Annotated in this window: 409 protein-coding genes, 2 tRNA genes, 2 pseudogenes and 1 riboswitch (2 of these 414 cut by a window edge); of the genes and pseudogenes, 231 read left to right on the top strand and 182 right to left on the bottom strand. The window is 65.2% G+C overall.

The features are described 5' to 3' along the window. The 3 genes from CHB74_RS02305 to CHB74_RS02295 all read left to right on the top strand — a co-directional run. Nucleotides 1-1,686: the 3' portion of a TonB-dependent receptor gene (locus CHB74_RS02305; RefSeq protein WP_089217947.1), read on the top strand. The gene continues 573 nt to the left of window position 1, outside the view; the window shows 1,686 of its 2,259 coding nt (coding positions 574-2,259); its start codon lies beyond the left edge, outside the window; the stop codon is at nt 1,684-1,686. A 68-nt stretch (nt 1,687-1,754) separates the two neighbouring features. Continuing rightward, nucleotides 1,755-3,071, top strand: coding sequence for a metallophosphoesterase (locus CHB74_RS02300; RefSeq protein ID WP_089217946.1), 1,317 nt, complete (start codon nt 1,755-1,757; stop codon nt 3,069-3,071). A 103-nt stretch (nt 3,072-3,174) separates the two neighbouring features. Then, nucleotides 3,175-3,933, top strand: a complete 759-nt coding sequence (locus CHB74_RS02295; protein ID WP_089217945.1) for a class I SAM-dependent methyltransferase — start codon at nt 3,175-3,177, stop codon at nt 3,931-3,933. Nucleotides 3,934-3,994: 61 nt separating this feature from the next. Here the strand turns inward: CHB74_RS02295 and CHB74_RS02290 are convergent, their stop codons facing one another. After that, nucleotides 3,995-4,462, bottom strand: coding sequence for an aminoacyl-tRNA deacylase (locus tag CHB74_RS02290; protein ID WP_089217944.1), 468 nt, complete (start codon nt 4,460-4,462; stop codon nt 3,995-3,997). Nucleotides 4,463-4,609: 147 nt separating this feature from the next. Beyond that, the gene (locus tag CHB74_RS21510) at nt 4,610-4,978 is read right to left on the bottom strand and encodes a hypothetical protein (protein ID WP_144033690.1); all 369 of its coding nucleotides are present in this window, start codon (nt 4,976-4,978) and stop codon (nt 4,610-4,612) included. Between the two features lie 17 nt (nt 4,979-4,995). Here CHB74_RS21510 and CHB74_RS02285 point away from each other — a divergent pair, with 17 nt between their 5' ends. Genes CHB74_RS02285 through CHB74_RS02270 form a run of 4 tightly spaced genes read left to right on the top strand, consistent with a single transcriptional unit; the run spans nt 4,996 to nt 8,807 of the window. Beyond that, nucleotides 4,996-6,027 carry a sulfate ABC transporter substrate-binding protein gene (locus tag CHB74_RS02285; protein WP_245842540.1) on the top strand — a complete coding sequence of 344 codons (1,032 nt, stop codon included), beginning with the start codon at nt 4,996-4,998 and terminating at the stop codon, nt 6,025-6,027. A gap of 52 nt (nt 6,028-6,079) precedes the next feature. Next, on the top strand, nt 6,080-6,916 hold the full coding sequence (cysT, locus tag CHB74_RS02280) for a sulfate ABC transporter permease subunit CysT (protein WP_089218021.1): 837 nt from the start codon (nt 6,080-6,082) through the stop codon (nt 6,914-6,916). Then, the gene (gene cysW / locus CHB74_RS02275; RefSeq protein ID WP_089218020.1) at nt 6,916-7,755 is read left to right on the top strand and encodes a sulfate ABC transporter permease subunit CysW; all 840 of its coding nucleotides are present in this window, start codon (nt 6,916-6,918) and stop codon (nt 7,753-7,755) included. The genes cysT and cysW overlap by 1 nt, the downstream gene beginning before the upstream one ends. Next, nucleotides 7,752-8,807, top strand: coding sequence for a sulfate/molybdate ABC transporter ATP-binding protein (locus CHB74_RS02270; protein ID WP_089217943.1), 1,056 nt, complete (start codon nt 7,752-7,754; stop codon nt 8,805-8,807). The genes cysW and CHB74_RS02270 overlap by 4 nt, the downstream gene beginning before the upstream one ends. Here the strand turns inward: CHB74_RS02270 and CHB74_RS02265 are convergent. Genes CHB74_RS02265 through CHB74_RS02255 form a run of 3 tightly spaced genes read right to left on the bottom strand, consistent with a single transcriptional unit; the run spans nt 8,804 to nt 12,340 of the window. Further along, entirely contained in the window at nt 8,804-9,808 is a 1,005-nt protein-coding gene (locus CHB74_RS02265) for an ornithine cyclodeaminase family protein (RefSeq protein ID WP_245842538.1), read from the bottom strand. The two genes, CHB74_RS02270 and CHB74_RS02265, sit on opposite strands and share 4 nt — an antisense overlap. Before the next feature lie 4 nt (nt 9,809-9,812). Beyond that, nucleotides 9,813-10,955: a dipeptidase gene (locus CHB74_RS02260; protein WP_089217942.1), complete on the bottom strand. Its 1,143-nt coding sequence runs from the start codon at nt 10,953-10,955 to the stop codon at nt 9,813-9,815. Next, nucleotides 10,952-12,340 (bottom strand): amidohydrolase family protein, encoded by a 1,389-nt coding sequence (locus tag CHB74_RS02255; RefSeq protein ID WP_089217941.1) that lies wholly within the window; start codon nt 12,338-12,340, stop codon nt 10,952-10,954. Before CHB74_RS02255 ends, CHB74_RS02260 begins: the two co-directional genes overlap by 4 nt. Nucleotides 12,341-12,546: 206 nt before the next feature. Between CHB74_RS02255 and CHB74_RS02250 the strand changes: the two genes are divergently transcribed. Then, nucleotides 12,547-13,974 carry an alginate export family protein gene (locus CHB74_RS02250; protein ID WP_089217940.1) on the top strand — a complete coding sequence of 476 codons (1,428 nt, stop codon included), beginning with the start codon at nt 12,547-12,549 and terminating at the stop codon, nt 13,972-13,974. 19 nt (nt 13,975-13,993) lie between these two features. Here the strand turns inward: CHB74_RS02250 and CHB74_RS02245 are convergent, their stop codons facing one another. Beyond that, complete coding sequence (locus CHB74_RS02245) at nt 13,994-14,344, bottom strand: UrcA family protein (RefSeq protein ID WP_179220673.1); 351 nt, start codon at nt 14,342-14,344, stop codon at nt 13,994-13,996. A gap of 125 nt (nt 14,345-14,469) precedes the next feature. On the opposite strand from CHB74_RS02245, the gene CHB74_RS02240 reads away from it, so the two are divergent. Further along, entirely contained in the window at nt 14,470-15,372 is a 903-nt protein-coding gene (locus tag CHB74_RS02240) for a LysR family transcriptional regulator (protein ID WP_089218018.1), read from the top strand. Nucleotides 15,373-15,384: 12 nt separating this feature from the next. Here the strand turns inward: CHB74_RS02240 and aguB are convergent, their stop codons facing one another. Beyond that, nucleotides 15,385-16,233 carry an N-carbamoylputrescine amidase gene (gene aguB, locus CHB74_RS02235; protein ID WP_089217938.1) on the bottom strand — a complete coding sequence of 283 codons (849 nt, stop codon included), beginning with the start codon at nt 16,231-16,233 and terminating at the stop codon, nt 15,385-15,387. Nucleotides 16,234-16,443: 210 nt separating this feature from the next. Between aguB and CHB74_RS02230 the strand changes: the two genes are divergently transcribed. Both CHB74_RS02230 and CHB74_RS02225 read left to right on the top strand, forming a co-directional pair. Beyond that, the gene (locus CHB74_RS02230; protein WP_179220672.1) at nt 16,444-17,385 is read left to right on the top strand and encodes a class I SAM-dependent methyltransferase; all 942 of its coding nucleotides are present in this window, start codon (nt 16,444-16,446) and stop codon (nt 17,383-17,385) included. A gap of 204 nt (nt 17,386-17,589) precedes the next feature. Then, nucleotides 17,590-18,477: a peptidylprolyl isomerase gene (locus tag CHB74_RS02225; RefSeq protein WP_089217936.1), complete on the top strand. Its 888-nt coding sequence runs from the start codon at nt 17,590-17,592 to the stop codon at nt 18,475-18,477. A gap of 113 nt (nt 18,478-18,590) precedes the next feature. Here CHB74_RS02225 and CHB74_RS21505 read toward each other — a convergent pair whose 3' ends face one another. Then, nucleotides 18,591-19,241, bottom strand: coding sequence for a hypothetical protein (locus CHB74_RS21505; protein WP_144033689.1), 651 nt, complete (start codon nt 19,239-19,241; stop codon nt 18,591-18,593). Between the two features lie 206 nt (nt 19,242-19,447). Continuing rightward, nucleotides 19,448-19,942, bottom strand: coding sequence for a hypothetical protein (locus CHB74_RS02220; RefSeq protein ID WP_089217935.1), 495 nt, complete (start codon nt 19,940-19,942; stop codon nt 19,448-19,450). A 106-nt stretch (nt 19,943-20,048) separates the two neighbouring features. Between CHB74_RS02220 and CHB74_RS02215 the strand changes: the two genes are divergently transcribed. The 3 genes from CHB74_RS02215 to CHB74_RS02205 all read left to right on the top strand — a co-directional run bounded on the left by CHB74_RS02215 (nt 20,049) and on the right by CHB74_RS02205 (nt 21,768). Continuing rightward, on the top strand, nt 20,049-20,270 hold the full coding sequence (locus tag CHB74_RS02215; protein WP_089218017.1) for a hypothetical protein: 222 nt from the start codon (nt 20,049-20,051) through the stop codon (nt 20,268-20,270). 92 nt (nt 20,271-20,362) lie between these two features. Continuing rightward, nucleotides 20,363-21,289 (top strand): EamA family transporter RarD, encoded by a 927-nt coding sequence (gene rarD, locus CHB74_RS02210; RefSeq protein WP_089217934.1) that lies wholly within the window; start codon nt 20,363-20,365, stop codon nt 21,287-21,289. Between the two features lie 56 nt (nt 21,290-21,345). Continuing rightward, nucleotides 21,346-21,768: an ExbD/TolR family protein gene (locus CHB74_RS02205; protein WP_089218016.1), complete on the top strand. Its 423-nt coding sequence runs from the start codon at nt 21,346-21,348 to the stop codon at nt 21,766-21,768. A 217-nt stretch (nt 21,769-21,985) separates the two neighbouring features. Here the strand turns inward: CHB74_RS02205 and CHB74_RS02200 are convergent, their stop codons facing one another. Continuing rightward, on the bottom strand, nt 21,986-22,156 hold the full coding sequence (locus CHB74_RS02200; protein WP_179220671.1) for a DUF1674 domain-containing protein: 171 nt from the start codon (nt 22,154-22,156) through the stop codon (nt 21,986-21,988). A 64-nt stretch (nt 22,157-22,220) separates the two neighbouring features. Here CHB74_RS02200 and htpX point away from each other — a divergent pair, with 64 nt between their 5' ends. The 4 genes and pseudogenes from htpX to CHB74_RS02180 all read left to right on the top strand — a co-directional run bounded on the left by htpX (nt 22,221) and on the right by CHB74_RS02180 (nt 25,502). Then, nucleotides 22,221-23,153: a zinc metalloprotease HtpX gene (gene htpX, locus CHB74_RS02195; RefSeq protein WP_089217933.1), complete on the top strand. Its 933-nt coding sequence runs from the start codon at nt 22,221-22,223 to the stop codon at nt 23,151-23,153. 113 nt (nt 23,154-23,266) lie between these two features. Continuing rightward, nucleotides 23,267-24,535: an RsmB/NOP family class I SAM-dependent RNA methyltransferase gene (locus tag CHB74_RS02190; RefSeq protein ID WP_281253516.1), complete on the top strand. Its 1,269-nt coding sequence runs from the start codon at nt 23,267-23,269 to the stop codon at nt 24,533-24,535. A gap of 163 nt (nt 24,536-24,698) precedes the next feature. Further along, nucleotides 24,699-24,989, top strand: a pseudogene (locus CHB74_RS02185) (GIY-YIG nuclease family protein). 246 nt (nt 24,990-25,235) lie between these two features. Continuing rightward, nucleotides 25,236-25,502 (top strand): hypothetical protein, encoded by a 267-nt coding sequence (locus tag CHB74_RS02180; protein WP_089217932.1) that lies wholly within the window; start codon nt 25,236-25,238, stop codon nt 25,500-25,502. A gap of 89 nt (nt 25,503-25,591) precedes the next feature. Here CHB74_RS02180 and CHB74_RS02175 read toward each other — a convergent pair whose 3' ends face one another. Continuing rightward, nucleotides 25,592-26,410, bottom strand: a complete 819-nt coding sequence (locus CHB74_RS02175; protein ID WP_089217931.1) for an ATP-binding protein — start codon at nt 26,408-26,410, stop codon at nt 25,592-25,594. A gap of 94 nt (nt 26,411-26,504) precedes the next feature. Between CHB74_RS02175 and CHB74_RS02170 the strand changes: the two genes are divergently transcribed. Beyond that, nucleotides 26,505-27,824, top strand: a complete 1,320-nt coding sequence (locus CHB74_RS02170) for an amidohydrolase (RefSeq protein WP_089217930.1) — start codon at nt 26,505-26,507, stop codon at nt 27,822-27,824. A 49-nt stretch (nt 27,825-27,873) separates the two neighbouring features. Next, nucleotides 27,874-28,806, top strand: a complete 933-nt coding sequence (locus CHB74_RS02165) for an NAD(P)-dependent oxidoreductase (RefSeq protein WP_089217929.1) — start codon at nt 27,874-27,876, stop codon at nt 28,804-28,806. A 54-nt stretch (nt 28,807-28,860) separates the two neighbouring features. Here CHB74_RS02165 and CHB74_RS02160 read toward each other — a convergent pair whose 3' ends face one another. After that, nucleotides 28,861-29,724, bottom strand: coding sequence for a class I SAM-dependent methyltransferase (locus tag CHB74_RS02160; RefSeq protein ID WP_089218013.1), 864 nt, complete (start codon nt 29,722-29,724; stop codon nt 28,861-28,863). Nucleotides 29,725-29,763: 39 nt separating this feature from the next. On the opposite strand from CHB74_RS02160, the gene CHB74_RS02155 reads away from it, so the two are divergent. Beyond that, nucleotides 29,764-29,949 carry a hypothetical protein gene (locus CHB74_RS02155; protein WP_089217928.1) on the top strand — a complete coding sequence of 62 codons (186 nt, stop codon included), beginning with the start codon at nt 29,764-29,766 and terminating at the stop codon, nt 29,947-29,949. On the opposite strand, the gene CHB74_RS02150 is transcribed toward CHB74_RS02155, so the two are convergent. Next, nucleotides 29,939-31,459 (bottom strand): acyl-CoA carboxylase subunit beta, encoded by a 1,521-nt coding sequence (locus CHB74_RS02150; protein ID WP_218821362.1) that lies wholly within the window; start codon nt 31,457-31,459, stop codon nt 29,939-29,941. The genes CHB74_RS02155 and CHB74_RS02150 overlap by 11 nt on opposite strands. 254 nt (nt 31,460-31,713) lie before the next feature. Between CHB74_RS02150 and CHB74_RS02145 the strand changes: the two genes are divergently transcribed. Together CHB74_RS02145 and CHB74_RS02140 are read left to right on the top strand one after the other, a co-directional pair. After that, nucleotides 31,714-32,109 carry a DUF1801 domain-containing protein gene (locus CHB74_RS02145; protein ID WP_245842536.1) on the top strand — a complete coding sequence of 132 codons (396 nt, stop codon included), beginning with the start codon at nt 31,714-31,716 and terminating at the stop codon, nt 32,107-32,109. 34 nt (nt 32,110-32,143) lie between these two features. Beyond that, nucleotides 32,144-32,536, top strand: coding sequence for a DUF1801 domain-containing protein (locus tag CHB74_RS02140; RefSeq protein ID WP_089217926.1), 393 nt, complete (start codon nt 32,144-32,146; stop codon nt 32,534-32,536). Nucleotides 32,537-32,630: 94 nt separating this feature from the next. Here CHB74_RS02140 and CHB74_RS02135 read toward each other — a convergent pair whose 3' ends face one another. From CHB74_RS02135 to CHB74_RS02125, 3 genes are read right to left on the bottom strand one after another with little or no spacing between them, the layout of a single operon-like run. Further along, nucleotides 32,631-33,488 carry an SMP-30/gluconolactonase/LRE family protein gene (locus CHB74_RS02135; protein WP_089217925.1) on the bottom strand — a complete coding sequence of 286 codons (858 nt, stop codon included), beginning with the start codon at nt 33,486-33,488 and terminating at the stop codon, nt 32,631-32,633. A 31-nt stretch (nt 33,489-33,519) separates the two neighbouring features. Next, nucleotides 33,520-35,316 (bottom strand): IlvD/Edd family dehydratase, encoded by a 1,797-nt coding sequence (locus CHB74_RS02130; protein ID WP_089217924.1) that lies wholly within the window; start codon nt 35,314-35,316, stop codon nt 33,520-33,522. An 11-nt stretch (nt 35,317-35,327) separates the two neighbouring features. Beyond that, complete coding sequence (locus CHB74_RS02125) at nt 35,328-36,476, bottom strand: aldose epimerase family protein (protein ID WP_089217923.1); 1,149 nt, start codon at nt 36,474-36,476, stop codon at nt 35,328-35,330. Nucleotides 36,477-36,602: 126 nt separating this feature from the next. On the opposite strand from CHB74_RS02125, the gene CHB74_RS02120 reads away from it, so the two are divergent. After that, the gene (locus CHB74_RS02120; RefSeq protein ID WP_089217922.1) at nt 36,603-37,910 is read left to right on the top strand and encodes a sugar MFS transporter; all 1,308 of its coding nucleotides are present in this window, start codon (nt 36,603-36,605) and stop codon (nt 37,908-37,910) included. A 98-nt stretch (nt 37,911-38,008) separates the two neighbouring features. Here the strand turns inward: CHB74_RS02120 and CHB74_RS02115 are convergent, their stop codons facing one another. Next, nucleotides 38,009-38,779 carry a FadR/GntR family transcriptional regulator gene (locus tag CHB74_RS02115; RefSeq protein WP_089217921.1) on the bottom strand — a complete coding sequence of 257 codons (771 nt, stop codon included), beginning with the start codon at nt 38,777-38,779 and terminating at the stop codon, nt 38,009-38,011. A gap of 106 nt (nt 38,780-38,885) precedes the next feature. On the opposite strand from CHB74_RS02115, the gene CHB74_RS02110 reads away from it, so the two are divergent. The 8 genes from CHB74_RS02110 to CHB74_RS02075 all read left to right on the top strand — a co-directional run bounded on the left by CHB74_RS02110 (nt 38,886) and on the right by CHB74_RS02075 (nt 51,930). Continuing rightward, a complete protein-coding gene (locus tag CHB74_RS02110; RefSeq protein WP_089217920.1) occupies nt 38,886-40,454 on the top strand; it encodes an aldehyde dehydrogenase (NADP(+)) in 1,569 nt (522 codons plus the stop codon). Nucleotides 40,455-40,544: 90 nt separating this feature from the next. Then, entirely contained in the window at nt 40,545-41,537 is a 993-nt protein-coding gene (gene araD1 / locus CHB74_RS02105; protein ID WP_089217919.1) for an AraD1 family protein, read from the top strand. A gap of 2 nt (nt 41,538-41,539) precedes the next feature. Then, a complete protein-coding gene (locus tag CHB74_RS02100; RefSeq protein ID WP_089217918.1) occupies nt 41,540-42,466 on the top strand; it encodes a Gfo/Idh/MocA family protein in 927 nt (308 codons plus the stop codon). A gap of 18 nt (nt 42,467-42,484) precedes the next feature. Continuing rightward, nucleotides 42,485-44,053, top strand: coding sequence for an alpha-N-arabinofuranosidase (locus CHB74_RS02095; RefSeq protein ID WP_089217917.1), 1,569 nt, complete (start codon nt 42,485-42,487; stop codon nt 44,051-44,053). Nucleotides 44,054-44,147: 94 nt separating this feature from the next. Next, nucleotides 44,148-45,167 carry an arabinan endo-1,5-alpha-L-arabinosidase gene (locus CHB74_RS02090; RefSeq protein WP_425442229.1) on the top strand — a complete coding sequence of 340 codons (1,020 nt, stop codon included), beginning with the start codon at nt 44,148-44,150 and terminating at the stop codon, nt 45,165-45,167. A 53-nt stretch (nt 45,168-45,220) separates the two neighbouring features. Then, on the top strand, nt 45,221-46,642 hold the full coding sequence (locus CHB74_RS02085; protein ID WP_089217915.1) for a family 43 glycosylhydrolase: 1,422 nt from the start codon (nt 45,221-45,223) through the stop codon (nt 46,640-46,642). A 307-nt stretch (nt 46,643-46,949) separates the two neighbouring features. Continuing rightward, entirely contained in the window at nt 46,950-49,790 is a 2,841-nt protein-coding gene (locus tag CHB74_RS02080) for a TonB-dependent receptor (protein ID WP_089217914.1), read from the top strand. Nucleotides 49,791-49,902: 112 nt separating this feature from the next. Further along, nucleotides 49,903-51,930 (top strand): MGH1-like glycoside hydrolase domain-containing protein, encoded by a 2,028-nt coding sequence (locus CHB74_RS02075; protein ID WP_089217913.1) that lies wholly within the window; start codon nt 49,903-49,905, stop codon nt 51,928-51,930. Nucleotides 51,931-51,946: 16 nt separating this feature from the next. Here the strand turns inward: CHB74_RS02075 and CHB74_RS02070 are convergent, their stop codons facing one another. Genes CHB74_RS02070 through napE form a run of 6 tightly spaced genes read right to left on the bottom strand, consistent with a single transcriptional unit; the run spans nt 51,947 to nt 56,547 of the window. Further along, a complete protein-coding gene (locus tag CHB74_RS02070; protein ID WP_281253515.1) occupies nt 51,947-52,570 on the bottom strand; it encodes a cytochrome c3 family protein in 624 nt (207 codons plus the stop codon). Then, entirely contained in the window at nt 52,567-53,070 is a 504-nt protein-coding gene (locus CHB74_RS02065) for a nitrate reductase cytochrome c-type subunit (RefSeq protein ID WP_089217912.1), read from the bottom strand. The genes CHB74_RS02070 and CHB74_RS02065 overlap by 4 nt, the downstream gene beginning before the upstream one ends. An 11-nt stretch (nt 53,071-53,081) precedes the next feature. After that, entirely contained in the window at nt 53,082-55,574 is a 2,493-nt protein-coding gene (gene napA, locus CHB74_RS02060; RefSeq protein WP_218821361.1) for a periplasmic nitrate reductase subunit alpha, read from the bottom strand. 16 nt (nt 55,575-55,590) lie between these two features. Next, nucleotides 55,591-55,866 (bottom strand): chaperone NapD, encoded by a 276-nt coding sequence (locus tag CHB74_RS02055; protein ID WP_179220669.1) that lies wholly within the window; start codon nt 55,864-55,866, stop codon nt 55,591-55,593. After that, nucleotides 55,859-56,383: a ferredoxin-type protein NapF gene (napF, locus tag CHB74_RS02050; RefSeq protein ID WP_218821360.1), complete on the bottom strand. Its 525-nt coding sequence runs from the start codon at nt 56,381-56,383 to the stop codon at nt 55,859-55,861. Before napF ends, CHB74_RS02055 begins: the two co-directional genes overlap by 8 nt. A gap of 2 nt (nt 56,384-56,385) precedes the next feature. Continuing rightward, nucleotides 56,386-56,547 carry a periplasmic nitrate reductase, NapE protein gene (napE, locus tag CHB74_RS02045; RefSeq protein ID WP_089217909.1) on the bottom strand — a complete coding sequence of 54 codons (162 nt, stop codon included), beginning with the start codon at nt 56,545-56,547 and terminating at the stop codon, nt 56,386-56,388. Nucleotides 56,548-56,775: 228 nt separating this feature from the next. On the opposite strand from napE, the gene CHB74_RS02040 reads away from it, so the two are divergent. Next, nucleotides 56,776-58,818 (top strand): elongation factor G, encoded by a 2,043-nt coding sequence (locus tag CHB74_RS02040; RefSeq protein WP_089217908.1) that lies wholly within the window; start codon nt 56,776-56,778, stop codon nt 58,816-58,818. A gap of 24 nt (nt 58,819-58,842) precedes the next feature. Here the strand turns inward: CHB74_RS02040 and CHB74_RS02035 are convergent, their stop codons facing one another. Beyond that, a complete protein-coding gene (locus CHB74_RS02035) occupies nt 58,843-59,718 on the bottom strand; it encodes a LysR family transcriptional regulator (RefSeq protein WP_089217907.1) in 876 nt (291 codons plus the stop codon). Nucleotides 59,719-59,857: 139 nt separating this feature from the next. Here CHB74_RS02035 and CHB74_RS02030 point away from each other — a divergent pair, with 139 nt between their 5' ends. The 6 genes from CHB74_RS02030 (at nt 59,858) to CHB74_RS02005 (ending at nt 74,427) form a co-directional block, all read left to right on the top strand. Then, nucleotides 59,858-60,940, top strand: a complete 1,083-nt coding sequence (locus tag CHB74_RS02030) for an aromatic ring-hydroxylating dioxygenase subunit alpha (RefSeq protein WP_089217906.1) — start codon at nt 59,858-59,860, stop codon at nt 60,938-60,940. Nucleotides 60,941-60,999: 59 nt separating this feature from the next. Next, entirely contained in the window at nt 61,000-61,476 is a 477-nt protein-coding gene (locus CHB74_RS02025) for a nuclear transport factor 2 family protein (protein WP_089217905.1), read from the top strand. 227 nt (nt 61,477-61,703) lie between these two features. Further along, a complete protein-coding gene (locus CHB74_RS02020; protein ID WP_089217904.1) occupies nt 61,704-68,456 on the top strand; it encodes a hypothetical protein in 6,753 nt (2,250 codons plus the stop codon). A gap of 16 nt (nt 68,457-68,472) precedes the next feature. Beyond that, entirely contained in the window at nt 68,473-72,777 is a 4,305-nt protein-coding gene (locus CHB74_RS02015; RefSeq protein ID WP_089217903.1) for a hypothetical protein, read from the top strand. A 58-nt stretch (nt 72,778-72,835) separates the two neighbouring features. Continuing rightward, nucleotides 72,836-74,050 carry a TCR/Tet family MFS transporter gene (locus tag CHB74_RS02010; protein ID WP_089217902.1) on the top strand — a complete coding sequence of 405 codons (1,215 nt, stop codon included), beginning with the start codon at nt 72,836-72,838 and terminating at the stop codon, nt 74,048-74,050. Nucleotides 74,051-74,097: 47 nt separating this feature from the next. Next, a complete protein-coding gene (locus CHB74_RS02005; RefSeq protein ID WP_089217901.1) occupies nt 74,098-74,427 on the top strand; it encodes a hypothetical protein in 330 nt (109 codons plus the stop codon). Nucleotides 74,428-74,456: 29 nt separating this feature from the next. On the opposite strand, the gene CHB74_RS02000 is transcribed toward CHB74_RS02005, so the two are convergent. Further along, on the bottom strand, nt 74,457-75,257 hold the full coding sequence (locus tag CHB74_RS02000; protein ID WP_089217900.1) for a helix-turn-helix domain-containing protein: 801 nt from the start codon (nt 75,255-75,257) through the stop codon (nt 74,457-74,459). A gap of 120 nt (nt 75,258-75,377) precedes the next feature. On the opposite strand from CHB74_RS02000, the gene CHB74_RS01995 reads away from it, so the two are divergent. The 6 genes from CHB74_RS01995 to CHB74_RS01970 all read left to right on the top strand — a co-directional run bounded on the left by CHB74_RS01995 (nt 75,378) and on the right by CHB74_RS01970 (nt 81,626). Further along, nucleotides 75,378-77,120, top strand: coding sequence for an N-acyl-D-amino-acid deacylase family protein (locus tag CHB74_RS01995; protein WP_089218009.1), 1,743 nt, complete (start codon nt 75,378-75,380; stop codon nt 77,118-77,120). A 14-nt stretch (nt 77,121-77,134) separates the two neighbouring features. Continuing rightward, complete coding sequence (locus tag CHB74_RS01990) at nt 77,135-78,007, top strand: Coq4 family protein (protein ID WP_089217899.1); 873 nt, start codon at nt 77,135-77,137, stop codon at nt 78,005-78,007. A 172-nt stretch (nt 78,008-78,179) separates the two neighbouring features. Continuing rightward, nucleotides 78,180-78,443, top strand: a complete 264-nt coding sequence (locus CHB74_RS01985; RefSeq protein WP_089217898.1) for a hypothetical protein — start codon at nt 78,180-78,182, stop codon at nt 78,441-78,443. Next, nucleotides 78,440-79,570: an oxidoreductase gene (locus tag CHB74_RS01980; protein ID WP_089217897.1), complete on the top strand. Its 1,131-nt coding sequence runs from the start codon at nt 78,440-78,442 to the stop codon at nt 79,568-79,570. The genes CHB74_RS01985 and CHB74_RS01980 overlap by 4 nt, the downstream gene beginning before the upstream one ends. A gap of 158 nt (nt 79,571-79,728) precedes the next feature. After that, nucleotides 79,729-80,946 carry a hypothetical protein gene (locus CHB74_RS01975; protein ID WP_089217896.1) on the top strand — a complete coding sequence of 406 codons (1,218 nt, stop codon included), beginning with the start codon at nt 79,729-79,731 and terminating at the stop codon, nt 80,944-80,946. Nucleotides 80,947-81,092: 146 nt separating this feature from the next. Then, nucleotides 81,093-81,626 (top strand): CAP domain-containing protein, encoded by a 534-nt coding sequence (locus CHB74_RS01970; protein ID WP_089217895.1) that lies wholly within the window; start codon nt 81,093-81,095, stop codon nt 81,624-81,626. Nucleotides 81,627-81,639: 13 nt separating this feature from the next. Here CHB74_RS01970 and mmsB read toward each other — a convergent pair whose 3' ends face one another. From mmsB to CHB74_RS01940, 6 genes are all read right to left on the bottom strand, one after another. Next, the gene (gene mmsB, locus CHB74_RS01965) at nt 81,640-82,527 is read right to left on the bottom strand and encodes a 3-hydroxyisobutyrate dehydrogenase (protein ID WP_089217894.1); all 888 of its coding nucleotides are present in this window, start codon (nt 82,525-82,527) and stop codon (nt 81,640-81,642) included. Between the two features lie 18 nt (nt 82,528-82,545). Further along, nucleotides 82,546-83,322 carry an enoyl-CoA hydratase-related protein gene (locus CHB74_RS01960; RefSeq protein WP_089217893.1) on the bottom strand — a complete coding sequence of 259 codons (777 nt, stop codon included), beginning with the start codon at nt 83,320-83,322 and terminating at the stop codon, nt 82,546-82,548. An 87-nt stretch (nt 83,323-83,409) separates the two neighbouring features. Beyond that, a complete protein-coding gene (locus tag CHB74_RS01955; protein ID WP_089217892.1) occupies nt 83,410-84,459 on the bottom strand; it encodes an enoyl-CoA hydratase/isomerase family protein in 1,050 nt (349 codons plus the stop codon). Nucleotides 84,460-84,564: 105 nt separating this feature from the next. After that, nucleotides 84,565-85,707 (bottom strand): acyl-CoA dehydrogenase family protein, encoded by a 1,143-nt coding sequence (locus CHB74_RS01950; RefSeq protein ID WP_089217891.1) that lies wholly within the window; start codon nt 85,705-85,707, stop codon nt 84,565-84,567. Beyond that, nucleotides 85,704-86,441, bottom strand: a complete 738-nt coding sequence (locus CHB74_RS01945; RefSeq protein ID WP_089217890.1) for an alpha/beta fold hydrolase — start codon at nt 86,439-86,441, stop codon at nt 85,704-85,706. Before CHB74_RS01945 ends, CHB74_RS01950 begins: the two co-directional genes overlap by 4 nt. 7 nt (nt 86,442-86,448) lie before the next feature. Beyond that, complete coding sequence (locus CHB74_RS01940) at nt 86,449-87,945, bottom strand: CoA-acylating methylmalonate-semialdehyde dehydrogenase (RefSeq protein ID WP_089218008.1); 1,497 nt, start codon at nt 87,943-87,945, stop codon at nt 86,449-86,451. Between the two features lie 137 nt (nt 87,946-88,082). Between CHB74_RS01940 and CHB74_RS01935 the strand changes: the two genes are divergently transcribed. From CHB74_RS01935 to CHB74_RS01925, 3 genes are all read left to right on the top strand, one after another. Continuing rightward, on the top strand, nt 88,083-88,955 hold the full coding sequence (locus tag CHB74_RS01935; RefSeq protein WP_089218007.1) for a LysR family transcriptional regulator: 873 nt from the start codon (nt 88,083-88,085) through the stop codon (nt 88,953-88,955). 69 nt (nt 88,956-89,024) lie between these two features. Next, on the top strand, nt 89,025-89,651 hold the full coding sequence (locus tag CHB74_RS01930; RefSeq protein ID WP_089217889.1) for a LysE family translocator: 627 nt from the start codon (nt 89,025-89,027) through the stop codon (nt 89,649-89,651). Nucleotides 89,652-89,709: 58 nt separating this feature from the next. Beyond that, complete coding sequence (locus CHB74_RS01925; RefSeq protein WP_089217888.1) at nt 89,710-90,981, top strand: MFS transporter; 1,272 nt, start codon at nt 89,710-89,712, stop codon at nt 90,979-90,981. On the opposite strand, the gene CHB74_RS01920 is transcribed toward CHB74_RS01925, so the two are convergent. Both CHB74_RS01920 and CHB74_RS01915 read right to left on the bottom strand, forming a co-directional pair. Beyond that, nucleotides 90,971-91,843: an aldose 1-epimerase family protein gene (locus CHB74_RS01920; RefSeq protein WP_089217887.1), complete on the bottom strand. Its 873-nt coding sequence runs from the start codon at nt 91,841-91,843 to the stop codon at nt 90,971-90,973. The genes CHB74_RS01925 and CHB74_RS01920 overlap by 11 nt on opposite strands. 75 nt (nt 91,844-91,918) lie before the next feature. Further along, nucleotides 91,919-94,243 carry a putative bifunctional diguanylate cyclase/phosphodiesterase gene (locus CHB74_RS01915; RefSeq protein ID WP_089217886.1) on the bottom strand — a complete coding sequence of 775 codons (2,325 nt, stop codon included), beginning with the start codon at nt 94,241-94,243 and terminating at the stop codon, nt 91,919-91,921. A gap of 239 nt (nt 94,244-94,482) precedes the next feature. On the opposite strand from CHB74_RS01915, the gene CHB74_RS01910 reads away from it, so the two are divergent. Continuing rightward, nucleotides 94,483-95,169 (top strand): Crp/Fnr family transcriptional regulator, encoded by a 687-nt coding sequence (locus CHB74_RS01910; protein ID WP_089217885.1) that lies wholly within the window; start codon nt 94,483-94,485, stop codon nt 95,167-95,169. Here the strand turns inward: CHB74_RS01910 and CHB74_RS01905 are convergent, their stop codons facing one another. Further along, nucleotides 95,170-96,111 (bottom strand): haloalkane dehalogenase, encoded by a 942-nt coding sequence (locus CHB74_RS01905; protein ID WP_089218006.1) that lies wholly within the window; start codon nt 96,109-96,111, stop codon nt 95,170-95,172. A 98-nt stretch (nt 96,112-96,209) separates the two neighbouring features. On the opposite strand from CHB74_RS01905, the gene CHB74_RS01900 reads away from it, so the two are divergent. Continuing rightward, a complete protein-coding gene (locus CHB74_RS01900) occupies nt 96,210-96,683 on the top strand; it encodes a nuclear transport factor 2 family protein (protein ID WP_425442227.1) in 474 nt (157 codons plus the stop codon). Between the two features lie 87 nt (nt 96,684-96,770). On the opposite strand, the gene CHB74_RS01895 is transcribed toward CHB74_RS01900, so the two are convergent. Both CHB74_RS01895 and CHB74_RS01890 read right to left on the bottom strand, forming a co-directional pair. Beyond that, nucleotides 96,771-97,070, bottom strand: coding sequence for a glycine zipper 2TM domain-containing protein (locus CHB74_RS01895; RefSeq protein ID WP_089217884.1), 300 nt, complete (start codon nt 97,068-97,070; stop codon nt 96,771-96,773). Between the two features lie 133 nt (nt 97,071-97,203). Then, nucleotides 97,204-98,403 (bottom strand): glycosyltransferase family 4 protein, encoded by a 1,200-nt coding sequence (locus CHB74_RS01890; protein ID WP_089217883.1) that lies wholly within the window; start codon nt 98,401-98,403, stop codon nt 97,204-97,206. A 292-nt stretch (nt 98,404-98,695) separates the two neighbouring features. Between CHB74_RS01890 and CHB74_RS22590 the strand changes: the two genes are divergently transcribed. Then, a complete protein-coding gene (locus CHB74_RS22590; protein WP_281253514.1) occupies nt 98,696-98,830 on the top strand; it encodes a hypothetical protein in 135 nt (44 codons plus the stop codon). A gap of 28 nt (nt 98,831-98,858) precedes the next feature. Beyond that, nucleotides 98,859-99,050 (top strand): PspC domain-containing protein, encoded by a 192-nt coding sequence (locus CHB74_RS01885; RefSeq protein WP_089218004.1) that lies wholly within the window; start codon nt 98,859-98,861, stop codon nt 99,048-99,050. A gap of 38 nt (nt 99,051-99,088) precedes the next feature. Here the strand turns inward: CHB74_RS01885 and CHB74_RS01880 are convergent, their stop codons facing one another. The 5 genes from CHB74_RS01880 to crtY are packed head-to-tail and all read right to left on the bottom strand — an operon-like array spanning nt 99,089 to nt 103,798. Further along, entirely contained in the window at nt 99,089-99,625 is a 537-nt protein-coding gene (locus tag CHB74_RS01880) for a hypothetical protein (protein WP_245842534.1), read from the bottom strand. 18 nt (nt 99,626-99,643) lie between these two features. Then, the gene (locus CHB74_RS01875) at nt 99,644-100,573 is read right to left on the bottom strand and encodes a phytoene/squalene synthase family protein (protein ID WP_089217881.1); all 930 of its coding nucleotides are present in this window, start codon (nt 100,571-100,573) and stop codon (nt 99,644-99,646) included. After that, nucleotides 100,570-101,151, bottom strand: coding sequence for an LOG family protein (locus CHB74_RS01870; protein WP_089218003.1), 582 nt, complete (start codon nt 101,149-101,151; stop codon nt 100,570-100,572). Before CHB74_RS01870 ends, CHB74_RS01875 begins: the two co-directional genes overlap by 4 nt. Then, nucleotides 101,151-102,629 (bottom strand): phytoene desaturase, encoded by a 1,479-nt coding sequence (locus CHB74_RS01865; RefSeq protein ID WP_089217880.1) that lies wholly within the window; start codon nt 102,627-102,629, stop codon nt 101,151-101,153. Before CHB74_RS01865 ends, CHB74_RS01870 begins: the two co-directional genes overlap by 1 nt. Next, nucleotides 102,626-103,798 carry a lycopene beta-cyclase CrtY gene (gene crtY / locus CHB74_RS01860; protein WP_089217879.1) on the bottom strand — a complete coding sequence of 391 codons (1,173 nt, stop codon included), beginning with the start codon at nt 103,796-103,798 and terminating at the stop codon, nt 102,626-102,628. The genes CHB74_RS01865 and crtY overlap by 4 nt, the downstream gene beginning before the upstream one ends. A 261-nt stretch (nt 103,799-104,059) precedes the next feature. Here crtY and CHB74_RS01855 point away from each other — a divergent pair, with 261 nt between their 5' ends. Continuing rightward, nucleotides 104,060-105,643, top strand: coding sequence for an ABC-F family ATP-binding cassette domain-containing protein (locus CHB74_RS01855; RefSeq protein ID WP_089217878.1), 1,584 nt, complete (start codon nt 104,060-104,062; stop codon nt 105,641-105,643). Between the two features lie 101 nt (nt 105,644-105,744). Here the strand turns inward: CHB74_RS01855 and CHB74_RS01850 are convergent, their stop codons facing one another. Beyond that, a complete protein-coding gene (locus CHB74_RS01850; RefSeq protein WP_179220668.1) occupies nt 105,745-107,259 on the bottom strand; it encodes a TadA family conjugal transfer-associated ATPase in 1,515 nt (504 codons plus the stop codon). An 87-nt stretch (nt 107,260-107,346) separates the two neighbouring features. On the opposite strand from CHB74_RS01850, the gene CHB74_RS01845 reads away from it, so the two are divergent. The 3 genes from CHB74_RS01845 to CHB74_RS01835 are packed head-to-tail and all read left to right on the top strand — an operon-like array spanning nt 107,347 to nt 109,194. Then, nucleotides 107,347-108,282 (top strand): DMT family transporter, encoded by a 936-nt coding sequence (locus CHB74_RS01845; RefSeq protein WP_089218002.1) that lies wholly within the window; start codon nt 107,347-107,349, stop codon nt 108,280-108,282. Between the two features lie 44 nt (nt 108,283-108,326). Continuing rightward, complete coding sequence (locus CHB74_RS01840) at nt 108,327-108,776, top strand: DUF6265 family protein (protein ID WP_245842533.1); 450 nt, start codon at nt 108,327-108,329, stop codon at nt 108,774-108,776. A gap of 13 nt (nt 108,777-108,789) precedes the next feature. After that, nucleotides 108,790-109,194 (top strand): VOC family protein, encoded by a 405-nt coding sequence (locus tag CHB74_RS01835; RefSeq protein WP_089217876.1) that lies wholly within the window; start codon nt 108,790-108,792, stop codon nt 109,192-109,194. A 47-nt stretch (nt 109,195-109,241) separates the two neighbouring features. On the opposite strand, the gene CHB74_RS22335 is transcribed toward CHB74_RS01835, so the two are convergent. From CHB74_RS22335 to CHB74_RS01800, 7 genes are all read right to left on the bottom strand, one after another. After that, entirely contained in the window at nt 109,242-110,108 is an 867-nt protein-coding gene (locus tag CHB74_RS22335) for a PEPxxWA-CTERM sorting domain-containing protein (protein WP_425442228.1), read from the bottom strand. Nucleotides 110,109-110,306: 198 nt separating this feature from the next. Continuing rightward, on the bottom strand, nt 110,307-110,570 hold the full coding sequence (locus CHB74_RS01825) for an ATP synthase F1 subunit epsilon (RefSeq protein ID WP_089217874.1): 264 nt from the start codon (nt 110,568-110,570) through the stop codon (nt 110,307-110,309). Between the two features lie 51 nt (nt 110,571-110,621). Next, nucleotides 110,622-112,091, bottom strand: a complete 1,470-nt coding sequence (atpD, locus tag CHB74_RS01820; RefSeq protein WP_089217873.1) for a F0F1 ATP synthase subunit beta — start codon at nt 112,089-112,091, stop codon at nt 110,622-110,624. A 50-nt stretch (nt 112,092-112,141) separates the two neighbouring features. Continuing rightward, nucleotides 112,142-113,029, bottom strand: coding sequence for a F0F1 ATP synthase subunit gamma (locus tag CHB74_RS01815; RefSeq protein ID WP_089217872.1), 888 nt, complete (start codon nt 113,027-113,029; stop codon nt 112,142-112,144). A gap of 59 nt (nt 113,030-113,088) precedes the next feature. Beyond that, nucleotides 113,089-114,618 carry a F0F1 ATP synthase subunit alpha gene (gene atpA, locus CHB74_RS01810; protein WP_089217871.1) on the bottom strand — a complete coding sequence of 510 codons (1,530 nt, stop codon included), beginning with the start codon at nt 114,616-114,618 and terminating at the stop codon, nt 113,089-113,091. 2 nt (nt 114,619-114,620) lie between these two features. Then, nucleotides 114,621-115,175: a F0F1 ATP synthase subunit delta gene (locus CHB74_RS01805; RefSeq protein ID WP_089218000.1), complete on the bottom strand. Its 555-nt coding sequence runs from the start codon at nt 115,173-115,175 to the stop codon at nt 114,621-114,623. Between the two features lie 164 nt (nt 115,176-115,339). Next, on the bottom strand, nt 115,340-116,185 hold the full coding sequence (locus CHB74_RS01800; RefSeq protein ID WP_144033688.1) for a hypothetical protein: 846 nt from the start codon (nt 116,183-116,185) through the stop codon (nt 115,340-115,342). A 147-nt stretch (nt 116,186-116,332) separates the two neighbouring features. Between CHB74_RS01800 and ada the strand changes: the two genes are divergently transcribed. From ada to CHB74_RS01775, 5 genes are all read left to right on the top strand, one after another. Beyond that, nucleotides 116,333-117,391, top strand: coding sequence for a bifunctional DNA-binding transcriptional regulator/O6-methylguanine-DNA methyltransferase Ada (gene ada, locus CHB74_RS01795; RefSeq protein WP_089217869.1), 1,059 nt, complete (start codon nt 116,333-116,335; stop codon nt 117,389-117,391). Nucleotides 117,392-117,464: 73 nt separating this feature from the next. Then, nucleotides 117,465-118,520, top strand: a complete 1,056-nt coding sequence (locus CHB74_RS01790; RefSeq protein ID WP_089217868.1) for a hypothetical protein — start codon at nt 117,465-117,467, stop codon at nt 118,518-118,520. Continuing rightward, nucleotides 118,520-119,185: a Fe2+-dependent dioxygenase gene (locus CHB74_RS01785; protein WP_089217867.1), complete on the top strand. Its 666-nt coding sequence runs from the start codon at nt 118,520-118,522 to the stop codon at nt 119,183-119,185. Before CHB74_RS01790 ends, CHB74_RS01785 begins: the two co-directional genes overlap by 1 nt. 42 nt (nt 119,186-119,227) lie before the next feature. After that, on the top strand, nt 119,228-121,399 hold the full coding sequence (locus CHB74_RS01780; protein ID WP_089217866.1) for a primosomal protein N': 2,172 nt from the start codon (nt 119,228-119,230) through the stop codon (nt 121,397-121,399). 41 nt (nt 121,400-121,440) lie between these two features. Then, nucleotides 121,441-122,085, top strand: a complete 645-nt coding sequence (locus tag CHB74_RS01775) for a DUF4126 domain-containing protein (RefSeq protein ID WP_089217999.1) — start codon at nt 121,441-121,443, stop codon at nt 122,083-122,085. Nucleotides 122,086-122,213: 128 nt separating this feature from the next. Here the strand turns inward: CHB74_RS01775 and clpA are convergent, their stop codons facing one another. Together clpA and CHB74_RS01765 are read right to left on the bottom strand one after the other, a co-directional pair. Next, nucleotides 122,214-124,526, bottom strand: coding sequence for an ATP-dependent Clp protease ATP-binding subunit ClpA (clpA, locus tag CHB74_RS01770; RefSeq protein WP_089217865.1), 2,313 nt, complete (start codon nt 124,524-124,526; stop codon nt 122,214-122,216). Nucleotides 124,527-124,676: 150 nt separating this feature from the next. Beyond that, entirely contained in the window at nt 124,677-124,874 is a 198-nt protein-coding gene (locus tag CHB74_RS01765) for a DUF1192 domain-containing protein (RefSeq protein WP_089217864.1), read from the bottom strand. A gap of 72 nt (nt 124,875-124,946) precedes the next feature. On the opposite strand from CHB74_RS01765, the gene CHB74_RS01760 reads away from it, so the two are divergent. From CHB74_RS01760 to CHB74_RS01730, 7 genes are all read left to right on the top strand, one after another. Then, nucleotides 124,947-125,951 carry an NAD(P)H-quinone oxidoreductase gene (locus tag CHB74_RS01760; RefSeq protein WP_089217863.1) on the top strand — a complete coding sequence of 335 codons (1,005 nt, stop codon included), beginning with the start codon at nt 124,947-124,949 and terminating at the stop codon, nt 125,949-125,951. Nucleotides 125,952-126,113: 162 nt separating this feature from the next. Then, nucleotides 126,114-126,899, top strand: a complete 786-nt coding sequence (locus CHB74_RS01755; RefSeq protein WP_089217862.1) for an SDR family oxidoreductase — start codon at nt 126,114-126,116, stop codon at nt 126,897-126,899. 119 nt (nt 126,900-127,018) lie between these two features. Next, on the top strand, nt 127,019-128,422 hold the full coding sequence (locus CHB74_RS01750; protein ID WP_089217861.1) for an NAD(P)H-dependent flavin oxidoreductase: 1,404 nt from the start codon (nt 127,019-127,021) through the stop codon (nt 128,420-128,422). A 4-nt stretch (nt 128,423-128,426) separates the two neighbouring features. Continuing rightward, nucleotides 128,427-129,128: a glutamine amidotransferase gene (locus tag CHB74_RS01745; RefSeq protein WP_089217860.1), complete on the top strand. Its 702-nt coding sequence runs from the start codon at nt 128,427-128,429 to the stop codon at nt 129,126-129,128. Nucleotides 129,129-129,528: 400 nt separating this feature from the next. Beyond that, on the top strand, nt 129,529-130,269 hold the full coding sequence (trmD, locus tag CHB74_RS01740) for a tRNA (guanosine(37)-N1)-methyltransferase TrmD (RefSeq protein ID WP_089217859.1): 741 nt from the start codon (nt 129,529-129,531) through the stop codon (nt 130,267-130,269). 2 nt (nt 130,270-130,271) lie between these two features. Then, complete coding sequence (gene rplS / locus CHB74_RS01735; RefSeq protein ID WP_089217858.1) at nt 130,272-130,655, top strand: 50S ribosomal protein L19; 384 nt, start codon at nt 130,272-130,274, stop codon at nt 130,653-130,655. Between the two features lie 123 nt (nt 130,656-130,778). After that, entirely contained in the window at nt 130,779-133,016 is a 2,238-nt protein-coding gene (locus tag CHB74_RS01730) for a S9 family peptidase (RefSeq protein ID WP_089217857.1), read from the top strand. 4 nt (nt 133,017-133,020) lie between these two features. On the opposite strand, the gene CHB74_RS01725 is transcribed toward CHB74_RS01730, so the two are convergent. Next, nucleotides 133,021-133,557, bottom strand: coding sequence for an AAA family ATPase (locus tag CHB74_RS01725; RefSeq protein ID WP_089217856.1), 537 nt, complete (start codon nt 133,555-133,557; stop codon nt 133,021-133,023). Nucleotides 133,558-133,717: 160 nt separating this feature from the next. On the opposite strand from CHB74_RS01725, the gene CHB74_RS01720 reads away from it, so the two are divergent. The 6 genes from CHB74_RS01720 (at nt 133,718) to CHB74_RS01695 (ending at nt 139,141) form a co-directional block, all read left to right on the top strand. Then, on the top strand, nt 133,718-134,743 hold the full coding sequence (locus CHB74_RS01720) for an aspartate-semialdehyde dehydrogenase (protein WP_089217855.1): 1,026 nt from the start codon (nt 133,718-133,720) through the stop codon (nt 134,741-134,743). A 44-nt stretch (nt 134,744-134,787) separates the two neighbouring features. Continuing rightward, entirely contained in the window at nt 134,788-135,399 is a 612-nt protein-coding gene (locus CHB74_RS01715) for a DUF2238 domain-containing protein (RefSeq protein WP_089217854.1), read from the top strand. Further along, complete coding sequence (locus tag CHB74_RS01710; protein ID WP_089217853.1) at nt 135,396-135,839, top strand: GFA family protein; 444 nt, start codon at nt 135,396-135,398, stop codon at nt 135,837-135,839. Before CHB74_RS01715 ends, CHB74_RS01710 begins: the two co-directional genes overlap by 4 nt. Nucleotides 135,840-135,905: 66 nt before the next feature. Then, nucleotides 135,906-136,661: an alpha/beta fold hydrolase gene (locus tag CHB74_RS01705; RefSeq protein WP_089217852.1), complete on the top strand. Its 756-nt coding sequence runs from the start codon at nt 135,906-135,908 to the stop codon at nt 136,659-136,661. Between the two features lie 67 nt (nt 136,662-136,728). After that, nucleotides 136,729-138,555 carry a M2 family metallopeptidase gene (locus CHB74_RS01700; protein WP_089217851.1) on the top strand — a complete coding sequence of 609 codons (1,827 nt, stop codon included), beginning with the start codon at nt 136,729-136,731 and terminating at the stop codon, nt 138,553-138,555. A 76-nt stretch (nt 138,556-138,631) separates the two neighbouring features. Next, the gene (locus CHB74_RS01695) at nt 138,632-139,141 is read left to right on the top strand and encodes a 2'-5' RNA ligase family protein (RefSeq protein WP_342746558.1); all 510 of its coding nucleotides are present in this window, start codon (nt 138,632-138,634) and stop codon (nt 139,139-139,141) included. Here CHB74_RS01695 and CHB74_RS01690 read toward each other — a convergent pair. Next, nucleotides 139,110-139,514 (bottom strand): DUF3775 domain-containing protein, encoded by a 405-nt coding sequence (locus tag CHB74_RS01690; protein ID WP_089217849.1) that lies wholly within the window; start codon nt 139,512-139,514, stop codon nt 139,110-139,112. The two genes, CHB74_RS01695 and CHB74_RS01690, sit on opposite strands and share 32 nt — an antisense overlap. A 63-nt stretch (nt 139,515-139,577) precedes the next feature. After that, complete coding sequence (locus CHB74_RS01685) at nt 139,578-140,810, bottom strand: NAD(P)/FAD-dependent oxidoreductase (RefSeq protein WP_089217848.1); 1,233 nt, start codon at nt 140,808-140,810, stop codon at nt 139,578-139,580. A 136-nt stretch (nt 140,811-140,946) separates the two neighbouring features. Here CHB74_RS01685 and CHB74_RS01680 point away from each other — a divergent pair. After that, a tRNA-Met gene (locus CHB74_RS01680) sits at nt 140,947-141,023 on the top strand. 36 nt (nt 141,024-141,059) lie between these two features. On the opposite strand, the gene CHB74_RS22585 is transcribed toward CHB74_RS01680, so the two are convergent. After that, nucleotides 141,060-141,182 (bottom strand): hypothetical protein, encoded by a 123-nt coding sequence (locus CHB74_RS22585; RefSeq protein WP_281253513.1) that lies wholly within the window; start codon nt 141,180-141,182, stop codon nt 141,060-141,062. Between the two features lie 99 nt (nt 141,183-141,281). Here CHB74_RS22585 and CHB74_RS01675 point away from each other — a divergent pair. The 3 genes from CHB74_RS01675 to CHB74_RS21870 all read left to right on the top strand — a co-directional run bounded on the left by CHB74_RS01675 (nt 141,282) and on the right by CHB74_RS21870 (nt 142,715). Further along, nucleotides 141,282-141,358 (top strand) — tRNA-Arg (locus CHB74_RS01675). A 349-nt stretch (nt 141,359-141,707) separates the two neighbouring features. After that, a complete protein-coding gene (locus CHB74_RS01670; RefSeq protein WP_089217847.1) occupies nt 141,708-142,334 on the top strand; it encodes a PEPxxWA-CTERM sorting domain-containing protein in 627 nt (208 codons plus the stop codon). A gap of 213 nt (nt 142,335-142,547) precedes the next feature. Beyond that, complete coding sequence (locus tag CHB74_RS21870; protein WP_179220667.1) at nt 142,548-142,715, top strand: hypothetical protein; 168 nt, start codon at nt 142,548-142,550, stop codon at nt 142,713-142,715. Nucleotides 142,716-142,805: 90 nt separating this feature from the next. Here the strand turns inward: CHB74_RS21870 and CHB74_RS01665 are convergent, their stop codons facing one another. Together CHB74_RS01665 and CHB74_RS01660 are read right to left on the bottom strand one after the other, a co-directional pair. Next, nucleotides 142,806-143,003, bottom strand: a complete 198-nt coding sequence (locus CHB74_RS01665; protein WP_089217846.1) for a hypothetical protein — start codon at nt 143,001-143,003, stop codon at nt 142,806-142,808. A 64-nt stretch (nt 143,004-143,067) separates the two neighbouring features. Further along, nucleotides 143,068-143,478, bottom strand: coding sequence for a low affinity iron permease family protein (locus CHB74_RS01660; RefSeq protein ID WP_089217845.1), 411 nt, complete (start codon nt 143,476-143,478; stop codon nt 143,068-143,070). Nucleotides 143,479-143,610: 132 nt separating this feature from the next. Here CHB74_RS01660 and copC point away from each other — a divergent pair, with 132 nt between their 5' ends. The 4 genes from copC to cueR are packed head-to-tail and all read left to right on the top strand — an operon-like array spanning nt 143,611 to nt 147,666. Further along, nucleotides 143,611-143,988, top strand: coding sequence for a copper homeostasis periplasmic binding protein CopC (copC, locus tag CHB74_RS01655; protein WP_089217844.1), 378 nt, complete (start codon nt 143,611-143,613; stop codon nt 143,986-143,988). A gap of 4 nt (nt 143,989-143,992) precedes the next feature. Next, nucleotides 143,993-144,841: a copper homeostasis membrane protein CopD gene (gene copD / locus CHB74_RS01650; protein WP_089217843.1), complete on the top strand. Its 849-nt coding sequence runs from the start codon at nt 143,993-143,995 to the stop codon at nt 144,839-144,841. 51 nt (nt 144,842-144,892) lie between these two features. Then, entirely contained in the window at nt 144,893-147,283 is a 2,391-nt protein-coding gene (locus CHB74_RS01645; protein WP_089217998.1) for a heavy metal translocating P-type ATPase, read from the top strand. Further along, nucleotides 147,280-147,666, top strand: coding sequence for a Cu(I)-responsive transcriptional regulator (cueR, locus tag CHB74_RS01640; RefSeq protein ID WP_089217842.1), 387 nt, complete (start codon nt 147,280-147,282; stop codon nt 147,664-147,666). The genes CHB74_RS01645 and cueR overlap by 4 nt, the downstream gene beginning before the upstream one ends. Before the next feature lie 38 nt (nt 147,667-147,704). On the opposite strand, the gene rnk is transcribed toward cueR, so the two are convergent. After that, nucleotides 147,705-148,115, bottom strand: a complete 411-nt coding sequence (rnk, locus tag CHB74_RS01635; RefSeq protein ID WP_089217841.1) for a nucleoside diphosphate kinase regulator — start codon at nt 148,113-148,115, stop codon at nt 147,705-147,707. A 277-nt stretch (nt 148,116-148,392) separates the two neighbouring features. Then, the gene (locus CHB74_RS01630; RefSeq protein ID WP_089217840.1) at nt 148,393-149,319 is read right to left on the bottom strand and encodes a DMT family transporter; all 927 of its coding nucleotides are present in this window, start codon (nt 149,317-149,319) and stop codon (nt 148,393-148,395) included. A 124-nt stretch (nt 149,320-149,443) separates the two neighbouring features. On the opposite strand from CHB74_RS01630, the gene ccmC reads away from it, so the two are divergent. Genes ccmC through CHB74_RS01600 form a run of 7 tightly spaced genes read left to right on the top strand, consistent with a single transcriptional unit; the run spans nt 149,444 to nt 154,249 of the window. Further along, a complete protein-coding gene (gene ccmC, locus CHB74_RS01625) occupies nt 149,444-150,160 on the top strand; it encodes a heme ABC transporter permease CcmC (RefSeq protein ID WP_089217839.1) in 717 nt (238 codons plus the stop codon). After that, on the top strand, nt 150,157-150,288 hold the full coding sequence (ccmD, locus tag CHB74_RS21500; RefSeq protein WP_144033686.1) for a heme exporter protein CcmD: 132 nt from the start codon (nt 150,157-150,159) through the stop codon (nt 150,286-150,288). Before ccmC ends, ccmD begins: the two co-directional genes overlap by 4 nt. After that, nucleotides 150,285-150,746 carry a cytochrome c maturation protein CcmE gene (gene ccmE / locus CHB74_RS01620; protein ID WP_089217838.1) on the top strand — a complete coding sequence of 154 codons (462 nt, stop codon included), beginning with the start codon at nt 150,285-150,287 and terminating at the stop codon, nt 150,744-150,746. Before ccmD ends, ccmE begins: the two co-directional genes overlap by 4 nt. After that, nucleotides 150,743-152,671 carry a heme lyase CcmF/NrfE family subunit gene (locus tag CHB74_RS01615; protein WP_089217837.1) on the top strand — a complete coding sequence of 643 codons (1,929 nt, stop codon included), beginning with the start codon at nt 150,743-150,745 and terminating at the stop codon, nt 152,669-152,671. Before ccmE ends, CHB74_RS01615 begins: the two co-directional genes overlap by 4 nt. Beyond that, nucleotides 152,668-153,207 carry a DsbE family thiol:disulfide interchange protein gene (locus CHB74_RS01610; protein WP_089217836.1) on the top strand — a complete coding sequence of 180 codons (540 nt, stop codon included), beginning with the start codon at nt 152,668-152,670 and terminating at the stop codon, nt 153,205-153,207. The genes CHB74_RS01615 and CHB74_RS01610 overlap by 4 nt, the downstream gene beginning before the upstream one ends. Next, nucleotides 153,204-153,611: a cytochrome c-type biogenesis protein gene (locus tag CHB74_RS01605; RefSeq protein WP_089217835.1), complete on the top strand. Its 408-nt coding sequence runs from the start codon at nt 153,204-153,206 to the stop codon at nt 153,609-153,611. The genes CHB74_RS01610 and CHB74_RS01605 overlap by 4 nt, the downstream gene beginning before the upstream one ends. After that, complete coding sequence (locus CHB74_RS01600) at nt 153,611-154,249, top strand: tetratricopeptide repeat protein (protein ID WP_089217834.1); 639 nt, start codon at nt 153,611-153,613, stop codon at nt 154,247-154,249. Before CHB74_RS01605 ends, CHB74_RS01600 begins: the two co-directional genes overlap by 1 nt. A 191-nt stretch (nt 154,250-154,440) precedes the next feature. On the opposite strand, the gene ald is transcribed toward CHB74_RS01600, so the two are convergent. After that, nucleotides 154,441-155,535 carry an alanine dehydrogenase gene (gene ald / locus CHB74_RS01595; RefSeq protein WP_089217833.1) on the bottom strand — a complete coding sequence of 365 codons (1,095 nt, stop codon included), beginning with the start codon at nt 155,533-155,535 and terminating at the stop codon, nt 154,441-154,443. A 109-nt stretch (nt 155,536-155,644) separates the two neighbouring features. Here ald and CHB74_RS01590 point away from each other — a divergent pair, with 109 nt between their 5' ends. From CHB74_RS01590 to CHB74_RS01580, 3 genes are all read left to right on the top strand, one after another. Beyond that, the gene (locus tag CHB74_RS01590) at nt 155,645-156,157 is read left to right on the top strand and encodes an Lrp/AsnC family transcriptional regulator (RefSeq protein ID WP_089217832.1); all 513 of its coding nucleotides are present in this window, start codon (nt 155,645-155,647) and stop codon (nt 156,155-156,157) included. 116 nt (nt 156,158-156,273) lie between these two features. Further along, nucleotides 156,274-158,196, top strand: a complete 1,923-nt coding sequence (locus CHB74_RS01585) for a potassium transporter Kup (protein ID WP_089217831.1) — start codon at nt 156,274-156,276, stop codon at nt 158,194-158,196. An 11-nt stretch (nt 158,197-158,207) separates the two neighbouring features. Beyond that, entirely contained in the window at nt 158,208-158,633 is a 426-nt protein-coding gene (locus CHB74_RS01580; RefSeq protein ID WP_089217830.1) for a nuclear transport factor 2 family protein, read from the top strand. Nucleotides 158,634-158,690: 57 nt separating this feature from the next. On the opposite strand, the gene CHB74_RS01575 is transcribed toward CHB74_RS01580, so the two are convergent. Next, complete coding sequence (locus tag CHB74_RS01575) at nt 158,691-160,331, bottom strand: putative bifunctional diguanylate cyclase/phosphodiesterase (RefSeq protein ID WP_179220665.1); 1,641 nt, start codon at nt 160,329-160,331, stop codon at nt 158,691-158,693. A gap of 246 nt (nt 160,332-160,577) precedes the next feature. Between CHB74_RS01575 and ffh the strand changes: the two genes are divergently transcribed. From ffh to rimM, 3 genes are read left to right on the top strand one after another with little or no spacing between them, the layout of a single operon-like run. Then, on the top strand, nt 160,578-162,062 hold the full coding sequence (ffh, locus tag CHB74_RS01570) for a signal recognition particle protein (protein ID WP_089217829.1): 1,485 nt from the start codon (nt 160,578-160,580) through the stop codon (nt 162,060-162,062). Nucleotides 162,063-162,096: 34 nt separating this feature from the next. Beyond that, nucleotides 162,097-162,522 carry a 30S ribosomal protein S16 gene (rpsP, locus tag CHB74_RS01565; protein WP_089217828.1) on the top strand — a complete coding sequence of 142 codons (426 nt, stop codon included), beginning with the start codon at nt 162,097-162,099 and terminating at the stop codon, nt 162,520-162,522. 57 nt (nt 162,523-162,579) lie between these two features. Beyond that, entirely contained in the window at nt 162,580-163,047 is a 468-nt protein-coding gene (rimM, locus tag CHB74_RS01560; protein ID WP_089217827.1) for a ribosome maturation factor RimM, read from the top strand. A gap of 183 nt (nt 163,048-163,230) precedes the next feature. On the opposite strand, the gene CHB74_RS01555 is transcribed toward rimM, so the two are convergent. Beyond that, complete coding sequence (locus CHB74_RS01555; protein ID WP_218821359.1) at nt 163,231-163,866, bottom strand: PEPxxWA-CTERM sorting domain-containing protein; 636 nt, start codon at nt 163,864-163,866, stop codon at nt 163,231-163,233. A 113-nt stretch (nt 163,867-163,979) separates the two neighbouring features. Here CHB74_RS01555 and CHB74_RS01550 point away from each other — a divergent pair, with 113 nt between their 5' ends. Continuing rightward, nucleotides 163,980-164,438 (top strand): GFA family protein, encoded by a 459-nt coding sequence (locus CHB74_RS01550; RefSeq protein WP_342746557.1) that lies wholly within the window; start codon nt 163,980-163,982, stop codon nt 164,436-164,438. 128 nt (nt 164,439-164,566) lie between these two features. Further along, a complete protein-coding gene (locus CHB74_RS01545; RefSeq protein ID WP_144033685.1) occupies nt 164,567-164,875 on the top strand; it encodes a hypothetical protein in 309 nt (102 codons plus the stop codon). A 188-nt stretch (nt 164,876-165,063) separates the two neighbouring features. On the opposite strand, the gene CHB74_RS01540 is transcribed toward CHB74_RS01545, so the two are convergent. Both CHB74_RS01540 and CHB74_RS01535 read right to left on the bottom strand, forming a co-directional pair. Beyond that, on the bottom strand, nt 165,064-166,053 hold the full coding sequence (locus tag CHB74_RS01540; protein ID WP_089217824.1) for an agmatine deiminase family protein: 990 nt from the start codon (nt 166,051-166,053) through the stop codon (nt 165,064-165,066). A 5-nt stretch (nt 166,054-166,058) separates the two neighbouring features. Next, nucleotides 166,059-167,702 carry a M28 family metallopeptidase gene (locus CHB74_RS01535; protein ID WP_089217823.1) on the bottom strand — a complete coding sequence of 548 codons (1,644 nt, stop codon included), beginning with the start codon at nt 167,700-167,702 and terminating at the stop codon, nt 166,059-166,061. A gap of 141 nt (nt 167,703-167,843) precedes the next feature. Between CHB74_RS01535 and CHB74_RS01530 the strand changes: the two genes are divergently transcribed. Continuing rightward, complete coding sequence (locus tag CHB74_RS01530; RefSeq protein WP_144033684.1) at nt 167,844-169,382, top strand: hypothetical protein; 1,539 nt, start codon at nt 167,844-167,846, stop codon at nt 169,380-169,382. Nucleotides 169,383-169,498: 116 nt separating this feature from the next. On the opposite strand, the gene rpsD is transcribed toward CHB74_RS01530, so the two are convergent. Then, nucleotides 169,499-170,113, bottom strand: a complete 615-nt coding sequence (gene rpsD, locus CHB74_RS01525; protein ID WP_089217821.1) for a 30S ribosomal protein S4 — start codon at nt 170,111-170,113, stop codon at nt 169,499-169,501. A gap of 293 nt (nt 170,114-170,406) precedes the next feature. Between rpsD and CHB74_RS01520 the strand changes: the two genes are divergently transcribed. Then, on the top strand, nt 170,407-170,709 hold the full coding sequence (locus CHB74_RS01520; protein WP_089217820.1) for a chorismate mutase: 303 nt from the start codon (nt 170,407-170,409) through the stop codon (nt 170,707-170,709). An 81-nt stretch (nt 170,710-170,790) separates the two neighbouring features. Here CHB74_RS01520 and CHB74_RS01515 read toward each other — a convergent pair whose 3' ends face one another. From CHB74_RS01515 to rpiB, 4 genes are all read right to left on the bottom strand, one after another. Beyond that, nucleotides 170,791-171,834, bottom strand: coding sequence for a TrmH family RNA methyltransferase (locus CHB74_RS01515; protein WP_089217819.1), 1,044 nt, complete (start codon nt 171,832-171,834; stop codon nt 170,791-170,793). A 124-nt stretch (nt 171,835-171,958) separates the two neighbouring features. Beyond that, the gene (gene nrdR, locus CHB74_RS01510; RefSeq protein ID WP_089217818.1) at nt 171,959-172,423 is read right to left on the bottom strand and encodes a transcriptional regulator NrdR; all 465 of its coding nucleotides are present in this window, start codon (nt 172,421-172,423) and stop codon (nt 171,959-171,961) included. Between the two features lie 15 nt (nt 172,424-172,438). Then, nucleotides 172,439-173,752: a serine hydroxymethyltransferase gene (gene glyA / locus CHB74_RS01505; protein ID WP_089217817.1), complete on the bottom strand. Its 1,314-nt coding sequence runs from the start codon at nt 173,750-173,752 to the stop codon at nt 172,439-172,441. Next, nucleotides 173,749-174,207, bottom strand: a complete 459-nt coding sequence (gene rpiB / locus CHB74_RS01500) for a ribose 5-phosphate isomerase B (RefSeq protein ID WP_089217816.1) — start codon at nt 174,205-174,207, stop codon at nt 173,749-173,751. The genes glyA and rpiB overlap by 4 nt, the downstream gene beginning before the upstream one ends. Nucleotides 174,208-174,336: 129 nt before the next feature. On the opposite strand from rpiB, the gene CHB74_RS01495 reads away from it, so the two are divergent. Then, complete coding sequence (locus tag CHB74_RS01495) at nt 174,337-174,783, top strand: hypothetical protein (protein WP_089217815.1); 447 nt, start codon at nt 174,337-174,339, stop codon at nt 174,781-174,783. Between the two features lie 54 nt (nt 174,784-174,837). Beyond that, complete coding sequence (locus CHB74_RS01490) at nt 174,838-175,662, top strand: DUF5694 domain-containing protein (RefSeq protein ID WP_144033683.1); 825 nt, start codon at nt 174,838-174,840, stop codon at nt 175,660-175,662. 4 nt (nt 175,663-175,666) lie between these two features. Here CHB74_RS01490 and hemA read toward each other — a convergent pair whose 3' ends face one another. Further along, a complete protein-coding gene (gene hemA, locus CHB74_RS01485; RefSeq protein ID WP_089217813.1) occupies nt 175,667-176,881 on the bottom strand; it encodes a 5-aminolevulinate synthase in 1,215 nt (404 codons plus the stop codon). Between the two features lie 392 nt (nt 176,882-177,273). Between hemA and CHB74_RS01480 the strand changes: the two genes are divergently transcribed. Further along, nucleotides 177,274-178,812, top strand: coding sequence for an arylsulfatase (locus CHB74_RS01480; RefSeq protein ID WP_089217995.1), 1,539 nt, complete (start codon nt 177,274-177,276; stop codon nt 178,810-178,812). A 65-nt stretch (nt 178,813-178,877) separates the two neighbouring features. Here the strand turns inward: CHB74_RS01480 and CHB74_RS01475 are convergent, their stop codons facing one another. From CHB74_RS01475 to CHB74_RS01455, 5 genes are all read right to left on the bottom strand, one after another. Further along, on the bottom strand, nt 178,878-179,177 hold the full coding sequence (locus tag CHB74_RS01475; RefSeq protein ID WP_089217812.1) for a hypothetical protein: 300 nt from the start codon (nt 179,175-179,177) through the stop codon (nt 178,878-178,880). Between the two features lie 129 nt (nt 179,178-179,306). Further along, complete coding sequence (locus CHB74_RS01470) at nt 179,307-180,362, bottom strand: cupin-like domain-containing protein (protein WP_218821357.1); 1,056 nt, start codon at nt 180,360-180,362, stop codon at nt 179,307-179,309. A 64-nt stretch (nt 180,363-180,426) separates the two neighbouring features. Next, a complete protein-coding gene (locus CHB74_RS01465) occupies nt 180,427-183,120 on the bottom strand; it encodes a TonB-dependent receptor domain-containing protein (protein WP_179220662.1) in 2,694 nt (897 codons plus the stop codon). A 77-nt stretch (nt 183,121-183,197) separates the two neighbouring features. Next, a complete protein-coding gene (locus CHB74_RS01460) occupies nt 183,198-184,724 on the bottom strand; it encodes a hypothetical protein (protein ID WP_089217810.1) in 1,527 nt (508 codons plus the stop codon). Between the two features lie 228 nt (nt 184,725-184,952). Continuing rightward, nucleotides 184,953-185,723, bottom strand: coding sequence for a type II secretion system protein N (locus CHB74_RS01455; protein WP_089217809.1), 771 nt, complete (start codon nt 185,721-185,723; stop codon nt 184,953-184,955). A 124-nt stretch (nt 185,724-185,847) separates the two neighbouring features. Here CHB74_RS01455 and CHB74_RS01450 point away from each other — a divergent pair, with 124 nt between their 5' ends. The 3 genes from CHB74_RS01450 (at nt 185,848) to CHB74_RS01440 (ending at nt 189,755) form a co-directional block, all read left to right on the top strand. Continuing rightward, nucleotides 185,848-186,267, top strand: a complete 420-nt coding sequence (locus tag CHB74_RS01450; RefSeq protein ID WP_089217808.1) for a MerR family transcriptional regulator — start codon at nt 185,848-185,850, stop codon at nt 186,265-186,267. A gap of 50 nt (nt 186,268-186,317) precedes the next feature. Continuing rightward, nucleotides 186,318-188,111: an acyl-CoA dehydrogenase C-terminal domain-containing protein gene (locus tag CHB74_RS01445; RefSeq protein ID WP_089217807.1), complete on the top strand. Its 1,794-nt coding sequence runs from the start codon at nt 186,318-186,320 to the stop codon at nt 188,109-188,111. A gap of 198 nt (nt 188,112-188,309) precedes the next feature. Continuing rightward, nucleotides 188,310-189,755: an MATE family efflux transporter gene (locus CHB74_RS01440; RefSeq protein WP_089217806.1), complete on the top strand. Its 1,446-nt coding sequence runs from the start codon at nt 188,310-188,312 to the stop codon at nt 189,753-189,755. A gap of 7 nt (nt 189,756-189,762) precedes the next feature. Here CHB74_RS01440 and CHB74_RS01435 read toward each other — a convergent pair whose 3' ends face one another. Together CHB74_RS01435 and CHB74_RS01430 are read right to left on the bottom strand one after the other, a co-directional pair. Next, nucleotides 189,763-190,524, bottom strand: coding sequence for a class I SAM-dependent methyltransferase (locus tag CHB74_RS01435; protein WP_089217805.1), 762 nt, complete (start codon nt 190,522-190,524; stop codon nt 189,763-189,765). Nucleotides 190,525-190,596: 72 nt separating this feature from the next. Continuing rightward, the gene (locus tag CHB74_RS01430) at nt 190,597-192,786 is read right to left on the bottom strand and encodes a coiled-coil domain-containing protein (RefSeq protein WP_089217804.1); all 2,190 of its coding nucleotides are present in this window, start codon (nt 192,784-192,786) and stop codon (nt 190,597-190,599) included. 84 nt (nt 192,787-192,870) lie between these two features. On the opposite strand from CHB74_RS01430, the gene CHB74_RS01425 reads away from it, so the two are divergent. The 5 genes from CHB74_RS01425 (at nt 192,871) to CHB74_RS01405 (ending at nt 197,647) form a co-directional block, all read left to right on the top strand. After that, the gene (locus tag CHB74_RS01425) at nt 192,871-193,167 is read left to right on the top strand and encodes an Hpt domain-containing protein (protein WP_342746556.1); all 297 of its coding nucleotides are present in this window, start codon (nt 192,871-192,873) and stop codon (nt 193,165-193,167) included. A gap of 107 nt (nt 193,168-193,274) precedes the next feature. Further along, nucleotides 193,275-194,513, top strand: a complete 1,239-nt coding sequence (locus CHB74_RS01420; RefSeq protein ID WP_089217802.1) for a hypothetical protein — start codon at nt 193,275-193,277, stop codon at nt 194,511-194,513. 98 nt (nt 194,514-194,611) lie between these two features. Next, a complete protein-coding gene (locus CHB74_RS01415) occupies nt 194,612-195,718 on the top strand; it encodes a DUF2336 domain-containing protein (protein WP_089217801.1) in 1,107 nt (368 codons plus the stop codon). Beyond that, nucleotides 195,715-197,082 (top strand): sensor histidine kinase, encoded by a 1,368-nt coding sequence (locus CHB74_RS01410; protein ID WP_089217800.1) that lies wholly within the window; start codon nt 195,715-195,717, stop codon nt 197,080-197,082. Before CHB74_RS01415 ends, CHB74_RS01410 begins: the two co-directional genes overlap by 4 nt. 85 nt (nt 197,083-197,167) lie before the next feature. Continuing rightward, complete coding sequence (locus CHB74_RS01405) at nt 197,168-197,647, top strand: VOC family protein (RefSeq protein WP_089217799.1); 480 nt, start codon at nt 197,168-197,170, stop codon at nt 197,645-197,647. 75 nt (nt 197,648-197,722) lie between these two features. Here the strand turns inward: CHB74_RS01405 and CHB74_RS01400 are convergent, their stop codons facing one another. Next, nucleotides 197,723-198,892 (bottom strand): sulfotransferase family protein, encoded by a 1,170-nt coding sequence (locus tag CHB74_RS01400; RefSeq protein ID WP_089217798.1) that lies wholly within the window; start codon nt 198,890-198,892, stop codon nt 197,723-197,725. Nucleotides 198,893-199,053: 161 nt separating this feature from the next. Then, nucleotides 199,054-199,851, bottom strand: coding sequence for a glutamate racemase (gene murI / locus CHB74_RS01395; RefSeq protein WP_089217797.1), 798 nt, complete (start codon nt 199,849-199,851; stop codon nt 199,054-199,056). Between the two features lie 125 nt (nt 199,852-199,976). On the opposite strand from murI, the gene plsY reads away from it, so the two are divergent. Both plsY and dprA read left to right on the top strand, forming a co-directional pair. Beyond that, nucleotides 199,977-200,588, top strand: a complete 612-nt coding sequence (gene plsY, locus CHB74_RS01390) for a glycerol-3-phosphate 1-O-acyltransferase PlsY (protein ID WP_089217796.1) — start codon at nt 199,977-199,979, stop codon at nt 200,586-200,588. Beyond that, nucleotides 200,581-201,687, top strand: coding sequence for a DNA-processing protein DprA (gene dprA, locus CHB74_RS01385; protein WP_089217795.1), 1,107 nt, complete (start codon nt 200,581-200,583; stop codon nt 201,685-201,687). The genes plsY and dprA overlap by 8 nt, the downstream gene beginning before the upstream one ends. A 2-nt stretch (nt 201,688-201,689) precedes the next feature. On the opposite strand, the gene sugE is transcribed toward dprA, so the two are convergent. From sugE to CHB74_RS01370, 3 genes are all read right to left on the bottom strand, one after another. Beyond that, the gene (gene sugE / locus CHB74_RS01380) at nt 201,690-202,007 is read right to left on the bottom strand and encodes a quaternary ammonium compound efflux SMR transporter SugE (protein ID WP_089217794.1); all 318 of its coding nucleotides are present in this window, start codon (nt 202,005-202,007) and stop codon (nt 201,690-201,692) included. 111 nt (nt 202,008-202,118) lie between these two features. Further along, nucleotides 202,119-202,658: a hypothetical protein gene (locus CHB74_RS01375; protein ID WP_089217793.1), complete on the bottom strand. Its 540-nt coding sequence runs from the start codon at nt 202,656-202,658 to the stop codon at nt 202,119-202,121. 40 nt (nt 202,659-202,698) lie between these two features. Further along, entirely contained in the window at nt 202,699-203,223 is a 525-nt protein-coding gene (locus tag CHB74_RS01370) for a GNAT family N-acetyltransferase (protein ID WP_179220661.1), read from the bottom strand. Nucleotides 203,224-203,341: 118 nt separating this feature from the next. Between CHB74_RS01370 and CHB74_RS01365 the strand changes: the two genes are divergently transcribed. The 5 genes from CHB74_RS01365 (at nt 203,342) to alaS (ending at nt 210,730) form a co-directional block, all read left to right on the top strand. Further along, nucleotides 203,342-203,977 (top strand): glycerophosphoryl diester phosphodiesterase membrane domain-containing protein, encoded by a 636-nt coding sequence (locus tag CHB74_RS01365; RefSeq protein ID WP_089217792.1) that lies wholly within the window; start codon nt 203,342-203,344, stop codon nt 203,975-203,977. Between the two features lie 70 nt (nt 203,978-204,047). Next, nucleotides 204,048-206,639: a type I DNA topoisomerase gene (topA, locus tag CHB74_RS01360; RefSeq protein WP_089217791.1), complete on the top strand. Its 2,592-nt coding sequence runs from the start codon at nt 204,048-204,050 to the stop codon at nt 206,637-206,639. Between the two features lie 114 nt (nt 206,640-206,753). After that, nucleotides 206,754-207,380, top strand: coding sequence for a glutathione S-transferase family protein (locus CHB74_RS01355; RefSeq protein ID WP_089217790.1), 627 nt, complete (start codon nt 206,754-206,756; stop codon nt 207,378-207,380). Continuing rightward, the gene (locus CHB74_RS01350) at nt 207,373-207,876 is read left to right on the top strand and encodes a DUF4019 domain-containing protein (protein WP_089217789.1); all 504 of its coding nucleotides are present in this window, start codon (nt 207,373-207,375) and stop codon (nt 207,874-207,876) included. Before CHB74_RS01355 ends, CHB74_RS01350 begins: the two co-directional genes overlap by 8 nt. Before the next feature lie 184 nt (nt 207,877-208,060). Further along, nucleotides 208,061-210,730 carry an alanine--tRNA ligase gene (gene alaS, locus CHB74_RS01345; RefSeq protein WP_089217788.1) on the top strand — a complete coding sequence of 890 codons (2,670 nt, stop codon included), beginning with the start codon at nt 208,061-208,063 and terminating at the stop codon, nt 210,728-210,730. A gap of 178 nt (nt 210,731-210,908) precedes the next feature. Here alaS and CHB74_RS01340 read toward each other — a convergent pair whose 3' ends face one another. From CHB74_RS01340 to CHB74_RS01325, 5 genes are all read right to left on the bottom strand, one after another. Then, the gene (locus CHB74_RS01340; RefSeq protein ID WP_089217787.1) at nt 210,909-211,406 is read right to left on the bottom strand and encodes a hypothetical protein; all 498 of its coding nucleotides are present in this window, start codon (nt 211,404-211,406) and stop codon (nt 210,909-210,911) included. A 582-nt stretch (nt 211,407-211,988) separates the two neighbouring features. Continuing rightward, nucleotides 211,989-212,372, bottom strand: coding sequence for a hypothetical protein (locus CHB74_RS21490; protein ID WP_144033680.1), 384 nt, complete (start codon nt 212,370-212,372; stop codon nt 211,989-211,991). A 190-nt stretch (nt 212,373-212,562) separates the two neighbouring features. Then, nucleotides 212,563-214,284, bottom strand: a complete 1,722-nt coding sequence (locus CHB74_RS01335) for an N-acyl-D-amino-acid deacylase family protein (protein WP_089217786.1) — start codon at nt 214,282-214,284, stop codon at nt 212,563-212,565. Between the two features lie 30 nt (nt 214,285-214,314). Next, the gene (locus tag CHB74_RS01330) at nt 214,315-215,235 is read right to left on the bottom strand and encodes an alpha/beta hydrolase (RefSeq protein ID WP_089217785.1); all 921 of its coding nucleotides are present in this window, start codon (nt 215,233-215,235) and stop codon (nt 214,315-214,317) included. A gap of 62 nt (nt 215,236-215,297) precedes the next feature. Continuing rightward, a complete protein-coding gene (locus CHB74_RS01325) occupies nt 215,298-216,446 on the bottom strand; it encodes an LLM class flavin-dependent oxidoreductase (RefSeq protein WP_089217784.1) in 1,149 nt (382 codons plus the stop codon). Between the two features lie 92 nt (nt 216,447-216,538). Between CHB74_RS01325 and CHB74_RS01320 the strand changes: the two genes are divergently transcribed. The 5 genes from CHB74_RS01320 (at nt 216,539) to CHB74_RS01300 (ending at nt 223,575) form a co-directional block, all read left to right on the top strand. Beyond that, complete coding sequence (locus CHB74_RS01320) at nt 216,539-217,216, top strand: TetR/AcrR family transcriptional regulator (RefSeq protein WP_218821356.1); 678 nt, start codon at nt 216,539-216,541, stop codon at nt 217,214-217,216. A 194-nt stretch (nt 217,217-217,410) separates the two neighbouring features. After that, complete coding sequence (locus tag CHB74_RS22330) at nt 217,411-218,199, top strand: histidine phosphatase family protein (RefSeq protein ID WP_179220659.1); 789 nt, start codon at nt 217,411-217,413, stop codon at nt 218,197-218,199. A gap of 76 nt (nt 218,200-218,275) precedes the next feature. After that, the gene (locus tag CHB74_RS01310; RefSeq protein WP_089217781.1) at nt 218,276-218,722 is read left to right on the top strand and encodes a MaoC family dehydratase; all 447 of its coding nucleotides are present in this window, start codon (nt 218,276-218,278) and stop codon (nt 218,720-218,722) included. A 59-nt stretch (nt 218,723-218,781) separates the two neighbouring features. Further along, nucleotides 218,782-220,833, top strand: coding sequence for a S9 family peptidase (locus CHB74_RS01305; RefSeq protein ID WP_089217780.1), 2,052 nt, complete (start codon nt 218,782-218,784; stop codon nt 220,831-220,833). A gap of 72 nt (nt 220,834-220,905) precedes the next feature. Further along, nucleotides 220,906-223,575 carry a valine--tRNA ligase gene (locus tag CHB74_RS01300; protein WP_089217779.1) on the top strand — a complete coding sequence of 890 codons (2,670 nt, stop codon included), beginning with the start codon at nt 220,906-220,908 and terminating at the stop codon, nt 223,573-223,575. 223 nt (nt 223,576-223,798) lie between these two features. On the opposite strand, the gene CHB74_RS01295 is transcribed toward CHB74_RS01300, so the two are convergent. After that, nucleotides 223,799-224,197, bottom strand: a complete 399-nt coding sequence (locus tag CHB74_RS01295) for a DoxX family protein (protein WP_089217778.1) — start codon at nt 224,195-224,197, stop codon at nt 223,799-223,801. On the opposite strand from CHB74_RS01295, the gene CHB74_RS21485 reads away from it, so the two are divergent. Next, a complete protein-coding gene (locus CHB74_RS21485) occupies nt 224,171-224,653 on the top strand; it encodes a hypothetical protein (RefSeq protein ID WP_144033679.1) in 483 nt (160 codons plus the stop codon). The genes CHB74_RS01295 and CHB74_RS21485 overlap by 27 nt on opposite strands. A gap of 113 nt (nt 224,654-224,766) precedes the next feature. Here CHB74_RS21485 and CHB74_RS01285 read toward each other — a convergent pair whose 3' ends face one another. Further along, entirely contained in the window at nt 224,767-225,750 is a 984-nt protein-coding gene (locus CHB74_RS01285) for an NAD(P)H-dependent flavin oxidoreductase (protein ID WP_089217776.1), read from the bottom strand. Nucleotides 225,751-225,779: 29 nt separating this feature from the next. Continuing rightward, a complete protein-coding gene (locus CHB74_RS01280; protein ID WP_089217775.1) occupies nt 225,780-227,045 on the bottom strand; it encodes an aspartate kinase in 1,266 nt (421 codons plus the stop codon). 71 nt (nt 227,046-227,116) lie between these two features. Between CHB74_RS01280 and ubiG the strand changes: the two genes are divergently transcribed. From ubiG to CHB74_RS01260, 4 genes are all read left to right on the top strand, one after another. Next, nucleotides 227,117-227,857 carry a bifunctional 2-polyprenyl-6-hydroxyphenol methylase/3-demethylubiquinol 3-O-methyltransferase UbiG gene (ubiG, locus tag CHB74_RS01275; RefSeq protein WP_089217774.1) on the top strand — a complete coding sequence of 247 codons (741 nt, stop codon included), beginning with the start codon at nt 227,117-227,119 and terminating at the stop codon, nt 227,855-227,857. Between the two features lie 140 nt (nt 227,858-227,997). Then, nucleotides 227,998-229,167: a hypothetical protein gene (locus CHB74_RS01270; protein WP_179220658.1), complete on the top strand. Its 1,170-nt coding sequence runs from the start codon at nt 227,998-228,000 to the stop codon at nt 229,165-229,167. Between the two features lie 84 nt (nt 229,168-229,251). Then, entirely contained in the window at nt 229,252-229,914 is a 663-nt protein-coding gene (locus CHB74_RS01265) for a peroxiredoxin (RefSeq protein WP_089217773.1), read from the top strand. 26 nt (nt 229,915-229,940) lie between these two features. Then, nucleotides 229,941-230,993: an MBL fold metallo-hydrolase gene (locus tag CHB74_RS01260; protein ID WP_089217772.1), complete on the top strand. Its 1,053-nt coding sequence runs from the start codon at nt 229,941-229,943 to the stop codon at nt 230,991-230,993. Here the strand turns inward: CHB74_RS01260 and ybaK are convergent, their stop codons facing one another. Then, nucleotides 230,994-231,467, bottom strand: a complete 474-nt coding sequence (ybaK, locus tag CHB74_RS01255; RefSeq protein WP_089217771.1) for a Cys-tRNA(Pro) deacylase — start codon at nt 231,465-231,467, stop codon at nt 230,994-230,996. A 50-nt stretch (nt 231,468-231,517) separates the two neighbouring features. Between ybaK and CHB74_RS01250 the strand changes: the two genes are divergently transcribed. Beyond that, on the top strand, nt 231,518-232,222 hold the full coding sequence (locus CHB74_RS01250) for an NAD-dependent deacylase (protein ID WP_089217770.1): 705 nt from the start codon (nt 231,518-231,520) through the stop codon (nt 232,220-232,222). Nucleotides 232,223-232,377: 155 nt separating this feature from the next. Next, on the top strand, nt 232,378-233,547 hold the full coding sequence (locus tag CHB74_RS01245) for a BamA/TamA family outer membrane protein (protein ID WP_089217769.1): 1,170 nt from the start codon (nt 232,378-232,380) through the stop codon (nt 233,545-233,547). 15 nt (nt 233,548-233,562) lie between these two features. Here the strand turns inward: CHB74_RS01245 and mtgA are convergent, their stop codons facing one another. Both mtgA and CHB74_RS01235 read right to left on the bottom strand, forming a co-directional pair. After that, entirely contained in the window at nt 233,563-234,288 is a 726-nt protein-coding gene (gene mtgA, locus CHB74_RS01240; protein ID WP_089217768.1) for a monofunctional biosynthetic peptidoglycan transglycosylase, read from the bottom strand. 79 nt (nt 234,289-234,367) lie between these two features. After that, nucleotides 234,368-235,219 carry an SDR family NAD(P)-dependent oxidoreductase gene (locus CHB74_RS01235; protein WP_089217767.1) on the bottom strand — a complete coding sequence of 284 codons (852 nt, stop codon included), beginning with the start codon at nt 235,217-235,219 and terminating at the stop codon, nt 234,368-234,370. A gap of 371 nt (nt 235,220-235,590) precedes the next feature. Between CHB74_RS01235 and CHB74_RS01230 the strand changes: the two genes are divergently transcribed. The 11 genes from CHB74_RS01230 (at nt 235,591) to CHB74_RS01180 (ending at nt 247,600) form a co-directional block, all read left to right on the top strand. Continuing rightward, nucleotides 235,591-236,799 carry an acyl-CoA dehydrogenase family protein gene (locus CHB74_RS01230; protein ID WP_089217766.1) on the top strand — a complete coding sequence of 403 codons (1,209 nt, stop codon included), beginning with the start codon at nt 235,591-235,593 and terminating at the stop codon, nt 236,797-236,799. 81 nt (nt 236,800-236,880) lie between these two features. Continuing rightward, nucleotides 236,881-237,657, top strand: coding sequence for a fumarylacetoacetate hydrolase family protein (locus CHB74_RS01225; RefSeq protein ID WP_089217765.1), 777 nt, complete (start codon nt 236,881-236,883; stop codon nt 237,655-237,657). A gap of 12 nt (nt 237,658-237,669) precedes the next feature. After that, complete coding sequence (locus tag CHB74_RS01220) at nt 237,670-238,614, top strand: acetaldehyde dehydrogenase (acetylating) (protein WP_089217764.1); 945 nt, start codon at nt 237,670-237,672, stop codon at nt 238,612-238,614. Nucleotides 238,615-238,735: 121 nt separating this feature from the next. Next, complete coding sequence (dmpG, locus tag CHB74_RS01215; RefSeq protein ID WP_089217763.1) at nt 238,736-239,770, top strand: 4-hydroxy-2-oxovalerate aldolase; 1,035 nt, start codon at nt 238,736-238,738, stop codon at nt 239,768-239,770. Nucleotides 239,771-239,836: 66 nt separating this feature from the next. Then, nucleotides 239,837-241,321, top strand: coding sequence for an FAD-dependent oxidoreductase (locus CHB74_RS01210; protein ID WP_089217762.1), 1,485 nt, complete (start codon nt 239,837-239,839; stop codon nt 241,319-241,321). Nucleotide 241,322: 1 nt separating this feature from the next. Then, the gene (locus CHB74_RS01205) at nt 241,323-242,420 is read left to right on the top strand and encodes an oxidoreductase (RefSeq protein ID WP_089217761.1); all 1,098 of its coding nucleotides are present in this window, start codon (nt 241,323-241,325) and stop codon (nt 242,418-242,420) included. A 51-nt stretch (nt 242,421-242,471) separates the two neighbouring features. Continuing rightward, a complete protein-coding gene (locus tag CHB74_RS01200) occupies nt 242,472-243,614 on the top strand; it encodes an acyl-CoA dehydrogenase family protein (RefSeq protein ID WP_089217760.1) in 1,143 nt (380 codons plus the stop codon). After that, entirely contained in the window at nt 243,614-244,360 is a 747-nt protein-coding gene (locus tag CHB74_RS01195; protein ID WP_089217759.1) for an SDR family NAD(P)-dependent oxidoreductase, read from the top strand. Before CHB74_RS01200 ends, CHB74_RS01195 begins: the two co-directional genes overlap by 1 nt. Before the next feature lie 139 nt (nt 244,361-244,499). Next, nucleotides 244,500-245,663: an acyl-CoA dehydrogenase family protein gene (locus tag CHB74_RS01190; protein WP_089217992.1), complete on the top strand. Its 1,164-nt coding sequence runs from the start codon at nt 244,500-244,502 to the stop codon at nt 245,661-245,663. Between the two features lie 118 nt (nt 245,664-245,781). Beyond that, on the top strand, nt 245,782-246,093 hold the full coding sequence (locus CHB74_RS01185; protein ID WP_089217758.1) for a hypothetical protein: 312 nt from the start codon (nt 245,782-245,784) through the stop codon (nt 246,091-246,093). Between the two features lie 22 nt (nt 246,094-246,115). Then, entirely contained in the window at nt 246,116-247,600 is a 1,485-nt protein-coding gene (locus CHB74_RS01180) for a class I adenylate-forming enzyme family protein (protein ID WP_089217757.1), read from the top strand. Between the two features lie 4 nt (nt 247,601-247,604). Here CHB74_RS01180 and CHB74_RS01175 read toward each other — a convergent pair whose 3' ends face one another. The 9 genes from CHB74_RS01175 to CHB74_RS01135 form a co-directional block, all read right to left on the bottom strand. Continuing rightward, entirely contained in the window at nt 247,605-248,933 is a 1,329-nt protein-coding gene (locus tag CHB74_RS01175) for a bifunctional folylpolyglutamate synthase/dihydrofolate synthase (RefSeq protein WP_089217756.1), read from the bottom strand. A gap of 44 nt (nt 248,934-248,977) precedes the next feature. Further along, nucleotides 248,978-249,826 (bottom strand): acetyl-CoA carboxylase, carboxyltransferase subunit beta, encoded by an 849-nt coding sequence (gene accD, locus CHB74_RS01170; RefSeq protein WP_089217755.1) that lies wholly within the window; start codon nt 249,824-249,826, stop codon nt 248,978-248,980. Continuing rightward, nucleotides 249,823-250,647, bottom strand: a complete 825-nt coding sequence (gene trpA, locus CHB74_RS01165; protein WP_089217754.1) for a tryptophan synthase subunit alpha — start codon at nt 250,645-250,647, stop codon at nt 249,823-249,825. The genes accD and trpA overlap by 4 nt, the downstream gene beginning before the upstream one ends. After that, a complete protein-coding gene (gene trpB, locus CHB74_RS01160) occupies nt 250,644-251,867 on the bottom strand; it encodes a tryptophan synthase subunit beta (protein WP_089217753.1) in 1,224 nt (407 codons plus the stop codon). The genes trpA and trpB overlap by 4 nt, the downstream gene beginning before the upstream one ends. Then, nucleotides 251,864-252,505, bottom strand: a complete 642-nt coding sequence (locus tag CHB74_RS01155; protein WP_089217752.1) for a phosphoribosylanthranilate isomerase — start codon at nt 252,503-252,505, stop codon at nt 251,864-251,866. Before CHB74_RS01155 ends, trpB begins: the two co-directional genes overlap by 4 nt. A 70-nt stretch (nt 252,506-252,575) precedes the next feature. After that, on the bottom strand, nt 252,576-253,019 hold the full coding sequence (locus CHB74_RS01150) for a nuclear transport factor 2 family protein (protein WP_089217751.1): 444 nt from the start codon (nt 253,017-253,019) through the stop codon (nt 252,576-252,578). Between the two features lie 120 nt (nt 253,020-253,139). After that, the gene (locus CHB74_RS01145; RefSeq protein ID WP_089217750.1) at nt 253,140-254,393 is read right to left on the bottom strand and encodes an N-succinylarginine dihydrolase; all 1,254 of its coding nucleotides are present in this window, start codon (nt 254,391-254,393) and stop codon (nt 253,140-253,142) included. Between the two features lie 13 nt (nt 254,394-254,406). Then, nucleotides 254,407-255,423 (bottom strand): arginine N-succinyltransferase, encoded by a 1,017-nt coding sequence (locus CHB74_RS01140; protein ID WP_089217749.1) that lies wholly within the window; start codon nt 255,421-255,423, stop codon nt 254,407-254,409. Further along, entirely contained in the window at nt 255,420-256,637 is a 1,218-nt protein-coding gene (locus CHB74_RS01135; protein WP_425442225.1) for a hydrolase, read from the bottom strand. Before CHB74_RS01135 ends, CHB74_RS01140 begins: the two co-directional genes overlap by 4 nt. Before the next feature lie 49 nt (nt 256,638-256,686). Here CHB74_RS01135 and CHB74_RS01130 point away from each other — a divergent pair, with 49 nt between their 5' ends. The 3 genes from CHB74_RS01130 to folE all read left to right on the top strand — a co-directional run bounded on the left by CHB74_RS01130 (nt 256,687) and on the right by folE (nt 260,144). Then, nucleotides 256,687-257,121, top strand: a complete 435-nt coding sequence (locus CHB74_RS01130; RefSeq protein ID WP_245842530.1) for a hypothetical protein — start codon at nt 256,687-256,689, stop codon at nt 257,119-257,121. Between the two features lie 137 nt (nt 257,122-257,258). Further along, complete coding sequence (locus CHB74_RS01125; protein WP_089217747.1) at nt 257,259-259,382, top strand: malate synthase G; 2,124 nt, start codon at nt 257,259-257,261, stop codon at nt 259,380-259,382. A 168-nt stretch (nt 259,383-259,550) separates the two neighbouring features. Further along, nucleotides 259,551-260,144 (top strand): GTP cyclohydrolase I FolE, encoded by a 594-nt coding sequence (gene folE / locus CHB74_RS01120; protein ID WP_089217746.1) that lies wholly within the window; start codon nt 259,551-259,553, stop codon nt 260,142-260,144. A gap of 134 nt (nt 260,145-260,278) precedes the next feature. On the opposite strand, the gene rplI is transcribed toward folE, so the two are convergent. From rplI to CHB74_RS01100, 4 genes are all read right to left on the bottom strand, one after another. Continuing rightward, the gene (gene rplI / locus CHB74_RS01115; RefSeq protein ID WP_089217745.1) at nt 260,279-260,872 is read right to left on the bottom strand and encodes a 50S ribosomal protein L9; all 594 of its coding nucleotides are present in this window, start codon (nt 260,870-260,872) and stop codon (nt 260,279-260,281) included. Nucleotides 260,873-260,884: 12 nt separating this feature from the next. Beyond that, nucleotides 260,885-261,109, bottom strand: a complete 225-nt coding sequence (gene rpsR, locus CHB74_RS01110) for a 30S ribosomal protein S18 (protein WP_010125005.1) — start codon at nt 261,107-261,109, stop codon at nt 260,885-260,887. A 14-nt stretch (nt 261,110-261,123) separates the two neighbouring features. Further along, nucleotides 261,124-261,537, bottom strand: a complete 414-nt coding sequence (rpsF, locus tag CHB74_RS01105; protein WP_089217744.1) for a 30S ribosomal protein S6 — start codon at nt 261,535-261,537, stop codon at nt 261,124-261,126. Between the two features lie 120 nt (nt 261,538-261,657). Continuing rightward, nucleotides 261,658-261,912, bottom strand: a complete 255-nt coding sequence (locus CHB74_RS01100) for a hypothetical protein (RefSeq protein ID WP_144033677.1) — start codon at nt 261,910-261,912, stop codon at nt 261,658-261,660. A gap of 195 nt (nt 261,913-262,107) precedes the next feature. Here CHB74_RS01100 and fabD point away from each other — a divergent pair, with 195 nt between their 5' ends. The 6 genes from fabD (at nt 262,108) to CHB74_RS01070 (ending at nt 266,972) form a co-directional block, all read left to right on the top strand. Next, nucleotides 262,108-263,043, top strand: a complete 936-nt coding sequence (gene fabD, locus CHB74_RS01095; RefSeq protein WP_089217742.1) for an ACP S-malonyltransferase — start codon at nt 262,108-262,110, stop codon at nt 263,041-263,043. Between the two features lie 17 nt (nt 263,044-263,060). After that, the gene (gene fabG, locus CHB74_RS01090) at nt 263,061-263,801 is read left to right on the top strand and encodes a 3-oxoacyl-[acyl-carrier-protein] reductase (RefSeq protein ID WP_089217741.1); all 741 of its coding nucleotides are present in this window, start codon (nt 263,061-263,063) and stop codon (nt 263,799-263,801) included. A 78-nt stretch (nt 263,802-263,879) separates the two neighbouring features. Then, nucleotides 263,880-264,116 (top strand): acyl carrier protein, encoded by a 237-nt coding sequence (locus CHB74_RS01085; RefSeq protein ID WP_015457105.1) that lies wholly within the window; start codon nt 263,880-263,882, stop codon nt 264,114-264,116. A 137-nt stretch (nt 264,117-264,253) separates the two neighbouring features. Then, the gene (gene fabF, locus CHB74_RS01080; protein WP_089217990.1) at nt 264,254-265,516 is read left to right on the top strand and encodes a beta-ketoacyl-ACP synthase II; all 1,263 of its coding nucleotides are present in this window, start codon (nt 264,254-264,256) and stop codon (nt 265,514-265,516) included. Between the two features lie 25 nt (nt 265,517-265,541). Continuing rightward, nucleotides 265,542-266,540, top strand: coding sequence for an endolytic transglycosylase MltG (gene mltG, locus CHB74_RS01075; RefSeq protein ID WP_089217740.1), 999 nt, complete (start codon nt 265,542-265,544; stop codon nt 266,538-266,540). A 75-nt stretch (nt 266,541-266,615) separates the two neighbouring features. Further along, nucleotides 266,616-266,972, top strand: a complete 357-nt coding sequence (locus CHB74_RS01070) for a DUF1622 domain-containing protein (protein ID WP_089217739.1) — start codon at nt 266,616-266,618, stop codon at nt 266,970-266,972. A gap of 22 nt (nt 266,973-266,994) precedes the next feature. Here CHB74_RS01070 and CHB74_RS01065 read toward each other — a convergent pair whose 3' ends face one another. The 3 genes from CHB74_RS01065 to wrbA form a co-directional block, all read right to left on the bottom strand. Then, nucleotides 266,995-267,906 (bottom strand): pirin family protein, encoded by a 912-nt coding sequence (locus tag CHB74_RS01065; protein ID WP_089217989.1) that lies wholly within the window; start codon nt 267,904-267,906, stop codon nt 266,995-266,997. Nucleotides 267,907-267,943: 37 nt separating this feature from the next. After that, nucleotides 267,944-268,249 carry a hypothetical protein gene (locus CHB74_RS01060; RefSeq protein WP_089217738.1) on the bottom strand — a complete coding sequence of 102 codons (306 nt, stop codon included), beginning with the start codon at nt 268,247-268,249 and terminating at the stop codon, nt 267,944-267,946. A gap of 83 nt (nt 268,250-268,332) precedes the next feature. Further along, complete coding sequence (wrbA, locus tag CHB74_RS01055; RefSeq protein WP_089217737.1) at nt 268,333-268,932, bottom strand: NAD(P)H:quinone oxidoreductase; 600 nt, start codon at nt 268,930-268,932, stop codon at nt 268,333-268,335. Between the two features lie 122 nt (nt 268,933-269,054). On the opposite strand from wrbA, the gene CHB74_RS01050 reads away from it, so the two are divergent. The 8 genes from CHB74_RS01050 (at nt 269,055) to CHB74_RS01015 (ending at nt 277,876) form a co-directional block, all read left to right on the top strand. Next, entirely contained in the window at nt 269,055-269,993 is a 939-nt protein-coding gene (locus CHB74_RS01050; RefSeq protein ID WP_089217736.1) for a LysR family transcriptional regulator, read from the top strand. 81 nt (nt 269,994-270,074) lie between these two features. Next, nucleotides 270,075-271,538: an efflux transporter outer membrane subunit gene (locus CHB74_RS01045; protein WP_089217735.1), complete on the top strand. Its 1,464-nt coding sequence runs from the start codon at nt 270,075-270,077 to the stop codon at nt 271,536-271,538. Further along, entirely contained in the window at nt 271,535-273,214 is a 1,680-nt protein-coding gene (locus tag CHB74_RS01040; protein ID WP_089217734.1) for an efflux RND transporter periplasmic adaptor subunit, read from the top strand. Before CHB74_RS01045 ends, CHB74_RS01040 begins: the two co-directional genes overlap by 4 nt. Continuing rightward, the gene (locus CHB74_RS01035; protein ID WP_089217988.1) at nt 273,204-273,905 is read left to right on the top strand and encodes an ABC transporter ATP-binding protein; all 702 of its coding nucleotides are present in this window, start codon (nt 273,204-273,206) and stop codon (nt 273,903-273,905) included. The genes CHB74_RS01040 and CHB74_RS01035 overlap by 11 nt, the downstream gene beginning before the upstream one ends. Before the next feature lie 68 nt (nt 273,906-273,973). Next, complete coding sequence (locus tag CHB74_RS01030) at nt 273,974-275,182, top strand: ABC transporter permease (RefSeq protein WP_179220679.1); 1,209 nt, start codon at nt 273,974-273,976, stop codon at nt 275,180-275,182. Next, on the top strand, nt 275,179-275,832 hold the full coding sequence (locus CHB74_RS01025; protein WP_089217732.1) for an EF-hand domain-containing protein: 654 nt from the start codon (nt 275,179-275,181) through the stop codon (nt 275,830-275,832). The genes CHB74_RS01030 and CHB74_RS01025 overlap by 4 nt, the downstream gene beginning before the upstream one ends. Continuing rightward, nucleotides 275,829-276,530: a response regulator gene (locus CHB74_RS01020; protein ID WP_089217731.1), complete on the top strand. Its 702-nt coding sequence runs from the start codon at nt 275,829-275,831 to the stop codon at nt 276,528-276,530. The genes CHB74_RS01025 and CHB74_RS01020 overlap by 4 nt, the downstream gene beginning before the upstream one ends. After that, on the top strand, nt 276,527-277,876 hold the full coding sequence (locus CHB74_RS01015; protein WP_089217730.1) for an ATP-binding protein: 1,350 nt from the start codon (nt 276,527-276,529) through the stop codon (nt 277,874-277,876). Before CHB74_RS01020 ends, CHB74_RS01015 begins: the two co-directional genes overlap by 4 nt. Nucleotides 277,877-277,927: 51 nt before the next feature. Here the strand turns inward: CHB74_RS01015 and CHB74_RS01010 are convergent, their stop codons facing one another. Beyond that, nucleotides 277,928-278,530 carry a PEPxxWA-CTERM sorting domain-containing protein gene (locus tag CHB74_RS01010; protein ID WP_089217729.1) on the bottom strand — a complete coding sequence of 201 codons (603 nt, stop codon included), beginning with the start codon at nt 278,528-278,530 and terminating at the stop codon, nt 277,928-277,930. 434 nt (nt 278,531-278,964) lie between these two features. On the opposite strand from CHB74_RS01010, the gene CHB74_RS01005 reads away from it, so the two are divergent. From CHB74_RS01005 to radA, 4 genes are all read left to right on the top strand, one after another. Then, nucleotides 278,965-280,233: a 3-methyl-2-oxobutanoate dehydrogenase (2-methylpropanoyl-transferring) subunit alpha gene (locus tag CHB74_RS01005; protein ID WP_089217728.1), complete on the top strand. Its 1,269-nt coding sequence runs from the start codon at nt 278,965-278,967 to the stop codon at nt 280,231-280,233. Between the two features lie 23 nt (nt 280,234-280,256). After that, nucleotides 280,257-281,261 carry an alpha-ketoacid dehydrogenase subunit beta gene (locus CHB74_RS01000; protein WP_089217987.1) on the top strand — a complete coding sequence of 335 codons (1,005 nt, stop codon included), beginning with the start codon at nt 280,257-280,259 and terminating at the stop codon, nt 281,259-281,261. Between the two features lie 5 nt (nt 281,262-281,266). Further along, on the top strand, nt 281,267-282,526 hold the full coding sequence (locus CHB74_RS00995) for a dihydrolipoamide acetyltransferase family protein (protein WP_089217986.1): 1,260 nt from the start codon (nt 281,267-281,269) through the stop codon (nt 282,524-282,526). Nucleotides 282,527-282,626: 100 nt separating this feature from the next. Next, entirely contained in the window at nt 282,627-283,991 is a 1,365-nt protein-coding gene (gene radA, locus CHB74_RS00990; protein WP_089217727.1) for a DNA repair protein RadA, read from the top strand. Between the two features lie 40 nt (nt 283,992-284,031). Here the strand turns inward: radA and CHB74_RS00985 are convergent, their stop codons facing one another. Further along, the gene (locus CHB74_RS00985) at nt 284,032-285,627 is read right to left on the bottom strand and encodes an arylsulfatase (protein WP_245842528.1); all 1,596 of its coding nucleotides are present in this window, start codon (nt 285,625-285,627) and stop codon (nt 284,032-284,034) included. 36 nt (nt 285,628-285,663) lie between these two features. On the opposite strand from CHB74_RS00985, the gene CHB74_RS00980 reads away from it, so the two are divergent. Genes CHB74_RS00980 through CHB74_RS00965 form a run of 4 tightly spaced genes read left to right on the top strand, consistent with a single transcriptional unit; the run spans nt 285,664 to nt 288,771 of the window. After that, nucleotides 285,664-286,185, top strand: coding sequence for a CvpA family protein (locus CHB74_RS00980; protein ID WP_089217725.1), 522 nt, complete (start codon nt 285,664-285,666; stop codon nt 286,183-286,185). A 38-nt stretch (nt 286,186-286,223) separates the two neighbouring features. Beyond that, nucleotides 286,224-286,658, top strand: coding sequence for an iron-sulfur cluster assembly scaffold protein (locus tag CHB74_RS00975; protein WP_089217724.1), 435 nt, complete (start codon nt 286,224-286,226; stop codon nt 286,656-286,658). Further along, nucleotides 286,655-288,430, top strand: coding sequence for a cation:proton antiporter domain-containing protein (locus CHB74_RS00970; RefSeq protein WP_089217723.1), 1,776 nt, complete (start codon nt 286,655-286,657; stop codon nt 288,428-288,430). Before CHB74_RS00975 ends, CHB74_RS00970 begins: the two co-directional genes overlap by 4 nt. Next, nucleotides 288,427-288,771, top strand: a complete 345-nt coding sequence (locus CHB74_RS00965; RefSeq protein ID WP_245842526.1) for a DUF423 domain-containing protein — start codon at nt 288,427-288,429, stop codon at nt 288,769-288,771. The genes CHB74_RS00970 and CHB74_RS00965 overlap by 4 nt, the downstream gene beginning before the upstream one ends. Here the strand turns inward: CHB74_RS00965 and hutU are convergent, their stop codons facing one another. The 4 genes from hutU to hutI are packed head-to-tail and all read right to left on the bottom strand — an operon-like array spanning nt 288,772 to nt 293,976. Then, on the bottom strand, nt 288,772-290,436 hold the full coding sequence (hutU, locus tag CHB74_RS00960; protein ID WP_089217722.1) for a urocanate hydratase: 1,665 nt from the start codon (nt 290,434-290,436) through the stop codon (nt 288,772-288,774). Continuing rightward, nucleotides 290,433-291,251: an N-formylglutamate deformylase gene (gene hutG / locus CHB74_RS00955; RefSeq protein WP_089217721.1), complete on the bottom strand. Its 819-nt coding sequence runs from the start codon at nt 291,249-291,251 to the stop codon at nt 290,433-290,435. The genes hutU and hutG overlap by 4 nt, the downstream gene beginning before the upstream one ends. After that, nucleotides 291,248-292,771, bottom strand: a complete 1,524-nt coding sequence (gene hutH / locus CHB74_RS00950; protein ID WP_089217720.1) for a histidine ammonia-lyase — start codon at nt 292,769-292,771, stop codon at nt 291,248-291,250. The genes hutG and hutH overlap by 4 nt, the downstream gene beginning before the upstream one ends. After that, nucleotides 292,768-293,976 carry an imidazolonepropionase gene (hutI, locus tag CHB74_RS00945; protein ID WP_089217984.1) on the bottom strand — a complete coding sequence of 403 codons (1,209 nt, stop codon included), beginning with the start codon at nt 293,974-293,976 and terminating at the stop codon, nt 292,768-292,770. Before hutI ends, hutH begins: the two co-directional genes overlap by 4 nt. Before the next feature lie 65 nt (nt 293,977-294,041). Here hutI and CHB74_RS00940 point away from each other — a divergent pair, with 65 nt between their 5' ends. The 6 genes from CHB74_RS00940 to CHB74_RS00915 all read left to right on the top strand — a co-directional run bounded on the left by CHB74_RS00940 (nt 294,042) and on the right by CHB74_RS00915 (nt 300,499). Next, nucleotides 294,042-295,406, top strand: a complete 1,365-nt coding sequence (locus CHB74_RS00940; protein WP_089217719.1) for a formimidoylglutamate deiminase — start codon at nt 294,042-294,044, stop codon at nt 295,404-295,406. Further along, nucleotides 295,403-296,107 carry a histidine utilization transcriptional repressor HutC gene (hutC, locus tag CHB74_RS00935; protein ID WP_089217718.1) on the top strand — a complete coding sequence of 235 codons (705 nt, stop codon included), beginning with the start codon at nt 295,403-295,405 and terminating at the stop codon, nt 296,105-296,107. The genes CHB74_RS00940 and hutC overlap by 4 nt, the downstream gene beginning before the upstream one ends. A gap of 225 nt (nt 296,108-296,332) precedes the next feature. Then, nucleotides 296,333-296,830: an SRPBCC domain-containing protein gene (locus CHB74_RS00930; RefSeq protein ID WP_089217983.1), complete on the top strand. Its 498-nt coding sequence runs from the start codon at nt 296,333-296,335 to the stop codon at nt 296,828-296,830. Further along, a complete protein-coding gene (locus CHB74_RS00925) occupies nt 296,830-297,585 on the top strand; it encodes a glutathione S-transferase C-terminal domain-containing protein (RefSeq protein WP_089217717.1) in 756 nt (251 codons plus the stop codon). The genes CHB74_RS00930 and CHB74_RS00925 overlap by 1 nt, the downstream gene beginning before the upstream one ends. Nucleotides 297,586-297,611: 26 nt before the next feature. Then, the gene (locus CHB74_RS00920; protein ID WP_089217716.1) at nt 297,612-299,900 is read left to right on the top strand and encodes a TonB-dependent receptor; all 2,289 of its coding nucleotides are present in this window, start codon (nt 297,612-297,614) and stop codon (nt 299,898-299,900) included. Nucleotides 299,901-299,959: 59 nt separating this feature from the next. Next, a complete protein-coding gene (locus tag CHB74_RS00915; protein WP_089217715.1) occupies nt 299,960-300,499 on the top strand; it encodes a nuclear transport factor 2 family protein in 540 nt (179 codons plus the stop codon). A gap of 2 nt (nt 300,500-300,501) precedes the next feature. On the opposite strand, the gene CHB74_RS00910 is transcribed toward CHB74_RS00915, so the two are convergent. From CHB74_RS00910 to CHB74_RS00900, 3 genes are all read right to left on the bottom strand, one after another. Next, on the bottom strand, nt 300,502-301,695 hold the full coding sequence (locus CHB74_RS00910; RefSeq protein ID WP_144033676.1) for a hypothetical protein: 1,194 nt from the start codon (nt 301,693-301,695) through the stop codon (nt 300,502-300,504). A 36-nt stretch (nt 301,696-301,731) separates the two neighbouring features. Then, a complete protein-coding gene (locus tag CHB74_RS00905; protein ID WP_089217713.1) occupies nt 301,732-303,966 on the bottom strand; it encodes a TonB-dependent receptor in 2,235 nt (744 codons plus the stop codon). A gap of 181 nt (nt 303,967-304,147) precedes the next feature. Further along, the gene (locus tag CHB74_RS00900) at nt 304,148-305,299 is read right to left on the bottom strand and encodes an LLM class flavin-dependent oxidoreductase (RefSeq protein ID WP_089217712.1); all 1,152 of its coding nucleotides are present in this window, start codon (nt 305,297-305,299) and stop codon (nt 304,148-304,150) included. A gap of 142 nt (nt 305,300-305,441) precedes the next feature. On the opposite strand from CHB74_RS00900, the gene CHB74_RS00895 reads away from it, so the two are divergent. Next, complete coding sequence (locus CHB74_RS00895; RefSeq protein ID WP_089217982.1) at nt 305,442-306,206, top strand: SDR family NAD(P)-dependent oxidoreductase; 765 nt, start codon at nt 305,442-305,444, stop codon at nt 306,204-306,206. 2 nt (nt 306,207-306,208) lie between these two features. Here the strand turns inward: CHB74_RS00895 and CHB74_RS00890 are convergent, their stop codons facing one another. Then, on the bottom strand, nt 306,209-308,443 hold the full coding sequence (locus CHB74_RS00890) for an ATP-dependent helicase (protein WP_179220677.1): 2,235 nt from the start codon (nt 308,441-308,443) through the stop codon (nt 306,209-306,211). 163 nt (nt 308,444-308,606) lie between these two features. On the opposite strand from CHB74_RS00890, the gene aqpZ reads away from it, so the two are divergent. Continuing rightward, nucleotides 308,607-309,314 (top strand): aquaporin Z, encoded by a 708-nt coding sequence (aqpZ, locus tag CHB74_RS00885; RefSeq protein WP_089217981.1) that lies wholly within the window; start codon nt 308,607-308,609, stop codon nt 309,312-309,314. Nucleotides 309,315-309,497: 183 nt separating this feature from the next. After that, nucleotides 309,498-310,757, top strand: coding sequence for an MFS transporter (locus tag CHB74_RS00880; RefSeq protein WP_089217980.1), 1,260 nt, complete (start codon nt 309,498-309,500; stop codon nt 310,755-310,757). Here the strand turns inward: CHB74_RS00880 and rsmD are convergent. The 3 genes from rsmD to CHB74_RS00865 are packed head-to-tail and all read right to left on the bottom strand — an operon-like array spanning nt 310,726 to nt 313,602. Further along, nucleotides 310,726-311,271: a 16S rRNA (guanine(966)-N(2))-methyltransferase RsmD gene (rsmD, locus tag CHB74_RS00875; protein ID WP_089217710.1), complete on the bottom strand. Its 546-nt coding sequence runs from the start codon at nt 311,269-311,271 to the stop codon at nt 310,726-310,728. The two genes, CHB74_RS00880 and rsmD, sit on opposite strands and share 32 nt — an antisense overlap. Before the next feature lie 3 nt (nt 311,272-311,274). Next, entirely contained in the window at nt 311,275-312,225 is a 951-nt protein-coding gene (locus CHB74_RS00870; protein WP_089217709.1) for a pseudouridine synthase, read from the bottom strand. A 57-nt stretch (nt 312,226-312,282) separates the two neighbouring features. Next, a complete protein-coding gene (locus CHB74_RS00865; protein WP_089217979.1) occupies nt 312,283-313,602 on the bottom strand; it encodes a dicarboxylate/amino acid:cation symporter in 1,320 nt (439 codons plus the stop codon). 137 nt (nt 313,603-313,739) lie between these two features. Here CHB74_RS00865 and CHB74_RS00860 point away from each other — a divergent pair, with 137 nt between their 5' ends. Further along, nucleotides 313,740-314,171 carry a response regulator gene (locus CHB74_RS00860; protein ID WP_089217708.1) on the top strand — a complete coding sequence of 144 codons (432 nt, stop codon included), beginning with the start codon at nt 313,740-313,742 and terminating at the stop codon, nt 314,169-314,171. Nucleotides 314,172-314,212: 41 nt separating this feature from the next. Beyond that, a complete protein-coding gene (locus CHB74_RS00855) occupies nt 314,213-315,535 on the top strand; it encodes an AmpG family muropeptide MFS transporter (protein WP_089217707.1) in 1,323 nt (440 codons plus the stop codon). 9 nt (nt 315,536-315,544) lie between these two features. Here the strand turns inward: CHB74_RS00855 and CHB74_RS00850 are convergent, their stop codons facing one another. After that, nucleotides 315,545-315,982 (bottom strand): DUF6628 family protein, encoded by a 438-nt coding sequence (locus CHB74_RS00850; protein WP_089217706.1) that lies wholly within the window; start codon nt 315,980-315,982, stop codon nt 315,545-315,547. Nucleotides 315,983-316,088: 106 nt separating this feature from the next. Beyond that, nucleotides 316,089-316,994, bottom strand: coding sequence for a LysR substrate-binding domain-containing protein (locus tag CHB74_RS00845; RefSeq protein ID WP_089217705.1), 906 nt, complete (start codon nt 316,992-316,994; stop codon nt 316,089-316,091). Between the two features lie 109 nt (nt 316,995-317,103). Between CHB74_RS00845 and CHB74_RS00840 the strand changes: the two genes are divergently transcribed. From CHB74_RS00840 to CHB74_RS00825, 4 genes are all read left to right on the top strand, one after another. Beyond that, nucleotides 317,104-317,649 (top strand): peroxiredoxin, encoded by a 546-nt coding sequence (locus tag CHB74_RS00840; RefSeq protein WP_089217704.1) that lies wholly within the window; start codon nt 317,104-317,106, stop codon nt 317,647-317,649. A 121-nt stretch (nt 317,650-317,770) separates the two neighbouring features. Beyond that, the gene (gene ahpD / locus CHB74_RS00835; RefSeq protein WP_089217703.1) at nt 317,771-318,292 is read left to right on the top strand and encodes an alkylhydroperoxidase, AhpD family; all 522 of its coding nucleotides are present in this window, start codon (nt 317,771-317,773) and stop codon (nt 318,290-318,292) included. Between the two features lie 74 nt (nt 318,293-318,366). Further along, nucleotides 318,367-319,065 carry a serine O-acetyltransferase EpsC gene (epsC, locus tag CHB74_RS00830; protein ID WP_089217702.1) on the top strand — a complete coding sequence of 233 codons (699 nt, stop codon included), beginning with the start codon at nt 318,367-318,369 and terminating at the stop codon, nt 319,063-319,065. Continuing rightward, nucleotides 319,065-319,409: a DUF2794 domain-containing protein gene (locus CHB74_RS00825; protein WP_089217701.1), complete on the top strand. Its 345-nt coding sequence runs from the start codon at nt 319,065-319,067 to the stop codon at nt 319,407-319,409. The genes epsC and CHB74_RS00825 overlap by 1 nt, the downstream gene beginning before the upstream one ends. Nucleotides 319,410-319,466: 57 nt before the next feature. Here the strand turns inward: CHB74_RS00825 and CHB74_RS00820 are convergent, their stop codons facing one another. The 3 genes from CHB74_RS00820 to CHB74_RS00810 all read right to left on the bottom strand — a co-directional run bounded on the left by CHB74_RS00820 (nt 319,467) and on the right by CHB74_RS00810 (nt 322,043). Next, nucleotides 319,467-320,543 (bottom strand): hypothetical protein, encoded by a 1,077-nt coding sequence (locus CHB74_RS00820; RefSeq protein ID WP_089217700.1) that lies wholly within the window; start codon nt 320,541-320,543, stop codon nt 319,467-319,469. A 72-nt stretch (nt 320,544-320,615) separates the two neighbouring features. Beyond that, nucleotides 320,616-321,521 carry an SDR family NAD(P)-dependent oxidoreductase gene (locus tag CHB74_RS00815; RefSeq protein ID WP_089217699.1) on the bottom strand — a complete coding sequence of 302 codons (906 nt, stop codon included), beginning with the start codon at nt 321,519-321,521 and terminating at the stop codon, nt 320,616-320,618. A gap of 84 nt (nt 321,522-321,605) precedes the next feature. Continuing rightward, the gene (locus tag CHB74_RS00810; RefSeq protein WP_089217698.1) at nt 321,606-322,043 is read right to left on the bottom strand and encodes a nuclear transport factor 2 family protein; all 438 of its coding nucleotides are present in this window, start codon (nt 322,041-322,043) and stop codon (nt 321,606-321,608) included. A gap of 486 nt (nt 322,044-322,529) precedes the next feature. Between CHB74_RS00810 and CHB74_RS00805 the strand changes: the two genes are divergently transcribed. Beyond that, entirely contained in the window at nt 322,530-323,759 is a 1,230-nt protein-coding gene (locus CHB74_RS00805; RefSeq protein ID WP_245842525.1) for a methyl-accepting chemotaxis protein, read from the top strand. A 77-nt stretch (nt 323,760-323,836) separates the two neighbouring features. Here CHB74_RS00805 and phoB read toward each other — a convergent pair whose 3' ends face one another. From phoB to gph, 8 genes are all read right to left on the bottom strand, one after another. Beyond that, a complete protein-coding gene (phoB, locus tag CHB74_RS00800) occupies nt 323,837-324,535 on the bottom strand; it encodes a phosphate regulon transcriptional regulator PhoB (protein ID WP_089217697.1) in 699 nt (232 codons plus the stop codon). Nucleotides 324,536-324,540: 5 nt separating this feature from the next. Then, nucleotides 324,541-325,245, bottom strand: coding sequence for a phosphate signaling complex protein PhoU (gene phoU / locus CHB74_RS00795; RefSeq protein WP_089217696.1), 705 nt, complete (start codon nt 325,243-325,245; stop codon nt 324,541-324,543). Between the two features lie 13 nt (nt 325,246-325,258). Then, a complete protein-coding gene (gene pstB / locus CHB74_RS00790; RefSeq protein WP_218821366.1) occupies nt 325,259-326,005 on the bottom strand; it encodes a phosphate ABC transporter ATP-binding protein PstB in 747 nt (248 codons plus the stop codon). Nucleotides 326,006-326,070: 65 nt separating this feature from the next. Next, a complete protein-coding gene (gene pstA, locus CHB74_RS00785; RefSeq protein ID WP_089217694.1) occupies nt 326,071-327,348 on the bottom strand; it encodes a phosphate ABC transporter permease PstA in 1,278 nt (425 codons plus the stop codon). Beyond that, complete coding sequence (pstC, locus tag CHB74_RS00780; protein ID WP_089217693.1) at nt 327,341-328,726, bottom strand: phosphate ABC transporter permease subunit PstC; 1,386 nt, start codon at nt 328,724-328,726, stop codon at nt 327,341-327,343. Before pstC ends, pstA begins: the two co-directional genes overlap by 8 nt. 62 nt (nt 328,727-328,788) lie before the next feature. Beyond that, the gene (locus CHB74_RS00775; RefSeq protein WP_425442222.1) at nt 328,789-329,844 is read right to left on the bottom strand and encodes a substrate-binding domain-containing protein; all 1,056 of its coding nucleotides are present in this window, start codon (nt 329,842-329,844) and stop codon (nt 328,789-328,791) included. 23 nt (nt 329,845-329,867) lie between these two features. Next, nucleotides 329,868-331,169, bottom strand: a complete 1,302-nt coding sequence (locus CHB74_RS00770; RefSeq protein ID WP_089217977.1) for a sensor histidine kinase — start codon at nt 331,167-331,169, stop codon at nt 329,868-329,870. 54 nt (nt 331,170-331,223) lie between these two features. Continuing rightward, nucleotides 331,224-331,892 carry a phosphoglycolate phosphatase gene (gph, locus tag CHB74_RS00765; protein WP_089217691.1) on the bottom strand — a complete coding sequence of 223 codons (669 nt, stop codon included), beginning with the start codon at nt 331,890-331,892 and terminating at the stop codon, nt 331,224-331,226. 59 nt (nt 331,893-331,951) lie between these two features. Between gph and glmU the strand changes: the two genes are divergently transcribed. The 3 genes from glmU (at nt 331,952) to CHB74_RS21865 (ending at nt 335,666) form a co-directional block, all read left to right on the top strand. Then, nucleotides 331,952-333,319 carry a bifunctional UDP-N-acetylglucosamine diphosphorylase/glucosamine-1-phosphate N-acetyltransferase GlmU gene (glmU, locus tag CHB74_RS00760; RefSeq protein WP_089217690.1) on the top strand — a complete coding sequence of 456 codons (1,368 nt, stop codon included), beginning with the start codon at nt 331,952-331,954 and terminating at the stop codon, nt 333,317-333,319. 43 nt (nt 333,320-333,362) lie between these two features. Then, nucleotides 333,363-335,186 (top strand): glutamine--fructose-6-phosphate transaminase (isomerizing), encoded by a 1,824-nt coding sequence (gene glmS, locus CHB74_RS00755; protein ID WP_089217689.1) that lies wholly within the window; start codon nt 333,363-333,365, stop codon nt 335,184-335,186. Between the two features lie 117 nt (nt 335,187-335,303). Next, nucleotides 335,304-335,666, top strand: a complete 363-nt coding sequence (locus tag CHB74_RS21865; RefSeq protein WP_089217688.1) for an EF-hand domain-containing protein — start codon at nt 335,304-335,306, stop codon at nt 335,664-335,666. Nucleotides 335,667-335,748: 82 nt separating this feature from the next. On the opposite strand, the gene CHB74_RS00745 is transcribed toward CHB74_RS21865, so the two are convergent. The 13 genes from CHB74_RS00745 to CHB74_RS00690 all read right to left on the bottom strand — a co-directional run bounded on the left by CHB74_RS00745 (nt 335,749) and on the right by CHB74_RS00690 (nt 367,956). Continuing rightward, on the bottom strand, nt 335,749-339,942 hold the full coding sequence (locus tag CHB74_RS00745) for a hypothetical protein (protein ID WP_089217687.1): 4,194 nt from the start codon (nt 339,940-339,942) through the stop codon (nt 335,749-335,751). Next, nucleotides 339,942-341,738 carry a hypothetical protein gene (locus CHB74_RS00740; RefSeq protein ID WP_245842549.1) on the bottom strand — a complete coding sequence of 599 codons (1,797 nt, stop codon included), beginning with the start codon at nt 341,736-341,738 and terminating at the stop codon, nt 339,942-339,944. Before CHB74_RS00740 ends, CHB74_RS00745 begins: the two co-directional genes overlap by 1 nt. Nucleotides 341,739-341,953: 215 nt before the next feature. After that, the gene (locus CHB74_RS00735; RefSeq protein WP_089217686.1) at nt 341,954-343,969 is read right to left on the bottom strand and encodes a heme-binding protein; all 2,016 of its coding nucleotides are present in this window, start codon (nt 343,967-343,969) and stop codon (nt 341,954-341,956) included. Then, complete coding sequence (locus tag CHB74_RS00730) at nt 343,969-345,393, bottom strand: multiheme c-type cytochrome (protein WP_089217685.1); 1,425 nt, start codon at nt 345,391-345,393, stop codon at nt 343,969-343,971. Before CHB74_RS00730 ends, CHB74_RS00735 begins: the two co-directional genes overlap by 1 nt. A gap of 162 nt (nt 345,394-345,555) precedes the next feature. Continuing rightward, entirely contained in the window at nt 345,556-346,992 is a 1,437-nt protein-coding gene (locus CHB74_RS00725; RefSeq protein ID WP_089217684.1) for an aldehyde dehydrogenase family protein, read from the bottom strand. Between the two features lie 15 nt (nt 346,993-347,007). Further along, the gene (locus tag CHB74_RS00720) at nt 347,008-348,657 is read right to left on the bottom strand and encodes an acetolactate synthase large subunit (RefSeq protein ID WP_089217683.1); all 1,650 of its coding nucleotides are present in this window, start codon (nt 348,655-348,657) and stop codon (nt 347,008-347,010) included. Nucleotides 348,658-348,807: 150 nt separating this feature from the next. After that, on the bottom strand, nt 348,808-350,340 hold the full coding sequence (cysS, locus tag CHB74_RS00715) for a cysteine--tRNA ligase (protein WP_089217975.1): 1,533 nt from the start codon (nt 350,338-350,340) through the stop codon (nt 348,808-348,810). 80 nt (nt 350,341-350,420) lie between these two features. Then, nucleotides 350,421-359,975 carry a beta strand repeat-containing protein gene (locus CHB74_RS00710; RefSeq protein WP_144033675.1) on the bottom strand — a complete coding sequence of 3,185 codons (9,555 nt, stop codon included), beginning with the start codon at nt 359,973-359,975 and terminating at the stop codon, nt 350,421-350,423. 52 nt (nt 359,976-360,027) lie between these two features. Continuing rightward, entirely contained in the window at nt 360,028-361,008 is a 981-nt protein-coding gene (locus CHB74_RS22690; protein ID WP_342746555.1) for a ShlB/FhaC/HecB family hemolysin secretion/activation protein, read from the bottom strand. A 125-nt stretch (nt 361,009-361,133) separates the two neighbouring features. Further along, nucleotides 361,134-361,799 carry a POTRA domain-containing protein gene (locus tag CHB74_RS22685; protein ID WP_342746553.1) on the bottom strand — a complete coding sequence of 222 codons (666 nt, stop codon included), beginning with the start codon at nt 361,797-361,799 and terminating at the stop codon, nt 361,134-361,136. A 329-nt stretch (nt 361,800-362,128) separates the two neighbouring features. Next, complete coding sequence (locus tag CHB74_RS00700) at nt 362,129-362,830, bottom strand: hypothetical protein (RefSeq protein WP_089217681.1); 702 nt, start codon at nt 362,828-362,830, stop codon at nt 362,129-362,131. 34 nt (nt 362,831-362,864) lie between these two features. Next, a complete protein-coding gene (locus tag CHB74_RS00695) occupies nt 362,865-364,832 on the bottom strand; it encodes an adenylate/guanylate cyclase domain-containing protein (RefSeq protein WP_245842524.1) in 1,968 nt (655 codons plus the stop codon). 85 nt (nt 364,833-364,917) lie between these two features. Next, nucleotides 364,918-367,956 (bottom strand): CHAT domain-containing protein, encoded by a 3,039-nt coding sequence (locus CHB74_RS00690; protein WP_089217974.1) that lies wholly within the window; start codon nt 367,954-367,956, stop codon nt 364,918-364,920. Nucleotides 367,957-368,248: 292 nt separating this feature from the next. Here CHB74_RS00690 and CHB74_RS00685 point away from each other — a divergent pair, with 292 nt between their 5' ends. The 6 genes from CHB74_RS00685 to CHB74_RS00660 all read left to right on the top strand — a co-directional run bounded on the left by CHB74_RS00685 (nt 368,249) and on the right by CHB74_RS00660 (nt 376,940). Next, nucleotides 368,249-368,698, top strand: a complete 450-nt coding sequence (locus CHB74_RS00685; protein WP_089217679.1) for a MarR family winged helix-turn-helix transcriptional regulator — start codon at nt 368,249-368,251, stop codon at nt 368,696-368,698. Between the two features lie 43 nt (nt 368,699-368,741). After that, complete coding sequence (gene hppD / locus CHB74_RS00680; protein WP_089217678.1) at nt 368,742-369,815, top strand: 4-hydroxyphenylpyruvate dioxygenase; 1,074 nt, start codon at nt 368,742-368,744, stop codon at nt 369,813-369,815. A gap of 21 nt (nt 369,816-369,836) precedes the next feature. Then, on the top strand, nt 369,837-371,123 hold the full coding sequence (hmgA, locus tag CHB74_RS00675) for a homogentisate 1,2-dioxygenase (protein ID WP_089217677.1): 1,287 nt from the start codon (nt 369,837-369,839) through the stop codon (nt 371,121-371,123). 71 nt (nt 371,124-371,194) lie between these two features. Then, nucleotides 371,195-373,111, top strand: coding sequence for a tetratricopeptide repeat-containing sulfotransferase family protein (locus CHB74_RS00670; RefSeq protein ID WP_089217676.1), 1,917 nt, complete (start codon nt 371,195-371,197; stop codon nt 373,109-373,111). A gap of 118 nt (nt 373,112-373,229) precedes the next feature. After that, nucleotides 373,230-375,611 (top strand): TonB-dependent receptor, encoded by a 2,382-nt coding sequence (locus CHB74_RS00665; protein ID WP_089217675.1) that lies wholly within the window; start codon nt 373,230-373,232, stop codon nt 375,609-375,611. A 30-nt stretch (nt 375,612-375,641) separates the two neighbouring features. Beyond that, nucleotides 375,642-376,940 carry an amino acid permease gene (locus tag CHB74_RS00660; RefSeq protein ID WP_179220656.1) on the top strand — a complete coding sequence of 433 codons (1,299 nt, stop codon included), beginning with the start codon at nt 375,642-375,644 and terminating at the stop codon, nt 376,938-376,940. Here the strand turns inward: CHB74_RS00660 and CHB74_RS00655 are convergent. After that, the gene (locus CHB74_RS00655) at nt 376,927-378,540 is read right to left on the bottom strand and encodes a phytoene desaturase family protein (RefSeq protein WP_089217673.1); all 1,614 of its coding nucleotides are present in this window, start codon (nt 378,538-378,540) and stop codon (nt 376,927-376,929) included. The two genes, CHB74_RS00660 and CHB74_RS00655, sit on opposite strands and share 14 nt — an antisense overlap. Further along, the gene (locus tag CHB74_RS00650; protein ID WP_179220676.1) at nt 378,537-379,682 is read right to left on the bottom strand and encodes an aromatic ring-hydroxylating oxygenase subunit alpha; all 1,146 of its coding nucleotides are present in this window, start codon (nt 379,680-379,682) and stop codon (nt 378,537-378,539) included. Before CHB74_RS00650 ends, CHB74_RS00655 begins: the two co-directional genes overlap by 4 nt. 109 nt (nt 379,683-379,791) lie before the next feature. Between CHB74_RS00650 and CHB74_RS00645 the strand changes: the two genes are divergently transcribed. Next, nucleotides 379,792-380,385 (top strand): TetR/AcrR family transcriptional regulator, encoded by a 594-nt coding sequence (locus tag CHB74_RS00645; protein WP_089217671.1) that lies wholly within the window; start codon nt 379,792-379,794, stop codon nt 380,383-380,385. 48 nt (nt 380,386-380,433) lie between these two features. Here the strand turns inward: CHB74_RS00645 and CHB74_RS00640 are convergent, their stop codons facing one another. Further along, a complete protein-coding gene (locus CHB74_RS00640; protein ID WP_089217670.1) occupies nt 380,434-381,825 on the bottom strand; it encodes a M20/M25/M40 family metallo-hydrolase in 1,392 nt (463 codons plus the stop codon). Nucleotides 381,826-381,936: 111 nt separating this feature from the next. On the opposite strand from CHB74_RS00640, the gene CHB74_RS00635 reads away from it, so the two are divergent. Further along, nucleotides 381,937-383,178 carry a Xaa-Pro dipeptidase gene (locus CHB74_RS00635; protein ID WP_245842523.1) on the top strand — a complete coding sequence of 414 codons (1,242 nt, stop codon included), beginning with the start codon at nt 381,937-381,939 and terminating at the stop codon, nt 383,176-383,178. On the opposite strand, the gene CHB74_RS00630 is transcribed toward CHB74_RS00635, so the two are convergent. The 3 genes from CHB74_RS00630 to CHB74_RS00620 all read right to left on the bottom strand — a co-directional run bounded on the left by CHB74_RS00630 (nt 383,153) and on the right by CHB74_RS00620 (nt 387,030). Further along, nucleotides 383,153-385,144: a S9 family peptidase gene (locus tag CHB74_RS00630; protein WP_089217972.1), complete on the bottom strand. Its 1,992-nt coding sequence runs from the start codon at nt 385,142-385,144 to the stop codon at nt 383,153-383,155. The genes CHB74_RS00635 and CHB74_RS00630 overlap by 26 nt on opposite strands. Nucleotides 385,145-385,259: 115 nt before the next feature. Continuing rightward, nucleotides 385,260-385,499 (bottom strand): hypothetical protein, encoded by a 240-nt coding sequence (locus CHB74_RS00625; RefSeq protein ID WP_089217669.1) that lies wholly within the window; start codon nt 385,497-385,499, stop codon nt 385,260-385,262. A gap of 154 nt (nt 385,500-385,653) precedes the next feature. After that, complete coding sequence (locus CHB74_RS00620; protein ID WP_089217668.1) at nt 385,654-387,030, bottom strand: M28 family peptidase; 1,377 nt, start codon at nt 387,028-387,030, stop codon at nt 385,654-385,656. A 276-nt stretch (nt 387,031-387,306) separates the two neighbouring features. Between CHB74_RS00620 and ettA the strand changes: the two genes are divergently transcribed. Together ettA and CHB74_RS00610 are read left to right on the top strand one after the other, a co-directional pair. After that, nucleotides 387,307-388,986: an energy-dependent translational throttle protein EttA gene (ettA, locus tag CHB74_RS00615; protein WP_089217667.1), complete on the top strand. Its 1,680-nt coding sequence runs from the start codon at nt 387,307-387,309 to the stop codon at nt 388,984-388,986. A gap of 2 nt (nt 388,987-388,988) precedes the next feature. After that, the gene (locus CHB74_RS00610) at nt 388,989-389,498 is read left to right on the top strand and encodes a GNAT family N-acetyltransferase (protein WP_245842522.1); all 510 of its coding nucleotides are present in this window, start codon (nt 388,989-388,991) and stop codon (nt 389,496-389,498) included. A gap of 36 nt (nt 389,499-389,534) precedes the next feature. Here the strand turns inward: CHB74_RS00610 and CHB74_RS00605 are convergent, their stop codons facing one another. Further along, entirely contained in the window at nt 389,535-390,170 is a 636-nt protein-coding gene (locus CHB74_RS00605) for a carbonic anhydrase (RefSeq protein ID WP_089217665.1), read from the bottom strand. A 67-nt stretch (nt 390,171-390,237) separates the two neighbouring features. Between CHB74_RS00605 and lipA the strand changes: the two genes are divergently transcribed. Both lipA and CHB74_RS00595 read left to right on the top strand, forming a co-directional pair. Beyond that, nucleotides 390,238-391,158 carry a lipoyl synthase gene (gene lipA, locus CHB74_RS00600; RefSeq protein ID WP_089217664.1) on the top strand — a complete coding sequence of 307 codons (921 nt, stop codon included), beginning with the start codon at nt 390,238-390,240 and terminating at the stop codon, nt 391,156-391,158. Then, complete coding sequence (locus CHB74_RS00595; protein WP_089217663.1) at nt 391,145-391,627, top strand: type II toxin-antitoxin system RatA family toxin; 483 nt, start codon at nt 391,145-391,147, stop codon at nt 391,625-391,627. Before lipA ends, CHB74_RS00595 begins: the two co-directional genes overlap by 14 nt. On the opposite strand, the gene CHB74_RS00590 is transcribed toward CHB74_RS00595, so the two are convergent. The 3 genes from CHB74_RS00590 to CHB74_RS00580 are packed head-to-tail and all read right to left on the bottom strand — an operon-like array spanning nt 391,567 to nt 393,837. Then, nucleotides 391,567-392,091, bottom strand: a complete 525-nt coding sequence (locus CHB74_RS00590) for a CinA family protein (RefSeq protein WP_089217662.1) — start codon at nt 392,089-392,091, stop codon at nt 391,567-391,569. The genes CHB74_RS00595 and CHB74_RS00590 overlap by 61 nt on opposite strands. Nucleotide 392,092: 1 nt before the next feature. Continuing rightward, nucleotides 392,093-392,680, bottom strand: coding sequence for a hypothetical protein (locus tag CHB74_RS00585; protein WP_089217661.1), 588 nt, complete (start codon nt 392,678-392,680; stop codon nt 392,093-392,095). Next, nucleotides 392,677-393,837: a bifunctional 2-C-methyl-D-erythritol 4-phosphate cytidylyltransferase/2-C-methyl-D-erythritol 2,4-cyclodiphosphate synthase gene (locus CHB74_RS00580; protein ID WP_089217660.1), complete on the bottom strand. Its 1,161-nt coding sequence runs from the start codon at nt 393,835-393,837 to the stop codon at nt 392,677-392,679. Before CHB74_RS00580 ends, CHB74_RS00585 begins: the two co-directional genes overlap by 4 nt. 84 nt (nt 393,838-393,921) lie before the next feature. Here CHB74_RS00580 and dusB point away from each other — a divergent pair, with 84 nt between their 5' ends. From dusB to hflX, 7 genes and pseudogenes are all read left to right on the top strand, one after another. After that, nucleotides 393,922-394,920 carry a tRNA dihydrouridine synthase DusB gene (dusB, locus tag CHB74_RS00575; protein ID WP_089217659.1) on the top strand — a complete coding sequence of 333 codons (999 nt, stop codon included), beginning with the start codon at nt 393,922-393,924 and terminating at the stop codon, nt 394,918-394,920. After that, the gene (locus CHB74_RS00570) at nt 394,896-396,020 is read left to right on the top strand and encodes a two-component system sensor histidine kinase NtrB (RefSeq protein WP_089217658.1); all 1,125 of its coding nucleotides are present in this window, start codon (nt 394,896-394,898) and stop codon (nt 396,018-396,020) included. The genes dusB and CHB74_RS00570 overlap by 25 nt, the downstream gene beginning before the upstream one ends. Beyond that, complete coding sequence (gene ntrC, locus CHB74_RS00565; protein WP_089217657.1) at nt 396,017-397,465, top strand: nitrogen regulation protein NR(I); 1,449 nt, start codon at nt 396,017-396,019, stop codon at nt 397,463-397,465. Before CHB74_RS00570 ends, ntrC begins: the two co-directional genes overlap by 4 nt. A 70-nt stretch (nt 397,466-397,535) precedes the next feature. Beyond that, nucleotides 397,536-399,803: a sensor histidine kinase gene (locus tag CHB74_RS00560; RefSeq protein WP_089217656.1), complete on the top strand. Its 2,268-nt coding sequence runs from the start codon at nt 397,536-397,538 to the stop codon at nt 399,801-399,803. Next, nucleotides 399,804-401,189, top strand: a complete 1,386-nt coding sequence (ntrX, locus tag CHB74_RS00555; protein WP_089217655.1) for a nitrogen assimilation response regulator NtrX — start codon at nt 399,804-399,806, stop codon at nt 401,187-401,189. A 53-nt stretch (nt 401,190-401,242) separates the two neighbouring features. After that, nucleotides 401,243-401,803: pseudogene (hfq, locus tag CHB74_RS00550) on the top strand (RNA chaperone Hfq); the annotation flags it as partial. Further along, nucleotides 401,800-403,098: a GTPase HflX gene (hflX, locus tag CHB74_RS00545; RefSeq protein ID WP_089217653.1), complete on the top strand. Its 1,299-nt coding sequence runs from the start codon at nt 401,800-401,802 to the stop codon at nt 403,096-403,098. The pseudogene hfq and the gene hflX, both read left to right, overlap by 4 nt. On the opposite strand, the gene mazG is transcribed toward hflX, so the two are convergent. The 4 genes from mazG to CHB74_RS00525 all read right to left on the bottom strand — a co-directional run bounded on the left by mazG (nt 403,055) and on the right by CHB74_RS00525 (nt 409,057). Beyond that, nucleotides 403,055-403,894, bottom strand: a complete 840-nt coding sequence (gene mazG, locus CHB74_RS00540; protein ID WP_089217652.1) for a nucleoside triphosphate pyrophosphohydrolase — start codon at nt 403,892-403,894, stop codon at nt 403,055-403,057. The genes hflX and mazG overlap by 44 nt on opposite strands. A gap of 186 nt (nt 403,895-404,080) precedes the next feature. After that, nucleotides 404,081-405,460, bottom strand: coding sequence for a DUF1214 domain-containing protein (locus CHB74_RS00535; protein WP_179220655.1), 1,380 nt, complete (start codon nt 405,458-405,460; stop codon nt 404,081-404,083). 63 nt (nt 405,461-405,523) lie between these two features. Continuing rightward, entirely contained in the window at nt 405,524-407,731 is a 2,208-nt protein-coding gene (locus CHB74_RS00530) for a TonB-dependent receptor (protein ID WP_089217650.1), read from the bottom strand. Between the two features lie 30 nt (nt 407,732-407,761). Next, the gene (locus tag CHB74_RS00525; protein WP_179220654.1) at nt 407,762-409,057 is read right to left on the bottom strand and encodes a DUF1214 domain-containing protein; all 1,296 of its coding nucleotides are present in this window, start codon (nt 409,055-409,057) and stop codon (nt 407,762-407,764) included. 189 nt (nt 409,058-409,246) lie between these two features. Between CHB74_RS00525 and CHB74_RS00520 the strand changes: the two genes are divergently transcribed. Both CHB74_RS00520 and CHB74_RS00515 read left to right on the top strand, forming a co-directional pair. Beyond that, nucleotides 409,247-409,930, top strand: coding sequence for a TetR/AcrR family transcriptional regulator (locus CHB74_RS00520; protein ID WP_144033674.1), 684 nt, complete (start codon nt 409,247-409,249; stop codon nt 409,928-409,930). A 41-nt stretch (nt 409,931-409,971) separates the two neighbouring features. Then, on the top strand, nt 409,972-411,030 hold the full coding sequence (locus tag CHB74_RS00515) for an alkene reductase (protein WP_245842520.1): 1,059 nt from the start codon (nt 409,972-409,974) through the stop codon (nt 411,028-411,030). Nucleotides 411,031-411,190: 160 nt separating this feature from the next. On the opposite strand, the gene CHB74_RS00510 is transcribed toward CHB74_RS00515, so the two are convergent. Then, nucleotides 411,191-412,450 (bottom strand): TetR/AcrR family transcriptional regulator, encoded by a 1,260-nt coding sequence (locus tag CHB74_RS00510; RefSeq protein ID WP_089217646.1) that lies wholly within the window; start codon nt 412,448-412,450, stop codon nt 411,191-411,193. Nucleotides 412,451-412,541: 91 nt separating this feature from the next. Here CHB74_RS00510 and CHB74_RS00505 point away from each other — a divergent pair, with 91 nt between their 5' ends. Together CHB74_RS00505 and CHB74_RS00500 are read left to right on the top strand one after the other, a co-directional pair. After that, nucleotides 412,542-414,872 (top strand): arylsulfatase, encoded by a 2,331-nt coding sequence (locus CHB74_RS00505; protein WP_245842519.1) that lies wholly within the window; start codon nt 412,542-412,544, stop codon nt 414,870-414,872. 40 nt (nt 414,873-414,912) lie between these two features. After that, the gene (locus CHB74_RS00500) at nt 414,913-417,255 is read left to right on the top strand and encodes a TonB-dependent receptor (RefSeq protein ID WP_179220653.1); all 2,343 of its coding nucleotides are present in this window, start codon (nt 414,913-414,915) and stop codon (nt 417,253-417,255) included. Nucleotides 417,256-417,330: 75 nt separating this feature from the next. On the opposite strand, the gene CHB74_RS00495 is transcribed toward CHB74_RS00500, so the two are convergent. The 3 genes from CHB74_RS00495 to CHB74_RS00485 all read right to left on the bottom strand — a co-directional run bounded on the left by CHB74_RS00495 (nt 417,331) and on the right by CHB74_RS00485 (nt 420,113). Then, nucleotides 417,331-418,239, bottom strand: a complete 909-nt coding sequence (locus tag CHB74_RS00495; protein ID WP_089217644.1) for a Coq4 family protein — start codon at nt 418,237-418,239, stop codon at nt 417,331-417,333. Beyond that, nucleotides 418,236-419,369: a Gfo/Idh/MocA family protein gene (locus CHB74_RS00490; protein ID WP_089217643.1), complete on the bottom strand. Its 1,134-nt coding sequence runs from the start codon at nt 419,367-419,369 to the stop codon at nt 418,236-418,238. Before CHB74_RS00490 ends, CHB74_RS00495 begins: the two co-directional genes overlap by 4 nt. Nucleotides 419,370-419,450: 81 nt before the next feature. Next, nucleotides 419,451-420,113, bottom strand: a complete 663-nt coding sequence (locus CHB74_RS00485) for a TetR/AcrR family transcriptional regulator (RefSeq protein ID WP_179220652.1) — start codon at nt 420,111-420,113, stop codon at nt 419,451-419,453. A gap of 326 nt (nt 420,114-420,439) precedes the next feature. On the opposite strand from CHB74_RS00485, the gene purB reads away from it, so the two are divergent. Next, the gene (purB, locus tag CHB74_RS00480) at nt 420,440-421,756 is read left to right on the top strand and encodes an adenylosuccinate lyase (RefSeq protein WP_089217641.1); all 1,317 of its coding nucleotides are present in this window, start codon (nt 420,440-420,442) and stop codon (nt 421,754-421,756) included. Between the two features lie 22 nt (nt 421,757-421,778). On the opposite strand, the gene CHB74_RS00475 is transcribed toward purB, so the two are convergent. Continuing rightward, complete coding sequence (locus CHB74_RS00475; RefSeq protein WP_089217640.1) at nt 421,779-423,494, bottom strand: acyl-CoA dehydrogenase family protein; 1,716 nt, start codon at nt 423,492-423,494, stop codon at nt 421,779-421,781. A gap of 59 nt (nt 423,495-423,553) precedes the next feature. Between CHB74_RS00475 and CHB74_RS00470 the strand changes: the two genes are divergently transcribed. Next, the gene (locus CHB74_RS00470; RefSeq protein ID WP_089217639.1) at nt 423,554-424,513 is read left to right on the top strand and encodes an L-threonylcarbamoyladenylate synthase; all 960 of its coding nucleotides are present in this window, start codon (nt 423,554-423,556) and stop codon (nt 424,511-424,513) included. A 13-nt stretch (nt 424,514-424,526) separates the two neighbouring features. Here CHB74_RS00470 and msrA read toward each other — a convergent pair whose 3' ends face one another. Continuing rightward, nucleotides 424,527-425,069 (bottom strand): peptide-methionine (S)-S-oxide reductase MsrA, encoded by a 543-nt coding sequence (gene msrA, locus CHB74_RS00465; RefSeq protein ID WP_089217638.1) that lies wholly within the window; start codon nt 425,067-425,069, stop codon nt 424,527-424,529. Between the two features lie 151 nt (nt 425,070-425,220). Between msrA and CHB74_RS00460 the strand changes: the two genes are divergently transcribed. Next, nucleotides 425,221-427,638: a PAS domain-containing hybrid sensor histidine kinase/response regulator gene (locus CHB74_RS00460; RefSeq protein WP_245842518.1), complete on the top strand. Its 2,418-nt coding sequence runs from the start codon at nt 425,221-425,223 to the stop codon at nt 427,636-427,638. Between the two features lie 16 nt (nt 427,639-427,654). Continuing rightward, complete coding sequence (locus tag CHB74_RS00455) at nt 427,655-428,014, top strand: YbaN family protein (protein ID WP_089217637.1); 360 nt, start codon at nt 427,655-427,657, stop codon at nt 428,012-428,014. 18 nt (nt 428,015-428,032) lie between these two features. Here the strand turns inward: CHB74_RS00455 and cofH are convergent, their stop codons facing one another. From cofH to pgi, 3 genes are all read right to left on the bottom strand, one after another. Continuing rightward, nucleotides 428,033-430,951, bottom strand: coding sequence for a 5-amino-6-(D-ribitylamino)uracil--L-tyrosine 4-hydroxyphenyl transferase CofH (gene cofH, locus CHB74_RS00450; protein ID WP_089217636.1), 2,919 nt, complete (start codon nt 430,949-430,951; stop codon nt 428,033-428,035). 119 nt (nt 430,952-431,070) lie between these two features. Then, complete coding sequence (gor, locus tag CHB74_RS00445; protein ID WP_089217635.1) at nt 431,071-432,417, bottom strand: glutathione-disulfide reductase; 1,347 nt, start codon at nt 432,415-432,417, stop codon at nt 431,071-431,073. A gap of 87 nt (nt 432,418-432,504) precedes the next feature. Continuing rightward, the gene (gene pgi, locus CHB74_RS00440; protein WP_089217969.1) at nt 432,505-434,007 is read right to left on the bottom strand and encodes a glucose-6-phosphate isomerase; all 1,503 of its coding nucleotides are present in this window, start codon (nt 434,005-434,007) and stop codon (nt 432,505-432,507) included. A 171-nt stretch (nt 434,008-434,178) separates the two neighbouring features. Here pgi and lepB point away from each other — a divergent pair, with 171 nt between their 5' ends. Together lepB and CHB74_RS00430 are read left to right on the top strand one after the other, a co-directional pair. Next, complete coding sequence (lepB, locus tag CHB74_RS00435) at nt 434,179-434,988, top strand: signal peptidase I (protein WP_245842547.1); 810 nt, start codon at nt 434,179-434,181, stop codon at nt 434,986-434,988. Nucleotides 434,989-435,069: 81 nt separating this feature from the next. Further along, nucleotides 435,070-436,647 carry a sensor domain-containing diguanylate cyclase gene (locus CHB74_RS00430; protein WP_089217633.1) on the top strand — a complete coding sequence of 526 codons (1,578 nt, stop codon included), beginning with the start codon at nt 435,070-435,072 and terminating at the stop codon, nt 436,645-436,647. Between the two features lies 1 nt (nt 436,648). On the opposite strand, the gene CHB74_RS00425 is transcribed toward CHB74_RS00430, so the two are convergent. Together CHB74_RS00425 and CHB74_RS00420 are read right to left on the bottom strand one after the other, a co-directional pair. Then, nucleotides 436,649-436,870 carry a hypothetical protein gene (locus tag CHB74_RS00425; RefSeq protein ID WP_144033672.1) on the bottom strand — a complete coding sequence of 74 codons (222 nt, stop codon included), beginning with the start codon at nt 436,868-436,870 and terminating at the stop codon, nt 436,649-436,651. Between the two features lie 80 nt (nt 436,871-436,950). Then, nucleotides 436,951-438,270 (bottom strand): DEAD/DEAH box helicase, encoded by a 1,320-nt coding sequence (locus CHB74_RS00420; protein WP_245842517.1) that lies wholly within the window; start codon nt 438,268-438,270, stop codon nt 436,951-436,953. Nucleotides 438,271-438,666: 396 nt separating this feature from the next. Between CHB74_RS00420 and CHB74_RS00415 the strand changes: the two genes are divergently transcribed. From CHB74_RS00415 to CHB74_RS00350, 14 genes are all read left to right on the top strand, one after another. After that, the gene (locus tag CHB74_RS00415; RefSeq protein WP_144033671.1) at nt 438,667-439,626 is read left to right on the top strand and encodes a hypothetical protein; all 960 of its coding nucleotides are present in this window, start codon (nt 438,667-438,669) and stop codon (nt 439,624-439,626) included. Between the two features lie 67 nt (nt 439,627-439,693). Then, a complete protein-coding gene (locus CHB74_RS00410) occupies nt 439,694-441,001 on the top strand; it encodes a M20/M25/M40 family metallo-hydrolase (RefSeq protein WP_089217629.1) in 1,308 nt (435 codons plus the stop codon). A gap of 45 nt (nt 441,002-441,046) precedes the next feature. Next, complete coding sequence (locus CHB74_RS00405) at nt 441,047-441,622, top strand: NifU family protein (RefSeq protein ID WP_089217628.1); 576 nt, start codon at nt 441,047-441,049, stop codon at nt 441,620-441,622. Nucleotides 441,623-441,651: 29 nt separating this feature from the next. After that, nucleotides 441,652-442,242: a malonic semialdehyde reductase gene (locus CHB74_RS00400; protein WP_089217627.1), complete on the top strand. Its 591-nt coding sequence runs from the start codon at nt 441,652-441,654 to the stop codon at nt 442,240-442,242. A 3-nt stretch (nt 442,243-442,245) separates the two neighbouring features. After that, nucleotides 442,246-442,866: a tRNA (adenosine(37)-N6)-threonylcarbamoyltransferase complex dimerization subunit type 1 TsaB gene (tsaB, locus tag CHB74_RS00395; RefSeq protein ID WP_089217626.1), complete on the top strand. Its 621-nt coding sequence runs from the start codon at nt 442,246-442,248 to the stop codon at nt 442,864-442,866. Then, nucleotides 442,847-443,365: a GNAT family N-acetyltransferase gene (locus CHB74_RS00390; protein ID WP_245842516.1), complete on the top strand. Its 519-nt coding sequence runs from the start codon at nt 442,847-442,849 to the stop codon at nt 443,363-443,365. Before tsaB ends, CHB74_RS00390 begins: the two co-directional genes overlap by 20 nt. Before the next feature lie 111 nt (nt 443,366-443,476). Continuing rightward, nucleotides 443,477-443,890 (top strand): Ros/MucR family transcriptional regulator, encoded by a 414-nt coding sequence (locus tag CHB74_RS00385; RefSeq protein ID WP_089217967.1) that lies wholly within the window; start codon nt 443,477-443,479, stop codon nt 443,888-443,890. Nucleotides 443,891-444,062: 172 nt separating this feature from the next. Further along, nucleotides 444,063-444,485, top strand: coding sequence for a Fur family transcriptional regulator (locus CHB74_RS00380; RefSeq protein WP_089217625.1), 423 nt, complete (start codon nt 444,063-444,065; stop codon nt 444,483-444,485). 18 nt (nt 444,486-444,503) lie between these two features. Beyond that, nucleotides 444,504-445,250 carry a lysophospholipid acyltransferase family protein gene (locus CHB74_RS00375; RefSeq protein WP_089217624.1) on the top strand — a complete coding sequence of 249 codons (747 nt, stop codon included), beginning with the start codon at nt 444,504-444,506 and terminating at the stop codon, nt 445,248-445,250. Continuing rightward, complete coding sequence (gene miaB, locus CHB74_RS00370; protein ID WP_089217623.1) at nt 445,247-446,569, top strand: tRNA (N6-isopentenyl adenosine(37)-C2)-methylthiotransferase MiaB; 1,323 nt, start codon at nt 445,247-445,249, stop codon at nt 446,567-446,569. Before CHB74_RS00375 ends, miaB begins: the two co-directional genes overlap by 4 nt. A 398-nt stretch (nt 446,570-446,967) precedes the next feature. Continuing rightward, nucleotides 446,968-447,978 carry a PhoH family protein gene (locus CHB74_RS00365; RefSeq protein ID WP_089217622.1) on the top strand — a complete coding sequence of 337 codons (1,011 nt, stop codon included), beginning with the start codon at nt 446,968-446,970 and terminating at the stop codon, nt 447,976-447,978. Then, on the top strand, nt 447,975-448,484 hold the full coding sequence (ybeY, locus tag CHB74_RS00360) for an rRNA maturation RNase YbeY (protein WP_089217621.1): 510 nt from the start codon (nt 447,975-447,977) through the stop codon (nt 448,482-448,484). The genes CHB74_RS00365 and ybeY overlap by 4 nt, the downstream gene beginning before the upstream one ends. A gap of 85 nt (nt 448,485-448,569) precedes the next feature. Next, on the top strand, nt 448,570-449,460 hold the full coding sequence (locus CHB74_RS00355) for a hemolysin family protein (RefSeq protein ID WP_089217620.1): 891 nt from the start codon (nt 448,570-448,572) through the stop codon (nt 449,458-449,460). 34 nt (nt 449,461-449,494) lie between these two features. Next, entirely contained in the window at nt 449,495-450,847 is a 1,353-nt protein-coding gene (locus tag CHB74_RS00350) for a PQQ-dependent sugar dehydrogenase (protein ID WP_089217619.1), read from the top strand. 6 nt (nt 450,848-450,853) lie between these two features. Here the strand turns inward: CHB74_RS00350 and CHB74_RS00345 are convergent, their stop codons facing one another. From CHB74_RS00345 to CHB74_RS00310, 8 genes are all read right to left on the bottom strand, one after another. Next, on the bottom strand, nt 450,854-451,279 hold the full coding sequence (locus CHB74_RS00345) for a VOC family protein (RefSeq protein ID WP_089217618.1): 426 nt from the start codon (nt 451,277-451,279) through the stop codon (nt 450,854-450,856). A gap of 38 nt (nt 451,280-451,317) precedes the next feature. Continuing rightward, nucleotides 451,318-451,701: a hypothetical protein gene (locus CHB74_RS00340; RefSeq protein WP_089217617.1), complete on the bottom strand. Its 384-nt coding sequence runs from the start codon at nt 451,699-451,701 to the stop codon at nt 451,318-451,320. A gap of 98 nt (nt 451,702-451,799) precedes the next feature. Beyond that, a complete protein-coding gene (gene gcvPB / locus CHB74_RS00335; protein WP_089217616.1) occupies nt 451,800-453,368 on the bottom strand; it encodes an aminomethyl-transferring glycine dehydrogenase subunit GcvPB in 1,569 nt (522 codons plus the stop codon). Next, the gene (gene gcvPA, locus CHB74_RS00330) at nt 453,365-454,732 is read right to left on the bottom strand and encodes an aminomethyl-transferring glycine dehydrogenase subunit GcvPA (RefSeq protein WP_089217615.1); all 1,368 of its coding nucleotides are present in this window, start codon (nt 454,730-454,732) and stop codon (nt 453,365-453,367) included. The genes gcvPB and gcvPA overlap by 4 nt, the downstream gene beginning before the upstream one ends. A 1-nt stretch (nt 454,733) precedes the next feature. Then, on the bottom strand, nt 454,734-455,501 hold the full coding sequence (locus CHB74_RS00325; RefSeq protein ID WP_089217614.1) for a class I SAM-dependent methyltransferase: 768 nt from the start codon (nt 455,499-455,501) through the stop codon (nt 454,734-454,736). Continuing rightward, a complete protein-coding gene (gcvH, locus tag CHB74_RS00320; RefSeq protein WP_089217613.1) occupies nt 455,498-455,869 on the bottom strand; it encodes a glycine cleavage system protein GcvH in 372 nt (123 codons plus the stop codon). The genes CHB74_RS00325 and gcvH overlap by 4 nt, the downstream gene beginning before the upstream one ends. Before the next feature lie 3 nt (nt 455,870-455,872). Beyond that, the gene (gene gcvT, locus CHB74_RS00315; protein WP_089217612.1) at nt 455,873-456,994 is read right to left on the bottom strand and encodes a glycine cleavage system aminomethyltransferase GcvT; all 1,122 of its coding nucleotides are present in this window, start codon (nt 456,992-456,994) and stop codon (nt 455,873-455,875) included. Between the two features lie 160 nt (nt 456,995-457,154). Continuing rightward, a riboswitch (glycine riboswitch) is annotated at nt 457,155-457,257 on the bottom strand. 83 nt (nt 457,258-457,340) lie between these two features. Beyond that, nucleotides 457,341-457,982 carry a hypothetical protein gene (locus CHB74_RS00310; protein WP_089217966.1) on the bottom strand — a complete coding sequence of 214 codons (642 nt, stop codon included), beginning with the start codon at nt 457,980-457,982 and terminating at the stop codon, nt 457,341-457,343. Between the two features lie 98 nt (nt 457,983-458,080). On the opposite strand from CHB74_RS00310, the gene ispH reads away from it, so the two are divergent. The 4 genes from ispH to CHB74_RS00290 are packed head-to-tail and all read left to right on the top strand — an operon-like array spanning nt 458,081 to nt 461,130. Next, nucleotides 458,081-459,040: a 4-hydroxy-3-methylbut-2-enyl diphosphate reductase gene (gene ispH, locus CHB74_RS00305; RefSeq protein ID WP_089217611.1), complete on the top strand. Its 960-nt coding sequence runs from the start codon at nt 458,081-458,083 to the stop codon at nt 459,038-459,040. Nucleotides 459,041-459,083: 43 nt separating this feature from the next. Then, complete coding sequence (gene thrB / locus CHB74_RS00300; protein ID WP_089217610.1) at nt 459,084-460,043, top strand: homoserine kinase; 960 nt, start codon at nt 459,084-459,086, stop codon at nt 460,041-460,043. 5 nt (nt 460,044-460,048) lie between these two features. Next, nucleotides 460,049-460,498: a ribonuclease HI gene (rnhA, locus tag CHB74_RS00295; protein ID WP_089217609.1), complete on the top strand. Its 450-nt coding sequence runs from the start codon at nt 460,049-460,051 to the stop codon at nt 460,496-460,498. Then, nucleotides 460,495-461,130, top strand: coding sequence for a DsbA family protein (locus tag CHB74_RS00290; RefSeq protein ID WP_089217608.1), 636 nt, complete (start codon nt 460,495-460,497; stop codon nt 461,128-461,130). The genes rnhA and CHB74_RS00290 overlap by 4 nt, the downstream gene beginning before the upstream one ends. Nucleotides 461,131-461,134: 4 nt before the next feature. Here CHB74_RS00290 and CHB74_RS00285 read toward each other — a convergent pair whose 3' ends face one another. Beyond that, a protein-coding gene (locus CHB74_RS00285) for an FAD-binding protein (RefSeq protein WP_089217607.1) crosses the window boundary here: on the bottom strand, nt 461,135-461,373 show its final stretch. Its footprint extends 1,471 nt past the window's final position; the window shows 239 of its 1,710 coding nt (coding positions 1,472-1,710); the start codon falls outside the window, past its right edge; it ends in the stop codon at nt 461,135-461,137.

The raw sequence follows: 461,373 nt of genomic DNA, 5'->3' as shown, positions 1-461,373 counted from the left end.
CGCGACGGCTATATCGAAAACCTGGCGGGCGGAGCCGATTTCAATGCGATGGATACGCTCGCTTATCGCGCGGCCGTTCGCTTCAGCCCGGCATCCAACCTGCGCTTCGACCTGATCTATAATCGCGAGGAAAATACGCCGAACGGCGGCACGGGCTTCAAGTCCAACATGTTCCTGCCGCGCGATCCCAAGACCGGCGCTGTCGTCGGCGATCTCGAACCGGGCAGCGGCGTCGTGCTTGGCTCCTTCGGCGGACTGGCCGGCAATCGGCTCTATATCGATCGTACGATCGACGATGTGACGCTGCTTGGTAGCTGGGAACTGAACGACGCCTTCACGCTCAACTCGATCACCGGATACCGCAAATATCGCAATGTGGAATCCTTCGATCCCGATGGCACATGGATGAACATCATCGCCGGCGTCGGCGAAACCTGGGGGGATCAGACCACGCAGGAAGTGCGCCTGAGCTATGACAATGACGGCGCCTTCCACGGCATATTCGGCGCGTCCTATGTCGATCTGTCGAACAGCGATCGCTACATCTTCCAGTTCGACGAACGCGCGACCGCGCTGCTGTTCACCGGCGGCCTGCTCCGCGCCGCGCCGATGGGGATGACGGAGGCGGAGATCCTTGCCGCGCTCGGGCCTGCCGGGGGCTTCCTCAAGCCGGCGCATATCGACGATTCCACCTTCGCCCAAAGCGCCAGGACCGTCGATCTTTATGGCGACGGCACCTTCGACGTCACCGATCGCCTGTCCTTGACCGGCGGGCTGCGCTGGACCCACGACAAGAAGGAAGCGACTGTCGTCGGCACGCTGCCCAACGGCGCCAGCCGCCTCACCGGCGGCGGCATCTTCTTCCAGCCGACCGCGAATGGCGCGACGCTCCGCACCGATGGCACGTTCAGCGGCTTCAGCTGGCGCGCGGCCGCCGAATATAAGCTGGGCGATACGGTGAACAGCTATTTCACCTACAGCCGTGGCCGTCGTTCACCCGCGCTCAACATCTCGTCGACCGCCAGCGCCTCGACCGCGCCGGCGGAAATCGTCAATTCCTACGAACTGGGGCTGAAGGGCAGCGCGCTGGCCGGCAAACTCACCTTCGACGGCTCGGTCTATTATTATGATTACAGCAACTTCCAGACGGTGAAGACGATCGACGGGACGCTGACGACGGTGAATGCCGGTGAGGCCGAAGCCTATGGCTTCGAAGGGCAAGTGCAGGCGAAACCGGCAAGCTGGGCAACGCTGTTCGCCAATTACAGCTACAACCATGCCCGGCTGACCAGCGGTGATTATGACGGCAACCGCTTCCGTAACGCGCCGGATCACACCTTCTCGGTCGGTGCCTTCTTCACCGCACCGATCGGCGCGACCGAGCTCTATTTCAATCCGGCCTATAGCTGGCAGTCCAAGTTCTTCTTCGATGACGACAATGACAGGAGCGGGCTTCAGCCCGCCGATTTCGCCGTCGACGAATATCAGAACGCTTATGGCCTGCTGAACCTGCGCCTCGGCCTGCGGAGCGAGGATGAACGCTGGGGTGTGGAGGTCGCGCTCAAGAACGCGCTCAACCAGGATTATGTGATCGACGCGGGCAATACGGGCGACAATTTCGGCATTCCGAGCTTCATCGCCGGCCAGCCGCGCATGTTCAGCGCCGAATTCAAGTTCAAGTTTTGAGAGGGGGCCGTCCTGCCCGCAAACAATGGGGCAGGGCGGTCGATAATGTGACGAAAGGGAAAGACAGGATGGCGTTCATCACCCAATTCACCCGGCGCGCCTTGCTCGCCTCGGCGATGGCCCTTGCGGCGGTGCCGGCGCTCGCGCGCGAAGCGCAGCCCGATACCAGCTTCACCATCGCGGTGCTGCCGGACACCCAGAATTACATGGATTACACCCATCAGAAGGCCGAGGGCTTTCCCTTCGACGCGAACGAGATGTTCTTCGCGCAGATGCAATATGTGGCGGACAATCTTGAAAGTGCGGGTGGCGACATCGCCTTCGTAACCTCGCTTGGCGATGTGTGGCAGCATCAGACGCTGGCGATGGATCCGGGGCATGAGGCGCGCGGCTTCAAATCCGTTCCCAACCCGATCTTCGGCGCCCATTTCGCGCCGACGCCCAAGGTGCATGCGATCGAGATGCCGGCCGCGAAAAAGGGCTTCGAGATCATCGCGGGCAAGGTGCCCTTCTCGGTCGTGCCGGGCAATCACGACTATGACGCGATGTGGACGGACGCCAACCATCCGCCGGCCGCCAAGATCAACCCCAAGGATCTGACGACGATCGGCATGCTCCATCCGGGCGGCCTTTCCAACTTCAAGTCGGTGTTCGGTGCCGAGACGCCCTTCTTCAAGGGCAAGCCCTGGTATGTCGCCAGCAATGATGGCGGGGCCGATAGCGCGCAGATCTTCGAAGCCGGCGGCTATCGCTTCCTGCATATCGGCCTGCAGTTCGATGCGCCCAACAGCTCGCTGGAATGGGCGGCGAAGGTGGTCGCGCAATATCCCGGCCTGCCGACGATCGTGTCGACGCACGATTATATGGACCAGAACGGCCGTCGCGAGGCGAACCCGCTGATCGACGCGCATGCCGTGGACCCCGAAGACAATAATCCCGAGATGGTCTGGCAGAAGTTCATCAGCCAGCACGACCAGATCTTCCTCGTCCTGTGCGGCCACCAGCATGGTCAGGCGATGCGGGTTGATCGCAACAAGTTCGGCCACAATGTCTATCAGGTGCTGGCCGACTATCAGGATCGCGGTCAATCGGCGCTCGACGCCGGGGTGAAGCCCATTCCCGGCTGGGGGCCGACCGGCATCGGTGATGGCTGGCTGCGGCTGATGCGTTTCGACCTTGGCGCGGAAAAGCCGGCGATCCACGTCAAGACCTTCTCGACCCATTATAAGAAGCTGAGCGGCGACACGCCGGACTACGCCAAATGGTATCGCCCGCACGAACAGCCGAAGATGACCGACGATCAGTTCATGGCGGCCGATGATTTCGTCATCGATCTTGGCGATTTCCGCCAGCGTTTCGATCGCACGGCGAAAGTGGCGCGCTGACGCCGGGCTTTCGATCGGCGACGTGACGCGTCGACCAACGATCCTGTTTTCCGGTGGGCGGGCGCGATAGCGTCCGCCCATTCCTTTTGGGGAGGGATCGACCATGAAGATCATTCTGCCGTTGCTCGGCGCCGGGTTGATGGCGCTGGCCGTGCCCGTTCAGGCCGAAGTGTCCGCCGACATCCTGAAGGCACCCGGCCGGTCGGAGGCCGCGCTGGCGGCCGATGCCGGGCGCAAGCCCGTTGAACTGCTCAACTATTTCGGCGTGAGCCCCGGTATGCGTGTGCTCGATCTGATGGCTGGCGGCGGCTATTATTCGGAATTGCTCGCCAAGGCGGTCGGGCCGCAGGGCGCGGTGGTGTCGTTCGTCAATGCGACGCCGGAAGATGGCGACACCGCGAAGCTGGACGCGGCCTGGGGTCGGCTCCTTGCACGCAATCCCAATGACCGGCTGGAAAAGGGCAGCGTCGTTGATCTACGGTTCAAGCCGGCCGATTTCGATTTTGCGCTGATCCACCTCGAATATCATGATTTCTATTGGGAAAGTGAGAAGTATCACTATCCCCGCGTCGATCCGGACCAGGCTTTGAAGCGGCTTTACGCAGCGATGAAACCGGGGGGCGTGGTCGGCGTCGTCGATCACGCCGCCGACGCCGGGGGCGATACCCGCGCGGTGGTCGATAAGCTTCACCGGATCGATCCCGCCGTGGTGAAGGCCGATTTTCAGCGGGCGGGCTTCGTGCTTGAGGGCGAATCCGATCTGTTGATGACCGGGCAGGACGATCACGCCAAGGAGGTGTTCGATCCCGCCGTTCGCGGCAAGACGGATCGCTTCGTCTTCCGTTTCCGCAAGCCGGGCTGACGGGCCCAGATCGTCTGGGCAGGGGGCGGGCGGCGCTATCCGCCCGCAACCCCATGCCGGATCAGCGTTCGCTGAACCGCCCGTGGCGGGCCGTGCTGGTCAGCCGTGCGAACTCCGCCTGATCCATGTGGACCAGCGATGCATGGTCGCCGGCCTCGATATAGACTTCGGCTTCGCTTTCCAGACAATCGTCGACGATGGTGATCACGCCATAGCCCGATCCCAGCGCCGGGATCGCGCCGACCGCGCAATCGTCGAAGATCATCCCCACTTCTTCCTCGCCCGCCAGCCTCGGTTTCTGGCCCAGTTCGGCGCGCAGGTCGGCCAACTGGATGCGCCGGTCGGCCGGCAGCACGGCCAGCAGATAATCCCCATAGGTATCGAGCAGCACGGCCTTGGCCATCTGTTCGGCGGGTATGTGGGACACGGCGGCGCTCTGGCGGGCCGAACTTGTCGGTGCGTGGATCACCAGATCATAATCGGCATGTTGAGCGTCGAGATATTCGCGCAATTTAGGTGCAATGCTCATCGCAAGCCTCCCCGAAGGGTTCCCGCATCTGATGCGGCCCAAGCGGGAAGAGGACCAGGCCAGCGGCCGCGGCGGCTGAAGCTATCAACGTCCGGCCGGGGCGTTCGATCCGTCGCGGATCGCGTGGCCGTAAAGGGAACCTCGACGTCACACCGGGATTGAATCCTCCGGATCGAATCCAGCGTGAGGACCCGATTTTCGTGATGGCGGCATCGGTGGGCAGGCGCGGATGGATTTCGATGCGCCGCGGTTCCGATGCCGGAAAAATTCATCCCGAAATCGGGCACCGCGCAGGTGGCCGGCGTGGCGGATTTTGCCCTTATGAGAACGGGCGAGATCGCTTCGTTCAAGAAATGTAACGGACGCGAGGTAGGATTGTGCGGTCGATTCCGGTAGGTGGCGGCGCAGGAAATGCGAATGCCGGAACAGCAGCTTCGGGTGCCCCGCAAAGGCAGCTTCGCGTTTTGCAAAGATTGCTTTGTTCTCTACTCGGCCGATCGAGATATGAGGGCGCATCGGAGGGAGCGGCCATCATGCCCATCAGCAGACGAGTGTTCACGATCGCCATGCTCCTCGGCGCCGCCGCGCTGGCAGGCTGCTCGGGCGGGGGCAAGGATCAGGACGGCAAGATCGTCCTGCTCAACGTGTCCTACGATCCGACGCGGGAGCTTTATAAGGAGGTCAATGCCGGCTTCGCCAACAAGTGGAAGGCGGAACACGGCCAGGACGTGACCTTCAAGATGAGCCACGGCGGATCGGGCAAGCAATCCCGCTCGGTGATCGACGGGCTGGAGGCGGATGTCGTCACGCTGGCGCTGGCTTATGATATCGACGCGATCGCCGCGAAGCCGGGGCTGCTCGATGCCGCCTGGCAGACGCGGTTGCCGGACAATAGCTCGCCCTACACCTCGACCATCGTGTTCCTCGTCCGCAAGGGCAATCCCAAGGGCATCAAGGATTGGGGCGATCTGGTGAAGCCCGGCGTGAAGGTGATCACGCCCAACCCGAAGACGAGCGGCGGCGCGCGCTGGAACTTCCTGGCGGCCTGGGCTTATGGCCGCAAGGCGGGCGGATCGGATGCGGCGGCGGAAGCCTATGTGTCCAAGCTCCTCGCCAATGTGCCGGTGCTCGATTCGGGCGCGCGCGGCGCCACCACTACCTTTGCGGAGCGCAACATCGGCGATGTGCTGCTCGCATGGGAAAACGAAGCCTATCTGGCGTCGAAGGAAATCGGCGCCGGCAAGTTCGAAGTGGTCGTGCCGTCGATCTCGATCCTCGCTGAGCCGCCGGTCGCCGTCGTCGATGCCAATGTGAAGAAGCACAAGACCGGCGAAATCGCGAAGGCCTATCTGGATTATCTCTACACGCCCGAAGCGCAGGACATGATCGCCCGCAACTTCTATCGCCCGCGCGATCCGCAGGTGGCGGCCCGCTATGCGGGCACCTTCCCGAAGCTCAATCTGGTCACGATCGATCAGGAATTCGGTGGCTGGAAGGCGGCGCAGGCCACCTATTTCGCGGATGGCGCGAAATTCGATTCCATCTTCGCCAAGATCAGGCGTTGAGGCGCGGATGACGGCAACCGCCACAGCGGGGCATATTCCGCCCGGGCATCGCATGCGTCGGCCATGCTTTCGCGCGCCCTCGATCATTCCGGGCTTCGGCCTCACCTTCGGCCTCAGCCTCACCTGGCTATGCCTGATCGTGCTGATCCCGCTGTCGGCCGTGTTCATCAAGACGGCCGGGATGGGGTGGGATCATTTCTCCAGCGTCGCGCTGTCGGAACGCGCGATCGCCGCTTATCGCCTCAGCTTTGGCGCGTCGCTGGGGGCGGCCTTCATCAATGCCGTCTTTGGCTTGATGATCGCGTGGATTCTGGTGCGTTACGATTTCGTCGGCAAGCGCGTGGTCAATGCGCTCGTCGATCTGCCCTTTGCGCTGCCGACGGCGGTGGCCGGCATCGCCTTCACCTCGCTTTACGCGGATAATGGCTGGATCGGCCAGTATCTTGAACCGCTTGGCATCAAGGTGGCCTTCACCCAGTTCGGCGTCGTCATCACGCTGGTCTTCATCGGGCTGCCGTTCGTGGTCCGGTCGGTCGAACCGGTGCTCGCCGATATCGGCAAGGATGTGGAGGAAGCATCGGCATCGCTGGGCGCCACCCGCGCGCAGACCTTCCGCCGTGTGATCCTGCCGGCGATCCTGCCCGCATTGCTCACGGGCTTCGCGCTCGCCTTCGCGCGGGGCGTGGGCGAATATGGGTCGGTCATCTTCATTGCCGGCAACATGCCCTATGAAACGGAAATCGCTCCGCTTCTGATCATCACGCAGCTCGAACAATATGATTATGCCGGCGCCACCGCGATCGCGACGGTGATGCTTATCGCGTCCTTCTCGCTGCTGCTGCTCATCAATCTGCTCCAGGCGTGGAGCCGCAGGCGGACGGTCGACTGATGCGTAACGGAGCCACTTCCGAATCCCGCCTGGCGCGGGCGACGATCATGACGCTGGGGCTGGGCTTTCTCGGCCTGTTTCTGGTCATGCCGCTGCTGGTGGTCTTCGCGCAGGCGCTGGCCAGCGGGATCGGCGCTTATGCCGATGCCGTGCTCGAACCCGATGCGCTGGCGGCGATGAAGCTCACCCTCACCGTCGCGGCGATCAGCGTGCCGCTGAACATCGCCTTTGGCGTCGCGGCTGCGTGGGCGATCACCAAGTTCGATTTTCCGGGCAAAAGCATCCTGATCACCTTCATCGACCTGCCTTTCTCGGTCTCTCCGGTCGTATCGGGTCTGATCTATGTGCTGTTGTTCGGCGCACAGGGCTGGCTGGGGCCGTGGCTGGCCGAACATGATGTCCAGATCATCTTCGCGGTGCCGGGCATCGTGCTCGCCACCGTATTCGTCACCTTTCCCTTCGTGGCGCGGGAACTGATCCCGCTGATGGCCGAACAGGGGCGCGACGACGAGGAAGCGGCATTGTCGCTCGGCGCGTCGGGCTGGCAGGCCTTCTGGCACGCCACCTTGCCCAATATCCGCTGGGGCCTGCTATATGGCGTGTTGCTGTGCAACGCCCGCGCCATGGGTGAATTCGGCGCCGTGTCGGTCGTTTCGGGGCATATCCGGGGCGAAACCAACACCATGCCGCTGCATGTCGAGATTCTTTATAACGAGTATAATTTCGTCGCTGCCTTTGCTGTCGCGTCGCTGCTCGCCCTGCTGGCCCTGGTCACGCTGGTGCTGAAGAGCTTCCTGGAATGGCGCTACGACTATCACGGCAAGGGGACCGGGCATTGAGCATCAAGCTCGACACGATCAGCAAGAATTTCGGGGGGTTCACCGCGCTCGGGAACATCAATCTCGAGATCGAACCGGGTGAATTCCTTGCGCTGCTTGGCCCATCGGGATCGGGCAAGACGACCCTGCTGCGGATCATCGCGGGGCTGGAATTCCCGGATACGGGCCGCGTCTATTATGATGGTGACGATATCACCGACCTGAAGGTCGCGGATCGCGGTGTCGGCTTCGTGTTCCAGCATTATGCGCTGTTCCGTCACATGACGGTGGCGGACAATGTCGCCTTCGGCCTCACCGTCCGCAAGCGTCGCGACCGGCCGGCCAAGTCCGTCATCCAGGCGCGGGTGCAGGAACTGCTGGACCTCGTGCAGCTCGGCCATCTCGGCAAGCGTTATCCCGCGCAGCTTTCGGGCGGCCAGCGGCAACGCGTGGCGCTGGCCCGCGCGCTGGCGGTCGAACCGCGGCTGCTGCTGCTCGACGAACCGTTCGGCGCGCTCGACGCCCGCGTGCGCAAGGATCTGCGGCGCTGGCTGCGGGAACTGCATGACAGCGTCGGCCTGACCTCGATCTTCGTGACGCACGATCAGGACGAGGCGCTGGAACTCGCCGATCGCGTGGTGGTGATGGATCATGGCGTGATCGAACAGATCGATACGCCGCAGAAGATCTATGACGAGCCGGCCAGCGCCTTCGTGTTCGATTTCGTCGGTGAATCCAACCAGGTCGCGGTGACGATTGCGGGCGGCGAGGCGCGGCTGTTCGATCGCACGCTGCCGCTGCCGGCGGGCACGACGCTGCCGGGCGACGGACCGGCGCGCTTGTTCTTCCGTCCGCATGACGCGGAGATCGTGGCCGACGACAAGGCTGGCCTTGCCGCTACCGTCACGCTCACCCGGCCGAACAGCGGGTCGATCCGGGTGGAAGGCAAGCTGGACGGGCTCGACCGGCTGGTCGAGATCGACGTGCCGGTTGAAGGCGCGCCGCAGGTGGGCGAACGGATCATCGTCCGCCCGACGCGGGTCAAGCTCTACGCCGGCCGGGCGGAAGCCTAGCCGAAGGCGGGGATGGCGGTGCCGAAACCCCGTTCCCGCGCCAGCCGATAGAGGTGCCAGCCGGCGGCGAGATCCTGGACGATCGAGCCGAGCGATTTGTAGATGGTGGGGTTGGCCGTCAGCTTTGTGGTGCCTGAATGGAGGGCGCCGCTGTAAACTTGGCCGATTTCCTGCACATGATCTTCCGAAATCAGGCCGGATTCGAGCGCGTTGATAACTTCGGCGCCTTGCCGGAGGACGGATTCGCGGTGATCGGCGAAGAGCCGGGCGCGGGCGACGAGGGCGCCGTCGATTTCGACCGGGCCGGCGCGGCTGGAGCCGACGATGTTGAGGTGCGTGCCATCGCGCACCTGATCGGAAAAGAGGATCGGCTGCGACGCGGCGGTGACGGTGCAGACGATATCGGCATCGGCGACGGCGGTGGCGACATCGGGGGCGGCCGTGGCGGGGAGACCGAGTTCTGCCGACACCCGTGCCGCGAAGGCGGCTGCCCGTTCGGGCGAGCGACCCCAGATGGCGATGTGCGAGATCGGGCGGACATGGCGCATCGCTACCGCATGCTGCCACGCCTGTTCGCCATAGCCGAGGATGGCGAGGCGATGCGCGTCGGCCCGGGCCAGCGCATCGGTGGCGGCGGCCGAGGCGGCGGCGGTGCGGATCGCCGTCACCTCGCCCGCGTGGATCATGGAGACGGGCGCGCCCGACGCGGGATCGAACAGCGCCAGCACGCCCTGATGCGATTGCACCCCGCGCGCGAAATTGGCGGGATAGACGCTGACCAGCTTGGCCCCGAAGGCGAGATCGTCGATCGCGCCGGGCATCACCCCAAAGGCGTTGCCATCGTCGAAATCGATGATCTGGCGAAGCAACTGGCGGGTGCGCCCCTGCGACAGCGCGGCCATCGCATCGCGCATCAGCCCGATGCAGGCGGCCATATCGAGATGCCGGGCGACATCTTCGCGGCCGATGACGATCATTGGATCGGGCATCGGATCCGACATCGGATCAGGCCCCCCAGATTTCGCGCCCGTGGCGAAGGAAGTTCTGGCCGAGGATCTTTTCGATCCGGCCGGTCGAATAGCCCTTCTGATCGAGCAGGCGGGCGAGCTTGCGGAACTGATCCGGCCCGCGCAGATCGACGACGAAGGGATAGGTGTCGGGCCGTTCGCCCGCTGCCGAAATGCCCGCCGCGCGACGATCGGCGATTTCCTTGGCCAGCACGGCTTCATAGGCCTTGAGATCGTCGATCTGGCTGGTGCCGCCATCAGTGCCGATGCCGACATGATCCTCGCCGCAGATGTTCACGGCATGATCGATATGGGCGACGACATCGGCCGCGCGGGCATGGCCGGTGGGGTTGAGGAAGGGCATGAAATAGATGCCGACGAACCCGCCCTTGTCGGCCACCAGCCGCAATTCCTCGTCCGTCTTGTTACGCGGCAGATCGGTGACGGCGCGACAGCCGGTATGGTTGATCGAGATCGGCCGCGACGAGAAGCGCGCCGCTTCGAGGCAGGTGCGCTGGCCGCTGTGCGAAAGATCGACCATCACCTTGTTGGCGTTGAGCCGTTCGATCACTTCCCGCCCGAAAGGCGTGAGGCCCCGGTTTTCCGGCGCCATCGAACCATCGCCAAGCTGGTTGGCGGGATTGTAGGTGAGCTGGATGATGCGCACGCCGAGATCGGCGAAGATATCGACGCGGGCGGCATCCTTGCCCATCATCGCGCCGTTCTGGAAACCGAGGATCAGCCCGGTCTTGCCGCTGGCCTTGGCGCGTTCGATATCGGCGGCGGTGAGGATCTTGACCAGATCGGCGGGGTGAGCGCGGATCAGCCGATCCCATTGCGCCACTTCGCGCACGCTCTTTTCGAAAGGATCGTCGGGTCCGGCGACATAGCCGATGGTGACGTTGACCGCCGTCTGCCCCGACGCGCGGGCATCGGCCAGCGCGCGGGCATCGAGAAACGGCCGATCGCGTTCGGTGCGATCATTGGGATTGTCGATCCCGCCGAGCGCGTTGATCACGATCATGTTCGCGATCGGATCGGCCGGGGCCGCCCAGGCCAGCGCGGGCGAGGCCAAAGCTGGCGCGGCGATGGCGCTCGCACCGAGCGCGAGGAAGGACCGTCTGTCGGTGGCGCCCGTCATTCATCGTCCCCCAGTTCATCCTTGGTGAGCAGCCGGAAATCGGCACGCGGATAGGCGTGGCCGCGCTTCACCGTGGTCGTGATGCTTTCGATATTACGGATATTTTCCAGCGGGTTCTTCGCCAATATGATGAAGTTGGCGAACTTGCCGGCCGCGATCGTACCCATATGCTTTTCCTGCCCGGCGGCGCGCGCGCCGACCAGCGTGGCGGAACGGATCACCTCGGCCGCCGGCATCTTCGCCTGTTCGACCAGATAGACCAGTTCGTCATACAGTTCCGGCCAGGGATCATCGGCGGAGGCGGTGCCATCGGTGCCCGTGGAAATCTGGACGCCGGCGGCGCGGGCCTGGGCAATCAGGCGCGCGGCGAGATCGGCGGTGCAGAGCGCGGGCTTTTCCGGGTGCGCCTTCGCCCGCGCATCATAGTCCAGATAGACGCGGCCGGTGGCGTCGAGGATGATGTTCCGTTCCGCCATCTGCTTGAACAGCGCGGCGGTGACCGGGCTGCCAGTCTTGCCGAAGCGATCATAAGTAACGGGAACGCGCTTTTGATAAGAGCCGGGAACGGCATCCGACGCCTGATAGGCAAGATAGCAGACATGGCTGATCACATCCGGCCCGGCGGCGACAACATCCGCCGGGGTGGCCGGGAAGATCGCGCCATGCGCCCAGACGGGCATGCCCTGGCGATGCGCTTCGGCGACGATCGCCGCGACCGTCTGGCCGGGCATGTTGGCATAGGCCTTGATCGCGGTGGCGAACGTGCCGCGCGCCAGCGTGACAGCGGTGGGCAGATCGGTGCTGTCGTCGATCGCCTGCATCCACGGCACCTTGCCGGGGGTGACGCCCATCGCCGCCGCCGCCGTGCGCGGATCATCGAAGAAGCTGGGGCCGGCCATCAGCGCGGCATAATAGATATCGGGCGCGGCGATTTCGCCGACCAGCGAGGCGCGGGTGATTTCGGCGACCGAACGCAGGTCATCCGCCATGTCGCGCACAGCGGTGACGCCGCCATAAAGATTGCGGCGGAGCACGGCTTCCGCGCGCTTGCGATCGGGCGGGGTGGCGACGTGGACATGGCTGTCGATCAGCCCGGGCAGGACATAGCGGCCGCCGAGATCGACCACCTTGCCGCTGGCGAGGCTGGCGGCGGAGATATCGCGATCACCCACCACTTCGACGATGCGATCGCCATCGACGACGATCGCCATGCCGCGCCGCATCGGCCCGCCGGTGCCGTCGATCAGCGCGGCGTTGCGATAGATGGTGCGCGTGCCCTTGGCCGGGGCGGCATAAGGGGCGGGGGTTGCGGCCTGCGCGGCCACGCCGAGCGACAGGAGGCCGATCAGGGTGATGGCCTTCAGGATGCTGCGAGGGTTCGACATTGGCGCCTTTGTGCTACGAAGTGTGGCCGGACCCTAGCTGGACGTGGAGAATAGTAGCAAGCGGTGGGGCGTTTCGCTGAGCGCAAGCTTGCAGCCGTCGGGTGCGATTGTTTCGCGTCCGTTGCTGCAATATTAACCAGCCTGAAGGCCGGGCGCGCGATTGGGCTCCTATAAAGAGTGCGCAACCTTATTGGAGTTCCGATCAGATGGTGACCGAGATCGGGCGGGGCGATGCCCACCCGAACCCCGTGCGTGCGGGCCGACATGTTCGCAACTGGCTTATCGCCGCATCCCTTTCCGTGCTGGCGAGCGGCACCGCGCAGGCCGAGAGCAATCCGCTGCTGGAAGCCGTGGGGGCGCCGGAAGGGCTGACCCTGAAGGCGAGCGTGCGTTCCCGCGTCGAGGGGATTGACGGCCAGTTCCGGCCGAACGCCGCCGAGGACGACTTCATGTGGTCGCTCAAGACCGACATCTTCGCCGAATATGATGCCGGCCCGGTGCGGGTGGGCGGCGAATTGTGGGATGCGCGCACCTACGGCCAGAAGAAGGACAGTTCGGCGGGCACCACCGAGGTGAATGCCATGGAACTGGTGCAGGCCTATATCGGCCTGGATTTTGATGATCTGCCGGGCGGATCGAAGGCGATGGCGAAGGCCGGCCGCTTCACGCTCGACATCGGATCGCGCCGCCTGATCGCGCGGCAGGCGTTCCGCAACACCACCAACGCCTATACCGGCGCCTATGTGGACTGGCGCAGCAAGGCGGGCGACCGGTTGATCCTGCTCTGGTCGATGCCGCAGATTCGCTTGCCCGACGATGCCGACGGCATCCGCCACGATCGCGTCGAATGGGATCAGGAAACCACCGATCTGCAACTGTTCGGCGGCAGCCTGACCAAGGCCAATGTGTTCGGCAACGGCACGCTGGAAGTTTACGGCTATCGCCTGTTCGAACGCGATTCCGCGACCCGCCAGACGCGCGACCGCCGGCTGTTCACGCCCGGCTTCCGCTTGGCGCGCAAGCCTGCCAACGGCGCGTTCGACTTCGATCTGGAGGCGGCTTACCAATTCGGCGAGACACGCGGGAGCACGGCGGCGGCGGACCTGACCGACCTCGACGTTTCGGCCTATTTCGTCCACGCCGAGATCGGCAAGACCTTTGGCGGGGCGTGGAGCCCGCGCGTTTCGGTGCATTTCGACGAAGCCAGCGGCGACGGGCCTTCGGCGCGGACCTATAACCGCTTCGACAATCTTTATGGTGCGCGGCGCTTCGAATTCGGCCCGACGAGCCTTTACGGCGCGGTCGGCCGTTCCAACCTGTCGTCGCCCGGCGTGCGGCTGGACGTGCGGCCGGACAAGCGCACCGACGCGTCGGTGATGTATCGGGCGCTGTGGCTGGAGGAGGCGACCGACAGCTTCTCGTCAACCGGCGTGCGCGATCGCACCGGCGCTTCCGGGCGCTTTGCCGGCCACCAGATCGAGGCGCGCGTGCGTCACACGCTGATCCCCGATCTGCTGCGGCTGGACACGGGTGTCGCCTATCTGGCCAAGGGACGCTTCCTGCACGATGCGCCCAATGCGCCCGATACCGGCGACACCAAATATGCCTATATCGATCTGATCTTCGACCTCTGATCGCCGGGTTGCCGGCCGTTCAGTCCTGCCCGCCGCCGGCCGCAAGCCGGGTTGGTGTGGCGGGCTGGGCGGCGGCGACCAGCCGGTCGCGCTCGGCCGTGGCGCGGGCCAGCGTTTCGGCACGGCACTGGCGGATTTCGTTGCCGCCCTTGGGGTCGGAACTCGACATCGGGCCGCAGACGGCCTCGGCCGCGCTGCGCAGGCGGCGATCGAGGATCGCCCGATCACGCGGATTGGCGAGATCGAGATCCGCATGGGCGACGGCCTGACGGGTATCACCGCCGATGGGGCCGCCGACGGGGGCGCCGGCATAAGCGGGCGGAACCCAAAAAGCGCTGCCAAGCGCGGCGAGCGCAAGCATCGTCTTCATCATGCTCTCCGTGGAATATCCGTGCGGCTGGTGGTGCCGGCACAGCGACGGAATACGCCCGTTCGTTGAGTCGGGACGAACAACGATGTTGCATGTGCGTTCTGCAAAAGCGCAGAATGTGCGCCATGATCGACTGGAACGACCTGCGCTATTTTCTGGCGGTCGCGCATAGCGGCAGCACGCTGGCGGCGGGGCGCACGCTGGGCGTGAGCCAGACGACGGCGGCGCGGCGCGTGGCGGCGCTGGAGGCCGGGCTGGGGCTGCTGCTGTTCGAGCGGCGGCAGGCTGGCTATGCGCTGACCGCGGCGGGCGAGGCGCTGCTGGCGCAAGCGGAGGCGGTGGAGACGGCGGCGATGGGCTTCGCCGATGCCGCGGCGGCCTATAATCGCGAGGTGAGCGGCACCGTGCGGCTGACCACGCAGGAGCTTTATGCCGTCACCGTGCTGGCGCCGATCCTGCGCGATCTGCACGCCGCGCATCCCGGCATCCGCATCGAACTGGATACCAGCGACGAGGTGCGAGATCTGGGCGCGGGCGGGGCCGATGTGGCGCTGCGCAGTGCCGATCGGCCTACCGGTGGGGGGCTGGCCGGCCGCCGCGTGGCCGACGACATGTGGACCGTCTATTGCAGCCGCGATTATGCCGCGCGGCATGGCCGGCCGACGCGACGGCGCGAACTGGCCGGGCACCCCTTCATCGGCGGCGGCGGGCCGGGCGTGTGGCGCGTCTATCGCGCCTGGCTGGAACGCAGCGGGCTGGAAGGGCAGGTGGCGATGCACCATGATTCCGAAACCGGCCTGCTGTCGGCGATCCGATCGGGGATCGGGCTGGCGGTGCTGCCCTGCTTCATGGCGGAGGGCGAGGCCGATCTGGTCCGCTGCCTCGATCCCATGCCGGGCGAGGCACGCGGGCTGTGGCTTTTGACCCACGAACGGGTGCGCCACACCCCGCGCGTGCGCGCGGTGATGGATTTTCTGGGCGAACGGCTGGGGCGGCTGGGCCGGGAACGCGCGATCCCGGCCATTTAGCGTCTCTGGGCGTCAGATGTCCTGTGCGAGGCGGCCGTAGAGTTCCGGCCGGCGATCGCGGAAGAAGCCGAAGGCGGCGCGGTGGCGCTTCACCCGATCGAGATCGAGCGTGGCGACGAGCACGCCGGTTTCGTCGCGCCCGAATTCCGCGACGAGATCGCCGCGCTCGTTCGTGATGAAGCTGTGGCCATAGAAGGTCATCGCATTTTCGGTGCCGATGCGGTTCGACGCGATCACCGGCACGACGTTCGACACCGCATGGCCGATCATCGCGCGGCGCCACAGACGGCTGGTATCGAGATCGGGATCATGCGGTTCGTTGCCGATGGCGGTGGGGTAGAACAGCAGTTCGGCGCCCATCAGCATCATTGCGCGTGCGGTTTCGGGATACCATTGATCCCAGCAGATGCCGATGCCGATGGTGGTGCTGGCGGCCGGCCAGACCTTGAAGCCGGTATTGCCGGGGCGGAAATAGAATTTCTCTTCATAGCCCGGCCCGTCGGGAATGTGGCTCTTGCGATAGACGCCCATCACCTTGCCATCCGGCCCGATCATCGCGAGGCTGTTATAATGGTGCGGCCCATCGGCTTCGAAGAAGCTGGTCGGGATGAACACGCCGAGTTCGTCCGCCAGCTTCTGCATCGCCAGCACCGCCGGATGGCTGGCGGTGGGCTTGGCGCGGGCGAACAGGCCTTCATCTTCGACCTGGCAGAAATAGTGGCCTTCGAACAGTTCCGGCGGAAGGATGACCTGCGCGCCCTTGGCCGCCGCTTCGCGCACGAGTTCGGACACCGCCTTGATGTTGGTATCCACATCGTCGCTGAGCGCGAGCTGGAGGGCGGCTACGGTAACTTCGGTCATCGCTGGAAACTCCCGGGGGGCAGGCGCGCCCAGATAGGCATGGCGGGCCCGATCGCCAAGCCCGGAAGACCGGACCATCCACATGCGATCTTAATGGCGGCGGCCAACATCGCCATGGAATCTTTACGGGCCGGTGATCTATCTGGGCTGTCGCTCCTCCACCGCGAGGGCCGGGCCGCCGATCGGCGCCCGCATCCACGGAGTGACCTGATGTCTGCTGTAGCCCTGACGCGGACGGCGCCGCCGCCCGAATGCATCGACGAAGCCGCGCGCGCTTACGACCTCGCCGGCGAAGCCTATCTGAACTATGCCGATGGCGATCCGCACCGCATCTACGATTTCGATGGCCGCTATGCTTATGGCGACCGGCGCATCTGGGCGGTGATCGAACGCACGCTGGTGGCGCTGGCCGAAAGCGGCCAGAAAACGCTGACCGTGCTCGACGCCGGCTGCGGGCCGGGCACCTGGATGCGCCGCATCCTGCTGCGCGCGCATCTGTTGGGCTTCACCCGCGTCGTCGCGCGCGGCTTCGATATTTCGCCCGAGCAGATCGTGCTGGCGCAGAAGGTGGCGGGTCGCGCCGCCGCGCTGCCCGGCGCCGCCTGCGAGTTCGAACTCGGCGATATCACCCAGCCGCTGCCAGAACAGAGCGGATCGGTCGATCTGTGCCTGTGCCTTTATGGCGTGCTGAACCATCTGCCGGTGGAACGGCACGCGGGCGTGGCGGCCGAACTGGCGCGGGTGACGGGCGGCCACCTGATCGTGACGACCCGTGCGATCGGCAGCACGCCGACCATCTATGTCGACGGCGTGGAAAGCGCCGAGTGGTTCCGCCAGGACAATGCGATCGACCGGCTGGAGGTGGACCTGCGCGATGGCCGCCACTTCGAATTTTCGTCGCACCTGTTCGCGGCGGCCGAACTGGACCAGCTATTTGCCCCGCATCTGGACAGCATGCTGGTCGGGCTGGACCTGTTCCACGGCCGGTTCGCGCCCGATCCGCGCTGGAACCCCGATCGCGTTGGCGAGGATGTGGATTTCTATCGCGATCTCGACCGGCTGGAGCGCCAATATGGCGGCGACCCGCACTTCATAGACCATGCGACGCACCTGATGCTGATCGGCCGGCCGCGCCAGATTTGCGAGAAGTGAGCTGTGCGCCCCTCCCCGGAGGCGTGGGGCAGGGAGGGGCAGCTCCAAATGCTGGGCAATATGATCTGGACGACCTTCCACTAGCGGGCGGCTGACGCGTCGAGTTGAATGGCCGGAAGGTCGGGCAGGGGGCGCTGCCCACGGGTCTCTACGATGTCCTGCTGGGGCTTTGCACGGTGGCCGTCGCCATGGCACGATACGGACATGAAATATTCCGCCTCCGCGCTTGCCGGCGCGCTTGCCGTCCTTTTCCCGACCCTTGCCCAAGGCGCCGCGCCGCCGACGCCGTCGCAGATCGTGGCGGCGGCCCCTGCGGCCGATTGGGTGGATGTCGCGCCGGAAAACCTGCTGGTGATGGATCTGGCCGATGGTGGCCGCGTGGCGATCGAACTGGCGCCTGCCTTCGCGCCCGTTCATGTCGCCAATATCCGCACGCTCGCCCGCGCCCGCTGGTTCGATGATACCAGCATCAACCGCGTGCAGGACAATTATGTCACCCAATGGGGCGACCCCACCGAGCGCAAGCAACTCAGCATTGGCACCGTCGCTTCCCCACCGGCCGAATATGATCGCGCCGTGGCCGGGTCCGGCTTCCAGGCGCTGCCCTATCGCGACGCCTATGCACCCAAGGCCGGCCATGCCGGCGGCTGGCCGGCGGCAAGCGACGGCAAGGCGGCGTGGCTGGTCCATTGCTACGGCATGGTTGGCGCCGGGCGCGGCATGGCGCCCGATACCGGTACCGGGGCGGAGCTTTACGCGGTGATCGGCCATGGCCCCCGCCACCTCGATCGCAATATCGCAACGGTGGGTCGCGTGCTCGAAGGGATGGACAGGCTTGCCGCTCTCCCGCGCGGAACGGAGGCGCTGGGTTTCTACGCCCGGCCGGAACAGCGTATCGGCATCGGCAGCATCCGACTGGGATCGGACATGCCGGCGGCCGAGCGGCCGGCCTATCAGATATTGCGCCAGGGCTCCCCCAGCTTCGCCGCCTGGGTGAAGGCGCGCGCGAACCGGCAGGACGATTTCTTTATCCGCCCGGCCGGCTCCGCCGACATTTGCAACCTGCAGCCGCCGGTGCGCCGCAAGCCCTGACCTGCACGAGCAAATGCCGGTGATGAACGTGCGCCCGTTTTAAGTAGCGCTGAAGATGCGCCGAACGGAAGCGATGTTGGGGGAGGGGGTGGACGTTAAAGCCGTGCCGTCAGTCAGCCGGCGAAAGCAAAGTAAACCTTCTCGTTCATGGGGGAGACGATTGTGATGCTGCCGCCCCGGCCATAAGAGTAAAATGACCCAGTTGTTCGTATGGCTTGATTGATTTCGTCAATGCGCTGCTGGTCAATCGGGATGGGCGCATACCGATCTAAATATTCCTTTATATCAGGTCCATGCGGCGAGTTTTTGCTATTGTCACGCGACTTTCGCCACGGGCTGCCGTCGTAGTCCCAATTCGCGATCGGTGTAGGATGCCAACTTTCATAGCCTCCGGGCAAGGATTCCCGCAGTCTATCGCCCTCCGTTTGTGCCCGACGTGCACTGCCATCGGTAAGCCGATACACGACAACACCGGTTTCAGCGTCACCCGGCAGACCATGGCCCCATGATTTCTCCTCACGGTACTCGATCCAAATAGCCCGGAGCGGGTCGGGAACTCGCTCAAGGACCAGATTTAGCTCGTGTATCTTAAAAGCGGTGTAAGGCGATGAAATTGCAACAAGGCCTACTCCAAGAAATCCGAGACGTTCGGTCCAGCACCATTCGTACCACCCGTCATTCAGCGTACGAATGAACCAGAGGACGCCCCGCAAAAAAGGCAACCCGAGACATATCAGCAGGAACAGGGCCGCGAGCACGAACATCGAGCTTGTGTCTCTGACAAAACTGAAAAAACGCATAATTGTTGAGCAAAGTGTAGGGAACGTCCGCTAGGTCGGCGTGTCCCGACAGTCAGGATTCAGGCAGAAAACATCGACAACGGCCACCCGAATTTGGCTGCACCGCTTGCTGATATTGGTGTGGCCCGATTTCTGGGGCGGTGGGCAATGCCACCTGTCTCGAAGCCGCCTCAATCCACGATCGTCAGCGCGCCCTGGCTGCCGGTGGCTTGCTGTTCGATCGAGATTTCGATCGACTTGCCCTTGGCGCTGGTGAGGTGGAGCAGCGTGCCGCTGCCCTGCTTGACGGCGGGGGCGACGGTGAAGCCTTTTTCCTTCGCGGCGGCTTCATAATAGGCCTGCAGCTTGTCGGGTGCGTCGGGGCTGGAATAGCCGAGGCGAACGGTGTCCTTGTCGCCCTTGCCGGCCTTGATGTCGACGCTGCTCACGCGTGAGCCGGGGTAGAGGCGGATGCCGTCGATATCCATGTCGTCGTCGCCCGGATCGAAGGCCGGGATATCGAGCTTGCCGGTGAAGCCCGGAATCTCCAGCGAGACATGGCCCTTTTCGGCCGGCACGCTGGCGTTGGCGCCGGTTTCGGCGGCTTCGTCGCCCTTGCCGACCTTCATTTCGCAGGCGGCCAGCGCAAGCAGCGGCAGGGCAAGCAGGATCAGGGGACGGCGCATTGTGACGAACTCCCGGTTCGGATTTCCGTCCATCTACTGCATGTGTGTTATGCGGGCAATACAGTTTTCGCTTGCGTCGGCGCGCGCTTGCGGCGATCCTGCGGCCATGCTGAACCTTATTTCGCTGATCATCGGTGCCATCGCGGCAATGTTCGCGATATTCGCCTTCATCCCCTTTTTGGGCTGGGCCAACTGGCTGATCCTGCCCTTTGCGATCGTCGGCCTGATCATCGGCCTGATCTCGCGATCGAAGGAGGGGCAGACGCTCAATCTGGTGGTGATCGGGGTCGGTTGCCTGCGCCTGTTCCTGGGCGGCGGGATCATCTGATCGCAGGGCGCGCGGCGGCAATTGTCGCGAAAGATGCAACAGGCGCGGTAACGGCTTGACGATGGCGGGTTAACGCCCGAAGCCGCGCCATCATGTCGCAACCGTCCACGCCCCCCGCATCCCCCGCCGACGACGCCCGCCGGGGCGTCATCCTGGCCTTCGCGGCTTATCTGATGTGGGGGCTGCTGCCCCTGTATCTGAAGCAGATGATGCACGTGCCGGCGCTGCAGATCGTGGCGCACCGGCTGGTCTGGTCGCTGCTGCTGCTGATTGTGGTGGTCACGCTGCTCGGCCGGTGGAAGGGCATCGGCGCCGCGCTGCGCACGCGCGGCACATTCGGCATGCTGATGCTGAGCGCGACATTCATCTGCTTCAACTGGCTGATCTACACCTGGGCCGTGCTGAACGGGCATGTGCTGGAAGCGAGCCTGGGCTATTTCATCAACCCGCTCGTCAATGTCGCGCTGGGCATGATCTTTCTGAAGGAGCAGCTGCGCCGCGTTCAGGGCGTGGCGGTGGCGCTGGCGGCGCTGGGCGTGGCGGTGATGGCGTTCGCCCAGGGCGGGGCCGTGTGGATATCGCTCACGCTGGCACTCAGCTTCGGCCTCTATGGCCTTGTTCGCAAGGTAATTTCGATCGACGCGCTCGGCGGGTTGACGGTGGAAACTGCCTTGCTCGCGCCGCTGGCGATCGCTTTTCTGGGCTGGACGACGCTGCAGGGCGACAACCGCTTCGGCATCGACCGGGCGACCGATCTGTTCCTGATCGGCGGGGGCGTGGTGACGGCCCTGCCGCTGCTGCTGTTCGCCGCCGCCGCGCGCAAGCTGCGCTATGCCACGATCGGCCTGATCCAGTATCTTGCGCCGACCTTGGTGTTCTTCCAGGGCGTGCTGTTGTTTGGCGAGGCGCTGACCACGGTTCACATCATCACCTTCGGCCTGATCTGGACCGGCCTGCTGATCTATGCGGCCGACAGCCTGCGCGCGGGCCGGGCGACCCCCGTTTCGCCGCCGGAATAGCCTTTGCCGGGCGGCGGGATGTGATATGGTATATCCTCCACAAGGAGGAGGATCTCATGGCTCGTCCGATCCCGTTCGCCGAAACCCATCAACCGATGGTCGAGATGAACACCACGCCGCTGATCGACGTGATGCTGGTGCTGCTGATCATGATGATCCTGACGGTGCCGGTGGTGACGCATAAAGTGGCGATGGACCTGCCGGGCGATGCGCGGCGATCCGCGGTGCCGCCGCCGGTGCACAGGCTGGATATCGCCGCTTCGGGGGCGCTAAGTTGGGATGGCGCGGCAATATCGGCGGCGGCCTTGCCGGCCCGTCTGGCGGCATTGCGCGCGGATGCCGCCGGGCCCGTGCTGCATATCCGTCCCGACGGCGAGGCGCCTTATGGGTTGGTGGACGAGACGCTGGCGACGGTGAAGCGCGCGCGGATCGAAAAGATCGGCCTGGTCGATAATGCGCGGTTCGCCACGGGCGGTTGAACCCGCAAGGCTAAGTCGCGCCGCCGACACGCGGCTGTAACATCAGCGCCGGATAGTCGGCCGGCGGATCATAACGCGAGTCGCGCCATCTTCCCCCCTCATGGCGCGACGATCGTCAGGGCGCGCGGTGGACCTCCCCCGGCCATCGCGCGCCCGCATTTTTGTGGGATGCGCTTCGTTATCGGAAATCGCTGGGCCCTCAGAAGTCGATGGGCCCTCAGAAATCGATGGCGATGCCCTTCCGTTCCCAATCGCCATAGCGCACGGGATCAAGGCCCTGCGCTTCGGGTTCGTTGGGATCGGGCACATATTCGCGGGGCTCGGGCACCGGCGGGCTCGGCGTCAGATAGGCCGGGGGCTTCACATGGGGTGGGCGCTTGCCGTTCATGGCGGTTCCGATTGAAGTTGGGGGGCTATCCCCCCACATTGCGCTTCGGAGGTAGAAGCGCAAGATGAACGGATTGAAGACGACCATGCTGCTCGCGGCGATGACCGCGCTGTTCATGGGGCTGGGTTATGCCATCGGCGGATCGGGCGGGGCGCTGATCGCGCTGGTCGTTGCGGCGGGCATGAACCTCTTCACCTTCTGGAACGCAGACAAGATCGTGCTGAAGATGCATGATGCGCGCGAAGTAAACGCCCAGAATTGCCCTGAATTCGTTGGTCTGGTGCAGGATCTGGCGCGGCGCGGCGGGATGCCTATGCCCAAGGTCTACATCATCGATTCGCCGCATCCCAATGCCTTCGCCACCGGCCGGAACCCCGAAAATGCGGCCGTCGCCGCGACCACCGGGCTGCTGGCGATCCTCAATCGCGACGAGATCGAAGGCGTGATGGCGCACGAACTGGCGCATGTCCGCAACCGTGACACGCTGATCATGACGATGACGGCCACCATCGCTGGCGCGATCTCGATGATTGCCAATTTCGGCCTGTTCTTCGGCGGCAGCAACGAGGATCGCCCCAACATGCTGATCGCGCTGGCGGCGATGATCATGGCGCCGTTCGCCGCGATGATCGTGCAGATGGCGATCAGCCGGACGCGCGAATATGGCGCCGATCGCGGTGGTGCGGAGCTTTCGGGTAAGCCGCATGCGCTGGCATCCGCGCTCGCCAAGCTGGCCAATGGCGCGGCGCATATTCCCAATCCGGTGGTCGAGCGCAATCCGGCGGCGGCGCAGCTCTATATCGTTCCGGCGCTTTCGGGGCGCGGCGACAGCTGGTTTTCAACCCATCCCGATACCGCCAACCGCATCGCCGCGCTGAACGCGATGGCGGTGGAAATGCAGCCCGATCCACGTCGCCGCATGGGCATGGCGCCATCCCCGGCGGTGCCGGTATCGCGCCGCCGCGCCAGTGCGCTCGATCCCAACGGCCGTCGCTAAAAATCCAACGCCAGGCCAATGGAGGCCGGCATCGCTTTGCATCTGGCGCGCGCACAGGGCAGGGAGTTGCCAGCCTGCGCTGACATGACGTGCATTTTGGATAGGAAACCGGTTTGACAGACAAGGAACCCGCCGGCGTTGCCACGCGCCGCGCCGCCATGCGGCTGCTGGATGCGGTGCTGCGCCAGGGCGTGCCGCTGGAAGCGGCGCTTGCCAATGCGGCGGCGGGGCTGGAACGGGCGGATGACCGCGCCTTCGCCCGCGCGATCGCGAGCGAGGTGCTGCGCCGGCTGCCCGATCTCGACGCACTGATCGACGCGCACACGGCCAAGCGGTTGCCGGGCGATGCCAAGGCGCGCTTCGCGCTGCGGATCGCGCTCGTCCAGGCGCGGGCGCTGGGCACTCCCGGCCATGCCGCGATCGCCACCGTGCTGCCGCTGATGGATGGCGGCCCGCGCCGGCTGGTCCATGGCGTGTTCGGCGCCGCGATGCGGGCGGATGCCCGCTTGCCCGATCCGCCAAGCCTGCCCAAAGCGGTGGAGAAGCGGTGGCGCAAGGCATGGAAGCAGGAAATGGTGGATGCCGCGCGCGCCGCGATCGCCGCGCCGCCGCCGGTCGACCTGTCCTTGCGCGATCCTGCCGCGACTGCTGAGTGGGCCGAGAAGCTGGGCGGCGCGAGCCTGGCGCCTGGCCATGTCCGCCTGCCGCGTGGCGCTGCCGTGGCGGAACTGCCGGGCTTTGCCGATGGGCAATGGTGGGTGCAGGACATCGCCGCATCGCTGCCGGCGCGGGTGTTGGGACAGGGCGAGGGGCGATCCGCCCTCGATCTGTGCGCGGCGCCGGGCGGCAAGACCATGCAACTGGCGGCCGCCGGCTGGAAGGTGACGGCGACCGACATGTCCGGCCCGCGGCTTGAGCGGTTGCGCGAAAATCTCGAGCGGACGGGGCTTGCCGCCGATGTCCGGCAGGCCGACGTGATGGCCGAAACGCCGGAGCCGATCTACGATGCCGTGCTGCTCGATGCGCCCTGTTCGGCAACTGGCATCTTCCGCCGCCATCCCGATGTGCTGCACCGGGCCACGGATCGCGCGATCGCCGGGCTCGCCGAACAGCAGGCGGCAATGCTGCGGCAGGCGGCGGGCTGGGTGAAGCCGGGCGGCGTGCTGGTCTATGCCGTCTGTTCGCTGGAACCGGCCGAGGGCGAGGCGGTGGCCGACGGCTTCGCCGCCGAACGCGAATTCACCCGCGATCCGATCCGGCCGGAAGAACTTCCAGAAGGCATCACCGCCGGCGGGGCAGGCCGCGTCCGCGTGCTGCCGGGAACAATGGCGGGAGAGGGCGGCGCGGACGGGTTCTTCGTGGCGCGGTTCAGGAAGGGATAAGGCGAAGGGCCGGGGGCGGGCTGAACGACGACAGGTCAAAGGCCGGCTATCGGCGATGCCGGCCAAAGGCGGGCTGTCGGGATGCGCGGATTGCGGACATTCCTGCATATACGTCATGCCAGCGAAGGCTGGCATCGTATCGGGGCTGGTGTAGCGTCGCCGCATGCGCAGCGGCGGTTGGACCTATATCCTTAGGAACAAGCCGAACGGCGTTCTCTATATCGGTGTCACCACCGATCTCGCCGCGCGCATGATGCAGCATCGCAGAGGTGCGGGTTCGGCCTTCTGCCGGAAATAAGGCCTGGATCGGCTGGTCCTGGTCGAGCCGCATGACAGCATCGTCGAAGCCATCGCCCGCGAAAAGGCTCTGAAGGCGTGGCAACGCGCATGGAAAATCCGGTTGATCGAGGCGGCCAATCCTCAATGGGATGATCTGTTCGAGCGCATCCTGTAACCGCCAGCGATGCCAGCCTTCGCTGGCATGACGTGTTCCGGTGTGTCGCCATTCCCGACTTTGCTGTCATCCAGCGACGGGGCTGGGCCTCCGGTTTCCCGACCGTCAGCTTTCCGAGACCGGACAGGCAGGTATCGGTCATCGAAGGAAAATTCCTGCCTGTCGGGACATGCCGACATAGCGGACATCCGACTGATCCTTTACAGGAGGTGTCTCGCGATCAATAAAATCAAAGGAAGAAATGCCTTGAGCGCACTCTGGACGGCGATCGAGTGTATTTGGGGCGTACTGATCGTCATAGGCATTTTATCAGTGATGGTGATGGTCGTCCTTACAGCTTGGACAGGCAAGTTCTGGTTTGGCCGGATTGGGGCGGACGGTAAGAGGTGGCCGCCATTGCGCTCGGAAGCACCTGTCAAGTTCTGGCTTGTGTGGCTTCTATACGGAGGTCCACTCCTTTTGGTGCCGCTCCTCATTTTTATCGGTCTTGTCGCTTCGTTCAGTGAAGGCTGATGCCCGCTTTCCCCGACTTTTTGTCGCCTGAAAGCCGACGAACATAGTCGCGCGGCGCGTTCGTATCGAGCGCGCGGCCCGAACCTCCCCTATACCGCCTTGCCCGCGCGGCCGGCCAGTTCGACTACATATTGCCAGGCGACGCGGCCCGAGCGGCTGCCGCGTTGCGTGGCCCAGCCGATCGCATCCAGCGGATCGAATTCCAGCCCGAACTTCGCCGCATAGCCGGCGACCATCGCGACATAGGTATCCTGATCGCAGACGTGGAAGCCGAGGCTGAGCCCGAAGCGATCGGCGAGCGCCATGCGATCGTCGATCACGTCGCGCGGGTTGATCGGGCTGTCCTGTTCCCGCATGTCGCGGTGGACGATGTGGCGGCGGTTGGAGGTGACGTAGAGCCGCGCATTGGCCGGGCGCGCCTCGGCACCGCCTTCGAGCAGCGAGCGCAGGATGCGCGGGGCATCGCTGCCTTCTTCGAACCCCAGATCGTCGATGAACAGCACGAAGGCGCGCGGCACATCGGCGATGCGGCCGAACAGGCGGGGCAGGCCGGCAATGGCATCGCCCCCCACCTCGATCAGCGCGATCGCCAGCCCTTCGGCCTGAAGCGCGCCGACCGAGCTTTTGACGAGGGCGGACTTGCCGGCGCCGCGCGAACCCCAGAGCAGGATATCGTGCGCGGCATGACCGTGGGCCAGCCGGCGGCTGTTTTCGAGCAGGGCGGCCTTTTGCGCGTCGATGCCGGTGAGCAGATCGAGCGGCAGCGGCTTGAACGCCCGCGTGGGCTGCAACGCGCCCATATGCCACACATAAGCCGGATAAGCGGCGGGATCGCCATCGGGCGGCGGCGGCGGCGCGATCCGTTCGAGCGCGGCGGCGATACGGGCGAGGGGGTCGATTTCGGTCAAGGCGTCCTCCGCAAAGCGCGGCGGGCTTACCCCCTTTCCCTCACGGTTCCTAGCTGCCACACCCATGTTTGAAGCCTGAACCTTCGGAGTCGCAATGAAAAAGACCCTGCCTGCGCTGGCCCTGATCGGCCTGTTCGCCACGCCCGCCGCCGCCGCCGATACGCTGTCGGACGCGGTGAAGGCGGACATGCCGTCGCTGCTGACCATCTATCGCGATCTCCACGCCAATCCCGAACTGAGCTTCGAGGAAGTGAAGAGCGCGGCGAAGATGGCGGCCGAGGCCAAGAAGGCGGGTTTCGAGGTGACGACCGGTGTCGGCAAGACCGGCGTCGTGGCGGTGATGAAGAACGGCCCCGGCCCGGTGGTGCTGCTGCGCGCCGACATGGATGCGCTGCCGCTGGTGGAGCAGACCGGCGTGCCATATGCGAGCAAGGTGAAGGCCCTGACCCGCGAGGGCGCCGAGACGGGCGTGATGCATGCTTGCGGGCATGACACGCACATGACGGCGTGGATCGGCACCGCGCGGCGCATGGCGGCGATGAAGAGCCAGTGGTCGGGCACGCTGGTGATGGTTGGCCAGCCGGCCGAGGAGATCGGATCGGGCGCGCGGGCGATGCTGGACGACGGGCTCTATACCCGCTTTCCCAAGCCTTCGACGGTGATCGCCTTCCACGATTCAGCGGCGCTGCCGGCGGGCGTGATCGGCTATGCCGACGGTTATACGATGGCCAATGTCGATACCGTCGACCTGACGATCAAGGGGCTGGGCGGGCACGGCGCCTATCCGCACCTTGCCAAGGATCCGATCGTGCTGGCCGCGCGCGTCGTCACCGCGCTGCAGACGCTGGTCGCGCGCGAGGTCGATCCGCTCGAATCCGGGGTCGTGACGGTCGGCAGCTTCATCGGCGGCACCAAGCACAACATCATCCCCGACGAGGTGAAGCTGCAGCTGACCGTGCGCAGCTACACGCCGGAAGTGCGCAAGACGCTGCTCGACGGGATCATCCGCATCGCGAAGGGCGAGGCGATCGCCGCCGGCATGCCCGAAAACCGCATGCCGGAAATGAAGCTGAAGGACGGCATCACGCCCGCCACCTTCAACACCCAGCCGGTGACCAACACGATCACCAGCGCCTTCGCCGCGCGTTTCGGCAAGGATCGCGTGCGCCAGCTGCGTGCGCAGATGGGCGGTGAGGATTTCAGCCAGTTCTGGCTGGCCGACAAGGATAATATCCAGTCGCTGCTGTTCTGGGTAGGCGGCGTGCCGCAGGCCAAATGGGATGCCGCCGGTGGCGATGTGACCAAGCTGCCGTCGATCCACAGCCCGTTCTGGGCGCCGGACCCGGACACCACCATCGCCACCGCCACGGAAGCGATGGTGACGGCCGCGCTGGCGGTGCTCGACAAGAAGTAACAAGGTGTTCTCCCCGGGCGGCGCCCGGGGCGATGCCGGGGAGGATAAGATGAGCGAGGGCAAACCCCGCGTCCTGATGCTGACGGAACCGCTGGCCGCGCCGGTAAGCGCGATGGCCGGCGGCGCGTTCGAGATTGTTGGCCCGTGGACGGTCGATGGCCCGTGGGAGGCGCATCTGGCCCGCCACGGCGCGGGCATCACGGCGGCGATCAGCAGCAGCATCGACAATTTCGATGCGCACTTGCTGGCGCTGCTGCCGGACCTGAAGCACATCTCGGTCTTCGGGGCCGGCATGGATGGCGTGGACCTGGCCGTTGCCGAACAACGCGGCATCGCCGTCACCAGCGGCGGCGCGATCCATTCGGGCGAGGTGGCCGATCATGCCGTGGGGATGATGATCGCCGCGCGCCGGCGGCTGGTGGAAAGCGATGCCTGGGTGCGGCAGGGCCAGTGGCAGGGCGAGGCGCGCTTTCCGCCGACGGTTTCGCTGCGCCGGCAGAAGGTGGGGATCATCGGCCTTGGCCATATCGGCATGGCCATCGCCGAACGCGCTCAGGTGTTCAGCCCCGATATCGCCTGGTGGGGCCCGCGCGATAAGCCCGCACCCTGGCCGCGCAAGGAAAGCCTGCACGCGCTGGCCGAGTGGGCGGACATCTTGTTCGTCGCCGCCCGTGCGGACGATGCCAGCCGGGGGCTGGTGGACGGCAGGGTGATCGAAGCGCTGGGCGCCGGCGGCCTGCTGATCAACATTTCGCGCGGGTTCGTGGTGGATGAGCAGGCGCTGATCGCGGCGTTGCGCGATGGCCGGCTGGGCCAGGCCGCGCTGGACGTGTTCGATCCGGAACCGACGGTGGCGGCGCGCTGGGCCGATGTGCCCAACACCCTGCTATCGCCGCATAATGCCGGCGTGACCACCGATGCGATCATGGCGCTGTGCGCGCATGCGGTGCAGACGGTGAAGGACGCGCTGGCGCGCGGCTGAGACGGTTGGTTCGGCCATGGGGGCAGGGCGGATCCCACCCCCATGGCGGGACGATCAGGGTTTGACGAATTTCAGCGTGGCGCGATCGCTTTCGCCGATGGCCAGATATTTGGCGCGATCGGCATCGCCTTCGGTCAGCACCGGCGGCAGCGTCCACACGCCCTTGGGATAATCCGCCTTGTCCTTGGGATTGGCGTTGATTTCCGACTGGCCGACCAGCTTGAAGCCCGCCGCCGTGGCAAGGCGCACGATGGTCGAGGTTTTGACGTAGCCGCTGGTCTTTTCGGCCGCTGCGTCGCGACCCTCGGGCAGGCGGTGATCGACCACGCCGAGCACGCCGCCGGGCTTAAGCGCCTTGTAGAAGCTGGCGAAGATCGCCTGCGCTTCGGCATCGCCGGTCATCAGGAAATTATGGACGTTGCGGAAGGTGAGCACCGCATCGGCGCTGCCGGCGGGTGCGATCTCGCCCGGGGCCTTGGGATCGAGCGTGGTGATTTCCACCTTGCCGAAACGGGCCGGATCGCTCGACACCAGCGTCTCGGTCGCCGTGCGATATTTGCCCGGCGGCTGGGCGGCGGCGATGTAGCGGCCCTTGTCCTTCAGCATCGGCGCCAGGATTTCGGTGTACCAGCCGGCGCTCGGCCAGATTTCGACCACCGTCTGATCGGGCTGGATGCCGAAATAGCTGAGCGTTTCGGCCGGGTGCCGATATTGATCGCGCGCGCGATTGGCTTCCTTGCGCCGGCTGTCGGCGACGGCCGTGGCGACGGGCGCGCTGATCACCGCATGGGCCGAGTGGTTGGCATGGCCGGCATGGTCCGCATGCGGATCAGCCGCGATCGCGACGCCGGGGGCGGCAAACGCCGCCAGCAGGGTGGCCGCAAAAATGGGGTGGCGCAAAGTCTCTCTCCCGCTCATGGCGTTGTAAAGCCGCATGATGCGGGGCGGAGTCGCGGGATGCAAGGGACACTATGGGCATTGGCGGGGGCATCGGCCGGCGTGGCGGCCGTGGCCGCGCTTGCCGATCGCCGCCGCAACCGGCGCCGCGATCTCGATCGGGTGGGCTGGATGCCGTGGCCGCTGATCGTGATGCTCGCGATCATGCTGGCGCTGGCCTTCACCGCCTTCGCGATCAGGGGCTGACCCCGCCCAGGCGAACCGGGCCGAAGGGGCCGGCCCGCCGGGCTTCGGCCATGGCGAGGCCGGTGATGAGCGCGTTGCGCAGATCGCGCGGATCGATCACGTCGTCGAAAGCCAGCTTGTCCGCCAGATGATAGGCGCCGCCCGCCTGTTCCGCCGCGATGCGCGCGCGGGTTTCAGGATCGAGCTTCGCGGCGTCGGCGCCGCCCGCCGCCGGCATCGCGCCCAGCGTGATGGCCGGAAAGGCGAGTGACAACGTCTGCCCGTCGAACGGGTTCATCGCCATGATCGACGATCCGAAGCCGAACGCCTTGCGCAGGGTGACGTGGATCTTGGGGGTGCGCAGACGGTGCTGGGCGACGAACATCCGGGCGGCCGAACGCAGCGCGCCGGATTTTTCGGCGGCGGTGCCCGCCATCACGCCGGGATTGTCGGTGAGGAAGATGACCGGCAGGTGGAACGCGCCGGCAACGTCGAGAAAATGGGCCGCCTTGTCCGCCGCTGCGGCATCGACCGCGCCGGCGCCGATGGCGGGATCGTTCGCCACGATCGCCACGCTATGTCCGCCGATCCGCGCCAGCGCCGTCACCAGCGGCGCACCATAAGCGGGCTGGATTTCCAGCAGGCTGCCGGCATCGACGACGAGTTCCAGCGCGCGCCGCATCGAGAAGGGGAAACGCGGATCGGGATCGATGATCGACAGCAGCTCGTCGATCCGGCGCGGTGCCGTGTCGGGGCCATCCTGCCGGGGGGCATGGCCCCAGGCGTTCGACGGAAAATATGAGAGATAGCGGCGCGCCATGGCGATGGCGGCGGCGTCGTCTTCGGCAAGATTGTGGGCGACGCCGGAGGCTGTGACATGGACCTGCGGGCCGCCCAGTTCCTCCTTGGTGACGACTTCGCCGATCGCGCTCTTCACCAGCGGCGGCCCGGCGGCGAACATCGACGCGGCCTTGGTCATCACCACGAAATCGGAGAGCATGGCGGTCAGCGCGCCATGGCCGGCGGACGGCCCCATGACGAGGCTGAGCATCGGCACCTGGCCCGAAAGATCGGCCAGGCCCTGAAGATCGTTGGGGCTGCGGCCCTGATGCGCGTTGGTCAGGCGATGGCCGGCACCTTCGAGCATGAAGACCAAAGGCAGCCGTTCCTGCGCGGCAAGCTGCGTGAGGCGATAACGCTTGTCGGCCCCGGCATCGCCGATCGACCCGGCGAGCACGGTGAAATCCTCGATCCCCGCGAGCGCAGGGCGGCCGTCTATCCGGCCGAAGCCGGCGACAAGCCCGTCGGCGGGGGCCGGTGTGTCGCCGCCTTCGCTCAGCACCGCGGTGAAGGCGCCGATCTCGACGAAGCTGCCTTCGTCGAACAAGGCGGCGGCACGCTGGCGGGCATCGAGCTTGCCGGCCGCCTGCTGCTTCGCGATGCGATCCGTGCCGCCCATCGATCGGGCGAAGGCACGGCGGCGTTCATGTTCGCCAAGGATCGCTTCCCATCGCCCCAGATCGCCCATCATTGCCCCTTTCCTGATCTCGATGGCCCGTGCCTTAGCGCGCTTCGCTTGCCGTGCCAGCGGCAAGGCGGCCGATGAGTCCTTTGCGTAACAGAATGCCCGGACGATGGATCGCGCGGAGAACGCGCCGGGCGCCGATGACAGGAGGATCGGATGGCCCTACAATCACTTGGCTGAGGCAGGAGAGGCCGGGCGCGATGGCCAATGGCATATCAGGCAAAACAGGCGCGAGGGCGAAGCGGGCGGATGGAGCGCCGGTGCTGCTGTCCGGCGGCAACCCGCAAATCGCGAAAGGCGACGGCGACGCGCCCGTGCAAGCCTATATCGCCGCCATGCCGGGCTGGAAACGTGATGCCGGCCAGCGGCTGGATGCGCTGATCGATCGGACACTGCCCGATGTGCGCAAGGCGGTGAAGTGGAATTCGCCGCTCTATGGGGTCGAGGGGCAGGGATGGTTCCTCGGCGTCCATTGCTTCACCCGCTATATCAAGCTGGCCTTTTTTCGCGGCGCGCAATTGCAGCCGCGGCCGCCGGTGGCATCCAAGGACAAGGATACCCGCTATTTCCACATCCATGAGGATGATGTGTGGGATGAGGATCAACTGGTCGATTGGATTCGGCAGGCGGCGCAAGTGCCCGGCTGGGTGCCATGATCGCGCCGCACCGTTTTCTGGCGGAGAGAGGTGAATGAGCAAAGAGGCCCAGGCCAAATCACCATCGGAACTGATCGACGAACGGATAAGCGAGCTGGGCGACTGGCGCGGTGATATGCTGGCGCGGTTGCGCGCAATCGTGCGAGCGGCGGACCCCGAAATCGTCGAGGAATGGAAGTGGCGCGGGGTGCCGACCTGGTATCGCGATGGCATGATCTGCACGGGCGAAACCTACAAGACTGCGGTGAAGATGACCTTCGCCAAGGGCGCCGCGCTCGACGATCCATCCGGCCTGTTCAACGCGAGCCTCGACGGCAATGTCCGCCGCGCGATCGACTTCCATGAAGGCGATGCGATCGACGCGCCGGCACTAAGCGGGCTGATCCGCGCGGCGGTGGCGCTCAATGTGGGCAAGGCGAAACGCTAACACCATTTTGCCGGCGTGTGGTTGGGGCTTTCGCCCGGCATGGGAAAGCCGCCTTGCGCCGATGGCGGGACGTCGTGCGGCTTAACCCCGTGGCCTAGCCTGGGAAGCGGTGGCTGGGCAGGCCGCGTACGCCGGGCGTCACTTCATAGAGCGCACCGTCATAATCCGTCGCGGCGAGGCCGGTGGCGGCGGAGGTGACGAACATCCGGTCGAGATCGGCGCCGGCGAAGGTGATGTTGGTCACCTGCCGCGCGGGCAGCGACATGGCGCGATCGAGGCTGCCATCGGGGGCGAAGCGGCTGATCCGTCCGCCGCCCCAATGCGCGACCCACAAAAAGCCTTCGGCATCCACCGTCATGCCATCGGGATAACCATCGGCTTCGGCGAAGCGGATATGCGTTTCGCGATCGCTGATCGTGCCATCGTCGCCGCGGCGGAAGCGATAGATCATCCGGCGGCCGGTATCGGCATGATAGAGCCAGTGGCCGCAGGCGGAGAAGGCCGGGCCGTTGGGCACGCGATAGCCTTCGTCCATCCGCGTGCATTGTCCGTCGGGCGAATAGCGATAGAGCGCACCGCTATCCTGTTCCTCCGCCATGTCCATCGTGCCGCACCAGATGTGGCCGAAGGCATCCGCCTTGCCGTCGTTCATGCGATTGCCGGGCAGGTGCGGCTCGGGATCGTGGAGCGGGCGGATCGCCAGCGGATCGAGGTCGATTTCGGCAAAGCCGCTGCGGAATCCGCCGATGAATCCGCCGCGCGTGCGTTCGACCACCCAGCCCAGCGGTTCCGGCATCGGCCAGCGCGTCACCGCGCCCGATGCCAGATCCAGCCGGTTGAGCGCGGGCGCCAGAATATCGACCCAATAGACGGCATCGTCCTGCGCCGACCACAAGGTGCCTTCGCCCAGTTGATCGCGCACGTCGCGCTTGATGATCGTCCATTCGGCCATGTCGGTATCCGTGTTCCCGCGATTGCCGCGATCAGTGATTATCGCGCGGCAGGCCCCGTGTCTGGGCGATGCGCTGATATTTTTCGCTGCCTTCCAGGATCGCGCCCGTATCCATCTGGCCGACGATAGCGCGCTGGATTTCCTGCCACGGCGTCTGCGAGGCGGGATAGGTATAGCCGCCGGCGGCTTCGAGCGCGCGGCGTCGTTCGGCCAGTTCCGCATCCGTGATCAGCACGTCGACGCTGCCCTTGTTGAGATCGATCCGCACCCGATCGCCGGTTTGCAGCAAGGCGAGACCGCCATTGGCCGCCGCCTCGGGGCTAGCGTTCAGGATCGACGGGCTGCCGCTGGTGCCCGACTGGCGGCCATCGCCGACGCAGGGCAGGGCGGTCACGCCTTCGGTGATCAGATAAGCGGGCGGGCGCATGTTCACCACTTCCGCCGCGCCCGGATAGCCGATCGGCCCGGCGCCGCGCATGAACATCAAGGTGTCGGACGTGATGCCGAGGGCCGGATCGTCGATCCGATGGTGATAATCTTCCGGCCCGTCGAACACGATGGCCGGCCCTTCGAAGGCGTTCAGATCATCGGGGTTGGAAAGATAGCGGTTGCGGAATTCCTCGCTGATCACGCTGGTCTTCATGATCGCGGCGTCGAACAGATTGCCCGAAAGGACGAGGAATCCGGCTTCTTCCTTCAAGGGCTGATCGAAGCGGCGGATGACCTTTTCGTCCTCGATCGTCGCGTCGCGGCAATTGTCGCCCATCGTCTTGCCGTTGACCGTCATCGCCTGTTCGCGGATCAGGCCCTGGCCGATGAGCTGCGCGACGACGGCCGGCACGCCGCCGGCGCGATAATAATCCTCGCCCAGATATTCGCCGGCCGGCTGCAGGTTCACCAGCAGCGGCACCTTGTGGCCTTCGGTCTGCCAGTCCTTCAGCGGCAGGTCGACGCCGATATGGCGGGCGATCGCGGCCAGGTGGATCGGCGCGTTGGTCGATCCGCCGATCGCCGAGTTGACGACGATGGCATTGTGGAACGCATCGAGCGTCAGGATGTCCGACGGCTTGAGATCTTCGGCGACCATTTCGACGATGCGCTTGCCGGTGAGATAGGCGACTTCCTGGCGATCGCGATAGGGCGCGGGGATCGCGGCCGAGCCGGGCAGCATCATGCCCAGCGCCTCGGCCAGGCTGTTCATCGTCGTCGCCGTGCCCATCGTGTTGCAATAGCCGGTCGACGGCGCCGACGACGCGACGAGCTTGATGAAGCCCGCATCGTCGATCTGCCCGGCGGCGAGCATCTGGCGCGCCTTCCACACGATCGTGCCCGAACCCGTGCGCTCGCCCTTGTGCCAGCCGTTGAGCATCGGGCCGACCGACAGGGCGATCGCCGGGATGTTCACCGTGGCGGCGGCCATCAGGCAGGCGGGCGTGGTCTTGTCGCAGCCCGTGGTCAGCACCACGGCGTCGAGCGGATAGCCGTAAAGGGCCTCGACGAGGCCGAGATAAGCGAGGTTGCGATCCAGCCCCGCGGTCGGCCGCTTGCCGGTTTCCTGGATCGGGTGAACCGGAAATTCGAGCGCGATGCCGCCCATCTCGCGAATGCCCTCGCGGATGCGTTCGGCCAGCACCAGGTGATGGCGGTTGCAGGGCGAAAGATCGCTGCCGGTCTGCGCGATGCCGATGATCGGCTTGCCCGAACGCAGTTCTTCAAGGCTGAGGCCGAAGTTCAGATAACGCTCCAGATAGAGCGCGGTCATGTCGATATTGTCGGGGTTATCGAACCAGGCGCGCGAACGGAGCTTGGGCGGGGAAGTTTCGGTCATTGCGGTTCCGTTCAACGGGTCGTGGACAGGCGGTAGACCATGACGTGCCGGTAGGGTTTGCCGGGGTCGACGCGCGCGGATTGGAAGCTCGGCTGGTTGGGGGCGTTCGGGAATTTCTGCGGTTCGAGCGCGATCCCGTCGCCCATGCGATAGAGATGGCCCTGCTTGCCGACGAGGGTGCCATCGAGGAAGTTGCCGGCATAGAATTGCACGCCGGGTTCGGTGCTCAGCACCTCCAGCACGCGGCCAGATGCCGGGTCTTCCAGCCGGGCGACGAGTTGCGGCGAAGCCGTCACGCCCTTGTCGAGCGCGAAATTATGGTCGTAACCGCGGCCGAAGCGGATCTGTTCGTCGCGGCCGTCGCGAATGCCGTCCGCCACGCGGCGGGGCGCGCGGAAATCGAACACGGTGCCGGCCACGGCGCGCAGCTCGCCGGTCGGGATCAGCGTCGCGTCCACCGGGGTATAGGCCTTGGCCGGGATCGTCAGCAGATGCCCGGTCGCGCCTTCGGCTGATCCTTCGCCGGCAAGGTTGAAGATCGCGTGGTTGGTCATGTTGACGATCGTCGGCTTGCTCGTCCGGGCATCGAACGCGATGGTGAGCGCGCCGGCTTCGTCGAGCGAATAGGTGACGGTGGCGTCAAGCTTGCCGGGATAGCCCGAATCGCCATCGGGGCTGCTGTGGCCGAGCGTCAGCGTGGCGACCGGGCCGCTCTTGGCCGCGACCACCTTCCATGCGACCTTGTCGAAGCCCTTGCCGCCGCCGTGCAGCGTGTTGGTCTTGTCGTTCAGGGGCAGCTGGTAGGATTGGCCGTCAAGGCTGAAGCGGCCGCCGGCGATGCGGTTGGCATAGCGGCCAACGGTGACGCCGAAATAATTGGGATGATCGACATAGGAAGCGAGATCGTCATAGCCGAGCACGACATCGGCGGGCTTGCCGGAGCGATCCGGCGCGATCAGCGATTGCAGCGTCGCGCCATAGGTCAGGATGGTGGCCGAAACGCCATGGCTGTTCTTCAGCGTGATCGCCTCGACGGCGGTGCCGTCCGCCAGCGTGCCGGCGGCCGCGCGGCTGATTTCGGCCGCGAAGGCCGGCGCGCTTGTGGCGAGCGCGATGGCCAGGCAGCCCAGCGCCGCACTTGTCTTGACCAGCCTACGCATTTCCGTCCTCCCGTTTATGTGCGCCCATTGACGCATGCTTGCTCCGCATATAGTCCGACAAAATAATCGAGCGCAACCCGTGTCGGCAAGGATCGAAGGCGGGGCAACTTTTTGGAGAAGGGTGGCATGGCCGCACCGATCACCACGACCACGACACCGGCTGCAACGCCGGGACATAGCGGCGCAGGCTATGGCCGGGCGCTGACCCTGCTCGCCAGCCTTTTCTTCATGTGGGGCTTCATCACGGTCATCAACAACACGTTGCTGCCGCATCTGCGTAGCGTGTTCGACCTTACATATACCCAGACAACAGCGATCGAATCGGTCTGGTTCATCGCCTATTTCGTGGCGTCGATCCCATCGGCCAAGCTGATCGAACGGATTGGCTACCAGAAATCGCTGGTCGTCGGCCTGCTGATCATGGCGGCGGGTTCGCTGGGCATGATGCTGGCCGCCAGCCTGCCATCCTATGGCGTCACGCTGGCCATGCTGTTCCTGATCGCGTGCGGCATCACGCTGCTGCAGGTGGCTGCCAACCCCTATGTCGCGGTGGTCGGCAAGCCCGAAACCGCGTCGTCGCGGCTCAATCTCGTGCAGGCGATGAACTCGGCCGGGACCATGCTGGCGCCGCTTTTCGGTGCCTATCTGATCCTCGGCCGATCCAAGGGTGGCACCGCCGAAACCGGCGTCGTGCTCACTCAGGCGGAGCGCCTGGCGGATGCGCAATCGGTGATCCTGCCTTATGGGCTGGTGGCGGTGGTGCTGCTCGTCCTCGCCATCGTCATCGCGCGCTTTCCGCTGCCGGCCATGGGTTCGGCGGCGCTGCGCATGCCCAAGGAGGAGCGCAAGAAGCATTCGCTTTGGGCGCATCGCAACCTCGTCTTCGGCGTGCCCGCGATCTTCATCTACCTGATCGCCGAAATCGGTGTCGCCAACCTGTTCGTCAATTTCGTCAGCCAGCCCGACATCGCCAATCTGACGCATGAGCAGGCGGGCCGTTACCTGACGTTCCTGTGGGGCGGGATGATGGTCGGCCGGTTCGCCGGATCGGCGATCATGCAGCGTTTCGACGCGGCCAAGGTGCTGGCGGTCTTTTCGATCGGCGCGTTCATCGTGATGATGGTGACGGTGTTCGCCCATGGCCCGGTGGCGATGTGGTCGCTGATCCTTGTCGGGCTGTTCCACTCGATCATGTTTCCGACCATCTTCACGCTCGGTATCAAAGGTTTGGGTCCGTTGACCGAGGAAGGTTCGGGCCTGCTGATCATGGCGATTGCCGGCGGCGCGCTGGTGATCGCGCAGGGCTGGCTGGCCGATCAATATGGCCTGCAGATGTCGTTCCTGCTGACCGCCGCCTGCGAGCTGTACGTGCTGTTCTATGCTTTGTGGGGTTCGCGCCCCACACAGGCCCTGCCTGATCAGCAGGTCGACTGATCTCTTGCCCGTCGCCCGGTCTGCCTGACCGGCGCATTAAAAAGCCCCGCCGGTTTCGCGCCGGCGGGGCTTTTTTTATGGCTGCGGATCGCGGCCGATCATTCGGCCATGGAGCTGCGCGTATCTTCGAGTGCGAGGGCGACGAGGGCGCCCATCGCGTCGCTTGCCGCCTCGGGATCGCCCGCCGCGATGGCGTCGAACACGCGGACGTGATCGGGAATCGGGTTGCGGGGCAGGGCGCGGGCGCGCTGCTTGAACTGCGTCGTCCAGTTGACCGCCGCGCCGATGCTGGCGGTCAGCGCCATCAGCGCGTCATTATGCGTGGCGCGCAGGATCGCATTGTGGAAATCGCGGTCCGCCGCGCGCCCGGCATCGGTGGCCAGCGTATGCCGCCGCATCGCCGCCAGCGCTTCCTTCATCACCTTGATGTCGGACTTATCGCGGCGCTGGGCGGCCAATCGCGCCGCCGCCGGTTCGACGATGGCCCGCAGCTCGAACAGGTTGCGGACGAATTCCACATCGGGTTCGCCGGCAAAGGCCCAGGCCAGAACGTCCGGATCCAGCAGGTTCCAGCGGTTGCGCGGCAGCACCCGCGTGCCGGCCTTGGGGCGGCTTTCGACCAGCCCCTTGGCGGTCAGCACCTGGATCGCCTCGCGATAGGCGCTGCGTGAAATTTCCAGCTCTTCCGCGAAGGCGACCTCGCCCGAAAGCGTGTCGCCCGGCGCATATTCGCCCGACAATATCGCGGTGCCCAGCTTGTGCGCGACGGCACCGTGCAGCCGCCGTCCGGGGCCGCGCGGTTTGGCCGTCGCCTCCGGGGCGCTGCCCTTATTCTCAGGTTCGTCGCGGCGCAGCTTGATGTTTCCCATGAATGTCCCTCCGCGCAGACAATTATCAGCGGTCGCGAGATGGCGAAACGGCAAACATTGCCATCCTCTGTTCTCTGTAATATGTCGGAGTAATAAGGAGACGCAAATGACCGTTGATGCCCGCCCGTCCGATTCCGTCGAAAGCAGCGGATTTCGTTCCGTAACTGCCGCGACGGGGCAACCCGAAGGGGGGGCTTTCGCGGTGCATGGGCCGGCTGATGTGGCAGCGGCGTGCGCGGCGGCCGAAGCCGCGTTCGATGTGTATCGCGCCACCGATCGCGAAACCCGTGCGGCCTTCCTGGAGCGAATCGCCGACGAGGTCGTCGCGATCGGCGATGATCTGATCGTCGCCGCGATGCGCGAAAGCGGCCTGCCGCGTGCCCGGCTGGAAGGTGAGCGTGGCCGCACCGTCGGCCAGCTGCGCCTGTTCGCCAATGTGGTGCGCGCCGGCCAGTGGCTGGGCCTGCGCATCGATCCCGCGCTGCCCGAGCGCCAGCCGCTGCCGCGCCCCGATCTGCGCATGCGGATGATCCCGCTCGGCCCCGTTGCGGTGTTCGGCGCGTCCAATTTTCCGCTCGCTTTCTCGACGGCGGGTGGCGACACCGCCTCCGCGCTTGCCGCCGGTTGCCCGGTGGTGGTGAAGGGGCATCCCGCGCATCCCGAAACCGGCGCGCTGGTGGCGGCCGCGATCAGCCGCGCGGTCGCCGCGTCGGGGCTTCCGGCGGGCGTGTTCGCCCACCTTGTCGGGCCGGGCAATGATCTCGGCGCTGCGCTGGTGCAGGATCCGAATATCGCCGCGGTGGGCTTCACCGGATCGCGCGGTGGCGGCCTTGCGCTGATGAAGCTTGCGCAGGCGCGGCCGGTGCCGATCCCCGTCTATGCCGAAATGTCGAGCATCAACCCCGTCCTGCTGCTGCCCGAGGCGCTGAAGGCGCGCGGTGCCGCGCTGGCTGCGGCCTATGTCGGCTCGCTCACCATGGGCGCCGGCCAGTTCTGCACCAATCCCGGCCTCGTGCTGGCGATCGATGGCGAGGGCCTCGATGCCTTCGTGACGGCGGCCACCGGCGGCGTGGGTGAGGCCGATGCGCAGGTGATGCTGACCACCGGCATTCAGGCGGCCTATGAAAAGGGCGCAGCTGCACTGGCCGGCGGCGCGGGCGTCGAAACGCTGGCGCGCGGCAAGGCCGGCAACGGCTCCACCCAGGGCCAGGCGGCATTGTTCCAGACGACGGCGGAAGCCTTCCTGGCGGATAAGGCGCTGGGCCATGAAGTGTTCGGCGCTTCGTCGATCATCGTCCGGTGCCGCGACGAAGCGGAGTTGCGCAGCGTTCTCGCCGGCCTTGAAGGCCAGCTTACCGCCACGCTCCATATGGACGATGGCGATGCGGCGGTCGCGTCGTGCGTCTTGCCGCTGCTCGAGCGCAAGGTGGGCCGCATCCTCGCCAATGGCTGGCCGACCGGCGTCGAGGTCTGCCACGCGATGGTGCATGGCGGGCCGTTCCCGGCCACGTCCGACGCGCGCACGACATCGGTGGGCAGCCTTGCGATCGATCGCTTCCTGCGGCCGGTTTCCTACCAGAATCTCGCGGGTGCGTTGCTGCCGGCGGAATTGCGTGACGACGCGCGCGGCGACGGCGTGCCGCGCCTCGTCGATGGCGTGCTGAGCGCCAATTGATCGTCAAACCGGGCGGGGCCGTGGTGGTGCCCGCCCGCCACGAACATGCGACGGCGCGCCGGAAGGCGGCGCCCTGAAGGGAGAGATTTCATGGCATTTCGTCTGCTGCAGCATCGCAGCGCTGAAGGCGTGCGCGCGGTGATCGCCGCCAAGGGCGATTCCGCCGCGTTCGTCGTGGGCGCGACCAGCATTCGCGCGCTAGCCGAACGCGCCATCGCCGAGGGCAAGAGCCTGGCCGACATCGTTGCCGAAAGCGGCACCGGCGCCACCGTCGACATTGGCGCCGAACTGGCGGCGGGCCGCATTCTCGCGCCGATCGACCATGACGATCCCGCCCACCTGATCCTCAGCGGCACGGGCCTTACCCATCTCGGTTCGGCCGAAGGGCGCGACAAGATGCACCGCGAGGCGGCCGCCGCCGCGACCAAGACCGATTCAATGCGGATGTTCCTCGAAGGGCTGGAAGGCGGCAAGCCGGCGGACGGCGAAACCGGCCAGCAGCCTGAATGGTTCTACAAGGGCGATGGTTCGCAGCTTGTCGGCCCGGGCGAGGCGCTCACCATGCCGGCTTTCGCGCAGGATGGCGGCGAGGAGCCGGAACTGGCCGGCATCTACATCATCGGCCCCGATGGCACGCCTTTCCGCCTTGGCCTGTGCCTCGCCAATGAATTTAGCGACCATGTGACCGAACGGCACAATTATCTGTGGCTGGCCCATTCCAAGCTGCGTCAGGCAGCGCTGGGCGCAGAACTGCTGGTCGGCGAGCTGCCCGAGCATGTCGAGGGTGCGAGCCGTATCCTGCGGGGTGACACGGTGCTGTGGGAAAAGCCGTTCCTGTCGGGCGAGGCGAACATGTCGCACAGCTTCGCCAACCTTGAGGCGCATCATTTCAAATATGATCTGTTCCGCCGCCCCGGCGACGTTCATGTTCACTTCTATGGCACCGCGACGCTTTCGTTCACCGATGGCGTGCGGACCGAGGAGGGCGACGTGTTCGAAATCGCGGCCGCACCGTTCACCTTGCCGCTGCGCAGCCCGCTGGCGCGCGCCGACGAGGCGCCCGTGACGGTCAAGGCGCTCTGACCATGGACCCGATCCGCATCGGCGTGGTCGGCATGGGCAAGATCGCCCGCGATCAGCACCTGCCGGCGATTGCCGGCAACGGCGCGTTCAGCCTTGCCGCCACCGTCAGCCCGCACGATCCGGGCATGCCGGGCGTGCCGCACCACCGCAGTCTTGAAGCCCTGCTCGACGAAGGGCCGGCGGTCGATGCAGTCGCGCTCTGCACGCCGCCGCAGGTGCGTTACGATCTTGCCGCATTGGCGCTGAAGAGCGGCATCCACGTGTTTCTGGAAAAGCCGCCGGGCGCCACGCTGGCGGAAGTGGCGGCGCTCAGCGCGCGGGCGGACAAGGTGGGGGCGACGCTGTTCGCCGGCTGGCATTCGCGCTTCGCCGCCGGTGTCGCGCCGGCGCGCGCGTGGCTTGCCGAACGCAAGATCGAAAGCGTGTCGGTGATCTGGCGCGAAGATGTGCGCGTGTGGCACCCCGGCCAGGCGTGGATCTGGGAACCGGGCGGGCTGGGCGTGTTCGATCCGGGCATCAACGCGCTGTCGATCATCACCCACATCCTGCCGCGCCCCTTCTTCCTGAAATCGGCGACGCTGGTGCTGCCGGCCAATCGCGCGGCGCCGATTGCCGCCGACCTCGAATTCCGTGACACGGCGGGCGCGCCGATCAGCATGGATCTCGATTGGCGGCAGACCGGCCCGCAAAGCTGGGACATCATCGTCGAAACCGACGCGGGCACGCTGAAGCTGTCGCACGGAGGCGCGGTGCTGACGATCCCGTCGGGCACGCAGCATAGCGAGGACCATGAATATCCCGGCCTCTACGGCCGCTTCGCCACGCTGATCCGGGGCGGGCGCAGCGATGTCGACACCGATCCGCTGCGGCTGGTGGCGGATGCCTTCCTGCGCGGGCGCCGCGAAATCACCGATCCGTTCCACGACTAGAACACAAAGGGAGAGACAATGATTGGAACCCTGCGCCGCGCGGCCGCCGCGCTGCTGCTGTCGGCTGCCGCCGTCGCCACGCCTGCCGTGGCCCATGCGCAAGCCGCGAAGCCGATCGCCGTTACCGTCAGCGCTGACAAGCCCGGTCCGGTCTATGATCGCCGTATCTTCACCCAGTTCGCCGAACATCTCGGCAATGGCATCTATGGCGGCCTGTGGGTGGGCGACGACAAGTCGATCCCCAACACCAACGGCTTCCGCAACGATGTCGTGGCGGCGCTGCGCAACCTGAAGGTGCCGGTGATCCGCTGGCCGGGCGGCTGCTTTGCCGACGAATATCATTGGCGCGAAGGCATCGGCCCGAAGGCCCAGCGCCCGGTGAAGGTGAACACCCATTGGGGCGGCGTCACCGAACCCAACACCGTCGGCACGCACGAATTTTTCGAACTGCTCCGCCAGGTCGGCGCCGAAGCCTATGTTGCCGGCAATGTCGGCAACGGCACGCCGCAGGAAATGGCCGAATGGGTGGAATATATGACCGCCCCGGCCGGCAGCCTGGCCGACGAGCGCGCGAAGAACGGCCATAAGGAACCGTGGGCGGTGCCCTATTTCGGCGTCGGCAACGAACTGTGGGGCTGCGGCGGCAATATGCGGCCCGAATATGCCGCCGATGTGACGCGCCGTTACGCGACCTTCGTCAAGGCGCCGGCGGGCACCAAGATCCTGAAGATCGCGGCGGGCGCCAATGTCGACGATCTCGCCTGGACGGAAGCGATGATGAAGATCGCGTCCAACCAGATCGATGCCGTGTCGCTCCATTATTATGTCCACCCCGCCGGCGGCTGGCCGCCGCGCGCGCCGGCCGTGGATTTCGACGAGGCCGGCTGGGCCGATGCGCTTGCCGGGGCGTTCCGCATGGACGACCTGATCACCCGCCACAGCGCGATCATGGACAAATATGATCCGCAGAAGCGCATCTGGCTGGCGGTCGACGAATGGGGCGCCTGGTATGCCCAGGATCCGGGCACGCACCCGGGCTTCCTGCGCCAGCAGAACACGCTGCGCGATGCGCTGATCGCGTCGATCCACCTCGATATCTTCGCCAAGCATGCCGATCGCGTGAAGATGACCGCGATCGCCCAGATGGTGAACGTGCTGCAGGCGATGATCCTGACCGAAGGCAATAAGATGGTGCTGACGCCCACTTATCATGTCTTCGACATGTACAAGCCGTATCAGGACGCGACGGTGCTGCCGATCAGCATCGACGCCCCGTCCTACACGCGGGACAAGTGGACGATGCCGGCGGTCAGTGGTTCGGCGGTGCGGGCGAAGGACGGCAGCGTCCATGTCGGCCTGTCCAACCTAGATCCCAATCGCGCGAACACGGTGACGGTGCGGCTGGCCGGGCTGAACGCGCGTGGCGTTTCGGGCCGGATCCTGACCGCGCCGGCGATCAATTCGCACAACAGCTTCACCGCGCCCGAGGTGGTGAAACCGGCCACGTTCAACGGTGCCCGCGTCAAGGGCGGTGTGCTGACCGTCGATCTGCCGGCCAAGTCGGTGGTGATGCTGCAACTGCGCTGATCGGGAACGGGCCGCCCCGGCCGATCGGGGCGGCCTCGCCATGCGGGATAACCGCAGGCTGAAGGGGAGACGATAATTGAAGCGGGCGACATATCTGTGGGCGACGGCGATCGCGGGGCTGGCCGGTGTGGCCGGCGCCGCCGTGCCCGCCGCAGCCGACCAGCCGGCGGCCACGCTGAACAGCCGCATGACGGGCGATCTCGTTCCGACGCATGATCCGGTGATCATCCGCGAAGGCGATACCTATCATGTCTTCGGCACCGGCCATGGCCAGCGGCTCATCGAAACGCGCACGTCCAAGGATCTCGTCCATTGGACAGCCGGTGCGCCGCTGTTCACCGCCATTCCCGATTGGGCGAAAAAGGCCATTCCCGGTACCGATGGCATGTGGGCGCCCGATATCGCCTTCGTGAACGGGCGCTACCGGCTCTATTATTCGGTTTCGACCTTCGGCTCGAACCGATCGGCCATCGGCCTGTTCACCAGCCCGACACTCGATCCCGGCGCTCCCGATTATGGCTGGCGCGACGAAGGGATGGTGGTGATGTCCACGCCGTCCGACGATTTCAACGCGATCGACCCCAATTTCATCGTCGATCGCGAAGGCCGCCACTGGTTGTCGCTCGGCAGCTTCTGGAGCGGGATCAAGCTGTTCGAGTTGGACCCGAAGACCGGCAAGCCGCTGCGCCCGGGCAAGGCGCCGTTCGCGATCGCGCAGCGCCCGGCGCCGGCCGGCGGCCCCGCGCCGGTGGAAGCGCCCTTCATCGTCGATCATGGCGGCTATTACTGGCTGATCATCTCCTATGATTATTGCTGCAAGGGCACGAACAGCACCTATTACACCGTCATCGGCCGGTCGAAGGCGATCACCGGGCCCTATCTGGGCAAGGATGGCAGCGCGCTGATGGATGGGCGCGGCACGATCTTCCTGCGCGCCGATCTTCAGGAACAGCAGCGTTTTCGCGGGCCGGGCCATGCCGGCTGGCTCCACGACCGCGATGGCCGCGATTATGTGGTCTATCACGCTTATGACCGTGAGAAGAACGGCGCGCCGACGCTGCGCATCGCGCCGGTGCGCTGGGGCGCCGATGGCTGGCCGGTCGCCGAATATTGATGCGCCGCGCGGCGCCCTTCGCCCCCAAATCTGACCTATCGGGAGAAGCCTCGATGATCCTCAACCTGTCCCGCCGCAATTTCATCGCCGGCAGCGCGGCGCTCTCCGCCGTGCCCGTGATCGCGCGTGCCGCATCGCCGGTGCCGCACCAGCCGATCGCGCAGAATCCGCTCGTCCGCCAGCGTGCCGACGCGCAGATCTTCCGGCATGACGACGGCTATTATTACATGACCGGATCGGTGCCCGAATATGACCGGCTGGTGCTGCGCCGTTCGCGCACGCTGGCGGGGCTGGCCACCGCCGAGGAGCGCGTGCTGTGGCGCCACCTTGCCAGCGGCCCGCTTTCGGGCTTCATCTGGGCGCCCGAACTCCACCTGATCGACGGCAAGTGGATCGTCTATTTCGCGGCCGGCCCCAGCGGCGGCGGCGAGGATGTATTCCGCATCCGCACCTGGGCGGTCATTTGCGACGGGCCCGATCCGATGACCGGAAAATGGTCGGTTCTGGGGCAGTTTCAGGCGCCTTGGGACAGCTTCAACCTCGATTCCACGGTGTTCGCGCATCGCGGTAAGCGCTACTTCGTCTGGGCGCAGCGCGAGCCCGGCATCGAAACCAATTCCAACCTCTACATCGCCCCGCTGGCGACGCCGCTGACCCTGGGTGGCACCGCGACGCGGCTGACCGTGCCGACGCTCGATTGGGAGATCCAGGGCTATAAGGTGGCCGAGGCGCCGGCGATCCTTGCCCGCAACGGCCGGCTGTTCATGGCCTATTCGGCCAGCGCCACCGATGCGCGCTATTGCCTCGGCCTGCTCACCGCCGATGCCGATGCCGACATCATGGACGCGAAGGCGTGGACCAAATCGCCGCAGCCGGTGTTCGTCACGTCGCGCGAAACCAAGGTGTTCGGCCCCGGCCACAACAGCTTCACGGTGGACGAACAGGGGCGGGACATCCTTGTCTATCATGGCCGTGATTATGAAGGGATCACGGGCGATCCGCTGTTCGATCCCAACCGCCACACGCGCATCCAGCGGCTTTACTATAACGCGGACGGCACACCCGATTTCGGCATTCCCGTGGGCAATGGCCCGCTGCCCGATCGCTTTGCGCCGGCCGGCCGGCCCGGCAGCTTCATCGCGCATGATGGACGGCGGGTGTTCGTCGGTCCGGCGCCGCTTGCCGCCACGCAGTTCCGCGCCGCGCCCGCGCGCGTCAGCGGCAGCGTGACGCTCAGCCCGATCGATATGCCGGACTATTGCATTGCGATCGCCGCCGATGGCGGGCTGGAACTGGCCAAGGCCGAACTCTCACCCGATTTCCTGCGGCGGAGCAGCTTCGTGCGCCGGATCGACGGCAAGGACACGGTTCGCTTCACCGCCGTCACCAGCCCGAACAAGGCGCTGGCGGATCAGGGCGGCGCGCTGGTGCTGGCGGCGGCGGACACGGCTGGCGCACGCTGGACGGTGAGCTGAGTTCGACTCATAACTCAGACTTGTCTGTCTGAAATGGACAGGATTCGGCGCTCTCATCGGGTGATGGGGGCGCCGATTTCGTTACGGCACGGTCGGAACTGTCCCGCCATGCTGCACGCGGAAGTTGCCCGAGGTTGCGCATAATATGCTGATATAAATTCAATAAATCTCGATATGTCAGGCCGTGCGGAGACGCAGTTTTTGCGCTTTTTGCACACGAAGTTTGCGCTTGCGTGACAGGTCTCTCGGAAATAAGTAGTCGGAGTTAATTGGGGCCTGGCAAGGGGCCGGCCGAGGGGAGGATAAGATGGCTTTCAAGCCAGTCGTCATGTGTTCCGCGTCGATTTTCTCGCTGCTGATCGGCAGCGCGGCCTATGCGCAGGCCGCCGGTGGTGCCACCGGCACGGTGGGCGAGGACGTGGCGGTTGCCGCCCAGGCGGGTGACGAGGATATCGTCGTCACCGGTGTCCGCGCCTCGATCGTCGGCGCGCTCAACGTCCGCAAGGAATCTGTGCAGATCATCGATTCCATCGTCGCCGAAGACGTTGGCAAGCTGCCCGACAACAATGTCGTCGAGGCGCTTCAGCGCGTCACCGGCGTGCAGGTCACCGATCGCGCCGGCGGCGAAGCCGCGACGGTCACGATCCGCGGTCTCGCCGATCCGCTGACCACGCTCAACGGCCGCAACATCTTCACGGCGGCGGGCCAGTCCTTCGCGCTGCAGGACGTGTCGGCGAACCTCGTCGGCCAGGTCGACGTCTACAAGACGCGTTCGGCCGATCAGATCGAAACCGGCCTTGCCGGACAGATCGACGTCAAGACCCGCCGGCCGTTCGATTTCGACGGTTTCGCGATCTCGGGCCTGGCGCGCGGCATCTATAACGAGCAGGCCGACACTTATAATCCGAACGTCGCGCTGCTCGTCAGCGATCGCTGGGAAACCGGCATCGGCGACATCGGCGTGCTGATCAACGGCAGCTACAGCCGCACCAAATATCGCAACATGTCGACCACGGCCGGCGCGATGGTGCCGTTCGCGACCGAAACCCCGCCTGCCGGTTCGGGCCTCAGCCCGCTTGAGCGCATCTTCCCGGGGCCGGACAATGTGAACTGGCAGCCGGGCCTCGATTACGGCCTGCCCACCGCCGCCGGATCGACGCTCAACATCAACGGCGTCGACACGCCTTATTATCTGTCGCGCGACGCGGTGTTCTCGTCGGACCTCTACGGCAAGCGCGAACGGCCGTCGTTCAACGCCGCGCTGCAATGGGCGCCCAATTCGAGCTCGGTCTACACCGCCGAGGTGTTCTACGCCGGCTTCCGCGGCAACACGTTCAATTCGCTGCAGTTCAGCTTCGTCGACTGGTGGGGCAACCCCGGCCCGGTCGAGCTGTATGACGGCACCAACATCGTCAAGGCGCGCACCGTCGACGACGTCTATGGCTTCAACAGCGGCGACTATGCCAGCAACAAGACCGACAGCTTCGTCTATGCGCTGAACGGCCAGTGGGATCTGGGCGAACGCGGCAAGATCATCGGCGACGTCGCCTATCAGACGAGCACCAACAAGACCTCGTTCATCGCCATGCGCACCGATCGCGTGGCCGATCAGATCAGTGTCGATTTCAACGCCGGCGGCGGCGTGCCGTCCTATCATTTCAACGATGATACGCTGCTCGCCGATCCCAGCGTCTGGAACCTCGCCCAGCTTTACGACAATGCCGACAAGAACAAGGGCAGCGCCGCGACGCTGACGCTCGACGGCTATTACACCTGGGACGAAGGCTTCCTTCGCAAGGTCAAGGCCGGCGTGCGCTATGATGATCGCGACACGTCCAGCTACACCCGCACGCAGAGCGCGAACTGCCCGGACGATCCCAACAGCACCAACTGCCTGGCGACCTCGCTCGGCGCGCTGCCGGAAGATGCCTGGTTCACCAATTCGGGCTTCTTCGACGGCCGCGCCGACGTGCCGACCAGCTGGACGCTGGCCAACGGCTATTGGCTGAACGGCAACAAGGATGTCGTGCGCAGCCTCTATGGCCTCACCGCCGGCGACCAGCTTTCGCTCGGCCGCGTGTTCGACGTGAACGAAGTCACGATGTCGGCCTATGTGATGGCCGATGGCGAGCTTTCGATCTTCGGCCGCCCGCTGCTGCTGGAAGGTGGCGTGCGCTATGTCGCGGTGACCACCAAGTCCAACTTCTACGATCGCCTGAACGGCGGCGCGCTGACCCGCGCCAGCAATTCGACCGAGAAGTTCCTGCCGAGCTTCACCGCGCGCTATGAGATCACGCCGAAGCTGCGCGTGCGTTTCAACTATGGCGAAACGCTGCGCCGTCCGAACTTCTCCGATCTCAATCCCAATTATGCGCTCACCGGCGATCTCACCAATCTTGGCTATGGCAGCGGAACCGCCGGCACGGCCAACCTGAAGCCGACGCATTCGAAGAATTACGACCTCGCGCTCGAATGGTATTTCGAACGCAACAGCGCGATCTACGTCACCGGTTTCCGGCGCGAGATCAGCGGGCTCGTGGTGCCGCTGACGGTGATGGAATATATCCCGAACAACGACATCGTGGCCGGCGCGACCGATTATTTCGCGATCACCCGCCCGGTGAACGCTTCGGACGGCGTGCTGAAGGGCGTCGAAGTCGGCCTGACCTATTTCCCCAATTACCTGCCGAGCATTCTCGACGGGCTGGGTTTCCAGGGCAGCCTGACGGTGCTGGATTCGAACCAGACGATCCCGATGACGGATTCGGCCGGCAACGTGACGGGCGAAACCCATTCGGACTTCTTCAACGTCTCGAAATTCTCGTACAACGCGACGCTCGCTTACGATAAGGGGCCGATCAACGCCCGCCTGTCGTACATCTGGCGCAAGGAATTCCTCCACCATAACGAGGCGCGCCTGTTCGCGAACCCGATCGGCGTCTGGTACAAGCCGGAAGACAGCCTGGATTTCCAGCTGACCTGGAACGTGACGGACAATGTCGGCCTCACCTTCGACGCGGTGAACCTGCTCAAGTCGAAGCAGCAGAACTATTACAAGTTCGACAATGCGGGGAATTCTGAGCAGTTCAACCTCGGCACCCTGTTGCTGGCGCGCACCTTTGCGCTGGGTGCCCGCTTCTCCTTCTGATCGGGTCCAACGGGGTGCGGTTTATCCGCATCCCGTTCCAAGGCGGCCGTCCCGAACCCTCCTCTCCCCTCGGGACGGCCGCCAACTTGCTGTTGCACGGGAAGGATAGGGCATGCGCGCGTGGCGGAAGATGCTGGCGGCCGGTGCCGCCCTGTTGGCAACCACTGCCGTGGCCGCGCCGGCGCCGTCCCCCGCGATGGACAAGGCGGCTATTGCCCGCCGGCATTTCGGCAATAACGCGCCCTGGTATCAGGCGCGCATTCCCTTTTTCGAATCCGCCGACGCCCGGATCGACGCGGTCTATTATTACCGTTGGGCGCTGTTCCGCGCACACCAGCGCGACCTTGGCGCCGAAGGCTTCATCTCCACCGAATTTCTCGATGACGTGCCGTGGCAGCGCGAACCCTTTGCCAGCCTGAACGACGCCACCGGCTTCCATATCGGCGAAGGCCGCTGGCTGAACGATCGCCGATATGCCGGCGACTATGTGGATTTCATGTATCGCGGCGGCAATGATCGCCATTTCACCGATCATATGGCGGATTCGGTCTATGGCCGCTTCCTTGTCGATGGCGATCGTGAAGCGGCGCTGCGCCATCTGCCGGTGATGCGGCACATTTACCGGCTGTGGGACGAAAAGTTCGATTTCGCCAAGGGGCTCTATTTCGTCGAGCCGCTGCTGGACGCCACCGAATATACCGTGTCGTCGATCGACGCGTCGGGTGGGAAGGACGGGTTTCGCGGCGGCGATTCCTTCCGCCCCTCGGTCAACGCCTATATGTTTGCCAATGCCCGCGCGCTGGCCAGGCTGGCCGAAATGGCAGGGGATGACGCCATGGCGGCGGAGTTTGCCGGCCGTGCCGATGCGATCCGGGCGCGTGTCCTCGATGCCTTGTGGAGCACGGATCTCACCCACTTCGTCGATCGCTATCAGGTCGATAACGAGCATGTGAAATATTGGTCGCCGATCCGCGCGCGTGAACTGGTGGGCTATCTGCCGTGGATGTTCGATCTGCCGCCGGATGAGGGCCGTTATGCCGCAGCATGGGGGCACCTGCTTTCGCCGCGATCGCTTGCCGGCAAGGCCGGGATGCGCACGGTGGAGGCGAGCTATCCCTTCTACATGCGGCAGTATCGCTATCTCGGCACCGCGCCCGAATGCCAGTGGAACGGCCCGATCTGGCCTTATCAGACGACGCAGGTGCTGCACGGCATGGCAAATCTGCTCGATCATTACGATCATCAGGGGCCGGTGACGCGCAGCACCTATATGCGCCTGCTGCGGCAATATGCCGCGCTTCATTATCAGGGCGAACGGCTGGATCTGGAGGAGGATTATCATCCCGAAACCGGCAGGCCGATCGTCGGGCTCGATCGCAGCCACCATTATTTCCATTCGGGCTTTGTCGATCTGGTGCTGACCGGGCTCGTCGGCATCCGCCCGCGCGCCGACGATGTGCTGGAAGTGAACCCGCTGCTGCCGGCCGCCGGCGACAGCCAGGCGCTCGCCTGGTTCCGCGTGCAGGATGTGCCCTATCACGGCCGCCGCATCGCGATCCGCTGGGATCAGGATGGCAGCCATTATCGCCGTGGCGCCGGGCTGGCGATCGAGGTGGATGGGATCGAGGTCGCAAGGCGGCCGACGCTGGGACGGCTGACCGTGCCGGTCGAGCGGCGTGCGCAGCCGGCTTATGCCCGCCCGATCAACCGGGCTGTGCAACTCGTGCGGGGCCAGTTCCCGATGGGTTCGGCGTCGAGCAACACGGACGCGGAAAATCTCCACGACGCGATCGATGGGCGGCTGTGGTTCTTCCCGGAATTGCCCAATGGCTGGTCGTCGGCGCCCGCGGGTGACGAGCAATGGTATGCGATCGATCTTGGCCGGCCGATGCCGCTCGCCCGCGCGGAGCTGGCTTTCTTCGATGACGGCACGGCCTTTGCCGCGCCCGGACATTATCGCCTGCAGGCGATGGTGGGCGGCGCGTGGCGCGATCTGCCGGGGGCAGAGGGCCAGCCGGTCGCCAATGGCGTGACCCATGTCGCCTGGCCGAACGTCACCGCCAGCGGCGTCCGCGTCGTCATGCGGCAGCGCCCGGGCCGCGCGATCCGGCTGGTCGAGTTCAAGCTGTTCGCCGAATGATGGGCGCGGGGCGCGTTCAGCCCTGCGGTATTCCGGTCATGTTCGGCAGATGGTGGGCGATGCCCTTGTGGCAATCGATGCAGGTGTTCTTGCCGGTGCCCAGATAGCGTTGGTGGATCTGCGCCGCGCGCGGCGACTGGCGGGTCAGGTCCATCGAATCATATTCATGACAGTTGCGGCATTCCAGCGAGTCATTCGCCTTCAGCCGCGCCCATTCATGCTTGGCGAGTTCGAGCCGCTTGTCGAGAAACTTCTCGCGCGTGTCGACCGTGCCGAAAATCTTGCCCCACACCTCTTTCGACGCCTGCATCTTGCGGGCGATCTTGTCGGTCCAGTCATGCGGCACATGGCAGTCTGAACAGATGGCACGCACGCCCGACCGGTTGTTGTAGTGGATCGTCGTCTTCAGCTCGGCGAACACATTTTCCCGCATCTCGTGGCAGCTGGTGCAGAAGGCCTCGGTATTCGTCGCCTCCATCGCGGTGTTGAAGCCGCCCCAGAAGAAGATGCCGGCGATGAAGCCACCCAGCGTCAGGAACCCCAGGCTGAAATGGACGCTGGGCCGCCTCAGCGCATCCCAATAGGGGCTGATCCAGCTCCAGACGCGATTCCACATCGCGCGCACGCGTCCGCCGCTCATCGTGTTTCCCCCGCTGCGAAGCTGGTATCGAGCCCCTGGAACCGGTTTTCCACGAGCGGCGGCGCATCCGTCTGGACGACGTGGCACTGGACGCAAAAATAGCGACGCGATGAAATCTGTTCGAGGATCTTGCCGTCGCGCGTCACATAATGGGTGTCGCTGACCGGCGGTGCCTGAAACTTCTCCGCATTCGATCGCGTGTGGCACAGCATGCAGCGATTGGTGTTCACCGTCAGCTGATAATTGTCGATCGCATGGGGGATGGTGGGCGGCTGCATCTCATAATTGATCGGGCGTGGCCGGTCGAAATTCTCCACGCGCGCCATTGGCGGTGGCGATGCTTCCTTGTCGATCGGCACGCCGCGCCGCATCGCATCGATCTGCTGGCCGGCATTGGTGATGGAGACGGGCGCGTCGGGCGCCTTGTGCGGCTTTTCCTCATGGGCCTTGCCGCAACCGGCAAGCAGCACGGCGATGGCGAGGGGCAATAGCGAGCGCATGTCCGGTCTCCTCAGGCCATCACCACCTTCACCGCGCATTTCTTGAAATCGGTCTGCTTCGAAATCGGGCAGGTCGCATCCAGCGTCGTCTTGTTGATCAGCTGGCCGGCATCGAACCACGGCACGAAGACCAGGCCCCGGGGCACGCGATTGCGCCCGCGCGTTTCGACGCGGCTGCGCATTTCGCCCCGGCGGGAAATCACCTTCACCTCGTCGCCGCGCTTCAGGCCGCGCGCCCTGGCATCGTCGGGATTCATGAATACGACGGCTGCGGGGAAGGCCTTGTAGAGTTCTGGCACGCGCATCGTCATCGACCCCGAATGCCAATGTTCGAGCACGCGGCCGGTGGCGAGCCACAGGTCATAATCCTTGTCGGGGGATTCGGCCGGCGGTTCATATGGCAGCGCCCAGATCACCGCGCGGCCGTCCTTGTTGCCATAGAACTGCCAGTCGCTGCCCGGCTTCACATAAGGATCGCTGCCCTCCTTGTAGCGCCAGCGCGTCTCCTTGCCGTTGACGACGGGCCAGCGCAGCCCGCGCGCCTGATGATAGGCGTCGAACGGCGCGAGATCATGGCCGTGACCGCGCCCGAATTCGGCATATTCCTCGAACAATCCCTTTTGCGGGTAGAAATTGAACGCCCGCGCCTCGGCATTGTCATAGCCCGCCTCGACATCGCTCGGCGGGAAGCGATCGACCTTGCCGTTGCGGAACAGCACGTCGAACAGCGTCTTGCCCCGAAAGCCGGGATTGGCGGCGAGCAGGGCGGGCGGCCAGCATTCGTCGGTGGTGAAGCGCTTGGAAAATTCCATCAGTTGCCACAGGTCCGACCGCGCCTCGCCCGGCGCCTTCACCAGCTGGTGCCAGAACTGGGTGCGCCGTTCGGCATTGCCATAGGCGCCTTCCTTTTCCACCCACATTGCGGTGGGCAGGATCAGATCGGCCGCCTGCGCCGTCACCGTGGGGTAGGGGTCGGAAACGACGATGAAATTTTCCGGGTTGCGATAACCGGGATAGCCTTCCTCGTTCAGGTTGGCGGCGGCCTGCATATTGTTGTTGGCCATCACCCAATAGGCGTTGAGCTTGCCGTCCTTCAGCATCCGGTTCTGTTCGACGATGTGGTAGCCGGGCTTGTCGACGATCAGCCCGTGCGGAACCTTCCAGATCTCCTCGGCATGCCTGCGATGTTCGGGATTGGTGACGACCAGATCGGCAGGCAGGCGGTGGGAGAAGGTGCCCACTTCGCGCGCGGTGCCGCAGGCCGATGGCTGCCCGGTCAGCGAGAAGGGGCTGTTGCCCGGCGTCGCGATCTTACCGGTCAGCAGGTGGATGTTGTAGACCATGTTGTTGGCCCAGGTGCCGCGCGTGTGCTGGTTGAAGCCCATCGTCCACAGCGACATCACCTTGATCCTGGGATCGGCGTAGAGATCGGCGAGGTGCTTCAGCCAGCCTTTCTCGACCCCGCTCAGCTCGGCGGCGTAATCCAGCGTATAGGGTTCGACGAAGGCCTTGAACTCGTCGAAGGTCATGGGCTGGCCGCCGTTCGGATCCTTCGAATTCTTCGCCTTCATCTCAAGTGGGTTATCGGGGCGCAGGCCATAGCCGATATCATCGTTGCCGCGCTTGAAGCTGACATGCTTGGCGACGAAATCCTCGTTGACCTTGCCTTCCTTGATGATGTGGCGGGCGATGTAGTTCAGGATCGCCAGATCGGTCTGCGGCTTGAAGATCATCGGGATGTCGGCAAGGTCGAAGCTGCGATGCTCGAAGGTCGACAGCACCGCCACTTTCACATGCGGGTTCGAAAGCCGCCGGTCGGTGACGCGCGTCCACAGGATCGGATGCATCTCCGCCATGTTCGAACCCCACAGCACGAATGCGTCGGCGGCTTCGAAATCGTCATAGCAACCCATCGGTTCGTCCATGCCGAAGGTGCGCATGAACCCCGTCACCGCCGATGCCATGCAGTGCCGGGCATTGGGATCGATATGGTTGGATCGGAAGCCGGCCTTCATCAGCTTGTTGGCGGCATAGCCTTCCCACACCGTCCACTGGCCCGATCCCGCCATGCCGATGCCGGCGCCGCCCTTCGCCTTCAGCACGCGCTTGAACTGCGCCGCCATCACGTCGAACGCCTCGTCCCAGCTTACCGGAACGAAATCGCCGTCCTTGGAAAATTGGTCGTCCTTCTTGCGCAACAGCGGCGTGGTCAGCCGGTCGGCGCCGTACATGATCTTGGAAAGGAAATAGCCCTTCACGCAGTTGAGCCCGCGATTGACCTCGGCCTCGGGATCGCCATGGGTGGCGATCACGCGATTGTCCTGCACCGCCACCGATACGCCGCAGCCGGTGCCGCAGAAACGGCAGGGCGCCTTCGACCATTTCATGCCTGCCCCGGGTGCCTCGCTCGCGGCGTCGGCGATACGCGGCGGCAGCGCGATGCCCGCGACCGATGCGGCCGTGGCCACGGCGCTTGCCCGGATGAAATCGCGACGTGTCGTCACTGCGGCCTCCCTGGGATCATGGCGATGGCGTGCGGAGGTCGTCCAGCGCGCCGCGCGGTTCGGCATGGTGGTAGACAAGGTTCGTGCTGATCACGCCGGCAATGGCCTGGGCGGCATCCATGCAATCGAGCAGGTCGCGCGGATCGCCGCATTCGTGCAGCAGGATGGCGCGGCCTTCGTCACGTAGCGCGATTTCCAGCCCGATGCGGTCCGCCGCCAGCGCCTCGAGCGCGGCCAGCGCCTCGGGACGGTGATGGACGATGAAGCTGGCGATGTGGATCTCGTCAGCCAAGGGTGGCTCCCGGCATCGTGGGGGCGGGGACGGGGGAGGAGATCGCGATAGCGGAAACCGGGCAGGTGCCGACGCAGGCGCCGCAGCCGGTGCAGCGATCGGCATCGAGTTCGGGGAGCGATACGCCCCGCGCCGGGGGAAAGCGGATCGCCATTTCGCCGCAGGCGTCGCGGCAACTGAGGCAGACGACGCCCCGGCGGGCAAGGCAGGCATCGCCGATCACGGCGCGATACGGCCAGGGGGCGGGGCTTTCAGCCTTGTCCAGCGCGCGGGGCTCGCAGGCGTCGGCGCAGGCCTCGCAGAATAGGCATTCGCCGAGTGCCGGATCGAAGGCGGGATAACCGCCGTCGCCGGCCACCAGCACGTCTGCCGGGCAGGCTTTCACGCAATCGCCGCAGCCGGTGCAGGTGGTGAGGAAAGCGGCTTCGCCCAGCGCCCATGGCGGCCGCAGCGGCGGCGGTTCTGCCTGCATCCGCCCCATCAGGAAAGCGCGCCGGGCAAGATCGGGGGCGGGCACGATCAGTAAACCGACGGTGGTCCGGCAACCAATTGCCACATCCAGACAATGAAGCCGTAGGTTGCGACAAGCCCGACCGCCAGGATCGGGAACAATATGATCGTCAGAAACAGAAAGAGCTGCAGCTCCGTACGTTTCCGCGGTGGATGGCTGTGCTGTTCCAATCGGACCGCTCCCTGGATGCGTTGCCGTGAAGCCAACAGGATACAGTAGCTTCGCCAGCCGACAAGCCGGTTTCGATGCCGATATTGCCGCCGCCGCCGCGCGGGTGCCCCGTTCCTGGCGGGTGATCGCCTTAAGGGGGGCTTGCGCTGGCGCGCGGATGGCGCGACGTTCCTTGGTCCCGATTGCACCGCTGTGACCGGAAAACAGGTCGGCAGGAGGAGGGCAGGATGACGGGAATTGGCAAAGGTATAAGGGCAATCGCGCTCGTCGGATCGACGGGCGCGGGCAAGACGAGTCTCGCCGAGTCGCTGCTGTTCGCGGCGGGCGCGATCGACCGGCAGGGCGCGGTGGCGGCGGGCACCAGCGTCGGCGATGCCAGCGCCGAGGCGCGATCACGTGGCGGCTCGACCGAACTCAACCTCATGCATTTCGACTGGCAGGGCGATCGCTTCGTGCTGATCGACGCGCCGGGTTCGGCCGGGTTCGCGCCCGATGCGGCGCATGCCGTGGCCGCAGCGGATCTCGCGCTGGTCGTCGTCGATCCCGATCCGGCGCGCGCGCCCCTGGTGGAGCCCACCTTGCGGCGGCTGGAGGCGATGGGGCTGCCCCATGCCCTGTTCGTCAACAAGATCGATCAGGCACGGGGCAGCATCGCCGATCTGCTTGAGGCGCTGAAGCCGATGAGCGCGGCGGCGCTTGTCGCCCGGCAGATTCCGATCCGCGATGGCGATCATGTCACCGGCTTCGTCGATCTCGCGCTCGAACGCGCCTTTCACTATCGCGCGGGCAAGCCGTCCGAACAGGTTCCGATCGACGACAGTCTGCGCGCGGAAGAGGCGGCGGCGCGCACCGTGATGCTCGAACAGCTTGCCGACCATGACGACACGCTGCTCGAACAATTATTGTCGGACGAGATGCCGGGCCTGGACCTCGTTTTCGGTGATCTGGCGAGCGAAACGAAGAGCGGCCTTGTTGTGCCGGTGCTGTTCGGATCGGCCCAGAACGGCCATGGCATCCGCCGCCTGCTCAAGATGCTGCGCCACGATACGCCGTCGCCGGCCGATACGGCGGCGCGGATCGGGATCGAGGGCCCGGCGGTGCAGGTGCTCAAGATCAGCCATGGCAGCACGGTCGGCCGGCTGGCGATCGCGCGCGTGTTCGGCGCGCCGCTGGGCGAGGGCGCCGAATTGTCCGGGCCGGATGGACCGGCGCGGGCGGGCGCATTGTTCGCCGTGCAGGGCGGCGCCACCGTCAAGGTCGCGCGGGCGGAAACCGGCGATGTCGTCGGTATCGCCAAGGTCGACGGGCTTCGCGCCGGCGATCTGGCGGGGGTGAACGGCAAGGCGAAGGGCACGGGGCTGGCGGGTGAGCCGGTGGTGGCCAATTGCGCCTTCGCCGTCGCGGCCGAGAACCAGAAGGACGAGGTGCGGCTGTCGACCGCGCTCAACCGGCTGGCTGAGGAGGACCCTGGCCTGCGCTGGGGGCAGGACGAGGAATCGCACGAAACCTTGCTCCACGGCATCAATGACGAGCATCTGGCGGTCGCGATCGAACGGCTCAGGCGGCGTTATGGCGTCCCCGTCACGGTCGGGCGGCGCGGCGTGGCCTATAAGGAATCGATCCGCAAGCCGGCCAGCCAGCGCGGGCGCCACAAGAAGCAGTCGGGCGGGCATGGCCAGTTCGGCGATGTCACCGTGGAAATCCGGCCGCTCGAACGCGGCGAAGGTTTCCGCTTCGAAGACCGGATCACCGGCGGCGCGGTGCCCAAGCAGTGGATTCCTGCGGTCGAACAGGGCGCGCGCGATGCCATCGCCAAGGGGCCGCTGGGTTTTCCGGTGGTCGACGTGGCGGTGACTTTGGTCGACGGCGCATTCCACAGCGTCGACAGTTCGGAACTCGCCTTCCGCACCGCCGGCCGGCTGGCCGTGGCGGAGGCACTGGCGGCAGCGGCGCCCTATCTTCTCGAACCCATGGCGCATGTGACGATCCAGACGCCGGGCAGCGCCACATCGCGCGTCAGTTCGGCGGTGGCGAGCCGGCGGGGGCAGATGCTGGGCATGACGCCGCAGGATGGCTGGTCGCGCTGGGATCTGGTGGAGGTGATGCTGCCCGAGGCGGAGCTGCACGGTCTTGAGGGCGAACTGCGCTCATTGAGCCAGGGGCTTGCCTGCTATCAGGCGCGCTTCGATCATTTGGCCGAGGTGGCCGCCAAGCTGGCGCAGGACATCGTCCAGCGCCGGGGCGAGGCGGGCGCGAAGGGCAAAGGCTGAAAGGGCGCGGTGTGGCCGGGCGGTCTATGCCGCCTGCCCGATCCGCGCGGCGAGCCGGACGGTCATGTCGTCCATGAAGGCGCGGGTGGGGCGGTCCATCGGCACGTCGTCGCGCACCAGCGCCCACAGGTCGACGCCGAGGGACGCGTCGGGCGGCGCCAGCTGCACCAGATCGGCCCGGCGATCGGCGACGAAGGTCCACAGGAACGCGGCCCCGACGTCCAGCTCCACCGTGCTCAGCAGCGCGGGCCAGCTATCCACATAAGCGGCGACGCGCACATCGTCGCGCAACGTGGCATCCCAGCGCCGCATCGTCGGCAATTGCGACCAGCCCGAACAGCGGATCCACGCCTGCGCGCGCGGGTCCGCGCCATGGCGCTCCACCGAGGCCCGCGTTGCATAGGCCGCCTGATCCAGCCGCGCGATGCGCCGGCCGCGCAGATGATCGGGGCGGTGATCGACCAGGCACAGGCCGATGTCGCTCTTGCGCTGCACCACATGTTCGGCGGGATCGGCGGTCGAACGGATCGTGATCTGCACCGGGGGGGACTGGCTGGCGGCGAAGGCGGCGAGGTCCGCCATCAGCTCCGCGCCCAGTTCGGCGGCGACCGCGATGCGCAGCCGCCCGGCTTGCGTGCCCGCGGGGCTGCCCAGTTCGGCGGCCAGCCCGTCGACCAGCTGTTCCATCTGGTCCGCCACTTCCAGCGCACGCCGCCCTGCGACAGTGGGATGATAGCCTTCCTCGCTCTGCGCGAACAAGCGGACGCCCAGTTGCTGTTCGAGGCGATCGAGCTTGCGGCCGACGGTGGTGCGGTCGATCCGCAACCGCTTGGCGGCGGCCGTGTAATTGCCGGAATGCACGGCGGCGAGGAAGACGCGGAGATTGTCCCAGTCGATCATCCGTTGATTGTCGCAGACGGGCGCGGTGCCGTCATGTGCAAAAATGCACTATCAGGTGGGCGGTATGCGGGCTTGCTCTACAGGGGCGGGGGCGGCACTTCTTCTCCAAACTCTAAATTTCGCGAATGGAGAGCGGCAAATGGCCGGTGCGCAGGAATATAAACTCGGGGCTTTCGCATTTCCGCGGGGCTGGTTCATGCTTGGCGACGCGGCGACGCTGGAGGCCAAGCCGACGACTTTGCACTTCTTCGGCAAGGACATGGTTTTCTACCGTGGGCAGAGCGGCAAGCCGCACCTCGTCCATGCCTATTGCCCGCACATGGGCGCGCATCTCGGCAAGAACAGCACCTCCTATGTTGTGCGCGATGGCGAACAGGTGCAGGGCGAATCGATCCGCTGCCCCTTCCACGGCTGGCGTTTCGGCGAAGACGGCAAGTGCGACGACATTCCCTATTCGCCCAACTTCATCCCCAAGTCGGCCTGCCTGAAGACCTATCCGGTGATCGAGCGTGCGGGCATCATCTGGATGTGGCACGATCCCGAAGGCGGCCAGCCCGACCACGAACTGCCGGCCTTCGCCGCGTGGGACAAGCAGGATGAAGGCTGGGTCCGCTGGGTGATCGACGATTTCGGCACGCTGCCCATCCATCAGATCGAGATCGTCGATAACATGGCGGATTACGGCCATATGTCGCCGATCCACGGCAGCCTCGACTGCCAGTATTTCGACAATGTGTTCGATGGCACCAAGATCATCCAGCGTTTCGACGCCGGCCACCGTACGCTGACGGATGCCAGCTCGCCGGTGCTGTCGCTCGACACCTGGTATGAAGGGCCGGGCATCCTCCAGTCCGAAATGCATGGCGCCTTCCCGTCGCACATGCTGATCGCGCACACGCCGGTCGAAGATGGCACGGTGCGGCTGTGGCACGCGTTGATGGTCAAGCTGCCCAAGGCCGATCCTTCGGCCGAGGACCTGGAAATGGCGCGCGCCTTCCAGGTGGCGAGCCGCGATGCGCTGGCGCAGGACGTGGAAATCTGGGCGAACAAGGAAGCCAGCATCAACCCGATGCAGATTCCGGCGGATGGCCCCTATGGCAAGGTGCGCCTCTGGTATCGCCAGTTCTACAACCCGCGCGAGGAGGCTGCTGCCACCCACAAGCGGATCGACGGCACCGTCATCACCTTTGGTGAAAAGCGGCCCGATCCGATCGCGGCCTGACATGATCCATCCCGCCGGCCGCCATCTGCGCGGCGGCGGCCGGCGGGAGCGATGATGCGATGACGGTGGAACGGCAACTGGCCGCGCTGGCCGAACGGCTGCAGGCGCTGGAGGATCGCGAGGCGATCCGCAACGCCATCGCCGGCTATGGCCCGGCGGTCGACACCTGCGACAGCGCGGCGGCAACCGCCTTGTGGGCGGATGACGGCGTCTATGATGTCGGCGGCTTCGGGGCGAGCACCGGCCATGCCGCGATCCGCGCGCTGTTCGACGGCCCCGTCCATCAGGGGCTGATCGCCGGGGGCGCTGCCCATATGCTGAGCCCCGTGCACATCCGGATCGATGGCGATGCGGCGGTGGCGACGGGCTATTCCTGCCTGTTCCGCCACGCCGATGGCGGTTTCCATGCCGAGCGCGTTTCCGCCAATCGCTGGACGCTGCGGCGGGCAGGGGATGGCTGGCGCGTCGTGCTGCGCGTCAACCGCCTGCTCGATGGATCGCCCGAAGCCCGGGCGCTGCTCACCCCGCCTGCCTGATCGAAGGATGACGACCGGGCGGGAAGTATAGCGGATATATCGATACTCTATCGGTGCGTGTAACCGCTCCAGAAGACCCATCGACCAGGTTCTGCGCGCGATAAACGGTTCGATCCGGATCGGATTGGCGCGATTGCTTCGAAAACGGAACAGTCGTCGGCTTCTCGTCGTGGCGAATTCGGGTTGTTCTGCCTCCATCGGCCGCGTGGCCGCATGCGGGGGCGGCCATGGAACCCTTCCTACTTTTTTATGCGCTCGATCCGGCCGGCACCTTCGGCCTGGCGAGAGCCGATGACGAGATCGTCCTGCGCCGCTGGACCGGCGCAGGCTGGCAGGACGTGCCTTTGGCCGAAGAGGGCGCGGACGCTGCGGGCGGCCCGATCTGGGCGGCCACGGTTCGCGACGTCACCGGCTTCCAATTCCAGCCCGAGCACGGGATCGACGTGCCCGATCTTTCGGGCTGGACGGTGCCGCAGGCCTCCGCGCCGCTGCTCGACCGCGCATTTGCCGGTCCGTTCGATTTCGACGACGGCAATACGCGGCATGCCTTTTCGCGCCTGATCCAGACATGCGGTGCGACGGGCAGCTTCGTTCGGATCACCAGGAAGAAAAAGTCCGACGCTGCCGGCTGGGTCCACTTCCGCTTCGCCTTCCGGGTGCCGGTGCTGGGCGACATGGCCGGTGCCAGCCGCAATCTTGTCGCGGGCGATGCGCGGATCGACGGCCGCTTCGATCCCGATCTGCTGCTGGCCGTGGCTTCGTGCGGGGTGGATTCTTTTCATTCCAAGATCGAAGACGTGATCCGCGAGGAGCGGGCCGCGCGCGCGGAGCAGGAACAGCCGGCGATCCGCCGCATGCCCTATCTGGCTGGCGGCCTTGCGTTTCCCGATCCTCATCTTGAAAGCTTGGCGATCAACGCCGCGGCGGCCGCGATGATCGATGGCGTGGCCGCCCGGATCGCGCCGGGCGACGGGCCGCAACGGGCGCCAAAAGAATGGTGGCCGTCCAAACCAGATCGCTGGGGATCGGCGACCCAGCTGGCCGATGGTTTCTGGTGGGCGCTGGAGCCGACGATCAACGGCCCGGACCCGACGCGAAAGCTGACATTGGCACGCGCCATATCCGCCCTCGGTGATTTCCCCCTGTCGCCGGATCAACTGGATCAGCAGGGTCAGGCAGTCGGCCGGCCGGTGCTCGCGGCGCTCACGCCGGTCAGCCCACGCGCGGCGGATACCGATCCGCTGGCGCCGATGCTGGGCTTGCTGGAGGAACTGGGGCTGGATGTGGCGGAGGTCGCCGCCCCGCGCGCCGATGGCGTGTGGTCGGGCAGCGGCGCGATCCCCTATCATTATCTCCACGCCCGCAAGCCCGATGACGAGCCGGGTTATGGCGGACTGGAATGGCGGCGCTGGATCAGCCTGCGATGCCCGTCGGGCGGCCGCGCCACGCCGGCCTTGCTGCGCGTGCGGCAGGGGCGGCGGGAGGATGGCAAGCCCGTTCAATTCGATCCGGCCAGCGATGTGCAAAGCCATACCGTCTGGATCGAGGGGCTGACCGATGCCCAGATGCTCGCTTTCTGGTCCGCCCGCGTGGCGGCGCCGCTCCGTGGCCATGTGCGGGATGAGGAGGGGCGCGACGGGCTCAGTCTGTTGCCCGATCTGATCGGCCCGCCTGCCAGCGATGCTGAGGTCGCCCATGGCGGTGTCTGGACGCTGCGCGTGGCGTGCGGAGAAAGCTGGGCCGGTCCGGTGACGTTCGCGGGCGCGCAATGCCAGCCGGCGATCGCGCCAGATTTCGTTCGGGCCGTCACCTTGTTCGCCGCCGATCAGGCGCCGGGCACTCTGCATCATCTGTCATCAGGCGCGCCTTCTGCGCCGCCGCCGAAGCTGAGAATGGAGCTGGCGGCGCTGCACTTCCCCACCTTGCGCGACCATGCGGACGAGCCGCTGCACGTGTCTGCCGGGACGGGGGGCAAGGCGGAACTGGTGGACGGGCGGATAGGATGGACCGTCGATCGCGGCACATGGACGATCGCGACACCGCATCGGATCGATCTGGTATCGACCGCAACGACGGGCACGGCCCGCATGTTGGCGGTGGGCGGGCTCGACGTCACGATCGATGGGATGGCGGCGCAAAGCTTCGCGATCCATGTCGAGGGCGCCCAGGGCTATTCGATCGACCGCTGGATTCCCCTTCATACCGCCTCGGCGAAGGTGGGCGGGCAGGACGAGAGCGGCGTCGCGATCGGCCGACAGCCGCTGATCTTTGCCGACATGCTGATGGCCAGCGGCGAATTGCGGCTGACCGACCGTCGGCACAGCGATGGCACCGGGCGGGTGGCGACGCTGGCATTGGCGCCCGATGCCGGCCGGGCTGTCGACGGCAAGGTGGATGTGGTGATTGTCGATCCCACGCCGATGAGCGTCGCGATGGTCCGCGCGCCACGGCTTGCCGGTCCGCAGACGGATCAGGATGTCGTCAGCACATGGGACAGGCGGGAGGGGTTTTGGCGCCTCGTCTGGGCGGGCGAGGGGAAGCTACCCGAAAGCACGCTCTTCCTGCCGCCGCAGGGCGTGGCCGAGGCGTGGGAGCGCCAGGCCGATCATCTGCCGCCCGATCAGGTGCTGCCGGGCAAGCGGGTGCCGGCCCGGCTGACGCCCGCCACGCGCCTGACGATCGAGAGCGAGGAGCGTGATCGCAATCCGATCGCGCCGTGGAACCTGCGCCGGCTGCTGGGCGAAATCGTCAGCGATCTGCCGGGCGCGCGGCTGAAGCGGATCGACCGGTTCGAGGCGCTATACGGGCTGGAGGCGCATGACAGCTCCGTTGATGGCGTGCGCCTTGCCGAAATGGGCGGATGGCGTGGCATCGCGCGTGAGCCGGTGCGCGAAACCGGCGAGCGCTTCGCCCTCTGGCGGGCGGCGATCGAACTCGGCCGGACGCGACTGGCCGTGTATGATGCCCGATCGGAAGGCGATATGCTGGCGCGGCTGGACCTGCCCGGCATCGCCTATCGGCTCCGCCCGGAAGGCCGCTATCTCGATCCGCTGAAGCCGCCAGGCGATCCGCTGCCGAATGATCCGTTGAAGCCTTGGTGGACCGAAGGCGCGGAGGGCGGGTTGCTTGGCGGTGCGCTTGCCGGGTTCGAGCAGCTGGAGATGATCGTGGCGCTCACCCGCGATGCCGAACGCGGCACGGGCGAGATCGAAGGGATGCAGCTTTCCGCGCTGGGCGCATGGACCCGGCCGCGCGCGCGGTTCAATGGCGGCCTGACGCTGATCGCCGCCGATATCCAGATGGGGCGCGCCGCCGAGGCGCGGTTCGAACGGAAGGGGCGGATCGGCGCGCTGCACCATCGCGCCAAGCATGTCATCGTCTATCGCCGCACCTTCCTGCCCGGCCACCAGTTCGCCGCCGATCAGGACAAGCATCTCGGCCGTCCGATCATCCGCAAGGTCGAGGAATATATCGAGATTGAACAGCCGCTGCGGTCCTATCCCGACCGGCCCGACGCCGCGGCCATTCATGGCGGGCCGATCCTTGGCGCGCGCTTCCGTACGACGCGGATTCCGGTGGATGGCGGCTGGGCGACGCCGCTGCCCGGCCGCGCGGCCCGGTATGAAGGCTATTCGCTGCCCTTGTGGCGGGCCGATGCATCGCCCGCCATCTACCCCAAGCCGGTCGTCGAATTGCTTGTCGCGGCCGATCCCGCGCGGTCGGAACCCGAACCGGCCGCCCGGCGGGTCGCCAATCCCGAACGGCTCGCTTTCTACACGATCACCACCGAATATGACGGGCAGGGCGTGGCCCATGATCCGTCGGCGGATGTGGAACAATGGCCGCTAGTCTATGGGCTCGATCTGCTTGATCGCCCGCTGGACGATCCTTTGTCGCGGGGCCCGTTGACCAAGGGGGATTTCCAGAATCCCGCCGATCCGGGTGCGATGCTGCCGCCCGCGCCGCTCGTCGCGCCGGGGCTGGAGCGCTTCACGCTGCGGCTGGAACCGGGGCCGCTGGTCAATGTCGCGCAGGCGCGCGCTGCGAAGCCGATGCTCGCCGATCTGGGGACGGTGACGATGATGCGCGCCCGCCGCGTGGCCGCGCCCACGGGGGGTGATCCGCTGGGCAATCTCGCCAAGGCGCCCTCTGCTATCGCAGCGCTTGAAAAGCTGGCCGTTGCCGCCGAGACCGATCCGGCCCGGCTCGCGACGAAGCTGCGCAAGACGCTCGGCCAGCTCGAACGGGCATTGCCGCCTGAAGACATGTTCGCCGCCGCCTGCCAATGGGTCCATCGCCCGGCGGAGCATTTGGGGGAATTGTCCGGCTGGCTGAAGCAGTCCGTGGCGCGCCTGCCGACGGACACGGAATGGACAAGCCGGCGTGCCGATCTGCTGCGCCCGCTGGACGAGATTGAGGCCCGGTTGGCCGGCTTCCGTCCTTTCGCGACGGCGGTCCGTCGCATGATCAATCCCGCGCTGGCCGATGTTCGCACCGGAGAGCGGGCGCTGATCGCGCGTCTCGACCAAGAACTGGCCATGATCGTGCAGGCGACCGGGGCGGTGGAAACCCTGCTTGGCGATGCGCTTGGCGCGTGGCGTGGCGAGCTTCGAGAGCTTCGGGGCAAAGTGGCTGCACCCGGCTCCGACCTTGTGGCCTTGCTTGTCGAACTTCGACGTGGCTGGACCGGTGAGGTGAGCAGCCGTGTCGCGGCCGTCCGTGCGGCGATCGATGGCATTGCGGCGGCGGGCGATCGTATCTTTGCCGATGGCCGGCGGGAAGCGCAGCGCCTCTGCCGCATCCTGCCGCAATGGGCCGAACGGATCGTCTCGCTGATCAACGGCGAAGGGCCGATGTCGCCGGGCCTTGCCGGCCGTTTCGCGTCCGCGATCGAAGATGCGCGGCGGTTCGAACGCGAACTGGCCGGGCTTGTCGTGCGGATCGACGCCCTGCTGCTCCAGGTGGTCGGTGCCGGCGCATCGCAGGTCCTCCGCCTTCGCCAACAACTGGTCGCGGCGCTCGATACCGCGCTGGCGGCCATCGACACGGACGCTGGCTCCGGTTCGCCCGCAGCGATCACATCTGCCGCCGTGGCGAGCATCCGGGAAGCGATGGACGAAGGCCACAAGCGCATCGTGATCGCGGGCGCCGAAACGCTCGAGGCGGCCCAAACCGCCATCGACAGTGCCCTGGATGCGATGCTCGATGAACTCGGTGGGCGCATCGACCCCGTGATCGCAAGGCCTGTCGCCCTGATCGCGACGATCCGGGCGGCACTGGCGTCCGGCGCGCCCTATCCCGCGCAAGCCATCGGGGCGCTGGTGGCGGACATCGCCGTTGTCCAGGCGCAGCTTGAGGCCGCTACGACGGACCTATCCCAAGCGGCAGGGCTGATCTGCGATGGGATTGGCGCCCGGACCGAGTGGATGAAGGCGCTGATCGCCAAGGGCAGCGGCGCCATCGCGGACATCGCGCAAAAGGTCGATCAGGTCGCAGGTGATATAGCCCGGTTGCGGCGTCTGGCGGCCGAGGCGGCCAATGCCCTGTCGGCCACGATCGTTCAGTTCGAACAGGGGATCGAGGACGTCATTGACGGTCGCTTTGCGATCGAACAGCCGCAGAAGCTGGGCGAGGCGGCGGCGCTCAACCTGTTGCGGGCGGCCGGCGCACCGCCGATCGTTGAACAGCTTGTCTTCAATCGCGCCGCGATCGCCTATCATTTCGAGGAAAAGGCGCGGCAGGTGCTGGTGACGCCGGTGACGGCCTTTGCCGATCAGGCCGATCGTGCGTTGCGCGGTGTTGGCATCGCGCTGCCGACGCTGGGCATCGCCGATAGTTTGCTGTCGCCCGCCCACGGCCTGATCCGTGGCCTGCGCGCCGATGCCGATGCGTTGTTGAACGAGGTGCGCTTCACCGGACAGGAGGTGCTCAAGGATTTTGCGGGGCTCAAGGATCTGCTGCCCAACCTCAAGCTCAACGGCAAGCTCGCCGAAGCGATCGCGATCACCCATGATTATGATCCGCGCCGCAACATGGCCTGGATGCAGGCGGCCATCGCTTATGGGCCGGAAACGCAGGATCTGTTCCGTCACAACGGCTTTGCCTTGGTTGCGGAACGGATGCGGCTGTCCGCCCGTGCGCGGTACGAACGCGGCCTCGCCGGCGGCGAGCGGCGCAGCGTCAAGGCCGATATCGTCTCCGATTGGGTGCTGATCATCGGCGGGATGGAAATCGTGCGGATCGCCGACGCCGCGATCCGCCACGATGGCGATCGCGGAACCAGCTTCGAAATTCGCCCCGAAAAGATCGTCTTTCCCGGTGCGATGAAGCTGCTGACTGATCTGGTGGAATCGTTCAACGGCAGCGGCGAACGGCCCTTGACGATCGAACTGGCGACCGACGAGCACGGCATGCCGGTGGGCTTGCGGTCACGATACGATCTGCCGCCGACGGTGCTTTCGATCGGCGCGGCGACGGCGTTCAACGTCGGTATCGGCGTGCATCTCGATCTTGCGCTGCGCGACGAGTTCGAAATTCGCAGCGTCGCTTATGTCGGTCGCAAGGCCAAGCCGTTCGCGCTGGTCGTCGGCTGGCTCGGCGGCGGCGGCTATCTTGAGGCGGAAGCGGTGCACCGCCCGCGGTCGCGCCGCACCGATCTTGCCGTCACCGTCAGCATCGGCGCCTGCGCCGGCGCGGGCTTCCAGCTTGGGCCCTTGCGGGGCGACGTGCTCGTCTATCTCGGGTTCGAAGCCACCTATGCGTCGCGCAGCGGCGGCGCGCGGCTGAACCTGACCGCGCTGATCGTGATTTCGGGATCGGTCACGGCCTGGGGCTTCGTCACCGTCGGCATCGGCGTGCGGATGGCGCTCACCTACGACGGCTCCAAATTGCGCGGGCACGGCACGGTCAGCGTCTCGGTTCGCGTCAGTCGTTTCTACACCAAGCGTTTCTCGCGCGCATTCACCTACAAGCTGACCTGACGGGGGGCAGAATATCATGGCATTCACCGTGACCATCGCCACGGAGGCGGCGCCCTGCACCACCGATCCGACGGGTAGCACCGCGCAATATATGGGCGTCACGCTGTTCGCGCGGCTCGATTGGGATGCGCAGGATGATGCCGCGAGCTTCGATGCCGCCAGCGACAGCATCCGCCGCCTGCTGGCGCCATGGCGCTGGGAGACGCGGTGGTCCGACGTGGGTGCGCGCGCCAGACCTGAAAATCCGACCACGTCTGCCAAGGATAGTCTGGACGCGCTGCTCGCCACGATCGGCTGGGATGAACGCGAACGGCTCGCACTGCCGCCGGAGGACGCGGCCGAAGATCGGCCGAACTGGACGGTGCTGCAATTGCAGCTTGCCCGCCTCGCCCCGCAATTGTCGCATGGTCTGGGGCTGGCCCATCTGTTCGGCGGCGGCCCGGTGCCGGCGATGCCCCGGCTGGAGGCGCTGGTGATCGACGGCGCGGAATATGCGGACGGGGCAAGCTATACCGCGCCCGGCAGCCAGCCCGTCACGATCCGCATCGACAATGATCCGGATGTGCCGTCCTTTGCAGCGCTCGATCGCTATATCGGCCTGATTCACGGGGCGCGACGGCTGGTCGCGGCCAACAGCTATCCCGGCACGGAAGAACCGCTGACCACCAGCCGCAACTGGCTGGTCGATCTGCCCGATCGGCTTGCCCAGGCGATGGATCCGGTGCCGCGACTGGCGGATCTGCATGAATTGAGGCCTGTGGAACGAGAAGCGCTTGAAAAGGCGCTGGTGGCCCTGCTTGCCGGGCTGGCCGACGCGAACGGCGTTCCGCTGCGCCTGTGCGTGCGCGGCTGGGGCGATGCCGCTCGGCAGGAGGAGGAAGCCGCTTTCGCGCGCGCTTGGGCGGAGCGGCTTGTCGGGCATGTAGACGGCCTTGCCCGCGGACTGGCTAATCTGATCGCGGGCGGCGAGCCGCTTGATCCCCTGCCACCGGCGGCCGTGTTGCGCGATGCCTATATCGGCGAAGGCGTGGTCGAAGCGCTGCGCAAGGTTTTGCGTGATACCCGGCCGGCGGGTGCGGACGACATCATCGCCGCAAGCGATCGCTGGCTCGTTGACCCCGCGGCGACGCGCGTGGTTCTGGCCGATCTGCTGCCACACGCCCTGGCGCTTCGCCCCGATGGTCTCCACCGGGCGATCGCGAAGGCGACGGCGGCACCGGGCGATGATCTCGCCATGGCCCGAGACGCGTTTCTCGCGGCGTTCCCGCCAACACTCGGCGCGATTTACGGTGTCGGCGCATCGCATGATGCCGAACTGCGCGCCATGGCCGAGGCGCAGCGCGACATGCTGTTCGAACCGGCGGCGGGGGTTGATCCGGTTGCCGAACAGGGTTTCGCGATCCTCACCGATGCGCTGTTCGCGCCAAGCCACAAATCGGGCCCCGGCTCCGAACCCGATCTGCATCAGATTCTCGACGGCTATCTGGTCGCCATCCGGCAGGTCATGGATGGGTCCGCCACACCCTTCCAACTTGCCAGTCAGGCGCGGTTGGAGATGGCGGTCAATGGCGGTTCTGGCCAGACATTGCTGACGAACGCGATCGCACCGCATCCGGTGAGCTTCGATCATCGCGGCGATGACGGGCTTGATCCAACGCGGCCGGAATGCCGGTTGGCCATTGCCAATTATCGCGGCGAAGCACTGATACCGTGGTCGAACCGGGCCAACCCGGTCGATCAGGGCGAACCGTCTGCTGCCTCGCAGGTCCAGCTCGATTATGAGGATGCGGGTGCGGCCGTGCCCCGCATCGCTTATGGCCGCAGCTACGACATCGTCTGCGGCTATCAGGGGCTGGGCGGCGCCCTGCCTGCCGGTTTTTGCGCGCCAACGGCGCCGTTTGCCTTCGATGCCGCCGCGCTCGCGGCCTTCGTAGAGAGTGGCGAGGGCGCAAATTATGTCCGTCGCCACGATGCGCTGCGCATGGTGCCGCCGGGTGCGCCGCAATTGATCCACCTAACGGACGGACCCGATGGCCGGCAGCCCGGCGACGATGCGGTGCGACCTTTATGGAAGGAATATCGCGCGCGCTATACGGTCGAGGCGGATCCCGCGCTGCTCGACGATGCGGCAACGATCTTCCTCGATCACCTTCAGGCCGATCGCAGCCAACGGGCGTTCCGCATCGCGCCCCCGGCGCTGGCGCTCGGGCGGAAGGACAAGCTGCCCGGCCATGTGGCGAATGCGAAGCTCTGGCAATATTGGCGCGAACGCGATGCCGATCCGTATCCCGCCGCCGCCGTCGCCGCCCACCCTATCGTCGAACCGCCCAGCGGGGAGGATCATGCCGACGATCCCGCCGTGGTCGGCACGCCGCGCGGGGCGGCAGGCAATCGCGGCGGTATCCTCGTCCGTCTCCACGCGCTGGAACGCGAAGGTGTGGGCGCGGCGCTGGAACAACTGGTGCCGCTGGCGCCGGGCGACCGTGTGGACCTCGATCTCCGCGTTGTGGCGGGTGCGACCGCGAGCCTCGCAGCCAGCGGGCTCAAACTCGCCGTCACTTTGCCTGCCGGCCGGCTTTACGCGCTCGAAATGATCACCGTGGTCGATGCCGCTTATTTTGAAGGCGGCACTGATCGCCGCTTCGGCGAAATCGGCACGCCATTGGTCGCGCATGACGTCCGCGCCTTCGGTCGCAGCGTGCTGGCGATCGAATGCCTGCCCGAACAGGCTGCGCATCTGCCGACGCCATGGGCCCTGTGGCGGGCGCTGGAACTGGCCGATGCCGATGGCGTGACCACCGCAATCCTGCGGGGCGAAGATGCCAGCTTCGATACGGTCGGCCGGATCAGCGCGATCCGCCAGCTCTGGCGTTGGGATGGCGGCCCGGTGCCCGATGCGCCGATGGCCGGACATTGGGGCAAGGCCGAACCGGTGGGCGCGGGCGATCCCGCCCGGCATCCCGAATTCATCGCGTTCGAAGAGGCTTTGTTCGCCGATCGCGGGCAGGCTGGTCAGGAAGATGGCGCCGTCCAGCATGTCGCGGGCACCAGCGATCGGCTGTTCACGCTGGCCGCGTCGCCCGATCGCGGCGCGGATTATCTGCGGGTGCGGTTGCGCGTCACCAGCCGCTACGCCGCCTTGCGCCGGCGGATCGATCCCGATGGCGAGCATCTGGCCGCGACGACGCAATTCGGTGGCCTGCCGCTGACCGCCTGGCGCGGCCTGCCGCTCGCGGCGCGGCGCAGCCGGCCCTTGCCGACGCCGCGGATCGCGGTGGCGGTGCCGCTGTTCGGCGCGATGGAGGGGGAGGGGCGATCCGGTGGCAGCCTGATCTTCCTCGATCATGCCATGTATGACACGCGCTCTGGCGGCGGGCTGGCTGAACGGCTGGTGGCCGAAGTGACGGTCGAACAGGTGCCCTTGCGCATGGAAGGCGAGGGGGAAGTGCAGGAGGGCGCCACCGCCGCTCTCGCAATCGGCCGCGATCCGATCCTGTATGATGATGGCGATCCCTTCGCTGGCGACCCGGCACCGTCCCGCCTTGCGCGCCGTCACGTCACCGGGGCCTGGGAAGGGCATGATGCCGCGCTCTGGGATCCCGATGGCGAGGTGGCCGGCAGCCGCGCGACGCTCCGCTGCACCGCGATCCTCGGCCAGACGCTGGAGCCCACCTCACCGGCGCCGCGCCTTCCTTTCGCCATGGCGTTGTTCGAGCCGCTGCTGGGCGCGCCGGCCTATGCGATCGCGCCGAACACATTGGCCCGCATCCGCGTCAGGACGGAGCTTGTCGTCGATACGCTCCAGCTTCGGTCGGGCCAATCGGCTATCGGGCTCGCCTCGCCCTGGTCGGCGCCCTTGTGGGTGCAGATTCTGGGCGATGCGGGCGGCACGGCCCGGCTTATCGCGAACCGTGAGGGCGAGACGATCGCCATTCGGCCGGCATCCACCGGGTCCGCCTATCTCGATCGGCTCAGGCAGCGGCTGGCGGACAGGGCGCCCGATCATATCGCCGCGCCCTTCCTGACGAACGGCGTCGCCGCGATCGTCGGGCGGATCATCGTCGATGTGAACGGTGAAGATCAGTTGCGCCCCGATGCGGTGGCGGTGGTGGAGGCGGATGGCGATGGCCTTCGCGTCATACCGGGCGAGCCGCTGGGCGAACGCTGGTTTGTCCGCCTCGTCGAAATCGAACGGGTCGTGGTGCGGGCGGGTGATGTTCCGGTCTTGTCGGAGCATCCCGATCGCTGGTTCCGGGCGGACCGCCCCGGTGAGGAACCGGCCGAAAGGCTGGTCGCGATCGGTCCGCTGCTGATCGGCTGATCGCATCCACCGATCCGATGGCGTGACCTAGCCTTCATACGCGGCTAACAGTCTGGCGATGTTGACCAGTGCGTCCTTTCGTCCGGCGATCGCCTTCATCTTCGTAACCGCGATTCTGGACGTGATGGCGATGGGCATCGTCATTCCCGTGCTGCCGCAACTGATCGAGGAATTCACCGGCTCCAACGCCGCTGCCGGTTTCTGGAACGGCGTGCTCGTCGCCTTGTGGGCCGCGATGCAGTTCCTCTGTTCGCCGATCATCGGTTCGCTGTCCGATCGCTATGGCCGGCGGCCGGTGATCCTGCTGTCGACGGCGGGATTGGCGGCGGATTGGGTGCTGATGGCGCTCGCCCCCAATCTCTGGTGGCTTGCCGTCGGGCGGATATTGGGCGGCATCACATCGTCCAGCTTCACCACGATCTACGCCTATATGGCCGACATTACCGAGCCGGAGAAACGCGCGCGCGGCTATGGCCTGATCGGCGCGGCGTTCAGCGCCGGGTTCGTCGCCGGGCCGCTGCTTGGCGGTGTGCTTGGCGAATGGGGGCCGCGCGTGCCTTTCTGGGCGGCGGCGGCGCTTTCCGCGCTCGCTTTCCTCTACGGCCTGTTCGTGCTGCCCGAATCGCTGCCGCCCGAAAAGCGGATGGCGTTCGCGTGGCGGCGGGCCAATCCCTTCGGCGCGCTGCGGCTGTTGCGTTCGCATCCCGAGCTTTCGGGCCTCTCGATCGTCAATTTCCTGCTCTATTTCGCGCATCACGTCTTTTCGGCGGTGTTCGTGCTTTACGCGGCCTATCGCTACGGCTGGGGGGCGTTCGAAGTCGGCATCCTGCTCGGGCTGGTCGGCGTGCTCGACATGATCGTGCAGGGGGTGCTCGTCGGCCCCGCCGTGAAACGCTGGGGGGACAGGCCGGTGATGGTGTTCGGCCTGGCCGCCGGCGCGGTGGGCATTGCCTGCATGGGCGCGGCGCCCAATGGCTGGCTGTTCACCGCCGCGATGTTCCCCAATGCCCTGTGGGGCCTTGCCATGCCCACGCTGCAATCCTTGATGACGCGGCGGGTTTCGGAAAACGAACAGGGGCAGTTGCAGGGCGCGAATATGAGCGTGGCGAGCATTGCCGGTGTCGCGTCGCCGCTCTTCTTCGGCTGGGTCTATGAAATGTCGATCGATCGCGCGCCGGGCCTGAGCTTCTACGTCGCCGGCGCCGTGCTGCTGGCGGGTGCGTTGATCGGGCTGCTGGTCAGCCGGCGCGCGGCGGCGGCGGAGGCCGCATGAACCGGCGTTCACCTGTGCTTCAGCCTTGCGGGCGCAAGCCTGCCGCCATGGCCATGCTTCGTCCCGCGCTGATCGCATCCACCCTATTGCTCTGCGCGCCTGGCGCCTTTGCGCAGGCCGCCGATGCGCCGCAGGGCGAGGTGATCCGCCTGACGCCGGAGCAGAAGGAAGAAGTGCTCAGCCGCGCCGGTGGCGCGAAGGTAGAACCGGCGATCGGTGAACTGCCGATCAGCGGTGCGCGTCAGGTGCATGGCGAAATGGGCTTCATGATCGGCACCGGCGGCATGCGCGGGGCCTATGGCACGGCGGCGGTTCCGCTGGGCGAGAATGCCGACGCCACCGTCTCGTTCGAAACGCTGCGCGCCCCCCGGCGCTAGGCTGCTTTCCCTGCGGGCTGACGGTCGTTTCAGCCGCCCGGCTTGCGGTTGCGCGCGCGCGCCGCGCGGTTGATTTCGGCGACCTGCTTCATCGGCCGCGCGACCGACAGCACCGCATACCATTCACCGGGCAGCACCGCGCTCCGTCGGTCCTGTTCCTCGATCGCCCGGAAATCCTGCCGCAAGGTCTCGATCCGCTCGCGCAGGCGGGCCAGCCCCGTAGGCGACAGCTTGATCGTCTCGGCGCTGAACATCGTGTCGGGATCGCCATAATCGAGCGAGTAGAAATGCTGCTTCAACTGCCGGTCGAACAGGCGGCGCAGCGGCGGGCGCTGCCACACATGGCGGGGGTTGAGCCGCGCGCGCCAGCGCCCGCCCGACAGCCGGTCGATCAGCGCCAGCCGTTCCAGCCGGTGGACGATCGCCTCCACTTCCTCCGGCGGCACCGAAAAGGAGGTGGTCGCCTCCGACGGCGGCCAGCCGTTCACGATCATGAAGAAGATCGTCGATAGCGTCGGATCGGTGCTCAGCGCCTCTTCCTGCGCCAGCGTCAGATGGTCGGACGCGGGGTCGGGATCGCGGCTGTTGTCGATCAGGTCGGCGATGGCGAGATCGGCGATCGCGCACATCCGTTCCAGCGTTTGGAGTGCAAGGCCGCGACCGTGCAGCCAGCGCTTCACGGTCGCCGTGCCGACCCCCAACCGTTCGGCGAGTCGTGCCTGCGTCCAGCCGGCGGCGCGCAGTGATCGGCGCAGCCGGGCCAGCATCGCCTCCGTCTCTTTCGAAATGGGATCGTCGTGCGATCCATTCTGGGTCGTTTGATGATCCATGACGTGCAAATGCAGCTGTCGCGTCGGCCGTTCAAGCATATTCTCATCATCAAGCCGGCGTTCGTGTCCGGCCGCATCAACGACAAGCTCGCCTCGCAAGGCGGCCAGATGGAGAGGTCAATGTCCGATATTCTGATCAAGGGCGGTACCGTTGTCGACGGCACGGGTGCGCCGGCCTATCGCGCCGACGTGCGCATCAACAACGGCACGATCACCGAGATCGGCCCCGATCTGAAGCCCGATGGCGAACGCGTGCATTTCGCCGAAGGTTGCCACGTCACCCCCGGCTTCATCGAAAGCCACACCCATTATGACGCGACGATGTGGTGGCAGCCCGATCTCGATCCGCTGCCCGGCTATGGCGCGACGACCGTCATCCTCGGCAATTGCGGCTTCACCGCCGCCCCGCTGCATCCCGAAAAGGCGGCGCAGCTGGAGATGATCAAGATCTTCTCCTTCTTCGAGGATATTCCCGAAGGCCCCTTCATCGAACATCTGCCGTGGGATTGGAGCAAGTGGTCCGAATATAAGGCGTCGATGGTCAAGAAGCTGAAGGTGCCGGCCAATTACGCCGCCTTCGTCGGCCATATCGCCATCCGCCTGGCCGTGATGGGCCTCGATGCGTGGGAGCGCGCGGCCACGGCGGACGAGATCGCCAAGATGGCCGAATTGCTCGACGACGCGCTCGCCGCCGGCGCGCTCGGCCTGTCGGACAATCTGCACGATCATGACGGCCAGAACCGCCCGATCCCGACGCTGGTGGCCGACGATGCCGAGTTCGAGGCGCTGTTCGAAGTGCTGCAGCGTTATCCAGCGGCGACCTATCAGGTGATCGTCGATACCTTCATGCGCAAGACCGGCCCGGCCTCGCTCGAACGGCTGGAACGGCTCACCAAGGGCCGCGGCATTCGCATGCAGATCGCCGGTGCCGTGCCGACGCTGGAATTCCAGAAGGATATCCTGCCGCCGATGCAGGCCCGCGTCGCCGACATGCGCGCCAAGGGCTATCAGGTGTGGCCGGGCATCGCCCATGTGTCGCCCACCAGCACGCTGAGCCTGGTCAAGTCGCTGATCTTCGCCCAGTCGAACGATTATGCCTGGCACGAAGTCGTGCTTGCCGACGATCATGGCGAAAAGGCCCGCCTGCTGGGTGATCCGGAATGGCGCGCCCGCGCCCGCGAAAGCTGGGACACCAAGGCCTGGCCGCATTCGCCGATGAACAACCCGCAGGATCTGCACCTGATCGATTCCGAAAATGGCACGGGGCCGACGGGCATCACGCTCAAGGATTATGCGGACCAGACCGGCCTGCACCGTTCGGACGCGATGGCGGACTGGGTCCTCAAGAACGGCACGCGGTCGACCGTCCATATGTCGCCCTTCCCCAAGGACGAAAAGCTGACGATCGACCTGATGATCGATCCGATGACGGTGGGCAATATTTCCGACGCGGGTGCGCACGGCCAGATGCTGTGCGGCGGCGGCGAAAATATCCTGCTGCTCACCAAATATGTCCGCGACGAAAAGCTGATGACGCTGGAACAGGCCGTCCATGTGATGACGGGCAAGCTCGCCAACTTCTTCGGTCTTCTCGATCGCGGCGAAATCAAGGTCGGCAAGCGGGCGGACATCGCCGTGTTCAACATGGACGAGATCCAGCGCCGCGACATGGAAAAGGTGTTCGACGTGCCTGATGGCAAGGGCGGCACCACCTGGCGCTTCACCCGCCAGGCCGCGCCGATGCGCCTGACGCTGGTCAACGGCGAACCGACCTTCGACGGCAAGAAATATACGGGTGCGACTCCGGGTGCGTTCCTCGCGCCGGCCAACGACACCCATGCCGCCGCGATCGCGGCCGAATAAGGAGAGGATGAACCATGGCCCAGGTCAGCCAGGCGGATCATGACTATTACAATGGCGGCATGCGCAAGTTCACGACCGAAAGCTCGGTCCTGATCAGCTCGTCGTCCTATCTCAACCATGCCGGCCTGCGCGCGCTGATCGCGCAGGAAATGCTGCGGCGGAACGGGGCTGATCTGCCCAACACCGCGTTCATCCCGCAGGTCGCGCAGATCCTCCACGAGATGGAGGACATGCCGACGATCATCCGGCTGTTCGAGGAAGAGAAGGCGCGCTTGCCCGAATTCAAGCGCTGGCTCGATCGCCGCGTCACGTCCGACTTCACGGTCGACGAGGTGAAGGGGTTCGCGCCCGGCACGCTCGGCTCGGTGATCTACGATTTCCTTGCCAATAGCGGTTATAATATCGATCACTTCTTCCAGGGGATGAAGATCGACAGCGATTACACCTTCTACCTCAAGGAGCGGGTGTTCACGCACGATATCGAGCACATGATCACCGGGTTCGAGACGAATTTCTGCGGTGAAGTGGCGCTGCTGTCCGCCAATGCGCGGGCGCTCTACCGCTATTTCCGGCCGGAACTCGCCTCCTTCATCAATCGCGTCGGCACCTATCTCAAGGCCAAGACGACGATGAAGATGGGCCTCTATTACCCGCAGGTCATGCCCGAGATGCTCGAGGCCGAGGATATCGGCTCCGCACAGGGCAAGAACTGGAAGGTGCCGCTGATGATCGTCTGCTGGCGCGATCATCTCGACTGGCAGGTGACGGACATTCGCGAGGAATATGGCATCACCGGCGCGCCGCCGGCGGGCTATTGGGAATGGACGACGGCCGCCAGCCAGGACCCGCGCTACACCGACGCGCCGACCGCGATGGCGGCGGAATGATCTGAAGCGGGTATCGTTCGGGGTAAATTCGCCCGCCGCCGTAAACCACGGCGGCGGGCTTTTTTTTTAGTTGCGTGCGACACGCGTCGATCGGGCCGGGCTTGGGCCGCGCGGCCGTGGAGATCATGTGACGGGTTGAGTTCGGCCGGCCGATCGCGCAACCCATGTCGTTATGGATCTCGATGCACTTCTCTTTGGCTATTTCGGTACGACCGACCTTGCGACGCTGGACGATGCGGCGCTGGAGGCGGGGCTGGACCGGCTGACCGTCGCCTTCGCTACCGAAGGTGATTCCGGCCGGCGCTTCGGCTTGTGGGCGCTGCTCCATGGGCTTGGCCATGCGCCTGATCCGGCCGCTGCGTTCGAGGATGCCCGCGAGCGGCAGGCAGCGGAGGCCTATGCCGCGCTTGCCGGGCGGGCGGAGTGGAACGGATGAGCGACCCGCTGTTCCAGCCCATCACGATCGGCACGCTGGCGTTGCCCAATCGCATCGTCATGGCGCCGATGGGGCAGGGCAAGGCGGTGGGCGGCGTGCCCGATCCCGGCTACCCGGCTTATTATGCCCGGCGGGCGGAAGGCGGCGTCGGCCTGATCGTCAGCGGCGCCACCGCCATCGGCCATGCCCATGCGGCGTTCGACGAGAATGAACCCCATTTCCATGGGGATGCCGCGCTCGCCATCTGGGCGCAGGCGATCGATGCGGTCCACGCTGCCGGCGGGCAGATGATGCCGCAGATCGGTCATGCCGGCCTGCAGGGGCTTGCGCCCGTGGCACCGCCCTGGCCGGGCATTGGTCCTTCGGCGGTTTGGCTGCCCGGTGCGCAGGTTGGCCAGCCGGCCGGTCCTGAGCGGATCGAGGGCCAGCCGATGACGCTGGCCGAAATCGACACGGTGATCGCCGCCTTTGTGCAGGCCGCGATCGACGCCCAACGCCTCGGTTTCGATGGCGTCGAGGTGCATGGCGCGCACGGTTTCCTGATCGATCAATTCCTGTGGGCGCGCACCAATCGGCGCGACGACGGCTTTGGCCGGGATCGCGCGCGTTTCGCCGCCGATGTGATCGCGGCGGTGCGCGCCGCGGTCGGCCCCGATTTCCCGATCGCGCTGCGTTTCTCGCAGTTCAAGATGACCGATTATGCCGCGCGGCTGGCGGAAACGCCGCAGGAGCTGGAAGCCTTGCTCCGCCCGCTCGTCGATGCCGGGGTCGATCTGTTCGATTGTTCGCTGCGCCGCTTCTGGCGGGCGGAGTTCGCCGATGACGGCCCGATGAATCTCGCCGGCTGGATCAGGAAGCTGGCCGGCCGGCCGACGATCGCCGGTGGCGGCATCGGCCTCGCCAAAACCGCGCTCGAATATGGCGAGGAGGGGGTTTACGGCCGCGTCGCCGATGCCTCGACCGCGCATCTCGACGATGTGCGCGAACGGCTGGTGCGTGGCGAGTTCGATCTTGTCGCGCTTGGTCGTTCCATCCTTGGCGATGCGGCATGGGCGGCCAAGGTGCGCGACGGGCATCACGAAAACCTCCAGCCCTATCGGCCCGAGCTGCTCGCCGGGCTTAACTGACGCTTCATCGCGCCGGCTGACGGCTTCGTCGCATCCACCCGGCTTTCGTCGCGGCCGGATGCCCGCCCGACGAACGTGGATCGGGAGCGGCGGGGCCCCGTGGCACGAGGCTGCCGATGGCGCGGCATCCTTGCGCGCCGGAGTGGCGGAGCCTTGTCATGAAGATGGTTTATGTCCCTGCGGCCGGCATTACGGCCGCCCTCGCGATCGGGTTGGCGGCGGCGGGCCAGGCGGCCGGCCCGGCGGCACAGCCAGCGGTCTACTGGATCAGCGCGGAAACCCAGTCCGGACTTGGCGGTATGGCGGGAATGGGCGGCGGCGGCATGGCCATGGGCATGGCCGCGATGTTCGGCGGCGGCATGAAAGGCGGGAACACCGCGCATAGCCTTGCCCTCCAGCTCGGTTCCGGCCAGCGCGCGACGGGCACCGCTGAAGGCCAGCATTTCATTCCGCCAGCGCTTGCCGCGGGCAAAAGCCTGCCGTTGAACTATCAGCAGGTGGCGACGCCCGAACGGCGCGACTGGAAGCCCGAAACCGAAAGCCAGACTGAAGGCGGCCATGCCCGGCTGAAGCTCTATTGGGGCTGCGGCGATCCCGTGTCGGCCGGCCAGCCGCGCATCCTCGATTCGCGTTCGCCGGCCTCGTTCGCGGCGCTCAAGGGCGTCGATGCGCGCGCGATGCAGGAACTGACGGCGCAGCGTTTCACCTCTTATGGCGAATGGCCCAACGCCAAGAACAGCCGCACGCTCAAGGGCGATAGCTCGCTGGTTGGCGATCATCTGATCCAGGCCAATTATTCGCCCGACATCCGTTTCAACCTGAACGCCGCGCAGGATTTCCTCGCGCCGCTGAAGGTGAGCCAGCAGCGCGGCGGCAACGGCGCGACCCAGCTGAGCTGGCCGTCGGTCGCCCGCGCCAAAGGCTATTTCATCGCGGTGATGGGGCAGGACAAGGATGGATCGACCGTGATCTGGACGTCCAGCGCGATCCCGATGGCAGGCTTCGCTTTGCCGCAATGGATGACGCCGGCGGAAGTGACCCGGCTGGTCGGGCAGAAGGCGATGCTGCCCGGCACCGCGACGAGCTGCACCGTGCCCGCCGCCGTTACCGGGACGATGGAAAGCGCTTTCCTGACGATGGCGGCGTTCGGCGATGAAACCAATCTCGCCGAACCCAAGCCGGCCGGGGCCCCCGCGACATGGAAGCCGGCATGGACCGTCAAGTTGCGCTACAAATCCTCTACCTCGATGCTGCTCGGCGAGAATGCGATGGCGATGGGCGGGGACGAGGCGGAGGACGCCGGCGACGGCAAGCCCGCGAAAAAGAAGAAAGGCAGCCTGTTGCGCAAGCTCGGCGATGTCGGCCTGCCGTTCTGACGCACCGATATTTCGGCCCCTCGGTTCGTCGCATGATCTTTGCGGCGAGCCGAGGGCCGGCCCCCTTGGCTGAAAGCTGCGGTTCAGCTTTTCTCCCCTAGCGGCGGTTGCGGGTCGCGAAGGGGGAATTTTCCGTGATTGCAACGATGACGGCGCTGTTGCTGGCAGGCGTCGGAAGCTGGTCGCAGGCGAGCGAGGAAGATCGCGTCGCCCGGATGGTCAATGAATATCGCATGGATCACGGCCTGCCGCCCGTGCCCTTTTCACGCGCGCTGACCCAAGTCGCCGTGGCCCATGCCCGCGATCTTGAGGATCACGAGCCCGATGCCGGCACCGATGGGGCGGGGCGGCGCTGTACCATGCACAGCTGGTCGCGCGCGTCGGGCGCGAAACCGGTCTGCTACACCGCTGATCATGCCCGCGCGGTGGATATGTGGAACAAGCCGTGGGAAATCACCCGTGGCCGCTACAAGGAACGCGGCTTCGAAATCGCGGCGCGCTATAGCGAGGGGATCGACGCCGACATGGCCTTCGATCTCTGGCTCGGCAGCCCCGGCCACCGCGCCGTTATCCTCGAACAGGGCGGCTTTCGCGGATCGAACTGGCAGGCGATGGGCGTCGCGATCGACGGGCGCTATGCCGTGGTGTGGTTCGGCAAGGCGCCCGATCCGGGCCGGTGAACGGCGCGGGCGATCAGCCCTGATCGCCGCCCAGCAGCCTGATGATCCCCGAAAAATCGAGCCCGCCGTCGCCGCCATTGACGAACGCCTGATAGAGCGCCCCGGCCGCAGCCCCCATCGGCACGCTGGCATCGGCGCCCTGCGCCGCCTCGATCGCGAGCTTCAGATCCTTGAGCATCAGGCCGGAGGCGAACCCGCCCTGATAGCCATTGTCGGCGGGCGTTTGCGGGCCGACCCCGGGCAGGGGGCAATAGCTGGTCATCGACCAGCTCTGCCCGCTGGCCTTGGATGAAATGTCGAAGAAGGTCTGCGGGTCGAGGCCGAGCTTCTGCGCCAGCAGGAACGCCTCGCAGGTGGCGACCATCGTCGCGCCGAGCAGCATGTTGTTGCAGATCTTCGCCGCCTGGCCGGAACCCAGCGCGCCGGCATGGATCACCGCCTTGCCCATCGCCGCGAGGATCGGTTCGGCGCGGGCGAAATGTTCGGCCGATCCGCCGACCATGAAGGTCAGCGTGCCGCCGGCCGCCGCCGCGATCCCGCCCGAAACCGGCGCGTCGACCATCGCCAGCCCCTTGGCCTGGGCGGCCGCGCCCACCGCCTTGGCCGATGCCACGTCGATCGTCGAACAATCGATCAGCAGGGCGGTGCCGGGGGCGGCGGCGAACACTTCGCCTTCATAAACCGCGCGGACATGCTTGCCCGCCGGCAGCATGGTGACGATGAACTCGGCCTCCGCCGCGGCCTCGCCGGCCGAAGTGACGGGCAGGCAGCCCGCCGCCTTGGCGCGGTCCAGCGCATCCTGCGACAGATCGAAGGCACGCACGTCATGCCCCGCCTTGGCGAGGTTGGCGGCCATCCCGCCGCCCATATTGCCGAGCCCGATGAAACCGATGCGTGCCATGTTCCTCTCCTGATCCTCTTATTTGCCGGTCCAGTTGCCGGGCCGCTTCTCGACAAACGCGGTCATCCCCTCGGCTTTGTCCTGCGTGGCGCACAGGCCGTTGAACAGGCGGCGTTCGAACAGGATGCCCTGCGCCAACCCGGTCTCGAACGCGGCGTTCACCATTTCCTTGTTGGCGATGGCGGCCAGCGGCGGCATCGCCGCGATCGCCTGTGCCGATTTCATCGCTTCGTCGATCAGTTCGGCGGCGGGAACCACGCGCGCGACCAGGCTGGCGCGTTCGGCCTCGGCGGCGTCCATCATCCGGCCGGTCAGGCACATTTCCATCGCCTTGGCCTTGCCGACGGCGCGGGTCAGTCGCTGCGATCCGCCCATGCCCGGCGCGACGCCCAGCTTGATTTCCGGCTGGCCGAACTTGGCCGTGTCGGCGGCCAGGATGAAATCCGCCATCATCGCAAGTTCGCAGCCGCCGCCCAGCGCGAAGCCGGCCACCGCCGCGATCCACGGCTTGCGCGTTGCCGTCACCTTCTCGAAGCCGGCGAAGAAGTTTTCAGCGTACATCTCGGCGAAGCTCTTGGGCTGCATTTCCTTGATGTCGGCGCCTGCCGCGAACGCCTTCTCGCTGCCGGTCAGCACGGCGCAACGCTGGGTTGGATCGGCGTCATAAGCGGCGAAGGCGGCGATCAGATCGGCCAGCACCTGCGTGTTGAGCGCGTTCAGCGCCTGCGGCCGGTTGAGCCGGATCAGCGTCACCGCGCCCTGGGTTTCGACAAGCAGGGTTTCGTAAGTGGCCATCGTACTGCTTCTCCAAAAAAGATCGTCATGCCGGCGGAGGCTGGCATCCCTTGCCGAAGGGGTTTCCGGCGGTCGCCGGGGATGACGTTAAAATTGCACCGGTGTCCATTGTTCATCGGCGGGCAGCGGCGCGAAGATCTGATCGATCACATGGTCGCTCACGCCTTCCGGGGTTGCCGGATCCCATTTCGGCTGATTGTCCTTGTCGATGATCAGCGCACGCACGCCCTCGATGAAATCGTGGCGCTGGCACACATGGGCGGCCACGCCATATTCGACGCGCATCTCGTCAGCGAAGTCGACATGATCGCGGCCCTGCGCCAGCAGGCGCAGCGAAACCTTGCACGTCGTCGGCGATTTGGTGGCCAGCGTCGCCAGTTCCTTTTGCGCCCATTCTCCGCCATCGGCCTGCAGCGCGGCGATCACGCCTTCCAGCGTGTCGGCGGCGAACAGCCGGTCGATCGTCTCGCGATTGCCTTCGATCCGCGCTGGCGGCGGCGTTTCGGCGGCGGCCGCCAGGGTCGCTTCCACATTGGCCGGATCGGCGGCGAGCGCCACCTTCAGCGCGTCCAGCTTTTCGGCCGGAACATAATGGCTGGCGAGGCCCAGCGCCACGCATTCGGCGCCATCCAGCCGCGCGCCGGTGAGCGCAAGGAACTGGCCCGTGCGGCCGGGCAGGCGCGACAGATACCAGCCGCCCCCGACATCGGGGAACAGGCCGATGCCGCTTTCGGGCATGGCATAAGTGGTCCGGTCGGTCGCGACGCGATAGCGGGCGGGCTGCGAAATACCGACGCCGCCGCCCATGGTGATGCCATCCATGAACGCGATCACCGGCTTGGCATAAGTGAACAGCAGGTGGTTCAGGCGATATTCGCTGTGGAAGAAGGCGCGTGCATCCACGCCATCCTTCGCGCCGCTTTCAGCGATCATGCGGATGTCGCCGCCGGCGCAGAAACCGCGGCCTTCGGCATGGTCGATCATGACGAGGCGGATCGCCGGATCGGCGCGCCACGCGATCAGCCGTTCGATCATCGCGTCGCACATCGCCTTGTTCAGCGCGTGGATCGCCTTGGGGCGGTTCAGCCGGATGCGGGCCGTGGCACCCTCGACCGAAAAAAGAACCTCGTCCGTCATCACCTTCCTTCCGTCTGCCTCGCGCGAAGGTTCCAGCGAAGTCGGAAACCGCCGTCGACAAGACGCGCGGGGGTTCCCGACAGGCCCGAACCCGATGATGTGCCCTTACTGCCGCATCATCTCGCGCGCGATGATAACGCGCATGATCTCGTTCGTGCCTTCCAATATGCGGTGGACGCGCAGATCGCGGAAGAAACGCTCGACCGGATAATCCTGCAGATAGCCATAGCCGCCATGCAGCTGGAGCGCGCGATCGACCACGCTCGATCCGGTATCGGTGGCGAGCCGTTTGGCCATCGCGGCGAATTTGGTGCGGTCGGGCGCGCCTTCCGTCACCTTCGCTGCCGCCGCGTAAAGCAGCACGCGCGCGGCCTGCAGCTCGGTCTCCATGTCGGCCAGCATGAACTGGGTATTCTGGAAATCCAGGATGCGCTGGCCGAACTGGCGGCGCTCGCCCGTGTAACGCAGCGCCTCGTCCAGGCAGCGTTGCGCGCCGCCCAGCGAACAGGCGCCGATGTTCAGCCGCCCACCGTCAAGGCCGGACATGGCGATCTTGAAGCCTTCGCCTTCCTTGCCGACCAGATTTTCCACCGGCACGCGCACGCCGTCGAAATTCACCTGCGCGGTCGGCTGCGATCGCCAGCCGAGCTTCTTTTCCTGCGCGCCGAAGCTGACGCCGGGCATGTCTTTCTCGATGACGAGGCAGCTGATGCCCTTCGGCCCATCCTCGCCGGTGCGGACCATGGTGACATAGAGGTCGTTCTCGCCACCGCCGGAGATGAATGCCTTCGATCCGGTCACGACATAATTGTCGCCGTCCTTCACTGCCTTGGTCTTGAGCGCGGCGGCGTCGGAGCCCGATCCCGGCTCGGTCAGGCAATAGCTCGCAATCTGGTCGCACGTGACGAGGCTGGGGAGATATTTGGCCTTGAGCGCGTCCGACCCGAAACGGTCGATCATCCACGCGCCCATATTGTGGATCGAGATGAAGGCGGAGGTGGAAGGGCAGCCATAGGCCATCGCCTCCATGATCAGCGCCGCTTCCAGCCGGCCAAGCCCGATGCCGCCCGCTTCCTCCGACACATAGATCGCGCCGAAGCCGAGCTCGGCCGCGGCCTTCACCACATCGCGCGGGAAATGATGCTCCTCATCCCACTTCGCGGCGAACGGCGTGATCGCGTCGGCCGTGAATTTCTGCGCCATCTCCTGAATGGCGCGCTGGTCTTCGGTGAGGTCGAACTGGGTCATGATAGGGGCCTGCTGGATGTGGCGACCGCGTTCAGCGCGTCGATCAGGGGCGGCAATGCCGAATAAAAGGGTGAATGGTCGCTGTTGAGGCTGAACACCGTATCGCAGGGCAGTGCCTTGCGCATCGCCCGTTGGATGGCCGGGGTGAGGACGCGATCCTCCGTGCATTCGATATAGACACGGGGGATACGGCCATGGCGTTCGGGCGTGGCCGTCGACGTGGCGGCGAACACGGCCGCCGGCTCGGGCACCAGCCGGGCCAGTGCGCGGGCCGTATCGGCGTCGGCGGTCATGTTGTAGAGCAGATCAGCGATCGAGGTCGGGTCGGCGTGGCACAGCCGGCCATCCGCACTCGGCGTAATCACGAGCGAGGTCATCGGCTCGCCCGAGGCAAGCGACACCGACATCATCGTCTCCCCTCCGGGCACCAGCATCGCCGTCAGATAGACCAGACTGGCGATCGCTTCGGGTGCGCGTTCGGCGGCCTCGCCTATCACCAGCCCGCCCCGGCTATGGCCGACCAGGATGACGGGCTCATCCGCGCCCCGTGCCAGCTTGGCGACGAAATCGCCCCACTGGCCGAGATCCTGCCCGGCCAGCGTTTCGAGGTCGCTCCCGACGCCGGGAAGATCGGGGGCGATCACCCGATGCCCAAGCGCTTCCAGCTCGGGGATCACCCGTTCCCAGCACCAGCTTCCATGAAATGCGCCATGGACGAGCAGGAAGGTCGCCATGGGCGGTTCACCCCATGGTCGGGATGACGAACGCGTTGCCGCCGTCGGCCGAACCGTCGGGCCAGCGGGCGGTGACGGTCTTCACCTTGGTCCAGAACTTCACGCCTTCCATGCCGTGCTGGTTGGTGTCGCCGAACGCCGAACGCTTCCACCCGCCGAAGGTGTGATAGGCCACCGGCACCGGGATCGGCACGTTGATGCCCACCATGCCGACATTCACCCGCGCAGCGAATTCGCGCGCGGCGTGGCCGTTGCGGGTGAAGATGGCGACGCCGTTGCCGTACTGGTGCTTCGACGGCAGGGCGAGCGCCTCCTCGAAATCCGCGGCGCGCACGATCTGGAGGACGGGACCGAAGATTTCCTCCTGATAGGTGCGCATGCCGGTCTTCACATGGTCGAACAGGGTCGGCCCGACGAAGAAGCCGTTTTCATGGCCCTGCAGCGTGAAACCGCGGCCGTCGACCACCAGTTCGGCGCCTTCGTCGACGCCCATCTGGATATAGTTTTCGATCTTCGCCTTGTGCGCGGCGGTGACGACGGGGCCGTAATGCGCGTCCGCATCGGTCGAAACGCCGACGCGCAGCCCTTCGATCGCCGGGATCAGCTTGGCCTTCAGGCGCTCGGCCGTGTCTTCGCCCACCGGCACGACGACCGGCAGCGCCATGCAGCGTTCGCCCGCCGAACCGAAGGCCGCACCGGCGAGATCGTTGACCACCTGATCGAGATCGGCATCGGGCATGACGATGCCGTGATTCTTGGCGCCGCCCATCGCCTGCACGCGCTTACCGGCGGCGACGCCCCGGCTGTAGACGTAATGCGCGATGTCCGACGAGCCGACGAAGCTGACGGCGGAAATGTCGGGATGATCGAGGATCGCGTCGACCATTTCCTTGTCGCCCTGCACCACGTTCAGGATGCCATCGGGCAGGCCCGCTTCCTTCATCAGTTCGGCCAGCCGCACGGGCACCGACGGATCGCGTTCGGAAGGCTTGAGGATGAAGGCATTGCCCACCGCGATCGCCACGCCGAACATCCACATCGGGATCATGCCGGGGAAGTTGAACGGGGTGATGCCCGCGCCGATGCCCAGCGGCTGGCGCATCGAATAGACGTCGATGCCCGGGCCGGCGCCTTGCGTATATTCGCCCTTCAGCACGTGCGGGATGCCGCAGCAGAATTCGATCACTTCCAGCCCGCGCTGGATATCGCCCTTGGCGTCGGCGATCACCTTGCCATGTTCGGACGACAGCATGTGGGCGAGTTCGTCCATATGCTGTTCGACGAGCGCCTTGAAATTGAACATCACCCGCGCGCGGCGCTGCGGGTTGGTCGCGGCCCATGCCGGTTGCGCGGCCTTGGCCGCATCCACGGCCTTTTGCAGTTCGGCCGCGCCGCCCAGCGCCACCTTCGCCTGCACCTGGCCCGAATTGGGATCGAACACGTCGCTCTGCCGGCTGCCACCGGCGGCGGACGCGCCCGCGATGAAATTCTCGACGATGCGCATGGTGGGCATTCCTCTCGGATTCGGATTTTCGCCTGCTTCCCTTCACCATCGGGGAATTGCACGCAAGGGCGCAAGAGTGCAGAGGCATGCTGCAATTTTGCAGGCAGACGGGCAAGGGCAGGCGACTGGGAGGCAGGATGTTCGATTGGGATGATCTGCGCATCTTCCTCGCCGTCGCGCGGGCGCGCAAGCTGGCACCGGCCGCGCGCACGCTCGGCGTAGACGCGACGACGATCGGCCGCCGGATCACGCGCCTTGCCACCGGCCTGGGGGCGCCACTGTTCGAAACGGTGGGCGGCGAACGCCAGCTCACCCCGCGCGGCGAGGCGCTGTTCGCCCATGCCGAAACCATCGAAAGCGCGGCGCTGGCCGCGATGGGGGAGGCGGCGGGCGATGCGCGCAGCCTGTCGGGTCAGGTGCGGCTCAGCGTGGCGGAAGGCTTTGCCAGCTGGGTGCTGGCACCGTCGCTGCCGGCCTTCCACCGCGTCCATCCCGATATCCGCATCGATCTCGTCACCGCATCGGGCTTCCTCAATCCGTCGAAGCGCGAGGCGGACATGGCGGTGATGCTCGCCCGCCCGCGCACCGGCCGGCTGGTCGCGGCGAAGCTCGGCGATTACCGCCTGGGGCTCTATGCAGCGCGCGCCTATCTCGCCGATCACTCTGCACCCACCTCGGTCGATGATCTGCGGCGGCACAGCCTGATCGGCTATGTGCCCGAATTCATCTACGCGCCCGAACTCGATTATCTCGGCGAAATCGGCAGCGGGCTCGAAGCCCGGCTGCGATCGACCAGCATCAACGTCCAACACCGCATGGTCGCGGCTGGCGCCGGCATCGGCGTGCTGCCCGCCTTCATCGCCGATCGCGATCCCGCGCTGGCGCCGGTGCTGCCCGCCACCGGCATCCGCCGCAGCTTCTGGCTCGTCACCCATAGCGACGTCCGCCGCCTCGCCCGGATCGAGGCCGTGGCCGCGTGGCTGAAAGGCTGCGTCGCCGCGCTGGGCTAAGCGCGCTCCATTGCCGCGCGTCGCCGCGCGATTTATGGGAATGCCCGCGCAGCAAGGAAAAGACGGCCGATGACGCTTCACACATGGTGGCTGTTCTTCGTGGCGGTGTTCCTGCTCTGCGGCACGCCTGGCCCCAACATGCTTCATGTGATGACGCGCAGCGTGCGTTTCGGACTGCGGCGCAGCCTGATCGCGATGCTCGGCTGCCTTGCCGGGCTGCTGGCCTTGCTCGTCGCATCCGCCACGGGGCTGGCCGCGCTGCTGATCGCGTCGCCGCGTCTGTTCGATGTGCTGCGTTATGCCGGCGTCGCCTACCTGATCTGGCTGGGCATCAAGGCCTGGCGCGAGCGCGAGGCGCCGATCGATGTCGGCCGCGACGTGCTGACTGCCGCGCTCTCGCCACTGCAGATGTTCCGTGGCGGCTTCCTGATCAGCATTAGCAATCCCAAGGCGCTGATCTTCATCGCGGCCTTCCTGCCGCAGTTCATCAACCGGGCCGAACCGCAGGCGCCGCAGTTCGCGATCCTTGTCGCCACCTTCGCCGCCGCCGAGATGTTCTGGTACGCGGTCTATGGGCTTGGCGGGCAGAAGCTGTCGCGCTTCCTCGTTCGGCCGGGCCTCGGCCGCGCCTTCAACCGGCTGACCGGCGGCATCTTCATCGGTTTCGGGCTGGCGCTTCTCGGCAGCCGCCCCTGATCGGCGGTCATACACAAGGATGGTTCTGCGCCGCCGCGTGCTGGGATAATCCACGGCCATGAACGCGCGTCGCTTCGGCCGGAACTATGCCTGGGTGGTGGTGGCCATCACCTTCCTGTCGCTGCTCGCGGCGGCGGGGCTACGTTCGGCGCCCGGTGTGATGATGACGCCGCTGCAGGCGGCCTTCGGCTGGGATCGGGCCACGGTGTCCGCCGCCGCCGCCTTCGGCATCTTCCTCTACGGCATGGTCGGCCCGTTTGCGGCTGCGCTCATGCAAACGCTGGGCATTCGCAAAACCCTGATGGGCGGGCTCGCGCTGATGGCGGCGTCCACCGGCCTCAGCCTCTTCATGGCCGAACCCTGGCATTATGTGCTGACCTGGGGGCTGTTGTCCGGCCTCGGTTCGGGTGCGGTGGCGCTGGTGCTCGGCGCAACGGTGGCGGGCCGCTGGTTCGATACGCATCGTGGCCTCGTCATGGGCATTTTCAGCGCCAGCACGGCCACCGGATCGCTGCTGTTCCTGCCCGTGCTCGCCTGGCTGTCCGAACAGGGTGGCTGGCGGCCGGTGGCGATGTCGGTCGCGATCGTCTCCGCATTGCTGATCCCGCTGGTGGCGCTGCTATTGCCCGAACGCCCGGCCGATGCCGGCCTGCTTCCTTATGGCGCGGCGCATCCCCGTCCGCCGGAGCCGCGCGCGCATCCGCGCGAAAGCGTGGCGCTGGCCTTTCGCGTGCTCGGCCGCGCGGCGCGCACACCGGTCTTCTGGCTGCTGTTCGGCACCTTCTTCGTCTGCGGGCTCACCACCAACGGCCTCGTCGGCACGCACCTTATCGCTTATTGCGGCGATAACGGCATGGGCGCGGTGCAGGCGGCGGGGCTGCTTGCGGTGATGGGCATCTTCGATCTGATCGGCACCACGGCGAGCGGCTGGCTCACCGATCGCTACGATCCGCGCAAATTGCTGTTCGTCTATTATGGCGTGCGCGGCCTTTCGCTGATCGCCTTGCCCTTCACCGGATTCGATATCGTCGCGCTTTCGGTGTTCGCCGTGTTCTACGGGCTGGACTGGATCGCCACCGTGCCGCCGACGGTGAAGCTCGCCGGCCAGCATTTCGGTGATCGCGACGCCCCGATCGTGTTCGGCTGGGTGGCCGCCGGGCACCAGATCGGCGCGGCGACGGCAGCATTGGGCGCGGGGCTGCTGCGCGATGCCACCGGCACCTACACATCGGCCTTCATGATCGCGGGCAGCATCGGCGTGCTTGCGGCATTTGGCGCGCTCGCCATCGCGCGCGACGCGCGGGCAGGGCCGGCCGAAGCTACGGCCTGATCGTCATCGTGAAGCGATGCTCGCCGCCCGGCGCGATCGCGATCATACCCGGCTTGTCATGGAAGGCACCGTCGAAGCCGGCGGGGTCGGCATGGCCCTGCCATGGCTCGATGCACAGGAAGCCGGCGCCTGGCTTGGTCCACAGCCCCAGCGCCGGCATATCGGGAAAGCCGATCTCGATCATCCGGCCGCCGGGCACGCCATAAACCAGCGACCGGCTGGTGATGCGATCGAAGATCAGGGCGTCATCATCGAACAGCGCGTCGCGCAGCGCCAGCGTGTGCCCATCGACGGGGGACGGGTGGGGGATCGGGCTGACCAGTCCGTCGGCGTCCACGCGCCGCACCGGCGTCGCCTCTTCGGCTGCGAACCGCACCACATGGTCCGCACGCGCGCCGGCGCCGGGGATCGGCCAGCGCAGCGCGGGGTGGAAACCGAAGCTCGCCGGCAGCGGCCGATCGCCCGGATTGCGCACAATGGCCGTCATGCTCAGCGTCGCATCGGCGATCGCGAAGGCCAGATCGAGCTGGAAGGCGAAGGGATAGGCCGCGCGCGTTTCAGCATCATCCTCCAGCCGGAAGCATGCCGAAGCACGCTGCCGCTCGACCACGGCGAACCGCCTGCGGCGGGCAAAGCCGTGGCGCGGCATGTGGTGGACGTGGCCGTCGATGCGGGCGGCGTCGCCGTTCAACGTGCCGACGATGGGAAAGAGGATCGGGGCACGGCCGGACCAGTAAGCGGGATCGCCGTCCCACATCAGTTCGCGGCCATCGGGATCGACCAGCGATTGCAGTTCGGCGCCGTCCGGGCTGATCGTCGCGGTCAGGCCGTCGCCGGCGATGGTGACGGGATTGTCGGGCATGGCGATCGCATCCCATCGCGGGCCGCCGCGGTCAATCCCGCAATAGCCGGTTTGGTGAGGCCGACCGCCGTTAGCTCAGCCGGCAGCCCGGTCGCCATATTCGAAGCGCTGCCCAACCAGCGCCAGCGTCTCTTCGAACGGCACCGGCCGGCCGAACAGATAGCCCTGGATGCGGTGGCAGCCCAGTTCGCGCATCCGCTCGAAATCCGCCACCGTCTCCACGCCCTCGGCCGTGATCGACATGCGGAAGCTGTTGGCCAGCGCCACGATCGCGTGGATGATCGAAACGGTTTCGCTGCGCTTGGCGGCGTCGCGCACGAAGCTGCCATCAATCTTCAGCGCGTGGAAGATCGTCTTGTTGAGATAGCCGAGCGAGGAATAGCCGGTCCCGAAATCGTCGAGCGCGATGCCGACGCCGATCGAACGGACGCGGCGCAGCACGTCCAGCGATCCGTCCGTGTCGCTCAGGAACACGCTTTCCGTCACCTCCAGCTCCAGCCGCGACGGCTGCAACCGGGCGGCGGCCAGCGCATCGCTCACCGCATTGGGCAGCGCCGGCAGGATCAGCTGGCGCGGGCTGACGTTCACCGCGACATGCACGTGCTGCGGCCATTGCGATGCGTGCTTGCACGCCTGGCGCAGCGTCCATTCGCCAATGTCCGCGATCAGGCCGGTATCCTCGGCGATCGGGATGAACACGGCCGGTGAAATCAGGCCGCGTTCGGGGTGGCGCCAGCGCAGCAGCGCCTCGAACCCCATCACCGCCTGCGTCGTCGCCGATACCACCGGCTGATAATGGACCTCGAACTCGTTGCGCTTCAGCGCCTGACGCAGATCATGTTCCAGCCGCACGCGATCGTCGGCATCCTGCTGCAGCTGGGGTTCGAAATGGACGAAGGTGCCGCGCCCGCGCGACTTTGCTTCGTAGAGCGCCAGATCGGCCTTGAGCAGCAGATCGTCCACCGCGTCACCGTCGATCGGCGCGATCGCCGAACCGATGGACAGGCCGATGCGAATCTCGGCCGATGGCAGCGCCAGCGGCTCGGCCACGGCCTTGATCAGCTTGACGCCCAGTTCTTCCACCGATTGCCGGCTCTGGCCGTCGGTGAGCAGCAGTGCGAATTCGTCGCCGCCCACCCGGCCGATGCGGCCGCGCGCGCCCACTTCGGCGGCCAGACGCTGCGCCATGGCGCGCAGCACCTCGTCGCCCAGCGAATGGCCGAAGCTGTCGTTGACCGGCTTGAACCCGTCGAGATCGAGGAACATCAGCGCGCAGGGCTGGTTGGTCGCCTTGGCGCGCGCCACGCCTTCGGCGAACAGTTCGTGCATATGCTGGCGGTTGGGCAGCCCGGTCAGCACGTCGATCCGTGCCATGTGGCTCAGCCGGTCCTGGCTGCGGCGAATCTCGGTAATGTCGCTGCCGACGCCGCGGAAACCGTGGAAGCTGCCGTCGGGGGCGATGATCGGGCTGCCCGCCACCGCGATCGATCGCGTGCCGCCGGGCGTCTCGACATCCATCTGCAGGCCGGAAAAGGCCTGGCGGGCCACCAGTGCGCCGCCCAGCCGGGCATCGCAGCCCAGCACCACCGGCAGCGACTGGCCGATCAGCTGCGCTGTCGACCGGCCGAGCAGGCTGGAAATGCGCGGCGACACATAGGTCAGCTGGTTGGCGGCATCGATCTGCCACAGCCAGCCGGCGCCCTGATCTTCATATTCCTTGAGCAGCAGGGCGATCGATTCGCGGCGCTCACTTTCCTTCTCGGCCGTATCCATGAAACGGGTCAGCAGCCGTTCGATGGTGATGCAGCCGGTCAGCACGACGGCGATATAGCCCGTCACCAGCACCATCGCGATGCCGACGGGCAGATCGTCCGCGCCATGCAGCCCCCACAGCATCGCGGTGGCCAGCACCAGCACCCATACGGCGGCGGCCAGCGGGACGAGTGCGAGCAGGAAGGCGCCTGCCATCATCGTCGCCATCGCGCCCGCCAGCATCATCTGCACCGCTGCAGGCTGGCCGGAAAAGGCGAACAGCGGCAAAGCGGACCACAGGCCGGCATGGATCGCGGCCTCGAACACCGTCCAGTAGGATGATCGCAGCAGTTCGTCCGAACCGAAGCTTGCGGCGCGGCGTCGCGCGCGGACGATCACGAAATTCGCGGCGATGATCAGCCCCGCCCAGGTGCCGAGCGCGAGCAACGGCACCCGGCCGCTCAACCCCCACAGCACGACGAGCGCGCAGGTCACGCTCAGGCCCGCCATCCACGGCGCGATCCGCCACAGCGCCTCGATGCGAGGGTCGTTCGGCTCCGTGTCGACCACGAAGCGGTTTCGCGATGTCGCTTCGCTGCCGGAATCGGCGAGGTCGAAGGACGGAACTTTCAACAAAACGTGGCGCATCGTTCACCCATCGGGCCAATCTGCGCGCAGCTTATGCCGACATGCTTTGCCGTTCGTTAATCGCCGTGACGATTTGTCATCTTGCGATCGGGCGCTTGGCGCTATGGTGTGACGGCGATCACTGCCCCGCGCGGGGGGATGACATAGAAGCCGATTCGCCACGCCGCCCGAGTAGCTTAGGGGTTGGCGCGGCAGCGCTTCATGCTTCGTCCGCCGGGGCCCGGAAAGAAGGCGAAGCCATGAACGCACAGGAAATCGCTGCGATGCTGCCGCCGCATTCGGTGCTGGCGGCGTGCAGCGACAGCGAATTGACCGATCTTTTGTCGGCATCCTCCGTGCACAATATGAAGGCCGGCGAGACGATTCTTCGCCAGGGCGATGAAGGTGATTCCGCCGTGGTGATTCTGGCGGGCATCGCGCGGGTCAGCATGATCGCGCCCAACGGCCAGGAAATCGTGCTCGATTATGCCGAACGCGGCGCCGTGCTCGGCGAAATCGCGCTGCTCGACGGGTTGCCGCGCACCGCGTCGGCCACCGCGCGCTATGCCGGGCGCTATCTCCGCATCGGCCGTGCCGCGTTCGAACGGCTCGTCGAAAACCATCCCAAGGTGGCGCTGCGCATGTTGCGCGATATGGCGCGGCGGCTGCGCGATACCGATGCCACGATCGAAACCGATCGGGCCTTCGCCGCCGGGCCGCGCCTTGCCCGTTTCCTCAAGCGGCTGACCGACAACAAGGCCGACGGCCACCGACTCGCCGGCGATCTCAGCCAGAGCGAGCTGGGCAATTTCGTCGGGATGAGCCGGGAAAATATCAATCGCCAGCTGGCATCCTGGGCCGAAGCCGGGGTGATCGAACTGGCCAATGGCCGCGTCCGTATCGTCGATGACGCCTATCTCGCGCAGATCGCCGAAGCGGGCGATTGATCAGCCGGCCGGCCCCAGCCACGCCACCAGTTTCGCTGCCATCGCCGCGCCCTGTTCTTCCTGAAGGAAGTGGCCGGCGCCCGCGATTCGACTGTGGGGCTGGCCGGCGGCGCCGGGCACGCGGGTCTGAAACACCGCTTCCCACGCGATCGTCGACGGATCGGAATCGCTGAACAGCGTCAGGAATGGCCGGTCGAAGGTTTCGAGCACGTCCCACGCGGCCCGGTTTTCGGCCACGCCCGGATAGCTTTCGTCAAGCGGGATGCAGCAGGTGATCTGCAATGCCCCCGCCTTGTGCGCCGCATCGGGGAAGGGCGCGTCATAGGCCGCCAGCACCGCCGGCTCGGGCCGCTGGACGCAGACCGCCGCGATAATCTCGCTCACCGGCAGGTCGTCGCTGGTGCGGCAGGTTTCGGCCCATGCCTCGATGATCGGGCCGGGCCAGCCGTCCACGCCGCGCGGCGGCGGCTCGCAGGTTGGCAGCAAGGTGTTGGCCACCGCCACGCCGGCAAAGCGTTCGGGCATGGTGGCGAGCACGCGAAGGCCGATCGGCCCACCCCAATCCTGGCAGACCAGGGTGATGCGGTCGAGGTCGAGCGCGTGAACGAAATTCGCCATCCAGTCGACCAGCCGGGCATAGCTGTAGCTTGCCCGTTCGGTCGGCTTATCCGATCGGCCGAAGCCGATATGGTCCGGCGCCACCACGCGATATCCCGCCGCGACCAGCGGGCCGATCATCTTGCGATACAGGAAACACCAGCTCGGTTCGCCGTGCAGCATCAGGATCACCGGCGCGTCGCGCGGGCCTTCGTCCAGATAATGCATCCGCAGCGGGCCGAGCCGGGCGTCCGCCATCTCCAGATAATGGGGCGTGAAGGGAAAGTCGGGCAGGCCGGCGAAGCGGTCGTCGGGCGTGCGCGCCACGCCGGGGCGGATCAGCATCTCTGTCTCCATTTCCGTCGGCGGGTCGCCCCGGCCTCATCCTCTGCCATGGCCGCGCCATCGCTGAGGGGCTATGCCATGCCACGGAAACGACAAGAATGAGGATGCCGATGCTCAGCCAGCAGGAGATTTCCGACCGCCTGGAGATACAGGACCTGTTCGCCCGCTATTCCTTCGCGATCGACGATCGCAACTGGGATGGGCTGGACGATGTGTTCACCGAGGATGCGATCATCGATTATTCGGAAGTCGGCGGATCGCGCGGCACCTATCGCGAGATCAAGGCGTGGCTCGGCACCGCGATGGAGCGGTTCAAGGGCTTCCAGCACATGGTGGCGACGACCGAATATAAGATCGACGGCGACAGCGCGACGACGCGCACCATCCTGTTCAACCCGATGATCATGTATCCGGATGGCAGCGAGGTGCCGGGCAACGACAAGGTGTTCTTCGTCGGCCTCTGGTACCGCGACAAGCTGGTGCGGACGGCCAAGGGCTGGCGCATCGCCGAACGCTACGAACAGAAAAGCTGGTTCCACAATTCGCCGGCGGAGCTGGCCCCGCCGGCCTGACGCTGAAAGGTGGAGGCCGGCGCCGGCCTCCATCCGTTTAGAGCGATTTCCGGGTCAGCAGTTGATCCCAACTGCTTGGAAAATGCTTTAGCAGCGGCGCTTGCTGTCGATTTCCTTGCCGAGCAGCGCGCCGGCGGCTGCGCCGACCACGGTGCCGGTGGTGCGATCGCCACGGGTATCGACCGCGCGGCCGAGCAACGCGCCGCCGGCGCCGCCGACGATCAGCCCGGTCGTTCCGCTCGACTTGCGGCAATGCGACCGGCGATAATCGCGATGCTTGCCCTGATAATGGTGGTGGCGCCGGGCTTCGACCTGATCGGTCGGCAGCACCATGGCGGCGGGAATGGCGAGCGACGCAGCGCCCAGCGCGAGCATCATTTTCCGCATAAAATCTACCCTTTGCTTTATCTTGGCGTCCCTCGGGACCCGCCCCTTCTGGCGGCGTCCACCTGAGCGGACGGCAACGATCGCAAAGCGATGGGCTGACGGCGACGGCCTGTGCGGCGGCTGCGGTGAATGGTTAATTTTGCGTGATTTGGAAGGCGGCAAGCAGTTGCGGCGCGATCTTGGCAAGGTCGTGCCGGGCCTCCACCCGTGTGCGGCCTTCGGCGCCCATTGCGGCCATCCGTTCAGGGCTGGCGGCCATCGCGTCGCTGATCGCGGCGACCAGCGCGTCATGGTCGCCCGGCGCGATCAGCCAGCCGCAGGATGCGTCGACCAGTTCTGGGATGCCGGCAATCGTCGTCGTCAGCGCCGGGCGACGCATGGCAAAGGCTTCCATGATCACGATCGGCAGCCCTTCGGCATAGCTTGGCAGCAGCAGCGCGCGGCCGGTGCCGATCGCTGCGCGCACCTCGGCATTGGATCGCCAGCCGGCCAGCGTCACGATGTCGCCCACGCCATGCTTCGCCACCTCTGCTTCCACGGCCGCGCGGCTTTCGCCATCGCCGATCAGCAGCACGCGCAGGTCGGGAAAGCGGCCGCGCACTTCGGCCACGGCGGCGGGAATGTGCACCTGGCCCTTTTGCGGGCACAGCCGGCCCACGCACACCAAAGTCGATCCCTGCGGATCGCCGGCGGCATCGGGGAAATCGTCCAGCTTCAGGCCGCAATGGACGATGTGGATACGGCCCCAATGCGCTTCGCCGACATGTTCGGTCAGCCGGCCCCGGCAATATCGGGTGATGGCGATCACCGCCGCCGCATTCTCGATCTTGGGGCGGATGCCGATGCCGGGCAGGTCGATCAGCTCGTCCGGCCCATGCACGGTGAAGCTGTAGGCGGGGCCGCCCATCAGCCGGCTCAGCATGGCGACGGCGGTGGCATTGGTGCAGAAATGGCAATGGACATGGGTGATGCCGGCCTTCGCCGTTTCACGGCGCAGCGCCGCGGCCTGCATCAGATAGGCGATATGATGGATGATCCGGCCCTTGGCGGCGCGGATCAGCCCCAGCCATGTCGGCAGCGCTCGGGCCAGCTTGTGGGGGCGGGTCAGCAGCTCCGCCAGAAAGGCGATCAGCAGCCCCGGCGCATTGCCGCTCAGCAGATATCGGGTCTTGTCCTGCTCGGCCAGATCGAGCGGATCGACCAGCGTGTCGTTCCACCGGCGAACGGCGAAACGCGTGACCGGCGTTCCCGCCTGTTCGATCGCCGCTATCTCCCGCCGGATGAAGGTGCCGCTCGTCACCGGATAGGTGTTCATCAGATAAGCGAGCGTCATTCCGGCTCCATCGTCGCGGCAAGGCGCGGGTTCCATAACAGCGATGATGCAGCGCGGCAAAGGGGAGGCGCCATCTGTCCGAAATCGGACGATGCTGTCCGCCTGCGGACAGGGTGAATGCCGCAATTTGGTGATTTTCACCAACTATCGGCGGCCCGTTCGGTGCAGTTTCGGCCAAAACAGGAAAATTGCCGCCAATTTGCCGGTTTTCGGCAATTGGCACGGTCCCTGCAATCCTTGTTGGCATAGCCCGGACGGATCGACCGGCCGGAACCACCAAGGGAGTAAGACGATGTTCAAGTTCGAAAAAAGCCAGGCCCAGCGCGTTGCGGTTTCGCTGGTTGGTGCCCTGATGCTCAGCGCGGCCTGCGTCACCGCTGCCGTCGCCCCGGTCAAGGCCGCGCCGATCTCCGCGCAGCGTTACTGATCCCGCCCTCGGATTGAAGGGACCCATGATGACAAGCCGTTATTATCTCGACAAGCGCAATGCCAAGCTGATGGGCGTCTGCTCCGGCTTCGCCAACTATACCGGGGTGGATGTATTGCTGGTCCGCATCGGTGCGCTGCTCCTCACGCTCTGCGTGTTCGGTGCGCCGATGCTGCTTCTCTACCTGCTCACCGGCTGGCTCGCCAGCGACAGGCCGTAAGCCTACGGCCTGCCGCCCCGGCGGGCGGCGCCCGCCCCTCAGGGGGCTTCCACCACGGTCAGCTTTCTTTCGGTGGACAATATGATCCCGGCGACATGATCGGTGACGACAGCGCGCACCACATAATCGCCGGCGGGATCATCCGGCTCGATGAAGATGCCGAGCGATTCTTCCGACAGTTGCAGCGCCCCGCCGCCCGGCGGTGCCTTGCCCACGGCCACCACGGCATTGCTGTGCTCGGCGAAGATCTGCCCCGCCGGGCCGATCAGCGTGAAATCCACCGTGACGTTGCAGCGATGGATCGCATCGCCCTTGCAGCCGGTGAACACGATGAAACTGTCCACCACCTGTTCGCGCCCGATGCGTTCGATCGTAGGCGACTGCGTGGCGCGATCCGGCGCCTGCCAGTCGCGCAGCAATTGCGCGGCATCGGCGGTGATGATCTGCTGGACGGCAAAGCCCTCCTTGCGCGCGAAATCCGAAACGGGCGCGGCCGCCGCGATCAGCGTGGGCGCCAGAACGACGGGCAGCACGGCGGGCAGGGCGGCGAACAACATGGAGCCGCGCTGTAACATCAACAGGTTAACCGGCCGTCAGCGCGGCCTTGTCCACAGGCCGGCACGGTCGATGCGCGGAATCGCCTTGCGGCTGGCGGCCAGCGCCGCCGATCGCGCCGCCCAGGCCAGCTTTTGCCCGCGTCCGATTACGACGCGATGGTCCCATGCCTGTTCGCCGCGCGCGGCCACTTCGCGGGCGATGCCGGTATAAATGTCGGCGGCGGAAAGCACCGCCCATGCATCGCGGAAACCTAGCGCCGATGCGCCACCGCGCGCTGCCGCCTCATGCGCCTCGGCGCGCGCCGCCAGCCGCTTCGCCAGCAGCGCGATGCGCGGGCGCCAGGGCGGGCGCATCGCTTCGCCCGGGGGCACGTCCATCTCGGCCAGCCAGTCGTCCGGCAGATAGCATCGCCCGGCGGCGTCATCCTCGTTGATGTCGCGTGCGATATTGGCGAGCTGGAAGGCGATGCCGAGGTCGCAGGCGCGGTCCAGCGTGTCATGATCGTCGGCGCGCACCCCCATCACCATCGCCATCATCACGCCGACGACGCCGGCGACATGATAGCAATAGCGATAAAGATCGTCGGCATGGCGCGGGGTGAACCCGGCCGCGTCGAGCGCGAAGCCCTGCACCAGATCGCGCGGCAGCGCGTGCGGGATGCCGCATTCGGCCACCACCACGCCCAGCGCGTCGAAGGCGGGATCGCCGGTCGCGGCTCCCGCCAGCGCCTGTTCGGTCAGCCGTTCGATTTCGGCCAGCCGGGCGGCGGGATCGTCCACCCGCGCCATCGCATGGCCATGATCCTGCCCGTCGGCCAGATCGTCGCAACGCCGGCACCAGGCATAAAGCAGCCAGGCGCGTTCGCGCGTGGGGCGGCCGAACAGGCGGCTCGCCGCGCGAAAGCTCTTCGATCCCCGGGCGATGCTGCGCTGGGCGGCGGCGACAAGGGCGGCGCGCTCGCTCATAGGTCGCCGCGCACCATCTGGACGATGCTCGGCGCGGTCCGATGGCGGGTGAACTTGTCGAGCAATTCCTCGATCGTTCCCGCCTCGACCAGATTGGCGCGATGTGCGGGCAACAGGAAGCCGGCGGCGACGGCGCCGTCCAGAAAGGCGGTCAGATGGTCGTAGAAGCCGGCCGCATTCAGCAGCCCGCACGGCTTGGCATGATAGCCGAGCTGCGCCCAGCTCAACGCCTCGAACAGCTCGTCCATCGTGCCGATCCCGCCGGGAATGGTGACGAAACCGTCGGCAAGGTCGGTCATCATCGCCTTGCGCTGGTGCATGTTCGCGACGATGTGGAGCGCGGTGCAGCCCTTGTGCGCCACTTCGGCATCGCGCAGCGCCTCTGGGATCACGCCGATCACCTCGCCGCCGGCATCCAGCGCGGCATCGGCCACAAGCCCCATCAGCCCCAGACGGCCACCGCCATAAACGACACCGATACCGCGCGCCGCCAGCGTGCGGCCGACCTGCCGGGCGACATCGGCGAAGATCGGTTCGTTGCCCAGGCTCGATCCGCAATAGACGGCCAAGCGGCGGATCATTTCATGTCCTCCAGCATCAGTGCGGCGGTGGCCTTCGCCGATCCGACGACGCCGGGGATGCCCGCGCCCGGATGCGTGCCCGCGCCGACGAAATAGAGGTTGGGGATACGATCGTCGCGATTGTGGGTGCGGAACCACGCGCTCTGCGTCAGGATCGGTTCCAGGCTAAAGGCCGAACCGAGATGCGCGTTGAGATCGCCGGCGAAATCCACCGGCGCATAATGGAAGCTGGTGATCAGCCTTTCCTTCAGGCCCGGCATCAGCCGCCGCTCGATTTCCGCCAGAATGCGCTCGGCATAGATCGGCCCCACCTGTGCCCAGTCGATCGGCAACTTGCCCAGATGCGGCACCGGCGCCAGCGCGTAGAAGGTCGAACAGCCCTCGGGCGCGAGGCTCGGGTCGGTCACGGTCGGGTGGTGCAGATAAAGCGCGAAATCCTCGGCCAGCACGCCATGGTCGTAAATGTCGGCCAGCAGCGCGCGATACCGGTCGCCGAACAGAATCATGTGGTGGGGAATGCCGGGCCATGTGCCCTTCACCCCGAAATGGACGAGGAACAGCGACGGCGAAAAGCGCTTCGTCTCCAGCGCGCGCGCCGCCTTCTGCCCGCGCACGGTGTTGCCCAGCAGGTCGCGATAGCTGTGCATGATGTCGGCATTGCTGGCCACCGCCGCATATTCGCCGCGCCAGCCGCTTGCGGTGCGCACGCCGGTTACGCGGTCGCCCAGCGTCTCGATCTCGGCCACCGGGTCGCCCAGCCGGATGGTGCCGCCCAGCCGCTCGAAATGCGCCGCCATCGCCGCCACCAGCCGGTTGGTGCCGCCCTTGGCAAACCACACCCCGCCATCCTTCTCCAGCTTGTGGATCAGCGCATAGATCGCGCTGGTGGTGAACGGGTTGCCGCCCACCAGCAGCGTGTGGAAGCTGAACGCCTGGCGCAGTTTCTCGTTCTTCACATAATGCGAAACGATCGAATAGACCGATCGCCAGGCCTGATAGCGCGCGAGGCTTGGCGCCGCCTTCACCATCGACGCGAAGTCGAGGAAGGCGACATGGCCCAGTTCCTCATAACCCTTGGCATAGACGCCGGCCGAATATTGCAGGAATTGCTGATAGCCGCCGGCGTCGCCGGGTTCGATCCGCGCGATCTCGCGCATCAGCGCGGGCTCGTCGTTCGAATAGTCGAAGCTTGTGCCGTCGGGCCAGTTCAGCCGGTAGAAGGGGTTCACCGGCACGAGGTCGATATCCTCGTCCATCACCCGGCCGGTCAGCGCCCACAATTCGCGCAGGCAATCGGGATCGGTGATCACGGTGGGCCCCGCGTCGAAGACGAAGCCGTCTTTCTCCCACATATAAGCGCGGCCGCCCACGCGATCGCGGGCCTCGATGATCGTCGTCGCGATGCCGGCCGATTGCAGGCGGATGGCCAGCGCCAGCCCGCCAAAGCCGGCACCGATCACCGCCGCCGTTCTCATGCCCGCATGTCCGTTCGTTCTCCCATCAGCCGGATCGCGCGCAGCACCGGCACCGGCGGCCGCCCGGCGAGGATGCGGAACCGGTCCATGCCCGTCGACTGCGCGGCATAAAAGCGTTCGATCAGCGCGCGGTCCAGCCCATAGAAACGCTGCATCACGCGATAGCGGCGCTCGGGTTCGGCGGCGCGGAACAACATGCGGCCCAGCATCCGGTAAAAGCCGCGCTCCTCCCATGTCGCCCGCGCATGTTCGCGCATCACATCGTGCAGCGTGCGCGATGCCGGGCTGGGCAGGCCGGCGACGAACATCGCGGTGCGCACCGCATCGGGCAGCGAATAGCCGGTGGTCGGGTGGAACAGACCGGCGCGGACGCCCGCCTTGGCCACGTCCTTCGCACCCGATTGCCAATAAGCGTCGAAATCGCCGCCCAGCGCCACCGGCAGCACGCCGGTTTCCTGCCGTTCCACCTCGGCTATGGCCCAGCCCTTGGCGGTGGCATAATCGGCGATCCGCGCGGTCACTGCGTCCAAGTCGATCAGCGGCGCGTCGCTATAATAAGTGTCCTCGATCAGCAGCCGGTCCGCATCCAGCGGCAGCACATAGACGAACCGATAGCCGTCGATCTGATCGACGGTCGCGTCCATCACCACCGGCCGTTCCAGCCCGTGCGGGCTTTCCAGCCGCACCACCTGGCCGACGAACTTCTGCCAGCCGCAGTCGATCTGGCCCAGATCGCCCGGCCCCCGCGCGTCGATCACCGCCTTGGCCTGCACGCGATCGCCGCCCTCGATCAGCAGCGTCGTCTTGTTGAGCGCGGTGATCCGCCGGCCTGTCATCACCAGATCGTCGCGCAGCGTGCGCCGGACCACCGCATCCAGCCGTTCGGACAGGATCGAATAATAAGGCGTGCCCAGCTTCCGCCGGCGCCCGGGGAAGGCGACGTTATAGCCCTGCCAGCCATGGCCGACGAGCGGGGCGAGCAGCCAGCGATCGGCATCGGCCACGTCATTGTGGAAGAAGGACCAGATATGGTTGCCGCCGATCGTCTCGCCTTCGTCGACCAGCAGCACGCGCACGTTCGGCCGGCGCGCGGCCAGCGCCAGCGCGATCAGGCTGCCCGCCAGTCCCCCGCCGGCGATCGCCAGGTCACAATGTTTGGTCTGCGCCATTGGTCGACAGCCTTACACGGATCATCGCCCGCGCGTCATCCCTTCACCGCAGTATCGCGGGCATGGAATTGGTTAAGCGGAAGAGGAAGGGGCGCGCCCGCGTGTTTCTGCCCTCGTTCCGAGGCAGTTTGCGGCGCTGACATGGTTGCGATTGCAATGGAGCGCGCCTATCTTTGGCCCTGATTTCAGTGAGGAGTGATGCCGTGAACGACCGGATGAACAGCGCGACCCGTCCTGTTTCCTCCGCATTCACGGTGCTTCATGCCAAACTTCCTTACGCTCGATTCTCTCTCCGTCGCGACGCCTGATCAGGGCCAGCTTTTCGACAATCTGAACCTTGCGGTGGGGGCCGAGCGTATCGGCCTTGTCGGCCGCAACGGTTCGGGAAAATCCACCTTGCTCCACATTATCGCCGGCCGGTCCGAACCGGCGGCGGGCAAGATCATGCGGTCCGGCACGGTCGGTTCGCTGGCGCAGGCGTGGGATGAAGTGGATGTCGTTTCCGGTGCGCTCGGCATCCGCGATGCGCTGGCGCTGCTCGACCGCATTCTCGCGGGCGAGGGCGATGAGGCGGATTTTTCCGCCGCCGACTGGGAATTGCCGGCGCGGAGCGAGGCGGCGCTGGCCGAGGTAGGCCTTGGCGGCATCGCGCTCGATCGGCCGATGGGCACGCTGAGCGGGGGCGAGAGGACGCGGATCGGCATTGCCCGGCTGTTGATCGAGGCGCCCGACCTGCTGTTGCTCGATGAGCCGACGAACAATCTGGATGCAGCGGGACGTGCGGCGATCCTGGCGTTGATCCGCGACTGGCGGGGCGGGGTGATCGTGGCCAGCCATGATCGCGCTTTGCTGGAAATGGTGGATCGCATCGTCGAACTGACCCCGGTGGGTGTGCGGATCTTCGGCGGCGGGTGGAGCGCCTTTGCCGAGGCGCGCGAGGCCGAGCGGGCGCGGGCTGCATCAGACATGGAGCGCGCGGACGGCCAGTTGCGCGATGCCCAGCGCGCCCTGCAGCGCCAACGTGAGGCCAAGGATCGCAGGGACAAGGCAGGGCGCGCCTTCGCCGCGCGCGGATCGGAACCCAAAATCCTGTTGGGCGCCCGGGCCGAACAAGCGGAAAATAGCGGTGCGAAAGCGCGACGGACCGGCGAGCGACTGGTGACCGATGCGCTGGATCGGGCGGATGCCGCGCGCGCCAGAATGGAGATCGTGACCCCGCTCACCATCGCGCTGCCGCCATCCGGCCTGCCTGCCAATGCCGACCTGCTGGCGATGGACGCGGTGACCGTGGCCGCCGGCGACCGGGTGCTCGGTCCATGGACGCTCAATGTCCGGGGGCCGGAGCGGATCGGCATCACCGGGCCCAATGGCGCGGGTAAGACGACGCTGATGAAGGCGGCGCTGGGTGCGGTGCCGCTGCGATCAGGCGAGGTTCGCCGTGCCAGCGGGCGGATGGCGATGCTGGACCAGCATGTCGGCCTGCTGCGACCGGAAGAGAGCATCCTGGCCAATTTCCGGCGGCTCAACCCCGGTCTTGGCGAACAGGCCGCTTATGCCGCCTGCGCGCGCTTTGCCTTCCGCAATCGCGATGCCTTGCAGCCGGTGGCCACGCTTTCCGGTGGCGAACGCCTGCGCGCGGGGCTGGCCTGCACGCTGGCCGGGGAACGGCCGCCCTGGCTGCTGATGCTGGACGAGCCGACCAACCATCTCGACCTGGAATCGATCGAGGTGCTCGAATCCGCGCTCGCCGAATATGACGGCGCTATCCTGATCGTCAGCCACGACACCGCCTTTCTCGACGCGATCGGCGTCGAGCGGAGGTTCGCGGTAATGCGATCCGGTTAGAGCCGCTTATCCGAAGCGATTGCTCCGGATAAGCCGCTCTATGGTTTTGTTATGCCGCGATTTCCGAGCCAGCAGATGAATTCGTCTGCTTCGAAATCGCTTTAGAGGCAGGATTCGAGGAAGGGCTGGTCGAAGCCGAACTGCTTGGCCTTGTCGAGCGTGTAGGGGCGCAGGCCCATGGAGCGATATTCGCCCATGATCTTGCCGTCGGCGCTTTCGTCCAGATATTCGAACTTGAACAGTTCCTGCGTGACGATCACCGGGCCTTCCATGCCGATCACCTCGGTGATGTTGGTGACGCGGCGGGAGCCGTCGCGCAGGCGCTTCACCTGGACGATGAGATCCACCGAATCGGCGATCTGGCGGCTGATCGCTTCCTTGGGCACCTTGATGTCCGACATCATCACCATGTTCTCCATACGCGCCAGCGCCTCGCGCGGGGAGTTGGAGTGAAGCGTACACATCGAGCCATCGTGGCCGGTGTTCATGGCAGCGAGCATGTCGAAACATTCGCTGCCACGAATTTCGCCGAGGATGATGCGATCGGGCCGCATACGCAGCGCGTTGACGACGAGATCGCGGATGGTGATCGCGCCATTGCCTTCCAGATTGGCCGGGCGGGTTTCCAGCGGCAGCCAGTGCGGCTGTTGCAGGCGGAGTTCGGCCGCGTCCTCGATGGTGATGACGCGTTCGCCCGGATCGATCATCTTCGACAATGCGTTGAGCATCGTCGTCTTGCCCGAGCCGGTGCCGCCCGAGATGACGATGTTGAAGCGGCTGGCGCCGGCGATCTTGAGCGCGGTCGCCATCTTGGGGCTCATCGATCCGAAGCCGGCCATCATGTCGAGCGTGATCGGCTTGGCGGAAAACTTACGGATCGAGATGGCGGTGCCGCGCAGGCTGAGCGGCGGCACGATCACGTTGACGCGGCTGCCGTCCGGCAGGCGGGCGTCGGCCAGCGGCGTCGTCTGATCGACGCGGCGGCCGACCTTGTTCACGATGCGCTGGGCGATCTGGAACAGATGTTCCTCGTCGCGGAACTGGATCTGGGCGAGCGTCAACTTGCCCTTCTTTTCGATGTAGGTCTGTTCCGGCCCGTTGACCATGATGTCGCTGATGTCGCTGTCGGCCAGCAACTCCTCCAGCGGGCCGAGGCCGAGCAGTTCATCGACCAGCACCTTTTCCAGCGCGAATTGTTCGCGGCGGTTGAGGTTGATCTTCAGTTCGGCCAGCACCTCGCCGATGATCGGGCGGAATTCCTCGGCCAGTTCATCCTTGCTGAGCGTGGCGGCGGCCTCCGGGTCGACGCGTTCGAGGAGGCGCGGCAGCACCTGTTCCTTGATCTTGTGGACCGACGCCTCGAACCCTTCGACCTTGGCGGTGCCTGCTTCGCCGGGCGAATCCTGGCGATGGGCAAGCCGCGCCATCGCATCGAGCGGGGCGGCGGCTTCGACCGCGCCGGGCAGCGTTTCGGCGTCGACCGGCGGGAACTGGTTGCCGCCATCGAGCGGCGAGGCCGGAGCCGCGCCGCCGCCCTGCATGGGCCGCGCGACGCCAAAGGAGGGACGCTGGGCACCACCGCCCGTCAATCCACCGCGTCGCCCGAATGCACTCATCGCCCTACCACCTTGTCTTGGGTCATTTGGATTGAAGATAGGCGAGAGACTTTGACAATTGCCTAACTCCGCCCGATGGGGGCGCCGATGAACGCCTCCGCCGCCTCCGCTCCGTCCGTGGCGTCCAGCGATCGCCGGGCGGCGATGCTGCTGGCGCTGGCGGGATTCGCGATGCTGACGGTGGGCGATGGCATCGTGAAATCCATGGCCGGCCAGTGGCCCGGATCGGCGGTTTCCGCGCTGCGCTATGTGTTTGGCGCGGTGGGGCTGGCGATCGGCATCGCCATTACGCAGGGGCGTAGCGGCTTCACCTGCCCGCGGCCGTTGCTGCAATTCGGGCGTGGCGCGGCGGTGGCGGTGGCGACGCTGGGCTTCTTCCTGGGCGTGCAGGCCATGCCGATCGCGGATACCACCGCGATCCAGTTCACCAGCCCGATGCTGACGGCCTTGCTGTCCGCCTTGATCTTGCGCGAACGGCCGACGCGGGCGGCGATGGTGGCCACCGCCACGGCCTTTGCGGGCGTGCTGATCGTGCTGCGGCCCAATCTGATCGCGCTCGGGCCGGCGGCGCTGCTGCCCGTTGGCGCCGCGTTCGGCATGGCCTTCCTGATGATCTTCAACCGCATGGCGGCGGGCAGTGCGCCGGCCTTGCAGATGCAGTTTCTGATCGCGTGCTTCGCCACGCCGATCCTGCTGGCGGCGGCGGCGCTGGGCGAGCTTTCGGGCATGCCGGCGCTCCATATCGCCTGGCCGGACTGGACGGTGGTGCTGCGCTGCGCGGCGGTGGCCTTTACCGGCACGACCAGCCATCTGCTGATCTATCTGGCCACGATGCGGGCCAGCGCGGCGACGATCGCGCCGATGGTCTATGTCCAGATCATCGTCGCGCTGATCATCGGGGCGACGATTTTCGGCGATTTCCCCGATCCGGTGACGTTGGGCGGCGTCGGCCTGATCGTCTGCGCCGGGCTTTGGCTGTTCCACAGCCAGCGCGAGCCGGTGGTGGAGGGGACGCCCGACTGATCCTGCGTTATGCTGCCCCCGTTTTTCCCACGGGGAGACGGGCCATGCGGATCGGGACGGTAATGATCGTGGCGGCGGCGATGGCCGCAGCGTCTCCTGCCGGGGCACAGGACATAAGCCAGTTCGGCTGGCTTGCCGGCGCCTGGGCAACGGAAGTGGATGGGCGCTGGGCCGAGGAATGGTGGACCCCGCCGCGTGGCGGCATCCTGATCGGCGCGGGGATCACGGGCAAGGGCGCCACCGCCGACTTCTTCGAACATATGCGGATCATGGCCGACGGCGCGGGGCGCATCACCTTCTATGGCAGTCCAAAGGGGGCGCCGGCGGTCGCCTTCGCGCTGGTTCGATCGGGGGCGGGCGAGGCGGTGTTTGAAAATCCGGCCCATGATTATCCGCAGCGCGTGCATTACCGCCGGGAAAAGGAAATACTCGTTGTATCCGTATCAATGATAGACGGCAGCAAGGCGGAGAGCTGGCGCTACAAGAGAAGGTGAGAGGAGCGCCGACATGGCCATCAGGAAGCTCGACCACGTCAATATCCGCACGCCGCATCTGGAAGCGACGATTGCCTTTTATGGGGATGTGCTCGGCATGCGCACGGCGCCGCCGCTGGGCATGGCCGGTGAGATCACGGACGCCGCATGGATCTATGATGACAGCGGCGCCGCGGCCCTCCATGTCGGCCGGGCTGGCACGCCCTATCCCGGCGATGACGGCATCGCGCCGCCCGCCGATCCCGGCAGCGCGATGGTCCACCATGTCGCGTTCGATTGCGACGATCATGGCGGGATGCTGGGGCGCATCGAGGCGGCGGGCGTCGAACATTTCCGCAATGACCTGCCCGCGTTCGGCCTGCGCCAGATATTCGCGCGCGACCCCAATGGCGTGCTGGTGGAACTGAACTTCCGCTAGGGCAGGGGAGCGCCGTCTGCGGGCGGCGCCCCCTCAGTCACCCGCGATCAAATAGCGAAGGCGCGTTCACGGCGGCGCAGCGCACCGCCGACAAGGCCGAAGCCCGCGATCATCATCGCCCAACTCGCCGGTTCGGGCACCGACGCGGTGAGCGCGAACTGGCGATCCATGTCGAGCGCGATCGCCGCCTGCACCTGCGCGCTCGGATGCGTGCCATCGAACGAGAAATAGCCGCTGCAATCCATGCCCGGCCCATTGGCCACGGCAGCACGGCAAGGCGTGGAAAAATCCATCGGGCCAAGGCCGAGGCTGCCGGGGTCGGCGACAATGCGGGCGAAGGCATCGAGATAGGAATAGCGCATCAGATCGGTGCCGGCATCGAGCGCGAGGCCGTCGAGCGCGGACTGAAGCAGTCCATCGACCATATAGGCCAGCGGTTCGGTGGGGTTGGGAATGCCGGTGATCAGGATATTGCGGGCGCCCATATCATTGAGCGCCTGGACGCTGCCGGCATAGGTGGCGACGACCGCCGCGATATAGTCGTCGGGCGTGTAGCTGCCGATATTGCCGGCGAGCAGGCCGAAAATGTCATTGCCGCCGAAATTGAGGACGTAGAGCGCGTCGCTGTCGGCCACGCCGCCATGGCCGGCCGCATAAGCGCCGAGCTGGAACTGGACGTCGGGAATGGCATCGCCATGGTTGACGACGCGCGCGCCACCGAAAGCATAATTGTTGCCGCCGGCCAGCGATGCCGTGGTCGGCGCCCCATAAAGCGCGATCGACAGGTGATCGGTATAGTCATAGCCGTTGGTAAAACGGCCCTGATAATAGCCGTCCGACTCGGCGGGCACGGTTCCACCCGTCGTCAGCCGAATATTGCCGGCGTCGACAAGGCTGTCGCCAAAGACGTACATCGTCGAATATTTCGGGTTTGCCGTAGCGGCAAGCGCGCTGGCGGAGATGATTGTGGTGCAGCCGATCAAGGCCAGCTGCACGACCCTTCCGATACCCATCCTCGTCCTCCTTGTTATTGCGCCAAGGAGGCTATGTAATCCGGTTAATCTTGCAAGGGCTTGGGACGGCCGGCCGGAGCCAGCCGTCCCGAAGCGGGATCAGGCGTCGGACGCGGCCTCGGCGAGGACGGTCAGGCCCTTTTCGTTCACTTCGGCAAAACCGCCTTCGACGTGGATGCGCGCCGAAACGGTGTTGGGGCCGGAATAGACCTGCAATTCGCCCGAACGGATCACCGACATGAAGGGGGCATGGCCCGCGAGCACGCCGAAATCACCTTCGGTGCCGGGGACGACGACCATGTGGACGTCTTCCGAACGGAGCAGCTTTTCCGGGGTGACGAGTTCAAAGTGCAGATCGGCCATTTCTACGTTCCTTAGCCCCCTCCCCATGCGGGGAGGGGTTTACAGTCGTCGTTACGCGGCTTCGGCCAGCTTCTGGGCCTTGGCGATCGCTTCTTCGACGCCGCCGACCATGTAGAAGGCAGCTTCCGGCAGGTGATCATAGCCACCGTCGACGACGGCCTTGAACGACTGCACGGTGTCTTCGATCTGCACGAACTTGCCGGGGATGCCGGTGAAGACTTCGGCGACGTGGAACGGCTGCGACAGGAAGCGCTGGATCTTGCGCGCGCGGGCGACGGTGAGCTTATCTTCTTCCGAAAGCTCGTCCATGCCCAGGATCGCGATGATGTCCTGCAGCGACTTGTACTTCTGAAGCGTTTCCTGAACCTTACGAGCGGTCTCGTAATGCTCCTGGCCGACGACGGCGGCGGTCAGCACGCGCGAGGTCGAGTCGAGCGGATCGACGGCCGGGTAGATGCCCAGTTCCGAGATGGCGCGCGAAAGCACGGTCGTCGCGTCAAGGTGGGCGAACGAGGCGGCCGGGGCCGGATCGGTCAAGTCGTCGGCCGGCACGTAGATGGCCTGCACCGAGGTGATCGAACCCTTGTTGGTCGACGTGATGCGCTCCTGCAGGGCGCCCATGTCGGTGGCCAGCGTCGGCTGGTAGCCCACGGCCGAAGGAATACGGCCGAGAAGCGCCGACACTTCCGAACCCGCCTGCGTGAAGCGGAAGATGTTGTCGACGAAGAACAGCACGTCCTGGCCTTCGACGTCGCGGAAATATTCGGCGATCGTCAGGCCCGAAAGAGCGACGCGGGCACGGGCGCCCGGCGGCTCGTTCATCTGGCCGAAGACCAGCGCCACCTTCGAGCCGTCCGGCGTCGGGTTGCCGTCGGCGTCCTTGGCGATAACGCCGGCGTCGAGGAACTCGTGATAGAGATCGTTGCCTTCGCGGGTGCGTTCACCGACGCCCGCGAACACCGAGGTGCCGCCATGGCCCTTGGCGATGTTGTTGATCAGTTCCTGGATGAGCACGGTCTTGCCCACGCCGGCGCCGCCGAACAGGCCGATCTTGCCGCCCTTGGCGTACGGGGCGAGAAGGTCGATGACCTTGATGCCGGTAACCAGAATGCTGGTTTCGGTCGACTGGTCGACGAACAGCGGGGCTTCGGCGTGGATCGGCGCCGACAGGTCGGTGCCGACCGGGCCGCGCTCGTCGATCGGCTCGCCGATGACGTTGAGGATGCGGCCGAGCGTCTGCGGGCCGACCGGAACGCGGATCTGCGAGCCCGTGTCGGTGACCGGCTGACCGCGGGTCAGGCCGTCGGTGGTGTCCATCGCGATCGTGCGGACGGTGTTTTCGCCGAGGTGCTGGGCGACTTCGAGGACCAGGCGGTTGCCCTGGTTCTCGGTTTCCAGCGCCGAAAGGATCGCCGGCAACTGGCCGTCGAACTGCACGTCGACGACGGCGCCGATGACCTGGCTGACGCGGCCGACATTGCCGGCGGCGGCGGCCTTATTCGCGGACTTGGGCTCAAACATGTCTTCTCACCTCAATGTTCGGGTGCGCGGACCCGATCAGGATTTGGGTCTTAGAGCGCTTCCGCGCCCGAAATGATTTCCACGAGCTCGGTGGTGATCGCGGCCTGGCGGGTCCGGTTGTACTGGATCGTCAGGCGGTTGATCATGTCGCCGGCATTGCGCGTCGCATTGTCCATCGCGGTCATGCGGCTGCCCTGCTCCGAAGCGGCATTTTCCAGCATCGCGCGGAACAGCTGAACCGCGACGTTGCGGGGGAGGAGCTCGGTGAGGATCGCTTCCTCGTCGGGCTCATATTCGACCGCCGCCGAAGCACCCGCCGCAGCGGCGCCGTCATTGGCGGCGGCAAGCGGCACGGGGATGATCTGCAGCTCGGTCGGGATCTGCGCCAGCGCCGACTGGAACTTGGCGAAGAACAGGTGGGCGACATCGAATTCGCCGCCTTCGTAGCGCTTGATGAGATCCTGGCTCACTTCATGCGCGTCGGAGAAAGCGATGTTCTTGATGTGGCTCTGATCGACCTGGTGGACGATCTTGCCCGGATAGAGGCGAGCGATGACCGCGCGACCCTTCTTGCCGATCAGGTAGAACTTCACGTCCTTGCCCTGGGCGATCAGCTCGTCGGCGGTCTTGCGGGCCAGCTTGACGATGTTGCTGTTGAACGCGCCGGCGAGGCCGCGTTCCGAGGTCGCGACGACGAGCAGGTGGCGCTGGTCGCTACCGGTGCCGGCAAGCAGCTTGGGGCTTTCCGGTCCGATCGTCACCTTCGAGGCGAGGCTCGACATCACTGCCGACAGCCGTTCCGCATAGGGACGGCCGGCCTCGGCCGCCTGCTGCGCACGACGCAGCTTGGCGGCGGCGACCATCTTCATCGCCTTGGTGATCTTCTGGGTCGACTTCACCGAAGTGATGCGAACCTTGAGGCTCTTGAGGCTGGGCATTCCCTAGTCCCTGTTATCCGCCGCTTCCGCGCATGGCGAAAGCGACGGTTGCCAATGTCTTAAGCGAACGTCTTGACGAAGGCGTCGAGCGCAGCAGCGAGCTTCGCCTTCAGATCGTCGCCCAGATCCTTGGTGTCGCGAATGCCCTTCAGGACATCGGCGTGGTTCTGGCGGAGATCGGCGAGGAGCGCCTGTTCGAAGCGAACCACGTCCGACGCGGGGATGCCGTCGAGATAGCCGTTCACGCCGGCGAAGATCGACGCAACCTGCTCTTCGAAGGGCATCGGCGAGAACTGGGCCTGCTTCAGCAGCTCGGTGAGGCGGGCGCCGCGGTTGAGCAGCTTCTGCGTCGACGCGTCGAGGTCCGAACCGAACTGGGCGAAGGCCGCCATTTCGCGATACTGGGCGAGCTCCAGCTTGATCGAGCCCGCGACCTTCTTCATCGCCTTGGTCTGCGCGGCCGAGCCGACGCGCGACACCGACAGACCGACGTTAATCGCGGGACGGATGCCCTGATAGAAGAGGTCGGTTTCGAGGAAGATCTGGCCGTCGGTGATCGAGATCACGTTGGTCGGAATGTAGGCCGAAACGTCGCCCGCCTGGGTTTCGATGATCGGCAGCGCGGTCAGCGAGCCGGCGCCCATGGCGTCGTTCATCTTGGCGGCGCGCTCGAGCAAGCGGCTGTGGAGATAGAACACGTCACCCGGATAGGCTTCGCGGCCCGGCGGACGGCGGAGCAGCAGCGACATCTGACGATAGGCGACGGCCTGCTTCGAAAGATCGTCATACACGATCACGGCGTGCATGCCGTTGTCGCGGAAATACTCGCCCATCGCGACGCCGGTATAGGGCGCGAGATACTGCAGCGGGGCCGGTTCCGAAGCGGTGGCGGCGACGACGATGGAATATTCCATGGCGCCGTTTTCTTCGAGCTGACGGACGATCTGCGCGACGGTCGAGCGCTTCTGGCCGACGGCGACGTAGATGCAATAGAGCTTCTTCGACTCGTCGTCGCCCTTGTTCACTTCACGCTGGTTGATGAACGTGTCGATCGCGACGGCGGTCTTGCCGGTCTGACGGTCGCCGATGATCAGTTCGCGCTGGCCGCGGCCGACGGGGACGAGCGCGTCGAGCGCCTTGAGACCGGTCTGCACCGGTTCGTGCACCGACTTGCGCGGGATGATGCCCGGCGCCTTCACTTCGACGCGGCGACGCTCGGTCGAATCGATCGGGCCCTTGCCGTCGATCGGGTTGCCGAGGCCGTCGACCACGCGGCCGAGCAGGCCCTTGCCGACCGGAACGTCCACGATGGTGCCGGTGCGCTTGACGACATCACCTTCCTTGATCTCGGCGTCGGTGCCGAAGATCACGACGCCGACGTTATCGGCTTCCAGGTTTAGGGCCATGCCCTTGATGCCGTTGGCGAATTCGACCATCTCGCCGGCCTGGACATTGTCCAGGCCGTGGATGCGGGCGATGCCGTCGCCGACCGACAGCACGGAACCGACCTCGGAGACCTGCGCTTCGGTGCCGAACGAGGCGATCTGGTCCTTGATGACCTTGGAGATTTCTGCGGCGCGGATATCCATGTTCAGCCTTTCATCGCAGTCGCGAGAGTGTTCAATTTGGTGCGGATGGAGCCATCGATCTGGCGGCTGCCAACCTTGACGATCAGTCCGCCGAGGATGGCGGGGTCGACGGTGAGGTCGACCGACACGTCACGGCCGAGCTGGCTCTTGAGCGTGGTCTTGAGCTGGGCGACCTGATCGTCGTTGAGCGGGTGGGCCGACGTCACTTCGGCCGTAAGCTCGCCACGGTGCTGGGCGGCGAGCTGGCCGTAGGCGCGGATCGCCGGGGCGATCTGGCCGAGCCGGCCGTTGGCGGCGAGGACGCCGAGGAACTTGGCGGTGAACGAATCGAGTTTCAGCGTCGCTGCGGTCGCCGCGATCGCCTTGGCCGCGCTGTCGCGCGAGACGAGCGGGCTCGTCGTCAGCCGACGAAGGTCGTCCGATTCGGCAAGCGCCTGCTTAAGGGTCGAGAGGCTGGCCGAAACGGCGTCCAGCTGCTTCTCGTCACGGGCGAGTTCGAACAGCGCCATTGCATAGCGCCCTGCGAGACTAGCCTGAATACCGCCGGAATTCTCCACGCGCGTCAAATCCCCCAAAAGAAGCCGGGCCCTGGATTTCGTGCCATGCGAAAAAGGGGGCGCCAAAGGGCGTCCCCGCATGGGTCGCGGGCCGGTTAGCAGGGGAGTTGCGACTATGCAAGGCGGGCAATTGCGCCCGCCGCAAGGAAGTTGGGGATTGAACGTCACTGCAGGCGCAGCGCGTTGTGAATCTCCCCCTGCTGATCGTCGCCAAGGAAATCCGAATAGCGCGGATGGGCGAACAGATGGGCGTAATAGATCTGGTAGCGATAGCGCAGATGGGACAGCGGCAGCAGGTTCTGGTTGAGGTCGATCTTCACGTCCGGGGTCGTGTTGTTATATTCGCGGAGCGCGGCGAGTTGGCCGTTATAGGCACCATACATTTCGGCCGGCGATCCGATGATGTCGTCGAAATACATCGCGATGCGCGGCAGGAAATGGTCTGCCTGCCCGGCAGCACGATCGAACAGGTGCAGGCTGTCCAGCGTCGACGACCAGTAATCGACATCGTTGAACACCGCGCCGATCGGGGCGGGGCGATAGGTTTCGACGAACGAGCCGACGGTATCGCGGACATTGCCGATCACCAGCGTGGCATCGGGCACCTTCTTCTGCAGGGCGTCGCGATCCATCGGATATTGGGCGGCACGGAACCAGTAAGGCAGATCTTTCGGCCCTTCCGGATCGGGCATGCCCGCGCCCGTGTCGAACCCGTAGATTTCGACGGCGACGCCAGTGACGCGCTGCACCTGCTTGGCGAAATCGGCCATGAAGGCGATGCCGTTGCCGCCTGCGACGCCGAATTCGATCGCGGAAATCCGTTCATGCCCAAGACGTTTCGCCAATTGGGCGGCGTGGAGCATGCAGTAAGCGTAATTCGGCCGCTCGATCGCCTGCGTATCGAGCAGGAACCATGGATTATAATTGTAGATATTCCGGGTGGATGAGGACTTAAGTGCGATCGCCGGAATTCGCTCGACAGCAGAAGGCGCGACAGTAGCTGCCTCCACAGGAGGCTTCACCTTTTTGTTGCCAGGTTGATGCGAGCCTGACCGGAGATGAAGGTCATTGTAGGCAGTTTGGGCCGGAATTGACGGGGCAGCTTTGAACGCAAGCGGCGGGATGCATCCTGCGCCCGGCATCGCCACATTGGCCGCATGACCCAGATCGAATCACTCCACCTGCCGATCATCGATGCCGACGCCGCCTGGGCGGCAGTGCTCCGGCGCGATCGCGGGCAGGACGGCCGCTTCGTCACCGGCGTGCTGACGACGGGCATTTATTGTCGCCCGTCCTGCGCCGCCCGCCACCCCCGGCGCGAAAATGTGCGCTTTTTCGCGGACGGGCAGGCGGCGCGCGATGCGGGCCTGCGGCCGTGCCGCCGTTGCCTGCCCGACGATGTGGCGCGCGATGAGGCCGGGATCGCGAAGGCGCTTGCCTTTATCGGCGCGGCAGAGGAGCCGCCGTCGCTCGATGCCGTCGCGGCCGAGGCGGGCTATGCGCCGCATCATTTCCTGCGCCTGTTCCGGCGCGCCACCGGGCTGACGCCCGCAGCTTATGCCCGCGCGCTCCGCGCCCGGCGGGCGGAAACGGCCCTGAAGGAGAATAGCACCGTGACCGAAGCCCTTTATGATGCCGGCTATGCCGCACCGGCCCGCTTTTATGCCGATGCGCCCGCGCGGCTGGGCATGACGCCATCGGCCTGGCGCGACGGCGGCAGGGGCGTGGCGATCCGCTGGGCGATCGCGCCGACGAGCCTCGGCCGGATGCTGGTTGCGGCGACCGAGCGTGGGATTTGCCGCCTGTCCTTCGACGAGGACGAGTCCGAACTCACCGAACGTTTTCCGTACGCCGATATCGCGCCGGGCGGGGCTGCGCTCGCCGATCTCGTCCAGCGGACGGTTGCCGCGGTGGAGGCGCCCGAGCGGCCGCACGATTTGCCGCTCGACGTGAAGGGCACGGCCTTTCAGGAAGCGGTATGGCTGGAATTGTCGCGCATCCCACCGGGCGAGACGCTGTCTTATGCGGCGCTGGCCGCCAAGGTGGGTAAGCCCGGTGCGGCACGCGCGGCGGGTTCGGCCTGCGGCGCCAACAATGTGGCGGTGCTGATTCCCTGCCATCGCGCCAAGCGCGGCGATGGCACACTGGGCGGCTATGCCTATGGCCTGAAGATCAAGGAGGAATTGCTCGCCCGCGAAGGCCGTGGCGATAGCTGACGGGGCCTGTGCAAGCCGGGGCGAAAGGCGGTAGGAGAGGGCAACCCGATCCCCGCCCGCACCCGGAGCCTCTGTGACCGCCGATCCCTTCGCCCAGCTTTTCCGATCCTCGGCGGAGCTTTTCGTGCAGTCGGTCGATCTTGCCGGGGATCGCCTGCTCGTCCAGAGGATGGCGGAAGTGGATTATGCGCAGGCGAGCTTCCTCGACCAGCGCATCCTGACCGAAGGCCGCGCGCGGCAATGGTTCGGCTGGGACGAGGTGGAACAGCTCACCGGCCCGTTGCCCTGCACCGCCCAGGCGATCTTCCACATCGGCCATGTCGGATCGACGCTGCTGTCGCGCCTGCTGGGCGAGGTTCCGGGTGTGCTGGGCGTGCGCGAGCCGGTGCTGTTGCGCACGCTGGCCGAATTGCGGCGGCTGCGCGACCGCCCCGAATCGCCCTGGTCGCCCGAACGTTTCGATCATCGCACCGCCATGGCGCTGGGCTGGCTCTCGCGCACCTTCCGGCCCGATCAGCGCGCGCTGATCAAGGCGACCAGCTTCGTTTCCGATCTTGCGCCGGCGATGCTGGCCCACGGCCAGCGGGCGCTGTTCCTGACGGTACGGCCCGACATCTATCTGCCCACCATCCTTGCCGGTGAGGCATCGGTGCAGGAACTGGGCGCGCTCAGCGCCACGCGGTTGCAGCGGCTTCATGGACGGATGGGCGAAGAACCATGGCGCCTGTGGGCACTGTCGTTGGGTGAGCGCGCGGCCTTGGGCTGGGCGTGTGAGATGGCGGCGCTGGTGGATGCCGAAGACGCTGCCGCCGCCGGCCAGCTATTGTGGGTCGATTTCGATCGCTTCCTCGATCAACCGGCCGAAATGCTGACAGTCAGCGCGAAACATTTCGGATATGTTGTTGAAAATGCTCAGGCCGAAACGCTCGTCTCGGGGCCGATCATGTCGCGCTATTCCAAGGCGCCCGAACATGCCTATAGCCCGCAATTGCGCCATGACGTGCTGGCCGCCGCGCGGCGCGAACAGGCCGATGAAATCGCGCGCGGGCTCGCCTGGCTGGAACGGGCCGCCCGCGACTATCCGTTGATTGCCCGCGCGCTGGAGCGCGGCACCCGTGGAGGACATTGATGTTCAGGATGATCGAGGACGTGCTGCCGCCGGAGGCCGTGGCCGAACTCGTGGCGATTGCGGCGGCGGCCCAGTTCGTCGACGGCAAGGTCAGCAATCCCCATTCGCGGGTGAAGAACAACCAGCAATTGCATGAACCGCAGCCGGCCGAACGCGCCGCGCAGATCGTGGCGCGCGCCTTGCTGGGCAATCGTGAATTTTTCGACATCGCCTTTCCCAAGGCGATCGCGCCACCGCTGCTCGCCCGATACGAGCCGGGGATGAATTACGGCCTGCACCCCGATGCGGCGATGATGCAGACGCCCAGTGGCGCGCTCCGTTCCGACCTCAGCTGCACGGTCTTCCTGGCCGATCCGGCGAGCTATGATGGCGGGGCGCTGCGCGTCCAGCTCGGCAGTGGCGAGATGCGGTTCAAGGGCAAGCCGGGTTCGGCCGTGGTCTATCCGTCGATGACGCTCCACGAGGTGGAACCGGTGACGCGCGGCCAGCGGCTGGTGGCGATCACCTTTATCCAGAGCCGGATCGCCGATCCGGTGGAGCGCGACCTGCTCTACGAGCTGAACGAGGTCGCCGCGCTCGAAGGCAATAATATGGCGCCCGAGAATTTCTCGCGCCTGCAGGCGGTGCAATTCAATCTCATGCGGCGGTGGACCGACCATCCCTGATCGCAGCGCCTTTCTGCCACCCGGCCTGTCGGAGCGGCTTTCGTGAACCCGCGCGCCCGCGTCCTGCTGCTCAATCCCGCGCTCGGGCCGCTCGATTATCGGGTAGACCGGGGGCAGGATGTCGTGCCCGGCTCGATCGTGCTTGCCCCGCTTGGGCCGCGTCAGCTTGTCGGCGTTGCGTGGGAACCGGAACGGATGCCTTCCGACGCGGAGGTCGGCGACAACCGGCTGAGGCCGCTGGCCGGCGTGTTCGATCTGCCGCCGCTGGGCGCGCCGCTGCGCCGGCTGATCGAGTGGACGGCCAACTATTATCTGGCGCCGCCGGCAGCGGTGTTGCGGATGGCGCTGCCGTCCAGCTCCGCGCTCGATGGCGCGCGCACGGTGATCGAATATCGCGCCACGGGCGAAGTGCCGCAGCGGCTGACCCCGGGGCGTGCACAGGCGCTGGAGCGGATCGGCGAACGGCAGGGGCTGGTGCGCGAGCTGGCCGCGATCGCCGACGTTTCCGAAGCGGTGATCCGGGGCCTCGTAAAGATCGGCGCGATCGAGCCGGTGGAGGTTTCGGTGGACGATCCCTTCGTCGATCCCGATCCCGATTTCGCCGCGCCTGCCTTGTCGGACGATCAGGCTGCCGTCGCCGGGCGACTGGTGGATGCGGTGCGCGCGGCCAGGGCGCAGCCCTTCCTGCTCGATGGCGTCACCGGATCGGGCAAGACTGAGGTCTATTTCGAGGCGGTGGCCGAAGCGATCCGGCAGGGGCGGCAGACGCTGGTGCTGCTGCCTGAAATCGCGCTGACCGAGCCGTTCCTCAAGCGCTTCGCCGCGCGCTTCGGCCATGTGCCGATCGCCTGGCATTCGGATCTGCGCCAATCGCAGCGCCGGCGGGCGTGGCGGGCGATCGCCAGCGGCGAGGCGAAGGTGGTCGTGGGCGCGCGTTCGGCGCTGTTCCTGCCTTATGCCCGGCTGGGCCTGATCGTCGTCGACGAGGCGCACGAAACCAGCTTCAAGCAGGAAGATGGCGTGATGTATCACGCCCGCGACGTGGCGGTGATGCGCGGCCTGTTCGAAGCCTGCCCGGTGGTGCTGGCATCGGCCACGCCGGCGATCGAGACGCGGCAGCAGGTGGCGCTGGGCCGGTATGAGGAACTGAAGCTGCCCGGCCGCTACGGCCCCGCGCAAATGCCTGAAATCACCGAGATCGACCTGCTGGCCGATCCGCCGCTGAAAGGGCGCTGGCTGGCGCCGACGCTGGTGAAGGCGATCGACGAGACGCTGGCGCGCAAGGAACAGGCGCTCTTGTTCCTCAATCGCCGGGGCTACGCGCCGCTCACGCTCTGCCGCACCTGCGGGCACCGCTTCCAATGCCCCAATTGCACCGCCTGGATGGTGGAACATCGGCTGATGGCGCGGCTCGCCTGCCATCATTGCGGGCATGTCATGCCGCCGCCGGAGGTCTGCCCGGAATGCAAGGCGGAGGATTCGCTGGTCGCGTGCGGGCCGGGGGTCGAGCGGATCGCCGACGAGGTGGCGGCCCTGTTCCCCGATGCCAAGACAGCGGTGGTGACGTCGGACACCTTATGGTCGCCGGCGCGGGCGGCGGAATTTGTCGGCCGGATGGAAGCGGGTGATATCGACATCGTCGTCGGCACCCAGCTGATCACCAAGGGCTATCATTTCCCCAATCTGACGCTGGTCGGCGTCGTCGATGCCGATCTCGGCCTGGCGGGCGGCGATCTGCGCGCGGCCGAACGCAGCTTCCAGCAGATCGCGCAGGTTGCCGGGCGGGCAGGGCGCGGCGAAAAGCCGGGCCACGTCTTTGTCCAGACGCGCGAGCCGGGGGCGCCGGTGATCCGCGCGCTGGTTTCGGGCGATGCCGACAGCTTCTACGCCGCCGAAACCGAATCGCGCCGCACGGCCAATGCCCCGCCCTTCGGCCGTTATGCGGCGATCATCGTCTCGTCGGAAAAGCTGGATGACGCGGTCAACACCGCCCGGCTGATCGGCCACAGCGCGCCGCAGGTGGATGGGATGCACGTTTTCGGCCCTGCGCCGGCGCCGCTCGCCATGCTGCGCGGGCGGCATCGCCAGCGCCTGCTGGTCCATGCGCGGCGGGCGCTCGACGTGCAGGATGTGATCCGCGGCTGGCTCGGCAATCTCGAATGGCCGCGCGGCGTGCGCGTGGCGGTGGACGTGGACCCTTATTCCTTCGTCTGAAGATTTGTCGGGCAGGCGGAAACATGGCATTTTCCGGCGCCATGGGTGTGGTCGAGCTGCTCGGCGTCGCCGCCAGCGTCAGCCTGCTTGCGGGCTGGAGGCTCTATCTGTGCGTGTTCGCGACGGGGCTGGCGATGCGGACCGGCTGGATCGAGCTGCCGCAGCATCTCGCGTCGCTCGACGTGCTGGCCAATCCCTGGGTGTTGGCGATTTCCGCGCTGGGCCTGATCGCCGAATTCTTCGCCGACAAGGTCGCGCTGCTCGATTCGGCGTGGGACGCGGTTCACACACTGATCCGCCCGATCGGCGGTGCCTTGCTGGCGATGGCGATCGTCGATGCGCAGGATCCGGCCTGGCAGGTCGCCACCTTCCTGCTCGGCGGCGGGGCGACGCTGCTGACCCATGGCGCCAAGGCAGGCACGCGCGCGGTGGTGAATGCCAGCCCTGAACCGTTCAGCAATGTCGCCGTATCGACCGGCGAGGATGTGGCGACGGCCGGGCTGCTCTGGCTGGCGCTGGCCAATCCGGTCGCGGCGGTGATCGTCGCGATCGTGCTGCTGGCGCTGACGGTGGTGGCGCTGATCCTGCTGCGCCGCGCGATCAAGCGCTTCCTGGCGCCGCCGGCCCGGCGTGCCGGGGAAGAGCCGGACCCATTCCCGCTACGTGGTGGTCCTCCACCGGCATAGCGGAAATGGATCCCGGTTTGAGCGCTTAGAGCAGTTACCGATCCGACTGCGTCGGCTCGAATGCTCTAAGCTCTTTGCTTACCGCGCTTTCCGAGTCAGCAGGTGATTCCACCTGCTTGGAAAGCGCTCTAGCCCTTCACCTCGGCCTTGGCCTTGCCGCCCTTTTTCGGGCGCTTGGGCGCGGCCGCGACGATTTCGAAGGCGAGCGCCTCGTCCTTCAGATGCACCTTCACTTCGCCGCCATGGACGAGCTTGCCGAACAGGAGCTCCTCGGCCAGCGGCTGCTTGATCTTCTCCTGGATCAGGCGGCCCATCGGCCGCGCGCCATAGAGCTTGTCATAGCCGCGCGCGGTGAGCCACGCCTTGGCATCGTCGTCGAGCGCGATGTGGACGTCGCGATCCGCCAGCTGCAGTTCGAGCTGGAGGATGAACTTTTCGACCACGCGGCCGACGACTTCCGGCGGCAGATAGCTGAACGGCACGATCGCATCGAGGCGGTTGCGGAATTCGGGGGTGAACATCTTCTTCACCGCCTCTTCCTGCACGTCTTCGCGGGTCATCGCGCCGAAGCCGATCGATTCGCGAGCCATGTCCGACGCACCGGCATTGGTGGTCATGATCAGGATCGTGTTGCGGAAATCGACCGTCTTGCCGTGGTGATCGGTCAGCTTCCCGTTATCCATCACCTGCAACAGGATGTTGAACAGATCGGGATGCGCTTTCTCGATCTCGTCGAGCAGCAGCACGCAATGCGGATGCTGGTCCACCGCGTCGGTCAGCAGGCCGCCCTGATCATAGCCGACATAGCCCGGCGGCGCGCCGATCAGCCGGCTGACCGAATGCCGTTCCATATATTCCGACATGTCGAACCGCTGCAGCGGGATGCCCATGATCGAGGCAAGCTGGCGGGCGACTTCCGTCTTGCCGACGCCGGTGGGGCCGGAGAACAGATAATTGCCGATCGGCTTGTCGGGATCGCGCAGGCCCGCGCGGCTGAGCTTGATCGCCGACGAGAGCACCTCGATTGCCTGGTCCTGGCCGAAGACGACGCGCTTGAGATCGGTTTCGAGCGTTTCGAGCACCTTCTTGTCGTCGGTCGAAACCGATTTCGGCGGGATGCGCGCCATCGTCGCGATGACGGCCTCGATCTCCTTGACCGTGATCACCTTCTTGCGCTTCGATGGCGGCACCAGCATCTGCATGGCGCCGACTTCGTCGATCACGTCGATCGCCTTGTCGGGCAGCTTGCGATCGTTGATGTAGCGGGCCGACAGCTCGACCGCGGACTTGATCGCGTCGGGCGTATATTTGACCGAATGGTGATCCTCGAACGCCGAACGCAGGCCGGTGAGGATCTTGATCGTATCCTCGATCGTCGGCTCGTTGACGTCGATCTTCTGGAACCGGCGCAGCAGCGCGCGATCCTTTTCGAAATGGTTGCGGAACTCCTTGTAGGTGGTCGATCCGATGCAGCGGATCGTTCCGCCCGAAAGGGCCGGCTTCAACAGGTTGGACGCGTCCATCGCGCCGCCGGACGTGGCGCCCGCGCCGATCACCGTGTGGATCTCGTCGATGAACAGCACCGCGTGGGGCAGCTTTTCAAGCTCGTTCACGACCTGCTTCAGCCGTTCCTCGAAATCGCCGCGATAACGGGTGCCGGCGAGCAGCGCGCCCATGTCGAGCGAATAGATGACGGCGGGCTTCAGCACCTCCGGCACGTCGCCTTCCACGATCTTGCGGGCCAGGCCCTCGGCGATGGCGGTCTTGCCCACGCCGGGATCGCCCACATAAAGCGGGTTGTTCTTCGAACGGCGGCAGAGGATCTGGACGGTGCGGTCCACTTCCGGCCCGCGACCGATCAGCGGATCGACACGGCCTTCCTTGGCCTTTTCGTTCAGGTTGACGCAGAACTGCTTGAGCGCGCTTTCGCCCTTCTTGCCGTCCTGCTTCTGCGCCTTTTCCTCGTCCGCGCCCTTCACCTCGCGCTGTTCGGGGGGCTGGCCGCCCTTGCCGACGCCGTGGCTGATGAAGCTGACCGCATCGAGCCGGCTCATATCCTGCTGCTGGAGGAAATAGACGGCATAGCTCTCGCGCTCGGAAAAGAGCGCGACGAGGACATTGGCGCCGGTCACTTCCTCGCGGCCGGAGGACTGGACGTGCAGGATCGCGCGCTGCACGACGCGCTGGAACCCGCTGGTCGGCGAAGGATCGGTATTGCCTTCGACCTTCAGGGCATCGAGCTCGGTATCGAGATAGAGGCGGACCGCCTCCTTCAGCTCCTCCAGCTCCACGCCGCAGGCCGTCATCACCTTGGAGGCGTGCTCGTCATCGATCAGCGCGAGCAACAGATGCTCGAGCGTCGCATATTCGTGGCGGCGGCTGGACGCGGCGGACAGCGCGTTGTGAAGGGTCTGTTCCAGCTCGCGGGCGAAAGAAGGCATTGCGTATCTACTCCCTCGGGCCGCGTGGAAGGCGCGCCCCGCTGACAACTATGTCGTGAGCCTCGGCCCGTTGATCAAGCCGTGCCCGCTCATCAAGAACGCCGGTCGCCGGAGCCTGGTTGCGTCCGCCGCGCTCCGGCCGGTTCGCCCTCATCGTTTGAATAGGGCCTCGGCGCTTGCCCGGTGGTTAACGGCGGCTTCGGCCTTGGCCCGCGTGCGGGCGATCTCCGCCTCCAACGCCGCGATCCGCGCCTGCAATTCCGTAACGGAAAGCGGATCGAGATCCTGCAGCCGCAAAATCGTCAGCGGATCATCGGCACGTTTGGGAAGATTGTCGTCGACATCCATGGGCGGAGCGTTGACCGATGCGCGCTCCATGTCAATAAACGCGAACCGGACAAAAGCGCCGATGGGGGAATTATGGCCGCGCTTCCAGAATTCATGCGGGCGATCGACCCTGAGGAGGCCGGCGGGCCAGAGGTGCTGCGCGTCGTCGAACGGCCTGTGCCCCGGCCCGGCGCGGGCGAAGTGCTGATCCAGGTGGCCGCCGCCGGGGTCAACCGGCCGGATGTGATGCAGCGCAAGGGGCTCTATCCGCCGCCGCCGGGCGCATCCTCGATTCCCGGGCTGGAAGTGGCTGGCCGCATCGTGGCGCTGGGCGAAGGTGTCGAGACCGACTGGGCGGGGCGGCCGGTGTGCGCGCTGCTCGCCGGTGGCGGCTATGCCGAATATGCCGTGGCCCCGATCGGCCAGTGCCTGGCCATGCCGCCGGGCCTGTCGATGGTGGATGCCGCCGCGATGCCCGAAACGCTGTTCACCGTGTGGACCAACCTGTTCGAACGGGCCTTTGCGGCGGAAGGTGATGTGGCCCTCGTCCATGGCGGGACGAGTGGCATCGGCACCATGGCGATCGCATTGGGCAAGCAATTCGGTCTGACCATGATCGTCACCGCAGGGTCGGACGAAAAATGCGCGCGCGCCGTGGAAATCGGCGCCGATCATGCGATCAATTATCGCACCGCCGATTTCGTCGAGGAAGTGAAGCGGATCACCGGGGGCAGGGGGTGCGACATCGTGCTCGACATGGTTGGCGGCGATTATGTGCCGCGCAACCTGGCCTGCCTGGCCGATGACGGGCGCCATGTGTCGATTGCGATCCAGCGTGGCGCCAAGGCCGAAATCTCCATCTGGGACGTGATGCGCCGCCGGCTGACCCTCACCGGATCGACGCTGCGGGGGCGATCGGCCGAATTCAAGGCGCTGGTCGCCGACGAACTGGCCCAGACCGTCTGGCCGCTGATCCGCGATGGCAGCCTGCGGCCGGTGATCGACGCGACCTTCCCGCTCGACGATGCCGCCGCCGCCCATGCGCGGATGGAAGCGGGCGAACATGTCGGCAAGATCGTGCTGGAGATCGCGGGCTAGCGCGCACCATCGCTTCGATCGGCGGCGGGGGCGTGCCGGGCTTGTTCCAGCCTGTTCGGTTTCGCGGTTGGGCCACAACCATGCGCGGCGCGCTTGTCCTTCCTCGCGGCCAGCCATAGGCCTCTGGCAACGGCGAACCCCGCCTATGCGAGAGGATCTGACATGCTGCTCAAGGACAAGGTTATCATCATCACCGGCGTCGGCCCCGGCATGGGCCGCGCCATGGCCAAGATCGCGGCGGAAGAAGGCGCGAGCGTCGTGATGGGCGCGCGCAAGCAGGCATTTCTTGATGAGGTGAAGGCCGAGATCGAAGCCGCTGGCGGGCAGGCCGTGGCGCTTTCCACCGACGTGTCCGATCGTGCGCAGTGCGACCGGCTGGTCGCCGCCGGCATCGAACGCTTCGGCCGCATCGATGGCCTCGTCAACAGCGCCTATGCGCCGGGCGAAAACGGCCCGTTCGACGATGCCGATATCGAAGGCTGGGCGCACACCATCGACGTCGCCTGCATGGGATCGGCGCGGATGGCGCAGGCGGTGCTGCCGCACATGAAGGCGCGGCGCGAAGGCGCGATCGTCAATGTGGCGACCATGCAGTCGCTGAAGCATCTGCAGGGCGGATCGCTTTCCTACGCGATCGCCAAGGGCGCGCTCGTCACTGCCTCCCGCCAGCTCGCCGCCGAAGTCGGCCAATATAATATCCGCGTCAACGCGACGCGCATGGGCTGGCTGTGGGGCGATCCGGTGCGCAACGCGCTCGAGGGCATGGCGAGCCACATGAACACCACGGTCGAGGCGATTGCCGAAGGCGTGGCGCAGCGCATTCCGCTCGGCGTGATCCCGCCGGAGGAAGAGTGCGGCAAGTCGGTGCTGATGTTCGTTTCGGACTATACGAAAATGGTCACCGGCGCGGTGCTCGACATCAATGGCGGCGAGTGGATGGCGCCCTGATAGGCGCCATTTCCGGCGGAAATCGGCGCTTTAGCGGCACGCGCAGCGGGGTGCGTTCTTTTAGCGCGCATTTCGCTGCGGGCTGGCCTATAGGGGGCCGATTTCGCATGGAGGGATGATTGTTCAAGGGTGTGCGGCCGATCCTCTACGGGGGGCGCGAGGTGTGGCCGTTGGTCGAGGGCGGCAAGGGCGTTGCTGCCACCAATCACATGAGTTCCGGGGCCTGGGCGGCCGCTGGCGGGATCGGCACGGTGTCGGCGGTCAACGCCGACAGCTATGATCCTGACGGCAAGATCATCCCCCAGGTCTATCGCGCGCTCACGCGGCGCGAACGCCATGACGAACTCGTCGCTTATGCCATCGACGGCGCTGTCGATCAGGTGAAGCGCGCTTATGAGATTTCGGGCGGCAAGGGCGCGATCAACATCAACGTGCTGTGGGAAATGGGCGGCGCGCAGCGTGTGCTCCATGGCGTGCTCGAGCGCACGCGCGGCATGGTGGCGGGCGTCACCTGCGGCGCCGGCATGCCCTATAAGCTGTCCGAGATCGCGGCGTCCTACGGCGTCCATTATCTGCCGATCATCAGCTCCGGCCGCGCCTTCCGCGCGCTGTGGAAGCGGGCCTATTCGAAGGCGTCGGAATGGCTGGGCGCGGTGGTCTATGAAGATCCGTGGCTTGCCGGCGGCCATAATGGCCTGTCGAACGCCGAAGACCCGCTGAAGCCGCAGGATCCCTATCCGCGCGTCAAGGAACTGCGCGAAACCATGCGCGAAGGCGGCATCCCCGATAGCGTGCCGATCGTGATGGCCGGCGGCGTCTGGTATCTGCGCGACTGGAGCGAGTGGATCGACAATCCCGAACTCGGCCAGATCGCCTTCCAGTTCGGCACGCGGCCGCTGCTGACCCGCGAAAGCCCGATTCCGCAGGCGTGGAAGGACCGGCTGACCACGCTCGACGAGGGCGACGTGCTGCTCCACCGCTTCTCGCCCACGGGTTTCTACTCGTCGGCGGTGCGCAACCCGTTCCTGCGCAATCTGGAAGCGCGGTCCGAACGCCAGATCGCCTTTTCGGGCGAAGCGGCGGGCGATCACCAGTTCCAGCTCGACGTGGGTGTGAAGGGCAAGAATTTCTGGGTCACCCGGAACGATCTGATGCACGCGCGCGAATGGTTCGGCCTCGGCTTCACCATGGCGCTGAAGACGCCGGACAACACGCTGGTGTTCGTCACGCCGGAAGAAGCCAAGGAGATCCGCAAGGATCAGGCCGATTGCATGGGCTGCCTCAGCCAGTGCGGCTTCTCCTCCTGGGCGGATACCGAGGGCAATTCCACCGGCCGTCTCGCCGATCCGCGCAGCTTCTGCATCCAGAAGACGCTGCAGGACATCGTGCATGGCGGCGATGTCGAACAGAATCTGATGTTCGCGGGCCACGCGGCCTATCAGTTCAAGAAGGATCCCTTCTACTCCAACGGCTTCGTGCCTACGGTGAAGCAACTCGTCGATCGCATCCTGACCGGCGATTGATCCATTGAAGCGCGCGCTGGTCATCCGGCATGTGCCCGTCGAAGGCGTCGCGGGGTTTCGCGCGGCGATCGAAGCGGCGGGCTATGCGGTCGACCGGATCGACGTGACCGACGCGCGCTTCCCCGAAACCGATCTCATCGCGCCCGATCTCGTCGTGATGATGGGCGGGCCGATGGGCGTCTACGAAACCGATCGCTATCCGTGGATCGCCTGCCAGGTGCGCCGGCTGGGCCTGCGGCTGGCGGCGGATCGGCCCACTTTGGGCGTATGCCTCGGCGCGCAGATGATGGCGGCCGCGCTTGGCGCCCGCGTCTATCCCGGCGGCCGACAGGAAGTGGGCTTTGCGCCCGTGACGCTCAACGGGGCAGGGGCCGGATCGCCGCTTCGCCATCTGGACGGCAATCCGATGCTGCATTGGCATGGCGACACGTTCGATCTGCCCGAAGGCACCGAATTGCTGGCGTCGACCGGGCTCTATGCCCATCAGGCGTTCCGGCGCGGACCCAATATCCTGGCGCTGCAATTCCATGCGGAAATGGGCGAAGACCCCCGCTTCGACAGCTGGCTCGAAAAATGGCCCGACGCGATTGCGGCGGCAGGAAGCAGCGCGAACGAACTGCGCGCGCACCACGATGCCCACGGCCCCAATGCGGTAGCGGCGGGACGACGCATGATCGCGGAATGGCTGGAAGGGCTGCGCGGCTAACGACGCGGCGCTGGTGAGCTTCGGCGGCTGTCAGGGCCTGCTGCCCAATGGCGGAACGTCGGAGCGCGCCGGAATTGCTGACACTCGTGTATATGCGTCATGCCAGCGAAGGCTGGCATCGTATCGGGGCTGGCACTCTGTTCTGCCCAACAAGCCGAACGGTGTCCTTCATCGGCATCTGTTCAACGCACCTGTAACCGCCAGCGATACCAGCCTTCGCTGGCATGACGTTCTTGGGCGCGTCCACTCCACTCGACTTTGTCGTCGCTCGGAAGCGTGGGCGTTTCCCGAGGTGGGGCGGTGGTTCGCCGCCGGGTAGCCTTGCGTCTCGCCTGCGTCGCCACGGCGCATGCGTGCCAAACGCATTGCCGATCGGGGCTGGGGTGGTTAGTCGCGCGGGATGAGTTTTGCTGCGACCATCCTGACCCTTTACCCCGAGATGTTTCCCGGGCCGCTGGGCACATCGCTTGCCGGGCGCGCGCTGGCGGAGGGCAAGTGGGTGTGCGACCCCATCCAGATCCGCGATTTTGCGACCGACAAGCATCGTTCGGTGGACGATACGCCGGCGGGCGGCGGCGCGGGGATGGTGATGCGCGCCGACGTGCTGGCCCGCGCTGTCGATCATGCGCTGGAGAAGCGGCCGGACGCCCCGCTGCTGGCGATGACGCCGCGCGGGCGGCCGCTGACCCAGGCACGCGTGCGCGAACTGGCGGCGGGGCCGGGGGTGACCATTTTGTGCGGCCGTTTCGAGGGCATTGACGAGCGGCTGTTCGAGGCGCGGCCTATCGAGCCCGTGTCGATCGGCGATTATATCCTGTCCGGCGGCGAAATGGCGGCGCTGGTGACGCTGGATGCTTGCATTCGGCTACTTCCCGGCGTAATGGGCGCCGCTTCCAGCGGGGACGAGGAAAGCTTCGAAAGCGGCCTTCTTGAATATCCGCATTATACCCGACCACCTGAGTGGGAGGGGCGCACGATCCCCGAAGTGCTGCGATCTGGGGATCATGCGAAGATCGAGGCTTGGCGTAAAACCATGGCCGAGAATGATACAAGGCTAAGGAGGCCGGACCTTTGGGAGCGCCATGAGGGCGCTCGGGACCAGTCTCCCTCTGGCGCGCGGCGACAGAAGAAGGAGCGATGAGCATGAACCTCATCCAGACGCTCGAAGCCGAGCAGATTGCCAAGATCACCGAATCGAAGAAGATTCCTGATTTCCGTCCGGGCGACACGCTGCGCGTCGGCGTGAAGGTCGTCGAAGGCGAGCGCACCCGCGTCCAGAATTACGAAGGCGTCTGCATCGCCCGCGCCAACAAGGGCATGGGTTCGTCCTTCACCGTTCGCAAGATTTCGTTCGGCGAAGGTGTCGAGCGCGTCTTCCCGCTTTATTCGCCGAACGTCGATTCGATCGAGGTGGTGCGCAAGGGCGTCGTCCGTCGCGCCAAGCTCTATTATCTGCGTGGCCGCACCGGCAAGGCGGCGCGTATCGCCGAACGCCGCGATCCGCGTCCGGTGGCTGCCGAAGCCTGATCGCTTCGCTCGCACACAGATAGAAGGGCGCGGATGGGATGCCATCCGCGCCCTTTTTCTTGCGCGCGTGGGTGGGGCGGCAAGTGACTTGCCAGCCGCGCGGATCATCCCGATAACCCGGCGATGCATCGCATTCTTGCCCCTGCCGCGCTGATCGCGGCTGCCGCCCTGCTTCCTTCCACCGCATCCGCCGAAAAGCTTAGCTGGGAACGGCTGTTCGCCAGCCCCAGCCTGTCCGGTCCGACACCGCGTTCGCTGAAGCTGTCGCCCGATGGCAGCCTGGCGACGCTGTTGCGCAACCGCCCCGACGATGCCGAGCGTTTCGACCTGTGGGCGATCGACGCGCGTTCCGGCAAGGCGCGGATGCTCGTCGATTCCAAGAAGATCGGCACCGGCGCCGCCCTGTCCGAAGCCGAGAAGATGCAGCGCGAACGGCTGCGCATCGGCGGTTCGAAGGGCATCGTCGCTTATGACTGGGCGCCGGATGGCCGCCGCCTGCTCGTCCCGCTCGACGGCGATCTCTATCTGGCGGACCTCAACGGCGGCGTGAAGCGGCTGACAGAAAGCCCCGAAACCGAGCTGGACGCGACGGTAAGCCGGCGCGGGCGCTTCGTTTCCTATGTCCGCGATGGCAACCTGCACATCATCGACATTGCCGGCGGCGGCGATCGGGTGCTGACCAGCGATGGCGGCGGTACGATCAGCTGGGGTGTCGCCGAATTCGTCGCCAATGAGGAACTGGACCGGCGGCGCGGTCATTGGTGGGCGCCGGATGACAGCCTGATCGCGGTGGCGCGGGTGGATGAAGGCAAGGTCGAAGTGTCGTCGCGCACCGCAATCGACGCGGAAGGCACGCGTGTGTTCGAGCAACGCTATCCGCGCGCGGGAACGCCCAATGTCGCGATCGAATTGTGGCTGGTGAAGCCCGATGGAAGCGGCCAGGTGAAGGCCGATCTGGGCGCCGATCCCGATATCTATCTGGCGCGGGTGGATTGGTTGCCGGATGCGAGCGGCGTGCTCGTCCAGCGGCTCAACCGCGAACAGACGCGGCTCGATATGCTGCGGATCGACGCGAAGACCGGCGCGGCGACCACCCTGTTCAGCGAAACCGCATCCACCTGGGTGAATGTACACGATAATCTGCGCGTGCTGCGCGACGGCAGCCTGATCTGGTCGTCCGAGCGCGACGGCTATGCGCATCTCTATCACTGGAAGGACGGCGCGTTCCGCCAGCTCACCCGTGGGCCATGGGCGGTCGAGCGGCTGGTGGGGGTCGACCAGCAGGCGGAGCGACTATTCTTCACCGGCTTTGCCGACGGGACGCTGGAACAGCATCTCTACAGCATCGATTACCGGCGGCCGGGCCAGCCGCGCCGGCTGACGGCCGGCGGTAGCTGGAACGACGCGGTGATGGACGATACGGCGACGCGCGTTCTGGTGACGACGACGAAGCCCGATCAGCCCAAGCAGGTGTGGCTGGGCGATGCGGACGGACGGCGGATCAGCTGGATCGAGGAAAATAGGGTGGCGGGCGCGCATCCGCTGGCGCCTTATGCCGCCGATCTCGTGAAGCCGCGTTACGGGACGATCAAGGCGGCGGACGGTGCGACCGACCTCGATTATGCGATGCTCGTGCCGCCGGGTCTGAAGCCGGGAGCGAAGGCGCCGGTGTTCGTGTTCGTCTATGGCGGGCCGCACGCCCATACGGTGAAGCGCGACTTCTTCGACCTGCGCATGCAGACGCTGGCGCAGGCCGGCTGGGTGGTGTTCATGCTCGACAATCGCGGCATGGGCGATCGCGGGAAGGCGTTCGAGGATCCGATCCATCTGAAGATGGGCGGCCCGGAAGTGGCGGACCAGTTGAAGGGCGTCGAATGGCTGAAGGCGCAGCCCTTCGTCGATGGCGACAGGATTGCCGTGATGGGCTGGTCCTATGGCGGATATATGACGCTGAAGCTGCTGGAAGCGGCGCCCAACACCTTCGCCGCCGGCGTTTCGGTGGCGCCGGTAACGCGCTGGGAGCTTTACGACACCGCTTATACCGAACGCTATATGGGCAATCCCGCCACGAACCCGGCGCCTTATGACAAGTCCAGCGCGCTGAACGACGCGACCCGGATCGCCGATCCGCTGCTGCTGATCCACGGCATGGCGGACGACAATGTGCTGTTCACCCATTCGACCGCGATGATGGCGAAGCTGCAGGATGCAGCGGTGCCGTTCGAGACGATGGTCTATCCGGGCAAGACCCATTCGATCTCGGGGCAGGCGACCAGCCTGCATCTGTGGCGGACGATCGAGAATTTCCTGAACCGGACGGTGAAGGCGAAGGAACAGCCTCAGCCTCAGCCTCAGCCCTGACCCGTCATGCGCCGATCGCCTCGCGCATGAAGGCGACGCGATCGGCGATCGGGGCGAGCGGCAGGGGAATGAGTTCGTAGCCGAGCTCACGATAGATTTCGGCCATGGCATCGTGCGTGGCGCGGGCTTCGTCCGCATCCTGCCGGCGTTCGGCGTCCTGCGTGAAGATGGCGGGCCAGAAGGGTGCGATGAAGACGCGGCGGCAATAGCGGAAATGGCGCGCGGCGCGGATCATGTGCGTCGGCACGGGCAGGCCGCAAAGCCGCAGATAGCCGATGATATCGGGAATGCCGCGATCGAAGATCACCGGCGCGGCCGTCTCGCCTGCGATGTGGTGGGAGCGCATGTCCCAACCCAGCATCTGTTCGGCAAAGGCGGCACGGTCGGCCCAGGGGAGGGCAGTGCCGCCGATGGCCGATTGATCGCGGATGATCGCCCGGCCGGCTTCCGCCATGCAGCGGAGGCCGGAGGCCGCGAGGGCATCGACCAGCGAGGTTTTGCCCGATCCCGGACCGCCGGTGACGACAATGAAATTATCCATAGGAACGCGCTGCCTTTCCGAAATTTGCGTGGCGCGGCGGCGGGACGATCAAGCTATGCTTTGGGGCGGGATAGCCATGCGGGCTGGACATATGCGCGCGCGGCCCTAAACCGCCGACCGGTCGCATGTGCGACCTTCAAGTCCAACTGGAGCGAGTAAAATGGCCTATCGGGTAGTCGTCGTCGGAGCCACCGGGAATGTCGGGCGCGAAATGCTCAACATTCTGGCCGAGCGCGAGTTTCCGATTAAAGAGATTGCCGCCGTCGCGTCATCCCGATCCACGGGCGACGAGATCGAGTTTGGCGAGACAGGCCAGAAACTCAAGGTCAAGAATCTCGAACATTTCGATTTCACCGGCTGGGACATGGCGCTGTTCGCCGTCGGATCGACCGCGACCAAGGAATATGCGCCCAAGGCGGCGGCCGCCGGCTGCGTGGTGATCGACAATTCGTCGCTCTACCGCATGGAGCCGGACGTGCCCTTGATCGTGCCGGAAGTGAACCCGGACGCGATCGACGGCTATAAGGCGCGCAACATCATCGCCAATCCGAACTGTTCGACCGCGCAGATGGTGGTGGCGCTGAAGCCGCTGCACGATGCCGCCAAGATCAAGCGCGTCGTCGTGTCGACCTACCAGTCGGTGTCCGGCGCCGGCAAGGAAGGCATGGACGAGCTGTTCGAACAGTCGCGCAACATCTTCGTCGGCGATCCGGCCGAACCGAAGAAGTTCACCAAGCAGATCGCCTTCAACGTGATCCCGCACATCGATGTCTTCCTGGATGATGGCTACACCAAGGAAGAATGGAAGATGGTGGTTGAGACCAAGAAGATCCTCGACCCGAAGATCAAGGTGACGGCGACCTGCGTGCGCGTGCCGGTGTTCGTCGGCCATTCCGAATCCATCAATATCGAGACGGAGGAGGAGCTTTCGGCCGAGGACGCGCAGAAGATCCTGCGCGAGGCGCCGGGCGTGATGCTGGTCGATAAGCGCGAAAATGGCGGCTACGTCACGCCGGTCGAATGCGTCGGCGATTTCGCGACCTTCGTCAGCCGCGTCCGCGAGGATCCGACGGTCGAAAACGGCCTGGCCCTGTGGTGCGTGTCCGACAATCTGCGCAAGGGCGCGGCGCTCAATGCCGTGCAGATCGCGGAACTGCTCGGCCGTCGCCACCTCAAGAAGGGCTGAGGAACAAGGCTCGGGTGACCGGCTATCGCGCCTTGTGGGGAGCGATGCCGGTTGCCCAGCGCCGGATGGTGGCGCTGCTGGGCGCCGCCATCCTCCTCGCCAATATCGCGCAGCCTTATCCTTCGGTTGCGCCGATCCACCATATTCCGACGCTGCTGCTGGTGATCACGGCGCCGTGGCTGTTGCGGCGCTGGCCGCTGTCCAATCGCGCTGTCGCCTTTCTGCTCGCCTTCTGGCTGCTGCACACGCTGGGCGGGCGATACACCTATTCGAACCTGCCCTATGACGCATGGTCGGTGGCGCTGGCCGGCACGTCGATCAGCGAGGCGTTCGGCTTCACCCGCAATCATTATGACCGGCTGGTCCATTTTGCCTTTGGCGTAACGGTGGTGCCGGCGATCGTGGAGCTTGCCCGACGCGGCGGGCGCTGTTCGCTGCCGGGCGCGATCGGCCTCGCGGGTGCCTTCGTGCTGGCGGCGGGTGCTGCCTATGAGATTTTCGAATGGCTGCTGACGCTGGTGATGGCGGGCGCCGACGCCGATCTCTACAATGGCCAGCAGGGGGATCCATGGGATGCCCAGAAGGATATGGCGCTGGCCTTCATCGGCGTGCTGTGCATGATCCCGCTGGAAATCCTGCGCGCGAGGCGAGCATGACCCGCTTGATGACCGGCGGCTGCCAGTGCGGCCGTATCCGCTATGAGGCGGAGATCGACAATGACGAGGGCTATCTGTGTCATTGCAGCTATTGCCGGCGGGCGACCGGTGCGGCGGCGGCGGCCTTCAAGAATGTGCCGCAGGCCCGGCTGAAATGGTCGCGGGAGCCGGAATGGTATCGATCCTCGCCGATTGGCAAGCGGCCCTTTTGCCAGACCTGCGGAACCTCCCTCGGTTTTTCGTATGTCGATGGCGAGAATATCGACCTGACGATCGGTTCGTTCGACGAGCCGGGCTATTTCCGGCCGACATCCAACTTCGCGATCGAGACCCGGCTGGCCGCGTGGGAGGATACCAGCCATCTGCCGGGCTCGCGCGCCGACGAATATCGCTCGCTCACCGATCGGTGGATCGCCGCGACCGGCAAATTGCCCGATTGAGCGCGGCTGGATCGCCGACACGAAGGCGGTTAATCCCCCGGCACGAGATAATGAGACGGGTGACGCATGACCGACGTGACGATAGGCCGCTTTTCGGCCGATGATGGCGTGGAACTGGCCTGGCACGAAATGGGCGAGGGGCGCCCGATCGTCCTGATCCATGGCTATTTTTCCAACGCGTTCACCAACTGGATCCGTTACGGCCATGCTCGGCTGATCGCCGACGCGGGCTTCCGCGTGATCATGCCGGACCTGCGGGCCCATGGCGAAAGCGGCAAGCCGCATGAGGCCGCATCCTATCCGCCGGACGTGCTGGCGGCGGACGGCTTTGCGCTGCTGCGCCATCTCGGCCTCGAGGATTATGATCTTGCCGGCTATTCGCTGGGTGGGCGGACGACGACGCGGATGCTGGTGCAGGGCGCGCGGCCGCGCCGGGCGGTGCTCTGCGGCATGGGGCTGGATGGTATCCTCCACACGGCGGGCCGGGGCGATTATTTCCGCCGCGTGCTCACCGGGCTCGGCAGTTTCGAGCGCGGCAGCAGCGAATGGATGACCGAGGCGTTCCTGAAAACCACCAAGGGCGATCCGGTGGCGCTGCTCCACATCCTTGAAACCTTCGTCGATACGTCGCGCGCGGAACTGGCGGCGATCGACCTTCCGGTGCTGGTCGTCACCGGCGCGGAGGATGATGACAACGGATCGGGCGAGGCGCTGGCCGATGCGATCCCCGGTGCCGCGTTCCGGTCGATCCCCGGCAATCATATGAGCGCGGTGCTGAAGCCCGAGCTCGGGCAGGCGATCCGCGAGTTTCTGGCGGCTTGACCCGGCGGCGGTTCCGGGTTTCATCTGGCGCCAATCATAAATCAGGAGCCGAGGGGGTTCTCGTCCCATGAAGATTTCGTTCCGCGCGGCGGCGTCCGCGCTTGCATTTGGCGTTGCCGCCATCTCCGTTTCCGCTTCGGCCGCCAAGGATCCGGCGCCGACCGCGGCCGAGGCCGATCGCTTCGTCGCGCAGGCGGAGAAGGAACTGTTCGACCTGTCGATCCCGACCGCGCAGGTCGCCTGGGTCAATTCCACCTACATCACCGACGATACCGACGCGCTGAACACGCTGTTTGGCGCGAAGAATACCGAGGCGGCCGTGCGGCTGGCCAAGGAAGCGGCGAAATATGACAAGGTGTCCGGCCTGTCGGCCGATACGCGTCGCAAGCTCGATATCCTGCGCCAGGGCATTGTGCTGCCCGCGCCCGCGACCGATGGCGCCGCCACCGAGCTGAACGCGCTTTCGACGCGGATGAGCTCGATCTACGGCAAGGGGCGCGGCACGCTCGACGGCAAGGAGATCAACGGCTCCGACATCGAGGAGAAGATGGGCACGGTGCGCAATGCGGACCAGCTCAAGGAAATGTGGGCGAGCTGGCATGATAATGTCGGCACGCCGATGAAGGCCGATTATGCCCGGATGGTCCAGATCGCGAACCAGGGCGCGAAGGAGCTCGGCTACAAGGATCTGGGCGCGATGTGGCGCTCGAACTACGACATGTCGCCCGAGGAGTTCGCCCGGCTGACCGACAAGCTGTGGCTGCAGGTGAAGCCGCTTTACGATCAGCTGCATTGTTACACCCGCACCAAGCTCAACGAGAAATATGGCGACAAGGTGCAGCCGAAGTCCGGCCCGATCCGCGCCGACCTGCTCGGCAATATGTGGGCGCAGGAATGGGGCAATATCTATGATGTCGTGGCGCCGAAGGGCGCCGGCGAGATCGGCTATGACACCACCGAGCTGCTGAACGCCAAGGGCTATGATCCGCTGAGGATGGTGAAGCAGGGCGAGGGCTTCTTCTCCTCGCTGGGTTTTGAGCCGATGCCCGAAACCTTCTGGAAGCGTTCGCAATTCGTGAAGCCTGCGGATCGCGAAGTGATCTGCCACGCTTCCGCCTGGGACGTCGACAATAAGGACGATCTGCGCATCAAGATGTGCATCAAGGTGAATGGCGACGATTTCACCACGATCCACCATGAGCTTGGCCATAATTATTATCAGCGCGCCTATAACAAGCAGTCGTTCCTGTATCTGAACGGCGCGAACGACGGATTCCACGAGGCGATCGGCGATGCGATCGCGCTGTCGATGACGCCGGAATATCTGGTGCAGATCGGCCTGCTCGATCCGGCGAAGGTGCCTTCGGCCGACAAGGATACGGGCCTGCTGCTGCGTCAGGCGATGGACAAGGTGGCGTTCCTGCCCTTCGGCCTGCTGATCGACAAATGGCGCTGGAGCGTGTTCAACGGCACGGTCAAGCCGGCCCAGTATAATGACGCCTGGAACGCCCTGCGCCTGCAATATCAGGGCATCACGCCGCCGGTGGAGCGTGGCGCCGATGCGTTCGATCCGGGCGCGAAATATCATGTGCCGGCCAGCACGCCCTATACGCGCTACTTCCTCGCGCGCATCCTCCAGTTCCAGTTTTACAAGGCGGCGTGCGACACCGCTGGCTGGAAGGGGCCGCTGCACCGCTGTTCCTTCTACGGCAACAAGGAAGTCGGCGCGAAGCTGAACGCCATGCTTGAAATGGGCATGTCGAAGCCGTGGCCCGATGCGCTGGAAGCCTTTACCGGCAGCCGCGAGATGGATGGCACGGCGATGATCGCCTATTTCCAGCCGCTGATGACGTGGCTGGAAGAGCAGAACAAGGGCAAGACCTGCGGCTGGTGATCGGCCTGGAATGAGCGGCAAGGGCGAGGGGACAGGGGCCCCTTCGCCCGAGCCGGTTCATGGTGGCCCGATCATTGTGACCGCGCTGTTCGGCGCGCGCGATGGCCAGTGGCTCGATGCACTGCGGCGGCAACATTATCCGCCGGCGGATAATCGCGTGCCGGCGCACCTGACATTGTTCCAGCACCTTGCGCCCGCGCTGGCGGACGAGATCGCGCGACGGCTGGCCGCCGAGGCGCGGGGCCGCCCCGCACCACGGGCCTGGATTGCCGGCGTGATGAAGTTTGAACGGGGCGCCGCATTGAGGATCGAATCGCCGGAGCTGGAGGCCATACGCGCGCGGATCGCGGACGCGTTCGCGCCCTATCTACGCCCGGTCGATGCGGCGCCGTGGCGGCCACATGTCACCGTCCAGAACAAGGTCGACAGGCTGGCCGCTACCGCCTTGCAGAAGGAACTGGCGCACGCAGTGCAGCGACGGCCGGTCGAGATCATCGGCCTTGCGACATGGGTCTATCGCGGCGGGCCGTGGGAGCCGGCCGGACGCCATCTGTTCAGTCGATCTGGCCGACGCCCGTACAGTTGAGATCGAAGGCGGCGAGCCCGGCGTCGAGATAGGCCGCGAGCATCGGCAGTTCGAGCAGCTGGTCGACCGGATTTTGTTCGCTGTCGACCGCTTCTTCCAGCGCCTCGTCCCATTCACTCGCATCGAACGTGCCGCGACCGACCCAGGCGAGAGCCAGCACTTCGGCGATTTCGTCCTGCGGCATATCGTCGAGCAGCGCCTGCACTTCCTCCTCGACCGAGGTGTTGGCCTCGTCCTCCAGCACCGCATAGGGATCATCCGAATCGGTCGGATCCTCATCATCGTCGGTGTCGTTGGACGGGACCTGCGCTTCCAGTTCGCGGGCGCGGACGATCAGCCGGCAGACGGTTTCGAGCGGCACCGACAATTCCATGCTGACCTCCTCCGCATCACGCGATGAAACCGGGAACGACGATCGGCCGCCCCGGTTCCCCGTTCATCCCGCGAGCGATTTCAGCGGCACCTCGGTATCGGCCAGCTGGTCGAGCGCGGGCGCGATACCGCCGACCACCAGCGCGCGGCCCTGGACATAATCCTTGGTCGCGTTGACGCAATCGAGCGCGATCACCTTGCCGCCCTTCAGATAGACGATCGAGAAGCTGCGCGCCGCCGGATCGCCCCGCGTGACGATCGCGTCATGCCCGGTGGACAGGCCCACGGTCTGCAGGCGGAGATCATATTGGTTCGACCAGAACCACGGCACGGCATGATATTGCTCGTCGCCACCCATGATCGCCTTGGCGACGATGGTCGCCTGATCATTGGCGTTCTGCACCGATTCGAGGCGGATGCGTGCGCCGCCCGCAAACGCGTTGTCATGCGCCGCGCAATCGCCGATGGCGAAGATGTCGGGCAGGCTGGTGCGGCACTGGCCGTCGACGTCGACGCCGTTGCCGCCGGCCGCGCCGGCCGCGAGCAGCGGTTCGACCGCCGGGATGATGCCGATGCCGACGATCACCATTTCGGCCGGCAGCACGGTGCCATCGGCCAGCTTGACGCCGGTCGCCCGGCCATCGCTTTCGAGGATGCAATCGACCGAAACGCCAAGGCGGACATCGACGCCATGGGCGCGGTGCTCCGCCTCATAGAAACGCGACAGGGGTTCGCCGGCGACGCGGGCGAGGACGCGGTCGAGTGCTTCGAGAACCGTGACATGCTTGCCGAACTTGGCAAGCACGGCAGCGGCCTCCAGCCCGATATAGCCGCCACCGATGACGACGACGCGGCTCGTCGCTTCGAGCTCGGTCATCATCTGATCGACATCGGCGCGGGTGCGGACGGCGTGGACGCCCTTCACGCCATGGCCTTCGCAGGCCAGCCGGCGGGGCGAGCCGCCGGTCGCCCAGATCAGCTTGCCATAACCGATGGTCGATCCGTCGGCGAGCGTGACCTTGTGCGCAGCCGGATCGACCGCGGTGACGCGCCGGCTCAGCAGCAGATCGATATTGCGATCGGACCAGAAGGTGGCCGGGCGGATCAGGATCCGTTCGAACGGTTTCTCGCCCGAAAAATAGTCCTTCGACAGCGGGGGGCGCTCATAAGGCGGTTCGGGCTCGTCGCCGAGCAGCGCCACGGTGCCTTCAAACTTCTGCTGGCGCAGCATCAGCGCAGCCTGCGCGCCGCCATGGCCGGCGCCGACGATCAGAACGTCGTAATGATCCAAACTCATCCTGCTCCCCGATCCTGTCGATTCACGGGAGTGCCTGTATCGTGCGAAGTTGCGATAGGCTAGTTGACCCGTGCCGCAGGCCTGCCTATAGGCCCGCCACGCCCGACGACGATACGCCGCCGGGAAGCCCTATTGGGGCGGAGTAGCTCAGCTGGTTAGAGCAGCGGAATCATAATCCGCGTGTCGGGGGTTCAAGTCCCTCCTCCGCTACCATCACCATCCCCACGGACAGTTTCACGCGGAACCGGGCTATTCGGTGCCGATGTTGTCGTGTCGTCGCGCCCATGGATCGGGACGACGAACGGTGACGGCAAGCGGCTCCGCCCGTTGGTTCAAGGTGTCGGGAAGATGGTCGTTGGTGATGCGGAGCATGGTCTCTGCCCGGCGCACGCCCCATCAGGGGGCTTGCTGTTTATCCCGGCGGCGGGAGAGGGTGGACCGTGCGGGTTGATCCGATTAGATCGGCGTTGGGACTCCGTAGCTCAGCAGGATAGAGCGGCTGCCTCCTAAGCAGCAGGTCGCGCGTTCGAATCGCGCCGGGGTCACCATCCATCTGTCAGCGCTGTTTTAATAAACCGGGCCCAAGGCGCGTGGGAGCTTGCCTGCGTTTTATTGGCCGTGTGGTTGCACAGAGCTTTCTGCGCCGCGGGGGCGGCAACCGGCCGATGATGCGATCGGCGGCAAACGGCCAGCAGATTTGCGGCCAAACATGGTTAATTTTAACTGGTGCGATTTCAGCACCCTGCATGTTCTCGTCCAGCAATGGCACAAGATGGTGCCATTCGGGCCTCGTCGTGACGGGAACGACGGGATTAGGCTGCCGTTAAGAACCCATAATAGCGAGTCGCAAAGTCTTCTATCTTGTCCGTTGCGGGCGTTGGTACGAGGAGGGTGTGAATGCGTGGGATCAGGAAGGGACTGGTACTCGCCGCCGTGGGTGGCGCGATCGGCCTGGTGGCGCCGGCGTCTGCCGCGACGACATTCTTCAACGATTGGGAAAGCACCGATTTCGGTGATGGCCCCGGCTTCACGATATTGCCGGCCTATGAAGGCTGGACCGCCAGCGCCGGGCCCGGCATCGAGGTGCAATATAACAATGTCGCCGGAACGCCGTTTTCGGGCGAGAATCTCGTCGAGTTGGATAGTAATTCCAACAGCACGATGAGCCGCGTGATCGAGGCGGGCGATTACACCCTGTCTTTCTGGTATTCGGACCGTCCCAACGTGGGTGCGGATTCGAACGGAATCGACGTGCTGCTCGATGATGTGAGCCTGCTCACGGTCGCTGGCGGGCAGGGTGCCGGAGACACCAACTGGGTGTTCTACACGGTCAACTTCTCGACCGGCGGCGGCACGCTTTCCTTCGCGGCGAATGGCACCAGCGATTCGTTGGGCGGCTATCTCGACGATGTCGGGCTGGAAGGCGCGATACCGGAACCGTCGACCTGGGCGATGATGCTGATCGGCTTCGGCGTGGTCGGTGCGTCGATGCGCCGGCGGCCTTCACGCGCCAGCTTCGCTTGAACCACGGGCACGGACATGGGCGCCGCTGGCTCCATGCGGGCTGGCGGCGCCTTGCGTTTGGCGGCGACGCACGGAATGCGATGGCCGGAGCACGCTGCGAACGGAGCGTTGCGGGCGGCGGCGGGATTCGTAAATTCGCGGCCGCCATGGCATGATCCGGCTGGGGATGAACCGTCGGACGACAAGGGATCGCCCGGCTAGAAGGAGACCATCATGGGCTTCGATCGCGATTTCATCTGGCGGCGCTATCTTGAGGAATGCTCGGCCGCGAAATCATCTGCCGGCAAGGAGGCGCGGACCGCGCACCAGCAGATCGCCAATCGTTTTAACGAGCAGATCCGCATCATGGGAACCGGGCGACCGCCCAATTTCGTCGCCTGAACAGCCAGGGCAGGTGGCGCATATGTTGCGCCGCCATGCCCCTTTAATGCAGCGCGAGGTCTCGATTTCGAGCCGTCATGCGTGGCGGTATCAGGGAATATCCCGTCCTGTGACGATATTGGGCAGGATGGTGGACGGGCGATGCGTGCCGAGCGCGCCGGCCACGATCAGCCGCAAAGCCTCTTCGCGCGTGGGGCGGGGATCGGCGTGCCGTTCGATCCAGGCGTCCAGCGCTTCCACATCATCGTCGGTGAGATCGATTTGCAGGCGTGTCGTTTCGTTGGCCATGATTTTCCACCCTTTGTGACACCAATCGGCGTTGCCGCTCCGGCGCGTCCGCTTACGCGGCCTTTCACATTCGCCGGATCAGGCGGGCCAGGGCCTCGTGGCTGGCCGCCGTCTCGGCACCATCCTCTCCATATTCCCGTTCGAGCACCGCGCGGACCTGTTCGAGTTCGCTTTCCGTGAAATGTTCGATACCGATGAACTGATTGCGCGCCGTGTTGGTTGCGCGGATCAGTTCATCGAGCTTGGCCTGGATCGCCGCCCCATCGCGGTTCTGGGAGTTCTGGATGAGGAACACCATCAGGAAGGTGATGATCGTCGTCGTCGTGTTGACGATGAGCTGCCAGGTGTCGGAATAACCGAACAGCGGACCCGTCGCGGCCCAGGCGAGGATGGCGAGCAGCGCGATCGCAAAGGCGAATGGCTGGCCGGCCCAGAAGGCGATGCGCTGGGCGAGCGCGGTGAAGATGCGATCCATGGCGACGACGCTTTCGTGCAATTGGGCGGGGCGACACATCAACGCACGGATGCGAGGGAAGGGCCGATCGCTCGTGCAATGAGGGGTAAAGCCGGCGGGCGCGTATTCAGGGCGGATTTCAAGGAGAGCCCGATGTTCCGCAAATTGACGATTTTCGCTTTGGCTGCAGCCGTTTGGGCGCCGGCTGCGATGGCGCACCCCAAGCTGGTTTCGGCCGCGCCCGCCGCCAACGCCGCGATCGCCCCGACGACGCGCATCGTGCTGAACTTTTCCGAAAAGCTGACGCCGCAATTTTCGGGCGCCGAACTGGTGATGACCGGCATGCCGGGGATGAAGGATCATCCACCGATGAAGATGTCTGGCGCCAAAAGCTCGGTCGGCCCCGACGGCAAGTCATTGGTGATCGTGATGGCACGTCCGTTGCCGGTGGGCACATATCGCGTGGATTATCATGTCGTTTCGGCCGACACCCACCGCATCAACGGAACCCACGTCTTTTCGGTGAAATGAGCCGATGGACGACGGCCTGACCGTCGCGCTGCGCTTCGGCCTCCGGCTGGACCTGATGTTGTTGTTCGGCCTTGGCGCGTTCGCGCTGTGGAATGGGCATCGGCTGGCGCGCGGGGCGGTGATGGCGCTGGCGATCGCCGGGGCCGGGCTGTCGCTATCGGGCTTGTGGGCGCAGGCCGCGTCGATGGCGGGCGTAATGCTGGGGGAGGTCGATCGGACGACGATCGGCTTCCTGCTGGCGGACACGTCAGGCGGCTGGGCCTGGCTGGTGCGGATGAACGCGTTGGCCGTGATGGTGTTCTGGCCATCGCCGCGCGGAACCGCGCTGTGGGGCGCTGTCGCGCTGGCCACCCTTGCCTGGGGCGGGCATGGCGTGATGAACGAAGGCGCGCTGGGCTGGCTGCACCTGGGCGCCGATATCCTTCACCTGCTTGCCGCCGGGCTATGGATCGGCGCGCTCGCCACGCTGCTATGGTTCCTCGCGCGGGCGCGCAGCTGCGATGGAGGAGGGCGGGTGGCGGCCTACGATGCTTTGGCTGGCTTTGCGCGATTGGGGACGATCATCGTCGGCCTGATCCTGATCACCGGGCTGATCAACGGCTGGGCGATCCTTGGCCCGAGCGGCACCCCGATCCCCGGCGAAGGGCTTTACGGTCGATTGATGACGATCAAGCTGGCATTGTTCGCGGCGATGCTGGGATTGGCGGCGCTCAACCGCTTCCGGTTGGTGCCGGCCTTCGCCGCTGACGGGCGCACGGGTGCACTGCGCGTGAGCGTCGCGGTCGAGGCCGCGCTGGGCATCACCATTCTGTTGCTTGTCGCCTGGTTGGGGATGCTTTCTCCCGCCTCTTGACCCTGACATGATGTCAAACCCTAGATGGTGTCGCGTGGAAGGAGAATGACGATGAATCAGTCCGGCGCGCATCGGCATGGACAGGAGGGCGCCCATGGCGGCGGCGGTTGCTGTGGCGGCCACAAGGGTGGTGGCGACGCCGCGACGCCGGCGGGGGCCGTGCTCGATCCGGTATGCGGCATGACCGTCGATCCGGCGACGACCGGGCATCACGCGGCCCATGACGGCAAGGATTATCATTTCTGCAGCGCGGGTTGCCGGACGAAGTTCATAGCCGATCCCGAACGCTATCTGGGCGATGGGCCGCGCATTGTGCCGGAAGCGGCGCCGGGTGCGATCTGGACCTGCCCGATGCATCCCGAAATCCGGCAGGAAGGGCCGGGCACATGCCCGATCTGCGGCATGGCGCTGGAGCCCGAGGAACCGTCGCTGGACGACGCGCCCAACCCGGAACTGGTCGATTTCACGCGCCGCCTGTGGGTGAGCGCGGTGCTGACCGTGCCCTTGCTGTTCGTGTCGATGATCGCGGACATGCTGGGCGTGCATTTCGTGCCGCCCGCGGCATCGCCCTGGGTGCAATTTGCGCTGAGCGCGCCGGTGGTGCTGTGGGCAGGATGGCCTTTCTTTGAAAGGGGTTGGCGATCGATCGTCACCCGCCATCTCAACATGTTCACCCTGATCGCGATCGGCGTGGGCGCGGCCTTCGCCTATAGCGTCGTGGCGACGGTGGCGCCGGGGTTGTTCCCCGAAACCTTCCTCACCCATGGCGGCATGGCGCCGGTATATTATGAAGCGGCGGCCGTCGTGGTGACGCTGGTGCTGCTGGGCCAGGTGCTCGAACTGCGCGCCCGTGCGGCCACCGGCCGCGCGATCCGCGCGCTGATGGATCTTGCCCCCAAGACGGCGCGACGGATCGGCCCCGATGGCAGCGAGAGCGAGGTGTCGCTCGACACCGTGGCGGTTGGCGATCGGCTGCGCGTGCGGCCGGGCGAAGCCGTGCCGGTGGATGGCGTGGTGATCGAAGGCCGGTCCAGCGTCGACGAATCCATGCTGACCGGTGAACCGATCGCGATCGCCAAGCAGGCCGACGATGCGTTGACCGCCGGGACGGTGAACGGAACCGGCAGCCTGGTGATGGAGGCGCGCGCGGTGGGCGCGGACACGATGCTTGCCCGCATCGTGCGCATGGTGGCCGAAGCCCAACGCAGCCGCGCGCCGATCCAGGCGGTGGCGGATCGCGTGGCAGGCTGGTTCGTGCCGCTGGTCGTGGCGATCGCGGTCATCACCTTCATCGTCTGGAACTTCGTCGGCCCCGAACCGCGTTTCGGCCACGCGCTTTTGAATGCGATCGCCGTGCTGGTGATCGCCTGCCCCTGTGCGCTGGGGCTGGCGACCCCGATGTCGGTGATGGTGGGCACCGGGCGCGGCGCGCGGGCCGGCGTGCTCGTCAAGAATGCCGAGGCGTTGCAGGCGTTCGAAACGGTGGACACGCTGGTGATCGACAAGACCGGCACGCTGACCGAAGGCAAGCCCGCGCTGATCGCGGTGGAGACGATCGGCGGCATGGCCGAGGGCGAGTTGCTGGCGCTGGCGGCGGCCGTGGAGGCCGGATCGGAACATCCGCTGGCGCACGCGATCGTTGTCGCGGCGGGCGAACGCAAACTTGCCGTGGCGAAGGCGGAAGGCTTCGAATCACAGACGGGCGCTGGTGTTACCGCGAACGTCGACGGGCGGCGGGTGGCGATCGGCAATGCCGTCCAGATGCGGAGCGTGGGTGCGGATCCGGCGCCGCTGGATGGCCGGGCGGAGGCGCTGCGCAAGGATGGTGCTGGCGTGATGCTGGTCGCGGTCGATGGTTCGCTGGCCGGCCTTCTGGCGGTGGCCGATCCGGTGCGGGCTTCGGCCAGCGAGGCGATCGCGGCGCTGAAGGCGGAAGGGCTGCGCATCGTGATGCTGACCGGCGACAACCGCACGACGGCCGAAGCCGTTGCCCGTGCGGTCGGCGGGCTGGATGAGATCCGCGCCGACCTGCGCCCCGAGGACAAGGCCCGGATCGTCGGCGAACTGAAGGCGCAGGGCGCCAAGGTGGCGATGGCTGGCGATGGCATCAACGACGCACCCGCGCTGGCGGCCGCCGATGTTGGCCTGGCGATGGGCACGGGCACCGACGTTGCCATCGAAAGCGCGGGGATCACGCTGACGCGCGGTGAACTTGCGGCGATCGTGCGGGCGCGGAAGCTGGCGCATGCGACGATGGGCAATATCCGCCAGAACCTGTTCTTCTCCTTCCTGTTCAACGGGATTGGCGTGCCGGTGGCGGCGGGTGTGCTCTATCCGGTCGCAGGCATATTGCTGTCGCCGATGTTCGCTGGCGCGGCGATGGCGCTTTCGTCCTTCGCCGTTGTCGCCAATGCCTTGCGGCTGAATGCGGTGAAGCTGTGAATATCGGCGCGGTATCCGACGCCAGCGGCGTCTCGCAGCGGATGATCCGCCATTATGAGAAGATCGGCCTGATCCCGCCGCCGCCCCGGCGGGACAGCGGCTATCGCGATTATTCGCAGGCCGATGTCCACCGCCTTCGCTTCATCGCCAATGCCCGCGACCTCGGCTTTCCGGTCGAGGAAATACGGACATTGCTGGAACTGTGGTCGGACCGGGCGCGATCGAGCGCCGAGGTGAAGGCGCTGGCGACGGCCCGGGCGGAGGAACTGGGCCGCAAGGCGGCGGCGCTGGAGGCGATGCGGGCGACGCTGATCGATCTGGCCACGCGCTGCCATGGCGACACGCGGCCCGATTGCCCGATCATCGACCGGCTGGCGAACTGACGTCAGGGGCGGGAAGGGCGGGCGCCCTTCGCCTGGGTTCAGGCGAGGGCGCGCGCGACTTTCACGATACGGATCTGCCGTTCATTGCCTTCACGATCGGGCCAGAGGATCGACTGCCCTTCGCTGAGCCCGATCAACCCCGCGCCGATTGGCGTGAGGATGGAGATGCGGCCGCTGTTGATATCGGCCTCGGGCGGCCAGACGAGTTCGACGGTGCGCGTCACTTCGCTGCCTTCGTCGATGAATTCGACCGTGGAGCCCATGGTGACGACGCCGGCCGGCAGATCGCCCGCGGGGTGGATTTCGGCGCGATCGATTTCGTTGAGCAGCAGTTCGGCGACGGCCGGCAGGCGCTGTTCGGCGCCGAGGGCAAGGCCATAGAGGCTGTCGGCCTCCGTATCGATCAGGTGCAGCGGCGGCCGCTGCGCAGCGGATTGGGCTTGGGTCACGAAAATAATCCTTGATGGTGCCGCATCGGCCCCGCGCGCGCAAAAAGGCGCGGCGAGCCGGCAGGCAAAGGCGATCGGGTTAGAAGCGATCGAAAAAATCTGTGCCCCGGACCCAGCCGAGGCGTGCGCCGGCGAGCCCGGGGCTAAATGCCCGCGAGAAACTGCCCCCCATGCTGGCACCATCGCTGGTATATGGTCTGCGCGATCATGGGGCCGATGATGTCGGGCCGGACGTGGCGTGTCAAATCATGCGCGGTGCGGCGTGCGCCAGATGGCCTCAGACGGGGGGGGTGGCCGCGACCGAATCGCGGCGCAGGCGATGTTCGCGATAGGCGGTGTAGAGGCCGCTGCCCGCGATCAGCGCGGCCCCGGCCAGCGTTGCGGCGGACGGCACGGCATACCAGAGCAGCCAGCCCATGATGATCGCCATCACGATCTGCAGATAATCGAAGGGGGCCACCGTCGAAACCGATGCGGCGCGCAGCGATGCGGTCATCAGGATCTGTGCCACGGCGCCGGCCACGCCGCCGATGGCGAGCAGGCCCATGGTGTGCAGCCCGTGGGTGCTGCCCCAGATGGCGGTGCCGATGCCGCCGACGACGGCGCAGGCGACGAAGAACCAGAACACGATCGAGCCGACGGTTTCGGTGGAGCCGAGCTGGCGCAGCGTGATCGTGACGCCCGACGTACCGAGCGCGCCGAGCAGGGCGACCATGATGCCCAGCCCGGGCAGGCCGGACGATCCGCCGGGGCGGGTGATGACGATGACGCCGATGAAGCCGATGGCGACGGCCATCCAGCGGTGGCGGCCGACATGTTCCTTGAGGATCAGGGCGGACAGGATGGTGGCGAAGATCGGCGCGGTGAAGCCGATCGTCGTCGCATCGGCCAGCGGCAGCAGGATCAGCGCGAAGAAGTTGAGCGTGATGCCGGTGAGGCCGATCGCGGAGCGCACGGCATGGGCCCAGGGCCGGTTGGGCTGGATATCGGCGAGGCCCGGCCCAAGCGCGAGCCAGGCGAGCACGATCGGCATGCCGAATACGGCGCGATAGAACACCATTTCGATCGCGACCACGCCATCATCGCCGGCGAGTTTCATCGCGGCGAACATGATGCCGAACATGACGACCGAGCCGATGCGGAGGAGGATGCCGCGCACGGGGGTATCGGCGCCGGAGCGGCGGGGCGAAGACGTGGTGGCCATCGTTGACGGCCTTAGGAGTGTCGCGCGCGGAGGGAAACCAACAAAAGCGGCCACACGGCATGATTTGTCACGCTTAGGACCGCTTCCCCCGCGCGACGACCTGTTCTAATAGCTCGATCGAAACATGCATATCTTCGCCAATCCCAACCGATTTCTTGGAATCGCCCGACCGCTGACTCCCTGGCTGGCCTGGGGGGGCGTGCTGCTGGTTGCGGTGGCGCTGGCATCCGGCTTGTTCCTCACCCCGCCCGAACGGCTGCAGGGCGAAAGCGTGCGGATCATGTATGTCCATGTGCCGGCCGCCTGGCTGGGCATGGGCGGCTGGACCGGCATCGCCATCGCCAGCCTCATGCAATTGGTGTGGCGGCATCCGCTGGCGGCGGTGGCCGCGCGGGCGGTGGCCTTTCCCGGCGCGCTGTTCACCGCGATCTGCCTGGTGACGGGATCGATCTGGGGGCGGCCGACCTGGGGCACCTGGTGGGTGTGGGACGGGCGGCTGACATCGATGCTGGTGCTGCTGTTCCTTTACATCGCCTATATCGCACTGGCCGATGCGAGTTCGGACAAGGGCGGTAGCAGCCGCGTGGCGGCGATCTTCGGCCTGGTGGGGGCGATCAACATTCCGATCATCAAATATTCGGTCGACTGGTGGAACACGCTGCACCAGACGGCGAGCATATCGTTGACCAAGAACACGATCGACGGTTCGATCCTGTGGCCGCTGCCGATCGCGCTGATCGGCTTTTCGCTGCTGTTCGGCGCGATCGTGCTGATGCGGATGCGCGCGTTGCTGGCCGAGGCGCGGATCGAGGCCCGGCTGAAGAGGATGGCCGACGCGTGAACCACTGGCCGTTCATCATTGCCGCTTATGCCATCACCATCGCCGGGCTGATCGGGCTGACGCTGGCGAGTTTCGCCGCGATGCGTCGCGCGGAAGCCGCGGCCGATGCGATCAGGAAGAAGCCATGAAGGCGAAGCATCAGCGGCTCGTTCTGGCGCTTGTGGCGGTGGCCGCGATCATCGGCGCGGCGTTCCTTGCGATGTCCGCGCTGAAGGATACGGCGGCCCTGTTCCGCACGCCGACCGAAGTGGCCGCCGGGACGGTGCCGACCGGCAAGCCGCTGCGGCTGGCGGGGATGGTGGTGCCCGGATCGATCCAGCGCGATCCCGATGGCGTGACCATCCGTTTCGTCCTGACCGACGAAGGCGCGACGGCGCCGGTGACCTTCCGGGGCATCACGCCCGATCTTTTCAAGGAAGGATCGGGTGCCGTGGCCGAGGGCAAGCTGGGCACCGACGGCGTGTTCGTGGCGGACAATATTCTGGCCAAGCATGACGAACGCTACATGCCGCCGCAGATGGAAAGCGCGATGAAATCCGAAAAGGACAAGCCCGTAACGGGCGGGGCGGGCGAGGCGCGACCATGATCGCAGAAACGGGGCTCGCCGCGCTGTGGCTCGCGGCGGCGCTGGCGGGGTTTCAGTTGCTGATGGCGGTGCTTGGGCTGACGCCCGCGCGTGGCGGCCTGATGGCGGCGGTGCGGCCGGTGGCCGTGGTGCAGGGCGTGCTGACCGCGATCGCTTTCACCTGCCTGATCATCGTCTTCGTGCAGGTCGATCTCAGCGTCAAACTGGTGGTGGCCAACAACCATTCGGCCAAGCCGCTGCTCTATCGGTTCGCGGGCGCGTGGGGGAACCACGAAGGCTCGATGCTGATGTGGGTGACGATCCTGGGCGTGGCCGGGGCGGCGGTCGCCCTGTTCGAGCGCAAGCTGAACGAACGCACGCTTATCGCCACGCTCGCCGCGCAGGCCTTTATCGGCCTTGGCTTCTACGCCTTCCTGCTGTTCGCATCGAACCCGTTCGAGCGGGTGTTTCCGGTGCCGGCGGAAGGCAATGGCCTGAACCCGCTGTTGCAGGATCCGGGCCTCGCCTTCCACCCGCCGACGCTTTACCTCGGCTATGTCGGGCTATCGGTGGCCTTCTCCTTCGCCGTCGGGGCGCTGGTGACACGCGATGTGGGGCCGGCCTTCGCTCGCGCGATGCGGCCATGGGTGCTGGCGGCGTGGATCATGCTGACGCTGGGCATCACGGCAGGCAGCTATTGGGCCTATTACGAACTCGGCTGGGGCGGCTGGTGGTTCTGGGATCCGGTGGAAAATGCGTCGCTGATGCCCTGGCTCGCGGCGACCGCGCTGCTCCATTCGGTGACGGTGCTGGCAACGCGTGACGGGCTGCGCGCCTGGACGGTGATGCTGGCGGTGGTCGCTTTCTCGATGAGCATGGTGGGCACCTTCCTCGTTCGTTCGGGTATCCTCACCTCGGTCCACGCCTTCGCCGTCGATCCGCAGCGCGGTGCGTTCATCCTTGGCCTGCTGGTCCTGTATATCGGCGGCGCGCTGACGCTGTTCGGCCTGCGCGTCGGCACGGTGAAGGAAGGCTCGCAGTTCGAGGCGGTAAGCCGCGAGGGCGCGCTGGTGGTGAATAACCTGATGCTTTCGGCGATCCTGGGGGTCGTGCTGGTCGGCACGCTCTATCCGCTGATGGCCGAAGCGATGACCGGCGAGAAATTGTCGGTCGGCCCGCCTTATTTCAATTCGGCGGCCGGGCCGATCGCGCTGCTGCTTGTCGTCGTGATGGCGGCCGGCCCGTTGCTGCGCTGGCGCCGCGACGACTGGAAGCCGCTGGTGATGCGGCTGGCGCCTGCCGCTCTGCTGACCGCGCTGGCGCTGCTGGCACTGTCGATCTTCGGCCCGCCGATCGGGATCTTCCCGCTTTTGGGCCTGATATTGGCGGCGGGTGTCGCGGTGGCGAGCATCGCGCCCTTGTGGAAACGCAACCTGCGGCGGACCCCGCTTCACATCTGGGGCATGGTGATCGCGCATCTCGGCGTGGCGGTTACGCTTGTGGGCATGGCATCCGAAACGGCGTTCACCAAGGAGACGCTGGTGGCGGCGCGGCCAGGCGAAACGCATGACGTCGGCCCATGGTCGGTGCGTTTCGATCGGGTCGATCCCGTGGCCGGGCCGAACTGGACCGCGATCGAGGCGACGTTGACCGCGACGCGCGGCACTTCCGCCCCGAAGACGCTGATCACGCAGGCGCGGATGTTCTATGCGCCGCCGACGGAAACCAACGAGGCGTCGATCACCTCGGTGCTCGACGGGCAGCTTTACGTCGTGCTCGGCAATGCCGACGATCAGGGGCGCTGGCAGCTGCGCCTGTGGTGGAAGCCGTGGGTGACCCTGATCTGGCTCGGCGGCGGGCTGATCGCGCTCGGCGGGTTGCTGTCGCTGATCGGCCGGGTGCTGCGCGAACGGCGCAGCCAGCGGGCGGAGGGCTATTATATATGAAGCTGCGCACCGTGCGGCTGGTGCTTTGGGCGCCGCTGATCCTGTTCCTGATCTTCGTCGCGACCTTTGCCACGGGGCTGATCAAGCCGGAGAGCAAGATCATCCCGTCGAAGATGGTGGGCAAGCCCTTGCCGCAATTCGCGCTGCCGCCCGGTGCGCCGGGGATAACGGGCCTTAGCAGCGCCGATTTTGCGCAAGGCGAGCCGCGCCTGCTCAACGTGTTCGCCAGCTGGTGCGTGCCCTGCGCGGCCGAAGCACCGCAGCTGACGCAACTGGCCGAGGCGGGCGTGAAGATCGACGCCATCGCCATTCGCGACAGGCCAGAGGATGTGGCGGGCTTCCTGCAACGCTGGGGCAATCCCTATCAGCGCATCGGCAGCGACACCCAAAGCAGCGTGCAGATCGCCATGGGCTCGGCCGGCGTGCCCGAAACCTTCGTCGTCGATGGCAAGGGCATCATCCGCCACCAGCATATCGGCGAAATCCGGCCCGAGGACGTGCCGGCGATCCTGGCGGCGGTGAAGGGCGCGCGATGAAGCGGGCGGCGATCATATTGTCGTTATTCGCCGCGAGTCCGGCGCTGGCGGATTCGGTGATGCCCCCGGCGGAACTGGCCTATAGCCAGCTGCCGGACGCGAAGCAGGAAGCGCAGGCGACTGCGCTGATGAAGACGCTGCGCTGTCTGGTCTGCCAGGGCCAATCGATCGCCGATTCGGATGCCGAGATGGCGGGTGACATGCGTGCGCTTGTCCGCAGCAGGATCGCCGCCGGCGAAACGCCCGATCAGGTGCGTCACTGGTTGATCGAACGCTATGGCAATTGGGTGACCTATGATCCGCCGCTCGATCGGCTGACCTGGCCGCTATGGGCGTTGCCGGCTGTGCTGATCGCGATCGGCGCGTGGCTGGCGCGGGGCCGGTTCAAGAAGAGGAAGCGCTGATGGGCTGGGCGATCATCGCGGTGATGGCGCTCGCCGCGGCGGCGGCGTTGTGGAAGTTCGGGCGCATGCCGCGCGGCTCCATGGAATTGCTCGGCGCGGCGCTGTTCCTTGGCTTGGCGGGCTATGCCTGGCAGGGCAGCCCCACGCGGGCGGGCAGCCCGACGCCGCCCAAGGTGGCGGCCAGGCAGCCCGACACCGCGACGGCGGATGAACGCGCCAAGATGTTCCCCGAGGTCGGCGGCGATGCCATGGTGCTGGAAGCCGCGCAGAACCTGCACGATCAGGGCCTCGACGCCTATGCCATTGCCACGCTGAAGGCAGGGCTGAACAAAAATCCGCGCAGCGCCGATCTGTGGGTCGGGCTGGGCAATGCGCTGGTCGTCTATGCCGATGGCCAGATGTCGCCGGCGGCGAAGCTCGCCTTCGACCGGGCGGGCCAGATCCAGCCCGATCATCCGGGTCCGCCTTTCTTCCTTGGCCTTGCCTTCGCGCAGGCCGGCCAGCTCGATCAGGCAGAAGCCGTGTGGCGGGGGCTACTCGATCGCAGCCCGGCCGACGCGCCATGGCGTGCCGACGTCGAACAGCGGCTGGCGCAACTGGACATGATGCGCGCCCAGATGGGCATGGGCGCGCGCTGAACCTGCCTGAATGCGGTATCCCGGCGAAGGCTGGGATCTCGTGGGGCAACGGATCACCCAACATTCTAAGATCCCAGCCTTCGCTGGGATGACGTCCATAAGATGACGCCGATAAAGAAATGGCCGCCACCCGCCCCCGGTGTCGTCGGAGGCGGATGGCGGCCCGGGGGGAGCTGGCTGACGTAAGGGCGTCAGTTCAGCGGGAGATCGAGCGCTTCGGCCACGGCGGCGTGGCGGATCTTGCCGCCCGAGACGTTGAGGCCGTTGGCGAGGTACGGATCGGCGGCCATCGCGGCTTCGGCGCCGAGATTGGCGAGCTTGAGCGCGAAGGGCAGGGTGGCATTGTTGAGCGCGAAGGCTGAGGTGCGGGCAACCGCGCCGGGCATGTTGGCGACGCAATAATGGATGATGCCGTCGACTTCGAACACCGGATCGTCATGCGTGGTGGCATGGCTGGTTTCGAAGCAGCCACCCTGATCGATGGCGATATCGACCAGCACGGAGCCGCGCTTCATCGTCTTCAGCATGTCGCGGGTGACGAGCTTGGGCGCGGCGGCGCCGGGCACCAGCACCGCGCCGATGACGAGGTGCGCGTTCTTCACCGCCGCCGCGATCGCCGCCTTGGAGGCATAGGCCGTCTTGATCTGGCTCGAGAAGAACATGTCGAGTTCGGCCAGGCGATCATTGTTGATGTCGTAGATGGTGACGTCGGCACGCATGCCGACGGCCATTTGCGCCGCGTTGACGCCGGCGACGCCGCCGCCGAGGATCGCGACGCGGGCGGGGGCGACGCCGGGAACGCCGCCAAGCAGAACGCCGCGGCCGCCCTGTTCCTTTTCGAGATAATGGGCGCCGACCTGAACCGACATGCGGCCGGCGACTTCGGACATCGGCTTCAGCAGCGGCAGCGTGCCGTTGCGCGAAGTGACGGTTTCATAAGCGATGCAGGTGGCGCCCGAACGCATGAGGCCGAAGGCCTGAGGCTTGTCGGCGGCCAGATGGAGGTAGGTGAAGAGGAGGTGGCGCGGCTCCAGCAACTCGATTTCGCTCGGCTGCGGTTCCTTGACCTTCACGATCATGTCGGACTGGGCGAACACCTCCGCCGGGGTGGCGACGATGCGGGCGCCGGCGTCCACATAATCCTGATCGCTGAAATCGATGCCGCTGCCGGCTTTGGTTTCGACGATCACCTCATGCCCGGCGGCCGCAAGTTCGGCCACCGACGGCGGCGTCAGCCCGACACGATATTCGTGATTCTTGATTTCCTTGGGAATGCCGACACGCATGATCGCCTCTCCATCATCCTTTGCGATGGACGGGGAATATAACTCGATATGAGCGGCAAATCCGTGCAAAGATGGGGCCATAACACCCTGTCTGACGCATGGATCCGTCATGAAGAACCCCGACATCGGCGGATTGATGCAAGGCAGTGTCGATGGCAAGGCCGATCGAGTCGATCGCGGCATCATGAAGATGCTCGCCGCTGATGCCCGCACCCCCGTAAGCCGCATTGCCGAGCGCGTCGGCCTGTCCCAATCGGCCTGCACGCGGCGCATTCAGGCGCTGGAGGCATCCGGGCGGATCGCAGGCTATGGCGTGCGCTTCGGCCCGCGGCGCATGGGCTTCCGCGTGACGGCGCTGGTCGACATCACGCTCAGCACCCAGGTGGAGGAGGATCTTGCCCAGTTCGAGCGGGCGGTGGCCAATATCGTCGGGGTGGTGGAATGCAGCCTGGTATCGGGCGCAAATGATTACCGGCTGAAGATCATCTGCCGCGACCTCGACGATTATGAACGCATCCACCGGGAGTATCTGGGCAAATTGCCGGGCGTGAGTACGATCAACAGCAGCTTCGTGCTAAGATCGATTCTCACGAGGAGCGAAGCGGATGCGATGCTCGGCTGACATGCCCGCAGGCGTTGCGGGGGGATTGGGGGCGTGCTAGGGGCGCCGGTTATTGCCCGCCGCTGGGGCCACGGGGCGGAAATCGGTTCCATGGACAGAACAGGGTCCGTCCTTCAATGAGCAGCAGCGAAGCCGTCCAGCATCATGCCGTTCACGGCCATGCGCCCGAAGGATCGGGGCTGCTGAAGCTTTCGCTCGGCGCCGTCGGCGTCGTGTTCGGCGATATCGGCACGAGCCCGCTTTACGCGTTCCGCGAAACCTTTGCCGGCCATCATCCGCTGACGCCCGACGAACTGCACATCCTGGGCGTGCTGAGCCTGATCTTCTGGTCGATGATGCTGGTGGTGACGATCAAATATGTCTCCATCATTATGCGCGCCGATAATAAGGGTGAAGGCGGCAGCCTGGCGCTGCTGGCGCTGATCAACCGCACGGCGCAGAACAAGCGCTGGACCAAGGGCATCGTGCTGCTCGGCGTGTTCGCCACGGCCTTGTTCTTTGGCGATTGCATGATCACGCCCGCCATGTCGGTGATGTCGGCGGTGGAGGGCCTGACCGTCGTCGAAAGCGGATTCGAGCCGCTGGTGCTGCCGATTTCGGTGGGCATCCTAATCGCGCTGTTTATGATCCAGGCGCATGGCACGGCCCGCGTCGGCCTGTTTTTCGGGCCGATCATGGCGGTTTACTTCATCGCGCTGGCGGTGCTGGGGCTGATGCACATCGCCGCCGACCCCACGATCCTGCGCGCGCTGAACCCCTGGTATGCCGTGCAGTTCTTCATGACCGACGGCTTCACCGCCTTTCTGGCGCTGGGCAGCGTCGTGCTCGCGGTGACCGGCGCCGAGGCGCTGTATGCCGATATGGGCCATTTCGGGCGCAACCCGATCCGGGTTTCGTGGATGGCGTTCGTGCTGCCGGCGCTGATGCTCAATTATCTGGGGCAGGGGGCGATGATCCTGAGCCTTGACGCCGCGACGGCGGCCGAGGCGATCAAGAACCCGTTCTTCCTGCTCGCGCCCGAAGAATTCCGCCTGCCGCTGGTGCTGATCGCGATGGCGGCGACGGTGATCGCCAGCCAGGCGGTGATCACCGGCGCCTTTTCGGTCACGCAGCAGGCGATCCAGCTGGGCTTCATCCCGCGCTTGCGCATCACCCACACCAGCGCCAGCACGGCCGGGCAGATCTACATCCCCGCGATCAACTGGGCGCTGATGGTGATGGTGATCCTGCTGGTGCTGAGCTTCCAGACCTCGTCCAACCTGGCGGCGGCCTATGGCATCGCGGTGACCGGGGCGATGCTCGTCGATACCTTCCTGCTGGCGGTGGTGCTGTTCAGCCTGTGGCGCTGGAACAAGCTGTGGGCGGGCTTCCTTGTTGCCGTGTTCCTGCTGGTCGACATCGCCTATTTCGCCGCGAACCTGACCAAGGTGCCCGATGGCGGCTGGTTCCCGCTGCTGGTGGGCTTTATCGCCTTCACCATGCTGACGACCTGGGCGCGCGGCCGTTTCCTGATGATCGAGCGGATGCGCGAGGCGGCGATGCCCGTGCAGGTGTTCGTGAAATCGGCCGTCAGCTCGGCCACCCGCGTGCCCGGCACGGCGGTGTTCATGACCTCCACCCCCGAAGGCGTGCCGCACGCACTGCTTCACAATCTGAAGCATAACAAGGTGCTGCATGACCGCGTGATCCTGTTGACGGTGAAGATCGAGGACGTGCCCTTCGTCGGCGACGGCAACCGCGTGATGCTGGAGGATCTGGATCAGGGCTTCTACCGCGTGATCCTGCGCTATGGCTTCATGGAGGAGCCGGACGTTCCGGCGGGGCTGGCCGGCATTTCGGACTGCGGGCCCAAGTTCAAGATGATGGACACCAGCTTCTTCCTGGCGCGGCAGACGCTGTTGCCGTCGTCGCGCCCCGGCATGGCGATCTGGCGCGAGAAGCTGTTCGCCTGGATGCTGCGCAACGCCGAAAGCGCGATGGAGTTCTTCAAGCTGCCGACCAACCGCGTGGTGGAACTGGGCAGCCAGGTCGAAATCTAGGCGGGCGACGCGTGAACCTGCAGGAAATCGGTGACCGGCTGGCGATCAACGAGCTGCTGGCCCGTTACTGCCACGCGCTCGACCGCAAGGACTGGCCGGCCTTTCGGGCGGTGTTCACCGAGAATGCACGGATCGATTTCACTGCATTCGGCGGGCCGGAGGGTAACCCTGCGGAGCTGGAGGCGTTTCTGGCACCGATCCTCGATGGATTGGTCGCGTCGCAGCACATGGTTTCCACGATCATCATTGATCTGGACGGGAACGAGGCGCAGGCGCGATCGGCCGCGATCGTGCCGATGACGTCGGCCAGTGCCGAGGGGGCGGAGCAGACCCTGCTCAACGGCCTTTGGTATGAGGATCGGCTGGTGCGCACGCCCGCCGGCTGGCGCATTGCCGAACGCCGGCAGGTGCGCGGATGGGTGGCCATGGCGGGCTGAACGCGCTGTGCGGGGCGGAGCAGTCCGGCGCTGGCCGGTGCGGCGGCCGGCCGGCCTTCAGTAACCGAAAATGTGGCGGCGTTCGTCCGGATCGGGTTCGGCCGGCGCGCGGCCGGGCAGCAACATGCCATGTTCGGCGAGCAGGCGGCGGACCTGATTGACCGTCATCGGCTTGCCATAATGCCAGCCCTGGCCCTTGTGACAGCCGATCGCCTTCAACTGTTCGATGATGCCCGGATCTTCGATGCCTTCGGCCGTGATCGGCAGATTTAGGCTTTCGCCGAGTCGGGTGATGGCGTTGACGATGGCCGCGCTTTCCGGGTTCTCGCTCATCGACAGAACGAAGCTCTTGTCGATCTTGATGCGATCGAATGGCAGCGCGCGCAGATGCGCGAGCGATGAATAGCCGGTGCCGAAATCGTCGAGCGCTAGGCGTATGCCCTGATTTTTCAGGCTGCCGATGATCGATTGGGCAAGGCCGAGATTTTCGAACAGCGACGTTTCGGTGATCTCGATTTCGAGCCGGCTGGCGGGGAAGCCCGTTTCGACGAGCAGCTTGACGATCTTCTGCGCGAGCCAGGGATCCTTCAGCTGGCTGGGCGAGATATTGACCGAAAGCGTGAGGCCCGCGTCCCAGCTTTTGGCTTCCTCGAACGCCTGACGCATGACGGCCGTCGAAAGATCGCCGATCAGGCCGGCTTCTTCCGCGACGGGAATGAAGATGTCCGGGCCAATAATGCCCTGGATCGGGTGGTTCCAGCGGGCCAGCACCTCGAATCCCTGCAACTGGCCGGTTTCGAGGTCGATCTGCTGTTCGTAATAAGGCACGAATTCGCCGCGCGGAATGCCGTCGCGCAGACCCGCTTCGATGGCGTTGCGCAGCTGGAGTTCGCGCTCCATCGACGTGTCGAACCAGGCCATCCGGTTCCGGCCGCCTTTCTTGGCGGCATACATGGCGATGTCGGCGCGGCGCATCAGCGCTTCGACCGTCGTGCAATCCTGATCCGAGCGGGCAATGCCGACCGATGCGGATACATGCGCGCGGGCGCCATCGAGATCGAAGGGGATGGCGAGGCGATTGACCAGCGCATCGGCCAGTGCGTCGATCTGGCCAGCGCTCTGCCGATCCAGCGTGAGCGCGCAGGCGAATTCATCGCCACCGAGCCGGGCGGCGAGGGCGCCCTGGGGCAGCATGTCGCGGATCACGGTGGCGCAGGCCTTGAGCAGGCGATCGCCAATGCCGTGGCCGTGCAGATCGTTGACCGTCTTGAAATGATCGAGATCGATCATCAGGACGGCAACGCCGCGTCCCTTGGCGGTCGCGGTGTCGACGAGTTCGGCGCCGAGTTCGGCGAGCGAGCGGCGGTTGAGCAGCCCGGTGAGCGGATCGCTGGCGGCGAGCGACTGGGCGCGTTCCTCGGCAACGGCGCGTTCTTCCACCTCATGCTGGAGATCGCGATAGCGGCGCCAGCCGAACAGCAGCAGCGCGACGTTGAGGATGACGGCGGTCGTCAGCACCTGATCGGCGGCCTGGTGCCCCCCGGTCATCGCGGCGACGAAGTTGCTGACCACCGTGCCGCCCGTGCCGATCAGGAGCAGGGTGGCGGCCACCATGATGCCGCCGGTGACGATATCGCGCCGCGCGCTCGCCACCGAAGTCGTCTTTCGCTTTTCGCTTTGCCAGATGCGCCAGGCCAAGAACGGCACTCCCAATTCGGAACCGTTCCCATCCCTGCGCCATAAGCGGTGCAGAATGTGTTAAGCCGAGAGGAAATCTGCTGTCCCTTGCCTTGGGCGGCGGGATGGAGTAGGCGGCGCGGGTTCGTTCCGCACTGAACGTGACGCTGAAGCGCCCAAGGGTGCACGCTGGCCGGCGAGGTTTCGCCCGCCGGCGTATTTGCGTTTGGGGCTGCGGGCAAGGGTTTAGTCGGCCGGAGTGAGGCGATGTTCGAAAGTCTGAGCGAGCGGCTTGGCGGCGTTTTTGAACGCCTGCGCGGCCGTGGCGCGCTGAACGAGGCCGATGTCCGCGCCGCGATGCGCGAGGTTCGTATCGCGCTGCTGGAGGCGGACGTCGCCCTGCCGGTGGTGCGCGAATTCGTCGACAAGGCGACCGAGCAGGCTGTCGGCCAGCAGGTGCTGAAATCGGTCACGCCCGGCCAGCAGGTCGTCAAGATCGTCAATGACACGCTGGTCGAGATGCTCGGGTCCGAAACGGCGGACCTGAATGTCGATGTGGCGCCGCCGGCGGTGGTGATGATGGTCGGCCTGCAGGGTTCGGGCAAGACCACGACCACGGCGAAGATCGCCAAGCGCCTGACCGAAAAGGGCCGCAAGAAGGTGCTGATGGCGTCGCTCGACGTCTATCGCCCGGCCGCGCAGGAACAGCTGGCGACGCTCGGCACGCAGGCGACGATCGCGACGCTGCCGATCGTGGCCGGCCAGCAGCCGGTGGAAATCGCAAAGCGCGCGTTGCAGGCGGCGAAGCTGCAGGGCTTCGATGTCGTCATGCTCGACACCGCCGGTCGCCTGCACGTCGATCAGGCGCTGATGGAAGAGATGAAGGCGGTTGCCGACGTCTCGACCCCGCATGAAATCCTGCTCGTCGTCGATTCACTGACCGGCCAGGACGCGGTGAACGTCGCCAAGAGCTTCTCGGAGCAGGTGCCGCTGACCGGCGTCGTCCTGACTCGCATGGACGGCGATGCCCGTGGCGGTGCGGCGCTGTCGATGCGCGCCGTCACCGGCAAGCCGATCAAGTTCGCGGGCACCGGCGAAAAGCTCGACGGGCTGGAGCCGTTCAACCCGTCGCGCGTGGCCGGCCGCATCCTCGGCATGGGCGACGTTGTCAGCCTTGTCGAAAAGGCGGCGGAGACGATCAAGGTCGAGGAAGCGGAAGCGCTCGCGGCCAAGATGGCCAAGGGCCAGTTCGACCTTAACGATCTGCGCGCGCAACTGAACCAGATGAGCCGCATGGGCGGCCTTGGCGCGCTGGCCGGCATGCTGCCGGGCGTGAAGCAGGTGAAGCAGGCGATGGCGTCGGGCGCCGTCAACGACAAGATCCTCGTCCGCATGGATGCGATGATCGGTTCGATGACGCCCAAGGAGCGCACCAAGCCGGAGATCATCAACGCCAAGCGCAAGATCCGCATCGCCAAGGGCAGCGGCACCACCGTTCAGGAGGTGAACAAGCTGCTGAAGATGCATCAGGAAATGTCCACGGCCATGAAGAAGATCCGCAAGATGGGCGGTCTGAAGGGCCTGGGTGCGCTGCTTGGCAAGGGCGGCGGCCTTGGCGGCCTGATGGGGGGCGGTGGCGGGATGCCGCAGCTGCCGCCGGGCGGTCTGCCCGGGCTTGGCGGGGGCGGGGGCCTTCCCGGCCTCGGTGGCGGCGGCCTGCCGCCGGGTTTCGACAAATTTGGTAAGAAATAAGCGTTTTCAACAAGATCAGTAGAAGGAAGTCATCATGTCCGTTTCCATTCGTCTCGCCCGTGGCGGCGCCAAGAAGCGTCCTTATTACCGCATCGTCGTCGCCAACTCGCGCGCTCCGCGTGACGGCGCCTTCATCGAAAAGATCGGCACCTACAACCCGCTCCTTTCGAAGGAAGATCCCGCCCGCGTGACGCTCAACGTCGAGCGTGCGAAGCACTGGCTTTCGGTTGGCGCGCAGCCGACCGACCGCGTTGCCCGTTTCTTCGACGCCGCCGGCGTGAAGGAGCGTGCGGCCCGCAACAACCCGAAGAAGGCCGAGCCGGGCGAAAAGGCCAAGGAGCGCGCCGAGGAGCGTGCGGCCAAGCTCGCCGCCGCCGAGGAAGCCGCCAACGCCCCGGCCGAGGAGGCGCCCGCCGCCGAAGCTCCGGCCGAGGAAGCTGCCGAGGCGACCGAAGCCTGATCTGTGTGAGGCGCGGACCCGATCCGCGCCTCATCTGTCTGAAGTGAAGGGGTAGGAATGGATCGTCCCGTAACGCTCGCCGCGGTGATCGGTGCGCATGGGGTGAAGGGCGAGGTGCGCCTCAAGCTCTTTACCGACGATCTGAAACCCTATTCCACGCTGGACGCCGCCGGCCGCGCGCTGACCCTGAAAAGCGTGCGGCCCGGTTCCAACGGCGCGGTGGCCCGTTTCGCGGAGATCGAGACGCGTGACGCGGCCGAAGCGCTGCGCGGCACCCCGCTGACCGTCCCGCGATCGGCGTTGCCGGCGCTGGATGACGGTGAATATTATCATGTCGATCTGATCGGCCTTCCCTGCATCGTCGATGGCGCCGCGATCGGCACGGCCGTCGCGGTCGAGAATTTCGGCGCGGGCGATATCATCGAGATCGAAAAAGCCGACGGCAAGCGCCTGATGGTGCCGATCGCCGTGGCCGTAACGGTCGAAGCCGACCGATTGTTGATCGACCCTGACTTCATCGACTGAAGTGCAAGGGGGCGGGCCAAACCCGTTCCTATATTGCGGCCTCCCAAACGCGCATCGCGCCATTCTGGGGCGCATTGCGGATTCTGGCTTCCTGATCTTTTGAGCGTATCGCTGAGCGATGGAGCGGCTGTGATCGCCGCTTACGCCCGCGCTTTGCGGAAATGCCCGGATGGGTGCGGAAAATCAGGCATGCAGTGCGGTTCGCTGCACGTGATGGCCGGTGTGGCGTGCCCGCCTGACCGAACCGCCGATGAAGGCGAAACCCGCGATCATCATCGCCCAGCTGGTGGGTTCCGGAACGACGGTGATCGAAAATCCGGCCGACGGCGTGGCATTATCGAGCAGGCGCGTGGTGACGCGCGTAACCGTGCCGTTGAAGTTGCCATATTGGCCGCCAGCATAGCCATAGCTGATCGAGAGGCCACCGGCCAAGGGCACGGCTCTGTCGAGCAGGGGGAAGGCATCGCCGAACGATCCATCGGCGAAAAGGGCGCCGGCGCTGGCCGAAGCGGAGGATTTCGGGGCGTCCAGCGAATAGCCCGCGCTGATACCGTTATGGGAAAAGCCGGTCCAGAAGGATTCCATGCCGCCGGAGAACAGCTGTTCGGCATCGACGGTGACGCCGAACGAGGCATAGGCGTTGCCGGATTTGCCGGTGGGGAGCGACGTCCCGAACGGATCGAAATACATTTCGGAGCCGCTACCCCATGCTTCAAACGTCACCGATATGAAGGCGGCCTGCGCCTGACCCGCCCACATGCCTGTCGCCAGCACCAGCGTCGCCATCAATTTCCGCATCATCGCCTTCCCGTCGTGCACCGGCGGGTTGGATCATGCACGGCCGCAGCATCGCAAGTGCCCAATTGAGGGTTGTCCCATAATGAGGCGGTTCAGGGGGGTGGTGTTGGTATGCTTGACGCGGTTCGGCGTGGATGCCGAGAAAAGGGTGGGAGGGCATCGCTTTGGACATGGATATCGGCGAAGCGAAGGGCGCATGTCATTGCGGGCGCGTGCAGTTTCACGTTGTCCTGACAGACGGCTTGCGCACGGCGCGGCGGTGCACCTGCTCGCTCTGCCGGATGCGGGGCGCGATCGCGGTGTCGGCGGATATTGCCGGGATCACCATATTGGCGGGCGAAGATGCTATCGCCACCTATCAGTTCAACACGATGGCCGCGCGCCACCATTTCTGCCGCCATTGCGGTATCTATACGCACCATCAGCGGCGCTCGAACCCGGCGCAATATGGGGTGAATGTCGCGTGCCTTGAAGGGATCAGCCCGTTCGACTTCGTTGAGGTGCCCGTGTTAGACGGCGCTCACCATCCGAGCGACAGGGATGGGGTGACGATGGCCGCCGGCGTTTTGCGTTTCGAGGCTACGGGATATTAGCCGACGAGGAGGTGGTTTCGGGAAGCGACGCACGGGAGCTCAACGGCGCCTTAGTCGGGGGAGCGGACGTTGCGATCTACCCTTCTACCGTGCAGAAGCGATTGGCGGACACTCTTACGGATGCGGATATGCCCGTCGATAAATCCAGCCTCTTTGAGAGCACGAAAGCACTATGGCCGACGAAAATGGATCTGTCGCGAGATCCTGACGCGCTAAACAAAATCTACCGCGCTAATGAGGCCGCGCACAGCGTGGGCGACCATTGGCGACAACTCGCAATTTGGGCGTTCCATCAGGCCCTAAATGTCGCAGCGGCAGAAAACGGGGCAAGTGTAATCTTCGTTGATGCCGTTGATGCGACCGCATTTGATCGATGGATGCGGTCCAATCTTGCACACGAATGCTGGGCTGATGAGCTCGCCGAATACGACAGCTAAGTCGGCGTTTCCGGCCCGTTCGGTTTTGGGCGGAAATGGCGGATAGGCGCCACCCATAGGGCCTTTGCGCCTTGCCCGCGCCGCGCCCCTTAGCGGTCCTGATAAGGGGCTTCACAAAGACGAAGGCTTGTCTCGAAGGGCAATCGCTTGGACTGTCCTTCGAGACGTGGTTTCGATGCGCTTATGGCTCAGGCGGTGGGGATTTGCTGGCTGATGCAGTGCAGGCTGCCGCCGCCGGTGAGGATGTGATCGGCGCGGATGCCGATCGCCTTGCGGCCGGGGAACAGCGCGCCGAACGCGGCGACCGCAGCGTCGTCATTGACCGAGCCATAAACGGGCACGACCACGGCGGCATTGCCGACATAGAAGTTCATGTAGGAAGCGGGGACGATTTCACCGTCGCGTTCCACGAGGCCGGGCGAAGGCACGCCGACCACTTCCAGCCCGAAGGCGCGGGCGCGGGCGGCGGTATCGCGATAGATGGCTTCGTTGGGGTCGTTCGTGGCCGGTTCCGGGATGGCGATGCGGCCTTCGCCCACGAAGCGGGCGAGATTGTCGACATGGCCGTCGGTATGATCGTTGAGCAGGCCGTTGCCGAGCCACAGCACGCGATCGAGCCCGAGATCAGCCTTCAGCCGCGCCTCGATATCGCCGCGCGACAGATAGGGGTTGCGGTTCGGGTTCAGCAGGCATTGTTCGGTGGTGACGACAAGCCCGGTGCCGTCGACGTCGATCGCGCCGCCTTCGAAAATCCAGTCGCAGGTCTTGACCGGGAAGCGCGCGGCTTCGGCCAGCGCGCGGCCGATCGTATCGTCATGGGGCAGATCATATTTGCCGCCCCAGCCGTTGAAGCCGAAATCCATCGCGGTGGGCACGCCCTGGCCGGCCGCATCGTGAACGATGATCGGTCCGGTATCGCGCAGCCAGATATCGCCGAAGGGCGCGGTGACGACATCGACATTGCTGCCCGCCATGGCGAGCGCATCCTTGGCGGCCTGCTTGTTGGCGGCGACGAGGACGACGCGTTCGCCGGCGCCATCGGCATCGACGGCCTGCGCGAAGGCGACGACTTCCTCCTGCGCGGGGACGAGATCGTCCTCCCACAATTCGCCATGGCTGGGAAAGCCGATCCAGACGCGATCATGGGGGGCCCATTCGGCGGGCTGACGGTAGGTCATGCTGCTCACTTTCCTGCGCGCGACTTATCGCGGATCGCGCGGAATTCCGCGTCCGGATACCAGTTGGGCCATTTATCCGAATCCGCAAGCTCCCGCCCGATCGCGTAGAACAGCTTCAGATCGGAAACCGCGCCCGACCAATCCCAATTGGGATCATATTCGTCCTTCGGGCCGTGATAGCGGTTGGCGATATAATCCTCCGACAGCGCGGCGCCGCGCGCCGTGCCGCCTTCGACCAGATCGTCGCCGCTTTCGAAATAGATCATCGGCACGCCAAGCCGCGCGAAGCTGAAATGATCGGACCGGTAGTAGAAGCCCTTTTCGGGCGTCGGTTCGGGCACCAGCACGCGGCCTTCTGCGCTGGCGGCGCGCTTCAGATAATCTTCCAGTTCCGACTTGCCGGGGCCGACGACGACCACATCCTTCGCCTTGCCGATGACGTTGAGCGAATCGATGTTCACGCCGCCCACCGTATCGGCCAGCGGATAGATCGGGTTGGCGGCATAATATTCCGAACCGAGCAGGCCCGATTCCTCCGCCGTGACGGCAAGGAAGATGACCGAGCGTTCGGGCTGGCCGGCGGTGCGATAGGCTTCGGCCAGCGCGGTGAGTGCGGCGATGCCCGATGCGTTGTCGACCGCGCCGTTGCAGATATTGTCGCCGGCGACGGGCTCGCAAATGCCCAGATGGTCCCAATGGCCCGAATAGAGCACATATTCGTTCGGCCGCGATTTGCCCGGAATGACCCCGACGACATTCTTCGATTTCTGGCGGCGGATGCCCTGATCGAAGGCCAGGCTGGCCTTGAGCCCGGTGAAGGGCACGGCCTTGAAGCCCTTTTGCCCGGCGGCGGCGATCAGCTTGTCGAAATCCTGACCGGCGGACGCAAAGATGCGGCGCGCGCCATCGTTGGTGACCCAGCCCACCGCCTTCGACTGGTCCATATGGTTGCCCGGCTCGTCAAAGCCCAGCTGGCTGCCGACGTTGGACGAGACGACGACGTTGAAGCCATAGGCCGCCGGTTCGGTATCGTGGATGATGATCGCCGCGGCCGCGCCCTGCCGCGCTGCTTCGGCATATTTATAGTCCCAGCGGCCATAATAGGTCATCGCCCGGCCGCCGAAGGGGCCGTCCAGCGTCTGCGTCTTCCAGTCGGGATCGTTGACGAGGATGAGGACGGTCTTGCCCTTCACATCGAGCCCCGCATAGTCGTTCCAGCCGCGTTCGGGGGCGTTGATGCCATAGCCCACGAACACGATGTCGCTGTTTTCCACCGCGATCCTGGGCTGCACCTGATAAGACCAGCTGATCTGATCGGCCTTGTAGGCCAGATCGATCGGCCCCTTGCCGCCGGTGATGCGGATCGGGAAGCCGGGCGTGGGCGTCAGTTCGACCAGTGGCACATCCTGATACCATTGGCCGTTGTTGCCGGGCTTCAGCCCTGCCTTGGCGAAGCGATTGGCGATGAAGGCGACGGTTTTGTCCTCGGCCGGGGTAGCCGGGGCGCGGCCCTGGAAACTGTCGTCCGACAGCGTCTTCGTGATGTCCTTCAGCGTTGCGACATCGATGGCGGGCGCGGCCGGTTGGGCGGCGGGCGCCACGCTGGCCGTGGCAAGCGCGAGGAGGGAGGCGGCGAAAGTGAAACGCATGGGGCAGATTTCCCGGGAAATGATGTTGCGCGTCTCATGGCAGCGCCGTGGTGCGGGGGCAAGGGAGGGGCGGGGAGGGGATAATTGTCTTGATATCGAGATGATCCCCGGTTCAATGTGGTTTCGGGGGAGTATTGAACGATGAGGAAGAGTAAAATTATTGTGGCTGCATTTGCGATGCTGATCGGAAATGCAGAACTGGCGCAGGCGGCTTGGGTTAAAGCTGAAACGCCGAACTTTCGGATATACAGCGAGGGTAAGCCGGAGCAATTGAAGGAGTATGCGCTGCTGCTGGAGGAGTATGACCAGCTTCTGCGCATGATGACGAACACCACGGCGCCACCTTCACCCAACAAGCTGGATATCTATCTCGTTGGAAATAATTCCGAGTTGCGCGCTGTTCGCCCGGTTTCGCAGAATGTTGGGGGCTTCTATTCCGCCACGGCCGGTGCCATCGCAGCCTTTGCCATACGACGCAACATGGGAGGCATCGACGGCCTGGAGGTGCTGCAGCACGAATATGCTCATCATTTCATGATGCAATATTACCCCGGTGCCTATCCCGGGTGGTATGTTGAGGGGTTCGCCGAGTTCATGATGACGGCGAACATTACCGATGAGTTTACGGAGGTCGGTAATTTCAATCGTGACCGTGCGTTGTGGTTAAGCAATTCGGCGTGGGTGCCCACCGAATATATCCTTGAAGGTGATCCGGGGAAGCTCGACGGCGTGGGCACCAGCATGTTTTATTCGCAGAGCTGGCTGATGGTGCACTGGGCTTTCAGCAAAGAGATGCGCGGAAAGGCGTTGCGCGGCTATCTGGCTGCAAGGGCGAAGGGGGAGACGGGCGTCGAGGTTCTCACGCGCGAAATGGGCATGGATTATCGAATGTTCCATCGCGCGTTGAAGGCTTATGCGGATGGCAGGATCGGATTTCTGCGTTTTGCCCGGCAAAGTAAGCAAGCGCCCATCGAAGTGGCGATGACGCCTTTATCGCCGGCGGCGGACGATATCCTGCTTACGGCCGCAGGGCTGAGCCTTGGTGTTGATGAAAAGCGCGGCCCGGCCGTGCTGGCGCGCATCCGCGATGGCGCCAAGCGCCATGCCGGCGACCCCATGGCGATCACTGCGCTGGCAGAGGCGGAGATCGACTTTGGCGACCATGCGGCGGGGACGGCGATGCTCGACAAGCTGATCGCGGATGGGGCTAAGGACGCGCGGACGTTGTTTCTGCGCGGCTATGCGGATCTGACCAAGGCGCGGCGACTGGAGGGAGAGGCTCGTGCACCGCATTATGCCGCTGCCCGTAAATGGTTCGCCCGCACATTCCGCGTGGACCAGAATTATGTTCCGGCCTTATGGGGCTATGTCGAATGTTTTGGCGACAAGCCGTTGGACGATAACACACTCAACGTGCTGCTACACGCGCAGGCACTTGCCCCGCAGGTCGACAGTTTGCGGATGAACGCCGCCGTTGCCTTCTTGCGGCGCAAGGAGTTTGACCGGGCGACGCGCATGATCACGCCCCTTGCTGCGGATCCCCATGGTGGGAAAATGGCGAAGCTGGCTGGGCATCTCCTCGACAAGGCGAAGGCGCGTTCGTTCAGCGAGGCTGATCTGAAAACTGGCGAGGAGGACGTAGGCGTGGCTGCCAAGGGGCGCGGCGACGGCAAAAGCTGACATTGAGTATGTAAGGGGCGAGGGGCTTTGGCCCCTTTCGCGCCCGCGTTCGGCGCATAAGAAAAAGGGCGGCTCCTTGCGGAACCGCCCCTTTTTCTGTCGGTATGGAAACCGGATCAGCGCGAATAGAATTCGACGACCAGGTTCGGTTCCATCTTCACCGGATAGGGCACTTCGTCGAGCGTCGGCACGCGGACGAAGGTGACCTTGGTGGCGCCGTCGGCGGCGACATATTCCGGAATGTCACGCTCGGACAGGCTCTGCGCTTCGAGCACGAGGGCCATTTCCTGCGCCTTCTTGCCCAGCGTCACTTCGTCGCCCGGCTTCACCAGACGCGACGCGATGTTGCACTTCACGCCGTTCACATAGATGTGGCCGTGCGAAACGAGCTGACGGGCCGAGAAGATCGTCGGCGCGAACTTGGCGCGGTAGACCAGCGCGTCCAGGCGGCGCTCGAGCAGGCCGATCAGGTTCTGACCGGTGTCGCCCTTCATGCGCGACGCTTCGATGTACGACTTCTTGAACTGCTTTTCGGTGACTTCGCCGTAATAGCCCTTCAGCTTCTGCTTCGCCTTGAGCTGGATGCCGTAATCCGACATCTTGCCCTTGCGGCGCTGACCGTGCTGGCCGGGGCCATATTCACGACGGTTCACCGGGCTCTTCGGGCGACCCCAGATGTTTTCGCCCATCCGGCGGTCGATCTTGTACTTGGCGCTGTTGCGCTTCGACATGGTATGTCCTTCAATTGCTACAACGTGATCCGCCCTTGGCAATATGCTGCGGGCGGGCTGATCCCGGTATCGCGCTGCGTGGGATCATGGTCCGGGGACCGAAATCCGGCAGGGCCACCGCTTCACCGGGGTGCGGGGCCAATTGCGAAGCGGCGCCTATGACGGCGTTGGGCGGAGGAGTCAAGGTTGGCGGCGGCCGTGGAAGCGGTGGAGCGGCATCGGGCCCGGCCTTGAGCTTGCGCCGGAAACGCGAAGCGCTTCCACCCCGGGCGATCAGGCTCTAGGGAAGCGCCATGCCAGAGATACTCTCCCCCGAAGATTGTTCCACCATGGCCGAGGTGCGCGCCGGTGTCGATGCGCTGGACGAACGCATCGTGACCATGCTCGGCACGCGCATGCGCTACATGGACGCCGCCGCCCGCATCAAGGCGACGCGCGATGCGGTGCGCGACGAGGCGCGCAAGGCGCAGGTGATCGACAATGCCGCCGCCGTGGCGGAACGCGTGGGCGTGCCCACCGCGCTGATCCGCGAGCTTTACGACCGGCTGGTCGAAGGTTCGATCGCCTATGAGTTCGACAAGTTCGACGCGCGGTAGGGCGTTTTCGCTCCACTTCCGTCCTGCTGAGCCTGTTTCGCCCCGGCTTTCGTCAGGATGACGAAGGGCGTGGGGTGAGGTTCAGCGCGGCCGGGGCTTGGCGAGCGCGCTGAGCACGCCGCGCATGGTGCGCACTTCCTGCGCGGTCCAGCCGGGCTTGGTGAGCATGGTGCGCAAGGTGCGCTTGGTGGCGGGCACGCGATCCGGCGGGAAGAAATAGCCCGCGCCATCGAGCATGGTTTCGAGCTGGCCGATCATCCCGTCGAGATCGCCCTGCGGCGCCGGCGGATCGAGATCGGTGACGGTGGGCTGGGCCAGCACCTGCCCCTTCGACCATTCATAAGCGACGAGGATCACCGCCTGCGCGAGATTGAGGCTGCCGAATTCCGGGTTGATCGGCACCGTCAGGATATCGCGCGCGACGGCAACGTCGTCGGTTTCCAGCCCCGACCGCTCCGGCCCGAACAGGATGGCCGAGCGGCCGGGTTCCGCATGGATCGCGCGCGCGGCCTGTTCGGGTGTCACCACCGGCTTCGTCACGCCGCGCTTGCGCACCGTTGTCGCATAGACATGCGCGCAATCGGCCACCGCATCGGCGACGCTTTCATAGACCTGCGCATTGGCCAGCACGATATCCGCGCCCGAAGCGGCGGGGCCGGCATCCGGGTTGGGCCAGCCATCGCGGGGTGACACGAGGCGCATTTCGGCAAGCCCGAAATTGAGCATGGCGCGCGCCGCCTTGCCGATATTTTCGCCAAGCTGCGGGCGGACGAGGACGATGGCGGGGGGAGGGGACACTGAAAATTCCGTTTGGTTCGAGCTAGCGTCGAGCGAAGTCGAGACGCGGGGTCGAGAACGTGCTGCATCCGCGATCGAAGCCCAGTCGCTGCGGAACAGGGCTTCCTTCTTCTTGCGCGACCAATCCTTGATTTGTTGTTCGCGGTCCAGCGCTTCCAGCCGTGTCTGAAAGTTTTCGCTGAACATGAGTTCGACGGGGCGGCGATCATAAGTGTAGCCGGGCAGGGCGCCGGATTGATGTTCGGCCATGCGGCGATCGAGATCGTCGGTGTGGCCGGTATAATAGGTGCCGTCGGCACAGCGCAGAATGTAGACGAAGAAGCTCATCGCAGGCTCGTCCTCGACAAACTGAAGTCCGATGGAATGGACCGGGTTCTCGGCGGGCTCGAACCTAACGGGCGCTCAAGGTTCTCGACAAGCTCGAACCAAACGAAAGGAGGCTGGGAAGGGATCAGCCCTCTTTCCCTGCCTCCGCCACCGTGCCCGCGAAGTCTTCGAAATCCTTGGCTTCGGTGAAGTCTTTATAGACGCTGGCGAAGCGGATGTAGGCGACGCTGTCGAGCGCCTTCAGCCCGTCCATCACCATCGCGCCGACCTGCGCCGCCGCGACTTCGCTTTCGCCGCTGGTTTCGATCTGGCGCTGGATGGCGGAGAGCAGGCGATCGACCCGTTCGGGATCGATCGGGCGCTTGCGGCAGGCGATCGCCACCGAAAGCGCCAGCTTTTCACGATCGAACGGCTCGCGCCGGCCGTCGCTCTTGACGATCGTCAGCTCGCGCAGCTGGATCCGTTCGAACGTGGTGAAGCGCGCGCCGCACCCTTCGCACTGGCGCCGACGGCGGATGGCCGCCCCATCCTCGCTGGGGCGGCTATCCTTCACCTGGCTGTCGTCATGGGCGCAGAACGGGCAGCGCAAGCCGGCGTCCCCCGATTACTGCGCGGGGTAGATCGGGAAGCGGGCGCAGAGCGCCTCGACCCGAGCCTTGACGTTGGCTTCGACCGCCGGATCGCCATGTTCGCCCTTGGCCTTCAGGCCATCGAGCACGTCGGCGATCATGTCGGCGATCTCGCGGAATTCGGCCGGGCCGAAGCCGCGCGTCGTGCCGGCGGGCGAGCCGACGCGGATGCCCGAGGTCTTGACCGGGGGCAGCGGATCGAACGGGATGCCGTTCTTGTTGCAGGTGATCGACGAACGCTCCAGCGCCTCGTCGGCATCGCGGCCGGTGACGCCGAGCGGGGTCAGGTCGACCAGCGCGAGGTGCGTGTCGGTGCCGCCCGAGACGATCTCCGCGCCGCGCTCCTTGAGGCGGGCGGCGAGCACCTTGGCGTTCTCGACCACGGCCTTGGCGTAGCTCTTGAATTCCGGCTGCAGTGCTTCACCGAATGCAACCGCCTTGGCGGCAATGACGTGCATCAGCGGGCCGCCCTGGAGACCGGGGAACACCGCCGAGTTGATCTTCTTCGCGATCGCTTCGTCATCGGTCATGATCATGCCGCCACGGGGGCCGCGCAGCGTCTTGTGCGTGGTGGTGGTGACGACGTGGGCGTGGCCGAACGGCGTCGGGTGGACGCCACCGGCGACGAGACCGGCGAAGTGGGCCATGTCGACCATGAACAGCGCGCCGACTTCATCGGCGATCGCGCGGAAGCGGGCGAAATCGATGTGGCGCGGATAGGCCGAGCCACCGGCGATGATCAGCGTCGGCTTATGTTCCTTGGCGAGCGCTTCGACCTGATCGAAATCGATCAGGTGATCGTCGCGGCGGACGCCATATTGCACGGCATTATACCATTTGCCCGAAAGCGCGGCGCGGGCGCCGTGCGTCAGGTGGCCGCCGGCATCGAGGCTGAGGCCCATGATGGTGTCGCCCGGCTTGGTGAGCGCGAGCATCACCGCGCCGTTCGCCTGCGCGCCCGAATGCGGCTGGACGTTCGCGAAGCCGCAGTTGAACAGCTGCTTGGCGCGTTCGATGGCGAGGCTTTCGACGACGTCCGACGGCGCGCAGCCCTGATAGTAGCGCTTGCCGGGATAGCCTTCGGCATATTTGTTGGTGAAGACCGAACCCTGCGCCTCGAGCACCGCCTTGGAGACGATGTTTTCCGACGCGATCAGCTCGATCTGGTTCTGCTCGCGCGAGAGTTCCTGGCGGACGCCACCGAACACGGCCGGATCGGCATCGGCAAGGCCACGGGTGAAGAAGCCGTCCGGCTGGACCTCCGAAAGATTTACGGGGTTGGTGCTCATGCGGGCTCCTTCGCGTTGGCGGGGTTGGAAAGCTTGTCGACGCGGCGCTGGTGGCGGCCGCCTTCGAATGGGGTGGCAAGGAAGGCCGCGAGGCAATCCTTGGCGGAGTCGACGCCGATCAGGCGGGCGCCCATAGCGACGACGTTCGCGTCATTGTGCTGGCGCGACAGGCGGGCGGACAGCCCGTCCGACACGAGCGCGCAGCGGACGCCGGGATTGCGGTTGACGGCGATCGAGATGCCGATGCCCGATCCGCACAGCGCGACGCCCTTGGCCGCCGCGCCCGATGCGACGGTTTCGGCGAGCTTGTAGCCATAATCGGGATAGTCGACGGAATCGGCCGTCGCCGGGCCGAGGTCGAGCACCTCATGGCCCTGTTCGCGTAGCCAGTCGGCGAGGATCGCCTTCAGCTCGATAGCGGCATGATCGGATGCAATGGCGATGATATCGGCCATGGGAAAGGTTCCGGATTGAGTCGAATGGCGGCTATCTAGGGACTCGCGGCAGGAAACGCCACCTGCCATGTTGCAAAGCGGCGATCCGCGCGTTGACGTGGGATAAGGCCAGCTGCGAAGGAACTGGAAATGAAGCGGATTGCGATGATTGCGGGTTGCGTTCTGGCGGCCGCGTGCAGCCCGGCGGGCGATGCCGGCGCGCCGGTGGGCGACGGCGTGGCGGCCGGCAATGCGATCCTGCCCGCCGAACCGGACATGACCATCGCCAATGCCGCCGAGGCGCCGGCGACGCCGGCACCCACCGATGCGTGGATCGGAAAATGGGTGGGCGTGGAAGGGCTGGCGCTGGACATCGCGCCGGGGCCCGACGCGGGGCAATATGCGCTGAAGGTGTCGCTGCTCGACGGGACCGGCACCTATGTCGGCCGGGCGGATGGCGAGGCGATCCGCTTCACCCGCGATGGCAGGGAAGAAAGCATCCGCAAGGCGAGCGGGGATGAGACTGGGCTGAAATATCTGGCCGGCAAGAAGGACTGCCTGATGATCCGCGAGGGCGAGGGCTTCTGCCGCGATTGACCTCTGCCTGCCATGCTGTATTAATATAGCAATACACATGGTGGGAGAGCGGCGATGAGGATGTTGGCGCTGGTGGCGGCCTTGATCGGGTTCACCATGCCGGCATCGGCGGCCGAACCCGTGCAGGTGATGGTGCTCGGCGTCTATCATTTCGCCAATCCGGGGCTCGACCTGCACAATGCCCGCGCCGACGATCCGCTGACCCCGCGACGGCAAAGCGAACTGGCGGCGGTGACGCGGGCCCTGCTGGCCTTCCGCCCGACGCATGTGATGGTGGAGGCCCGGCCGGCGACGGCCGACCTGTCGGTGCCGGCCTATCGGGATTTCACGCCGGACATGCTGGCGCGGGACCGCAACGAGATCGTCCAGATCGGCTATCGTCTCGCTCATGCCGCCGGTTTGCGGGCGGTGCAGGGCATCGACGAGCAACCCGGCGAGGGCGAGCCCGATTATTTCCCTTATGACAAGGTGCAGGCTTATGCGGCGTCGCATGGCGGGCAGGGCACGCTCGACGCGCTGAACGCGGCGGTTGGCGCCGAGGTGAAGGCGTTCGAGAAAAAGCAGGAAAGCGCCAGCATCGCCGAACTGCTGATGTGGCATAATGATCCCGCCGCGCCGCTGGCGGGGCAGGCCTTTTATTATGGCGTGCTGGGCATCGGCGATACGGAGGCGCAGCCCGGTGCCGACCTGAATGCCGGCTGGTATCTGCGCAACGCCAAGATCTTCGCCAAGCTGATGACGGTGGCCAGGCCTGGCGATCGTGTGGTCGTGATCTATGGCGCGGGCCATAATTACTGGCTCCGCCACTTCGCGCGCGAGACGCCGGGCTTCGTTTCGGTCGATCCGCTGCCTTATCTGAAGGCAGCGGCGGGCCGGTGAGGGGTCAGGCCGCCAGGCGAAGGTCGATCCGGTCCCAGATTTCGAGCAGCGCGGACGTAAGATCGTCCATCATCGCTTCGGTATGCTGCGGCCCCGGCGTGAAGCGCAGCCGTTCGGTGCCGCGCGGCACCGTCGGATAATTGATCGGCTGCACATAGACGCCATATTCGGCAAGCAGGATATCACTGACCCGCTTGGCCTTCACCGGATCGCCCACCATCAGCGGCACGATATGGGTGGTGGAATCCATCACCGGCAGCCCGGCATCGCCGAACTTGGCCTTCAGCATGGCGGCGGCGGCCTGCTGGCCCTCGCGTTCCTCGTCCGAGGATTTGAGGTGGCGGATCGACGCGAGCGCCCCGGCGACGAGCACGGGCGAAAGTGATGTGGTGAAGATGAAGCCCGGCGCGTAGCTGCGGATCACATCGATGATCGTGCGATCGGCCGCGATATAGCCGCCCATCACGCCGATCGCCTTGGCCAGCGTGCCTTCGATGATGGTGAGGCGGTGGGCCGCGCCGTCGCGATCGGCGATGCCGCCGCCGCGCGGGCCGTACATGCCGACGGCGTGAACCTCGTCCAGATAGGTGAGCGCATTATATTTGTCGGCGAGATCGCAGATCGCGTGGATCGGCGCGACATCGCCTTCCATCGAATAGACGCTTTCGAAGGCGATCAGCTTGGGGACATCCGGGTCCGCCGCTGCCAGCAGTTCTTCAAGATGGGCGAGATCATTGTGGCGGAAGACGCGCTTTTCGCAGCCCGAGTTGCGGATGCCCGCAATCATCGAAGCGTGGTTCAGCTCGTCCGAGAAGATGATGCAACCCGGCAGCACCTTGCCCAGCGTGGAGAGCGTGGCATCGTTCGAGACATAGCCCGAGGTGAAAAGGAGCGCGGCTTCCTTGCCGTGCCAGTCCGCCAGCTCGTTTTCGAGATCGATATGGTAATGCGTGTTGCCGCCGATATTGCGGGTGCCGCCAGAGCCGGCGCCGACATCGTGCAGCGCGTCTTCCATGGCGGTGATCACCTTGGGATGCTGACCCATGGCGAGATAATCGTTCGAACACCAGACGGTGATCGGCTTGGGGCCGTTATGGCCGGCGAAGCAGCGGGCGTTGGGAAATGCGCCCTTATTGCGCAAAATATCGATGAAGACGCGATAGCGCCCTTCGGCGTGCAGCCGGTCGATGGCTTCGGCGAAAACGCGCTGGTAGTCCAAAGAACCTACTCCCCCGGGGGCACCCGCCCTCGAAATGTCGCGGCTTTTTACGGAAGCCGCCCTTCTTTTTCCAGCGCGAACGGTTCGCAACTGGTGGACGAATTGTCCCACGCAACTTGCACGGAATATGGTTAGCCTTTCGTTCCCGCCAAGCCTGCTTTTTCTAGCGCCTGAACAAGCCGAAGGACAATGCGAAAGCTGATTTGCTGTGATCGGCCAGAGCGATGACCGGGGTTGGACGAAGCAGGCCGGATCAGGTGTGCGCGGCGGGCATTTACCCGGGAGGGCCCCTACGGATTTTTCCTGTCCCCCGGATCGGGTGCGCCCCTGATAGGCGGCCGGCAGCGATTTTGAGATCGTCGCGGCCGTTCTCAGCGCCAATGGAGGCAGCCATGCCCAACGGGAAGCCCAATATTCTGGTTATCTGGGGCGACGATATCGGCCAGTCGAACCTCAGTTGCTATACACGCGGACTGATGGGCTATCACACGCCCAATATCGATCGGATCGCGGCCGAAGGAATGCTGTTCACCGACAGCTATGGCGAGCAGAGCTGCACCGCCGGGCGATCATCCTTCATCACCGGGCAAAGCGTGCTCCGCACCGGCCTTTCGAAGGTGGGCATACCGGCGTCTCCGATCGGGATGACGGACAAGAGCGTGACCATCGCCGCGCTTCTGAAGGAGCAGGGCTATGCCACCGGGCAGTTCGGCAAGAACCATCTGGGCGACCTGAACCATATGCTGCCGACCAACCATGGCTTCGACGAATTCTACGGCAATCTCTATCATCTGAACGCCGAGGAAGAGCCGGAGATGGCGAATTATCCGACCAAGGATGAGTTCCCCCATTTTCGCGAGAATTTCGGTCCGCGCGGCGTGATCCACAGCTGGGCGACCGACAAGGATGATCCGACCGAGATGCCGCGCTGGGGCAAGGTGGGCAAGCAGAAGATCGAGGACACGGGCCCGCTGACCAAGAAGCGGATGGAGACCTGCGACGATGATTTCGTCGAGAAGGCGATTGCCTTCATCAAGAAGGCCAAGGCGGAGGGGAAGCCATTCTTCCTGTGGCTGAACACCACGCACATGCACATGTTCACCCACACCAAGAAAGAGAGCCTGGGGCAGGCGGGGCGCTGGCAATCGCCTTACCACGACACGATGATCGACCATGACAAGAATGTCGGGCAGATGCTGGACCTGCTGGACGAACTTGGCATTGCCGACGACACCTTCGTCCAATATTCGACCGACAACGGTCCGCACCGCAATTCATGGCCGGATGGCGGGATGACGCCGTTTCGCAGCGAGAAGAACACCAATTGGGAAGGTGCATATCGCGTGCCGCTGCTCGTCCGCTGGCCGGGCAAGGTGGCGGCGGGGTCCGTTTCCAATGGGATCGTCCAGCATCATGACTGGCTGCCCACATTCCTGGAGATGGCGGGCGCGCCGGATGTCGTGGACAAGCTGAAGAAGGGCCACAAGGCGATCGGCCGCACCTACAAGAACCATATTGATGGGGTGAGCCTGCTCGGCCACATCACGGGCAAGGAGGAGGAGAGCCCGCGCAAGGCCTTTTTCTACATCAGCGACGACGGCGACATTCTCGCCATGCGCTATGACAATTGGAAGCTGGTCTTCCTGGAACAGCGTTGCCACGGCACGATGCAGGTCTGGGCGGAACCGTTCACGCGGCTACGCATGCCCAAGATCTTCAACCTGCGAACCGATCCCTATGAGTTCGCCGACCAGACATCGAACACCTATTATGACTGGTTCCTGCACAACGCCTATTTTCTCTATGCGGCGCAAAGCGGGGCGGCGCAGTTCGCAGAGACGTTCAGGGATTTCCCGCCTGTCCAGCGGCCGGGAAGTTTCACGATCGATGATGCCGTCGCGAAGATGGCGGATGTCGGCGGATCAAGCTGATCCGATCTGGCGGTATGAGAACGGACCCGCCGGCCGCATGATCTGGCCGGCGGGTCTGCGCGTGATCAGGCGCGGCGGGTGCCGGCCATCTGCATGGTGCCGAAGGGGCCGACCTTGGCCGAACCGTTGAGCGTGTCGCCATCGACGGTGGCGGTCGCTTCCATCGTGATCGGCGGCATCTTCATCTTCATCGTCCAGGTGAGCGTGTTGCCGTCCACCTTGCCGTCCTGCACTTCCATCGCGCCGGCAGGGCCTTCATTGGTGCCCGAGAAGGTGTCGCCATTGGTGACGATGGTGAACACCGATTTCTGATCGCCCATCGGCGTCTTCGTCACGCAATCCCAGGTGCCGTCCGCATTGGCCATGTTCGCTTCCTCTCGCTGATGTGATTATCGCTGCAAAATGAATGCGATTTACTATGCGGTGGATGCGGGGCGCTTGGCAAGGTGGATTCTGGCGGTCCGGCAGGGCGATTTCACCTGCACCCGCGGCAATCACAACTGGCCGTAACTCTGATAACCGGTGTGGAAATCATTATCCCAGACGAAGTTGGTGAAGGACAGGCCGATCGTCGTGTCCAGCCCTTCGACATGGTGCCACCAGCCGACCGGGATGAAGAGCGTGTCGCCCGGGCCGATCGTGCAGGTGATGGCGGTCGGCCGCTGGCCATCGGGCAGGTTGGCGAAGGCGCCGGGGCCGGGCCACTGGCTGTAGCAGTGGATGTGGTTGAGCATCCGCGGCGTTTCCCAGATCGGCACCAAGGTGACGCGCTTGGTGCCCGCGATCTGGACGAGAAAATTGTTGGTGAGATCGTGGTGGAAGGGCGTGATCGTGCCCTTCGGCCCCATCCAGAAGAAGCCATCGCGCATGGTGGCGGAATCGAGGAAACCGGGCATGTCGCCAATCTCGTCCCACAAGGGCGCGAGAGCCGCGCGGTTCGGCCCGCTATTATTGGCCGTGACGTAATAATCGTTGCTGGGCTTGCCCGAGCGCAGCCGGGTCAGCAACTGGCGGAGCGGCATCCGGCTCTTATGCTGTTCGGATCGAATTTCGTAGGTCGCGTCGCCTTCGCGGCCCGTCTGCACCTCGATCTCGGTATGGCCGGGCAGGGCTTCGAGACGATCGAGCGACCATGAGCGCGCGGCCCAGTGATCGACCATGCCCTTGAGGATCAGCGGACGGCTGGCGGCATAATGATCGCGCAGGAACGCATCCGGGGTGGGGCGTTCGGCCACCGGCACCTCGCGCGGCAACGCCATGGCGGCGAGGCGGGAGAGCGATTCCAGCACCCATTCGCGCTTGGCGAGCCGCGCGGATATGGTGCCGCCGGCCTGATAATATGGGCTGGACGATGCGGCCTGGAGCTCTGCCGCGATGACGTTGGCGGGGGCACCCAGTTCGCCCAGCCGATGCGCGATCGGTTCGACCGAGGAACCGAGCAGGAGATTTTCGGCGATCCAGCGCTGCCATTCATGGTTGAGCTGGGGGATGCCGGCGGACCCCGGCTTGCGGGTGGCCGTGCGCGCGGCCTGGCGCTGCAATTTTCGCATTCGGATCGGCTCCGCCATCATCGCTTTCTCTTTGAGCAGCGATGATGGCGTTTCTGTTACAGGATCAGAACTTGACGCTGGCGCCGAGCGAGACGCTGGTGCCGAGATCATAGCGGTTCAGATAGATGCGGTTGGAACCCGCCTGCTGATATTCCTGATATTTGGTGCCGGTAAGGTTGCGCGCCTCGAACTTGATCTCCACGGGCGCACCCATGAAATCCACTTCTTCGCGAGCGACGAAATCGACGCGGAGGCCCGGCTTCTCGACGATATCGGGCTGGCGCGCTTCGCCCTGGATCGGGCCGCGATTGGTGACGCGCTTGCTGGCATAGGTGACGAGGATCGTCTGCTGCGACAGGCGGTCCATATCCTCGAAGCCGATCTGCAGGTTGGCGATGTGATCGGATTGACCGGTCAGCGGGGCGCCATCTTCGAACAGCACATTGGCGGGCAGCAGGTTCTGCTGCGGGCCGTAGATCAGCTCGTCATCCACCTTCAGCTTCGATTTGGTGTAGGTGTAGTTGCCCTGCACCATCAGGCGCCGCGTGGCCCAGAAATCGCTGTCGCCGAACACGGTATCGAGCGGGAAATATTTCTGGATGTCGACTTCGGCGCCGTAGAGCTGCGCTTCGGGCGCGTTGGCGAAGCCGGTGCGCAGCGCGCCGCCGCCGGCGAAGAAGGCGACGGTTTCGATCGGATTGTCGATCTTCTTCCAGAAACCGGCGACCGTGAGCCGTTCGCCGCGCCCGAAATAATATTCGTAGCGGGCTTCGGCATTGGTGAGCTTGCTGTCGGTGAGGCGCGGGTTGCCGGTGAACTGGCGATCCGATTCGAAATCCTGATAGATTTGTTCGGCGAGTTCGCGGAACTGCGGCCGGGCGATCGTCTTGGAGGCGGCGACGCGCAGCTGCATGTCCTCCGCGAAGTTCCAGGTGACCGTGGCGGCGGGCAGGAAATAATCGTTCTTGAGGCTGGTCTGCACCAGCCCGTCGCCGAGCGGGAGCACGGTTTCCTTGGCATCTTCGTAGCGGACGCCGACGACCGCGTTCAGGCCCTGCAGCAGTTCCGCCTCGGCCTGCGCATAGCCGGCGTTGATTTCGAGGCCGGCTTCATAAGCGGCAGCGCCTTCCGCCGACGACACGTCGCGCAGCTGGATGTTGTAGGTGTAGATATTGTAATCCGACACCAGATAATCCGGCCGTTCCTGCGCCACCGCGAGCGGCAGCGCGCCATCGGGCCGGAAATACTGATACTGGTAGCGCGACGAGGTGCGCTCGGTCTTGGTATAGGCATAGCCGGCCGAAACCTTCGCCTTCATCGCCGTCGGCAGTTCGTAGGTGAGATCCGCCGAGCCGCCATAGACGTCCTCGTTCAGGTCGCTGAACGCGATGTCGGCATTCTGACCGTTGGCGGCGAGGTTGTTCACATAATCGCCGGCCTGCGCGTTGTAGGCATAGCTGAAGCCGCGCTCATAAGGCGATTTGCGCTTCGAATTGGCGTAGGAGCCGCGCAGATCGAGGCTGACATCGCCGAACTTGAATTCGCCCACGGCCTGCGAATTGATGAGCTGGCGTTCGAACCAGTAGGTGTTCTGCTGGATCAGTGACGCGGGTTCGCCTTCCACCGGATCGGTGACGTTGCGATCATAGCCGGCCGCGAGGCGACCCTGCTTCACCACGTCGCGGATGTAGAGGTTGGTCCAGCGGATCGCCTGCCCGTCGCCAAATTCATAGCCCAGGCCGACGAGGCCGTTGAGCAGGACGCGATTGTCGGTGATGACCGTCTGGAATTCTGACTGCGGCATGCCTTCCAGATTGGGATCGAGCGAGCTTTGCTGCAGCACGTTACGCGTGCGCCAGCTGTTGCTGTAGGAGGCCGATGCGACGAGGCCGAGCCGGCCATCGCCAACGTCCCACGCCGTGCCGCCCGACAGATCGAACGAGAAATTGGCCGGGATATTGTGGTTGCGTTGAAGCAGCGTGGTCGGCGCGTTCACCAGGCTTGCGGCGAAGCCCTGCAGTTCCGACTGGCTGTAATTGCCGGCGTTGATCGGCTTGCCGCTGGCGATCGCATTCTTGATGCCCGCCGGCACGTCGCGCGTGCCATCGTCGAAGCCCGTCCAGTCGCTATCCGAACCATAATAGGTGTAGCCAAGCTGGCCCGTGGTTTCGGTGTCGCCGCTGATGCTGCCGCCGATTTCCAGGAAGGGCTTGTTCGGCACCGCCTTGGTGGTGAGGTTGATCAGGCCGCCGCCGAACTCACCCGGATAATTGACCGAGTAGCTCTTCTGCACGAGCGCCGAGGACAGGACGCTGGTGGGGAAGATATCGAGCGGAACGACACGCTTGAGCGGTTCGGGCGAGGGCAGGGGCGAACCGTTGAGGAGCGCCGCCGAATAACGATCGCCAAGGCCGCGGACATAGACGAAGCCGTTGCCGACCACCGACAGGCCGGTGACGCGCTGGAGCGCGCCGGCGATGTCGCCTTCGCCGGTGCGGGCGATTTCGGCGGTGGAGAGCACGGCGACGACTTCTGGCGTGGCGCGGATCGGTTCCGGGATGAAGCGGCCGGTGACGACGATATCGCCGCCGCCGCCGCCGCCCGGGATCGACATGTCGACCTTTTCCTGATCGGCGGCGCCATCCGTCTGCGGCGCGGCTTCGGGCGCCGGGGCCTCGACTGGCTGGGCGAGCGCGGCCGGCGCGACCAGTGCGGTGGTGAGAAGGAGCAAGCCCCCGATGGTGAGCGGCTTCGACATATGTCCCCCGGAATTCCCGATAATGTTGGGGGGCGGCAGCGCGCGCCACCGCCCCCTCCGTTCAAGGTTGGGCGGTCTTAGAGCGCCGTGCAGTTACGGCTTTCGCTGCCGAACGAGACGTAGCTCGCATTGCAGGTCCAGCCGGCATACCAGGTGTCGCTCGCGTCGCGGACGGCACCGATATAGTTGGTGTTGACGAAGAAGCTGCCGAGCGACGAGGCGTTGAATGCCGGCACCGCGCTTTCGTTGGCGCCGTTGATGAACACGTTCGCCAGCGTCGGCGTGTAGGCCGAATTGTTGTTCGTGCCGCCGTTGAAGATCGTCGTGATATCGGCCACCGCGACATTGTTGTCGTTGTTGAAGGCGGTCGGGCACGACATCACCACCGAGTTGAACACCGGCGGGCCGACATCATCCAGCGCGGCATCGGCCGGACGGATGGTGGAGCCGCCGCCGGCGTCGATGTCGAGGCAGTTGGTGGAACCGGTGATGATGCCGTTGACCATCGTGTAATCGGTGCCGCCGCGCAGCAGGACGCTGTTCTGGCCGGTGCCGCCCAGCGTGGAGCGGTGGATGAAGGTGAAGTTGGCAAGGCGCGTGTTCTGGCGCGGCTTGGCATCTTCGTTGCCGTTCGAGTCGGCCTCGATCATCGTGTCGCCGTTATTGGCATCGCGCTGGACGCCGATGACGAACTGGATGAAGCCCTTGTAGCCGAGGTCGGTGTCGAGGGCGTCGTCGTCGGCGCCGGTGATGACGAGGTGCTTCAGGTTCGGGCGGCCGCCGAAGATTTCGATGCCGTCGTCCGAGCTGTTGTGGACCTGGATGTGGTTGAGCACGGTGCCCGAGCCGACGCCGCCGAGCGTGAGGCCCTGAAGCTCGTTGCCGGCCGCGATCGCGAAGCCCGAATAGCGGATCTGGACGTAGCGCAGGGTGCCGCTGTTATCGTCCGCCGTGGCGCCGCCGTAGAGCGCGTTCGACGTGCCTTCGACGATGTTTTCGCAATTGACCGAACCACCTTCGACGGCGGTGTTGCAATCGCTGATCGGCGCGCGGCCGAGCAGGACGACGCCGCCCCACAGGCCCTGGCTGGTGTCCGTCGCGGTGCCTTCGACATTGGCGCGCGCGGTGAAGATGATCGGATCGGTTGCCGAACCTTCGGCGAAGAGCTGCGAGCCGCGATTGACGACCAGATAGTCATTGCCCGACGAGCCGAAGATGGTGACGCCCGGTTCGACCGTCAGCACGACCTTCTTGCCGCCGGCCGCGGTGCCGCTGCCGCCGACATCGGTGCCGACATCGACGCGGCCCGAGAGCGAATAGACCATGCCGTCCGTCTTGCGGAGGACGAGATCGGACGAGATCGTGCCCTGCAGCGCGCAGTTGCGCAGGCCGTTGACGACGCCTGCATTGGTGGTGCCGGTGGGGCAATCCGTGGGGGTCGGGGTCGGCGTGGGTGTCGGAGTCGGCGTGGGGGTGGGCGTCGGCGTGGGGGTCGGCGTGGGCGTCACGATCACGCCGTCGCCCGGCGAGGCGACGTCATCCGCGCCGCAGGCCACGAGCGAAAGCGCGCTCCCGACAAGGAGGATATTCCGGAGATAGGTCATGATTGCCCCTCTGTATTGGCTAGGACGCCGGCCTCCCCCGAGTCCGGTTGGTGGACTCGTCAGTGCCGTTGCGGGGGTGCCCTAGAGGGGGAAAATGATAGTAATATTACAGTGTGCCGGGGTTTGTACGGATATTGATCGTGAAACAGCCGCGCAAACTTTGTGTAATATTGTCGTATTATCAATGTAATTCAAATGTCACTTGGTTGTAACATTTGCGCCGTGGTGTCAGATCGCCGATGTGTCGAGCCGGGCCTCGCTGCGGCGGCCGTTGCGTTCATATTCGAACACGATGGTGGGCGAGATGGCGATCTCGTTGGCGAGCTTGTTCACCTCGTTCTCGCTGGCGAAGGCGCGGCCGTTGATGCCGATGACGACGTCGCCGGGCTGGAGGCCGGCCTTGGCGAAGGCGGGCATTTCGGTGCCGGCGCGGATGGTGAAGCCGGTGATGCGACCATCCTCGCGCTTGCGCGGGGCAAGGCCGGTGCGGAAGGCGACGGTCTGGTCGCCGGCTGGCGCGCGCGACGCGCGCTGGGCGGTGCGGGTGAGGCTGGCGACTTCCGCGCCCGGAAACGCGATACGCACGTCGGCGCCATTGTTCGACAGCAGCACCGATTGCGCTTCGATCGCGGCGAGCTTGACGCCGGGCAGAACGTCGCGGCCGACGATGAAGCGGCCCTGGCGGCCGCCGGGAAATTCGATGATCGCGGCCCCGGTCTCAGCGGCCCCCATGATGCCGCGCAGGATGAGCCCCGATGTGTCGGCGGTCGGCATGGCGGGTACGGCCGTGGCGGGCGGCGGTGGCGCGGCAGGCGCCTCGGCCGGCGACGATGCTGCGGGCGCGCTGGTCAGTTCGGTCGGTTCCTCCGGGGCGGCGGGGCGCAGCAGTGCGACCAGCCCGGCCGATAGCACGATGCCGCCGGCCGCCGCGATCAGCCATTCGCGCGTCGAGCCTCGGCTGGAAACGGCGGAAAAGGCGGGCAGGGCAGGGGTGCGCATCGGGGCCGCTTATGGCAATGGCGTTACAGCTGCGTGACAGCGGGCGCGGATGGATAGCGCGCGCCTGCATTTTCCGAAAGGCGGCCGATTGACGTTGACGTGAGCGTAAACTACCATCGCCGCCATGCCTGCTCATGCGACGATCGACACGCCCGACGCCCAGAACCGCCACTCCTATACCATCTCGGACCTGTCCGAGGAATTCGGGGTAACGGCGCGCGCGTTGCGCTTTTACGAAGATGAAGGGCTGATCGCGCCCGAGCGCGTCGGCCTGGCGCGGGTCTATTCGAAGCGCGATCGCGCGCGGCTCGCCTGGATCCTGCGCGGCAAGCGCGTCGGCTTCAGCCTGGCCGATATTCGCGAGATGATCGACCTTTACGATGCCGATCCCGAGCGGGCCGAACAGCGCCGCGTGACGACTGAACGGTGCCAGCAGAAGATCGCCAACCTGCAGAGCCAGCGCGACGACATCGATGCAGCCATCGCCGAACTGGAGACGTTCATCGCGACGCTGAAGAAGGGGACGAAGATCCCCGCCGTCTGACCCCCCATGGCCCCAACATGGCCGTCCGACCCTTCCGAGGAGCCTGACCAATGCCGATCTATTCCGCGCCGGTGCGCGATACCCGCTTCGTGCTCGATGCCGTTGTCGGCCTCGACCGCTATTCCAACCTGCCGGGCTTCGAGAGCGCGTCGGCCGACATGGTGGATGCCGTGCTGAGCGAGGGCGCGAAATTCTGCGAGGAAGTGCTGTTCCCGCTCAATCAGGTGGGCGACCGCGAAGGTTGCACCCGCCATGCCGACGGCAGCGTGACGACGCCGACCGGCTTCAAGGCGGCCTATGACGCGTTCCGCGAGGCGGGCTGGCCGACGCTGACCGGGCCGACCGAATTTGGCGGGCAGGGGATGCCCCATGTCATCGCCACCGCGTTCGAGGAATATCTGATCAGCTCCAACATGGCGTTCGCCATGTATAACGGCCTGACGATGGGCGCGACGGCGGCGATCCTGGCCAAGGGATCGCAGGAGCAGAAGGCGCTCTATACGCCGAAGATGATCGCCGGCGAATGGGGCGGCACGATGAACCTGACGGAGCCGCATTGCGGCACCGATCTGGGCCTGATCCGCACCAAGGCCGAGCCGCAGGGCGACGGCAGTTACAAGATCAGCGGCACCAAGATCTTCATTTCGTCGGGCGAGCATGACCTGACCGAGAACATCATCCACCTGGTGCTGGCCAAGGTGGCCGGCGCGCCGGACAATGTGAAGGGCATCAGCCTGTTCATCGTGCCCAAGTTCATGGTGAATGCCGATGGATCGCTGGGTGCGCGCAACGCCGTCTCCTGCGGCTCGATCGAGGAGAAGATGGGCATCCACGGCAATTCGACCTGCGTGATGAATTATGACGGGGCGACGGGCTTTTTGGTCGGCGAGGAGAATAAGGGCCTGGCCGCGATGTTCATCATGATGAATGCCGCGCGGCTGGGCGTGGGCCTGCAGGGGCTGGCGGTGGGCGAGGTCGCCTATCAGAACGCCGTGCAATATGCCAAGGACCGCCGCCAGGGCCGCGCGCTGACCGGCCCGAAGGAGCCGGACCAGAAGGCCGACCCGCTGTTCGTGCACCCCGATGTCCGCCGCATGTTGATGGAGAGCAAGGCGTGCCTGGAAGGCGCGCGCGCGCTGTGCATGTGGGGCGGCCTGCAGGTTGACCTTGCACACCATGCGCAGACCGAGGAGGAGCGGCAGAAGGCCGACGACCTGATTTCGCTGCTGACGCCGGTGATCAAGGGCTACACCACCGATCTCGGCTATGAGATCGCGACCAAATCGCAGCAGGTTTATGGCGGCCACGGCTACATCCGCGAATGGGGGATGGAGCAATATGTGCGCGATGCCCGCATCTCGCAGATCTATGAAGGCACCAATGGCGTGCAGGCGATGGATCTTGTCGGCCGCAAGCTGCCGATGAACGGTGGCCGCGCGGTGATGGCGCTGTTCGCGATGATCGGCGAGGAAATCGCTGCCGCCAAGGCGACGCCCGAAACCGCCGATCTTGCCGCCCGGCAGGAAAAGGCGCTGGGCGAATTGCAGGCGGCGAGCATGTGGCTGATGCAGAACGGCATGGCCAACCCCGAAAATGCCGGCGCCGCGGCCTATAGCTATATGACGCTGATGGGCGTGGTTTCGCTGGGCTGGATGTGGCTGAAGATGGGCCGCGCATCGGCCGCCGCGCTGGCCGCCGGCACCGACGACAAGGCGTTTCACGAAGCGAAACTGGTGACGGCGCGCTTCTATGGCGAACGCATCCTGCCCGATGCCGGCGCGTTGCGCCGCAAGATCGAGGGCGGGGCGGAAAGCCTGATGGCGCTGCCGGTGGAAGCGTTCTGACCCTACAGGCGCGTTGATCCCGCGTCGGCGGCACCCGCCCTTCGGGTGGGGCCGTCGCCGACGCGGGCCGGACGTGAATGATGCGGCCATGAATGCGGCCAGCGTCAGGAGCGGGCCGCGATCCGCGCTTGCCGGGGCGCGCCAAGCGGCTAGAGACGTCTGACCCGGCATCCGCCGGTGGGGGACGGAGAACAGACCATGGCGACACGCCCCGGGCGCGACCTGACGACCGGACCGATTGCGCGAACGCTGCTGCTGTTCGCGCTGCCGACGCTGGGATCGAGCGTGCTGCAATCGCTGAACGGATCGATCAACGCGGTCTGGGTGGGGCAGTTTCTGGGTGAGGCGGCGCTGGCTGCCACCGCCAACGCCAATCTCGTGATGTTCCTGATGTTTGCCGCCGTATTCGGCTTCGGCATGGCGGCGACGATCCTGATCGGCCAGAGCTTCGGCGCGCATGACGTGGATGGCGCCCGCCGGGTGATGGGAACGACCACCGGCATGATCGCGGTGAGCGCGACGCTGGTCGCCATGGCCGGCTATTTGTGGTCGCCCGCTTTGCTGCACCTGCTGAGCACGCCGCCCGAGGTGTTCGAACTGGCGCTGGCCTATCTGCGCGTCATGTTCGTCGCCCTGCCGTTCAGCATGATTGTCGTGCTGCTGACCATGGGGCTGCGCGGATCGGGCGATTCGATGACGCCATTGTGGTTCATGATCCTGGCCGCCGTGATCGATGTGGCGCTGAACCCGGTGCTGATCCTGGGGCTGGGCCCGGCGCCGGAAATGGGCATTCAGGGCGCGGCGACGGCATCTTTGATCGCCAATATCGTGAGCCTTGTCGCGCTGGTGGCCTATATCTACGCGCGCGACCTGCCGTTGCGGCTGCGCGGACGGGAGATAGGCTATCTGCTGCCGACGCCGGCGCTGATGGGGACGATCGTCCGCAAGGGCGTGCCGATGGGCCTGCAGATGCTGGTCGTTTCAGTTTCGGCGCTGGCGATGATCGGGCTGGTCAATCGCGAGGGCGCGGCCGTGACCGCGGCTTATGGCGCGGCAAACCAGCTATGGACCTATATCCAGATGCCGGCGATGGCGCTGGGGGCTGCGGTGAGCGCGATGGCGGCGCAGAATATTGGTGCCAATCGCTGGGATCGGGTGGGGCAGGTGACGCGCGCGGGCGTGGCGATCAACATCGCGATGACCGGCGGCGCGGTGCTGCTGCTGCTGGCGATCGACCGGCAGGCGCTGTCGCTGTTCCTTGGCAATGACGGGCACGCCATGGCGGTGGGGCGCCACATGAACCTGATCGTCAGCTGGGGCTTTATCCTGTTCGGCATCACCGCCGTGCTATCCGCCGTGGTGCGCGCCAACGGCGCGGTGATGGTGCCGCTGATCATCCTGATCATCGCCTTCTTCCCGGTTCGGCTTGGCATCGCATCCATGTTCCAGCCGAGGATCGGCGCGGACGCAATCTGGTGGAGCTATAATGCCGGCGCGATCGCGACGCTGATCATGACGGTGGCTTATTATCGCTTCGGCAAATGGCGCGAGCTGCGCATGATGCCGCAGACCGACCCGGTGGAGGCGGAGGAAATGGTGCTTTCCTGCGCCGAGCCGGCGGGGCGCGACCAGCCGGCGGGCTGAACGGGATTTACACCGCTCGCCAGGCGAACATGCTCGTTTCATAAGGGAAAGCGACGTCGCGGCCGCCGGCAAGTTCGGGCGTGCGCGCGATCAGCGCCCGCACCTCGCGCTCCACCTGCTGACGATCTTCGGCGGGAAGCGCGGCGATGAAGCTGACCGAAAGGGTGCGCTGGAGCACGACCTGTTCGGCCGTGCCGGCGTGGATGTGGCCGACATGGCGTTCGCCGACGACGGTGAAGCCGGGGGCGGGGAAGGCTTGGCGCCACGCGCCGGTGCGATAACGGGGCGTATCGCCTTCATAGCGGTTGGTGATGGTGGACAAAGCGGCGACCCACGGCACGCGTTCGTCGCGCCCATTCCAGATTAGCCCCAGCATGCCGCCGGGTGATAGCACGCGACGCATTTCGGCCAGCGCGGCGGGGGTAGCGAACCAATGAAAGGCCTGGGCGCAGACGATGGCGTCGACCGCGCCGTCGCCAAGCGGGATGGCATCGGCGGTGCCCGCCAGCGTGGCGATTTCGGGATGATCACGGACGATCTGCGCGCGCATCTCGTCAATCGGTTCGAGCGCGACGATCGTGCTGCCGCAGGCCTGAAGCGTGGGGATGAACTTGCCGGTGCCCGCGCCGACTTCCAACACGGTGCGGTCCGGTCTGGCGCCGATGACGTCGCGGAGCCAATCGACCGCTTCGGCCGGATAATCCGGCCGGCCGGCGACATAGTCGCGCGCCGCACCGTGATAGCCTTTCGAGCTTTCGTGGATCTGCATGCCGATCGCCTCTCGCCCATCATCGGTGATCGGCGAAACGCGGGCGGCGGACAAGCGTTGCGCGCGGCGCGCTTAGGTGCGCAGCCGTTCGATGGCCTGGGCGAGCGCGACGTAGAGCTTGCCCATGTCGGACGAAAGCAAGGTGACGCTGAGCGGAGCGCCATCGCGCGTGGCGAGGACGCGCCGCAGCATCGCTTCGAAATCGTGGACGTAGCGGTTCACCTGCTCGCGGAACTCGGGCTCTTCCTCATAATGGCGCGCGATTTCCTTGGATTCGGCGGCTTCCACGAGGCGGACGGCGCGGCGGGTGAAGACGCTGCGATCGCCCTTCAGATAGGATGTCCAGGCGGTGTCGGTCACATCGTTCGACAGGATCTTGGTGACGTCGATCGCGGCGGAATTTAGCGATTCGACAAGCAGGGCGACACGGCGCGAAAAGCCTTCCTCGTCATGGTCGCTCACCTGCGCGCGCACTTCATCGATCCGGGCGTCGACGGTGGCGGCGGTATCCTTGATGGTGAGGAGCTGCTGCTGGAGCCGTTCACCCGCCGAGGTGGCGGCGGCGACCGCGCGTTCGGCCGTTGCGCTGATTTCGCCCAGGCGCGCGGCGAGCGTTTCGTTGATCGCCGTTTCGATTGCTTCGCGGCTGGCATTGCCGAGGCTGGCGGCGGCGTTGGGGATGACGATGCCCAGCGTTTCGCGGGCGCGATCGGCCGCCTGCACGGCGGTTTCGCGGACGCGGAGCAGCGCATCGACGAGCTGCGGCCCGGCCTTGTCGGCCAAAGTGCGCGCGCTTTCCTCGGCCTCGGCGATGCTCGCCCGCAGATCGGCCGACTGGCGGGTGATTTCGGCGAGCCGTTCGGCCGCTGCGGCCTGCATCGCTTCGATCGACGCACGCTGAGCGGCGATCGCCTTTTCGGCGTCGGTGATGTTTGCGGTGGCGATCGCGACCGCGCGTTCGAGCGCATTGGCTTCGGGCACGAGTGCGGCGATCGCGCTATGGCTGCGGCCGGCCTGCGCCTCGATACCGGCGAGCGCCGCGGGAATATAGTCGCCGATGCCGGTGGTGCTGGCATCGAGAGCGGCCTTGAGCGCGGCGGCGCGTTCGACCAGCGCCTCGGTGGCGGGGGCTGCTTCGGCGAGGCGGCCGGTAAGGCCTTCGCTCTGTTCGCGCAGCGCCGCGAGCGCATCGGTTAGCTGGCGGGTGGATTCGCCGCTGCGATTGCCGAATTCGGCGAAGCGCGCCTCGATATCGTCGAGCGAGCGATCGAGGCCGTGCAGCACGCTCTGGCTCGCCTGATCCTGCGTGGCGAGGCGGGCGGACAGCGTATCGATGCGCTGGCCGATTTCATCGACGCGGTGGGCGAGCGCCTGTGCCGCGCCGCCGACCTGTTCATCGGCACGCGCGCCATGTTCGCGCATGGTGGCGATGTGGGTGGCGAGTTGCTGCGCGGCGCCCGAGGCGACGGCATCGGCCTTTTCGCCCTGTTCGGCGAGCGCCGAAAGCTGATCGGTGAGCGCGACCATGCGGCCATCCGCCTCACCGGCCGTATCGCGCAGGCGCTGGATGATGCCACGCACCTGTTCGTCGACACGGGGCAGATCGTCGATCAGCACGCCGAGATCGCTGCGCGCGATTTCGGCCGCCGTTTCCAGATGATCCGATTCGACGCGGAGCGCCTTCGTCTCGCGCGCCATGGCCGATGCGATTTCGCCGAGCCGCATCGACGAATCTTCGCCCAGCGACAGCAACTGTTGCGCCTGATCGGCAAGCGCGCGGCGATTTTCGGCGATCCGATCGGTCATCAGGCCGACGACATGTTCGAGATTGGCGGCTTCGGCGCGCATCGCCTGCGCGGTCTGGGCGAAGCGCCGGGCTTCACGGCGGCTGGTGCGCTGGAGGACGAGGAACAGCACGCCGAGCAGTGCGAGCGGGCCGCAGGCGAGCGAAACGAGCGCGGTGACGCTGGTGAGCGGGGTGCCTTCCGCTTCCAGGCTGGCGGCGACGGCGGCGATCCACGCGGCTGCGACGATCAGGAAGAGCGCGCCGGCGACCATGTCGCGCTTCGGCGTGCCGAGATCGGCGGCTTCCTCGACCATCTGGAGCGGTGGTGGCGGCGGGAGCGAAGGGGCCGAAGCCGGTTCCGGTTCGGGCTGGGGAGGCGGTTCGACCGCGCCGGATTCTTCACGATTGCGTGAAATGGCTTCGAGCAGCGCGCGGTGCTCACGCCATTGATCGGTGGATCGGGCCCCCTGGTTCATGGACATTGTTTATCAGCTTTCCCGCCGCGCGGAAGGGCCGGCGAAACCCCCTGTTAACATCATCGTGCGAGACTTGCGGGCATGATGTACGATCCCGGCGCCCTTGAAACCGCGCTCGCCGCCGCCGTGGGGGATGACCCCGCCCTGGTGACCGAGCTTCGCAGCGTGTTCCTTGCCAGCGCGCGGGGCCATGCCGATGCGCTCGACCGTGCCGTCGGCGCGTCCGAATGGCGCGTGGCGGCGATGCGCCTGCAGGGGCTGGCGGCGAGCTTCGGCGCGGTGCAGCTGATGACGCTTGCCGAGCGGGCGGTGGGCGGCGTGCCCGGTGACGCCACGATGCTGGCCGCGATCCGCCGCGCGATCGACAGCTTCGCGGCCTGACGCCCGCGCATTTCCGGCGCGGCAAATGCGCCATTCGCCGTCCTGTCCCTTTGCATCCTGCGGCTGACCGGCCTATCGCATGAGCCGATGCGATCGGGGGACGAAGCGTGGCGCTGGCGGCGCTGATATCGGCTTACAAGCTGGCGGAAGAGGAAACGGAAGGGCTGCGTGCGACCCTGCCGCTGGCCGGCCGCACGCTTGTCGAGCATCAGGCGCGGCTGGCGGCCTTTGCCGGCGCCGAGCAGATCCTGATCCTGGCCGAACGCGTGCCGGTGGCGCTGGCGGCGGCGGCCGAACGGCTGCGGCGCGCGGGCCTGCGGGTGGATATCACCCGCGACATCGCTGACGCGGCGGACCGCATCCACCCGGAAGAAAAGCTGCTGGTGTTCGGCGATGGCTGCCTGGCGCCGCCCCGGCTGGTCGAGCGGATGGCGGAAACGCGCGCACCAACGCTGCTGACCGTGCCCGACGAACCCGAACTGGCGACCTTCGAGCGGATGGACGCCACGGCGCGCTGGGGCGGGCTGATGCTGATCGACGGCGGATTGCTGCGCGGCACGGCGGCGATGCTGGGCGACTGGGACCTCGAATCGACGCTGCTGCGCCGCGCCGTGCAGGGCGGTGCCGAGCGGCTGGACGCAATGGCAGGCAATGGCCGGCAGCGCGGCAAAGCGCCGTTGCTGGCCGACGGCGTGGCCTGTCTGGCTGGCTATGACCGGGACATGTTGTCCGGCGCGCGCCCGCGGGGGCGGGACTGGCCGTGGCGCCATATCTTCCCCCGAATCGAAAAGCTTGTCGCGCCGCCCTTGCTGCGGCGGGGCACCGATCCGGTGTGGTTCGCGGTCGCGGCGGTGACGGCGGCGGTGATCGCCGGCATCTTCTTCGCGGTCGACTGGCGGTTGGCGGGGCAGGGCGCACTGATGTTTTCCGGCCCGATCGCGGCGGTGGCCGAACGCCTGGCCGGCGCGCGCCTTTCGCCCCTGCGTTGGGCGCGCGGTTTCCTGATCGCGCGGACAATCGCGGCGACGGCCGCCTTGCTGGTGCTGACCTATGGAGTTGCCACCGAAGCGGGCTGGGGCATGGCGCTGGTGACCGCCATATTGCTGGGCGGCATGGCGGCGTTGGCTGGGGAGCAGCGGATATTGCGGGCGTTGCCCGGCGGCTCGCCGCCATTGTGGATTGCCAGCCTGGATGCGTTGATCTGGGCGATGACGCCCTTTGCGCTGATCGGCCATTGGGCGGCGGGGCTGGCCGGATTGGCGCTTTATGCGGTCGCGTCCTTCGCGGCCGTCCAGCGCGAGGTGGCCGACCGGGTGATGGGGCGGACAGCGCCACCACCGGCCTGAGGGACGGCCGGATCATCACTTCATCGCTGCCAAATGACGGATGCGATGGAACAATCTTCGTTTAGCCGACCTTAACCGCATGGCCCTAGATTATGGCAATGGTCGCCTTTGTTCCGGAACCGATCGACAGCGCCGAGCGCCTGCTGGGCGACGCCGCGCGTGCGCAGGCGGCGGGGCGCGAGCGTGTGCGGCTGGCGCTGATCGACCTGTTCCTGCCGGATGGGCGGCGGCTGCGCGATATCGAGCGTGCGGCGGCGGCGAACCTGCTGCAGCGGTTGGTGGCGACGGTGGAAGATGACCTGCGTGACCGCATCGGCCAGCGCATCGAGACGCGCGACGCGGTGCTGGCGACCGCACTGACCGCCGGCGCGACGCCGATCGCGGCGCCGATGATCGAACATGCCGGCATGTTGCGCGACGCCGAACTGGTGGGGCTGGTGCTGCGTCGGGCCGAGGAGCACCGGCTGAGCATCGCGTTGAGGCTGGCGGCCGCGCGCGTGGCCGAATTCGCCCCCGAACCGCCGTTGATCGACATGCTGGTGGACGATGCCGAACCGGCGATCGCCGAAGCGGCGATGGCGATGATCGTGGCGGAAAGCCGGCGGATCGACCGTTTTCAGGATCCCGTGCTGGCCCGCACCGATCTGCCGGCTGAGGTGCAGCACCGGCTGATCTGGCGGGTGGCGGCTTGCCTGCGCCGTTACATGATCGAAATCGGCCGGCTGGACCCGGCGACCGCCGATCGCGAGGTGGGCGCGGCCGCGCAGGCGTTGCTGGCGGGATATGATGAAAGCGCGACGCTGGAAGGCCGGGCGATCGCGCTGGCGCTGCTGTTGCGCGCCGATGGCCGGCTGTCCGATGCGCTGATCGGCCGCGCGCTGGGCGAAGGCCGCGTGGCATTGACGGTGGCCGCGCTGGCATTGCGTGCGGGCATCGAATTCGGCGTGGCGTGGGACATGCTGTTCGACGCCGATGGCAGCCGGCTGGCGGTGCTGCTGAGCGCGATCGGCATGGATACCGCGACCGCCGCCGACATCCTGTTCCGCTGCGTGCCGAGCGACATGGATCCCGAAACGGCGGCCGGCCGGGTGGAAGCCTTCATGGCGCTCGATCGCGGCCGGGCCGAGGAGACGTTGCGGCCGTGGCGGCTGGACCCGGCCTTCCGCAACGCGATCGACGATCTCAATACGGGTCTGCGCGGATGATGGCACCGGTGCATGGCCGGCTCGACCGCGATTTCCGGCTGGTCGAGGCGGATGCGGCGCTGGAGGCGCTGCATGCACGCGCGGGCGGGGCGGCCGGCGGAGTGATCGCCGTGCCGCAACTGGCGAGCGTCGCCCGGCTGGCGCGACGGCTGGGGATCGTGGTGTCGCGCGGCGTGATCGCGGCGGATGGCGATGCCGATATCGAATTATGGGTCCGTGCCGAACCGCATGGCGAGGGCATCGCGCTGGCGATCGCCGGCTGGACGGAGCGAGCGGCTGGCGATGCCTTTCCGGCGGCGACGATCGACCGCGAGCATGACTTCATCCGCGCGTCGGCGGACTGGCTGTGGGAAACCGACGAAGCCCTGAAGCTGACCGCGCTGTCGCCGGGGGTGGTGCCTTGGCGCGAATCGCTGCTGGGCCAACCCCTGACCAAGCTGTTGACGCTGCACGAGGATGATCGCGGGATGCTGCCCATCCTTGACGCCATGGCGTCGCAACGCCGGTTCGACGATCAGGAAGGCGATCTGCGCGACGGGGGTGGCAAGGTGCGGCTTTCGGCGGTGCCGATCTTCGATGCTGCCGGGCGCTTTGCCGGCCTGCGCGGCGCGGCGGTGGCGATCGCGCCGCCGGAGGCGCCGGCGCTGATGGCGGTCCGCGACAGCGGCGGCACCAGCATCGACATCGGCCAGGCGGATGCCTTTGGCCGACGGCTGGACGCGGCGCTGCGTGCTCCGCTGGACCGGATCATTTCCGGCGCGGAGCATATTCGCACACAGGCCGATGGCCCGTTGCGGCGCGATTATGCCAATTATGCCGCCGATATCGCGGCGGCCGGGCGGCATCTGCTGGCGCTGGTCGACGATCTGGTCGACCTGCAGGCGATCGAACGGCCGGACTTTACGCCGATGATCGAACGGCTCGACCTGTGTGAGCTGGCGCGCCGTGCCGCGGTGCTGTGCGGCGTCAAGGCGGCGGATCGCGGCATCCGTATCGACCGGCCGGGATCGGCGGAGTCGCTGGGCGCCCAGGGCGATTTCCGCCGTGCCCTGCAGGTGCTGGTGAACATCGTCGGCAATGCCGTGCGCCATTCGCCGGATGGCGGATCGGTCTGGTTGCGCTGCGAGCGGCAGGGCCATTATGCCGCGATTATCGTCGCCGATCAGGGGCGCGGCATTGCGACCGAGGATCAGGCCCGCATCTTCGAGAAGTTCGAACGGTTGCAGCCCGGCGACGGCGCGGGCACCGGCCTTGGCCTCTATATCGCACGGCGGCTGGCGCGGGCGATGGGGGGCGACCTGACGGTGGAAAGCGCCGCCGGGCAGGGCGCGCGCTTCACCTTCACGCTGCCGGCGATCGACTGACGATGCGGCCGCGCGGAACGCCGCGGCCCGAATGCAGAAGCCTTTGGAGATGCCGGATGGCGGGTGGCCGGGTTAGGCTGGCGCCATGATCCGGGGAATCCACCACGTCGCCATCAATGTTGCCGATTTCGAGCGGATGGCCGATTTCTACCGCCGTGCCTTCGGTTTCGAGGAGATGCCGGGCGCCTTCGCCTGGGCCGACAATCCCGATTATGATCGCGTGCTCGGCGTGCCGGGATCGAAGGGACGGGTGGCCATGTTCCGCGCCGGTGCGTCCTTCCTCGAACTGTTCGAATATGCCGCGCCGCCCGCGCGCGACATGCCGCCGTTGCGGCCGAATGATCGGGGCTACACCCATTTCTGCGTGATCGTGGAGGATATGGACCGCGAGTTCGAGCGGTTGAAGGCGGAAGGCATGACCTTCGTCGCCGATCGGCCGGGCCATGAGGACGGGATGCGCGGCATCTATGGCGCGGACCCCGAAGGCAATGTCATCGAATTGCTGGAGCTTCCGGCGGGGCATCCGTGGGTGCTGGATGGGGCGGGGCCGCCGACCCGGGCTTGAGCGCACCGCGCGGCAAATACAAAGGCGCCGGTTTCGATGGGGAGCCGGCGCCTTCGATTTTACCTCGCAAGCCGTTCAGGCAGGCGCTTTTTCCAGGAAAGCCTCGCGATAGGCGCGGAACTTTTCCTCCACTTGCGCGCGGCTGAGACCGAAATCTTCCAGCGTATATTTGTGCGGCGCGCGATCCTCGCGCTTATTGGCTTCGATCCATTCGGCCATGCCGGCTTCGATTTCGGGCGTGACGGTGATGCCCGCCTGTTCGAGCACGGAGCGGCCCACTTCGACCGGCTTCGAAAGCTGATCGGTGTAGCGCACGTCGATGAAGTTGCGGCCCTTCACCTTCTCGCGCTCGGCAACGAACGTGTTGAGCAGTTCGGCAAGGCGATCGATCCAGACGGCGCCCACCTCTTCCTTGGTGATGCTGTCCGATACCATGCTGTAAAGGTTGGCCATCATGCTGGAATAAGACGGCACCGTCTGCACCGGATCGCGGTGCGTCATCACGATCTTGGCTTCGGGGAACACCTCAATCACGCCATCGAGGCCCATCAGGTGGCCCGGCGTCTTGAGCACCCACTTGGCGCCCTTGCGGCTGGGGTCGCTCCACTGGAGCAGCTTCAGGATCTGCTTGAGATCGCGATAGACCTGGATGCGATCATGTTCCATCAGCCAGCGCGCGAAGCTGGGGACGAAGAAGGTGCCCTCGATCATCGTCGACGAGAAGAGCTGGCCCATGATGATCAGTTCTTCGTCGGGCTGGTCGATATCCATCGGGTGGATCGACATCAGTTCGGGGATCGCCTGGCACATATAGTCCAGCAGCACCTTCGCCTCGGCGCGGCGCGGTTCGGGATTGCCGCGTTCCTCGCCCGGGAAGGGGACGTAATTCTTGGTTTCGTACCAGCGACAGCCCGTCATGCCGGGGGCGGCGGCGAGCATGCGGTGGAGCATGGTGCTGCCGGTGCGCGGCAGACCGGCGACGACGGCGGCGACTTCCACCTTCTCGTCATTGATTTCGGGATGCTGCTTGAACATCTCGACAAAACGCAGCCGGTTGACCAGCGAGGTGACGATGGTTTCGCGGGCATAGGCAGCGCCTGCCTCGCTCAGCTTCGCTTCGCCGTTCAGCGCCGGGATCAGCGCATCGATATGCGCGAAGAACCAGGTGTCGCCAAAATCGTCGAGCCCCGCCTTCGCCTTCGCCTCCGCAACCATCGTGTCGCGATCGGGCACCTTCGCCGTCATATCCCCTCCGGTCTCCGCATATTGTCAACTGCGGTGGTTGTGAATGTTGAACTTCGTAAAGATATATGGCGATCGCTGTGCAACAGCGTCAACCGCGCCGCATTCGCGGATCGGACGCGGGTTTACTTTGGCGGCCATGAAGGCGGCCGGGTCCAGGCCGCCTAGAGGAAATGGATCTCGTCCAGCCCGTAATCGCGCAGGCCGGCGGTGAGGCCGGGGGGCACGTCGAAGGGCGCGGTGAAGAGCGCGATGCCGGGGGCGGGGTTGGCGGGCCATTGCTGCCCTTCGGTAAGGAAGGCGATCCGCCGGGCGATGCCGTCGCCGCCATGGACGAAGCTGAGCGGGCGGGGGCTGGCAGCGGCGAGTTCGGCCTCGACCAGCGGAAAATGGGTGCAGGCAAGCACGATGGTGTCGATGCGGTCGCCGCCGGGCTGATCGAGCAGGCCGGCCATCACGGTGGCATAATCGGCGGGATCGGTCGCTTCGCCGCGCAGGCGTGCTTCGGCCAGTTCGACCAGCCGGGCCGATCCATGGCGCAGCACCAGGCAATCGGCGGCGAAGCGGGCGGACAGATCGTCGACATAAGGTTGGCGCACGGTGGCATTGGTGCCGAGAACGCCGATCGCGCGGGCCGAGGATTGCGCGGCGGCGGGTTTGATGGCGGGGACAGTGCCGACGACCGGCAGATCAAGCGCGGCGCGGACGGCACCCAGCGCGATCGTCGAGGCAGTGTTGCACGCGATCACCACCAGCCGGGGATGATAGCGTTCGACCAGACGGCCGAGCAGCGCCGGCACGCGCGCGGCGATTTCCGCCTCGCTCTTGGTGCCATAGGGAAATCCGCCATTATCCGCGGCATAGACGATCGGCGCGTTGGGCAGGAGCAGGCGGGTGGGCGCGAGGACGGACAGTCCGCCCACGCCCGAATCGAAGAAGAGGATGGGCCGGTTGTCGCTCATGGCCCGGCCATAGCGCAGTGGCCGGGCCGGCGAAAATGCCCTGAACCGCCTTTAGCTCGTCCACCTGGACGATTGCGGTTGTCGTGACAGTCTTTATGGTCATCCCATGATGACAGGGTGGCATTGTGGTTCTTGAGAATTGGGTTTGGCCGCTGATCGCGCTGGTCGGCGGATATTTGCTGGGATCGGTTCCGTTCGGCGTGCTGCTGACGCGCGCCGCCGGCGCGGGCGATCTGCGCAGCATCGGATCGGGCAATATCGGTGCGACCAACGTGCTGCGCACCGGGCGCAAGGGGCTGGCGGCGCTGACGCTGCTGCTGGACGGCGCCAAGGGCGCGGTGGCGGTGCTGATCGCGGCTCAGGTGGGGCCGGACCTTGCACCGGTGGCGGCCGTGGGCGCGTTTTTCGGCCATCTTTATCCGGTGTGGCTGGGCTTTAATGGCGGCAAGGGCGTGGCCACTTTGCTGGGCATCGCGCTCGCTTTGCTGTGGCCCGCGGGGCTGGCCTTCGCGGTGGTGTGGATCGGCACGGCGCTGATCACGCGTTATTCCTCGCTCGGCGGCATGGCGGCGGCGCTGGCCCCGCCGGTGGTGGCGGCGCTGATGGGGAATTATCCGCTGGTGCTGCTGTTCCTGGCCTTCGCGTTGATGGTGTTGTGGAAGCATCGCGGCAATATCGCGCGGCTCTTGGCCGGCACCGAACCGCGCATCGGCGCGAAATCCAAATCGGTTGGCTGACGGGCGCGACCTTCCCGCGCAGGACGCGGATCGCATCGCCCGGCTGCGGCTGATCCGATCCGCCAATATCGGTCCCGTTACCTATCACCAGTTGTTGCTGCGCTTTGGCGATCCGCAGGCGGCGCTCGATGCGCTGCCCGAACTCGCGCGGCGGGGCGGCGGGCGCGAGATCCGCATCGCCAGCCTGAGCGATGTGGAGCGCGAGGTGACCCGTGTCGCCGCGCTTGGCGCACGCTATCTGTTCCGGGGCATCGGCCTGTATCCCCGCGCGCTCGCCGAGATCGAAACCGCGCCACCGGTGCTGATCGTGCGGGGGCAGTTGCGCCTGCTGGATCGGCCGCTGGTGGCGATGGTCGGCGCGCGCAACGCATCGGCGGTCGCGATACGCTTTGCCCGGCAACTCGCCCGCGAACTGAGCGAGGCGGGGGTGACAGTGGTGTCGGGGCTCGCACGCGGGATCGACGCGGCCGCCCATGCCGGATCGCTCGACGGCGGCACCGTGGGGGTGATCGCCGGTGGCATCGACATCGTCTATCCGCCCGAAAATGCCGAGTTGCAGGAGGCGATCGCCGAGCGCGGGGTGTTGATGGCCGAACAGCCGCCCGGCACCGAACCGCGCGCGCGGCATTTCCCCTATCGCAACCGCGTCATCGCCGGGCTGAGCGCCGGAACCGTGGTGGTGGAAGCCGCGCCCAAATCGGGATCGCTGATCACCGCCCGCTTGGCCGCCGACAGCGGACGCGAGGTGATGGCGGTGCCGGGATCGCCGCTCGACCCGCGCGCGCAGGGCTGCAACATGCTGATCCGCGAGGGCGCAACGTTGATCCAGTCCGCAGCGGACATCATGGAGGCGCTGCGGCCGATCGCCATGGGTGTCGCGGCGCCGCCGCAGCGCTTTGCGCGGGCCCCGGTTTCACCCGACGCCGGCGAGGCGGATCGTCGCGCGGTGACGGATCTGCTTGGCCCGGTGGCGGTGCCGGTGGACGAGATCATCCGCCTGTCGGGGCTGGCGCCCGCCATCGTCCAGACCGTGCTGCTCGAACTCGAGCTCGCCGGGCGGCTGGAACGGCAGGCGGGCGGGCGCGTGAGCCTGGCGTAGCGTCAGGCCGCCGACAGCTTCATCATCACGAGGCCCGAGACGATCAGCAGCGCGGCGGCGATCCGCATCGGGCTGATCGATTCGCCGAGCACGACGATGCCGACGACGAAGGCGCCGACCGCGCCGATGCCCGTCCATACGGTGTAGGCGGTGCCGAGCGGCAGCGACTTCATCGAGAAGGACAGCAAGGCGAAGCTGGCGATCATCGTGACGATGGTGACGATCGACGGAACGAGGCGGCTGAACCCATCGGACTGCTTCATCGCGAAAGCCCAGACGACTTCCAGCAGACCGGCGATACCAAGATAAACCCAAGCCATGAATCGGCTCTCCAATAAAGAGCCGGGCCGTCCCGGACTTGTACCCATGTTGGAAAGATGGGGGAGGACGTGGCCTCGCTCGGCGCCTATTTAGGACGCAAGGCGCGAGGGTCAAGCCTTGGCGGCGGCGCGCTTGTCCTTCGCGGCCTGCGCCTTCTTGGTCGCCTGCGATACGCTGCCGACCTGACTGCCCGGCACATGGCTGCGGCTGCGCTTGCTGGGCTTGGCCTTCGCGCCCTTGGATGCGGTGGGCGTGTTGGTTGGGCGGTTGAGGATCTCCTCACCCGCCTTGCGGAAGGCGAGCGCGCGTTGCGCGGCATCGGTAAGCGCCTGCCGCGCGTCGATTTTCCTGATGCGGCTGAATTCGCGGTTGAGGCGCTTCAGCGCGTTGGCGAAGACCTGTTTGCGCTTGGCGGGATGTTCCGCGGTTCCGGGAAAGCTGCCGCCGCGTTCTTCCACCTTGCCGCGAATTTCGCGGATCTTCTGGCGGACGAGCGTGCGTTCGCGATCGCGCAGATCGCGCAGCCGTTTGCGCAGATCATGCAGTTCATCGCGGCTCAGTTCGTAGATCGACGGATGATGCGTCTTGGCGACGATTTCATGGTCTTCATGGCTGAGCAGGCTGCGTTCGGCCTTGCTGGGTACGGACATCGGAACCCTCCCTGACGGACGATAAGGGGCTCAATGCGGCTTAGGGGGCATGGTTCCAATCATCGGCGTCGAGCGCCAGGTAGATGCTGTCGCACCAGCCGATATGGGTGTGCCAGGTGCGTTCGGCGCGGCCGGTTTCGTGAAACCCCAGCCGGGCGAGCAGGCGCAGCGACGCGGCGTTGCGCGGATCGACATCGGCAGTGAGGCGCGGGACGCCGGGGCGCCGGAAGGTATGGGCGATGAACGCGGCCAATGCTTCGCGCGCAAGGCCCTGGCCCCAATGATCGGGGTGGAGCAGATAGCCGATTTCGGGGAGCCGCCATGCGCCGGCCTTGCCGATGACCTGCCCGTCGCGGACGATGATGAAATCGTCGCTGAGATCGGGCGGTGCCGCGATCATCGCGGCGAGCCATTCCTCGGTCTGTTCGCGGGCATCATGCGGCGGCGTCGACCAATAGAGCATGGCGCGGGCATCCGACAGGATGACGTGAAGCGCATCGCGATCATCCCATTGGGCACGACGGAGCGTGAGGCGAGGCGTGACCAGTTGCACGCGGCCACGCATAGCCCGTGGCGACGGATCACGGAAGCGGGGAGGGGCATGTATGAAGCGCTTGCGTCCAAGGGCTTGCCCGCTAGGCTGCATGTCGCTGCCCGGGGGCGGGCGGCGATGAGGGGGACTTATGCACGAGCAGGCCATTGACGCCGGCGCGATCCTGTCGCGTACATTCAACCTGATGCGCGGCAATGTGAAAATGGTGGCGATCACCGCGATTGCGGTGGCCGTGGCTTCCATGATCGGCAGCGCGCTCGGCCTCGCTGCGATGATCTTCGCCCAATATACGATCATATCCGGCCTGCTGGCCAATGCCGATCTGATGCCGGACGGTTATCGCACCCGGCGTTTCTGGGCGATCCTGGGCGTGTGCATCCTCTATAATATCGGCGTGACGCTGGGCATGGTCCTGCTGATCGTGCCGGGGGTGATCCTTGCTGTTCGCTGGGTGCTGGCCGTGCCGGTGCTGATCGGCGAGGAAACCGGCGTGATCGAATCCCTGGGGCGCAGCTGGCAGGAAACCAGGGGGCGTTTCTGGCCGATCCTGATCGCCTTGATTGTGATTTTCCTGCCCGTGATCGCGATGATGGGCATCATCGGCGGCGTGGTGTTCAGCAATGGCGGGGCGGAGCCGGCCCTGGCCATCACGTTGATCGGCAACCTTGTTTCTTCAATTTTTACGGTTGCGGGTTGGCATGCGGCGGTTGCGATCTATGTGATGCTGCGCGTCCGTGGACCGCGGATGGAGGAGATCTTCGCCTGAACCGGGCTTGACGAAGGGCGGCGTGCCTCTCCACCCTCGCGCGTACACATGTGGGGAATAGCCTGAACTCATGAAGCTCGTCGTCGTCGAATCGCCCGCCAAGGCAAAGACCATCGAAAAATATCTGGGCCCGGGCCACCGCGTGCTCGCTTCCTATGGCCATGTCCGCGATCTGCCGGCCAAGGACGGATCGGTCGATCCGGACAACGGCTTCGCGATGGAATGGGAATCCTATGCCGACAAGGCGCGCCAGCTGAAGGCGATTGCCGACGAGGCCAAGGGCGCGGATACCCTGATCCTCGCGACCGACCCTGATCGCGAGGGCGAAGCGATCAGCTGGCACGTGCAGGAGGTGCTGAAGAAGAAGAAGGCGCTGCCGCAGGACGTGCAGCGCGTGACCTTCAACGCGATCACCAAGCCCGCCGTGCTGGACGCGATGGCCAAGCCGCGCGATCTGGACGTCGATCTGATCGACGCCTACCGCGCCCGCCGCGCGCTCGATTATCTGGTGGGCTTCACGCTTTCGCCGGTGCTGTGGCGCAAGCTGCCGGGCGCGAAATCGGCCGGTCGCGTGCAATCGGTGGCGCTGCGCCTGATCGTCGACCGCGAGCGCGAGATCGAGATCTTCAAGCCGCAGGAATATTGGTCGGTCGCGGCCGATATGGAGCAGGATGGCGTTCCCTTCGCCGCGCGGCTGGTGCGCTGGAAGGGCGAGAAAATCGATCGGCTGACGATCGGCAACCAGGGCGATGCCGAGGCCGCGAAGAAGGATGTCGAGGCTGGCCGTTTCGCGGTCGCCTCGGTCGAAACCAAGCCGCTTACCCGCAACCCGCCGCCGCCCTTCACCACCTCCACCTTGCAGCAGGAAGCCGCCCGCAAGCTCGGCTTTTCGGCCAGCCACACCATGCGCGTCGCCCAGAATCTCTACGAGGATGGCGCGATCACCTACATGCGTACCGATGGCGTGCAGATGGACGGCAGCGCGATTTCCGCCGCGCGTGGCGCCATCGCCAACCGCTATGACGGCTCCTACGTGCCGGATAAGCCGCGCCAGTATCAGACCAAGGCGAAGAACGCGCAGGAAGCCCACGAAGCGATCCGGCCGACCGACTTTTCCAAGGATCGCGTTGGTTCGGGTGATCATGCGCGCCTCTACGAACTGATCTTCAAGCGTGCGTTGGCGAGCCAGATGGCGTCTGCCCGGCTGGAGCGGACGACGGTGGAGCTGACCGACGGCACCGGACGCCACGCATTGCGCGCCACTGGCCAGGTCGTGCTCTTCCCCGGCTATCTCGCGCTCTACGAGGAAGGCCGCGACGACGAAGGCGATGAGGATTCGAAGCGCCTGCCCCGCATGGGCGAGGGCGATGCGCCGGCCAAGAAGGCCGTCACCGCCGAACAGCATTTCACCCAGCCGCCGCCGCGTTATTCGGAAGCGAGCCTCGTCAAGAAGATGGAGGAGCTCGGCATCGGGCGGCCTTCCACATATGCGTCGATCCTGCAGACCTTGAAGGATCGCGAATATGTGACGCTAGAAAAGAACCGCTTCATCCCCGAGGAGAGCGGGCGGCTGGTGACGAGCTTCCTTGAACGCTTTTTCGAGCGTTATGTGAGCTACGATTATACCGCCGGGCTGGAAGAAAGCCTGGACGATATTTCCGGCGGCCGGGCGGAATGGCAGAAGGTGCTGGAAGCCTTCTGGCGCGATTTCAAGCCCAAGACCGTCGAGGTGATGGAGCAGAAGCCGTCCGAAGTGACGGCGGCGTTGGACGAGTTCCTCGGGCCGTATCTGTTCCCCGACAAGGGCGATGGCAGCGATCCGCGGCTGTGCCCGGCCTGCCATGCCGGCCGGCTGAGCCTGCGCGGTGGCCGTTTCGGCGCCTTCATCGCCTGTTCCAACTATCCCGAATGCAAGTTCACCCGGCGCTTTGCGCAGAAGGGTGGCGGCGAGGATGGCGGCGATGCCGGCCCGGTCAATCTGGGTGCGGACCCGGCGACCGGACTGGAAGTGACCAAGCGGTCCGGCCGATTCGGCCCATATGTCCAGCTGGGCGACGGCAAGGATGCCAAGCGCGCGTCGATCCCGAAGGACGTGCCGGGCGAGGATTTCGGCATCGACTGGGCACTGAAGCTGCTGTCGCTGCCGCGCGAGGTGGGCGCGCACCCGGAAACGGGCAAGCCGATCACCGCGTCGATCGGCCGCTATGGCCCCTATCTGGCCCATGACGGCAAATATGCGCGGCTGACATCGACCAACGATGTGTTCGAAACGGGCATGAACGCGGCCGTGGTGAAGCTGGCCGAGGCGGCAGCCGGCGGCGGGCGGGCACGCGGCGGCGCGCGCGAACCGCTGCAGGTGTTCGGCCCGAACCCGGAAACGGGCGCCGAGGTGAAGCTGATGGAGGGGCGTTTCGGCCCCTATGTCACCGACGGCACGACCAACGCGACGCTGCCCAAGAGCATGGACCCATCGGCGCTGACGCTGGAAGCGGCGGTGCAGTTGCTGGCCGAACGCGCGGCCAAGGGGCCGGCCAAGGGCAAGAAGAAGGCCGCGCCGAAAAAGGCGGCCGCCGCCAAGAAACCGGCTGCGGCGAAGAAACCGGCGGCCGAAAAGAAGCCTGCCGCGAAGAAGGCCCCCGCCAAGAAAAAGACGGCGGAATGATCGGGCATCCGCCGCCCCGGAGCGATCCGGGGCGGCGGGGCGCGATAAAAAATCCCTCGCTTCCCGTGCGTTCCACAGGCATTTCTGTGGCCCGTTCGCAGGGAGCCGGTGGCCATGACGATCATCGTCCATCATCTCGAAAATTCGCGGTCGCAGCGCGTGCTCTGGCTGCTGGAGGAGCTTGAGCTGCCTTATGAGGTCGTCCGCTATGAGCGCGACCGCAAGACGATGCTGGCCCCGCCCGAACTGAAGCGCGTCCATCCGCTCGGCAAGGCGCCGGTGATCGAGGATGAGGGCCGCGTGATCGCGGAAACCGGCGCGATCGTGGAATATCTGGTGGAAAAGGGTGATGGCCGGCTTGGGCCTCCCGGCAATCGCGATGCCTGCCTGCGCTATCGCCACTTCCTGCATTATGCCGAAGGTTCGATGATGCCGCCGCTGTTCGCGCTGCTGGTGATCGGCAGGCTCGGCATTCTCGGCAAGCCGGCGCTGAAGCCGGTGCAGGGGATGCTGGACCAGCATCTCGACTGGCTGAATAGCGAACTGGCGACGCGGCCCTGGTTCGCCTGCGACAGCTTCACCGCCGCTGACGTGATGATGAGCTTTCCGATCGAGGCATCGCGCCATCGCGGCGGGCTGGGCGCCAGCCGCCCGCATCTGATCGACTGGCTGGAACGTCTCCATGCGCGCCCCGCTTATGGCCGCGCGCTCGCCGTGGGAGGCCCCTACGCTTATGCTTGAATGGTTGATGCTGCTGGCGGGGGCCGCGCTGCCGGCACAGGCGGGCAATGCCATCCCCGACGAAGCCGTCCAGCAACAGGTGACGGACGCGAGCTACGCCTATTTCGCCGCCAAGGATGGCGGCCGGTTCGATCGGGCCTATGCGCTGATCGGCCCGTCGATGCAGAGCTATCTGAAGCCCGATCTGTTCGCGTCCGAAGCCGCGCGCTTCAATGCCGAATCCGGCAAGGCTGCCGAGCGCCGCGTGGTGCGCCTGACCTGGTATCGCGATCCGCCGGACGCGCCGGCGCCCGGCCTGTATGTCGCCGCCGATTTCCGCAGCCAGTTTCCCAATATCCACCTGCATTGCGGCTATCTGATGTGGCATCAGGAACAGGATGGCAGCTTCCGCATCGTCCGCGAGGAGCAGAGCTTCATCGACAAGGGCATGGCGGCGCAATTGCCGCCCGAACGCCTGCGGACGCTGGAAAGCCAGTTCGGCTGTGTGGCGCCCTGAGCGGGGTGATGCCGAAAGGGCGGCAAACCGCGAATCGCCGAACCGCCAGTTGGTGCCGCTGCCGGGGTGACACTGCATTTTATTGGGACCGATGAACCGTGGCGGCGCCTGTTTCGTCAGCCTGCATTCATGCTGAGGCGCGACTCCGCTTGAGATGCGGGCCGTGCTCCACTAAGTCGCGGCCATGACATCGACCAACGACATCCGCCGCTCCTTCCTCGACTACTTCGGTGGCGAGGGGCACCAGATCGTGCCGTCATCTCCGCTGGTGCCGCACAACGATCCGACGTTGATGTTTACCAATGCCGGCATGGTGCCGTTCAAGAACGTGTTCACCGGCCTGGAATCGCGGCCTTATTCCACCGCCACCTCGTCGCAGAAATGCGTCCGCGCGGGCGGCAAGCATAATGATCTGGACAATGTGGGTTATACCGCGCGTCACCACACCTTCTTTGAAATGCTGGGGAATTTTTCCTTCGGCGATTATTTCAAGGAAGGGGCGATCGGGCTCGCCTGGAACCTGCTGACGCGCGAATGGGGCCTGCCCAAGGATAAGCTGACCGTCACCGTCTACCACACGGACGACGAGGCGTTCGATCTGTGGAAGAAGATCGCCGGGCTGCCCGACCAGCGCATCATCCGCATCCCGACCTCCGACAATTTCTGGTCGATGGGCGATACCGGCCCCTGCGGCCCCTGTTCCGAGATCTTTTACGATCATGGCGAGCACATCTATGGCGGCCCTCCGGGCAGCCCCGAAGAGGATGGCGACCGCTTCGTCGAGATCTGGAACCTCGTCTTCATGCAATATGAGCAGCTGACGAAGGAAGAACGCGTCAACCTGCCGCGCCCCTCGATCGACACCGGCATGGGGCTGGAACGCGTAGCCGCCGTGCTGCAGGGCGTGCACGACAATTACGATACCGACACCTTCAAGGCGCTGATCGCGGCGTCGGGCGAACTGACCAAGAGCGACACGGCCGGCGCGATGAAGGCGTCGCACCGGGTGATCGCCGATCATCTCCGCTCGTCGGGCTTCCTGGTGGCGGATGGCGTGCTGCCGGCCAATGAGGGGCGCGGCTATGTGCTTCGCCGCATCATGCGCCGCGCGATGCGCCACGCCCATCTGCTCGGTGCGGCCGAACCGCTGATGTATCGGCTGGTCCCCGCGCTCGTCGCGGAAATGGGCGCGGCCTATCCCGAACTCGTCCGCGCGCAGCCGCTGATCGAAGAAACGCTGAAGCAGGAAGAAACCCGTTTCCGCCAGACGCTGGCCAACGGCCTGAAGCTGCTGGACGAGGCGACGGGCACGATGCAGGCGGGCGAGACGCTGTCGGGCGCCGTGGCGTTCAAGCTCTATGACACTTTTGGCTTCCCTTACGATCTGACCGAGGACGCGCTGCGCGCGCAGGGCTATGGCGTCGATCGCGCCGGTTTCGACGCGGCGATGGCCGAACAAAAGGCCGCCGCCCGCGCCGCCTGGAAGGGTTCTGGCGAAAAGGCGTCGGACGAGGTGTGGTTCGACATTGCCGAGGAAGCCGGCGGCACCGAGTTCACGGGTTATGTGAGCAATAGCGGCGAAGCGACGGTTATCGCTATCGTTCGCGATGGCGAGCGGGTGAAATCCGCGCAGACCGGCGACGAGGTGATGATCGTCACCAACCAGACGCCTTTCTATGGCGAAAGCGGCGGCCAGATGGGCGACATCGGCGAGATCAAGGGCGATGGCGGCTTCTTCGCCACCGTCACCGATACCGCCAAGCCGCTGGGCCGCATCCACGCGCACAAGGCGGTGGTCGAAGGCGGCGAGATCAATGTCGGCGATGCCGTGCAGCTGGCGATCGACGTGGAATATCGCGCCCGCGTCCGCGCCAACCATTCGGCCACGCACCTGCTGCACGCGGCGCTGCGCAAGCATCTGGGCGGCCATGTGACGCAGAAGGGCAGCCTGGTCGCGGCGGATCGTTTCCGTTTCGATTTCTCGCACCCCAAGGCGCTTGGGCCGCAGGAGATTGCGGAGATCGAGGCCGAGGTGAACCGCCACATCCGCGATAATCAGGACGTGTCAACCCGGCTGATGACGCCCGACGACGCGATCGCTGCGGGCGCGATGGCGCTGTTTGGCGAGAAATATGGCGACGAGGTGCGCGTCCTTTCGATGGGCGTGGCCGACAACGCATCCTATTCGGTGGAATTGTGCGGTGGCACCCATGTCGCCGCGCTGGGCGACATCGCCTTGTTCAAGATTGTTTCGGAAAGCGCGGTTTCGTCCGGCGTTCGCCGGATCGAGGCGCTGACCGGCGAAGCCGCGCGCACGTGGCTCACCGGGCGTGAGGATCGGCTGAAGGAAGCCGCGTCCGCGCTGAAGACCGCGCCGGAGGAGGTGCCGGCGCGCGTGCTGGCGCTGGTCGAGGAACGCAAGCGGCTGGAACGCGAACTGGCCGATGCCAAGAAGGCGCTCGCGCTGGCGGGCAGCGGCGGCGGAGCCAAAGCGGACGATGCCGGCCCCGAACAGGTCGGTGGCCGCGCCTTCATCGGCCAGGTGATCGAAGGGCTCGACCCCAAGGGCCTGCGCGGGCTGGTCGACGAAGCCAAGCAGCGCCTGGGTTCGGGCGTGGCGGTGCTCGTGGCGGTCAATGAAGGGCGCGGCTCGGTCGCGGTCGGCGTCACCGACGATCTGAAGGGCGAAGTGAGCGCCGTCGATCTCGTCAAGGCAGCCGTGGCGGCGCTGGGCGGGCAGGGCGGCGGTGGCCGGCCCGATATGGCGCAGGGCGGTGGCCCCGATGGCGCCAAGGCAGCCGATGCCGTGGCCGCCGTGCGCGCTGCGCTGGAAGGCATGGCCGCAGCGGCCTGAACTGCCCCTGCGGTAGCGCGCTGGAGCGGCTTCCGATGCGATGGCATCGGATCAGCCGCTCCATGATTTCGTCATACAGCGATTTCCGGGACGGCGGATGGTGGTGCCATTTGCTTCCCGATCGCGCGAAACGCGGGCTGGCGGAAACCGGGACCGGCCGGGGATGGCCCCGGTCGGTTCAATTGCTGCCGGCGCCGCCGATCAAGCTGACCGTGGTCTTGCCTTCTTCGCGATTGGCGGTGAGCGTGAAGCCGGCTTCGTCGGCTTGCTTGGCCGTCAGCATCTCCATTTCGCCCATCTTCATCTCGCCTTCGATCTTGTAGCCCGCTTTCTGCGCGGCGTCCTTGTAGAAGGCGACGACCTGGCCGGTGGCATCCGCCGTTTCGAAGCTCAGCAGCGTGCCGCCCTTTTCGGCGCCGTCGCCGGTGATGCGCGTGCTGCTGACGACGGTGGCGCCGGGATAGAGGGCAAGCCCGGCGGGCAGGGCCGCCGCACCTTCGCCGCTGACGATCTGCGCCTTGCCGTCCTTGGTTTCGACCGTCAGCGTGCTTTTGCCGTCGGCTTCGGAAACCTTGTAGGTCGCATCACCGATCTTGGTTTCCTGTTCGTCCTTGCTGCCGCACGCGGAAAGAACGAGCAGAAGCGCAAGCGCGGTGGCGGTGGAACGGCCGATCATCAGCGGGTCTCCTCTATCGTTTCGGACCCGGAAGCTCGACCGCGCGACGCGATTGGTCAAGCCTGCGCGTTCTGTGGCCGGGTCGATAGATGTTGATCGCTAACGGCCGCCAGCTTTTGGGGGAGCATTCGACGGTTTCAGTATGCAGCTAAGTCGGAGGGAGCGGACCATCTTTGTTTCGTCACCCCGGACTTGTTCCGGGGTCCACCGTCACGCAGGCGATGCCCCCAGCGGCTCCAACCCGAAAGACACCGCCAGGTCATTCCATGCCGGATTGTCCCGCTCGATCATCAATGGTGATGTGTGCTGTACGGTGGACCCCGGAACAAGTCCGGGGTGACGCAGGTGGAAGTTCAGTAGACGACGACCGCGAAGTGCGAGTGTCGCGACAAAGGTAGAAATCGCCGGCCGATACCTGCCTGTCCGATCTCGGAAAGCTGACGGTCGGAAAACCGGAGGCCTAGCCCCGCCGCTGGATGACAGCAAAGTCGGGGGGGGCAGCCGGGGACTTACTCTATGCCACCTTAAGGTTCGAACGGTGATCTCGCTTCAAAACCATCTCGACTGGAGGGGGGCGTTCGCTCAGTATCCTTCAATATAATCGACGGACCGCAAGAGCATCGTATAGTGCTTCCGTTCCTTGCCTGCTGAGCGCGCGACAGCCACCCACCCATCTTCTTGCGTTTGAAGCCATTCTTGTATGGATTGCCTTTGATCAAGTGTGAGGTCGCGCCCCGCTATCTGATAAACGAAGGCAAAATCGGAATGCGGGTGTGCGGCACGTTCTTCAGGAGTTAGTGCGCGGGAACAAGGACGCCCCAGTGCAAAACGAAAGATGATCTGGTGATCGCTGAGCCGGATGCCCGCGTGGCTGAAATCGTCGCGGCAGCCCCCCGAAACGTCGCGGATCGTTAAATCTTTTTCGGGATTCGTAGTTGGTCCGCGCCGATTGAACACCCAACTCATCCAAAGTCCTTATATAAATTTGACCGTTGAGTCTTGCTCGCCAATCATTCGAGTGTGCCGCTGCTTGGGAAGGTCCGCAATCGGGAACAGCAAAGCCGCACACCAACGTCCTCAATGTCGGCGTGTCCTGACAGGCAGCTATTGGGCGGAGGGCCTCGGCTGCGGACAAACGCGGGAGGTTGGTGGCGCCTTATGCCGCAGCGCGCTGTGCGCCGCGCACGAGTCGGCCTGGTAGCGCGCCGGTGGGGGTGCCGTCGCGTTGTACGGTCACGCCGTTCAGGATCGTTGCGCGATAGCCTTCGGCCGCCTGCGTCAGTCTTTTGCCGCCTTCGGGCAGATCATAAGCGATGCGCGGCGAGTGGAGGGCGAGCCGGTCGAAATCGATGATGTTGATGTCTGCGCGATAGCCGGGGCGGATGAGCCCGCGATCGTGGAGGCCGACGGCGGCGGCGGGGCGGGCGGACAGGCCGGCGATCACCTGTTCCAGCGGTAGCTTCGCACCCGCCGTCCGGTCGCGCGCCCAATGCTGGAGCATGTAAGTGGGCAGGCTTGCGTCACACAGGAAACCGAGATGCGCGCCGCCGTCGCCCAGCCCATAGACGGTATTGGGGTGGCGCAGCATCGCTTCGGCGGCGGCCAGCGATTCCCCGCCGAAATTGGTGGTCGGCAGCATCAGCACCGCGCGGCCGCCTTCCTCCAGCATCAGATCATAAGCATGTTCGGCGGGCGTGAGGCCCAGCTTCGCTGCCCGGCTGGCGACGTTGCTGCCCGGCGCGAATTCGTAATTCACCGGCGCGCCCAGCGGATACATCAACTGGAACTGGCGAATGAAATCGGCACCGATGAAATCGCCGGCATCGGGCGTTTCGCTGGTGATCGCCGCACGGATCGCGGCATCACGCAGCGCCACCAGCCGCTGTTCCACCGGCAGGCCGAGTAGCGATTTCCACGTCGGCGTGTAGCTGAACGGGTGGTAGCTGAGTTCGTAGCCGAGCAGCATGCCCACCGGCCGGCCGCTGACCTGCGCGCGCACCTCCAGCCCGTCGGCATTGCAGCCTTCGATCCAGTCGAGCACTTCCCGCCAGCGATCGGGCGTCGCGTGGATCTGGCCCAGCGATACCGAAAGCGGCCGGCCGGCGCGTTCGACCACGCGGCGCAGCATGCCCAGTTCGCGTTCCGGATCGTCGAAATCGGACACCACTTGCAGCACGCCCTTGCCGGCTGCGCCCAGCGCCTCGCCGATCGCGGCCAGTTCCTCCTCCGCCGCATCGAGCGTGTAGACCAATGTGCCGTCGCTCGCCCGGTGGTTGATCGTGCGCGATGTGCCGAAGCCGATCGCGCCGGCTTCCACGGCTTCCTTCGCCAGCCGCGCCATCGTCGCGCGGTCGTCCGCCGTCGCCTGTTCGCGGTCGATCGCGCGGCGGCCCATGGCGAAGACGCGGAGCGCCGCATGGGGCAGCTGCGCGCAGACATCGGTATCGAACTGCCGCGATCCCACGAAATCGAGATAATCGGGAAAGCTTTCCCACGCCCAGGGCAGTCCGGCGGAGAGCACCACCTCGGGCAGATCCTCCACGCCTTCCATCAGCCGGATCAGATCGGCCCGATCCTGCGGCCGGCACGGGGCGAAGCCGATGCCGCAATTGCCCATCACCGCCGTCGTCACGCCATGCGCGGACGATGGCGCGAGGCGGTTTTCCCACGTCACCTGGCCATCATAATGGGTGTGGATATCGACAAAGCCGGGCGTGACGAGCTGGCCGCGTGCGTCCACCTCCTCCTTGCCGCGCGGCAGGCTTTTACCGATGGCCGCGATCCGCCCGCCGCTGATGGCGATATCGGCGTCCTGCATCGCACCGCCGCTGCCATCCACGACAATGCCGTTGCGGATGACGAGATCGATATCGGCCATGGCGCCACTCCTGATGCTTTTGTCGTTTGCTTATGTCGTGCCGAACGCTTTCTTCAGCGCGGCGGCCGCCTGCGCGACGGCCTGATCGGCTTCGGTGACCAGACCGAACATGCTGACGAAACCGTGGAAGACGCCGGCATAGTCAGTGTAGTCCGTGGCAACGCCCGCCGCACGCAGGGTTTCGGCATAGTTGCGGCCTTCGTCGCGCAAAGGGTCGCATTCGGCGGTGATGATGGTTGCCGGGGGCAGGCGGGTGAGATCCTTCGCGCGGATCGGCGATGCCCAGGGATGCGCGCGATCGGCCGGGTTGGTCACATAAGCCGAAATGCACAGTTCGGAAAAATCGTCGTCGAGGAAATAGCCCTTGGCGAATTCGCGGCGCGACGGCGTGTCCTCCACCATGTCCGCGCCGGGATAGAACATCAGCTGGTGGACGATCGCCGGCCCGCCTTCATCGCGCGCGCGGGCGGCCGTAACCGTCGCCAGCGTGCCGCCGGCGCTGTCGCCACCCACCGCGATCCGGCTGGTATCGAGCCCATAGCGCGTGCCATTGGCCTGCACCCAGCGCAGTGCCGCCAGCGCGTCATCCACCGCCGCAGGAAAGGCATGTTCGGGCGCCAGGCGGTAATCGACCGAGACGATCGCGCATTCGGCAAGGCGCGCGAGGCGGTGGCATAGCCGGTCATGGCTCTCGATCCCGCAGGCGATGTAGCCACCGCCATGGTAGAAGACGAGCACCGGTTCGGCATCGCCCGCCTCCTCGCGGCGATAGATGCGGACCGGCACGCCATCGGCATCCGCGTCGGTCGTGACGATGCGATCGGCCGGGTCGGCCGGTTGCACCATCTGGGCGCTATAGGCACGGAACTCGATCGGGCTGATCGCCTTCATGTCGGGCGCGCTGGCGTTGATATGGGCAAGGATGGCGGACGATGTGGCGTTGAGCGGCATGGCTGTCCCTTGTTTTCTTCCGTCAGTGATGCGCAACGCGACAGCGGTTGCGCGGGGCGGCTTCAGGCCGCCTGCACCTTGGCTTCCTTCGCGCGGAAATGCGGGATCACCGTTTCGCCCATGTGGCGGATCGTTTCCATGATCGCTTCATGCGGCACGGTGCCCATCTGCATCAGCATCAGCACTTCGTCGGCGCCGGCCTCTTCCAGCCGTTCCAGATAGGCGATCGCGTCCTGCGGCGTGCCATAGGCATGGTCGACATTGTACATGTCGGTCGCGGCCGGCGTGACGGGGATCTTCGCCTCGTTCAGATAGGCGACGGTCATCGCCTCGGCCTGCCGGAACGCATCTTCATGCTCGGCGGAGGAGGCGTCCTCCACGTCGATCTCGGGCTTGCCGCCGCCGCCATACCAATGGTGGATCGCCTGCGCGAAGAAGCGCTGGCCGCGCAGGCCGATCCGCCGCGCCTTTTCGCGATCGTCGCTGATGATCGTCGGGCAGCCGACGCACAGCCATTCATTGGCGAAATAGCCGACCTGCTTCGCGGGATCGCGATTGGCGAAGGCATCGCGATAGATGCGGTTCTGGCGGGCAGTATCCTCGGGCGTGTTGAAGCCCAGCACCATGCCGCCCAGCCCGCGCGATGCGGCGGTGATCAGAGATTCATCGCGCGTGCACGCCATGTACATCGGCGGGTGCGGCTGCTGATAGGGCTTGGGGTGGATCGGCCGGCGCGGGATTTTGATATATTTCCCGTCATGCTCGATCTCCTCCTCGACCATGATCCTGGGGATCAGATACATGCTCTCGTCGATCATCGGCTGCAGTTCGGCGAGGTCGTAGCCGAAGGTGCCGGCTTCCTGCTGGGTGCCGCCCTTGCCGACGCCGAAATTGACGCGCCCGCGCGACAATATGTCCAGCGTGGCGACGCGTTCGGCCACTTTTACCGGATGGTTCATCGCCGGCGGCAGGCAGATCACGCCATGGCCGATGCGGATGCGCTTGGTCTGCCCCGCGATGAAGGCGAGGAAGGTCTCCGGCGCCGACATATGGGCATATTGGGTCAGCGCATGATGCTCGACCGCCCATACCCCGTCGAAGCCCATTTCCTCGGCATAAAGCGCCTGATCGACCGCTTCGTAAAATGTCCGCTGCTCGGATTCGCGCGACGTATCGACCATCTGGGCTTCGAAGCAGACCGAAAACTTCATGGCGTCTCTCCTGGCATTCTTTTCCGGGGGGCTCTGCGGCCGTGATACAATTTATATCATGCTATAATTTGATGCCAAGCCCGTGTCGCGATATGCGGAAGCGCAGGCGGATGCAGGGGGCGGTGTTGACGGCGAGGCGGGGGCACAAGGGGGTGGAACGGCGGCGGCAGGCCATCCTTGCCGCCGCGCGGGCGATGCTCAATCGCGAGCCGCTGGCGATGCGCCGGCTGGCCGATGCGGCGGGCGTCAGCCCAGCCACGCCCTATAATCTGTTCGGCACGAAGCGCCGGCTGTTCGTGGCGCTTTACGAACAGCAGCGCGCGGAACTGATCGACCGGCTGGCGGCAAGCGATCCGCCTGACGCCTTTGCGCGTATGTTCCACGCCATTCACCTGTTCGGGGCCGAGTTGGCGGCCGAACCCGCTTTCTTTCGCGCGCTGTTCGCCACGCTCTATGCCAGCGACCCGGACGAGCCGACGCCGCCCGGCAGCGATCCGGGGGCGGCCTTCTGGCGTGCGATCGTCGCCGATCTGCACAAGGAAGGGCTGATCCGCGCGACCGTCAGCGTCGACGCCTTCGCCGCCAATTTCGTCTATCTGATCGGCGGCGCCACGCTTGATTGGGTGGAAGGTCGGATCGACGTCGACCGCTGGGAAACCGCCGTGGCTTATGGCCTTGCGCTGTCGGCGCTCACCGTCGCGACCGACACGGCTCGCGCCGATCTTCAAACCCGGCTCGCGGTGCTCGAAGCCCGGATCGCGATCGCCTGATCGATGAAAGCGCGCCGCGACGCCAAGTATCGCCAAGACGAAATGTGAAGGCGTCGGATGCCGAGCTGAAAATGATCTGCCAGCTTGGCGCTCGTTTCGGTCGGTCTGGCGGTATCACCGGAATCATTATTGAAGGCGGATTAACCATATTTTACGCATGGCATCCCAAAGCCAGAAAAACGGAGAGGATGTCGATGTCGAGAATCACGCTCATCGCCGCGCTTTTGATCGCGGCGGCGCAGGGCGCTGCCGCCAATGCGGCCAGCTTCCTATTCATCCGCCACGCGGAAAGCACGGCGAATGCCGGCACCGCGACAACGCTTGAGGAAATGCTCAATCCGCCGCTCACCGAACTGGGGCAGCAGCAGGCGCTTGATCTGGCCGATGAGCTGGCCGGCTATGACATCCGCACGATCTACACCAGCGCTTACCAGCGGACCGCGCAGACGATCGCGCCGACGGCGGCTCATTTCGGCCTGACACCGACGGCGGATGCCCGCACCAACGAATGGTATGTCGGCGACGTCGGCAACGGCGCGACGGTGGACTATTACAGCATCATCGGCCGCTGGGCTGCTGGCGACACCGCCGCCAAGGCGGATCTGCCCAATGCCGAATCACTCGACGACATGGTCGCCCGCGTCGTGCCGGCGTGGCAGGACATCATCAACGCCCACAAGGATGACGATGGCGTGGTCGCGATCGTGGGCCATGGCGCCGCGATCGGTTTCGTCATGCCCTATTTCGCGCAGAATGTGAGCCCAGGCTTCTCCTTCTCGCACGGGATGCACAATACCGGCATCATCAAGCTCGAGATCATCAACGACCAGCCTTATGTGACGGACTGGCAGGGCACGGAACTGCCGGTTCCGGCCGCGGTTCCCGAGCCGGCGGCCTGGGCGATGATGCTGATCGGCTTCGGCGCGATCGGCACGGCCATGCGCACCGCGCAGGCCCAGCGCCGCCGCGTGAAACTGGCATAAGAACATAGCCGAAACCCCATCGGGAGGGGCGTCCTCCCGATGGGCATCGCTTGTCAAAGGGGGCAAGAGAGAAGGAATGCGGGACTTTCTGGAAGCGATCGAAATCGGGCGGGCGACGACGTTCGCCAAGACCGTGACGGAGAGCGACGTATCGCTGTTCGCCGGGATCAGTGGCGATTTCGCGCGCAACCATATCGACGAAGCCTATATGCGGCGCACGCCTTTCGGCGGGCGGATCGCGCATGGGCTGTTGCTGCTCGGCTATACGTCGCGCACGTCGACCCTGATGTGCGAGGCGTGCCTGAACGGATCGGACGCTTTTGTGCCGCTGGCGCTGGGTTTCGATCGGGTGCGGTTCCTGCGGCCGGTGCGGATCGGTGAGACGATCACGGTGCGTTATGCGGTGGAAGCTGTGGACGTCGCGCGCGGGCGGATGACGAGCGCGGTTTCGATCGTCAACGAGGCGGGTGATGCGGTGCTCGCGGCGACGCATATCGTGAAATGGGTGCCGGCGGAGGCGTGAGAGGGGGGGCAAACGGCCCCATTGCCCGGTCCGGCCGTTCTGCCCTATTCCCGGCACCCATGAAGAAGCTCTCTGCTGCGAGCCTTGCCGCGCTCGCCTTCGCCGTGGCCGCCACTCCCGCCGCCGCCCGTCCGCTCACCGCGCAGGATCTGGTGGGTCTTTCGCGCCTGTCCGATCCGGTGGTTTCGCCTGACGGCCGCTGGGCGGTGTGGCAGCAGCGCGAGACCGACCTTGCCGCCAATAAGGGCCGGACGGACCTGTGGCGGATCGACCTGAAGGCGAAGAAGGCGCAGCCCGAACGGTTGCTGGCCGATCCGGCGGTGAACGAGAGCGCGCCGGCCTTCGCCGCCGATGGCTCGCTCTGGTTCATGTCCGACAAGTCGGGCGCGAGCGAGGTGTGGCGGCTGGCGCCGGGGGCGGCCGCGCCCGAACAGGTGACGAGCGGCGACCGGGGGATTTCCGGGTTCCAGCTTTCGCCCACGGGCAGCAGCCTGCTGGTGTGGGCCGACAAGCTGCCAGGCGCGCCCTCGCTTGAACCGGCGATGGCCAAGAAGGATGCGAATGCCGGGTCGGGCCGCACCTATGACCAGCTTTTCGTGCGTCATTGGGATACATGGGCCGATGGCACGCGGGCGCAATTGTTCGTGCTGCCGTTGGCCAATGGCAAGGCCACGGGCGATGGCGTATCGCTGATGGGCGGCCTTGTCGGCGACAGCCCGTCCAAGCCATATGGCGGGGCTGAGGAGGTGGCCTGGGCGCCCGACGGCAAGACCGTCTATTTCGCGCTGCGCGAAGCTGGCCGCATCGAATCGCTGTCGACCAATCTCGACATTTTCAGCGTGCCTGCGGACGGATCGACCAAACCCACCAACCTGACGGCGGGCAATAAGGGCACCGACAATCTTCCCGCCGTTTCGCCCGACGGCAAATGGCTGGCCTGGGCGGCGATGGCGCGGGCCGGCTATGAGGCCGATCGGATGGTTGTCCACCTGCGCGAAATCGCGACTGGCAAGGTGACGGTGCTGACCGAGGGGTGGGACCGTTCGGTCGAATCGATCGCCTGGGCGCCCAATTCGGCCAGCCTGTTCGTCACCGCGCGCGACCATTTCGACAAACCGATCTTCCAGATCGACCTCGCCGGCGGCAAGGTGCGCCGGCTGACCGGCGACGGATCGGTCGCCGGTGTCGCGATCAATGGCAATGGCGTGGTCTATGCGCTCGACAGCGTGACCGCGCCGACGGACCTGTTCGCGATGGACGAATATGGCAAGTCGACTAAGCTGACGGCCGTCAACGCCGCCAGGCTAGCCGGCGTCGATATGCCGGAAGCCACCCGGTTCAGCTTTGCCGGGGCCAATGGCGATACCGTGTGGGCCTATGCCGTGAAGCCTGCAGGGCTGGCGAAGGGCGCGAAGGTGCCGCTCGCTTATATCGTCCATGGCGGGCCGCAATCGACGCTGGGCAATGCCTGGTCCTATCGCTGGAACCCGGCGGTGGTGGCATCGGCGGGCTTTGGCGCGGTGTTCGTCGATTTCCATGGTTCGACCGGCTACGGCCAGGCGTTCACCGACAGCATCAACAAGGATTGGGGCGGCAAGCCGCTGGAAGACCTGAAGAAGGGCGTCGTCGCCGTTCAGGCCAAATTCCCGTGGATCGACACGGCCAATGGCTGCGCGCTCGGTGGTTCCTATGGCGGCTATATGATGAACTGGATCGCCGGCCAGTGGCCGGACGGGTTCAAGTGCCTCGTCACCCATGCCGGCGTGTTCGATGCGCGTGCCATGGCCTATGAGACCGAGGAATTGTGGTTCGACGAATGGGAGCATGGTGGCCCCTATTTCGAGAATCCGGCCGAGTTCGAGAAATGGAACCCGGTGAACCATGTGACGGCTTGGAAGACGCCGATGCTGGTGATCCACGGCGAGAAGGATTTCCGTATCCCCTATACGCAGGGGCTGGCTGCCTTCACCGCGCTCCAGCGCCGCGAAATCCCGTCGCGGCTGGTGATGTTCCCGGACGAGAATCACTGGATCCTCAAGCCCAAGAACAGCCTGCAATGGTATGCCGAAACGCTGGGCTGGATGACGAAGTGGACAGCGAAGGCGCAATAATCGCGTAACCCGGCAGGCCGGGGTTGAAGGAACGGGTTTCTTGTCGCGTCCGGCCCGGCTAAAGCCCCGGCCATGACCGAACTCGCCAAGACCTTCGACCCCGCCGCCATCGAGGCCCGCTGGTATGCCCATTGGGAAACGGAAGGCCGCTTCCGCCCCGAACGGCCGGACGCGCAACCCTATACGATCGTCATCCCGCCGCCCAATGTGACGGGCAGCCTGCATATCGGCCATGCGCTGGACAACACGCTGCAGGACATCCTGATCCGCCACGCGCGGTTGCAAGGCAAGGATGCGCTGTGGGTGGTCGGCACCGATCATGCCGGCATCGCCACGCAGATGGTGGTCGAGCGGCAGATGAACGCCAAGGGCGAGAAACGCACCGATTACAGCCGCGAGGATTTCGTGGCGAAGGTGTGGGAGTGGAAGGCCGAAAGCGGCGGCACGATCACCGGCCAGCTCCGTCGGCTGGGCGCATCGTGCGACTGGGCGAACGAACGCTTCACGATGGACGAGGGCTTTTCGAAGGCGGTCCTCAAGGTGTTCGTTGATCTCTACAACCAGGGTCTGCTCTATCGCGACAAGCGTCTGGTGAACTGGGATCCGGGCCTCAAGACCGCGATCTCGGACCTTGAGGTCGAAACCAAGGAAATCGCCGGCAAGTTCTGGCACTTCGCTTATCCGCTGGCGGACGGATCGGGCGTGATCGAGGTGGCGACCACCCGGCCGGAAACCATGCTGGCCGACATGGCCGTCGCGGTGAACCCCGAGGACGAGCGCTATATCGCGCTGATCGGCCAGAAGGTGCGCCTGCCGATCACCGGCCGCCTGATCCCTATCGTTGCCGACACCCACGCCGACCCGGAGCTGGGATCGGGCGCGGTGAAAATCACGCCGGGGCACGACTTCAACGATTTCGAGGTGGGCAAGCGCGCGGGTTTCCGTCCCGCCGACATGCTCAACATGCTCGATGCCGACGCGAAAGTGGTGCAGACGGCGGACGGGCTGATCCCGGCCGAGTTCCTGGGCCTCGACCGCTTCGACGCGCGCAAGCTGGTGGTGGAGCAGCTGAAGGCGGCGGGCGTGCTGATCGCGCATGTCGACAAGGACGGCAATGAGCATGAGGCCGAGCCGCGCACCATCCAGACGCCTTATGGTGATCGTTCGGGCGTGGTGATCGAACCCTGGCTGACCGACCAATGGTATGTCGATGCCGAGACGCTGGCGAAGCCCGCGATCGCGGCGGTGCGCGATGGCGATATCCGCGTCGTGCCGGAAACGTGGAAGAAGACGTGGTTCAACTGGCTGGAAAATATCCAGCCGTGGTGCGTCTCGCGCCAGCTCTGGTGGGGCCATCAGATACCGGCCTGGTATGATGCCGAAGGCCAGGTCTATGTCGCCGAGGATGAGGCGGCGGCGCAGGCGCTGGCCGGCAACAAGGCGATCACGCGCGACAGCGACGTGCTCGACACCTGGTTCTCGTCCGCTTTGTGGCCGTTCGGCACGCTCGGCTGGCCGGACCAGACCGACAAGCTCGCCAAGCATTATCCGAACGATGTGCTGATTTCGGGCTTCGACATCCTGTTCTTCTGGGATGCCCGCATGGCGATGCAGGGCCTGCACTTCATGAAGGAAGTGCCGTGGAAGACGCTCTACCTCCATGGCCTCGTCCGCGATGCCCAGGGGCAGAAGATGTCCAAGTCCAAGGGCAATACGGTCGATCCGCTGGGCCTGATCGACAAGTTCGGCGCGGATGCGCTGCGCTTCACGCTGGCGGCGATGGAAAGCCAGGGCCGCGACATCAAGCTCGATGAAAAGCGGGTCGAAGGCTATCGCAACTTCGCGACCAAGCTGTGGAACGCCGCACGCTTCTGCCAGTCGAACGGCATCGGCGCATCGGCGCAGATCGAGCCGCCGGCGGCTGAGCTTGCCGTCAACCGCTGGATCATCGCGGAAACCGTGAAGACGGTGCAGGCGCTGGATATCGCGCTGGCCGACCTGCGTTTCGACGAGAGCGCCAACACCGTCTACCAGTTCACCTGGGCGACCTTCTGCGACTGGTATCTCGAACTGATCAAGCCGCTGTTCGCCGAGGCCGGCGCTGGCGCGGACGAGACGCGGAAGGTGGCGGGTTGGGTGCTCGACCAGATTCTCGTCATGCTCCACCCGTTCATGCCCTTCATCACCGAAGAGCTGTGGCATGCGCTGGGTGATCGCCCCTATGACCTGATCCTTGCGCACTGGCCGATGGCGGATGCGCGCGCGATCGATCCGGCTGCGCAGAAGGAGATCGACTGGCTGATCCGGCTGGTGAGCGAGGTGCGCGCCGCGCGCTCCGAACTCAACGTGCCGCCCGGCGCGAAGCTGGTGGCGCATCTGCGCGATGCCGGTGCGGAAACGCTGGCCCGGCTCGACCGCCAGACGGCGGCGATCGCCCGGCTTGCCCGCATCACGGTGAGCGCCGGTCCGGCGCCGGCCGGCGGCGCCGCGCAGGTGGTGGTGGACGAGGCGACCTTCGTCCTGCCGCTGGAAGGCGTGATCGACCTCGCGGCCGAAAAGGCCCGCCTCGCCAAGGCGATCGCAGGCGCCGAAAAGGAGCGCGATGCGCTCGCCAAGCGGCTGAACTCGCCGGGCTTTGCCGAGAAGGCCAAGCCCGAGGCGGTGGCCAAGGCGCGTGCCGACCATGCCGAACGGTCAGCCGAGGCTGAACGACTGGCCGCCGCGCTCCAGCGACTGGGCTGAGGCGTGGAGCGATATCCGATTCAACGGGTCGGATATCGCTCTGGGCTCTTGTTGCACACTGATACCCGAGCTTGTGGCTATCGCCGCTGCCGCCGCGTGAATCGCGTTTGGGCGCGTTCAGACGTTCCCACGGTGAAGGGCTGCCTGTGGCGGCCGGTTGCGCGGTACCCCTCCTAGCCGCTTTCACCGGTCGGATGGCGCGGCGTAGCGATGGTCGTGGTGTTCAACTTCTGCGTTTCATTCCGTCGATGCTGAAGGCGCCGGCGCCGGCGGCGGCGAGATAGAGGAAGATGAAGCAGAACAGGATGGAAGGCTCGCCGCCGTTGAGGACGGGGTAGAAGCTCTGCGGGGCGTGGACGAGGAAATAGGCCACGGCCATCTGGCCGGAGAGCAGGAAGGCCGTCGGCCGGGTGAACAGGCCGAGGATGGTGAGAATGCCGCCGACCAGTTCAAGAATGGCGGCCGCGCCGAGGAGCGACATCAGGGGCTGAACGCCGGGCTGGGCGCCCGCAGGAAAGCCCCATAGCTTCACAAGTCCATGGGACAAGAATAGCAGGCCGGTGACGATCCGAAGCACGCCGAGGATAGTGGATGCATGGCGATCGAGCGCGGGAATTATCATAAATACCCCTCCACATTGCCGATGCGTTTAGATTCGATTATATTTCTTGCGTCAACATGGCGTTGCTATTTCGATGTTGGTGGCCCTTTTCGGATTATTTTCCGCGCAGGGAACCACTTAACTATCGGACGCGTTGCGATCGTTGCCGGGAAGTTTCCGGCGGACAACTGGGAGGAAGATATGCGGTTTTCGCGCCTTCTGGGCATGATGATGGCGGGCTCTATGATTGCCACGCCGGTCGTCGCCCAAGCACAGGTTGCCACTGGTGCCAGTTCCGGCGCGTCGGCGCTGAGCGTGGCCAACAATCCGGGCATTCGTTCCGGCGCTGCGGTGAAGAACGCCAACAAGGCCGGCGGTGCCGGTTGGATCATCGGCGCCATCGCGATGGTGGCCGGCGTGACGTGGGCGATCGTCGACGACAATGACGACGACGATGACGACGCCGTCAGCAACTGATCTTTGATCGGATGTGACGTCGATTGCACGTCATAGGAAAACCCCGGCCGAAAAGCCGGGGTTTTTCTGTTTCATGGGGGTAGCGGAGCCCTAAGAGCGGCCTCCGCGTCGCTTCAGCCGCGTGCGGACAGGGCGCCTTCGGCCTCGGCGACAAGCGCCGCGACGATATCGGCGACGGGTTCTTCGCGCGTGACCATGCCGACCGACTGGCCGGCCATCAGCGAGCCATTTTCCACATCGCCGTCGATCACCGCGCGGCGGAGCGCGCCGGCCCAATAATGTTCGATCTGGAGCTGGGCCTCGGCCATTTCGAGGCGGCCTTCATCCAGCGCCTGGGCGACTTCGCGCTGTTTGGCGGTGAACAATTCGGTGGAGGCGTTCTTGAGTGCGCGGACCGGGATCACCGGCAGGCGCGGATCGATCTGCACGCTGGCCACCGCTTCGCGGGCCGGGGCGCGGATGAACGCCTTCTTGAAATTGGGGTGGGCGATCGATTCGGTCGCGCAGACGAAGCGCGTGCCGAGCTGGACGCCGGCGGCGCCCATTTCCAGATAGGCGGCGATCGCCTCGCCCCGGCCGATGCCGCCGGCGACGAACACGGGAAGCTTGTCCGCCAGTTCGGGCAGGATTTCCTGCGCCAGAACCGAGGTGGACACGGGGCCGATATGGCCGCCGGCTTCCATCCCCTCGATCACCAGCGCGTCGATGCCCGAACGGACAAGCTTCTTGGCGAGCGCCAGCGCGGGGGCGAAGCAGATCACCTTCGCGCCGGAGGCCTTGATCCTGTCGATCGCGCCGCCCGGCGGCAGCCCGCCGGCGAGCACGACATGGCCGACCTGATGGCGGGTGCAGACCTCGATCAGTTCGTTGAGATCGGGGTGCATGGTGATCAGGTTGACGCCGAACGGCCGGGCCGTCAGCGCCTTGGTGCCCGCGATCTCGGCATCGAGCAGCGCGGGCGTCATCGCGCCGCACGCGATGACGCCGAAGCCGCCGGCATTCGAGATGGCGGCAACGAGATGCCGCTCCGACACCCACGACATGGCGCCGGCCATGATGGCGTAGCGGGCCCCGAGGAACTCCGCCCCGCGGGCCATCAGCGCGTCAAGGCGCGGGGTCGCAAGGCTCACGCGTCAGCCTCTTCTTCGGCGTCGAGGCCGTAGGCGGTGTGGAGGACGCGGACGGCGAGTTCGGTATAATCGTCCTCGATCAGCACGCTGACCTTGATTTCCGAGGTGGTGATCGCCTGGATGTTGATGCCGCGATCGGCAAGCGCCTTGAACATCGTGGCTGCGACGCCAGCATGGCTGCGCATGCCCACGCCCACGACCGAGACCTTGCAGACGTTGGTCGCGTGGAGGACGCGCTCGAACCCGATCGTCGGCTTCTGCTTTTCCAGCACGTCGAGCGCGCGGGTCAGTTCCGCCTTCGGAACGGTGAAGGTGACGTCCGTCGAACCGGTTTCGTGCGCGATATTCTGCACGATCATGTCGACATTGATGCTGGCATCGGCCAGCGGCGTGAAGATGGTGGCGACGGCGCCCGGACGATCCGGCACGGCGACCAGCGTCACCTTGGCTTCGTTCTTGTCGTGGGCGATGCCCGTGATCAGCTGACGTTCCATGCTTCCCTCTTCGATCTCGTCGTCGCCGACGATCAGCGTGCCGCGATATCCATCCTCGTCCCGGCTGTCGTCGAACGAGGAGAGCACACGCACGCGCACCTTTTCCTTCATCGCCAGGCCGACAGACCGCGTCTGCAGCACCTTGGCGCCCACGCTGGCGAGTTCCAGCATCTCTTCATAGGTGACGCGGCTGAGCTTGCGCGCCCTGGGGACGATGCGCGGATCGGTGGTGTAGACGCCGTCGACATCGGTGTAGATGTCGCAGCGATCCGCCTTCATCGCAGCCGCCACGGCGACCGCCGACGTGTCCGATCCGCCACGGCCGAGCGTGGTGATGCGATCGCCATCGGCCATGCCCTGGAAACCCGGGATCACAGCGACTTCGCCGGTGGCGAGGGCGGCGCCGAGCGCTTCGGTGTCGATCGTGGCGATGCGGGCCGAGGCGTGCGCGTCCGACGTGCGGATCGGCAACTGCCAGCCAAGCCAGCTGCGCGCGTTGACGCCCATGGACTGCAGCACGATGGCGAGCAGGCCGCTGGTGACCTGTTCGCCCGATGCCACCACCACGTCATATTCGCGGGGATCGTAAAGGGGCGACGCTTCGCGGCAGAAATTGACGAGGCGATCGGTTTCGCCCGCCATGGCAGATACCACGACAGCGACTTGATTGCCGGCGTCCACCTCTTGCTTAACGCGGTTGGCGACGTTGCGGATACGCTCGATGCCGGCCATCGAGGTGCCGCCGAACTTCATGACGATACGGGCCATCGGCAGGTCTTCTAGCTCTAACAGGAACCGGCTTGGCGCGCGGTGTGGCGGCCTGATAGGGAGGTGGAACCATGAACGCAAGCACGCCCGATACAAACCCGACCACGATCGACCCAGCCGAGGCCGCCCGTTTCGGCGCCATGGCCGCCGATTGGTGGAATCCCAAAGGCTCGTCCGCCATGCTCCACCGGCTCAATCCGGTGCGGCTGCGCTATATCCGTTCGGCCATGGACGATCACTGGCACGGCGATAGCGAAGGCTTCCGGCCGCTGGCCGGGAAGCGTGTGCTGGACGTCGGTTGCGGCGCGGGGTTGCTGGCCGAGCCGCTGGCGCGGCTGGGCGGTGCTGTTACCGCGATCGACGCCGCGCCCGAGAATATCGCCGTCGCGCGCCACCATGCCGAAGGGCAGGGGCTGGCGATCGATTATCGGGCCGGCGGCGTCGAGGCGCTGGCGGGTGAGAGCTTCGATCTCGTAACCTCGCTGGAAGTGATCGAGCATGTTGCCGACCCGGCGGCCTTCGTCGCCGGGCTGGCCGGCGCGCTGGCACCCGGCGGGCTGATGGTGCTTTCGACGCCCAATCGCACGCCGATGTCGCGTCTTGCGCTGATCACCGTGGGGGAAAGCGTGGGCGGCATCCCCAAGGGGACGCACGACTGGCACAAATTCCTGACGCCCGAGGAGTTGAAGGGGCTGGTGGAGGATGCCGGCCTGAAGGTGGCCGACGTGACGGGCCTTTCCTTCACGCCGCTGCAGGGCTTCCACCTCAGCGACAATGTCGCGATGGATTATCTGCTGACGGCAACGCGCTGAACCCGGCCGTTCATCCCCCCGCAAGGCAGTGGCGCGGATATGGTTTCTGCCCCGCAATGGCCGTTTTTTCGTGCAACACATGACATGGCCAATCGTTGAGGGGCGACGGGCGTGTATTTGTGTGTGCGTAGGCGGTTTTCATGGAGTTCGCGTTCCTGTTCATCGGAGGGCCGCATCAGGTCTTCCACCTGGCGCCAGTTGCCGCCCGGCTGAGCCAACTCGCGCCGCGCGCCCGGGTGACATGCCTTTATCCCGATGACGAAACCGGCAATGCGCTGGAACATGTGCGCGGGCGGATGGCGGCCGACCGGCTGGTGCTGGAACGGATCGCGCCGCCGGCCTGGGCGGAAGGGCTGGCGCGGATCCTCCACCACCAGTCGCTGCGTAAGCTGCCGACGCTGATGCGCCTGGCGACCCGGTTGAAGCGAGCGGCGGCGATCATCACGCCCGAACGCACGTCGGCCGCCCTGCGCCATATGGGGCTTGGCCGCAGCCTGATGATCCATTTCCGGCATGGCGCGGGTGATCGCGCGCCGTCTTCGGAAAGCCGGCTGCGGGCTTTCGACATGGTGGCGGTGCCGGGCAAGAAGGACGTTCGGCGCGCGGTGGGCGTTCAGCATCTCGATCCGGCCCGCGTGCGGCAATGCGGCTATGTGAAGCTGGATTATCTGTCGCGATGCGGTGGTGCGCGGCCCGCGCTTTTCCCCAATGACCGGCCGGTCGTGTTCTACAACGCGCATTTCGACCTTGGCCTGTCGTCCTGGACGCGGGCGCGGGAGATCGTCGACGCGTTTCGGCGGCAGGATGCCTATAACCTCGTCGTGGCGCCGCATATCCGGCTGGGTGGCGATATGTCCGCCGACGAGCGGGCCGAATGGACACGCCTGGCGGACCCGGAACGAATCATCGTCGATTTCGATTCCGTGCGGATGATCGACATGACCTATGCGCAGGCGGCCGACGTCTATCTTGGGGACATGTCGAGCCAGTTCTACGAGTTTCTGGCGACGCCGCGACCGGCGGTTTTCGTCAACGCGCATGGCGCCGATTGGCGCGCCGATCCGCGCTATGCAGGCTGGCATCTGGGCGAGGTGGTGGACGAACCCGGCGACATCATCGCGGCGGTCGACCGCGCTCGCGAGCGGCATCCGGCGCTGATCGAACGGCAGCGGGATGCGACCCGCGAGGCTTTTGGCGATTATGGCGGCGCCATCGAACGCGGCGCCGAACTGATTCTCGAAACCACGGCCAGCTTCCACGGCAAGGCACCGCCGGCGCGCACGACGCAACGTCCCGTAGCTGCACACTGAAATCCATCCCCCCGTGGCCGGACTTCCGATCGCCCCCGAACAGGCGTAGTTTCCGCCGCCGGGGGCGTGGGAAGGGATGGCGTCATGAACCTTTCGATTGGCAGCGTCGCACCGGATTTCACCGCCGAAACCACACGCGGACGGATCAATTTCCACGACTGGATCGGCGACGGCTGGTGCGTGCTGTTTTCGCATCCCAAGGATTTCACGCCGGTCTGCACGACGGAGCTTGGCTATCTTGCCAAGCTGCTGCCCGATTTCGAGGCGCGCGACTGCAAGGTCATCGGCCTGTCGGTCGATCCGGTGGATGATCATGACCGCTGGCTGGGCGATATAAGGGATGCGACGGGATCGATCGTGACCTATCCGATCATCGGCGATCATGATCTGGCGGTGGCCAAGCTTTACGGCATGCTGCCGATCGACGAGGAAGGATCGTCGGAAGGCCGCACGGCGATGGGCAACCAGACGGTGCGCACCGTGTTTCTGATCGGCCCTGACAAGCTGATCAAGGCGATGCTGATCTATCCGATGAGTTCGGGGCGCAATTTCGACGAGGTTCTGCGGCTGCTCGATTCCTGCCAGCTGACGGCGCGTCACAAGGTGGCGACACCGGTGAACTGGAAGCAGGGCGACGACGTGATCATCGTGCCATCGATGAGCGACGAGGAAGCGCGGGAACGCTTTCCGGATGGCTGGAAGACGGTGAAGCCATATTTGCGGGTGGTGCCGCAGCCGGCCGACTGAACGGCGACAGGACAAGGGGGGTGGCGATGTTCTTCCAGCAAGTCGCGGACGGAGGTTGCCAATCCTATGTGATCGGCTGCGCGGAAAGCTGTGCTGCCGCGATCATCGATCCCGCGCTCGGCCAGATCGACCGCTATGTCGGCATCGCCAACCGTGAGGGGTTGCGGGTGCGCTACATCATCGAGACGCACACCCATGCGGACCATTTCTCGGCGGCGCGGCAACTGGCCGAGCGGATGGGCGCGACGGTGGTGATGCATCGCAACAGCCCCGCACCGCATGTCGCGATGCGCGTCGACGACGGGCATCTGATCGCGGTGGGCGCGCTGCGGCTGAAGGTGATGCACACCCCCGGGCACACGCGCGATTCGATGTGCCTGCATGTCGATGATCGGGTGTTCACGGGCGATACGCTGCTGATCGGCGGGACCGGGCGGACCGATCTGCCGACGGGCGATCCGGCGGAGCTTCACCGCAGCCTGTTCGCCCGGCTGCTGTTGCTGGATCGCGAGACGCTGGTGTTCCCGGCGCATGATTATAAGGGCCGCACGCACAGCAGCATCGGCACCGAGATCGACGGTAATCCCCGGCTGCAGGTGCGTGACGAAGCCGCCTTTATCGAGATGATGCGGGGCCTGAACCTTTCCGCCCCGACCCATCTGACCGAAGCGCTGCGGACCAACATGTCGGGCGGCAAGACGGTGCGGCAATTGCTGGCGGAAGCGGCGCTGGGCGTGCCGTTCGTATCGCTGGAAGGGCTGGCGGGCCGTCTGGAGGGGAAGCGCAACGACTTTGTGATCCTGGATGTGCGCGAACGGGATGCCTATGCCCGTGGCCATATTCCGGGCGCGCTGCACCTCGCGCGCGGGCAACTGGAACTGAAGGTCGACGAGACCTTTCCCGACCCCAATCTCGAGATCCTGACGGTCTGCGAACTCGGCAAGATTTCCACGCTGGCAGCCGCGACCTTGCGCGAGCTTGGCTTCGGGCGGGCCGTGGCGCTCGACGGTGGGATGAAATCCTGGCGGGAGGGCGGCTTCCCGATGGAAACGGGGGAAGACCCTGCCTTGCTGATCTGATCAGGCGATCAGCGGCGCCGCCGTCGCGCCCGCCGCGGCCCGTGCATCTGCTGGCGCGAGGCGGATTTGCAGCCCGCGCTGGCCGCCATTCACATAGACATGGGGTTCGGCGAGCGCGGTTTCCTCGATCGCGGTCGGCAGCCGCTTGCGCTGGCCGAATGGGCTGACCCCGCCCACCTTGTATCCGGTGATCCTTTCGGCATCGGGCACGGGCATCATCCTTGCCGATTTGCCGCCGAAGGCCGCCGCGACTTTCTTCATGCTGACTTCGCTGTCCGACGGCGCGATGACGCAGACGGGCTTGCCATCGACCTCGGCGACAAGCGTCTTGAGCACGCGATGCGGGGCCTCGCCCCGCGCTTCGGCCGCCTGCAGGCCGACCTTTGCGGCATCGGGATCATAATCATAGACGTGCAGGGTGAAGGCGATCCTGGCCTTGGCGAGGGCGTTCGTGGCGGGCGTGGACTTCGACATGGCGCAGCTTCTATGGCGGTGGCAGGCATAAAGCGAGCAGCGGAAACGACATGCGCCCGATCGAGAATATCGTCATCCTGACCGGGGCCGGCATTTCGGCCGAAAGCGGCCTTGCCACCTTTCGCGGGCCCGACGGCCTGTGGGAAGGGCATCGGGTGGAGGATATCTGCACGCCGGAGGCGCTGGCGCGCGATCCGGTGCTGGTGCAGACCTTCTATGACGCGCGCCGCGCCGCACTGGCATCGGTGGAGCCCAATGCCGCGCATCGGGCGCTGGCGCGGCTGGACGCCGGGTGGAAGGGCGAACTGCTGATCGTCACCCAGAATGTCGACGACCTGCACGAACGGGCCGGCGCACAGCGCATGCTGCACATGCATGGCGAGCTGAAATCCGCGCTCTGCCGGCGGTGCGGCGGGCGTTCGGAATGGATGGACACGCTGATCGATGGCCCGGCCTGTCCCGCCTGCGGTGCGCCGGGTGGATTGCGGCCCGACATCGTGTTCTTCGGCGAAATGCCCTACCAGATGGAGCGGATCGAGGCTGCGCTGGAAGATGCCGACCTGTTCGTGTCGATCGGCACATCCGGCGCGGTCTATCCGGCGGCGGGCTTCGTGCAGACCGCCCGGCATTATGGTGCGCGGACGCTGGAACTGAACCTGGACCCGTCCGCCGGCAGCCATTTCTTCGACAAGACGCGGATCGGCCCGGCAAGCCGGCTGGTCGTGCAATGGGTGGATAGCCTGCTGGGCGGCTGACGACGCCGGATCGGATGGCCGCCGCACCGGGGGAAACCCCGATGGTTCGCGCTTTTGGCTTTGGCTAAGCCAGTCTCATCCGGGGATGCGAGGCGCGGATGGTGCAGAGGAAGCGGCCAGCGGGCGAAAGTGTCGGGCCATGGGCGGGCAGGGCGATGCTGCTGCTTGCAGGGTATTTCGCCGGCACATCGGCGGCCCTTGCGCAGGACGGGCCCGAGGCCCCGCAGGCCGCGCCGACCGCTGACGAAGCCGCGTCGGAAAAGCCGATCGCCAAGTTCTTCGACCGCTTTGTCGATGAGGAGGACGGGAAGGTCGATTTTTCGAACGTGCTGGCGAAGGGCGGCTTCATCCCGATGCCGGTGATCATCACCGAACCGGCCGTCGATGGTGGCTTCGGCGTGGCCGCCCAGTTCATCACCGTGCCCAGGGACAATCCCCGGCGCGTGACCCGGCGGATATTGGGCGGCGCGCTGACCGGAAACGGATCCTACGGTTATGGCTATTTCCAGTCGGGCCAGGCATTTGACGGCCGTGTCAGCTACAAATTCGGGCTGGCGCAGGGGAAGATCACGCTGGATGCTCACCCCCGTTTTTTGCAGGCACCGCTCGAATATACGAACAAGTATAAATATGGCGTGCTGGCGTCGGCCCTGATCCATTTCGCCGACGATCGGTTCTCCGTCGGGCCGATGATCGATTTTCGGCGGCTGGAATCGAGCATCGAGTTCCAGAACCCGCCGATCGAGCTGGACCGCGATTTCAACCGCAAGCTCAAGACCGGAGCGCTGGGCTTTGGCATGCATTTCGACGGCCGAGACAATGCGGTGACGCCGACGCGGGGCATGAACGTCTTTGTCGAAGGCAAATTCAATGCCGACGCCTTTGGCAGCGACCGCACCTTCCAGACCTACAAGGCCGGTTTCTACAGCTTTCACCCGCTGACATCAGACTGGCGGCTTGGCTACAAGCTGGAGGTGGATGCCGCGCGGGACAATTTCCCGATCTATTTCGCGCCGGCGGTCAACCTGCGCGGCGTGGAAATGCAGCGTTATCAGGGTAGCACGGTGTTCAGTTCCGAAGTCGAGGTGACCCGGCAGTTGAACGACCGCTGGGCGATATTGGCCTTTGCCGGCTATGGATCGGCAGATGCCGGCGATCGCCGCCTTTTCCGAGATTCCGGGGCGATTTTCGCGGGCGGCGGCGGTTTTCGTTATCGTCTGGCCCGTAAGCTCGGCCTCGATGCCGGGCTCGACGTGGCCTATGGGCCGGGCGGGGGTGTCTTCTACATCCAGTTCGGCCATGCCTGGGGCACGGGCATGGATTGAAGCCGCCGGCCGGCGTCAGCGCAGGCAGCTATCGAGGCCGCCGCGCTGGACGACGCCGATACGGCCGGCGATCTTGTTGCCATGCCGGCGGGTGAAGCCGGTGGGCGAAATCGCCTCACGCTTCTTCGGCAGCGGCAGGACGGCGGCGATGCGCGCCGCTTCCGTCGACGTCAGTCGCGACGCATCATGGCGGAAATAACGCTGCGCCCCCGCATTGGCGCCATAGGTGCCGATGCCGGTTTCGGCGATGTTGAGATAGACTTCCATGATCCGCTTCTTGCCCCAGATCGCTTCGATCAGGACGGTGAACCAGGCTTCCAGCCCTTTGCGGAAATAGCCGCCACCCTGCCACAGAAAGGCATTCTTGGCCGTCTGCTGGCTGATCGTGGAGCCGCCGCGGATGCGGCCGCCATCGGCATTGTCCTTCATCGCCTGCTGGATGGCCTTGAAATCGAAGCCGTGGTGGGAACAGAAATTCCAGTCCTCGCCGCCGATCGCGGCGCGGGCCATGTCGGGATCCATGCGACGGAGGCTCATCCAGTCCTTGTCGATCCCGCGCCCGTCGATCGCGTTGCCGAGCATGGTGAAGGTGACGGGCGGCGGCACGAACTTGTAGATCAGCACCCATAATAAAGAGACGCCGACGAAGGCGACGGCGCCCCGCCACGTCCAGCGCCAGATGCGCCGTGGCCAGGATCGCCCCGTCGATGTCCGCTTCTTTGCCCGTTTCGTCCGCGCCATCGCCGCCGCTTAGCCGCTTCCGATCAAACGGAAAAGGCCCGGACGATGCCGGGCCTTTCCTTTGTTGTCGCGCTGGCGATCAGCGGACGATGGCGGGATGCGGAATGCGCGGTTCGCCCAGCATCTCGCGATAGGAAGGCGGCGTCTTGCCGTTGTCCTGAATGCCATAGACCTGCGCCTGTTCGGCGCCGATCACCGTCTGGCCCGAAAGCTCCATGCGCTTGGGATCCTGATGGATGCCGGCGATCACCTTGCCGGTGAATTCGGGGCTTTCGCCGATCTTCAGGAATTCGGTGTACTGGTCCGGCCGTTCGTCGGCGGCGCGGCGGGTGCGTTCGGTGACGAGCGGGCCCATCCACACCGAGACGGCGGCGACGTCATGATCCTTGAGGTCCACGCCCATATCGGCGGCGAACTTGTCGACGCCGGCCTTCTGCGCGCCATAAGCGGGGCCGTGCATGTAGCAGACGCTGCCGAAGGACGAGGTGAAGGCGATCAGCGCGCCGCCGGTCTTCATCATCAGCGGCGTGGCATAGAAGCTGGCGACATATTGCGAACGCAGGCCGACATTGAGGATGTCGACAAGACCCAGCGGGCGTTCCCAATAGCCGCCCGGCGTGATCAGTTCGGGGTGGATGTGCGCGACATTGTTGACGAGGATGTCGAGCCGGCCTTCTTCGGCCTCGATCTGCTTGAACAGCGCTTCGACCTGTTCGTCCTTGGCGTGGTCCACGGCGACCGCGACGGCTTCGCCGCCGGCGTCCTGGATTTCCTTGGCGACGCTGTGGATCGTGCCCGGAAATTCCGCCGTGCCTTCGGCCGTGGTGCGGCCGGTGACATAGACCTTATATCCTGCCGCGCCCAATGCGCGGGCGATGCCGGCGCCGGCCCCGCGACTCGCGCCCGTGACCACCGCTACCTTGTCAGCCATGCCTGATCTCCGATTGTGACTGTCGTTTCGGCGCGCCAGACAACATAGGATATGCGTAACGTAAAGTCGGAATATTTGCGCATATGGATTCATGGCCCGATCGGCATGGGCGACGCGCGATGAATTGCCGGCTATCGGCGCCACCAAATCTGCGGGCTATCATGATGGTTTGCGATGGCCGGACTCGCGCGAATCGTCAGCCATGATTGCCGGAGGGCGGCATGGAAGACATGGCTTTTCGCGACGGAGCGAATCAAATGCCGGGCTTGTTGACGACTTGCGTAGGCGGATGCTAGTTTCGCTACGAATAAGCTGAAACCTGCAGGCGGATGGCGTCGCTGCCCGAAGGCAGGTGGCTGGTGGAGAGTTGAATGGCAACCGCTTTGAATTCGAAAGGCTCCGATGTGATTCCGACGCCGCAGGAGCTGATCGACCGTGCCCGCGCTATGATTCCTGCCCTTAAGGCGCGGGCGAAGCAGGCGACGGCCGATTGGAAGGTTCCCGACGAAACGATCGCCGAAATGCAGGAAGCGGGCTTCTTCCGCATCCTCCAGCCCAAGCGCTGGGGCGGTTATGAAATGCACCCCAACGTGTTTTTCGAGGTGCAGAAGTTGCTGGCCGAAGGCTGCATGTCGACGGGCTGGGTTTATGGCGTGGTCGGCGGCCACCCGTATGAACTGGCCCTGTTCCACGATCAGGCGCAGGTGGACGTGTGGGGTGAGGATGACAGCATCCTCGTTTCGTCTTCCTACCAGCCGGTCGGCAAGGTCGAACGGACCGAAGGCGGCTTCTATCTTTCGGGTCGCTGGGGCTTTTCGTCCGGCAGCGAGCATTGCCAGTGGGTGCTGCTGGGCGCGCTGATTCCGCCGGCCGAGCCGGGTGGCGCGCCGGACATGCGCACCTTCCTCGTCCCGCGTACCGATTATGTGATCGAACGCACCTGGGATGTGTTCGGCCTGCAGGGCACCGGCAGCCACGATATCGTGGTCGATCGCGCCTTCGTGCCCGATTATCGCACGCACAAGGCGTCGGACGGCTTCATGTGCACGAACCCGGGCCAGAAGGAAAATGACGCGCCGCTTTACCGCCTGCCCTGGGCGCAGGTGTTCCTGCGGCTGGTGTCGTCGGCGGCGCTCGGCGGCACGCGTGCGGGCATCAACGCGGCGGTCCAGATCACCAAGGATCGCGTGTCGACCAACACCGGCAAGGCTTCCAAGAGCGATCCGGTGCTGCTGAACGCCATCGCCAAGGCTTATGCGCAGCTCGACGAAATGGAGCTGGTGCTGCGTCGGAACTTCGACGACCTGATCGCGATTGCCGAGAGCGGCGAGCCGATCCCGATGGAGAAGCGCACGCTCTATCGCTACCAGTCGTCGAGCGTGGTGCGGCGCTGCGCCGATCTGATCGACGATCTGATGCCGCTGCTCGGCGGCCGGGCGGTGTATAATTCGAGCCCGATCGTCCAGCCCTGGCTCGACCTCAACGCCGCGCGCGCCCACGTTGCCAACGATCCCAACAATATGGGGCCGGATCTGACGAACGGGCTGTTGGGTGAAGGGCCGTCCTTCTTCTTCCTGTAAGAACGGCGCATAATCATTGCAGGCACGGCCGGACTCGCAAGGTTCGGCCGTGCTTGTCCCGGTTGAAGAGGGTCGAGGATCTTGAGCAAGGCTGAGCAGTACGGACAGGAACTTTACGAGGCGCTGCGCGAGCGGCGGACCGTGACGCCGCTGATGGCGCGCGATGCCTCGCTTACCATCGACGATGCCTATGCGATCTCGCTCGATGCGCTCGCCCGCCGGCAGGCCGATGGCGAGAAGGTGGTCGGCAAGAAGATTGGCGTAACCAGCAAGGCCGTGCAGGACATGCTGGGCGTGCACCAGCCGGACTTCGGTTTCCTGACCGACCGGATGTGGATCGAAGGCGATATTGACATCGCCGCGAACGGGCTGATCCAGCCGCGCGCCGAGGCCGAGATCGCCTTCATCCTGAAGTCCGACCTGAACGGGCCGGGCATCACGGCCGAGGACGTGCTGGCTGCGACCGAGAGCATCGCGCCCTGTTTCGAGATCGTCGACAGCCGTATCCATGACTGGAAGATCGGCATTGTCGATACGGTGGCCGACAATGCGTCCTGCGGCGTGTTCGTGCTGGGCGACGCGCGGGTCGATCCCCGTGATTTCGACCTGCCGGCGCTGCATGTCACCGTCACCAAGAATGGCGAGCCGCTGTCGGAAGGCTATGGTTCGGCCGTGCAGGGATCGCCGTTGCAGGCGGTGGCCTGGCTGGCGAATACGCTGGGCGCGCATGGTGTGACGCTGAATGCGGGCGACGTGATCCTGTCGGGCAGCCTGGTGCCGCTGGCACCGGCGGTGGCCGGCGACGTTTTCGAAATGGAACTGCATGGGATCGGTCGTTGCACCGCCCGGTTCGTGTAAGGAGTTAAAGACGTGGGCAAGGTCAAAGCGGCGATCATCGGTTCGGGCAACATCGGCACCGACCTGATGATCAAGATGATCAAGTATCCGCAGAATATGGAGCTGGTGGCGGTCGTCGGCATCGACGAGAAGTCCGAAGGTCTGGCGATGGCGCGCGAACGCGGCGTTGCGACCACGCATGAGGGCCTGGACGGCCTGAAGGCGATGGACGTGTATCCCGAGATCGGCATCGTGTTCGACGCGACTTCGGCCTATGCCCACAAGGTGCATGACGCCGCGCTGCGCGCCGACGGCAAGCTGGTGGTGGATCTGACGCCGGCCGCGATTGGCCCGTTCACGATCCCGCCGGTCAACATGGAAGAGCATCTCGACCAGGGCAATGTGAACATGGTCACCTGCGGCGGCCAGGCCACGATCCCGATGGTCGCGGCGGTTAGCCAGGTCGCCAAGGTGCATTATGCCGAGATCGTCGCGTCGGTTTCGTCGCGTTCGGCGGGCCCCGGCACCCGCGCCAATATCGACGAGTTCACCCGCACGACCGCGAGCGCGATCGAGAAGGTGGGCGGCGCCGAGAAGGGCAAGGCGATCATCATCCTCAACCCGGCCGAACCGCCGATGATCATGCGTGACACGGTGTTCACGCTGTCGGAGGGCGCTGACGAGGAAGCGATCCGTGCTTCGGTGAAGGCGATGGTGGCCAAGGTGCAGGCTTATGTGCCGGGTTATCGCCTGAAGCAGGAAGTGCAGTTCGAGCGTTACGGCGACAACAACAAGCTGAAAATTCCCGGCCGTGGCGAGTTCACCGGCATCAAGACCTCGATCTTCCTCGAGGTTGAAGGCGCGGGCGACTATCTGCCGAGCTATTCGGGCAATCTCGACATCATGACCGCCGCCGCCAAGGCGACCGGCGAGCTGATGGCGCGCAAGCTGATCGACCAGCGCGCGGCGGCTGCGTAAGCCAGTGCGTCATCCCAGCGAAAGCTGGGATCTCGTGCGGCAGGCGCGCCGGAAAATCGCCTGAGATCCCAGCCTTCGCTGGGATGACGACTGAAGAATGTATTTGTCGGGAAGACAGACGATGACTTTCGATCCCACCACCACCAAGCTCTACATCCAGGACGTGACGCTGCGCGACGGCATGCACGCGATCCGCCACATGTATGGCCTCGATCATGTCCGTGCGATCGCCAAGGCGCTCGACGAAGCCGGTGTCGACGCGATCGAGGTCGCGCATGGCGACGGGCTTTCGGGCGCGAGCTTCAACTATGGTTTCGGCGCGCATACCGACTGGGAATGGCTGGAAGCCGTGGCCGACGTGCTGACCAAATCGGTGCTGACCACGCTGATCCTGCCGGGTGTCGGCACGGTCGAGGAACTGAAGCGCGCTTATGATCTCGGCGTGCGTTCGGTCCGCGTGGCGACGCACTGCACCGAAGCCGACGTGTCGAAGCAGCATATCGGCATCGCCCGCGATCTCGGCATGGATGTGTCGGGCTTCCTGATGATGAGCCACATGATCGATCCCGATCGGCTCGCCCAGCAGGCCGTGCTGATGGAAAGCTATGGCGCGCAGTGCGTCTACGTCACCGACAGCGGCGGCGCGCTCGACATGGATGGCGTGCGCGATCGTCTGCGCGCCTATGAAAAGGTGCTGAAGCCGGAAACGCAGCGCGGCATCCACGCGCACCACAACCTCTCGCTCGGCGTCGCCAATTCGATCGTCGCCGCGCAGGAAGGCGCGATCCGCATCGACGCCAGCCTTGCCGGCATGGGCGCCGGCGCGGGCAATGCGCCGCTGGAAGTGTTCATCGCCGCCGTTGACCGCAAGGGCTGGAACCATGGCTGCGACGTGATGAAGCTGATGGATGCGGCCGAAGATCTCGTCCGTCCGCTGCAGGACCGCCCGGTCCGCGTCGACCGCGAGACGCTCGCCCTTGGCTATGCCGGTGTCTATTCGTCCTTCCTTCGCCATGCCGAAAAGGCGGCGGCGGATTACGGCCTCGATACCCGCGCGATCCTCGTCGAACTCGGCCGTCGCAAGATGGTCGGCGGGCAGGAGGACATGATCGTCGACGTCGCGCTCGACATGATCAAGGCCCGCGACGCCGCCTGAGCCGCCCGCCCGCTGAACGACTGTGCCCGGCGCCAAAAGGCGCGGGCTTGAGAGGATCGAATACCCATGACCGAATTCACCACCGCGCGTCCCTTCGCCCATGAGGACGTGTCCCATTGGGATCTGGAAACCGACGTGGCGGTGGTGGGATTCGGGGCATCGGGCGCGAGTGCCGCGATCGAGGCCGCAGCCGCCGGCGCACGCACGACGATCTTCGAAATGGGTTCGGGCAGCGGCGGCGCGTCCGCGCTGTCGGGTGGTGAAATCTATGTCGGTGGCGGCACCGATGTGCAGCAGGCCGCCGGCTTCGACGATAGCGTCGAGGCGCTGGAAGCCTATCTGCTGGCGGCTGGCGGCCCCGATGCCGATGCCGCGAAGGTTGGCCTCTATGCGCGCGAAAGCCTCAATCACTTCCAGTGGCTGAAGGATCAGGGCGTTCCCTATAAGGGCACGTTCGTTCCCGGAAAGATCATCGAGCCGGAGACGGACGACACGCTGATCTGGTCGGGCAGCGAGGAAGCCTGGCCGTTCAGCGAGCAGGCCAAGCCGGCGCCGCGCGGCCACGTTATCCAGCACATGGGCTGGGGTGGCGGCCGCAAGCTGGTCGATATCCTTGAGGCGAAGGCGCGCGAGCTGGGTGTGGACGTGCGTTGCGATGCGCGCGTGCTCTCGCTGGTGGTGGATCGTTCGGGCGCGGTGACGGGGCTGGTCGTCAAGATCGACAACAAGCCGCTGTTCGTTCGCGCGACGCGGGGCGTGGTGCTGTGCACCGGCGGTTTCTGCATGAACCAGGACATGATCCGCCGTTACGCGCCGGAGGCTCTGCGCCTGTCCGACCCGATCGGCGAGAATGACAATGGCTCGGGCATCCTGATGGGCATGGGCGTGGGCGGCGATGCCATCCACATGGACCAGTTCTTCACCACCTGCCCGTGGATCATGCCGCCGTCGCTGGTGAAGGGCATCATGGTGAACCAGCGCGGCCAGCGCTTCATCAACGAAGATTGCTATCACGGCCGCGTCAGCCGGACGATGATCGACCAGCCCGGCGATCGTATCTACCTGCTGGCGGATAACGCCATTTTCGAACGGCCGATCGATCTGGCCCGTATCGAGATCGCGGCGGTGGGCGAAACCTGGGAAGAGGTGGAGCAGGAGCTCGGCATGCCGGAAGGCACGCTGGCGGCGACGGTGAACACGTTCAACCGTTATGCGGCTGAAGGGCGTGACCCGATCTTCCACAAGCATCCGCAATGGCTGAAGGTGCTGGACGACGGGCCGTTCGTGGCGCTCGAACTCAATTTCCGCGACAGCTATTTCTCCTTCTTCACGCTCGGCGGCCTTTCGACGCTGCCGACCGGCGAGGTGCTGGATAGCGCTGGCAAGCCGGTGTCCGGCCTGTTCGCCGCCGGGCGCGCGACGTCCGGCCTTCCGCGTTGGGGGCATGGCTATAGCTCGGGCATGAGCCTGGCGGATTGCACCTTCTTCGGCCGCCAGGCTGGCCGTCAGGCCGCCGCCAGCGCGGATGCCCTTGTCGCGGCAGCCGAATAAGATGTCGGATTCGCCGCTGTTCCAGCCGTTCGATCATCCGAAGCTGAAGACCCGCAATCGCATCGTGATGGCACCGATGACCCGGAAATTTTCTCCGGGCGGCGTGCCGGGCGCCAACGTCGCGGATTATTATCGTCGGCGGGGCGAGGGCGGTGTCGGGCTGATCCTGTCCGAAGGCGTCGGCATCCGCCGCAACGGATCGCGCCCGGACAAGGCGGTGCCCAATTTCTTCGGCGATGACGCGCTGGCCGGGTGGCAGGCGGTGGTCGATGCCGTGAAGCCGACGGGCGCCTGCTTCGCGCCGCAATTCTGGCATGTCGGCGCGCGCCCGGATGATACGACGCGGAACCTTCCCGACGCGCCGATCGACAGCCCGTCGGGCATGCCGTGGCCAGGCAAGACGGTGGCCGAACCGATGACCGAGGCGGCGATCGCCGACACGATCGCGGCCTATGCGGAGGCCGCCGCCAACGCCAAGGCGCTGGGCTGCAACGCGGTCGAGATCCACGGCGCGCACGGCTATCTGATCGATCAGTTTCTGTGGGATGCGACCAATCAGCGTGACGATGGCTGGAATGGCCCGACGCTGAAGGAGCGCGCGCGCTTCGCCGCCGAGGTGGTGAAGGCGATGCGCGCGGCCACCGGGCCCGATTTCGCGATCCTGATGCGGATTTCGCAGGACAAATCACCCGACGGGTCGATCCGGCTTGCCAATACGCCGGCCGAGCTGGAGCAACTCGTCACCACGCTGGCGGATGCCGGGGTGGACATGCTGCATTGTTCGGGCGCGCGCTTCAGCCGCCGCGAGTTCGAGGGATCGGACCTGAGCTTTGCCGGCTGGGTGAAGAAGCTGAGCGGCCTTGCGACCATCGCCGTCGGCACGGTCGGGCTCGACGTGCCGGCCAAGTCCAAGCTGTTCGACAGCTTTGGCCCGGGCGAACTGGACGAGGTGGAGCGGCGGCTGGATGCCGGTGAGTTCGATCTTGTCGCCGTTGGCCGCGCGCTGCTGGCCGATCCCGATTGGGCCAATAAGGTGCGCGACGGACGGATCGACGAGCTGATCGGCTTCGACGCCAAATATATGACCAAGCTCCATTGACAGCAAAATGAATGACATTCACTCAAGCGTGAAAATGCAGGAGGGGATGTCATGCTGAATGTCGCAGGCCGGACCGCTTACACGCCCGAGCACGAACAGTTTCGCGAAACCGTGCGCAAGCTGTTCGAGCGCGAGCTGACGCCCAATCTCGATCGCTGGGAGGCGGACGGGGTCGTCGATCGCGCCTTCTGGCTGAAGTGCGGTGAGGCCGGGCTGCTGTGCCCGCATGTGCCCGAAGCCTATGGCGGGCTTGGCCTGGACTTCGGCTATGCCGCGATCGTGGACGAGGAACTGTGGTATTCGGGTTCGACCGCGGGCCTGCCGCTCCACACCGACATCGCCGCTGACTATCTGGTCGATTACGCATCGGAGGAGCTGAAGCTCGCCTGGCTGCCCAAGATGGTGTCGGGCGAGGCGATCGCGGCGATCGCCATGACCGAGCCGGGCGCCGGTTCCGACCTGCAGGGCGTGCGGACGACGGCGCGGCGCGACGGCAATCATTATGTGATCAACGGCAGCAAGACCTACATCACCAACGGCCAGAATGCCGATATCGTGATCGTGGTGGCCAAGACCGATCCGGCGCTGGGCGCGAAGGGCATCAGCCTGATCGTGGTGGAGGCCGATCGCGAAGGCTTCAAGCGTGGGCGCAATCTCGACAAGATCGGCCAGCATTCCGCCGACACGTCCGAATTGTTCTTCGAAGATGTGCGCGTGCCGATCACCAATTGCATTGGCGCGGAAGGGCAGGGCTTTGCCTATCTGATGAACCAGTTGCCGCAGGAACGGCTGTCGGTCGCGATCGGCGCGCAGGCCGCCGCGCAGCGCGCCTTCGACGAGGCCGTGAAATATGTGAAGGAACGCCAGGCCTTCGGTAAAAGCGTTTTCGATCAGCAGAATACCAAGTTCGTGCTGGCCGATATCAAGACCAAATTGCAGGTCGGATGGGCGCATCTCGATTGGGCGTTGAAGCGGCACATGGCGGGCGAGCTCGACCAGTTTGAGGGGGCGGCCAGCAAGCTGTGGCACACCGAAATGCAGTGGGAGGTGGTGGATGCCTGCCTGCAGCTGCATGGCGGCGCTGGCTATATGAACGAATATCCGATCGCGCGGCTGTGGCGCGATGCCCGCGTGCAGCGCATCTATGGCGGCACGAGCGAAATCATGAAGCTGGTAGTATCGAGGTCGATCTGATGGATTTCACCGGCAAGACGGCATTGGTGACGGGCGGGGCCAGCGGCATCGGCCTGGCCTGCGTCGAACAGTTCGGTGCGGCGGGCGCAAATGTGGTGATCGCCGACATTTCGGGCGAGGCGGCAGAACAGGCGGCGGCGAAGCTCGGGGGGCGTGGGCTGGCCTTTGGCGGTGATCTGTCGAACCCGGCCACGGTGGCCGAACTGTTCGATGTGGCGCTGGCCCGGTTCGGGCGGATCGATTGCGCGGTGAATGCGGCGGGCATCGCCGGCAATTGGGGCGCGTTTGAGGAGTTTCCGCTCGACGAATGGCATCGGGTGATCGCCGTCAACCTGACCGGCGTGTTCCTGTGCATGCAGCATGAAGCGCGCGTCATGCTGCGTCAGGGCGGCGGGGCGATCTGCAACATCTCCTCCGGCGCGGGGTTTTTGCCGGCGCCGGGCATGCCGCATTATACCGCGTCCAAGCACGGCGTCCTCGGCCTTACCAAGGTGGCGGCCAAGGAATATGCCGGGCGTGGCATCCGCGTGAACGCAGTCTGCCCCGGGGCGACGCTGACGCCGATGATGGAAAAGTCGATCGGCGGCGATGCCGAGCGCCAGAAGCTGATGGACCAGACGGTGCCGATGGGCCGGATGGGCCGGGCCGAGGAAATCGCAGCGGCGGCGGTATGGCTCTGCTCTGACGCGGCGAGCTTCGTCAGCGGGGAAAGCATGGCGGTGGATGGGGCTTCCGTCTGCCGCTAAGTGAGGGCGGCGGCCGGCGGCGCTTTGTCGTTTTGCGGAATGAAGGGCCGAAAGGGCTACGCATTGCGCGTGCGGATTTGACAAGCGCCGCGCATTGCCGCATCGCCATCGGCAAAATGGCGATTGGTTCGAGAGGCGGTTGATGGCTTCGCTCAAGGAATTCCGTGAAGAAACGCGCACCTGGCTGGAAGAACGGCTAAGCGGCGCATTCAAGGATCTGCGCGGACTCAACAACCATGTCGATGCCATCGACGAACGGCGCGCCTGGGAACAGGAACTGGGCCGTGCCCGCCTGTCCTGCATCGGCTGGCCGTCCGAACATGGCGGGCGCGACGCGAGCATCGCGGAGCAGGTCGTTTTCGCCGAGGAATATGCCCGCGCGCACGCGCCGTCGCGGATCGGGCATATCGGCATCGAACTCGCCGGCCCGACGATCATCGCTTATGGCAATGACGAGCAGAAGGCGCGGCATCTGCCGGGCATCGCCAATGGCAATGCGATCTGGTGCCAGGGCTATTCGGAACCCAATGCCGGTTCCGACCTCGCCAATGTCCGCACCCGTGCGCGCAAGGATGGCGACAAGTGGATCGTCGACGGCCAGAAGATCTGGACGTCGATGGGCTCTATCGCCGACTGGATCTTCGTCGTCGCGCGGAGCGAAGAAGGCAGCAAGGGGCCCAAGGGGCTGTCCTTCCTGCTGATGCCGATGGATCAGCCGGGCGTGACGGTGCGGCCGATCCGCCAGATGACCGGCGAGAGCGAGTTCGCCGAAGTCTTTTTCGACGGCGCGGTCGCCGCCGATGCCGACATGATCGGTCGCCCCGGTGATGGCTGGGCCGTGGCGATGGGCCTGCTCGGCTTCGAGCGCGGCGTTTCCACGCTCGTCCAGCAGATGCATTTCCAGACCGAGATGGATCAGTTGATCGCGGCCGCCAAGGCGAACGGCAAGGCGGGGGATCCCGTGCTGCGGCAGCGTATCGCCGATGCGTGGATCGGCCTTTCGATCATGCGCTTCAACGCGCTGCGCATGTTGAGCGACGAAGGCAGTCAGCAGCTTGAGGACGCGGCGCTGACCTCGAAGCTCTATTGGTCGCGCTGGCATCGCGATCTGGGCGATCTGGCGATGGACGTGCTGGGCATCGCAGGCGAAGTCGGCGGCGACGATTATCGCTATGATGGCCTTGTCCACGCCCATCTGATGAGCCGTTCGGACACGATCTATGCGGGTTCCAGCCAGATCCAGCGTAATATCATTGCCGAACGCGGCCTGGGCCTGCCGCGCGAGCCGCGCGGCGACCTCTGACATATTGCGTAGCCCGGCCTGTCACAAAAGGCCGGGTGAGAGTAATATATTGCGCTTGACCGGGCGTCGCCCGGCCCTAGATTGAATCGCATTCATTTTATCGCGGAGAGGGCGAGGAATGGCGACTCAGTATAAGGCGGGGGTGAAGCTGAAGAGCGCAGTCTGCGACACGCAGATCATGGTTTTGCGCGTGCCCGCCGAGCCGCTGGACATAAGGATCGGTGGCGCTCCGGCGCTGGCCGGCGATGAGGCGGGAACCGGCGCGGCGCTGGATCCGGCGCTGGCGGGCGGATCGCTGACCGGCAAGCGTTACACCGACGCCCAGGAGACGATGGAGTTCCTCTGCACCAAGGGTGGCGAGGGGACGATCACGGTTGCCGGTTACGATATCGGCATCAAGCAGGCCAAGGCGCTGCCGTCGTCGGATTGATCTGCGGCGGAGGGATCGGCCGATGAACATCTTCATGCTGTTGGAAATGGCGGCGGACGCCATGCCCGATCGTATCGCCATCACGTCCGGCGACGAGAGCCTGACTTATGGCGACCTGCTGGTGGCGGCACGCGGGGCGGCCGCGCTGGCGATCGAACATGGCGCATCGCGCCTTGCCTATCTGGACGTGAACGGCCTGGCCGCGCCCGTGGCGCTGTTCGGCGCGGCGCTGGCCGGCATTCCCTATGTCCCGATCAACTATCGGCTGACCGCGCCGGAAATCGCGGCATTGCTGGAGCGGGTGACGCCGGCATTGCTGGTCTGCGATGGCCAAAGCGTGCCCAACGGCATTGTCGCGATCGCCCCGGCTGCGTTCCTGGCGCGTGCACGGGCCGGTGGTGGCGAGGATCTGATCGCGCCCGATGAAGATCGGGGCATCGCGGTGGAGCTTTTCACCAGCGGTACGACCGGGGTGCCGAAGGCCGCGATCCTGCGGCACGATAATCTGCTCGCTTATATTCTCGGCACGGTCGAATTCATGGGGGCGGATGAGGGCGATGCCGCGATCGTGACGGTGCCGCCATATCATATCGCCGGCATTTCGGCGGTGTTGAGTTCGGTCTATGCCGGGCGGCGTATGGTGCAATTGCCCAATTTCGATCCGGCGGCGTGGCTCGATCTCGTCCGGCGGCACGGCATTTCCAACGCCTTCCTCGTTCCGACCATGCTTCAGCGCATCGTCGAACATCTCGACGCGGGGGCGCGGGTCGCCGATCTGCCGGCGCTTCGCGCGCTGGCTTATGGCGGGGGCAAGATGCCGCTGCCGGTGATCGAAAAGGCGATGGCGCAGTTTCCCGGCGTCGATTTCACCAATGCCTATGGACTGACCGAAACGAGCAGCACGATCTGCCTGCTCGATCCCGAATCCCATCGCGCCGCCATGGCGTCGGACGATCCGGCGGTTCGGCGCCGGCTCGGTTCGGTCGGGCGGCCCTTGCCGACGATCGAACTGGTGATCCGGGACGAGGATGGGCGCGAACTCGGCCCCGGCGAGGCCGGGCTGGTGTTTGTGCGCGGCGATCAGGTGGCGGGCGAATATCATGGCCTTGGCAGCCAGACCGATCGCGATGGCTGGTTTCCGACGCGGGATCGGGGCTGGGTGGACGACGAGGGCTATCTGTTCCTCGATGGCCGCGCGGATGACGTCATCGTACGCGGCGGCGAAAACATCTCGCCGGGCGAGATCGAGGATGTGCTGTCGTCGCACCCCGCCGTTTCCGAATGCGCGGTCGTGGCCGTGCCCGATGCCGAATGGGGCGAAGGCGTGGGCGCCGCCGTGGTTCTGGCGGTGGGGCAGGCGGTTGAGGCGGGCGAGTTGCAGGCGCTGGTTCGCGGGCGGTTGCGCTCCAGCCGGGTGCCGCAGGCGATCCGCTTCGTCGACGCGCTTCCCTATAATGAGACGGGCAAGCTGCTGCGCCGCGTGATCCGCGAGGAGTTCGCGGCCTGACGGTTCAGGCCGGCGGCGTCCCGTTGGCGGCGAGCACAGTGCCCGCGAGGTAGAGCGAGCCTGCGATCAGGACGACGGGGGGATTGGCGCGATCGGCATGGCGCGCGATCCAGTCGATCGCGTCGGCCGGGTCTTTCGCGGCCATAGCGCCAAAGCCCGATGCGCGCGCCGAGGCGGCCAGTGCGTCGGGCAGATGATGGGCGTGGCCGGGCACGGGCACGGTGTGGAAGGTTGCCGTGCGGCCGGCAAAAGGCTTCAGGAAGCCCAGCGGGTCCTTATTCTCCAGCAGGCCGAGAATGACGTGGAAGGGCCGTCCGGCTGCCACGCGGCCACGAAAGAAATCGGCGATAACGCGGGCCGCTGCCGGGTTGTGGCCGCCGTCCAGCCACAGTTCCGCGCCGGCGGGTAGCCGGGCAGGGAAAGTGCCCGTGGTCAGATGTTGCAGGCGTGCCGGCCATTCGGCCCACCCCATGGCCGCGCGCAGCGCCGACGGGGGAATGGCAACGGCATCCTGATGGCGGAGCATGGCAATCGCCAGGGCCGCGTTCGTGGCCTGATGGTGGCCGGGCAGGCGCGGCATCGGCAGATCGAGTTTGCCGGCTTCGTCCACATAATGGATGCGGTTCTGATAGGCGACGGCATCCCAGCCACCACCCTTGGGGTGCCACACGGCACCGCGTTCGGCGATGACCTGGCCGATGCGATTGGCAACGGATTCCGGATAATGCTGGGTAACGACCGCTATGCCGGGCTTGGCGATCCCCGCCTTTTCGCCGGCAATGTCCTCGATCGTCTCCCCCAGAAACGCCTGATGGTCGATGCCGAGCTGGGTGATGCCGCAGATGGCGGGATGTTCGATGACGTTGGTGGCGTCGAGCCGTCCGCCGAGCCCGACCTCGATGATGCACGCGTCGGCCGGAGCACGGGAAAAGGCGAGGAAGGCGGCGGCCGTCGTCACTTCGAAGAAGCTGGGCGATATTCCCTCGGCGCTGTCCAGAACGTCCGAAAGCAGCTCGGCAAGGTCTTTATCTTCAACCAGTTGTCCCGATATTCTCATACGTTCGTTGAAGCGAACGAGGTGCGGGCTGGTATAGACGTGGGCGCTGTGTCCGGCCGCCTCGATGGCGGCGCGGAGATAGGCGCAGGTCGAACCTTTGCCGTTCGTGCCGGCGACATGGAAGACCGGCGGCAGATCGCGGTGCGGGTTGCCGAGCCTTTCGAGCAGGGCGGTGATCCGCTCCAAGCCCAGCTCATCACGCCCCGGCGAAAGCGCGGCGAGGCGATCCAGCTGGCGCTGGACGTCGGGATCGGACGAGACGGCGTGATCGGCCATGGCAATCCTTTGCAGCCGCCGCCCCGAAGTGCGGATAGCGGCCGTCAGGCGGGTTCGGGGACCAGATAGTCGACCAGCGTGGCCAGCGTCTCGCGCAGCTTGTGGCGATGGGTCACCATGTCGAGCATACCATGATCCAGCAGATATTCGGCGCGCTGGAAGCCCGGCGGCAACTTCTCGCGGATCGTCTGTTCGATCACGCGCTGGCCGGCGAAGCCGATCAACGCACCCGGTTCGGCGATCTGGACGTCGCCCAGCATCGCATAAGAAGCGGTGACGCCGCCCGTGGTGGGATCGGTGAGCACGACGATATAGGGCAGGCGCGCCTCGCGCAGCATCTCGATCGCGACGGTGGTCTTGGGCATCTGCATCAGTGACAGGATGCCTTCCTGCATCCGGGCGCCGCCCGCTGCCGTGAAGATGATATAGGGGCAGCGATCGGCAATCGCGGCTTCGGCGCCGGCGACGAACGCGGCACCCACGCCCAGGCCCATGGATCCGCCCATGAAGGCGAAATCCTGCACGCCGACGACGGCGCGCTTGCCTTCGATCTGGCCCTTGGCGTTGACCAGCGCGTCCTGCTCACCAGTGGCTGCGCGCGCAGCCTTGATGCGATCGGTGTAACGCTTGGAATCGCGGAACTTCAGCGGGTCTTCGCGCACGGCGGGCGCCGGCAGCAAGGTGTAGACGCCGCCGTCGAACAGGGCGTTGAAGCGGGCATCGGGGCCAATGCGGCCATGATGGTCGCACTTGGGGCAAACCGATTGATTTTCTTCATATTCCTTGACGAAAACCATCTGCCCGCAACCGGCGCATTTGTGCCACAGATTGTCCGGCGTCTCGCGCTTGGCGATAAACGGAATGGATTTGCGGACGCGATCGATCCAGCTCATGCTGCCTTCTCCTGCCGCGCGGTACGAACAGCGGCACTTAAACCTTTGACAATATTCAGAACGTCTGCCGATGGATCGCGACCTTCCGTGGCGGCTTTGCCGATCGCATCGACGATGGCGGAGCCGACCACGACGCCATCGGCGACGCGGGCAATCGCGGCGGCCTGATCGGGCGTGCGGACGCCGAAGCCGACGGCGACGGGCAGGTCGGTCGCGGCCTTCAAGTGGGCCACGGCCGCATCGACGCTGCCTTGCGCGGCTTGCTGCAGGCCGGTGATGCCGGCGACGGAGACATAATATAGGAAGCCGGACGCTCCCCCCAATACGGCGGGAAGGCGTGCGGCATCGGTGGTTGGCGTCGCCAGCCGGATCAGGTCCACGCCGGCATCGCGAAGCGCGGGGCCGAGGGCTTCATCTTCCTCGCTCGGGATATCGACGCAGATCACGCCGTCGATGCCGGCACGGGCGGCAGACTGCGCGAACCATTCCGGCCCGCGCCGAACCATCGGATTGGCATAGCCCATCAGGACCAGTGGCACCTGCGGATGACGCCTCCGAAAGTTCGATGCAATTTCAAAGATGATAGCGGTTGTTGTTCCAGCCGCCAGTGAGCGAAGATTGGCGCGCTGAATGGCCGGGCCGTCGGCCATCGGATCGGTGAACGGCATGCCGAGTTCGATGACGTCGGCACCGCCTTCGACCAGCGCATCGAGGATCGCGGGCATGGCGGCGGGCGTGGGATCGCCGCCGGTGACAAAGGTGACGAGCGCGGCGCGCCCTTCGGCGGCGCAGGCGGCGAAGGTGGCGGCAAGGCGGCTCAAAGCGCTACTCCCAGTGCCTGGGCAACGGTGAAGATGTCCTTGTCTCCCCGTCCGCTGACGTTGACGACGAGGATCTCGTCCTTCGCCATGGTCGGCGCGACGCGTTCGGCAACGGCGAGCGCGTGAGCGGATTCGAGCGCGGGGATGATCCCTTCCAGCTTGCACAGTGTTTGGAAGGCGGCCAGCGCCTCGGCATCGGTACAGGGTTCGTACTTCACCCGGCCGATTTCGTGCAGCCAGCTATGTTCCGGCCCGATGCCCGGATAGTCGAGGCCCGCCGAGATCGAGTGTGCCTCGGTGATCTGGCCGTCTTCATCCTGCAGCAGATAGGTGCGGTTGCCGTGGAGCACGCCGGGCGTGCCGCCGGCAAGGCTGGCCGCGTGCTTGTCGGTATCGAGCCCTTCGCCGGCAGCCTCGACCCCGATCAGGCGCACGTCGACGTCATCGAGGAAGGAGTGGAAAATGCCGATGGCGTTCGATCCACCGCCAACCGGGGCGATGATCGTGTCGGGCAGGCGGCCTTCCGCTTCCATGATTTGCGCCCGCGTCTCGTTGCCGATGATCGACTGGAAATCGCGCACCAGCTCCGGATAGGGGTGCGGGCCTGCTGCGGTGCCGATGATGTAGAAGGTGTCGTGGACGTTGGCGACCCAATCGCGCAGCGCCTCGTTCATCGCGTCCTTCAGGGTCTGCGCGCCCGATTCCACCGCACGCACTTCCGCGCCGAGCAGCTTCATGCGGAACACGTTGGGCTGCTGGCGGGCAACGTCCACCGCGCCCATGAAGATCGTGCAGGGCAGCCCGAAGCGCGCCGCGACAGTGGCGGTGGCGACGCCGTGCTGGCCGGCGCCGGTTTCGGCGATGATCCGCGTCTTGCCCATCCGCTTGGCGAGCAGGATCTGGCCGATGCAGTTGTTGATCTTGTGCGCGCCGGTGTGATTGAGCTCCTCGCGCTTCAGATAGATCTTCGCGCCGCCCAGATGCTCGGTCAGGCGCGGGGCAAAATAAAGCGGGCTGGGCCTGCCGACATAATGCTTCATCAGATCGTCGAATTCGGCCTGGAAGGCGGGATCCGCCTTGGCCGCGCGATATTCGCGTTCGAGATCGAGGATCAGCGGCATCAGGGTTTCGGCAACATAGCGGCCGCCGAACTGCCCGAAATGGCCGCGCGCATCCGGCTGGTTGCGCAGCGAGTTGGGGAGGGTGGAAGCGTCAGTCATAGCTGGGATGCCGATTGGAGGAAGGCGGCGATCTTGTCCACATCCTTCACGCCGGGGCTGCTTTCCACCCCCGAAGATGTGTCGACCAGTGGAGCGCCGGTGACGCCCACGGCCTCGGCCAGATTGCGCGCGTCGAGACCGCCGGACAAGGCCCAGGGGAGCGGATGGGCAAAGCCTTCCAACAGTCGCCAGTCGAACCGCAGGCCCATGCCGCCGGGCAGATCGGCCGCATCCGGCGTCTTGGCGTCATATAGCACGCGATCGACAGCCGCCCGGTAGCGTGCGGCGGCGTCGAGATCGGCGCGTGTCTTGACCGGAATGGCCTTCCAGATTTCGAGGCCGTAGCGGCTTTTCAGATGGGCGGCGCGTTCGGGTGCTTCCGATCCGTGGAGTTGCAGCACGTCCAGCCCCGCCGCCACCACCGCCTTGTCGAGAAACGCATCGTCGGCGTTCACCACCACGCCGACCTTGCGGACATGGCCGGGCACCATGGCGGCAAGCGCGGCTGCCCGGTCGAAATCCAGATGGCGCGGGCTCTTCGCGAAGAATACCAAGCCGACATAGGCCGCATCGTGGCGGATCGCGGCGGCCAGCGTTTCGGGCGTCGAAAGGCCGCAAATCTTGGACTGAACGGGCACGCGCGCTTCCCTGGCAAAAGGAGCGGGTGCCGTAGAGGAAGCGGGCGGGGAAGCCAAGCCGGACGGCGCGTCAGCCGGGGCCGGAGCCCAGGACGGCCATGTCGCCGACATGCGCGCGGTTATGCTTGATCCGTTCGGCGATGCGCCAGCCATCGGCGGTCCGCACCCAGTGATCATGATAATCGCCAAGCGTGCGGAAGGTGAGGTGGCTGCGATCGCCCAGCCCGACATGCATGTCCGCGACATAGGCGCTGCTCGTCGCGCTATCGCCCGCGACATCGATGATGACATTGGCGAGCAGGTGCTGCGTCGGCCCGCAATCGTCGAGGAAACTCCGCATTTCGGCGACGATGGAGGCGCGGCCGAAGCGGCGGCCGATGCCATAATCGGCCTGGGCATCATCCATCAGCACGTCATCGAGCCACTGCCATTCGCGCCGATCCATGGCCTCGGCGAAGCGGCAGAGCTGGCGATAAATGGCACGTTCGTCGATCAGCATCTGAATGTCGGACATGAGGCATCCCTGATATTTGTCGCTACCGGTGCAGAACCCTAGCGGTTGAAGGTGCTCCGCGAAGCTGCGGATGATGTTCGCGGAGCGCCGGTGCTTATGGATTCGCGTCGTGAACGCCCGTCAATCAAGGTCGCCGAGGCCAAGCTGCGCCAGCAGGGCGGTGCGCGCTTCGGCGGCCTGGCGCCACATATCGGGCGACGCGAGGTCGGCGGGGGCGATGCTTTCGGGCCAATGGCGCTCGATCGTCGCGGCGATCGTGTCGAGCTTGCGCTCATCCACCAGAAAGCGCGGGTCGATCGTTGCCGGATCGGCGACGACGCGCAGCCGCAGGCAGGCGGGGCCGCCACCGTTCGACATCGATTCGCGCACATCCACCAGTTCGATCCGCCGGATCGGGCCGTTGCCCGCCACCATCTCGTTCAGCCAGGCCCAGACGGCGGGCGTCTCGCGCGCCTCGGTCGGCAGGATCAGCGCGCTTTCGCCCGTCGGCAGCGTTACCAACTGGGCATTGAACAGATAGGAGCGGATGGCATCCGCCAGGCTGACGCGATCCGCCGGCACCTCGACGATCTCCACATCGGGCATGATATGGCGAAGATCGGCGTAGAAGCCGTCCTTGTCGGCAAAGGCCTGTTCGTGGGCGAACAGCACGCGGCCGTCGGCCACGGCCACGACGTCGTTGTGGAAAGCGCCCGCGGCGATCGCCGCTTCCGATTGCGCCACGAACAGGGCGCGGGGGGGATCAAGCCGGTGGCGCCGGGCGACGGCGCGGCTGGCCTCGACATGCTGGCGCGCGGGGAAGGGGCCGCCCTTTTCGCCATAGACGAACACCTCCACGCCGGGCGCACCATGGCCGGCCGCAAGCCGCATGTGATTGGCGGCGCCTTCATCGCCGAAGGGGGCGGGGATGGGGCCATGGACGGCGAAGTGGCGATCGTCCGCAAAGGCCAGCCGCAACTGGGCAAGCGTACCCGGCCATTCGTGGCTGCGATGCGGCATGGTGACGAGGTTCGCGACGGTCAGGTGGCAGCGGCCATCGGCGGTGTCCGGCGATGGCGACACCGTGGCCGCGTTGGCCGCCCACATGGCCGAAGCCGACAGGGCATTGGCGAGCAGGTCGGGATCGGCGTCAATGGCGCTGGTGCCGAGGGTCGCCAGCCAGTCATTGTCCGGGCGGCGGTGCGGCAGGAAGATGCCCTGCGCCAGCCCAAGCGCGAGATTGGCGCGCATCTTAGCGATGCCCTGCAGTGCCGCCGCGCGCGGGTGCGATTGGCGACCGGCATTGCTGGTGGCGGCGAGGTTGCCGAGGCTGAGGCCGGCATAATTGTGCGTCGGCCCGACAATGCCGTCGAAGTTGATTTCAGTGAGCGTCATGCCTGTCGCTCCTTCAGCGCGCGACGAAGGTGATGGTGTCGCCGGCGTTCGCGTCAAGCAACTCGGCGGCGCGGGCGTCGATCGTGGCCGTGCCATCGGTGGCGACGTCGACCAGGCCGTAGCAGGCCCGGAAATCGGCCAGACTGCCGGTTGCCGCCAGGACATTATTGCCTTGCTGGCCGTCGGTGGCGGACAGGGTGGCGTCGGCAGCGTCGCGAACCGAGCGGATTTCGTCGATCGAGGCGGCCATGGTTGGCCCGCCATCGAAGATGTCGACATAGCCTTCGAAGCGGAAGCCTTCATTTTCGAGCATCCGCATCGCCGCACGGCCGCTGGGATGGGGCAGGCCGATGACGGAGCGCGCCGTTTCGGGCAGCATCGCGGTGTAGATCGGATGCTTGGGCATCAGATCGGCAATGAACTGGTTGCCGTGGACGGCATTGAAGGCATCGGCTTCCTGAAAGTTCATCCCGAAGAATTTGCCGGCCAGACCATCCCAGAAGGGCGAGCCGCCGGCTTCGTCGATCACGCCGCGCAATTCGGCGAGCATGCGATCGCCAAAGCGCGCCCGATGCTGGCGGATGAAGAGATAGCGGCTGCGGGCGAGCAGCAGGCCCAGCCCGCCGGCGCGTTCGCGCGGATGGAGGAACAGCCCGCCGACTTCGGAATATCCTTCATAATCCGTGGTCAGCGTCAGCATCTCGGCACGGAATGTCCGGTTCAGCTCCTTCGACGTCTGGGTCAGTGTGCCGAGGCGATAGCTGTAGAAGGGCCAGTTCTGGCCGACCTTGGAGAAGATCTGCGCGGTGCCGGCGACCTTCCCGGTCTCCACATTTTCAAGGATCAGCAGGTAGAGATCGTCGCCGCTGACATCTTCGGCCTTGCCGAACGCCTCGGCCGAGCGGGCGAGCTTGGCGGCGAGCGAAGGGCGGTCCGCCGGCAGGTTGGTGAAGCCCCCGCCGGTGAGCTTCGCCATATCGTAAAGCGAGTCGAGATCGGATGGCCGCGACGGGCGGATGACGAAGCTCATACGCGGCCCCGCTGGGCGAGGCGAAGCAGCACGAGGGCGGACAGGCGGGCGCGTTCGCCCAGGGATTCGACGATCAGATATTCCTCCCCTGAATGGATTGCGCCGCCCCGGACCCCCATGGTGTCGACCACGGGAACGCCGCAGGCAGCGATATTATTGCCGTCGCAAACGCCGCCGGTGGCCCGCCAGCCGATCGGCAGGCCGAGCACCGCGCCGCAATCGCGGACGAGTTCGTAAAGTCGTTCGGCGTGGGCCGTCATCGGCTTGGGCGGACGACCGAAGCCGCCATGGACGTGGATCGAGACGTCGTGCGCGGTCGATACTTTGGCGACGATCTGGCCGATCAGCGCCCGCGCGCGGTCCTCATCCTCCGGCGTCATGGGGCGCAGGTTGACGCGCAGCACGGCATGATCGGGCACGACATTATTGGGGCCGCCGCCGTCAATCTTGGCGGGGTTGATCGACAGGCCGGGGCCGGCGGCGCGGGCGAGACGGAGAGCGAGGTCCGCCGCGGCGACGAGCGCGTTGCGGCCGTCCTGCGGGTTGCGACCGGCATGGGCGGAGCGGCCGCCGACGATCAGCGAGAAATTGCCGCTGCCGGGGCGTGCGCCCGCCAGCGTGCCGTCCGGCAGGGCGGCGGGCTCATAGGTGAGGGCGGCGATCTTGTTCCGCGCGGCGCGGGCGATGAGCGCGGCGGAGCCCGGCGAGCCCACTTCCTCGTCGCTGTTGATGACGACTTCATAGCCGATGCCGGGCGCCAGCGGCGATCGTTCCAGCCCGGCAAGCGCCGCGAGCATGATGGCGATGCCGCCCTTCATGTCGGCCACGCCAGGACCGTTGAGCACGCCGGGTTCCAGCCAGCGCAGTGACTGGAATGCGTGATCGGCGCCAAAGACGGTGTCCATATGGCCGGTAAGCAGCAGCTGCACGGGCGCGTCGGGGCGCACGCTGACATGCAGGTTGCGGCCATGCGCGACGTCGACCCGCTTGCCATCGGGCGCGATCGCGTCGACCGGGGCGGGATCGAGCAACCGAACCTCGCCGGGCAGGATGGCGAAGGCATCGGCCAGCATATCGGCCATCATCGACAGGCCGCTCAGGTTCCTTGAGCCGCTGTTGATCGATGCCCAGCGTTCCACCTGATCGAGCAGGGGCGCGGCGGCGGCGTGTTCGAGGGCGGGGGCTTCCAGTGGGGATGCGGGGCTGATCGTCACGGCCGCAAGTCTAGCGGCTCGGCCGGGCTTGCGTCACCCCCTGCCTTCGTTGCAGAAGAATGACAGCCGGCAAGAGCGCAAACGCCATCGGCGATGGAGAGAGGATAGCGGAATGCGCAATTTGGTCGCGCGAGGGCTGCTCATTTGCGCAGTCGCGGCAGGATTTTCGACATCGGTTCAGGCCCAGGATCAGGGCTATCGACTGCTCGTCGAGGACGGCGTGGACGCTATTGCAGTGCGGCATGTAATTGCCGACAAACTTGGTGAACCGGTGGTAACCAGTTCTATTCCGCGCCAGATGCTGACGGACGAAAATGCTGCGGCGCGGTTGCGTGCCGAAGCCGGCGGCCAGCAGATGATCGTCGTCGGCAATGCGAATCTCATTCAGGCGGTCGCCGGCGGGCGCAGCGGGCCCCGCAGCCTGCGCACCGATCTCGCCCGCGTGCTTCCGGCCGAATCACTCGCCGTCGCCCGAATCAACTGATTCGGTTTTGAGGGTTGCACGCGCGGCTGTGATGGCCGATAGCCTGTGCAACGCCTGCTCCTCCCCAGAAAAGGCGCATGAACTGCCACCGCTTGTCGGTGGCGACATGCTTTGGTGCCACCGGGGAGTTTGAGCGTATGTCAGCCTATGTCCAGCGTGCCGGATTGCGCATTGCCGAGCCGCTGAGCCATTTCATCGAAACGCAGGCCTTGCCGGGCACCGGTATCGAACCGGCACCATTTTGGGATGGCGTGGCGGGCATTTTCGCGCGGTTCGCCCCGGAAAATCAGGTGCTGCTGGCCAAGCGGGATGCGATCCAGGCCGCGATCGACGAATGGCACCGGGTGCGGGCTGGCCAGCCGGTCGACGCGGACGACTATCAGGCCTTTCTCCGGTCGATCGGCTATCTGGTCGATGCGCCGGCGCCGTTCACGATCGGCACGGAGCGCGTCGATCAGGAAGTGGCGTCGATTGCCGGCCCGCAACTGGTGGTGCCGGTGCTCAACGCGCGCTTCCTGCTCAACGCCGCCAATGCCCGTTGGGGCAGCCTTTACGATGCGCTTTATGGAACCGATGCGCTGCCCGGAAAGGCTGCCACGCGCGGCTATGATGCGGCGCGCGGCGCTCAGGTGATCGCCTTTGCCAAGGCGTTCCTGGATCAGGCCGTGCCGCTTGCGAGCGGCAGTTGGGCGGACTTTGCCGGCGGCGATCCCATTCTTGCCGATGCCGGGCAGTTGGTGGGGCGCAAGCCTGGGGGTTTGCTGTTCAAACACAACGGTTTGCACATTGCACTGGTGGTCGATCATGAGCATCCGATCGGGCGCACGGACCCGGCCGGCATTGCCGATATCGTTTTGGAATCCGCGCTGACCACGATCGTCGACCTTGAGGACTCGGTCGCCGCGGTCGATGCGGACGACAAGGTTGCGGCTTATGCCAATTGGCTGGGCCTGATGCGCGGCGATCTTAGCGCGAGTTTCGAAAAGAACGGGCGGGAGCAACTGCGCTCGCTTGCGGAGGACCGCGTGTGGACGGGCCAAGATGGCGCTAGTTTCGCATTGCCGGGGCGCAGCCTGCTGTTCGTCCGCAATGTCGGCCATCTGATGACGACGCCCGCCGTGCTGCTGGCGGATGGCGGCGAGGCGCCTGAGGGCATTCTGGACGGCATCGTCACCAGCCTGATCGCGCTGCATGATCTGGCTGGCAAGGGGCGGTTCCGCAACAGCCGCTGCGGATCGCTCTATATCGTGAAGCCGAAGATGCACGGGCCAGAGGAGGCGGCGTTCACCGATCGGCTGTTCGATGCGATCGAGGATATGCTGGGCCTCCACCGCCACACGCTGAAGATCGGCGTGATGGACGAAGAACGGCGGACTTCGGCCAACCTTGCCGCCTGCATCCATGCGGTGCGCGATCGGATCGCCTTCATCAACACCGGCTTCCTCGATCGCACCGGCGACGAAATTCACACGTCGATCCGGGCGGGGGCGATGATCCGCAAGGGCGACATGAAGGGCGCGGCCTGGATCAAGGCTTACGAGGATCGCAATGTCCGCATCGGCCTTGCCTGCGGATTTTCGGGCCGGGCGCAGATCGGCAAGGGGATGTGGGCGGCGCCGGACCGGATGGCCGACATGCTGGCGCAGAAGCGGGCGCACCCGCTTGCCGGCGCCAACACCGCCTGGGTACCGAGCCCGACGGCGGCGACCTTGCACGCGCTGCACTATCATCAGGTCGACGTGTTCGAGCGGCAGACCGAGATCGCGGTTGAAGACGTGCCGGGCCTCGATGATCTGCTCGCCATTCCACTGGCGGCGGGGCGGAACTGGAGCGCGGCGGAGATCGCGGAAGAACTCGACAATAATGCGCAGGGCATTCTGGGCTATGTCGTCCGCTGGATCGATCAGGGCATCGGTTGTTCCAAGGTGCCGGACATCCACGACGTCGGCCTGATGGAGGATCGCGCGACGCTGCGCATTTCATCCCAGCACATGGCGAACTGGCTGTTGCATGGCGTGTGCACGGCGGATGACGTCAATGCCGCGTTGCTGCGCATGGCGGCCAAGGTGGATGGGCAGAACGCGGGCGATCCGCTGTATCGCCCGATGGCGGCCGATCCCGACGCCAGCATCGCCTTTCGCGCGGCGAAGGCGCTGGTGTTCGAAGGGGCAACGCAGCCCAACGGCTATACCGAACCTTTGCTCCATCACTTCCGCCAGTTGCGGAAGGCGGCGGATGCCGAACAGGCCGAAGCGGCGTGATTTTTCCGTATCGGGACGCAAGATGGGGTTTCAGGACTTCATTTTGCGTCCCGTCGCGGCATTTTGACCGATCCTTGGGCGTCACTGCGCTTGGCAAGCGCAGCCTCGCTGGTTAGGCGCTCTTGCCAAAGGTCCGCAATGGACAGCCGGAGAAGGATCGGAGCCGCCATGGGCGAAATGATGGAATCCCCTGCGAAACCCGCAGTGCCCGAGGATGTGGAAGATGCGATCCGGACGCTCTTGCGCTGGGCGGGCGACGATCCCACCCGCGAAGGGCTGATCGATACGCCCAAGCGCGTGGCGCGGGCGTGGAAGGAATATTGCAAGGGTTATGGCGACGATCCCGCCGTTCACCTGAGCCGCACTTTTGAAGAAGTGGGCGGGTATGACGAGATCGTGCTGCTGAAGGACATTCCGTTCCAGTCGCATTGCGAACATCATATGGCGCCGATCATCGGCAAGGCGGCGATCGCCTATCTGCCCAAGGACCGGGTGGTCGGCATTTCCAAGCTGGCCCGCGTGCTGCACGGCTTTGCGCGGCGCCTGCAGGTGCAGGAACGCCTCACTGCGGAGGTGGCGGACTGCATCTGGGATAATCTCCAGCCCTATGGCGTCGCGGTGGTGATCGAGGCGACGCACGCCTGCATGACGGCGCGTGGCGTGCAGACGCCGGGCGTGGTGATGACGACCAGCCGGATGATGGGCGTGTTCCGCGATGACGAGCGGAGCCGCGCGGAAGTGCTGAAGCTGATGGGTTACTGATCCGATCGCGGATCGCGCCGTGGCGGGCAGGGGGCTGCCCGGCCATGGCGGCAGGTAAGTGACGACAAAGAAAAGGGCCGCCCGGATCGCTCCGGACGGCCCTTTTTCTGTTCGGCGATGCCGAAGCGAAAGGCTCAGCCCTCCGCTTCTTCCTCGGCCGGAGCTTCGGCAGCGATTTCGCCCGGCTCGGCATTGGGATCGTAATCCTCGGTGAAGCCGGCGGCGTCGCGCTCGAACATCGACGCCATGACGTCGACGCCCTGTTCCTGAAGCTCGGCTTCTTCCGGGCTGCGGGCGACGTTCACCTTGACCGTCACCGACACTTCCGGGTGAAGCGCGATCTTCACTTCGTGCAGGCCGATCGTCTTGATCGGACGATCGAGCACGATCTGGCTCTTGGCGACCTTGATCGCTTCGGCTTCGAGCACCTCGGCGAGGTCGCGCGCGGAGACCGAGCCGTAGAGGTGGCCGACGTTCGACGCCTGGCGGATCAGGGTGACGGTCTTGCCGTCGACGCCCTTCGAATCGCCTTCGGCGACTTCACGACGCTTCGCGTTCTCGGCGATCAGGCGTTCCTTGTTCGCCTCGAACACCTTCTTGTTCGCTTCATTGGCGCGGAGCGCCTTCTTGCGCGGAAGCAGGAAATTGCGGGCGTAACCGTTCTTGACGGTGACGACATCGCCGATGGCGCCCAGCTTCTCGACGCGTTCGAGCAGGATGACTTCCATGTTCGAAGCTCCTTACTTCACGATGTAGGGGAGAAGCCCGATGTGACGGGCGCGCTTGATCGCCTTGGCGAGTTCGCGCTGCTTCTTGGCGGAAACCGCAGTGATGCGGCTGGGAACGATCTTGCCGCGCTCGGACACGAAGCCCTGGAGCAGACGAACGTCCTTATAATCGATCCGGGGAGCGTCCTTCGCGGAGAAGGGGCAGCTCTTGCGGCGACGGAAAAACGGGCGTGCCATGTGTCTGTTCTCCCTTACGCCGCGTCACGATCGTCGCGGTCGCGACGGGGACGGTCACCACCACGGTCGCCACGGTCGCCGCGACGGCCGTCGCGATCCGAACGCTCGTTGCGACGCATCATCGCCGACGGGCCCTGTTCGTGGGCGTCGACCTTGATGGTCATGTAGCGGATGACGTCTTCGTTGATCGCGGTCTGGCGCTCCAGCTCGGCGACGACGGGCGCAGGCGCGTCGAATTCGAGCATGACATAGTGCGCCTTGCGGTTCTTGGCGATCCGATAGGCGAGGCCGCGCAGGCCCCAGGTCTCGGTCTTCACGACCTTGCCATTGCCTTCTTCGATGATCTTGGTGGCGGCTTCCGCCAGCGCGTCGACCTGGGCCTGAGCCAGATCCTGACGCGCGAGAAATACATGCTCGTACAGAGGCATGTCGCGTGTCCTTCGGTTTCTGCCGATCGCTGACGACCGCGCCCATCGCGATCGCCCCTCCGGCTTTCTTGAAATGCAACAAGGGCGGAAGGCTCGGCCTCCGCCCCGGTGCAGGCGGGCCTATGCAGGAAGGCGTGGCAAAACGCAAGCCGGTCCGGCGCTGTGGTCGGCTTGGCTGTCATCGCCTTGCTTGTCCAGCGCGGCGGCGCTCAGATAACGGCGCGGCGAGACGTTGTGCTGGTGCGTCGCCTCACGCACGGCAGAGCGTCCGATTCGATCGAACGTATCGAGCAGTCCAGCCGTGTCGGTGGCGACCATGCGCTCCTCAAGCCGGTTTTCGTCGCGGGACCATAGGAATAGGCGGTAGCTCGCCATACCTCGTTTCTCCAGGCTCGCGCTCCCCCACCACAAGACAATAGCGCAATATGGCTGTAAATGCATGCCCCGACGTGCCGCTGCGGTCGCCCGGGCGATGAAAGGAGCGAATCCGGCGTCCGGCGCTTGCCAGCGCTGCGCCCAGTTTCTAACGCGAAACTTCTCACCGACATTGTAGAACGGGATTCACCACCGATGCGCGCATTCATCTTTCCGGGGCAGGGAAGCCAGGCCGTTGGCATGGGCAAGGCGCTTGCGGACGCCAGCGCCGTCGCGCGCGAAGTGTTTCAGGAGGTCGACGAGGCGCTCGGTCAGAACCTCTTCAAGCTGATGGTCGAAGGCCCCGAAGCCGATCTGACGCTGACCGAGAATGCGCAGCCGGCGATCATGGCCAATGCCATTGCCACCCTGCGCGTGCTGGAGAAGGAAGGCGGCGTGCGGCTGGCCGATAAGGCCGATTTCGTCGCGGGCCATTCGCTCGGCGAATATAGCGCGCTCTGCGCGGCCGAGGCGCTCGATCTTGCGACGACGGCGAAGCTGCTCAAGCGGCGCGGCCAGGCGATGCAGGCGGCCGTGCCGGTGGGCGAGGGCGCCATGGCGGCGCTGCTGGGCGCCGATGTGGAAAAGGCACGCGCGCTGGCCGAAGCGGCGGCCGAAGGCGATGTTTGCACCGTCGCCAATGACAATGATCCGTCGCAGGTCGTGATTTCGGGGCAGAAGGCCGCGATCGACCGCGCCGTGGCGCTGGTGAAGGAATTCGGCATCAAGCGCGGCGTGCTGCTGCCGGTTTCGGCGCCGTTCCATTGCCCGCTGATGCAGCCGGCCGCCGATGCGATGGCCGAGGCGCTGGCGACTGCGGACCTCAAGGCGCCGCTCGTGCCGGTCTATGCCAATGTGACGGCGGCGCCCGTCGCCGATCCGGACAGCATCCGCAAATTGCTGGTCGAGCAGGTGACCGGCACCGTGCGCTGGCGCGAAAGCGTGGCCGCGATGTTCGCCGCCGGCGTGCATGATTATGTCGAGTTCGGCGGCAAGGTCGTCGGGCCGATGGTCAAGCGCATCGCACCGGATGCCACCGCGACCAGCATCATTTCGATGGACGATATCGAAGCGCTGCTGAAGTCGCTTTGAAAACAAGGGAAAAGATTATGTTCGACCTGACTGGCATGACGGCGCTGGTGACCGGCGCGAGCGGCGGCATCGGATCGGCCATCGCCAAGGCGCTTGCGGCGCAGGGCGCGCGGCTCGCCATATCCGGCTCCAATGTCGACAAGCTGGAAGCGTTTCGCGCGGAACTGGGCGGCGATCATGTGGCGCTGCCGTGCAATCTTTCGGATGCGGCGGCGGTGGACGCGCTGGTGCCCCAGGCGGCTGAGGCGCTGGGCGGCAAGATCGATATCCTGGTCAACAATGCCGGCGTCACGCGCGACAATCTGGCCATGCGGATGAAGGATGAGGAGTGGGATCAGGTGATCCGCGTCAACCTGGAAGCCGCGTTCCGCCTGATCCGCGCCGCCGCCAAGCCGATGATGAAGGCGCGGTTCGGCCGCGTCATTTCGATCACGTCGGTCGTCGGTGCCACGGGCAATCCCGGGCAGGCCAATTATGCGGCGTCGAAGGCGGGGCTCGTCGGCATGTCGAAGGCGCTGGCGCAGGAACTGGCCAGCCGCAACATCACCGTGAACTGCGTCGCGCCCGGTTTCATCGCGTCGGCGATGACCGATGTGCTGCCTGAAGCCCAGAAAGAAGGGCTGCTGGGCAAGATCCCGGCGGGCAAATTGGGCGAGGGTGGAGACGTCGCGGCGGCCGTGGTTTACCTTGCCAGCCGCGAAGCAGGTTATGTCACCGGACAGACGTTGCACGTCAACGGTGGCATGGCCATGATCTGAATGTGAACAAAGCACGCTTGCAAGCATGAAGCTGCCTCGTTAGGCAGCGGCAAACAGACCCTAAGGAAGGTTGGGAATATGAGCGAGACCGCCGAGCGCGTTAAGAAGATCGTTGTCGAGCACCTCGGCGTCGAGGCCGACAAGGTCAATGAAGATGCGAGCTTCATCGACGATCTGGGCGCCGACAGCCTCGACATCGTCGAGCTGGTGATGGCGTTCGAAGAAGAGTTCGGCGTCGAGATCCCCGACGATGCGGCCGAGAAGATCGCCACCGTCAAGGACGCGATCAGCTACATCGACGCGAACAAGGGCTGAGGCCCGGCTGGGCTGAGCCAGCGGAACCGGCCGGATTGATCCGGCTAGGCCGAAACATGCAGCGGCTCCCCGACCCCGGGTATCGACATTGGGGGCGCGGAGCCGCTTTGTTTTTCTGAATGATTTTGGAGGATGCCATGCGTCGCGTGGTGGTGACCGGACTGGGGCTCGTGACGCCGCTGGGCGCGGATGTCGAAACGGCGTGGGCGAATATCATCGCGTCCAAATCGGGCGCGGGGCAGATCACCCGCTTCGATGCCAGCGACTATGCCTGCACGATCGCGTGCGAGGTGAAGCGCGGTGATGGCACGAACGGCACGTTCGACGCCAATAAGCGCGTCGACCACAAGGTGCAGCGCCAGGTCGATCCGTTCATCGTCTATGGTATCGATGCCGCCAGCCAGGCGCTGGAAGATGCCGGCCTGACCGAGATGAGCGAGGCCGAGCGCCTGCGCGCCGGCTGTTCGATCGGCTCGGGCATCGGCGGCCTGCCGGGAATCGAGAGCGAATCGATCGTCCTGTATGAAAAGGGCCCGCGCCGGGTTTCGCCGCACTTCGTGCATGGCCGCCTGATCAACCTGATCTCGGGTCAGGTTTCGATCAAATATGGCCTGATGGGTCCGAACCATGCGGTCGTCACCGCCTGTTCGACCGGCGCGCATTCGATCGGCGATGCCGCGCGGATGATCGCGATGGACGATGCCGATGTCATGCTGGCGGGTGGCGCCGAGGGCGCGATCTGCCCAATCGGCATTGCCGGCTTCTCGCAGGCGCGGGCGCTTTCGACCAATTTCAACGCCACGCCGGAAAAGGCCTCGCGCCCCTATGACGTGGATCGCGACGGCTTCGTCATGGGCGAAGGTGCCGGTGTGGTCGTGCTCGAGGAATATGAGCGGGCCAAGGCGCGCGGCGCCAAGATCTACGCCGAAGTGATCGGCTATGGCCTGTCGGGCGATGCCTATCACGTCACCGCGCCGCATCCCGAAGGCTCGGGTGCGTTCCGGTCGATGGAGATGGCGCTTCGCAAGTCCGGCCTGTCGCTGGACGATATCGACTATATCAACGCCCACGGCACCTCGACGCCGCTCGGCGACGAACTGGAACTCGGCGCGGTGCGCCGCCTGTTCGGCAGTTCCATCGGCGGGCTTTCGATGTCGTCGACCAAATCGGCGATCGGCCACCTGCTGGGCGGCGCGGGCGCGGTCGAATCGATCTTCTGCATCCTCGCGATGCGCGACGGGATCGTGCCGCCGACGCTCAACCTCGACAATCCCAGCGAAAGCTGCGCGGGTGTCGATCTGGTGCCGCATGTCGCCAAGAAGCGGAAGGTGAAGGCCGTGTTGAACAATTCGTTCGGCTTCGGCGGCACCAACGCTTCGCTGGTGATGCGCGCGATCTAACCGCAAACCGGCCGGAGGACAGGGCATGGCCCGCAAGCGCAAGCGATCCTCCGGTAGCGGCCGGATCGGCTGTCTGTTCCTGATCGTCCTTGCCGTGGCGATCGGGACGGCCGCTTATTTCTGGTATGACTGGGGCATAAGCGGCCCGGCCGCAGAGCCCGTGGCAATCACGATTGCGGAGGGCGCCAGCCTCACTTCGGCAGCGAAGGCGTTGCAGGAGAAGGGGGCGATCCGATCGAAGGACAGCTTCCTGCGTTTCGCGAAGCTGTTCGGATCGGATGCGCCGATCCGCACGGGCGAATATGAGGTTCCGGCCCACGCCACCGGCGCCGAGATCCTGGAGATGCTGCAATCCGGCAAGGTGAAGCAGCGTTTCGTGACGATCCCGGAAGGCATGCCTTCGGTGCTGGTGCGCGAACGGCTGATGAAGGAGCCGTTGCTGACCGGCGCGGTGGAGACGCCGGCCGAAGGATCGGTTCTGCCCGATAGCTATGCCTTCCAGAGCGGCGAAGAGCGGGCTGCCGTGTTGGCACGCATGCAGAAGGCGATGGACGAGGCGCTGGCCGAAGCCTGGAAGGCGCGCAAGCCGACGACGGTTGTGAAAACCCCACGTGAAGCCGTGATATTGGCGTCGATCGTCGAAAAGGAAACGGCGCTGCCGTCCGAGCGGCGGACGGTTGCGGCGGTCTATTCGAACCGGCTGCGCATCGGCATGCGGCTGCAGGCCGATCCGACGACAATCTACCCGATCACCAAGGGCAAGCCGCTGGGGCGGCGCATCCGCCAGTCGGAACTGCGCGCGGTGAACGATTATAACACCTATGCGATTGCCGGGCTGCCGGTCGGGCCGATCGCCAATCCCGGCCGCGAATCGATCGAGGCGGTGCTCGATCCGGCAGAGAGCAAGGCGCTCTATTTCGTTGCAGACGGCAAGGGCGGCCACGTGTTCTCCGACACGCTGGAGCAGCATGATGCGAATGTGCGCAAGTGGTACAAGCTGCGCCGCGACCGGGGCGAGATGTAACACCACCATCGGGGGTTTTCCCGATAGGCAGCCATGGCCAACTCGGCCACCCTTCGCGCGGCAAGGGGAACTGGCATGGTCGAATTTGCGCACATGATCGCCGAATATGTGGCGCTGATGGTCAACATTCTGGCGATTCTGGCGATCGCCATCGGCTCGATCCAGGGCGCGATCGGGCTGGCCGGCCTGCTATTCTTCCGGGCATCGGAAGATCAGCTACGGCCGGTGTGGCTGTCCTTCGGGCGGTGGCTGGTCGCCGGCCTGACATTTCAGCTGGCGGCCGACATCGTGGAAACCACGCTGGCGCCGACGTGGGACGATATCGGCAAGCTGGCCGCTATCGCCGCGATCCGGACTTTCCTGAATTTCTTCCTAGACCGCGACATGGAAACCCTGCGTGAGCGGGGGAAGAAGGAACGCGAAGAGGCCTGAACCGATCGCGTCCGCCGATGGATCAGGGGTAGCGGACCTTGGCGGCGGGCTCCGGCGGCAGGGGGATGAACTCCACTTCACCCGGCACTTCGGCGAAGCGGCGTTCGCGCCAGTCCGATTTCGCCTGCTCCAGCCGTTCGGGGCTGGACGACACGAAGTTCCAGTAGATGTAGCGCTTTTCGGGGAAAGGCTCTCCACCGACGATCATCAACCGCGTCGGGCCGTTGGCGGTGATGATGATTTCGGCACCGGGCCGGAAGACGACGAGTTCATGCTCGCCGAAGCTGCCGTCCTGGCCGGCCACCGAGATGTTGCCCGCCACCACGTAAACCGCGCGTTCGATATGTTCGGCGGGAAAGGCGTAGCGCGCGCCGCCGGCAAGCTGAAGATCGCCATAGACCATGTCCGATACCGCCGGGACAGGGGAGCGGATGCCATCGGTCGCCCCCGCGATGAGCCGCAGCGTCAGGCCTTCGCCTTCGATTTCGGGGATGGTTTCGGCCGGATGGTGGGAGAAGGTGGGACTGGTTTCTTCCAGCGCGGTCGGCAGCGCGACCCAGGTCTGGATGCCATAGAGCCCCCCGCCGGACGCGCGCACTTCATCGCCGGTGCGTTCCGAATGGACGATGCCGCTGCCCGCCGTCATCCAGTTCACCGCGCCCGGGCGGATATGCTGGACCGATCCAACGCTGTCGCGGTGGAGGATTTCCCCTTCGAACAGGTAGGTGACGGTCGACAGGCCGATATGCGGATGGGGGCGGACATCAAGGCCGTCGCCGGCGTTGAACGTCGCCGGGCCCATTTGATCGAAGAAGATCATCGGGCCGACCATCCGTTTCTTGGCGGAGGGCAGCGCACGGCGGACCATGAAGCCATCGCCCAGATCACGCACCGGCGGCACGATGACATGTTCGATATCGGGAAGCTCGACCATCTGTTCCATCCTTCGTCATTTCGTGCCGGTGGCCGATTCAGGGCCGGTCGAGCGCCGCGATCGCGCTGACCTGCGCCGGACTATAGCCCAGACCGATCAATTCCTGCCCCAGCTTTTCCGCCTCGCGATCATCCCAGTGGAGGTGGCAGACGAACTGGCGCAGCGCCTCCAGCCGGGGATCGGCGAGTGGCCGGATCGGTTCGGACCCGGTGATCAGCGTCCATAGCCGGGAGAGCCGCGACGGAGGGTTGAGGCCGCCGCAGCCGCAATTCTCGACTTCGCGAAGGCCGATCGAAACGGCCTGCCATTCCAGCGGACTGAGCGATTGCGTGGGGGCGTTCATGCGGTCCTCCGAGGGATGATCGGGGTGAAAAAACAGGCGGGCCTTCGCAGGGGGGGGATTGGCGAAGGCCCGCCGTCCGGCGGTTAGCCGAACAACTTGGCCGCGATTTCGGCGACGTGGCGGCCCTGGAAACGGGCGCCGGCCAGTTCATTCTCGCTCGGCTGGCGCGATCCGTCGCCACCGGCGATGGTGGTGGCGCCATAAGGCGAGCCGCCGGTCACTTCGTCGTTCCGCATCTGGCCCTGGAAGCTGTAGGGCAGGCCGACGATCGTCATGCCGAAATGCAGCAGGTTGGTGATGATCGAGAACAGCGTCGTTTCCTGCCCGCCATGCTGGCTGCCGGTCGAGGTGAAGGCCGAGCCGACCTTGCCGTTCAGTGCGCCACTGGCCCACAGCCCGCCGGCCTGATCGAGAAAGGCGGCCATTTGCGAGGAGATGCGGCCGAAGCGGGTGGGCGTGCCGAGGATGATCGCATCATAATTGGCGAGGTCCGCGACTGTCGCCACCGTCGCTGCCTGATCATATTTGAAATGGTTGGCGCGGGCGATTTCTTCCGGCACGGTTTCGGGAACGCGCTTGACGTCCACCTGCGCGCCCGCATCGCGAGCCCCCTGCGCGACGGCGTTGGCCATCGCTTCCATATGCCCGTAGGTCGAATAATAAAGCACCAGCACCTTGGCCATGGGAACCTCCCTGGATCATGTTTGGCGGGCTCGCATCGTGCGGCCCTGTCGAAAGTGAAAATAGCGCTTTCCATGGTTGCGAAAATGGCGATGATTGAAACTCATCGTTTCGGATTTTGTGCATGCCTTATCTCCCCGATTTTGAAGCCTGGGCGATATTCGCCAAGGTTGCCGACCTTGGCTCCTTCTCGGCCGCGGCGGCCGATCTCAACCTGTCGAAAGCCACGGTTTCCAAAGCGGTGCAGCGGCTGGAACGCCGGCTTGGCGCGCCGCTTTTCCACCGAACCTCGCGGCGCCTGTCGCTGACGGACAATGGCAGCCGGTCGCTCGAACGCGCGGCGCGCATCCTTGCCGAGGGCGAGGCGATCGAGGAGGAGATTTCCGAAAACTCGGGCGCGCCGCGCGGACTGGTCAAGCTGGCGGCGCCAATGTCGTTCGGCATCAAGCATCTGGGGCCAGTGCTGCCCGAATTTCTGGCGCGCTTTCCCGAAGTGTCCGTCGATGTGCGGTTGAGCGATGAGCATATCGATCTTGTCGCGCAGGGGATCGATGTCGCGCTGCGCATCGGCGTGCTGGCGGATTCGTCGTTGCGTGCCCGCCGGTTATGCGCGGTGCGGCGGCCGCTGGTCGCGTCGCCAGCCTATATCGAACGCCACGGGATGCCGGAACATCCCCGCGATCTCGAGCATCATCGCGCGATCCTTTATTCCAACCTTGCCAATCCGACGCTCTGGCAGTTCGAACATCCGCTGGAAGGCGAAGTCGTGGTGCGGGTCGGCGGCCAGCTGATCGTCAATAATGGCGACGTGGCGATGGCGACCCTGCTCGATGGCCTGGGCATCGCGATCCTGCCTGAATTCCTGATGTGGCAGGAATTGCGTTCCGGTCGGCTGGTCGAGCTGCTGCCGGGCTGGTCCAGCAGGCTGGCCGCGCTGCATGTGGTGACACCGCCTGGCACGCTTCGCCCCGCGCGGGTAACGGCGCTGATCGACTTTCTGGCCCGGCGTTTTCTTCATGCACCCTGGGCGCATGGTCTGGACGAAGAAATCGAGGCGCCCTGATGATCGTTCGCCTGCGGTTCACCTGCCATCCGTTTCAACGCTGAAACATCGCCGCAAGAATCGGTTATCAATGGGAAGAGCATGACATTCGTTACGCACTATCGCCCGATCGGGGCGGCGGCCCTGCTGGCGTTGCTGTCCGCCTGTGCGGTCGGCCCGGATTATCGGCCACCGGCCGCGGCATCCCTGAAGGTGCCGGATCGCTTCGTGGCCGAGCGGAGCGCAAATGAGGTGGACCTCGCCCGTTGGTGGACCAGCTTCGACGATCCGGTCCTGACCCAGCTGGTGGAACGATCGCTGGCGGCCAATCTCGATATCGAGGCGGCTGGTGCCCGGCTGCGCCAGGCGCGCGCATCGCTGCGCCAGCAACAGGGCGGCGCGCTGCCGCAATTGAGCGCCAGCGGATCGGCGTCGCGCAGCATCGGCAATAATGGCAGCACCTTCGTCGACCCGACGACAGGGCAGACCATTTCACGCGGTGGCGATACCACGGTCTATCGTGCGGGTTTCGACGCTTCGTGGGAGGTCGATGTCTTCGGGGGCATCCGCCGGTCGATCGAGGCCGCGCGGGCCAATGCCGAAAGCTCGGAAGCCAATCTCCATTTCGCGCAGGTCAGCGTCGCATCGGAAGTAGGCCTCAATTATCTCGCGGCGCGGCTGGCACAGACACAGCTTGATATCGCCCGCAAGAACCTGGCGTCGCAGGATGAGACGCTGGAGATTGTCGGCTGGCGGGTGCAGGCAGGGCTGGTCAGCGCGCTCGACCTTGAACAGTCGCGCCAGTTGCGCGCCAATACGGCGGCGACGATCCCCAATCTGGAAACCAGCTACAATAATGCGGTCAACCGCATTGCCGTGCTGCTGGGCGAGGCACCAGGCGCAGTGAATGCGCTGATGGCGGATGCGCGGTCCGTGCCGTTGCCGCCGCAGGCGGTGGGTGCTGCCATCCCGGCCGAAATCGTCCAGCGCCGGCCTGATATCGCGGCGGCGGAGCGGACGCTGGCGGCGGAAACCGCGCGGATCGGCGTTGCCGAAGCGCAGCTTTATCCGGCGCTGCGGCTCAGCGGATCGTTCAGCGGATCGGACACGTCCTTTTCCGACCTGCCGAGCGCGATGATCGGCAATCTCGTAGGCGCGATCTCCGCACCGATCTTTCAGGGCGGGCAGATCCGCGCCCAGATCGACGGCCAGCGGGCCTCGGCGGATGCGGCCTTGGCGACCTATCGCCAGACCGTGCTGACCGCGCTGGAGGAAGTGGAAAACGCGCTGACCGCGCTCACCGCCGCCGAACGGCGCGAGCGTGAGGTGGTCACTGCCGCCGAAGCAGCCGAAAATGCGGTGATTCTGGCGCGCAGCCAATATCGCGCAGGCCTGATCGACTTTCAGGCGCTGCTCGAATCCGAACGCAGTTTGCTGGTGACGCAGGACAGCCGCGCGACGGCCCGTTCCAACCGCGCGACCGCGACCGTGCAACTTTACAAGGCGCTGGGAGGTGGCTGGGAAGCCGCACCGATGCCCGCGACCGCCCTTTCCAAGAGGCCATGATGGACCAGCCCGCCGTTACGACGCGTTCCGATCTCGACGAATTTCTCGGCGTCGAGCCGCCTTCCCGCTATGGCCGCTACCTGAAATGGGGCGCCGTTGGCCTTGGCGTGCTGCTTGCGCTTTGGATCGCCTGGCGGATGATCGCGGGCAGCGGCGGCGAGGTGAGTTATGCCACCCAGAGCGTGAAGCGGGGCGACCTGACCGTCACCGTATCGGCCACCGGCAATTTGCAGCCGACCAATCAGGTGGACGTCGGTTCCGAACTGTCGGGCACCGTGACCGAGGTGTTTGTCGACAATAATGATCGCGTCACCAAGGGGCAGGTGCTGGCCCGGCTGGATACGTCGCGGCTGCAGGACGCGATCAATCAGAGCAAGGCGCAACTGGCTTCGGCGCAGGCATCGGTGATGCAGGCGCAGGCGACCGCGCAGCAATCGCGCGCCAATCTCAACCGGCTGCAGGAAGTCTATCGGCTTTCGGGCGGGAAGGTGCCGTCGGCCACCGAACTCGATACCGCGCGCGCCGAAAATGCCCGCGCTGTCGCCGGCATCCGCACGGCCGAGGCGCAGGTGGCGCAGGCCCGCGCGCAGCTTTCGTCCGATCAGACCCAATATTCGAAGGCGCTGATCGTATCGCCGGTCAACGGTGTCGTGCTGTCCCGTCAGATCGAGCCGGGACAGACGGTGGCGGCGTCGCTCAATGCGCCGGTGCTGTTCCAGATTGCCGAGGATCTGCGCCGGATGCGGCTGGAGGTGAAGGTTGACGAGGCCGATGTCGGCCAGGTCAAGCAGGGCCAGCGCGCGACCTTCCAGGTCGATGCCTTTCCTGGCCGGACCTTCCCGGCGTTGATCGAGCGCGTCGATCTTGGCGCCAATGCGAGCAGCACGTCATCCTCGTCCAGTTCGTCGAGCACGTCGAGCGCGAGCAGCGTCGTCGCCTATGTGGCGCGGCTTACCGTCGCCAACGAAGATGAACTGCTGCGTCCGGGCATGACCGCGACCGCCGATATCGTGACGACGGAGAAGCGCGACGTGCTGCTGGTGCCCAATGCGGCGCTCCGTTTCTCGCCCGATCGCGCCGCCGCAGGCAGCGGCCAGCGCGGTGGCCTGACCAGCGTTCTCGCGCCGTCGCCGCCGCGTCGGGGCAATCGCGGTGGGGCCTCGCGCGAGGTTTCGATCGGGCGGGGCAGCCAGCAGACGGTCTATGTCGTCGGTGAAGATGGCAAGCCCAAGCCGATCCGCGTTACGGTTGGCGATACCAATGGCAGCGAGACCGAGATCACGGGGGCCGATGTCAAGGACGGCATGGAAGTGATCACCGGCCAGCTGGCGGCCGGGCAGACCAACGAGAAGCGCGGCGAGCAGCGCAAGGAACGTGGCGAAGGTCGCCCCGACAGCGGCCCCGATGGCGGCAATGTCGCGCAGCCGGCGGCGCCGTCCGCTTCGGGCGAGGCTGCTGCCAAGCCGGCTGCCGACAAGGCCATGGCCGCCGCCGCTCCGCAGGCCGCACCGGATGGCGACCGCGCGGCGCGGCGCGGCGAACGTGAAGCAATGTCGCCGGAGGAGCGCGCCGAGCGCCGGGCCAAGTGGGATGCGATGTCGCCCGAGGAGCGCGAACAGCGCCGGGCGGAGCGGAGGGCTGCGCGTGAAGCCGCAGGCGGGGCCGATGGCGAGTGAACCGCTGATCCGGCTGCGCAGCGTCACCAAGACGTTCGGCAGCGGCGCCACCGCCTTTCAGGCGCTGAAGGGCGTCGACCTGAGCATCGACGAGGGCGACTTCGTGGCCGTGATGGGGCCGTCAGGCTCCGGCAAATCGACGACGATGAACATCCTCGGCTGCCTCGACGTTCCGACCAGTGGCGAGTTCCTGTTTCGTGGCCATCATGTCGAGCATCTGGATCGCGACCAGCGGGCCTTGCTGCGCCGGCGCTATCTCGGCTTCGTGTTCCAGGGGTTCAACCTGCTGGCGCGCACCAGCGCGCTCGAAAATGTCGAGCTGCCGTTGCTCTATCGTGGCGAGGACAAGAAGGCGCGGCGCGAACTGGGCATGGCGGCGCTCGACAAGGTGGGCTTGGCCGACTGGTGGGATCACACGCCCGCCGAGCTTTCCGGCGGCCAGCAGCAGCGCGTCGCGATCGCGCGTGCCATCGTCACGCATCCGCAGGTGCTGCTTGCCGACGAGCCGACCGGCAACCTCGACAGTGAACGATCGATCGAGATCATGGAATTGCTGACCGATCTGAATCGAACGAGCGGAATCACGGTTTTGATGGTGACGCATGAGCCCGACATGGCCGCCTTTGCCCACACGATCGTCCACTTCAAGGACGGCCTGGTGGAACGGATCGATGAAAGGGCGATGGCGTGAACCTGCACACGACCGATATTGCCAATGCCGCCGCTGAAATCCGTTCGCGATCAAGCGGACCGATGCGGCTGCTGGGCACGACCATCGTGCTTGCCGTGCGCGAAATCCGCCGCCACCTGCTGCGATCGTTCCTGACGATCCTGGGCATCGTGATCGGCGTGATGTCCGTCGTGACCATGGTGACGCTGGGCAATGGCGCGACGGCTGCGGTGCAGCAGAGCATTTCGAGCCTCGGCGCCAATATCCTCCAGATCCGTCCCGGCCAGGGTTTTGGCCGGGGAGGCGGCGGGCCGCAGCCCCCTGATTTCAAAGAACAGGATGTCGAGGCGATCCGCACGCAGGTGGCCGGCGTTCGTGCCGTGGCCCCGCAGGCGCAGTCTTCGGGCGTCGCCATTCGCAATGCGGCCAACTGGTCGACCACGGTCAACGGCACGACGAGCGATTATTTCACCGCGCAACAGTGGAACCTGAATTCGGGGCGCATCTTCACGCCGGCGGAGGAGCAGGCGGGCAAGGCGGTCTGCATTCTCGGCAACACCGTCGTCCAGAACCTGTTCCGCCGGGAAGATCCGATCGGCGAGCGTTTCCGCATCAAGGACGTGTCGTGCGAGGTGATCGGCACGCTGGCGACGCGCGGGCAGGGCGGCTTCGGCAACGATCAGGACGATGTGGTGATCATGCCGATCAAGACCGTCCAGCGCCGCTTCACCGGCAATCGCGACATTCGCAACATCATGGTTTCGGTGGACGATGCCTATGATTCCACGATGGTGCAGAATTCGATATCGCAGCTGCTGCGCGAACGGCGCAATATCAGCGGTGCCAAGCAGGACGATTTCAACATCTTCGACACCAAGCAGATATCCGACACGCTGTCCGGCACCACCCAGATCCTGACGGCGCTGCTCGGCGCGGTTGCGGCGGTGAGCCTGCTGGTCGGCGGGATCGGTATCATGAACATCATGCTGGTTTCGGTGACCGAACGAACGCGTGAGATCGGCATCCGCCTGGCCATCGGCGCGGTCGGGCGCGAGGTGCTGCTGCAGTTTCTGGTCGAAGCGGTCGCTTTGGCCTGCCTTGGTGGCGTGATCGGCTTGCTGCTCGCGCTGGTCGCTTCGATGGTGCTTGCGCCGATCCTGCAGGTGCCCTTCATCTTCGATCCGCAGATCAACCTGCTGGCCTTTGCCTTTTCGGCGGGGATCGGGGTCATATTCGGCTATTTTCCCGCACGCCGGGCGGCATCGCTGAACCCGATCGACGCGCTGAGGCACGAATGAAGCGGCTTTGCCTTCTGGCGCTTGCGCTGGCCGCGCCGGCGGTGGCCAAGCCCAAGCTGCCGCCGTGCCCGCCCAAGGGGCCACAGCTGTTCATCTCCCCCATGGGCGAGCCGTTTCGCGCCGGGGCGGATGCGCCCTATCCGGTCGATCTCTGGTTTGCGAAGGCGGATGGAAATGGCGATGGCCGGTTGACGCCGGCCGAATTCATGGCCGACGCGGACCGCTTCTTCGCGGTGCTGGACGCCGATGGCGATGGCGAGATCATCCCCGACGAAGTGATCCGGTACGAGCGTGATATCGCGCCCGAAGTAAGGCTTTATGCCCGGGGCCCACGCCCCGGCATGCCCCCGGAAAAGCGCAAGAAGAAGAAAGATGCGGCGGCTTATGGCGAGCCGCTGGGGGCGGGCCGCTGGTCGCTGATCAACATCCCCCAGCCGGTGATTTCGGCGGATGAGGATTTCAACCGGGGGATCACGCTGACCGAGTTTCGCTCTGCCGCACGGACGCGCTTTACGTCGCTCGACAAGTCCGGCGCCGGTGCGCTGACGCTGGCAGCCCTGCCGATGACGCCGAGACAGGCGGCGGCCGTGAACTGCGTTGTCGAACCGGCCCCGGCACCGGCCCCGCCGCCGACGGAGACCAGACGATGACCGATCCCGCCGCCCGTATCCTGGTTGTCGACGATGATGACGATCTTCGCGCGTTGATCGCGGATTTCCTTGGCGCGAACGGCATGAATGTCAGCAGTGCCGCCAACGGGCAGGAAATGGATGCGCTGATGGCGGAACGGCGCTTCGATCTGGTGGTGCTCGATCTGATGATGCCGGGCGAGGACGGGCTTTCGATCCTGCGTCGCCTGCGCAAGCCCGGTGGGCCGGGCGTGATCATGCTGTCCGCCATGGGTGAGGATACCGATCGGATCATCGGGCTGGAGGTGGGCGCGGACGATTATCTCGCCAAGCCCTGCAATCCGCGCGAACTGCTCGCCCGCGTCCGCGCCGTGCTGCGCCGCCGGACCGAACAATCGGGCGGCGCGGCTGGCCCCGTCCGGCGCTTTGGCGAGTGGACGCTGGACATCGTCGAGCGCGCGATCAGCCGGCCCGGCCAGCCGGCCGCGCCGTTGACCGACGCGGAGTTCCGCACGCTCAACTGCTTTTTGGATCGGCCGCAGCGGGTGCTGACCCGCGACCAGCTGATCGAACATGGCAAGGGCCTGGACAGCGATGTGTTCGATCGCGCCATCGACGTGACGATCAGCCGGTTGCGCAAGAAACTCGGCCCCGGCGATCCGATCCGCACCGTCCGCAACGAAGGCTATATGTTCACGCTGAAGGTGATCGAAGAGTGACGTGGCGTCTGCCCCGCGGCCTGCCGATCTTCTGGCAGACATTGCTGCTGGTGCTTGCCAGCCTCGCCGCGTCGCAGATCATCACCATTATCATGTTCGTGGTGATGGAGCCGCCCCGGCCGGACTTCAATCGCCTGGGTGACGTGGCCGAGGCATTGTCGGGCGGTTCGGGCGAGCACGGGCATCGCGAACGCGCGCTGTCCGTCCGCTACACCGCCGCTGCCCCGGTGGCCGCACCGGGCATGACCAGCGACCCGGCTTTCACTGCGCGGCTGGCCTGGCGTCTGAAGGTGCCGGCCGATCGCGTGCGGCTCTATTTCGAACCCGATCAGCGTGCATCGTTCGGTGACGATCGGCTGCGGCGGCGCGATCGGCTGGTGCCGATGCGGCGCGGCGAGCCGATCTTCTTCAATACCGTCGTGGCGGCAGTCGAGACGGCGGATGGCTGGCGGGTGGTGAAGACGCCGCCGAGGCCGCTGATCGCCGCGTGGCAGAAGCGGATGATGCTGTGGTTTGCGCTGTCCGCATTGGCGCTGCTTCCGCTCGCCTGGTGGTTCGCACGGCGGCTTGCCCGGCCGATCCGGCGGTTCGCGGACGCGGCTGAACGCATGGGGCGCGACCCGCTGGCGCCACCGGTGGCGGAGGAGGGGCCGGCGGAATTGCGCCAGACGGCGCACGCGCTGAACCTGATGCAGGAAAGACTGGCGGCTTATGTCGCCGAGCGCACGGCGATGATCGGTGCGATCGCCCATGATCTTCGCACCCCGCTGGCCCGGATCGCCTTCCGCATCGAGGCCGCACCCGACGAGGTGCGCGACAAGGTTCAGGCGGATATTGATCAGATGCGCGCGATGATCGCGGCGACGATCGGCTTCGTTCGCGGATCGACGAGCAGTCGCGAGATCCATGATGTCGATCTCGGCACGCTGCTGACCGGCATGGCGCGCGAGGAAGCCGATATGGGCCGGCCGGTGACGGCAGGGACGATCGAACCGCTGCATGTGCGGGGCGATCCGCTGGCGCTTGGCCGGTTGTTCCAGAACCTGATCGACAATGGTGTCGCTTATGGCGGCGGCGTAGCCCTGTCGCTTGAGCGGGAAGGGCGCGAGGCGGTGGTTCGCGTTGCCGACGAAGGCCCCGGATTGTCGGAGGACAAGCTGGAGCGGTTGTTCCAGCCGTTCGAGCGCGGGGATCCATCGCGCAACCGCGAAACCGGCGGCATCGGCCTGGGCCTGACGATCGCGCGGTCGATCGCGCAGGAACATGGCGGGACGCTTACGCTCCACAATCGCGATGGTGGTGGGCTGGCGGCTGTCTGCCGGCTTCCCTGCGTCGAACAAGTGTGAAGGGGCCGCGACATTGCGCCGCGACCCCGCCAGTTCACATGATGATGAGATTTAGCTGAAAGCGACCACCTTGCGGCGGCGGCGCATGGTCGATCCGACCACGCCGAAGCCGACCAGAAGCATTGCCCAGGTCGTCGGTTCCGGAACCACGGGCACGCCATTCTGGCCTTCGACCGAGACATTATCGAGCAGCCAGTAGGACGGCTCGTTCAGGAATGCGAAGGCGAGGTTGAGGGTCGATCCCGTCGCCACCGTGCTGACGGTGAAGGTGCCATAATCGAACGGCACGAAATTGTCGGGCAGTGCGAAGGTGGTATCGCCGAGCGCCACGCTGAACGAGTTGGTTGCGTCCTTGTCCAGATTGGCGAGGGCGAAGGTGAGCGTATAGGTCGCGCCGGCGACGACATCGAGCACCTGTGTCAGCGTGCTGCCCGTCAGGGAGCCGAGGCGAGCGGAATAATCGCCATCGAAGACGACGCCGGCATCGTCGGTCACGGAATCGAAAGTGGTGCTGCCGCCTTGCGTCCAGCCGGTGAAATCGCCGGTCTCGAAATCGCCGTTGACCACAAGGGCGGCTTGGGCTGGTGCGGTGCCGATGGCCGCCGTGGCGGCCAAGGCCGTCCCGGCGAGTGTTAATTCACGAAATATCCCCATGTCAGGTCCCTTTCCAGCGATGATAGTCGGACCCGGGGCGCATTAACCACGAGTCCTTTCGCATCGCAGCATATGGGGCCTGATTGTCCATTCGAATGCGCTGATTTGAGCGGATAAAAGGTTAATCCGTCCATGTGCATTTGCAGCAATTCAGTGCGAAAACTGACTAATACGAACGGGCAGGGCGTGGCGTTCCCTCCGAGCGCCGGAGTGTCCTGAAAGCCGGATATTACGCAGGGTTAACGACAATGACCGTTCGGCCGCAAAACTGGGGCCTCGATGCTCGCGGCGGCGAGGGGGCTTGTCAGGCGTCGAGAAATTATATTACACGATTCGATAATATTCATCCGGTGCCGTTGACGGTGCCGTGGGGATAGGGAACCATCCCGGTGGCGGTGCGCTGCACCCGAATCCGGGCGAAGGATGGGACGAGGATGAGCAGCGAAAACGGGCGCAACCTGCGCCCCTTGAGCTTGCACGTGCCGGAACCGAAGTTCCGGCCGGGCGATGCGGTCGATTTCAACGATTTCGATATTCCGCCGGCGGGCGCGGTGGCGCGGCCGGCGATCGATGCCGATCCGTCGGCCATGGCCGGACATGCCTATGCGCTGGTGCGCGTGCTCGATGAAGAGGGGCGCGCCGTTGGCCCGTGGGATCCGAAGCTGTCCCCCGAGCGGCTGATCCGCATGCTCCGCCATATGGCGCTGACGCGGGCCTATGACGACCGGATGTACCGGGCCCAGCGGCAGGGCAAGACCAGTTTCTACATGAAGTGCACGGGCGAGGAAGCGACGGCGATCGGCGCCGCCCATGCGCTCGACCGCGATGACATGGTGTTCCCGAGCTACCGGCAGCAGGGCATCCTGATCGCGCGCGACTGGCCGCTCATCGACATGATGAACCAGGTCTATTCGAACAAGGGCGATCGGCTGAAGGGCCGCCAGATGCCGATCATGTATTCGGCCAAGGGCGCGAGCTTCTTCTCGATCTCCGGCAACCTCGCCACGCAATATCCGCAGGCAGTGGGCTTCGCGATGGCGAGCGCGGCCAAGGGCGATACGCGCATCGCCGCAGCTTGGTGCGGAGAGGGTTCGACCGCGGAGGGCGACTTCCATTCGGCCTGCACCTTCGCGTCGGTCTATCGCGCGCCGGTGATCCTGAACGTGATCAACAATCAGTGGGCGATTTCGTCCTTTTCCGGCTTTGCCGGGGCAGAGGCGACGACCTTCGCGGCACGCGCGATCGGCTATGGCATCGCCGGCCTGCGCGTCGACGGCAATGACACGCTGGCGGTTTATGCGGCGACCGAATGGGCGGCGGAACGGGCGCGGAACAATTATGGGCCGACCCTGATCGAGCATTTCACCTATCGCGCCGAAGGGCATTCCACCTCGGACGATCCGACCAAATATCGTTCGGCGGAAGAAAATGTGAAATGGCCGCTGGGTGATCCCATCGCCCGGTTGAAGCAGCACCTGATCGCGATCGGGGCCTGGGATGAGGACCGCCACGCCGCGATGGACAAGGAAGTCGCCGAAGAGGTGCGCGCGGCCCAGAAGGAATCCGAAAAGCTCGGCATCCTGCATGATGGCCTGAAGCAGCCGTTCGATAGCATGTTCGAGGATGTGTTCGAGGAAATGCCCTGGCACCTCAAGGAACAGCTCGCCCAGATGACGGCCGAGCGGAAGGCGGCGGGCATATGAGCGACGCGCCCGAAACCAAGACCATGAACATGATCCAGGCGATCAATTCGGCGCTGGACGTGATGATGGGCCGCGATCAGGACATCGTCGTGCTGGGCGAGGACGTCGGCTATTTTGGCGGCGTCTTCAAGGCGACCGAAGGGTTGCAGGCCAAGCATGGCAAGACGCGCGTGTTCGATACGCCGATCACCGAATGCGGGATCATCGGCGTCGCGGTCGGCATGTGCACTTATGGCCTGCGCCCCGTGCCGGAAATCCAGTTCGCCGATTATATCTATCCGGCGCTGGATCAGATCGTTTCGGAGGCCGCGCGCCTGCGTTATCGTTCGGCCGGCGAATATACCGCGCCGATCACGGTGCGATCGCCCTTTGGCGGCGGCATTTTCGGCGGGCAGACGCATTCGCAGTCGCCGGAAGGCATCTTCACCCATGTCGCCGGGCTGAAGACGGTGGTCCCGTCCAATCCCTATGACGCCAAGGGGCTGCTGATCTCCGCCATCGAGGACAATGACCCGGTCATCTTCTTCGAGCCCAAGCGCATCTATAACGGCCCGTTCGACGGCCATTATGATCGCCCGGTGACGCCGTGGTCGAAACATCCGACGAGCGCGGTTCCGCAAGGCTATTACAAGGTGCCGCTGGGCAAGGCCGCGATCGTTCGTCCGGGCGAGGATGTGACGGTGCTGGCTTATGGCACGATGGTCCATGTCGCGGCGGCGGTGATCGAGAACCAAGGCGTCGATGCCGAACTGATCGATCTGCGCACGCTGGTGCCGCTGGATATGGAAACGATCGCGGCGTCGGTGAAGAAGACCGGCCGCTGCGTCATCGTCCATGAAGCGACCAAGACGTCGGGTTTCGGTGCCGAGCTTTCCGCGCTGGTGCAGGAACATTGCTTCCACCATCTCGAAGCGCCGATCCAGCGCGTCACCGGCTGGGACACGCCTTACCCCCATTCGCTGGAATGGGCTTATTATCCGGGGCCGGTGCGGCTCGGCGAAGCGCTCAAGCGCGTCATGCAGGATTGATGATGATGGGACGTTTCACGTTCAAGCTGCCGGATATCGGCGAAGGCATCGCCGAGGCGGAGATCGTCGCCTGGCATGTCGCGATCGGCGATATGGTCGAGGAGGACCAGCCGCTCGCCGACATGATGACCGACAAGGCGACGGTGGAGATGACCGCGCCGGTTGCTGGCAAGGTGGTCGAGATCGCTGGCGCGGTGGGTGACATGATCCCGATCGGATCGGTACTCGCGGTGTTCGAGACGGAAGGCGAAGCGGCGGCCGAAGGCACTGAGGCAGAAGCCCCGCATGTCGAAGTCGCGCCGAACGAAGCTGCGCAGGTGGTGAAGCCCGATCCGGTTCCCGAGCCCGAACCGGTTGCAGTGCCCGCGCCTGTGGTGGCGACGAGCGAGGCCGAGGCGTCGGCATCCCCGACGGCCAAGGTTCTCGCGTCGCCCGCCGTGCGCGAACGGGCGCGCGCGCTTGGGATCGATCTCACCCAGGTGAAGGCTGCGCAGTCCGATCGGGTGCGCCATGCCGATCTCGATGCCTTCCTGACCTATCATCAGGGCTATCGCCCGGCCGGCGGCCGGCGCGCTGACGAGGCTGTGAAGGTGATCGGCATGCGCCGCCGCATCGCCGAGAATATGGCCGCATCCAAGCGCCATATCCCCCACTTCACCTATGTCGAGGAATTCGACGTCACCAAGCTGGAGGAACTGCGCGGGGACTTGAACGCGACGCGCGGGGACCGGCCCAAGCTGACCATGCTGCCGCTGCTGATCGTCGCGATCTGCAAGGCGCTGCCCGAATTCCCGATGATCAACGCCCGCTATGATGACGAAGCGGGCGTGGTGACGCGCCATGGTTCGGTGCATCTCGGCATGGCGACGCAGACCGAAGCCGGGCTGATGGTGCCGGTGATCCGCGATGCGCAGGATCGCAATGTGTGGCAATTGGCGACCGAAATCCGCCGGCTCGCCGATGCGGCGCGCTCGGGCAAGGCCAAGTCCGAGGAACTGTCGGGGTCGACGCTTACGCTCACCTCGCTCGGGCCGCTCGGCGGCATTGCCACGACGCCGGTGATCAATCGCCCCGAAGTCGCGATCCTCGGGCCCAACAAGGTCGTCGAACGCCCGGTGATCCGCGATGGCGAGATCGCCGTGGCCAAGCTGATGAACTTCTCCATTTCCTGCGATCATCGCGTCGTCGATGGCTGGGACGCGGCGAGCTTCGTCCAGGCGATCAAGCGGCTGGTGGAGACCCCGGCGCTGTTGTTCGTGGATTGAACCGGCCCGCGTTATCCCGGCGTTCGCTGGCATGACGATAGAGTTGCGTGTGGGCGGCTCCGTAGCTATGTTCCCGATCTGTTCATAGATCGGGAGCCCAATGGCCAAGCCGCAGAAACGCTATGTCTGCCAATCCTGCGGCAGCGCCACCAGCAAGTGGCAGGGCCAGTGCGTCGATTGCGGCGAATGGAACACGCTGGCCGAAGAGCTGTCGAACATCACCGTCTTTTCGGCCAAGCATGATCTGCGCGGCGGCGGCCGTTCGATCGAACTGGTCGGCCTCGATACCGAAGTCGCCCTCCCGCCGCGCATGGCGACCGGGATTGCCGAGTTCGACCGCGCTCTCGGTGGCGGGCTGGTGGCGGGATCGGCCACATTGATCGGTGGCGATCCGGGGATCGGCAAATCGACATTGCTGCTGCAGGCGGCGGCGAAGCTCGCCATGGCGGGCCGTGACGTTGCCTATATATCCGGCGAGGAAGCGGCCGATCAGGTGCGCCTGCGCGCGCGCCGGCTGGGACTGGGCACGGCGCCGGTCAAGCTCGCGTCGGCAACCTCGGTCCGCGATATTTTGACGACGCTGGGGCAGGGCGTGCCACCCGCCTTGCTGGTGATAGATTCGATCCAGACCATGCATTCGGACGTGATCGAGGGCGCCCCCGGCACGGTCAGCCAGGTCCGCGCGTCCGCGCAGGAGCTGATCCGCTTTGCCAAGGAACGCGGCACCGCGCTGATCCTCGTCGGGCACGTCACCAAGGACGGCACGATCGCGGGGCCCCGCGTGCTGGAACATATGGTCGATACAGTGCTCGCGTTCGAAGGCGAGCGCAGCCACCAATATCGCATCCTGCGCGCCATCAAGAACCGCTTTGGCGGCACCGACGAGATCGGTGTTTTCGCCATGGCGGAAAAGGGGCTGGATGAGATCGCAAACCCCAGCGCCCTTTTCCTGACGCATCGGGGTGAGGAGATTGCCGGCGCAACCGTGTTCCCGGCGATGGAAGGCACGCGGCCGGTGCTCGTCGAAATCCAGGCGCTGGTCGTCCGCCTGCAAAGCGGCGCCACCCCACGCCGTGCGGTCGTCGGCTGGGATTCGGGCCGGCTGGCGATGATCCTTGCGGTGCTGGAAGCGCGTTGCGGGCTCAGCTTTTCGACGGCGGAAGTCTATCTCAACGTTTCGGGCGGCTATCGGCTGTCCGATCCCGCCGCCGATCTGGCGGTGGCCGCTGCGCTCATTTCCGCGCTTGCCGAACGGCCGGTGCCGCCGGATGCCGTGGTTTTCGGCGAAGTGGCGCTTTCAGGTGAGATCCGCCCGGTCGCGCACGGCAATCTGCGGCTGAAGGAAGCGGCGAAGCTCGGCTTCGAACGGGCGCTGGTGCCGCGGGGGATGGAGGCCGAACAACTTCGCCTTTCGGGCTTCACGACGCTCGGTGCATTGGTCGATCAATTGCTGGGCCGGGGGTGAGGGCACGCGGCGAATGGCCGCGTGCCCCTGCCAAGGCGGACTAGCGCGATTGTGACGCGGATGCGTCGGCCACCATTGCATCGACATCGAGATCGAAGCTCTTCATCCGCGGCGGATACTCCGACAGGGATTTCATGAAGCCGCCGATTATCTGCGTGGCGGCACCCAGCGTCCAGCTGTGATTTTCCTGCCATTCGTCATAGCCGCGCGCTTCATGAAAGCGCTCGAAGGGATCGAGTTTGAGATTGGTAATCAGTGGCGTCGTCAGATTTTCCTGAATACCGTTGAACCACTTATCCTGCGTTTTGAACAGGAATTTCCAATCGCCGTAACGAAGCCCGTGCAGCGTCGTTTCAGTGAAATAATAAAAATCCTTCCGTGCCGATTTGCCCTTGCCGCTAAGCAATTCTGTCTGGTCATAGCCGTCAAGGTGGACTTTGTAGGTCATCTCGCCGACCTTCTTGCCTTTCAGCAGCTCTTCCTTGAGCTTCGGTTCGCCGAGTACGGACAGGATCGTCGGGATCCAGTCTTCCATTGTCATGAATTCACCCGTGGCTGCGCCTTCGGGAATGTGGCCCGGCCAGCTGACGACCATCGGCACGCGGAAGCCGCCCTCGAAGCCGCCCACGCCCTTTTCGCCCCGGAAAGGCTGGTTGCCGCCATCCGGCCAGCTGTTTGAAGCGGCGCCGTTGTCGGTTGAAAACATCACCATCGTGTCGTCGGCGATGCCCAGTTCGTCCAGCAGATCGAGCAACTGGCCAACATGGTCGTCCAGCTGCTTCATGCCATCCGCGTAAAGGCCATAGCCGGTCACACCGTCATATTCGGGCGGCAAGTTGGTGCGGTAATGCATCCGCGTGGTGTTGTGCCAGACGAAGAACGGCTTACCCGATTTCGCCGTTTCCCGGATGAAGCGTTTGGATTCGGTCATCACCTCGTCATCGAGGTGGCGCTGGCGCTCGCGGCCGAAAGGCCCCTTGTCTTCCACCTTCTGACCACCCTTGCCATCCGCCCAGCTGTGGACCACGCCCCGCTGCTGGAAATGCGGATCGTCCTTGGGATAGTCGTATTGTTCGGGATATTCGCCGGCATTGAGGTGGTAGAGGATGCCGAAGAACTCGTCGAACCCATGCACCGTCGGCAGATGTTCATCGAGATCGCCAAGGTGGTTTTTGCCGAACTGACCGGTCGCATAACCGTGTGGTTTCAGCAGTTCGGCGAGCGTCGGATCTTCCTTCTGGAGACCAAGGGGCGAACCGGGGAGGCCGACAGTGCTGAGGCCGACGCGGATCGGATACTGGCCCGTGATGAACGCGGCCCGCCCGGCGGTGCAGCTTGCCTGCGCGTAATGATCGACGAACAGCATGCCCCTTTTGGCGATCCTGTCGATATTGGGGGTCGAGCCGCCCATCATCCCGCGATGATAGCAACTGAGGTTCCACATCCCCACATCATCACCCCAGATGATCAGGATATTCGGTTTTTTGGCCGGCATGGGGGGCTCCTGTGATGGATGGGCAAATGTGCGATTCCGGAATGTTAGGGGCGGGGCAGCCGGGCGGCATATCGGGGGATACCCTGAGAGGGGGCGGATAAGGGCGGGCGCCGGGGACAGGGCCTTGTGCGAACGACCCATATTTCCCCGCGGAGCATTGTGCTCTAGCAAGCTCGCATGAATCTCACCGCGCTGGATATCGTCGTGCTGCTCCTGATGGGTGGTGGCGCCCTGATGGGGGCCTATCGGGGCTTCACGGCGGAGATGCTGTCGTTATTCGCGTGGGTTGCGGCGATCCTTGCGGTCAAGTTCGGCCATGATCCGGTTACGGCGGCGCTTGCCGGCCCCGTGGGCACGCAGATGGGCGCGGCGGTGCTGGCGTTTGCGCTGATCTTCATCCTTGTGTTCGTGGCCGGAAAACTGCTTGCGGCGCGCATGGGGCGGCAGATGCGGCAATCGGTGCTGGGGCCGGTGGATCGCGTTCTCGGCTTTGGCTTTGGCGGCGTCAAAGGCCTGATCCTCTCCGCACTGATCTTCCTCGCGGTCAATCTCGCCAGCGACGTCTGGTACGGGCCTTCGGCCGAGCGGCCGGAATGGTTGAGGGCGTCGCGCACCTTCCCGCTGATGAATGCCAGCAGCCGCGCGATCGTCGATTTCGTCGAAATGCGGGCGAAGGAGCCGGAGGCGGCGGGCGAATAGGGGTGTTGCTGGCGCATTTCGGCGCCTAAATGGATGCTATGTCCGGCGCGCTCTACAATAGCGAAATCCTGCGGTTGGCAACCGCGATCCCCCATCAGCAGCGGCTTTCCGAGCCGCAGGCCAGTATCGAGAAGCGATCCCCCGTGTGCGGTAGCCGCGTTACCGTCGATGTCGTGATGGGTGCCGATGGCCGCGTGCTCGCACTGGGGCAGGAGGTGCGCGCCTGCGCGTTGGGCCAGGCATCGGCTGCCCTGATGGCGGGGCATGCCGTGGGGCGCACCGCCGGCGAACTGGCCGATGCGCGCGATGCGCTGGCCGCGTTTCTGGCCGGGGAGCGTGATGATCCCGGCGCATGGCCAGGCCTTATGATCTTCGCCCCCGCGCGCCCGCACACGGCGCGCCATGCCTCGATCCGACTTGCCTTCGAAGCCGTGGCCGAAGCCGCTGCGCGCGCCGTGGCGATCGCCGCATGAACGAGGAACATGTCACCACGCTGCTGTTGAAGGATGGCGTCATCCTGCTCGGCGCGGCGCTCGTGCTGGTCATCGCCTTTCGCCGCCTGGGTCTCGGTGCCGTGCTCGGCTATCTGGTGGCGGGCGCGCTGATCGGTCCGCAGGGGCTGGGGCTGGTCGGCGATGCGGAAAGCAAGCTCGGTATTGCCGAACTCGGCATCGTGCTGCTGCTCTTCATTGTGGGCATGGATCTGCATCCGAGCCGACTGATCCGTTTGCGCCGCGACATTTTCGGCCTGGGGTTCTCGCAGGTCGTGCTGTGCGGGGTGGCCTTGGCGGCGTTCCTATGGGTGACCACGGGCTTCACGCCGGCGGCCGCGATCGCGCTTGGCCTGCCGCTCGCATTGTCGTCGACGGCACAGGTGTTGCCGATGCTCCGTTCGGCGGGCCGGCTGAACACGCCCTTTGGCGAAAAGAGCTTTTCGATCCTGTTGTTTCAGGATCTGTCGATCGTTCCGCTGATCACGATCATCGCCGCCCTGTCGCGTGCGCCGGCCGATCCTTCGGCACCGCCCGGCTGGCTCATGGCGGTCTATACCGTGGCGGCGATCGTCGGGCTGGTGCTGGCGGGCCGCTTCATCATCAATCCGCTATTCCGCCTGATCGGGGGATTGGGCGAGCGCGAGTTGTTTGTGGCGGCCGGCCTGTTCACCGTCATCATGGCGGCTGCCGTGATGGAGGCGCTCCACCTTTCCACCGCGCTGGGTGCCTTCGTCGCCGGCATGATGCTGGCGGATTCGCCCTACAGGCACGAACTGGAAGCGGACATCGAACCGTTTCGCACGATCCTGCTGGGGCTGTTCTTCCTCGCCGTGGGCATGATGCTGGATCTGAACGCGGTGGCGACGCGGCCCTTGTTCGTCCTGTCGCTCGCCGCCGCCGTGGTGGCGATCAAGGCGGGTGTGATCTTCGTGCTCGCACGGCTTTTCGGCCTGACGACACGCCGGTCGATCGCGCTGGGACTGCTGTTGAGCCAGGGGGGTGAATTCGGTTTCGTGCTGTTCGCGCAGGCGGCGGAAGCGCAGCTGATCGCGCCGGAGGCGGCAAGCCTGTTTGGCGCGGTGGTGACGATATCGATGGCGTCCACGCCCTTCCTGATGAAATTGTCACGCCGCTTTACCGAGGAGCGGCCGGTGGTTCGCGACGATCTGGAAGGGCCGAGCGAGCGCCCGGAGGGCACGGCGATCGTCGTCGGCTATGGCCGCTTCGGGCAAACGGTGGCCCAGATGCTGATGGCGCGCGGGTGCGACGTGACGCTGATCGACAATGCGCCGTCGACGATCGAGCGCAGCTCCAGCTTTGGCATGATGGTCTATTATGGCGACGGCCGCAGGCTCGATCTACTGCGGCAGGCGGGCGGAGAAAAAGCGCGGACGATCATCTTCTGCATCGACGACCGGCAGCTCGACAAGGATGGGCTGCGATCGGTGATGACGACCTTCCCGCAGGCTGCGATCCTGGTGCGCGCTTATGACCGGCAATCTTTGATCCGGCTCGATGGCCTCGATATCGCCGCCACGGTCCGGGAGATGTTCGAATCCGCCGTGCTGATGGGGCGGAAGGCGCTGGATGCGATGGGCGTAACCGCCGAGGAAATTGACCGCATCGAGCACGAGTATCGCGAGCGCGATGCCATTCGCCTGGAATTGCAGAGCAAATCGGGCGATCTTCACACGGCCAAGGAAATGATGTTCCGGCCGGGCAATCCGTTGGAGGGTATGGGGGGCAAATGAAGCGGCCGGGTATGGTGGCGGTGCTGGCGGCGCTTTCGGGCGCGCTGGCGGTAACGGCGGGCGCGTTCGGCGCCCATGGCGCAACGGGCAAGGCGGCCGAATGGCTGCGGACCGGCGCCACTTATCAGATGGTGCATGCCGCCGCCGCGCTGGCGGTGTTGGCCATGCCGCGCGGCCGTGGCCCGGCTTTGCTGATGCTGCTGGGCGCGCTGGTCTTCGCCGGAACGCTCTATGCCATGGCGCTCGGCGCGCCACGCTGGCTGGGCGCGGTGACGCCGCTGGGCGGGCTGGCGATGATCGGCGGTTGGCTGCTGCTCGCGATCATCGCCCTTCGCCGCTAGTTAAAAGACGCTGGGCAGATCCAGCCCCTTCTCACGCGCGCAATCCTTCGCGATGTCGTAACCGGCGTCGGCGTGGCGCATCACGCCGGTGGCGGGATCGTTCCACAGCACGCGTTCCAGCCGCTTGGCGGCGGCTTCGCTGCCGTCGGCGACGATCACCATGCCCGAATGCTGCGAAAAGCCCATGCCCACGCCGCCGCCATGGTGGAGCGAGACCCAGGTGGCGCCTGACGCGGTGTTGAGCAGCGCGTTGAGGAGCGGCCAGTCCGAAACGGCATCCGAACCATCGGCCATCGCTTCCGTCTCGCGATTGGGGCTGGCGACCGAACCGCTGTCGAGATGATCGCGGCCGATGACGACCGGTGCCTTCAACTCGCCCTTGGCCACCATCTCGTTGAACGCAAGGCCGAGGCGGTGGCGATCGCCCAGCCCAACCCAGCAGATGCGCGCCGGCAGGCCCTGGAAGTGGATGCGTTCACGCGCCATGTCGAGCCAGTTGTGGAGGTGGGTGTTGTCGGGCAACAGTTCCTTCACCTTGGCGTCGGTCTTGTAGATATCCTCGGGATCGCCCGACAGCGCGGCCCAGCGGAACGGCCCGATGCCACGGCAGAAAAGCGGCCGGATATAAGCGGGCACGAAGCCCGGGAAGTCGAAGGCGTTGGCGACGCCGGTTTCGAGCGCCATCTGACGGATATTGTTGCCATAGTCGACGGTCGGTACGCCGGCGGCCTGGAAGTCGAGCATCGCGCGGACATGGGTGGCCATGGATTGCTTGGCGGCCGCCGCCACACCGGCCGGATCGCGCTCGCGCCCTTCGGCCCATTGTTCCAGCGTCCATCCGGCGGGCAGATAGCCGTTCACCGGATCATGCGCCGACGTCTGATCTGTGAGGAGATCGGGGCGGATGCCACGGCGATAAAGCTCTGGCAGGATCTCGGCCGCGTTGCCGAGCAGGCCGACCGAAACGGCCTTCTTCTCGGCGCAGGCCTTGTCGATGATCGCCATCGCTTCCTCGATCGTCGTGGCGGCATGATCGAGATAGCCGGTGCGCAGCCGCATCTCGATGCGCGAAGGCTGGCACTCGATGGCCAGGCAGGACGCGCCGGCCATCACCGCTGCCAGCGGCTGCGCGCCGCCCATCCCGCCAAGGCCGGCCGTCAGCAGCCATTTGCCGGCGAGGCTGCCGCCATGATGCTGACGCCCCATTTCGACGAAGGTTTCGTAGGTGCCCTGAACGATGCCCTGGCTGCCGATATAGATCCACGAACCGGCCGTCATCTGGCCGTACATGGCCAAACCCTTGCGATCGAGCTCGTGGAAATGTTCCCAATTCGCCCAATGCGGCACAAGGTTCGAATTGGCGAGCAGAACGCGCGGTGCATCGGTGTGGGTGCGGAACACGCCGACCGGCTTGCCCGACTGGACGAGCAAGGTCTGATCGTCCTCAAGCCGCTTCAGCGTCTCGACGATGCGGTCATAGCTTTCCCAGTCGCGCGCCGCACGGCCGATGCCGCCATAGACGACCAGTTCTTCGGGCCGTTCCGCCACGTCGGGGTGCAGATTGTTCATCAGCATCCGCAGCGCGGCTTCGGTGAGCCAGCTCTTGGCGGATAATTCGGTGCCCGTCGCGGGGCGGATGACGCGGCTATTGTCGATACGGGTCATTTCTGTTCCTTGGCGAAAGCGATGGCGGCGGCGAGCACGGCCTGAAGCGTGCGGACAAGCGGCTCGGCGCGGGTAGCGTCGAACGGCGTCGGCCAGTTGGCGGGCGTGAAGGGCGATGCGGGTTCGTCGATATAGCCGCGACAGGCGAGTTCCATCTGGATCGCGTGGACGCCCCGTTCCGGCTGGCCGTAATGCCGGGTGATCCAGCCGCCGCGAAAACGGCCGTTGGTCACGCGGCTGAATGCGGATGCGTCGCACGCGGCCTCGATGGCGGAGGTCAGCGCATCGGCGCAGGTGGTTCCGCCATTGGTGCCGATGTTGAATTGCGGCAGTTCGCCGTCGAAAAGCCGGGGCACATGGCTGCGGATCGAATGCGCGTCATACAGCACGATGGTGGGATGCAGATGACGCAGCCGGGCAATCTCTTCCCCGATGGCCGCATGATAGGGATCGAAATAGAGGCTGCGGCGGCGCGCGATCTCTTCCGCGTTTGGCGCCGCACCCGCATAGAGCGCCTCGCCATCGAAGGTTTCGACCGGGCAAAGCCCGGTGGTGGCCTGGCCGGGATAGAGCGACACGCCCGATGGATCGCGGTTCACGTCGATCACCGTGCGGGAATAGGGCGTGCGGATCAGGGTCGCCCCAAGATCCGCCGCGAAGGCATAGAGCTTGTGGATCCACCAGTCGGCGTCCTTGCGGGCCAGCCACGGATCGGCCAGCCCTGCTTCGATCGCCGTCGGAATGTCGGTTCCCGTGTGCGGGAAGCTGACGATCAGCGGCGCCGTGCCACGGTGGATTTCAAGCCAGTCGTTCATGCGATGCCCGGGAGATCGGCAAGCGCCGCGACCTGGCCTGCGCTGATCAGATCTGCCGCCGCCGCGATATCAGGGTGGAAATGCCGGTCTTCGCCCAGCGTCGGCACCTTGGCGCGGAGCAGGGCGCGGGCGCTTTCGAGCACGTCGCTGGATTGCAGCGGCGCATGGAAATCGCAGCCCTGCGCGGCGGCGAGATATTCGATCGCCAACACGCCGCGCGCATTTTCGGCCATCGCTGCCAGCCTGCGCGCGCCGTGTGCGGCCATCGACACATGGTCTTCCTGATTGGCCGATGTCGGGATGGAATCGACGCTTGCCGGATAAGCGCGCTGCTTGTTTTCCGAAACCAGCGCGGCTGCCGTCACCTGCGGGATCATGAAGCCGGAGTTGAGCCCCGGCAACGGCGTCAGGAAGGCGGGCAGGCCCGACAAGGCGGGATCGACCAGCATGGCGATGCGCCGTTCCGCGATGGAGCCGATTTCGCAAATCGCCATCGCGATCATGTCGGCGGCGAAGGCGACCGGCTCGGCATGGAAGTTGCCGCCCGAAAGCGCCTCGTCGGTATCAGCGAAGATCAACGGGTTGTCGGACACGCCGTTGGCTTCGGTGGCGAGCGTGTGCCCGGCCTGGCGCAGGAGATCGAGCACGGCGCCCATCACCTGCGGCTGGCAGCGCAGGCAATAGGGGTCCTGCACGCGTGCATCGCCTTCAAGGTGCGATGCGCGGATGGCGGAACCGGCCATCAGCCCGCGAAGCGCGTCGCCCACCGCGATCTGGCCGGCGTGACGGCGCAACTGGTGGATGCGGGCATCGAACGGGGCGTCCGATCCCTTGGCGGCTTCCGTCGACAGCGCGCCGGTGACGAGCGCGGTGCGGAACAGCTTTTCCGCTTCGAACAGCCCGGCAAGGGCGTTGGCGGTGGAGAATTGCGTGCCGTTGAGCAGGGCGAGGCCTTCCTTGGGGCCGAGCGTCAGCGGTGCGAGCCCCGCTTTGGCCAGCGCCTCGGCGGCCGGAACGCGATCGCCGGCGACGAACATGTCGCCCACGCCGATCATCGCGGCCGCCATGTGCGACAGCGGCGCGAGATCGCCGCTCGCGCCGACGGAACCCTGCGCCGGCACGACCGGCGTCAGGCCCTTGGCGAGCATGGCTTCCAGCATAGCCACGGTTTCGGGCCGCACGCCCGATGCGCCATGGGCGAAGCTGGCTAGCTTCAGCGCCATCATCAGGCGGGCAATCGGCACGGGCATCGGATCACCGACGCCGGCGGCGTGGCTGAGGACGATGTTGCGTTGGAGCGTGGCGAGGTCTTCTGCCTCGATCTTGACGCTGGCGAGCTTTCCGAAGCCGGTATTGATGCCATAGACTGGCTTGCCACGGGCGAGGATGCGTTCGATCGCGGCTGCGCTGGCCGCGATGGCCAGCGCGGTCGATGCGTCGAGACGGGCGTTCGTCCCCAGATAGATGGCGCGCCAGTCGGCGAGCGTCGCTTCACCGGCCTTCAGGGTAATTTCGGTCATCGACCACTCCAGATACGGGCATGGAGCGGATTGAACCCCATGCGATAAACCAGTTCGGCAAGCCGCTCGACATCCCAGATGGCGAGATCGCAGCGTTTGCCGGCCTCGAGTGTTCCCGCGCGATCCAGCATCCCCAGCGCCCGGGCCGCTTCGCGCGTCATGCCCGCCAGGCATTCCGGCACGGTCAGCCGGAACAGGGTTGCCGCCATGTTCATCACCAGCAGGGGTGACGTGAGCGGCGACGTGCCGGGATTGCAGTCGGTCGCCAGCGCGATGGGGACGCGCGCCGCGCGCAGCGCCTCAACGGGCGGCAGTTTCGTCTCGCGCACGAAATAATAGGCGCCGGGCAGCAGCACGGCGGTGGTGCCGGCGCGCGCCATGGCGGCGATGCCGTCCATATCGAGGAATTCGAGATGGTCGGCGGAGAGCGCGCCGAAGCTTGCCGCCAATGCGGCACCGTGAAGATTGGATAACTGCTCGGCGTGCAACTTCACCGGCAGGCCGTGGGCACGCGCCGCGGAGAAGATGCGATCGACCTGCGCGGGCGAGAAGCCGATCCCTTCGCAAAAGGCGTCAACGGCGTCGGCCAGCCCTTCCGCCGCGATGGCCGGGATCATCTCGTCAGCCACGGTCTGGATATAGGCGTCGGCATCGTCGGCATATTCCGGCGGCAGCGCGTGCGCGCCGAGGAAGGTGGTGGCGACGGTTACGGGCCGTTCGCGGCCGAGCCTGCGGCCGGCACGCAATTGCTTGATCTCGTGGTCGAGGGCGAGACCGTAGCCCGACTTGATTTCGACGGTCGTGACGCCTTCGGCGATCAGGGCATCGAGCCGGGGCAGGGCGGCCGCCACCAGTTCGGCTTCCGTCGCGGCGCGGGTGGCCCGCATGGTGGAGACGATGCCGCCGCCAGCGCGCGCGATTTCCTCATAGCTCGCGCCTGCGAGCCGCAGTTCGAACTCGTGGGCGCGATCCCCCCCATGGACGAGGTGGGTGTGGCAATCGATCAGGCCCGGGGTGATCCAGCGGCCGCCGCAATCGACGATATCGGCGGCGTCCAGCGCAGGCGCATCGCCCGCCGGGCCGGCATAGACGATCAGGCCGTCCTTCGCCGCCACGATGCCGTTGTCGACCTCGCCGATGCCGGGGCGGTCGGGCGCGAATGTGGCGAGGCGAGCATTCCGCCAGATGCGATCGCAATGCGCCACATTCACCTCCTTCCGTCCTCGTTGAATAATGTCTATACATATTCACGAACGAGGGAGCCTGTCCAGTGGTTGAACCGTCCACCTTTCATTTTGCTTCCGTCCGGTTGGCCGATGGCTGGGCGAGGAATGTTCGCATTTCAGTCGCGGCGGGGCGGATTTCCACGATCGAGCAGGCCGTGTCGGCTGATGCGTCCGACGTGCGAATCGCCATCGGCATCCCGGCCATGGGCAATCTTCACAGCCACGCGTTCCAGCGCGCCATGGCGGGCCTCACCGGCCTGCGCGGCGCGGGTGACGACAGCTTCTGGACATGGCGGGACCTGATGTACCGGTTCGTCGGGCAACTGACGCCCGACGATCTCGAGGCGCTTGCCGCGCTCGCTTATGTCGAAATGGTCGAGGCTGGTTACGCGCGCGTCGGCGAGTTCCATTATCTCCACCATGATCTCGATGGCCGGGGCTATGCCAACCCTGCTGAAATGGCGGAGCGGGTGGCCGCCGCCGCCAATGTCGCGGGTATCGGCCTTACGATGTTGCCAGTTTTCTACGCGCAAGGCGGCTTTGGGGGGCAGCCGGCCGGGGAGGGGCAGCGCCGCTTCCTTTCGTCCGTCGACGGCTATGCCCGCCTGATCGAGGCGAGCCGGGCCGCACTCGCCGGCATTGATGGCGCGGTCGTCGGCATTGCGCCGCACAGCCTGCGTGCGGTGACGCCGGAGCAATTAGACGCGATCCTGCCGCTGGCCGCCGCCAACCCGATCCACATCCATATCGCCGAACAGACCCGCGAGGTGGAGGATTGCCTGGCGTGGAGCGGTAGCCGGCCGGTGCAGTGGCTGCTGGATAATGCGCCGGTGGATCCTAACTGGTGCCTCGTCCACGCCACCCACCTTGACGATGCGGAAGTGGGGCGGCTGGCATCGTCCGGCGCGGTGGCGGGGCTTTGCCCGATTACCGAGGCCGATCTGGGCGATGGCTTGTTTCCTGCGGTGACCTTTCGTGGCCTTGGTGGCGCGTGGGGGATCGGCACCGATTCCAACGTGGCGATCGACATGGCCGACGAACTGCGGCTGCTGGAATATGGCCAGCGCCTCCACCATCGCGGGCGCAACGTGCTTGCGGGTGAAGGGGAGGTGGTTGGCGATAGGATCTTCGCCGACGCCTTGCACGGCGGCGCGCGGGCGCTCGGCGCAGCGATGGGGCTGGCGGTCGGCATGCCGGCGGACTGGGTGTCGCTCGATGGCGATCACCCGGCGCTGTGCGGGCGATCGGATGCAAGCCTACTCGACAGCTTCATCTTTGCGGCCGGGCGATCGGCGATCGATGGCGTCTGGCGCGGCGGCAGGCAGATGGTGGCGGGCGGCCGGCACAAGGCGCGCGCGGCGGTGGTTGCGCGCTATCATGTTGTGCTGCAACGCTTGCTGGCGTCATGACCACGCTCAACCGTCGCATCCGCGCGCATATCGAACAACGCATTCTTTCGGGCGATTGGCCGCCGGGCCATCGCATCCCGTTCGAACATGAGCTCATGGCCGAATTCGGCTGTGCGCGGATGACGGTGAACAAGGCCATTGCCGCGCTGGTGGATGCCGGGCTGATCGTTCGTCGCCGGCGTGGGGGCTCTTTCGTGGCGGAGCCGCGCGTCCATGCGCCGGTGCTCGCCGTTCCCGATATTCGGGCCGAGGTTGAGACGCGAAGCCGCCGCTACAGCCATAAGCTGTTGATGCGCCGCCGCCGCACGGCCGTGGCCGGAAATGCCGTGGAGCGGCAGTTGGCGGGCGCCGCCGATCTGCTCGAGCTCGAATGCCTGCACATGGCCGATGATCGTCCGTTCGCGTTCGAGGAGCGCCAGATCAGCCTTGCGGCGGCGCCATCGGCCGAAGACGTGGATTTCAGCGTGACGCCCCCCGGCACCTGGTTGCTCGATGCGGTGCCGTGGACCGAGGCGGAGCACCGGATCGCGGCGATCAATGCCGACAAGCGCATTGCCGACCTCCTGGATATCAAGCCGCATACGGCATGTCTGCTGGTGGAGCGGCGCACCTGGCGCGGCGAGGTGGATGTTACCCATGTCCGCCAGATCTTCCCGGGATCGGACTATGACCTGATTGCGCGGTTCACGCCCAAATCCTGAGCCGCCAAATCCTGAGCCAATTGCATCAACTTGGCCCGATATCCTAACGTGTGTGCATGGCAAATCGGCAACACTCGTTCCGCAAGCTGGCAATTTGAACATTTTGCAACGTTGATTTGCGTAGCGGCCCATTGACGGGCCGGGCGGAACGCTGCCACAGGGGTGCCGAAGGCCCCGCCGTGCCAAGCGGACAAGAAGGGTCGCCCCAAAAATCAGGAGATGGATATGGCCCAGACCGACGGTATGGCCCTCGACCCTGCGAATGTGGTGCGTTCCGAGCGCGTCGAGATCGACGCCCCCGCGTCGGTCGTTTGGGAAATCCTCACCGATTTCGCCGCCTATAAGGATTGGAACCCGTTCTGCGTGGTGTGCGACAGCAAGCTCGAAATGGGCGCTGCCGTGAACATGAAGCTGGCGAGCTACACGGTGCCCGGCCAGATCGTCGACAATGTCGAATATATCTGCGCGATCGAGCCTGAGCGCCTGATTTCCTGGGAACTGCCCTTCATGGAAATCTGGCCCTATCCGGCGCGGCGCGACCAGATCATCGAGCCGCTGGGTGCCGATCGCTGCGCCTATAACAGCACCGATGCCTTTTACGGCGATAACGGCATCCACGTCATGCGCTTCTGCGGCGACTGGGTGAAGCGCGCGTTCGACGATACGGCCGTGGCGCTCAAGGCGCGCGCCGAAGCGATGCACGCCGCGCGGAAGGCCGCCTGATGTTCGAGGTGCTCGGCATGAGCAGCCCGAACGTCCTCAAGCTCGTGCTGATGCTTGAGGAGTGCGGGTTTGCCTATCGGCTCCGGCATGTGGACGTGTTCGCAGGCCAGCAGTTCGACCCCGCCTTTCTGGCGATGAGCCCGAACAACAAGGTGCCCGTGCTGATCGATCAGCGCGGGGCCGAACCCTTTGCGGTGTTCGAAAGCGCGGCGGCGCTGCTCTATCTTGCGGAGGCTTCGGGCCAGATGGTGCCGGCCGATCCGCATCAGCGCTCCCGCGCGATGTCGTGGCTGATGCTGCAGACCGCCAGCGTCGGGCCGATGTTCGGCCAATATACCCATTTCTGGCGTTATGCGCCGGAAGGCGAACGCGATTATGGCGTGCGGCGCTACGAAAGCGAAGTGGCCCGGTTGCTCGGCGTGCTCGATCGGCGGCTGGCGGAAAGCCCGTTCGTCGCCGGCGCCGAATATGGCCTGGCGGATGTCGCGACATGGCCGTGGATACGCACCGCCGATACCATTTTCCCGCTGCTTAAGGACAAGTCGGTCTGGCAGCGTTTCCCGGCGCTGAAGCGCTGGTTCGATGCCGGATCGGAGCGCGCGGCGACGCAGCGCGCCGTTGCCGCGCTGGATGCCCTGTTGCCGGACGATATTGCAGCCTTCGGCCGTGCCGATGGCGACGCGATCGACCGCTTCTGCGGCCGTGGCCGTCATGACCACGCCGCCAACCTGAGTGCCGCAACGACGGCCGATTGAACGCCCTGGAGGAATAGTAAGTGTCCATGACTGGTTTGAACCGCGGCGCGAGCCTGCTCGCGTTGACGATGGTGCTCGGCGCTGCGCCGGCGATCGCGCAGGAAGCTCCTGCCGCCGCCGACGTGAATGGCGGCCTGGAAGACATCGTCGTCACCGCCCAGAAGCGTGCGGAAAATGTGCAGCAGGTGCCGATCGCGATTTCGGCGGTGAGCACCGAATATCTGCAGTCGCGCGATATCAGCTCGATCGACCAGCTCGGCTCGATTGCGCCGAACATGAAGATCGACCGTGCGCCGTCGAACAAGACGATCTCGCAGATCGCGATCCGCGGCTCGGTGACGATCAACCCGTCGATCACCTGGGAACCGGCGGTCGGCATGTATGTCGATGGCGTCTACATCGCCAAGGCGCAGGGTTCGATCTTCGACATCGCCGATCTCGAGCGCGTCGAAGTTCTGCGTGGTCCGCAGGGCACGCTTTATGGCCGTAACACGCTGGCCGGCGCGGTGAACCTCGTCACCAAGAAGCCGTCGGGTGAGTTGGGCGGCCAGGTCGAAGCCACCTATGGCAATTTCGATGGCTGGAAGCTCAAGGGCGTTCTCGATCTGCCGGCGATGGGCATCTTCTCGGCGAAGGTGTCGGGCCAGATCCAGAAGCGCGATGGCGTGATCGATATTGTCGGCAATCCGCATGGCATCACCGACACCAACGACATCGACAGCCAGAGCTTCATGGTTCAGCTCCGCGCCGAGCCGACCGACAATCTGACGTTCGACTATGCCTATGACTATTCGAACTTCAACCAGCGCCCGGACTATGCGCAGCTGTATCAGGTCAACCTGAACGGTGGCCCGGCTGACATCTTCGATCCGAATTCGGCCAATTATTCCGGCCTGCCGCTCGCGCAGTTCGCGAACAAGGAGCGTCAGACCAAGGGCAGCATCGACGCGGACGTGTTCGAAAAGACCCGTACGCAGGGCCACGCGCTCACCGCTTCGCTCGATCTGGGTGACGCGACGCTGAAGTCGATCACGTCGTACCGCAAGCTGCGTTTCCACGACAATCTCGATCTCGATGGTTCGCCGCTCGCGATCGCGCGCACCGAACGCGATGTGAAGTATCACCAGTTCAGCCAGGAACTGCAGGTTTCGGGCTCGGCGCTCGATGACAATCTGAAGTATGTGGCCGGCCTCTATTACTTCAAGGACCATTCGGAAACGAAGAACCCGCAGAGCTATTTCTACGGCGCGCAGGATTTCGTTTCGAACTATGGTTCGCACACCGAAGCGTGGGCGGCATATGCGCAGGTTGATTATAACCTGACCGATCGCCTGGTCCTGGTCGGTGGCCTTCGCTACAACCATGAAGAGAAGGATATCAGCCGCTATTACGCCATGAATGGCGGTGCGCCCTTCATCGACGTGGGCTATGGCGACATTCCGAAGGCGAAGTACAACAATCTGAGCCCGGCCGCGACGGTCCGTTACGAACTGACCGATCGGATCAACGTCTATGCTCGCTATGCGCGCGGCTACAAGTCGGGCGGCTTCAACGGCGAAACGAGCAGCGTTGGCGCGCCGACTGCGGAATGCCCGTCGGGCGCATTGGAGCTTTGCGATCCCTACAAGCCCGAAAAGGTCGACAGCTATGAAATCGGCTTTAAGAGCCGTCTGCTCGACAACAAGCTGCAGCTGAACATCGCGGGCTTCTGGGACGAGCATAAGGACATCCAGCTGGCGGTGTTCACCGCACAGGGTGCTGCTTCGTCGATCGTCCGCAACGCCGGTGCTGCGCGCATCCGTGGTATCGAACTTGAAGCGATCGTCCGTCCGGCCGATTTCTTCACCTTCAACACGTCGTTCTCGATCCTCGACGCCAAGTATAAGTCGTTCATCGAGTTCGGTCAGGAAGTGGCGGATAACCGCGCCTTCCCGCACACGCCGAAGTATACGGCGTCGCTCGGTGCCGATTGGCGCGTGGCGGAAGGCGATTGGGGCCGTTTCAACCTGATCAGCGATCTGAACTATGTGTCGAAGTACTACACCTACCCCTATGCCATCGACGTGAACTTCCCGTCGGAGCAGACCGCCAAGACGACGATGTCGCAGGGCCGCACGATCGTGAACCTGCGCGGCGTGGTCTCGGAAATCCCGCTCGCGGGTGTCGAGGCTCAGGTGTCGCTGTGGGTGCGTAACCTGCTGAAGGAAGACAACCCGTCGAACTTCATCGACTTCGGCCCGGGCTTCGGCGGCCTGACCGTCGCTTACTACCCGGATCCGCGGACTTACGGCATCACCGCCGGGATCAAGTTCTAAGGATCATCGAACCCCTCCACGGCCTGCCGCGGAGGGGTTCTTCTTTTGGAGGAGAGGGCATGAGCGACAAGGAAGCGCGCCTGCAGGAATTGCTGGACCGCGAGGAAATCCGGCAGTTGATCACCGTCTATTGCCAGGCGTCCGACCGGCACGACCATGAAAAGCTGCGCACGCTCTATCATGAAGATGCCATCGACGATCATGGCGCGATGTTCTGCGGGCCGGCGATGGAGTTCATCGAGAAGCTGCCCGAAATCCAGGCGCCGATGGAAATCCTCCATCATAATGTGACCACGATCAATCTGGCCTTCGACGGCGATTATGCCGAGGGCGAGGTCTATCTGCTCGCCCTGCACCGGGCCAAGACGCCGGATGGGCCGATGGATGTGCTCGTCGGCGGCCGCTATTTCGACAAATATGCCAAGCGCGACGGCAAGTGGAAATTCCTCCACCGCGCCATCGTGGCGGATTGGGCGAACATCCACTCACCGTCGATCATCGATCTCGAACATCCCTTCCTGGAAGGTGCCAAGATCGGCAAGCCGGGGCCATCGGACCCGTCTTATGCCTTCTTCCGGCTGATCAAGCGCGGGGCCTGAGGTCAGCGCAACTCCGTCAGGGGAACGACGCGCGTGGTGAGGGGCTCGATCGACTCCTCCGGCAGCAGGAAGCGCCAATAGACAAGGCCGACGCGGCGGCCCTGCGTGTCGATCCAGTTCGGCACGCCGGGATCGCGATGGGCGAGAACCATGCGGAAGCGGCCATCGGGCAGCAGCGTGGTCGACTTGCGATTGCGCGAAATGGTGTGCGCCACATAGTCATAGGTCTGCAGGTAGCGGTTCCACAGCACGACATTGGCGAAACGGCATTTGGGGAAACGCCCCTCGATCACCAGCGCCTGATCCGGGCTAAGCGCATAGGGCGCCATGGCATAAGCGGCGCTGCGATTGGCGAACCCGATATCGCCGCTGGGGATTTCGGCAGGATTGAAGCGATTGGGCACGAGCGACACCCAAGCCGGCGTTTTCCCCGGCTGCATCATCGACATGTCGATCGTCGTCTTGCGCAGGAAGTTCGCCACGCGGCGGATGGATGCGGCGATCGATGCGTCGTCGGGGGCAGGGCGCACGGGCAGCGGGCCGACGGCCTCGATCCGCAGCGGGGCATGCCTGTTGGGATCCGCGCAGACCGGCGCCGCGGTTTCGAAATAATGGCGCGTCTGGATCATGCCGACGCCGGGTTCCAGCTTGAACTTCTGGTCCGGGCCCACGCTGAAGGCAAAATTTCCATCGGCCGAAATATCGAGATCGCGATCGTCCAGGACCATCGATACGCCACTTGACGGGGAACCATCGAAGGCTGCCCGTTCGAAGCTGAACGAGGTGAAATCCGCGCCGGCGGTATTGCCGCTGATCCGGTAGGTGCGGGCGGGATCGATGAAGGCGGTGTAGTAAAGCGCGTCGGGGTTATCGCCGAAGAACTTCATCGCCATGTCCGCCGTGCGGCGGAAAACCGGGCGGTCGGGATCGGCCTCGGCGACCAGCGACAGGGCGACGTGCAGATGATGCAGGATCTGCCGGTGGCCGTCGGAAATGTCGGTAACGCCTGCAATTCGCCGCTTCGGGCTCAGATAATCCCGATCCAGTTCCTGCAGCAGATCAACGAGCTCGGCAAAGGCTGCCCGCGATTGCGTGGCCGGCGCGTCGCCGCAGGCTTGTTGCGCGGCGGTGGGGGCGGGCAGCAATGCCGCCGCCCCCATGGTTCCGAGTGATCCGATGAAGTCCCGTCTCTTCATGCGCGTCTCCCTCGTCCGCCTTATGTTGCGATTGGTTTATCTCCGGATCGACAGCGTAACCGAATAGCGCCGCGGATCGCTGAAGAAGCCTTCCATGAAGCCAAAGCTCGCCCGGCCGTCGAAGCCCGCCGTCACGACCTGCTTGTCGGTGACGTTATCGACCGCAAAGCGCAGCGACGTGCCATCCCACGGCAGATCGAAATCCGCGCTAAGATTGAGGATGGCATGGTCCGGCGCGCGCAGCGGCGAGTTTTCGACGTCGATATAGGTGAGGCTGCGATAGGTGGTGTCCGCGCGGAAGGTGGCATCCAGTTCGTCGGTGATCGGCGCGGTATAGACGAGGCTGAGGTTGCCGGTGATCTCGGGCGCCTGCTTGAGCTTGCGATCGGTAAGGTCGACCGGCTGGCCGTTGATCACGGTTTCGAACTCGAGATATTTCGCGTCGAGCAGGCCCAGCGAACCGCTGATCTGGAAACGCGGCGTAACCCGGGCGGACAGTTCGAGTTCGAGGCCCTGGATCCGCGACTTGCCGGCATTCTCGTAACCGACGTTCAGGTTGGTCTTGTTCACCAGCAGCTGCTGGTCCTTATATTCGTTGCGGAACGCGGCGATGTTCAGCAGCACCGGGCCGAGCGTGCTCTTCAGGCCGACTTCATAGGCGGTCAGATATTCGGGGTCGTAGGAACCGATTTCGATCTCGGCTGTCGGGCGGCCGTTGAAACCGCCGCTGCGGAAACCGCGCGACCAGGAAGCATAGCCCAGCACATTGCTGTCGAACTTGTAGCTGACCGAAGCGCGCGGGCTGAAGGCGTCCCAGTCTTCCGACAGGGTATAGGGATAGAAGCCGGGGATCAGCGGCTGCTGGCTGTAGATACGCAGCGACCGTTGGGTGAAGGTCTTCTTTTCATAGGTGTAGCGGCCGCCAACCTCGACGGTCAGGGCGTCGGTCAGATCATAAGTGAAATTGCCGAACGCCGCATAATTGGTCGTCTTCTGGCGGTTGAAGAAATCGATGTTGAGATCGAGCGCGGTTGCCAGCGCCGGATCGAAACCGGCCGCGATCATCGCCGGATAGAGCCCATCGGCCACCACGAGGCGCGTGTCGTCGCGGGTGCGTTCGCGGAAATAATAAGCGCCGACCAGCAGATTGCCGCGATCGCCGAACAGCGGCGTCGTATATTGCAGTTCCTGGCTGAACTGCTTGGCGCCCTCATCATGGATGTCGCCGGCATAGTTCACGGCCGAAGACGCATCGCCATCGCGGCCGAACAGCGCGCTGACCCAGCGATAGGCGGTGATCGACTTTATCGTCCCCGCGCCGACATCATAGGACAGGGTGAGCGCCGCATTGGCGGAATCCGTGTCGTCATGGTTCAGCGACTGCGTGGTATCCGTGCGGTCGATCCGGCCGGGCACGGTGCAGCACGGCCCGAGCAGCAGGTTCTGCAGGTCGGAAAGGGGCGTCGGCGTGAAGGCCAGCATCGAGTGCGCGGTCGAATTCTGGTTGCGATGGAGACCATCGACGGTGAGCACCGCATCGAACGGGCCGTCGTCATAATGAAGCGTGACGCGGCCGGCCACCATGCGCTTGTTGCCGAGATTCTTGCCCGACGGGACCTTCTGCCATCCCTCGCCAAATTCGCCGAGGACGGAGATGCCGAGCGACAGCTTGTCGGTCAGCGCGCCTTCCACATTGGTCCGCGCGCGGACGGTGTTGTACGATCCATAGCGGAGATCCGCTTCCAGAACGTCGCTGCCATCGGGCACGCCGCTGACGACGTTGATCGCGCCGCCGATCGTGTTCTTGCCGAACAGCGTGCCCTGCGGCCCGCGCAGCACCTCGATCCGGTCGATCCCGAGCAGCTCGGTCGTCGCGCCGAAGGTGCGGGCGATATAGACGCCGTCCATATACAGGCCGACGGCGGGATCGGAGGTGATGATGAAATCATTCTCGCCGACGCCACGGATGAAGGCCGCGATGCCGCCGCTATTGCCGCCCTGGCCGGGCGTGAAATTGAGGTTCGGCGCAATCTGCTGGACGTCGGTGACGGCATCGAACCCGCGGGAGTCCAGACCGGCCTGGCTGATCGCGGTGACGGCGATTGGCACGTCCTGAAGCTTTTCTTCGCGCCGGCGGGCGGTGACGACGATATCGGCGCTGCTGGCTCCCGTCATGTCGTCCTGCGCCTGGGCCGTCGCCGGCATGCCGAAGGCCATCGCGGATGCGGACAGCAGGAAAATCGCGCGGGCGGCGCGGGCATTGGTCGTCATGGAATCCCCCCAATAAAACGAACGCGTCTTGGGCCGTTTGAGGGGGAGGCTTGGGGTTAGCCATGACGCAAATCAATAGTGCGGCCGGCTGCGCCATCATTCTGCGGCGCTTTAGATCAATTTGGGCGGCTTGTGCCGCATCGGTCGGCCCCCTCCCGTGCGGGAGAGGGCCGGGCCAATATCATTCCGCAGCGATGGCGGCGGCCGCCTTGGCGCGGAAGTGCGGGATCACCTTTTCGCCGATATTCTTGATCGTTTCCATGATCGCGGCATGCGGGATGGTGCCCATCTGGAAGAGGAAGAGCACTTCGTCCGCACCGGCTTCCTGCAGGCGCGTGCAATAACGGATGCAATCGTCGGCATTGCCATAGGCATCCTGCGCGACGGTGTAGTTGCTGGTCATCGCGTCCGCGCCGTCGACGATCTTCTCTTCCGAGATATAGGCGACAACCTGTTCGCGGGCCTGTTCCAGCGCGCCTTCGTTATCGTCCGCGGATTCGATGTGCGCGGTGGGCTTCGGACCGCCCTGATACCAGTAGGAGATCGCCTCGGCGAAGAAGCGCTGGCCCTTCAGGCCGATGCGGCGCGCTTCGTCGCGATCGTCGAGCACGCAGGCGGCGCAGAACGCCGCGAGATGCTCGTTCGGGCGGAAACCGACCTGATCCTCAGCCTTGCGGTTCTTGAAATGCTCGCGATAGATGGCGTTCTTGCGGGCGATTTCCTCGGGACCGGAGAAGCCGAGCACCAGCGCGCCGATGCCGCGATCGCCGGCCAGCTGAAGCGTCGATTCACGCGTGCAGGCATAATAGATCGGCGGGTGCGGATCCTGCACGGGGCTGGGGTGGATCGGGCGCGACGGGATCTTGATGTACTTGCCGTCATGTTCGACATGCCCGTCCTTCAGGATCTTCGGGATCAGGTACATGCTTTCGTCGATCATCGGCTGCAGTTCGGCGAGATCATAGCCGAAGGTGCCGGCTTCCTGCTGAGTGCCGCCCTTGCCCATGCCGAAATGGACACGGCCGCCGGAAAGGATGTCGAGCGTGGCGATGCGCTCGGCCACCTTCACCGGGTGGTTCATCGCCGGCGGAAGGCAGACGACGCCATGGCCGATGCCGATGCGCTTCGTGCGGCCGGCGATATAGGCCAGGAAGGTTTCCGGCGCGGACATGTGGGCATATTGGGTGAGCGCGGTGTGCTCGACCGCCCAGACATTGTCGAAGCCCATTTCCTCGGCGAGCATCACTTGCTCGACGATCTCCTCGAAGCAGCGGCGTTCGGACTCACGCGACGGGTCCGCCATCTGCGCTTCATAGATGATCGAGAATTTCATCGATTCGTTCCTCTCTTGAAATAGGCTTTGCCCAAATGATGATCCCGGGGGGCGGAGGCGGCATCGTCCATTTGGACCATGTTCCAAAAAGCCGGGCGGGGCAGGGAATTGGCAACACAAGTCCATGGATCGGGAGCGGGTGATGTTCAGCGGCAAGACGGTTTTGGTGACGGGCGGGGCCTCGGGGATCGGCGAGGCGGCGGCGCTCCGCTTCGCGCAGGAGGGTGCGACCGTCGTCGTGGCGGACCTTAATGTTACCGGCGCGGAGAAGGTGGCCAGCGCGATCATCGCGGCAGGCGGTAAGGCGGCGGCAATCGCCGTCGATATCGCGTCGGAACAGTCCAACGCCGATCTGTTCGCCGAATGCGCCGATCGGTTCGGCGGGCTCGATGCCGCGTTCCTGAATGCCGGCATTCTCGACGCGTGGGGGCCGTTCGAAAACTATCAGATGGCGTCGTTCGATCGGATGCTGAACGTCAACCTGCGCGGCACGTTCATGGGCCTGAAAGCGGCGATGCCGGTGCTGCGGCCGGGCGGTGCTGCCGTCGTCACGGCGTCATTGGCCGGTTTGCTCGGCCTGCCGGCCGCCATCGGCTATTCGGCGTCGAAGCACGCCTTGCTGGGCATCGTGAAGTCGCTGGCCGAACCTTATGCGCGGCATGGGCTGCGCGTGAACGCGGTATGCCCGGGAAGCGTGCTGACGCCGATGGTTGGCGTCACCGATGCGCTGCCGCTGGTCGATCCGGATGCGCTCGATGCGCCGGTCTATCGCGGATCGCTGGCGCCGCAGCACATTGCCGAGGTGGCATTGTTCCTGGCCAGCCGGCGCGCGGCGGGCATCAACGGGCTGGCCGTGCCCGTCGATGCGGCCTTCACCGCCGATTTCGGCGACGCCAACCCGGAATAGGCTCAGGCGGGGGAGATGAAGCTGTCGAGGACGCGCTTGCGTCCCGACAGCTCGAAATCGATCTCCAGCTTGTTGCCTTCGATTTCGGCAACCGCGCCATAGCCGAACTTGGTATGGAACACGCGTTGGCCGACCGATATGTCCGATCGCGGCTTGGCGGCATAGGTCGCCGCCGAGGCCCGCACTTCTACGACGCGCTTGGGCGTCGGATCGTAGCCGGAGGCGGCGGCGCGGTGCCAGCCGGGGCCGCGCCCGCCGCCGCGCCCGGCATTGTGGAAGGGATCGGTCTGTTCGGACCATTGGGCCCGCCACAGGCTTTCGCCGCCCGCCATCGTTGTTTCGCTTTCCACATGCTCGGGCGGCAATTCGGCAACGAAGCGCGACGGGATCGAGGATGTCCACTGGCCGTAAATCCGGCGGTTCGCCGCATGAAGGATCGTCGCCTGCCGCCGTGCGCGCGTGATCGCGACATAGGCCAGCCGCCGTTCTTCCTCGAGACTGGCGACACCGCCTTCGTCCAGCGCCCGTTGTGACGGGAACACGCCTTCCTCCCAGCCCGGAAGGAACACGGTGTCGAATTCCAGCCCCTTGGCGGCGTGGATCGTCATCACCGTCGCCTTCGCGGTGTCGCGATCGGCGTCATTGTCCATCACAAGGCTGACATGCTCGAGAAAGGCGGGGAGGGTTTCATAATCCTCCATCGCCCGCGCCAGTTCGGTCAGATTTTCCAGCCGCCCCGACGCCTCGGCCGTCCGCTCGGCCTGAAGCATCGCGGTATAGCCGGATTCGTCGAGCATCAGCCGGGTGAGTTCGGCATGGGGCAGCTCGTTCAGCCGATCGCGCCAGCGGGCGATGTCGCCGATCAAACCGCCCAGCGCGCGGCGTGCCTGTGGGGTCAGTTCGTCGGTGTCGAGAATGCGGGCCGATGCCAGCGTCAAGGGAATGCCTTCGAGGCGGGCGAGCTGGTGGATCTTCGCGACCGCCTTGTCGCCCAAGCCGCGCTTGGGCGTGTTGACGATCCGCTCGAACGCAAGGTCGTCCGCCGGCTGGTGGATGACGCGCAGATAGGCCAAGGCATCGCGGATTTCCGCGCGTTCGTAGAAGCGAAAGCCGCCGACGATGCGATAGGGCAGGCCGATCGAAATGAAGCGATCCTCGAACTCGCGCGTCTGGAACTGCGCGCGGACAAGGATGGCGACGTCGTCCAGCTTGCCGCCGCTGCGCTGAAACGCCTCGATCTCCTCACCGACGCGGCGGGCTTCCTCGGGCCCGTCCCAGACGCCGATGACGCGCACCTTTTCGCCGACATCGGCCTCGGTCCACAATTCCTTGCCCAGACGCCCGCCATTATGCGCGATGACACCGCCGGCAGCGGCCAGGATATGCGGCGTCGAACGGTAATTTTGTTCGAGGCGGATGATCGTGGCGCCCGGAAAATCCTTTTCGAAACGCAGAATGTTCGCAACCTCGGCACCGCGCCAGGAATAGATCGACTGGTCATCGTCGCCGACGCAGCAGAGGTTCTTGCGGGCCTGCGCCAGCAGCCGCAGCCAGAGATACTGGGCGCTGTTGGTATCCTGATATTCGTCGACCATGATGTAGCGGAAGCGCTGCTGATAATGTTCCAGCACATCGCGATGACCGCGCAGGATGACGAGCATATGCAGCAGCAGATCGCCGAAATCGCACGCGTTCACCGCGCGCAGACGATCCTGATAGGCGCGGTAGAGTTCCTGCCCTCGGCCGTTGGCGAACAATTCGCTTTCACCCGCGTCGATATCCGCCGGTGTCCATCCGCGATTTTTCCAGCGGTCGATCAGGCCGGCCAGCGCGCGCGACGTCCAGCGTTTTTCGTCGAGCCCGGCGGCCGCGATCAACTGCTTCAACAGGCGCAACTGATCGTCGGGATCGAGGATGGTGAAATTGGATTGCAGGCCGACCAGTTCGGCATGGCGGCGCAGCATCTTGGCGCAGATCGCGTGGAAGGTGCCGAGCCACGGCATTCCCTCCACCGCGTCGCCCAGCATTCGGCCCACGCGCTCCTTCATCTCGCGCGCGGCCTTGTTGGTGAAGGTGACGGCCAGGATTTCGGACGGCCAGGCTTTCCGGGTCGCGACAAGATGGGCCAGCCGCGCCGTCAACGCGGCTGTCTTGCCGGTGCCGGCACCCGCGAGGACGAGGACGGGGCCTTCGGTGGTGAGCACCGCTTCGCGCTGCGGCGTGTTGAGGCCGCGCATATAGGCCGGATCGGCGGAGGGGGGAGGCAGAGGCTGATTCACATGCGAACAGTTAGGGAACAGCGGCGCGCGGGGCAATAAGCAGGGGCGGGTAAATCCCGATGGCGCGGTTAATGAACGGGTTTTAGCTTCCCCGTCTCCGAAGAAGGAAATGGGGGTTGTGATGCCTTTGATGCAACGACTCGTCGCGGAACTTATCGGCACCTTTTGGCTGGTATTCGGCGGATGCGGCAGCGCCGTGCTGGCCGCCGCTTTCCCCGATCTGGGCATCGGCTTTGCCGGCGTGGCCCTGGCCTTTGGCCTGACCGTGCTGACGATGGCCTATGCCGTCGGCCATATTTCGGGCGGGCATTTCAACCCGGCCGTCACGCTTGGCCTGTGGGCGGGCGGGCGCTTTCCGGCGGGGGACATCCTTCCCTATATCGCCGCCCAGGTTGTCGGCGCGATCATCGCGGCCTTCATCCTGTTGCAGATCGCCAGCGGCGCGCCGGGGTTTGAGCTGGGGCCGACCGGGCTTGCCGTCAACGGCGTCGGGGCGCATTCGCCCGGCGGGTATTCGCTAGGCGCCGGCATCACGATCGAGATCGTGCTGACCTTCGGCTTCCTGATCGTCATCATGGGCGCCACCGATCGTCGCGCACCTGCGGGCTTCGCCCCGCTGGCCATCGGCCTGGCGCTTACGCTGATCCACCTGATCAGCATCCCGGTGACGAACACCTCGGTCAATCCCGCCCGCAGCACCGGGCCCGCGCTGCTGGTCGGTGGGCTGGCGCTCCAGCAATTGTGGCTGTTCTGGGTGGCGCCGATCATCGGCGGCATTCTTGGCGGCTTTGGCTATCGCGCATTTGCCGGCGATCCGCCTGCCGCCTGACCATTTGTCCATTCATTGGCGAACGGCTCGTCGGCAATGCCGGCGGGCCGTTCTGCTTAATGGCGGCAGCCGAGCCGTTCAGTGGATCGCGCTATCGCCCGGCCCCCGGGGCTTGACGGCGGCGGGGTTCACGCCGCAATCCCCGCCGACTTCAATCGGGACGGGCCAATGACAGGAATGATGATGGGTTCGCCCTCGGCGCGCCGTGTGCTGGGTGCGAGCCTGATCGGTACGGCGGTCGAGTTTTACGACTTCTATATCTACGCCACGGCCGCTGCGCTGGTGTTTGGCCCGCTGTTTTTCCCGGCATCCGATCCCGGTGTGCAGCAGCTTCTGGCTTTTGCCAGCCTTGCCGTCGCGTTCATCGCCCGGCCCGTCGGGGCCGTTGCCTTCGGCCATTTCGGCGATCGCATCGGTCGCAAATCCACGCTGGTCGCATCGCTGCTGATCATGGGCGGATCGACGATGGCGATCGCTTTCCTGCCCACCTATCAGATGATCGGGTGGGTCGCGCCCGCATTGCTGTGCCTGCTGCGCTTCGGCCAGGGCTTCGGATTGGGTGGCGAGTGGGGCGGCGCAGCCTTGCTGGCGGTGGAAAATGCGCCGCCGGGCTGGCGGGCGCGTTTCGGCATGGCGCCCCAGCTTGGCGCGCCGGTCGGTTTCATCGCGGCCAATGGTCTGTTTCTGTTGCTCGGCCTGTTCCTGACGCCCGATCAATTCCGGGATTGGGGCTGGCGCATTCCCTTTCTGGCGAGTGCCGTGCTCGTTGCGCTCGGCCTGTGGGTTCGCCTGAAACTGACCGAGACGCCGGCCTTCACGGCATCGTTGAAGGAAGCGCCGCCGCCGCAGGTTCCGATCCTCGAACTGCTGCGCAAGCATCCGGTGGAGACGATCGGCGGCACCTTCGCCGTGGTGGCCTGTTTCGCTATCTTCTACCTCGCGACGGCCTTTGCGCTCGGATATGGCACGACCACGCTCGGCTATGCGCGCGAGACATTTCTGGGCGTGCAGCTGATCGCCATCCTGTTCATGGCCGCCGGGATCGTGGCGGCAGCATGGCTGGCCGACATGCTGGATGCCCGGCGCGTGCTGATGGGCGGTTGCGTGGCCACCATTGCCCTTGGCTTCCTGATGGCGCCGATGTTCGGCGGCGGAAGCCTGTGGCTGGTCGGCGGCTTCCTTGCGCTGGCCCTATGGGTGATGGGCTTCGTCTATGGGCCGTTGGGGGGATGGCTGCCCGGCCTGTTCCCGGCGCGGGTGCGCTACACCGGGGCGTCGATGGCGTTCAACCTCGGCGGCATCATCGGCGGCGGGCTGACGCCGGCTCTGGCGCAGACCCTTTCCGAGCGGCATGGGCTGGCGCCGGTCGGGCTCTACCTTTCCGCCGCGGCGCTGATCAGCCTGATCGCGCTTATTCCGCTGCGTCGCGACGCAGCAGAGTAAGCTTGGCCTTGCCGTGGATGCGTTCGGCATCCACGGTCCATCCGCCGGCGGTCACCACCTCATCCCGCGCGGTCTCGACGCTTGCCCAGGCCGTCGGCGCCGCCCAGCCAAGCCGGGTCAGCCGTTCCAGAAGCGCGCCGGCCCCGCCACTGGCATAAGGCGGGTCGAACATCAGCAAATCGTGCGGCTGGCTGCAGGGGCCGAGCGTCGCCACGGCCTGCGCCCGCACATCGACCTTGGCGCCCAGCCTGGCCGCGTTGGCGCGCAGCACGTCCGCCGCCTTGCGATCCTGTTCGACGAACGTGGCCTCGCCGGCGCCCCGCGACATGGCTTCCAGCCCCAGCGCCCCCGAGCCCGCAAAGAAATCGGCGACGCGTAGCCCTTCGAAACTTCCCAGCCGGCTGGCCAGCATCGAAAATAGCGCCTCGCGGGTGCGGTCGCTCGTGGGACGGGTGGAATCGCCGGCGGGGGCGGCGATGGTGCGGCCCCGCCATTGGCCTGCAATGATGCGCATGGCTTATTTCAACGTCTTGCGGAAATTGACGAGATCGTGCTGCAGCACTTCGTCGATCTGGCCGACGGGAATGTCGGCCAGCTTGAACGGGCCATAGCTTGTTCGGATGAGGCGGCTGACCTGCAGGCCGAGATGTTCGAGCACGCGGCGAACCTCGCGGTTCTTGCCTTCGCGCAGCCTCATTTCGACCCAGGCGTTGCGGCCCGTGCGCCGTTCGAGATTGGCATCGATCGATCCATAGCGGACGCCATCGATCTCGACGCCTTCGATCAGATCCTCCAGCATCGCCTGGCTGATTTCACCGAACACGCGGGCGCGATAGGTGCGTTCGACGCCCGTAGCCGGAAGCTCCAGCTGCCGCTTCAATCCGCCATCGGTGGTGAGCAGCAGGAGCCCTTCGGTGTTGAGATCGAGCCGGCCGACCGGCATCACGCGCGGCAAATCACGCGGCAGCCGATCGTAGATCGTCGGCCGGCCCTTGGGGTCGCGCTCGGCCGTCAGAACGCCCGTCGGCTTGTGGAAGCGGAACAGGCGGGTGGGCTCCGGCCGGGCGACGGGCTGGCCGTCGACGGTTACGCCGGAGAGCGATTTCAAGATCGTCGCCGGCGTTTCCACGGGAACGTCGCCGATCGCGATCCGCCGTTCGGCGATCATGCGCTCTATCTCGCGGCGGGATGCAACGCCCGCGCGCGCAAGCAATTTGGCGATCCGCTCGCCTTCGCCGGGTGCGACGGGCACGGTGGGCTTCGCGGCGACGGCCGGGCGGGCCATGCGGCCGGCGCCGCGCCGCGCGGGCTTTGCCTCGGCGGCTGCCGCTGCTGCTGCAGGTGCCTGTGGCTTGCCCGAGCGTTGCGCGTGCTGGGCGGCACGGCGGGCATCGCGGGCGGTGGCCGAAGGGCTTTTGGGGCGCGTCGGCTTGTCGCCGGCGTCACGGGGAGGGCGGGGAGGTCGCATCGCGCTCCCCTAACCCTGTTTCCGTGCGGAGGCCAGCGTGCCGGCGCTCGATCGGGCTCAGCTGTTCGCTTCGGGATCGATATCAAGCCCCCGCGTGCCATGGTGCGGCGTGTTGCTGGGGGACTTGGCGGCCTCGATGATCGGCGATTCGATGACCTCGATCGCTTTCTCCCATTTGGCCACAACCACGCTGGCAACGGCGTTGCCGACGACGTTGGTCGCCGACCGGCCCATATCCAGGAAGTGATCGACCGCGAGGATCAGCAGCAAGCCCGCCTCCGGGATCTTGAAGAAGGCCAGGGTGGACGCGATCACGACAAGGCTGGCGCGTGGCACGCCGGCAACGCCCTTCGACGTGACCATCAGCAGCAGCAGCATCGTCACCTGCTCGCCGAACGACATGTCGATGCCATAGGCCTGCGCGATGAACATCGTCGCGAAGGTGCAGTACATCATCGTGCCGTCGAGGTTGAACGAATAGCCGAGCGGCAGGACGAAGCTGGCAATCCGGCGCGGCACGCCGAAGCGATCAAGCGCCTCCAGCGTGCGGGGGAAGGCGGCTTCCGACGATGCGGTGGAGAAGGCGAGCAGGATCGGATCGCGGATATATTTGAACAGCAGTTTCGCGCGCCCGCCGACGATCAGGAAGGCTGCCAGCAGCAGCAGCGCCCACAGCAGGATCAGCGCGATATAGAAGCCACCCATGAAGTAGCCGAAGGTGACGAGGATCGACGCGCCTTCCTTGGCCAGCGCGCTGGTGACCGCCGCAAAGACCGCGAAGGGAGCGAAGCGCATCACATAATCGGTGATCTGCAGCATCACCTGCACCAGCGCCTCGATGCCCTTCACCAGCGGCGCGGCCTTTTCGCCGATGGCGGTGATGGCGACGCCGGTGAAGACCGAGAAGACGACGATCTGCAGGATCTCGTTGGTCGCCATCGCCTCGAAGATCGATTTCGGCACGAGGTGCGTCACGAAATCCTTCAGGGTGAAGGCGCCCTTCTCGACGCCGCTGGCGGCGGTGACGTCGGGCAGCGGCAGGGCAAGGCCCGCGCCCGGCTGGAAGATGTTGACCAGGATCAGGCCGAGCGTCAGCGAAACCAGGCTGGCGCAGATGAACCAGGCGATCGTCCTCGCGCCCACACGGCCGAGCGCGGCGGTATCGCCCATATGCGCGATGCCCGCGACCAGCGTCGAAAACACCAGCGGCGCGATGATCATCTTGATCAGGCGCAGGAATACATCGGTGATGATGGAAAAATAGCCGGTGATTGTGGCGACCTGGGCCTTGTCCGGCACCATGGCGTTGATGGCCAGGCCCACGGCGATGCCCGCGACCATGGCGATAAGGATGTACCAAGTGAGGCGCTTCGCCACCAATCTCTCCATATGCAGGAAAGCGGCCACTCGTTGACAGAAAGCGACATAGCGTCAACCCCCATCACGATGCCCCGGCAGGGAACATTTGCAGATCAAGCGTCATTATAATCGTGCAAGAGGGAGTTTCAGGCACGATGCGCTTCGGCGAAAAGGATCGCGTGATTAAGCGGCTGCTGATTGTCGAAGATGAGCCGTTGGTCGCGTTCGACAACGAACATGCCCTCGTCGAAGCCGGCTATCATATTGTCGCGACGGTGGATCGCGTTGCGGCTGCCACGGCCGCCTTGCGCGATGGATTGGTCGACCTCGCATTGGTCGATGTCCGGCTGGCGGGGGGCGATAACGGCATGGATGTCGCCCGCGTGGCGCTTGAACGGGGCGTACCCGTTCTCATCGTGACAGCGACGTGCCCGGCCGAAGCGCGAGCGCTGGCGATCGGCTGCCTGGCTAAGCCGCATTCGACGCGGACTTTGCGCGCGGCGATCCGCGTGGTGGAGGAGCGGCTGCGCGGCGCCACGCCCAAACGCCTGCCCGCCGGATTGGCCTTGTTCGACGCCGAAGGCTGAAAGCGCTTTTCGATCCCGTCCGGGGCGTTATCATCGCCGCGATGACGGATATCACCTCGCCGCGTTCCGGCCTGCTCGCTTCGATTCAGCCCTATCTCGAACGTGCGCCACTGGCCGCGCTTTTCCTCGGCATGTCATCCGGCTTTCCCTACGCGATGATCGGCGCGACGCTCATCACGCGGCTCGCGCAGGATGGCATCGACAAGAAAAGCGTGACGACCTTCGCGCTCGTCTTCCTTGCCTATAACCTCAAATTTCTGTGGGCCTGGGTGGTGGAAGGCGTGCGCCTGCCGGTGATCGGCAGGCTGGGCCAGCGCGTTTCGTGGATGCTTGTGGCGGGCGTCATGGTGATCGCTGCCGTCTTCAACCTCGCGCTGGTCGATCCGGCGGCGGATATCTACGCGACGGCGGTCGCCGCCATTCTCGTCGGCGTGGCGGGCGCGACCTATGACATCGTGATTGACGCCTATCGGATCGAACAGCTCGAACCCAGGCAGCTCGGCATCGGCGCCGGCATGTCCCAATATGGCTGGCGGATCGGCTCGGCCGCCGCCGGCGCGCTGGCGCTGGTGGTCGCGGCCCGGATGGGGTGGGAAGCCGCCTACATGGCCTGCGCCGGCTTCGCATTGCCGGCGATGATCGTCGCGCTGGTGCTGGGCGAACCGAAGCGCCACCGCGAGATTGCCGGCCGCAAATCGCTGGCATCGCTCGGCAAGGCGGTGGTGGGCCCGTTTGTGGAGTTTTTCCAGCGGTCGGGCGCGCTGCTCGTGCTCCTGTTCATCCTCGTCCACAAGATCGGCGATACGCTCGCCAATCTTACGTTGCGGCTGCTGTTCAACGATCTTGGCTACACCAACGACGAAATCGCGATCTATGATATCGGCGTCGGCTTCTGGGCGCTGCTGCTCGGTATCTTCGTCGGCGGCATTCTCTATACCCGCCTCGGCCTCAAGCGTTCGGTGTTGTTCAGCCTCGTGCTGATGGGCGTGTCCAATTTCAGCTTCGCGCTTTTGGCGGCGGCTGGCCATTCCAATATCGGCATGGCGGGCGCGATCGGGTTCGAAAACTTCGCCAGCGGCGTCGGCGGTGTCTGCGTCGTCGCCTATTTCTCGGCGCTGTGCGATCTCCGCTTCACGGCGGCCCAATATGCCCTGATTTCCGCGGCGGCGAGCGTCGTCGGCCGTGTGCTGACGGGAACCACCGCCGGCGCGATCATCGACGCGATGGGCTATGTGAATTTCTATCTTCTCACCACCGCACTCGCATTGCCCGGCATCATCCTGTTCTGGCTGATGATGCGCGCGGGCCTGATCGATGCGTCGATCGGCACGGCGGGAACCGAGCCTTCGACCGAAACCGCCTGACGGGCGATTTCAGGCGGGCGAGGGGAGCGGCTTGGCGAGGTCTTCAAAGGCCTGCGCCAGCGCCTGAGCGCTGCTGAGCGTGCCAAGGCAGTCGGCGATGCCCAGCACCTCGGTCAGCAGGCGATGCGCACCGTGCGGATCGTGGCGGGCGGCGGCGACCGCGCTCAGCAGATTCGCTTCGGATGTCGTCATCCGTGGACAGCAGCAGGGGGCCACCAGGATACGCCGGCTTGAAACGCGGGACGCTTCCGCCATCAACGCCCGCAGCAGCACGAGTGGGCGGCGGAAGCTCATGCCGAAGCTGCACAGCATGGCATGGGCGGCATGTGCGTCGTCCAAGCCATGGGCCGCGACCCTCCGCATCGTGAACAGAAGCAGCCGGCTATGATCGTCGGCGGGCGCCGGGTGAGGCAGGATATCGATGGGATCGACGATATGATCGGACATGCTTTCCTCTCCCGGTCTCGAATGAGAAGAGGAAAGCATCTCCGCTATTGCAAGTCAATCGCAACAATGCGGGCCATGCGTTGGTGCCGACCACCCGGCAAGTCCATCAGCTGTCGTGACTTTTCGACAGGGCGTCGGCGAGCATCCTGAACTCTTTTTCGCGCGGGCTGCCCTTGCGCCAGACGAGGGCGATTCGCCGCGCCGGATGGGCCGCGTCGAGCGGCCGGGCGGAAATCCGCGTATTGTCGAGGATCCCGGCCTTGATCGCCATTTCGGGCAACAGCGTCACGCCCAGGCCATTATCGACCATCTGGACGAGAGTATGGAGCGAGGTTCCGAGCATGGCCGCCTCCGCCCGCAATTCGGGGCGGTTGCAGGCGGCGAGTGCGTGGTCCTTCAGGCAGTGTCCGTCCTCGAGCAGCAGCAGCCGCCTCTCATCGATGGCGTCGGCCTTCACGGTTTCGCTCTTGGCCGGGGCCTCGCCGTCCGGGAACGCGACGAACAGGCGGTCGTCGAACAGATCGGCATGCTCGATGTCCCCGCAATGATAAGGCAATGCCAGCAGCACGCAGTCGACATGGCCGCGATGGAGCGAATCGCAGGCCGCGCTGGTCGTCTCCTCACGCAGATAGAGCTTGAGGTCCGGCCATTCGGTGCGGAAGCGGGGCAGGATGCGGGGGAGCAGGAAGGGCGCGATTGTCGGGATAACGCCCATGCGCAGTTCGCCCGACAACGGCTTGCCGGCGGCGCGCGCCAGATCGGCAAGTTCCTCGGCCTCGCGCAGCACGCGCTGCGCCTTTTCGGCGATACGCAGGCCGAGCGGCGTGAAGCGCACCACGCGCCGGGTTCGTTCGACGAGCATGATGCCGATCAGGGACTCGAGTTCGCGCAATCCGGCGGAAAGTGTCGACTGCGTGACGAAGCAGGCTTCCGCCGCGCGGCCGAAATGTCCATGGTCGCGCAGCGCGACGAGATATTGGAGCTGTTTGAGAGTGGGGAGATAGGTGCTCATTCATCGCCTCAGTCGATCAATGGACCTCAAATAATCAATTGGCCCTTTTTTATCCAGCCCCGCATATCCGCCCTCGCAAGTTTCTCAACCACTCGAAGGAGTTTCCCGCATGGCCCTCACCGTTGGCGATCAGTTTCCCGGCATCACCGTTCCCGTCCAGCAGGGCGTGGGCGCGCTTCCGGCCGGCGAGACGATCGACCTGTCGAAGACCGACGGAAAGTGGAAGGTCGTGTTCTTCTGGCCGAAGGACTTCACCTTCATCTGCCCGACCGAAATCATCGGTTATGGCGAACTCGTGAAGGATCTCGCCGATCGTGACGCGGTGCTGATCGGCGCGTCGACCGACACCGATTTCGTTCACTTCGCGTGGCGCAAGTCTGACGAGCGTCTCGCGAACTGCGATTTCCCGTGGATCGCCGACAACAAGAAGGAACTGGCCAACGCGCTCGGCATCGTCGAGCAGAACGCCGGCGTCGCGCTCCGCGCCACCTTCATCGTCGATCCGCACAATGTGATCCAGCACGTCACCGTGAACGGCCTCAACCAGGGCCGCAACCCGGCCGAGGCGATCCGCGTCCTCGACGCGCTGCAGACCGACGAACTGTGCCCCTGCAACTGGCAGGCCGGTGAAGAGGTTCTGAAGCCGGCGGCCTGATCCCCCCTCAGGGCTGCCGCCTGCCGCGCTGCTTGATGGCGCGCGGCAACCGGGCGCGGAGGGGTTCGCCCTTCCGCGCCCTTTTATTTGACCTGTGATGTGTTCGAGCCAGGAGTTCCCAATGTCGCTCAAGGCCTTTGCCGATACGCTGCCCGATTATGCCAAGGATATCCGGCTCAACGTCGGATCGCTGCTCAACGATCAGACGCTGGGTGACCAGCGCAAATATGGCCTGCTGCTCACCTGCGCCCACGGCTCGGGCTACAAGCCGCTGGTCGACGCGGCCGAAGCCGAAGCCGAAGGCAAGCTTTCGCCGGAAGCGGCCAATGCGGCGCGCGCGGCGGCGGCGGTGATGGCGATGAACAATGTCTATTATCGCTTCGTTCACCTCGCCTCGAACAAGGAATATGGCACCTTGCCGGCCAAGTTGCGGATGAACGTGATCGGTTCGCCCGGCATCGAAAAGGACGATTTCGAGCTGTTCAGCCTCGCCGTCAGCGCGATGAACGGTTGCGGCATGTGCATCGACAGCCACGAAAAGGTGCTACGCGGCCATGGCGTCGCGACCGAAGTGATCCAGACGGCCGCGCGCGTCGGCGCCATCATCAAGGCGGTTGCCACGGTCCACGCAACCGCCGTCTGACCATGACACTGGAAATCCCCGGGTCGCGGGCCTACATTCGGGCCCAATAGACAGAACCGACCTGGGGATATTCCATGCTCGACGCGCTCGTCGACTATCTCGACTCGATCAAGGCGCGCGATCCCGCGCCGCGCACGCGCTGGGAAATCCTGCTTTATCCGGGTGTCTGGGCGGTCGGTTTCCACCGCATTGCGCATTGGCTGTTCAAGGGCGAACTCTATTTCCTCGCACGCGCGGTCAACCATCTGTCGCGCTTCCTTACCGCGATCGACATCCATCCCGGCGCGCAGATCGGCCGGCATTTCTTCATCGACCATGGCTTCAGCGTGATTGGCGAAACCGCCATCATCGGCGACAACGTCACCATGTATCAATGCGTCACGCTGGGCGGCACCAACCCCGCCAACGGGGTGCCGGGCAAGCGCCATCCCACCATCGAGGATGATGCGATCATTGGTTCGGGCGCGCAGGTGCTGGGGCCGATCATCGTGGGCAAGCGTTCGCGCATCGGCGCCAATGCGGTTGTTACCAAGGATGTGCCGGAAGGCGCGTCGATGGTCGGCATCCCGGCGCGGCCGACGCTTGTGGAGGCGGCGGACTATCAGAAGAGCTTCGTGCCTTATGGCACGCCCTGTTCGGAACGTTTCGATCCGGCCACCCAGCAGCTTGAGATGCTCAAGTGCGAGGTGGAATCGCTGCGCACCAAACTGGCAGAGCTGATCGAGAAGCGGGACGCCAGTCCGAATGCCGATACGGAGCGCGACTGCGCCTGATGAGCGTCGTCACGCCGTTCCCCGCTCATGCGGCGCGGCCCACCCAGGTCGGGTTCGACCGTCAGGAATTGATGCGCATTCTGGATCTCTACGGCCGCATGGTGGCCGCGGGCCACTGGCGCGATTACGCGATCGCGCTTGAGCGCGAGGTGGCCCTGTTCTGCGCCTTCCGCCGCGCGGCGGAGCGACCCGAATATCGGATCGAGAAGCGCCCCGCCTTGCGCCATCGCCAGGGCATGTGGGCGTTGATTGGGGAACATGGCGCGGTGCTGAAGCGGGGGCACGAACTGTCGCCACTGCTCGCGCCCATCGAACGGCGCCTGCTCAAGCTCGTCAGGGAATAGAGCCGACGGTGGGGCGGGCGAGCCAATGTGGCCCGCCCGGCAAACCCCTTTCCAATATCAGGCTGATGCGGTGTCTGCGGGCCGGTTGCCGTGCGGCAGGCGCTGGCGCAGCGTTGGCGGCACGACCTCGAGGACCGAGTTCCGCACTGCGCTCCAGAACGCCGACAGCAGCAACAGCGCCGAGCCGATGACGAGGGCAGTGAGCGCGATGTTGAGGCTGACCGCACCGAATTCCCGGAACAGGGTACTCAGCGCGTAGAGCACATAAGCCAGCGCCGAGACGAGAAGCGCGCGGCGGTCGACCGCGATCGCGACCAGCCCCATCGCGACGTAGAGCGCGATGACGACGCCGGCTTCGCCGATCGACGCGCCGCCATCGAGCAGGCCGAGCAAGGCGAATATGGGATGGACGATCAATGGCGCGGCGAGGAGGTGGAGCCAGAAGGCCACGTCTGCCCGGCGGGTGGTGCGGGTCGGATCGCTCATGTCCCAGTGCATCGCGAAGGCGAAGACGGCGAGACCCGCCATCAATAGCACGGCATAGAGCGCGCCGCCGGCGATCGGCATCGCGGCGAGCAGCAGCGCGATGGCGAGCGCGACGCCGGCCAGCGTGCCAGCCGCGACGGTGATCGGCACATGGAAACGGCGCCAGTGAAGCCAGGTGGCAAAGGCTGTGAGCGCTGCGGCGAAGGCGCCCACCAGCGCAACCGTCCGGTCGGCGCCCTCGGCAGGCATCGGCAGCAATGTTCCGATCGCGAAGGCCAGTGCGAGGAAGGTTCCGATCGAGAAAGCCAGGAGCAGCAGGATGCTCGGCAGCGCCATGCGCCGGCGGCGCGTGAAATATTCGGCAAGGCCCCAGGCCGTCGCCGCGACAAGGGCAGGGCTGAGGGCGTTGGGGCCTTCCGGGATGCGGGGGACGGGCACGGCATTGCCGATCCACGCCACCGCGACGAGCAGCAGTACCGCCGCGATCGTCACGAAGATGTCGTTGAAGCCCGTGATGAGACGGAAATGTTCTTCGTCGACGAGCGGCGCGTGGCGCTGCCCGGCGACGAAATCGCGGAAGGCCGATGCGGTTGCGGGCGGCATGATGCCGGCCCGCACCGCGCTGTCGATATCCCCGTCGGTATACATGTAGGTTAGCTCCCACTTTCCGGCGGGCAGTGTAAACCTATGTGTGGTGGTGATGCAATACAGTAAGGCGGATCAGCCCGCTGCCTTCTGGAGCAGCGAGGCGATCAGCATCGACTGTTCGAGGCCGTTTTGCGGAACGATTTCGCCGCTGCGATCGACGATCTGGTCCCACGCCGCGGCGACGCCTTCGGGCGTTAGCTGATCGGGGGCGAGCACTGCGCCTTGCGTAAGCGTGATATAGGCGGCTTGGACAACCCCGCCGCCAGCGCTGACGATCATGTTGGACGGCGCATCTTCGGACACCAGATAGAGGGCGGCGGGCGCGATCTTTTCCGGCGCGAACACGGCAAGGAATTCGGGCGGCAGGATATCTTCGGTCATCCGCGTCGCGGCGACCGGGGCGATCGTGTTCACGCGAACATTATATTTCGCGCCTTCGAGATGGAGCGTCTTGGTAAGGCCCGCCAGCCCGAGCTTGGCCGCGCCATAATTGGCCTGGCCGAAATTGCCATAAAGGCCGGTCGACGATGCCGTCATCAGGATGCGGCCATAATTCTGTTCGCGCATCACGTCCCACACGGCCTTGGTGACATTGGCCGAGCCGTTGAGATGCACTTCGACGACGAGGCGGAACTCGTCCATCGTCATCTTCGCGAAGCTCTTGTCGCGCAGGATGCCGGCATTGTTGATCAGGATATGGACGCCGCCCCAGACTTCCTTGGCGCGGGCGACCATTTCTTCCATCTGCGCGGCATCGGTGACGTTGCCGCCATTGGCCATGGCCGTGCCGCCGGCAGCGAGGATTTCTTCCACCACCTTTTGCGCGGCATCCGAGGTGCCGGTGCCGTCGCGGGCGCCGCCGAGATCGTTGACCACCACCTTGGCGCCGCGCTTGGCCAGTTCCAGCGCATAACCGCGACCGATGCCGCCGCCCGCGCCCGTGACAATCGCAACGCGCCCTTCGAAACTGATGGTCATTTCCCTCTCCCGTGCTTTACGGGCACGTCAACTAACCCAAGGTTGACGCGAAGGGAAGGGGGCGTGAACGCCCCCTCTTGAACCTCAGGCCTGATAGGCTTCCTCGATATTGGGGGTGAACAGATCCATCCCGGCCGGCTGCTTCACCGAATTTTCGTCCCAGAAGGCGCGGAGATGGCAAAGCTTGCCTTCCGAATTGAACTGGGCGTGCTCGATGATCGAAAGGTCGAGCCCGGCATTTTGCGAAGGCACGCGCACCTGCATGGTGAAGCGCAATATGCCCTGATCGCCACAAGCACGGATTTCTTCCAGCACCGGCGTAACCTGGCGGTTGGGATCGGCGCGGGCAAAATCCCAGAAACGCGCGATGTTGGCGCGCCCCGAAAAGGGCGGGGTGCCGACGGGATCCTCCAGCACGCCATCTTCGGCGAAGGTATCGAGCAGCAACTGCTTGTCGCCCGTTGCCCATGCCCGGATATAGTTTTCAAGCCCTTGACGAACCTGTTCGGGTGTCGCCTTCATGCGTGCGCTCCTTATGCCTTATCGCTGACGGCTAGCATGCCGTGAAGCGACGTGTCGATGATATGCATCGAGAATATGGGAGCCAGCCGGCGCGATCGGGCTGCTGCAAGTGCCGTGTAGCGCAGGCCCGCAGAGTCCTCTTTTAGGCTGTGATCACAAAAATTTGCGCGAAAAGCCATCGCAGCCGCGTGGCGTCTATAAGGGCAATTGGGGGGCCACCCGTCAGGGTGCCGATAGTAAAGCTGATTGTCTTTTTTGCTCGTGGTGCGGTCGCTGAGTCCTCGACCGCCGTATCCTTACGCGTCCGTGTTGCCGGGACGCCCGAAGCGCGCAATCCGCCGATCGGTGACCAGACGGGCCATGGCGTCTCCGACAGGCGACACCAAACAGGACAATCACATGAACTGGTTTACTGCCACGGCACCGATCCGGCTGAAGCTGCTGATCGCGTTTGGGATAATGGCGGCTATCACGGCAATCGAACCAATGAGCCTGGTCCTGGGCGGGCCAGTAGCGGGCATCACCTGCGGCGTCATCGCCACCCTGCTCGCGATCGTGCTGGGGGCATGGTTCCGCTCGGCCATTGCAACGCCTTATGTCACGACCGTCGTTCGCATGGAGGCGCTGGCCGCCGGTGATTTGCAGAGCCCGATCGCCCACACCGAATTTCGCGATTGCGTGGGCCGGATGACCAAGGCGATGTTCACCTTTCGTGACAATGCGCGCAAACAGATCGACCTCAACGTCGAAGCCGAACGCAATTCCGCAATCGTGCGCGGCATGACGGATAATCTGAAGCGGCTGGCGCAGGGCGACCTGACGGCGGAGATCACCGAGGACTATCCTGCGAGCTATGCCGAACTTCGGGCCAATTTCAACGCGGCGCTGGAGTCGCTCCGCGATCTGATCGGTTCGGTCAGGACGAGTGCGCAGACGATCGATACGGGATCGATCGAAATCGCCCGTGCGTCGGAGGACCTTGCGCGCCGGACGGAAGCGAATGCGGCGAGCCTTGAGGAAACCACCGCCGCCGTCACGCAGATGGATGAGCGGCTGAAAAGAACCGCCGATGCCGCCGCGACCACCGTCGAACGCGCCAATGGGACGATCGGCGTCGTTCAGGTGGGGCGCGAGATCGCTGACGACGCGGTGCGGACGATGGGCCGCGTTTCGGAAGGTGCGAAGGGGATCGACACCGTTATCGAGGGGTTGGACAAGATCGCTTTCCAGACCCGCGTGCTGGCGATGAACGCGGCCGTGGAAGCTGGCCGGGCCGGAGAGGCGGGGCGGGGCTTCGCCGTGGTGGCCGACCTTGTATCGGCACTGGCCATGCGGTCGGAGGAAGAGGCGAAGCGGGCGCGCGAGCAACTGACCGCGACGCAGGAGGATATCGGCGCGGCCGTTCATGCCGTGACGCGGGTCGACAGTGCGTTGGCCGATATCGTGACGGACGTGGGGCAGGTTCATGCCCTGCTTGCCGGCATGGCCGACGACAATCGGGCGCAATCCTCTGCGATCTCGGAAATATCGCAGGCCATCGGCGCCATGGATCGCGCAACCCAGCAGAATGCGGCGATGGTCGAGGAAAGCTCGGCAGCGGCGCGCAACCTTGCGTCGGAAGTCGCTTCACTCAGCGCCGAGGCAAGCCGTTTCACGGTCGAGGAAGCTGCGGGCCGGCGCTCGATGACGGCCAGACAGGCGCTTCGCGTCGTCTGACAACATGACGCGCGATTGATGCGGATCGCCTGCGGTGGGGGCTGGAATGGCTCCCACCGCAGATGCGAACGAACCTTTTAGAGCGCGCCTTCGGCGTCGAGCGCGTAGCCCGCCGAGCGGACGGTGCGGATGATATCCGGACGACCGCCATCGTTGATCGCCTTGCGAAGCCGGCGGATGTGGACGTCGACCGTGCGGGGTTCGATGTCGCTGTCGCGTCCCCAGACCGAATCGAGCAGCCGTTCGCGCGAGAAGACGCGGCCGGGATGCTCGAGGAAATGCTTGAGCAGCCGGAATTCGGTGGGGCCGAGCGGCACGGTGGCGCCATCGCGGCGAACCTTGTGGCTCACCGTATCCATCTCGATGTCCGAATAGTTCAGCCGCTCGCCGGCGAGCGCGGGGCGCACGCGGCGCAGCACCGCGCCGACACGCGCGACAAGCTCGCGCGGAGAGAAGGGCTTGGTGACATAATCGTCCGCGCCGGTTTCGAGCCCGCGCACGCGATCCTCTTCCTCGCCGCGCGCCGTGAGCATGATGATCGGCACATTGGCGGTATCGGGCAGGCGGCGCAGGCGGCGGCAGACCTCGATCCCCGACAGGCCTTCGATCATCCAATCGAGCAGCACGAGATCGGGCGGGCTTTCCTGCGCGAGCAGCAAGGCCTCTTCCCCATCGGGCGTGTGTTCAACCTCGAACTCCTCGCGCTCGAAATGCCAGACGAGCAGTTCGGCCAGCGCGGCATCGTCCTCGACGAGCAGCAGGCGGGCACGGGCCATGCGTCTTACTCCTCTTCGGCGGCGAGGGGGTCTTCGCCCTTCGCGCGCTCGGCCATCTGCTTGCCGGTGGCGGCGTAATAGACCATCTCGGCGACGTTGGTTGCGTGATCGCCGATGCGTTCGAGGTTCTTGGCGATGAACAGCAGATGCGTCGACGCGGTGATGGTGTGCGGGTTTTCCATCATGTGCGTCAGCAGCGTGCGGAAGATGCTGTTGTAGAAATCATCGACCGTACGGTCGCTTTCGGCGACGCGCACCGCGCCTTCGGCGTCGCGGCGGGCATAGGCATCGAGCACGGCGTGAACCATGTCCGACACCGATCGCGCCATCGCCGGCAGGATCGAGATCGGCTCGATACCCTTGACGTCGTTGAGCATGTGGACGCGCTTGGCGATGTTCTTCGCGTAATCGCCCATGCGCTCGATCACGCCCGAAATCTTCATCGCGGCGAGGACGTCGCGAAGATCGTCCGCCATCGGCGCGCGCAGCGCGATCAGGCGGATCGCCTGGCGTTCGATCTCGACCTCGAGCGCGTCGATCTTCTTGTCATCCTCGATGATCGCGGCGGCGGCCTCGAGATCGCGCCGGACGAGCGCCTGGATGGCGCCCGCGAGCGCAGCTTCGGCCCGGCCGCCCATTTCGGCGACCAGCGCACGCAGCTGGCCGAGATCTTCGTCGAATGCCTTTACGGTGTGCCCGGTGGTGGCCATCTATCGCGTCTCCTCAGCCGTAACGGCCGGTGATGTAATCCTTGGTCCGCGTTTCGCGGGGATTGGTGAAGATCTCGGACGTGTCGCCATATTCGACGAGCGTGCCGAGGTGGAAAAAGGCGGTGCGCTGCGACACGCGGGCCGCCTGCTGCATGTTGTGCGTGACGATCACGATCGCATAGCGGCCGCGCAGTTCGTGGATCAGTTCCTCGATCTTGGCGGTGGCGATGGGATCGAGCGCCGAACAGGGTTCGTCCATCAGGATCACCTCGGGATCGACCGCGATGGCGCGGGCGATGCACAGGCGCTGCTGCTGGCCGCCGGAGAGGGCGGTGCCGCTGTCGGTCAGGCGATCCTTCACTTCTTCCCACAGGCCCGCGCGCTTCAGCGACTTTTCGACGATCTGGTCCATGTCGGCCTTGGCGGCGGCAAGGCCGTGGATGCGCGGGCCATAAGCGACATTTTCGTAGATCGACTTGGGGAAGGGGTTCGGTTTCTGGAACACCATGCCAACGCGGGCGCGCAATTGCACCACGTCCATCGACGGGGAGTAGATATCCTCGCCATCGAGCGTGATCTGGCCTTCGACGCGGGCCGAAGCCACGGTGTCGTTCATCCGGTTCAGCGTGCGCAGGAAGGTGGACTTGCCACACCCCGACGGGCCGATGAAGGCCGTCACATTTTCCTGCGTTACGTCGATCGAGACGTCCCGGATCGCCTGCTTGGCGCCGTAGAAGACGTTGACGTTGCGCGCAGCCATCTTGAGCGTGCCTTCGGTCGCGGCAGGCTGATGCGCGGCAATGTCGTTGAGCGTGTGGTCGTTCATTACCAGCGTCTTTCGAAGCGATTGCGAAGATAGATGGCGAGGCCGTTCATCGCGAGCAGGAAGACCAGCAGGACGATGATCGCAGCGGACGTCTTTTCGACGAAACCACGGCTGACTTCATCCGACCAGAGGAAGATCTGGACGGGAAGCACGGTCGCCGGATCGGTGATGCCGCCCGGCGGCGAGGCGAGGAAGGCGCGCATGCCGATCATCAGCAGCGGCGCGGTTTCGCCGAGCGCGCGGGCCATGCCGATGATCGTGCCGGTGAGAATGCCCGGCAGCGCGAGCGGCAGCACATGATGGAACACCACCTGCACGCGGCTGGCGCCGATGCCGAGCGCGGCATCGCGGATCGACGGCGGAACCGACTTGATGGCGTTGCGGCCGGCGATGACGATGACGGGCATCGTCATCAACGCCAGCGTAAGGCCGCCGACCAGCGGCGCCGAGCGCGGCAGGTGCATGAAGTTGAGGAATACCGCGAGGCCAAGCAGACCGAAGATGATCGACGGCACCGCCGCCAGATTGTTGATCGACACCTCGATCAGATCGGTCCAGCGGTTCCGGGGCGCATATTCTTCGAGATAGAGCGCGGAGAGCACGCCGATCGGGAAGGCCAGGATCAGCGTCACGAACATCGTGACCAGCGATCCCTTGAGCGCGCCCCAGATGCCGACGAGCGTCGGATCCGTGGAATCCGCCTTGGTGAGGAAGGTCAGGTTGATGCCGGTCTGCACCGCATTGGCAGCCTTCAACCGCGCATAAGCGGCTTCCCCGGCAGCGTCGCCATCGCCCTTGGCGGCGAGATCGACCGACGTGGCGGCGGGCACCCAGATATCCGCCTTGCCTTGCAGGACTTCCGGACGCTCCTTGATCGCTTCGCGCACGCTGAGCCAGGCGCCGTCGGAGAGCAGGCGCGCGCCGCCGTCGCCGAAGGCCGCGTCCGCCGCAGCAGCGGTGACGCCTTCGATGTCGGCGCCGGCGAGCGCGGCATCAGCGCCGAAGCCCTTGAGCGCCGCGGGATCGAGCATCAGCGTCGAGCGCGCGAAATCGACCGGCAGCCGGATCTCGGTCTGCGTGAAGCCGCGCGCGCCATTGCCGACCATGGTGATCAGCAGGAAGGCGAGGAAGGCGGCTGAAACCAGGATGGAGACGAGGCCCAGCGCCTTGAAGCGGCGTTCCGCGGCGTAGCGGCGGCGGATGCGGTTCTGCATCGCCGGGCTGTTCCAGTCGGTCGGCGTGCGCGGCGTGGCAGGCACGGGGATCGGACTATTCATACGCTTCCCGATATTTCTTCACGACGCGCAGGGCGACGATGTTGAGCAGCAGCGTGACGATGAACAGCACCAGGCCCAGCGCGAAGGCGGCGAGCGTCTTGGGGCTGTCGAATTCCTGATCGCCGGTCAGCAACTGAACGATCTGGGTGGTCACCGTGGTCACGCTGGCGAAGGGGTTTGCAGTCATGTTGGCGGCAAGGCCGGCGGCCATCACCACGATCATCGTTTCGCCGATCGCGCGGCTGACGGCGAGGAGCACGCCGCCCACGACGCCCGGAAGCGCCGCCGGAACCAGCACCTTGCTGATCGTTTCGGATGTGGTGGCACCCATGGCGAGGCTGCCATCGCGCATCGCCTGCGGCACGGCGGCGATGGAATCATCCGCCATCGACGAGACGAAGGGGATGATCATGATGCCCATGACAAGGCCGGCGGCGAGCGCGGATTCCGACGAGGCGCCGGGGATGTGAAGGAAGGCGGCGAAATCGCGGATGGCCGGGGCCACCGTGAGCGCGGCGAAATAACCGTAGACGACGGTCGGCACGCCGGCGAGCACTTCGAGCACCGGCTTCATCCACTTGCGGACGCCGGGGGCGGCATATTGCGTCAGATAGATGGCGCTCATCATGCCCAGCGGGATCGCGACGACCATCGCGATGATCGCGCCGATGAAGATCGTGCCCCAGAACAACGGGATCGCGCCGAAAGCCCCGGACGAGCCGACCTGGTCGGCGCGCATCGCGGTCTGCGGGCTCCATGTCGTTCCGAACAGGAATTCGACCGGCGACACCTTGGAGAAGAAGCGCATCGTTTCGAACAGCAGCGAACCGACGATGCCGATCGTGGTGAGGATGGCGATGAGCGATGCGACGAGCAGGCCGATCATCACGACCCGTTCGACCCGGGTGCGCGCGCGGAAATCGGGCCGCAGGCGGGTGAAGGCGAAGGCCCCGCCGGCCAGCGCCAGGATCACGGCCAGTGCGGCGGCGGCGATGCCGTAGCGCGTCTGCGCGGCCTGATAGGCCGGCACCATTTCCTGCGCGAGCGGATAGAAGCCGCCCTGAACGCGACCGGAAGCGAGCCCGCGCACCTCGGCCAGGATCGCGGAACGTTCCATGCCCGCTGCCGGCAGGGTGGCCCCCGCCGGTGTGTCGATCGCGGCCGCCATGGTCAGGCCCGGGGCGATATTGCTCCACACGGCAAGGAAGATCAGCGCCGGGACGATCGCCCACAGCGCGACATACCAGCCATGATGGTTGGGCCGGCTGTGCGGCCGGATCCCCCCGACCGGCTGGAAACCGGCGGCCTTCGCGCGGGCGGTGAGCCACGCGACGAGGCCGAGGCCCAGGATCAGGAACAGGATGGCGAGGTTGGACAAGGCTCAGGCCTTCCGTGTCGTTGCAGGTGCCGCCCCGGCGCTGCCGCCGGGGCGGGCAGGGTTCAGTCGATCGTGGCCGGATCGAGCGGGGTCAGCTTGGTCGCGATGTCGACATTCTTGGCGCGAACGTCGTCAGGCGCGGCGATCAGGCCACGGCGCTTCAGATAGCCGGTTTCGGGGTTCCAGGCGTTGGCATATTCGCCGACAAATTCCTTCAGGCCGGGAATGGCCTTCAGATGCGCGCTCTTGACGTAGATGAAGAGCGGGCGGGCGCCGGGATATTTGTAGCTGGCGATCGTTTCGTAGGTGGGCTCGACGCCCTGAAGCTTTACGCCCTGCACCTTGTCGAGATTTTCCTCGAGGAAGCTGTAGCCGAACACGCCCAGCGCATCGGGATTGGCGACGAGCTTCTGGACGATGAGATTGTCGTTTTCGCCGGATTCGACATAGGCGCCGTCTTCGCGGACCTTGGTGCACACTTCCTTGTGCTTGTCCTTGTCGGCTTCCTTGAGCGTCTTCATCTCCGCATTGGCGTCGCAACCCTTTTCGAGGATGAGTTCGGCGAAGGCGTCGCGCGTGCCGCTGGTCGGCGGCGGGCCGAAAACCTTGATGGCGACTGCCGGCAGGGCCGCGTTCACATCCTTCCAGGTCTTGGCGGTATTGGGCTTGCCATAAGGCGTGGCGGCAAGCGCCTTGTAGATGTCTTCCTCGCTCAGCGCCATTTTGGCGCCGGCCTTGCTTTCGCCGAGTGCGATGCCGTCGATACCGACCTGGATTTCGACGATCTCCGTCACGCCGTTCTTGGTGCAGTCTTCCAGTTCGGACTTCTTGATGCGGCGCGACGCGTTCGCCACGTCGGGGAACTGCGCGCCGACGCCGGCGCAGAACTGCTTGAGGCCCGCGCCCGTGCCGGTCGATTCGACGATCGGCGCCTTGAAGGACGGAAACTTGCGCGGGAACTGTTCGGCAACGGCCGTGGTGAAGGGATAGACGGTGGACGAACCGACCGCGCGGATCTGATCGCGCGAGCCGCCGCCGGCATCGCCAGCGCCGCCTTCGCCCTGGCATCCGGCCAGCGCCAGCGCCGCCATGCCGATCAGATAGTGAAACTTAGCCAAATCGTCCTCCCTCGAAACCGGGATCAAGCCGGGTCGATGTGCGCGCTAGTGCGGTTCGGGGTGCCCTCTGTGACGTTTGCGTGACTCTTTGATGACAGCGCCCCCATTTGGGGTGCGATTGCGGCGGGCAGGAACACGCTCACCAATGTTCCACGGCCCACTTCGCTGCGGATTTCCAGCCTGCCGCGATGCCGCTCGACGATATGTTTCACGATGGCCAGGCCAAGGCCCGTTCCACCCAGCGAGCGGCTGCGGCCGGGATCGACGCGATAGAATCGCTCGGTGAGTCGCGGGATATGTTCGGCCGGAATGCCTTCGCCCTCATCGCGCACGCACAGCTTCACCATATTGCCCGACGCCGGCTTGACCGTGACCCGCACTGGAGAGCCGGGACGGCCATATTTCAGGGCGTTGCCGATGAGATTGTGCAGGAGTTGCGAGATCTGCACCTTGTCGCCCGAGATCGGCGGGACATCGGCCGCAATGTCGACGACGACGCGATCGCCATTTTCGACGATGCCATTGTGGAAAGCGCCGCGCACATCCTCGATCAACGGGGCAAGCGCGACGGGGGTTTGCGGCACGCTGTATTTTTCCGCTTCGATGCGCGACAGCGACATCAGATCGTCGACAAGACGCTGCATCCGCTTGGCTTCGCCGAACATGATCTTGAGGAAACGGCCGCGCGTCGCGGGGTTTTCGGCGGCCTTGCCGTCCTCCAGCGTCTCGATGAAGCCGAGCAGGGTGGCGAGCGGCGTGCGCAGTTCGTGGCTGGCGTTGGCGACGAAATCGACGCGCATCTTTTCGGCGGCATGGGTGCCGGTGCGATCCGCCAACCGGACGAGCAGCCCGCGCCCCCAGATGGGATGGACGACAAGTTCCCACCGCCGTTCGCGATCGCCGATGCCGACCAGTTCGATCGGTGCGTCATCGGCGCCATCGTCCGCCGTGCGCCGGAGGGTCAGCCTGTCGGTCGCCGCCGGGTGGCGAATCGCCAGCCGCACGTCTTCCCCGATGATGTGATCGCCCAGAACCGCGCGCGCGGCGGCATTGGCGACGGTGACGATCTGCCCGCTGACCAGCAACATGGGATCGTCGATCGCCTCCATCACCTCGTCCAAGCTGGGCTGGGGCGTTTCGTCTCCGGCGGGCTCGACGCTGGGTTCGGGGGCGTGGGCGTGCCAGGCGAACCACGCGCCCAAGGCGGCGATCGCACCGGTCAGTGCGGCAGGTTCGCCCCCCGCGCCGAGCATGAAGGCCAGGCCGAACCCGACGATCGCGGCGATGCAGGTGAGCAGGATACGAAGCGGGGCAGGTGGTTGCATGGCCTGCATCTTATGGCGGGTTTGTTACACGTGCCATGCAGCATTCAGCGGATTTCAGCCGGCGATGCGTTCCAGCGCGGGGATAAGATCGTCGAAATGGTCGATCAGGGCATCGGCGCCGAGCTGATCCGCCGGGCGATCGGAAAAGCCGAAGCTGACGGCAACGCAGGGAATGCCCGCAGCCTTCGCCGTGTCGGTATCGGTGATCGAATCGCCGACAAAAGCGGCACGGCCGCCGCCTGCGCGCTCGATCGCGGCGAACAGCGGGGCGGGATCGGGCTTGCGGACGGGCAGCGTGTCACCGCCGACAAGGGCCACGAAGCGGTCCTTCCAGCCGAGCGTGTCGATGAGTTCGCGGCTCAACCCTTCGAGCTTGTTGGTGCAGACGGCGAGCTTCACGCCGCGTGCGGCCAGCGCGTCGAGTGCGGCCTCCAGCCCTTCGAACGGGCGCGAATGATCGGCGATATGGGACTGATAATATTCGAGGAAGATGGGAAATCCGCGCTCGATAAGCTCTTCGTTGACCTCGCCGGTGGCAGCTAGGCCCTTGCTGAGCAGCGCACGGGCGCCGTGGCCGACCATGTGGCGGACATCTTCCGCCGGAACGGGCGGGCGGCCGAGTGCCTGAAGCGCATGGTTGAGCGCCGCCGTGAGATCGGGCGCGGTATCGGCGAGCGTGCCATCAAGGTCGAAAGCGACCACGGCGAAGGGAAAATCGTTCATTTGCCTCCTTTCACTCGGCGCTTATGGCGTTGGCAAGCGCACTATGGCAGGGAACCGGCATGGCCGATCCGAAAAGCACGCAAACCCGCCCTTTCGCCGCGGTGATTCTGGCCGCCGGCAAGGGCACCCGGATGAAATCCGATCTCCACAAGGTGCTGCATCCCATCGCCGGAAGGCCGATGCTGAGCCATTTGATGGCCTCGGCCGATCTGCTCGGCCCGGCGGCGAAGGTCGTCGTCGTCGGCGCGGGCCGCGATCAGGTGGAGCGGCAGGTGGCGGATGCGGCGAAGGTTGTCGTGCAGGAACCACAATTGGGCACGGGCCACGCGGTGCAGCAGGCCGAAGCGGCGCTCGGCGATTTCGACGGGGATGTCCTCGTGCTTTATGGCGATGTGCCGCTGGTGCGTGCCGAAACCATGGCGCGGATGCTCGATCGCCTGAACGCGGATGATCGCCCCGCCAGCGTTGTCCTGGGTTTCCGACCCACCGATCCGCTGGCTTATGGGCGGATCATCGCCGAGGACGGCGTGGTCGCCAAGATGGTCGAGTTCAAGGATGCGAGCCCAGCCGAGCGCGCGGTGACGCTGTGCAATTCCGGGCTGATGGCGGTGCGAGGGCGCGATCTGTGGGCGCTGCTGGCGCGCGTTGGCAACGATAATGCGGCCGGTGAATATTATCTGCCCGATATCGTGATGCTCGCGGCGGCCGATGGGCGGCGTTCGGCGGTGATCGAGGCGGAGGCCTGGGAAGTTGCGGGCGTCAACAGCCGTGCCGAATTGGCCGGCGTGGAGGCCGAGTGGCAGCAACGCCGCCGAGCACAGGCGATGGCGGACGGCGCGACGCTGATCGCGCCGGAAACCGTGTGGTTCGCGCATGACACCGCGATCGGCCGTGACGTGGTGATCGAACCGCAGGTGTTCTTCGGCCCCGGCGTCAGCATTGGCGACCGGGTGACGATCCACGGCTTTTCCCATATCGAGGGGGCGACGGTACGCAACGGCGCCCAGATCGGGCCTTATGCTCGCCTGCGCCCCGGCGCGGACGTGGGTGAAAAGGCTAAGGTCGGCAATTTCGTCGAGATGAAGAAGGCGCGGCTGGGCACGGGGGCCAAGGCCAACCACCTGACCTATCTGGGCGATGCCGACGTGGGCGAGGGCGCCAATATCGGCGCTGGCACGATCACCTGCAATTATGACGGCTATTTCAAATATCCGACGAAGATCGGGGCGGGTGCGTTCATCGGATCGAACAGCGCGCTGGTGGCACCGGTCGCGATCGGCGATGGCGCCATTGTCGGCGCGGGATCGGTGGTGACGCGCGACGTGCCGGCCGATGCGCTCGGCGTCGCACGGGGCGCGCAGGAGATAAAGACGGGCTGGGCAGCGCGTTTCCGCGCAGCGATGGCAGCGAAGAAGAAGGCAGGCTGAGAGGCCAGGGCGCTTCCACCAATTTCAGGGACGGACCGAAAATATGTGCGGCATCATCGGTATCATCGGGCGTGAAGACGTGGCGGATCGGCTGCTGGCGGGGCTCCGCCGGCTGGAATATCGGGGCTATGATTCCGCCGGCGTCGCGGTCGTTGAAAATGGCGTGCTGGCTCGTCGCCGTGCCGAGGGCAAGCTGGACAATCTGGCGCGGAAGCTCGCTGCCGAGCCGCTCGATGGAACGGTGGGCATCGCGCACACGCGCTGGGCGACGCATGGCGCGCCGACCGAGGACAACGCCCACCCCCATGTCGTGGGTGAGGTGACGCTGGTTCACAACGGCATCATCGAGAATTTCAAGCCGCTGCGCGACGCGCTGATCGCCGAAGGGCGGACCTTCGCGAGCCAGACCGACACCGAGGTGGTCGCGCATCTGGTCGACCGCGAGCTTCAGCGCGGGCTGAGCCCGGTCGACGCCGTGAAGAAGGTGCTGCCGCAGCTTCACGGGGCGTTCGCGCTCGCCTTCCTGTTCCGCAGCCATCCCGACCTGTTGATCGGCGCGCGCCTTGGGGCGCCGCTGGTGGTGGGTTATGGCGAAGGCGAGACCTATCTCGGTTCGGACGCGCTGGCGCTCGCTCCGCTGACCCAGAAGATCGCCTATCTCGACGAGGGCGACTGGGCGGTGCTGACCCGAGACGGCGTGACGATCCACGATCGCGACAACCAGGTTGTCGACCGGCCGACGACGATTTCGGGCCTGACCGGCGCGATGATCGACAAGGGCAACCATCGCCATTTCATGCAGAAGGAGATCTTCGAGCAGCCGGTGGTCGTGGCGCAGACGCTGGGATCCTATCTGCGGCCGCTGGCGGGCGAGGTTTCGCTGCCGATCCCCGAATTCGATTTCACCCAGATCCGTCGCGTGACGATCGTCGCCTGCGGCACCAGCTTTTATGCCGGCATGGTGGCGAAATACTGGTTCGAGCAGTTTGCCCGCGTGCCGGTGGATTTGGATGTCGCATCCGAATTCCGTTACCGTGAACCCGTGCTGGAAGATGGCGGGCTGGCGCTGTTCATCAGCCAGTCCGGCGAGACGGCGGACACATTGGCGGCGCTGCGCCATGCGCGTGCCGCCGGCCAGAAGATCGCGGTCGTGGTGAATGTGCCGACCAGTTCGATGGCGCGTGAGGCCGATCTGCTGTTGCCCACCCATGCCGGGCCGGAAATCGGCGTGGCATCCACCAAGGCCTTCACCTGCCAGCTGGCCGTGCTGGCGGCGCTTGCCGCCAATTTCGCCCGCGCTAAGGGGCGCCTGAGCCGTGAGGAAGAGCAGGAAATCGTTCGCCACCTCGCCGAGGCGCCGGCGGCGATGAATGCGGCGATTGCCCATGACGACGAGATCGAGGCGCTGGCTCCGCTGATCGCCAAGGCGCGCGACGTGCTCTATCTCGGTCGCGGGCCGGATTATCCGATGGCGCTGGAAGGCGCGTTGAAGCTGAAGGAAATCAGCTATATCCATGCCGAAGGCTATGCCGCCGGCGAGATGAAGCATGGCCCGATCGCGCTGATTGACGAACATGTTCCGGTGATCGTGATCGCGCCGTCCGGGCCGCTGTTCGACAAGACGGTGTCGAACATGCAGGAGGTGCAGGCGCGCGGCGGCAAGGTGGTGTTGATTTCCGACGCCGAAGGCATTGCCGCAGCGGGCGAGGGCACGATCGCGACGATCGAGATGCCGCGCGTTCACCCGTTGATCGCGCCGCTGGTCTATGCCGTTCCGGTGCAGTTGCTCGCTTATCATGTCGCCGTGGCGAAGGGCACGGACGTGGATCAGCCGCGCAATCTCGCAAAATCGGTTACCGTCGAATAAGGCACGGGCGGCCGCTTTTCAGGGAAACATCGCTCTCGCCAACGGTTGATACGCGATCGAACACGGCCGCGCCCTTGCATCGGCGGCGGCCGATCGACCGTGCGACAGGAGAGCAAGATGAAATATGCTGCGCTTTTGGCGGCGGGGGCCATGGCCCTTGCCGTGCCCGCGTTCGCGGGCGGCGGGAAATCCGCCGATGCCGATGGCAATGGTCAGATCACCAAGGCGGAATTCGACGCCTCGACCCAGGCTGAATGGACCAAGCACGACAAGGACGGCAACGGCCAGTTGTCGATGGCCGAGGCGGGCGCCAAGGATCCGGCGAAATGGAAGGCGGCGGACACCAATGGCGATGGTTCGCTATCGGCGGCGGAATTCGCGGCCAAGAAATCCGCGTGGTTCGCCAAGGCGGATAGCAACGCCGATGGCATGATCAGCCAGGCCGAACAACATACCGCTATGGCGAGCAAATCCCACTGATCGCCATTTCAGCGAGATTATCGTTGGAATATTTGAAATCGAGCCCGCCGTCCGCCGTGTCGGCGGGCTCGATCTTTTTCGGTTATCGCCCGGCGCTGCGCGCGGGCACCCAATCGGCGAAGGATGGCGTGTCGACCACCTTGTAGGGGAATCCCTTCCGGTTGAGGAACAACCGCTCCATTTCCGGGCGGGTGAAGGGGCGCGATCCGAGCCGGCCGAAGATGGCGATCTGGCCGCCGCTTTCGTCCACGCCGCGATCGCGATCCAGCCCCTTGGAAAGCGCGAGCGCCGGCGAATTCGTCTTGGCCCATGCGATCAATTCCGGCCTGGGCGCGGGCGAGAAGCCGTAGAAATTCGGCTGGCTGGCCGGCGACGTCAGCTGGAGAATCTTCATGCCGTTACGTCCGTCCGCGACATAAGCGAACAGCGAAGCATTGGTGGTGCCGACGATGACGTCTTCCGCATCGTTGAGCGGGTGCGAAGTCCCGGCGAAATCGACCTTCTGGTAGATCGTCGGCTTTTCCGGGTTCTTGACGTCGAGGATGACGAGACCGTCCTGCTTGGCGGCGACATAGGCGAATGTCCGCGCGAGATAGAGGCGCTGGGCATTGGCCAACGGCACCGTGGCTTCGGGGATCGCCCTGGGCGAGCCGAGGGTCGTGACGTCGAACAATTGCACGCCATCGGCGCTGGTGACCCACAGATAGCGGAACTGGATCGCCGAGGCGCGGGCATCGCGAACCGGCAGCACCGCCGCAAGGCGGGGCTTCAGCGGATCATCGAGATCGACGACCACAAGCCCGGCATCGGCCGTGATATAGGCATAATGGCCGCCGAGCGTGATGTGGCGGGCACCGTTGAGCACGCCATTCTCGTTCCAGGTCACATCGCGCTTGAAGAAATTGTTGCGCGGTTCGCCATCGGCCAGCGTGTCGACATTGACCACGATCAGGCCTTCCGCCGAGTCCGTCACGAAGGCGTAATGGTAGATCGGATGGAATGGCTGTTCCTGATTGAGCTCGCGAAGTTCCGGCGTGTTCCGCGTCGGCGCGATGGCCTGCATCGTCGGCAGCGCCATGCAGGTCGCGTTGGTCGACTTGACCTTCGTGCCCTGCCCAAGCGGTGAGACGGGCGCGGTGATGATCCGTTCCGAGAAGCCCTTGTTGGCGATCGACGCCACGTCATAGGCCTCGAACCCGCCCTTGCCCTGCGCCACGAACATATATTCGCCGCGCAGCTGTAGACAGCGGACGCCATCGGACGTGCCCTGATGGGTGTTGGCGAATTCCTCCATGGCGTAACGTTCGCCCGACAGCTTCTTGTCGAACGGCTTGCCGCGCCGCCATTCGATCAGTTCGCGGCCATGATCCTGATGCGCCTTCCAGTAATCCGGATAGGCATATTTGTGGAGATAGGAGCCGATCACCGCCTGCGGCTCGTCCCACTCGGTCACGCGGATCGCCTGGAAACCGCCTTCGAGGCCGGTCCACGCGTTCATGCCGACGAAGTTGACGAAGTTGGTGCCTAGCAGCAGCGTCTGCGTCATGATCGCATTGTTATCGTTCGCGGCGGACAGGTGGCAATCGGTGCAGGTCTTCGTCTCGGTCTTGCGCACCGTGTGCGGGAAGTGCGGTGCGAAAGCCTGCGACGAGAAGCCGATCGCCGAGATCGGCGGCTGCTGGATATAGATCCGCTCGCGGTTGATATTGGTCGACGAGAGCACCAGCGCCGAAGTGGACCGGATCGGCGCGATCTGGTTGCCCTTGGTCGTCTGGTGCCGGCCGAGCTGGAACATCTCGTCGCGCGCGACCTGCGGGTTGTAGGTCGCGAAGTTGCGCGTTTCGATGCCGTCATATTTGTGGCTGCTGGTCTTCCAGTTCGCCTCGATCGGCAGGTGGCAGCCGCCGCAGGACGTGGTCCACGACAGGTGGCAGGTGAAACAGGCCATGTCGGGATCCTTGTGCGCGCGATCTTCCATCGCGACGCCCGGACCGAAGGCATATTTGCCGGTTTCGGCGCCCTGCTTCGACATCAGCTTGGCGCGGGCCGCCTTCAGGTTGAAGTGCGGATTGCCCTCCGTCACCGCATCCTTGACGAGGCTGACCTCCCATTCGAGCTTGGGATCGATGATCGAGCGCTGAATGAGGACGCGCTGGCCGCCGCGCTCCACCCATTCGAAACGGCGCTTGCCGTCGGCATTGCGCAGCAGTGCCAGATTGTTGCCGCTCGGCGGAGCCGCCGGGCCCGATGTCAGCAAGGTCGGATAGGCGTCGGCCGTGCCGTGGCAGTCCTTGCAGCCGATTTCGATCGCGTTGGCGACTTCGCCATAGATCAGCCCGTTGCCATGGCTGTCCTGCGCGAAGTGGCAATCGGCGCATTGCAGGCCCTTTTCGGCGTGGATGTCCATCATGTGGACGGCCTTGCCGGGCTGTTCGCCGACATCGGCGAAGAGCTTCTTCGCCTTGAGATCGAGGTCGGGGTCCGAGGGATCGACGACATTGCCGCGCTCGTCGACGAACTGGCCGGCGTCGTTCTTGCGATAGAGGCGGAATTTTTCGGGATCGTCGGCGCGCACGACTTTGCCGTCGGCATCCAGCAGATTGCCTTCGCGATCACGCTTGAAGATGGCGCGGAAGTTCCAGCCATGGCCGTGATAGTCGGCGAACTGGGTGTCCTTCGCACGCAGGTTCACATTGTCGTAGACGTTGCGCAGGAAATCCACGTCCGCCCACAGGCCGCGCGGCGATGCGCCTTCGGGATTGCGATCGAGCACCGCGTGCACTTCGGCAGCGGTGGGATAACGCTGTTTCTTGTAATGATCCGCCGGCTTGCCGTGCGGGGGCGGCAAGGGGTTATCCGGGTTCGGCCACATCAATGGTGCGTCGGATTCATAATCCCACATCGTGTAGCCGAGGTAGGAATTCAGGAAGATATTGGGCTGGTGCATGTGGCAGTTCATGCACTGGGCGGTCGGGATGGCACGCGTGAAGGCGTGCTGGATCGGGTGGCCCTTTTCCTTGATGCCGGTGCCCACCGGGTGCGGAACGCTATCCGCGCCGCCGCCCTTGTTGGCGTTGGGCGCGACAGCGGCATGGCCATCGCCATGGCTGTCGCCATGTCCGGCTTCCATCTTGTTGGCGATCGTCGGATCGACCGTGGCGGTCTGCCCGTCGCGGCCATATTTCGCGTAGGTCAGGCTGTGACGCGGTTCGCGATCGTTGGCGTAGATGACGTGGCAGCCGGCGCAGCCCGAATTGCGATAATCGCCGGGCTGGTCGTTGGTGCCCATGAACCACATGAACGGATCGTTGAGGCGGGTCTTGTGGATATTGAGCACGGGAATGGCGACGCGCAGGCCCGTTCCCGGACCGCGGTTGGATTGGCGCAGGTCGGGGCGGCCGGGCTCTTCAAGGCGCTGGATGGTGCCGCCGATGTTGGGCAGGCCGATTTCCGGGAATTGGGTGCCGATATTGCGGCCGCCGCGCTCGAACACGCGAAAGATGTCGCCCGGCGGGATCACATGCCAGGTTGGCAGCGGATACATGGTCGCCAGCGCGCCGCGCTTGGCCTCGGCCTCGGTAACCGTGCCGTGCGGCGAACCGGGCGATTTCAGCTGGGCGGGCTGACCGTCGCGCGTATAGGCCTCGCCGAACATGTAGTTCTTGTAGGGGACGATGCCGTTATTATAGGCGCCACCGCCCCACAGCATCGCACCCGTGGACATGAGCGAGCGTTCGGCCGCCTCGATAACATCGAGATGGCAGGCGCCGCATGCCTCGCGCGCGACGCGATAATCCGATGGGTTGACGAAGCGCACATATTCCGGCGCTTCACGGTTGAGCAGTGTGTAGCTGCGCTGCGGATTGGCGGATGACGGCCAATGCCAGCTCTTGGGATAACGCGGCAGGACATGCGCCTTGTCGCGCGCGGCAACATAGGCCGGCGCGTCGTGCGGCAGGGACGCGTCGCCCACGATTTTGGCATCGCCGCCATGGCAATCGACGCAGCCGAGCACGACGGCGGGCGAACGATGCATCGTCTTCTGATCGCTGGCGGTGTGGCAGGTGACGCAGCCCGCGCTTTTTTCGTCGGCTTCGGCCCAGCCCTGATTTTGCGGGGCGGGCGGGGTGAAGGCATATTTGATGTTGCGGGGCTTTTCGCCTTCCGCCGCAATCCCCTGCGCCGCGCCGAAAAGGCCGATCGCGGCGGCCATGGCCAGCGCCCCCAGCGCCGCCCGGTTCACGGCTCGCGTCAGAATGTTCGCCCCCATAGCCATCAGAATGTCAGGATCGCGTTGAACAGGACGGAATAATAACGATCGTCGCCCTGATTGTTGGAGAAGAGGTCGGAAAAGCCCTGGCCCGGATCGAGCACGGCCGCCGAGAGGCGGAACACCGCGTTCTGGACGGCGGACGGGCGCCAGACCGTCGACACCGAATAATCCCACCCGATTTCCTTGGGGATGCTGCCTTCGACGCGGAGCGCGCGCAGCGTTGCCGTGTTTTCGAACCAGAGATGGTTCACATTGGCGGAAACCCGGAACGTGGGCGTCAGATCGAAATCACCGCCGACGCCGACCAGCATCGTGCCGGGATTGTTGAAGTTGGACTGGCCCTGTTCCTTCGACGAACGCAGCGAGTTGAGAATACCGTTGCGGCCGTTGATCGAAACCGCGCGGCCGCCGCCGGCAAAAGGCACGGTCTGACGGACCCAATAACTTGTGTCGGCGCCGGCGAAGAGCGGGTTTTCGAAGATCGCGTCGAACCCGGTTTCCTTATTGTCATAAGGATCGCCGTCGCCGGACGCGTAAAGGCCCGACAGGCGGAAGCGCATCCAGTTATGATCGTAGCTGAGCTCCGCAGCGCCGAAGAACGCGCGAATATCGGCCGGTTTGTCGGTGAAGAAGCTGTTCCGGTCCTCGCCGAAGGCACCGTAGATCGAGGTCGTCAGGTTGAGCCGGCCGATCCGTCCGTCGGCGGCATAGCCGAGATAGGTGACGTCATAATCGCGTGGGCGCAGGCTGCCGAGCAGGGCGGGGCGCACGGGGAAGCCGTTATCGTCGACCTCGATTTCGCCATCACCCTCGCGGTTGATGTTGAGCGTCGCGCTGACCTGGCTGGTGATGCCCGGCAACGGGAAGTCCTGACGGAAGGCGTTCGCGTAGAAAATGAAATCGTCGCGCGGTGTCTGCACGACGCTGTTCAGGCCGGAATTGGTGTCCTTCTCCAGCCGCCAGATCGCGCCGACATTATATTGGAAACGATTATTGTCGCGATTGCCGAACAGACGCACGCCCAACTGGTTGTCCTGAAACAGGAATCCCCGGAAATCCATGTTGAAGGGCTGCACGCCGACGCGCACGGAATCGAAATCGAAGCGGTCCGAAACATTGCGGAAGTGATAGTCGATGAAGGCTTCCTGCACGCCCAGGAAGGAATCGGTGCGGTGGCTCTTCTTCGACGGCTCGACATGCAGGACGCGCCGCTGCTTCACGTCCACATAGTTGATATTGTAGGCGAGGATGACGCGATATTCGACGTTCGGCGGCTTGTAGGCGGTCGATCCCTTGATCAGCGAAGCGCCGAAGATGAAGGTCTGCGCCGCGACGATGCTGTCGTCACGCCCGAACACGTCCAGACTATCAGGATCTTCCGTTGTCTGTACGCCCACCGGCTGCGGGAAAGAGCGCGGTTCGACGATCGTGTCGGACGTGCCGTTGACGACCAGAAACCAGTCATCCCCCGTGATCGGCAGCCAGCTTGGCTTGGATCTGAGGTCGATCGGCCGATCGCCCTTCAGGAAGTTCTGGTTATAGGGATCCCAGGCGGAGTGGCAGACGGCCTGCACGCCCGCGAAATTCTTGTCCGGGCAAAGCGCCTTCACCAGCCGCCAGCGATCCGGGATCGGGAACTGATCGGTCGGAAACGCTTCTGGTGGCGGCGGGCGCACGGCACCCGCATTTTCCTGGACGATCGGTTCGGGCAGGCCCTTTTCCACACCGGGGCGCCTGCGTCCGTCGATCAGCGCATCCTCGGCATCGATGGCTGGCGGAGTGGGGGCTTCGGCCTGCATGTCAGGCGTCAGGACGAGCGTGTCGACCGGGGCGGGCGCGGTTTGCGCCGGCGCATCGGACATGGCCAGCGTCAATTCCAGCACCGGCGGGGTCTGCTTGGTTTCGGCTGGCAGATCGTCGGACGGCGCGACCTCGGGCGGAGGCGTTGCCAGCGGGCCATGTCCGGTCATGATCACCGCGAGCTGCACCAACGGGGCGGAGAGTAGCGCCATCGCTATTTCCCCGAACAGACGTTCTGATCGGTGGTGTCGAGGAACGGCGCGAAGGGGCAGGCGATGTAGCGCAGCCGCACCTTCCGCCCGTCGCTCAACCCGATCTGGACCTGATCGGACCGTGATGCCGGGTCCGCATTGCCAATGCCGCCAACGCGGACACCGGCATTGTGCGTGCCCAGGAACGAGATCATGTCGTCCTGATCGATGCCGTCACCCGACACGCCGATCGCGCCGACGATGACGTTGCCGCGATAGATCGGCACGCTGCCCGGGAAGATCTGAATGCCGTTTTGAAGCCGGTTCTGGCCGGCTGCCGCATCGGGCGTGGCGGTGCAGCGGCGCGGTGTATCCGTAGCCGAGGCGCCCAGCACGAAGCCGACATGATCGAGGATATTCTGGATGATCAGCGCCGATTGCAGCCCGGTGTTGAACGGGCTCCACGACGCGAATTCGCGCGAGAAGGGGCCGGCCGCGCGACCGACTTCGCCATCCGGGAAATAGGGCCGCGACAGATTGCCGACCGTGCGATCGCCGAAGGCCAAGTCGCCCGTCAGGAATTGCGGGTCGTTGAAGAAGGTGCGGGCGCGCGCGACATTGCCCTGCACATCGGCCGAAGGATTGCCCAACAGATCGCCGGCCGCGTGCGGGCCCGAGAAGAAGGCGGCCGTGCGCGCCTTCTGCAAGGCGACATCGGTGCCGAAAATCGGGGCGTCGGGCGATCGCACGAGGCCGAGCGAGACGCCACGCGTATCCACCACCGTGATCGACACCTGCGCGCGGCTGTCGAGCGGCTGGCGGATCTGCGCGCGCGCGCGCGTCATGATGATAAACGCTTCTTCCAGAACGGCACGGACTTCGGCTGCCGTGAGCGGCTGGCTGACATCGCCATTATCGGTGCCGGCGCGGATGGGAAAGCGGTTGGCGCCCGACCCGTCCGTCAGGATGAAGGCGTCGGGATTGTTGATCGTGCTGCCCGAACTGCGCTCGGCGGCGGTTGAGGCGCGAACGCCGGAGGCTTCGCTGCCATAAGCCTGGCCGGCCTGAATGGTGCCGTTGAAATAGCCGTTGATCGGCAGAAGCTGGCCGATCGCAGCCGTATTGAGTTGCGCGAACGGGCGGGCCGCTGACGGCTGCTTGAGCAGGCCGGCAGCGGTGGCATCGGCATAGCGCAGCGAGGTGCCGTCGACCGTGATGCGGTTGGCGCGGATCGTTTCCGCCGGTTCGAAGCCCGACTGGCCGGCGATCGCGATAAACTCGTCCGCATCGGCATCGATATCGAGAATGTTCGCGTCATAGCTGTAGAGCGGATCGGACATGACACCGATGCCGCCGACCACGACACCATTTTTGTAGAGCGGCATTCCGCCCGGATCGGCAGCGAGGCCCAGCGGCGAGCGTTTCGGGCCGATGAAGCTGTCAGGCGAGGCGACGCCGTTGAAGCGCGCCGACAGATCGGAACAGGGAAGCTGGCTGAACTGAACCCCGAACAACGGGCCGCTTTCCAGCCCCACCGCATTCGGTGCCGGCGGGAAATGCTGCTGGACGATCTGGCTGGCGGTGCGGGTCGTAAAGGCATTGCCGCCCGACGAAAGATAGGCGCCGGTGATGGCCTTGGCGATCGCCGCTGCCGCAATGGCGCCATCGACGGGAACATTGAGCCCTTCGGCATCGCCGGCCGTAACCGGGCCACGTTCGGTGGGCGACTGGATGGTCAGTGTCAGCGGCGCGCCGGCCATCGCATAGACCGCAAGCACATTGCCCACACGATCGACGATCGAGATGACCGACGGCTTGTTGCGTGCGGCGGCCTCTTCGATCGCCTGTGCCAGAACCTTCTGGACGTCGGCCGTCGTCAACGCCTCCTGCGCCGGGACACCATAATAGCTGGTCGGCGTCGGCGTTGGGGTGGGTGTCGGCGTAGGCGTAGGCTGGTTGCTGTTCCCATCGCCGCCGCCGCAGGAGGCGAGGAGGAGGGACGCACCGCAGAGGAACGCGGTTACACGGCTACGCAACATCAGCGAAGGGCCCTTATGGCATTGGCGGCGCGGCCGAGCGCTGCGCGGAATTCGGCGGGGCGGAAGCTGTTCGGGTCGCGCACCGCCGCATAGGCCTGATTGATATCGCCCCGGATCGCGGCGGCCGAACCGGCGCCAACCTGACCCGAGTTGACGAGCGCGTTGAGCAGCGTGTCGGTCGCCATCACAGCCTGCACGCTGCCTTCATAATCGGTCAGCCGCGCCGTCACGGCGTTGGACGCAACGGCATCGACGATGGCGAAGGTTTGCGCGCGGCTGAATTCGGTCGCGGCGAAGCTGTTGGCCAACGCTTCTGCCGTGGCGCGCAGCTTGCCAGCCGCGCGCACCGCCGATGCCCGGTCGGTGGCCAGTGCGGCATGGAAGGCGCGGCTGTCCGCATCGAGGCGGCCGGCAAGCGCCGGGGCCGCCGCCCGCGCCGCCGCCGTGAGCATGATCATGTTTTCGTCGTTGAAGGCGGGCATGCCGGATGGGATCGGCCGTGCCGGATTGGCCACGGCCGTCGCCCGGAAGTTCGCGTCATCGGAAATCCTGCGATGGCAGGTGTGGCAATCGAAGAAATAGAATTCGGGGAAGATGCCGTCCTGCGCGATCTTCTGGTTCGAATAGAGCGAGAGCGCGCGATCGAGCGCGGAGGCCTGGCCCACCGCCCACATGCGGACATTGCTGATCTTGCCCTTGCGGCGGACATAATCGGCATCGTCGTCATGATGCTGTTGGAGGGTCGAAAAGAGATCGAGTTCGAACGACACGCGCGGATGGCCTGCGGCCATGATGCGGTGGTTGACGAACTGCCCGGGCCGATCGCTGCCGAAATGGCAATCCAGGCATTTGTCGGCGCGCGCACGCGGATTGGTCAGTGGGTAGAGGCCGGCGGCGACATTGCCCTGATGGGTGGCGCCGACCGCATAATGGCTGGAAATCCAGTTCTGCGAACCGCCATGGCAGGATTCGCAGCCCACGCCGTCCGAAAGCTGGAAACGCGGACCGATCTGGCCAGCCGACACAGGATCGGCATGGCAGCCGAGGCACATCGGCGCGCTGGTGGCGGAGCCGATGCCGAGCCGCTGGGCGATCGCCTGGCTGCGCGGTTCGCTCAACACGCGGAACGCGCGGCTGTGCGCGCCGGACGGAGAGGATTCTTCCTGCCAGCGCATCAGTTCGTCCTGGCGGACGACGGTGCCGTCATTTTCGCTGCGGCCGTGGCAGGTGGAGCCAGAGCAGGATGCTACGCCGAGGTGGATGGCATTGCTGCCGCGCGAAGCGGTGGACGCGACGGCGGGGGCGCCGCCTGCGGCACCGCTCAACCCAACCGCAAACAGGATCATCGCCATTGCGGCCAGCGCGGCAAAGCCGAGCATGCTGACCAGCCAAGCAGACCTGCCCGCCAACGTTCCCCCTAACATGGCGCTCCCTTGCCGGCCTGCGGCCGGATCGCTGTTCTTGCCCCTTGTGACGCGACCTTCTGTATTTTGTATGTATTTATGTTCTCTATTCGTAACCTAGGCAAGCCGCCAATGCGATAAATCCGCGATTTTGATCGATGAAGATCGCGGATTTACGGGCATTCACGGTGCGCGCCGGCGGATGACCAGATTTCTGATTTCGGTCATATCCTCCATGGCGAAACGAACGCCCTCGCGGCCCAAACCGGAGTCCTTGACGCCACCATAAGGCATGTTGTCGACGCGATAGCTCGGCACATCGTTCACCACGACCCCGCCGACATCGAGCCGGTCCCACGCATCGAGAACCTTGAAGATGTCGCGCGTGAAAACGCCGGCCTGCAGGCCGAACTTGCTGTCGTTGACGATATGGACGGCCTCATCCCAGTCCGAAAAGCGGATCAGGAAGGCGACGGGGCCGAATGCCTCTTCGATATTGAGCTTGGTGTCGCGCGCGACATTTTCCAGCAGCGTCGCTTCGAGCATCGCGCCGTCGCGCTTGCCACCGCAGAGCAGGGTGGCGCCCTTTGATGTCGCTTCCTGGATCCAGTTGTCGAGGCGCGTGGCTTCCTTCACGTCGATCATCGGGCCGACGAAGGTCGCTTCGTCATGCGGGTTCCCGGCGATGAGGGTTTTGGTTTTCGCCACCAGCTTGTCGCGAAACGCGTCGTAAACCTTGTCGTGAACAAGGATGCGCTGGACGCCGATGCAGGATTGGCCGGACTGGTAGAAGGCGCCGAATACGGTCCGGTCCACGGCATCATCGAGATCGGCGTCGGCATCGATAATCACCGCCGCATTGCCACCCAGTTCGAGCACGACCTTCTTCTTGCCGGCACGCGCTTTCAAATCCCAACCCACGTCGGGCGATCCGGTGAAGGACAGGAGCTTGAGCCGATCGTCGGTGGTGAAGAGATCGGCGCCGTCCCGGCTTGCCGGCAGGATCGAGAAGGCGCCCTTGGGCAGATCGGTTTCGGCCAGCACCTCGCCCATGATGATCGCGCCGAGCGGCGTGCGGCTGGCGGGCTTCATCACGAACGGACAACCCACCGCGATCGCGGGCGCGACCTTGTGGGCGGCCAGGTTGAGCGGAAAGTTGAAGGGGGAAATGAAGGAACAGGGGCCGATCGGCACGCGCTTCCAGATGCCTTGATAGCCGCGCGCGCGGGGCGATATGTCGAGCGGCTGGACCTCGCCGGTCATCCGCACGCTTTCTTCGGCCGCGATGCGGAAGGTATCGATCAGACGGCCGACTTCGCCACGGCTGTCCTTGATCGGCTTGCCGGCCTCGACGCACAGCGCATAAGCGAGTTCTTCGGCCCGTTCGCGGAAGCGATCGACGCAATGCTGGAGCACGGCCTGCCGTTCATAGGCCGCCATCTGCGCCATCGGCTCAGCCGCCGCCGTCGCGGCCGCAATGCCGGCCTCGATGGTGGTTGCGTCGGCAAGCGCTACCCTTGTCGCCACCTCTCCGGTGAACTTGTCGGTGACGGCAAGGTCCGTATTCGGCTGCCGGGCCTCGTTGGCGAGGTAGAGCGGGTAGGTGGGTTGCAACGGCATTGCGCGCCTTTCCAGTCAGAGCTTGCGGCTCAATTCCTTGATATCCTTGTTCAGGATCTGATCATTCTCGGAATAATCGACCGGGCAGTCGATCAGATGGACGCCGGGCGTATCGAGGCATTGCTTGAGCAACTGTGGCAGATGTTCGGCGCTTTCCACGCGGTGGCCTTTCGCCCCATAGCTTTCCGCATATTTCACGAAATCGGGGTTACCATAGGTGAGGCCCCAATCCTCGAACCCCATATTGGCCTGTTTCCAGCGGATCATGCCGTAGCTGCCGTCGTTCAGGATCAGCACGGTGATGTTCAGGCCAAGGCGGACCGCGGTTTCCATTTCCTGGCTGTTCATCATGAAGCCGCCATCGCCGCAGATCGCCATCACCTTGCGATCGGGATAGACCATGGCGGACGCCATGGCGGATGGCAGGCCGGCGCCCATCGTGGCGAGGGCGTTATCGAGCAGCACGGTATTGGGCTGGCGGGCGCAATAATTGCGCGCGAACCAGATCTTGTAGACGCCGTTGTCGAGGCAGATGATCCCGTTGGCGGGCATCGCCTCGCGGATCTTCTTGACGAGATAGGGCGGGAAGATCGGGAAGCGGGGATCGTCCTCGATCGACCGGCTATGTTCCAGTTCCGCCTTGCGGAAGCGCAGCATGGTATCGAAGTTCCAGCTGCCCGACGGAACGATGTCGTTCTTCATCTGCCAGAAGGCATTGGCGATGTCGCCGATCACCTCGATCTGGGGGAAATAGACCGGATCGACCTCGGCCGAACGCATCGACACATGGATCACTTCGGTGCCGCCATTCTGCATGAAGAAGGGCGGCTTTTCGATCACGTCATGGCCGACATTGACGATCAGATCGGCGGCCTCAACCGCACGGTGAACGAAATCGCCGGATGACAGCGCCGCGCAACCCAGGAACAGCGGATGATTTTCATCGATCACGCCCTTGCCGAGCTGGGTGGTGAGGAATGGAATGCCGGTCTTTTCGATGAACTGGAGGAGCATGCGCCCGGTGAGCTTGCGATTGGCGCCGGCGCCGATGACGAGGATCGGTGCCTTGGCCTTTTCCAGCTTTTCCACGGCGGCACGCACGGCCTTGGGCTCGGCCGAGGGGCGGCGGGCGAGACTGGGCTTGAGCGGACGGCTTTCGGTGTGTTCGTCAGCCACGTCTTCCGGAAATTCGAGATGGGTGGCGCCGGGTTTTTCCTCCTCGGCGAGGCGGATCGCCTCGCGGATGCGGCTGGGAATATTGTCGGCGCTGGCGAGCTGGTGGGTATATTTGGTGATTGGCCCCATCATCGACACGACATCGAGGATCTGGAACCGGCCCTGCTTGGATTTCTTGATGGGTTTCTGGCCCGTCACCATCAGGATCGGCATGCCACCCAATTGGGCATAAGCGGCCGCCGTGACGAAATTGGTGGCGCCGGGGCCGAGTGTTGCCAGGCAAACGCCCGTCTTACCCGTATGGCGGCCATAGGTCGCCGCCATGAAGCCGGCGCCCTGTTCGTGCCGGGTGAGGATGAGTTTGATCTTTTTCGACCGGCTGAGGCTATCCAGCATGTCGAGATTTTCCTCGCCGGGGACGCCGAAAATATATTCGACGCCTTCTTCCTCGAGGCATTGGATGAAAAGATCGGACGCCTTGATTGCCATGTCGCTCCCCCAAGCAGGGGTGTCGGCAACGCGCCGGCACTCCCGGAACCAGGACCAGTTTCGACGCGACCTTCTTGTTTTTTCAGTGCCTTTGCTACGGCATTTCCGATGTGTCGAACAGGCGTTTTATGGGGCAAAGAAGGTTAGTAATTACCCCAGCGACACCCGCCATTCCCAGCGCAGCGGATCACCGTCCATCAACTCGATGCCCTGCGTCGCCAGGGCGTCGCGGATCGCATCGGAACGGGCGAAGTCCTTTTCGGCGCGCGCGGCCTGCCGTTCCGCCAACTGAACTTCGACGTCTGCTTCGTCGATCTCCACGCCCACCGGCCGAACGCGCAGGTCCGCACGATCGAGCGTCAGCAGGCCGAGGCCGAGGACGAGATCGAAGGTAGCGACGAGGCGCAGGCGGATATCCGGCGACCACGCCTTTTTGGCGACGGCTTCCTCGATCAGCGGCAGCGCCTGCGGGATCATCAGGTCGCCCGAAATCGCCTCGTCGAAGCGCGCGATCAGTGCCACGGCATCCGCCGGCAGCCCCTGTTCGAGCACGCTGCGCTGATAAACGAGCGATGCCCCCTTGGTCATCCCGGCATCGGCCACGACACGCATCCACGAAAGATCGCCGGCCTTGTCGCGTAACTGGACGACCGAGATCAGCAGTCGCTTGAGCCGGGTGAGCGCCGCGCCAAGATTATCGGGGGAGAATTCCAGTTCCGACCGATAATGCGCCGACAGGCAGAGCAGCCGGTAGGCCAAGGGATGAACGCCGCGATCGACCAGCGATTGGAGCGTCGCGAAGCCGCCTTTCGACTTCGACATCTTGCCGCCGCGATCCACCAGGAAATTGTTGTGCATCCAGATGTTGGCGCCGGTTTTTGCCGTGCCGGTGAAAGCCTGGTTCTGCGCGATTTCGTTGCAATGATGGATTTCGCGATGGTCGATGCCGCCGGTGTGGATATCGAACTGCTCGCCAAGATATTTCATGCTCATCACCGAGCATTCGAGATGCCAGCCCGGTGCGCCCACACCCCAGGGCGAGGCCCACTCCATCTGGCGGGTGCTGTCGTCCGGCGATTTGCGCCAGATCGCAAAGTCGGCGGTGTTGCGCTTGCCCTCCACCGTCTCGATGCGTCCAACCGTCTCGTCGGGCCGCGCGCCCGCAAGCCGCCCATAATCGGGCACCTTGGTGACGTCGAAATAGAGCCCGCTGTCGAGCTCATAGGTCGCGCCAGCATCGGCAATCTGGCGGCCGAAGGCGATCATGTCCTGGATATGGTCGGTCGCGACGCTCCAGATCGTCGGCTGGAGAATGCCGAGCCGCGCGATGTCGTTCTTGAACGCATCGGTGTAAAACGCCGCGACCTCCCAGATGGTCTTGGCAGCGGCGCGCGCGGCAATCTCCATCTTGTCATCGCCTTCGTCCGCGTCGGACGTGAGGTGGCCGACATCGGTGATGTTGATGACGTGGGTGGCGTTCCAGCCCTTCCAGTTGATGACCCGGCGCAAGGTGTCGGTAAAGACGTAGGCGCGCAGATTGCCGAGATGGGCGAAGTTATAGACGGTCGGGCCGCACGAATAGAGCTTGGCCATTGCCGGATCGATCGGCGCGAACGTCTCGGTCGCGCGGGTGACGCTGTTGAACAGAACCAGCGGCTGGCCGGCAGGGGCGGTATGCGACATCGAACGGATCACCCGAAAAGCTTGAGCCCGTGAAGGGCAGGGGCGCTCCTAACCCATTCGGAGCGCCCGCGCCAATGCGATCATTGCGGTCGCGCCGGTTCCCCGTCGGCATCATCATCCTTGCGCGTCCCGGTCACCTGTTCGTCCAGATTTTCGTTGCGGGTGCCCGTCACCTGCTGGTCGACCGTCGCGGGATCCTTGTCGGCCTCATCCTCATCATCGCTGTCATTGCGGGTTCCGGTTACCTGCTGCTGGATATCGGTTCCGCCATCGACGCCGCCCGGCCCCATCCAAAGGTCCTCATTGCCGGATCCGGTGACAGGATCGTCGATCACCGGATCGCTGGTCAGCCCGCCCATATCGGCAAATTGGATGACGGGCTGGTTGAGGCTCTGGACGAGACCCGTTTCGCCATCGAAATCCTCGTCGGGATCGAGGGAGGCAATCACATCCTGTTGGGGCAGACCGATCTGGTCTGGCAGGTCAAAGCGGCAGCTCAGGCCGACGATCAGGCAACCATTGGCGGTGGAGCGCGGATTGAAACTCGCCATCGCCGCCGATCCCTGGCCGCGCAGGGTGAGGAGCGGGATCAGATCGGCGCCGCTTGCGAAGCTGCCATCGGCGCGCTGCTGGCGGCCGTTGATGACGATCTCGACCGGCGCGCCATCACCAAGGGTGGTGATGGTGACGCCGCCGCTGCCGACCGTGAAGCCACCGCGTTCAGCGGACGGGCGGCGATCGGTTCCGGTGTTCTGGATGTAGATGCCGCTGCTGGCACGGAATTCCATCGCCCCGGCCTGCAGGAAACCCGCTGCGTTGGAGATGCCGTCGTTGCGCGCCAGGCGTTCGTCGCGTGCGTCGATGCCCGTCAAATTCTGAATGTCGGCCCATGCTTGCGCGGTGCCGACGAAGACGGTGCCGGCATCAAGCACAAGCGCGCCGCCAAGCGCGCCCGCCGGGCCATTGAGGCGGATCGACCCGCCCGCCGACGTATCGACCATGATCCGGTCCGCCGCGCTCAGCGTCAGCCGGTCGGCATCCCCCGCGTCCGTCAGGATAATGGCATCGTTGACGAACAATGCGCCGCCCGACCGCAGCATGAGATCGCTGCCGAGAAGGTTGCGCCGGCGCGTGGCGCTGTCCCCACCTGCCGCGCCGATGATGTCCAGCCGTGCCACGGTGAGATCGCTGTCCGTGGTTGCGATGGTGATGTCGTGCGCGCTCAGGCGTGCGAACTCGTCATTCGACAAGGACCAGATGCCGCTGACGTCCGCCCCGCCGACCTGACTGTTCTGCGAGCCGATATTGGTCAGCGTGATGCTTTCGGTCTCGATACCGATGCGGGCCGGGCCTTCGCCGGCAACAATCGCGATATCGTGCGAGGCGATGCTGATCGTCGATGCTGAAATGTCGCCGCCGATGGTGGCCAGGCCCCGCGCGGTGACGGCAATGCCATTTCCGGCCTGTGTATCGATCAGTCGGGCATCGCCCGAGCCGTCGGTGCCGGCGTCGATCAGGATCGAGCCTTGCGCGGAAGCGCCGCTTATGTCGATCGAACCAGCGGCGGCAAGATCGATATCCCCGGCGCTGGCCCGGATGGCGCCCAGATTGAGATCGCCGAGACTGCGCAGGACGACCGAGGTGCCGAATGCGTCGATCTGGCCCACGGCGTTCAGGTTGGTGGCAACGCTGACGGCGCCGGCATCCGAACTCAGCGTCACATTGCCGCCGGTCACAATGGCGTCGAACGAAATGTCCCCGCGTGCCGCGACCGCGATATTGCCGAGGCCGTCCCCCCCATAGCCGGTTTCATCATCAAGGCCGAGGCCGGTGGTGGACGCGGTGTCGATCGACACGCTGTCGCCGCTGATGACGATGTCGTCACCGGCGCTCAGCGACGTGGCTGCGACAGCGCCCGTGGCATCGAGGCGGATGTCGTTGCCGGCGGAGGCTGTGCCGAGGTTGATCGTGCTGCCGGACGTGAGGGCGAGATGGCCGCGCGTAACTTCTGTCGTGCCGCTGATCGCGATGGGGCCGGCCACGGCAAGCCCACCGAATGTGGTGACATTGCCCTGCGCGTCGAGCGTGTCGATGCGATCGCCCACGCGCAACCCGGCGACCGCAAAGCTGCCATCGCCTAGGTAGAACTGGGCCGTGCCACCGGCGATCAGCGAAGCGCCCGGCGCGGAGATGCCGTTAGCCGAAGCGAGTTGCAGCAAGCCTCCCGGGCCCGTGCCACCGGTCAAAACAGCACCACCGATCAGGATGCTTCCGTCGATGGATTGGACCGTGAGCTGGCTGGTGCCCGTCACATCGGCATCGAGCGCGATATCGCCACGGGTGCGCAGGATGATGCGGTCGGCCGTGGTGGCGCCCGCGAGCCGGATGGCGGTTGGGGCGAAGCCGGTGACGTCGCCGATCGAGAGCGTGTCGGTGATCGTGACGGCGCCCAGACAGGCGATCCCTTGCTGGCACCCCGCTGACAATTGGCCTTGATCGTCGAGTTGCGAGGCGCCTGGAGCGGGGGCGCCGTCGATCTCCACGATCAGGCTGCGGCCGGCGATCGTGCCATTGCTGGCCTGGATCGCCTGCGCGGCAAGCAGCATCGGCCGTTGCCCGCCCGAAACCTGCCCGTCGATGATGATCGACGAAATATCGGCCGGGTCACGCGAATAGGCGATGGCCTGCCGACCCGCCGTAAGCTCCAATCCGGTTCCGGTGGGATCGGACGACGGATTTGTCGCCGCTTCAATCGATGACCCTGCGGCAAGCAGGACATCGTCACCGGCGGACAGGACGACACGGTTTTCGGATCGCACCGCCGCGCCGCCGGCAAGCCGGATATCGCCGCCCGCGGCCACCTGCACCCCGCTGCTGGCCTGCACGGTTCCGCGGATATTCACGTCGCCACGGTCGAGCGGCGCGCCGGGAATGTCCTGGCTGCCAGCACTTCCGGCGATCAGGCTGACGTTACCGTTGCTGGCGATGGCGTCACCCAGGCCAATGTCGCGTCCCGCCGTGACGGTGATGCCGCTCTGGCCGAGCAGGCTGTCGGCGGCGACATCGCGCTGGGCGGTGAGGCGGATCTCATCGGCCCGAACGACGGCGCCATTGTCGAACTGGACGTCGACGCCGGCGAAGAAGGAAGCGCTGCCTGCGCGGATCGTATCAGCCGGCACCGCCGTCTGGCCGGCGTGGCTGGAAGCGATCAACTGCCCGGAGAAGACGTTGAGATCGCCGCCAATCGTGATGACGCCGGCCCCGGCGCCGCGCAGATAGGCGAAGCCGCCGGCGCTGATCAGCGCCGAATTGGCCACGGCGATGGCGCCGCCATCGGCCAGGAGATCGATGGCCGAGACGGAAGCATCGGTCGCGCCTCCATCCGCGATTGCCGACAGTTGGTCAAAGCCGATCAGGCCCGAGCCACTGGCGCTTTGCTGGTGGATTTCGATGCGGCCAGCGGTGCCAAGCCCGCCTGTGGCGGATGCATCGAGCGATGTATCGAGAGCGGTGATCCGTCCTGCCGTCCCGCCGGGAAGGTCGCCGGTCGACAGACGGATCCGACCGCCCGTTCCCGAGCCCCCGGAACCGGCGGTGCCGGTGCCGCTATCGCCGCCAGTGCCGCGTGCGATCAGATCGAGTGCGCCGAGGGTGATCGAACCACCCGTCGCCGCCAGTTGGATGCTGCCGCCCAGGCCATTGCCGCCAGCACCACCGGCCGCGGCCGTCCCGGCGCTATCCGTTCCGCCGGAACCGCCGACACCGCCGGTGCCGCTGACGTCGACCCGCGTGGCGCCGTCAATCGCCAGCGCACCAGGGCCGACGGCGGCGATCATGGTGCCACCGGTGGCCAAGCCGCCGGCACCACCAGCGCCGGCAATCTGCCCGCTGGCGCCATTGCCGCCCGTTCCGCCAGATGCGGTCGCATCGAGGTCCAGGCCGGCAAGCGTGAGGCTTGCGCCATCACCGCTGACGCCGAGAAGGAGATTGCCGCCGGTCGCCGAACCGCCGGCCCCACCTGCGGCGGCGAGCGTCCCGCCACCGAGGGCCGCGCCGCCGCTGCCGCCGACAGCGCCGAGTGCGAGCGTGAGGGTCGGGAGGGAGAGGCTTTGCCCCGCGCCCGACAGGTTGATCGCGAATGATCCCCCGGTGGCGCCGCCGCCGGCTCCGCCGAAGCCGTCAAGGCTGCCATTACCGCCATTGCCGGCAAGCGCCGTGGCATCGACACTGAAACCGGACAGCAACGTGCCTTCGCCGACATTCAGCGCGAACGAGCCGCCTGCGCCATCACCGCCCGCACCGCCGTTGCCGCCAACGCCGGTGAAGCTGTTGGCGCCCGATTGGCCCGTGCCGGTGATATCGACCGTGATGGCGTTGTTCGTGGCGATCGAGCCCGCATCGAGCGCGAGCGTGACCGAACCGCCGATACCGCTACCGCCGCTTGCCGCCGTGAGATCGAGGCCCGTTATCGTTGCAAAGGGTTCGGGATCGAGCGCGCCGCCGCCCGTGCCGGATGCAACAAGCCTGATAGCCCCGGCGTCGATCGCCCCGGCCGCGCCCCCGGTTGTCGTGCTGGCGAGGGTGATCCCGCCGCCTGATCCGGTGCCGCCGATGCCGCCGGCGAATGCATCGCCGCCGCGTCCGGACGCATCGAGAGACAGGCCGTCACTGATGTCCAGCGTGCCGCCGGCCGTGATGGCGATGGTGCCGCCCACGCCGTCACCACCACTGGTGCCCGAGGTGCCGGCAGGATCGATGCTTGCCGATCCGCCGACGCCCGAGGCGAGGGCGGTCAGGGCGCCCGCACTGATCGCGGCCATCTGTGTCGCGGACGAACGGATATCGACCTGCACTGTCCCGCCGGCCCCCGTGGCGCCGGGCGCGGCAAGGAATGAATTGCCGCCGATGCCGCTGGCATCGAGCAGGAACAGGCCGGCATTGATCGTGCCGCCATCGGCCAAAATGCTCACCGTGCCGCCCTGGCCGAACCCGCCGGCAGGGCCGCCGGCACCGGTGCCGCTGGCGTTGAGATCGACATTGCCGCTGACGTTGAGCTGGCCGCCATTACGCACGGTAAGCGTTGCCGATCCGCCCGCCGCCGATCCGCCGGGCGCAAGGGCGCTGGCCGCACCGTTGAGGATGAGGCCGTCCGTCAGGTTGATCGTGGCGCCGTCGACAGTGAATGTCGCGTTGCCGCCGGTGACGGTTCCTTCACCAACGGCAAGCAGGCCCGCGCCCGCAGCCTGCGCCGAGAAGCCGCCATAACCTTCCTCGCCACCTTCGCCACCGATGGCGGATACCGTTGCGCCGGCATCGATGGTGAAGGCGCCAGCGGCATAGTTGATCGCCGCACCGCCGGATGCTTCGAAGGCCGCGGTTCCGCCGGTCACCGTCGGCGCGCCAGCGCTTCCCTGCCGGCTCGTCGCGCCGGCGGTGAACGTCAGGGATTGATTGATCGTCAGCCCGCCACCGGATGCAGCAATCCGCGCGAGGCCGCCGGTTGCATCGCCATAGCGGACAATGGAGTAGATGCCGCCGCCTTCCGCCGTGGCGCGCACCTGAAGCGTGTCGAACGTTGCGCTACCGGCGGCGAGCAGGAGTTCGGCGACACCGCCCGTGGCCGAGCCGCTGGAGGATGATGGGGCGCCAGTTTGCCCATATTCGCCAAATCCGCCGCGTGCGCCGGCATCGACCGTGGTGAAGCCGGACGAGAGGCTGCCATTCACGATCGAAAGCCGCGCAATGCCGCCAATGGCATCCGCGCCGTCACCACCGGTGGGTCGGGTCAGATCCGGCGCGCCGCTGCCGATGATATAGCCTGCATCGCCGCCGGTGCCGAACGCCGTTACGCGCAGATCGTTGGCATTGAAAATGGCACCATCGGTCAGCGTAATGCCGGCGCCGCCCGGCGCGCCGGCGGCCCCGCCGGCGATACCGCGCCCGCCATTGCCGGCGAACAGGCTGTCGTCGAAAGCCAGGCCGCCACGCCCACCGGCGGCATCGACCATGACCGAGGCGCTGTTGACCTGAACAAGCCCACCGGCGACGGACAGATTGGCTGTTCCGCCAGTTGCATCCCCGCCATTGCCGCCATTGAAGGCGCCGAGCCCGGTGATCTCGCCGTCGGCGCCGTTGCCGCCCGTTGCGCTGGCGTCGAGGTTGAGGCTGCTGACGGCCAGCGAGCCGCCGCCCAGAGCCACATCGACAACGCCGCCGATGGCCGCGCCGCCATTGCCGCCATAGCCGAATTCGCTGGCCGAACCGCCGGCTGCGAAGGCGCTAAAGGTGACGCCATAGCCCGATTCAATGCTGCCTTCGGCCGATCCGCCCGTCAAATCGACGTCGATCGTCCCCGCCATCGCCTGACCGCCATCGCCACCAAAGCGCCCCGTGCCGCCGAACGCGTTGGCCTGCACAAGCACGTTCAGCGTATCGACGATGCCATTGTCGGCAATGTCGATCGCGATCGAGCCGCCGTCGGCACGCCCGCCGCCGATGCCATCGCCACCCTGCGCGGAGGCAAGGATGGACAGGTTGTTGTCTGGCGTGAGCGAAGAGGCGCCGTTCAACGATATCTGGATGCTGCCGCCGGCCGCCGCACCACCGACGGCGACCGGAGTGTCGAATTCCGAAAGGCCGGAACCGCCGAAGCCCGACGCTTCCAAGTTCATGCCGCCCGACGATGTGAAACTTCCGTCGTTCAGGCTCAGGGCCAGCGTGCCACCGCGTCCCGCGCCGGCCGTTGCATTGTCGTCGTCGGCCCCGACGCCACCTGAGCCGTTGGCACTGAAGCGCGGCGAAGCGAAGCCGGTTACGGAAAGCGAGCCCGACGTGATCGCCACGTCGATGCGCCCGCCCGTGCCATCGCCCGCAATAGCCTTGCGACCGCCCTGGCCCTCCGCGTAAATTTCCAGCCCGCCATTGATGGTCACGCTGCTGTTGGAGAGGTTCAACTCGGCAAAGCCGCCTGTCGCATCGCCGCCCGTGCCGGGCGCCGAAAAGGCGGTATCGCCGCCACCGATGGCGCTGGCATCGAGAATGAGCGTCTGGAGCCCAAGATCTCCACCCGTTGCCATCAGCGACGCATTGCCACCCGTGGCATTGCCGCCGGTGGAGCCCGGCGCAAAAGCGCCGCCGCCGAGCGCGACCGCAGAGATGGTTACATCGCCAAGCGTGACGCTGCCCGTGCCCGCCTTCGAGATGATGGCGCGGCCGCCGGTGGCATTGCCGCCCCGCGACGCGCCATCCGAGGCAATCGCATCGGCGCGCACGGATGCCGCCGCCAATGTCGCGCTGCCATTGGCGGTGAAGATGAGCTCGGCGCCGCCCGTGCCCGAGACGCCGCCCATCGCGTCCGCCCCGGCGCCATCGTTGCCGGAAGCCGAGATGCCGGCCGCGCCGGCCAATCCGTTTGCCGAGATGTCGATGGAGGATCCACCAAAGGCTCCGCCGATCGTGACCGAGGCATTGCCGCCGCGTCCCGCGCCGGCATCGCCCGCGTCGGGGCTTGGGCCACCATAGCCGATTTCGCCATAGCCGATTTCGAAGCCGTCACCGCCGATGCCGCCTTCGCCCACGGCGATGGCATTCAGCCCCGCCGCGTTGAGCGTGCCGCCGTTCAAGGCAATGATTGCCACGCCGCCGGTGCCGCTTCCGCCGCTTCCACCGCGCACGCCTGATTGGTCGGATTCGAGCGCGTTGGCGCCGCGCCCCGATGCATCGACCGTCAGATTGGCCGCGGCGACGATGCCATCATTCTGGGTGTAGCGCGCCGTGCCGCCGGTGCCTGCGCCGCCATTGATGCCGTCGCCCGATCCGTCGGTGCCGTCACCGCCACCCGAACCGGTTGCCGAGATCCGAATGGCTCCATCGATCGCGATATCACTGATGCTGCCCGAGATCGTGACGCTGGCGCTGCCGCCCGTACCATTGCCACCAACGGTAACGCCGGCGCCCCCGCCATTGCCGGCGGCACTGACGAGGAGACTACTGGCCGTTACCGACGTGTCGGCCAGCACGACGGAAGCGGTGCCGCCGAAGCCGTCCGCACCGCCCGCAGCGCCGCCGGCGGAACCGTCGGCGGAAATGGAGATCACATCCGGTATGCCGTCGACATCGCGCACGGTTAGCGACGCGCCGTTCATGGCGAGCGATGCATCGCCACCGCGCGCAGTGCCTGTGCTGCTGCTCGCGTCCGCGTGGATGTCGAGGCGGGTGAAGGACAGGCTGGCGCCGGGATCGCCCGAGACGCGGGCGAAGCCAGCCTGGCTGTTGCCGACGACGAACTGGCTGGCATCGACAAAGGTATCGCGATCGACATCGATCGTCGCGCCGCTGCCTGCCTCGATGGCGGCCGTGCCGCGGATGGCAGCGCCGGCATCATCGAGATTGCGCGTCAGTACGGTGAGCGCGCCGGCAATGTCTGCTGTTTCGCCCGAGCGCGCGTGAAGCATCGCCGTATTGCCGGCGATCAGCGTCAGGTCTTCGTTGAACGTCAGATTGCCCTGCGCCACCGCGTTGGTCCGGCCATAAGCGGTGGTGCGCGAGGTGAAATCGCCGCCGGTGATCGTCACGTTCGCGCCGACGCCGCTTGCCGGGCCATCGGTGGCGACGCCCGCAGAACTGAGGTTAGAGCCGGCCGAAAGGACCACGACGCCATTTTCCTGCCGGGCCTGGACGGCATCATAGCCGACATCGCCGCCCACCAGCATCGTGATCGCGACATTCTTCGGTATGGCAACCATGTAGATTGCCTGACGATCGGTTCCCGGATCGGATGATGCCGGCCCCCCGGTGGAGCCGGTATGTTCCAGCGTTACGTTGTCGCCGGGCGTGCCCGCAGCGACATTGCTGCCACTTTGGACCTGAATATCGAACAGGCTGCCCGCGATGGTGATGCGCGCCTGTTCGGCCGCGACATAGGCGGCGGAGCCGTTGACGCGCACCGCGCCACCCTGCCGGATGCGCGGCGCGACCATGGCGACATAGGAATTGGTCGTGAGCGACGAATCATATTGGGCGTCGATCGCGGCACCGGGCTGGATCGTGATGGCGGCGCGGCTGTTATCCGCCGAGCCGAAATTGTAGATGCCGTTGCCCGACAGGAATTCCGCATCGCTGAGGTTGCGGGTGGTGAGCAGCAGGCTGCCGACGTTGATCGACGCGTTCGCACCGACGATCAGCCCATCGGGGCTGTAGAACCACACCGCGCCGCCACGGGCTCCGCCCGTCGACCCCATATAGCTGTTGATATTGCCATCCAGCAGGACCGAACGGCCGGCTGCGGACCCCGTCGGCACGATGCGGTTGAGGACGGTGTAATCGCCGCCGGAGCTTTCGAAATTGGCCGTGGTGCCCGAACCCTGGAATTGGATCGGCGTGCCGGCGGCGGCGGTATCGGTTGGCGTCCAGTTGATGATCGCGGTGGGGGACGTGACGGTGACGGTCGTGACACCGGGCACGCCCTGGTTGATGGTCGCGCTGCCTGCCGCGACGTTGCCGGCGCCCTGAAAGGACTGCGCGGCCGCAGGGTGATGGCCCCACGCCGCCATGGCCGCCGCCACGGCGCAGGTGGAAAGGAGAGGGCGGCGCAACCGCTTGATCGCCATGGTGGGCGGGGGGACCGTGCCGGACATACTCAACCTCTCGAGCCTTCGAACCTGTTACGTCTTCGTTCGCCTGCGCCGTTTACTGCAGCCAGGGATATAGTCGTGTCGTTAGCGAAACGAGCAGCCGCGCGTCCGGCTTGCGCATGACAAGGCCTTGCGCGCTTGCGGCTGGTATCTTTTCGAGCCCCTTGGCCAGCGTCATGTCCAGTCGCGCGCGATCGCCATAAACGAGCCGGACGCCCCCGCCGATCGACGACAGTTCCTGCGGATCGGATACGAGCGGCTGGACCGGCTGGTTGCGGTTCCACACCCATGCCTTGTCGAAGAAGATGAAGGGCTGGAACGCCAGATCGTCGCGCGCATTGGGGGCCATGCGGCCGGCACGGACCTCGGCCTGAAAGCCGATGCCGGTATCGCCGATCACCGCGCCCGGATCATAGCCACGGCCGACGGTGTAATTGCCACCCGAGAACTCTTCGTAGCTCAGCAGTGCGCTGCGCGTGTATTGGGCGCGGGGCGCCAGCGTGAAAGCCAGCTTGGGGATCGGCCGATATTCGCCAATGCCGCTGAACCGGACGAGGGCGGCCGTGGGATCGGCCTCCACCCGGCTCGGCGGAACCGCGCCGTTGATGAAGCAGCGCAGATAGGGCCGTGCGCCGCAACCATTGCTGGCATCGAAAATATCGAGGCCGAAACGATATTCGAGCGAACCGGCAAATCGCCATTGGGGTTCGCCGGCACTGTAACCGGCCAGGCTCGCCAGGCTCGACCGATCGATCATGTCGAAATCGATGCGGCCGTAGAGCACGCGAAGATGATCGCGGGTCAGCGGAACGAAACCGCCTGATCGGCCGAAACGGACATTCTGGTCGATATATTCGAAGCCCAGGGCCGCGCGGACATTCGCATCCTGACGGCGCAGCACTGGATAGCCCAGTTCCAGCCCGGCGACCATGGTTTCAGATTTGATGCGCCCATTGGCCGGATCACCGAGATCGGGTTTCGACCAGGCGTTGGTGAACCGCGCGCCGAGCGTGAGCCCTTCGCTGCCCAGCCGCATATCGTAGCCGAGTTGGAGGACGCGTTGTTCGTCCCACTCGGGCGTGGCGTAAAAGCCGACCGTCGCGCGGTCGCCGAGGCCGAGCAGGTCGTAAAATTCGCCGCGCAGCTGGCCACCCCAGCGGCCTACCTGATGCGACCCGAATTCTGCACGCTGGCATCGATGACGAACGGCGTTTTCTGGACGGAAACCTCGCCGATCACCTCGCCGGGCGCCGTGCCGGCGGGCCGCAGCATCAGCCGCACGTCGAAGCCCGGCAGATCACGGGCGAGGAGAAGGTAGCGCTCCGCGTCCTTCTCGTTAAAGACCTCCTGGCCTTTCAGTTCTTCAAGATAGCCGGCGATCAGCTTTTCCGCCCGCCCGGCATCGCCGCGCACCTGAATGGCGACCAGCTTGGCCATCAGTACGTCGAAATGGACGACGCCGTTTTCGATGCGCTGCGCTGGCACCTGAACCGCCGCGAGATAACCGGCGCGACGCAGGATCGTCGCCGCCGCATCGCGTATTTCGCAGACCGTGGCGATCGGCACCGATTTCCCGAGATGGGCTTCGTAGGCAGGGCGCAGCACTTCCGGCGCGACGACGCGGAGATTGTCGAACTGCACTGCCGACACCGTGATCGCGATATCCTTGAAGCGTGCATCAGCAAGCGGGCAGGGCGCCCGCTCGACACCGCCCTCCACCGTCAACCGGGATGGCGCACGTTCAATCGGCGCCACGGGCGGGCGGTTGATCTCCTCGCGGGTCGGGGCGACGACCTGAGCGTCTGCCGGCGTTGTCGCGACCAGCATCGCGATCGCAATAAGGGATCCGCCAGATCCACCAATGGCCTTCATTCGTGCCCCCTTGCGGCCCCTTTAGTGCGACGACCGCATAAGGCCGCCTGCGACCGAGCTACTTTCCGCCCGGCCCACCATCATTTCGCTTAATATCGAACACCCGCGAGCGGGTGCGCTGTATCGCCTGTCGGCTTCACAAGGCCGAAAAGCCGGTCCCGCGCGAGCCTGCACCTCCGCGACCCGGAAGGTGCGTCGGGTGGAATTTTCTTCCATCCCGCACAAGGGCTTAAATACCAGTCCGGCGCCGCCAGTTCAAGCTGCGCCGGGCTGGGTTTCGCGCTTCAGCTCGCCGGGGAATCCGGGATGGCCACGGTTTCGATCAGCAGATCCAGCTGGGCATCGCAGCCCTTGGTGATCAGCTTCGAGGCCATGTCCTCAAGCCCCGCCGTGTTGGCGCCCATCAGCGCGAAACGCAGCTCGCTCTGGGCGTTCTGGCCCTGCCAGCTCACCTTGTAGCGCGCGCCTTCGGTGACAGGCAGGGAAGCCGGCCAGGGCTTTTGCGATTGGCCGATCGACCATTGCACGACCTCGCTCTTGCCGCTGCCGGCATCGGTGAGCGTGGCGCTGGTGGCTTCGCCGCCATTGGCCCGCCACATCGTGATCGCCGTGGGATCGGCGACGCAGACGGTTGCCGAACGCTCGACATCGACGAACCAGATGTTCGGGTTGCGGACGGCCGTCGGGGCCGGCGGCGGCGTGACGCCACGCGTGGCCCCGGGGCGCGCCCTGCGGCTCGAAACCTGGGCGAACGTTTCGCGCGAGTCGCTCGCCTGATTGGAGGAGACGGTCGGGCTGAACGTGCCTGGCCCCTTCAACGTGCGCGTGCCCTTGCTGTCGAGGATCACGACCTGATCGCCTGCCCGCAGCGCGATCTGGCTATTATCCGCAAGCTGCTTGCCGGCGGGATAGGCCTTGGCCGAAGGCCCGCTCGAACGCACAACCAGCGTCGCGGCGGAAGCCGCCGTGCCGACGCTCGCGATCATCAGCGCCGCAACGGCCGCCGACGGCTTAAAAACATCAATCCAAGACAAAGCTTCCTCCCGGTCCCACTTCGTGCAGACGGTATACCAGATTGGCGATGGCCGCATCCTCCGGATGGTCTGACGCATAGCTTTCAAGTTCTTCCAAAGCAGTTTTGTCACCATTGTCGAACCGCTCCACCAAAGCTGTGAGACGCGTCACATCCGCTTCGGGCAGGTGCGGCACAGGTTCATATACGGCGAAAGGGGTCGATCGGCCGCGTACGGCCACGCGGCCCATGGGGCGAAAGTGCGAGAAGGTCGATCTTTTGGCGACCGTTTCGCTGACAAGAACGGTTGTTTTCAACTGCTTGTTGGCGCTTTCCAGCCGGGCCGCGGCGTTCATGCTGTCGCCGAGCGCGGTATATTGGATGCGACCTTCGCCGCCAAAATTGCCGACGATCGCTTCGCCGAAATGCAGCCCGACGCGTGTGCAACCGATCGGCGGCACGCCATCGGGCGCCGAACGACGAAAGGCTTCGCCTGCTTCATACATCGCAATTGCGGCTTCGACCGCGCGATCCGGATCGTCCACCCGTGAGATCGGCGCACCCCAGAAAGCGACGACGGCGTCGCCGACGAACTTGTCGATCGTGCCGCCATGGCGGAGCACGGTTTCGCTCAACATGTCGAGATAACGGTTGAGCAGGAACGCCACCATTTCCGGCGCGATCGCGTGGCTGAGCTTGGTGAACCCCTCGAGATCGGTGAACAGTGCGTAGATTTCCCGTTTTTCGCCGTGCAGCGCAAGGCGATCGGGATCGCGCATGATCAGGTTCGCGACGTCGCGAGGCAGATATTTGCCGAGCGCGGACTGCGCGAAACGGCGCTGCTCCGATCCGACGGCACGCGCTGCGGTTCCGACGGCGGCGAAGGCGATGAACCAGCCCGCCACCCATCCGAACACCGGCAGATATTGGGTGTCCACATCACGCGCCTGCGCCCAATAGGGGATCAGCAGGATGATCGCGATCTGGGCGAGCAGGATCAGCCCAAGCAGCCATGGCCGCACATCGAGCATCGCCGTCAACGCGCCGGCCAGGACCACCAGAATGGCGGCGGCCCAGAGCATCGAGGGCGATACTGCCTTGAACATCGCCCCATCGAGCAATTGGGCGAGCATATGGGCATGCACTTCAAGCCCGATGGTGGTGCCGCCCTGAACCCGTGTGGCCGGCGTCTCGAACTGATCGACATCGAAGATATCGCCGCCGATCAGCACGTAACGGCCCGCGATCTGATCGCGCAACGCTTCCGCCGGGAAATCGCCGGTGAAAAGCTGGATCGGCAGTTTGGCGAAGACGGGGCGCTCGGGATCGGCCGGATAGCGGAAGCGAATGGCGCCGATATACTGGCGGAACTCCGGGTGAACGGGGGTGAGGGCGTTCGACAATAGCGCAGGCAGGCTCGTCGGCTGATTGGGCCAACTGCGGATCACATTATCGGTCAGGTCGGATTCGAAAAGCACGCTGGCGGGCTTCACCGCGCCGCCGGCGATGGATTGCTGAAAGGCGCGGAGGAACTCCTCCTGCCCATATTCCACGAAATCGGGATTTGTTTCCGCGGATACGAAGGCAAGATAGGTTGGTGTGCGGAGCGCCTTGAAGGCGTCGACGAGTTGCTGGTCTTCGGGTGTGGCCTGATCGATCAGAATATCGATGCCGATGCCCTTCGCCCCGAGCGTGTCGAGCTTGGCCAGTGCCTTGGCCAGCGTCACGCGATCAAGGGGGGAGCGGCGGCCGGTTTCGATCAACGTCTGATCGTTGAACACGACCATGACGATCCGGTCGTCCTGGGCGACACGCGGTGCCATCGATGTCGAACGGACGTCGTAGAGCATCCGCTCGATGTCCGCCGCGATCGGCACCCGTTCCCAGCTGTAGCGCGCGATGAACAGCGCCAGGGCGAGGAACAGGAATGTGATCGCCAGCCGCCATGGCCCGACCTTGCGCCACGTTTGGTGCATACGCGTCCGCAGCCCCCGCGCGGATCGTGTCAGTTTTTCGGTCGCCCCGGCCGAAACCTGTTCTGCCCCCGTCGCCATCGAACGCTCAGCGCGCCTTGAGCACGGGTTGCGCACCATCGCCGATGATCACGAAATCGGCCCAATAATATGGGTGCGAGGTCGCGGCGTCCGCCATCAGCATGGATTGGCCCTTGCGCAAGGCGCCGGCAACCGACGTGCCGGGCTTCGCCTCGTAAAGGCTGGCGATCAGACGCTCCGTTGCCTGAAAATCGTCCGGCGCGGGCCAGTGGCTGGCCAGCACCGATCGTCCGCCGGCGCCGATGAAGGCGCGCACGAGACCATCGAGCGCATTGCCCCCGCCGCTGGTGATCCCGGCCTCGCGCGTCGCGGCAACGGTCGCCTTGCCGGCCGTATCGCAGGCCGAGAGGATGACGAGATCCGCATCGAGGCGGAGATCGTAAATCTCCTTGAAGGTCAGCAACCCATCTGACTGGGCGCCGCCGAACGAGGTGAGCAATGCCGGGCGAGCGGGGCATTCCGGGCGCGGCGCGGTGACCAGCCCATGCGTGGCGAAGTGCAGGATGCGATACTGATTGAGGTCGGCCTTGGCGAGCACGGCGGTGTCGGTGAAATCGGCGCCCGTGATCACGGCGGACTGTCCGCCGCCGATGATGGCTTCGGCCGTCTTGAGTTCGGTTGCCTTGATCGGCGCATTCCAGGCATCGAGCGGCCAATCGCAATTGATCGCCCCTTCTGACGAGACGCTGCGGCTGGACGTCAGCTGGACGAACGGATTGACCGGCGCATTCTGGCCGAGGCCCAGAAACTCGTGCTTGGCAGCGGACGGGGCCGCACCGCGCACGTCGCGGAAAGCGCGCGGCGAGACGGCCGTGCTGATCTCGGCCTTGCGCGCCAGCCAGGCGACGCCGCGAAAATCGAAGTCATCGGCCTTGGGCTGTTTCAGACGGGCATAATATGAGTCGACGCCAGCCTGCTCCGTGACCAGCAAGGCCGGTGGCAGGCGGAGCATTCCACCCGCAGGTTCGAAGACGAGATGGTCCACGCCGGCCAGTCGGCCGTCGATCGGCGCCATCAGTTCCAGATAGAGTTCCCGCGCGAGCTTGAGGTCGAAGGGATAGGTCAGCCGTTCGCCATTTTCCTCGACCGAGATGGTCTGGCGGAGCGCATCGACCTTGCGATCGAGATCTGCCTCGCTGAGACCCGCGCGATAGGCTGTCGCGTCCGTGGGTGTTGCCCAGATGCCGTAAACCGCGTTGTTCACGACCACGAGCTTCAGATAGGCCTCGTTGGGGCGAAGCGCCTTTTGCAACTCGCCAAGCGTCATGGCCTGGGTGGAAACCGCGCGGTAGCGTGGATATTCGCCGAGCCGGGCCTGCGTTGCGACCTGATCCGCCTCCAGCGCGCGAATGTCTTCCTGCAGGCTGGCCATCCTGGCCTGATCGTCCGCTGTCGGCGCGGGAAGCGACGCGAGGCGGGCATATTCGATCCGGCCACGTTCGATATCGCGGGTCAGCGTCACCGATTGGCGGAACAGCCGCGAAGCCTCGTCGCTGCCGCCGCTCAGTTCCCTTGCCAGCACCGCCTGTGTGTCGGCCACACCTGGTCGCACGAGCGTTTCGCTGGCCAGGAAGAAATCTTCCACGAGCTTCGGCTGCTGCGCGATCATCCCGGCGAGCAGCTGGAAATAGGGGCCGAGCAGATTTTCGAAACCGGCCGTCGTGCCGCCATTCTGCGTCACGGAGGCGATCACGTCGCGATAGAGCGCGATCGAGGCGTCATTCTGGCCGCGACGGGCGAGATAGGCAGCCAAACGCGCCTCTGCGGCGGCAACGGCGATCGAGCGAGGATATTCGGCCTTGAGCAGTGCCAGCCCGTCGCGCAGCAGTCCCTCTGCCTCGCCGAAATTGCCGGCGCCCTCGGCCACCGCCGACAATTCCGCCATCGTCTGGGCGCGAAGGCGTGTGATCGATGATACGCGCCCTTCGCGGATCGCAGTCAACTGGGCGAGCGTGGTCAGGAAGGCTTGCCGGGCAGGGGCCGGCTGGCCGCTGAGGCGCATCACCGTGCCACGCAATTGCAGCCCCTGCGCGTCGAGGATTGCGGCTTTCTCGGCGACGGTCAGCGTGCTCGTCTCGGCACCACCAAGCTGGCGGACAAGGGGCGCCCCGCTGTTGAGTTCGGCCGCCGCATCGGCGTCGATCACACTTGCCTCGGCCGCTGCCGCATCGCGCCTGACCGGGGCGATCGGCCGATCCAGCTCCGCACTGGCCGCGTCCAGCTTGCGCTGGTTGATCAGGTGCATCGCCAGGAAGTTGCGCCTGAGGCGAAGCTGCACCGGGTCGGCAGTCGGGATCGTGCTGGCCTGCGCGAACAACGCGTCGGCCTCGGCGAACTCGCCAAGGTTCGACTTCTGCAGCGCACGATTGATGACATACTCGCCCAGCGCCGCCTGACTGACCTTGCCGCCATCGGCCCGCTGGAGAAGGGCGTCAAAGAACTCCGCCGCTTCGGCATAAGAGCCGCTGTTGTTTCGACGATATCCTTCCGCCAGCGCGCTTTCGAAATCGAGCGTGCCGGCCTGCACCCGGGCGAAGGCGGCAGGATCGGAAACGGCGGTCGTCGCGACGTCGACAGTGCCGGGAATGATCCTGTCGGTGGCGATCGTGCGCAGGCCAAGTGTCAGCGCGCTGTCATAGCCGGCCAAACCCTCGGCCACGTAGAGCGTCTTGCCGCGAATGGCGGAATAGACGCGATAATCAACGTCGTTACCCTTCAGCCGGCAATCGGTGATCGAAACCGGGCCGATGCTTTCCAGCGTTGTCTGTCCGGTAGGCGCGCCACAATCGGTTCTCTGGTTGCGGATCTGCTGCAGACGTTCGACAGGCGTGCCTTCATTGGTGCGCAGCGCGTAGATGCGACCGATAGGAGTGGCGGCGTCGCGGCAGACGATCGCATAAGCCCTGTCGAACATGCCGGCGATTGCCGGGTCGATGGCCGTGGATTGTACCTGGCAAAGAACGCCTTGTTCGCCGCCCAGGCGAAAACTGTCCTGCAGGCTTGGGCGGTCGGCTTGAGCGGCATGGGCCGGTGGCGCGAACGACATGATTGCCGCGCCCAAAATCAGGGCCAGTTTGATCCCACGCAAGCTCCGCAATGTCGTCTCCCACCCCGTCAGGATCGCATGGGCGCACAGGGAAGTGCCCATACGAGATTACGGATTTGCCCGACCGCGGGTTGCGAATCCGATCCGTTTGCGATGCGGCGCGACCCTGCATTCTCTTTCCGAATCAATGGCAAGATACAACCGCGGCGAGGGGCTGTCGAAGGGCTAGGTGTCGTTAAGGTTGATATTGTTTCATTTGAAACTGCAATTTTCATCGCTTATGATGTGAAACATGCCTCACTCCGCGCTGCAGCTCGACAATTTCATTCCCTACCGATTGTCGGTAGCGACCAACGCGGTGAGCGCCGTCATCGCCACGCTATATGAGCGGCGATTTGGCATCAGTATAGCGGAGTGGCGAGTGGTTGCTATCCTCGGAGAGGGCGCGGCGATGGCGCCCCGTGCCATCGTAACACGTGCGAAGCTCGACAAGGTAACGGTCAGCCGGGCGGCCAAGGCTCTGGAGGGCAGGGGGCTGATCGGCCGGACGGCCGATGATGCGGATCAGCGCTCCCATCGCCTGGCGCTGACGGCCGCCGGGCGCGCGCTTTATGAGACGGTGGCCCCAGAGGCGCTGGCCATGGAGGCGAAGCTTCTGGCGGGCTTTGCTGAGTGGGAGCGGGGGGCGCTGGATAGCCTGTTGCGGCGGATCGAGGGTGCGGCCGAGGCTTGTGGATATTAGTTTCCAATGATACGAAATAGGCATTGTTTGTGGAGTGTGATTGATGGTCGACGCGCATGAAAATCCGCTCGGGCTCGACGGGTTCGAGTTCGTCGAGTTCACTGGTCCCCAGCCGCAGGCGCTGGCCGATCTGTTCGAGGCGCTGGGCTTCACGCACCTGGCAACGCACCGCTCCAAGAATGTCCGCCGCTATGCGCAGGGTGACATCAACTTCCTGTTGAACATGGAGCCTTCCGGCCAGGTTGCCGATTTCCGTGCCGCGCATGGTCCGTCGGCCAATGCCATGGCGTTTCGCGTTCACGACGCGGCACAGGCATTTGCGGAGGTGGTGAAGCGTGGCGCCAAGCCGGTGGAAGGCCCCGTCGGCCCGATGGAACTCAATATTCCGGCCATCGAAGGCATTGGCGGGTCGAACCTGTATCTCGTCGATCGCTATGGCGCGCAGGAAATCTACGACGTCGATTTCAAGCCGGAGCCAGGCGCCGCGCGCGATGCCCGGTCGGTCGGGCTCCACACGCTCGATCACCTGACCCATAATGTCCAGCGCGGGCGGATGGCGCATTGGGCGGAATTCTACGAGCGCATCTTCAATTTCCGCGAAATTCGCTATTTCGACATCGAGGGCAAGGCGACCGGCCTGTTCTCCAAGGCGATGACGGCGCCGGACGACAAGATCCGCATCCCGCTCAACGAAAGCCAGGACGAACATAGCCAGATCGAGGAGTTCCTGAAGGAGTATAAGGGCGAGGGCATTCAGCATCTTGCGCTTGCGACCGATGATATCTTCGCCACGGTCGATCGGCTCCGCGCAAATGGCGTCCGCTTTCAGGACAGCCCGGAAACCTATTTCGATCTGATCGACAAGCGTCTGCCGGGGCATGGGCATGACGTGGAAGAAATGCGCAAGCGCCGCATCCTGATCGACGGCGCGCCGGAAACCGGCGGCGGCATTTTGCTGCAGATCTTTACCGAGAACATGGTCGGCCCGATCTTCTTCGAGATCATTCAGCGCAAGGGCAATGAGGGCTTCGGCGAAGGCAATTTCAAGGCGCTGTTCGAAAGCCTTGAGCTCGACCAGATCCGCCGCGGCGTCATTCCCGGCCAGGTGGAGGCCTGAGTTAAGGGCGGGGAGGCGCGCATGCCCGATTACCTGACCGGGTTCGGCAACCATTGTTCGAGCGAGGCGGTGCCGGGTGCGCTGCCGCAGGGGCGTAATTCGCCTCAACGCCCGGCCTTTGGCCTTTATGCTGAACAGCTATCGGGCACCGCCTTCACGGCCCCGCGGGCACAAAATCTGCGAAGCTGGCTCTATCGGCTGCGGCCGAGCGGGGGCCATGGGTCTTACGCGCCTTATGACGGTGCGCCCGGCTTTCAAGTTGACGCGGAGGGCGAGCCGCTCGCGCCGAACCGGTTTCGCTGGTCGCCGCTCGCAATGGACGACGTGGATGCGGACCTGATCGATGGCCTGACCCGCATGGCATCGAACCGCGATCCGGGTGCGATGGACGGTGTGACCGTTCACATCTATCGCGCCAATCGCGACATGGCCCGCCGCGCGTTCTTCAATGCGGATGCCGAAATGTTGTTCGTGCCGCAGCAGGGCAGGCTTCGCCTTCTGACCGAACTCGGCATTCTGGACTTGTCGCCCGGCGAGATCGGTCTTGTCCCGCGCGGCGTGCGCTTTCGCGCCGAGCTGCCCGATGGTTCGGCGCGTGGCTATGTCGGCGAGAACCACGGCACCCATTTTCGGTTGCCGGACCTTGGACCGATCGGCTCCAACGGCCTTGCCAATCCGCGGGACTTTCTCACGCCGTGCGCGTGGTTCGAGGATCGTGACGAACCTTTCGACCTGATCCAGAAGTTCCGCGGGCGCCTGTGGGTGGCGCGCCTCGATCACTCGCCGCTCGATGTGGTCGCCTGGCATGGCAATCTCGCGCCGTGGAAATATGATCTGGCGCGTTTCAACACGATCGGGACAGTGAGCTTCGATCATCCCGACCCTTCGATCTTCACCGTCGTGACGGCGCCATCCGACACGCCGGGCGTCGCCAATTGCGATTTCGTTATCTTTCCGCCGCGCTGGATGGTGGCGGAGGATACGTTCCGGCCGCCCTGGTTCCATCGCAATGTGATGAGCGAGTGCATGGGCCTGATCCACGGCGCCTATGACGCCAAGGCCGATGGCTTCGCGCCCGGCGCGCTCAGCATCCACAATCTGATGTCGAGCCACGGGCCGGATGTTGCGAGTTGGACGGCCGCGACCGAGGCGTCACTTGCGCCGCACAAGATCGAAGGCACGATGGCATTCATGTTCGAAAGCCGTTGGCCGTTCATACCCGCCGCGCAGGCGCTGTCGCTGCCCGAATTGCAGCCCGATTATGACGCCTGCTGGCAGGGCTTCCCGAAAGCGCGCCTGCCGATATAGCCCGCTTGAAGCATCCCGCTTTTCTCGCCACAACTTGCCAGGAATGCAGGGCCGGGGGAGGCTGGGGATCGATGGCAAGCGGCGCGGCGCAATCGACAGGAACATTGGCCACCGCGCTCGCCCACGGGCATGAATTGCTGTCGGCGCGGCCAGCTCTGGCGCTTGAGCAGGCGCGGGCGATCATTGAGGTTGCGCCGGACCATGGCGAAGCGCTGGCGTTGCTGGGCCGCGCGCACGCAGCGCTTGGCCAGCGTGACGCTGCGATCGCCGCGCTGCGGCTCGCGGTGGTGCAGGTTCCCGGTTCGGCAGATGCCTGGCGAACGTTGGGCGACCAGTTGATCCTTGCGGGCGACAATGACGCGGCGGATGCGGCATATGCCCGCCACATCCGCGCCTCCATCAACGATCCGCGCCTGCGCGAGGCGGCGGAAGCCTTGTGCGACCACCGGCTCGATGTGGCGGAGCGCATCCTGAAGCCGCATCTCAAGCAGTTTCCAACCGATGTCGCCGCCATGCGCATGCTTGCCGAACTGGCCGGGCGGATCGGGCGTTATGCCGACGCGGAAAATCTGCTGCGGCGTGCGGTTGAGCTCGCGCCGGGTTTTGCGGCCGCACGCTTCAACCTTGCGACGGTGCTCTATCGCGAGAACAAGGCGGTCGCGGCGCTGGCCGAGCTTGATCATTTGCTCGAAGGGGAGCCCGGCAATCCGGCCTATCGAAACCTCAAGGGCGCCGCGCTCGGGCGGATCGGCGATTTTGACGATGCCATCGCGCAGTTCGAGGCCGTGCTGGCGGTGCGATCGGGCGAGGCGAAGATATGGATGAGCTATGGCCACGCGCTCAAGACGGTAGGGCGCCAATCGGATAGCGTTCACGCCTATCGGCGCAGTATTGCATTGCGCCCCACGCTTGGCGAAGCCTGGTGGAGCCTTGCCAACCTAAAAACCGTGAAATTCGACCTTACCGATATCGCGACGATGGAAACGGCGCTGGCCACATCTTCGCTGGAACCGGAGGACCGCTTTCACCTCGATTTCGCGCTCGGCAAGGCGCGCGAGGACGCGGGTGATGCGGACCTGGCCTTTGCGCATTATGAGCGCGGCAACGACCTTCGGCGGACGTTGATAGATTATGATGCGGAGACCACCACCGAGCAGGTCGACCGCGCTACTGCACTTTATACGACGGCCTATTTCGAAGCGCGGGCTTCACAAGGCAGCCCGTCGCCCGATCCGGTCTTCATCCTTGGCATGCCGCGCGCGGGATCGACACTGATCGAGCAGATTTTGGCAAGTCATCCGATGATCGAAGGCACGCAGGAACTGCCGGACATCATCGCGATGGCGAGGCGGCTGAGCGATGGGAAGATTCGGGCGACGGATGGCTGCTATCCCGAAATCATTGGCACCCTCGACGCCGGTGCGCTTGCTGCGCTTGGCGACGAATATGTCGAGCGGACGCGGGTTCATCGGAAAACCAGCAGGCCGCATTTTATCGACAAGATGCCGAATAACTGGCTGCATGTCGGTTTGATCCTGTCGATCCTGCCCCACGCCAGGATCATCGACGCACGGCGCCATCCGCTTGATTGCTGTTTTTCCAACTACAAGCAGCATTTCGCGCGCGGGCAGGCGTTCAGCTATTCGCTCGACGATATGGGGCGTTATTACCGCGATTATGTGCGGTTGATGGCGGCAATCGATATTGCCGCGCCGGGGCGCGTGCATCGCGTTCATTATGAGGCGATGGTCGACGATACCGAAGCCGAGGTCCGGCGCCTTCTCGCCTATCTTGGCCTGCCATTCGATCCGGCGTGCTTGCGCTTCCACGAATCCGGGCGGGCGGTGCGGACAGCAAGTTCGGAACAGGTCCGCCAGCCGATCTATCGTTCGGGCATGGGGCAGTGGCAGCCCTTTTCCGCGCACCTCGGCCCGCTGCGGGCGGCATTGGCGGGGCTTGATGAAAGCTATCCGAAAATTGCCATCTGACTGTTGCTGCCCTGCAACAAAGGCCGATTGACGTCGCCCCGTTAAAGTTCCAGCTTCGCACCATAAAGCCGCGTCAACAGCGGTACATAGTCGGCTCAAGCATTGGGGGTTAGAGGCGATGTTCAGTGGGGTAATCCAACCGCGAAATTTTCATGTCGCGGGTGCTGCGGTGCTGTTGGCGTCCACGATACTTTCCAGCGGGGCACATGCTCAGCAGACGAGTGGCGTGCGCTCGGACGACATCATCGTTACGGCGACCAAGCGGTCCGAAAATCTTCAAGACGTGCCGATGGCGATCACCGCGATCGGCACGGAAAAACTGGCGCAGTTACAGGTCGCCGATTTCGACGATTATGCGCGCTACCTGCCCAGCCTGTCCTATCAGACGACAGGCCCGGGTGGTTCCAACGTCTATTTCCGTGGCGTGGCATCGGGTGAGAATGCCAACCATTCCACATCTTTGCCGTCGGTCGGAACCTATCTTGATGAACAGCCGATCACGACGATCCAGGGCGCGCTCGATATCCATATCTACGATATCGCACGGGTAGAGGCGCTGGCGGGGCCGCAAGGCACGCTTTACGGCGCGTCGAGCCAGGCTGGCACGGTTCGCATCATCACCAACAAGCCCGATACGACCGGATTCTATGGCGGCGCCGATCTGGAGTTGAACACGGTTGCCCATGGCGGCGAAGGCTATGTCGGCGAGGCTTTCGTCAACGTGCCGATCTCCAGCGCGGCGGCCGTGCGTCTGGTCGGCTGGTATGACAAGGATGCGGGCTTTATCGACAATGTGCCCGGAACGCTAAATTTCCCTTCGTCTGGCATCGCCTTCGACAACGCCGATCTGGTCGAGAAGGATTATAACGACGTCGAAACCTATGGCGGCCGCGCGGCGTTGAAGGTCGATCTGGACGAGAACTGGACGACAACCCTTGGGGTGATGGGGCAGAAGCAGGTCAGCCATGGCTTCTTCGGCCAGGAATCCGGCCTCGGCAAATTGCAGGTGCAGCAGTTCAATCCCGAACGCTTTAACGACCGTTGGATACAGGCTGCGCTGACGATCGAAGGCAAGCTTGGCAGCTTCGATGTCACCTATGCCGGCGCTTATCTGAAGCGGCGCGTGAGTGGGCAGTCGGATTATTCCGATTATGCTTATTTCTACGATGCGCTTTATGGATCCGGTGAATATTTTTATGACAATGATGGCAATCTGGTAAATCCGAACCAGTATATCGTTTCGGATGACCGCTTCACAAAGGAAAGCCATGAGCTTCGTATCGCATCACCGGCCGAAAATAGGGTCAGGTTCATCGGCGGTCTGTTCTATCAAATCCAGAAGCACAACATCGAACAGAATTACATCATCGATGGCATCGCGGATTCGATCACGGTGCCTGGAACCGCTAGCGATATCTGGCTGACCAAGCAGATTCGCAAGGATCGGGATTATGCGGCCTTCGGTGAAATTACGGCTGACGTGACCGAAAAGTTCACGATCACGCTCGGCGCGCGCATATATCGCTACGACAACTCGCTGGTGGGCTTCTTCGGATATAACTATCCCGGATATACGTCCAACCCGATCTACGAATGCCAGGGACCTGCGCAGGTGAAGGGTTCACCCTGCACCAATCTCGACAAGCGGACCAAGGACACGGATTTCATCCAGAAGATCAACCTGACCTACAAGTTCAATGACGACGCGCTCGTTTATGCGACAGCGTCACGCGGCTATCGCCCGGGCGGCATCAACCGGCGCGGATCCTTGCCGCCCTATCAGCCCGATTTCATCGACAATTATGAAATCGGGTTCAAGACGAGCTGGCTTGATCACCGGCTTCGGATCAATGGCGCGATCTATCAGCTTGACTGGACCGACATTCAATTGAGCTTCCTGGGCGCGAACGGCCTCAGTGAAGTCCGCAACGCAGGCGATGCCCGCATTCGCGGCGGTGAACTGGATATCACTGCTCGGCCGGTGGACGGCCTGACATTCACATTAAGCGGCGCCTATACCGACGCAAAGATCACCAAGGATTTCTGCGCGGTCGCCAATCTGGCTTTCGACTGCACGACCCCCGCGGGAAATGAGTTGCTGGCGCCTGCCGGCACGCGCCTGCCGATCACCGCAAAGTTCAAGGGCAATGCGCTCGCCCGCTATGATTTCCCGATCGGATCATTGCAGGCCCATGTGCAGGGATCGGTGATTTATGAAGGCCGCCGCACCACCGATCTGCGGCTGGTGGAGCGGGACATCGTCGGCGATCTGCCTGATTATACCACCGCTGACGCCAGTGCCGGCATCGCCGCCGAAAACTGGTCGCTGGAATTGTTCGTGCGCAACCTGTTCGACAAGAATGGCGCGGTGGGCAAGACCATCCAGTGCGGCGAAAGCGTCTGCGGGGATCCCGCCGGCGAAACGCTGATCGGCGGCAAGATCTACACCTATCCCACTCAGCCGCGCACGATCGGCATCAAGATGGGGACGAAGTTCTAATCCATGGCGAAGCGCGCGGGGACTGAGGCAATGGCCGCCAAGCTTCCCCGCGCGCTGGGCTTCTGGATGTGCCTGGCGCTTGTCGTCGGCAACATGATCGGTTCCGGCGTCTTCCTGCTGCCCGCCAGTCTGGCGCCTTATGGCTGGAATGCGCTTTTCGGCTGGTTCATCACCATCGCCGGCGCGCTTTGCCTTGCTTTCGTGTTCGCCCGCCTGTCGGCTGTGCTGCCGAAAGCCGGTGGTCCCTACGCCTATGCGGATGCAGCCTTCGGCCCGACGATCGGCTTCATCGTCGCCTGGAGCTATTGGGTGATGCTCTGGTCCGGCAATGGCGCCATCGCGGTAGCCGTGGTCAGCAGCATCGGGTTGCTTATGCCGCAGATCGGCGCCACGCCGGGATTGCCGGCACTGCTGGCGGTCGCGCTGGTGTGGGGGGTGACGGCGATCAACATTTACGGCGTCGCGGCGGCGGGGCGCGTGCAGGTCGTCACCACCTTGTTGAAATTGCTGCCTATGGCGGCCGTCGTGATCGTCGCGGCGATCATTCTGTCGGACGACGGCGCGGCGGCCGTCGCGCCCTGGCAGCCGGGCCAGATCGGGGTGGGGGCCGTGGCGGCAACCGCCGCGCTCACTTTCTGGGGGTTTCTCGGCCTGGAGTCCGCGACCGTCCCGGCCGGACAGGTGGAAGATGCGGCGCGCACCATTCCGCGGGCAACGCTGTGGGGCACCGCCTTTACCGGGCTGGTCTATGTGCTGGTCTGTTCGGCCGTCACCTTGCTGATGCCGGCCGACACCGCCGCAAAATCACCGGCGCCGATCGCCGAATTCGTCGGTTTGCGTTGGGGGGCGGGGGCTGCCGATGTCATAGCCTTGTTTGCCGCGATCAGCGCGTTCGGCACGCTGAACGGGTTCGTGCTCGTCCAGGGGGAAGTGCCGTGGGCAATGGCGCGGGGCGGCGTGTTTCCTGCGTGGCTCGCCAAGTCCAGCCGGCGCGGCACACCGGCCCGTGCCCATATCGTATCCAGCCTGCTGCTGACGATCGTCACCCTGATGAACTATAGCCGGGCGATGACGGACCTGTTCGCGTTTATCGCACTGGTTTCCATCGCGGCGGGGCTGATCGCCTATCTGGTGTCGGCGCTGGCCGCGATCAAATTGCTGCCGAACGACGGCATGGTGCGCGTAATCGCGCCGCTCGCCGGGGTCTTTACACTATGGACGCTCTACGGCTGCGGGCTGGAGGCGGTGGCGTGGGGCGGCGTGCTGCTGCTCGCCGGCATCCCCATCTACCTCGCCGTCCGCCGCACTCGTTTCGCTACGCCCGCCTGAGCAGGCGGCCGACGAAGCTCCGATCGGCCAGAATTTCGTGCGCGGCATTGTGGCCGGGCGCGCCGGTGACGCCGCCGCCCGGATGCGTGCCGGCGCCGCACATATAAAGCCCCTTGATCGGGCCGCGATAATCGCCGTGGCCAAGCATCGGCCGCGACGCCCACAACTGGTCGATCGACATATGGCCGTGCATGATATCGCCGCCGATCAACCCGAACTTGCGTTCGAGATCGAGCGGCGAATGGATTTGTCGCGCGATCACAGACGCCTTGAAGTTCGGCGCGTGCTGATTGACCGTTTCGATGATGTGATCGGCGGCCGCCTCGCGCTCATCATCCCAGTTGCGGCCATCGGGCAAGACGGGCGCGAATTGCTGACAGAACAGGCTTGCGACGTGCTGGCCGGGAGGGGCGAGGCTGTCATCAACGGTGGACGGGATCTTCATTTCGACGATGGGTTGCTTGGACCAGCCGAATGCCCGCGCATCCGTATAGGCCTGATCCATATAATCCAGCGTCGGCGCGATGATGATGCCACAGCTGTGATGTTCAGCCTTTTCCTTGCCCGGCAACACGGTGAAATCAGGCAGTTCGGACAGGGCCACGTTCATCCGGAACGTCCCCGACCCGGCCTTGTAATGGTCCATCCGCCGGGCGAATTCCTGCGGCATATCGGCACGGTCGACCAGTTGCCGATAGAGCAGGGCTGGGCCGACATTGGCGGCCACGATCGGCGCGGCGAGCTCTTCACCGCTTTCCAGCCGAACGCCGGAAACCTTGCCGCCATCGACCAGCAGTTTCGCGACCGGGGCCTCGAGGCTGATTTCGACGCCCAGCTTGGCGCAGGCGGCGGCCATCGCCTGGGTGATCGCCCCCATGCCACCGACGGCATGGCCCCAAGCGCCCTTCTTGCCGTTCACCTCGCCAAACACGTGGTGCAGCAGCACATAGGCCGATCCCGGCGTATCGGGGCTGGCATAATTGCCGACCACGGCATCGAAGCCGAACGCCGCCTTCACATATTCATTCTCGTACCAGCTATCGAGAAAGCTGCGCGCGCTCTTGGCGAACAGGTCCATCACGTTACGCTGTTGTTCCACCGTCAGGCCGGCCAGGCGCCGCCCCTGCACGGCGGCCGCAATCAGGGCGCGCAATCCGCCTCCGGCATTAGGCGGCGTCTGAAGCGCGAGATCGCGAAGAACCTCCGAAACACCTTCCAGCGCCTCTTCATAGGCCGGGAAGATATCGGCATCCTTTTGCGAATAGCGCGCGAACTCCGCCTGCGTGCGGCCCATGCCGCCGCCGAGCTTGAGATAGCCGCCATCATGCGGGAAAAAGTTGCTGATCGTGCGTTCGATCACGCGATAGCCATGATCGGCCAGCCGCATGTCCGCGATCACCTTGGGACGCAGCAGGCTGACGGTGTAGCTGGCCGTCGAATTGCGGAATCCGGGGTGAAACTCCTCCGTAACCGCCGCGCCGCCGACGACATGGCGGCGCTCGAGAACGCGAACCTTCAGCCCCGCGCGCGCCAGATAGAATGCGCAAACAAGGCCGTTATGGCCGCCGCCGATGATGATGGCGTCATATCGTTTGGTCATGCGGCATGGCTCCAGCCCGCAACGGGTGCTTCAGGTAAATTGGCTTCGGGGATCAGGTGACGCAGCTTGCGCGCGAAGCTCGCGAGGCAAACCTCGCTCTCGCCAAGCGGCCCCACCGTATAGCTGGGTGACGCCATGCCTTGCTGGACGCGTTCGATGATCTGCGTGTCTTCCTTGTTCACCTGGCGATTGATCCGCCAGTTGAGATATTGGGCGGCACGCATCTCGCGCCGATCATCATCGGGCAGGCGATAGCTGATCTCGCGGATCAGCGAGGTCGTAGGGCTGATCGGCAGGAACTGCATGAAATCGATCTGATCCGGGTAGATTTCGAAGGCGAAGTTCGGCCACAGCTTGTAATAGAGCCAGAGGCGTTGATTTGCCTCTGGCAGATGGTCCACCCGCGGCAACAGGGCCTGATAGGCGCGCTCGGACGGATTGGACGAAAGGCGGTCGACCACCACGCCCCACATCTTGTCGACATGCTCGCTCGCTTCGATGCGGTAGCCGTCGCGGCCGAAAAGCCGGGTCAGCCCCGGATGCGCCACCGGAATGTGCAGGCCATCCGAATAATTGTCGGCGATATTTTTCCAGTTCACCGTGCGCGGGCGCAGCGTGACGCGGCCGATGGCGCGCATGTCCTCGAACCGATAGGGTGCGACCTCCGCGTCATAATGCCCCATCATCTCCGCCACACGCGGGCCATCCCCCGCCAGGCGGACGAAGATGAAGCCGCGCCAGGTGTCGATATCCACCGGTGCCAGCCCGTGGTTGTCCAGATCGAGCGCGCGATAGTCGCTCTTCATCGGGACGCCGGTAAGGCGGCCGTCATTATCATAGGTCCAGGCGTGATAGGGGCAGACGAGCTTTCTTGCGCAGCCGGTTGGCCCATCGACCAGCCGCGAGGCACGATGGCGACAGACATTGGCGAAGGCGCGGATCGTGCCATCATCGCCACGGATCACGATCACGCTTTCGCCGATATAATCCAGCACATGATAGTCGCCCGGCAGCGGAATATCGCTGACATGGCAGACGATCTGCCATGATGGACGGATCACCCGCTCCATTTCCACCGCGAAATATTCCGTATCATTGTAAAGCCAGGCCGGCAGGCTGGTATTGCCGCTGTCGGCGAACATTGCCGCAGGCCCTGTAAATGCTGTCGCCATGGTCGCGTCCCTTGCTGTTTTACGATCGTAAAACAAGGGGCGTTTCACCGCAAGCCGGCTTGCGCTAAGCATTGCCGCGATGAGCCGCGCCACATTCACCCGCGAGGAAGCCGATTCCCGGCGGCAGGATCTGATCGACGCCTGCGCACGCAAACTCGCCGATGGCGGCGTGGCGGCGGCGACCGTGCGGGCGATCTGCGCGGAAGCTGGCGTGTCGCCCGGTTTGCTGAGGCACTATTTTGCGGGGATCGACGATCTCGTCGCGGCGACCTATCGCACCGTCGGTGAACGCGTGAAGGCGGCGCTCGATGCTGCGGTCGCGCAAGCGGATCATCGGCCGCGTGCTCGATTGTCGGCCTATGTGGTCGCCAGCTTTCGCGCGCCGATCGCCGATCCGGCCCTGCTCGCCACCTGGATCGCCTTTTGGAGCCTCGTGAAGGCCAATGCGGCCATCGCCCATCTGCATGCTGACATCTATGGTGGCTATCGCGCCGGGATTGAGGCGCTGCTTGCCGAAAATGGCGTCGCGCCGGGCGATTGCCGATTGAAGGCGGTGGCGATCACCGCGCTTGTCGACGGGCTCTGGCTGGAACTGTGCCTTGCCCCCGACACCTTCACGCCGGACGAGGCGGCAGAGATGGCGGAGCGCTGGCTGGACGCGCTGCTGGGTTGAGCGCGGCTGCCCTCCGATAAGGGGAGGGGAGCGCGCGTCCAATGCGACTTATTTCGCCAGTTCTTTCAGCAAGACATACCATTGCTTCAAACCGCCGGTGACCGATTCCACCGTAACGCGCTCGTTCAGCCCATGCGAAAAATCGTCGCTGGCCTTCATATAGGTGACCCCCAGCCCATAGCTGGGCACGCCTTCGGCGCGGAAATACAGGCTGTCCGTGGCGCCGGCCGACATATTCGGCACGATCGGCAGTCCGGGCGAGCGTGCGTCGACGGCCTTGCGCGCCGCCGCCATGACGTCAGGACGCAAGGGCGAAGCGTCGCTCGACGTCGGGTTGCCGATGATCGTGATCTTGGCCGCCGGGCCCGCCAGCTCGGCAAGCTTCGCATGGATTTCCGGGATGCCGACGCCGGGGAAGATGCGACAGTTCACCATCACCGATGCCGACTGGGGCAGGGCGTTGAGCGCATGGCCGCCCTCCAACATGGTCGCCACGCAGGTCGTGCGGATTGTGCCGATCCACTCCGGATCCTCCGAAAGCGTCGCGGCTGCCTTCGCGTCGCCGGGGTTGGCAACGAATCGCTTCATCGCCTCGGCAGTCTCCGGCGGCGATTTGGACGCGGCCGCAGTCAGCGTCGCACGGGTCAGTTCGTTGATTTGAGGCGGGAAATCATAGGCCGCGATCCGGTCGATCGCCTGGGCCAGTTCATAGATCGCATTGTCCTTGGACGGCCGGCTGGAATGCCCGCCGGGATTTGTGAACGTGATGCGGAAATCGGCATAGGTTTTCTCGCCCGCCTGCAGCCCATAAACGGTGGGCTTGCCGGTGGCTTCATCCAGCAATGCGCCGCCAGCATCGCTGTTGAGCAGCAGCTCGGCGCTCTTAAGCTCCTTGGCGAGAGCGGCGGTCGTCGCCATGTCGGTTTCCTCGTCGCCGGACAGCGCAAGAATGATGTCGCGGCCGGGCTTGAAGCCTTCCTGCTTCAACCGCACGAGCGTCTGAACCATGACGCTGACGCCAGCCTTGTTGTCGGACGAACCCCGCCCATAGACATAACCGTTCTCGACCACGGCGACGAAGGGATCGCGCTCCCAATCCTCGCGCTTGGCCTCCACCACGTCCATGTGGCCCGATAGCAGGATGGGCTTGCCCTTGCCGGTGCCGCGATAGCGGGCAACCAGCGTCGCGGTTTCGCCGCGCTTCTGGACCTGGATATCCTCCGCCGCAAAGCCGCCAGCCTTCAGCACGTCCGCCAGATATTCTGCATAAGCCGGAACCTGCCCCTGGCCCTGAACCGTGCGGAAACCAATGGATTTCTTCAGGATATCGAGCACGGCGGCGTTCTGCGTTGCTTCATTGGTCGTGGCCGCCCGCGCGGCGGTGGCCGGCTGCAATGCGGAGGCGAGGAGCAGGGCAGAAGCGAGCATCTTGATCCGCATCGATAATCCTTTCGTCGGCGGGCGAGCGATGGCACATCATCACTTGTTTTTCGGACGTATAACAAGGGGGAACGGATGGCCATCGTCCTGCGCATGCTCGCGATATTTCTGATGTTGGCTCCCTGTGCGGCATCCGCCGCAACCAGCTATGTCCGGGCAGGGCGATTGCTGGATGTCGAGCAAGGCAGGATGCTCGACGACCAGATCATTCGTATCGTCGATGGACGCATCGCTTCCATCGGCCCGTGGCAGGAGGCGCCCACGGACGGCCCCGTGACCGACTGGTCGACCTATACGGTGCTGCCGGGGCTGATGGACATGCACACGCACCTTGCCGATTTCGGCCAGACGAACAACGTCGCTGAACCCTTGCTCCATTCGCAGGCCGAAGTGGCGATCCTTTCGGTCAAGAATGCGCGCGATACGTTGCGCGCGGGCTTTACCAGCGTGCGCGACGTCGGGACGTTCCGTGCCTTCGGCGATGTGGCCCTCCGTGACGGAATTGCCAATGGCTGGGTCGAGGGACCACGGATGACGGTGGCGGGGGCCTATATCACGGTGCCTGGCGGCGGTGGCGAAGTGACGGGCTTCGCCGCCGATGTTCAGGTGCCGGCGGACATGCGCCGCGGCGTGGCCCGCAATGCGGACGAGGTGCGTGAACGTGCGCGCGACCTTTTCCAGCATGGTGCCGACTTTCTGAAGCTGATCGCGACCGGCGCCGTGCTGGCGCAGGGGACCGAGCCGGGCGCACTGGAGATGAGCGAGGCGGAAATCCGCGCCGCTGTTGAGGAAGCGGGACGCAATGGCCGTTATGTGACCGCTCATGCCCATGGCGCCGAAGGGATCAAGGCGGCGATCCGTGCGGGCGTTCGTTCCATCGAACATGCCTCGCTGATCGACGATGAAGGCATTGCGCTCGCCCAACAGAAAGGCGTCTGGCTGGTGATGGACGTCTATAACGGCGATTATATCGAGGAAGTGGGCAGGCGGGAGGGATGGCCGGCCGACATCCTGCGCAAAAACCGCGAGACGACGGATGTGCAGCGCGCGGGTTTTCGCAAGGCCGTGAAAGCGGGCGCGCGCATCGCGTTCGGCACCGACGCTGGCGTATTCCCCCATGGCCAGAACGCCCGCCAGTTCGCCTACATGGTCGCGAATGGCATGACACCGCTGCAGGCGATCCGTTCGGCAACCCTGGAACCGGCCCGACTGGTCGGTCGCGAACAGGATCTGGGGGCGATCGCGCCGGGCCGCTTTGCCGATCTGATTGCGGTGGAGGGCGATCCGCTGACCGACATTCGTGCGCTGGAGCGCGTTCAGGCCGTGATCAAGGGTGGGGCGCTGGTTCGCTGAGGGCAAGGTAGCGCGTGAACCAGTCGATATGCCGTTGAAGCCGGTCGATCTTGTAGCTCGGCACCGTCAGCCCGTGATTTTCACCGGGATAGACCACGAGTTGGGTTGGAACATCGCGGGATCGAAGCGCCTGGAACATCTGCTCGCTGCCGAGGCAGGGGACGTTCAGGTCCTTCTCGGCACAGAGGAATAACGTAGCTGCCGCGATCCTGTCGGCGCGAAGGAAGGGATAGCTCAACTTCGCATAGACGTCTGGATTGGCCCAGGGCGTGCCAAGTTCGAGTTCATAATCGCGGCTATATTGATCGGCGCCATAGCCGCCAAACAGGTTGGCGATGCCCGCGCCACTCACCGCTGCGCGAATGCGCGGATCGCTCGCAATCATATAGTCGGTCAGGATGCCGCCATAGCTCCAGCCGGAAACGCCGATCCGCGCCGGATCGATCACGCCCATCGCAATGACATGATCGATCCCCGCCTTCACGTCGGCGACGTCCTTGTTGCCCCAATCGGCGAAGATCGCGCGGGCGAAATCGAAGCCACGGCCTGACGATCCGCGGGGATTCACGGCCAGAACCGCAAATCCACGCGCGGCATAGACCTGCCAGTCCAGCATGAATTCGTGAGAGAACTGATATACCGGCCCGCCGTGAAGCCTCACGACCAGCGGGTGCTTCTGGCCCTCGCGGTGCCCCGACGGCAGCGTGAGGATGCCGCCGATCGTCACCCCATCACTGATCCAGCTCACGTCGTGCGGGGCGGCGAATTCGCGATCGGAAAGCCAGGGATTATGATCGGCAAGCACCTGGCCGTCGGCCCGGCGTAATTGGGCGGGCGTCGTCAGATTGCCTTCGACGATGGCAATCCGGTCCCCGGTGCCAACCGCCAGATCGCTCGCGAACCCCGCGCCCTGGGTGAGGTAGATAACAGTTCCGTCGACCGGATCGAGCCGGGCCAGCCACGTATCGCGATCCTGCTCGACCAGCGCCACGATCTGCCCATCGCTTGTCCAATGGGGCTTGTAGATCCAGCGATCGATATTGGCGGGCATCGTAACCGAGCCGGTTGCAACATCACCGATGGCCAGTTGGTGGGGTGAATACCACAGCCACTGATCATCGCCGGCCCTAACCCATGCCAGGCGCCGCGAATCGGCCGACCATTGCGGCCGCCCGGCGTCCCAATCGGGATTATGGTCGGCGCCCTTATGCTGTCCGAGCCTGCGCGGTTCGCCCCCGCCGGCTGGCATCACGAAAACATCGTAATTGAACCCGCGATCCGCTGCCGCATCGCGGCGCGCCACGAACGCGATCATTCGGCCATCCGGCGACCAACTCGGCAACCAATGGTCGAAATCCCCGCTCGTGATCTGGGTGGCCGTGCCCTTGGCCATGTCGACGCGGAAAAGATGCTTGCGGCGGGCATCCAGCCAGCCCCGCCCATCCTCCTTGGACTGGAAGCGGGAAACGACGATCGGTGGCGCCGTCGGCTTGTCGTTTACCCCAACCCGGCCACCGACCTCGGCGACGACAATCGCCACACGTCCATCGGGCGAAAGGCAGAAGTCGCTGATGCCGCCGTTGATTCGCGTGACCTGCCGTGGCGAACTGCCGCTAACACGCATGCGCCAGAGCTGCGTTTCCTCACTTTTCCCGGCATCGCTGAGGAAGGCGACATACTTGCCGTCGCCGGAAAAATCTGGCTGCCATTCGCTGGCGGCCGGTGTGCGGGTCAGCGGCTTTGCCTGCCCTTCTGCCCAGGACGCGACCCAGATATCGCTGGTGGCCTTGTCGCGTTTCGTGTCGGCGGCTTCGACGCTGTAAGCCACCATCGCGCCATCATGGGAAAAGGCGGGGTCCGAGATATCCTTGAGCAGCGCGGCATCGGGCGGCCTGAAAGGCCCCGCATGGAGCGCGGTGGGAAGGCTGGCAACCGCGATCAGCGCGCACAAGCGATATATCGTCATAAGCAGCAGATTTGTCGGCAGATTGCGACCGCGCAAGCTGCAAAAGAAAACGGGCGCCCCGAACCGGGACGCCCGCTCTTTTCACGAATGCCCGACGAACGGGCATTGCGACGAATTACATCGCGTTCGTGGCGTTCTCGACAGCCGCAGCAGCGTTGTCGGTCACGTTCTCGACAGCCTCAACGGCGTTGTCGGTCACGTTCTCGATCGCCGCAGTGGCGTTGTCGGCCGTCGCCTCGACCACTTCGGCGGCGTTTTCAGCAGCGTTCTCGACGGCGGTTTCGGTCGTCGAGTTGTTGCACGCGGCCAGGGTCATCAGGCCGGCGGCAGCGAGAACAAAGCTAAGCTTCTTCATTCGAGCAGCTCCCATAGTTCTTATCAGGGGCCGGCCCGAACGCCGTCCCAGCGGCCCCCCATAGCGTCGCCCCCGTCAGCGTCAACGCCAAATTCAGCGAGGGTTAAGAGGTTCTGCCGTCTCGAATTGCTTAGCACAAGTGCTTTTCGTGCGGTCATTCGTCCCCGGTAGGAGCAACCGGCCCCAATTCGGCCGGTTCATTTGCCACTGTTGCGATCATCGCTGTCCATGCCGCGACGTTCTGCGCAAGTTGCGTGCGATCGACTTTGTCGAGCGTGTCATCCGGCGTGTGATGCAGGTCGAAATAACGCGTTCCGTCCTGCCGCAGCGCGATGACAGGCACGCCGGTGGCCGCCAGCGGGCCAATGTCCGATCCGCCGCGCGCCGCGTTGTTGCCACGGGCCACGCCGATCGGCGCGAGCGCCGCCGCCAATCGATCGACGACCGGCAGCGCTGCCTGATTCACATAACTGTCGAAGCGATAGACGCGATCGGCACCGAAATCCGATTCGGCGAGAATCGCATGCTTTTCATCGCGATGTGCGTCGCGATAGGCCTTGCCGCCGAGAATGCCGACCTCTTCGGCACCGAACCACACCACGCGAATCGTCCGCAGCGGCTTGCCCGCATCCATCACCCGCTTGGCGGCCGCCGCGACGATGCCACAGCCCGTCGCGTCGTCGATCGCCCCAGTGCCGAGATCCCAGCTGTCGAGGTGGCAGCCGACCAGAACGATGCCCGCCTTCGGATCGCGACCGGGGACTTCGGCCATCAGGTTGCCCGACTGGCGCGTGCCGATGTTGCGCGGGGTCAGCACCAACTTCATCGAAACAGGCTTGCCGCGTGCCACGATACGCTTGAGCTGTTCGGCATCCGGCAGGCTGAGGGCGGCAGCCGGGATCGGGGTTATACCGTCGGCCCAGCTCTGCACGCCGGTATGCGGGTTGCGGTGGAAATCAGTGCCGATCGACCGGATCACGATCGCAGCGGCTCCCTTCTGGCTCGCGATCGAGGGGCCCTTCCGGCGGGCGGCGCCGAATGCGCCATAGCTCGATCCGTCCTGCGTCGTGCCCATCGCATGATCGACGAAGACGATCTTGCCGCGCACCTGCGCATCTGTTGCGGCCTCGAGCGCCGCGAGGCTCGGAAAGGCGACGACTTCGGCGGTGATGCCTTCGGGGGGCGTCGCGCCACTATTGCCGAGCGCCGCGAGCACCAGCTTTTGCGGGAATGGCGAGACGATTTCGGCCGTTTCCTCGCCGCGCACCCATACCGGCATGTCGAACGGCTCGATCCGTGCGTTGCTGAAACCGAGCGCCTTGAGGCGTGCGAGCCCCCAGATCCGTGCCCGAGCTTCGGCCTCCGTGCCGGCGAGGCGCTGGCCGACTTCCGTCGTCAGCCCCTCCGTGATGTTCCAGGCGATCTCGTCCTTGAGCGCCGCATCGCGCAGCGCGGCAACGTCGAGGGTCTGGGCAAGGGCGGGGGCCGTCATGATGGCGGCGGTGGCGCAGGCGACAGCGGTCAGGCGCATAAGGGCAACGGCTCCTCGAAAATCGTATATATCCGCCAAGTGGCCGAACGGGGCTTGCAAAACAATAGGTGAGGGGCGCTGGCAGGAGCCTATCGACCCTGACGAGCAGCGGTGCTGCGCTTGACCGCGTGCCGCGCCCAACTATCTACATCGTCGATTGCCCGACATCGCATCGCGATCGATCGGCCGCCGCGCCGGTTTGCCAAGCGTTCGCCGCTCGGCTAGGTGCGGCGGGATTTTTCCGCCGCTTTGACCGACTAATCCGGAGACCGCCACGTGGCCGCCCAATACGCCTTCGTCATGAAGGACATGACCAAGACCTTCCCCGGCGCTCCCAAGCCGGTGCTGAACAACATCAACCTGCAATTCTATCAGGGTGCCAAGATCGGCATCGTCGGCCCCAACGGCGCCGGCAAATCGACCCTGATGAAGATCATGGCAGGCATCGACACCGATTTTTCGGGTGAGGCGTGGCCGGGTGAGAACATCACCGTCGGCTATCTGCCGCAGGAACCGCAGCTCGATCCCACCAAGAATGTGCTCGAGAACGTCAAGGACGGCGCGCGCGAAGTGGCCGACATGGTCGACCGCTTCAATGCGATCTCGGCCGAGATGGGTGATCCGCAGGAGGACACCGATTTCGACGCGCTGCTGGAGGAGATGGGCGAGCTTCAGGGCAAGATCGACGCGGTCGACGGCTGGACGCTCGACAACCAGCTCGAAATCGCGATGGAAGCGCTGCGCTGCCCGCCCTCCGACTGGTCGGTCGAAAATCTGTCGGGTGGTGAAAAGCGCCGCATCGCGCTTACCCGTCTGCTGATCCAGAAGCCGTCGATCCTGCTGCTCGACGAACCGACCAACCATCTCGATGCGGAGAGCGTCGAATGGCTGGAAAACCACCTCAAGGAATATGCCGGCGCGGTGCTGATGATCACCCACGACCGCTATTTCCTGGATAATGTGGTTGACTGGATCCTCGAGATCGATCGCGGGAAGTATTTCCCCTACGAAGGCAATTATTCGACCTATCTGGAAAAGAAGGCCAAGCGCCTCGAGCAGGAAGACCGCGAGGAATCCGGCCGCCAGAAGGCGATCAAGGACGAACTCGAGTGGATCCGGCAGGGGCCCAAGGGGCGCCAGACGAAATCCAAGGCGCGTATCGCCAAGTTCGACCAGTTGGTCGAGGCGCAGCAGAACCGCGCGCCCGGCAAGGCCCAGATCGTCATCCAGGTGCCCGAACGTCTGGGCGGCAAGGTGATCGAGGTGGAGAACATCTCGAAGGCCTATGGCGACAAGCTGCTGTTCGAGAATCTCTCGTTCACGCTGCCCGCCGGCGGCATCGTCGGCGTGATTGGCCCGAACGGCGCCGGCAAATCGACGCTGTTCAAGCTGATCACCGGTCAGGAAACCCCGGATACCGGCACCATCGAAATGGGTTCGACCGTGCGTCTCGGCTATGTCGATCAGAGCCGCGATCACCTCGATCCCAAGAAGAACGTCTGGGAAGAAATCTCCGACGGGCTCGACTATATGAAGGTCAATGGCCACGACGCCTCGACCCGTGCCTATGTCGGTGCGTTCAACTTCAAGGGCGCCGATCAGCAGAAGAATGTCGGCAAGCTTTCGGGTGGTGAGCGCAACCGCGTCAACATCGCCAAGATGCTGAAACGGGGCGGCAACGTTCTGCTGCTCGACGAACCGACCAACGACCTCGACGTCGAAACGCTCGGCGCGCTGGAAGAAGCGATCGAAAACTTCGCCGGTTGCGCCGTGGTGATCAGCCACGACCGCTTCTTCCTCGATCGTCTCGCGACCCATATCCTGGCGTTCGAAGGCAACAGCCATGTCGAATGGTTCGAGGGTAATTTCGAGGCTTATGAGGAGGATAAGCGCCGACGCCTTGGCGACGCCGCTGATCGCCCCACGGCGCTGGCCTACAAGAAGCTGACGCGCTGACGATGCACGCCGCGATGGCGGAGATGGTTTGCCGGCCGGTGGCGGCCGGCGATCATGATGCCATCGCGGACCTGCTGTCCGCTGCCTTTCCCGGGCCGGAGGAGGCGCGACTGACGGCGCAATTGCGCGCCGATGGCGATATCGCGCTGGAGTTCGTAGCCGTCTCTGACGGCGCAATTCTGGCCTATGTCGGCTTCTCACGCATGCAGGCGCCGTTCCGTGCCGTGGGCCTGGCCCCCGTGGCCACGGCCGAAGCGGCGCGCAAACGCGGCATAGCCGATCGTCTCATTCGTGCGGCCCTGGCGGTCGCACAGGAGCGTGGTTGGGAAGGGGCCTTCGTGCTCGGCGATCCGGCTTATTATGGTCGTTTCGGTTTTCGAACCGATCGAGCCGCCGGATTTGCGTGCGAATATGCCGGCCCGCATTTCATGGCCCTGGCGTTGCAGGGCGACGCGCTGCCTGTGACGAGCGGCGAGGTGCACTATGCACCTGCTTTTGCCGCTCTAGGCTAATCCTTCGCTGCCCGGCCCATTTCGGCCGGCGCCGGTTCAGGCCGGGCCGAAATTGCCCGTTTCGGGGTCCAGCACGTGCAGCACGCCGTCCGCGATGGCGAAATAGGATCCGTGGAGGCGCAGGCGGCCTTCACGCTCCCGCGCGCGGATGCACGGGAAAGTGCGGAGATTGGCCAGGCTTACCTTGACCGCGGCCTCCTCCATCGCGCGATGGGCAGCGGGGCCTTCCTGGCCATGCAGGGCGACAACCTCGTCACGCGCCGGCTTCAGCAGGTCGATCCAATCGGCGATGAAGCCGCCTTCGCCGGGGCGCATATCCTTGAAACGCTGGCTCAGGGCGGCAGAGCAACCGCCGCAGGCGCCATGGCCCATGACGACGATTTCTGAGACTTCCAGCTGCGTCACGGCGAATTCGAGCGCCGCCGAAACGCCATGATGGCCGCCGCCGGTTTCGATGGGCGGGACGAGATTGGCGACGTTGCGCACCACGAAGATTTCGCCGGGCGAGGTATCAAAAATCCGCGTCGGGTCGACTCGGCTGTCGGAGCAGGCGATCACGAGCACCTTGGGGCTCTGGCCCTCCGCCAATTCGGCCCAGCGGGCCCGTTCGCGGGACCATTCGCCGGTCTTGAAGCGGCGATAGCCTTCGATCATGTCCTGAAAGTCGCTCATGCGCTCCGCCGTAGCGTCGGAACATGGGGGGTGGCAAGTGGGCGCAAGCGTCGCTATCTGGCGCAGCATGACCGAGCCCCTCGCTCCCGCCGCATCGCCCCGCACGCGCAAGCCCGATTGGATCCGTGTCCGTGCGCCCGTTGGCGAAGCCTTTTCGCAGACGCGCCAGCTGATGCGCCGCCTCAACCTCGCCACTGTGTGCGAGGAGGCGGCCTGCCCGAATATCGGTGAGTGCTGGACCAAGAAGCACGCCACGGTGATGATCCTTGGCGATACGTGCACGCGGGCTTGCGCCTTCTGCAATGTGAAGACGGGGATGCCGCGCGCGGTGGACACGCAGGAGCCCCAGCATGTCGCGGATGCCGCAGCGGAGCTTGGGCTGGAGCATATCGTCATCACATCGGTCGATCGCGACGATCTTCCCGATGGCGGTGCGTCCCAGTTCGTGAAGGTGATCGAGGCGTTGCGCCGCACGACGCCGAACACCACGATCGAGATCCTGACCCCCGATTTCCGCAACAAGGCGCAGGCGGCGATCGAATCCATCATCGCGGCGGGCCCCGACGTCTACAACCACAATCTGGAAACGGTGCCCCGGCTCTATCCGACGATCCGGCCGGGCGCGCGCTATTACGCGTCGTTGCGCCTGCTGGAGACGGTGAAGCGGCACGCCCCATCGATCTTCACCAAATCTGGCGTGATGGTCGGCCTTGGCGAGGAGCGGATGGAAATCCATCAGGTGATGGACGACATGCGTTCGGCCGATATCGATTTCCTGACCATCGGGCAGTATCTGCAGCCGACGCCGCGCCACGCCAAGGTGGCCGAATTCGTGACCCCGCAGACCTTCCAGGCTTATGCCGCGATCGCGCGGGCCAAGGGCTTCCTGCTCGTCGCGTCGAGCCCGTTGACGCGGTCCAGCTACCATGCCGGCGACGATTTCGCGAAGCTCCGCGCTGCCCGCGAGGCCCAGCTTGCCAAAGCATAGCGAAACCCGCCATTTGCCTTACACGCCGGAGCAACTGTTCAATCTGGTTGCCGACGTGCCGAGCTATCGCGAATTCCTGCCCTGGGTGGCGGCCGTGCGCGTGCGTTCGGACAGCGATACCGAGATGGTCGCGGACCTGGTGGTCGGTTTCAAGGGCCTGCGGGAGAATTTCACGTCGCTCGTCCACAAGCGGCGCCCGGATTCGATCCGCGTCGAATATGTCGATGGCCCCCTGAAATATCTCCATAATGATTGGGGGTTTCGGCCGGACGGGCAGGGGGGAACCCTGCTCGACTTCTCGGTCGATTTTGCCTTTCGATCGGCGATCTTCGAAATGCTGGCGGGCCAGGTGTTCGACCGCGCGCTCCGCAAGATGATCAATGCCTTCGAAGAGCGCGCCGCCGAACTTTACGGCACGGGAACGGACGCCCCCGGCATCAGCAGTTCGAGCGCTACCAGCGCGGCCTGAAGGCGGATTCCGCCCCGCCCCAGATCGCCGAATTCATGGGCGTCGGCGGTTACATCCTGCGCATCCCCGCCTTTCTGGGCGCGCGCAAAAACCACCGTGCCGACGGGCTTCTTGTCGCTCCCGCCATCCGGGCCGGCAATGCCGGTGATCGCCACCGCGGTGTCGGCATCCGCCCGTTCCAGGGCGCCGCGTGCCATGCCCCATGCCACCGCGATCGATACGGCGCCGAAGGTTTCCAGCACATCGAGGCTGACACCCAACACGCCGAGCTTTGCCTCGTTGGAATAGGTCACGAAGCCGGCCAGAAAAACGTCGGACGATCCGGGTATCTCGGTCAGCGCTGCCGAAACCAGGCCGCCGGTGCAGCTTTCGGCGACCGCGACCGTCTTTCCGGCGGCGCGGTTGGCTTCGATCACGCGGCGCGCGGCTTCCACGAGAACGGATGGCAAGGTCGTGTCGGGCACTTCATTCGCCTCCCGCAGCAGGACAGATGGCAAAGGCGCTCTCGCCGGGCTGATCGTCTTTGGATCCCAGAATGGCGAGCATCGCCGTCAGTTTGCCCAGATTGGCCGCCGGCAACGGGCTCAGCAGTTCGACTGCCTCATCGACGCTGCCGCAGTCACTTGGCTTGATCGATTCGGCGATCGCTACGCCCACGATGCTGGTCACCATCGCCTTTTCCGTTGTTTCGCCAAGCGAAGAGATATCGGTTCCGGCCATGGACGTCACCGCCGCACGCGCCATCGGCCAGTGGCGGTCGCTGTCCAGTCGATAGCGTTCGGCAAGCGCCGGTGCTGAACGGCGCAGGAACGAGCTTTCGGCGAGGCTGCCTGCGCATTTCTTGGCAACGCCTTCGATCAACGAGGGCAGGGCATAGGTGATCAGCCCTTCAAGCTGGGGCCGCGTGATGCATGCGGAAGCCGCCTCGCCTTTCGCAGGCTCCAACTGCCGGGCTTCTTTGGCAAGGGCCGGCGGCGCCGCGCCAAGGGCAAGCGACAGTGGCAGCGTGGCAAACAACAAGCGCACGTCAATTCCTTCCGCTCTCAGGCTCATAGGTCTTCCGGCAATCTCACCGTGGCGATCGCCTGGGCGGCGATCCCTTCGCCGCGACCGGTGAAGCCCAGCCGCTCGGTCGTGGTCGCCTTGATGCTAACCCTGCGCTCGGGGAGCCGCAACAGCGCCGCGACGCGGGTGCGTATGCTGTCCCGATGCGGGCCGATCTTGGGGGCCTCGCAGATGATCGTCAGATCCACATGGTCGACAATGCCGCCGCGCTCGACGATCAGGCCAAGGGCATGTTCCACGAAGCGGCCGGAATCCGCGCCCTTCCATTGCGGGTCGGAGGGCGGGAAATGGCTGCCGATGTCGCCATCGCCGATGGCGCCAAGCAATGCATCGGTCAGCGCGTGCAGGGCAACGTCGGCGTCGCTATGGCCCGCGAGCCCACGCGAATGGGGAATGCGGACGCCGCCAAGCCACAGTTCGGCCTTGTCCGCGAAAGCGTGGACATCGAAGCCAAGGCCGGTGCGCGCGATCATGCGTGCGGCCATCCGCTGTTCGGCCACGGCAATGTCCTCTCCGAAGGTGATCTTTGCCAGAAGGGCATCGCCCGGCACGATGGCGACGCGATGACCAGCAGCACGCGCAACCTGCGCGTCGTCGGTTGCTTCCCGATCATCGGGCCATGCCCGGTGTGCTGCCACGATGGCGTCGAACTGAAAGGCTTGCGGCGTCTGAACGCGATAGAGCTGGTCGCGCGGCACGACGTCACCCAAAATGTCGGTTCCGCGCGCCAGCGTGTCCGCAACCGGCAAACCGGGGATGGCACCGGGGTGATGTTCGAGCGCCTCGACCAATCGGTCGATCACCGCGCCCGGCAGATTCGGGCGGGCCGCGTCATGGATGAGGACGTGCGACGCCCCCTCGATGGCCGCCAGTCCGCGCAGCACCGAATCGCGCCGCGATGCGCCGCCGATCACCGGCGCCGGCAACAGCCGTGTGCCGATTGCCTTGCTGTAAAGCTCTTCCTGGCCAGCACCGATCACCACGTGCACGGCGGCGATGGCTGGGTGCGCAGCCAGCGCATCCACCGCATGCGCGATCACAGCTTTGCCGCCGATCTTCCAATATTGCTTGGGCAAATCGCCGCCGACGCGCTCCCCTTTGCCGGCCGCGACAACGAGCGCGACAATATGCGTGCTTCGGGTCATGCCCGCCCGTTAGCCGAGGCTGGCCTTGCCCGCCAGCGCCTTTGCGAGTAGGGCGACTGCCAGTTTTTTAGGCAGAATGAATTAATGTCGCGGCTCAACCCCATCCAGATCGGTGATGTCACCATCGCCACGCCGGTGATTCTGGCGCCCATGACGGGTGTCAGCGATCTGCCCTTCCGCAAGGTCGTGCGCGAATATGGGTCGGGGCTGAATGTTACCGAGATGATCGCCAGCCAGGCTGCGATCCGGGAAACCCGTCAGTCGATCCAGAAGGCGGCTTGGGATCCCATCGAGGAACCGGTTTCCATGCAGTTGGTGGGCTGCACTCCGGTGGAAATGGCGGAAGCCGCCAAACTGTCCGAAGATCGCGGTGCCGCGATCATCGACATCAATATGGGCTGCCCGGTCCGCAAGGTCGTAAACGGCGACGCCGGATCGGCGCTGATGCGGGTTCCCGACCTTGCGATCGAGATCGTCAAGGCGGTCGCGGGCGCGGTTTCGGTGCCCGTAACGCTCAAGATGCGGATGGGCTGGGATCATAACAGCCTCAACGCGCCGGAACTGGCGCGGATCGCCGAGGATGTCGGCATCAAGCTGATCACGGTCCATGGCCGCACACGCTGCCAGATGTACAAGGGCTCGGCGGACTGGGCCTTCATTCGCAAGGTGAAGGATGCGGTATCCGTGCCCGTGATCGCCAACGGCGACATCTGTTCGATCGAAGATGCCGACAGCGCGCTGGAGCAATCCGGGGCCGACGGGATCATGATCGGTCGCGGCGCTTATGGCCGGCCCTGGTTGCTCCATCAGGTGATGCATTGGCTGGAAACCGGCCAGCGCCTTCCCGACCCTTCGATCGACGAGCAATATCGCGTTATTACAGGTCATTATCGCGCGATGCTTGAGCATTATGGCGAGTTTACCGGCGTCAACATGGCCCGCAAGCATATCGGCTGGTACACCAAGGGCTTACCCGGCTCTGCCGAGTTCCGCAATCGCGTTAATCAGGAGCCGAGCGCGGCGACCGTTCTGGACATGCTGGAAGAGTTCTACACGCCATGGCTCTGCCAGGCAGCGGCCTGATCCGTTTCGGCCGATTGGGGGGCAGCCCGACCTCCCAGCCCGAACCGGATCGTCCTGATCTTGCCGAACAGATCGCCGCGCTGCCGACGCCGATGCTGCTCATCGACGCGCAGGGCGTGGTTCGTGACGTCAACAATGCCGGTGAAGCCCTGCTGAACCTTGGCCGTGGGGCGATTGTCGGCCGGAATATCGAAACGCTGATCGGCCACCCGCTGACGTCAATGGCGCCCGATGCGCCATTTGCCGCATATGATTTGGAAGTGGTGCTTCCGGCGGATCGCCATCAGCGTGTCGACCTGATGGTCGGGCCACTGGCCGATCGACCGGGGTGGCGAGTCATCACCGTTCACGGCTTGCCGCCGGCGCATCTCCTTGGCCGGCGCGGCGATCGGGAAGGGGGCGCGTTGTCGGCGATCGGCGCAGCCGCAATGCTCGCTCATGAGATCAAGAATCCGCTGTCCGGCATTCGCGGGGCGGCGCAACTTCTCGAAGCATCCGTTGACGAGGGCGCGCAGGATCTGACACGCCTCATTCGCGACGAGGTGGATCGCGTGGCGGCGTTGATCGACCGCATGGAGGGCTTCACCGACACGCGGCAGATCGATCTCTCGCCGCAGAATATCCACGCGCTGCTGGGCCATGCTCGGGAGGTGGCGCTGCAGGGCTTTGCCAGTGGCTTCACGATCCGCGAATCTTACGACCCATCGCTTCCGCCCGTCCTAGGGCATCGCGATTCGCTTATTCAAATCCTTATAAACCTGATTAAGAACTCCGCAGAAGCAATGAAAAATAAAGGAAATATCATCACGTTGCGGACGGCATACCGCCACGGCGTCTCGGTTCGTCTGCGTGGTGGCGACGGCAAACGGTCGCTGCCGATCGAGGTCTGCGTGATCGATGAAGGGCCCGGTGCTCCGGACGATATTGCGGACCATTTGTTTGAGCCGTTCGTGACCAGCAAGCCGTCGGGAAGCGGTCTTGGACTGGCGCTGGTCGCGAAGCTGGTCGCCGATCAGGGCGGCATGATCGAATATGCGCGGGAAGGGACACCCGCCCACACCGTTTTCCGACTCCTCCTGCCCCGCGCGAGCGAAGCATGACCAGCGGGCGTATTCTTGTCGTCGATGATGACGCGGCCATTCGCACCGTCGTGCGCGAGGCGCTGCGCCGTGAAGGCCATGTTGTCGAAACGGCAGCGACCGTGGCGGAGCAGCGCCGCAAGATGCGGGATTTCGCGCCCCAAGTCCTCGTCACCGACGTCATTCTTCCCGATGGCAACGGGTTGGATCTCGTGCCCGAGATGCTTGAGGTCAATCCCGACATGCCGGTCATCGTGCTGTCGGCGCAGAACACGCTGACCACCGCCGTCCGCGCGACCGAGCAGGGTGCGTTCGAATATCTTCCAAAGCCTTTCGACCTGGGCGAACTGACCCGCGCGGTGGCCGACGCACTCGCCATGCGGGCCGCGAGTGGCCGTGATGCGATCGACGCCGGCGGGGGCGAGGACCTCCCGCTTATCGGTCGTTCGGCGCCGATGCAGGAGGTCTATCGCACGATTGCCCGCGTCGTCGCCAACGATCTGACCGTGCTGATCCTGGGCGAATCGGGCACCGGCAAGGAACTGGTGGCGCGCGCCATCCACGATCTCGGGCCGCGGGCGGGGCGCCCGTTCGTAGCGATCAACATGGCCGCCATTCCACGCGAACTGATCGAAAGTGAACTGTTCGGGCACGAGCGCGGCGCCTTTACCGGTGCCGCGGCGCGCACGGCCGGCCGCTTCGAACAGGCGCAAGGGGGAACGCTGTTCCTCGACGAAATCGGCGATATGCCGTTTGAAGCGCAGACGCGGCTGCTGCGTGTGCTTCAGACCGGTGAATTCAACCCCGTCGGCGGAGCCCGATCGATCCGAACCGATGTGCGGATCATTGCCGCAACCCATAAGGATCTCCCAAAACTTATTGCTGACAATGCCTTCCGCGAAGATCTTTATTATCGATTGAATGTCGTCCCCGTGCGTTTGCCGGCGCTGCGGCAGCGGATGGAAGACATCGGAGAACTTGCCGCCCATTTCCTGGAACGCGCCGCTGCCGACGGCTTGCCGCGCAAGCGGCTCACTGCGGATGCGATCGACCGGCTGAGCAGCCACAACTGGCCTGGCAACGTTCGCGAACTTGAAAATCTCATGCGGCGCATGGCAGCGCTCAGCCGTGAGGACTGGATCACGGCGGCGGTGATCGATCAGCAATTTTCGACCTCGATCGCCAGCGATGCGGGACCGGTTATTGCGGCGGAAGGTGGGCTCGCTGATGCGGTCGAGCATCATGTCGCGCGCTATTTTGCCACCTTTGGCCGTGATCTTCCCCCGGATGGTCTGTTCGATCGGGTGCTCGCCGAAGTCGAGCGCCCCCTGCTCAAGCTCACACTCGCAGCTGTGAAGGGAAATCAGCTTAAGGCTGCCAAGTTATTGGGTATTAACAGAAACACCCTGAGGAAGAAGCTGACCGAGCGGGGCATCGATCCCTCGGATCTGCGGCGCATGGGCTGATCGTTCGAGGCTGATTGCAAATATTGTAACTGTGTTTTGCGTGCAACGGGATCGTGGTAGAGCTGCCACGATGCCGGCGTCTCTTTCCTTGCCCCGCACCGAAGGTTCCGTCTGGTGGAGACGTGTGACGTTGCTGTTTCGGCGCAGGCTGATGCCGGCGCTCGAAATCGGCACGCTGGCCGTTGCCGTGGCAATCGCCACGGGAAGCTATTTCATCGTCACCGGCGGGGGCACGCCAACGCGGCTGTTGACACCGCCATTGGTGGCTTTGCTGCTTGTCGCCAATCTGGTGCCCGTGATGGCGCTGCTCGTCCTGCTCGCCCGCCGCGTGGCAAAGGGCAGAGCGGCACGATCGCCCGTCGGCGGCAATGGCCGTCTGCATGTGCGCCTCGTGGCGCTGTTTTCGGTGATCGCGAGCGTGCCGACGCTGCTCGTCGTCATCTTCGCGTCGCTGCTGTTCCAATATGGCGTCGAATTCTGGTTTTCCGATCGGGCGCGCACCGTGCTCGAAAATGCCGACAGCGTGGCGCAGGCCTATGTCGAGGAAAACAAGCAACGGATCGTTGCCGATATCGTCGCCATGGGCGGCGACGTGAATGGCTATGCGGCCGAATTCGGCGTCGATTCTCCACGTTTCGCGGAGGGGCTGGCCTGGCAGGTGTCGGCCCGCAATCTTTCCGAAGCGGCGGTGGTGACGATCGGAGCGGATGGGACGCGGCGCCTGATCGCTGGCGCCAATCTCGATAATCGCCCGCTTGAACTGCGTCTGCCCGCCGCATCGATCGCGGAGCTGCGCCAGGGACGCGCGCGCGTCGTCACCGATGCCGGCGATCGCGTCGAAACCGTCGTGCGGCTCGATCCCGAAGAGGAAGTGTATCTCTATGCCTCGCGCGGGGTCGATCCGATGGTGCTGCAATCGGTGGCCCGCGCAAAGAGCGCGCGTGGCGACTATGCCTCGCTGCTCGCCCGCTCCCGATCCCTTCAACTCCAGTTCAATGCCGCGCTGCTCGTCGTCTCGCTGTTGATCGTCGCCACCGCGATCCTGATCGCGCTCAAGGTCGCCGATCGCCTCGTGCGCCCGGTGTCCGATCTGGTTGGCGCCGCGCGCCAGGTGGCTGCCGGCAATCTGTCGGCGCGGGTGAAACTGCCGCGTTCCCATGATGAGATCGGCACGCTGGCGGCCGCGTTCAATCGCATGACCCGCAAGCTGGAGGAGCAGACGGGGGCGCTTGTCACCGCGAACCAGCAGCTCGAAAATCGCCGTGCATTGACCGAAGCCGTGCTGTCGGGCGTTAGCGCGGGGGTGATTTCCGTGGACGAAGACGGCATCATTCGGCTGATCAACACCTCGGCGGCCGAACTGCTCAAGACCAGCGAACAGAGCCCGGTCGGCCAGTCGATCGCGGATGTCGCGCCTGAACTGGGTGAACTGATCAGCGGCAGCGATCGCGAAGCCGTCATCCAGTTCGCCAGCGGCGGCGATCCCCGCACATTGGCCGTCACCCTCGTCCGCACCGGCAATGGCCAGGTGCTTACCTTTGACGACATCACCCAGCAGCTTCTCGATCAGCGCCGCGCCGCATGGTCGGACGTGGCCCGTCGCATTGCCCATGAGATCAAGAACCCGCTGACCCCGATCCAGCTGGCGGCCGAACGACTCCAGCGGCGTTATGGGCAGGAGGTGCAGTCCGACAAAGCCGTGTTCGAACGGCTTACCGGGACGATCGTTCGTCAGGTCGGCGATCTGCGCCGGATGGTGGACGAATTTTCCTCCTTCGCCCGTATGCCCAAGCCCATCTTCCGGGCCGAATCGGTGGTCGACATCGCGCGTCAGGCCCTGTTCCTGCATGAAGTGGCGCATCCGGCGGTCCGCTTTGCGCTGGAGGCGCCCGATCCTTCGCCGATCATGGTGTGCGATCGCAGGCAATTGGGGCAGGCACTCACCAACATCGTCAAGAACGCGGTCGAGGCGATCGAGGCGCGAGGCGAGGGCAGTGGTGGCACCGTCGCCATGGTCGTGCTGGCCGAAGGCGACAGGCTGGGCATCAGCGTTTCGGACGACGGCATCGGCCTGCCGCCCGAACGCGAACGCATTACCGAACCCTATATGACGACGCGGGCGCGGGGCACCGGCCTCGGCCTCGCGATCGTTCGTAAAATCGTTGAGGAACATTTTGGAACAATAGTATTTTCAGACCGCAACGGCGGCGGCACGACAGTGACATTGACCTTCGATGTCGCGACGCTTCGGCCGCTTGACCTCGCCAACGACCCCGAGCCTGCCGACGGCGATGCCGCGGCGCTCCCCGCCCTGACCCGCCAGAAGAGTGATGGATAAATGAGCCTGGACGTTTTGATCGTCGACGATGAGCAGGACATTCGCGAGTTGGTCGCCGGAGTGCTGGAGGATGAAGGTTATGAAGCGCGTACCGCTGCGGACAGCGACAGCGCGCTTGCGGCGCTGACCGAACGGCGCCCCTCGCTGGTGCTGCTCGACGTGTGGTTGCAGGGATCGCGCCTCGACGGGCTGGATTTGCTGGAGGAAATCAAGCGTCGCGACCCTTCCATTCCCGTGCTGGTCATTTCCGGGCATGGCAATATCGACACTGCCGTGGCGGCTGTTCGGCGCGGTGCGACCGATTTTATCGAAAAGCCGTTCGAGGCGGAGCGACTGCTGCTGTTGGTGGCCCGTGCCACCGAGACTGAGCGGCTGCGGCGCGAGGTGGCCTCGCTCAAGGCTCAGATTGGTCAAGAGGACGAACTCACCGGCAATTCGGCGGCGATCAACACGGTTCGTGCGACGTTGAAGCGCGTGGCCGCGACGGGCAGCCGCGTGCTGATCAGCGGCCCTGCCGGCGTCGGCAAGGAAGTGGCGGCTCGCCTGCTGCATCTCTGGAGCCCTCGCGCATCGGCGCCGTTCATCGTCGTGTCGGCTGCCCGCATGACGCCGGAGCGCGTGGAAGAGGAATTGTTCGGCGTGGAGGAGGGCGGGGAACTCGTCCGCCCCGGCCTGCTCGAACAAGCGCATGGCGGTACGCTGTTCCTTGATGAAATCGCCGATATGCCGACCACAACGCAGGGTCGCATCCTGCGGGTTCTGACCGATCAGAGCTTTTCGCGGATCGGCGGCACCCGCACCGTCAAGGTCGACGTCCGCGTCGTTTCGGCGTCGGCTCGTGATCTTTCCGGCGAGATCGCCGAGGGCCGGTTCCGTGAAGACCTGTACTACAGGTTGAATGTCGTTCCCGTTCACCTGCCGGCGCTGTCTGAACGCCGCGAGGATATTCCCGCACTGGTCGATCATTTCGTGGCGCGCTTTGCCGCAGAGCGCCGCGTAAGCACGCCCGCCGTTGCGCCGGAAGCGGTGGCGGCGCTCCAGACCTACGAATGGCCGGGCAATGTCCGCCAGCTTCGTAATGTGGTCGAGCGGACGATCATTCTCGCGCCCGGCGACCGGCTTCAGGTCATCGATGTCGATATGCTGCCGCCCGAGGTGCTGAGCGATCAGGAGCGGATCGTGCCGGGCAATGCCGCCAAATCGATCATGGGCACGCCGCTGCGTGAAGCACGCGAGACATTCGAACGCGAGTATCTTCGCGTCCAGATTCGCCGTTTTTCGGGCAATATTTCGCGCACTGCGACCTTCATCGGCATGGAACGCTCGGCGCTCCACCGCAAGCTCAAGACGCTGGGCCTGGCCGATGCGAAGGATGGTGACGAATAAGGGGCATGGACGTGCCTTCGCACCTGCGGTAAGTCTGCTGCGTCTCGCGATCGGCGGGACGAGCACGACGCCGGCAAAGGCGCTCATGCGGGCAATGTCCCGCCACGAATCCGGAGACCGGACTTATGGCCGACAAGGTCAACAACCTTCAGGATATTTTCCTCAACACGCTGCGCAAATCCAAGACCCCCGTCACCATGTTCCTGGTGAAGGGCGTGAAGCTGCAAGGTATCATCACCTGGTTCGACAATTTCTCTGTGCTGCTGCGCCGGGACGGACAGTCGCAGCTGATCTACAAGCATGCCATTTCGACGGTGATGCCGGCACACCCGCTGGACCTTTCGGACATCGACAAGACGTTCGCGGACGAACGCAAGCCGACCCTGCTGCAGGAAATCTTCCTGAGCGCGGTTCGCAAGCAGCGTGAGCCGGTGACGATGTTCCTGGTCAATGGCGTGATGCTGCAGGGCGAAATCGCGGCTTACGACCTTTTCTGCATGCTGCTCCGCCGCGACGGAATGAGCCAGCTTGTCTACAAGCATGCCATTTCGACGGTGCAGCCGGCGAACCCGCTCAACCTGAGTGGCGTTGATAGCGATACGGACGAAGATTGAGCGTATTCAATCGTGGTGACGATGACGGGCTGAGCCGCGGCGCGAAAGCGATCGTGGCTCTTCCCGATCGCGGAAGTGCATCTGGCCGTGATGCCGAGGCGCGGCTGGACGAAGCGGCCGGGTTGGCGGCAGCGATCGGCGTCGATGTCGTCGAAAAGCTGACCTTCCGGCTGCGCGATCCGAAACCCGCCACCCTGTTCGGGTCTGGGCAGGTCGACAGCATTGCGACATCGGCGCGAATGGCGGATGCCGAACTCGTCATCATCGATGGCGCACTATCCCCCATTCAGCAGCGCAATCTGGAAAAAGCGTTCAACACCAAGGTCATCGACCGGACGGGTCTGATCCTCGAAATTTTCGGTGAGCGCGCCGCAACGGCCGAAGGGCGGCTGCAAGTCGAACTGGCCCACCTGGATTATCAGGCGGGCAGGCTGGTGCGCAGCTGGACCCACCTCGAAAGGCAGCGCGGCGGCTTCGGCTTCCTTGGCGGGCCGGGCGAAACGCAGATCGAGGCCGACCGCCGGATGATCCGCGATCGCATGGCGAAGCTGCGCCGCGAGTTGGAAAATGTTACGCGTACGCGTGGGCTGCATCGCGCGCGGCGCCAGCGGGCGCCCTGGCCGGTGATCGCGCTGGTCGGCTACACAAACGCCGGAAAATCCACTCTATTCAACCGGATGACGGGCGCCACGGTGATGGCGGAAGACCTGCTCTTCGCCACGCTCGATCCGACGATGCGGCAGATTTCCTTGCCCGGGATCGACAAGGCCATCCTGTCCGATACCGTGGGTTTTGTCTCCGATCTGCCGACCCAGCTCGTGGCCGCGTTTCGAGCCACGCTTGAAGAGGTTACGGCGGCGGACATCATCATCCACGTCCGCGATATCTCGCACCCCGACACCGAAGCGCAGGCGGCGGATGTGGAAGCCGTGCTGGCGGAAATCGGCATCGTCCGGGGCGAGGGCGGGGTGCCGATCATCGAGGCGTGGAACAAGGTCGACCTCCTTTCGGAGGAGGATCGCATTCACGCGGAAGGGGAAGCCTCACGCCGCGAAGACGTCGTCACGCTCTCGGCCATGACGGGCGAAGGCGTCGAAACGCTCGCTCGGGCGATATCCGATCGCCTGACACATGGCAGCCGGCGCTATCATTTGATGCTCGATCCCGCAGATGGCAGCGCGATTGCCTGGCTGCACGCGCATGGCGAAGTGCTGTCGCAGGAAATGAGCGGCGATCAACTCGCGATCGAAGTCAGGCTCGGCGAAGCGGATTGGGCGCGCTTCCAGTCGCGCTGAGTTCCGCCCGCTCGGCCTGCTTGACGCGTTCCCACAGCGCATCCATCGCGGCGAGGTCCAGGGTCGCGAAGCCGCCATTCGCTAGCGCCTCCATGCCCCGGAAGCGCCGATCGAACTTGGCATTGGCCCCGCGCAACGCGGCCTCGGGGTCGATGCCCATGTGCCGTGCCCAATTGACCATCGCAAAGAGAAGATCACCAAACTCTTCCATGCGCGCGTCGGCATCGGGTGCGCTTTCGATTTCCTCCAGCTCCTCGATGATCTTGGCGCGCGGGCCATCGGCATCGCCCCAGTCGAAACCCGTCCGGGCTGCACGCTTCTGAAGCTTCTCCGCGCGGAGCAGGGCCGGCAGGCCAAGAGCGACGCCGGCGAGCGCCGAACCATCGTCGCCGGTAGCCCGGCGCTCTTCAGCCTTGATGGCTTCCCAGCCCGGAGAATGGCTGTCCCCGAAAACATGCGGGTGACGACGGATCATCTTGTCGCAGATCGCATCGATGACGTCGTCCACGGCGAACGCACCGCGCTCCTCGGCCATGCGCGCGTGATAGACCACCTGCAATTGGAGATCGCCGAGTTCGTCCTTCAAGGCGGCCATATCGTCGCGCGCGCACGCGTCCGCCACCTCATAGGCTTCTTCGATCGTATAGGGGGCGATGCTTTCGAACGTCTGTTCGCGATCCCACGGACAACCGTTCACCGGGTCGCGAAGGCGCGCCATGATTGAAATCAGACGTTCGAGCGGGTTCGCGCCGCGATCGGAAGGAAGATTGGAATTCACGACGCCTGGGTCCACCATTTTGCTCGCAGCCTACCTTTCATATTTTTCAGGAGTTCGGCTGCGCGGCAAGCCCTGGCAATGCGAAGCCGCCGGTGAGCCCGGGAGCGTTTCGCCGTCTCGCGCTCCAATGGCAGTCCGCTGATATGGCTTATCCTTGCTGCTAAGAGTGCGCAGGGCAGTATCATTCTGCCCTGCGCCGCCGTTTTATTGTTCGAGCCGCCGTTGATGGCTCCTGCTACGTTCCTTTTGCTGCGCCTTGCGTTCCGCGGGGGTGATGAACCTCGTTTCGGGCGGCAGTGCCTGCTTGAGCTGATCGAACGACACGACCTTCGATTCCTTGACGGCCGCTTCCGGAGCGGCGCCCGGCGGCAGCGATTGCCAGCGGACGGCGTAGAGCCCGGCGGCATACCCTTCCGGATCAAGCCAGTTATAGACGCCGGGATCGCGCGCGGAGATCACGAAGGTGTAGCTGCCATCGGCGTTGGGCCGTGCCTGCGCCGTATTCAGGCTGCTGGTGCGCCCCACATAATCATAGGCCACACCCCAGGGATCGGTGATCTGAAAACCAAGCGACACGGCGCCGAGCGACCGGAGGGTGACGATCCATGCCTCGTCCGCGGCAAGGCTGAAATGGCCACCGGTCGAAAAGCCGCGCCCGCCCGGCCGCACGCGCGGCGTACCGATATGATTGACCGGCTTGGTGAACACATATTGGTTGTCATACGCCACCCAATAAGGCGCGATCTGCGACAGCAATTGCGCCGCGCGGCGGGCCATCGCCTCTTCGGACGGAGCAGGCGCGACGGCTGGCCCCGCCACCCGATCTATTTCGAGCGCGACGGGATTCTGCGTCTTCCAATCAGTGAAGAGATCACGAACGATCAACAGGAACTTGCCTTCAGCCGGCATCTGCATGTGGTTGGGCCGGCCATTGGCGGGTGCGCTGTCGAGCGTGATCGTGAAGCTGCCGTCCGCCGCGATCTGCATCGCATCGTTGCGCAGCGTGCCGAGCTGCTTGCCGCCCTCGGCTGCCATCGCGGCGGTTCCCGGAATCGAATCCCGCAGTTCGAAATGCAGTTCGGCAGGGCCCGGCCGCTTGACCTGTCCCCGGATCTCGTAGCGGGCGGCGCCATCGACCATGATGTTGCGATAGACATTGTCCGGATTGTCGATGCCGTAGCCGGACCGTGGCACCTGCATCCCGAACCACGCATGCGGTGCGTTGACCACCCACAGCACCGCCGGACGATCCGTATCTTCGCCGATCGCATATTGAATGGCCGCCATCGCAATCGATTCAGCCGCGCGCTTGATGGTGGCGCGGCCGGTGGCCGTGGCACCTTGCGGATCGGCGGCGTACAGTGCCTCGACGCGCCGGATTTCCGCCTGCATCGGGGCGCTGGCAAGAATCCGCAACGCACTCGCTTCCAGCGCGATCTGGCGCGGCGTGGCCAGCGCACCTCCCGTCGCCGGTGCAGCTGCCATCGCGGCTACCGGCGTTGTCAGGAGGAAGGCGGAAACGACGGCAGGCATCAGCGCGCCCAGTGCCACCGGGGCGATGGAGGCGGTCAGGTGATGACGCATCGGACGGAATCCCTTCGTGGTTGCGGAAATGCCGGTGAACGATCTGGACAGGATCGCCATGGTTCAGAACTTCAGTCCAAGCGTGACGCCATAGGTGCGTGGATCGGGAAAATAGGCGGTGATCAACCGCTGGAAGCTGGCGCCATAATCGATGAAGAAGTTCGGATTGTCTTCGTTCAGCAGGTTGCGCCCCCACAGCGACAGCGTGCCCGTGGTCGATCCGATCGGCATTTCGCTCAGCACCAGGCGGGTATCGAGCGTCGTCCGGCCGGGGCTCTGTGTCTTCGAAGCGGGCGTCTGCGTTGGCAGGGTCGGCACCAGCGGGCTGGGCGAAACATAATAAGACGACATGAAATTGAGATCGACGATCAGGTTGAGCTTGCCGAAATCGCCCTGCAGCACCCGCCAATCGACATTGGTGGACACCGTATATTTGGGCGCGTGCGGGAAGGCGCGATTGTCGGCGACGTCGATCCCGCCATCGAGATATTGCAGATATTTGCTGTCGAGATAGCCGATACCGGCCTGCACCGTCAGCGCATCGCTGGGCCGCGCCACGGCTTCGATCTCAAGCCCGCGCACCCGCGCCTTGCCGGCGTTGACGAGGATGCTGGAGGCCGAAATGCCGGGCACGAAAACCGAAAGCTGGAGGTCGCTGACGTCGTTCTGGAATGCCGCGATGTTGAGCTGCAGCTTGTTGTCGAGCAGCCGCGACTTGAGACCCAGTTCATAGGTGTCCTGAACCTGGGGCTTGAAGATGCGCTGCACGTCGATCGTGCTGGAAGCGGTCGCGTTGAACCCGCCACTGCGATAGCCTTGGGCATAGCGGGCATAGACGTTCAGGTTCGGATTGAACTCATAGGCCAGCGTCGCCGTCGGCGACATCTTCTCGAACTTGGCTGGCGGGGTCACGCCTTCTGGAAGATCGACAACGACGACGCGCCCGGCGGCGGTGAGCCGTGCGAGATAGCGTTCGACCGTTTTCTTTTCGTGCGTGTAGCGGAGGCCGCCGGTTAGCGTCAGCGCATCGGTGATTTTGTAATCGACCTGCGCATAGGCGGCATAGGCCTTGGTCGTGAAGCCGAAGCGCGAATCCGTGTTCGACAGGCCGGAGAAAAAGGACTGCGGATTCAGCACGAAGCCGTCGTCGTCGAAATAATAGGCGCCGATCACATAGTTCAGATCACCCGTCTGCCCGGTGAGCTGCAGCTCCTGGCTGAACTGCTTGTAATCGGAGTCCCGTGACGAGACGCCCATCGAAATCGGGGTGCCGTCCAGATCCAGCGTGTCCCGATAGGTCTGCTTGCGCAGGGCTGTGATGGATTTGAGCATGCCGATGTCGCCCAGATCCAGCGCCGCCGTCAGCGCGTGCCCCCAATTCTTGGCATATTCGAAATTGGGGCTGTTGAAGCTGACCTCGCGCAGCCGCTTGCGCGGCTCGACATAAGGGGCGAGCGAGCCCGTGCCCGACACCGCCTGGGCGGCGCTGGCCTGTTGATCGTTGACGCTGATGTCGAACACATAATCGAGTGTCAGCGCGTCGAATGGTTCCGCGCGGAGCTGCACCATGCCGCTTTGGGAATCGAGCGTCTGGGCCTCGTCGGTGAAGGCATTGCCCGTGACGCGGTAGAAGCCATCGCGCTTGGCGATCTGGCCCGACAATTTGGCACTGAAGATGCCCAGACGTGGCAGATCGACGCTGCCACGCAGGCGCCGGTAATCGAAATTGCCATAAGAGGCTTCGATCTTGCCGCCAAATTCGCCCGTCGGCTTGCGCGTGACGATGTTGAGCGCGCCGGCGATCGCGTTGCGGCCGTAAAGTGTGCCCTGGGGGCCGCGCAGCACCTCGATCCGCTCGATATCGGCGACATCGAAAAGCGACCCTTGCGCCTTGGCGATATAAACGCCGTCCATATACATGCCGACGGACGGCTCGAAATAGATCTGGGGATTGCCCTGGACGCCGCCGCGAATGGCGATGATCGATGAAGTCCGGTTGCCGCCGGCGGTATCCACCTTGAGATTGGGCGCCAGCCCGCTGAGATCGGCGACCGACGTGATCTGGCGCTTTTCGAGGAAGGCGGGGGAGAGGGCCGATATGGCGATCGGCACGTCTTGCAGGTTCTGTTCGCGCTTCTGCGCGGTGACGACAATTTCCTCGATCCCGGTGGCCGTTGTCGCACCGCTGGCCGTCGCCTCCAGGTTTTGCGCGTATAGCGGTGCATGGCAGGCCGTGCCCGCAAGGGCTGCGGCCATCAATTTCTTACGCATGTATATCCTTCCCCGCCGAGCTGATCTCGGTCACATCCAGTTGAATCGATTATAAATTCCGTTGCGAAGCGCGCTCATTTGGGTGCGCCGTTCAGCCGGCGTCATGCGCTTCACGCCCTTGGGCAGATGATCGAGCAGGGCGCTGTGCGGCACGAGCCGGCATTCGATTTCCGGCAGGCTATCCGCGAAGATCCAGCGGCGGCCGACCATGCCTTCGACGAAGCCTGACGTGTCGAGCCAATTGGGCACGCCCGGATCTTCGTGCGCGATGACGACGATCAGTTCGCCATCCTCTTCCAGCACGGCGTGGTGCATGTTGGTGCCCGAAAGCCGGTTTCGATAATCCATGGTTTCCCACCAGGGATTGTTGAATTCGATGTTCCAGAATTCGCATTGCGGCGGCCGCGTGCGCATGATCAGGGCCTGGCCGGCGGGCACGTTCCAATAGGCACAGGCCGGATCACCGCCGGGCGTGGCGTTGACCTTGTCGCCAGTCAGCTTGCGCCAGCTGACGAACTGGTTCGGCGTCCGGCGGAACATGTCCATCGCCTGCTGCCAGAAGAGGATCGTGCTTTCGATCCATTCGCCCGTGGCGCGCAGCCCGGACATGATCCGTTCGGCGCTCATCACGGGCGGTGGGGGCGCTTCCCCGACGAGCTCGACACGGGCGCGCATCGGCCGTTCGTTTTCCCAATCGGCAAAGAATTGACGGATCGTGATGCGGAAATCGCGCGGCGACAGCTTGATCCAGTTGCCGGCATGCGGCGTCGCGCTCAGGATGATTTCGAAATCGCCATTGGCGTCGGTCTTGAGGTCGCGGCCATACAAGGCTGCCCCCATCGCGCCACCCCATGGGGTAGGGCCGTGTTCGACCGTGGTGATCGACAGATATTTGGCGCTGCCGCGGTTGCCATACAGGCGATAGGTGTGGGCGGCATCGACCGCGAAGCCGAGGTAGAGTGCATCCTGATTGTCGCCGCCCTGTTTGCGATCGGGGCCCATATAGCGGAACAATTCGGGGTGCTGCGGATCGCCATCGTGGATGTGGAAGGCGAGGCCAAGCGCAAGGTTGTTGAGGATGTGCAGCAGCCCGGTCGCCCGGTCCAGCGGCCGTCGTGCGGTGCTGCGGGCGAAGGCCAGCTTGGCGGCTTCCCCCGTTTTCTGCAGCACGGCGTCGAATTCGGCCAGCAATGCATCGTCCCCACCCGACGCCGTGCTGGCAACGGCGGCATTGATGCCGACCAGCCCTGCCAGTGCGGCGAGACCGCCCCCGGCAAAGACGTTGCGGCGCGACAAATCAAAGGAAACGCCCGGTTCGCCTTCCATCATATTCTCCTCTCCCACGGGCAGCGCTCGTTCCGGCCTGTCCCGCTTCACCAGTCTGAAGCTGGTTTGAAAATTACTTATTAGCAAGTAGAAAAATATGATGACGATGAAAGGGGTGGCGTGGAAAATCGCCTAATCGCGTTGCCACCGGCGAATTTCGCGCGCTCATTAACTGACTAACAAATTAATTTGACCCCCGCTTCCGGGCTTGCCATGGTGCCCGGCATGCATTCCACCGGGTCCAGCCGTGGCGAATCGTCGCCGCGCAAGCTTTCCAAGGGCGAAATCACGCGCCGCAACATCCTGAAGGCGGCCGAGGCGAGCTTCGCGGATCAGGGCTATGACGCCGCGCGCCTGGAAGCGATTGCCGACGAGGTTGGCATCAAACAGGCCGCGATCTTCTATTATTTCCCCAGCAAGCGCCGGCTGTTCGATGAGCTCGGCCAGGAAATTCACCAGAGCCTTGTGAGCCTGACCCAGATGCGTCTCGATGGCGTGGACGACCCGTGGGAAAAGCTGATGCTGCTGGCCGAAGCCTGGCTGGATTTCATGGTGGCGCGGCCCACGGCAGCACGGATCATTCTGCGCAACTGCGCGACGCCGGTGGCCGGCGACGATCGGCCCGAAGCCTATTCGTCGGATGCCCTGCAGTTGCTGCGCGCCATCATCGCCGAAGGGGTGGCGGCGGGGCGCTTTGCCGACGTCAATTCCATGTATCTCGTCAATCTGCTCAGCGGCAGCATCCTCCATTATGTCTGCAATCCGGAGCAGCTTGGCAGCGAACGCCCTTATCGGCCGGACGACCCCACGGAAGTGGCGATCTTCAAAACGGTGCTGCGCAAGACGGCGCGCGCCGTGCTCGACGTGCAATAGGCCGGCACGTTCCCATCCACATATCCACCGGGAAAAACTTGATGACTCTGTTCGACGCCGTCCAGCTTGGCGAAATCGCGCTTGGCAACCGTATCGTCATGGCGCCGATGACGCGCAGCCGCGCGGATGAGGATGATGCCCCGGCCGCAATCGCCGTCGAATATTATCGCCAGCGCGCATCGGCCGGGCTGGTCATCGCCGAAGGCGCCCAGCCGAGCCCGACCGGCAAGGGCTATTTGCGGACGCCCGGCATCCACAGCGATCGGCAGATCGCCGCGTGGCGGACGGTGACGGACGCGGTGCATGCCGAAGGCGGGCGGATCGTGCTGCAGATCATGCATGTCGGCCGGATCGCCAGCCATCTGAACAAGGCCGCCGATGCCGAAACCGTCGCGCCATCGGCGATCCGCGCGCGCGGGCAGATCTTCACCAACAGCGGCATGGCCGATTTCGACGAACCCCGCGCGTTGCGGACGGACGAGATTCCTGGCTTGATCGCGGAGTTCGCGACCGCTTCACGCAATGCGATCGCGGCCGGCTTCGACGGTGTCGAACTGCACTGCACGAGCGGCTATCTGCCCGCCCAGTTCCTGTCGACGGGCACCAATCACCGCACCGACGGCTATGGCGGCGACGCGCACGGCCGCATCCGCTTCGTGATCGAGACGCTGGAGGCGATGGCGGCCGCGGTAGGCGCTGGTCGCGTCGGATTTCGCATCTGTCCGGGCAATCCCTTCAACGACCTGCACGATGACAATCCGGCGGAGACCTTTGGCGAACTGCTGGCCGCCGCGTCGCCGCTGGGCCTGGCTTATCTCCATCTCATCGACGTCAAGAACCGTCAGGTCGACAGCCTCGCGCTCGCGAAATCCGTATGGCAGGGCAATCTCATCCTGAACGAAAGCCTTACCCGCGACAGCGCCACGCAATTGCTGGAAGCCGGCACGGCGAACGCCTTTTCTTTCGGTCGTCCGTTCATCGCCAACCCCGATCTCGTCCACCGGTTCAGGGCCGACGCTCCGCTGGCGGCATTCAACCCTGCGACGCTCTACACGCCGGGGGCCGAGGGCTATACCGATTATCCTGCCGTCGAAGGCTGAGCGACCGGCTGTATCGCTTTAGGGATCTGTCCGCACCGGCCGAGCTGAGGCTCGGCTGGCCGATGATGTCACAGCGGAGGTCCGCGCGGTCGATCCCGAAAGCGCGTGGTCGACGGTCAGGATGTCGTCATCTACCGGCCAAGCCGCGCCATCCGACGCGTCAGCGATAGGCGATCGCGGCGACTTCGCGAGCATGCTGCGCCGCTTCCGCTTCGTCCCAGACGATCCGGTCGGTCAGACGGCGGTTGCCGCGTCCGGCCAGCAGCAGGAATTGCTCTGCCGCGACCATGCAGTCGGGCACCGCAATCGCACCCTGCGCGCGCCACTGGTCGAGCCGCACGGCCAGCGCCTCACGCGGCGGCGCGATCAGGCGCAGCCATGCCCGCTGGACGATCGCCGCCTGCGTCGGCGCCTCGGTGACGAGCAGGCGCATCAACTGCACATGTGCTTCGCTTTGCGCCAGCCGGTCCTGTTCGAGCGCGATCTCCACCAGCGCCGCGCCGATATCGGGCGCGTCGGGCAAGGGCGCGCGCTGGTCGAGCAGATCGTCGACCGCCCTGTCGAGCGCGGCGGCGAACAACCCCTGCTTGTTCCCGCAATGCTTGTAGATCGTCATCTTGGATATGCCGGAAAGTCCGGCAATCTCCTCGACGCTCGTCTGTCGGAACCCGGCCTCGCAAAAGCGCCGGGCGGCGCAGCGCAGCATATCCGTCCAGCGATCGGGTGAAAGCCGGCCGCCTTTTCCTGCCGGGGGGGCGGCCCGCGACGGGCACGCATCCTGCGGTGGCGGGGTCGACAGGGCAGGGGCCTCGGGCAGCGGCTCGCGCCAGCCGCCGAGGAACATCTGCAGCAGGCCGTTCAGGCGCGCCTGATGCTCGGCGGGCGTCGGATCGAGGCCAAGGAACTGCCGTGGCCCGCCGATCGCCAGCAGGCCGCACCAACTGAACAGACGTTCCGGCGCGATCGACGGCAGGCGGCCATCGCGCTGTTCGCGCACGAGCAGATCGACCAATGATGTCGGCTGGCTGCGCAATCGGTGCAGTTCGGCGGCAAGATCGGGGAACCGTGTCGCGGCGGCGATATTGGCGCGATAGAGTTCCAGGTTGGCAGGCTGCGACGATGCCGCCTCTGCCCAGCGCGCGTGGACGCGCAGCGCATCCTCCAGCCCCAGCATGTCCACCGCCGGCGGCGCCGGGCCGATCGCCTCCGCCACGGTCAGCAGCAGCACCTCCTGGAACAGCCGCTCCTTCGACGGGAAGTGGCTGTAGAGCGTCTGCTTGCTCGCCCCCGCACGCTGGACGATGCGATCGGTGCTGGCGGCGAAGAACCCTGCGTCGAGAATCTCTTCCTGCGCAGCCTTCAGCAGCCGGTCTCGTGTCGGGATGGCGTCAAATCCGGACGCGGGAATGGGAAGGGCCATCGCCTCTTCTGGCCCAGCAGGCGTCGCGTTGCAACCGATCAAACTATACCGTACAGTACTATCAAAATAACATGATATCAGGGAGGTTGAGATGCGGAACGCCGCAGGATTGCGCCTGCTCCTCGGGCTGGCGCTCGCGTCGACGGGTATCGGGCAGGCCCTTGCTTATGATCAGGTCGCGCTCCCCCGGCCGGCGGAGCCTTTCGCCGGCAAGATCGGCACTACCTTCGCGGATTCCACCCAAGCCTTTCCCAAGCCGGTACAGGCGCCCGCCAACGCGCCCAATATCCTGCTGGTGCTGACCGACGATGTCGGCTTCGCCGCCTCCAGCACCTTCGGTGGTCCGGTGCCGACACCGACGCTCGACCGGCTCGCCGCCAATGGCCTGCGCTACACGCGCTTCCATACCACGGCGATGTGTTCGCCGACGCGCGCGTCGCTGCTGACCGGCCGCAACCATCATGCCGTGGGAACAGGGATCGTTACCGACACCGCCAGCGGCTATCCGGGCTATGACGGCAATATGCCGCGTTCGGCCGCAACCGTGGCCGATGTGCTGCGTCACAATGGCTACAACACCGCCTTCTTCGGCAAGCATCACAATATCCCGCAGGGGCAGGAGGATCCGAACAGCGGCCCGTTCGATCACTGGCCCACTGGCATGGGGTTCGAATATTTCTACGGCTTCCTTGGCGGCGATACCAACCAGTGGCAGCCGACGCTCTATCGCGGCACCAACCGCGTGGCCGCGCCGGACATGGCGACGACGCTCGATCATTATCTGGCGCAGGATCTGATCCGATGGGTGCACGGGCAGAAGGCGGCGGCGCCGGGCAAACCGTTCCTGGCGTATCTCGCGCCGGGCACCGCGCATGCCCCGCATCAGGCGCCGGCGGACTGGATCGCGCGCTTCAAGGGCAAGTTCGATCAGGGATGGGATCGGCTGCGCGAAGAGACCCTAAAGCGCCAGAAGGCGGCCGGGATCGTGCCGAAGAATACGGTGCTCACCCCGCGGCCGGATACGATCCCCGCCTGGGCCAGCCTCTCGGACGATCAGCGCCGCGCTTATGCGCGGATGATGGAAGTGTTCGCCGGCATGCTCGCTTATCAGGACAACCAGATCGGCACCGTGCTCGATGAACTTCAGCGCATGGGCGAGTTGGATAATACGCTGGTCATCTTCATCGAGGGTGACAATGGCGGCAGCCCCGAGGGCGATGTCACGGGGTCGATGAACGAACTCGGCACGCTCGCCAACGGCATGCGCGAAGATACCGCCTGGCTGCTCGATCAGATGCCCGAAATGGGTGGGCCGAACAGCTATCAGGTGTTTCCGGTCGGCTGGTCCTGGGCCACCAACGCGCCCTTCCAGTGGACCAAGCAGGTCGCCTCGCATCTTGGCGGGATGCGCAACGGCATGGTCGTTTCATGGCCGGCGAAGATCGCGGACAAGGGCGGCATCCGCACCCAGTTCGCCCATGTGAACGATATCATGCCCACCGTCCTTGAAGCGGTCGGCGTTCCGGCGCCCGATATCGTCGATGGCGTGCCGCAGCAGCGGGTTGACGGCACCAGCCTCGTCTACAGCTTCGATGCGCCGGCAGCGCCCGAACGCCATGTCCGCCAATATTTCGAGATGATCGGCACGCGCGGCATCTACGATCAGGGCTGGATGGCCAGCACCACGCCGGGGCGCCTGCCGTGGAAGTCGGGCGGATCGGCCGGACTGCCCACCGATTATAAGTGGGAGCTTTACGATCTGCGCAGCGATTACAGCCAGGCGCACGATCTGGCCGCCCGTTATCCCGAACGGCTGGCCGCGCTGAAGGCGCTGTGGGATCAGGAAGCCCGCGCCAACAATGTCTATCCGCTCGACGATCGGCAGGGCACGATGCGCGCGTCGGCGGCGCGGATGCGGCCGGCGGCCAATTATGTCTATTGGGGCGCGGGGATCAGCCTTGCGCAGGTCAAGGCGCCACCGCTCAACTTCACCTCCTTCGCGATGACCGCCGATATCGACGTGCCGGCGCAAGGCGCGCGTGGCGTTCTGGTCGCCAGCGGCAGCCATTTCGGCGGGTGGAGCTTCGGCTTCCGCGACGGGCGGCCCTTTGCCGTCCATGCCGCTTCGCAAAAGCCGGAAGATCGGTTCGAAATTGCCGCGTCGGCGGCGATCGCACCGGGCAAGCACAAGCTCGTCTATGATTATCGGCTGGATGGTCGGCCGGGGCAGGGCGGTACGCTGGCGATCAGCATCGACGGCAGTGAAGTCGCACGCGGCCGCATCGGGCGCACGGCCTATGTTGCCGCCGGGCTCGGCGAAACTTTCGATATCGGGCGCGATACCGGGGCGCAGGTGGTCGACCTGCCGGGCGGATCGGATTTCAGCGGCACGATCGCACGGATCGAAGTCACGCCGCGCTGAACCATCAGAAACTTATCAAATCATAATGTGGGGAGTGAAAATGACGGTTGTTGTAAAGGGTGGTGCTTGGTTGCTCGCATCGACGGCGCTCAGTCTCTGGTGCGGGACGGCGCTGGCGCAGGACGGCAGCGTCGCGGCGGCGGAAACGAGCGCCGGGGGGCTCGAGGAAATCGTCGTCACCGCGCAAAAGAGGGCCGAAAACCTGCAGGATACGCCGCTGGCGGTCAGCGCGCTGACCTCGCAGACGCTGGAAGCGCGGCGCATTTCGGATATCAGCGGCATCACCGCCGCGGCGCCCAACCTCACCACCACGATCACGCCATCATCCACCGCCAACATCGCCGTCCATATTCGCGGCATCGGTGAATCCGATCCCGTGCTGACGGTGGATTCGCCGGTCAGCGTCTATCTCGACGGCGTGGTCATCGGCCGATCGGCCGGCGCGATCTTCGATCTCGTCGATCTGGAACGGGTGGAGGTGCTGCGCGGGCCGCAGGGTACGCTCTATGGCCGCAACACCACCGGCGGCGCGGTCAACTTCATCACCGCCAAGCCGGCGGATGCGTTCAAGGCCTCGTTCGGCGCCACCTATGGCCGCTTCAACGATATCCAGACGCGCGCCAGCGTCGATACCGGCGAACTGGGCGACAGCGGGCTGCGTTTCAAGCTGTCCTACGCGCACAAGCAGCGCGACGGTTATGCCGACGATCTCAACCAGCCCGATGCCAATGATCCCGGCGCCTATAATGTCGATGCCTTCCGCATCGCCGCGCGGCTCGATCGGGGTGGCCCGCTCCGCATCGACTATGCGTTCGATTATAATGACAGCAAAAGCTATTCGGTGCCGTTCCAGCTCGCGGCGGTGCGTGCCGACATCGCGGCCTACCTCTCCAATTCCGAAGCGTTGGGCGGCAACCCGCTTGTTTACTCGCGTGATCGGCTGAACAAGCTGCGGCTCCAGCAGGGCCAGCTGCGTGATGAGGTGATGGGCCACAACCTCACCGTCGAATATGATCTGGCGAGCGATCTGACGTTGCGGTCGATCACCGGCTATCGCCAGTGGGTGAACAGCGTCGCGCGCACCGATCTCGACGGTAATGACGGCCTCGCGGGCTTCACCGTCAGCCCTGCCATCCTCGTTCCGCCCAACCGCTTCATTCCGACCGGCGTGCGGGAGGTGGATCTGTTCGCTGCGCGCAACAACCGCCGGCAGGAACAGGTGTCGCAGGAGATAAACCTGCTCGGCAATTTCGGCGATACGGTCGAATATGTCGTCGGTGGCTTCTACTTCCGTGAAAAAGCGCGCGAAAATAATCCGCAGGAACTGACGTTGGTGCTGCGCTCGCCCGCGTCCATCCCGCTCGGCAACGGCGTCAGCACCGATTATTTCGGCGTGCCACTCGCGCCGCAACTTGCCTATCGCCACAGCTCGGAATCGATCGCGGGGTTCGCGCAGGCGACCTTCCATGTCACCGACCGCTTCAACGTCACCGGCGGCATCCGCTATACCGAGGACCAGAAGCATCTCGATCAGAGCGCGGCGATCGTCCGCGATCTGCGCTCCAAATATAATCGCTTCAACTGGGCGGCCAGCGCCGACTACAAGATCACCGACGACGTGCTCTTCTATGCCCGCGTCGCGACGGGCTACAAGGCGGGCGGTTTCAACCCGCGCTCGGTGGGCGGCAGCTTCGATCCCGAGGATATCCTGTCCTACGAAGCCGGCCTCAAGACCGAATTGTTCGATCGCCGGCTGCGCTTCAACCTCACCGGCTTCCACTCCCGCTACAAGGATCTCCAGGTCAGCCAGTTCCTCGCAGGCAGCGGCGGTGCTTCCAGCATCACGGTCAATGCCGGCAAGGCCACCTATACCGGCGTCGAGGTGGAAGCCACGGCGGAACCGGTCGATGGCCTCACGCTCAACGCCACCGGCGGCTATGTGGATCGCAAGTTCAAGAGCTTCGTCATCCGCAACGCGGGCACCAACCAGCTTGAGGACGTGGCCGATGAGGCGCGCTTCCACTATTCGCCCAGCACCACGGCCAATGCCGGTATCCAGTATGAATATGGCGCGCTGTCGTTCGGCAAGATCCTCGCACGGCTGGATTGGACCTATCGCAGCCGCATCTACTTCCATCCGCTCGATCGCCTGAACCCGTTCAACGAGCAGATTTCGGACGGTTCGGTCGGCCGCTTCGATGCGCGGCTGGCGGTGTCGGAACTCGAACTCGGCGGCTCGCGCGCTACGGTGGCGCTGTGGGGCAAGAACATCACGAACGAGGATTATCTCTATTCGGGCATCGACTTCGGATCGCTCGGTTTCGCAGGCATCGTTTATGCCGAACCGCGCACCTACGGCATCGATCTCCGTCTCGATTTCTGATCGCGGCACATTGCCCAAAAGAAAGGCCGGGTCGCCAGCGAGGCGGCCCGGCCTATTTTTACTGCCGCACCCAGTTCAGGGGATGATTTCGCGTCCCTCGCCGAACACGAGCGATGCTTCGCGGCTGTCGGTCGGTCCGTGGAATCCGCGCCAACCCAGCGCCTCGCGCGCTTCGGCCGGGGTCATGGCCAGCACCGTCTCGAACCGCGCGGTGAACAGCATATCGGATTGCTGGCCGATCTCGTAACCATAGGTCAGGTTTCGCCACAGAGTGGACCAGGCGCCCGGGTAATGCAGCATCGTCCGCGTCATCCACGGGAACATGATCAGCGTGTTCGTGGTCATGAACGTGCCGGCCAGTTCCGGGCCGAGATGGCGAAAGCAATTGCCCGTCACCACACCCGTGATGAAATATTCGGCGACCGACCCGAACCCGATTTCGCCCAGGATATGGTAGAAATCATGGGTCTGGCCCATGCGCAGGTTCCAGAAATCGAGGCTGTTGGCGGGCTTCCAGTCGGGATTGGCGAGCACGCGCGAATTCAGCTCGGGCGAAAGATCATGCTCGTCCATATAGTCGAACAGCTGGCGGCCGACCGATCCTTCCGGGTAGCTGCGTAGATCCTCCTTAGTGAAGGTCGATACGAAACCTTCTTCCATCCAGCGGTCGAAGGCGGGGTTGCGCGCGCGTTCGTCCGCGACGAGGCGCTCGGCCGCTGCCACGTCGGAAATATCGTCGACCGCCTGCATCAGCGTCGGCAGTCCGAACAGCAGCGGGTAATCATGGCCGTTGCGGCGCAGGCTTTCGGTGGAAATCCACTCGCGCACGCGCATGTCGTTCAGCCATCCAGACGAACTGATCGGCACGCTGCTCGGCGTCGTGATGTTGCGGCGCCCGTTAAGGTAGAAGACCGGGTTGCCCGAAGTCACGTCCTGTCCGCTGTCCGAGGCGGCAAAGGCGTCCGCGGCTGGTTCGCTGTTCATATCGCAACTCCTGCAGCATGTTGCGCCGGCGTGGGTGGCATGTCCTCCATCCGCGCCAGCAGGTTCTGAATTTCGGCCGCGCGGGCAAAGTCGGGCGATACCGGCCCATCCTGGCGGATCGCCTCGCGCAGCTCGGTGTAAAGATTGCCGATCGCGCTCAGCGCCTCGCGCGATGCGCTCGAACCGGGATAGGCGGGGTAGCGATCGGGCGTGGCGGGAATGACGGCGCATTCCAGTTCCGGCGTAATCGCGATCGGGGTGATCGGCGCGCCGTGGCGCCCGCCGGAAAGTGCCAGCGCCTCGATCGCGGGCAGGGATGCATCGCGGGTCGAAAGGATCAGCGTGCCTTCATGGCCGTCGACCCGCCATTCACAGCCCATGCCCGTCATCGACACGCCCGCCAGATCGACGTTGAACATCGCACCATTTTGCAGGCTGCCGTGGAATTGCAGATGGTCGGCCGCGTCGCGGTCGATCGGGCTGCCGGTCTCGTCCACCGGGGGCAGGTGGATCGCGCTGCGGCAAGCCATTGTGGCGATCCCGCCGAAATAATGGTCCAGCGCGTCGATCAGGTGCCCACCATAGATTGAAAGCAGCGTCGTGCCGCCGGCCCGCATCGCCATCGCCCGCATCATCGGGCCGAACAGCCGGGCGGTCAGCGTGACGCTGAACACCGTCCCTACATAGCCTTCGGCAATCAGCCGGGCGGCCGCGCGCATCGCCGGCGTACCGCGCAGGTGCAGCCCGATCATCGCCTTGGTACCGGCGGTGGCCGACAGCGCGGCCAGGTCGCGCGCCTGCGGGGCGGTCAGCGCCAATGGCCATTCGCAATAGACATGCTTGCCCGCGCGCAACGCTGCCTCGGCAATATCGTGGTGGAAGGGGGCCTTCACGCAGATCGAAACAAGGTCGATCTCCGGATGGCGGGCAAGGTCCAGCGCATCGGTGAAGTGCAGCGCTGCGCCGAAGCGTTCGGCCGCCGCACGGGCACTGTCCTCCCTGGTGGTGCACACCGCCTGCAAGGCGAAGCCCGGCAGGCGCTGGAGTACGCGGCAATGCACGCCCGATCCCCATCCATAATCGGGATTCGCGCCCACAATGCCCACGCGCAACGGCGGTTGAGACGACATGAAACTCCTCTCCGAGCTTTGGTTTTTTCAAACCATACTCCGAGTCTAGTTTGTAGTCCAGCATCACCTTCGGCGCAGCGATCAGCGCGTGCCGGCCATGAACTCCAGCAATTCCCGGCCCACAAGATCCAGCACGATTTCGGTATCGGCGGGGCTGGTTTCGCCGCGTGCGATCTCGGCGCACACCGCCGCCGCGCGGTTCGTTACCAGCCGGGCATGGACGCGCTGACGCCGGGCTTCCGGGCCGGTGCCGGCCGTTTCGGCAAAGCCGCGCACGCCGCTTCGCGCCAATCGGTCGATAAAGCCCTCGCTGTCGTTCAGCACGCGCTGACGGAAGCCGCTTTCGAACAATTGCAACTGCGCGATCAGCGGCGTCACATAGCGATGTTCAACATGGATGTCGGCAAAGGCGCGCAGCCACGCCTTGATCGCATCGATCCCGGCATCGCCGGCTTCGGGCAGGGCATCGAACAGCGCGGTCGTCTGGGGCACGATCTCGTCATAGATCGCGTAAGCGAGTTCGAGCTTGGATTCGAAATGGGCGTAAAAGGTCGCCCGGCTCACGCCTGCCGCGCGGATGATATCCTCAATCTTGGCGTCGATATAGTTGCACTGGGCAAACACGCCGCGCGCCGCCTGCAGGATCGCCGCCCGCGTCGCTTCCCGCCGCTGACGCAGATAGGCCTGGCGTCCGGGGGAGGGGCGCCGTTCCGGGCGGGCGATCTGAAGATTATCCGTGGTCACGCCTCCTTTTGCCGATCTTTTCGCCTGTCGGCAAAGCTGTTTCCGGCGGTGCCGGTGGATCTCATCTGGCTGCGTCAACAGCGCGGCGTTAGCCGTAGCTTGCTTCCAAGGTAGCGGCGATGGTCACTGTCGTGGAAACGCGATAGCGACACGGCCGACTGATTTGCTCTTGCGCTAGGCAATCCGTCCGTCGTCGTGGCTTACAACAGGAATATCTGATAATATACATTATGTAAAATATATACTTCTCGACGCGGGTGGATTTGCTGCGATGGGCAGCCTCTGCTAACCGCGCGATCGAAAATCCCCAACGCAGGACTGCCGGCATGATCCCCCGCTATTCGCGGCCCGAAATGGTCGCCATCTGGACCCCCGAATCCAAGTTCCGCATCTGGTTCGAGATCGAGGCGCACGCCACCGAAGCGCTTGCTGAGCTCGGCGTCGTTCCCAAGAGCGCCGCCAAGGCTTTGTGGGACTGGTGGAAGACCAATCCGACGATCGACGTGGTGGCGATCGATGCGATCGAGGCCGTGACCAAGCATGATGTGATCGCCTTCCTGACCTGGGTTGCGGAAAATGTCGGCGATGAAGCGCGCTTCATGCACCAGGGCATGACGTCATCCGACGTGCTCGACACCTGCCTTGCCGTGCAGTTGGCCCAGGCCACCGATATTCTGCTCGCGGATATGGACAAGCTGCTCGAGGTGCTCAAGCGCCGCGCTTATGAGCATAAGCTGACCGCGACCATTGGCCGCAGCCACGGCATTCACGCCGAACCGGTGACGTTCGGCCTCAAGCTGGCCCAGGCCTATGCGGAATTCGACCGCAATCGCACGCGCCTGCTGGCTGCCCGCGCGGATATCGCGACTTGCGCCATTTCCGGCGCGGTTGGCACCTTTGCCAATATTGATCCCAAGGTCGAAACCCATGTGGCGGAAAAGCTGGGACTTTCGGTCGAGCCGACGTCGACGCAAGTCATCCCGCGCGATCGCCATGCCATGTATTTCGCCACGCTGGGCGTGATCGCATCGTCGATCGAGCGCCTTGCGACGGAAATCCGCCATCTACAGCGCACCGAAGTTCTGGAAGCGGAAGAATATTTCTCGCCGGGCCAGAAGGGTTCGTCGGCAATGCCGCACAAGCGCAACCCGGTGCTGACCGAGAACCTGACCGGTCTGGCGCGGATGGTACGTGGCTATGTGACGCCGGCGCTTGAGAATGTCGCGCTGTGGCACGAACGGGACATCAGCCATTCGTCCGTCGAGCGTTACATCGGCCCAGATGCCACCATCACGCTCGACTTCGCCCTCGCCCGCCTGACCGGCGTGATCGACAAGCTGCTGGTTTATCCGGAGCGGATGGACAAGAATCTCAACAAGATGGGTGGGCTCGTTCACTCCCAGCGCGTGCTTCTCGCGCTGACCCAGGCGGGGATCAGCCGCGAGGATGCCTATCGGCTGGTTCAGAAGAACGCGATGAAGGTGTGGGAGTCCGACGGCGAGCTTTCGCTGCTCGAACTGCTGAAGGCCGACGCGGAAGTGTCTGCCAAGCTGACCAAGGAGGAACTCGAGGAGAAGTTCGACCTCGATTACCACCTCAAGCATGTCGACACGATTTTCGATCGCGTCTTCGGCGCGGCGTGAAAATACCGGGGGCGCTTGCGGCTCAGGCCGCGAACGCCCCCGCGTCGATGGCATAAAGTCCTTCGGCGCCCGCCGTCGCGCCATCGGCAAGGCCGATCGCTTCGGGCACGATGCGATCGAGGTAGAAGCGTGCCGCAGCGTGCTTGATCGCGAGGAAATCGACATCCATGTCGGCCTCGCCTGCCGCCGCACGCGCTTGCCGCGCCAATAGCCAGCCGCAAACCAGAACCGAGAGCATGGTCAGCAACGGATAGCTGCCCGAAAGTCGATCATCGACGGAAGCTGCGCCCAATCTGGCAGTGACGAGTTCCACAGCGTCCGCCAGCGCCATCAGCTGGGTCTCGTCGCCTGCTTCGCCACGAATATCGCGAAGCAGTGCCGCCAGCGCCTCTCCGCCCGCCAGTTCCAGCTTTCGTCCCACCAGATCGGCGGCCTGAATGCCGTTGGTGCCTTCGTAGATCGGGGCGATCCGGGCGTCGCGATAATGCTGTGCCGCGCCCGTTTCCTCGATGAAGCCCATGCCGCCGTGGACCTGCACGCCAAGGCTGGCCACTTCCACGCCCACGTCCGTGCCATAGGCCTTGGCCAAGGGCGTAACAAGATCGAGGCGTGCCTGGGCGGCCTCGTCACCCAGATGCGCGCGGTCGGCCTGACCGGCGGCATAATAAATCAGCGCGCGCGCGCCCATCGTCAGCGCCTTCATCCGCAAAAGCATCCGGCGGACATCGGGATGCTCGATGATCGCCACCGGATCGCGTGTCGGTGCCCCTGCCCGCGCCGATTGCACGCGTTCACGAGCATAAGCGACGGCCTGTTGCGTGGCCCGTTCGGCGACGGAAACGCCCTGAAGCCCCACGTTCAGGCGCGCATTGTTCATCATCGTGAACATCGCGCGCATGCCCGCATTTTCCGGCCCGATCAGCCAGCCATGGCAATCATCATTGTCGCCATAGGAAAGGGCGCATGTCGGCGATGCGTGGATGCCCATCTTGTGCTCGATCGACACGCAGCGAACATCGTTCTGGGCGCCATCAAGGCGGATTTTTGGAACCAAAAACAATGATATGCCGCGCGTTCCTGCCGGCGCGTCTGGCGTTCGCGCGAGGACGAGGTGGACGATGTTGTCGGTCAGATCATGGTCGCCGAACGTGATGAATATCTTGGTTCCCTTGATCCGCCAGCTGCCGTCACCGGCGGGCGTGGCGGTCGTCCGCAATGCGCCCACATCGGAACCCGCCTGCGGCTCGGTGAGGTTCATGGTGCCGTTCCATTCCCCCGTGACGAGCTTGGGCAGCCAAGTCGCCTGCTGATCTTCGGAACCATGCGTCGTCAACGCTTCGACCGCACCGGGCGTCAGCATCATGATCAGCGAAAAGCCCATATTGGCTGTGCCGAGATCTTCCAGCACCGCCGTGGCCAGGGCGAAGGGAAGCCCCTGCCCGCCATGTTCGGGCGCGGCGGCCAGCGAGCCCCAGCCCCCGTCGACATATGCCTGATAGGCCGCATGGAAGCCTTCGGGCATGCGCACGCCATCCGCCGTCCATTTCGCACCCACGGTATCGCCGATCCGGTTGAGCGGCGCGAACTCGCCGGCGGCAAAGGCCCCTGCCCCTTCAAGGATGGCATCGACCACGTCCGGGCTAGCGGCGGCAAAACTGTCATGCGCCGCCAGTTCGTCGATACGGACGATATGCCGCATCAGGAAACGCTGCTCGTTGACGACGGGGGTGTAGGTCATCGCTCTCTCGCCTGCTGACATGGCTTGTGTGTTTTCGCCTGCGGCTATAGCGCCGCATCGTGACCGTGCAAAATCCACCGATCGACACCGAATCCTGCCCTTACGGCGAGGCGGCGATTGGCCGTGCCGCCGACCTGATTCGGGATGGACATCCGGTCGCGATCGCGACGGAAACCGTCTATGGCCTGGCGGGCGACGCAACGTCGGATTCGGCGGTCGCGCGGATCTATGCGGCCAAGGGTCGCCCCAGCTTCAATCCATTGATCGTCCACGTCCCGGATATCGAGACCGCAAAGGTGATCGCCGAATTCCCTCCGGTTGCGCAGAAGCTGGCGGCAGCCTTCTGGCCGGGGCCGTTGACGATGGTGTTGCCGTTGGCGGCAAATTCGCCCGTCGCATCGCTTGTTACGGCAGGTTTGCCCACCGTTGCCATCAGGGTTCCGGCCCACCCGGCCATGCGTGCGCTGCTGAGCGTGGCCGGTCGCCCGCTCGCGGCGCCGTCGGCCAATGCGAGCGGTGCGATCAGTCCGACGACCGCAGAGCACGTCATTGCATCGCTGGGTGGCCGCATCCCGTTGGTCGTGGATGCAGGGCCGACTGCTCGCGGCATCGAATCCACCATCGTCGCGATCGAGGATGACCATATTCGGCTGCTTCGGCCCGGCCCCATCACCGGCGACGAGCTTTCGGCCGCCACCGGGCTGGCCGTCACCGGTGCTCAAAGCGATGCAATCGAAGCGCCTGGCCAGCTTGCTAGCCACTATGCGCCATCGCACCCCCTGCGCCTCAATGCCACGGAAGCGCGAGCGGACGAGTGGCTGATCGGATTTGGCCCGGTTCAGGGCGACGAGACGCTTTCCGCCTCCGGCGATCTTGTGGAGGCGGCGGCGCGGTTGTTTGCCGCATTGCACAAGGCCGACGCCTCTGGCCGCAAGAAGATTTCCGTGGCCCCTATTCCCGAACACGGTCTCGGCATCGCCATCAATGATCGCCTTCGCCGCGCGGCCGCGCCGCGCTGACGAAGGGCGAATATCAGCTACCCTGGCGCTTCAATCGCGCTGCGTAACTCTTGCGGAATTTCTGCAGCTTGGGGGCCACCACCGCCATGCAATAGGGGTTGGCCGATCCCTCGCGCTCAAAATATTCCTGATGATAATCCTCGGCGACGTACCAGTGCGCGATCGGCTCAATCGTGGTTACGATCGGGTTCGCATGATCCGGCTGTGCGCGCGCGATCGCCGCGCGAGCTTCCTTCTCCTGCTCGGGCGAGTGCGGGAAGATCGCCGATCGATATTGCGGCCCGATATCGTTCCCTTGGCGGTTCAACTGGGTCGGATCGTGAATGTGGAAAAATATGTCCAGCAGATCGGCATAGGCGATGACGGCCGGATCGAAATGGATCCGTACGGCTTCGGCATGTCCGGTATCGCCGCCACAAACCTGCTTGTAGGTCGGATCGACGACATCGCCCCCAATGTAGCCGCTCTCCACGGCTGAAACACCCTGCACGTCGTCAAACACAGCCTCGACACACCAGAAGCATCCGCCCGCCAGCGTCGCGACTTCCTCGGCCATGGATCACCTTCCTTCGTTAATTTCGTGTCAGTGACATAATCATCCCGCCTCAGGGTTCAATCTGATTGCTTGGCATATGGCCAACATTGTATTCTGATGATGCATCGTGGGGGTGTGTGGCTATTTGCCGAAAGGGGCCCATGTGGGTGGCGTGAGCGTGCCGCATAGCGAACGTTCTGCGGAAACCGAGACCGCTCGGTTGATCCGCACGCATGATTGGGCGGGCACGCCGCTCGGTGCCGCCGATGATTGGCCTGTTGAATTGCGTTCGCTCGTCGATCTGGTGTTGGCATCCCCACTCGCCATGGCCATCGCGTGGGGCGCGGATCATCGCCTGATCTACAACCATGCGTTCGCGGCTATCGTGGGCGATCGCCATCCTGCGGCAATCGGCGATACCGTGCGCCATGTCTGGCCGGAGCTATGGGATGGCTGGAATGCCCAAATATTCGGCCAGCTCAATGCGGGTGATTCCATCTCGGCGCGCGACAAGCAGTTGACGCTTCAGATCGGCGGCCGTTCCGAACAGCGCTGGTTCGACCTCTATTATGCGCCGATCATGGCCGATGGCGCAGTCGCGGGAACGATGTGCTATGCACTGGATCGCACCGACCGCAAGGTGGCCGAAGCCGCGCTGCGCGCTAGCGAAGAAGAGTTCCGCACCCTTGCGGAAGCGGTGCCCCACCATGTCTGGATCGCCGACGTCGAAGGCAATTTCAGCTGGTTCAACTCGCGCATCTACGATTTCGTCGGCACGCCATCGGGCGTCGAGCTCAACGGCGAATGGGCGCCCTTCGTCCATCCCGAGGATGCCGATGCAGTGCTCGCGGCGTGGAGCACGGCGCTCGCCGACCAGAATGTCTTCGAGCACGCCTATCGGCTCAGGAGCGCGGGGGGCAATTATCGCTGGCATCTAGCCCGCGCCCTCCCCACCCGCGACGAAAAAGGACGCGTGGTCCGCTGGATCGGCACCAACACCGATATCCATGATCAGAAGCGCGATACCGACGAACTGATCGAGCGCAACTCCACGCTCGAACGAAATGTGGCCGCACGCACCGCGGAACGCGATCGGATATGGAACGTCTCCCGCGACCTGCTTCTTGTTGCAGACGATCGTGGGCGCTGGCTTTCGGTCAACCCTGCCTGGACCCATACGCTGGGTTGGCAGGAGGCCGATCTGGTCGACCGATCACCGACCGAACTCGTCCACCCCGACGACCGCGACGCGACGCTGGAAGAATTGCTGCGGATAGGCCGTGGCGAGGGTAGCAACCGGTTCGAAAATCGCATCGCCGCGCGCGATGGCACCTATCACATATTATCATGGACCACGGTCTCCACTGGCGGGTTGATCTATGCCGTCGCCCGAGACGTCACCGCTGAGCGCGAAGCGATGCGCGCGCTGGCGGATGCCGAAGCCGCGCTCCATCAATCCCAGAAAATGGAGGTTGTGGGCCAGTTGACCGGCGGCATTGCGCATGATTTCAATAATTTGCTTCAAGGTATTACCGGATCACTGGAAATTGTGCGCCGCCGCTTGTCGGAAGGCCGGCTGCAGGATGTCGATCGCTTCCTGAAGGGCGCAGCAGAGTCCGCCGATCGGGCGACGGGGCTCACCAATCGGCTGCTGGCCTTTGCCCGGCGTACACCGCTCGACGCACGCGCAACCGACGTCAATCAACTGGTGGGCTCCATGCAGGACTTGCTGGGCCGCACATTGGGCGAAAGGATCCGCCTGCGGTGCAAGCTGGATGACAAGCTCTGGCGAACCCGTTGCGATCCCAACCAGCTTGAAAGCGCGCTGCTCAATCTTTCGATCAATAGCCGCGACGCTATGCCGCATGGCGGCACGTTGACGATCGTTACCGCCAATGCGCCGGGTATCGACGGCCGCTCGCCCCTCCCAGCGGATATGCCGCCCGGCGACTATGTCGCGATATCGGTGGCCGACACCGGGATTGGCATGTCCGCCGAGACGCTGGCGCGCGCATTCGAGCCGTTCTTCACCACAAAGGCGGTCGGCCACGGCACCGGCCTTGGCCTGTCGATGATCTATGGCTTTGCCGAACAGTCCGGCGGAAAGGTCGTGATCGAAAGCATGCCTGGGCATGGCACGACGGTCAGCCTGTTCCTGCCACGCGATCTCACCAGTGACGCTGCACATTCGATCGCAAATGAAGATAGCTTCATAAATGGTTCTGGTGAAAGCATTCTTGTTATCGAAGACGAGCCCGTGGTGCGGGCGCTGATCGTCGAGCTTCTCGACGAACTGGGATACGCTCCCATCGCGGTAGGTGACGCAGGGCCGGGCTTGTCCATCCTGCGCTCCAATCAAAGTATCGACTTGCTGATCACCGATGTCGGTCTGCCCGAAATGAGTGGATGGGACCTCGCAGAGGCCGCCCGCGCGATGCGGCCTGACCTCCCGATATTGTTCATCACCGGCTATGCCGACGCCGCCGCCCGGCCGGAAAGCGCGCTCGATGAGGGGACGGCCTTGATTACCAAGCCATTCGGCGGCGCCTTGCTGGCCAGCCGCATTGGAGCCATGCTAGGCCGTTCCTGAACAGCAAGGATGCTCCGTGGTACGTCGCAAGCTCTATCTGGTGGCCGGAGCCGCGGCCCTTGCGACTGGCACGATCGGCATCTTTCTTCCGCTCCTCCCGACAGTGCCGTTCTATATCCTCGCCGCATTCTGCTTCGGCCGGAGCAATCCGGCGTGGGAGGCGCGGCTGCTGAACCATCCGCGCTTCGGTGTCCACATCCGGGCATGGCGCGAGCGCGGAGCGATCAGTCTCCGCGCCAAACGGCTCGCCGTAACGATGCTCCTGGCGAGCGCCGTCGTGGGGCTGCTCACCCTTACGTGGCCATGGTCGCTCCTGCCGGCCACCGTCGCGCTTTGCACGGGCACGTGGATCTGGACGCGGCCAAGCGGGGCCTGAACGCCGAAGCGATGCGCATCACTCCGCGGCGACGCACTCCCCTTGCACATCCGCCACGCCGTAAAGCGTTGTCCGGCGCACCGGCGTGCGGCCCAGGCCCGCTGCCAAAGACCGCATGTCCGTTGCCGTCATTTCCTGCCCGTGCGTGGCGCCCGCAGCCCGCGTAATGCTCTCGTTCATCAGCGTGCCGCCGAGATCATTTGCGCCCGCCTTCAATGCCGCGCGCATGCCTTCACGGCCCATCTTCACCCAGGATGCCTGGATATTGTCGAAGCCGAGCACGAGGCGGGACACCGCATGCATCAGCACCGCTTCGCGCGGCGTCGGCCCCGGGCGCGCACCGCCGCGACGATAGATCGGCGCCTCATGCGCAACGAAAGCCAGCGGCACGAACTCCGTAAACCCGCCAGTGCGCTTCTGGAGGTCGCGCAGCGCGGCCAGGTGGATCGCCCAATCGCAATAATCGTCGACATGGCCGAACATGATCGTCGCTGTCGTCCGAATGCCCTGCTGGTGCGCCGTCTCGATCACCTCCAGCCACTGGCCGGTGTCGATCTTGTCCGGGCACAGGATCTGGCGAACCGGGTCGTGCAGGATTTCCGCGGCTGTACCGGGCAAGCTGCCCAGTCCGGCATCCCTCAAGAGCGCCAGATAATCGGGCAGCGCCATGTTCAGCGTCGCGGCACCATGGCTGATTTCCAGCGGCGAGAAGGCATGGACGTGCATGGCTGGATCAACAGCCTTCACCGCTTTCACAATATTTAGATAGGTTTCGCCCGTGAAGCTCGGGTGGATTCCGCCTTGCAGGCAAACCTCGGTTCCTCCCCGATCGCGCGCTTCCGCCACGCGCGCGGAGATCTCTGCAATGTCGAGAAGATAGGCAGCCTCATTGCCCGCCGCTTTACGATTACCCTTGGAAAAGGCGCAGAAATTGCAGCGATAACCGCAGATGTTGGTGTAATTGATATTGCGGTTGACGACATATGTCGCGACATCCCCAACCGTTCGCGCACGCATTTCGTCCGCGGCTTCGCAGACAAGATGGTAATCGGTGCCGCGCGCGTCAAAAAGCGCGGCGATATCGCTAATCGCGAAATCACCTGCCTGCCCGTTGAGCGCGGCATCGACCAGAGCGGCCGTGCGTCCGCCGCGGCCGCCGCCGCGCGCTATCGGTGCCATTTCAGCCGAGCGCCCTGCCCGCCAGCCGCTTTCGCGGCCGCGCCCGCTGCCGTCGCTATGCTCGAGCGCGCGCGGCCGCATGGCGGGATCGAGCCAGCGTTCGGGGTTGCGGGCATAAGCCGGATAGATGGTCAAACGCTCGGCAAGTACCTTTCCGGCTGCCGCAGTCGCCGTCCGCAACCGGTCGATCTCCGGCCACGGCGCTTCGGGATTCACATGATCGGGTGTCAGCGGAGACACTCCGCCCCAATCATTGATGCCTGCGGTGATCAGCTTCGGCAATTCGGTAGGTGCCAGATTGGGGGGCGCCTGAATGCTCATGTCCGGCCCGAACATCAGCCGTGCGACAGCAATCGTCCAGAGCAGTTCATCGGCATCGGCAGCCGGTGCGTCGGCCATCTTGGTGCCCGGCTTCGGCAGGAAATTCTGGATGATGATTTCCTGAAGGTGCCCGTGTTTCCGATGCAGGTCGCGCAGTGCGGCGATCGCCTCGATCCGTTCTGCACGCGTTTCGCCAATGCCGATCAGGATGCCCGAGGTGAAGGGAACGGCCTGGCGCCCGGCGGCCTCGATCGCGGCGAGCCGAACGGCGGGCACCTTGTCGGGCGATCCGTGATGCGGGCCGCCGGGTTCACTCAAGCGATCCGCGATCGTCTCGAGCATCAGGCCCATGGATGCCGAAACGGGGCGCAGCGCGGCCAGTTCGGTCTCATCCATGCAGCCGGCGTTGATGTGGGGCAGCAGGCCCGTCCGGTCGCGCACTGCCTTGGCGACATGCGCCACATAGTCGAGCGTGCTGGCAAAACCATTGGCGTCCAGCCACTCACGCGCGGCGGTGTAGCGCAATTCGGGTTTCTCACCCAAGGTGAACAGCGCTTCGCGGCATCCCATGGCGGCGCCCTGCTCGGCGATCGCGACCACTTCGTCGACCGACATGTAGGGGCTTTTCAGCTTCCGGGGCGTCTTGGCGAAGGCGCAATAATGGCACACGTCGCGGCACAGCATCGTCAGTGGCAGGAACACCTTGGGCGAATAGGTGACGATATCGCCATGCCCCTGATCGCGCAGTGCGGCGGCGCTTGCCTGCAACTCAGCCGGGTCGATCGCCAGCAAAGCGGCGGCCTCATGCGCAGCGAACATATCAGCCAGCGGCTTGCTCATTTCAGCCGTCTGGCCAGCGGCGATTGCGAAGTCGATCGGCATGTCGATATCGAGGCCGATGGCGGCATCCACGCGAATGTCCGCCTCACCGGCCTGGAGGCGGTGCGCGGCAAAGCTGCCGGATCCGAAGGCGGGCTTGAGCGCCGCTTTCATCGGCATGACGATCATGTTCGTGCCATCGCCGCGCGAACAGGGAGTGATGAGCGGCGCCACCCCGCGATAGGCATCCAGCACCCGGCCTATGGCTGCGGTGTCGAGCAGCGCCAGATCACCCGGAACCAATGCCACATGCGCCGCGCCGCGCAGGCGGGCAGCGGCGATGCCCGCCGCCATGGCGGCATTCAGGCCGTCATCGCCGCCATCCTCGACAATCGCGCCCAGGTTTCGCGCCATATCGGCAACAGCGGCGTCCGTGGTGACGACGAGCACGCCGGCGAAGCGACCGCTAGCGGCCAATGCCTCCACAACCTGACGCGCCATGGCGAAGGCAAAGCCCGCCCTTTCGTCGCCTAGCACGGGATCGAGACGGCTCTTTGCCTGATCGAGCCGTTTCACCGGCACGACCGCCCAGATTTCGCCTTCTGCCTGCACCGCCATCGCTCACCCGACCCATTTTTCCGGTTTATGCCTTACCGGAACCCGTAACGGAATGCGCGCCACCAAGCGATACGACTTCGGGCGCAATCATTCCGCGTAACGGCGAATGGTGCACGGCGCTATTTCATCAGCACCAATTCTTCGGACATGGATGGATGAAGGGCCACGGTGTCGTCGAACGCCTGCTTGGTGAGCCCCGCCTTCACCGCGATCGCGGCGGCTTGCAGGATTTCCGGCGCATCCGGCCCGATCATGTGCAGCCCTAGAACCTTATCGTTCTCGGGATGCACCACCATCTTGTACAAGGCGCGTTCATTGCGGTTGGCGAGCACATTCTTCATCGGCCGGAAATCCGACGTGTAGATCTTCACATTGCCGAATTTGTCGCGCGCCTGCGATTCCGTCAGGCCGACCCCCGCGAGCGGCGGATGGCTGAATACGGCCGAAGGAATGCAGCCATAATCGACCCGGCCGGGCTTGTTGCCGAACTGCGTATCGGCGAACGCCTGACCTTCGCGAATGGCGACCGGTGTCAGTTGCACGCGATCGGTAACGTCGCCCACCGCGAAAATGCTGTCGCAGGATGAACGGCCGTCCGCGTCCACCTTTACGGCACCACGTTCGCCCAGTTCGACGCCGGCAGTCTCCAGCCCAAGCCCCACCGTATGCGGCGTCCGCCCGATGGCGTAGAGCAGAACATCCGCCGGGATGGGATCGCCATTGGAAACGTGGATGAGCAGCGAACCGTCGGCTGCCTTCTCCACTTTCTCGAACGCGGCGTTGAAGCGGAACTCGATGCCCTTGGTCATCGATATCTGAAGCAGGCGATCGCGGATCTGTTCATCATAGCCGCGCAATATCTTGTCGGATCGGTTGATCAGCGTCACGTGGCTGCCGAACTGGTGAAAGATCCCGGCAAATTCGTTGGCGATATAGCCGGCCCCGGCGATCACGATCCGCTTGGGCAGGCTCTCCAGATGAAACACCTCGTTGGAGGTGATGCCGAGTTCGGCGCCCAGGCAATCAGGCACGGTCGGCCAGGCGCCCGTCGCAATCAGGATCTTGCCAGCCGTGACGGTGCGGCCCGATGCCAGCTTTACCTCGTGCGGGCCGGCAATCGTCGCCCGCTCCCGAATGATCTCCACGGCATTATTGTTGAGCGTATTCTCGTAAAGGCTATTGAGCCGGTCGACCTCAGCCAGCACATTGTCGCGCAGTGTCGACCAATCGAACCGGCAGTCGGGCACGTCCCAGCCAAAGCGGCGGGCGTCCTGCAAGTCTTCGGCGAAATGGGCGCCATAGACGAGGAGCTTCTTCGGCACGCAGCCGCGGATCACGCATGTGCCGCCCACGCGGAACTCCTCGGCGATGGCGACCTTCGCGCCATGCGCGGCAGAAACCCGCGATGCGCGTACCCCGCCCGATCCCGCGCCGATGACGAAGAGGTCATAATCGTAGCTGGCCATAATCGCTCCGCTCAAATTCCGTTGGCCGTGCAGATAGGGTGGCATCGGCCCCAAGACCAACGCCTTCTGCCCATCGCTGTGATCGATTTAGCCGAAGGCGCGCGCGATCAGCGCCCGCGTCGACGCATCGAAACGCTCGGTGCCTTCCGTTTCGATGGACTTGGCGATCTCCTTGCCCAGTTCGACGCCGAACTGATCGAAAGGATTGATCCCCAGAATGACGGCATTGGTGAATACGCGATGTTCGTAGAACGCGATCAGCGCGCCCAGACGTGACGGATCCAGCCGATCGAGCAGGATCGTCGTCGACGGGCGATCGCCCGGATAGGCACGCGCCGGATCGTCGCTCGTCTTGCCCGCCATCAGGGCCGCGCCCTGCGCGAAGGCATTGATCAGCAATGTCCGGTGATGGGCCTCGTCCAGCGCGTCCCCCGGCTCGATGGTTGCGATGAATTCGATCGGCACGAGATGCGTGCCCTGATGGAGCAACTGGAACACGGCGTGCTGCGCATCGGTGCCGACACCGCCCCAGGTGATCGCCGCCGTCGGCTTATCGACCGGCGATCCATCCACTTTCACGCCCTTGCCGTTCGATTCCATCTCGAGCTGCTGGAGATAGAAGGGCAGCAGCCGCAGCCGCTCGTCATAGGCGAAAATGCCCCGCGTCTCGGCCTTGCGCACGACCGTGTAATAAAGGTCCGCAAAGGCAGCCAGCATCGGCGCATTGCGCACGGGTGGCGCGAGTCGGAAGTGCCGGTCCATGGCCGCCGCGCCCTCCAGCAGCGTTTCAAACGCGTCCCAGCCAAGCGCCAGGGCCGCCGGAAAACCGATCGACGACCATAAGGAATAGCGCCCGCCCACGCTTTCCGTGAACGGCAGCACGCGTGTCCCGTCCACGCCCCATTCCACGGCACGGTCCGGCGCGGCCGTCACCGCGATCACCTGGCCATAGGGATCATCAACACCGCTTTCGGCCATCCACGCCAAGGCGCTTTCGGCGTTCAGCATCGTCTCGGTCGTCGTGAACGTCTTGGATGCGACCACAAGCAGGGTCGCCGCCGGATCGAAGCGACGGAAAACCTCCTCCAATGCCGATCCGTCGACATTGGAAACGATCGCGACGTCGTAACGCCCGGCCTCGCGGCCCAGCGCATCGATCAGCAGGTCGGGGCCCAATGCCGATCCACCGATGCCGATATGGAGCACATGCCGGATCGGGCCGAGCGCATCGGCCTCGATCGCGTCGATCAGCGCCCGCATCCGCGCGTGCAAATCCTTGGCCAACGCCACGCTGTCAGGCGCCCCCTGCCCGCGCTCTGCGGTATGTTCGGCCGCGCGTCCCTCCGTGGGATTGGCGATCTGGCCCGAAAACAGCGCATCGCGGGCCTTGCCGATAGCGGCGCTCTCGGCAAGCGCGGCGAAGGCGTCCACCAAGCCAGCATCCAGATGGGTTTTGGAAAAGTCGAAATGGATACCGCCTTCGTCGATCGTCAATCGCGACAGCCGGTCGGGCTCCGCCTGAAACAGCTCCAACAGCGTCGGGCGCGCCTTATCCTCGATCGCTTTCCACGCCGTCGCCGTATCGACCATCCCCAAAATCTCCTTGTTCGGATGGCGATGGATACCGCGCGTCCAGCGCCGCCGCCACCCGCTTTCGCCGTGCATTCAACAAGATTGAACGCTTGACCGGAGAGCGGGGGCGCAGCACATCCGTTCCTCATGTCGGATACCGCCCCCAACCCCAGCGAAGCTCAGAGCACTATGCCGAAGAAGTCGAAGGGCGGTTTCGCCGAAAATTTGCGTTTCCTGGCGACATTGCTGGTCCTTGCAGTCCTGCTGCGCAGCCTGATCGTGGCCCCGTTCAATATCCCGTCGGAATCCATGCTGCCACGCCTTCTGGTGGGCGATTATCTGTTCGTCGCGAAATGGCCCTACGGTTATTCCCGCTACAGCTTTCCGTTCGGCATCGCGCCGATCGACGGCCGTATCATGGGGAGCGCGCCGGCGCGCGGGGACGTCGTGGTGTTCAAGACACCCGCGGACAACAGCACGGATTATATCAAGCGTATCATCGGCCTGCCCGGCGATATCATTCAGATCAAGGGCGGCCAGATCGTCCTGAACGGCACCCCGGTGCCCCGCGTGCGCGTGGCCGATTTCATCGATCCGATTACGCCGAACAGCCCGTGCCGCCCCGAACCGGGCCTCAATATCGTGGAGGACAGCGCGCCGGACGGGAGCCCGCAGTGCCGCTACCCGCGCTATCGCGAAACCCTTCCCAATGGCCGGTCATATGATGTGCTCGATCTTGGGCCCCTGCCCTTCGCCGATGATACGGCCACCTATGTCGTGCCGCAGGGCCATTATTTCCTGATGGGCGACAATCGCGACCGATCGGCTGACAGCCGTTACCCCGCTCAGCTGAACGGAGCCATCGGCATGGTTCCCGAGGAAAATATCGTGGGCCGGGCGCTTGTCGTCTTCTTCTCGACCGATGGACATGCCGAATGGATCAAGCCGTGGACCTGGCCTGGCGCGGTGCGCTGGCCCCGTATCGGTGGCGGTTTCTGACACGGAACGGCGGGACGGTTGCATGGTTTAACACCGCGCTAACCCGATAAGGCATACAGCATCCGGGTGGGACGGGAGTGAATGGTCGCGATGTTCGGCGACGACAGGGGCAATGACGAAACCAGCAGCATAAGCGAAGCCGGTCGCGATCGCGCGATCGGCCGGCTGAGCGGCGAGTTTGTTTCCCCGGTGCTCGAAACCGTCTTCACATGGGAACGGCTGCCCGAAACATTGCGCCATGCCCGATTGCTGATGATCGGGTCGGCGATCCTCAACACGCTTTTTCTGGCGAGCGACTGGCGCTTTCACGGCACGCCGCATTTCTTCGTCGCCGTTCCCGCGCGCCTCGTGACGATCATTCTCGCGATCGCCTGCCTGTTTGTGCTGGGAAGGATACGCACTCCGCGCGCGGCCGCGATGACCATGGCAGCCTGGATGGCGATCAACGGCGTGGCCGTCGGCGCGCTCGTGACGTCGCACAGCAGCATCGCGCTGTTCGTCGTCGTGATGCTGCCGATGATCTATTATCTGGTTACACCTACAAGGTTCGACGTCGTGGTCGGCGGCGGCGTGCTGTGCAGCGTGGCGATGTTCATCGGTTATGGCGAATATGCGGCGTCGCCGACGACCGCCGGTGGGCTCGCGCTGGCGCTGGTGATGCTCAATTGCGCGCTGGTGCTCGTCGTCTCGCGGGCAAACCGGCTGGAAAGGCTCCAATGGCTGGCAGCCCGCTCGGAACGCCGCATCGCCGCCGAACTCGCCGAAAGCCGCGAAACCCTCGAACGGATGTTCGCCGCCAGTCCCATCCCGCTCGTGGTGACGGATCGCGACAGCGGTCGCGTGGTCAAGGCCAACACCGCCTGCGCCGGCTTGCTCGGCCGGGATCCACTCACCGATGGCGGCACTCTCGAGCCCTTTTATGTCGCGCCCGGCGATCGCGATCAGTTGGTCGCGATGATCGATCGCGACGGACAAATCGGCGATGTGGAAATGGAAATCCGCGTCACCGATGGCACGCTTCGCACCGTTCTGATCAAGGCGAACGCGGTTTCGATGCCGCAGGGCCGCCGGATCATGGCCGGGATGATCGACATAACCGATCGTAAAGCCGTCGAGCGCAGCCTTGAATGGCTGGCCTCTACCGACGCGCTGACCGGTCTGCCCAACCGGCACAGTTTCATGTCGTCGGGCAAGCTCGCCATCGCCATCGCGGCGCGCTCCAGCGCGCCCCTCTCCTTGCTGATGCTCGATCTCGATCATTTCAAGCAGATCAACGACACCTGGGGCCATCAGATGGGTGACCGGGCGTTGCAGGCCTTCGCCGAATTGTGCCTCGATCACCTCCGCGATGATGACATCGTCGGCCGTCTTGGCGGCGAAGAGTTCGGCATATTGCTTCCCGGCTGCGACGCCGAGACTGCGCTGGCGGCGGCCGATCGTTTCCGGGAAGCGATCGAGCATATTGCCGTCGATCCGGAAGGCGATGGCCCATGCCTGACCGCCAGCATTGGCGTGACCGTCATACAAGATGACGAAGCAGATCTGGAACGCGCCATCGCCCGAGCCGACCGAGCCCTTTACGAAGCCAAGCGGCTCGGGCGCAATCGGGCGGTTCTAGCGTCAGTGCCGGCTGCTGCCCGCGTTTCTGCCCTCAATTGAATTAATGCGATAGCCGCCGGACGCCGAATGCGTTGCGGACGAGCACGCGGTTGCGTTCGATCCGTGGATCGAGGCTGCGTTCGCGGGCATGTTCGATAGCGGCTTCGAGCGCCGGCACAATCATGCGCCGCGCCTTGGCCATTGGCAGGTAGATATTCTCGCCCCGCGCGGCATCGCTCAACGCCAATGCCGCGACTACCAGGACGTCTTCACTGATCCGCATGGCGACACGCTCCATCGCGCCCCCGAACCAGCAAAGTGGGGCTTGCGACGTCTCGACGCAAGCCCCTGATTTTCAATCGTTCAACGTCCGCCGGTCTTGCGCACGGCGCCGGCATGGCGGCCGACGCTGCCCGAACGGCGCGGCGGGAAACGCCGCGGGCGTTCTTCGCCCGAACGCTCGCCATCGTGACGGCGCGGCTGGCGGTTGCCACCCCGGCCTTCGGACGGCTGGCTGGCGGCCGGCTTGGGCAGCTTGGCCTTTTCGGCGATGAAGTTTTCCGGCAGCGGCTGGACGTCCATCTTCACGCGCGTCAGCTTTTCGATCGCACGCATATAGGGACGCTCGTCGTCCGCCACAAAGGCGATGGCGATACCGGCGGCGCCGGCCCGCGCCGTGCGGCCGATGCGGTGGACATATTGCTCCGCCACGTTCGGCAGTTCGAAATTGAAGACGTGGCTGACGCCGCCGACATCGATGCCGCGCGCGGCGATATCGGTGGCGACCAGGATCTTGATCTCGCCCTTGCGGAAAGCACCCAGGGCGCGTTCACGCTGCGGCTGGCTCTTGTTGCCGTGGATCGCCTCGCAGCCGATCCCGGCGGCCTTCAGATGACGGACGACGCGGTCGGCGCCGTGCTTGGTCCGCGTGAAGACGAGCGCGCGATCGATCGGCTCGCTGCGGATACGCATGGTCAGCAGCGCCTGCTTCTCCGCCTGGTTGACGAAGGTGGCGAACTGTTCGACGCGTTCCGCCGTCGTCGACTGCGGCGCCACAGAAACCTTCACCGGATCGGTCAGGAAGCGATCGCCAAGATCGGCGATCGTCTTGGGCATCGTCGCCGAGAAGAACAGGCTCTGCCGCTTCTTCGGCAGCAGCTGGTCGACCCGCTTGAGCGCATGGATGAAACCGAGATCCAGCATCTGGTCGGCCTCGTCGAGCACGAAGATCTCGACATTCTTCAGGCTGAGAGCCCGCTGGTCGATCAGATCGAGCAGGCGCCCCGGCGTGGCGACGAGAATGTCGACACCGGCCTGAAGCTGGCGGATCTGCCGGTTGATCGGCACGCCGCCGAACACCGTGGCGACGGACAGGCGCAGGAACTTGCCGTAAGCGACGAAGCTCTCGGCGATCTGGCTCGCCAGCTCACGCGTCGGCGAAAGCACCAGCATGCGGCAGCCCTGCGGCGGCCGATGCTTGGGGTTGCTGGCGAGGATGGCGAGCGACGGCAGCGCGAACGCGGCGGTCTTGCCCGTGCCGGTCTGCGCGATGCCGCACAGATCGCGGCCATCGAGCAGCGGCGGGATCGCCTGCAACTGGATGGGCGTCGGGGTGGAATAATTCTTGGCAGCGAGCGCCTTCAAAATGGGCTCGGGCAGTCCAAGATCGGTGAACTGGGTCAATTCTTGTTCTTTCAAATGCGGCCCGCGCCCACGGCGCAATCGGCGCGCGCAGGCGGCAAGCGGGTTCTCATGACGACCCGCGTGAAAAGGGAAGCCCTAGGCAAAAGCGTCTCGAGGGAGGGAGCCGGCCTGCCATTTGGAAGCGGCAGGAGATCACGCTGCTCCAGTCCGGACGCAGGGCTGGCCTGCATCGACGCTGCGCCGCACATAGGAAAAACCCCGCTGAAACGCAAGTGATCCGTGAATGCCCGGGACGTAAGTTGAGGAAGTTGAGGCTTGCCATCGACAATTGCCGGCCCTTCCCATGGCGACACAAATTTCATGAAAATCAATTCCATTCATCGCAGAGCTAACATCGAACCTCATATGTAGGACAGCCCCGAGGAGAGGATGTTCGTGCCCCCTGCCCACTTGCTTAGCCGCCGTTCGATGATGGGCGGCCTGCTGGCCGCTGCCGCGTCAGCCCCCGCGCTTGCCGAAAAATTGCCGATCACGCCCGCCGTGGAGAGTGACCACGGCGTCACCGTGAATGTGCGCGACCTGTCCACCCGCTTCCTCGATTTCTATGCAGCCGCGCAGGACAAGCACCCCGATGAGCGCTTTCGCATCTGGAAGGATCGCTATGGGTTCGCTGCGGTGCCGCCGACGCCACAGGGCGACGCCATCGCCCGCAAGCTGCTTGACGAAGCCTGGCCCCGCTATGTCGATGCCCTGCCGATCATTCGCCAGGGAGCCAAGGCGCTCCGCCCCGCGGCGCTGGAGGCGGCGCGCGACATAGCCGATCTGCTGCAGGCACCGAGGCCGCTGCGTATCGATCTGGTCGCCTATGTCGGCGGGTTCGAAACCAACGCGTTCACCGCCGGCACTGATGACGGCCCGATGGTCGCGATGCCAATCGAAATGGACGAGGCGACCCGCGCCATCCTGCTGCCGCACGAGATGACGCATGCCATCCACATGATCGTGGGGAAATTGCCGCCCGGATATGAACGTTCGCTTGGCCGGCTGATATTTGAGGAAGGGCTGGCCATGCGCGCGGTGCAGGCCTTGAAGCCTGGCCTGCCCGACGCGCGCTATGTCGGCGACCAGCCCTGGTTCGATGCCGCAATCGCCCGCCGCGATGCCATTCTCCGCGCGCTTCGTGCCTCAATCGATGCGCGGGACGGCGATACACTCTTTCGCTTCACCATGGGCGATGGCGCCACTGGACGCGAACGGGAAGCCTATATCGGCGCCTGGCTGGTCGTGGGCGAATTGCTTGAGCGGGGCAGCACGCTGCCGGCACTCGCCCGATTGCCGGCCGACCAACAGGCCGGCGTGGTCAAGGCATCGATCGATCGACTGCTGAAAGGTTGACGGCCATGGCTTGTCCAGCCGCCGCCGGCCTGTATGCCTGACACGGCCATTCCAACAGGAACCTTCGATGTCGCACCGTCCGCTGATCTGCGCCTTGCTTGTTGCCGCCGCCTCTCCCCTTCCCGCACTGGCCCAATTATCCGGCCCTGAAACCACGATGGCGGCCACGGTGGAGGCCGAGCAGGAACGTTCAATCGCGCTGCTGGAGCGGCTGGTGAACGTCAATTCGGGCAGCATGAACCTGAAGGGTGTCGAACAGGTTGGCCGCATGATGCGCGCCGAGCTCGAACCGCTGGGATTTGCCGTCAAATGGGTGCCGATGGAGGCGGCTGGCCGCGCGGGCCATATCGTTGCCACCCATCAGGGGAACGGCAAGGGCAAGCGGCTGCTGCTGATCGGCCATCTCGACACCGTGTTCGAGCCGCATTCCCCATTCCAGACCTTCACCCGCAAGGGCGACAAGGCAGAGGGGCCGGGCGTCGGCGATGACAAGGGCGGGATGGTCGTGATGCTCGCCGCGCTCCGCGCCATGCAGGCGGCAGGCACGCTCAAGGCCGCCGATATCGAAATCGTGCTGACGGGGGACGAGGAGGAAACCGGAAGCCCTGTGGAGATCGCCCGTGCCGACCTTGTCGCCGCCGGCAAGCGGGCGGATGTAGCACTCGATTTTGAAGGACTGGTCCGCGATCAGGGGCGTGACATGGGCTCGATTGCCCGGCGGTCATCCTATAGCTGGACGGTAAAGGCGACGGGCAAGACCGGCCATTCCAGCCTGATCTTCAACAAGGAGCATGGTGATGGCGCAGTTTATGAGCTGACGCGGATCATCACCGACTTCCGCAAGGAACTGCCCGAACCCAATCTCACCTTCAATGTCGGCCTGATCGCCGGCGGTGCCAATGCCGACGTGGCGGAAGACGGCGCCCGTGCAACCGCATCGGGCAAGACCAACATCATTCCCGCGATCGCCATCGCCAAAGGCGATTTCCGCACCCTTTCCGAAGACCAGACCGCGCGGGTTCGCGAGAAGATGACCGCGATCGTTGCCCGCCACGCCCCGTTGACCGATGCCAGCATCACCTTTGACGAAGGTTATCCGTCGATGGCGCCGACCGCCGGCAACCGCGCCATACTTGCCAGCCTCAATGGCGTGAACCGCGATCTCGGCTTTGCCGAAATGCCCGAACTGGACCCGCTGAAGCGCGGAGCCGGCGATATCTCGTTCGTCGCCAAGGATGTCGACGGCCTCGCCGGCCTCGGCCCCTACAGCACCGGCGATCATGCGCCGGGCGAAACCGTCGACCTGCCGAGCATGGTGACCCAGGCCAAACGCGCCGCCATCCTGATGAGCCGGCTGAGCCGTGAACGGCGATGATCGTTTACCCTTGATCCGCGCGGGCTTCCGCACCAAATGCGAGGCATGTTGATCGAGACCGAATTGACGCCGAATCCGGCGACGCTGAAGTTCCTTCCGGGGCAGACCGTAATGTCGGGCGGCACGCGCGACTTCGCCGATGCCGACGAAGCCGAGGCATCGCCGCTGGCCGCTGCCCTGTTCAGCCTTGGCGATGTGACGGGCGTGTTCTTCGGCCGCGATTTCGTGTCGGTGACGGTGGCGCCGGGTGTCGATTGGCGCGATCTCAAGCCGCAGGTGCTTGGCGTATTGCTCGATCATTTCACCAGCGGCGCGCCTTTGTTTGCCGCTGGCACGGCCGCGGGCATCATGGTTCCGGCCGACGATGCCGCCTTCCCCGAAGATCCCGAAGACGCGGACATCGTGGCACAGATCAAGGATCTGATCGAAACCCGCGTGCGGCCTGCGGTTGCCCGCGACGGCGGTGACATCGTCTATCGCGGCTTCGACAAGGGCACGGTCTATCTTGCCATGCACGGCGCGTGTTCGGGCTGCCCCTCGTCCACCGCCACGCTCAAGCAGGGCATCGAGACGCTTCTGAAGCACTATGTGCCGGAAGTGACCGAAGTCCGCGCCGCCTGAAATCACATCAAAGCAAAAGAGGATCATCGATGGCCGACAAGCTTTCGGAGGAGGGTCTTGACCTCCTCTTCCGCACCGCGCGCACCTATAATGGCTATCTCGAAAAGCCGGTCAGCGAAGAACAGCTTCACGCCATCTGGGATCTGGTGAAATATGGGCCGACCTCGGCCAATATGCTGCCCGCCCGCATCATCTGGTGCGTGAGCGAGGAAGCCAAGGAGAAGCTCGCCGGGCTGGCATCGGGCACCAATGGTCCGAAGATCCTGCAGGCGCCCGTCACCGCGATCATCGGCATGGACCTCGCATTCTACGAGCATCTGCCGCGCCTGTTCCCGCATGCCGATGCGCGCAGCTGGTTTGCCGGCAACGACAAGCTGATCGAGGTCTCCGCCTTCCGCAACTCCTCGCTTCAGGGCGGTTACTTCATCATGGCGGCGCGCGCCCTCGGGCTCGACACCGGCCCGATGTCGGGCTTCGACAATGATGCGGTGGATGCGGCTTTCTTCCCGGGCACCAAGGTGAAGTCCAATTTCATCTGCACGCTCGGCTACGGCGATCCCGCGACGATCTTCGACCGTTCGCCGCGACCGGGCTTCGAGGATTTCAACAAGATCATCTGATTGATGGCATATCTTGGCAGGGAATTGGTGATCGAGACCGCGACGGCAGCCTGCTCCGTCGCGCTGATCGAGAATGGCGTGGTCGTGGCCGAAATCCACGAGGTTGTCGGTCGTGGCCATGCCGAACGGCTGATCCCAATGATTGCCGAATTGCCGGGCGGCGGCCGCGCCGATGCCATACGGGTCGATTGCGGCCCCGGCAGCTTCACGGGCGTGCGCGTGGGGCTGGCGGCGGCGCGTGCGCTCGGGTTAGGATGGGGCGTGCCCGTCACCGGCTTTTCCTCGCTGGCGCTGATCGCCGCCGATATTGCCCCCGCTCCGGCAACGCTCTCGGTCGCGATTGGCGGCGGCCATGGCGAGCTTTTCGTCCAGCGTTTTACAAGCGAACCGTTGCACCCTCTCGGCGATATTGCATCGCTGAAGCCCGAAGCTGCGGCGGCGATGTTGCCCGACGATCTTGTCGCTGGCTCGGCCGCGGAGGCCGTCGTCCAGCTCAGGGGCACGGGCGAAGCGCGCGCAGCGGAAGCGCGGGCGGCCAACCTTATCCGCCTGCCAGCCGATCTCATCGCGCTGCCGCCCACGCCGATCTATGGCCGCGCGCCCGATGCGCGACCGCCGGGCTGACACCATGTCGACCGCTCCCCTTCCCGAAGCGTTGAAGCTCGCCGAAGGCAGCGCCTTCGATATCGGCGCGGTGATGGATGTGATGGAGGCCAGCTTCGATCCCGTCTTTGGCGAAGCATGGAGCGCCCAACAATGTCTCGGCATTCTCGATCTGCCGGGCGTGTGGTTGATAATCGCGTGGTGGGATGGCGCGCCCGCCGGCTTTGCCTTGACCCGCATGATTCTTGACGAGGCGGAATTGCTTCTGATCGGCGTCGTGCCGGAACATCGCCGCCGTGGTATCGCCCAGTCCCTTCTCGACGCCACCATGGAAACGGCCCGCGCGAAAGGCGTGCGTCATCTGCATCTGGAAGTCCGGCAAGGAAATTGCGCAATCGAGCTCTACAACCGCAATGGATTTCATCAGGTCGGCCGTCGACGCGATTATTATCGCGGCGGGGACGGAAGCCTGTTCGATGCATTGAGCCTGACGAAACCATTGCTCCGCGACTTTAAGTGAATCATATTCATCTTTAATGTTTTTGCAGATTTCCAAGAAATCTGACATAAAAAGACAATGGCCGACGAAAAAGGGATCGGCCTGACAACCTCGACGCAAGGGTCCGCAGAAATGAACGAAGACAATGGTCTCGCCGAGACATTGATCACGCTTACCGCCGACATCGTTTCGGCTCACGTCAGCAATAACAGCGTTGCCGTGTCAGACCTTCCGGTGCTGATTCAGAACGTCCACAACGCGCTTTCCGTTCTGGGCGGCGAAACGGCCGAGCCCGAGATCAAGCAGGAGCCGGCGGTTTCTGTGCGCGCTTCGGTGAAGCCGGACTATATCGTCTGCCTCGAAGACGGCAAAAAGCTGAAGATGCTCAAGCGCCACCTGATGACGCATTATCAGATGACGCCGGAACAGTATCGGGCGAAGTGGAATCTGCCGGCCGACTATCCGATGGTCGCGCCCAACTACGCCGAACAGCGCCGTTCGCTTGCCAAGAAGATCGGCCTCGGCACCAAGCGCCGCAAGCGTTGATCGACGCCATTGCGGGGAAAGCGGCCGGGGCGGACATGGTCCATCCCGGCCGTTCTGTTTTGGCAGGGAATATCGCCCCGGCACCCTTGCCCTTCCCCCACGGCGTAATAATGTCTAGTTGTAAACTCATCGCGCCGGCCTGTGCGGGCGCCACGAAGATCCAAGAGGAATCATGACGCGGAAGATCGACGTCGAAGCGCTTTGCGCTGAAAAGGGCCTCCGCATCACCGAACAGCGGCGCGTGATCGCACGCGTGCTTTCGGAAGCCGAGGACCATCCCGACGTGGAGGCGCTGCACGCCAGGGCCTCGGCCATCGATCCGGGCATCTCGATCGCGACGGTGTACCGCACCGTCCGCCTGTTCGAAGAGGCCGGCATTCTGGAACGCCACGATTTCGGCGATGGTCGCGCTCGTTACGAAGCGGCCGCGGAAACCCACCATGACCATCTGATCGATGTCGAAACCGGGAAGGTGATCGAATTCGTCGACCCGGAACTGGAGGAGCTTCAGCGCAAGATCGCTGCCAAGCTCGGCTTCCGTCTCGTCGATCACCGGATGGAGCTTTACGGCGTTTCACTGGAGCGCCAGGGCTAACGCCGCCAACGCCCGCGGATGCCGTTCCGCCTGCACCGCCGTGTCGCGCTCGCTGCCGCCGCCCTGGGCGTCAGCCTGCCGGGGCACGGCCTGCATCGTCTGGTCAGCCGTCGCCCTTCCCCTTGGGTCGGCCGTTTCATGGGGCTGACAGGACGATCCTTCGGCCTCGATGTCCGGGTCGAGGGCACGCCCGTTCGCAGCCACGTGCTCTACGTCGCAAACCATATTTCCTGGCTCGACATTCTGGCGCTCGGCGGCAGCACGGGCGCGGCGTTCGTGTCGAAGGATGACGTGGCTGGTTGGCCGGTCGTCGGCTGGCTGGCGCGCATCGGCGGCACGATCTTCATCAGCCGTAGTGACCGCGCAGCCGTGCGCGGGCAGGCCGACGCGCTTGGCACTGCGCTGGCTTCCGGCCGGCCGGCCGTGCTGTTTCCGGAAGGGACGACGGGCGACGGCCTGACATTGCTGCCCTTTCGCGCCTCCCTGTTCGCCTCGCTGGATCGTGCGCCGGCCGATATCGTCGTCCAGCCGATCGCGATCGATTATGGTCCTGCCATGTCCCGGCTTGCATGGACGAACGGCGAGGGCGCCGGCGCGAACGCGAAGCGGATTCTCGACGCGCCGGGCCGAATTCCCGTAACCCTTCGCTTCCTTGAGCCGATCGACGTGTCACGCGGGCGCAAGGCCGTCGCCGCCACCGCGCGCGCGGAGATCGAGGCGGCGCTTTTGGAAAGCGGCGCCTTGGTCTATAGCGCCGCGCCATGAACAAGCCCCTGCCCCGCACCTTCCACGTCAAGTCGTTCGGCTGCCAGATGAACGTCTATGACGGCGCGCGCATGACCGAACTGCTCGAGGCCGAAGGGTTGAGCGCGGCCGCCGGCGCGGACGATGCCGATCTCGTCGTGCTGAACACCTGCCACATCCGTGAAAAGGCTGCAGAAAAGGTCTATTCCGATATCGGCCGCCTGCGCCGCGAGGACGGCAGCACGCCGATGATCGCCGTGGCGGGATGCGTCGCGCAGGCCGAAGGCGCGGAGATTCCCCGTCGCGCGCCGAGCGTCGATATCGTCGTCGGCCCGCAAGCCTATCACCGGCTGCCCGATCTCGTTCGCGAAGCGCGCGAAGGCAAGGCCAAGGCAGTCGACACGGACATGCCGGCAGAATCGAAATTCGGCGCCCTGCCGGCCCGGCGGCGTCAGGGCCCGACGGCGTTCCTGACCGTGCAGGAAGGCTGCGACAAATTCTGCACCTATTGCGTGGTGCCCTATACGCGCGGTGCCGAGGTTTCGCGGCCATGGGCGGCCGTGATGGATGAAGCGAAGGCGCTGCTGGATGCCGGTGCCCGCGAAATCACCCTGCTCGGCCAGAATGTGAATGCGTGGGAAGGCGAGGATGAAGCCGGCCGCACACAGGGCCTTGGCGGATTGATCCGGGTGCTGGACAAGCTGCCCGGGCTGGAACGCATCCGCTATACAACCAGCCATCCCAATGACATGCGCGATGATCTGATCAACGCACATAAGGATGTCGGGTCGCTCATGCCCTTCCTCCATCTGCCGGTTCAGGCGGGCAGCGATCGCATTCTCAAGGCGATGAACCGCAGCCACACCGTGGAAAGCTATTTGCGGGTCATCGACCGGGTGCGTGAAGCGCGGCCGGATATCGCCATTTCGGGCGACTTCATCGTCGGCTTTCCGGGTGAAACCGAGGCGGATTTCGCGGCGACGCTGGCGTTGATCGAGCGCGTCGAACACGCTCAGGCCTTCTCCTTCAAATATTCGCCGCGTCCCGGCACCCCGGCGGCCGCGATGGACGATCAGATCGCCGCGGCCGTGATGGACGATCGCCTGCAACGGCTCCAGGCGCTGCTGAACGACCAGCAATATGCGTTCAACCGCACGAAATTGAACGCGCGGATGAGCGTTCTGATCGAGCGCAATGGCAAGAAGCCGGGCCAGCGGATCGGCAAATCCCCCTGGCTTCAATCGGTGATTGTCGAGGATGGACCCGCAATCGGCGAGATGGTGGAAGTCGACATCGTCGCTGCCGCCCCGAATAGCCTAACTGGTGTTATCGCGCGGTGATCGATCCTGGCTCCATCGAATGTTCGACCAAGTGATATCAAAACCTCTTCTTTGACGCCGGCTGCCTGCAGGTATCTCCTTTCCGACTATTCATGGTGTCTGGATAGGGAGAGACACGCATGGCCCAAAAATCCGGCAAGCTCATGCCCGGACGAGCGAGAGCGAGGGCGAGTTGCGGGGCGAGGCGCTTTTCAACGGCGGACGAGAAGAGGGGCTTCACCGCCTTCCTCTACACGCTTTGATCGACGGAGGCGGTGCGGCGGCGCAGGTGATGCACCGCTGCATCGGTTTCGATTTCCGGGGTGCGCCAGAAAATCCCCCCATTGCCGTAGCCCGAGGAAAGCGCCACCTTGGCCCCGTCGAGTCCCGCCGCTTCGGCGGGTCGCCCAGGGAGATTTATGTCGCGTAAGCCCGTACCCGCACAGGCCGGCGATCGCGCCCGCCTCGAAATCCTCTTCGACAAGCCGCAGCTCCTCGGCCGCCTTTTCGGCGAATATGACCAGAACCTCGTCGCCATCGAAAACCGCCTCGGCGTCTATATCGCCGCGCGCGGCAACCGATTGCAGATCGAAGGCGAGGCTCAGGCCGCCGCGCGCGCCCGCGAAGTGCTGACCGGCCTCTACAACCGCATCGTCCAGGGCCAGGACATCGATGCGGGCGCCGTCGACGCCGTGATAGCGATGTCCGCCGAACCCACGCTCGACGGCATCATTCGCAGCGACGTCAGCCAGCCGCCCGCGGTGATGATCCGCACCCGCAAGAAGACCATCGTTCCGCGATCGACCACCCAGATCCGTTATATGGAGGCGCTGGGTTCGTCGGACGTGATCTTCGCGTTGGGCCCGGCGGGCACCGGCAAGACCTATCTTGCCGTCGCTCAGGCCGTGCAGCAACTGATCGCCGGGTCGGTCGATCGCCTGATCCTGTCGCGCCCGGCCGTCGAAGCCGGCGAAAGGCTGGGCTTTCTGCCCGGCGACATGAAGGAGAAGGTGGACCCCTATCTGCGCCCGCTTTACGACGCCCTTTACGACATGCTGCCGGCGGAGCAGGTGGAACGGCGCATCACCAGCGGCGAGATCGAGATTGCGCCGCTGGCCTTCATGCGCGGACGCACGCTTTCCGATGCCTTCATCATCCTCGATGAAGCACAGAATACGACGCCTGCGCAGATGAAGATGTTCCTCACCCGTTTCGGCATGAACAGCCGGATGGTGATTTGCGGGGATCCGAAGCAGGTCGATCTGCCGGTGCCGGGGAGTTCAGGTCTCGCCGACGCGGTGAACCGGCTCGAAGGGGTGCAGGGCATCGCGACGATACGCTTCGGCTCCGCCGACGTGGTGCGGCACCCGATCGTGGGACGGATTGTCGAGGCTTATGAAGGCAAGGATGAGGACGTGACACCGGCATGATCGAAACCGCCGTTCAGATCGAACCGGAATGGCAGGGCCAGGTCGATTGGGAAGCACTGGCCGAACGCGCTGTGCTGGCCGCATTCCGCCACAGCCCGCATGGCCCGCTGGTCGACGATCCCGTCGCGATCGAAGTGTCCGTCCGCTATGCCGACGATGAAGAGGTGCGCGAACTCAACGCCACCTACAGGGACAAGGACAAGCCCACCAATGTGCTGTCCTTCCCGATGGTCCAGCCCGATCTGCTAGAGGGGCTGACGAACAGCGACGATGGCGAGGTTCTGCTGGGCGACATCATTCTTGCCCGCGGCGTTTGCGTGCGCGAAGCGGATGAGAAAGGCGTAAATCCCGAAACTCACGCCACCCATCTGATCGTGCATGGCACGCTGCACCTGCTGGGCTTCGACCATATCGACGAAGGGGAAGCCGAGGCGATGGAAGCGATCGAACGGGCCGCGCTGGCATCGCTCGGCATCGCCGATCCCTATGCCGTGGAGGAAGCCTGAACCAAGGCGGGAGATAGCGTCTCGACTCGGCCGGGATGTGGCGGCTATTCTGTCCCCGCAACAAGGGGATTGAAAAACCTGCATCATGCCCGACGATTCCAGTAGCGGCGACAGTAGCGGCCGATTGTGGCGCGGCCTTAGGGCCCTTCTTTTCGGCGAAGACAGCGAGCCGACGCTTCGCGACCAGATCGAGGAAGCGATCGAGGAGCATGAAGGCGAGGCGCCGACCAAGGGCGACCTTTCCCCGATCGAGCGGCAGATGCTGCGGAACCTGCTCCATTTTGGCGAGCGGACCGCTGGCGATATCGGCGTGCCACGGGCGGACATCATTGCCGTGCCGGAGACGATCAGCTTCGCCGATCTCGTCGCGCTGTTCGCGGATGCCGGCCACAGCCGCCTGCCCGTCTATCGCGACAATCTCGATGAGGTCGTCGGCATGGTCCATATCAAGGACGTGTTCGCGATCCTGGCGTCGGGGGAACAGCATCCCGCCACGCTGGAAACGCTGATCCGCCAGCCGCGCTATGTGCCCGAATCGATGGGCGTGCTCGATCTGCTCGCGGAAATGCGGGCGACGCGCACGCACCTCGCGATCGTCGTCGACGAATATTCGGGCACCGAAGGGCTGGTGACGATCGAGGATCTCGTCGAGGAGATCGTCGGCGAGATCGACGACGAACATGACGAGGAGACGCAGGCCCTGCTCATCCCGCTCGATGACGGCCTTTGGGATGCCGACGCCCGCGCGGAACTTGAGGACGTCGCCGAAGCGATCGATCCGCGTCTTGCCGAGATCGAGGAAGACGTGGACACGCTGGGCGGGCTGGCGTCGGTTCTGGCCGGCCATGTCCCCCAGATCGGCGAGATCGTCACGCATAGCAGCGGCTGGCGGCTTGAGGTGACCGACGGCGACAGCCGCCGCGTTTCCCGGATCCGTCTCCATCCGCCGGTGGAAACAATATCGGACGAGGAGTAGCGGCCTCGCCGGCTTTGGCTTAAGGATCAGGCCCATGAAAATCCGCACGATCCTGATCCCGCTGCTCCTTGCCGGCGCCGCTTATGGCGGCTGGACCGCGCTCACCAACGAACGCGCCGATCTCAGCGTCGAAGCGGTGATGGGCGCCAAGCCCACCATCGCGGAGCCGAAGAAAACGCTGCTGCCGACGATGAAGGTGGCGAAGGCCGTGGGCTGGAAAGCCGGCGAGGCCCCGGCGGCTGCAGCGGGCCTGACCGTGCAGGCTTTCGCTACCGGGCTCGACCATCCGCGCTGGATGCTCACTTTGGCCAATGGCGACGTGCTTGTCGCCGAAAGCAACAGCCCGCCGCGCGAAGGCGGCGGCGTGCGCGGCTGGGTGATGCGTAACCTGATGTCGAAGGCGGGCGCGGGTGTCGCCTCCCCTAATCGGATCACATTGCTGCGCGACGCGGACGGGGACGGGGTTGCGGAAAGCCGCAGCGTGCTGCTCTCCAATCTTAACTCGCCCTTCGGCATGGCACTGGTGGGTGACCATCTCTATGTCGGCAATGTCGACGCGCTGGTCCGCTTCCCGTTCAAGCCGGGGCAGACCAAAATCGACGCCCCCGCCGAAACCATCGTGAAATTGCCCGCCGATCCCCCGGGGCATTGGACGCGCAATGTCGTCGCCAATGCCGACGGATCGAAACTCTACGTCTCGGTTGGGTCGGCGACCAATATCGCCGACAACGGCCTGGCCGTCGAAAAGGGCCGCGCCGCGATCTGGGAAGTCGATCCCAAAACCAAGGCCAATCGCGTCTTCGCTTATGGCCTGCGCAACCCGACCGGCATGGCCTGGGAGCCCGCGACCAACATGTTGTGGACGGTGGTGAACGAGCGCGACATGCTCGGTTCCGACCTCGCCCCCGATTATCTGACCCATGTGGAACTGGGCGGGTTCTATGGCTGGCCCTATTATTACTGGCATGGCTATGTCGACGAGCGCGTCGAGCAGCCGGAAGAAGACCAGCGGCAATATCTCGTCCGGCCGGATTATGCGCTGGGGCCCCATACCGCATCGCTGGGCCTGACCTTCGCCAAGGATGTGAAGCTTGGCCCGCAATTTGCCGACGGCGCCTTCATCGGCCAGCACGGTTCGTGGAACCGGCGCCCCTTCTCCGGTTACAAGGTGATCTATGTTCCCTTCGCCAAGGGGAAGCCGGCCGGCCCCGCGGTCGACGTGCTGACAGGGTTTCTCGACGACAAGGAACAGGCGCGCGGTCGCCCCGTGGGTGTGATCGCCGATCGCACCGGCGCGCTTCTGATCGCCGACGATGTGGGCAATGCCATCTGGCGGATCAGCGCCAAGGCCCCTGCCCCCGCGCCGAGCGCTACCGCCGCACGCTGACCCGGTTCAGGCCTTCGCGAACAGCTGGTCGATATTCGCGAAGGCCTTGAACTCCAGCGCGTTCCCCGAAGGATCGCGAAAGAACATGGTCGCCTGCTCGCCCGGCTGACCGGCAAAGCGGACATAAGGTGCGATGCCGAACGGGATGCCGGCCGCCTCGATCCGCGCCGCCAGCGCATGCCAGTCCGCCATCGTCAGCACCACGCCGAAATGCGGCACCGGCACGTCATGGCCATCCACCGCATTGCTGGTTTCCGGTCGGGCCACCGCAGTATCGAGATGAGCCACGATCTGGTGGCCATAAAGGTCGAAATCCACCCAATCCGGCGCGCTTCGGCCTTCGGCGCATCCCAGAACGCCACCGTAAAATGCGCGCGCGGCCACCAGATCGTGGACCGGGAAGGCGATATGGAATGGAAGCAGCGTGGTCATGCTGCACCATTACGCCGCCCGGCAGGCGATTGCGATGCTTACGTTCCGTTGTTGCCGCGATCGCGAAGCCAGGCGATGCAGCCGCGTTCATAAGACCAGCTATAGGCTTCGCAGTCGGCCGTCGTGCTGGCCGCGCCGCTGGCAGCCCAGCGATAACCGATTTCATAGTCCGAGCAGCCGGGGCAATTCGCGGCCACGGGATCGTAGCCAACGTCCCGCACGGACGGGCCATATTCGGATGGGTCGGCCACGCGCGTTTCGGCCGCATAGCGCCCACGCCAAGGGCCCAACGTATCCGATCGGCCGTCGGCCATTCGAATATAGTCCGGGGCCACGCCACGCACGGCGAAGGCGCCGCCGGCCAGCCCCATGGCCATGCCGGCGCCAAGGCTAGCCAGCAAACCGATCGAAAGCCCCTGCATCGGCGATCCCTGTCATTGGGTGTTGACCCAACGTCAGGGATGCAGCGCGGGTTCCGATGATGGCGGCGTGGCCGGACGGACCGGCCACGCCCGCCTTCTCACTCCGCCGCGACGGCCGTGGCGGCATCCTTCCACACCAGCACCGGCTTGCGGGCGGCCAGCGTTTCATCAAGGCGCCGGCGCGGCGCGAGATGCGGCGCGGCCTTGAGCGACGGATCGCCAGCCTTGGCCCGTTCGGCCACCGAACGCAGCGCGCCGATGAACTGATCGAGCGCTGCCTTGCTCTCGGTTTCTGTCGGCTCGACCAGCATCGCACCATGGATAACGAGCGGGAAATAGACCGTCATCGGGTGGAAGCCCTCGTCGATCAGCCCCTTGGCGATATCCAGCGTCGAGAAGCCCTCGGGCAGATTATCGTCCGAGAACAAAGCTTCGTGCATGCAGGGTCCGGACGCCGCGAAGGGCGCATCCAGCACATCTTCCAGGCTGCGCAGAATATAATTGGCGTTCAGCACGGCATCTTCCGACACCTGCTTCAACCCGTCGGCACCATGGCTGAGCATGTAGGCCGCAGCGCGCACGAACATGCCCATCTGGCCGTGGAAGGCGACCATGCGGCCGAAGGAGGCCGCGTGGTGCTCGCCCGCCGTTTCTTCTTCGACCAGGACATAATGGCCGTCCTGCTGCTCGACGAAGGGCAACGGCGCATAGGGTGCCAGCAATTCGGAGAAGACAACCGGGCCGGAGCCCGGGCCGCCGCCGCCATGGGGGGTGGAGAAGGTCTTGTGCAGGTTGATGTGCATCGCATCGACGCCCAGATCACCCGGCCGAACCCGGCCGACGATGGCGTTGAAATTGGCACCGTCGCAATAAACCAGCGCGCCCGCCGCGTGCACGGCGTCCGAAATCGCCTTCATGTCCGGCTCGAACAGGCCGCAGGTGTTCGGATTGGTGATCATCACCGCCGCGACATCCGGCCCGAGCCGCGCCTTCAGCGCCGCCAGATCGACGCGCCCCGCCGGCGTCGCCGGGATATTTTCGACCGCATAGCCGCAGAAGGCTGCCGTCGCCGGATTGGTGCCATGGGCGCTTTCCGGCACGAGGATGACCTTGCGGGCATCACCGCGCGCTTCAAGCGCGGAACGGATCGCAAGGAGGCCGCAAAGCTCGCCATGCGCGCCGGCCTTGGGGCTCATCGACACCGCCGCCATGCCGGTGAGCTTGACCAGCCATTCGCCGACCAGATGGATCAGCGCCAGCGCACCCTGCACCGAATCGATCGGCTGAAGCGGGTGAATGTCGGCGAAGCCCGGCAACCGCGCCATTTTTTCGTTGAGGCGCGGATTATGCTTCATCGTGCAGCTTCCCAGCGGGAAGAGACCGAGATCGATCGCATAATTCTGACGGCTGAGGCGCGTATAGTGACGAACGGCTTCCGGCTCCGCGAGGCCCGGAAGACCGAACGTGGCATCGCGCTCGAGCCCGCCCAGCCGGCTCGCCACCCTCGGCGGTTCCGGCAGATCGACGCCCGTGCGGTCGGTGTCGCCAATCTCGAAGATCAGCGCCTCTTCCAGCATCAGGCCCTTGTTGCCGGTGAAGGTCGCTACGCCGGCATCGGCTTCACCAGACGCCATTTCGGGGCGCCATCCGCTCTGGTTGATGCTCATCGCAGCGCCTCCTCAAGCGCATCGGCCAATTCGTCGATATCCTCGTCCGTCACGGTTTCGGTTACCGCGACCACAAGACCGTTCTGGAGAGCTTCCGCGCCGGGATAGAGGCGGCCCAGCGAAACACCGCCGAGAATGCCGTCATCGGCGAGCGCCCGCACCACCGGCCGCGCTTCCTTCGAGAGCCGAAGCGTGAATTCGTTGAAGAAGGGGCCGTTGAGCAACTCGACGCCCGGCACCTTCGCCAGCCGTTCCGCCGCGACCACCGCCTTGGCATGGTTGAGCGCGGCAAGATCGCGCAGGCCGCGTTCGCCGAGCAAGGTCATGTGGATTGAAAAGGCCAGCGCGCAAAGGCCTGAATTGGTGCAGATATTCGACGTCGCTTTTTCACGGCGAATATGCTGTTCGCGCGTCGAAAGCGTCAGCACGAAGCCGCGCTTGCCTTCCGCGTCCACCGTCTCACCACACAAGCGGCCGGGCATCTGGCGAACATATTTGTCGCGGGTAGCGAACAGGCCGACATAGGGCCCGCCGAACTGGAGGCCGACGCCGAGCGCCTGGCCCTCACCCACCACGATATCCGCGCCCATCTCGCCCGGCGAACGGATCGCGCCGAGCGCGACCGGTTCGGTGACGACCGCGATCAGCAGCGCGCCCATCTCATGGCAGCGCGCCGCCAGTTCCGACATATCGGCGACATGGCCAAGGATGTTGGGGTTCTGGACGACGACGCAGCTCGTTTCCTTGTCCACCGCCGCGATCAGCCGGGCGAGATCGTCGCCCGGCGCGCCGACGGTGAGGTCGGGCAGCTTTGTTTCCAGCACGTCGCCAGTGAACTTCGCCATGGTCGTGCAAACCGACACATAATGCGGATGCACGCCGGCCGAGATCAGCGCCTTCGCCCGCTTGGTGATGCGACGCGCCATCACGATCGCCTCCCAGCAGGCGGTCGAGCCGTCATACATCGACGCATTGGCAACATCGCAGCCGAGCAGGCGGGCGACCTGCGTCTGGAACTCGAACAGCACCTGCAGCGTGCCCTGCGCGATTTCCGGCTGATAGGGCGTGTAGGCGGTGAGGAATTCGCCGCGCTGGATCAGATGGTCGACGCTGGCCGGCACATGGTGGCGATAAGCCCCACAGCCGAGGAAGAACGGCCCCTCGCCCGCCGCGAGATTGCGACCGGCAAGCTCCTTCAGCTGGCGTTCGACCATGATTTCGGACGCGTGGTTGGGCAGTCCCGCGATCGGCGCGGAAAGCCGGGCGGCTTCGGGCACATCGACGAACAAATCGTCGATCGAGCCCGCGCCGATCGTACGGAGCATGGCGCTCCGATCGGCATCGGTAAGAGGCAGATAGCGCATGTTAAGAGGCTTTCCTCATGCTGAATCTCAAGCGGACATAATCGGCAACCCAAACCCCGTCGGGTTGCAGGAAATCTTGTTCGAGCCGCTTCTCGACGGCTTGCGCCACCTCGGCTTGCTCGGCATCGGGCACGTTGGCCGTGTCCATGAAACCGGCGCGAAAGGTACGCAGCCAGCCCGCGACGCCGGCAGGCAGCGGCGTGGGGCGCGGAATAAGTTTGGCATCCACATCGACGAACCCGGCGGCCGCATAGACGTGCACGAATTCATCGGGTGTTGGATACCATTGCGGATCGGTCACCGGCGCGGTGTATCCGCGCGCCGCCAGTTCGGCATGGAGCGCCGCCCGCAGCTTCGCGATATTGCCGTGGCCGCCCATTTCGCCGACAAAACGGCCACCGGGCTTGAGCGATCGAAACACGCCCGCCGCCACCGCTCCGCGATCGAGCATCCAGTGGAGCGCGGCATTCGAGAAAACGGCATCGAATTCCGGCCCGAAGGCCAGCGCTTCGCCATCGGCAACGCGCGCATCCAGCCCGCGCGCCAGGGCGGCGGCCACCATGGTATCGGCGGCATCCACCCCCACCACGATTGCGCCGGCATCCGCGATCTTCGCGGTCAGCACGCCATCGCCACAGCCCAGATCGAGGATATGTTCCCCCGGCTGCGGATCCAGCAAGGCGAGGACGGGTGCACCGAGCGCGGGCACGAAGCCCGCGTTCGCCGCATAGTCCTGCGCCTCCCAGCGACTGGTGGGGTTGACGCTCACAGCGTCTCTACGAACGCCTTGTAACCGGCTTCGTCCATCAGCCCGTCCAGCTCGCCGGCATTGGCCAGCGTCAGCTTGAAGAACCAGCCGTCGCTTTCGGCGGCGCTGTTGACCAGCGAGGGATCGGCCTCCAGTGCGGCATTGCCTTCCGTCACTTCGCCCGAAACCGGCGCGTAGACGTCGGACGCGGCCTTCACCGATTCGACGACGGCGGCTTCCTTGCCCTTTTCGACATTGGTGCCGGCGGCCGGCACTTCGACGAACACGACGTCGCCGAGCTGCGACTGGGCATAATCCGTGATGCCGACCGTGGCGGTATCGCCGTCGACCGAAATCCACTCATGATCCTTGGTGAAATAGAGCGTCATGGCTCAGGCTCCCTTGCGCACATAATTATGGGGGACGAAGGGCATCGGCACGACCTTCGCCTGGAACAGCTTGCCGCGCTGCTGCAGCGTGACGGTGGTATCCGCCGCCGCCAGCGAGACGGGCACATAGGCCATCGCAATCGGCACCTGCAGCGTGGGCGAGAAACCGCCGGACGTGACGCGGCCGACTTCATTGCCATCGCCGTCGAGCACAACGCCGCCGTCGCGAACCGGCTGCCGGCCTTCGACGATGAGGCCCACCCGCTTCACGACGGGGCCTTCGGCCCGTTCGATCTGAATGCGATCGCACCCCGGAAAGCCACCCTCTTCACGGCGGCGCTTGGGGATCGCAAAGCCCAGATCGGCGGAGATAGGCGTCGTATCGGGATCGAGATCATGCCCATAAAGCGGCAGACCGGCCTCCAGGCGCAGCGAATCCCGCGCGCCCAGGCCAACCGGCTTCACCTCGGGCTGTTCGCACAGCAGCGTGGCGATCGCTTCCGCAGCCGACGCCGGCAGCGAAATCTCGAACCCATCCTCGCCCGTATATCCCGAACGGCTGATCCAGCAGGACACGCCGCCGAGCCGAAAGGCGCCCGCTGTCATGAACACGAGCCTTTCGACACCCGGCGAAAGCCGCGACAGGGCATCGACGGCCTTCGGCCCCTGCAGCGCGAGCAGGGCCTGCTCGTCCATATGGTTCAGCGTCACATCTTCGGGCAGCTGTTCGTGCAGGTGGCCGATATCGTCATATTTCATGGCGCCGTTCACGACGACATAGAGGTCGCCGCGCGTGCGCGTGACCATCAGGTCATCCAGCACGCCACCGCTGTCGTTCAGCAGCAGCGAATAGCGCATGCGGCCTTCGGTGAGGCCCTTGATGTCGCCGGGCATGACCGTTTCGAGCGCTTCGTCGGCCGCCTCGCCGGATATGAGCAGCTGGCCCATATGGCTGACATCGAACAGCCCCGCGGACGAACGCGTCCACTGATGCTCGGCCATGATGCCTTCATACTGCACCGGCATCCAATAGCCGGCAAAGGGCACCATCCGGCCATCGCGCGCGCGATGCCAGGCGTCGAGCGGCAGGGTCTGCGGGATTTCGTCTGTGGATTCGTCGCTCATCTGGCACTCCCGTGTTCGTGGCCGACAAAACGCGCGGGCGTTTGTCGCCCCTCGGTTTCGTCGCCCCCTCTGTCACGGAACCTGAGAGCTTTCCCCCGGATCGCAATCCGGGGTTACCCCTTCGGTGGGGCAGTTTCCTGCCCGCTTTCCAGAGTGCCTTGTCGTCCGCGCGGTCCCTTGGCCTGAGAGATTCCGGGGCGGTTGCTCCTTCGGCGGCGACGGACAGCTCATGGCAATCCGACGCACTCTCCCGCGCGTTCGTCCAGGAATCTCTCCCCGGCGGCCTATCCGCCTTGGCGCGCGGCGGCGTTCAAGTCAACGCCCGCCGCGCTGCATTGCCGCAAAATCAACGCGTGGCGTTGTACGCCAGCTGGTCCTGCGTCAGCTGAAACCCGACCAGCAGTTCGAAGCTCGCCTGGCGAAGCGCCGAACGGACCGCCGGATCGGCCAGCGGATCGGTCGCGGCATCCGGGTCCCCAGGCTTGCGACGACGCGTCACCTGTTCCTCGATCTCGGGCGGCAAAGTCGCTGCCGAAGCCGCGATATCGGCATTGCCCCCGCCGGTCGCCGTCGCGCTGCTCTGGCCGTCAGCGAAACGCAGCGCGACGCGGCTCAGCTGCTTCGACACGATCTGCGTTCCGCCACGCGTGACGGTGGCGAAATAGGGCAGGACGACTTCGCGCGCGCCGCTGGTGTTGGTGCGCCGCGCCTGAATGTCGAACGTGGCCGTGGTGACGATGCGATCGCCCTGCTGCACGCAGGTGTTGCGCAAATTGGTGATCGTCGCGACCACATCGATCGCCCGGGCATCGCGGCTGCCGGCGGGATCGAACAGGGTCACGTCCGCCGTATGGACGGGAATCGCCACCGCCGGGCAGGAAGAACGGACGGACTTGATGCCCCCTGTTTCATCGAACTCGGCATTGGTGGCGCAGCCGGCCAGCGCCAGCGCAACGAAGCTGATGGCGATCGTCTTGGGGTGAAACAAGCGGGCAATCCTCTGCAATTCGGTCAGCCGCGAACCGGCTGGGCGCGGATCATAGGAAGCGCCTTTCGTGCAGGCAAGCAATCGCGTAGAGCCGCGGCATGGCAGACGCAAATACTACCCTTCCTCCGCTTCGCCTGTTGATCGCGGCACCGCGCGGCTTCTGCGCCGGCGTCGACCGCGCGATCCGCATCGTGGAGCTTGCCATCCAGAAATTCGGCGCGCCCGTCTATGTGCGGCACGAAATCGTCCACAACCGTTTCGTCGTCGACAGCCTGAAGGCGCAGGGCGCCGTTTTCGTCGAGGAACTGGACGAGGTTCCCGATGGCGTCCCGGTGGTATTTTCGGCCCATGGCGTGCCCAAGGCGGTGCCGCACAAGGCCGAAGAACGCGGCCTCGATTATGTCGACGCCACCTGCCCGCTGGTTTCCAAGGTCCATCGCCAGGCCGAACGGCTTGTCGATGATGGCCGCCATATCCTGTTCATCGGCCACAAGGGCCACCCGGAGGTGATCGGCACCTTCGGCCAGGTGCCGGATGGCCGCATGACGCTGGTCGAAACCGTCGCCGATGCCGAGGCCGTCCAGCCCGCCGATCCCGACAATCTCGCGTTCCTCACCCAGACGACGCTTTCCGTGGACGATACGGCCGCCACGATCGCGGTGCTGCAGCGGCGGTTCCCGTCGATCCAGGCGCCGCGGGGCGAGGATATCTGCTACGCGACCTCGAACCGCCAGGCGGCGGTGAAGGCGATTGCCGTGCAATGCGATGCCATGCTGGTGATCGGCGCGCCCAACTCCTCCAATTCACTGCGGCTGGTGGAAGTCGCCGAACGGGGCGGCGTCAAGGCGGCCCTGATCCAGCGCGCCGACGATATCGACTTCGCCTGGCTTGATGACGTCCGGACGCTCGGCATCACCGCCGGCGCCTCGGCGCCCGAAGTGCTCGTTCGCGAAGTCGTGGACAGGCTGGCGACCCGCTTCACCGTCGACGAAAGCGAAGTGACGACGGCGAGCGAGAACATGGTTTTCAAGCTGCCGCGATCGCTGGCTGCCGCCTGAGCCCGCCTCAGCCACTTTATTGTTAAGCCCCGGGGGAAAGAATTTGGCCGTCTATACGCATGTCCCAGCCGAAGAGATGGAGGCGCTGCTCGAGCGCTATGGCGTGGGAACTCTGGTATCGGCCAAGGGCATCGCCGAAGGTGTTGAGAACAGCAATTATCTGGTCGACACGACCGAACAGCGCTTCATCCTCACGCTCTATGAAAAGCGGGTCGACGTCGCCGACCTGCCATTCTTTCTCGCCTTGCTCGATCACCTCGCCGACAAGGGCCTCCCGGTGCCGCGCGCGCTGGCCGATCGGAACGGCACGCAGCTGCAGACGGTCGCTGGCCGTCCGGCCTGCCTGATCGAGTTTCTACAGGGCGTTTCGGTCAGTCACCCCACCGCCGCGCAGGCCTATGCGACCGGCGAAGCGCTCGGCCAGATGCACGCCGCGCTCGCCGATTTTGACGGGCAGCGCGCGAATGCCCTCGGCCTCGAAGGATGGGCGGCGCTGGCCCAGCGCTGCGGTGCCGATCTCGATGCCATCCAGCCCGGTCTTCAAGCGCGCGTGCAGGACGAATTGCGCTATCTTGCTGACAATTGGCCGGGGGAACTGCCGCGTAGCGTGGTCCACGCCGATCTGTTCCCGGACAATGTGCTGATGCTGGGCGACAAGGTGTCGGGCATCATCGATTTCTACTTCGCGGCGCAGGAAGTGCGTGCGTGGGACGTCGCGGTGACGCAGGCGGCCTGGTGCTTCGAGAATGACGGTACGGGCTTCGATGCCGATCGCGCTGCCGCGCTGATCGCCGGATATGACGCATCGTTCGGCCTTTCTGCCGCCGAGCGGGCGGCCTTCCCCGCCCTGGCTCGTGGCGCCTGCCTGCGTTTCCTGCTGACGCGGGCGTGGGACTGGCTCAACACGCCGGCGGACGCGCTGGTCACGCGGAAAGACCCCCTCGCCTTCCTGCGCCGGCTCGATTTCTATCGCGATGCCGTTCCGGAGACACTCGGGCTGTGAGTGACATGACCGATGTGGAAATCGCCACCGACGGCGCGTGCAAGGGCAATCCGGGGCCCGGTGGCTGGGGCGTAGTGCTCCGCGCCGCCGGCAAGGAACGCGAGCTTTCCGGCGGCGAAAAGCTGACGACCAACAATCGCATGGAACTGATGGCCGCGATCGAGGGGCTGGAGGCGCTCAAGCGCCCCTGCCACGTCACCTTGTCGACCGACAGCCGTTACGTGATGGATGGCCTCACCAAGTGGATCAAGGGCTGGTTGCGCAACGGCTGGAAAACAGCCGACCGCAAGCCCGTCAAGAATGCGGATCTCTGGCAGCGCCTTCTGGCCGCCGCCCAGCCACATCGCGTCGACTGGGTGTGGGTGAAGGGCCATGCCGGCCACCCGGACAATGAGCGGGCCGACAAGCTGGCGAGCGACGCCGCGATCGCGGCTGGCAGTCACCGCGCGATATGAGCCTGCGGCGGCGCGACATCCTGCAATTCGGCGCGGCGCTCGCCATCGGATCGGGTGCCGCGATCGCGCTCCAATATTTTCGGCCTCTTGGCGAGAAGGTCAACGAAACGCCGGCCGTCGAGAGCATTCTCGCCGATCCCGACGCCCCTCGCACCGGGCCTGAAACGGCCAGACTGACGATCGTCGTCTATTCGGATTATGACTGCGCGATCTGTCGGCAATCGCACGACGCGATGCACGCGGCATTGGCGGGGCGGAACGACGTTCGCGTCCTTTACAAGGAATGGCCGGTGCTCGGGCCGCGCTCCGATCGCGCTGCACGGATTGCGCTCGCCGCCGACAAACAGGGCATCTACGCGGCACTCAACGACGCATTGATGCGCCGATCGACCCGGCTGGACGATGCCACCCTGCGCGGCGCCGTCGAACGTGCGGGTGGAGACTGGGCACGGATCGAGGCGGATCTGACAACCGATGCGAAGCGCATCGAACAGGCACTGGCGCGCAACGCGACCGAGGCCTTTGCCCTCGGCCTTCGCGGTACACCCGCTTATCTGATCGGGCCGGTATTGATCCGTGGCGGCCTCGACGAAGCTGGCTTTCGCCGCGTGCTTCGCGAGGCCGCCCGATAGAGCATCAGCCGGCGGGCTGGTTAGCGCCCGTCATGTCGCGCGCGGCGGCATAGCCGAACGTCATCGCCGGGCCGATCGTGGCGCCGGCGCCCGGATAGGAGCCCCCCATCACCGATGCGGCGGTGTTGCCGACCGCATAGAGCCCCTCGATCCGCTTCCCCGCCTGATCCAGCACCGCGCCGGCGCTGTCGGTCACCAGGCCGCCATTCGTGCCGATATCGCCGGGATTGACCGGCAGCGCGT

The organism is Edaphosphingomonas laterariae, assembly GCF_900188165.1.
Classification (GTDB): Bacteria; Pseudomonadota; Alphaproteobacteria; order Sphingomonadales; family Sphingomonadaceae; genus Sphingomonas_E; species Sphingomonas_E laterariae.
This window is presented reverse-complemented; position numbering and strand designations above follow the sequence as displayed.

Coding starts and splice junctions, on each gene's coding strand:
- CHB74_RS02300 (WP_089217946.1), top strand. CDS start 1,755: ATGGCGTTCATCACCCAATTCACCCGGCGCGCCTTGCTCGCCTCGGCG.
- CHB74_RS02295 (WP_089217945.1), top strand. CDS start 3,175: ATGAAGATCATTCTGCCGTTGCTCGGCGCCGGGTTGATGGCGCTGGCC.
- CHB74_RS02290 (WP_089217944.1), bottom strand. CDS start 4,462: ATGAGCATTGCACCTAAATTGCGCGAATATCTCGACGCTCAACATGCC.
- CHB74_RS21510 (WP_144033690.1), bottom strand. CDS start 4,978: ATGCGCCCTCATATCTCGATCGGCCGAGTAGAGAACAAAGCAATCTTT.
- CHB74_RS02285 (WP_245842540.1), top strand. CDS start 4,996: ATGCCCATCAGCAGACGAGTGTTCACGATCGCCATGCTCCTCGGCGCC.
- cysT (WP_089218021.1), top strand. CDS start 6,080: ATGCGTCGGCCATGCTTTCGCGCGCCCTCGATCATTCCGGGCTTCGGC.
- cysW (WP_089218020.1), top strand. CDS start 6,916: ATGCGTAACGGAGCCACTTCCGAATCCCGCCTGGCGCGGGCGACGATC.
- CHB74_RS02265 (WP_245842538.1), bottom strand. CDS start 9,808: ATGTCGGATCCGATGCCCGATCCAATGATCGTCATCGGCCGCGAAGAT.
- CHB74_RS02260 (WP_089217942.1), bottom strand. CDS start 10,955: ATGACGGGCGCCACCGACAGACGGTCCTTCCTCGCGCTCGGTGCGAGC.
- CHB74_RS02255 (WP_089217941.1), bottom strand. CDS start 12,340: ATGTCGAACCCTCGCAGCATCCTGAAGGCCATCACCCTGATCGGCCTC.
- CHB74_RS02250 (WP_089217940.1), top strand. CDS start 12,547: ATGGTGACCGAGATCGGGCGGGGCGATGCCCACCCGAACCCCGTGCGT.
- CHB74_RS02245 (WP_179220673.1), bottom strand. CDS start 14,344: ATGAAGACGATGCTTGCGCTCGCCGCGCTTGGCAGCGCTTTTTGGGTT.
- CHB74_RS02240 (WP_089218018.1), top strand. CDS start 14,470: ATGATCGACTGGAACGACCTGCGCTATTTTCTGGCGGTCGCGCATAGC.
- aguB (WP_089217938.1), bottom strand. CDS start 16,233: ATGACCGAAGTTACCGTAGCCGCCCTCCAGCTCGCGCTCAGCGACGAT.
- CHB74_RS02230 (WP_179220672.1), top strand. CDS start 16,444: ATGTCTGCTGTAGCCCTGACGCGGACGGCGCCGCCGCCCGAATGCATC.
- CHB74_RS02225 (WP_089217936.1), top strand. CDS start 17,590: ATGAAATATTCCGCCTCCGCGCTTGCCGGCGCGCTTGCCGTCCTTTTC.
- CHB74_RS21505 (WP_144033689.1), bottom strand. CDS start 19,241: ATGTTCGTGCTCGCGGCCCTGTTCCTGCTGATATGTCTCGGGTTGCCT.
- CHB74_RS02220 (WP_089217935.1), bottom strand. CDS start 19,942: ATGCGCCGTCCCCTGATCCTGCTTGCCCTGCCGCTGCTTGCGCTGGCC.
- CHB74_RS02215 (WP_089218017.1), top strand. CDS start 20,049: ATGCTGAACCTTATTTCGCTGATCATCGGTGCCATCGCGGCAATGTTC.
- rarD (WP_089217934.1), top strand. CDS start 20,363: ATGTCGCAACCGTCCACGCCCCCCGCATCCCCCGCCGACGACGCCCGC.
- CHB74_RS02205 (WP_089218016.1), top strand. CDS start 21,346: ATGGCTCGTCCGATCCCGTTCGCCGAAACCCATCAACCGATGGTCGAG.
- CHB74_RS02200 (WP_179220671.1), bottom strand. CDS start 22,156: ATGAACGGCAAGCGCCCACCCCATGTGAAGCCCCCGGCCTATCTGACG.
- htpX (WP_089217933.1), top strand. CDS start 22,221: ATGAACGGATTGAAGACGACCATGCTGCTCGCGGCGATGACCGCGCTG.
- CHB74_RS02170 (WP_089217930.1), top strand. CDS start 26,505: ATGAAAAAGACCCTGCCTGCGCTGGCCCTGATCGGCCTGTTCGCCACG.
- CHB74_RS02165 (WP_089217929.1), top strand. CDS start 27,874: ATGAGCGAGGGCAAACCCCGCGTCCTGATGCTGACGGAACCGCTGGCC.
- CHB74_RS02160 (WP_089218013.1), bottom strand. CDS start 29,724: ATGAGCGGGAGAGAGACTTTGCGCCACCCCATTTTTGCGGCCACCCTG.
- CHB74_RS02155 (WP_089217928.1), top strand. CDS start 29,764: ATGCAAGGGACACTATGGGCATTGGCGGGGGCATCGGCCGGCGTGGCG.
- CHB74_RS02150 (WP_218821362.1), bottom strand. CDS start 31,459: ATGATGGGCGATCTGGGGCGATGGGAAGCGATCCTTGGCGAACATGAA.
- CHB74_RS02140 (WP_089217926.1), top strand. CDS start 32,144: ATGAGCAAAGAGGCCCAGGCCAAATCACCATCGGAACTGATCGACGAA.
- CHB74_RS02135 (WP_089217925.1), bottom strand. CDS start 33,488: ATGGCCGAATGGACGATCATCAAGCGCGACGTGCGCGATCAACTGGGC.
- CHB74_RS02130 (WP_089217924.1), bottom strand. CDS start 35,316: ATGACCGAAACTTCCCCGCCCAAGCTCCGTTCGCGCGCCTGGTTCGAT.
- CHB74_RS02125 (WP_089217923.1), bottom strand. CDS start 36,476: ATGCGTAGGCTGGTCAAGACAAGTGCGGCGCTGGGCTGCCTGGCCATC.
- CHB74_RS02120 (WP_089217922.1), top strand. CDS start 36,603: ATGGCCGCACCGATCACCACGACCACGACACCGGCTGCAACGCCGGGA.
- CHB74_RS02115 (WP_089217921.1), bottom strand. CDS start 38,779: ATGGGAAACATCAAGCTGCGCCGCGACGAACCTGAGAATAAGGGCAGC.
- CHB74_RS02110 (WP_089217920.1), top strand. CDS start 38,886: ATGACCGTTGATGCCCGCCCGTCCGATTCCGTCGAAAGCAGCGGATTT.
- araD1 (WP_089217919.1), top strand. CDS start 40,545: ATGGCATTTCGTCTGCTGCAGCATCGCAGCGCTGAAGGCGTGCGCGCG.
- CHB74_RS02100 (WP_089217918.1), top strand. CDS start 41,540: ATGGACCCGATCCGCATCGGCGTGGTCGGCATGGGCAAGATCGCCCGC.
- CHB74_RS02095 (WP_089217917.1), top strand. CDS start 42,485: ATGATTGGAACCCTGCGCCGCGCGGCCGCCGCGCTGCTGCTGTCGGCT.
- CHB74_RS02085 (WP_089217915.1), top strand. CDS start 45,221: ATGATCCTCAACCTGTCCCGCCGCAATTTCATCGCCGGCAGCGCGGCG.
- CHB74_RS02080 (WP_089217914.1), top strand. CDS start 46,950: ATGGCTTTCAAGCCAGTCGTCATGTGTTCCGCGTCGATTTTCTCGCTG.
- CHB74_RS02075 (WP_089217913.1), top strand. CDS start 49,903: ATGCGCGCGTGGCGGAAGATGCTGGCGGCCGGTGCCGCCCTGTTGGCA.
- CHB74_RS02070 (WP_281253515.1), bottom strand. CDS start 52,570: ATGAGCGGCGGACGCGTGCGCGCGATGTGGAATCGCGTCTGGAGCTGG.
- CHB74_RS02065 (WP_089217912.1), bottom strand. CDS start 53,070: ATGCGCTCGCTATTGCCCCTCGCCATCGCCGTGCTGCTTGCCGGTTGC.
- CHB74_RS02040 (WP_089217908.1), top strand. CDS start 56,776: ATGACGGGAATTGGCAAAGGTATAAGGGCAATCGCGCTCGTCGGATCG.
- CHB74_RS02035 (WP_089217907.1), bottom strand. CDS start 59,718: ATGATCGACTGGGACAATCTCCGCGTCTTCCTCGCCGCCGTGCATTCC.
- CHB74_RS02030 (WP_089217906.1), top strand. CDS start 59,858: ATGGCCGGTGCGCAGGAATATAAACTCGGGGCTTTCGCATTTCCGCGG.
- CHB74_RS02025 (WP_089217905.1), top strand. CDS start 61,000: ATGACGGTGGAACGGCAACTGGCCGCGCTGGCCGAACGGCTGCAGGCG.
- CHB74_RS02020 (WP_089217904.1), top strand. CDS start 61,704: ATGGAACCCTTCCTACTTTTTTATGCGCTCGATCCGGCCGGCACCTTC.
- CHB74_RS02015 (WP_089217903.1), top strand. CDS start 68,473: ATGGCATTCACCGTGACCATCGCCACGGAGGCGGCGCCCTGCACCACC.
- CHB74_RS02010 (WP_089217902.1), top strand. CDS start 72,836: ATGTTGACCAGTGCGTCCTTTCGTCCGGCGATCGCCTTCATCTTCGTA.
- CHB74_RS02005 (WP_089217901.1), top strand. CDS start 74,098: ATGGCCATGCTTCGTCCCGCGCTGATCGCATCCACCCTATTGCTCTGC.
- CHB74_RS02000 (WP_089217900.1), bottom strand. CDS start 75,257: ATGGATCATCAAACGACCCAGAATGGATCGCACGACGATCCCATTTCG.
- CHB74_RS01995 (WP_089218009.1), top strand. CDS start 75,378: ATGTCCGATATTCTGATCAAGGGCGGTACCGTTGTCGACGGCACGGGT.
- CHB74_RS01990 (WP_089217899.1), top strand. CDS start 77,135: ATGGCCCAGGTCAGCCAGGCGGATCATGACTATTACAATGGCGGCATG.
- CHB74_RS01985 (WP_089217898.1), top strand. CDS start 78,180: ATGGATCTCGATGCACTTCTCTTTGGCTATTTCGGTACGACCGACCTT.
- CHB74_RS01980 (WP_089217897.1), top strand. CDS start 78,440: ATGAGCGACCCGCTGTTCCAGCCCATCACGATCGGCACGCTGGCGTTG.
- CHB74_RS01975 (WP_089217896.1), top strand. CDS start 79,729: ATGAAGATGGTTTATGTCCCTGCGGCCGGCATTACGGCCGCCCTCGCG.
- CHB74_RS01970 (WP_089217895.1), top strand. CDS start 81,093: ATGACGGCGCTGTTGCTGGCAGGCGTCGGAAGCTGGTCGCAGGCGAGC.
- mmsB (WP_089217894.1), bottom strand. CDS start 82,527: ATGGCACGCATCGGTTTCATCGGGCTCGGCAATATGGGCGGCGGGATG.
- CHB74_RS01960 (WP_089217893.1), bottom strand. CDS start 83,322: ATGGCCACTTACGAAACCCTGCTTGTCGAAACCCAGGGCGCGGTGACG.
- CHB74_RS01955 (WP_089217892.1), bottom strand. CDS start 84,459: ATGACGGACGAGGTTCTTTTTTCGGTCGAGGGTGCCACGGCCCGCATC.
- CHB74_RS01950 (WP_089217891.1), bottom strand. CDS start 85,707: ATGACCCAGTTCGACCTCACCGAAGACCAGCGCGCCATTCAGGAGATG.
- CHB74_RS01945 (WP_089217890.1), bottom strand. CDS start 86,441: ATGGCGACCTTCCTGCTCGTCCATGGCGCATTTCATGGAAGCTGGTGC.
- CHB74_RS01940 (WP_089218008.1), bottom strand. CDS start 87,945: ATGCGCATCGTCGAGAATTTCATCGCGGGCGCGTCCGCCGCCGGTGGC.
- CHB74_RS01935 (WP_089218007.1), top strand. CDS start 88,083: ATGTTCGATTGGGATGATCTGCGCATCTTCCTCGCCGTCGCGCGGGCG.
- CHB74_RS01930 (WP_089217889.1), top strand. CDS start 89,025: ATGACGCTTCACACATGGTGGCTGTTCTTCGTGGCGGTGTTCCTGCTC.
- CHB74_RS01925 (WP_089217888.1), top strand. CDS start 89,710: ATGAACGCGCGTCGCTTCGGCCGGAACTATGCCTGGGTGGTGGTGGCC.
- CHB74_RS01920 (WP_089217887.1), bottom strand. CDS start 91,843: ATGCCCGACAATCCCGTCACCATCGCCGGCGACGGCCTGACCGCGACG.
- CHB74_RS01915 (WP_089217886.1), bottom strand. CDS start 94,243: ATGCGCCACGTTTTGTTGAAAGTTCCGTCCTTCGACCTCGCCGATTCC.
- CHB74_RS01910 (WP_089217885.1), top strand. CDS start 94,483: ATGAACGCACAGGAAATCGCTGCGATGCTGCCGCCGCATTCGGTGCTG.
- CHB74_RS01905 (WP_089218006.1), bottom strand. CDS start 96,111: ATGCTGATCCGCCCCGGCGTGGCGCGCACGCCCGACGACCGCTTCGCC.
- CHB74_RS01900 (WP_425442227.1), top strand. CDS start 96,210: ATGAGGATGCCGATGCTCAGCCAGCAGGAGATTTCCGACCGCCTGGAG.
- CHB74_RS01895 (WP_089217884.1), bottom strand. CDS start 97,070: ATGCGGAAAATGATGCTCGCGCTGGGCGCTGCGTCGCTCGCCATTCCC.
- CHB74_RS01890 (WP_089217883.1), bottom strand. CDS start 98,403: ATGACGCTCGCTTATCTGATGAACACCTATCCGGTGACGAGCGGCACC.
- CHB74_RS22590 (WP_281253514.1), top strand. CDS start 98,696: ATGTTCAAGTTCGAAAAAAGCCAGGCCCAGCGCGTTGCGGTTTCGCTG.
- CHB74_RS01885 (WP_089218004.1), top strand. CDS start 98,859: ATGACAAGCCGTTATTATCTCGACAAGCGCAATGCCAAGCTGATGGGC.
- CHB74_RS01880 (WP_245842534.1), bottom strand. CDS start 99,625: ATGTTACAGCGCGGCTCCATGTTGTTCGCCGCCCTGCCCGCCGTGCTG.
- CHB74_RS01875 (WP_089217881.1), bottom strand. CDS start 100,573: ATGAGCGAGCGCGCCGCCCTTGTCGCCGCCGCCCAGCGCAGCATCGCC.
- CHB74_RS01865 (WP_089217880.1), bottom strand. CDS start 102,629: ATGAGAACGGCGGCGGTGATCGGTGCCGGCTTTGGCGGGCTGGCGCTG.
- crtY (WP_089217879.1), bottom strand. CDS start 103,798: ATGGCGCAGACCAAACATTGTGACCTGGCGATCGCCGGCGGGGGACTG.
- CHB74_RS01855 (WP_089217878.1), top strand. CDS start 104,060: ATGCCAAACTTCCTTACGCTCGATTCTCTCTCCGTCGCGACGCCTGAT.
- CHB74_RS01850 (WP_179220668.1), bottom strand. CDS start 107,259: ATGAGTGCATTCGGGCGACGCGGTGGATTGACGGGCGGTGGTGCCCAG.
- CHB74_RS01845 (WP_089218002.1), top strand. CDS start 107,347: ATGAACGCCTCCGCCGCCTCCGCTCCGTCCGTGGCGTCCAGCGATCGC.
- CHB74_RS01840 (WP_245842533.1), top strand. CDS start 108,327: ATGCGGATCGGGACGGTAATGATCGTGGCGGCGGCGATGGCCGCAGCG.
- CHB74_RS01835 (WP_089217876.1), top strand. CDS start 108,790: ATGGCCATCAGGAAGCTCGACCACGTCAATATCCGCACGCCGCATCTG.
- CHB74_RS22335 (WP_425442228.1), bottom strand. CDS start 110,108: ATGTACGTCTTTGGCGACAGCCTTGTCGACGCCGGCAATATTCGGCTG.
- CHB74_RS01825 (WP_089217874.1), bottom strand. CDS start 110,570: ATGGCCGATCTGCACTTTGAACTCGTCACCCCGGAAAAGCTGCTCCGT.
- atpD (WP_089217873.1), bottom strand. CDS start 112,091: ATGTTTGAGCCCAAGTCCGCGAATAAGGCCGCCGCCGCCGGCAATGTC.
- CHB74_RS01815 (WP_089217872.1), bottom strand. CDS start 113,029: ATGCCCAGCCTCAAGAGCCTCAAGGTTCGCATCACTTCGGTGAAGTCG.
- atpA (WP_089217871.1), bottom strand. CDS start 114,618: ATGGATATCCGCGCCGCAGAAATCTCCAAGGTCATCAAGGACCAGATC.
- ada (WP_089217869.1), top strand. CDS start 116,333: ATGACCCAGATCGAATCACTCCACCTGCCGATCATCGATGCCGACGCC.
- CHB74_RS01785 (WP_089217867.1), top strand. CDS start 118,520: ATGTTCAGGATGATCGAGGACGTGCTGCCGCCGGAGGCCGTGGCCGAA.
- CHB74_RS01775 (WP_089217999.1), top strand. CDS start 121,441: ATGGGTGTGGTCGAGCTGCTCGGCGTCGCCGCCAGCGTCAGCCTGCTT.
- clpA (WP_089217865.1), bottom strand. CDS start 124,526: ATGCCTTCTTTCGCCCGCGAGCTGGAACAGACCCTTCACAACGCGCTG.
- CHB74_RS01765 (WP_089217864.1), bottom strand. CDS start 124,874: ATGGATGTCGACGACAATCTTCCCAAACGTGCCGATGATCCGCTGACG.
- CHB74_RS01760 (WP_089217863.1), top strand. CDS start 124,947: ATGGCCGCGCTTCCAGAATTCATGCGGGCGATCGACCCTGAGGAGGCC.
- CHB74_RS01755 (WP_089217862.1), top strand. CDS start 126,114: ATGCTGCTCAAGGACAAGGTTATCATCATCACCGGCGTCGGCCCCGGC.
- trmD (WP_089217859.1), top strand. CDS start 129,529: ATGAGTTTTGCTGCGACCATCCTGACCCTTTACCCCGAGATGTTTCCC.
- rplS (WP_089217858.1), top strand. CDS start 130,272: ATGAACCTCATCCAGACGCTCGAAGCCGAGCAGATTGCCAAGATCACC.
- CHB74_RS01730 (WP_089217857.1), top strand. CDS start 130,779: ATGCATCGCATTCTTGCCCCTGCCGCGCTGATCGCGGCTGCCGCCCTG.
- CHB74_RS01725 (WP_089217856.1), bottom strand. CDS start 133,557: ATGGATAATTTCATTGTCGTCACCGGCGGTCCGGGATCGGGCAAAACC.
- CHB74_RS01720 (WP_089217855.1), top strand. CDS start 133,718: ATGGCCTATCGGGTAGTCGTCGTCGGAGCCACCGGGAATGTCGGGCGC.
- CHB74_RS01715 (WP_089217854.1), top strand. CDS start 134,788: ATGCCGGTTGCCCAGCGCCGGATGGTGGCGCTGCTGGGCGCCGCCATC.
- CHB74_RS01710 (WP_089217853.1), top strand. CDS start 135,396: ATGACCCGCTTGATGACCGGCGGCTGCCAGTGCGGCCGTATCCGCTAT.
- CHB74_RS01705 (WP_089217852.1), top strand. CDS start 135,906: ATGACCGACGTGACGATAGGCCGCTTTTCGGCCGATGATGGCGTGGAA.
- CHB74_RS01700 (WP_089217851.1), top strand. CDS start 136,729: ATGAAGATTTCGTTCCGCGCGGCGGCGTCCGCGCTTGCATTTGGCGTT.
- CHB74_RS01690 (WP_089217849.1), bottom strand. CDS start 139,514: ATGGAATTGTCGGTGCCGCTCGAAACCGTCTGCCGGCTGATCGTCCGC.
- CHB74_RS01685 (WP_089217848.1), bottom strand. CDS start 140,810: ATGAGTTTGGATCATTACGACGTTCTGATCGTCGGCGCCGGCCATGGC.
- CHB74_RS22585 (WP_281253513.1), bottom strand. CDS start 141,182: ATGCTCCGCATCACCAACGACCATCTTCCCGACACCTTGAACCAACGG.
- CHB74_RS01670 (WP_089217847.1), top strand. CDS start 141,708: ATGCGTGGGATCAGGAAGGGACTGGTACTCGCCGCCGTGGGTGGCGCG.
- CHB74_RS21870 (WP_179220667.1), top strand. CDS start 142,548: ATGGGCTTCGATCGCGATTTCATCTGGCGGCGCTATCTTGAGGAATGC.
- CHB74_RS01665 (WP_089217846.1), bottom strand. CDS start 143,003: ATGGCCAACGAAACGACACGCCTGCAAATCGATCTCACCGACGATGAT.
- CHB74_RS01660 (WP_089217845.1), bottom strand. CDS start 143,478: ATGGATCGCATCTTCACCGCGCTCGCCCAGCGCATCGCCTTCTGGGCC.
- copC (WP_089217844.1), top strand. CDS start 143,611: ATGTTCCGCAAATTGACGATTTTCGCTTTGGCTGCAGCCGTTTGGGCG.
- copD (WP_089217843.1), top strand. CDS start 143,993: ATGGACGACGGCCTGACCGTCGCGCTGCGCTTCGGCCTCCGGCTGGAC.
- CHB74_RS01645 (WP_089217998.1), top strand. CDS start 144,893: ATGAATCAGTCCGGCGCGCATCGGCATGGACAGGAGGGCGCCCATGGC.
- CHB74_RS01630 (WP_089217840.1), bottom strand. CDS start 149,319: ATGGCCACCACGTCTTCGCCCCGCCGCTCCGGCGCCGATACCCCCGTG.
- ccmC (WP_089217839.1), top strand. CDS start 149,444: ATGCATATCTTCGCCAATCCCAACCGATTTCTTGGAATCGCCCGACCG.
- ccmE (WP_089217838.1), top strand. CDS start 150,285: ATGAAGGCGAAGCATCAGCGGCTCGTTCTGGCGCTTGTGGCGGTGGCC.
- CHB74_RS01615 (WP_089217837.1), top strand. CDS start 150,743: ATGATCGCAGAAACGGGGCTCGCCGCGCTGTGGCTCGCGGCGGCGCTG.
- CHB74_RS01610 (WP_089217836.1), top strand. CDS start 152,668: ATGAAGCTGCGCACCGTGCGGCTGGTGCTTTGGGCGCCGCTGATCCTG.
- CHB74_RS01605 (WP_089217835.1), top strand. CDS start 153,204: ATGAAGCGGGCGGCGATCATATTGTCGTTATTCGCCGCGAGTCCGGCG.
- CHB74_RS01600 (WP_089217834.1), top strand. CDS start 153,611: ATGGGCTGGGCGATCATCGCGGTGATGGCGCTCGCCGCGGCGGCGGCG.
- ald (WP_089217833.1), bottom strand. CDS start 155,535: ATGCGTGTCGGCATTCCCAAGGAAATCAAGAATCACGAATATCGTGTC.
- CHB74_RS01590 (WP_089217832.1), top strand. CDS start 155,645: ATGAAGAACCCCGACATCGGCGGATTGATGCAAGGCAGTGTCGATGGC.
- CHB74_RS01585 (WP_089217831.1), top strand. CDS start 156,274: ATGAGCAGCAGCGAAGCCGTCCAGCATCATGCCGTTCACGGCCATGCG.
- ffh (WP_089217829.1), top strand. CDS start 160,578: ATGTTCGAAAGTCTGAGCGAGCGGCTTGGCGGCGTTTTTGAACGCCTG.
- rpsP (WP_089217828.1), top strand. CDS start 162,097: ATGTCCGTTTCCATTCGTCTCGCCCGTGGCGGCGCCAAGAAGCGTCCT.
- rimM (WP_089217827.1), top strand. CDS start 162,580: ATGGATCGTCCCGTAACGCTCGCCGCGGTGATCGGTGCGCATGGGGTG.
- CHB74_RS01550 (WP_342746557.1), top strand. CDS start 163,980: ATGCCGAGAAAAGGGTGGGAGGGCATCGCTTTGGACATGGATATCGGC.
- CHB74_RS01545 (WP_144033685.1), top strand. CDS start 164,567: ATGCCCGTCGATAAATCCAGCCTCTTTGAGAGCACGAAAGCACTATGG.
- CHB74_RS01540 (WP_089217824.1), bottom strand. CDS start 166,053: ATGACCTACCGTCAGCCCGCCGAATGGGCCCCCCATGATCGCGTCTGG.
- CHB74_RS01535 (WP_089217823.1), bottom strand. CDS start 167,702: ATGCGTTTCACTTTCGCCGCCTCCCTCCTCGCGCTTGCCACGGCCAGC.
- CHB74_RS01530 (WP_144033684.1), top strand. CDS start 167,844: ATGAGGAAGAGTAAAATTATTGTGGCTGCATTTGCGATGCTGATCGGA.
- rpsD (WP_089217821.1), bottom strand. CDS start 170,113: ATGTCGAAGCGCAACAGCGCCAAGTACAAGATCGACCGCCGGATGGGC.
- CHB74_RS01520 (WP_089217820.1), top strand. CDS start 170,407: ATGCCAGAGATACTCTCCCCCGAAGATTGTTCCACCATGGCCGAGGTG.
- CHB74_RS01515 (WP_089217819.1), bottom strand. CDS start 171,834: ATGAGCTTCTTCGTCTACATTCTGCGCTGTGCCGACGGCACCTATTAT.
- glyA (WP_089217817.1), bottom strand. CDS start 173,752: ATGAGCACCAACCCCGTAAATCTTTCGGAGGTCCAGCCGGACGGCTTC.
- rpiB (WP_089217816.1), bottom strand. CDS start 174,207: ATGGCCGATATCATCGCCATTGCATCCGATCATGCCGCTATCGAGCTG.
- CHB74_RS01495 (WP_089217815.1), top strand. CDS start 174,337: ATGAAGCGGATTGCGATGATTGCGGGTTGCGTTCTGGCGGCCGCGTGC.
- CHB74_RS01490 (WP_144033683.1), top strand. CDS start 174,838: ATGAGGATGTTGGCGCTGGTGGCGGCCTTGATCGGGTTCACCATGCCG.
- CHB74_RS01480 (WP_089217995.1), top strand. CDS start 177,274: ATGCCCAACGGGAAGCCCAATATTCTGGTTATCTGGGGCGACGATATC.
- CHB74_RS01475 (WP_089217812.1), bottom strand. CDS start 179,177: ATGGCCAATGCGGACGGCACCTGGGATTGCGTGACGAAGACGCCGATG.
- CHB74_RS01470 (WP_218821357.1), bottom strand. CDS start 180,362: ATGCGAAAATTGCAGCGCCAGGCCGCGCGCACGGCCACCCGCAAGCCG.
- CHB74_RS01465 (WP_179220662.1), bottom strand. CDS start 183,120: ATGTCGAAGCCGCTCACCATCGGGGGCTTGCTCCTTCTCACCACCGCA.
- CHB74_RS01460 (WP_089217810.1), bottom strand. CDS start 184,724: ATGACCTATCTCCGGAATATCCTCCTTGTCGGGAGCGCGCTTTCGCTC.
- CHB74_RS01455 (WP_089217809.1), bottom strand. CDS start 185,723: ATGCGCACCCCTGCCCTGCCCGCCTTTTCCGCCGTTTCCAGCCGAGGC.
- CHB74_RS01450 (WP_089217808.1), top strand. CDS start 185,848: ATGCCTGCTCATGCGACGATCGACACGCCCGACGCCCAGAACCGCCAC.
- CHB74_RS01445 (WP_089217807.1), top strand. CDS start 186,318: ATGCCGATCTATTCCGCGCCGGTGCGCGATACCCGCTTCGTGCTCGAT.
- CHB74_RS01440 (WP_089217806.1), top strand. CDS start 188,310: ATGGCGACACGCCCCGGGCGCGACCTGACGACCGGACCGATTGCGCGA.
- CHB74_RS01435 (WP_089217805.1), bottom strand. CDS start 190,524: ATGCAGATCCACGAAAGCTCGAAAGGCTATCACGGTGCGGCGCGCGAC.
- CHB74_RS01430 (WP_089217804.1), bottom strand. CDS start 192,786: ATGAACCAGGGGGCCCGATCCACCGATCAATGGCGTGAGCACCGCGCG.
- CHB74_RS01425 (WP_342746556.1), top strand. CDS start 192,871: ATGTACGATCCCGGCGCCCTTGAAACCGCGCTCGCCGCCGCCGTGGGG.
- CHB74_RS01415 (WP_089217801.1), top strand. CDS start 194,612: ATGGTCGCCTTTGTTCCGGAACCGATCGACAGCGCCGAGCGCCTGCTG.
- CHB74_RS01410 (WP_089217800.1), top strand. CDS start 195,715: ATGATGGCACCGGTGCATGGCCGGCTCGACCGCGATTTCCGGCTGGTC.
- CHB74_RS01405 (WP_089217799.1), top strand. CDS start 197,168: ATGATCCGGGGAATCCACCACGTCGCCATCAATGTTGCCGATTTCGAG.
- CHB74_RS01400 (WP_089217798.1), bottom strand. CDS start 198,892: ATGACGGCGAAGGTGCCCGATCGCGACACGATGGTTGCGGAGGCGAAG.
- murI (WP_089217797.1), bottom strand. CDS start 199,851: ATGAGCGACAACCGGCCCATCCTCTTCTTCGATTCGGGCGTGGGCGGA.
- sugE (WP_089217794.1), bottom strand. CDS start 202,007: ATGGCTTGGGTTTATCTTGGTATCGCCGGTCTGCTGGAAGTCGTCTGG.
- CHB74_RS01375 (WP_089217793.1), bottom strand. CDS start 202,658: ATGTCCGTACCCAGCAAGGCCGAACGCAGCCTGCTCAGCCATGAAGAC.
- CHB74_RS01370 (WP_179220661.1), bottom strand. CDS start 203,223: ATGCGTGGCCGCGTGCAACTGGTCACGCCTCGCCTCACGCTCCGTCGT.
- CHB74_RS01365 (WP_089217792.1), top strand. CDS start 203,342: ATGCACGAGCAGGCCATTGACGCCGGCGCGATCCTGTCGCGTACATTC.
- topA (WP_089217791.1), top strand. CDS start 204,048: ATGAAGCTCGTCGTCGTCGAATCGCCCGCCAAGGCAAAGACCATCGAA.
- CHB74_RS01355 (WP_089217790.1), top strand. CDS start 206,754: ATGACGATCATCGTCCATCATCTCGAAAATTCGCGGTCGCAGCGCGTG.
- CHB74_RS01350 (WP_089217789.1), top strand. CDS start 207,373: ATGCTTGAATGGTTGATGCTGCTGGCGGGGGCCGCGCTGCCGGCACAG.
- alaS (WP_089217788.1), top strand. CDS start 208,061: ATGACATCGACCAACGACATCCGCCGCTCCTTCCTCGACTACTTCGGT.
- CHB74_RS01340 (WP_089217787.1), bottom strand. CDS start 211,406: ATGATCGGCCGTTCCACCGCCACCGCGCTTGCGCTTCTGCTCGTTCTT.
- CHB74_RS21490 (WP_144033680.1), bottom strand. CDS start 212,372: ATGAGTTGGGTGTTCAATCGGCGCGGACCAACTACGAATCCCGAAAAA.
- CHB74_RS01335 (WP_089217786.1), bottom strand. CDS start 214,284: ATGGCCGATATCGATCTCGTCATCCGCAACGGCATTGTCGTGGATGGC.
- CHB74_RS01330 (WP_089217785.1), bottom strand. CDS start 215,235: ATGCCGCTCAACGCCACATCGTCCGCCATCCTTGCCCATATCAACGCC.
- CHB74_RS01325 (WP_089217784.1), bottom strand. CDS start 216,446: ATGAAGTTTTCGGTCTGCTTCGAAGCCCAGATGGTCGATACGTCGCGC.
- CHB74_RS01320 (WP_218821356.1), top strand. CDS start 216,539: ATGCGGAAGCGCAGGCGGATGCAGGGGGCGGTGTTGACGGCGAGGCGG.
- CHB74_RS22330 (WP_179220659.1), top strand. CDS start 217,411: ATGTCGAGAATCACGCTCATCGCCGCGCTTTTGATCGCGGCGGCGCAG.
- CHB74_RS01310 (WP_089217781.1), top strand. CDS start 218,276: ATGCGGGACTTTCTGGAAGCGATCGAAATCGGGCGGGCGACGACGTTC.
- CHB74_RS01305 (WP_089217780.1), top strand. CDS start 218,782: ATGAAGAAGCTCTCTGCTGCGAGCCTTGCCGCGCTCGCCTTCGCCGTG.
- CHB74_RS01300 (WP_089217779.1), top strand. CDS start 220,906: ATGACCGAACTCGCCAAGACCTTCGACCCCGCCGCCATCGAGGCCCGC.
- CHB74_RS21485 (WP_144033679.1), top strand. CDS start 224,171: ATGGCGATCGAGCGCGGGAATTATCATAAATACCCCTCCACATTGCCG.
- CHB74_RS01295 (WP_089217778.1), bottom strand. CDS start 224,197: ATGATAATTCCCGCGCTCGATCGCCATGCATCCACTATCCTCGGCGTG.
- CHB74_RS01285 (WP_089217776.1), bottom strand. CDS start 225,750: ATGGCCCGCGGGGCGGAGTTCCTCGGGGCCCGCTACGCCATCATGGCC.
- CHB74_RS01280 (WP_089217775.1), bottom strand. CDS start 227,045: ATGGCCCGTATCGTCATGAAGTTCGGCGGCACCTCGATGGCCGGCATC.
- ubiG (WP_089217774.1), top strand. CDS start 227,117: ATGAACGCAAGCACGCCCGATACAAACCCGACCACGATCGACCCAGCC.
- CHB74_RS01270 (WP_179220658.1), top strand. CDS start 227,998: ATGGAGTTCGCGTTCCTGTTCATCGGAGGGCCGCATCAGGTCTTCCAC.
- CHB74_RS01265 (WP_089217773.1), top strand. CDS start 229,252: ATGAACCTTTCGATTGGCAGCGTCGCACCGGATTTCACCGCCGAAACC.
- CHB74_RS01260 (WP_089217772.1), top strand. CDS start 229,941: ATGTTCTTCCAGCAAGTCGCGGACGGAGGTTGCCAATCCTATGTGATC.
- ybaK (WP_089217771.1), bottom strand. CDS start 231,467: ATGTCGAAGTCCACGCCCGCCACGAACGCCCTCGCCAAGGCCAGGATC.
- CHB74_RS01250 (WP_089217770.1), top strand. CDS start 231,518: ATGCGCCCGATCGAGAATATCGTCATCCTGACCGGGGCCGGCATTTCG.
- CHB74_RS01245 (WP_089217769.1), top strand. CDS start 232,378: ATGCTGCTGCTTGCAGGGTATTTCGCCGGCACATCGGCGGCCCTTGCG.
- mtgA (WP_089217768.1), bottom strand. CDS start 234,288: ATGGCGCGGACGAAACGGGCAAAGAAGCGGACATCGACGGGGCGATCC.
- CHB74_RS01235 (WP_089217767.1), bottom strand. CDS start 235,219: ATGGCTGACAAGGTAGCGGTGGTCACGGGCGCGAGTCGCGGGGCCGGC.
- CHB74_RS01230 (WP_089217766.1), top strand. CDS start 235,591: ATGGCAACCGCTTTGAATTCGAAAGGCTCCGATGTGATTCCGACGCCG.
- dmpG (WP_089217763.1), top strand. CDS start 238,736: ATGACTTTCGATCCCACCACCACCAAGCTCTACATCCAGGACGTGACG.
- CHB74_RS01210 (WP_089217762.1), top strand. CDS start 239,837: ATGACCGAATTCACCACCGCGCGTCCCTTCGCCCATGAGGACGTGTCC.
- CHB74_RS01205 (WP_089217761.1), top strand. CDS start 241,323: ATGTCGGATTCGCCGCTGTTCCAGCCGTTCGATCATCCGAAGCTGAAG.
- CHB74_RS01200 (WP_089217760.1), top strand. CDS start 242,472: ATGCTGAATGTCGCAGGCCGGACCGCTTACACGCCCGAGCACGAACAG.
- CHB74_RS01195 (WP_089217759.1), top strand. CDS start 243,614: ATGGATTTCACCGGCAAGACGGCATTGGTGACGGGCGGGGCCAGCGGC.
- CHB74_RS01185 (WP_089217758.1), top strand. CDS start 245,782: ATGGCGACTCAGTATAAGGCGGGGGTGAAGCTGAAGAGCGCAGTCTGC.
- CHB74_RS01180 (WP_089217757.1), top strand. CDS start 246,116: ATGAACATCTTCATGCTGTTGGAAATGGCGGCGGACGCCATGCCCGAT.
- CHB74_RS01175 (WP_089217756.1), bottom strand. CDS start 248,933: ATGGCCGATCACGCCGTCTCGTCCGATCCCGACGTCCAGCGCCAGCTG.
- accD (WP_089217755.1), bottom strand. CDS start 249,826: ATGAGCTGGATCGATCGCGTCCGCAAATCCATTCCGTTTATCGCCAAG.
- trpB (WP_089217753.1), bottom strand. CDS start 251,867: ATGACTGACGCTTCCACCCTCCCCAACTCGCTGCGCAACCAGCCGGAT.
- CHB74_RS01150 (WP_089217751.1), bottom strand. CDS start 253,019: ATGTCCGACATTCAGATGCTGATCGACGAACGTGCCATTTATCGCCAG.
- CHB74_RS01145 (WP_089217750.1), bottom strand. CDS start 254,393: ATGACGCTCACTGAAATCAACTTCGACGGCATTGTCGGGCCGACGCAC.
- CHB74_RS01140 (WP_089217749.1), bottom strand. CDS start 255,423: ATGAGCTTCGTCATCCGCCCGTCGCGGCCATCCGATCTCGACTCGCTT.
- CHB74_RS01125 (WP_089217747.1), top strand. CDS start 257,259: ATGTCAGCCTATGTCCAGCGTGCCGGATTGCGCATTGCCGAGCCGCTG.
- folE (WP_089217746.1), top strand. CDS start 259,551: ATGGGCGAAATGATGGAATCCCCTGCGAAACCCGCAGTGCCCGAGGAT.
- rplI (WP_089217745.1), bottom strand. CDS start 260,872: ATGGAAGTCATCCTGCTCGAACGCGTCGAGAAGCTGGGCGCCATCGGC.
- rpsR (WP_010125005.1), bottom strand. CDS start 261,109: ATGGCACGCCCGTTTTTCCGTCGCCGCAAGAGCTGCCCCTTCTCCGCG.
- rpsF (WP_089217744.1), bottom strand. CDS start 261,537: ATGCCTCTGTACGAGCATGTATTTCTCGCGCGTCAGGATCTGGCTCAG.
- CHB74_RS01100 (WP_144033677.1), bottom strand. CDS start 261,912: ATGGCGAGCTACCGCCTATTCCTATGGTCCCGCGACGAAAACCGGCTT.
- fabD (WP_089217742.1), top strand. CDS start 262,108: ATGCGCGCATTCATCTTTCCGGGGCAGGGAAGCCAGGCCGTTGGCATG.
- fabG (WP_089217741.1), top strand. CDS start 263,061: ATGTTCGACCTGACTGGCATGACGGCGCTGGTGACCGGCGCGAGCGGC.
- CHB74_RS01085 (WP_015457105.1), top strand. CDS start 263,880: ATGAGCGAGACCGCCGAGCGCGTTAAGAAGATCGTTGTCGAGCACCTC.
- fabF (WP_089217990.1), top strand. CDS start 264,254: ATGCGTCGCGTGGTGGTGACCGGACTGGGGCTCGTGACGCCGCTGGGC.
- mltG (WP_089217740.1), top strand. CDS start 265,542: ATGGCCCGCAAGCGCAAGCGATCCTCCGGTAGCGGCCGGATCGGCTGT.
- CHB74_RS01070 (WP_089217739.1), top strand. CDS start 266,616: ATGGTCGAATTTGCGCACATGATCGCCGAATATGTGGCGCTGATGGTC.
- CHB74_RS01065 (WP_089217989.1), bottom strand. CDS start 267,906: ATGGTCGAGCTTCCCGATATCGAACATGTCATCGTGCCGCCGGTGCGT.
- CHB74_RS01060 (WP_089217738.1), bottom strand. CDS start 268,249: ATGAACGCCCCCACGCAATCGCTCAGTCCGCTGGAATGGCAGGCCGTT.
- wrbA (WP_089217737.1), bottom strand. CDS start 268,932: ATGGCCAAGGTGCTGGTGCTTTATTATTCGACCTACGGGCATATGGAA.
- CHB74_RS01050 (WP_089217736.1), top strand. CDS start 269,055: ATGCCTTATCTCCCCGATTTTGAAGCCTGGGCGATATTCGCCAAGGTT.
- CHB74_RS01045 (WP_089217735.1), top strand. CDS start 270,075: ATGACATTCGTTACGCACTATCGCCCGATCGGGGCGGCGGCCCTGCTG.
- CHB74_RS01040 (WP_089217734.1), top strand. CDS start 271,535: ATGATGGACCAGCCCGCCGTTACGACGCGTTCCGATCTCGACGAATTT.
- CHB74_RS01035 (WP_089217988.1), top strand. CDS start 273,204: ATGGCGAGTGAACCGCTGATCCGGCTGCGCAGCGTCACCAAGACGTTC.
- CHB74_RS01025 (WP_089217732.1), top strand. CDS start 275,179: ATGAAGCGGCTTTGCCTTCTGGCGCTTGCGCTGGCCGCGCCGGCGGTG.
- CHB74_RS01020 (WP_089217731.1), top strand. CDS start 275,829: ATGACCGATCCCGCCGCCCGTATCCTGGTTGTCGACGATGATGACGAT.
- CHB74_RS01010 (WP_089217729.1), bottom strand. CDS start 278,530: ATGGGGATATTTCGTGAATTAACACTCGCCGGGACGGCCTTGGCCGCC.
- CHB74_RS01005 (WP_089217728.1), top strand. CDS start 278,965: ATGAGCAGCGAAAACGGGCGCAACCTGCGCCCCTTGAGCTTGCACGTG.
- CHB74_RS01000 (WP_089217987.1), top strand. CDS start 280,257: ATGAACATGATCCAGGCGATCAATTCGGCGCTGGACGTGATGATGGGC.
- CHB74_RS00995 (WP_089217986.1), top strand. CDS start 281,267: ATGGGACGTTTCACGTTCAAGCTGCCGGATATCGGCGAAGGCATCGCC.
- radA (WP_089217727.1), top strand. CDS start 282,627: ATGGCCAAGCCGCAGAAACGCTATGTCTGCCAATCCTGCGGCAGCGCC.
- CHB74_RS00985 (WP_245842528.1), bottom strand. CDS start 285,627: ATGGGTCGTTCGCACAAGGCCCTGTCCCCGGCGCCCGCCCTTATCCGC.
- CHB74_RS00980 (WP_089217725.1), top strand. CDS start 285,664: ATGAATCTCACCGCGCTGGATATCGTCGTGCTGCTCCTGATGGGTGGT.
- CHB74_RS00975 (WP_089217724.1), top strand. CDS start 286,224: ATGTCCGGCGCGCTCTACAATAGCGAAATCCTGCGGTTGGCAACCGCG.
- CHB74_RS00970 (WP_089217723.1), top strand. CDS start 286,655: ATGAACGAGGAACATGTCACCACGCTGCTGTTGAAGGATGGCGTCATC.
- CHB74_RS00965 (WP_245842526.1), top strand. CDS start 288,427: ATGAAGCGGCCGGGTATGGTGGCGGTGCTGGCGGCGCTTTCGGGCGCG.
- hutU (WP_089217722.1), bottom strand. CDS start 290,436: ATGACCCGTATCGACAATAGCCGCGTCATCCGCCCCGCGACGGGCACC.
- hutG (WP_089217721.1), bottom strand. CDS start 291,251: ATGAACGACTGGCTTGAAATCCACCGTGGCACGGCGCCGCTGATCGTC.
- hutH (WP_089217720.1), bottom strand. CDS start 292,771: ATGACCGAAATTACCCTGAAGGCCGGTGAAGCGACGCTCGCCGACTGG.
- hutC (WP_089217718.1), top strand. CDS start 295,403: ATGACCACGCTCAACCGTCGCATCCGCGCGCATATCGAACAACGCATT.
- CHB74_RS00930 (WP_089217983.1), top strand. CDS start 296,333: ATGGCCCAGACCGACGGTATGGCCCTCGACCCTGCGAATGTGGTGCGT.
- CHB74_RS00925 (WP_089217717.1), top strand. CDS start 296,830: ATGTTCGAGGTGCTCGGCATGAGCAGCCCGAACGTCCTCAAGCTCGTG.
- CHB74_RS00920 (WP_089217716.1), top strand. CDS start 297,612: ATGACTGGTTTGAACCGCGGCGCGAGCCTGCTCGCGTTGACGATGGTG.
- CHB74_RS00915 (WP_089217715.1), top strand. CDS start 299,960: ATGAGCGACAAGGAAGCGCGCCTGCAGGAATTGCTGGACCGCGAGGAA.
- CHB74_RS00910 (WP_144033676.1), bottom strand. CDS start 301,695: ATGAAGAGACGGGACTTCATCGGATCACTCGGAACCATGGGGGCGGCG.
- CHB74_RS00905 (WP_089217713.1), bottom strand. CDS start 303,966: ATGACGACCAATGCCCGCGCCGCCCGCGCGATTTTCCTGCTGTCCGCA.
- CHB74_RS00900 (WP_089217712.1), bottom strand. CDS start 305,299: ATGAAATTCTCGATCATCTATGAAGCGCAGATGGCGGACCCGTCGCGT.
- CHB74_RS00895 (WP_089217982.1), top strand. CDS start 305,442: ATGTTCAGCGGCAAGACGGTTTTGGTGACGGGCGGGGCCTCGGGGATC.
- CHB74_RS00890 (WP_179220677.1), bottom strand. CDS start 308,443: ATGCGCGGCCTCAACACGCCGCAGCGCGAAGCGGTGCTCACCACCGAA.
- aqpZ (WP_089217981.1), top strand. CDS start 308,607: ATGCCTTTGATGCAACGACTCGTCGCGGAACTTATCGGCACCTTTTGG.
- CHB74_RS00880 (WP_089217980.1), top strand. CDS start 309,498: ATGGGTTCGCCCTCGGCGCGCCGTGTGCTGGGTGCGAGCCTGATCGGT.
- rsmD (WP_089217710.1), bottom strand. CDS start 311,271: ATGCGCATCATTGCAGGCCAATGGCGGGGCCGCACCATCGCCGCCCCC.
- CHB74_RS00870 (WP_089217709.1), bottom strand. CDS start 312,225: ATGCGACCTCCCCGCCCTCCCCGTGACGCCGGCGACAAGCCGACGCGC.
- CHB74_RS00860 (WP_089217708.1), top strand. CDS start 313,740: ATGCGCTTCGGCGAAAAGGATCGCGTGATTAAGCGGCTGCTGATTGTC.
- CHB74_RS00855 (WP_089217707.1), top strand. CDS start 314,213: ATGACGGATATCACCTCGCCGCGTTCCGGCCTGCTCGCTTCGATTCAG.
- CHB74_RS00850 (WP_089217706.1), bottom strand. CDS start 315,982: ATGTCCGATCATATCGTCGATCCCATCGATATCCTGCCTCACCCGGCG.
- CHB74_RS00845 (WP_089217705.1), bottom strand. CDS start 316,994: ATGAGCACCTATCTCCCCACTCTCAAACAGCTCCAATATCTCGTCGCG.
- CHB74_RS00840 (WP_089217704.1), top strand. CDS start 317,104: ATGGCCCTCACCGTTGGCGATCAGTTTCCCGGCATCACCGTTCCCGTC.
- ahpD (WP_089217703.1), top strand. CDS start 317,771: ATGTCGCTCAAGGCCTTTGCCGATACGCTGCCCGATTATGCCAAGGAT.
- epsC (WP_089217702.1), top strand. CDS start 318,367: ATGCTCGACGCGCTCGTCGACTATCTCGACTCGATCAAGGCGCGCGAT.
- CHB74_RS00825 (WP_089217701.1), top strand. CDS start 319,065: ATGAGCGTCGTCACGCCGTTCCCCGCTCATGCGGCGCGGCCCACCCAG.
- CHB74_RS00820 (WP_089217700.1), bottom strand. CDS start 320,543: ATGTATACCGACGGGGATATCGACAGCGCGGTGCGGGCCGGCATCATG.
- CHB74_RS00815 (WP_089217699.1), bottom strand. CDS start 321,521: ATGACCATCAGTTTCGAAGGGCGCGTTGCGATTGTCACGGGCGCGGGC.
- CHB74_RS00810 (WP_089217698.1), bottom strand. CDS start 322,043: ATGAAGGCGACACCCGAACAGGTTCGTCAAGGGCTTGAAAACTATATC.
- CHB74_RS00805 (WP_245842525.1), top strand. CDS start 322,530: ATGAGCCTGGTCCTGGGCGGGCCAGTAGCGGGCATCACCTGCGGCGTC.
- phoB (WP_089217697.1), bottom strand. CDS start 324,535: ATGGCCCGTGCCCGCCTGCTGCTCGTCGAGGACGATGCCGCGCTGGCC.
- phoU (WP_089217696.1), bottom strand. CDS start 325,245: ATGGCCACCACCGGGCACACCGTAAAGGCATTCGACGAAGATCTCGGC.
- pstB (WP_218821366.1), bottom strand. CDS start 326,005: ATGGCTGCGCGCAACGTCAACGTCTTCTACGGCGCCAAGCAGGCGATC.
- pstA (WP_089217694.1), bottom strand. CDS start 327,348: ATGAATAGTCCGATCCCCGTGCCTGCCACGCCGCGCACGCCGACCGAC.
- CHB74_RS00770 (WP_089217977.1), bottom strand. CDS start 331,169: ATGCAACCACCTGCCCCGCTTCGTATCCTGCTCACCTGCATCGCCGCG.
- gph (WP_089217691.1), bottom strand. CDS start 331,892: ATGAACGATTTTCCCTTCGCCGTGGTCGCTTTCGACCTTGATGGCACG.
- glmU (WP_089217690.1), top strand. CDS start 331,952: ATGGCCGATCCGAAAAGCACGCAAACCCGCCCTTTCGCCGCGGTGATT.
- glmS (WP_089217689.1), top strand. CDS start 333,363: ATGTGCGGCATCATCGGTATCATCGGGCGTGAAGACGTGGCGGATCGG.
- CHB74_RS21865 (WP_089217688.1), top strand. CDS start 335,304: ATGAAATATGCTGCGCTTTTGGCGGCGGGGGCCATGGCCCTTGCCGTG.
- CHB74_RS00745 (WP_089217687.1), bottom strand. CDS start 339,942: ATGGCTATGGGGGCGAACATTCTGACGCGAGCCGTGAACCGGGCGGCG.
- CHB74_RS00740 (WP_245842549.1), bottom strand. CDS start 341,738: ATGCAGGCCGAAGCCCCCACTCCGCCAGCCATCGATGCCGAGGATGCG.
- CHB74_RS00735 (WP_089217686.1), bottom strand. CDS start 343,969: ATGTTGCGTAGCCGTGTAACCGCGTTCCTCTGCGGTGCGTCCCTCCTC.
- CHB74_RS00730 (WP_089217685.1), bottom strand. CDS start 345,393: ATGTTAGGGGGAACGTTGGCGGGCAGGTCTGCTTGGCTGGTCAGCATG.
- CHB74_RS00725 (WP_089217684.1), bottom strand. CDS start 346,992: ATGCCGTTGCAACCCACCTACCCGCTCTACCTCGCCAACGAGGCCCGG.
- CHB74_RS00720 (WP_089217683.1), bottom strand. CDS start 348,657: ATGGCAATCAAGGCGTCCGATCTTTTCATCCAATGCCTCGAGGAAGAA.
- cysS (WP_089217975.1), bottom strand. CDS start 350,340: ATGTCGCATACCGCCCCTGCCGGCCAGCCGCTGGTTCTGTTCAACAGC.
- CHB74_RS00710 (WP_144033675.1), bottom strand. CDS start 359,975: ATGTCCGGCACGGTCCCCCCGCCCACCATGGCGATCAAGCGGTTGCGC.
- CHB74_RS22690 (WP_342746555.1), bottom strand. CDS start 361,008: ATGCGGCTGGGCAGCGAAGGGCTCACGCTCGGCGCGCGGTTCACCAAC.
- CHB74_RS22685 (WP_342746553.1), bottom strand. CDS start 361,799: ATGCTGGTCGCGACAACGCCGGCAGACGCTCAGGTCGTCGCCCCGACC.
- CHB74_RS00700 (WP_089217681.1), bottom strand. CDS start 362,830: ATGATCGCGAGCGTCGGCACGGCGGCTTCCGCCGCGACGCTGGTTGTG.
- CHB74_RS00695 (WP_245842524.1), bottom strand. CDS start 364,832: ATGCACCAAACGTGGCGCAAGGTCGGGCCATGGCGGCTGGCGATCACA.
- CHB74_RS00690 (WP_089217974.1), bottom strand. CDS start 367,956: ATGTCGTTCGCGCCACCGGCCCATGCCGCTCAAGCCGACCGCCCAAGC.
- CHB74_RS00685 (WP_089217679.1), top strand. CDS start 368,249: ATGCCTCACTCCGCGCTGCAGCTCGACAATTTCATTCCCTACCGATTG.
- hppD (WP_089217678.1), top strand. CDS start 368,742: ATGGTCGACGCGCATGAAAATCCGCTCGGGCTCGACGGGTTCGAGTTC.
- hmgA (WP_089217677.1), top strand. CDS start 369,837: ATGCCCGATTACCTGACCGGGTTCGGCAACCATTGTTCGAGCGAGGCG.
- CHB74_RS00670 (WP_089217676.1), top strand. CDS start 371,195: ATGGCAAGCGGCGCGGCGCAATCGACAGGAACATTGGCCACCGCGCTC.
- CHB74_RS00665 (WP_089217675.1), top strand. CDS start 373,230: ATGTTCAGTGGGGTAATCCAACCGCGAAATTTTCATGTCGCGGGTGCT.
- CHB74_RS00660 (WP_179220656.1), top strand. CDS start 375,642: ATGGCCGCCAAGCTTCCCCGCGCGCTGGGCTTCTGGATGTGCCTGGCG.
- CHB74_RS00655 (WP_089217673.1), bottom strand. CDS start 378,540: ATGACCAAACGATATGACGCCATCATCATCGGCGGCGGCCATAACGGC.
- CHB74_RS00650 (WP_179220676.1), bottom strand. CDS start 379,682: ATGTTCGCCGACAGCGGCAATACCAGCCTGCCGGCCTGGCTTTACAAT.
- CHB74_RS00645 (WP_089217671.1), top strand. CDS start 379,792: ATGAGCCGCGCCACATTCACCCGCGAGGAAGCCGATTCCCGGCGGCAG.
- CHB74_RS00640 (WP_089217670.1), bottom strand. CDS start 381,825: ATGCGGATCAAGATGCTCGCTTCTGCCCTGCTCCTCGCCTCCGCATTG.
- CHB74_RS00635 (WP_245842523.1), top strand. CDS start 381,937: ATGTTGGCTCCCTGTGCGGCATCCGCCGCAACCAGCTATGTCCGGGCA.
- CHB74_RS00630 (WP_089217972.1), bottom strand. CDS start 385,144: ATGACGATATATCGCTTGTGCGCGCTGATCGCGGTTGCCAGCCTTCCC.
- CHB74_RS00625 (WP_089217669.1), bottom strand. CDS start 385,499: ATGAAGAAGCTTAGCTTTGTTCTCGCTGCCGCCGGCCTGATGACCCTG.
- CHB74_RS00620 (WP_089217668.1), bottom strand. CDS start 387,030: ATGCGCCTGACCGCTGTCGCCTGCGCCACCGCCGCCATCATGACGGCC.
- CHB74_RS00610 (WP_245842522.1), top strand. CDS start 388,989: ATGCACGCCGCGATGGCGGAGATGGTTTGCCGGCCGGTGGCGGCCGGC.
- CHB74_RS00605 (WP_089217665.1), bottom strand. CDS start 390,170: ATGAGCGACTTTCAGGACATGATCGAAGGCTATCGCCGCTTCAAGACC.
- lipA (WP_089217664.1), top strand. CDS start 390,238: ATGACCGAGCCCCTCGCTCCCGCCGCATCGCCCCGCACGCGCAAGCCC.
- CHB74_RS00585 (WP_089217661.1), bottom strand. CDS start 392,680: ATGAGCCTGAGAGCGGAAGGAATTGACGTGCGCTTGTTGTTTGCCACG.
- CHB74_RS00580 (WP_089217660.1), bottom strand. CDS start 393,837: ATGACCCGAAGCACGCATATTGTCGCGCTCGTTGTCGCGGCCGGCAAA.
- dusB (WP_089217659.1), top strand. CDS start 393,922: ATGTCGCGGCTCAACCCCATCCAGATCGGTGATGTCACCATCGCCACG.
- CHB74_RS00570 (WP_089217658.1), top strand. CDS start 394,896: ATGGCTCTGCCAGGCAGCGGCCTGATCCGTTTCGGCCGATTGGGGGGC.
- ntrC (WP_089217657.1), top strand. CDS start 396,017: ATGACCAGCGGGCGTATTCTTGTCGTCGATGATGACGCGGCCATTCGC.
- CHB74_RS00560 (WP_089217656.1), top strand. CDS start 397,536: ATGCCGGCGTCTCTTTCCTTGCCCCGCACCGAAGGTTCCGTCTGGTGG.
- ntrX (WP_089217655.1), top strand. CDS start 399,804: ATGAGCCTGGACGTTTTGATCGTCGACGATGAGCAGGACATTCGCGAG.
- mazG (WP_089217652.1), bottom strand. CDS start 403,894: ATGGTGGACCCAGGCGTCGTGAATTCCAATCTTCCTTCCGATCGCGGC.
- CHB74_RS00535 (WP_179220655.1), bottom strand. CDS start 405,460: ATGCGTCATCACCTGACCGCCTCCATCGCCCCGGTGGCACTGGGCGCG.
- CHB74_RS00530 (WP_089217650.1), bottom strand. CDS start 407,731: ATGCGTAAGAAATTGATGGCCGCAGCCCTTGCGGGCACGGCCTGCCAT.
- CHB74_RS00525 (WP_179220654.1), bottom strand. CDS start 409,057: ATGGAAGGCGAACCGGGCGTTTCCTTTGATTTGTCGCGCCGCAACGTC.
- CHB74_RS00515 (WP_245842520.1), top strand. CDS start 409,972: ATGACTCTGTTCGACGCCGTCCAGCTTGGCGAAATCGCGCTTGGCAAC.
- CHB74_RS00510 (WP_089217646.1), bottom strand. CDS start 412,450: ATGGCCCTTCCCATTCCCGCGTCCGGATTTGACGCCATCCCGACACGA.
- CHB74_RS00505 (WP_245842519.1), top strand. CDS start 412,542: ATGCGGAACGCCGCAGGATTGCGCCTGCTCCTCGGGCTGGCGCTCGCG.
- CHB74_RS00500 (WP_179220653.1), top strand. CDS start 414,913: ATGACGGTTGTTGTAAAGGGTGGTGCTTGGTTGCTCGCATCGACGGCG.
- CHB74_RS00495 (WP_089217644.1), bottom strand. CDS start 418,239: ATGAACAGCGAACCAGCCGCGGACGCCTTTGCCGCCTCGGACAGCGGA.
- CHB74_RS00490 (WP_089217643.1), bottom strand. CDS start 419,369: ATGTCGTCTCAACCGCCGTTGCGCGTGGGCATTGTGGGCGCGAATCCC.
- purB (WP_089217641.1), top strand. CDS start 420,440: ATGATCCCCCGCTATTCGCGGCCCGAAATGGTCGCCATCTGGACCCCC.
- CHB74_RS00475 (WP_089217640.1), bottom strand. CDS start 423,494: ATGACCTACACCCCCGTCGTCAACGAGCAGCGTTTCCTGATGCGGCAT.
- msrA (WP_089217638.1), bottom strand. CDS start 425,069: ATGGCCGAGGAAGTCGCGACGCTGGCGGGCGGATGCTTCTGGTGTGTC.
- cofH (WP_089217636.1), bottom strand. CDS start 430,951: ATGGCGGTGCAGGCAGAAGGCGAAATCTGGGCGGTCGTGCCGGTGAAA.
- gor (WP_089217635.1), bottom strand. CDS start 432,417: ATGGCCAGCTACGATTATGACCTCTTCGTCATCGGCGCGGGATCGGGC.
- pgi (WP_089217969.1), bottom strand. CDS start 434,007: ATGGTCGATACGGCGACGGCGTGGAAAGCGATCGAGGATAAGGCGCGC.
- lepB (WP_245842547.1), top strand. CDS start 434,179: ATGCCGAAGAAGTCGAAGGGCGGTTTCGCCGAAAATTTGCGTTTCCTG.
- CHB74_RS00430 (WP_089217633.1), top strand. CDS start 435,070: ATGGTCGCGATGTTCGGCGACGACAGGGGCAATGACGAAACCAGCAGC.
- CHB74_RS00425 (WP_144033672.1), bottom strand. CDS start 436,870: ATGCGGATCAGTGAAGACGTCCTGGTAGTCGCGGCATTGGCGTTGAGC.
- CHB74_RS00410 (WP_089217629.1), top strand. CDS start 439,694: ATGTCGCACCGTCCGCTGATCTGCGCCTTGCTTGTTGCCGCCGCCTCT.
- CHB74_RS00405 (WP_089217628.1), top strand. CDS start 441,047: ATGTTGATCGAGACCGAATTGACGCCGAATCCGGCGACGCTGAAGTTC.
- CHB74_RS00400 (WP_089217627.1), top strand. CDS start 441,652: ATGGCCGACAAGCTTTCGGAGGAGGGTCTTGACCTCCTCTTCCGCACC.
- tsaB (WP_089217626.1), top strand. CDS start 442,246: ATGGCATATCTTGGCAGGGAATTGGTGATCGAGACCGCGACGGCAGCC.
- CHB74_RS00390 (WP_245842516.1), top strand. CDS start 442,847: ATGCGCGACCGCCGGGCTGACACCATGTCGACCGCTCCCCTTCCCGAA.
- CHB74_RS00385 (WP_089217967.1), top strand. CDS start 443,477: ATGAACGAAGACAATGGTCTCGCCGAGACATTGATCACGCTTACCGCC.
- CHB74_RS00380 (WP_089217625.1), top strand. CDS start 444,063: ATGACGCGGAAGATCGACGTCGAAGCGCTTTGCGCTGAAAAGGGCCTC.
- CHB74_RS00375 (WP_089217624.1), top strand. CDS start 444,504: ATGCCGTTCCGCCTGCACCGCCGTGTCGCGCTCGCTGCCGCCGCCCTG.
- miaB (WP_089217623.1), top strand. CDS start 445,247: ATGAACAAGCCCCTGCCCCGCACCTTCCACGTCAAGTCGTTCGGCTGC.
- CHB74_RS00365 (WP_089217622.1), top strand. CDS start 446,968: ATGTCGCGTAAGCCCGTACCCGCACAGGCCGGCGATCGCGCCCGCCTC.
- ybeY (WP_089217621.1), top strand. CDS start 447,975: ATGATCGAAACCGCCGTTCAGATCGAACCGGAATGGCAGGGCCAGGTC.
- CHB74_RS00355 (WP_089217620.1), top strand. CDS start 448,570: ATGCCCGACGATTCCAGTAGCGGCGACAGTAGCGGCCGATTGTGGCGC.
- CHB74_RS00350 (WP_089217619.1), top strand. CDS start 449,495: ATGAAAATCCGCACGATCCTGATCCCGCTGCTCCTTGCCGGCGCCGCT.
- CHB74_RS00345 (WP_089217618.1), bottom strand. CDS start 451,279: ATGACCACGCTGCTTCCATTCCATATCGCCTTCCCGGTCCACGATCTG.
- CHB74_RS00340 (WP_089217617.1), bottom strand. CDS start 451,701: ATGCAGGGGCTTTCGATCGGTTTGCTGGCTAGCCTTGGCGCCGGCATG.
- gcvPB (WP_089217616.1), bottom strand. CDS start 453,368: ATGAGCATCAACCAGAGCGGATGGCGCCCCGAAATGGCGTCTGGTGAA.
- gcvPA (WP_089217615.1), bottom strand. CDS start 454,732: ATGCGCTATCTGCCTCTTACCGATGCCGATCGGAGCGCCATGCTCCGT.
- gcvH (WP_089217613.1), bottom strand. CDS start 455,869: ATGACGCTCTATTTCACCAAGGATCATGAGTGGATTTCGGTCGACGGC.
- gcvT (WP_089217612.1), bottom strand. CDS start 456,994: ATGAGCGACGAATCCACAGACGAAATCCCGCAGACCCTGCCGCTCGAC.
- ispH (WP_089217611.1), top strand. CDS start 458,081: ATGGCAGACGCAAATACTACCCTTCCTCCGCTTCGCCTGTTGATCGCG.
- rnhA (WP_089217609.1), top strand. CDS start 460,049: ATGACCGATGTGGAAATCGCCACCGACGGCGCGTGCAAGGGCAATCCG.
- CHB74_RS00290 (WP_089217608.1), top strand. CDS start 460,495: ATGAGCCTGCGGCGGCGCGACATCCTGCAATTCGGCGCGGCGCTCGCC.